Genomic DNA, 399,725 nt, shown 5'->3' with positions numbered 1-399,725 from the left:
ATGGCGCCCCAAGGGGCGCTTCTGGCGTTCGTAGCACTGGATGTGTGGAAACACAGATTTGGCCCGAGAAATATGGACAGTTGAGCTAGGTGGATTTCCCGCTCCTGATCCGGCAGCGTGCCGGGACGAAGGAGCGACGATGGCCAGACGACCCAGACGGAACCACAGCCCTGCATTCAAGGCGAAAGTCGCATTGGCAGCTTTGAAGGGCGACAAAGCGATGAGCGAATTGGCGACGCAGTTTGACGTTCATCCGAACGAGGTCGAGCAATGGAAAGACCAGCCCCTAGGCCGCGTGACAGACGTTTTTTGACGACAAGCCGAAGGCGTCGAAGGAGCCCGAGATCGATGTCAAATCGTTGCACGCGAAGATAGGCCAGTTGACGCTGGAAAACGTTTTTTTGGGCGAAGTGCTCGCCAAGGCCAGTCTGTTGAGAACGCTTGCGGGGTCTCACGGCAGACGCAATGCTCCAGCCCTTGTCGCTCCCAGTCCTGCCAGCCGACAACCACCATCCCTTTCGTCCTTCCTCATGTGAGCTGTCTTGAAATCGTAGGCTGCATCTCTTTGACCATAAAGGACGAGGGACTGTGAACCGTTCTGGTGATGTGGCTTTTGTGGGCGGGCGGTTTCTGTTAACGTTGGTTTAACAACAATACCGCCAGAGACAGGCAGTCGAGCATATGCAAACAGGCTTTCGAGGCACCTACGTCATTTCGTGGGGGCAGACCGAAGTGGATGGTCTGCCGGGGGCGCCGGTGTCGGCACTGGCCGCCGGGGCAAGCTGGCGCTGGCGCGGGGCGCCGCTGCGGGTCGACGGGCCTGGCAATCTCCTGGAGCTGGAACCTGGCGATGCGGAGCGGGATCTGCGGCGCAACGCGGCGCGGTCCGTGCGCCGGTTGGTCGGGCTGGCGATCGAACTCGGACCGCAGGGGCGGGACCGCCCGGCTGCCCGGCCGGAGGAGGACCGCCCGGAGACGGTGCTGCGGGATCGTTATTTCGTGGTGACCGACGGGCGGCGCAATTACACGGTGACGCTGATTGATGTCGGGCCCGTGCAGCGGCCGCTGTTGATGTTTGTCGATTCTCAACCTCCGAGCGACAGGGATCTGTGGGTCGTCGATGTGCGGATGGACACAGGCGACCGACGCGATGTGCGGTCGCATACCGGCGTGATCTGTTTTACCCCCGGAACCATGCTGCGCACCCCTGCAGGGGCGACACCCGTTGAACAGCTGCAGGAAGGCGACTGGATCCAGACCCGCGACAGCGGCGCCCAGCAGATCCAGTGGATTGGCGCGCGGCGGATGACCGGCGCACGGCTGTTCGTCGCGCCTGAGCTGCGCCCGGTGCGGATCAGGGGAGGGGCGCTTGGCATCGAGCGGCCCGATGCGGATCTGCTGGTCTCGCCGAGCCATCGCATGCTGCTGCGGGGGCCGCATGTGCAAAGCCTGTTCAACACGCCCGAGGTGCTGGTTGCGGCGCGCGATCTGATCAATGGTCGCGAGATTACGGTCGATACGCAGCTGCGCGAGGTCACCTATATTCATGTCTTGTTGGCGGAGCATCAGGTGCTGTGGGCCAATGGGGTCGAGACGGAGAGCTTTCACCCCGCCCAGGCGGCGCTGAGCGCGCTGCGCGATGAGGATCGCGCCCGGCTGTTGCAGCAACTGCCGGATCTGGAAGTCGATGCGATGCGCTATGGCGAATTCGCGCGCCGCAATCTCAGCCAGCCGGAGGCGGCAATCCTGCGACATGCAGCAGCCTGACCGCCTGTCGGCCGCGCGCTGAGACCGTGCGACCGCGCGGCTGGCGGAGCCGTTTTTCCCTCTGCCTTTGGCAAGGCGCGATAGGGGCGGAAAAGCTGGTTGACTCTCTCTCGCCCTCGTCTATACACGCGGCTTCATTGGTGTTGGCGGCTCCCGCAAGGGAATGCCTGTCATGCCCGAAGAGCGCAAGGATCACCCGGTCCTTCGCGACACGGAGCAAGAGGACAACGCCCTTCGATGCAGCCCTTTGGGGTGCGACCAAAACTGAAGGAGATCAGCCGTGACCAAACGCACGTCTGCCAAGTACAAAATTGACCGCCGTATGGGCGAAAACATCTGGGGCCGTCCGAAGTCCCCGGTGAACCGTCGTGAATACGGCCCCGGCCAGCACGGCCAGCGCCGCAAGGGCAAACTGTCCGATTTCGGTATCCAGCTGCGCGCCAAGCAGAAGCTCAAGGGCTACTACGGCGACCTGACCGAGAAGCAGTTCCGTCGCATCTACGCCGAAGCTGAGCGTGTTAAAGGCGACACCGGTGAAAACCTCATTGGTCTGTTGGAGCGCCGCCTGGACGCGGTTGTGTACCGTGCCAAATTCGTTGCAACCGTTTTTGCGGCCCGTCAGTTCGTGAACCACGGTCACGTTCTGGTCAACGGCAAGCGCGTGAACATCCCCTCCTACCGCGTTAAGGAAGGCGATGTGATCGAGGTTCGCGAGAAGTCCAAGCAAATGACCGCACTGCTGGAAGCTGTTCAGCTGGCAGAGCGTGACGTTCCTGACTACGTCGAAGCCGACCACTCCAAGATGACCGCCACTTTCGTGCGCGCACCGGGCCTGTCCGACGTGCCGTACCCGGTTGTGATGGAACCGAACCTGGTCGTCGAATTCTACGCCAAGAACTAAGTCCTGTCCGAACCGGACACGACAGAAAGGGGCTGCCATCTGGCGGCCCCTTTTTCATTTGCTACCGCAGCGGAGGGTCACTGGTGATCGCCTGGGGTGACAGGTGCCGCCCGCCGCTGCCGCCATTTGCGATTGCCAGCTGCCCCTTTGCGGACCTATCCTTTTTGCAGACGCCCGCTCAGAGGTGATGAACAGGAAGGTAGACGATGAAAATGACCCGTATTCTGGGGATGGCTGCAATGGCAGCTGTCACCGCAACACTCACAGCAACACTCTCATGGGCGGCGCCCCTGCGCCTGACCCCGGCAAACCCGCAACCGACGGGGCTGAAGCCGGGTCTGTCGGTGCGCTATGCCTATCCCGACGACGTCAAGACGCTGCGCGCCGCTGCCAAGGCGCTGGAGGCCGGAGCCGAGGTCGGACCGCCGCTCAAGGGGCTTGACTATCGCGATACCAGCATCGGGCAGAATGCCCTCACCTCCAAACGCTCGGAGCATGTCGCGGCTGACATCCGTGGCTATGTGCGTTTTGATGCGCCGGGCATCTATACGATTGATTTCCTCACCAATGATGGCATCCGGGCGACGATCGGCGGCAAGGTGGTCGGCAAATTCGATGGTCGGCAGACCTGTCAGGAGACCTTTGCCCAGCAGGTGGAGGTGCCGCAAGCCGGCTGGTATCCGATCCATGTGCTGTATTTTCAGCGGCTGAATACCTCCTGCCTGCATATGCGCATGGGGCCAAAGGGCAGCCGTGTCACCTGGATGCCGAACAAGGCTTTTGGCCGCTGACAGGACTGCGGATTAGCGGTGACCGGTTGCGGGCGCCTGCGGCTATAGCGGCAGCGGGCGTCCTTCGGCGATGGCTTCCATGGCGAAATACGACGTGACGCTGTCCAGCTCGACACCTTCGATCAGGCGCTGGTAGACCTTGTCGTAACTGGCCATATCCTCGGTCACGACCTTCAGCTGGTAATCGTAATCGCCGCCGATGCGGTGGAAATCGACCACCTCGGGGATGGTCAGCACATGGCGGCGAAAGGTCTGCAACCATTCCGCCGAATGGTGACGTGTGCGCAGCATCACAAAGACCACCAGATCCAGCCCCAGCTGCTTGCGGTCCAGACGGGCGGTGGTGCCCTGCATCAGGCCGCTTTCGCTCAGGGTTTTCAGGCGTCTCCAGCAGGCGTTCTGCGACAGGCCGACCTGCTCTGCCAGATCGCGCTGCGAGAGGCTGGCGTCACGCTGCAGGGCGCGCAGCAGGGCCAGGTCGATGTTATCCAGCTTATGGGTCATGGCCCCATCATGGCGGCGGGCATGGCGGAGTTCAATCACTCAGTGCAGCCAACGGACGGGACCGGGACATTGCAATCCGGCAAGAGGCGTCTTGCCGCTTTCCCATTGCTGCCAAGGCGGTTATTACGAGGCGGCATCAAGGAGCATCTACCATGACCCACATCGCGCCGCAGCCTGGCATATTGGACATCGCCCTTTATGAGGGCGGGGCTGCCCATGTGAAAGGGGTGAGCAATGTGACCAAGCTCTCCTCCAATGAAAACCCATTGGGGCCAAGCCCGAAAGCCATTGAGGCAATGCAGGCGGCGGTCTCTCAGATGCACCGGTATCCGAGTTCCGATCACAGCGCCCTGCGTCAGGCGATTGGCGAGGTCTACGGCCTGCCGGCGGAGCAGATCATCTGCGGGGCGGGCAGTGACGAGATTATCACCTTTCTCTGTCAGGCCTATGCGGGGCCGGGGGATGAGGTTCTGTTCACCGAGCATGGCTTTGCCATGTATCGCATCAGCGCCCTGGCGGCCGGGGCGACCCCGGTCGAGGTGGCGGAACGCGAACGCGTCACCGATGTCGATGCGCTGCTGGCCGGATGCAGCGAGCGCACGCGGCTGGTGTTCATCGCCAATCCCAACAATCCTACCGGCACGATGATCGGCACCGCTGATCTGGCCCGGCTCGCCGATGGTCTGCCACGGGGGGCACTGCTGGTGCTGGATGGCGCCTATGCGGAATATGTCGAAGATTATGACGCCGGGGCCGAGCTGGTGGCCAGCCGCGACAATGTGGTGATGACGCGCACCTTCTCCAAGATCTACGGGCTGGGTGGCGCTCGGGTCGGCTGGGGCTATGCGCCGAAAGTTATCATTGACGTGCTGAACCGGGTGCGCGGTCCGTTCAATCTGTCGTCCACCGCTCTTGCCGGGGCGGAGGCAGCGGTGCGGGATACGGAGTATACCGAACATTGCCGTCAGGAAAACGCCAGGTGGCGCGGCTGGCTGGCCGAGGCGCTGGCGGAGTTGGGTGTGCCTTCAGACACCTCCTGTGCGAATTTCATTCTGGCGCGCTTTGCCAGCCCGGAAGAAGCGGGCGCCTGCGATGCCTTCCTTCAGTCGCGCGGGCTGATCGTGCGCCGGGTGAGCGGATACAAGCTGCCCGCAGCGCTGCGGATCACCGTGGGCGATGAGACCGCATGCAAGCAACTGGTTGCGGCTGTGAAGGCGTTCAAGGATGGCGCGGCATGAGCGCGCCGATCTACAACCGCATCGCGCTGATTGGTCTTGGCCTGATCGCCTCCTCCATGGCACATGCCATTCGCCGTGGCGGGCTGGCAGGCGAGATCACCGGCTATGCCCGCAGCGCACAGACCCGCGACACCGCGCGCCGGATCAACCTGTGTGATCGTGTCTGCGAGACGGCTGCGGAGGCAGCGCAGGACGCTGATCTGGTCGTGCTCTGTGTGCCTGTGGGGGCGATGGATGCTGTGATGGCGGAGATTGCACCGGTGCTGAAACCCGGTGCCACGGTTTCCGACGTGGGGTCGGTCAAACGCCATGTGATCGACGCGGTGTTGCCGCATATCCCCGACGGGGTGCATTTCGTGCCGGCCCACCCATTGGCGGGCACCGAACATTCCGGGCCCGAGGCCGGGTTTGCCGAGCTTTATGACAACCGCTGGTGCCTGCTGGTGCCGGTAGAGGGCTGCGAGCGCGCCCCGGTGGACCGGTTGCGCCGGCTCTGGGAGGGGATGGGCTCCAACGTCGATGAGATGGACGCGGATCACCATGATCTGGTTCTGGCGGTGACCTCGCATGCGCCGCATCTGATTGCCTATACGATGGTTGGCGTGGCTGATGACCTGCGCCGGGTGACCGATAGCGAGGTGATCAAATACTCGGCTGCGGGATTTCGTGACTTCACCCGAATTGCCGCCTCCGATCCGACGATGTGGCGGGATGTATTCCTGACCAACAAGGATGCGACGCTGGAAATTCTGGGACGTTTCACCGAGGAGCTGTTTGCCCTGCAACGGGCCATCCGCACCGGGGATGGGGAGCATCTGCACCAGTATTTCACCCGCACCCGGGCCATCCGCCGGGGCATTATCGAGGCCGGGCAGGACACGGCGGCGCCGAACTTCGGCCGCGAGACCAAGTCATGAGGCGCGGCTGGCGGTCGGGGGCGCAAGCGGTTGCGACGGCAGCCGGGCTGATCGTCATGATCGCCGTCAGCGCCGGGGCCACTGCGGCCAATGCGCCTGACCGCTCGCTGCGGCCCAATGCGCGCCCGGATCCGGCGGCTGTCGCCGCTTTGACGCCGACGCCCGCCGCTGCTGCGGTCACCGTTTCATCGGATCTGCGCCCGCAAGGGCGACCGCCGTCTGAACAGGCCGTCGCCATGGCTGCGCTGCGCCTGCCGATGATGCCGACCGGTCCAGAGGCCTCTCTGCGTCCGCATCTGCGGCCCGGCGATCTGGCGGAGAAAATCCTGTTCGGCAAACGCAAACGCCGCAAGACCTCGGTCTGCGGTGATATCGACATTCAGGGAGCAGAGGTGGGTGCCGTACCGGGGCGTCTGAACGGCTGCGGCGCAAAGAATGCGGTGCGGGTGCGCTCGGTTGCCGGGGTGACGCTCAGCCAGCAGTCGGTGATGACCTGCGACACCGCCCGCGCGCTCAAGAAATGGGTGGAGCGGGATGTGGTCAAGGCCTTTGGCCGGCGTGACAAGGTGGTGGCCCTGAGGGTGGCGGCGCATTATTCCTGCCGCACCCGGAACAACCGGCCGGGCGCAAAGATCTCAGAACATGGTCGGGCCAAGGCGATTGATATCTCGGGCTTCGTTCTGGAGAGCGGCAAGGTGATCACGGTGCTGAAAGGCTGGACCGCGCGCGCCACGCGCAAGGGGCTGCGGAAGATGTGGAAAGGTGCCTGTGGCCCGTTTGGCACCGTGCTGGGGCCGCTTTCGGACCGGTACCATCTGGATCATTTCCATCTGGACGTCGCCCGCCATCGCGGTGGTCCTTATTGCCGCTAGCGCAGGATCAGACGGGGCGCTGGACCGATCGGCAGCGGACCGAGTGTGACATAGCCGGAGCGCAAAGTCAGCGGCAGATCAAGGTCGCGATGGTTGCCGCCAAGCCCGGCAAAGACCCGCAAAACCCGCTCAATCCCGGAGCGCGCAGTCGGGTGCAGGCTGCCTGAGGCTTCGGCCATTTGCAGGATGTCCTGCCAGTTTTCAACCTGAAGCGCGAGATCGCCCTCTGGCAGGCCGGTCTCATCCAGACGCAGCTCGCCTGTCGCCTTGATGCGCATCGGGCCCCAGCGGGCCTCGGCCAGATGCAGCGAAATCTGGCGCGGCTGCGGGCGGCGCAGCTCAATCGCGCTGCGGTTCCAGCTGGTGTCGAACCCCACATTCATGTCGAGCGTGACCGTCTCCAGCCGCTCGGGAAGCCCCTCGGTCGCCGCTAACCGCTGGCGCAACAGCGGGTGAGGGGACACACCCTGCGCATCGGCGTGGATCTGGTAGTGGTTCTGCGCATCGGTCCGCGTCATCTCCAGCAGGACCGCCTGACCGCTCAGCTCGGGTTTGCCATTGCTCTGTATCGTCCAGTTTCTGGCCATCATGTGCAGCTGTTCCAGGTCCAGCGCGGATCCCGGTGCCAGTTGCAGCTCGGCCCGCAGCCCCTCGGCGTGCAGGATCGCGGTGCTGTCGAAATAGGAGAACCGTTGTGGTGTCGGCGGCAGCAGAAGCGTCACGGTGCCGGGCCAGAGTGCAAGGCTGCGGATGTCGAGCCAATCGGCACGCCATGCGGTGCCGGTGCCCGGATCGGCGAGGGCCGGGGTGGTGATCCGGTGATGGTGATAGAGTGGATAGCCGGAGGTGCGCAGCGTGGCATAATCGGCCTGCCAACCCTGCCGCTGCTGCTCGGCAAACCAGCCATCCAGCCCCTGACGCAGGCCCCAGGCGGCAACCGCCCAGTAAAGGCTCCAGACGGAGACCGAAATGAGCAGCATTTTTGTCCAACGGATCATCATTCGGCCTCTTTTCTGGACGTGGGATTTGATGTTTATAGACCGCGATCAAAAAAGGGCCAGCGTCATGACCATGTGGGTATTTGGATACGGATCTTTGTTGTGGAATCCAGGTTTTCCGGTGGCCCGCCGCGAAGTTGCGACCCTGCCGGGCTATGCGCGGTCCTTCTGCATGAAGTCGATCCATCATCGCGGCAGCGAGGAGAAACCCGGTCTTGTGCTGGCGCTGGATGCCATCGAAGGGGCGGCCTGTACCGGAATCGCGCTGGCGGTCGAGGCTGGCCACGAAGAGCAGACCTTGCTGGAACTGCGGGCGCGGGAGCTGATTTCCTCGGCCTATGTGGAGAAGGATCTGACGGTGCAGCTGGCCAGCGGCGGGGAAGTTACCGCCGTGACCTATGTGATTGATCCCGATCATATCCAATATTGCGGCGGCATTAGCCTCGAAACTCAGGCGCAGATCATTGCCGAAGCGGTTGGGGGACGTGGCCCCAATACCGAATATCTGTTCAATACGGCCGAGCATCTGGCGGAGATCGGGCTGCGCGACGCTGATTTGGATTGGCTTGCGGCGCGTGTGCGGGATCTTGCGTCATAAAGCCTTGGCTCTTTTGAGGATTTGCCTATAGGCTCCGGTTCTGCAAGAGCACCAAAAAAAAGTGTCAGGAGCCACAGCTATGGCGCAGCCAGACCGCGAAAGCAGACCGCAGTTTTCCCAACCGGTACGCCAGATTATCATGATGCTGATCGCTCTCGGGCTGTCAGGGTTCGGGGCCTTTGTGGCGCTGCCGCGCGTTTTGCCGGTGTTTGAAGCCAACCCCTGGCTCAACGGGTTTATCGGTCTGGTGTTTGTTTTCGGCGTGATGGCCTGTTTCTGGCAGGTGCTGCAACTGATCGGGTCGGTACGCTGGATCGAGGCTTTCGCTGCCGGGGTCGCCAGAGAGGATGTTCGCCCACCGTCGATGCTGGCACCGCTGGCGTCACTGTTGCGGTCGCGGGGCGCGCGGATGCAGCTTGGCTCATCCTCGACCCGCTCGATCCTCGATTCCGTTGCGACCCGGATCGACGAAGAGCGTGAAATTACACGCTATATCGTTAACCTGCTGATTTTCCTTGGCCTTCTGGGGACGTTCTATGGTCTTGCGACCACGGTGCCAGCGGTGGTCGATACCATCCGCAGCCTCGCCCCGCAGGAAGGTGAGGAAGGGATCGCAGTGTTCAACCGGCTGATGACCGGGCTTGAGGCGCAGCTGGGCGGCATGGGCGTTGCCTTTGCCTCGTCTTTGCTGGGGTTGGCGGGATCGCTGATCGTCGGGCTGCTTGAGCTGTTCGCAGGCCATGGTCAGAACCGGTTCTACCGTGAGCTTGAAGAATGGCTGTCGTCTTTTACCCGCGTCAGCTTTTCTTCAGGCGAGGAGACAGGCGGCGGTGAAAACACGGCACTTGCAGGTGTGCTGGACAGCATGACCGAGCAGATGGACGCGTTGCAGTCGATGTTTGTGCAAACCTCCGAAGCCCGCGCCGGGGTGGATCAGAAACTGTCCGAGCTGGTGGATGCGATTACAGATATGAACCGGCGGCAGGACCAAACCGAAGGCACGGCCCGGGCGCTGGAGCGGGTCGCAGTGGGGCAGGAGGCCCTGACCGAACTGATGCGCGCCCATGGCGACGTCGGGCTGGATGCCGAAAGCCGGATGCGGCTGCGCTCTATCGACGTCCAGATGCTGCGCATCCTCGAAGAAATCTCCGCCGGCCGTCAGGAGAGCCTGGCGGAGCTGCGCAAGGATATCGACCTCCTGGTCAAGGCCTTTGCCCGACCGCGTGGATTGGGTCGCACCGCACGCGGCTCCGAGGACTAAGCGATGGCCCTGTCACGTCGCACCGGACAGCGTTTTCAGGCCTCGATATGGCCGGGGTTCGTGGATGCGATGACGGGTCTGTTGCTGGTCCTGATGTTTCTTCTGACCATCTTCATGGTGGTTCAATTTGTGCTGCGCGAGACGATTTCGGGGCAGGAAAGCCAGCTGGATGAGCTGGCCGCGGAAGTCGGGGCGCTGGCGGATGCGCTTGGGCTGGAGGAGCGGGCCAACAGCCAGTTGCAGGCCCGTCTTGGCGCCTTGTCGGCGACGCTCGGCACCACGCAGGGCGCACTTGAGGCTGCCGAGGCGGAGCTGTCGGCGGCGCGCGGAGAGATCAGCGATTTTGAGGCGCAGGTTGCGCAGCTGTTGCTTCGCCAGGAGGAGGCCAATGCCACGATCAGTGATCTGACCGCACAGCGCGCGGCGTTGCAGGCCTCGCAGTCTGAACTGGAAGGCGAGCGTGACGCGCTCTCGCAGGCGCTGGCTGCCAGCCGCAGTGAAATCGACGCCCAGACGGAGGCGGCCCGGCTGGCTGCGGCCAAACGCGAGGCGCTGGAGGCACTGGTTGCCGATCTGGAGACTACGGCGGCGGATGCCACGGCAGCGGCGCAGCAGCTGGAAACGGAGCTCACCTCTGCCGAGGCAGCGCGCCTTGCGGAGGCGGCTGCCGCCGAGGCGCTGCGCAACCGGCTGCAAGATGCGGATGCCGAATTGACCGCCATGACCCTCGCGCTTGAGGCGCAGCGGCAGGCCGCCGAGGATACGCTGACATTGCTTGCCGCTGCTGAAACGGCCAAGGACCAGCTGGATGCGCGGCTGGCCGAGGTTCTGGACGCGCTCGACAGCGCACAGGCAGCGAGCGCGGACCGGGATGTTCTGGCCGAGCGTCTGACCCGTGTCTTGGCGCAGCTCGATGCCACACAGACACGCGCCGACAGCGAGGTCGCGGCATTGCAGGAAGAGCTGGACCGGCTGCGGCAGAGCCGTGACACCGCGCAATCGGATCTTGAAACCACCACGGCGGCGCAGGCCGAATTGGAACAGCGCCTGCTGGAGGCGCTGGGCAAATTGGAACAGGCCAATGCAGCTGCTGCGGACCGGGATCTGTTGCAGCAGCGATTGCTGGCGGCCCTGAGCGACGGCAAGGATCAGGCCGCCGAAAGCGCCGAGCTGGCGAGCCTTGCAGAGCAGCGTGCCGCCCTGCTGGCACAGGCCCGCGAGAGCCTGAACGCCGAGCAGGCCATATCCGAGGAGGCGCGGCGTCAGACCGCACTGCTGAACCAGCAGGTCGCCGCCCTGCGCGAACAGCTTGGCGGTTTGCAGGCTCTGCTGGACGATTACAAAGCCCGTGATGCAGCACAGTCGGTGCAGATGCAGAACCTTGGTCAGGATCTGAACGCTGCCCTGGCCCGGGCCGCCGCCGAGGAACGCCGACGTCGGCTTCTGGAAGAGAGTGAGCGCAAGCGACTGGAGGCTGAGGCAGAGCAGCTCAGCTCCAAGGCGCAGGATCTTGAGCAGTATCGTTCAGAGTTCTTTGGCAGGCTGCGCGATGTGCTGGGTAATCAGGAAGGGGTGCGGATCGAAGGCGACCGTTTTGTCTTTGCCTCGGAAGTGCTGTTTGCCCCCGGAAGCGCCGATCTTTCGCTGGAAGGGCGGGCTGAAATCGCCAAGGTCGCAGGGATCCTGCAGACCGTGGCAGCGGCCATTCCGCCGGAAATCAACTGGATCATCCGGGTTGATGGGCACACCGATGACACCCCGCTGGGGGTGCACCCGAAATTTGCCGATAACTGGGAGCTGAGCCAGGGCCGCGCGCTGTCGGTGGTGCGCTACATGGTGCAGGCGCTGGGCATCCCGCCCGAGCGCCTGTCTGCCAATGGATTTGGTGAATATCAGCCGGTGAATCCAGCCCCGACTGCGGCTGCAAGGGCGCAGAACCGCCGGATCGAGCTGAAATTCACCGAGCGCTGAGGTGCCATTGCCGGTGCTACCGGCGCGTGATCTGCGCTTCTGCCTGGGTGCGCTGTTTGCGGCGGGCTGCCAGTCGCGAAATCAGTGCTTTGGCTTCGGCGGTGGGCTCCTGTTCGATACGCCTGTAGTCGCTGCCATCGCGTTGCCGGGTCAGCAATCCACAGGAAATCATGGTGCGCCGCAGGGTTGCGGGATCCCTGAAGCGATGTTCGCCGATCAGCAGCGCATTCACCTGCGCCTCCTGCAACGCCCTGTCGGCCGGAAAGACCGACCAGAGCCCAAACAGCGCAAGCGTCTGCACGGCGCGTTTTGACGGCCAACGCAGCAGCCGCCCCTGATCATCGAAATGGCCCAGCGTGCGCTCGATCAGCCGATGATCAGCCGCCGGCGCCATTGTGGTTTTCGTCAGCCGTCGGGCCGCTGCCTGTATGGCGCGCTGGTGTTGCAGGTTCTGAAAACCGGCGGCGCGGGCGAGCATGTTCATCAGTGTCAGATGCGAGGGGCTGGCCTCGCCCAGTTGCCGGGACAGGGCGCGGGAGAAATGGGACAGGTCATCCACCTGTAGGGGAAGCGGTTTTCGGGTCATATTGCATCCAATCGGCGCCTGTGCGGGTCGTTGGTCGCTGTCCTGACGACGCGGCGCCATCTGCGATGGAAACCGTTCGGTGATATGGCAGGTTTAGCTCTCCCATGCGGGAGCAGCGACGCCTCGGTGTCTGCCGACCGTGGCAGCAGATTAGCCGCTGAGAGCGGCAAGGCCAAGAGGGCTTGGCCCCGCCGTGTCGGTGAAGCCCTATTTCACCGTCATTTCCTGGCGCTGATCATCTACGAGCTGGCCGTCGCGCAGCAGTGTCGCGGTTGCGATGTAGCGGCCGGGTTGCAGCCCCGATCCACGGATCCGTTTGCCCGCGGCGCGGAAGAGCTGCGCTTGGGTTTTTTCCAGCGGTTCTGTCTGCTCCAGCAGGGTGCCCTGCGGCCCGTCGATACGCAGCACCAGCTGGTCACCGCTGCGGGCGCCGAAGGCATAGGCCCAGAACACGATTGCGCCGCTGCCGGTTGCCAGTGGCGACTGATCGGCGATCCCGGCCTTGATCGCTGCAAATTTCGGAACATGGTCGGCAAAGCCGCTGCCCAGAAAGCCGCCGGCCTGATAGGTGATCTCCTCGGCCCAGAGCGGCGCGCCGATGTCGGCACCGCAGCCCTGCTCCATCCGGGGGCCAAAGGGGTCTATGGTGATACCATCCTTGCGCACGGAAAGATGCAGATGGGGAAACTGGGTGTTGCCGGAGAGGCCGATTTCCCCAAGCGGTGTGCCGGCCGTGACCCTGTCGCCGGAGCTGACCTGGATGGACCCACGTTTCATGTGGCAATACTGAGTTTCCCAGCCGCCGCCGTGGCGCAGCAGAACCCCGTTTCCACATTCCCGCCCCTCGATCGCGGGGTCGTCCGGCCCGCTGGAATAGCGGTCCTCCATCCCGTCGCGGCTGCCGACCACGGTGCCATCCGCCGCGGCAAAGACAGTGACGCCGACCTCCATGTCGCTGAGATAGGGCAGGGCGATATCCGTACCCTTGTGGCCGTCATAGGTGAGGGGATTGCAGGTGAAATCCTGTGTCGCCGGTCCGATGGCGCGATCGACATATTGCTGGATCTGGCAGCTGTCGCCTAGGGTGCAATCGACCGGCCAGTCCAGAACGAGATCGCTCGCCGCGACGGGCGCGGCGAGCGAGGAGAGAAATGCCAGGGGCAAAAGACGCATTGCTGTTACTCGGCCGTAAGCAGCGGCGGCCTGTCCCCCGAGATGCGAGGCTTGGCCGGGCCTTCGATCCTGAGATCCAGTTTGCCATCCTTGATGCCGACCTTGACCAGGCCCCCCTTGGAGAGTTTGCCAAACAGCAGCTCTTCCGCCAGCGGTTTCTTGATGTGCTCCTGAATGACACGGCCCAGAGGACGCGCGCCCATGCGGTCGTCGTAGCCTTTGTCAGCCAGCCATTCTGCCGCCTTGCGGGTGAGTTCGATCGAGACATTGCGGTCCATCAGCTGGGCTTCCAGTTGCAGGACAAATTTCTCGACCACCTGCAGGATGACGTCCTTGGGCAGCGGTGCAAAGGAGATCACCGCGTCCAGACGGTTGCGGAACTCCGGGGTGAACGTGCGTTCGATGGCGGCTGTATCCTCGCCTTCGCGGCGATCACGACCAAAGCCGATGGCGGCCTTTGCCTGCTCGGATGCGCCGGCATTCGAGGTCATGATAAGCACGACATTGCGGAAGTTCACGGTGCGGCCGTTGTGATCGGTCAGCTGGCCATTATCCATGACCTGCAACAGGATGTTGAACACATCCGGGTGCGCCTTCTCGATTTCATCCAGCAGCAGCACGCAGTGGGGATGCTGGTCAACACCATCGGTCAACAGCCCGCCCTGATCAAAACCGACATAGCCCGGAGGCGCACCGATCAGGCGGGAAACCGCGTGTTTCTCCATGTATTCGGACATGTCAAACCGCAGAAGCTCCACACCCAGCGTATCGGCGAGCTGTTTGGCGACCTCTGTCTTGCCGACGCCGGTGGGGCCTGCAAAGAGATAGTTGCCGATGGGTTTTTCCGGTTCGCGCAGACCGGCACGGGCCAGTTTGATGGCGCTGGACAGCGCCTCGATCGCGTTGTCCTGACCAAAGACCACCCGTTTCAGCGAGCGCTCCAGATCCTTCAGCACCTCGGCGTCGTCCTTGGAGACGTTTTTGGGCGGGATGCGGGCGATCTTGGCGACAACCGCTTCGATCTCCTTCACACCGATGGTCTTGCGGCGTTTGCTTTCGACCACCAGATGCTGTGCGGCACCGGCCTCGTCGATGACGTCAATCGCCTTGTCCGGCAGTTTGCGATCATTGATGTAGCGGGCGGAGAGCTCCACCGCAGATTTGATCGCATCGCTGGTAAAGCGGATGCCGTGATGGTCCTCGAAATAGGGTTTCAGCCCTTTCAGGATCTCGATGGAATCCTCGACCGACGGTTCATTCACATCAATTTTCTGGAACCGGCGGGACAGCGCGCGGTCCTTCTCGAAATGCTGGCGGAACTCCTTGTAGGTGGTGGAGCCCATGGTGCGCAGCTTGCCGCCCTGAAGCGCGGGCTTCAGCAGGTTGGACGCGTCCATGGCCCCGCCGGAGGTGGCGCCTGCGCCGATCACCGTGTGGATTTCGTCAATGAACAGAACTGCATCGGGGTGATCTTCCAGCTCGGTAACGACGGCTTTCAGACGTTCCTCGAAATCGCCGCGGTAGCGGGTGCCCGCCAGCAGCGCGCCCATATCCAGCGAATAGATGGTGGTTTCCGACAGAACCTCGGGCGTTTCACCGGCGACAATCTTGCGCGCCAGACCTTCGGCGATGGCGGTCTTGCCAACGCCGGGATCGCCAACCAGAAGCGGGTTGTTCTTGCGGCGGCGGCACAGAACCTGGATGCAGCGCTCAACCTCGTGGCTGCGCCCGATCAGCGGGTCAATGTCGCCCTCGCGCGATTTTTCATTGAGATCGACGCAGTATTTCGCCAGCGCGCTCTCTTTCTTGTCGCCCTCGGTGGTGGGCTGGGGCTCTTCTTCGACTTCGGGGGAGCCGGTGACGGGCCGGGACTCACCAAAGGCCGGATCCTTGGCCACGCCATGGGCGATGAAATTCACCGCGTCATAGCGGGTCATGTCCTGATCCTGCAGGAAGTAGGCCGCGTCGCTCTCGCGCTCGGCGAAGATGGCGACCAGCACATTGGCGCCCGTCACCTCGGTCCGGCCGGAGCTTTGAACATGGATGGCGGCGCGCTGGATCACGCGCTGGAAGGCAGCGGTCGGTACCGCTTCGGAGCCGTCGATGTCGGTGACCAGATTGGCGAGATCCTCATCGACAAATTCGACAAGGGTTGCACGCAATTCGGTGAGGTCGACACTGCAGGCGCGCATGACGCGGGCCGCGTCCGGCTCATCCAGCAGGGCCAGAAGCAGATGCTCCAGGGTTGCGAATTCGTGACGCCGTTCGTTTGCCAGCGCAAGCGCGGCGTGAATGGCCTGTTCCAAAGTGCTCGAGAATGAAGGCACGGGCGTGCTCCTCTTGGTCTTGGGTTGGCGTTGAGGCTGTGGGACGGATGCCTAGCCTTCCACAGTCCAACCATGTCCTGATAGTATTAGAGTTTGGTTGATACGTGCCCGGCTTCAAGTTCTTTCTTGCAATTTCTTGTCACATTTCTCGTGACTGTGCCGTGAAACGGCAGCCGGGGCGCCTAAAACTTGTCCTTTCGCGCCCGGATTTCAGCAAAGACCTTGGTCGCCGGCGCCCCGCCCATGCCAAGGGCATCCTTGACGCTGTCGAGATGGGCCCGCAGGAACGGGTTGGTGTCCAGCTCCTCTTGCAGGCGTGACGGGACTGTTGGCCGCCCTTCTGCACGGTCCGCATCAATCGCCGCGCAGCGCTGTTGCAGAGCCGGGTTGTCCGGGTCGATGGTGAGCGCGAAGCGGGCATTGGACTGGGTGTATTCATGGCCGGAATAGACCGTGGTGTCGCGGGGCAGGGCGGCGAGTTTCTGCAGGCTCTGCCACATCTGGTCGGCAGTCCCTTCAAACAGGCGGCCACATCCCAGCGCCATCAGGCTGTCGGCTGTGAAAACCGCTGAGGACGCCGGGAGGTGAAAGGCAATATGGCAGAGGGTATGGCCGGAGACATCCAGCACATGGACCTCCTCGCCGAGGCAGCTGAAGGTCTCTCCCTCGGCCACCGCCAGATCTAGATCCGGCAGGCGATGGGCATCGGCGCGCGCGCCGACGATCTGGCAGTCATAGGATGCACGCAGGTCGGCGACCCCGTCGATATGATCCCAGTGGTGGTGAGTCAGCAGGATCTGATCCAGCCCCCAGCCGCGCCTGTCTAGCTCCGACTTGATGGCCTCCGCTTCCGGCGCATCAACCAGCGCGGTCTGACCGGTGGCGGCATTGTGCAGCAAAAAGGCATAGTTGTCGGACAGGCAGGGCAGGGTGACGATTTCAAGGGGCATGGTCATTCGCTTCTCGATGGGTAAACTGACGGCGACTGGCCTCAGATTGGCCCAAGCAACGGACGCCCGCAATGCATGTTGATGTTCAGGATCTGAGGAATTTCTACTATCGCAGCACCCTAGGGCGGGCGGCGCAGGCGTCGATCCGCGGTCGGCTGCTGGAACTATGGCCCGAGGCGGCCGGGCTGACGGTCGCGGGGTTTGGGTTTGCGGCACCGCTGCTGCGCCCCTATCTGGCAGAGGCGCGGCGGGTGATTGCGCTGATGCCCGGGCCGCAGGGGGTGATGCAATGGCCGGCCGGGCTGCCCAATGTTTCGGTGCTCTGCGAAGAGACCTCCTGGCCGATTGAAACCGGGCATGTGGATCGGCTGGTGCTGCTGCACGGGCTGGAGACCTCGGACCGGCCGTCGCATCTGCTGGAGGAATGCTGGCGGGTGCTGGGACCGGGGGGGCGCGCCGTCTTTGTGGTGCCCAACCGTGCCGGTCTCTGGGCGCGCTCGGATGTGACCCCGTTTGGCTTTGGCCGCCCCTATACGCTGAGCCAGGTGGAAAATCAGCTGCGCCTGCATCAGTTCACCGTCGAGCGGCACTCAGCCGCGCTTTATCTGCCGCCCAGTCAGCGCCGCTTCTGGCTGAAGTCCGGGCCTTTGTTTGAGCGGATGGGGGATCGTCTTCCGGCGATGCTGGGGGGCGGTGCGTTTCTGGTGGAGGTCAGCAAGCAAGTGCATGTCCAGCGCGGCGAGATGACCCGCCTGCGCCGTCCCAACCCGATCCGGGTGCTGGAAGGGTTGTCCAATCCGATGCCCGAACCGGCGTGACGGGGGCGATTTCAAGGGCGGGCGGATGCGTCCGGGCGGTCGTCGATGTCGTTTGCGGCGTATGCACAGGGTGACGGCAGGTCGCCTGCAAACGACGCCGCGTCGCGGCGTCTGCGGGCTGGACAGGTGGCGCAAAATGGGGCGCGATGAGAGGCTATGAAATAGGCGGTTCTTAATCTTTGGCAGGTGGCGCAGGGTGACCTTGCGGAAGGCGGCTTCGGGTGCTCTGGTGCTTGATTCCCCGCATATGGTTCAAAATCGCGCTTTCAGTGCTCGTTTTCGACGGTTTGGAGGTTTTTTTGTCCTCAGGGCGTGATTTTTGCTGATTTGGAATCGCAAAATTGACGCCTAAAGTCGGTTTTTTTGACGCATGTTCTGTCGTTTCATCGAGTGTTATTGCCTAATCACTTGAAAACGCTTGAAACTTCCTTTTTTACCTCGCTGTCCAAGGCAGTTGATAGGTTGCCAACGCTCTGCTACATCCACGCTGATTTTGACGCCCCACCAGATTGTGGGGAGACCTCACGCCCCCGGACGCCACCTGCAAGGGTTAGCCAACCGGGGCCAATATCGGAAGGGTGGACGTGTCCGAACCAGCTTCGATCTCCGCAGGCATTGCCGCGCGCTATGCCACCGCGATCTTTGAGATCGCCGAAGAGAGCAAGGCGCTTGATAGCCTTGAAACCAGCATCAATGACCTGTCTGCCGCTCTGGCGGATAGTGAAGATCTCCGCGACCTGATCACGTCACCCCTGGTGTCGCGTCAGGAGCAGGGGGCTGCGATCACCGCAATTGCCAAGAAAATGGGCCTGGCCCCGGTTCTGGCAAATGCGCTGTCGCTGATGGCCGAAAAGCGCCGCCTGTTTGTGGTGCCTGCGCTGCTTGAGGCTCTGCGCGCACGCCTGGCCGAAACCCGTGGTGAGATTACCGCCGATGTCACATCGGCAAAGGCGCTGACCAAGACCCAGAGCGAAAAGCTGGCCAAGACACTGGCCGAACGCACCGGGAAAAAGGTCGTGATCAATGCAACCGTCGATGAAAGCATCATTGGCGGTCTTGTCGTTAAAGTGGGCTCGAAGATGATCGACAGCTCGATCCGCTCCAAGCTCAACTCCCTACAGAACGCAATGAAAGAGGTCGGATAAATGGGTATCCAAGCAGCAGAAATTTCTGCGATCCTGAAAGACCAGATCAAGAATTTTGGTCAAGAAGCCGAGGTGGCAGAAATTGGCCGCGTGCTGTCCGTTGGTGACGGTATTGCCCGCGTCTACGGTCTCGACAATGTCCAGGCCGGCGAGATGGTCGAATTCCCCGGCGGCATCATGGGCATGGCGCTGAACCTCGAATCCGACAACGTCGGTATCGTTATCTTCGGCTCCGACCGTGACATCAAAGAAGGTGACACCGTCAAGCGCACCAACTCCATCGTGGACGTTCCCGCTGGCCCCGAGCTCCTCGGCCGCGTAGTCGACGGTCTGGGCAACCCGCTGGACGGCAAGGGTCCGATCAACGCATCCGAGCGCAAGGTTGCCGACGTGAAGGCACCGGGCATCATCCCGCGTAAATCGGTTCACGAGCCGATGGCAACCGGCCTGAAATCGGTTGACGCGATGATCCCGATTGGCCGTGGCCAGCGAGAGCTGATCATTGGTGACCGTCAGACCGGTAAAACCGCCGTTGCGCTGGACGCCATCCTGAACCAGAAAGTCTACAACGACGCCGCTGGTGATGATGAATCCAAGAAACTGTACTGTGTTTACGTCGCGATCGGCCAGAAGCGCTCGACCGTGGCCCAGCTGGTGAAGAAGCTGGAAGAAACCGGTGCGATGGAATACTCGATCGTGGTTGCCGCAACCGCGTCCGAACCGGCTCCGATGCAGTTCCTGGCGCCTTACGCCGCGACCGCGATGGCCGAATACTTCCGCGACAGCGGCAAGCACGCGCTGATCGTTTATGATGACCTCTCCAAGCAGGCCGTCGCCTATCGCCAGATGTCGCTGCTGCTGCGTCGTCCGCCGGGCCGTGAAGCCTATCCTGGTGACGTTTTCTACCTGCACTCCCGCCTGCTGGAGCGTTCCGCGAAGCTGAACGAAGAATTTGGTGCCGGCTCGCTGACCGCGCTGCCCGTGATCGAAACCCAGGGCGGCGACGTGTCCGCGTTTATTCCGACCAACGTGATCTCGATCACCGACGGTCAGATCTTCCTGGAAACCGAACTGTTCTACCAGGGCATCCGTCCTGCTGTGAACACCGGTCTGTCGGTGTCGCGTGTGGGCTCCTCGGCTCAGACCAATGCAATGAAATCCGTTGCTGGTCCGGTTAAGCTGGAACTGGCTCAGTACCGCGAAATGGCAGCCTTTGCACAGTTCGGCTCCGATCTGGACGCCGCGACCCAGCAGCTGCTGAATCGTGGTGCCCGCCTGACCGAGCTGATGAAACAGCCGCAGTACGCACCGCTGACCAACGCCGAGATCGTTTGTGTGATCTTTGCAGGTACCAACGGTTACCTCGACAAAGTCGACGTGAAAGCAGTCGGCCGTTACGAGGCTGGCCTGCTGGCGCATCTGCGCAGCAAGCACCAGGACCTGCTGGATTGGATCACCAACGAAGACCCGAAGATCAAGGGTGATGCAGCCGACAAGATCAAAGCAGCTCTGGACGCGTTCGCAGCTGACTTCGCTTAAGGGGGGATCAGGCGTTGCCTAACCTTAAAGACCTTAAAAACAGGATCGCGTCGGTCAAATCGACCCGCAAGATCACCAAGGCCATGCAGATGGTCGCGGCCGCAAAACTGCGCCGCGCCCAAGAGGCCGCCGAAGATGCACGTCCCTATGCCGAACGGTTCAACGCCGTTATGGCCGGGCTCGCCGCATCTGTCGGTGGCAGCGATTCTGCACCCAAACTGCTTGCCGGCACCGGTAGCGACCAGGTTCATCTCCTGGTCGTGCTGACCGCCGAACGCGGGCTGTGCGGGGGCTTCAATTCCAACATCGCCAAGCTGGCCCGGGTGGAAGCCCAGGCGCTGAAGGCGGCGGGTAAGACTGTCAAGATCCTGACAGTCGGCAAAAAAGGCCGGGACGCGATGAAGCGCGACCTTGGAGAATATTTTGTCGGCCACGTGGATCTGAGCGACGTCAAACGTGTTGGCTATGCCAATGCGCAGGACATCGCCAAGGACGTTCTGGCCCGCTTTGATGCCGGGGAATTCGACGTTGCGACGCTCTTTTATGCGCGGTTCGTGAACGTTGTGACCCAGGTGCCGACAGCCCAGCAGGTGATCCCGGCGTCGTTCGATGCCACGGAAGACGCGGCTGCGACCAGTTCTGCGGTTTATGACTACGAGCCCAGCGAAGAGGCCATTCTGGCCGACCTGCTGCCGCGCGGCGTCGCAACGCAGATCTTTGCAGCGCTGCTGGAAAACGGGGCCTCCGAACAGGGTGCCCGGATGAGCGCGATGGACAACGCGACCCGCAACGCGGGCGAGATGATCGACAAGCTGACCATCGAGTTCAACCGCTCGCGTCAGGCCGTGATCACCAACGAGCTGATTGAAATTATTTCGGGCGCCGAGGCGCTCTAAAAGAAAACCGGAGACGAAACATGGCAAATGCAAAAGGCAAGGTGACCCAGATCATCGGCGCCGTTGTGGACGTGCAATTCGACGGCCACCTGCCGGCGATCTTGAACGCGCTGACCACCGACAACAATGGTAAGACCCTGGTTCTGGAAGTTGCCCAGCACCTCGGTGAAAACACCGTCCGTACGATCGCGATGGACGCGACCGAAGGTCTGGTTCGCGGTCAGGCTGTTGCCGACACCGGCGCACCGATCTCGATCCCCGTCGGCAACGCGACCCTGGGCCGCATCCTGAACGTCGTGGGTGAGCCCGTGGACGAGCAGGGCCCGGTGAACGCAGCGGAGACCCGTTCGATCCACCAGCCCGCACCCGAGTTCAGCGACCAGTCCACCGAATCCGAAGTGCTGGTAACCGGCATCAAGGTGATCGACCTGCTGGCCCCCTACGCCAAGGGTGGTAAAATTGGTCTGTTCGGCGGCGCCGGCGTTGGCAAAACCGTTCTGATCATGGAACTGATCAACAACATCGCAAAAGTGCACTCGGGCTTCTCCGTGTTCGCCGGTGTTGGTGAGCGGACCCGTGAAGGCAACGACCTCTACCACGAGATGATCGAATCCAACGTTATCAAGCCCGATAACCTGGAAGAATCGCAGGTGGCCCTGGTTTACGGCCAGATGAACGAGCCTCCGGGTGCGCGTGCCCGTGTTGCTCTGACCGGTCTGACCCTGGCGGAACAGTTCCGTGACCAGTCGGGCACCGACGTTCTGTTCTTCGTGGACAACATCTTCCGCTTCACCCAGGCGGGTTCCGAGGTTTCGGCTCTGCTCGGCCGTATTCCTTCGGCTGTGGGCTACCAGCCGACGCTGGCCACCGACATGGGTGCGATGCAGGAACGCATTACCTCCACCAAGAACGGTTCGATCACCTCGATCCAGGCTGTGTATGTTCCCGCGGACGACCTTACCGACCCGGCACCGGCAACCACCTTTGCCCACCTGGACGCGACCACCGTTCTCAACCGTTCGATCTCGGAACTGGGTATCTACCCGGCTGTTGACCCGCTCGACTCCACATCGCGCCTGATGGACCCGTCCATCGTGGGCGAAGAGCATTATGCTGTGGCCTCCGACGTTCAGCAGATCCTTCAGCGCTACAAGTCGCTGCAGGACATCATCGCGATCCTCGGCATGGACGAACTGTCCGAAGAGGACAAGCTGACCGTGACCCGTGCGCGTAAGATCCAGCGCTTCCTGTCCCAGCCGTTCGACGTTGCAAAGGTCTTTACCGGCGCAGACGGCAAGCAGGTTCCGCTTGAGGACACGATCGCGTCGTTCAAAGCCGTTGTGGCTGGCGAATACGACCACCTGCCCGAAGGCGCCTTCTACATGGTTGGCGGCATCGACGAGGTGATCGCTAAAGCCGAGAAAATGGCTGCTGACGCGGCCTAAGGAGGGCCCTGATGGCTGATACGATGCAATTCGACCTCGTGAGCCCGGAGCGCCGCCTGGCGTCGCTCCCGGTGACCGCGGTAATGATCCCCGGCGCGGAAGGCGACATGACGGCTATGGCCAACCATGCGCCGACCATCACCACGCTGCGTCCGGGTGTCCTGCGGGTTGAAGGCCCGCAAGGCACATCGGAATATCTGGTCACCGGTGGCTTTGCTGAAATCGGCGCTGACGGTCTGTCTGTCCTTGCTGAAAAGGCAATCCCCATGGACCAGCTGACGCGCGCGCAATTGGACGAGCTGATTGAAGAGGCCCGCACGACCTACAAGACCGTGCAGGAAACCGATCAACCGCATGGTCTCGTCGAAGACGCGGCCAAGCTGCTCGCTGACATGGAAGCCCTGGGCACCCACATGAGCCTCTGATCCGTCAGAGCCATGGCAAAACACGATAAACCGGCCCCTTGCGGGCCGGTTTTGTTTTTTGGCAGAGTTGCAGGACAGGCGGCGCACTCGCCCGCGCCCTGTGCGCCAGGCTTTGCGCAGGTCGGGCGGTGCGCAGAGCGGGCAGGGAAGAGATCGGGCAGGGGTTCAGGGGGCGGAAACAGTATGAAACGTGTACAGAGCCCCCGCCTTGGGGTGGATCAGGGCGATATCGAGATCTTCTCGGAGTTCGAGAATGGCGGCAGCATGTGGACCGGAACCGGCCCGCGCGAACGCCGTCGCGAGGTGCGCTTTTCCGAGCCCTTTGCCGAGCTGCCTGCGGTGCATCTCTCCAGCTCGCTGGTGGATATCGATTCAGGGGCCGCCATCCGGGCGGAGCTGGTCGCCGAGAAGATCACCCACCAAGGATTTGACGTGGTGTTTCGCACCTGGAATGACAGCCGCGTCGCGCGGATCCGGGCCTCCTGGCTGGCGATCGGTACGCTGCCCTTTGCCGATGACTGGGACGTGCCCTAACTCGGGTCTCTGTCGCGGTCAAAACGGGTCAGACCCGGAAACGCGGGCAGCCAGCTCTCGCGGCGCAGGCACCAGCCTTCATAGCTTGGCAGCAGCCCGTCCGTGGTTTCGAGCGCACCCAGATGCAGCTCGATCTCATCGCCGCTTCGGGCAAAAACCGACGAGCCGCAGATACCACAGAAATGGCGCCCCCTGTAATGCTGCGGCCTGCCATCAACAGTGACAGCCGATGCCGGGAAAATCGCAGCCGCGTAGAACAACGCGCCATGGTGCTTGCGACAGTCGCTGCAATGGCAGATGCCAACCCGGAGCGGCGCACCGGAGGCGCTGATACGGATGGCGCCGCACAGGCAGCTGCCCTGATGGTGCTGCATCCTCCTGCCTCCCCGCTTTAAGCCACGCGCCAAGCCTAACGTGCTGGGCGGCGTGCCGTCGATAGCGGCAAGACGAAAAACCCCACGCGCTGGGTTCCGGGCGTGGGGTCAAAGAGCTTGGCCGATTGGCGGCGCTGTTTAGCCGTTGCGCGACAGCGACTCGTAGATCGGAACCAGCGTCTTGTCCTCGAACAGAGAGGACACGGAGGTGCCGTGCCAGATATTGAGAATGGCCTGAGTGAACAAGGGCGCGGTCGGCAGGATGCGAATATTCGGCGCGCCAAGGACCGCTTCGGTCGGCTGAATGGTGTCGGTCAGCACCAGCGATTTCATCACCGAGTTTGTCACGCGCTCAACAGCCGGGCCGCTCATCACACCATGGGTGATATAGGCGTGGACCTCCTTGGCCCCATTGTCGAGCAGCACCTGCGCCGCCTTGCACAGGGTGCCGGCTGTGTCGCACATGTCGTCGATGATCAGGCAGATCTTGTCGGTGACATCGCCAATCACGGTCATTTCGGCAACCTCGCCCGCTTTCTCGCGGCGTTTGTCGACGATCGACAGAGGCGCGTTGATGCGCTTTGCCAGTTCACGGGCGCGGGCCACACCGCCGACGTCCGGTGACACGACCATGAGTTCGTCCATGCTGTCCTTGAACTGGTTTTTCACATCCAGAGCAAAAATCGGCGAAGCATAGAGGTTGTCGACGGGGATATCGAAGAAGCCCTGGATCTGGGCCGCGTGCAGGTCCATTGTCAGAACCCGTTCGATGCCCGCACCGGTCAGCATATTCGCCACCAGCTTGGCCGAGATCGGCGTGCGGGCCTTGGTGCGGCGGTCCTGGCGGGCATAGCCGAAATAGGGGATCACGGCGGTGATACGCTGGGCAGAGGAGCGGCGCAGGGCATCTGCGATGATCAAGAGCTCCATCAGGTTGTCATTGGCCGGGTTCGAGGTCGGCTGAATGATGAACATGTCCTCACCGCGGACGTTCTCATAAACCTCGACGAAGATTTCGCCGTCGTTGAACCGCTCGACCCGGGCATCTACGAGGCCCTGATCAACGCCGCGGTGCATCGACATGCGGCGGGTAATGGTTTCGGCAAGCGGAAGATTGGCGTTCCCAGCAATCAGCTTGGGTTCGTTCAAAGTCGGCATTGGCTGTTATCCCCAGGCAGCAATGGCAGTGTGACAGATTCGTGATGTTGAACCCCGCTTAGCATGGGCGTACCGTCGCGCCTAGATTTAATGCGGGAGAACAGGCCCATGGTGGCAAACGACAGGGCAGGGGAAACCTGCTGGAGTTGCGCAGAGGAGCAGCGAAGAAGGACCTTGGTTGACGGTGGCATCGCGACCGCAAAAGGGCAGTCATGATGGCGGAAATCTCGGCCGGGCTGGCGCAGCCCGTGGTCACCCATTCCTTTGGTCGCGGCAATCGGCAGGTTCTGGGAGTCCATTGCTCCCTTGCCCATTCCGGTGCCTGGCGTGGTCTGGCGACCATTCTGGAAGAACATGTGACGATCTCAAGTTTCGACATGCTGTCGCACGGGCGCAGTCCCGATTGGGACGGTGAGGGGCTTTTGCAACTGCGCAATGCCGAGGCCGGTCTGGCCCTGATCGAGTCGAAAAACCTTGCCAAGGACGGGCCGATTGACCTGCTGGGCCATTCCTTTGGTGCCACGGTGGCGCTGGCAATGGCGCAGATGCGGCCTGACCTGGTGCGCTCTCTGGTGATGATCGAACCTGTGTTTTTTTCGCTGGGGACAGCGACGACGACCGATCCCGAGGCGCTTGAGGCGCTGCGCCGGGACCACATGACCGTTCGCGAAACCTATCTCAACGGTGATGTGGAGCAGGCGACTCGCCTGTTCAACCGGGCCTGGGGAGCAGGCCATCCGAAATGGCCAGATTTGCCCGAAAGCGCCCGCAGCGCCATGGTCCGCAGTTTTCCGGCGGTGATGGCCTGCGATACGCAGATCTACGACGATATGCTGGGCGTGCTGGAACCGGATAAGCTGGCGCTGCTGACGATGCCCTGTCTGCTGATTGATGGCGGCAAAAGCCAGCCCATCATGCATGAGGTCATTCGCGCTCTTGCCGCACGACTGCCGGAGGTGACCTGCCGAAGGGTCGAGGCGGCGGGACATATGCTGCCGATCACACATCCGGCCGAGACGGCGGCTCTGCTGCAAAGCTTCTGGCCGGACGTGGCGCTGACGCATGCCTAGGCCCTAGCCGATGCTGCGCGGCCCCGAGCGGGCGTTCCCGTAGCAAGAACCCGAAGCGCGCCAGAGGCGGCTTCGGGTTTTTCAGCTTGCGACGTCAGGGCGCGTGAGTTGGCCTCAGAGATCGGTCACCGTGGTGACGGTTTCGCGGAAATAGTCAATCTTGCCGTCCTTCTGGTGGGACAGGATGAAGGTCACGCTTTCCACCATACGATCCCGCACCGCGTAGTGATAGCGCTGCTGGAACCGGGTGTTATACCAGCCATCCCCCAGATCCTGTGATGTCAGATCCACGATTTTTGTTCCCTGAGGGAAAACCTCGGGGCCAAGCCGGGACAGGATCACGCCAAAGCCCTCGATATCGGTGGCCTGTTGCCAGCTGACGTCGACGCCATCGCTGTCGCGGTAATGGTCGATGCGAAAATCGATATCCGGCGCGATAAAGCCCATCAGGGCGGGGTCGCCTGCCTCGAACAGGCGCAGCAACTGCTCGATTTCGGGGGCGGTTGTGGCTTGGGGCGCGGGGGCGAGGGTGGTTGCGGACATGATGCTCTCCTGTTGAGTGGTGCCGACAGGATGGCAAAGATACCGACTATAGGGAATTGCTCTGGAGGCTATCCATGTTATAGTTTGAAGCTATGGATGATCTGACACCGCTACGATATTTCCGGGCTGCCTATGAAATGGGAACCTTCAGTGCTGCGGCACGGGCCTGCGATGTGCGCCAGCCCTCGGTCTCGGCGGCAATTGCCCGACTTGAGCAACGGTATGGCGGCCCGGTGTTTCGGCGCGGTCGGGATGGTCTGACGCCAACCGCGCTCGGGCATGAACTCTATCAGCAGGCAGGCGGGGTGCTGGCGCAGATGAGCCAGCTTGAGGCGCGGCTAAAGGGGCATGTCGCGCAAACGGTAAGGGTGTTCTGCGCGCCCGACGTCTTGATGGCGGCATTTGAGGATGGGCTGGCCCGGATCCGGCGGGCGGAACCACAGGCGCAGTTTCAGTTCAGCGAGGATCCCACGCAGGCGGATCTGCATTTTGCGGCTGAGAGCTGCCTGCCACGGGGCTGCGGTTTTCATCCGCTCTGGCAGGAGCGCTATGGTCTCGGTCTGCCCTCTGGGCATCCTCTGGTGGCAAAACCGCAGCTGACGCTGGCAGATCTTGCGGATGAGGCCCTGATTGCGCGCCCCTATTGCCCCAGCGCGGACCGGTATCTGGCTGAACTGGCGCGGGATGACGGCGGGACGGGGCTGCGGGTGGCGGCCAGCGCGATACATGATGCCCAGCTGATGGATCTGGTGGCTGCCGGTTTGGGAATGGCGCTGATGCCAATGTCCCATGGCGATGCTCACAGGGGCATTGTGCTGCGGGAGATTTCGGACGTCGACCCGGTAACGCGGGTGGTTGGTGTCGGCTATCGCAAAACAGGATTTGCCGACGCCATGGCGCGGCATTTCCTGAGCCGCCAGAGCTTCATGGGTGCTGGCGCCGGGGGTGGCAGCGCTCCGGGTGGCGGGCCCGCGATGACCGCCGAGCCGATGTGACCGGGAGCCGCCGGTGGGCGGCAAACCGGCGTCCCATTAGAAGGTGGCGGCCCAACCGCGATATGTGTCAGAGAAGCGCGAGAAACGCGTCTATCTGGTCGTCTTCTATGGACCAGTCGCAGACGAACCGCGCGGTGACCTCTTCGTCCGCTGCGCCTTCCAGGCCGCCGTCCCAAAGGTGATAGACCGCGCCGGCGTCGAACAGCCGCTGGTGGGTGGCGCGTGGAAGGGCGGCAAAGATCATGTTGGCCTGCGGATCATGGCTGAACCGGGCGCCTTTGCTGCGCAACCCTGCCGCCAGACGCGCTGCCTTGGCATTTGCCGCGCGGGCGTTGTGCAGCCAGAGATCATCGGTCAGATAGGCCAGCATCTGCGCTGACAGATAGCGATGCTTGGAGAACAGATGCGCCCCGCGTTTGCGGCGATATTCGAACTCCTGCGCTTTGGCAGGGTCAAAGAAGATCACCGCCTCAACCCCCATGCAGCCGTTTTTGGTGCCGCCAAAAGACACCGCATCCACGCCTGCTTTCCAGGTCATCTCGGCGGCGGTGCAGCCCAGCGTCACCAGCGCATTGGTGAAACGTGCACCATCCAGATGCACCGGCAGACCGTAGGATTTTGCAACCTCGCAGAGCGCGCGCAGCTCTTCGACCGAATAGACCGTGCCAAATTCCGTCACCTGCGTGATCGAGACGGGACCGCGCTGCGGCCCGTGGACGCCGCGATTTTCCTCGCCCTCAAGGGCTTGGCGCAGATCGGCGGGGGTCATCTTGTCAGCATCGGTCACCAGCGTCAGCTTGGCGCCGCCGGTGTAGAACTCAGGCCCGTTGCATTCATCGACGTTGATATGGGCCTGTCGGGTGCAGAACAGCGTCTGCCAGGGCTGCGACAGGGTCGAAAGGGCCAGTACATTGGCGGCCGTGCCGGTTGCGACGAGGTAGACCGCTGCGCCGGGGGCGTCAAAGATCTCGCGGATGCGGGTGGTGACCTGTGCCATCTCGTCATCTGCACCGTAGCCCATGGCATAGCCGGTGTTGGCCGTTGCAAGGGCTGCCAGAATTTCAGGATTGGCCGGACCGGAGTTGTCAGAGGCGAAATGCATTTAGAGCGGCTCCTCGATTATATGCTCTTCCCAGTCTTCTTCGGGAGTGTCGAATTCCGATACGGTCCAGCCCCGCACCGAGACACCGGCCTCATGCACGCTTGCGGGATCACCGGTGATCAGCGGGTGCCAGTCGGGCAGCGGCTTGCCTTCCCAGAGCAGCCGATAGGCGCAGGTCTGTGGCATCCAATAGGCGTGGGTGTCCAGATTGTCGGGCTTCAGCACGATACATTCGGGGACAAACTGATGGCGGTTCTCGTAATGGGCGCAGCGGCAGGTGGCATCATCCAGCAGACGGCAGGCAACCCGGGTCAGCGCCACTTCGCCGCTGTCTTCATCCTCCAGCTTGTTCAGGCAGCATTTGCCACAGCCATCGCAGAGCGCTTCCCACTCGCGGTTGTTGAGCTTTGTCAGCGGCTTCTTTTCCCAGAAGCGCTTGCCCAGCCCGTTGCGGTCAATGCCCTGGCTCATAGCGCCGCCAACAGCTGGCGCGCCGTGATGCAATCAGCGTCCATCTGGGCCAGCAGCCCCTCCAGCCCGTCGAAGGTCATTTCCGGGCGCAGGTATTCGACCAGCCCCACAGACAGCGTCGCGCCATAGAGGTTGCCGGTGAAATCGAACAGGAAGGTTTCAATATTGGGATGGCTGCCATCGAACATCGGGCGCACTCCGACGGAGGCGGCGCCATGATAGCTGCCCCGATAAGGGCCATCCAGCACATCGACCAGCACGGCATAGACGCCAAAGGCGGGCTGATGCAGCCCGTCGATCGACATGTTCGCCGTGGGATAGCCCAATTCGCGGCCGCGTTGTTCGCCGCCAATGACCTCGCCTTCGATCCGGTGCCAATGGCCGAGCATATTGGCGGCATCGCGCGGCCGCCCGTCGCTGAGCGCGCGGCGGATGGCGGTGGAGGAGACCGTGTCCTCGGAATATTCCATCAGCGGCGCCACGGTGACGCCGAACCCCATCTGGTCGCCAAAACGCTGGAGATCGTCGGCAGAGCCGGCGCGACCCTTGCCGAAACAGAAATCCGAGCCGACGACGACATGGCGCAGGCCTAGACCGTCGGCAATCACCTTGCGGGCAAAGCCCTCGGGCGTGAGACCGGAGAGGGCGGCATTGAAATTCAACTGGTAGAGACGCTCCACCCCCAGTTTTTCCAGCCGCGATGCCCGGGCTTCGGCCGACATCAGGCGAAACGGCGGGGCATCGGGGGCGAAGAACTCCCGCGGGTGAGGTTCGAAGGTCAGGACCCCGAGCGGCGCCTCGGGCACAGCGTCGCGGGCCAGGTCGATGACCGATTGATGGCCGCGATGGACACCATCGAAATTGCCGATGGCGGCAGAGGCCCCACGATCCTTTGGATCTACGAATTGAAAGTCACGGATAATGCGCATGGCCACTGCCTAGCTGCGCCGGGGCGCGCTTGCAAGAGCCATGCCACGGGGCGCCACAGCTTGGCGGCCATCGCGTCAGTCGAACTTGCGTGACGGCGCCATCACCATGGCTTCGCCGACCAGCACCTTCTTGCCCTCCACCATGCAGCGGCAATCCAGCTTGACCCGGCGTTTGTCGATCTCGATGCCGGTCACCTCGACCTCCGCAAGCACGAGATCGCCGGGGCGGACGGGGGCAAGAAACTTCAGGGACTGGCTCATGTAGATGGCGCCATGGCCGGGCAGTTGCTCGCCAATTACGGCAGAGATCAACCCGGCAGTCAGCATCCCATGGGCGATGCGCCCCTGAAACATGGTGTCCTGCGCGTAATCTTCATCCAGATGCACCGGGTTGTGGTCCGTTGAGACCTCGGCAAACATCTCGATATCCTTGTCCGTCACCTCTTTGCGCAGATAGCGGACCATCCCCATTTCGATATCTTCGATGCAGATCGTTCCGCGCGGAAAATTGTCCAACATATGCCTCTCCTGTTGCCGTTGCTCTGCGAAAAATTGCGCGGTGCTGTCTACGGGTCGCGGGTCGAACCTGAAACAATCGGGCAAATGCAGACTTGTTACGGCAACTTTATTACTTTGCAGTCGCAGAAAGGCAAGTGTTTTCTCCGTTAGCGCAATCTGCCGATAGAATAGGTCGGTGCAGATTTTTCCTTTTCCAAATAGGTGCTTAGCGCGGCTTCATCGGGCTGGTGGTCGGTTTTGGTCTCTTTTGCTGCAAGTCCACCTGTAATGAAGAGTGAGTCCAGACCTTCGCCCATTGCGCCCGAGATATCGGTGTGGGGGCCGTCACCGATCGCCAATATGTCACGGTCGGCGATATCCAGGCCCAGCTCCGCCAGACGCCGCCGCGCCAGATCGTAGATCGGCGGGTGGGGCTTGCCGAAGTACAGGCTCTCGCCGCCCATTTCCGTATAAAGCCGCGCCAGCGCCCCGGCGCACCATTCGCGCGTCTCGCCGCGATCAACCACGATATCGGGATTGGCGCAGAGTAGTTTCAGCCCCATCTGCTTGGCATAAAGGAAATCCGGGCGGTTCACATCCGGGTCGGCCTGCGTATCGAAGGGGCCGCAGCAGACAATGCCTTCGGCCTCCTTCAACGGAACGCGGGTCACATCAATCGGATCGTCCAGCATCTTCAGCGGCTCAAAGAAGCCGGCATCGCGCTCCCATTCACCCATGAAATAGACCTTGCGGCCAACGGCACCGCTGAACATGGCGGCGCGTGCGGAATCGCCGGAGGTGGCAATGGTGTCATAGGCATCCTGAGGGACGCCGAAGTCGCCAAGCTGTGCCGCAACCCCCGCCCTTGGCTTGGGCGAGTTGGTCACCAGCACAACAACACCGCCTGCCGCGCGATAGGCCTGCAAGGCAGCCACGGCCTCGGGGTAGGCGGTGATACCGTTGTGCACACAGCCCCAAAGATCGACAAACAGGGCTTTGTACTGGCTTGAGACCTCGGCGAGGGAGGCAATGAGTCGGGTCATGGGACAGGTCTTTCACATGGGATTTCGGCAGTTCAAGCTATGCCAGAGCCTGCGGAATTTGACCAGATCGGCGATGTTTCCGGTTTTTTAACAACAGAGGCGTAGAACAGGTCGAGGCTACAACCCAGAGGTGTGCGGTAATGTTTCGAACGATGTCAACAAAAACCCGATTTATTATTTCGGGTGCGGTATCCGTTTTTGCGATTGTTATATTGGCTCTGATATCTGTCTACAGCCTGTGGCAAAGCGAACTGGAGCTTGAGCGGCAGATTGATGTAACCAAAACGGTGCGCCACGAGCTGAAGGTCGACCTCCTGCATGAAGAGTTGCACGCGGAAGTGATCTATCTCGTGTTTGCCGGGGATCATGCGACCGCAGCCGAGAAAGAGGCGCTGCGCGCACGAGTGGTCCAGGCCAGCGAGGAGCTTCGCAAGAATCTGGAATTGCTGAAAAACGATTCCTTGCCACCAAAGGCGCTGGCGCAGGTCGAGGGGATGGTGGCGGAGGTTGATACCTTTGTCGGTCAGGGCGTCGCCCTGGCAGAGCTGGCCGTCACCGACCCGGTCGCCGCGGAGGCTGCTGTTGATGCCTTTCAGGACAGTTACGCGGCCCTCAATGAGAAATTGCACCCGTTGAGTGACTGGATTGAAACCTCGGCGGTCGAAACCGCAAAGGCGGCGCGGGCACATGACATGCTTCTGCTTTATGTCCTCTTGGGAACATCCGCCCTGTTGGTCTTGGTGACGCTCTATAACGCGCGCAAGATGACCATGAACATTGTGCGCCCGATTGATCGGCTGCGCGAAGCCCTGCGCGAAGTCGCAGAAGGGGATTTTGGCATCAAGGTCGCTGAGCGGATGCGCGGTGACGATTTTGGCGAGATTGCCCGCGATATCGACCGTGTGTCGGCCCGGGTCATCAGCGAGCTGGAGAAACAGAATACCCTGCGTGTGGAGGGTGAGCATGTCATCGACCGGCTGCGTCAGGGCCTGCAGGCGCTGGCGTCCGGGAACTTCAGCGTTCGCATCGCAGAGAGCTTTGGCGAGGCCTATGATCCGCTGCGGATGAATTATAACGAAACGGTCGATAAACTGAATGAGGTGATGGCCCAGGTGGTCAAGGCAAGCGCCGCGATCCAGGCGCAATCCGATGAAATCCGGTCCGGTGCTGAAGACATGTCTGCCCGCACCGAAAGCCAGGCGGCCACGCTAGAGCAAACGGCTGCCGCACTGGAAGAAATGACGGTCAGTGTCAACAACTCCGCCCAGAACGCCAAAGCCGTCGAAAGCGCTGTGGATTCCGCGCGCAAGGATGTTGAAAACAGCGGCCGGGTCGTGGAGGGCGCGATCGAGGCGATGAATGAGATCGAACGCTCGTCCGGGCAGATTTCGCAGATCATCGGCGTGATCGACGACATTGCCTTCCAGACCAACCTGCTGGCATTGAACGCTGGTGTCGAGGCGGCGCGGGCAGGTGAGGTCGGGCGCGGTTTTGCCGTCGTCGCCTCCGAGGTGCGCGCTTTGGCGCAACGGTCATCGGATGCCGCCAATGAGATCAAGTCGCTGATTTCGGCCAGCACCAGAACAGTGGAAGAGGGCGTGGAGAAGGTCGATAGCGCCGGCAAGGCCCTGTCGCAGGTTGTCGGCGAGGTGGTCAATATCGCCACGCTTGTCTCTGGTATCTCTTCGGAATCCGGTGAGCAGGCGCAGGGGCTGAACGAAATCAACATCGGTGTTGCCCAGCTGGACAATGTCACCCAGCAGAATGCCGCGATGGTTGAGGAATCCGGCGCTGCCATCCTGAAGATGAACAGCGAGACCTATGGTCTGAACCAGATCGTCAGCCAGTTTGTCCTGCTCTCAGCAGATGGTGCCGCAGGCCGCGCACCCTCAGCGGCGGAGCGCGCAGCGGCCGTTGTCGAGGCAGGTCACCCGGATGAGGAGCGTTGGGAAGACTATAACGAAGTCTCCGCCCATGGGCCTGTTTCCGGCGACGGTATCGATGATTGGGACACCGACCGCGCATCGCTGCACAAGTCCGTGGGGTCGAAAGCAGGGGATGCCGGTGACGATTGGGCGGATCGGGATGCGGTTGCCAATTTCGCCTGACGGCCTGAGCGCCTGATAGTCGTCTGTGGGGCACGGTAGGCAGCTGACCACGCGCCGGTTTCAGGCTTGCCGCCTGCCGCGCGTGGCGGCCTGTCACCTGGGATCGGGCGTCAACTTCGCCCGGTGCAATCTGAACCGACCGGCCTCGGTCAGCCGATGCCTGTAAGCGCATCGGGCGCCCGCGACTTTATGGCGGGATTGCCTGCGCCAATGCCTTTGCATGACGGAAATGCCAATGCCGGTCGATAGATCCACGTCACCTCTGGCGGTGCTGTCTCCTTTGCCGAGGCGCTGACGCCGGTCGCGGCGCTTTGGCCCCTTTTGCACCGGGGCGGGCTGGGATGACTTAGGTATCCGTGACTTACTTTCGCCCTGAGGCGTGATTTGCTGGAGTGTCATCCGGGGACCGCGACACGGGCAACCACAGCAATTGGTCAATGCGCACCGCAGATGCGGCAAACAGAGGTCCGGGGGGATCCGCAAGAGGGTGGCGATCGCTCTGCGCGTGCTACCAGCACCTGGTTGCCGGTCGATCGAAACACGCGGTGGTATCACCCGAAGATCGGACCGCCGGCTACTGCAGGTCCATCATAAAAGATGCGGGCCTCCTTAGAAGACCCGCATCTTTCGCATTTCATAGGCTCGAAGGCGCCGGGCCTTAGATTGTCAGATTGGGGATGATCTGTTTCTTGCGGCTCATGATCCCCGGCAGCACAACGCTATCGCCCTCCGCTGTGGCGCCAAAGCTCTTGGCCGCGAGGGTTTTCACCAGGTCGTTGGGCACCAGAAGGGTGGCTTCTTCCTTCAGGATATCCACCACAAAGAGCAGAACCTGATCAACGCCATCTTCGGCAGCGACGGTTGTCATGGTTTCCATCAGCGACGCCTTGCGATCCAGCACAACGGCGGGAGCGGTGGTTTCCAGAACCGAGACCCGGAATTTGGTGCCTTCGACCGCGTATTCCTTGGAATCCATCCGCAGCAGCTCTGCGTCGGAGAAGGCCGAAACATCGGATTTCGCGGCAAACATCTCGGCGGCATAGGTGGCGATATCGACGCCGAGATCTTCGGCCAGGCTATAGGCCACGGCTTTGTCTTCCTGAGTGGTGGTCGGCGAGCGGAATTCCAGCGTGTCGCTCAGAATGCAGGTCAGCATCGCGCCTTTGATCTCGCGTGGTGCCTGCGCCAGATCGCTGCCGATCATTTTCCACATGATGGTCGCGGTGCAGGCGACCGGCTCGATGCGGATGTCGATGGGGCCTTTGGTTTCCAACCCGCCGACCAGTTTATGATGGTCGATGATCGCACGAACGTCAGCGCCATTGATATTGGCGGGCAGTTCAGCCGGGTTGTTGGTGTCGACGATGACGACAGGCTGATCATCGGCCACATCGCTGATGATCTCCGGCTTTTCCAGCCCCCAGTGTTGCAGCATGAAGGCCGCTTCGGTGTTGGGCTCGCCCAGCAATTTCGGAGCGGCTTCGACGCCTTTGATCTGGTTCAGATACCACGACCAGATGATGGCGGAGCCGGTGGAATCGGTATCGGGGGATTTATGGCCGAAGACGAAGGTAGTCATTGAAGTGTGTCCTATGCAGATGCCGGAATTTTGCGCGTCTTATAGGTGGGGGCGGCGATCTTGTCACCCCGGCCCGTTGTCTCGTCAATGCAGCTATGCCGTCCGTGCAGACCAGGGCAGCGCAGGCGCGCCAGGGGAGCCAATGGCTGCGGATCATTGCCCTGATTTGGCGAATGGCTTTTCCTCTGCTGCGGCTAGGGGTAGCATTGCGCCATGACCCGCGAAGATCAGCTTTATCCGCCCGTGAAGGCCCTGTTGGAACAGCAGGGGTATACCGTGAAGGGGGAGGTGGGGGCCGCTGATGTGGTTGCCTGCCGGGGCGATGAGCCACCGGTCATTGTCGAGCTGAAGTTGCGGTTTTCACTGTCGCTGTTCCATCAGGCGATCACGCGGCTTGCGCTGAGCGACCTCGTTTATATCGCTGTGCCGAAACCCGCTGGCCGCCAGGCGCGGCGGTTGCTGAAGGACAATCTGGCGATGTGTCGGCGTCTGGGGCTGGGGCTGATCACGGTTCTGCCGGATGGTCGGACGGAGGTCCAGTGTGATCCGGGGCCTTATGCGCCGCGAAAATCGGCCAAGAAACAGGCGCGGCTGCTGCGCGAATTTCAGCGCCTGCAGGGGGATCCGAATGCCGGTGGGGCCACCCGCCACGGGATCGTGACCGCCTATCGCCAGGACGCCCTGCGCTGTGCCGCCCATCTGGCAGACCACGGGCCGAGCAAGGGGGCCGCCGTGGCCAGGGCAGCGGGCGTCCCGCAGGCCACCCGGATCATGGCGAGCAATCACTATGGCTGGTTCATGCGGGTCGCCACCGGCATTTATCAACTGACCGAGGCCGGTCAGGCGGGGCTGGTTCATTGGGCGCATAGCTGGGAAGCGCTGGGGGCCGACGATGGGACAGCGGTCGAGGTGGGCCCTGCGTGATGGCCGCGGCAGAATATTGCCATAAAATTTCCCAACCAACCTGTTGACAGGACCGCACGCCCTGCCTAGCTATTCGTTCGTTAGCACTCGACAGTATTGAGTGCTAACACCCTCTGCGGGGAGCAGGGGGGCGAGACAACAACCTTTGAGCCTTTAAGGAGCTACAAAGATGGCATTGAAACCGCTTCATGACCGCGTGCTGGTCCGTCGCACCGAAAGCGAAGAAAAAACCGCCGGTGGTCTGATCATCCCTGATTCCGCCAAGGAAAAGCCGAGCGAAGGCGTTGTCGTCGCAACCGGCGAAGGCGCACGCAAGGACAGCGGCGAGCTGATCGCAATGGCTGTTTCGGCTGGCGACAAGATCCTGTTCGGCAAATGGTCCGGCACCGAGGTCACCGTCGACGGCGAAGAGCTGCTGATGATGAAGGAAAGCGACATCATGGGCATCATCGAGTAAGACACCGGGTTTTTCCCAAGTCTGCTCTGATCCCTGATCGCTTAAACCCACAGAATTTCTCTAGGAGAGTAAAAAATGGCTGCTAAGGACGTCAAATTCGACACCGATGCCCGCAACCGTATGCTGCGTGGCGTCAACATTCTGGCCGACGCCGTGAAAGTGACCCTGGGCCCGAAAGGCCGCAATGTGGTTCTGGACAAATCCTTCGGCGCACCGCGCATCACCAAGGACGGCGTGTCCGTGGCGAAGGAAATCGAACTGGAAGACAAGTTCGAGAACATGGGCGCCCAGATGGTGAAGGAAGTTGCTTCCCGCACCAACGACGAAGCCGGTGACGGCACCACCACCGCAACCGTTCTGGCCCAGGCCATCGTCAAAGAAGGCCTGAAGCAGGTTGCAGCCGGTCTGAACCCGATGGACCTGAAGCGCGGCATCGACCTGGCAACCTCCAAGGTTGTTGAAGCGATCAAAGCCTCGGCCCGCGACGTGAAAGACAGCGACGAAGTTGCGCAGGTTGGCACCATCTCCGCTAACGGTGAAGCAGAAATCGGCCGTCAGATTGCTGACGCGATGCAGAAAGTCGGCAACGAAGGTGTTATCACCGTCGAAGAAAACAAGGGTCTGGAAACCGAGACCACTGTTGTCGAAGGTATGCAGTTCGACCGCGGCTACCTGTCGCCCTATTTCGTCACCAACCCCGACAAGATGGTTGCAGAACTCGACGACTGCATGATCCTGCTGCACGAGAAGAAACTGTCGTCGCTGCAGGCAATGGTTCCGCTGCTTGAGCAGGTGATCCAGTCGCAGAAACCGCTGCTGATCATCGCTGAGGACGTCGAAGGCGAAGCGCTGGCAACCCTGGTTGTCAACAAGCTGCGCGGCGGTCTGAAAATTGCTGCTGTCAAGGCACCGGGCTTCGGTGATCGCCGCAAGGCCATGCTGCAGGACATCGCAATCCTGACCGGCGGCCAGGTCATCTCCGAAGATCTGGGCATGAAGCTCGAGTCCGTCACCATGGACATGCTGGGCACCGCCAAGAAAATCGAAATCACCAAAGACGAAACCACCATCGTTGACGGCGCTGGCGAGAAGGCCGAGATCGAAGCACGCGTTGCCCAGATCCGCACCCAGATCGAAGAGACCACCTCTGACTACGACCGTGAGAAGCTGCAAGAGCGCGTTGCCAAACTGGCAGGCGGTGTTGCCGTGATCCGCGTCGGCGGCATGACCGAAGTGGAAGTGAAAGAGCGCAAAGACCGCGTCGACGATGCTCTGAACGCAACCCGCGCAGCCGTGCAGGAAGGCGTCATCGTTGGTGGTGGTGTTGCTCTGGTTCAGGCCGGCAAGGCACTGGACGGTCTGGAAGGTGCAAACTCCGACCAGAACGCCGGTATCATGATCGTTCGCAAGGCCATCGAAGCGCCGCTGCGCCAGATCGCCGAGAACGCCGGTGTTGACGGTGCCGTGGTTGCGGGCAAGATCCGTGAATCCTCTGACACCAGCTTTGGCTACAACGCCCAGACTGATGAATATGGTGACATGTTCTCCTTCGGCGTGATCGACCCCGCCAAAGTGACCCGCACCGCGCTGGAAGATGCAGCCTCGGTCGCAGGCCTGCTGATCACCACCGAAGCCATGGTTGCCGACAAGCCCGCCAAAGAAGGCGCGGCAGGTGGCGGCATGCCCGACATGGGCGGCATGGGCGGCATGGGCGGCATGATGTAATCACAAATCCCCTTGGGATTTGGGATGAGGCAAAAGGCGATTGGCTGCAGGTTTGTTATCTGGGCCAATTCGCCGGAAGCCCACCGCTGATGACTGGAAGAATTAGGGGCTGCCTTCGGGCGGCCCCTTTTCGTTTCGGCGGGGAGAGAGAAGGCCCGCCTTGCGGGCCTGCCTCCGGCGGGAGTATTTTTGGAAAGGTGAATGAGGGGGGGCGTCGCAGCGTCGGCATATTTGGCCAGAAAGAGGGGATGATGCCTCTTGTCTCTTCTCTTTTCGTTTTCGAAACAAAGACCTAAAGTTTCCGCCATGGTCAAAGCAGTTTTTATTCAGTCCTCGCATTCGGGTTATGACGACCAGCCTGGAAAAGCGTATCATTTCCCGAAGAAGCTCTATTTGAGCCGGGTCGAGCAAACCGTGGGCGACTGGGTCATCTTCTACGAGGGGCGGCGCGGCGGCGGTAAAGGGTACCATGCTGTACAGCGTGTCCTGAAGGTGCAGGATGACCCTGAGGACCCAGCATTGGCCTATGCGCTGCTGGACACAGGCAGTGAGCTGTCCTTTGAGAATTTTGTTCCCCGATGGGTAGAGGGGCAGGGACCCTATGAAACCGGGCTGCCACGGTCGCGCGGCAGCAACACAAGCGCGGTGCGGCTGATCTCCGACGCGGATTTTGCGCGCATTATCAATGCCGGCCTGACTGCGCGCGAAGAGCCGAATGCCATTCCGCGAACCGGGGATTTCACCGCGGAACCTGGTTTTGCCGAAGCACAGGTCGCTTTTGAAACCCCAAATGGACCTCGCGAAACGCTGCTGTCCCAGCGGGCCTTCCGGGATAGTAGTTTTGCAAGACAGGTCAAACATGCCTATGGCGGCCGCTGTTCGGTGTCGGGGCTGGAGTTGCGCAATGGCGGCGGGCGGCCGGAGGTCGAGGCCGCCCATATCGTGCCGGTTTCGGAATCTGGTCCGGACACGGTGCGCAATGGGCTGGCCCTGTCGGGAACGGTACATTGGATGTTTGACCGAGGTCTTCTGTCGATCAGTGACGACCATGAGGTGCTTGTTGCGAAGAAGGCGGTGGATGACGCGACGCTGGATCGTTTGCTGCTGCCGGACCGGCGATTGATTGAGCCTGTGAACCCCGCATTCAAACCACACAGATCATATCTCCGCTGGCATCGGGAGAATGTCTTTAAGGGTTAGAGGCGCTTCGGGGCACATGTTCAGTCGAAGATAGATCTCTGACCCGAAAATATCACTGGTCCCAAGTTGGTTTGCGCGATAGCAGCCAGTTCATGCGCCTGTTTCTTCTTGTCTTCCTCACCATGGTGGCCTTTGCCGCCAATTCCATCCTCAGCCGACTGGCGATCGGAGGCGGGCATATGGAGGCTACAAGCTTTGGCCTTTTGCGCGTGCTGTCCGGGGCGGTCACGCTGGTTGGGCTCTGTGCCCTCAGCGGGCTGTCGCTGAGACGTGATCGACGCCAGACCTTCTGGGGGGCGGCGGCGCTTACGACCTATATCGTCGGGTTCTCCATCGCCTATGAGGACCTGGATGCAGGGCTTGGCGCGCTGATCCTGTTCGGCGTGGTGCAGGTGTCGATGTTCCTGTGGGGGGCGCTGCGGGGCAGTCCGGTCGCGCCGGGGCAGGTCGCTGGCGCGGCAATTGCTCTGGTCGGGCTTGCTGCGGTGGTCTGGCCGACCGACGGTGTGCCAGCGGCGCCGCTGGGGGCCTCATGCCTGATGGCGCTGGGCGGTCTTGGATGGGCGGGCTACAGTCTGCTCGGACGGGGCGCAAAGGCACCACTGGCGGCAACGGCTGTGAATTTCGCGGCGGCGAGCGTGATCATGGTGCCCGCGGTGCTGATCTTCGGCGCGGACATCGTCATCTCTCCATGGGGCGTGGTGCTGGCCATTGTGTCCGGCGCAGTAACCTCGGGCCTTGGCTATGCGCTCTGGTATCACGTCTTGCCACAGCTTGCGCCCGCCGTGGCTGCCACGGTTCAGCTGTCGGTGCCGGTGATCGCGATCCTCGCCGGTGCGGTTGTGCTGGGAGAGGTGATTGGCCTGCAGCTGACCATTGGCGCGATCGCTGTTCTGGCCGGTATTGCAATCGTCGTCCTGTCTGGGCCGGGGCGCAGGCGGGCGGCGGGCATCCCGGCGGGCAAAGAGGGCTAAGGCGCCGCGTCACGGCTCCGGGAATCGCGGTCTGCTCTTTCCGTTGAGGTGAAATGCCCCTATCTGCGGTGTCACGACCCCTTGAGACCGCGAGCACAATGACCCGACATTCCACCACCTTCTTAGCCAGTATTTCGGCATGTGTCGCCGCGATCCTGTGTCTTGCTCCGGGATTGGCCCGTGCAGATTGCGCGATCCTGCTGCACGGTCTGGCGCGCAGCGAAATCTCGCTGGCGGTTATGGGGCAGGTGCTGGAGGCGCGCGGCGTCAAGGTCGTGACACCCGGGTACCCGTCAACCGACAAACCGGTGGCGGTGCTTGCCGCGGAGACGCTGCCGGATGCGGTCGGGCAATGTGCGGAGCAGATATCGCAAGGCGAGCAGATCCACTTTATCACCCATTCGATGGGCGGCATCCTGCTGCGCCACTGGTTGCGGGAAAACCGGCCAGAGGCGCTGGGGCGGGTGGTTATGCTGGCTCCTCCCAACCACGGCAGCGAATTGGTGGACGAACTGGGCGACTGGGAGGTCTTTGGCCTGTTGAACGGGCCTGCGGGGCTGCAGCTGGGAACCGGCGAGGACAGCCTGCCCAACCAGCTGCCTGCTGCCAGTTTCCCGGTTGGGGTCATCGCCGGGCGCTTCTCGCTCAACCCGGTGTTTTCGGCCATCATTCCGGGGCCGGATGACGGCAAGGTGTCGGTGCAGAGCACATATCTGGAGGGCATGGCGGATCACATCGTGTTGCCCGTGACCCATACTTTCATGATGAATAATCCGCAGGTCATTGCGCAGGCGTTGCATTTCCTCGACAGGGGGCGCTTTGACCCCGATCTGACATGGTTTGAGTCCATCACGGGTGAGATAGAGGAGGCCTGTGCCGGTGGTCGGTGCAGCGCCGATGGGGATCAGCTGCAAGGGGAGGCCCGGCCATGAGCACGCTTGAACTGACATTGACCGGTGCAGATGTACTGCGCCCGGACGGGATGGAGCGCGCTGGTGTGCTGGCGCTGGCAGCAGGTCGGATCCAGGCCGAGCGGGCGGGGCGGCAGATTGACCTGACCGGATATCGGATCCTTCCGGGGATCGTTGACTGTCACGGCGATGGGTTCGAACGTCACCTCGCGCCCCGGCGCGGTGCCATGAAACAGATGGTCGAAGGGGTGATCGCCGCAGAGGCAGAACTGGCGGCAAACGGCATCACAACCGGTGTTCTTGCCCAGTTCTACTCCTGGGAGGGGGGGCTGCGCGGTCCCGACTTTGCAGATCAGGTCTTTGAAGGGATCAAATCCGCAAAACCCCGTGTCGTTACCGATCTGATTCCGCAGCTGCGGTTTGAAATCCACCTGCTGGAGGCCTACGATGATCTGCCGGCACAGATCGCGGGGTGGCAGGTCCCCTATGTCGTCTTCAACGATCACCTACCTCATGACCGGCTTGCGCAAGGAAAAAAACCCCCCCGGTTGACCGGCCAGGCGCTCAAGGCAGGGCGTAATCCGGAGGTTCACTGGCAGATGTTGCAGCAGATGCATGCCCGCAGACCCGAAGTGCCCGCGGCGCTGGATCAGCTGGCCGCAAAGCTTCAGGCCGCAGGCGTCTGTTTGGGCAGCCATGATGACCATACAGCGGATGACCGCATCACCTGGCGCCACCGCGGCGCGCGGATCTCCGAGTTTCCCGAAACAATGGAGGCTGCAGAGGCCGCGACATCAGCGGGCGACCCTGTCATCCTCGGCTCACCCAATGTGGTGCGCGGAGGCTCACACAAGGGCAATGCCTCGGCGCTTGATCTGATCGCCATGGGGCTCTGCGATGCGCTCGCCTCCGACTATCACTACCCCAGTCCGCGCCGGGCGGCTCTGATGCTTGAGAAAACCGGTGTTCTGGATTTTGCCTCAGCCTGGAGGCTGGTTTCAGCAGGCCCGGCGCGTATCCTCGGGCTGGAGGATCGCGGAGAGCTAAGGCCCGGACAACGCGCCGATCTCGTGATCCTTGACGCCCAGGGTGGTGTTGCAGCCACGCTCTCGGGCGGCAGGGTCAGCTATATGAACGGCGATGTGGCAGGCCGCTTTCTGGTCTGACAGATCCGCCGCGTCGCCGGGAGGGGAGCGCCGCGCATCAGGCCGGATGGCCCTCTTTGCGGCGCGTAAAACCGGCGGGGCCGCTTTTACTGCCCTGCCGCCATCTTCTGGCTCAAAATATCCCGGGGTTTGGGGCAGAGCCCCAATTAGTCAGGTCTGTGGCAGCTGCACCCGGTTCACATGGCCCATCTTGCGGCCCGGCTTGGCTTCGGTCTTGCCGTAGAGATGGATGGCGCAGCGGGTTTCCTGAGCCAGCTCAGGGATCCGGTCCACATCGGCACCGATCAGGTTCTCCATCACCACATCGCTGTGCCGCTGCCCATCGCCAAGGCTCCAGCCAACAATTGCGCGGATGTGTTGTTCAAACTGATCCACGGCGCAGCCATTCTGCGTCCAATGGCCGGAATTATGCACCCGGGGAGCGATTTCATTCACGATCAACCCCTGTGGCGTGACAAAGAGTTCGACCCCGAGGACGCCCACATATTCCAGCGCGTTCAGGATCTTGCCTGCCATCAGGACCGCGTCCATACGCTGTCCGGCGCTGAGGCGCGCGGGCACTGTCGTTGTATGAAGAATGCCGTCGCGGTGAACATTCTCACCGGGATCAAAACAGGCGATCTCGCCGCTGACGCCGCGCGCGGCGATCACTGAAATCTCATGGCTGAAGGTGACAAACCCTTCCAGGATCGAAGGGGCGCCTCCCATCTCGCTCAGCGCGGTGGCTGCGTCATCAGGCGCCTTGATCCGGGCCTGCCCCTTGCCGTCATAACCGAAGCGGCGGGTTTTCAGGATCGAAGGGGTGCCGATTGTTGCCAGCGCCGCGTCGAGGCTGGCCTGATCGGCAATATCGGCGAAAGCTGCGGTGCTCAGGCCGAGATCCTGCAGAAAGGTCTTTTCGGTCAACCGGTCCTGGCTGATCCGCAGGGCCTCACGGCCGGGGCGGATGGGTTTGTGCTGTTCCAGCAGGTCCAGCGCCGACGTCGGGATGTTCTCGAACTCATAGGTGATCACATCAACAGAGGCGGCAAAGCCTGCCAGCGCGTCCGCGTCCTCATAGCTCGCGGTTGTCACCTTATGGGCGACATCTGCGGCCGGGGGATTTGCACTCGGCTCGAAGATATGCGTGCGAAAGCCGAGACGGGAGGCGGCGACCGACAACATGCGGCCCAGCTGGCCACCACCGAGAATGCCGATGGTGGCGCCTGTGTTCAAACGATCAGTCATCAACCGGTTCCTCTGGGATCGAAGCGGAAAGAGCCGCGCGCCAGTCGTCGAGACGCCGGGCAAGTTCGGGATCCTGCAAGGCCAGAATTCCGGCGGCCATCAATCCGGCATTTGCTGCACCGGCGGCGCCGATGGCCATGGTCGCAACCGGGAAGCCCTTGGGCATCTGCACGATGGAATAAAGCGAATCAACACCGGAGAGGGCGCGGGTCTGAACCGGCACACCAACCACCGGAACGCGGGTTTTCGACGCGACCATACCGGGGAGGTGGGCGGCCCCGCCGGCGCCTGCGATGATCACCTGCAGACCACGTTCGGCGGCAGATTTGCCATAGCTCCACAGCCGGTCCGGGGTGCGATGGGCCGAGACGATCTTGGCCTCATAAGGCACGCCCAGTTCGTCGAGGAGGGTGGCGGCTTCTTTCATGGTTGGCCAGTCGGACTGACTGCCCATGATGATGCCCACTTTGATGTCGGCGGTATGCTCTGGCATAGGCTCGGATCCTGTCATGCCGCGGGCCTGCGAACCCGCTGGGTTGGAGGAAGCGCGCACTATAGAGAACCCTGTGCATCGCGCAATGCGGCATTGGAGCTGTCGGGCGCGTTGGCTGGATGGGGGATCAGGCGATGATATCCGGTGTCAGCCGGTCTTCGATCAAGGCAATCTTGTCTTTCAGGATCAGCTTCTGCTTCTTCAATCGCTGAATGGTCAGCTGATCGCTGGTCCCGCGCTCCTGCAGGGCCACGATTGCTTCGTCCAGATCGCGGTGTTGCCTGCGAAAGACCTCCAGCTCCACCTGTAAAACATCATCGGTTTTCATGGAGATATCGGTTGGTGCGTTCATTGGCGACTCGTCGGCTGGCGGGTTAATCTTTGGCGAATATTACGCTTTTAGAGGCTTTTGCGCCAGCGCCGCGGTGCCTTGGGCTTGTGAAAACAGATAAAACATCCATATTCTTAGGGAAGCGGTCGCCATAATGGGGCCGTCGCCATACGTCGCTTTAGAATCAAGGACGAAACCCGTGTCTAAACTCACACTTGGCTCGTATCCGCATATGTTGGGATTTGAGCAGCTGGAACGCCTCTTGGAACGCTCGGCCAAATCCGGGAACGAGGGCTACCCTCCCTATAATATCGAACAAACCTCAGATCATTCCTATCGCATCACGCTGGCGGTGGCCGGCTTCGGCGAGGCGGATCTGGCGATCACTGTCGAGGACCGTCAACTGGTCATCCGGGGACGCCAGAGCGATGACAGCGATGGCCGGGTGTTTTTGCACCGGGGCATTGCCGCGCGGCAGTTTCAGCGCATGTTTGTGCTGGCGGATGGGGTCGAGGTGGGGGAGGCCATTATGGAAAATGGCCTCTTGCATGTCGACCTGACCCGATCGCGGCCCGAAACCGTGGTTCAGACGATCAATATCAAGAAGGGGTAAGACAGATGCATACAGCCTATCAGTTCAACGATGCCGACAGCCGCATTGTCTATGTCAAGGCGGTTGATGTCGCGGATCTCCCTGCGGAGGTTCAGGCCGGTGCCGCCGGGCGCAGCCACCTCTATGCGGTGCATGATGCCGCTGGTGAACAGCTGGCCCTGGTCAGCGACCGGAAAATGGCCTTTGTTCTGGCGCGGCAGCATGATTATGCGCCGGTGCCGGTGCACTAATAGATATTGCCGCACGGCGTGAGCAACGCCCGCGCAGGTGATTGCAAGCGGATCGGGCGCCATATCCATGGCGCCCTTTTTGTTGGGTGGGTGACAGCTGCGGCGGGGCTCTCAGGCTGTCCGGCAGGCGCTGCGCGCAGGTGCAATCAAAGGGGCAGGCGGCAACTCCGGGCCCAAATCCGCTTGCGATGCCGCGTGCGGCGTGATCTTGCTGACGCAGGACCGTGATCACGCCGGGGAGGGTACATTGCGATACGATTTTGACTGGGTAGATGCCTTTTCGGGCCGGGCCTTTGGTGGCAACGGCTGCGCAGTGGTCCATGGCGGCGCCGGGCTGAGCGATGAGATCTGCATGGCCTATGTGCGCGAGACCTCGCTGGTGGAATGCACCTTCACCGGCCCGTCACAGGTTGCCGATGTGCGGGTGCGCTATTTCCTCGCCAGCCGCGAGATCCCTTTTGCAGGCCATCCGACCATTGCCACCGTGGCAGCCTTGCGCGACCGTGGCCTGATGGAGGGCGATGTGATCACGCTGGAGACCGGAGCCGGTCTGGTGCGGGTGAGCATGGCGGATGATCTCATTGAAATGACCCAGATCGCGCCAGAATTCGGCGCATTTGCCGATCCGCAGCTGGTCGCGGCGGCGGTTTCGCTGCCGGTGGAGGCGATTGTTGGCCGACCGCAGCGGGTGTCGACCGGATTGCCGTTCTGTATCACGGTGTTGCGGGACCGTGCCGCGCTTGAGGCCGCGACGCTGGATGTGCCGGCGCTGGCCCGGCTGGGGGCGGCAATGGGTGCCGACGGTATCGACATGATGGAACCGTTTCTGGTGACCTTGAGCGGTGCCACCGCCGAGGGGGACACATTCTCGCGGCTGCTGATGGCCCCGCCGAGCCCGCCGGAGGATCCATTTACAGGCTCGGCGACCGGCGCCATGGCCGCCTATCTGTGGCACCACGGTCTGATGGAGCGCGACCGTTTCATTGCCGAGCAGGGACATGGTCTTGGCCGTCCCGGTCAGGCTGTGGTGACGCGGGTTGGCCCGGCGGATGCGATTGAGGGCGTGCGGGTGGCGGGCCGGGGCTATGTTCTGATGCGCGGCACCGTAGATCTGCCAGACCTCGGCTGACAGAGGGCGGACTGTGACGCGCGAGCCTGCCATTGCGGTGGTGCCCTATGGGGCAAAGCTGAACCGGGCCTTTGCCAATCGCGAGCTTGCAAGCCTGCACTGGCCGTTCGGTTGCCCCGGCGATCTGATCGGCGGGCGGGTCTCGGATCTTGCAGCGCAAGACCATCTGATTGTCTGGGCAAAAACCGGAATGCACCTGCCGGGGCGCTGGCCCTGTCGGGCGGGGATCTCCATGATGGTGATGGAGCCCAAAATCATGTCGTCGTTGCACCACCGGCTGCTGCCCTGGACCTGGCGGCGGTTCTTTCGGGTGTTCAGCTATAATGAGGACTTGCTGGCGGGCATTGGCAACGGGCTTTTCCTGCCCTTCGGCACCACATGGGTGCCTGAGTGGCAGGAGCTGGCGATAGAGAAACGTGCCGATCTTTCGATCATCGCCTCAGCCAAGCGGGACCATCCGGGCCACAAGCTGCGCCATGACGTGGTCGAACATCTGAGGTGCAGCACGCCCGAGGTGGCCATCCTCGGGCGGGGATACCAGCCGTTTGAGACAAAATCCGACGGGCTGGCGCCCTACCGCTATAGTGTGGTGATCGAGAATGTCCGCGAACGGAATTATTTCTCAGAGAAGCTCATCGACGCGATCCTCTGCGAAACGGTGCCGATCTATTGGGGCTGCCCGAATATCAGCGATTTCTTCGATCCTGCCGGAATGATTATCTGCTCTACCGGCGAAGAGATACGCGCGGCCATCGCGATGATATCGCAGGATGATTACACGGCGCGGCTGCCGACGCTCAGGGCGCTTAAGCCGGAGGCTGCGCGATATGGCAGTATCGAGCGTCGCGCGGCGGAGGCGCTTCGGGCCAGCCTTTAACCCCATGTGTGAGTCGAAAAAAGGCCGCCCGATCGGGCGGCCTTCTGTCAGTCTTGCGGGTGGATCAGCCTGCGATCAGCCCCATGTTCTCCAGCTTCAGCAGAACCTGATGAGCGCAGTTGTCGACGTCGACATTCTCGGTCTCGACACGCAGCTCCGGATCAACGGGGACATCATAGGGATCGGAAATCCCTGTGAATTCCTTGATCTTTCCTTCGCGAGCCAACTTGTAGAGACCCTTGCGGTCGCGGCGCTCGCATTCCTCGATCGAGGTCGCGACATGCACCTCCAGGAAAGCACCGAACTGCTCCACATCCTCACGCACGGCGCGGCGGGTAGTGGCATAAGGCGCGATCGGCGCGCAGATGGCGATGCCGCCGTTCTTGGTGATCTCGGAGGCCACATAGCCGATGCGGCGGATGTTGAGGTCGCGGTGCTCTTTCGAGAAGCCCAGTTCGGAGCTGAGGTTTTTCCGCACGATGTCGCCATCGAGCAGCGTCACCGGACGGCCGCCCATTTCCATCAGCTTGACCATCAGAGCATTTGCAATGGTGGATTTGCCGGAGCCGGAGAACCCGGTGAAGAACACGGTGAAGCCCTGCTTGGAACGTGGCGGCTTGGTCTTGCGCAGCTCGTTCACAACCTCGGGGAAGGAGAACCACTCGGGGATCTCCAGGCCTTCTTGCAGGCGGCGGCGCAGTTCGGTGCCGGAGATGTTCAGGATGGTGACATTGTCACGATCTTCAATCTCGTCGTTGGGTTCGTATTGGGCGCGTTCCTGCACATAGACCATGTGTTTGAAGTCGACCATTTCGATGCCGATTTCTTCCTGATGCTCGCGGAACAGATCCTGCGCATCATAAGGGCCGTAGAAATCTTCACCGGCGGAGTTCTTGCCGGGGCCTGCGTGATCGCGACCAACGATGAAATGGGTGCAGCCGTGGTTTTTGCGGATCAGCCCGTGCCAGACCGCCTCGCGGGGGCCGGCCATACGCATTGCCAGGTTCAAGAGCGACATGGATGTGGTGGCCGCCGGATACTTGTCCAGAACCGCCTCGTAGCAGCGGACGCGGGTGAAATGATCGACGTCGCCCGGTTTTGTCATGCCGACAACCGGGTGGATCAGCAGGTTGGCCTGGGCCTCGCGCGCGGCGCGGAAGGTCAGTTCCTGATGTGCCCGATGCAGCGGGTTGCGGGTCTGGAAGGCCACGATGCGGCGCCAGCCCAGTTTGCGGAAATAGGCGCGCAGCTCGTTCGGAGTGTCGCGACGTCCGCGGAAATCATAGTGGACGGGCTGCTGGATGCCGGTCACCGGGCCGCCCAGATAGATCTTGCCTGCGGTGTTATGCAGGTAGTTGACCGCCGGATGGGCGTCATCATCGGCGCCGAACACCTTTTCGGCTTCGCGCGATTTGTTCGGCTCCCAGCGATCGGTCACGGTCATGGTGCCAAGGATGACACCTTCCTGATCGCGCAGGGCGATGTCTTCGCCGATTTCCAGCGATGCGGCAAAATCCTCGGACACATCCAGCGTGATCGGCATCGGCCAGAGGGTGCCGTCCGCAAGGCGCATGTTTTCGACAACGCCGTTGTAGTCTGCTTCGCTCAGAAACCCTTTCAGCGGGTTGAAGCCGCCGTTCATCAGCAGCTCCAGATCGCAGATCTGGCGCGGGCTCAGGTCATGGCTCTTCAGCTCTGCGGCTTCGACCTTCAGCTTTTGGGCGGAGTCATAGGAGACATAAAGCTCCGGGATGGGGGCAAGATTATTCTGCATCAACTTGGTCCTGTACTTGAAGGGGACGAGGCCACTGGTGGTCCCAGTGAGTTCAGCGTGAAGCGCGTCGTATTCGGCGAACTTGCGGGCGAGAAACTGATCGGTGAGCCGAATTTTTTCGGCAGCACCTCGGGTGGTAAGCGCATAGGCGAAGCGTTGACGTTTGTCGGGACCTGCGCGATGGCTGACCTTGACAAGACCGGCTTCTGCGGCTGCGCGTAGATGTGCATTGAGCCGCCCAAGTGATATCCCTACAGCCGTCGCCGTGGCCCGCTGCGAGGCGTCTGGCGCCTTGTCGAGCTGGCTGAGGATACGAAAGAGCAGGTCTTCGTCCTCATGGCTGAGTGGTGTGGATCGGGATGGCATCGGGTCGACTCAAAGTGTGTTCACGGGTGAACGCATGTCATGCTTTGCAGTCGCAGCAAAGTCAAAACCCTTTTGAGTTTCGTGAAAAGGACCGCCGTTCCCCTATTGCAACGCAAGCGGAACGGGCGGTCTGTTGTCTCCGGCGGGCCGGGACAGGGGTCTGGCAGTCGGGGCCGCCTTGGGCTCAATCCTCGGCAAATCCCCAGCCGTCTGGCCGAAACCCATGGTCAAGTGCAGTCCGGGTTGCGACCTCTTCGACCATCCAGATCGCTGCTGCGGACAGGATCTGTTCGGGCATCGTCGCGATCAATGTGGCGGGATCATCGCCCTCGGCCTCTGCCCATTGGGTATAAAAGCCCAGATCGGCCAGTGCCTCGGCAAGGGGCATCCAGTCCTTGGCCTCTTCAGCGACAAAGAACAGATCAAGATCCGCCTCAAACGGCAGGTCACCCTCGGCCTGCAAATCGGAGAAGGCCGAGAATGTCTCGGCCTTCTGGGTGTCGAAATCATGCGCCACCGCGCTCACTCCTGCTCTGCGAGGAAGCGTTCGGCATCCAGCGCCGCCATGCAGCCCATGCCGGCCGAGGTCACCGCCTGACGATATTTGTGATCGGTCAGGTCACCAGCGGCAAAAATGCCGGGGATGGAGGTTTCGGTGGTGCCGGGCGTTACCTTCACATAGCCGCCATTGTGGGTTTCCAGCACGTCCTTGACCAATTCATTGGCAGGCGCATGGCCGATGGCGACAAAGACGCCCTTGCAGGAGATTTCGGTGATTTCGCCGGTCTTCACGTTCTTCACCCGCACGCCCTCGACGCCCAGCGGGTTCTCGGTGCCGATCACCTCTTCCAGCTGGTGGAACCACAGCGGCTCAATCTTCTCGTTCTTCATCAGGCGGTCTTGCAGGATTTTCTCTGCGCGCAGCTCGTCGCGGCGGTGGATCAGCGTCACCTTGGAGGCGAAATTGGTCAGGAACAGCGCCTCTTCCACAGCGGTATTGCCGCCGCCGATCACCACAATCTCCTGGCCGCGATAGAAGAAACCATCGCAGGTCGCGCAGGCGGAAACGCCAAAGCCCTTGAACTTCTCCTCGGACGGCAGGCCGAGCCATTTGGCGCGCGCGCCGGTTGCCAGAATGACCGCATCGGCGGTGTAGACGGTGCCGCTGTCACCCTTGGCCACGAATGGGCGCGAGGAGGTGTCGAGATCGGTGATGATGTCCCCGATGATCTCGCAGCCCATCGTCTTGGCGTGCTCCTGCATCCGCACCATTAGATCCGGGCCCTGAACCTCGGTGTCGCCAGGCCAGTTCTCTACCTCGGTAGTCGTGGTCAGCTGGCCGCCCGGCTCAATGCCCTGAACCAGAATCGGCTCCAGCATGGCGCGGCTGGCGTAGACACCGGCGGTGTAGCCTGCCGGGCCGGACCCGATGATCAGAACCTTGGTGTGGCGCGTGTCGCTCATCTCATTTCCCCAGTCGATGAAAGGGCGGTCTTGCCGCCGTCAGGCAATGCATATAACTGCACCCGGCGATGTCTTAAAGCCCCGGCTTCAGCGATGTCGGATGCCCCCGGTTTTGATGCCTGGGCTAAGATGCTGAGGTCTCATCTTATCAACGGCAAATATTGTTGCGCGCGCCTGAAATAATATTGCGTGCACTACGGATGCTGGTATAACAAACGGAAAATTCAACAGGAGCTTCCAGATGGTCACAACACGCCTTGATCCGATTGATCGCAAGATTTTGTCGGAGTTGCAGGCCGACGGTCGTATGACCAATGTTGAACTGGCCAAGCGTGTGGGTATTTCCGCACCGCCGTGCCTGCGCCGGGTGCGCTCGCTTGAGGAGGCCGGGCTGATCCGCGGATACCATGCCGAGGTCAACGCACGCGAATTGGGGTTCGAAGTGCAGGTCTTTGCCATGGTGGGGCTGGAAAGCCAGGCCGAGGCCGAGCTGAGCGCCTTTGAAGCGAAATGTCGCGACTGGCCGCTGGTGCGCGAGTGCCACATGCTGAACGGCGAGGTGGATTTCATCCTGAAATGCGTCGCGCCCGATCTCAGCACCTTCCAGAGCTTTCTGACCGGCGATCTGCTGACGACGCCGAATGTGGCCAGCGTCAAGACCTCGCTGGTGATCCGAGGGGCCAAGGACGAACCCGGCGTTCCCTTTGATGTGCTGGAGCAACGGCTCGCGCGCGAAGCCTGAGGGGCAGAGCCTCGCAGAAATCGGTCAGGCCAGTCTGATCAGAAAAAGCGCCTCGCAATGCGGGCGCTTTTTTCGTTTGGGGCGACCGCCGCAGCTGTCGGCGGACCCGGCTTAGTTCATATCGGGATCTTGCAGCAGGATCCGGGGATAGGCCAGCGGGCCGAAGCCTGCGATCGATTCGACATGCGAAAACAGGTTCAGATAGAGCGTGCGGATGGCGTGGCTCACCAGTTTCAGGGCCTCCGGGCCGGGGTGATAGGTCTCGAACGGCAGACCGCCGACACTGATCGCCGCATGGCGCGGCAGGCATAGATGAAAGAGGTCCACGGCGGTCGGGGGCGCGGTTTCGAAAATACTCATCCCGTCATGATATTGCTGCACCGGAACCAGCGAGACGGCATTGTCCAGCTTGATCCCCGGCAGAGGTGCCCGTTGCAACAGCCGCGCGGCGGGGCCTGCGACAACCGTCGACATCGGCTTTGCCTCGCCAAGGCTATCGGCGGTAAAGCTGGTCAGCCGGTGGCTGCGACCGTGCTGCCCGCTGCGCGATGGGATAAGGCTGGTGCTGCCTTTCCACAACAGGGGGAGGGGGTCGCCATCAAAGGTGATCAGCTCATCGCCCGGCAGCAGATCCTCGATTGCAATGGGCCCCTGCGTGGTCTCGATCAGGGATCCGCGGCAAAAGGCGGTAAAGGCGTCTTCGAACAATGGCAGCGACGGTGCGACATGGCGTGTCTCGGCGATTTGGCCGTTTGGCAGCAGGCTACAGACATCGTAACGGCGCAGCTGTGGCCGCGTCCCGCCGCGCTGGGCAGCAGGGTCCTGTAGCAGAGCATTGGCTTCGACCGCATTGGCAGCTGCGCGTCGCAGCGACTGGGGTATGGTCATGGCGAACGTGCCTCTCTCATGACTGTACTTGCATCAACCCCGGCAGCGCGATGAGCAGAAGGCGCGCCGGAATCGCTTGGTCCCTGTCGGGCGCCCCGGTCGCAATACGCGCAGTCCCGGGCAATGCGCCCAATCGGGCAGGTAAATGCGGCGGTCCTGTCTTGGGCAGAGGCCGCCGCCGGAGGTGATCACCGGTGGACGGTGTCAGGCGGGTATTCCCGGCCCCGTCGTGAGAGCGGGCCGTCGAGATTGCAAGGACGCCTCTTCAATGATCTCAGGCGCTCTTGGCCTGGGCCGGGCGCCGGAGAGTCTCGCGACGCCGCTCAATCGCGATCTGCCGGGTGGCGCCACGCGTCCAGGGTAGGCGCACCTCTTCGGTCTTGGCGGCAGCTACAATGGATTTGATGAAGCGCGATTTTGGTTTCATGAGGCGTCTCCTGTAGGAGCGGGGCAGCATTCTGCGGCCCGCGCTTTAGTCCCGTCTTTTGTCGCCTGCCAATGCGCCGGGAATGTGGCCGATCTGTGGAAATCACAGGAACGCCGCAGTGATCCGCGCGCACTCAGCCCCCGCGCGGGCGCGCTTCGGTGGTCACATTGGGCCGCGAATTGCAGGTCGCGGCGCCTACAGGCGAATGCAGGAGATCAGGCGCCCGTAGTCGACCTCTTTGTGATGGGTCGCGCGGCGGAAGGAATAGAACCGTTCCGGGTCAGAGTAGGTGCAATGCCCGGTCCATGCGGCCTCGGCCACGCCGGCGCTGCGCAGTTTGTGCAGACCCAGAGAGGGCAGATCAAAGAGGTAGCGATCGCCCTCGCCATTGGCAAAAAACCGTGCGTTTTCCGGATCCTGCATCATGAAGTCGTCAAAGAACTCAGGGCCGACCTCATAGGCGCGCTGCGAGATCGACGGGCCGATGACCGCGCGGGTGGACTGCCGCCGCGCGCCCAGCTGTTCCATCGCGTCCAACGTGGCCTCCAGCACGCCATCAAGCGTGCCGCGCCACCCGGCATGAGCTGCGCCGACCACATTGGCCTCCGGGTCGTGAAACAGAACCGGCTGGCAGTCGGCGGTCAGGATCGACAGCACCACGCCGGGCACATTGGTGACCATGGCATCAGCCTGAATATCGCCCTGAATATTGTCCTGCCGGGGATCGGAGATCGTCAGGACATTGGCGGAATGCACCTGATTCACCCGGCCAAGCGCCTCGGGCGATGCCTCCATCGCTGCGGCGACGCGCATCCGGTTGATCTGCACCGCTTCGCGCTGATCCGACGAGCCAAGCCCGCAATTCAATCCGGCAAAAATACCCGAAGAGGCCCCGCCGCGACGGGTAAAGAAGCCGTGTTTGGTGCCATTGAGCAGCTCGGAGATGAGAATTTCCAGCGTCATGCGTTCAATCCCGGTGGGGGTGCGGTCTCTTCGGGGAAAATCCCGAGTATCTTGAACAGGTTTCCCATTTCCTCAGGATGCGTCAACCGTCGATGCGCCGCAATCAGAGATTGCAGCGCGTCGCCGTTTAGCCGCGCCGCCAGCGCCTGTGCCCGATCGGTAATGCCCAGACGCTCCAGAAACACGCCTTGCGGGGTCAGCCGACTATAGGCACAGCCCGCAGATTTCGCAGCCAGTGCAAGCGCTTCGAAATCGACATGGGTGGTCAGATCGGCGCTGCCCGGATCCTTCAGCGGATCGCTTGGCGCATGGGCGCGCAGGGCCTGCAACGTATCCCCCAGCGACCGCCAATCGCCGTAATCGACAATAAGCGCGGTTCCGCCGTGGCGCGCGATCCGGGAGGCGATGGTCTGAACCATCGGTTGCGCGGCTTCGCACAGCTCGACCAGATCACCGTCGCGGGTGTCCTCAAGGCGATGCGCCAGTGCAGGCTGTGGCGCCACCGCGCCAAGGCCAAAGCTGAGCGTGCCATCCTGAAGACCCACTGATTTTTCGCGCCAGCCATCGCCATCGCGCAGAAATTGCCGCACCGGCAGCGCATCAAAGAACTCATTTGCGATTAGAAACAGCGGCTGCTCGGGCAGCTCGGCGATATTCGGGTACCAGACCGGGTCATGGCCTGCCAGTTGCCTCGCCTGACGGGCGCGCAGGGTGGGGGAGGCCTCCAGCAGGGCAATCTGCATGGCGGCGTGAAACCCGGGCACGCCTTTTGTGGCGCGCAGCAGATCAGCCATCAGCGTGCCGCGACCGGGACCCAGTTCGGCCAATGTGAACCGCTGAGGTTGGCCCTGATCCAGCCAGCATTGTGCCAGCGCCAGTCCGATCAGCTCTCCGAACATCTGGCTGATTTCCGGGGCTGTGGTGAAATCCCCCTTGGCCCCCAGCGGGTCGCGGGTGGTGTAATAGCCATAGCTTGGATGCAGCAGCGCCTCGGCCATGTAATCCGCGACCGAAATCGGCCCCTCGGCACGGATGCGGGCAGTGATATGGTCGCTCAGGCTCATGCCGGAACCACCGCCATGCGTCGGCTGCGCAGCACCAGAATGAGGCCGATGGCGATCATCGGCAGCGACAGCAGCTGTCCCATGGTCAGACCGTAGCCGCCGATATGCCAGGCCAGCCCCAGGGGGTTCTCTGCAGTTACGAATTGGGCGTCGGGCTGGCGCATGAATTCAACCGCGAAGCGCGCCGCGCCATAGCCTGCCAGAAACACGCCGGTCACCCGGCCTGGGTGGGTCAGCGCCGCGCGCCGGTAGACCAGCCACAAGAGCACCGCACCAAGGATCAGCCCTTCCAGCAGCGCCTCATAGAGCTGGGACGGGTGGCGCGCACAGATCTCCCCCAGCGCCTGCCCGCAGGACTGCGCCGCGCGCCCGGGAAAGGCGACCCCCCAGGGCAGATCGGTTGCCCGCCCCCAGAGCTCGGCGTTGTTGAAGTTGGCAAGTCGGCCCAGCAAGAGGCCCGGCGGCACCGTATGTGCCACCAGATCAGCGATCTGAAGGCGCGGGATCCGGTGGCGCAGCGCATAAATCCAGGTGGCAATGATCACCCCCAGGAGACCGCCGTGAAAGGCCATGCCCCCCTGCCAGATGCGCAGGATCTCGGCCGGGTTCTGAAGGTAGTAGCCGGGCTGATAGAACAGCACATAGCCAAGCCGTCCGCCCAGAATGACGCCGAGGATGATCCAGGTGAGCAGATCTTCGACCTGTTGCGGTTTCATCGGGGGCTGTGCGTGGGGCCAGAGCGCGGGGCGCCGCAGCGCCGCGACCGCCAGCCGCCAGGCGATGACAATCCCGACGATATAGGCCAGCGCGTACCAGCGCAGCGCGAATTGGCTGCCGAACAGCTCGATTATGAAGATTTCCGGGGTCAGATCGGGGAATTGGAGGATGAATGCGTGCATGTGCCGTCAATGCCTTTGCGGGGGCTGCGGTGTCAACGGCTTGCCGCCGCCGGTGTTGATGACCATATAGGGGTCAAGGCAGACATGGAGAAGACAATGCAGACGCGCAACAAGATCATGGATGATATTTCCCAGCTGATGACCAACGCGATGGGTGTGGCCCATGGCGCGCGGGAAGAGGCGGAGACCGCCATGAAGGGGCTGATCGACCGCTGGCTGGCCGATCGCGATTTCGTGACCCGCGAGGAGTTCGACGCCGTGCGCGCCATGGCGCAGAAGGCGCGTGAAGAAAACGAAGCACTGAAGGCCCGGCTCGACGCGCTGGAAGCGGATAAATCCGCGTGATCCGGTTCCAGGGCTGAGCGGCAGGCACAGCCCGCCGCCCGGCGCTGAAATATCCGATCTGCAACATTTGCTGGCGTGCGGCCCGGTCCGGGTGGCGCGCCATTTTTGCGACCAAGCCCGCGTCGCAGACTCCCACCCGGCGCAGCAGGATCCCGCAGCTGCCTCTCTTCACAGCACTGTCACGATATTTTGAGGGTCATCGCCTTTCGTCCACAACTTATTGCAGTTATCCCCAAATAAAGGGTTGCCAGACGGCCTTGGTGCCTCCACCATATCTGGTAGGAGGACGGGTAAATCCCTCTCCTTATTGAGCAGGCCGCTAGCAATTGGGGGTGCCCCGCATCTCTTTTGCTAGAGATCAGAGAGGTGGCAACATGGCTCTTTCCGAACATTTTCTGGAAGACGAAATTCACCCTATCGACATCGTCGAACACTTGGCCTCGGACCACGATTGGGACTTTGACCGCATAGGCGACGATCAGATCGCCATGGCGGTGGAAGGCCAGTGGCGCACCTATTCGCTGACATTGGCGTGGTCCGGCTATGAAGAAACCCTGCGGATGGTATGCAGCTTTGAGATGGAGCCGCCGAAGGAACAGCTGCCGCGGCTCTACGAGCTGATCAACGAGATGAATGATCAGTGCTGGGCCGGTGGCTTTACCTTCTGGCCCGATCACAAGCTGATGCTGTATCGCTATGGGCTGGTATTGACCGGCGGACAGGTGGCAAGCCCGGAGCAGATCGACACGCTGATCAACTCCGCTGTCGCCAATTGCGAGCGCTACTATCCGGCAATCCAGCTGATGGTCTGGGGCGGACAATCGCCGCGCGACGCGCTTCAGGTCGCCATTGCAGAGGCTTACGGGCGCGCGTAAACCTTTCCCCGAACCGGCGCTGCATGGTGCCGGAGATCCGATCAGGGGAGGGGAAAGATGCAGGTATCACAGATCGCAGCGCGGGGCATCGCGCTCTTGGGCTGCGGCAAGATGGGGTCGGCAATGCTGGCCGGATGGCTTGACCGGGGTGTTGACCCGGATACCGTCTGGGTGATTGATCCCAATCCTTCTGACTGGCTGCGCCAGACTGGTGTGCATCTCAATGCGCCCTTGCCAGAGGCCGGTGACCGGGCGCCGGGGATCGTGCTGATTGCTGTCAAACCCCAGATGATGGGAGAGGCGCTGCCGCAGCTGCAACAGCTGGGCAATGGCGAGACGCTGTTTATCTCGGTTGCTGCCGGAACCTCGATCGCTACCTATGAATCACTTCTGGGGGCGCAGACGCCGATCGTGCGCGCCATGCCGAATACACCTGCCGCCGTCGGGCGTGGCATTACCGCGCTCATCGGCAACATGCGCGCGACCGAGGCGGATATAAATCGCGCCGATGCGCTGTTGCAGGCCATCGGCCAGACCGTCCGATTGCAGAGCGAGGCGCAGATGGATGCGGTCACCGGCGTCAGCGGTTCCGGCCCGGCCTATGTTTTCCATCTGATCGAAACCCTTGCCGCTGCTGGCGAGGCTGAGGGGCTGCCTGCCGATCTGGCGATGCAGCTGGCCAAGGCCACCGTCGCAGGGGCCGGTGCCCTGGCAGAAGCCTCCGAGGAAACGCCAGCGCAGCTGCGGGTCAATGTCACCAGCCCCAATGGCACGACCCAGGCCGCGCTGGAGGTGCTGATGGATGAGACCGACGGCTTTCCGCCGCTGCTGCACCGCGCCGTGGCAGCAGCCACCAACCGGTCGAGGGAGCTGTCCCGTGGCTGACATCAGTTTTGACGAATTTCTCAAGGTCGATGTGCGCGTGGGCGAGGTGGTGCGCGCCGAGGACTACCCCGAGGCTCGCAAACCCGCGATCAAGATGTGGGTGGATTTCGGCGATGACATCGGCATCAAGAAAACCTCGGCGCAGGTGACGGCCCACTACACGGCGGAAACGCTGCTGGGCAAACAGGTGATGGCCGTGGTGAATTTCCCGCCCCGCCAGATTGGCAAGTTCATGTCCGAAGTGCTGGTGCTGGGGCTGCCGGATGCCACCGGAGAGATTGTTCTGATTGGTCCGGATGGACCGGTCCCATTGGGAGGGCGGATGCATTGAGCGGCAAACTCTGGATTACCCGGCCAATGACAGCCGCGGTTGAGGCGCGTGCGCGGGCGGAATTCGATGTCGAGATCCGCCAGCAGACCAGCCCTTTGAACGCCGATGAGCGCCAGCGTGCGCTGCGTGATTTCGACATCGTCCTGCCGACCCTGGGGGACCAGTTCGACGCAGGCAGTTTTGCCGCCGTGCCGCAGCCACGGTGCAGGTTGCTGGCCAATTTCGGCGTCGGCTTCAATCATATCGACGTGGCGGCCGCGCGCCGGGCCGGGATCGTGGTCAGCAACACCCCCGGCGCCGTTACCGATGCGACCGCTGATATTGCGCTGACGTTGATGCTGATGACCGCCCGCCGTGCCGGCGAGGGCGAGCGTCTGGTCCGCTCCGGCGAATGGCAGGGCTGGCATCCCACCCAGATGCTGGGCACGCATCTGACAGGCAAACATGTGGGCATCGTCGGCTTTGGCCGCATCGGTGAGGCCATCGCGCGGCGCTGTCACTTCGGCTTTGGCATGTCGGTCAGCTATCTGGCGCGCAGCGACAAATCACCCGGCTTCCCGGTGTCGCGCGCGGAAAGCCTGACCGCTCTGGCGGCTCAGGTGGATGTGCTGGTGCTTGCAGTGCCCGGCGGTGCGGAGACGCGACATTTGATCAGCGCGGAGGTTCTGGCGGCGATGCGCCCTCATGCCCTGCTGATCAATATCTCGCGCGGTGAGGTGGTGGATGAGGCGGCGCTGATCGCCGCCCTTCAGGCGGGCGCGCTCGGCGGGGCAGGTCTGGATGTCTATGAATTCGAGCCGGAGGTGCCGGAGGCCCTGCGGCAGATGGAGCAGGTCACGCTGCTGCCGCATCTGGGCACCGCCACCGAGGAGGTGCGCAGCGCCATGGGACATCTGGCGCTGGACAATGTCGCCGCCTTCCTTGCTGGTCGGCCGTTGATTTCGCCCGTGTAACTGCCCGTGTAACCGCCAGCGTATCGCGTCGGGGCGTCTAACGCCCCGCGCGGCGTCAGACGCGCCCGGCCTCCGCTCGGTGCAGGCCGTTTCAGATCAGCCCGCAGCAGAGGTGGGCTGATCGCCGGTGGCCTCGCGCCAGTGGCGACGGCAGAGCGATACATAGGTTTCATTGCCGCCGATCTGCACCTGCGCGCCTTCGGTGATGGTCTGGCCGTTCTCATCCTGCCGGATCACCATGGTTGCCTTTTTACCGCAGTGGCAGATGGTGCGGACTTCGCGCATTTCATCGGCCAGCGCCAGCAGGGTGGCGGAGCCGGGAAACAGCTTGCCCTGAAAATCGACCCGCAGCCCGTAGCACAAAACCGGCACCCGCAGATCGTCGACCACCCGCGCCAGATCCCAGACCTGATCCGGCGACAGAAACTGCGCCTCATCGACAAAGATGCTGGCAACACTGCCCCTTGCCAGTCGCTCTGTCACTTTGTCGAACAGGTTCTCACCGGGCCGGAAGATGTCAGCCTCGGCACCGATCCCGATGCGGGAGGCGATCCGCCCCTGACCGGCGCGGTTGTCCAGCGCTGCGGTCAGCAGATAGGTGTCCATATCGTTCTCGCGGTAGTTATGCGAGGCTTGCAAGAGCACCGTCGATTTGCCGGCATTCATGGTGGAGTAGTGGAAGTAAAGCTTGGCCATGGCGCTGATTTAGCCGCAGAGCCGGTCGGAGGAAACGGTTTTCTTCACCAATTCTTCACCGATTGCCCGATGAGCCGACGGCATTTTCGGTCTGAGGATAAAACGCCCTGCGCGCGGATGCCGGTTCGCGGCGAAACAACCCGAGAAACGAACCACATGACACCTGCGGCAGGGCGCCAACTGGACGGAAATTGCCCACCAGCGAAGGCCCACGAAACACGCCTTCGCCCCCAGCGCGTTTCCCTGTCTCGCGACCCGGAACAGCGCGGTAAGTCCCTTAAAAACCTTAGGGATAGAAATAGCTTTGCATTTCCTTTAAGTGTCGTGAATGGGAAATTAACGCGTTTCTTCCCCGATGGGGTCGCGGTCATATGCAGGTAGATTTTATATGGCAGACATAGGTACTTATCTAAAAAAGCACACCGAGGCTCTGGTCAAGGATGTGGGGATCGAGGCAGCCTGCCAGATCACAGGAAAATCCAAGGCGACGTTGGGGCGGTATTACTCGGATAATGCCGAACATGTCGATCGGTTCATGCCCGTCGACGCCGTTGCCAAACTGGAAGCTGCGGCCTCCTTCCCGCATGTGACTTCCGGTCTGGCGGATCTGAAGAACATCACCTTGTCCTACTGTCAGGCCAGCCCGGCCTCAGAGGCGCGCCGCGGTGGCGTCAATGCGGATGTGATTGCGCTCAGCCAGCGCTTTGCCACATTGATGAGCGAATATCAGGAGGCCATGGCCGATGGGATCATCACCATCAATGAGGCCAAGCGGTTGCTGCGCGAAACGGTGATGCTGCAGCAGGTGCTTCTGGATATGAAACTGCACCTGGAAGAAGAAAGTGGCTGAGACACCGACGACCGGGCCTGCTGTTTCGGCTGACGGGCGTGTGGCGGAGGATCTGCCGGCGCTCATCGCCGAGGCCTTGCCGCAGATTGATATCGCCCGCCTGGCAGCGACAGGTGACCCGCAGCATCCGCCCCGGATCCTGCTGCTCTATGGCTCCCTGCGGGCCGTCAGCTACTCACGCAAGGTTGCCGAGGAGGCAGCCCGGATCCTGCGCGCGCTGGGCTGCGAGGCGCGGATTTTCGATCCGAGCGGGCTGCCATTGCCCGATGACACCGGCAGCGAAGATCACCCCAAGGTGAGCGAACTGCGCGATCTTGCGGTCTGGTGCGATGGAATGGTCTGGTCCAGCCCGGAACGGCATGGCGCTATGACGGGCATCATGAAGACACAGATCGACTGGCTGCCGCTGTCGCTGAAAGGCGGTGTTCGCACCACGCAGGGCAAGACGCTGGCGGTGATGCAGGTCTCCGGCGGGTCGCAATCTTTCAACGCTGTCAACCAGATGCGTATTCTGGGCCGCTGGATGCGGATGCTGACCATCCCCAACCAATCCTCGATTCCCAAGGCGTGGCTGGAATTTGCCGAGGGGGACCGGCTGCCCGAAGGCCCGTTCTATCGCCGTGTTGTCGATGTGATGGAAGAGCTGGTGAAATTCACCTGGCTGACTCGCGGTCGCAAGGACTACCTGGTCGACCGCTACTCAGAGCGGGTTGAGGACGCCGAGGCCGTGCACCAGCGGGTGTCGCAGAAATAGCGCCGGACGCGAGCTGAAGGCGAGACTGAATAAGGGCCTGCCAGGATCGGCAGGCCCAAATTCGTTTGGCAACTGGTCCGGCAGGCTCAGGCCGCGCGGCGCAGGATCACCGATCCCACCGAATAACCGGCACCGAAAGAGCAGATCAGCCCCAGATCGCCCTCGGCCAGATCATCCGAATATTTGGAGAAGGCGATGATCGACCCTGCCGAGGATGTATTGGCGTAATCCTGCAGGATATTGGGCTGTTCACCGGCCTCTGGCGTGCGGCCAAGGACCTTTTTGCCAATGAAATCATTCATCGTCTTATTGGCCTGATGTAGCCAGAGCCGTTTCAGCTCGGTGTTGCTGACGCCCTCGGCCTCCATGTGATCCGCAATATGCTGGCTGACCATCGGCAGCACTTCCTTGAAGACCTTGCGCCCGTTCTGCATGAACTGCATGTCCCGACGATCTGCGACCCCATCCGGGCGCGACCGGCGCAGATAGCCATTGTTGTTGCGGATATTGTTGGAAAAGCTGGTGGCGCAGCGGGTCGACAGGATTTCGAAATGCGGGCCGCTGGCGTCTTCGCTGCGCTCGATCAGGGTGGCCGTTGCCACATCGCCAAAGATGAAATGGCAATCGCGGTCGCGCCACTCAAGATGGCCGGAGCAGATCTCGGGATTGACCACCAGCGCCGACCGAATGGAGCCGGAGCGCACCATATCGGCAGCCGCCTGAATCCCAAAGGTGGCGGAGGAACAGGCGACATTCATGTCAAAGGCAAAGCCTTCGATGCCAAGAAGATCCTGAATTTCGATTGCCAGCGCCGGATAGGCGCGTTCCATATTGGAGGCCGCACAGATGACGGCGTCGACATCCGCCGCAGTCTTGCCGGCCTGTTTCAGTGCTTTCTTGGCGGCATCCAGTGCCATTTCGGCCATGATGGATGGCTCGTCATCGCTGCGCTGACGCAGCAGCGGGTGCATCACCTCAGGATCAAGAATACCGCTCTTGTCCATCACGTAGCGCTGTTCGATACCGGAGGCCTTCAGGATGAAGTCTTCGGAGGAATACGCCAGAGGATCCATCTCACCCGCTGCAATCGCCTCTGCGTTCTCGGCATTGACCTTATCGGCATAGGCATTGAAGGCTGTGACCAGCTCGGCGTTTGTGATCGTCTGTGACGGCGTAAAGACGCCCGTGCCGGTGATGGCGGGTGTATACATGAGCTGGACCTTCGGGTGGTTTTCAAAAGTGCTGCATATCTGGGCATCTTCCCCCAGTGAGGTCAAGGGCAAGGCCCTTGGCGTTACGGGCGCAGCCCCTACGTCAACCTGATCAGGGCGTCCCGGAGCATTTTTGATATGAATAAAATGCTTCCCTCCTTGAATGGTTCGAAATTTGAAGTATATGCGCGATGAAGGCGATGGTGGTATGATTCGACAAACCGGCAACGACAGCGACACCCAAACTGACGGCGATACCGCGACGGACGGCAATCAGGCTGAGACCTGCCCGGAGGTCTGCGCCATGCTGGGTGTCTTTGCGCTCTATTGGCGCATCGACGCCTGCATCGAAGACACCGTTGACCTGCCAGACCTGAGCCGGACGGAATGCCATGTGCTGGTGCGTCTGGGCACGCCCTGCCGGATGGGAGAGCTGGCGCGGATGTTGCAGACGGTGCCTTCGTCGGTGACCACGGCCGCCGACCGGCTGGAACGGCAGGGTCTGATCCGCCGCAGCAGGGATCCGCAGGACAGGCGCGCCTGGTTGTTGTCGCTCACCCCCGACGGCGCCGCCAAACGCCAGTATCTGGTCGAGGCGATGACGGATCTGTTCCAACGTATTTCCGGTTTGGACCCGGAGGAAATCAAACAATTTGCGGCCTTGTCGGCCAAGATTCATGACACAGTCATTAAAGCGGACGCGAAGCCGCGTCGGAAGGAGTAACCCATGCAGCTGAGTTCGAGAGTCATCGCCGGGGTCGCCGCGTTGCTACTGGTGGCCACGCCAACACTGGCCCAGAACGTCCTGAAACCCGTGAAACTGATGGAAACACGCTCAGGCGCGGTGCCTATCCAGCGCGAGTTCTTCGGTCAGGTCGCGGCAAAAGAGACGGTGGATCTGGCGTTTCAGGTCGGCGGACAGGTTGTGAAATTCCCTGTCACTGAGGGGGCTTTCCTGCCAAAGGGGGCTCTGGTCGCGGAGTTGGATCTGGAGCCGTTCGAGCTGAAACTGGGACAGGCCCAGCTGCAAAAAGAGCAGGCTGACCGAACCGTCACGCGGCTGGAAAAGCTGACCGGCACGGTCAGCCAGGTCTCCATCGACGATGCCGAAACCCAGGCCGGACTGGCCCGCATTGCGCTCAGGGATGCCGATTATGCGCTGGAACATGCAACGCTGAACGCGCCATTTGATGCCCTGGTGTCCAGCCGTGAGGTCGCCCTGTTCAGCACCGTCAGCGCCGGCAGCCCGATTGTGCGCCTGCACGACATGTCGGAGCTGCATATCGAGGTCGATGTGCCCGAGGTTCTGTTCCAGCAAGGCGAGGACAATGACGCGCTGACCATCACGGCAAGCTTCCCCGGCAGCGACAAGACCTACCCGCTGGAAATCCTTGAGTTCGACGCCGAGGCCAGCAGCGTTGGCCAGACCTATCGCGTGACCTTCCGTCTTGACCCGCCCGAGGACCGCCAGATTTTCCCAGGGGCCTCGACCTCTGTGCGGGTGACGGTAGATACCGGCATGTCTGCGATCGTGGTCCCGCCAACCGCCATCGTGCCCGCCGCCAACGGCGACACCGGGGTGATGCTATTTACACCCAAGGGCGCGGATGAGGGCACCGTCACCTGGACCAGGGTCGAAACCTCGGCCACCGACGGTGGCCAGATCGAGATCGTCTCGGGGCTGAACGGTGGCGAAGAAATCGTGCTGACCGGTGGCAGCGCGCTTGCTGACGGGGCGGCCGTGCGTCGCTTCACCGGCTTCACCAACTGAGGGCGGATCAGATGGACATTGCACGCGGGTCGATCAATCGGCCGCTTTATACGTGGATCATCATGCTGGCCGCCCTGTTTGGCGGTATCTGGGGGTTCCTGAACCTCGGGCGGCTCGAAGATCCGGCCTTCACCATCAAACAGGCTGTGGTCATTACCCAATATCCCGGCGCCAGCGCCGAGCAGGTGGCGCTGGAAGTGTCAGAGCCACTGGAATCAGCGATCCAGAAGATGGGGGAGGTGAAGCAGATCACCTCGATGAACCAGCCGGGCCTGTCGCGCATCGATGTCGAAATGCAGGACACCTTTGACGGCACCGAACTGCCGGGCCTCTGGACCAAGCTGCGCAAAGAGGTCGAAGACGCGGCGCGGAACCTGCCCGACGGCGTCAGCGACCCTTTTGTGAACGATGGTTTCGGTGATGTGTTCGGGGTCTTCTACGCCGTTACCGCCGAAGGCTTCACGGATGCCGAACGCCACCAGCTGGCGACATTCCTGCGCCGAGAGCTTCTTGCCGTTGATGGCGTCGCCGACGTCGAAATCGCGGGCCTGCCGGAAGAGGCGATCTTTGTCGAGCCGAAGATGGCGATCACCGTCAACCAGAATATCCCGATTGGCGCGGTTTCGAACGCATTGGCCACCGCCAATTCCGTCCGCCCTGCCGGTCAGGTCGACAACGGGCCTGCCCAGACACGCATCAGCGCGCCGGAAGGCTCGGACTCGGTGACGGAAATCGCCGGGCTGACGATTGGCTCTCAGGGGGAGGTCATCAATATCATTGATATGGCGGATGTGCATCGCGGCCGCCTCGATGATCCCTCGCAGATCATTCGTTTTGACGGCGTCGAGGCCTTTACCATGGGGGTTGCGGGCCTTGCGACCGAAAACATCGTTGAGGTCGGCCAGCGGGTTGATGCGCGGCTGGCGGAGCTGAGCACACAGATCCCCTATGGTGTGGAGCTGAAGCCAATCTATCAGCAGCATGTGGTCGTCGACGAGGCCTCCAATGCCTTTCTCGTGAACCTCGCGATGTCGGTCAGTATCGTTGTCATCGTGCTGGCGGTCTTCATGGGGTGGCGCGCGGCTGTTGTTGTCGGCGCCACCCTGCTGCTGACGGTTGTTGGCACATTGATGTTCATGAATATCTTCGCCATCGAAATGGAACGGATCTCGCTCGGGGCGCTGATCATTGCGATGGGGATGCTAGTGGACAATGCCATCGTCGTGGCCGAGGGGATGCAGATCTCCATGGCCCGGGGCCGGACCTCACGCGAGGCCGCGCATGAGGCTGCATCGAAAACCCAGATCCCGCTGCTGGGCGCGACGGTGATCGGGATCATGGCCTTTGCGGGGATTGGTCTCAGCCCGGATTCAACCGGTGAATTCATGTTCTCGCTCTTTGCGGTGATCGGGATTTCGCTGTTGCTCAGCTGGCTGCTGGCGCTGACCGCGACGCCGCTGCTGGGGCATTATTTTTTCAAACAGGGTACCGGCGACGATCAGGATGCCTATTCCGGCCTCTTGTTCCGCACCTATGGCAATATCCTGCGCCTGTCCCTGCGGCTGCGCTGGCTTGTGGTGCCGGGTCTGTTTGCGATCACGGTGCTGTGCTTCATCGGTTTTGGTCAGGTGAAACAGCAGTTCTTCCCCAACTCCAACACGCCGCTGTTCTTTGTGCATTACAAGCTGCCGCAGGGTACGTCGATTGCGACAACCTCCGAGCATATGCGTGTGTTTGAGGACTGGCTGGCCGAACGGGACGATGTAGAGACGGTCGCGACCTTTGTCGGGCAGGGGGCCACGCGCTTCATGCTGACCTATGATTCCGAAGACCCGAACCCCAGCTATGGCCATCTGATCATCCGCGCAACGAGCCTTGAGGGCATCCCGGCTCTGCAGGCGGATCTGGAGGACTTCGGCCAGGGACGCTTCCCCGAAGGCGAATTCCGCACCAAGCGGCTGGTCTTTGGCCCCGGTGGGGGGGCGCCTATCGAGGTCCGTTTCGCCGGTCCTGATCCGCGCGTGCTGCGCCAGCTGGGCGACGAGGCCATGCAACGGCTGCAAGAGGCGTCGCAGGACATCCTGAGTGTGCGTCAGGACTGGCGCGAGCAGGAGATCACGCTGAAGCCGATCTATGCCACCGATCGGGCACAGACAGCCGGTGTGTCGCGCGATGCCATCGCTGATGCGCTGCAATTCTCGACCGACGGTCTGCGCACCGGTGTGTTCCGGGAGCGGGATCGCCTGATCCCCATCGTCCTGCGCCGACCTGCTGACAGCTCCTATAATCTGATGGACCAGCTGGTGTTCTCAGAGGCGGCGGGCAAATTCATCCCGCTTGAGCAGATGGTCGACGGGGTCGATGTGGTGGTGGAGAACACCCTCGTGCATCGTCGGGACCGGGTGCCGACCTTGACCGTTGGTGCCGATATTCGGGCGGATCTGACCGCAGCCACCGTCTTTGCCCAGGTGAAGGACAGCATCGAGGCGATGTCGCTGCCGACCGGCTACACCATGGAGTGGGGTGGCGAGCATGAGAACTCAGCCGATGCCAATGCCAGCCTCGGCAAGCAGCTCCCGGTGACGATCCTGATCATGGTTCTTATCTCGGTACTGCTGTTCAACGCGATCCGTCAGCCGATTATCATCTGGCTGCTGGTGCCGATGTCGGTCAACGGGGTGGTGATTGGTCTGCTTGGCACCGGTATGCCCTTTACCTTCACGGCGCTTCTGGGCCTGCTCAGCCTCTCTGGCATGCTGATCAAGAACGGCATCGTGCTGGTTGAGGAAATCGATCTGGTCCGGGCCGAGGGCAAACCCCTGCGGGAGGCCATCGTCGAGGCATCGGTGTCGCGTCTGCGCCCGGTGATGCTGGCGGCGGTGACAACCATCCTTGGCATGGTGCCGCTGCTGACCGACGCGTTTTTCGTGTCGATGGCGATCACCATCATGGGGGGACTGGCCTTTGCCACGATCCTCACGCTGGTGGCCGCGCCGGTGTTCTACCTGATCTTCTTTGCCCGCGATGAAAAGCGCGAACAGGCTGCCGCAGCCTGATCCCGCCCCGCTGAACTCTGAAAAAGCCCCGGTTGCAGAACCGGGGCTTTTTCTATGCGAATGATCTCGCTCAGGTTGTGCGCGACCCGGTGCGGCTGACAGCGTGTCGTCCGCATGATGCGTGCAGTGGCGTCAGGTATCACGGGAGAACCCTGCCATCGCGGCCCCCGCAGCGCGTCAGGGCAGGGGCAAGGCAGAGGCGGAGAGTAGACATCTGCCTTAAGAGTTTCGCGCATTGAGCGAGTCGCCCGGTGGCGCCTCAATTGGGGAAATGGCCGACCCAATTCCGCCTCAATCCCGATGATTCCTTTCCAAATTTCGATGCGACATCAGCAGACACAGGAAAAAACGCACCAAAATCCTTGCTGGAAAAGTTACAATTATTCATGTGTTTAAGTGGAATTATTCTAAAAGTGTTCAGGAAGGTTAAGGAAAATATAGAGATGTGGCGCAGTGATGGCCGCAAACATCGGCCGCGTTAACCGGACGTTAATCACGTCACATTCTGCACCTCTTTCTGACAGCTCCCTACAACTCCAAGCCGCATTCCAGCCCCAGCAGACCCTGATGATGGCGATGTGGGAAAAACTGGAGTGGACCATGAAACGCATTATCGGACTTATCGCCGCCGCCTTTATTTCGAGTACAACCTTTAGCCTCCCTGCCGAGGCGCAATCCGCAGGCGTGCGCGCCGTCGAGGGCTGGGAAGCTGTCGGACGGCTTAATATTGGCGGGCGCAATATGTGTACCGGCAGCCTCATCGCGCCAAATCTGGTGCTGACCGCCGCACATTGTCTCTATAATCCGCAGACCGGGCAGGCGGTAAACCCGCGCAATATCAAGTTCGAGGCCGGCCTCAATGGCCGCCGGGCCAAGGCGTCACGCCGTGTGGTGAAGGCTGTTGTTCATCCCGGCTATCGTCACAGCTGGTCCAGCAACAGCGCAGCGGGCAGCGATATTGCGGTGCTGCGTCTGGACCGCCCGATATCCGGCAGCGAGATCCGCCCCTTCGTGCTTGCCGCTGCGCCGACACCGGGGGAAAGCGTGGATGTACTGTCCTATACCGTGAACCAGGCCACCCGACCGGCCCGCGAAAAAGACTGCCAGATCCTGTCCACCCGCAGCGCGACGCTGGTAACCTCCTGCCGTGTCGAATATGGCGCCTCCGGCTCGCCGGTGTTGCAGATGCGTCCGGGCGGCACCCCGCGGCTGGTCTCGGTGATCTCTGCCAAGGCGCAGATGGGTCGCAAACGGGTTTCACTGGCCACCCCATTTGATGGATCGCTGCGTGCGCTGATGCGCCGCGCGGGCTGAGCACGGGCTGTCCGGCCTCCGCTCCGTTTCCCACAAAAGCGTTTGTAGGAGGCGGGCCATCCCTGATCAGCCAAAAACCCCGGAGCCTCGGCTCCGGGGTTTTCCTATGTCCGAACCTTTGCCCAGCCCTCCCAGCAGGCCGCCTGTTGCGGCGAGGGCAAAAGAAAAGGCCCCGACGCAGGTGTCCGGGGCCTTCCAATAGGTTCGATCTCTGCCTGCCTCGGCAGATCAGCCCTGCAAGCTCTTCACTTCAACGTCACCTTCTGCCTGCGCCTTGATCGCGCGGGCGGCGGCATTGGCACCGGCTGCGGTGGTGAAATAGGGGATCTTGTCATAGAGCGCGACGGACCGCATCTCCTTGCTGTCTTCAACCGCCTGCGCGCCTTCGGTGGTGTTCATCAGCAGCTGGACGTTGCCGTCCTTCAGCATATCCACCACATGAGGGCGCCCCTCATAGACCTTGTTGACCAGTTCGCAGGGCACGCCGTGCTCATCCAGCCAGCTCTGGGTGCCGCGTGTGGCAACCAGGGTAAAGCCCTGTTCCACGAGGATTTTTGCGGCGTCCAGCATCAAAGTGCCCTTATCGGCATCCTTGATCGAGATAAAGGCCCGGCCCGAGGATGGCAGCACCATGCCAGCCCCCATCTGCGCCTTCAGGAAGGCGCGGGCAAAGCTGCGGTCCCAGCCCATGACTTCGCCGGTGGAGCGCATCTCGGGGCCGAGGATGGTGTCGACGCCGGGGAAGCGGGCAAAGGGAAGCACCGCCTCCTTGACCGAGAACCACGGCATGTCCGGGTCGGCCAGGGTCATCGGATCCGCCATCGGCACGTTCACGTCATAGCCTGCGTCCGGCTCATAGGGCGGGCGCTTGGGGAAGTTCGACAACGGCTCACCCGCCATGACACGCGCCGCGATGGAGGCGATGGCGCTGTCGGTGGATTTCGCCACAAAGGGTACGGTGCGCGAGGCCCGCGGGTTGACCTCGATCAGGTAGATCACGTCATTGCCGTCGGCGTCAGGTTTGACCGCGAACTGGATGTTCATCAGGCCAACCACATTCAGCGCCTTGGCCAATGCGTTGGTCTGGGTCTTGACCTCGGCGATCACCTCTTTGGACAGCGAGTAAGGCGGCAGCGAGCAGGCACTGTCCCCAGAGTGAACCCCGGCCTCTTCGATATGCTGCATGATGCCTGCGACATGCACGTCGGTGCCATCACAAATCGCATCCACATCCAGCTCCACCGCGCCCGAGAGATAGCTGTCGAGCAGAACCGGGCTGTCGCCGGAGACCACGACCGCCTCGGCGATGTAGCGCTTGAGCTGGTCCATATCGCGCACGATCTCCATCGCGCGGCCACCCAGGACATAGGACGGGCGGATCACCAGCGGGAAGCCGATTTCAGCCGCGATTTCAATCGCCTGCGCGTCGGTCGAGGCAATGCCGTTATGCGGCTGCTTGAGCCCCAGCTGGTTGACCAGCGCCTGGAACCGCTCGCGGTCCTCGGCCAGGTCGATGGCGTCGGGCGAGGTGCCAAGGATCGGGATGCCTTCCTCTTCCAGCGCATTGGCCAGCTTCAGCGGGGTCTGGCCGCCGAACTGCACGATCACCCCGTGCAGGGTGCCGTTTTCCTGCTCCTTGGTGAGGATTTCCATCACATGCTCAAAGGTCAGCGGTTCAAAATACAGCCGGTCCGAGGTGTCATAGTCGGTCGACACCGTTTCCGGGTTGCAGTTGATCATGATGGTCTCGAAGCCCGCGTCGGTCAGCGCGAAACAGGCATGGCAGCAGCAGTAATCGAACTCGATCCCCTGGCCGATCCGGTTTGGGCCACCGCCCAGAATGACAACCTTCTTGCGGTCGCTCGGCCGGGCCTCGCATTCCACATCGCCAAAGGCCGGGGCCTCATAGGTGGAATACATATAAGGCGTCTGGGCCTCAAATTCGGCGGCGCAGGTGTCGATCCGCTTGAAGACGGCCTTGACGCCCAGATCACGGCGGGCGCGGCGCACGTCGGTCTCGCTCTTGTCGGTGAGTTTCGCAAGGCGGGCATCGGTAAAGCCCAGCATCTTGACCCGGCGCAACCCATGCTCATCCTTTGGCAGGCCCTCGGCGCGGATCTCGGCCTCTGCCTCCACGATTTCGCGGATCCGGGCCAGGAACCAGGGATCGAACTTGGTGACGGCCTGGATTTCATCATCCGACAACCCCTGCCGCATCGCCTGGGCAATGGTCCGCATCCGATCGGGGGTCTGCTTGCTGATGGCCTTGATCACCGCAGCCTTGCCATCGGTGCCATCCTCGGCGCCGGGAATGGCAACCTCGTCAAAGCCGGTCAGACCGGTCTCCATGGACGCCAGCGCCTTTTGCAGGCTCTCGTGGATCGTGCGGCCAATGGCCATGGTCTCACCCACGGATTTCATCGCCGTGGTCAGATAGGGCTCGGAGCCTGCGAATTTCTCGAAGGCAAAGCGCGGGATCTTGGTCACAACATAGTCGATCGTCGGCTCAAACGACGCCGGTGTCACGCCGGTGATATCATTGTCCAGCTCATCCAGCGTAAAGCCAACCGCCAGCTTGGCCGCAATCTTGGCAATCGGGAAGCCGGTTGCCTTCGACGCCAGCGCCGAGGACCGCGACACACGCGGGTTCATCTCGATCACCACCATGCGGCCATCCTCAGGGTTCACCGCCCATTGGACGTTGGAGCCGCCGGTTTCCACGCCGATTTCGCGCAGCACCGCAATCGAGGCAGAGCGCATCATCTGGTATTCTTTGTCGGTCAGCGTCAACGCCGGGGCCACGGTGATCGAATCACCGGTGTGCACGCCCATCGGGTCGATATTCTCGATCGAGCAGACGATAATCGCGTTGTCGGCGGTGTCGCGCACCACCTCCATTTCATATTCTTTCCAGCCCAGCAGGCTCTCGTCCACGAGGATCTGATTGACCGGCGAGGCATCCATGCCGGAGCGGCAGAAATGGATGTAATCTTCGCGGTTATAGGCGACGCCACCGCCGGTGCCACCAAGGGTAAAGGCCGGGCGGATGATCGCGGGCAGGCCGATGTCTTCCAGCTCGTCCAGCGCCATCTGCACGCCTGCATCCAGGTCCGCGCTGCCGTTAGCTTTCTTCGGGGCGGTGATGATTGTGGCGCGGGGGTTTTCCAGTCCAAGCCGGTCCATCGCTTCGCGGAACAGCTTGCGGTCTTCTGCCATTTCAATGGCTTCGCGCTTGGCGCCGATCATCTCGACGTTGAATTTCGCCAGCACACCCATCTCTTCCAGCGCCAGTGCGGTGTTCAGACCGGTCTGTCCCCCCATGGTCGGCAGCAGCGCATCGGGACGTTCCTTTTCGATGATCTTGGCGACCACCTCCGGGGTGATCGGCTCGATGTAGGTGGCATCCGCCAGACCCGGATCGGTCATGATCGTTGCCGGGTTGGAGTTCACCAGAATGACCCGGTAGCCCTCTTCACGAAGCGCCTTGCAGGCCTGCGCGCCGGAGTAGTCAAACTCACAGGCTTGGCCGATGATGATCGGCCCCGCACCAATGATCATGATCGATTGGATATCGGTTCTTTTCGGCATGGCCTGAATCCCTCTGATTTGCGCGAGTCATGGGCACCCCCGTGCGCCCAAATTGTCCTGCGTTATAGGGACCGCACCGAAAGGTTCAAGGGGGATCGGAAACCGAATTGGAAATGCCGCATCCGTGGGTTTTGTTCGCATAGCGAACGGATATATGTGGAGAGGTCATAACGACGGAGCAGGCTGACGTGCGGATTCGCTTTGATCAGGGGCCGATGGGGGCCGGGACATGTTTTGAAACGCCGCTGCGCATGATCCGCGCAGAGCGGGCCGAAGACGTGCCTGCCGCGCTGGCGGCGCTGGATGCGGCGCGCGACGCCGGCCATTGGCTGGCGGGCTATGCGTCCTATGAGCTGGGCTATGCGCTGGAGCCAAAACTGGCGGGCCGGATGCCTGCGGGGCGGCGGCTGCCGCTCATTTGTTTTGGGGTCTATGCGGAACCGCGAGCGCAGAACATTGGGGGCCGGACCCGACCGCAGGCGGAAAGCGAAGCTGGTCTTGAAGGAATTACCCCCCGCTGGACTTTTGACCGCTACGCCGAAGCCTTCGCAGAGGTGAACCGCAACATTGGCCAGGGCGATATCTATCAGGCCAACCTGACCTTCCCGATTGATGCCGACGCTTATGGGACATCCGAAGACATCTATGCCGCGCTTCAGGCCAGACAGGCCGTCGGCCACGGTGCCTTGGTCCAACAGGAGGGGCTGCCGGACCTGCTGTCACGCTCGCCAGAGCTGTTCTTCCGCACGGATGCAGAAGGGGGCATCGAGACCCGCCCGATGAAGGGCACCCAGCCGCGCAGCGACGATCCGTTGGAGGATGCCCGCCGCCGCGACTTTCTGCGCCAGGATGAGAAGAACCGCGCCGAAAACCTGATGATCGTGGACCTCTTGCGCAACGATATCTCACGCGTCGCCGAGACCGGGTCTGTGCATGTGCCGGAGCTGTTTGCGGTCGAGAGCTATGCCACGGTGCATCAGATGGTCTCCACCGTCCGCGCCAGATTGCGGCCCGACGCGGGGCTTGCGGAGATCTTTGCCGCGCTGTTTCCCTGCGGTTCCATCACCGGCGCCCCCAAGATTCGCGCGATGGAAATCCTCGCGGAACTGGAACCCTGGGCGCGCGACATCTATTGCGGCACTATCGGCTGGGCGGCGCCGGACGGCCGGGCAGAATTCAATGTGGCAATCCGCACGCTGATGCTGGACGCGGGCCGCGCGATGCTCAATGTGGGTGGTGGTGTGGTCTGGGACAGCACCGCAGATGCAGAATATGAGGAAGCCCTATGGAAAGCCCGCTTTGCCCGCGTGACACCCTCCAGAACGATCCCGCTTTCAGCCTGATCGAGACGCTGGGCTGGCATCCGGGGCAGGGCTTTCGTCACCTGCGGCTGCATCTGGCCCGGATGGCGCGCAGCGCGGCTCTGTTCGGGATCGCTTTCGATCCAAAGCGGGCGGAGGCGGTTCTGGCGGAAGCCACCGATGCGGCGCCGCTGCGCTGCCGCCTGACGCTGGACGCGGCTGGCCAACTGGCGCTGACCACGGCTCCGCTGGGCGGCACGCCTTCTGAATGGCGGCTGGGGGTCGCGGAGACCCGGCTGGAAGCGGACGACATGTGGCTTCAGCACAAGACAACCCGCCGCGCGCTCTACGATGCCGCGCGGGCCGCGCTGCCGGAAGGCGTGGATGAACTCCTGTTCCTGAACGAGCAGTGCGAGGTTTGCGAGGGCACTATCACCAATATCTTTGTAACCCGCCCGGACGGGCAGGTGATCACGCCGCCGCTCAGCTGCGGCCTGCTGCCGGGTATCCTGCGGCAGGTGATGCTGGAGCGGGAGGAATGCACGGAGGCGGTGCTGCGTCTTGAGGACCTTAGGTGTGCCAAGGCCATCCATATGGGCAATTCCCTGCGCGGGCTGATCCCGGCACGTCTGGTGTAACGGGGGCGCTCCCGCGGACAAGCCGCCCTTCTGGCTGACGCCAGCGGGCCCTTGCCCTTTGGGCGTGGCAGCGCACCATTGGGTGCGCTGCGGTTCCGCAGAACGCAACCAACGCCGTGCCAGAGGCACGGCGCCCGGCCCAACGTCGGAGGCCTCAGCGCGTCCGCGATGAGACCGTAGAGGGCGGGAGACCCTCGCTCGGGCGCGCAACAGGCACTATTGGTGGCTCGCGGCTGTCGAATCCGCCCAGTTTGCTTGACAACGGCGTCGCAACCTAGTGTACCACCCCGGACGAATTCCGCGCCGTTCTGGCGCATTTCCCGATTGACGGCCCTCCCGGACATGAGACCGGTATAATGAAAGGTCACCCCATGCACGACTATCGCAGCCATACCTGCGCCGAACTGAACAAATCCAACGTCGGTGAAACCGTCCGCCTGTCGGGCTGGGTCCACCGCGTCCGCGACCATGGCGGGTTGTTGTTCATCGACCTGCGCGACCATTACGGTGTGACCCAGGTCATGGCCGACCCGGACAGCCCGGTCTTTGCCGAGATCGAGAAGGTCCGCTCCGAATGGTGTATCCGCATCGACGGCAATGTCATGGCCCGTGATGAGAGCCTGGTGAACCCGAAAATCTCCACCGGCGAGATCGAAGTCTTTATCCGCGATATCGAGGTGCTGGGCAAATCCGAGGAACTGCCGCTGATGGTCTTCGGCGAGCAGGAATACCCCGAGGAAACCCGCCTGCGCTATCGCTATCTGGACCTGCGCCGCGAGAAGATGCAGCGCAACATGGTGCTGCGCTCCAACATGATCCGTTCGATCCGCAACCGCATGTGGGACATCGGCTTCAACGAATACCAGACCCCGATCATCACCGCCTCCTCCCCCGAGGGCGCGCGCGACTTCCTGGTGCCGTCGCGCCTGCATCCGGGCAAGTTCTATGCGCTGCCGCAGGCGCCGCAGCAGTTCAAGCAGCTGATGATGGTGTCGGGCTTTGACAAGTATTTCCAGATCGCGCCCTGCTTCCGCGACGAGGACCCGCGCGCCGACCGCTCGCCTGCGGATTTTTACCAGCTCGACATGGAAATGTCCTTTGTCACCCAGCAGGATGTGTTCGACACCATCGCGCCGGTGATGGCGGGCGTGTTCGAGGAATTCGGCGGCGGCCGCAAGGTCGACCCGGCGCATGACTGGCCGCAGATCTCCTACAAGGATGCCGCCAAATGGTACGGCACCGACAAGCCGGACCTCAGGAACCCGATCAAGATGCAGGACTGTTCCGAGCATTTCCGCGGGTCTGGGTTCGCGATCTTTGCAAACCTCTTGGAAAACGAAGGCACAGAAGTGCGCGCGATCCCGGCACCGACCGGCGGCTCCCGCAAGTTCTGCGACCGGATGAACAAGTTTGCGCAAGGAGAAGGCCTGCCGGGCATGGGCTATATTTTCTGGCGCGACGGCGACAACGGCATGGAAGCGGCTGGCCCGCTGGCCAAGAACATCGGCCCTGAGCGCACTGAGGCGATCCGCCAGCAGCTGGGACTGGGCGTTGGTGACGCGGCCTTTTTCCTCGGCGGCAAGCCGAAGGCGTTTGAAGGCGTCGCGGGCAAGGCCCGCACCGTCATCGGCGAGGAGCTGGGCCTCATTGACAAGGACCGCTTTGCGTTTGCCTGGATCGTCGACTTCCCGATCTACGAGAAGGACGAGGAAACCGGCAAGATCGACTTTGAGCACAACCCGTTCTCGATGCCGCAGGGCGGCATGGACGCGCTGCTGTCCGATCCGCTGGCCGTGAAGGGCTACCAGTACGACCTCGCCTGCAACGGCTATGAACTGGTCTCCGGCGCGATCCGGAACCACAAGCCGGAGATCATGTTCAAGGCCTTTGAAATCGCGGGCTACGGCAAGGAAGAGGTCGAAAAACGCTTTGGCGGCATGGTCAACGCCTTCCAGTACGGCGCCCCGCCGCACGGTGGCTGCGCGGCCGGTATCGACCGCATGGTAATGCTCTTGGCCGACGAGGCCAACATCCGCGAGGTCATCATGTTCCCGATGAACCAGCGCGCCGAAGATCTGATGATGTCGGCCCCGTCGGAACCGCTGAGCGAGCAGCTGATGGAGCTGGGGCTGCGGGTGATTCCACAGGACCAGTAACCTCTGGAGGTCAGTCTGAAACAGGCCCGGGCATATGTCCGGGCCTGTTTTGATTCGGCGGCCATCGCAGCGCCGTCGAGTTGTGGCGCGATCTTGGCGGCCCGCAGTGCGCCCATGAGCAGAGAGTTGCGTGCCTGAGGAAATTCAGCTGGTGTCGGCGCTGCGATATCCTACTCTTGTCGGGTTGCAACAGCTCATGAGCGGGGAAAGCGATGCGCTTTGACGGGGAATTGGCGGAGATCCGTTTCGGCTGCGGCCTGTCGCCGCTGCATGCCCCAGCCGCCGGGCCGGAGCGGCTGCTTGCTGACCTTCAGGCCCCGGATCATGCGGCGCAGACCTGGTCGATCCCTGGTTTTGACGCTGCGCTGGCGGATGCTCGGGCCTATTCCGCCGCCCGCCGCGCCCGCAAGGCGGCCGCTGGCAGCCCGGATTTCGAGATGCGCGACAGGGATCTGAAACACCAGCGCGCCCAGATGCGGGACCATCAGGCGGATTGGTTCGTTCGACGGCTGCTGCGCTGCGTGACAACGCCGCATGGGTTTCGCGAACGGCTTGCGCTGTTCTGGGCGGATCACTTCACCGCGCAGGGCAAGATTGCCGCGCTGCGCTACGCTGCCACCCCCTATGTCGAGACGTCGATCCGCCCGCATATAGCCGCGCGGTTCGAGGATCTGCTGATTGCGGCTGTGACCAGCCCGCTGATGCTGCATTACCTGGACCAGCACCGGTCCACCGGCCCCAACAGCCGCCGCGCCAAACGGGTCGCGCAGCGTCAGGGGCGGGTGGTCGGGCTCAATGAGAATCTGGCGCGCGAAGTGCTGGAACTGCACACGCTCGGCGTTGGCGGGCCTTATACGCAACAGGATGTGCGCCAGCTGGCCGAGCTGTTCACCGGCATGATCTACGACACCACCGAGGGCTTCAAATTTGCGCCGGGATGGGCCGAGCCGGGGGCCGAGACCCTATTGGGAAAGCGCTACGATGCCGAGGTCACCGGTCTGGCTGCGATCAAACAGGCGCTGCGGGATCTGGCGCGCCACCCGGCCACGGCGGATCATCTGGCGCATAAACTGGCGGTGCATTTCACCCGTGACACGCCGGACCCGGCACTGGTCGCCCATCTGGCGGCCCGCTACCGGGCGACATCGGGGGATCTGACGCAGGTCTATGCGGCGCTGCTGGAGCATCCGGCGGCCTGGCAACCTGACCTTGAAAACGTCAAACCGCCCTTTGCCTATCTCGCCTCGGCCTGTCGGGCGCTGGCGTTGCCAGCTGCCGCGCTGACCGGGCTGAGTCGGGCGCAGGTCAACCGGTTCTTCCTGCGTCCGATGCAGCGCATGGGCCAGCGCTGGGAGGTCTCCAACGGTCCCGACGGCTGGCCCGAGGGCGATGCAACCTGGATCACGCCGCAGGCTCTGGCGGAGCGGCTGCGCTGGTGCATGTCGGTGCCGACACAGGTGATGGTGCAGGGCGCAGGACCATTGCCCGCGCCGCTTCAGCTGCTGCGAAGCGCCCTTGGCGGCCGGGAAACCGCGCAGCTGCGGTTCGTCGCAACAGCTGCCGAAACCGAGCGGGAGGCGATAGGACTGATCCTGGCCTCACCCGCCTTTCAGCGGCGTTGAGAGGGAGATCGAGATGACCAAGACACCGCGTCATGGGTTCACTGGCCCATCCCGCCCCTCTGGACTGACCCGGCGCGGTTTCCTCGCCCGCTCCGGTCTGATTGGCTGTTCGCTGGCGGCAAGCCCGCTGCTGACCCCCGTGAGCTTTGCTGCGGCCCCCTGGGACAGCCGACTGGTGGTGATCATCCTGCGCGGTGGCATGGATGCCATCGATGTGGTCCAGCCCTATGGTGATCCGGCCTATGCCGGCCTGCGGTCGAGTCTCAGGGGAGGGCCGCAAAATGGCGGGCTCGATCTGGATGGCTATTTTTCCCTGCATCCGGGACTTGCCCCCTTGATGCCGTTGTGGCGGGCGGAGCAGCTCGGGTTTATTCACGCGGTATCAACGCCTTATCGCGACAAGCGCAGCCATTTTGACGGTCAGGATCTGCTGGAAGCCGGGACGCCGGGCCTGCACCAGCGCCGCGACGGATGGCTGAACCGGCTGTTGCAGATCACGCCCGGTGTCGAGGCGCGCACCGCCTTTGCCATCGGGCAGGGGGAAATGAAACTGTTGCAGGGCGCGGCCCCGGTGTCCGACTGGTCGCCGGATGCGGAAATGGCTCTCAGCCCGCAGGCCGAACGTCTGGCCGGTCTCATGATGGAGCAGGATCCGCTGTTTCATGCCGCTCTGGCAGAGGCGCTCGACCTTGCCGACAGCGCACCCATGGATGCCGACGGCGCCGGGAGCGCAGAGGCAACGGGAAGCATGGGGCAGGCCAAGGCACGATCCCGACCGCATCAGCGGATTGCCAGCTATGCGGCCCAGCAGCTGCGCGGTGACAGCCGGATTGCGGCTTTCTCGATCAACGGCTGGGATACGCACAACCGTCAGACCGGCGCGCTCACACGGGCGCTGGGGCGCCTGTCCGATACCATTCTGACACTGTACCGCGATCTTGGGCCGGGGATCTGGGACAAAACCGCAGTGGTGGCGATGACCGAATTTGGCCGCACCGTGCGCGAGAACGGGACCAGCGGCACCGATCACGGAACCGGCGGTGCGATGGTGCTGGCCGGTGGCGCGATCCGGGGTGGCCGGGTTCACGGGCTGTGGCCGGGTCTTGAGGAGGCGGCGCTGTTTGATCGCCGTGATCTGATGCCCACCGGCGATGTGCGGGCCCATATGGGCTGGATCATGCGCGGTATGATCGGCACCGACGCCCAGCAGATTGCAGATGTGGTTTTTCCCGGCGTCGAGCTGGGCGCCGATCCGGGGGTGCTGCGGCGCTGACGGGGATGCGCTGACCGCTGCGGCGGCTTGCGGCTCCGCCACTGGGCCGCCAGTCAGCGATCAATGGGAGCGGGGCCGAGAGTGTATCGGCTCGCGCGATCTGTCGCCTTGCGCCGCTATGTGGGTGCCGCGCAGTTGCCGACCGCGATAGCGACCGTGCGATCTGTCATCCAATAGACTGACCGGGCTACCTGTCAGCAAGGATGCTCGCCCAACGATCTGTCAGCAAGGGGGCGGACGGGGTGACCTGTCAGCCAGGATCAGGTGATCCCGTGGCACGGCAGATCAGCGGTCGCTGCGATCAAGGATGACCAGCGATCCCAATGTCCGGTCGCGGTTACGGCGGATTTCACGGGCCGAGAACCGCGCCTGAAGATATAGGACAATGCCCAAAGTGGTCGAGGCGATGAGAACGATTTCGATCATCTCAGATGGCGACTTTCTGTTTCAGACGTTCCTGAACCAGCCCGGCGACACGGGCGGCAATGGCGGCAACGGGGCGTCCGCTGCTGCGGGCATCGGCCAGATCTGCGGCGGCTCCTGCCAGATGTGAGTCGCCAACGCTGCGGGCCACACCACCAAGGAACTGCGCAACATAGTCCAATGTCTGCCCTTCCTCAGCTTCGTTCAGCACCTCTGCGGCATGGGACATGTCATCCTGAAAGGCGAGGAGATCCGGCTCGATCACCTCATCGGTCAGCTGGTTGGGGCCGGAGAGCTGGCGTTCGGCGGGCAGGCGCGACAGGATCGCGGATTGGAATGCGGCGAGCGATGTGATCGGTTTTGCCAGAAACCCATCGGCCCCGGCGTCCATCGCCATCGCCTCACCTGCTTCATCACCGGAGATCCCGAGGATCACGCCGACACGCGGCGAGGCCTCCGCCATGGAGCGGATCAGATCGGCGCCCGACCCATCAGGCAGGCCGAGATCGGCAATAACGACCGAGGGGCGGTAGACCTTCAGATGCCGGTGGGCGGATTTCAGACAATCGGCCCGGCGGATCCGCGCACCGCTGCGCAGGCACAGCAGACGCATCGCCTCGCAGGCGTATCGACTGTCTTCCACCACAAGAATGGTCAGCCCCAACAAAGGTCGTTTGGTGGTGGGCAGGCGGTGGGCAGCAGCAAACAGTTCCGAATCGTCCATGACTAAGGCTCCTGACTGGATACGACTCAACGCTAGGGAAACGGGGCTAACAGCTGGTTAACATCCAGGTCGCAGCCTAAGGTTGAATGGAATTACCGCGCAAAAATCGACGCAACGAAGCGTTATTGCAGGAAATATTCTGCCGCGCGGATTGGCGCACTTGTCCGCAGGCCATGGCTCTTTGATAAGTCTTGGCAATCAGTTCACTCAGGAGACCGCACCATGATTGGCCGCCTCAACCACGTCGCAATTGCCGTACCGGACCTTGATGCCGCCTCGGCACAGTATCGCAACACCCTCGGCGCCAAGGTCGGCGCCCCCCAGGATGAGCCCGATCACGGCGTCACCGTCGTGTTCATCGAACTGCCCAATACCAAGATCGAGCTGCTCTACCCTCTGGGCGACACTTCTCCCATTGCGGGGTTTCTGGAAAAGAACCCGGCCGGGGGCATTCACCACATCTGCTACGAGGTGGATGATATCCTGGCGGCCCGCGACCGGCTCAAGGCCGAAGGCGCGCGGGTGCTTGGATCGGGCGAACCCAAGATCGGCGCCCATGGCAAACCGGTTCTTTTCCTGCATCCGAAGGATTTCAACGGCTGCCTGGTGGAATTGGAACAGGTTTGACGCTATCTGCCCCTTAACCCTCCGCAGTGGGGCGGGGGTCTCAGAAGGACAGCTATCATGGGTGTGACATCCGGTTTGGTTCTCTATGCGGTGATCTGGTTCATGACGTTCCTGATCGTGATCCCGATCCGCATTCAGACGCAGGGCGACCTAGGCGAGATCGTGCCCGGCACCCACGCCGGTGCGCCCGAGCATCACTATCTGAAGCAGAAGGCCGTGATCACCACCATTGCCGCTGCCGTCATCTGGGCGATCGTTGCAACGATCATCCTTAGCGGCTGGATCACGGTGAATGATTTTGACTGGTTCGACCGGCTGCCGGATCCCGAATAACCCGGCGCAGCATATCTTTGGCATCACAACAGGCGGGCAGGGGTCCGCCTGTTTTATGTTTGTCCTCCGGTTTGCCGCCCCGGTTTGCTCCGCGCGGCTCAGCCTGCCGACAGTTCGTGCCGGGTCAGCCGATGGAAGAGATGGGTGAAGGTCGCCGCCCCGATGATCGGGATAAGCAGGTTCACCAGCGGAATCGACAGCGGCATGGCCATCAGCACACCGGCGATCCAGACCGCGCCCAGATGCTTGCGCCGCAGCCGTTTGGCTTCCGGCAGGCCAATGCGGCGCGCGGCGGCGAGGGTGAAATACTCCCGCCCCAGAAGGAACCCGTTCAGCCCCCAGAAGATAAACAGCGCAAAGGGGGCAAGCATCACGTAAAGCACCAGCGCCAGCACATTGGCGACGACAAGAACGCCGAGAAAATTGATGGTATCGCGCACGCCATCCCAGAACGGTGTCTTGGTCGCCGGTGGCAGACCGGGATAGTGGCGATCTTCTACCGCCTGTGCGACCTCATCCAGAAACATCGAGGTAATCGCCGAGGCCACGGGCACCATCAGGAACGCCGACAGCACCAGCATCAGCAGCAGCGAGGTGATCGAAAGGAGATCATCGACCCAGGTGACCGGGCCGATCAGCGGCAGCGTCGCATCCGGACCGACCAGCCATTGGATCAATGCCAGAAACGCCGCATAGGCCAGCACCAGCAGCGCGACGGTCAGGCCAATGCCCAGAAACAGAACCCGGCGAAAGCGGGGGTCGCCGATCTGGCTCAGCGCCTTTGAGAAATCTGTCAGAATCATTGGTCCATCCAGGTGGTCAGCGCCGCCAGATCAGGGCGGGGGCGGTCCGGCGGCGTGTTGGTTTCGGTGGCGATATGGATCAGGCCCGCAATCCGCTCATGCGACTGCAGGCCAAAGGCTTCGGCGCAGAACTCGGGATCATGGCTGGCCCAGCCTGACAGCCAGTTGGCGCCCCAGCCGGCCGCAAGAGCTGCGTTCAACAGCGCCAGGCAGACGGCCCCGGCTGAGTAGGTCTGCTCGATGGGCGGGATCTTCGGGCTCGCCTTCTGGATCTCCACAACGGCGACCGCCAGTTGCCCCAGTTCAAACTGGCTGCGGCCCTTGGCAATATCCTCGGCCGATTTGCCCAGTCGTTCGCCCGCCTTGCCGGTCAGCTCTGCCAGCCGCGCCATCGCGGGTTTCTCGATCACGATGAAACGCCAGGGCTCCAGCTTGCCGTGATCGGGCGTGCGTGCGGCTGCGGTCAACAGCGGCATCAGCGCCTCGCGGCTTGGGGCCGGGGCCACCAGCGTCTTGGCCGGGCGGGAACGGCGCGACAACAGAAACGCCAGGGCAGCATCATTGCGAGGGGGCATATGTGAAACCTTTTTACATCTATCGCCCCATGTCGGCAGGGCGGCGCGGGATTTCAAGGGGGATCCGAGAATTTGGCAGAGCTGGCCTGCCCGGAGCGGGGACAGGCACGGACCGCAGCCGGATCCAAACATGAGGTGTGAGGCAGGAAATATCCCGGTCGTAGCGCCAAAGTCTATGGATTTTGCCCGCAATCCGCGCGATCACCCCGCTATGGGCAAGCCAAAGCAGAAAGACCTCCCCGATCTCAGCCATCTGGCCATCGCCGGGGCAGAGATTGCCGTCCGCGTCACGCCAAAAGCGTCGCGCAACGCCGTTATCCGTGCCGGGGCGGAGAGCTGCGGGCAGGCGGGTGTGCTCAAGATCACGGTGACGGCAGCGCCCGAGAACGGCAAGGCCACGGCTGCGGTGCAGCTGCGGCTGGCCCGCGCTATGGGTATTGCCCCCTCGCAGCTGACACTGCTGCGCGGCGCGACCTCTCGGGAGAAGGTCTTTGCCTACCGCCGCTGAGGTCTCCGGGTCCGGGCCTGCGCCGCCAACCATGGGGCCCGCCCTCACCAGCTCCTGATGGATCTCAGCCCTTTGCCTCGGGTTCATCATCGCGGGCAAAGCGATAGACCCCCTCAGGAAGATCCAGCGCCGCTGCAAGATCGCGGACCTGATTGTGCGACAGGGTGATTGTCTGAACCCGGTCGGTGCGCGGGTCCAGCTGTTCGACCGTGACGCATTCTGTGAAAATATTGATGGAGACATCTTCCATCAGCGGGGTGGCCTCGTCATCGACGAGCGTAACGACGGTGGCGTCGAATTCATGCTCAATGGTAAACATGTCCCCAGCTTGCCACCGGGCCGCCCCCGCTGACAAGGCTTTGTCGCATCACGTGATCTTGCAGCAGATTGCAGCCGCCGGAGCTTCATGCAATTGATCCTCGGTCCGCTGTCGCGATAGGATGGCACAGACAAAGCAAAGGAGATGTCATGCGTCGGGTGTTGCTGTTGATGGGATGTGCCATCACCATGGGTCTTGCGGCCTGTGATGTTGTGGTTGACACCGGGTCTGCGCCCACCGCGCGGCCCTCTGGCGCGCCGGTTCAGGGCCTGTCCCCGGCCGAGGGGCGCAGCGCCTTTGCGGCGGTCACCCGCGTTGTCGAGCCCGTCTCTGAACGGGAATGCCGGGCGCGTGCGCCGGGTCTGAACTGTGATTTCCTGATCCGCATCGACCCCAACCCCAATGCCCCGCCAAATGCCTATCAGAGCCAGGACCGGTCCGGGCGTCCGGTGATCACCTTCACCCAGCGGATGCTGGGGCAGATTGCCAATCGGGATGAGCTGGCCTTTGTAATGTCACATGAGGCCGCCCATCATATTCGCGGCCATCTGGCGCGCAAACGACAAAGCGCGGTGGCAGGCTCGATTCTGCTGGCGGGACTTGCCAGCGTCTCTGGCGCCAGCGCGGCGGATGTGGCCCGCGCCCAGGATCTTGGCGCGGTGGTCGGCGCGCGCACCTATTCGAAGAATTTCGAGCTGGAAGCGGATGAGCTGGGTACCATCATCACCCATAAGGCCGGGTATCGTCCCAGCATCGGGGTGCGCTTCTTCAACCGGCTGCCGGATCCGGGCGATCGCTTTCTGGGCACACATCCGGCCAACCCGGACCGGGTGCGCGTGGTCAATCAGACGATCCAGAAATATAATCTGAATTGAGCGATCTGGACCAAGCCGTCGCCTCGCTGAGGCAGCTGGGCGTCGTGCTGACCGATCGCGGCTCGCGCTATGCGGTCAGCGGTGCGCGGGTCACCAGCCGCGAGCAGATCGACGCTGTGCTGGCGGCGCTGAAATCCGACCGCTCCTATGCCAAGGCGACCCATAACACCTGGGCCGCACAGCTGCCCACCGGCGCGCTGAAGGCCGATGACGGCGAAAGCGGCGCCGGTATGGTCATCCTGCGCATGATGGAGCGCGAGGGGCTCTGCGATCACCTGATCATCGTCACCCGCTGGTATGGCGGCAAGAAACTGGGCGGCGACCGGTTTCGCCGGGTTCAGGACGCGGTGCGCGCCTATCTCGACCCGGCCAGGAGCAGCTGACCGCCGGGTGCGCGCCCTTTTGACCTGCATCAATTCGCAATGCGCCGGAGATGGCTAAGCTGCCCTCAGAATGAATGATTTCCGAGGGCGCCGAGATGACCACCTACACCGATCAGAGCCGCAGGGACAACCTGAAGACCCATGCCGATCTTTTCGACAGCATGGCCACAACCGTGGGGCTGGACCTACAGGAAGAAGCCATCTCGGGCCGGTTGAGATTTGACGAGATCGCCGAGGCGGTGCTGCGCTGCACCCGCTGCGGCGGCGTCGGTGCCTGCCGAAATTGGCTGGCGAAGGGGGGCCGCCCAGGCGCCGACGCGCCGGATTTCTGCCGCAACCGCGATCTGCTGGCCTTTCTGAACGATGCGGAGACAGAGCAGGAGCGCTAGGATGCGGCCCTTGGGCGATCCGCTCCATCACCTGCGCCTGATGGCCCGGATGGGGCAGGCTGCGGGGGTTGAGCTGAGCGCTGCGCTGGCCGCAGGCCGGATCCCTCCCGAGGACTGGGCCGCGATGATCACCCGCTGCCGCAGCTGCGACGCGACCCTGCACTGCGAGGCCTTCCTTGCCATCCGCGAGCGATCACAGGCGCCGATGCCCGGCTGCCGCAATGCCGATCAGCTGATGGTGCTGCGCGACTGACGTATCGCAGCTACGACCCGCGACGCTGCCGCAGGCGGTGCCAGCGATAGAGCGTCGGCGCCAGCAGGTGATCATATGCCGCCGATGCAAGCTGGCGCAGACCGGGCAACCCGACGATCCGCGCGACCCAGCGATATCCCGGCATCTGCGCCCAAAGCACCAGAAACGCCGGGATGCCACTCAGCACCTCGCCCCGATGGCGCACATGCAGCCGTCGCGCCGCGCTATCGGCATCCACGCCCCACAGCGCCAGATCCTGCGAGTTCAGATCATCAAACCTAAGCGGCAAATCCCGCCGCTCCGCCAGATTGGCATAATGGCGGATCTCGATACTGCACACCGGACATTCCCCGTTGTAGAGAACCTCCGTGCTGTCATCCTGAGGGGTCGGCATGGTGGGTGCCTCTTTGCTGAACACTGATACCTGACGATATAGCGGCGCCGCGCCGCCGGACGAAGGGCAGATGGTCACAGGCAGCCCAAAAACTCCACGCGCCACAATCCATCCCGGTCCACCCCGTCCAACCAACAACGCGGCAAGGGGTAATGTTGCTGCGGTCTATCCAACCTTTGCAATAAATCTAAAGTTGTGCAAAATCACTCCAGGATTGTAGAAAATGATAATACCACCTTATTACGAGAGCGGCTTGGAGGCACCATGGACAGACCAGAATATCTAAAACAAGGAGAGCCTGCGCGCCTTTTCCCGGTTCTGTCCAACAACTCCAAAGAGGGCCGCACAACCTCAATTCTTCTCGCTTGCCTCTCGAAAGTTGAGGAACTTGCATCGGAGCTTCTGGCCTCTCTGGGGCAGAGAGCGGGAAAACGAACGTCGGTCGAGACATTTACCGAGGTTGTTTTTCACGGCCAAGAAGGTGGGGGCAAAGACCGCCCTGATGGGTTGATCATTGTGAGAAATGGCTCACGAGAATGGCGCGCTATGGTGGAGGCGAAGATTGGGAATAATCCGCTGACAGCAGAGCAGATTGAAAAATATCGGAACCTCGCCAAGGATAACGGAATCGACTGCGTCATCACAATTTCCAATCAGTTTGCGACCTTGCCTGCGAACCATCCGCTAGAAGATGTGCGCAAAAGCCGCTCTAAGATCCCTGTTTTTCATTGGTCATGGATGTTTGTTCTGACGGCTGTGGATTTGCTGATCAGCAATGACGGCGTGGCCGACGATGATCAGCGTGTGCTGCTGAATGAGCTGAGGCGGTTTCTGACCCATGAAAGCGCGGGTATTCGTGGTTTCGATCGAATGCCGCCGGAATGGGGAGAGTTAAACAAGCTGGTCTCTGCGGGTGGCAAGATACTGGCCAAATCGTCGGAGGCTGTCGCCGTATTGGAAGCCTGGCATCAGGAAACGAAAGATCTTTCCTTGATCTTGAGCAGGCAGACGGAGGCAAGCGTAAAAGAGCGCCTGAACAGAAAACACGCTAAAAATCCGGCAGACCGCCATAAAGACGAATTGAACCAGCTGAGGGAAACTCATCAATTACAAATCTGCTTTGACATCCCCAATGCTGCCGCACCTCTGGAGGTCGTAGCAGATCTTAACCGCCGGACAATTGAAGCGGGAATGACACTCAGAGCGCCTGAGGACAAGAAGTCGTCGAAAGCCCGTTTGAATTGGTTGCTGCGACAATTGAGAAGCGACGCCACTGACGATCTGTTTGTTCGCATGACTTGGCCGGGTCGCAGCGAAGACACCCATTTTCCCTTAACGGAATTGGTTGCCGATCCCGACCGCTGCGAGAAAGACAAAAACGGGCTTCAAGTTGTCAGTTTTCATATCTACGTTGCAAAGCGGTTGGGAGCAAAATTTACTCAGCAAACAAATTTTATCGCAGAGCTTGAGACCATCGTTCCAAAATTCTATCGAGAGGTTGGCCAAGACCTGTCTCCGTGGAGGAAACCTGCGCCAAGAATTCGGGAAACACAAACGGACGTCAGTGTTCAATCAATCGAAGATGAAGCAGAGGTAGAGGCGCTACGGGCACAATAGCTGCCCGGCGTTCGGGGGGACTAAGCCCTCCTAACGCCCCACAGGTCATACTCCCCGGCCTCGTCCACCTCGACCGTCACAAGATCACCCGCCTGCAACCCCTCGGTCCCCTCATCAATAAACAAGTTCCCGTCGATCTCCGGCGCGTCGGCCTTGGTGCGGCAGGTGGCGATGCCGTCCTCGTCGATGTCGTCCACGATAACCTGCATCGTCTGGCCAACCTTTGCCGCCAGCTTGGCCTCGGAGATCGCCTGGGCCTTCTCCATGAACCGCTCCCAGCGCTCCTGCTTTACTTCTTCCGGCACATGGTCCGGCAGATCGTTGGAGCGCGCGCCGTCGACGTTTTCGTATTTGAAGCAGCCGACCCGGTCCAGCTGCGCCTCGTCCATCCAGTCCAGAAGGTGCTGGAACTCCGCCTCGGTCTCGCCGGGGAAGCCGACGATGAAGGTGGAGCGCAGGGTGATGTCCGGGCAGATGGCGCGCCAGGCGGTGATCTCGTCCAGCGTCTTGGCCGCCGCCGCGGGCCGCGCCATACGGCGCAGCACATCCGGGTGGGCATGCTGGAAGGGGATGTCCAGATAGGGAAGCAGCGCGTTGTCCGGGTCCGCCATCAGCGGGATCAGCTCGCGCACATGCGGGTAGGGGTAGACATAGTGCAGCCGCACCCAGAGGTCCTCTGCCGGGGCCAGCTTGCCCAGCTCGCGGGAGAGGTCGAGGATATGGCTGCGCACTTCCTCACCCTTCCAGGGATGCGCGGAATACTTGCGGTCAAGACCATAGGCGGAAGTGTCCTGGCTGATCACCAGGAGTTCGCGCACACCCGCCTCCACCAGCTTTTCCGCCTCGCGCAGCACGGCGTGCACCGGGCGCGAGGCCAGCTTGCCGCGCATGTCCGGGATGATGCAGAACTTGCACTTGTGGTTGCAGCCCTCGGAGATCTTCAGATAGCTGAAGTGGCGCGGGGTGAGCCTGACACCGGTTGCGGGCAAGAGGTCCACATAAGGGTTGGGGGAGGGCGGCACCGCGGAATGCACCGCGTCCAGCACCTGCTCGTACTGGTGCGGGCCGGTCACCGCGTGAATGCGCGGGTGATGCTCGCGGATGTAATCCGGCTCGGCGCCGAGGCAGCCGGTCACGATCACCTTGCCGTTTTCCTTAAGCGCCTCGCCGATCGCCTCCAGGCTTTCGGCCTTGGCGCTGTCGAGGAAGCCGCAGGTGTTGACGATCACCGCGTCCGCGCCCGCGTAATCGGGCGAGATGCCGTAGCCTTCGGCGCGCAGCCGGGTCAGGATCCGCTCGCTGTCGACCAGCGCCTTTGGGCAGCCAAGCGACACCATGCCGAGGGTCGGCTGGCCGTCACGGGGTTTGTCGCGGAACTGCGGTTCCGGGGCAAGGTCGGGACGGAGGCTGGGCGGGTTGGCTGAACCGGGTGTCTGTGTCATGCGCGCGCATATATCAGGACTGCGGCAGGAGGCAAGGAAAACAGGGGTATTCAGCGTCACCACCTGTGCAGCGGGGCGGTGCAATATCGCGCTTCCTGTGTTGAAGGTGGCAGGCCAGGGCCCGTAACCTGCGGAACAGCCATAGTGATCCCGAGCGCAAGTGAGACGCGAAGAGCGGGCGATTTTGTGCTGTGACCTGCGCTGTCGCCCTCGCGCGTCTGGGCCTGCGCCAGCGGTTCCGGTTGCGATAAACCTCTGATGCAAACATGCAAACCTTTGATGCTGCGCGGGGGCTTCCTGCATTGCACCCCTGCGCGCAGGCGGTAAGCTGCGCAAAACCCCGTGGGGAATACGGGGGCAAGGCAAGAGGAGTGGGGTGATGAGGCTGATAATCCGGGTCATTGCGGCGCTGGTGGTGGCGCTGGTGCTGCTGCTGGCTGGGTTGTTACTGCTGCCAGGGGAGAAGCTGGCCCAGCTGGCGGCAACCCAGATCGAAAAGCAGACCGGTCGCACGGTCACCTTTGGCGGGCGCGTGGGATATACGCTCTGGCCGACGCTGGGAGTGAAGGCAGACCGTGTGGCGCTGTCAAACGCGCCATGGGCTGGGCCTGAGCCGATGCTGACGGCGGAACGGCTGACCATTGGGGTCGCGGCGGCGGATCTCCTGCGCGGTCAGGTCAGGATCACCGAATTGTCGGCTGTCCTGCCGCAGCTGAACCTCAGCACCCGCGCGGATGGCACCGGCAACTGGGTGCTTGAGCCACTCGCATCCGGTGCGGTGGAGACCCCGGCGGCCCCCTCCGGCACGATGGAAAGCCTGCCGATCAGCATCGAGGCGCTGACCCTCACCGGCGCCAGCCTGCGCTACGCTCCCCATGGCGAAACCCTGATTGAGATGAAACAGGTCGACCTGGCGCTGCAATGGCCTGATCCCACGGGCACCGTGATCGCCGATGTGACGCTGCGCCCGGCTGGGGCGCCGGTGCAGATCGCCGCCGAAATCGGCACGTTCGAGGCCTTCCTCGCGGGTCAGGTCGCCTCGGTCGGGGCGTCGCTTAGCGCTGACGATACGGAGCTGCGCTTTGACGGGCGGGCGGATATCAATGGCGCCGCCACCGGGCGGGTGACCGGCAAGAGCACCGATCTGGCGCGCAGCCTTGCGGTGCTTGGTGCGGCAGAGGGGATCGAGACCCCGGCGGTGGACAGCTGGCTCATCGGGTCTGATCTCACCTATACCCCCGACGGGCGGCTGGCGCTGCGGGATCTGACGCTGGAGGCGGATGCCAACAGGCTGCGCGGAGCTGCCGACGTGGTGCTGGGCGATGTGCCGATGGTGACGGCGCGGCTCAGCGGGGATCAGCTGGATCTGTCGGCGCTGCTGCCCTCGGGAGAGGCCGATCTGCCGGCCGCCGCCGCTGCGGGCAATGGTGACGATCCGGTCAGCGATGGCTGGTCGCGCACGCCGATGGACTTCAGCTGGCTCGCCGCGCTCAATGCCGCGATTTCGCTGGAGGTGCAGGAGGTGGAGACCGGATCTGTCCGCCTTGGGCCCAGCTCGCTGGACCTGACCCTTGACCGGTCGCGTGCGGTTCTGAAATTCCAGCCCGCCACGGTCTTTGACGGTCAGTTGCAGGGGCAGCTGGTGGTCAACAACCGCAACGGGCTGTCGGTCGGCGGTAAGCTGGGCTTTCAGGATATCCGGCTGGAACAGGCGCTGGGGCAGACCATGGGCTATGACCGCCTCAATGGTGAGGCGCTGGGCGAGCTTGAGTATCTGGGTGTCGGCAATTCGGTGGCAGAGATCATGTCCTCGCTCAGCGGCAAAGGTTGGCTGGAGGTCGGCAAGGGGTTCTTTACCGGCTTCGATCTGGAAGAGCTGATGCGCAGCGGCAGCGGCAATGGCGGCAGCACCCTCTTTGACCGGCTGACCGCCAGCTATACGATCGAGGGCGGCAATCTGCTCAATCAGGATCTGCTGTTGAGCCTGCGCGGGTTGCGCGCCGAAGGAGAAGGCCGCATCGGGCTGGGGGCTCAGGATCTGGACTACCTGTTCACCCCGAGCCTGCAACGCGGCGACGGCAGCACCCGTCTGTCGATCCCCGTTGCGATCACCGGTCCCTGGAGCGATCCCAAGATTCGGCCGGATCTGAAACGCGCGCTGGAGCCGGAAATCGACGCGGTGGAACAACAGGCCAAGGATCGCCTGCGCCAAAAGCTGGCCGAAGAGCTGGATACAGAGATCGCGCCGGAGCAGGACATCAATGAGGCCATCCGCGACCGGATCGAGAAAGAGGCAAAGGATCAGCTGTTGCGGCTTCTGGGCGGCGATTGATCCAGCCGCTAGATTCGAGTGGCCAGTTCCCACAGTGCCGACAACATAAGAACGCCCGCCAATGGCGGGCGTTTTTATCTCAGCTGCCGGAATGATCAAAAGGTCTGATCGTAGTCCCCGACCAGCGGTTCGGTGCGGATGACCGCGTCAATCTCGGCAAAGATCTGGCGCAACTCGGCCTCGCTCTCGCTGCTTTCGCAGACCACAACGAGGTTCGGCGTATTGGAGGATGCCCGCACCAGCCCCCAGGAGCCGTTATCCAGGATCACACGCGCACCGTTCACGGTGACGACTTCCTTGATGGGGCGGTCTGCCAGCGTCTCGCCCGCCTCGGCCTTGGCGACCAGTTTCTCCACCAGCCGCTCCAGCACGGTATATTTCTCGGTATCGGCACAATAGGGCGACATGGTCGGCGTCGCCCAGGTCTTGGGCAGTGCTTTCCTCAGGTCTGACATGCTCTTGTCGGGGTTGCGATCCATCAGCTTGCAGATCTCGACCGCGACCCGCATGCCGCAGTCATAGCCCCGGCCCACAGGTTCGGCGAGGAAGTAGTGGCCGGATTTTTCGAACCCTGCCAGCGCGCCGATCTCCTTCACCCGTCGTTTCATGTGGCTGTGACCGGTTTTCCAGTAGTCCGCCGTCACGCCATTGGCCTTCAGCTCGGGGTCGGAGGCAAACAGCCCGGTGGATTTCACATCCGCGACAAAGGTCGCATTCGGGTAAATCTTGCTCAGATCCCGCGCCATGATGACGCCGACCTTATCGGCAAAGATCTCCTCACCCTCATCATCCACCACGCCGCAGCGATCGCCGTCGCCATCAAAGCCAAGCGCCATGTCAGCGCCCGAGGCTTTTACGCTGGCGGACATGTCGTGCAGCATTTCCATCGCTTCAGGATTGGGATTGTAGTTCGGAAAGCTGTAATCCAGCCTGTTGTGGCTATCGACCACCTCAACGCCCATGCGCTCAAACAGCTCCGGCGCAAAGGCCGAGGCGGTGCCGTTGCCGGTGGCGCAGACCACCTTCAGCGGGCGAGACATTTTGAAATCCCCGACCAGATCGTCCAGATAGGCCTCTTTTACGCCATCCACAAACTGATACGAGCCGCCGGGACGGGCCACGCCCTCACCATTCAGGACGATATCGCGCAGCTCACCCATTTCGTCCGGGCCGTGGGTCAGCGGGCGTTCAAATCCCATCTTGACCCCGGTCCAGCCGTTGGGGTTGTGGCTGGCGGTGACCATGGCCACGGCAGGCACATCCAGATGGAACTGCGCGAAATACGCCATCGGCGACAGCGCCGGGCCGATATCGCGCACCTCGATGCCAGCCTGCATCAGGCCGATGATCAGCGCCTGTTTGATGGCGACGGAATAGTCGCGATAGTCATTGGCCACGGCGATCACCGGCGGGATGCCGCGCTTGTGCATCTGCGTGCCCAGTCCCAGCCCCAGCGCAGTCATGCCGGGCAGGTTGATTTCCTCGGGGTATTTCCAGCGCGCGTCATATTCGCGAAAACCGGTGGGCGTGATCATCGGATCGCGCAGAAAGCTCCAGGTGTTCGGGCGCACCTCGGGGATGGGTTTGGTCATGTCACTCGGCTCTCTTGTCAATCAGATGCGGATGGGATCGGCCTTGGCCAGGGCATCAAAACGCATCAGCGTCTCGATCAGCTTCGGCATCTGGTCGAGGTAGATCATGTTGGGCCCATCGCTGGGCGCGTTATCCGGGTCTTCGTGGGTTTCGATGAACACCGCCGCAATGCCAAGCGATACCGCTGCCCGCGCCATCAGCGGCGCAAATTCGCGCTGCCCACCGGTGGAGCCGCCCTTGCCGCCGGGCTGTTGCACCGAATGGGTGGCGTCCATCACCACCGGGTAGCCGCCCTGCGCCATCTGCGGCAGCGAGCGCATGTCAGCCACCAGCGTGTTATAGCCAAAGGAGGTGCCGCGCTCGGTCAGAAGGATGTTCTCATTGCCGGTGCTTTCCACCTTGGCGACGACATTGGCCATATCCCAAGGCGCCAGAAACTGGCCCTTCTTGATGTTCACGGCCTTGCCGGTCCTGCCTGCGGCCAGCAGCATGTCGGTCTGGCGGCACAGAAACGCCGGGATTTGCAGGATATCCACGGCCTCAGCCGCCACCGCGCATTGCGCCTCGGTGTGGACATCGGTCAGCACCGGCACATCAAATTCGCGGGCGATGGTCTGAAGCACCTTCAGCCCCTCATCGACGCCCAGCCCGCGTTTGCCGGAGAGCGAGGTCCGGTTGGCCTTGTCGTAGGACGCCTTGAACACATATTGCGCGCCGTATCTGGCGCAGGCCTCTTTCATCTGGCCTGCGATCATGCGGGCATGATCGAGGCTTTCCAGCTGGCAGGGTCCTGCAATCAGGGTCAGCGGGCGGTCATTGCCGATGCTGAGATCGGCGACGGAAATATTTTTCATGGCGTTATGACGAAACCTGTTCTCGGAGGATGGACGCAGTAAGCGAGCACATCAGGTAGATACCGGAAAAGATCAGGAATGCCAAAATCGTATTTTCAAATCGGCGGGGATAGGTCGCTTCCTCGCTGGGCACGGGTTCTACCGCCGTGGTGAGATAGCGCACCTGGCGGTTTGCCTCCATGCGGGTCTGTTCAACCTGTTGCAGCGCCGATTGCAGCATCAGATCGCGGGTCGCCAGATCAGCCTGCGCCATCTGGATCTGCACCGTCAGGCTGGCAAGCGAGTTTTCGCCGGCCGAGGCGTCAATCATGCGATCGTTCAGCCGCTGGATCAGGCTGTTCAGCCGCGCGATATCGGCGCGCGCGCCATCCACCTTGGCCTGATTGGGGCGGGTATTGTCCAGCAGGGCCGCCAGCTCCAGCTCCTTTTCCTGGCGCTGAAGTTCAAAGGTGCTGATCTGCGAACGCAGCGACATGATCACGCCTTCGGGGTCCAGCACGGTGCCGCGCTGTTGCAGCCGCACCAGTGTTTCCTGGGCATTGCGGCGTTTTTCTTCGGCCATCTCCAGCGCGGTTTCGGCATCCCCCACCTGATCGGAGCGTTTTTGCACCGACAGCTGGTTCACCTTTTCCTGCGCATAGCTGATCAGCTTGCGCGAAAACTCCGCCGAGATCTGCGGATCGGCTGCGGTGACTTCCATGCGGACCACACCCTCGGTCGGGTCGTAACCGATCTTCACGTGGCGCGAATAGGTCTTATAGGCTTCCTCATTGGTGGGGTTGTCGTTCAGCCGTTGGATCGGATCAATCCACTCTTGGGTGAAATGCGACTTGAATCCGATCTCGCGGTCCAGCCGCAGCATCGCCTCCTTCGATTGCAGATAGCTCTGGACCGCGATCGAATCCTGGCTGGTGGCAAACTGGGTGCCGCTGAGCAACCCGCCAAGACCGCCACCACTGCCTGCGCTGTCAGCCTTGAGCACGAGGAACTCGGATTTCGCGGCATACATCGGCGTTGCGACGCTGTAGAAATAATATCCCGCAAGAAGCGTGGGCAGCATGACGAAAAACGCCAGACGCGCGCCCAGCAGAAGCAACCGGCGGCGACGGCGGCGCGCAATATCGCGCTGAATTTGCTTGATTTCCCGGTTGCGCCGCTCCGCAGGGCTCAGCTCTTGGGCGGGCAGGGATATCTTGCCGACGGGGACTGTCTGCGGCAGTTGCACGCCGCCCGGGGCAGGCGGGCTGCCCGTCGGCTGGGCCTTGTTGGGCTGGACCACAAGCTCCAGCATATTGGCGCGCTGGAACGGATCGATGCCCTTTAGTCGCAGCTGGCGGACCGCGTCGAAATCAGAGGTGGCGGCCAGGTTGTTCTTCTGGGCGATGCGGCGCGCCAGTCGCAATTGACGGCCGGTCAGCCCTTCCTTGCGGATGTCATCCAGATTGGTGGACGGCTTGCCGGGTTTCGCGTTGCCGGATTGCGCGGCGGCGGGTTCCTTGATGATGACAGGCTCATCTGCGGCTGTCGGTTTGACCGTAGCACTATCCGCTGCTGCACTCGCCGCACTCGCCGCGCTTGCTACACTTGCAGACAGGGCGCCAGCGCCAGCCTGAGCGGCACCCGGTGGCGGCACGGGGCGCGCGGCGGCAGGCTGACCTGCCGTGGTGCCGCTCCGGCGGACGCGGAATTTACTCGCCTTGGGTTTGGTAGTCATAGAGCTGTTTCGCTTCTTCCAAGGTTTCAAACATATGCAACTGGCCATCAACCAGAACAGCCGCAGAGCGGACGAATTTCTCCAGCGTCTTGGGCTGGTGCGACACCATGATGATGGTGGTGGTTTCCAGCCGCTCCTGCAGGATGGCGCCGGCCTTCTTGTTGAATTCCACATCCGTGGTGCTGGGCATCCCCTCGTCGATGAGGAAGATATCAAAATCCAGCGCCAGCATCAGCGCAAAACTGAACCGCGCCCGCATCCCGGAGGAATAGGTGCCGACCGGTTGGTCGAAATATTCCCCCAGACCGCAGAGCCAGCGGCAGTAGGCCTCAACATAATCGGGATCCAGCCCATAGAGATTGGCGATATAGCGGGCATTGGCCATCGCCGAGAGGCGGTTGATAACGCCACCCATGAAGCCGAGGGGGAAGGAAATCCGGCAGCCCCGGCGGATATCGCCCTCGTCGGGTTTTTCCAGCCCCGCCATCATATTGATCAATGTGGTCTTGCCGGTGCCATTCGGCGCCAGCACCCCCATGGATTTACCAAGTTCAACGCGAAAGGACACCCGGTCAAGGATCACCTTGCGCTGGGTGCCGGTCCAGAAGGACTTGCTCACGTTTTCAAACTCAAGCATCGCGGGTTCCGGTGCTGCTCTCGGCCCCGTTCGGGGTCACTGATCCTCATCATGCGCCAGGCGGATCCCGGCGGCCTTATGACTGCACTAACAGATTTGTGTTAACGACATAGGCTGCTATTTGGACCATATTATGTCCAATTGTTACGGGTTTTGGCAACGCTCCCTTAACCAAGTGACGGGGCTTTGATCGTAAGATGGCGGTCGATGCCGGATGACAGAGGCCCTGGGCACCGGTTACGCGGGGTGAAAAACGGGGCCTGAGGCGTGGATGGCAGGGTCGGATATGACGACAATTGATCAGCTGCGACAGGAGATTCGCGCCTGCCGCCTTTGTGCTGCGCGTTTTGCCGCCACCAGCACCAGACACAGCCCGCGTCCGGTCGCCTGGTTCGACAGCGCCGCCCGTATCCTGATCGCAGGTCAGGCGCCCGGCGCGCGGGTCCATGACAGCGGCCGCCCCTTCACCGATCCTTCCGGGGATCGCCTGCGTGAGTGGCTGGGTCTGAGTGAGGCGCAATTCTACGACCAGTCGCTGGTGGCCATTGTGCCCATGGCCTTTTGTTTTCCGGGTTATTCGCCGAAGAAAGCCGACCTGCCGCCGCCTGCCATCTGTCGCAATACCTGGCACGACCGGGTGATGACCAGCCTGCCCAATATCGGCCTGCGTGTGCTGGTCGGGGCCTATGCCCACAGCTATCACCTGGGTGGCAAACAGCCGGTTCAGGCGCGGGTGGAGAGCTGGCGGGACCACGCGCCGCAGGACTTCCCCTTGCCACATCCGTCCTGGCGCAATACCGCATGGCTGAAACGCAATCCCTGGTTCGAGACCGATCTGCTGCCGGTCCTGCGCGCCCGGGTTCAGGAGCTGATAACATGACCGAAGCCACCCCTCTGGACACCAGCCATGCCGCGATGCTGGCCGCGCCGCAGGATGACGCGGCCCGCCTGCGGTTCTACGAACGGCTGGCTGATAGCGAGCTGTTCCTGATGCTGGCCCGCGAGGCAGAGGGCGACAGTATCGCGCCCGAGCTGTTCGAGACGGAGGAGGGGACCTTTGCGCTGGTTTTTGACCGCGAGGACCGGCTCGCGGAATTCGCCGGTCGCATCGTGCCCTATGCTGCGCTGTCGGGGCGGGTTGTGGTGCAGATGCTGGCAGGGCAGGGCGCAGGCGCAAACATCGGCCTTGGCGTTAACCTGGATGTGGCACCTTCGGCAATCCTGATCCCGGCCGAGGCGGTGGCCTGGCTGCATGAGACGCTCGGCCAGATGCCTGCCGAGGTTGACGCCGAAATCGAGGCGATCACCGCCCCCGGAGGCCTGCCGGAAGTGCTGGTCACCGCGCTGGACACCAAGCTGGCCACCGCCGTTGGGCTGGCTCAGGCCGCCTATCTGGTCGGGCTGAACTATCGCGGCGGCGGGCAGGGGCATCTGCTGGGCTTTGTCGATGCCAGGGACGCCGCGCAGCCCGCGCTGGCCAAGGCGGTCGGAGAGGCGCTGACCTTCTCCGGGGTTGAGGCGGGTGCGCTGGATGTGGGTTTCTTTGCCAGCAGCGATGCGATGGCGGCGCGGCTGGCGCAGGTGGGACTGCGGTTCGATCTGCCGCAACCGGCAGAACCGAAACTGCCCTCTGCCCCCGGACGGGATCCTGAAAATCCGCCCCGGCTCAGCTAGGGCGGCAGGTCTGCGGGTCTCAAACAGAAACATCGCGGCCCGGTTAGGCGCCGCGATGTCCAGTGTCTTCTGCAATGGTGGTAGGCGGGGCCGTCCCCGCCCGCGGTCAGCTGTCGGCCTCTGCCGGTTCCAGTTTGTCCTGCGTCTTGGTGTCGAAATCCGACGCATCATGGCGTTCGCGCAGCTGGGTGTGCAGCTCGCCAAAGGCACGGTTCACCATGCGGCCACGGGACACGGCCGGACGCGCATCGATCTCCTTGGCCCAGCGGAGCACATGGGTATAGCTTTCCACATCCAGGAATTCCGCTGCCTCATAAAGCCGCCCGAGCACCAGCTGACCATACCAGGCCCAGATCGCCATATCGGCGATGGTGTAATCCTCACCGGCGATGAAACGGGTCTCGGCCAGCTGGCGGTCCAGCACATCCAGCTGACGCTTGGCCTCCATCGAGAAGCGATTGATCGGGTATTCGTATTTTTCCGGTGCATAGGCGTAGAAATGGCCAAAGCCGCCGCCGAGATACGGCGCGCTGCCCATCTGCCAGAACAGCCAGTTCATCACCTCGGCGCGCGCGGCCCCGGACTTTGGCAGGAAGGCATCGAATTTTTCCGCCAGATGCACCAGGATCGAGCCGGATTCAAACACCCGCACCGGCGTGTCGCCGCTACGATCCATCAGCGCCGGGATCTTCGAATTGGGGTTCACCTCGACAAAGCCGGACCCGAACTGATCGCCTTCGCCGATATTGATCAGCCAGGCGTCATATTCAGCCCCCTTGTGACCTGCGGCCAGCAGCTCCTCCAGCATCACCGTGACCTTCACCCCATTGGGCGTGGCCAGCGAATAAAGCTGATAGGGGTGTTTCCCGACCGGCAGCTCCTTGTCGTGGGTGGCACCGGCGATCGGGCGGTTGATCGAGGCAAAGCGGCCACCGCTCTCCTGGTCCCAGGTCCAGACTTTCGGTGGGGTATAGGTTGTGTCACTCATCTGTTGGCCTTGTTATGAAAGGGTTTTTGAATGGATCAGGTGATGGTGGCGCAGCGTCCCCCAGCAGGGGGGCCGCGCCGTATCCTGCAACAGATAATCAGGTCGCGCAAAATTCCAATGACTGGAAGGTCTGTGGCATACACTTTTTCTTGACCGGGGAGGGCTGCGGCCTGCCAGTTGTAACAAATCCCCGCGTCAGATCACGGCGGCTCCGCACTGGACACAGGGACGTGAGCCCCCCTTCGCATCGCCTGCGATCTCTGGCTAGTGTCTGAACAGCCCGGCCCGGATGGTCGGCGTTCCGCTTCTGTCGGGTCCGATGGCTCGCGCCTTTGAAAAGGATAGTCTATGAAACGCATTCTCTTTGCCGCCCTGGCCGCTGCCTCCTTTGGTCTGCCTGCCTTTGCCGGGGATCAATATGTCGACAACACCGGCTTTGCCGTTTCGGGCTACGATGTGGTGGCCTATCGTGATCTGGCGCAGAACCCTGTCGGCAACGCCCAGCCCGCAGCGGTGCCCGGCAATGCCGCCTTCACGGCTGAGCATAACGGCGCCACCTTCGCCTTCTCCAGCGCCGAGAACCGCGATAAATTTGCTGCCAACCCCGAGTATTACGCGCCGCAATATGATGGCCACTGTGCCTATGGCGTTTCCAAGGGCGGCAAGGTTCCGGGCAACCCGAACCTCTGGCGCATCGTGGATGACAAACTCTATCTCAACATCACCAAGAACGTCGTCGGCTTCTGGGAAGCGGATATTCCCGGCAACATCAACCTCGCCGAGGGCAACTGGCCCGAAATCGAACCCGCCGATGCCTCCAAGAGCGTGATCCCCAACTTCACATCCTCGGCGCCGGAGAAAGGCTGATCTGATCCGATCTGATCGCCCGCCTGCGGGCGCGGGGGGGGAGGGGCCTCGAACCGCTCCCCCCAAGCATGAAAACAGCGCCCCGGAGACATCCTGGGCGCTGTTTTACATCACACGACCTGCCGCTCAGACCCAAGGCCAGCTGGCAGGTGGTTTCAGGCGGTTCAGCGTTTGCGGTCGCGGCGCGCGCTCATCGGCTGGAAGGCCACGCCAACATGCGCTTCGCAATAGGGTTTGCCCTGCTGGACCGGCAGGCCACAGAACCAGAAATCTTCGGTCGCGGGGTCACCTACGGGCCATTTGCAAGTCCGCTCGGTCAGCTCCATCAGCGACAGCTTCTTGGCCTTCTTCTCGATCTCATTGACCTTGGCCAGCGCTTCTGGGCTGATCTCATTGGCCGAGGGCTGCGGCGGCAGTGGCTGTCCGGCCGGGATGATCTGACGGCGCGCAGGCGTCGCGCTCCGGGCGTCGCCGGTGGCCGCAGGCTCGGGCGTTACCGGGCGGGCCGGTTCGGTCTTGGGCTGCGGCTTGGGCTTGGCCGGAGCCGCAGCAGCGGCGGCTGGCGCTGGCTTTGGCGCGGCGGCGGGCTTTTCCTTGGGCTCGGCTGCCGGTTTGGCCGTACCGCTGTTGCGGTTGGACAGTCCCAGGCGATGCACCTTGCCAATCACGGCGTTGCGTGTCACGCCGCCGAGTTCCTTGGCGATCTGGCTTGCAGATTGCCCTTCGCCCCACATTTTCTTGAGCAGTTCGACGCGCTCGTCTGTCCAGGACATCTGTTGCCTTTCCAAGCTAAAAGCGGCCCCAGGAACCTGCGGCCGCCATCGAATTCCGTAACAAGCCCCTATTCTAATCACTGCGCCCCGAGTTACAAGAGCGTCTTGCGCTTGTCAGGGGTCTGCCGGGCCATCTGCGGCGACAAGCCTATCCATCAGGCTCGACGATCAGCCCCGGCAAAGGGCGCAGCACGGGTTGACGCGCGCCTGCGACCGGTTACGAAGGCCGTGACCACCCCCGAGGTCGCCGGACCGGTGGGGGATTGGCCCGCACAGAGTGAAAGAGGTCGGACATGGCACAGGATACACCGCAGACCCCGGCAGGGACCGCAGCACAGGCAGAGTCACCTGTCTCACCGGGTATCGCCCTCGGAGAACGCCGGTTCGGGCGGGTGAACTGGCTTGGCCTGCGCACCCTGGCACGGCGCGAGGTTACCCGGTTTCTGGTGGTCTGGACCCAGACCCTGCTGGCGCCAATGGTCACTGCCGCGCTGTTCCTGATGATCTTCAACATTGCCATCGGGCCGGGGCGGGGCGATGTGATGGGCGTGCCCTTCATCGTATTTCTGGCCCCCGGCATCATGATGATGACGGTGATCCAAAATGCCTTTGCCAATACCTCCTCCTCCATCGTGATCACCAAGGTGCAGGGCAATATCGTCGACACGCTGATGCCGCCGCTGTCCGGGGTTGAAATCCTGCTGGGCTATCTGGCCGGCGCGGTCGCGCGGGGCGTTCTGGTGGCCCTCGGCATCGGCACCGGCCTCATGCTGGTGCTTGGCGTGGTGCCGGAACACCCTTTGGTGGCGCTGCTCTTTGTGGTGCTGGGCGCGGTATTCCTCGGTGGGCTTGGCATTGTTGCCGGTGTCTTCGCCGAGAAGTTCGACCAGATGGCAGCGATCACCAATTTCATCGTGACGCCGCTCGCCTTTCTCTCTGGCACGTTCTACTCGGTGCAGTCGCTGCCACCAGTGCTGCGGCTGCTGTCGCATCTCAATCCGGTGTTCTACCTGATCGACGGCGTGCGATTCGGCGTGATCGGCACCTCCGACAGTTCGCCGGTGCTCGGGCTTGTGGTCTGTAGCCTCGCAAGCCTCGCCATCGGCACATTGGCCTGGCTGATGCTGCGCAGCGGTTACCGGCTGAAATCCTGATCCGCCTGCGCGCCCGAATCCACGTGCAGGGTCGGGGGGCGCAGGCGTCCCTCGCGCCAGGCCAGTAGCGCCGCGCCCGCCAGAATGATCACCGCCCCCAGCACGGTGACCGCATCCGGGACCACCGCGAACACCGCAAGATCATAGAGCGTGGCAAAGATCAGCGTCGCATAGCTGAAAGGCGCCACAAATGACGCATCCGCCCGCGCGATTCCGTTGATGAAACAGCCCTGAGCGCAGGCCATCATACAGCCGAGCGCCGCCATCAGCGCCCATTGCTCTGCCGAGGGAGGCTGCCAAACCGCGACCACCGCGCTACAGGCAATCACCGTGCCCAGAAGATTGTTGACCCACAGGATCTGCAACGGCCGCTCGCGCCCGGCCAGCCGCTTGATAAAGATCAGCTCCAGCCCCATCACCGCAGCCGCCGCCAGCGCCAGCAGGCTGGCGGGCTGAAAACTCGCCGGGGTCGGGCGCAGCAGGATCATCGCGCCCAGCAGCGCAATCGCCGCCGCCGCCCATCGCCAGGGACCAACCCGCTCTCCCAGCAGCGGAATCGCCAGCAGCATCGCAAAGACCGGGTTCAAAAAGGTGATCGCGGTGGCATCCGCCAGCGGGATATAGGCCACCGAGGCAAACATCAGCGTCACCCCCATCCAGCCAAAGCTGGTGCGCCCGAGATGCAGCCCCCAATGCGGGCGGGTGAACCGGGGTCGCCGCAGCGCGACCACTGTCGTGATCGCCAGAAACGCAAAGGCAAAGCGCCCGAAACTGATCTGAAGCGGATGCAGCGGCACACCCGATGCCTCGGTACCCAAAGCCTTTGCGATCAGGGTGGTGCCTGCGATGAAAACTGTGGCCACCAGGATGAAGACGGCGGCAAGAGCGGGATTGGGCGATATGGTCCGGTGCATGGGCCAGCGATGCGCCAGCGGTGCCGCCTTGGCAAGCCAAAACGGTTTGCTCAGCGTCGAAACGGTGCCGCCTCTAGCGCATCGCGGGCCTGGCGCAGGCTGGTCAGGAACCGCTCCGCCCGCTGGATACGGGCCTCGACCTCGGCAATCCGGCTGTCAAGAAAGGCAACCCCATCGAAACTCTCCGGCTCCGCCGCTTCCAGCTGGCTCAGCAGGATGGCAAGATCCGCAATGCTGATGCCCGCGGCCTGCGCATCGGCGATCTGTTCCAGCGTGATCAGCGCCTCCTCAGGATAATCCCGGTAGCTGTTGGTCGGTTCCGCTCCCGGCGCCGAATGGATCAGCCCTTGACGCTCGTAAAATCGCAGCGTGTCACGGCTGACACCGCTCAGCCGCGCCAGTTCACCGATCCGCACCCTGTGGCCTCCCTGAAAACAATTGACTCAACTCCATGGTTTTGAGCATAATCCGGAAGTGAAACCGGATCAAGAGGTGTGACATGGGTCCCAAGTGTCAAAGCTGCGGAATGCCGCTCAGCAAGGATCCCGAGGGCGGCGGCAGCGAGGCGGACGGCAGCCGCAGCGGGACATATTGTTCACTCTGTTATGAAAACGGCAGCTTCCGGCACCCCGGTGCCAGCCTTGCCGAGTTTCAGGCCCACTGCGTCGATGCGCTTGAAGCCAAGGGGATGCCGCGCATTCTGGCCTGGGCCTTCACCCGCGGCATGGGTCGGCTTGATCGCTGGCGGCGCGCATAACACCGGCAAAGCGGCCGGCCCCGAGCAAGAGCGCCGACTGTGGCACCCCGGGGTGCCGCTTTGTCGCATATGGCTTCACAAATGGTCTTTTCTTTTGTCAAAACCTCCGTTATGGACGCGGTCATGATCACCGCTGCACATATCTCCCTGCTGCGACGCCGACGCCAAAGCGCGTAACCGGCCCCGATCCCGCGTGCCTGATCAATGCTCATCGGCATGCCTCAAGACCTCAAGAATCACGCCCAAAATCGTTGACCCTGCGGCCCGGCTGCGTCACTGCTTGGCCCATCATGCCCAAAAGGAAGATCCAGATGATCCCCTCCGTTCTGCCAACCTATAATCGCGCGCCGCTCAGCTTTGTGAAGGGCGAGGGCGCCTGGCTGATCGAGGCTGACGGGCGACGTTTTCTGGACCTCGCCGCCGGCATTGCGGTCAATGCGCTGGGCCACGCCCATCCGGCTCTGGTCAAGGCGCTGACGGAACAGGCCGAAAACCTCTGGCATGTCTCCAACCTCTACCACATCCCGCAGCAGCAGGCGCTGGCCGACCGGCTGGTGGAGCACAGCTTTGCCGACACCGTGTTCTTCACCAACTCCGGCACCGAGGCCTGCGAACTCGCCGTGAAAATGGCGCGCAAGTATTTCTATGAAAACGATCAGCCCGAGCGGGTGGAGATCATCACCTTCTCCGGTGCCTTCCATGGCCGCTCCGCCGCAGGCATCTCAGCCGCGGGCTCTGAAAAAATGACCAAGGGCTTCGGCCCGATGCTGCCCGGCTTTGTCCATCTCACCTTCGGCGATCTCGATGCGGTCACCGATGCCATCAGCGACAAGACCGCCGCGATCCTGATCGAACCGGTGCAGGGCGAGGGCGGTATCCGCCCGGTGCCGGATGCAGAGCTGAAGGCGCTGCGTCAGATCTGTGACGATCACGGCCTGCTGCTGATCCTCGACGAGGTGCAATGCGGTGTGGGTCGTACCGGCAAGCTGTTTGCCCATGAATGGGCAGGCATCACCCCCGACATCATGATGGTGGCCAAGGGCATCGGCGGCGGTTTCCCGCTGGGTGCAGTGCTCGCAACGGAGGAGGCTGCGAGCGGCATGACCGCAGGCACCCATGGCTCCACCTATGGCGGCAACCCGCTGGGCTGTGCGGTGGGCTGCGCGGTGATGGATCACGTCTCCGACCCTGCCTTTCTGGCCGAGGTCAACCGCAAGGCAGGTCTCCTGCGTCAGAAACTCGAAGGGCTGGTGGCCGCCCATCCCGAGGTCTTCGAGGAGGTGCGCGGCACCGGCCTGATGCTGGGGCTGAAATGCGTGGCGGCCAATATCGACGTGGTCAATGCCGGCTATGCGGCCGAGGTGGTCACGGTTCCGGCCGCCGACAATGTGATCCGCCTGCTGCCGCCGCTGACCCTCACCGATGAGGACATTGGAGAGGCCTTCGCCCGTCTCGATCAGGCCGCCACCGCGCTGACCGCCAGCGCCGAGGCCTAGCCGTCATCTTTCCCGAAATACTCCGGGGGTGCGGGGGCTGGCCCCCGCCTTGACCGGCCCAGCGATGCGGTGCCGCCGCCTACCAAGACAACCGAAAGCGATATCCGACATGAACCACTTTCTCGACATTCACAAAACCGATGCCGCCGATCTGCGCGGGATCATCGACCAGGCCCGGATCACCAAGGATGCCCGCCAGGGCCGCCCGAAGGCCGCCCTTGACGATGAACTGCCGCTGAAGGACCGGATGGTTGCGCTGATCTTCGAAAAACCCTCGACCCGGACCCGCGTCTCCTTTGATGTGGGCGTGCGGCAGATGGGCGGGCAGACCATGGTGCTGTCGGGCAGCGACATGCAGCTCGGCCACGGCGAGACCATCGCCGACACCGCCCGCGTGCTCAGCCGCTATGTCGATATGATCATGATCCGCACCTTTGATGAAACCGTGCTGACCGAAATGGCCGAATATGCCTCGGTGCCGGTGATCAACGGGCTGACCGACCGCACCCACCCCTGCCAGATCATGGCCGATGTGCTGACCTATGAGGAGCATCGCGGCCCCATCAAGGGCAAGAAAGTCGTCTGGTGCGGCGACGGCAACAATGTCTGCGCCTCCTTCCTGCATGCGGCCGCACAATTCGGCTTTGATTTCACTTTCACCGGTCCGGCCCAGCTCGACCCGGAGCCTGAGTTCATCGGCCTCGCCCGCAACGCAGGCTCGCAGGTCATCATCGAGCGCGACGCCCAGAAAGCGGTCGAGGGCGCCGATCTGGTGGTGGCCGACACCTGGGTCTCGATGCACGACAGCCAGTCGTCCAAGGAGCGCCGCCACAATATGCTGCGCAGCTATCAGGTGAACGATGCGCTGATGGCCCATGCCAAACCCGATGCGCTGTTCATGCACTGCCTGCCGGCCCACCGCGAAGAGGAAGTCACCTCCGCCGTGATGGATGGTCCGCAATCGGTGATCTTTGACGAGGCTGAAAACCGCCTGCACGCACAAAAGGCGATCATGCGCTATTGCCTCGGGGCCTGAACCACTCGCCTCAGCCTGCGAATAGGCCAACAAAAAACCGCCGCATCCGGCCAGGATGCGGCGGTTTTTCCATTTCAGGCCGAGGCTTCGGGCCGGGACTTTAGCCCAGGGCCGGGATCACATTGTGATCGCGGTCAGCGCCAGGAACACGCAGCCCGACAGCAGTGCCGCGGCGGGCACGGTGATCACCCATGCGGCAGCAATGGTCATGAAATGGCTGCGGCGCACAAGTTTGCGGCGACGGCGCTCTTCCGGTGCAATCCGCTTGGTTTCGGGTTGGGTGGCGGAGCTGTTGCGCAGGCGGCGCTCCATATGCCATTCGCGGAAGAAACCGACGCCAAACACAGCCCCCACCGCAATGTGGGTGGAGGAGACCGGCAGGCCCAGCCAGCTGGCCACGATCACGGTGATCGCGGCCGACAGCGATACGCAATAGGCGCGCATCGGATTGAGCTTGGTGATCTGGCTGCCGACCATGCGGATCAGCTTGGGACCAAAGAGGAACAGGCCAAAGGAGATGCCAAAGGCCCCGATCACCATGACCCAGGTCGGAATCGCCACTTTGGAGGCGATATCGCCAAATTCCGTTGTGTGCACGATCGCCGCCAGCGGACCCACCGCATTGGCCACATCATTGGCACCATGAGCAAACGACAGAAGTGCAGCCGAGATCACCAGCGGGATCGAAAACAGCACCTTCAGCGATTTGTTGCGGTTCTCCATCCCCTCCGACTGGCGCTTGATCAGCGGTGCGGTGATCACATAGCTCATCGCGCCGACAGCGGCCCCGATCAGCAGCGCAATCTCCAGGTCGATCTTGATGATCTTCTTCAGCCCCTTCAGCGCCAGATAAGAGGCAAAGGCCCCCGCCATGATGCCCACCAGTACCGGAACCCAGCGCCGTGCAGCGGCGATCTTGTCGTCCTGATAGATGATCTTGGCCTTGATAAAGGCGAGGAACCCGGCCGCAATCAGCCCGCCCAGCACCGGTGAGATCACCCAGCTGGCAGCGATTTTGCTCATAGTAGGCCAGTTCACGGCGCCGAACCCGGCTGCTGCGATACCAGCGCCCATGACGCCGCCCACAACCGAATGTGTGGTCGAGACAGGCGCGCCGATCCATGTCGCAAGGTTCACCCAGAGCGCCGAGGAAATCAGCGCCGCCATCATGGCCCAGATGAACACATCGGCGCTGGCAACACTTGCCGGATCAATGATGCCCTTGGAGATGGTGGAGACCACATCGCCGCCTGCCAGCAGCGCACCGGCGCTTTCGGCGAGGGCGGCAATCACGATGGCGCCGCCCATGGTCAGCGCGTTGGCGCCCACCGCCGGGCCCATGTTGTTGGCCACATCATTGGCGCCGATGTTCAGCGCCATATAGGCCCCGAAGGCCGCCGCCGCGATCACCACAAAGCTGGAGGGCGCCGAGCCGAGGAACACCGCCGCGCCAACGCCGGCCAGCGCGATAAAGACCAGCGCGATGCCGGGGGCCACCAGCGGGCGCGACACATAGGATGTCGCCAGTTCAAGTTGAGAAATCCGGTTAAGATCCCGGTCCAGTGTCTTCCACTGCGGTCGCTGCGGTGCGTCGCTCATTGTATCGATCCCGATTCAAAAGTTGCGCACGCGCCTAGCGTCCCCTCTGCAGTCATGCAAGGGGTTTGTCATATTTCCATCACGGAACTGTTACAATTGACGCAGTAATTCGCTCAATTCAGGCTCGGCCACCAGATCCGCAGCTGCGGCCGGCGACATCCATTTGCGGGTCCGCTCGGATTGTTCGGGATAATCCTTGGCCAGCTCAATGACCTCTGCCGCATAGACCAGCGTGTGCACGGTTTCCTTCGTGCCATTGTCCTGCAATTTCACATATTCGTAGGTGCCGACCGGCTCACCCTCGATCCGGGCCTCACGCACACCGGCCTCTTCCCAGGCCTCCTGCAGCGCGGATTGCGGGCCGTTCTTGCCCTTGATCGGCCAGCCTTTGGGGACAATCCAGCGACCGGTGCCCCGGCTGGTGATCATCAGCACTTCTCGGCCCTCGGCACCATCGCGATAGCACATGGCGGCGACTTGCAGCCGTTTGGGGCGGAAAAACATTGGCCGGAGGTACTCCTCCCAGGCACTGGACATCATATGCTTCATTGCTGCTCAGCTTTCTGCTGCCGACGCTTGGATGCCCGGCACATTTTTGCTTTGGAACAATCTTGGCATGGTGGGGCCGGAATTCAAGAGGCCGAGATTGCGAAACGGCGGGTTTTTGCGCCAAAGAGGCGCAAAATTCCGTGAATTCGCGGGGAAATCACGCGTTCCGGCATCAGTTTTGGCTATTTCCGGGGTTTCGCGCGCAGGGTCGGATCCGCCTGCGTGGGGTCCTCGGGCCAGGGGTGTTTGGGGTATTGGGCGCGCATATCCTTGCGCACATCGGCATAAGAGCCGGACCAGAAACCGGGCAGATCGCGGGTGATCTGGATCGGCCGCTGCGCCGGTGACAGCAGCGAGACCTTCAGCGCCACGCCACCCACGGTAGGGTGGCGGGTGACCCCGAACATCTCTTGCAGGCGCACGGAGATCTCCGGGATCTCCTCGGCATAATCAATCGGCACCCGACGCCCCAGCGGCGTGGTGAAATGCGGCGGCGCCAGCTGGTCCAGCCTCTGCGTCTGCTCCCAGCTGAGCGCCGCGCGCAGCGCAGGCAGCAGGTCAAAGCGTTTCCAGTCCTCGGCGCTGCGCACCCCGTCCAGCATCGGCAGCAGCCAATCCTCCAGCGTCGCCAGCAAAGCCTCTTCGCTGAAATCCGGCAGATCCTCGCCATCGGCCTGCAACAATCGCACCCGCGCCACAAACCGCGCCGCCGCACCGCTGAGCCGCAGGCCCAGTTCGCGCACGCCGTCCAGCATCGCCGTCGCCACAGCCTCCGCCGGAACATCCTTCCAGATGTGATCCTCCAGCACGATGGCGCCCAGACACTGCTGACGACGCGCCACCACCCGGCGATCGCGTTTGGACCAGGCGCAGGTCAGCTGCGGTTTGATCTGATCGGCAAATTCGGCGCGCAGCTCAGACAGGGTGATCGGTGCGGCCAGCCGCAGCCGCGCCTCACGCGGGTTGCCATCGCTGTCGAGCCCCACCAGAAACGGCGTCGCCGCCAGACTGTCCTCGGGTGGCAGCACCGCGCCCTTGCCACCGGACAACACATAGCGCGGCGCATCGCCCTTGCGGCGCTGGCCGATCCGGTCGGGGTAGGCGGTGGCGGCCATCACCGCAGCGCTTGCCGACGCAGAGGACGCCCCACCGCGCGCCTGCCGGGCCAGCCGCTTGGTCTCGCCCTTGATGCGTTCCAGCGTCGGGAGGTTCAGCTGATAGCTCCGGCGACGCTGAAACCCCTTGGCATCCCTCAGGGCCTCCAGCCGCAGCGCCAGATCCACCGGCGCGCCGCGCAACGGGTCGCGTTCCGCCAGCAGCGCCGCCAGCGGTGCCGCATCAGCGCCAAAGCGCGCCAGCATGTGCCCCAGGCGCGGGTGCAGCGGCAGCCGGGCCAGCGCCTTGCCATGGGGGGTGATCCGCCCCTCGTCGTCCAGCGCCCCGAGCATCCGCAACAAGGCGCGCGCCTCCTGCAGGGCGCCATCTGGCGGTGGCGTCAGAAACGGGAGATCGCCCGGATCCGCCCCCCAGAGCGCCAGTTCCAGCGCCAGCGCGGTAAGGTCGGCGGCCTGAATCTCCGGCGGCGGAAACGCGGCCAACGCGCCATCCTCGCCCTTGGTCCACAACCGATACCCAACACCAGCTGCAACACGGCCCGCACGGCCCTGCCGCTGGGTAGCCTCGGCACGGGTCACCCGCTCGGTCACCAGTCGCGACATGCCGGAACCGGGGTCGAACCGGCTGCGCCGCGCCAGCCCCATGTCCACCACCACGCGAATGTCCTGAATGGTGAGCGAGGTTTCCGCGATCGAGGTCGCGAGCACGATTTTGCGCGCCACAGGATCCGGCTGGATCGCCGCGCGCTGCTCGGCAAAGGGGAGCGCGCCATATAGCGGACGCACCACGCAATCCCCCGGCAGCCGGGTCGCCAGCGCGGCAGCGGCCTTGCGGATCTCGCCCTCGCCGGGGAGGAACACCAGAATGCCGCCACCCTTGGCCTCGGACCCGCCTTTGCCGCCGGATCCGGGCGGGCGTGTCTCCGCCTCTGCGCGCAGCACCAGATCCACCAGCGCATCCAGCCGCCTCGGACCGCGTCCGCTGCGGCTGTCGGCGGGCAGGGGGGTGTCCAGCCAGCGGGTCTCAACCGGATAGCTGCGCCCCTCGGAGGTGATCAGCGGCGCCGCCATCAGCTCGGCTACGGGTGCGGCATCCAATGTGGCAGACATGGCCAGCAGGATCAGATCGTCGCGCAGCGCTCCGGCCACCTCCAGACAGAGCGCCAGACCAAAATCGGCATTGAGCGACCGTTCGTGGAATTCGTCAAAGATCACCGCGCCGATACCCGGCAGATCAGGGTCCGATTGCAGCATCCGGGTCAGGATCCCCTCGGTCACCACTTCGATCCGGGTCTCGGCGCTGACCTTGGCCTCGCCGCGGATCCGGTAGCCGACGGTTGCGCCGACCGGCTGGCCCAGCGTGTCGGCCATACGTTCCGCCGCGGCCCGCGCTGCCAGCCTGCGCGGCTCCAGCATGATGATCCGCCCCTCGCAGAGCTGCTCTTCCAGCATCGCCAGCGGCACCCGCGTGGTCTTGCCGGCGCCCGGTGGCGCCTGCAACACGGCACGCGACTGGCGGCGCAGGGCAGCGATCAACTCGGGCAGGGCGTCATCAATGGGCAATCTGGTCATGCCGCCTTATCGCCAATGGCGCGGGCGTGGTCCAGCGCCGAGCGCACCGGCTTTGTCCTCCTGCGACGGATGTTCACTGGACAAGCGCCGCCCGGCTGCGCCATCAATGCCCAAACCTAGGAGCGGGGAGAGGGCCACCATGGCAGCAGCAGGCAATTCCGGTGGAACAGGCGGCACAACGGCAGACCGCAGGGGTCCGCTGGATATCGACGATCTGGCCGCGCGGATCCTGAATGGCGAACGCCGCGCCCTGGCCCGAGCGATCACGCTGGTGGAAAGCGGGCGCGCCGACCACCGCGAGGCCACCACCCGCCTGCTGGACAGTCTGGCCCGCGAAAACCGTCAGGCTCTGCGCATCGGCCTGTCCGGCACGCCGGGGGTGGGGAAATCCACCTTCATCGAAAGCTTCGGCATGATGCTGATCGCGGCAGGCCTGCGGGTCGCGGTGCTTGCGGTTGATCCCAGCTCGACCCGTTCGGGCGGATCGATTCTGGGCGACAAGACCCGGATGGAACATCTCAGCCGTGAAAAAAACGCCTTTATCCGCCCCTCGCCAAGCCAGACCCATCTGGGCGGCGTTGGGCGCCGCTCGCGCGAAGCGGTGGCGCTGTGCGAGGCGGCGGGCTTTGACGTGGTGCTGATCGAAACCGTCGGGGTCGGGCAGTCAGAAACCGTGGTCTCGGAAATGTCCGATCTGTTTCTCTTGCTGCTGGCGCCGGCGGGGGGCGACGAATTGCAGGGCGTCAAACGCGGTATCATGGAAATGGCCGACATCATTCTGGTGAACAAGGCCGACGGCGATCTGAAACCGGCCGCCACCCGCACCTGCGCCGATTATGCCGGGGCGCTGCGCCTGCTGCGCAAACGTCCGCAGGATCCCGATGGCTTCCCCAAGGCGCTGATGGTCTCTGCCGCGACAAGGGACGGGCTGGAGACCGCATGGGACGACATGCAGGCGCTGGCCGACTGGCGTCGCGCCAATGGCCACTGGCAGCGCCGCCGCGCCGAACAGGCCCGCTACTGGTTTGGCGAGGATGTGCGTCAGGCGCTGCTGGCACGGCTGGAAACCCCCTGGGCGCGGAGCCGCATGGCGGAACTCTCCGAAGATGTGGCGGCAGGGCAGATCACGCCGGCGGCGGCGGCCCGGGATCTGCTGGCCGGGCTGGGCGTCGGTTGAGGTCCGCACCGGCTGCCGGGAGGGGATGCTGCGGCAGGCGCAGATGCTGTGATAAACGCTGGAGTCCGCGCCTCAGACAGGCTATGAGGGCGCAGACCTTGGGTGCTGAAACAGCCCGCTGGGAGGTTGTGCACGGGTTGTCCCATAAATCCGTTTCATATGGCTTGACCCTGCACGCGATTCCTCCTAAACGCATCCAACCAGTTTTCGGGCGCAGCCAATGGCCGCGCCCCTTGTAATTTGGTGCTCGATTCGAACAATGATCCACGGGCGCCCCAGATACGAAGGATGAACCTATGTCGCGCCGTTGCGAACTGACCGGAAAAGGCCCGATGACTGGCAACAATGTCAGCCACGCCAACAACAAAACCAAACGTCGCTTTCTGCCGAACCTGAACGACGTGACCCTCCAGTCCGAGACTCTGGGTCGTGGTATCAAGCTGCGCATCTCCGCGGCTGCTCTGCGCACCGTTGATCACCGTGGTGGTCTGGACGCATTCCTGGCCAAAGCCAAGGACGAAGAGCTGTCCACCGCAGCGCTGAAGGTCAAGAAAGAGATCGCCAAGGCACAAGCCGCCGAGGCCTGATCGCCAGACCCGGCCCGCAGCGGGCAGGGACAAGATTTCGAAACGCCGTGCATGACCCTCATGCGCGGCGTTTTCATATGTGTCACTGGTGTGCCTGTCTCGCCGGTCGCGCCTGCTTTGCCTGCGTCCCTTTTTCGCCTTGCAGCGGCGCGGTCGCGGGCGCATATCTCGCGGCACAATGACCTTGCTGCGTTCATATCTGGCTCTGGCCCTGATCGCTTTGATGGCCGTCACCGGCGTCAGCGCGCAGGCGGGTATGCGCGATGCTACGGGGCAGATGGTGATCTGTACCGGCACCGGGCCGGTGATGGTCTATATCGACAGCGACGGCCAGCCGGTCTCGCCGCCGATGGACTGCCCCGAATGCCTGACCTTCACCGCCGATCTTGCGCTGTCGCTGCCGCTTCCGGCGCAGAGTACCCTGCCGCGACAGCTGACGCGCGATCTGGGCGAATCCGCCGCGATCCTGCCCATGGTGCGGCTGGCGGCCTGGGCCCGTGGTCCACCGGAACTGGTGCCTCTGCGCGCGGTCTGAGCGCGCTCCACCAGACCTGAATTCCGAAGCCTACGTATCAAGGATCACGACCAATGACCTTCAAGACCACTTTTGCCGCCAGCGTCGCTGCCATCTGTTTTGCCGGTGCCGCCTTTGCCGCCGACATCACCGTGACAGACAGCTACGCCCGCGTCTCCTCCAAAGCCGCCAAGAGCGGCGCGGCCTTTATGATGATCGAAAACGCCTCCGACAGCGACGACCGCCTGATCGCAGCCCATAGCGACGCCGCAAAGCTGGTGCAGCTGCACACCCATAAGGAAGGCGAAAACGGCGTCATGCAGATGCTCCACGTCGAGGAGGGCTTTGCCGTTGCTGCCAGTGCCACCCATATGCTGCAACGTGGCGGCGATCATGTGATGCTGATGGGGCTGACCAGACCGCTGGAGCATGGCGATACGGTCGATCTTACCCTCGTGTTCGAAAAGGCCGGTGAGGTCACCGTGACCGTGCCCGTCGATCTGGAGCGCAAGGCAGATCACGGTGCGATGAAACACTCGCATTGATCGCCCGTCTGATCTGAAACCACAGCCCTTTTTCGGCCAGCCCGCGCAGACCGCCGCATGGGCTGGCCATTTTCTTTTTCTGCGGGCGCGTTACCATGGGCCTCTCCCCTCGCGCCAAATCGCGGCGCATCCAGCAAAGGCCGCATCCGTGACGCAGAACGTTCTCTTTGTCTGTCTTGGCAATATCTGCCGCTCCCCCGCCGCCGAAGGCGTGTTTCGACTGCTCTGCCCGCAGGTCGGGACCGACAGCGCCGGCACCGCAGGCTACCATGTGGGCGCGCCGCCCTATGGCGCCATGCAGGCCGCAGCCGGGGCGCGGGGGATTGATCTGTCGGATCTGCGCGCGCGTCAGTTCACACCACAGGATTTCGCCCGCTTTGATCTGATCATCGCAATGGATGGCGACAATCTCGCCGATATCGAAGCGCTGCGCCCCGAGGGAGCTGCGACGCCGGTCAGGCTGTTCACCGATTACGCCCCGGATCATGGCGCCGATCACGTGCCGGATCCCTATTACACCCGCGACTTTGACGGATGCCTCGATCTGATCGAAGCCGCCGCAGCCGGGCTGGCCAGAACATTGCGCTAAGGCGGGTTCAGTCCTCCAGCACCTTCAGCTCACCGGCCAGCCAGGGCAGGCGGTGTACCGCAGGGTCAATCATATGGCCCTGCACCAGCCGCCGCATCGTCTGCGCCACGTCGCGCGGCACCCGGTCGGCCCAATCGGCACTGGAAAACAGCGAAATTCGCCGCGAAAACGCCCCAAAGGGCAGCGGAAAGGCCTCGATCTCATCATGGAACCGGCCAGCCCGCATATAGCCCAGCGGCGTGGTGATCGCCCAGCCGATCCGCCGCGCCACCAGCGCCATCAGCGACAGATGCGAGCCGATTTCGAACCGTTCCTCAAACAGCAGCTTCTGGCGCGCCAGATGGGCCTCGATCTGCTGCGAAATCAGCTGGCTGCTCTCATAGCGCAGAAACGGCAGGGCGCTGAGGATATCCATCTCCGCCTCCGGTTTGCGCAGCATCCCGCGCGGCGCCACCAGCATGAAGGGATCGCGCACCAGCGGGTATTCGGTGATCCCCTCGCGCAGCGCACCGGAGGTGGCCGCCACGGCAATATGCAGCTCGCGCGCATCCAGTGCGTCCAGAATGTCGTGGCTGCCTGCGGTGATCATCTTGAAACGGCAGTTGACCAGGCTCTCGGCCAGCGTGGTGGCCAGACGCGGGGTCAGATCATTGTCGAAATCATCAATCAGACCGATGGACAGCGTCGACAGGTGGTTGAGGTCAACCACGCTCAATTCGCTCTGCGCCAGACGCAGCTCGGTCAGCACCGCCTCCGTCCGCACCAGGAAATTGCGCCCGGCCGGGGTCAGCACCATCGGACGGCGGCCGTGGTTGACCAGCTCCGCCCCCAGCGCGCTTTCCAGATTGCGCAGCTGCTGGCTGACCGCAGGCTGGCTCAGCCCGGTGAGCGCGGCCGTCTGTGCCACCGACCCGGTCTTGGCGAGCGCTTCGAACACCTCAAGCCCGCGCAGCGTCACCCCTTTCATCAACATATCTGCGGTCCTGCCTGATGGTGCGGGCGCCGTTCTGCGTCCCGTCGATGGGAAAGGGGAGGGGCGATGCGCATCGTCTGCTCAGCTGCGGTCCGTGATAGCCTCTGCCTGCGGGGCGTCTTATCCGATGTCACCCGGTGTCATTCGGGCGCCGGGTTGGACGTGATTAACCCACCCCGCCGCAGCGGATCAGCTACAGACCCGGGCTGCGTTTTCACCGAAGGATTTGTACCGTTTCCACAGCCGCTCGTCCGAGCTGCGGCTCGACTGGCGCACGACCTGGGCCTGATGCGGATCGCTGAACCATTTCGACACGGTCTTGCGTTCGCTGCGGTTGAGGCTGGCATTGGCCACCGACTGAATGCAGCGGCAGAGTGACGGCGAGGCTGCGGCGCGGTTGGACTGGCGGCAGGCCTTCTCGATGGCGCCGGCGTCGACGGGGGCAGGCATCGCACCGGTGATCATCACAGCGCATAGCGTGGCAGTCAGCAGTAGCTTCATCTTCATTGTCCCTAGAAATCTGCAAGTGCTCTGATCTGAACGGGTCTGATGCCCGCGTGTGCCGGGACTATGACGCAAGCGGCGGAGGCTTTCAATCTAGGTAAACAGCTGGTTAGCCCTCGGCGGAAACCCGCCAACGGGCAAGAGGGCCTCCGCCGCGGCCCGGGCATAGCCCAGCCGCTGCCGCGCCCATCGGGCGCCGGCCCCTCTGGTGATCTGCTATGGCGACGCGGCGCTGTCCGATAGTCCGGCCCCCCGTTCGGGCAGCTGTTCGACCGAGCGGCCAGCGGGCGCAGGTCAGGACTGATTTGGCCCGCGCAGGGACAGGATCATCTGGCGGACCGACTTCCAGTCCTCGGCCTCGGCGGTTTTGCCAGCCTCCTGACAACGCCGCATTTTCTGCGCCACTTCGGCCTCGGCCTTGTCCCCATGCGCTGAATAGAGCGCTCGGGCATATTCGGCAGTTCTGATGGCATCCATTTCGGTGTCCTCCTGAGCAGTGGGATCCCCCGCAGCGGGGGCGCGCGTCTCGCGGAATGGCCACAGTATAGCGTATTTTCGACCCGCCCGCAGGAGGCCAGACGAATTTGCGGCGTTTTGACAAAGCGGGGAGGGCAGTGCCTGACCTTGCGTAGATCAGGCGCGGTTTGGCCTTGGGACTGGGGGTGGCCTGTTCAGAGAACACCGAGCAGGCGCAGGCCAATTTTTACGAGTTCAAGCAACTTGGGGCCAAAATTGACCCCTGCCGCAACTGCACCACCACCTACCAAGCCAGCGAGTTGCACTGTCTTTCGAGTGTCGCTGTCGAACCATTCGGCACCTTTGCGTGTGACCGTGTCATACTGATCTTTCAACAAGGCCATCTTGGAAACACGGCTGAACACCCGTGTTGCCGCATCCGCGCCGGGCAAAGGGGGCGCGCCATTTGCCAGCGGCAATGTGGCATCGTTGATCAGTTCTGGAATATCCTGCGCGAAATCTTCCGCAAGCTCTGCCTCGCTGATCGCTGTAAGGATGGGCAAGGCTTCTTCCAGCACTTGCTTTTCCTCAGCTGCAAGCGTTTTGAACGCCTGCCTTCCAAGCTGTTCGCGGTTCGCCGCGACCTCAGAATGATTGACCCGAATGCCGCGCACGCCTTCCTCTACAGTGTGGAGAAGGGCGTGGTTATCCTCATTCGGGGGAAGTTCTCTGGTCTCAATCAATTGCCGCCGCAGGCTGCCGGCAACTGTTGTCAGCGTCAGCTCCGCGTTCTGCGGGTCGTCCCTGTATTTGGTCAGCACCCGGTTGAGCTTTTTCACATCGCCCGAGCGCTCCGACAGCCCGTTATGGCCGCCAAGGCAATCCTCCAGTGCGTCGCCGATCTGCGACAGAAGAGCGGACATATAAGACGCGTTCTCCACCGGGATCGGCACCGCGCGGAACTTGCCAGTCTCCGGGTTCAGCTCGATGGTCTCGGCCAATGGTAGTTTTTCAGCGAGGAATTCAGCCTTGATCCGCTCGATTTCGGCGGCGACGGCTTCGGGGCCAGCGTCCCAGATTGCATCGTCGATCAAGGCAACCCGGCGTTGCAGGTCCCAATCGAGCGGTTTGCCGTCGAGGAAACCTTTGTACCACTCGCGCCAGTGGTTTAGGATTGCCGAATTTACATCTAAGGCACTAATAAATTTTGATATTTCCAGATCTGGTGAGTTGTCAAAGAGTGGATCGGCGAGCGATATGTTGTCAAAATTTCCGATATCACTGCGCAGGCTCTTTCTTTTCCCTTCTGTATCTAGAAAGTTGCCATCGATATGACCTCGCAGCAAGATGTCATTCAGCGCACCTTTGACTGCCGTTTTTCCTAGCGATTTGGTGGGAGCCAATAGCTTTGCTAGATCGATAATATCTGAAAATGCTGGGTCGCCGTGAATCTTAGGGGCATAAGATAGCTTATCTAACGCGAACCGGAGAATACCGATCATGTCACGTGTAGGAGCGTAAGATATTCTGACCGATATCGCGACCACTCTCAAAACGTAGAACTGTGTGAAAAATGTCCACCCTAGCCTCTCAGAGTCGAATGGGTTCTGGAGAAAAGCTAGCTGCCTTAGGATTTCTCGCGCAACAACAACATTGAAGCGCCTGTTCACGGCTACTCCAAACCGGCGCTTGCTTCGTCGTGTCCTATTATCGCTCATGCCCGCTTGACCAAACCCTAAAACCAAATCATATCCCCTTGCATGACAGACCTCGCTCACATCCGCAATTTCTCCATCGTCGCCCATATCGACCATGGCAAATCCACTCTCGCTGACCGGCTCATTCAGGAGACCGGAACGGTTGAGGACCGCGATATGAAGGAGCAGCTGCTCGACTCCATGGATATCGAGCGCGAGCGCGGCATCACCATCAAGGCCAACACCGTCCGCATCGACTACAAGGCCGATGATGGCGAGACCTATGTGCTGAACCTGATCGACACCCCCGGTCACGTCGATTTCGCCTATGAGGTCTCCCGCTCCATGCGCGCGGTCGAAGGCTCGCTTCTGGTGGTCGACAGCTCGCAAGGGGTTGAGGCGCAGACGCTGGCCAATGTCTATCACGCGCTGGACGCCGACCATGAAATCGTGCCGGTCCTGAACAAGATCGACCTGCCGGCCTCTGACTGTGACCGCGTCGCCGAACAGATCGAGGATGTGATCGGCATCGACGCCTCCGAGGCGATCCGGGTTTCGGCCAAGACAGGGCAGGGCATCCGCGAGACGCTCGAAGCCATCGTGAAGAAACTCCCCGCGCCAACCGGAACCCGCGACGCGCCGCTGAAGGCGATGCTGGTGGACAGCTGGTATGACGCCTATCTCGGTGTGATCGTTCTGGTCCGCATCATGGACGGCGTCCTGAAAAAGGGCATGCGGGTCAAATTCATGTCGAACGGCACTCTGCATCACGTCGACCGCATCGGCGTGTTCCGCCCGGCCATGCAGGTGGTGGACCAGCTGGAACCAGGCGAGATCGGCTTCCTCACCGCGTCCATCAAACAGGTGCGCGACACCCGCGTCGGCGACACCATCACCAATGACCGCAACGGCACCGAGGTCGCCCTGCCGGGCTTTAAACCGGCACAGCCCGTGGTGTTCTGCGGTCTCTTCCCGGTGGATTCCTCCGAGTTCGAAGACCTGCGCGACGCCATCGACAAGCTGGCGCTGAATGACGCGTCCTTCTCCTTTGAAATGGAAACCTCCGCGGCCCTCGGCTTTGGCTTCCGCTGCGGCTTCCTTGGTCTGTTGCACCTTGAGGTGATCCGCGACCGGATCGAACGCGAATATAATATCGAGCTGATCACCACCGCGCCCTCCGTGGTCTACCATGTCTACATGAAGGGCAAGGAAGGCGTTGAGGGCGAGATGATCGAGCTGCACAACCCCGCCGACATGCCCGATATGTCCAAGGTCGACCACCTTGAGGAGCCGCGCATCAAGGCGACCATTCTGGTGCCCGATGAATACCTCGGCGATGTGCTGAAGCTCTGCCAGGACCGTCGCGGCATTCAGGAAGACCTGACCTACGCCGGCTCCCGCGCCATGGTGGTCTATGACCTGCCGCTGAACGAGGTGGTGTTTGACTTCTATGACCGGTTGAAATCGGTAACCAAGGGCTATGCCTCCTTCGACTACCAGATGACCGGCTACCGCGAGGACAATCTGGTCAAGATGTCGGTGCTGGTCAACGACGAGCCGGTGGATGCGCTGTCGATGATGGTGCACCGCGACCGCGCCGAATTGCGGGGCCGCGCCATGTGCGAAAAGCTCAAGGACCTGATCCCGCGCCACATGTTCAAGATCCCGATCCAGGCCGCCATCGGCGGCAAGGTGATTGCGCGCGAGACCCTCTCGGCGCTGCGCAAGGACGTGACCGCCAAATGCTACGGCGGCGACGCCACCCGGAAGCGCAAACTGCTGGACAAGCAGAAAGCGGGCAAGAAGAAAATGCGCCAGTTCGGCAAGGTGGATATTCCCCAGGAAGCTTTCATCTCGGCGTTGAAGATGGATAGCTGAGGCTGGCCACGCCTCAATTCTCTGTTTTAGGATTGACGAAAGAAACACTCAAAGCGGGTGTTGCATCGGGTGCGCTCTGTGGATAGTTGAGGGGTATCAAGAAGAGGTTCCTCAATGCATCTTGTCGTCAAGTCACACTTAAAGAATTATAGACAGCAATACCCAAACACTTACGATGATCCAACTCTGTTTGAGGCGTTTGTAAATTTTATTGCTTTGAGGAAGTTGTCCTCCGACAATGTTGAACCCGAAGACTTGATCTTCGAAGGAGACGACTCCGGCGTAGATGGTGTGTTGATTGTCGTTGACGATGCCTACGTAAGCACCAAAGAAGAATTGATCGCCACCCTGAAGGATAGGCGCAGAGACGTCAATGTGACCGTCGTTTTTACCCAGGCTAAAACTTCTGAAGCTTGGCAGAAAAAAGAAATAAATACTTTCAATATTGCGATCCAGGACTTTCTCTCAGAAAGACCAAAGTTCCCTCTGTCAGATAAGCTTCAAGAATCGCGGGAGATGTTTCTTCTCCTCTTTGATTTTGTCGGTGTGATCACTAATGGTCGCCCAGATGTCCAAGCGTACTTTGCAACGACGGCTAACCGGTCAATAGACAGGGAGATAGTGGCTGCGTTTGAAAACCTTCAGTGCGCTATTGCGGACTCTGGGTACTTCCAAAATGTTGATGTCGTTCAAGCTGACAGAAATGTTGTAAACTCGATGTGGATAGCGAGTAGCGGTACTGTCGAAGCTCAGATAAAAACCATTGGCTTGGCTGCATTCCCGGCTGCCCCGGAAATTGATGCCAGTTACGTTGCTACAGTTTCTGCAAAGGACTTTGTTAGAAATATTCTTTCTGACGAGGAAGGGAAGTTAAGGCAAAACATATTTGACGAGAACGTGCGAGACTACATAGGAAGCGATAATGATGTTAATTCAGAGATAGCTGAAACAATTTGCGATCCTGAAAAGCAGAAGCGTTTCGGTGTCATGAACAACGGGGTTACTATAGTTTCGCCAGATGTTCGACCTCAGGGTGTCGATTTGTTCATGAGGGATTTTCAGATTATTAACGGGTGCCAGACTTCTAACGTGCTATTTGATAATCGGGAGAAGATTGGGGATCATGCGAACTTAATGATAAAAGTGGTTCACGCTAGAGAGCCAGTGTTCTTGGAGGATATTGTTCGATCCACGAACCGGCAATCTAAAGTTCAAGATGAACAATTCTTGGCGACAATCGAAACTGTAAAGAACATTGAGAAGTATTTCGCGGCGAGAGAGGAGCCGGATGATCAACGTTTGTATTTCGAGCGCCGCAAGAATCAATATTCAGGGCGGGGGATCCCCGCTATTCGAATTTTTGATGTCAAGCACTTGGCTCGTTGTGTGGGCGCGCTATTTCTCGAGCGCCCAGACCTTGCAAGTCGCTACCCAAACAGACTCACGGGCGAACTGAATGAACACATTTTTAATCCTGATTACAAAGAAGAGATTTATCATACTGCAGCGTTAGCATACTATCGGATCTTTTTGCTTTTTAGTAATCAAAAGATTGACCCGAGATTTAGTAATCTAAAGTGGCACCTTATGATGGCTTTGAAGGTTTACTTTGATGACGGAGAAGGGAGCTACTTGAATAGCAAAAAAGTTCTCAAGCTCTGCTCAAAGATGCAGGGCTTTGTCCGCTCAAACCTAGAAGGTGATATTAAGTTGATGAACTCTCTTTGTGAAGAAATTTCAGGTAACGAGCAACTATCGCGTGACCAATTGAGAAACCAAAGCCTCCTTCAGACTATGAGGGTTGCAGTTAAAGCGATGAAATAGTCGTCAACTGGAAGCCCGGTCGTCAGGCCGGGCCGCGCCCGCCCCCCCCCCGGGGCGGGCGCTTCGCTTCCGCCCCCACGGGGCGGGCGCTTCGCTTCCCACCCCGCCGGGCCGGGCGCTGCCCTCCGCGTGCTGATCTAAACCTTGCTATACCGGGGGGAGGGGGCGGTGGGTTGCCTCAAAAAAGGGAGACGTTGTCGCCGCAGGGCAGTCTCGCCCTACGCTGTCGGCCAACCGCCGCTCCTCTCCAAACCCCATGCGCCACTCTCAGCCCATCCGCGGCGTCTGCGCACCAACCCGCTGAAAACCCACCCGTTCCGTGCTATCCTCCACCCCGTTCATCTGGGGAGGAGGACACCATGAAACAGCTGACTTTAGCCGCCGCGATCACCCTCTTGGCGTCGCCGCTTCTGGCCGGACAATGCCCTGCCGACATTGCCGCCATCGACGCCGCTCTGGCCGCGGGCACCGAACTGTCGGAGGCGGATCTGGCAACCGTTCAGGAACTGCGCGACGAGGGGCAGAGCCTGCATGACTCGGGCGATCATGATGCCTCGGTTCAGACCCTGGCTGAGGCCAAGGCGATGCTCGGCATCTGAGGCCCCGCAGGCCAAACAAAATCGCCCGGCGGCAAACCGGGCGTTTCCACATCTTTTGAATCCCGTCGTCAGAAGCTGTTCTGCACGTCCTGTGCGGCGCCGCTAATCGCCTGGCCGGCTTTGGAAATGTCGCGGCCGGCGCCTTTGGTGGTTTCGCAGGCGGTCAGGCCAAACAGCGCGCCCGTCAGGGCGAGGGCGGTCAGGGCGGTTCGGATCATCGCATGTCTCCCGTGGTCGATCTTGCCCAACAGATAGCAAGCGCGCGGCGCGCGTTCCAGTGGTTTGCGGGGCGATATATCGGCGGCATTTTCACGACCGCCGCCGCCCCGGCTGCCCGTCGCCCGCGCCGACCCCATCCCCCATATCCGGTGAGTACCACTTTCGGTCAAAACCGCATAGGTTGAGTCGGGTCGATCAATTTTCGTCAGTACAACCTGTCACCGATCCGGGGAGGATTTCTCAATGAACCACGCCGCTCAGAAAGACATACTGACACATCTTCGCAATGGCCTGCCTGCCGTTGGCGCCGCTTTCGGGGATGCCGCGGGCAACGTCGTGCCGATGACGCCGCGCCGCGCCAGCCCGGCAGTCGCGCAGCCGTCGGAGGCGCTGCTCAGCCGCAAATGGCTGGAACTGCGCCGGGATATCGACTGCGCTCTGGCCCGGCTTGACGAAGGCTCCTATGGCTACTGCCAGATCTGTGGTGATCGCATCACCGACAGCCACCTGCGCGAGCATCCGACCACGCCGTTCTGCGCCTCCTGCGCAGGCTAGCCGCCCGCGCCGGCGATACAGGCCGGAGATGCAGGCCGGAAATGCAGGCCGGGTACCTCCAACCGAGCCCGCATTCCCCCGCCTCCGCAAGTTTGCGTTTACGAGTACCCCCGTTCCCCTGTGGACCCGCAGCAGGTCTCCGTGCTGCATCCCAACTCGCCCGCGCCTCCACGCGGGCGCTTTTCTTTCGCGGTTTTCTTTGTCGGTCCGCTCGCCTAAAGCAGGGGCAACCCTGTCCTGAAGGAGCTTTGCCGATGTCCTGCGCCCTATGTGCCGCCGAAACGCCGCTTGTCACCCATGAGGTCGCTGGCGCCCCCGAGGGCCAGCTGGGCGAGGTTGCCATCTGCCAGACCTGCGCTGCGCAGGTGACGGGCGATCCGGATCCGGCACATATGCGCTGCCTGTCCTCGGCGATGTGGTCAGAAACGCCTGCGGTTCAGGTGCTGGCGGCCCGTCTGCTGGCGCGGTTGTCGGATCAGGACTGGGCGCGGGATCTCTCCGATCAGCTCTGGCTTGACGAGGACACGCGCGCCTGGGTCGATGCGGCACCTCAGCCCGGCGCCCACCGCGACAGCAATGGCGCGCCGCTGGCCCACGGCGACAGCGTGGTGCTGATCAAGGATCTGCCGGTGAAGGGCGCAGGCTTTACCGCCAAACGTGGCACCGCCGTGCGCAATATCTCCCTTGTTGCCGACAACCCCGAACATATCGAAGGCCGGGTCGAGGGGCAGCGCATCGTCATCCTGACCAAATTCGTGAAAAAGAAATAGGCGTCTCACCCGCCACAACGCAGCAGAAATGCGCGCCCGCCCGTTGCCGCCATGTCCCGGATGTGGCACAACCACAGCAACTGACTGAACAGATGAGTTTAGCATATGACTGACTTTGCCGAACGTCGCCGCATGATGGTCGACACGCAGATCCGCCCGTCGGATGTCACCAAGTTCCCGATCATCGAAGCCATGCTGGCCGTGCCGCGCGAAGCCTTTGTTGCCGATGCGCAGCGCGAGGCGGCTTATGCCGATGGCAATCTGGATATCGGACCCGGTCGGGTGCTGCTGGAGCCGCGCACCCTGGGCAAGATCCTGGATGCGGTTGACGTGCAGCCGGATGAGCTGGTGCTCGATGTGGCCTGCGGTCTGGGCTATTCCACCGCGGTGATCGCGCGGGTGGCGCAGATGGTGATCGGCGTCGAGGAAGACGAGACCCTGGCGAGCGAAGCGCAGGGCCAGCTGTCGGCCGTTGGCGCCGACAATGCGATCGTGCACACCGGTGCGCTGGTCGAGGGCGCCGCAGAACACGGCCCCTATGATGTCATGATCGTCGAGGGGGGGGTGGAAACCCTGCCGGAGGCGCTGCTGGATCAGCTGAAGGATGGCGGCCGGATGGCAGCAATCTTCATGTCCGGTCCGCTGGGAGAGGTCAAAGTCGGCTATAAGACCGGCGGCCAGATCTCCTGGCGTCTGGCCTTTAATGCGGGCGCCCCGGTGCTGCCCGGTTTTGCGGCTGTTGAAGAATTCGCTCTCTGATCCGTCAGAGAGTTCACAGGTGATCCGCGCTGACCTTGGTCCGGGCGGATCGTGACAGATCGGCGCCTGAGACCCCTGTGCGCCAGAGAGAGCAGAACGGTACTGCCGCGTCGGTAGGCCGGATCACAAGAGGCTTAAGATGCGCAATAAACTGACGGCAAACCTGGTCAAGGCCTTCGTCTTCGCAGGAAGCGCGGCACTGCTGCTGGGTGCTCCGAAACAGGCTGCTGCCGACAATCTCTCGGATGCGATGATCGGCGCCTACAAGACCAGCGGCCTGCTGGAACAGAACCGCGCCCTGCTGCGCGCGCAGGACGAAAACGTTGCCGCCGCAGTGGCGCGCCTGCGTCCGGTGGTCGACTGGGTTGCCCGGGCAGAGCGTCAGTATGTGCGCAATGGCAACGGCACCATTGCCAGCTCCAACCATGATTCGACCCTGTCTACCGGCATCGATGTCAGCTGGCTGCTGTTTGACAACGGGGTCTCCCGGCTCAGCCAGCTCGCCGCGCAGGAGACCGTTCTGGCGACGCGTCAGGCCTTGCTCGACGTTGAACAGCAGGTGCTTTTTGCCGCCGTCCAGGCCTATGTGAACGTGCTGCTGCAACAGGAGACCGTGGCGCTGCGCAGCAACAACCTGCGGCTGCTGCGCGAGGAACTGCGCGCCGCCAATGACCGCTTTGAAGTGGGCGAAGTCACCCGGACCGATGTGGCTCTGGCCGAAAGCCGCGTGGCCGGCGCGCAGGCCAGCCTGATCGAAAGCCAGGGCGACCTGCGCAATGCCCGTGCGACCTATGTTCAGGCTGTTGGCAATGCGCCGGGGACGATTGCCGGCCAGCCGCCGCTGCCGCAGCGCGTGGCCTCGCTGCAATCGGCAGAAGCCATCGCGATGCGCAATCACCCCAGCCTGCTGTCGCAGCAACACGCGGTAAAGGCTGCGGATTACGCCTCGCAGAGCAACACCCGCAACCTCGGGCCATCGGTCACATTGCGAGCCAATGCCACCCATGCCTCTGACGCCAGCGGGCCGGGAACGCGCGACACCTCCGGCGCCAGCGTGACGCTGTCACAGCGGCTCTATTCCGGCGGCTCTCTGGCCTCGGCGCGCCGTGCCAGCATTGCCCGTCTTCAGGCCGAACGCGGTGCCCTGATCACCACCCAGCGCGGCGTGACACAGGATGTATCGGCGGCCTTTGTGGCACTGGAAACCGCGCGCGCCAGCCTGGTGTCCTCGAATGAGCGCGTCCGCGCCGCGCGGGTCGCCTTTGACGGTGTCCGCGAGGAGGCAACGCTGGGCGCGCGAACCACGCTCGACGTGCTCGAAGCCGAGCAGGAGCTGCTGAACGCCCAGACCGACCGCGTGCAGTCCCGCGCCAATCAGGTGCTGGCGGCCTATGCGCTGTTGCAGGCGCAGGGGCTTCTGACCGCAGAACACCTTGGTCTGGCTGTCGAAATCTACGATCCGACGCTCTATTACAATCTGGTCAAGGATGCGCCGGCCCATGTCAGCCAGCGCAGCAAGGATCTGGACCGCGTGATGCGCGCTCTGGGCAAGAACTGAGACCTCGCTGAGCGCTCGACCGGGGGTCCGCAGCGGCGGGCCTCCTTAAAAACCGCTTAATTCACACGGTTGTCTGAACCGGGACAGATCGCTACACTCAGCCTCAAGAGGCGAGAGTGATAAGCAAAAATGTCCGAACCGGTTACCCAAGCTGAAATTGAAGACGTCCTGTCATCGATCCGCCGTCTGGTGAGCGAGGACAGTCGCACGGCTGATCCCCGGCTTGGCAAGGGGGGCGAGGTGGCATTGGCCGCCCAGATCGCCCAGCCGCAGCGGATCCACCGCGACACGGGCGTGCAGCCGAAAGCGGACACCGCCAACAGCAGTCAGCCGGTAACACGGCTGGTTCTGACTCCGGCCCTGCGCGTCCCCGAGAACAAGCTTGCGCCCATCGCCGATACGCCGATTGCCGATACATTCGTGGCTGACAGGCCGATTACCCAGGATGCCGAGGACGCGGACACCGCACCGGTTTCGCAGCAGGCCTCTGATGCCGCGACATCCGGCAAGGCGCGTTTCGAGGCGCTGATGGCCGTTGATGCGATTGAGTTCTGGGATGAGCCGCAGGACCGTATCGCGCAGGGGCTGGCGCTGCATGACAATGATCCCGGCCATGAGGATCTGGCGTTTTTCAACGGTATCGCCGCCGCAACCGCCGCTGATGCCGCCAAGGCTGCCGCTGATGCGGCCAAGCCCGCGCCGCAACCGGCTGCTGCTGCGCGCAGCGCCGGCGCGCCCTGGACCGACCCCTCTGCCACGCTCTATCAGGCGGCCGCCACCACCGGCCACGCACCTGAGCACAGGCCCGAACACGCACCCGAACGCCGGCCCGAGACAGAGGCGCCAGCGGTTATGGTGAAACCACATGCCCAGCTGAACCCGAAGGTGGGCGCCGTGGTGCAGAAACTGGCCGAGATGGAGGCTGCAAACTCAGCCCGCCCCGTGCTCTGGGAGCCGGATGGCTCCCGCGATACGCCCTATGCCGGCAGCGATCTGGAGACCCTCGCCTGGGAGGATCAGGACAGTGACGCGGAGGCCGCTGAGGAGGTTCAGCTGGCCGCTTCGGCACCGCAGGCCGAGACCCCGGAGGAGAATCAGATCGCAGAACCGGAGGCGGGGATAGAGGCTGATAGCTCGCACCGCGAGGCGCAGGAGACGCCCGTCAGCGAAGACCCGGAAGAGATCACGGAGGAGGGCGCAGTTGCGGCGCAGGCCCCTGACAGTCCCCCCGACGGTCACCGCGATCTGGCCGAAACCGCTGTCACCGACACCGCGCTGGAGGCGCTGGCGGGGTTCAGCGCCGACGAGGGCATTCTGGATGAACAGGCCCTGCGCGAGCTGGTCTCCGAAATCGTCCGCGAGGAGTTGCAGGGCGCCCTGGGTGAGCGGATCACCCGCAACGTCCGCAAACTGGTGCGCCGCGAGATCCACCGCGCCCTGTCGGCCCAGAACCTGCTCTGATCAGATCCCAACCGATCCACTGGCGCGCGTCTCTGGCGACACCATAGCTGCGCTCATCGCGCCTATGCGCCCCGGACCGGTTCGGCCAGCGCCAGCAGCGCGTCCAGATCCATGCAGTCCTCCAGATGGGCCGCCAGCGCATCCAGCGTGGCCTCGACCCCGTCGTCATAGCCTGCAACGCTCTCATGCCCCAGACCAGATAGGACCGACGCCCGGAACGCATCCGAGCTGAACAGACCATGCAGATATGAGCCACGCACGCGCCCATCCGGCGATACGGCCCCTTCCAGACGGCCCTCAATGCTGAGCCAGGCGCGGGCGCAATCCGCGCCATCGGTGCGGCCCATGTGGATCTCGTAACCGCTAACCGGCAGATTGCCGTCGCGGGTCACCGCTTCGGTCAGCGTCACCCGCTTTTCGCCCGCCATCACGGTATGCACATCCAGCAGGCCCAGCCCGGCCACCTTGCCCGGTCGGCCATCGACACCATCAGGATCATCAATTGTCTGCCCCAGCATCTGGTAGCCGCCGCAGAGCCCCATCACATGGCCGCCGCGCCGGTAATGCGCCAGGATATCAATGTCCCAGCCCTGCGCCCGCAGATAGGTGAGATCGCCAATGGTGGATTTGCTGCCGGGGATCAGAACCAGATCCGCGTCGCCGGGCAGGGCGCGCCCGGCGGGCACGATCTCAACCGTGACATTGGGCTCTGCCGCCAGCGGGTCGAGGTCGTCGAAATTCGCCATCCGCTCCAACTGCGGCACCACGATCTTGCAGGCGCCCCCCCGGTGCGAGGCGATGTCCATCATATCCTCGGCCGGCAGTTTCCAGGCCTCCCAGAACCAGGGGATCACCCCCAGCGACGGCCAGCCGGTGCGTGCGGCGATATCATCGCGACCGGCATCAAACAGGCTGCGGTCGCCGCGGAACCGGTTGACGGCAAAGCCCTTGATCCGCGCCAGATCCTGCGGCTCCAGCACCGTATGGGTGCCGACGATCTGTGCAATCACACCACCCCGGTGAATGTCGCCCACCAGCACCACCGGCACATCCGCCGCGCAGGCAAATCCCATATTGGCGATATCACCCCGGCGCAGGTTGGTCTCCGCCGGGGATCCGGCGCCCTCGATCAGGACCAGATCGACATCCGCCGCCAACCTGCGAAAGCTCTCCAAGGCGGCCTCCAGCAGGCCGGTCTTGTCGCGCATGAAGGAGCCTGCCGCCTGGGTGCCGCGCCGCTTGCCCTGTACGATCACCTGCGCGCCGGTTTCCGTCTCCGGTTTCAGCAGCACGGGGTTCATATCGGTATGAGGCGGGCGCATCGCGGCCCGTGCCTGCAACGCCTGCGCGCGGCCGATCTCACCGCCCTCGGGCGTGACCGCGGCATTGTTGGACATGTTCTGCGGTTTGAATGGCGCCACTGACAGGCCCCGGCGCACAAAGGCACGCGCCAGCCCCGCGACAATCATTGATTTGCCGACATTGCTGCCGGTGCCTTGGATCATGATGGCCCGTGCTGTCATGGCCGCCTCTTTCCCGCTGTTGCTGGTGTGATCTGTCACCTGTCAGCCATGGCGGATTTTTCGGGCCATGAAAAGCCCGGCGAGCGGCCGATTTCGCCATGAAACCGCCATCGCCAAAAGAAAAAACGCGCCCCCCAGGACGCGCTTTTCTTTGACGGTTAACTGTCCGTCAGACTGGCAGGTCTGATCAGGCCGCTTCGGCCTGTGCCGCGTTGCGGCGTTCGCTCTCTTCGCGCGACAGTGCAACAGAGGTACGGACACCCCGGCCCACAAATTCCATCAGGCCGCCGACCACACGTTCGTTCGGGTCGATGCCTGCACAGCTCAGCACTTCGCGCCCGTCGCGCGACCGTGCCCACCGAGCGATCTGCTCGGGGCCGTTACCGTATTTCTTGTCATCAGCAATCGCATCGTCCAGCGCAGCCAATACCACCGCCGCAAACAGCTTGCGTGCCCGGTTGCCTTGCTCGTTGTTATATGCGGTGCCGTCAACGAAATCTCGCATCGTGCTTCCTTTTTGTTCTTGCTATTGCAATTTCGGCGTAGCGCTCCTTATGGCGGAATTGTGACGATTCGGATAGCCTTCATACGCATATCTTTTATGCGCAATTTGCATGGCTCCCCGGTCCCTCACACGACATATCGTTGTCTTGCCAGCCGACTCCCTGCCAGATATAGGGGCGGTTAACAGTTCATCAACCACCCGAGAGGGATTTTTGTCATGCCCAAAATCAACGGTAACGAGATCCGCCCCGGCAATGTTCTCGAACACAACGGCGGTCTGTGGGCCGCTGTCAAAGTCGATCACGTGAAGCCCGGCAAGGGCGGCGCCTTTGCCCAGGTCGAGATGCGCAACCTGCGCAACGGCTCAAAACTGAACGAGCGGTTCCGCTCCGCCGACAAGGTCGAAAAGGTCCGTCTGGAACAGAAGGACCAGCAGTTCCTCTATGAGAGCGACGGCATGCTGGTGTTCATGGATGCCGAAACCTATGAGCAGATCGAGCTGCCCGCCGACCTGCTGGGCGATCGCCGCCCGTTCCTTCAGGACGGCATGACCATCGTTGTGGAATTCCATGAATCCGAGGCGCTGAACGCAACGCTGCCGCAGAAAGTCACCTGCAAGATTGTCGAGACCGAGCCGGTGGTCAAAGGTCAGACCGCTGCCAACTCTTTCAAGCCTGCGATCCTGGACAATGGCGTCAAGGTCATGGTGCCGCCCTTTGTTGGTCAGGATGAGATGATCGTCGTCAATACCGAGACCATGGAATATTCTGAGCGCGCCTAAACGGTTAGCGCCAACAACTTCAGCAAATGAAAACCCCCGCAGGCTGTCCTGCGGGGGTTTTTCATGGTGTCACAACAGATGGCAGAGCCGATCAGTTGTAGTCGATTTCAATCTTGCGCAGTTCTAGGCTGTGGCCGCATTCGTCCATCATCTTGCCATAGGCAGCGGTGAACCCGGCCAGAGAGGCATCCAGAACCATCTCGCCCGCGCCATAGGGCACCACGGTCCGCACCTCCATCCGATCGCCGTCCTGCATCCAGAGAATGGTGTTCAGCGCATCCATCCAGCGGACCATGGCGCGCGCTTCGGCAATGCCTTCCTCGTTGATCTCGGCATCGGCGATACCGTAGAACACCGCCTTCTGGTCGATGATAAAGCCGATGGCCTGACCGTTCTGAACCTGCGTCGGATAATGGCGCGCGGCGCTCTCAAACAGCTCAAGCTGGGGATAGGTTTCGGGCGGGCCGACATCGCCTTCGGTCACCGTGAGGCGCAGCAGCGGCAGCCCGTCGCCGCCGGTCCAGGCGGTGCAATCGCGCCAATCGTGCTCTTCGGTGACGCGCATATCGGCGGCGACGGACCAGTCCTGATATTCCCAGTAGTCACTGGAAAACGCGGGCAGGGGCAGCAGCGTCAGGGCAAGGCAGGGGAGCAATCGCATGAAATTATCCTCGTGAAATGATGTCTGAGACATAGCCGCCCGAGGCCGCGCTCCCGATATGACGTCGCGTCACGATCTCGGGTGGCGGCCACGGAATCGCCTCAGGTCTTAACCTGCCAGTGAACCCGTGCGTCCTGCGCACACATATCGTCGCCCGCACGGTCGAATCGCAGATAGGCAATCGCGTGTTCGCCCGACTGGGTGAACAGCGTCCCGACGGCTTTGTCGGCGCGGCGGATCTCGGTGCCGATGGGCGCGCTGCCCTCGATGGCGACGGTGGAAAGACCCTTGCGCAGGGTGGTCTTGTGTTTCATCCGGGCGGTGACCTCCTGGCCGACATAGCAGCCCTTGCGGAAATCGACGCCGTTCAGCCGCTCAAACCCGGCTTCCAGAATGTAGCTCTCCGGCCCCAGCTCGATGCCGGTTTCGGGGATGCAATGGGCGACCCGGATGGCGTCCCAGTTGCTGCCGTCCTCGCCGCTTTCGGTGCCATAGGCGCGCCAGCCCAGATCCGGGTGGCGCGGATCCGCCAGCGCGCCCTCAGGCGCCGGCCCGGTGCCCCGGCGCACGGCCAGATCGGTTTCCTCGATGGTGACCTTGGCGCGCAGCCGGTACATTGTCAGCCGTTTCGCCAGCCCCGCGGCGAGGCTTTCGTCCACGTCCACCAGCAGGTCATCGCCATCAGCGGCGACAAAGAAATCCGCCAGATATTTGCCCTGCGGGGTCAGCAGGGCGGCATAGACCAGCCCCTGATCCACCTTGGCGACATCATTGGTGATCAACCCCTGAAGGAAGTCGCGGGTGTCAGCGCCGGAAAGACGCAGGATGCGGCGGTTGGTCATGGGTCAGGCTCCTGAAAGATCACGAAGGCAATGTAGGTCGCGAAGTGGGCAAGGCCTAGCCGAACATGCGCCGGGCCAGTTTCTGGAACCAGCGCGGCTGGTCGCCGCCTTCGCTGAACTGTCTGGGCGCCTGCGCGGCGACGCCTGCTCGGTCCACCAGCGTTTTGCCGTCCTGAAACTGCAACCGGTAGAGATCGGCATAGATGCCGCCACGCTCCAGCAGTTCCTCGTGGGTGCCCTGATCCATCACACGGCCACGTTCCATCACCACGATCTTGTCGGCATTGCGGATGGTCGACAGCCGGTGTGCGATCACCAGCGTGGTGCGCCCACCCGAGAGTTTCTCCAGCGCCTGTTGCACTACCTTTTCAGATTGCGCATCCAGCGCCGAGGTTGCTTCATCCAGCAGCAGGATCGGCGTGTCACGCAGCAACGCGCGGGCAATCACCACCCGCTGACGCTGGCCACCGGACAGGGCCGAGCCACGCGGACCCACCAGCGTATCCAGCCCATTGGCGAGCTTTGGCAGGAAATCGGCCACATGCGAGGCTTCCAGAACCTCCTGCAGCCGCTCATCACTCACATCAGTGCGCCCCAGCAGGATGTTTTCGCGCAGGGTCTCGTCAAACAGCAGCGCCTCTTGGGTCACCACCGAGAACAGCCCGCGCAGATCATCCAGATCCATGTCCCGCACGGCGACGCCGCCCACGGTCACTGCTCCTTCCTGCGGGTCCACCAGCCGGGTGAGCAGGTTGAAGATGGTGGATTTCCCGGCCCCGGAGGCGCCAACCAGCGCGGTGGTCTTGCCGGCCTCTGCCACCAGCGACAGTTCGCGCAACACATCCGAGTCGCCATAGCGCAGGGTGACATCGCTCAGCGCCACCTCGGGCAGGCCATTGGGGGCGGGCACCGGCGTCTCCGGCGACACCAGTTTGATCGGCGAGTCCATCAGTTCCTTGATGCGTTCCATGGCGGCGGCCGCGGCCTGCCAGGTGCCGCTGATCGAGGCCAACCGGCGCATCGGGTCAAAGGCCAGACCGATGGCGGTGAAAAAGCTCATGAACTCGCCCACGGTCTTCTTGCCCTCGATGATCTCGGCGCCGCCATAAAGCACCACGCCCATCACGCCCAAGCCGGCCATGATGTCGATCATCCCGGTGGTTGAGGCCACACCAAAAGAGGCGCGCACTTCGGAGCGGACAAACTGGTCCATATGGCCGCCGAAACGGTCAGTCTGGTAGTCTTCGAGATTGTTCAGCTTGATCGGCACGATCCCGTGAAAGATCTCGTCGAGCCGGGTCGACAGCGAGGCCCCCAGATCGCGCGCCTGCGAGGCCTTGCGCCGCACATAGCGCTGTACGGCGGCCAGCGGCAACAGCAGCATCGGTAGGCCGACCAGCATGATCGCGGTCCAGCGCCAGTCAACGCTGATCGCCACAGCCAGAACGGCCACCATCTGCGTGACATCGCGGCCGGCACCGGTGATCAGCGCCTGCCAGACCGAATTGATCGCCATCACATCGCTCTGCACCCGCTGGATCAGGAAACCGGGCGGGTTCACCTGATGAAAGGACGGATCCTGCCGGATCAGCCGCGCCAGCATGTCCTTGCGCATATGGGCGGCGGAGGTCTGGGAAATCTTGCTGAGAATGACCTTCTGACAGACGCTGGAAATCCCGCGCATGGAGAAGATGATCAGAAACGCCAGGCTGACCCAGAACAGCGCCGTGGTATTGCCCGCCACAAACACCAGATCGAACATCGGCTGCATCATGTAGCTGAGGCCGCCGACGGTGCCGCCTTCGATCAGCATGAAGACGATCGCCAGTCCCAGAAGGCCCATGTAATGGCGCAGATAGCCGCGCCACAGCCAGCCCAGCAGCTCGCGCGAGGACATGTGCTCGGGCTTTGACTTGATGGCCGGGGCCTCTGCCGTGGCGGGTGCCACCGCCCGCCTGGGCGAGGGGGCGGCATCCACCGCAGGGGCGTCCGGCGTGTCCGGCGTTGCGGATGGGGGCGTCGTCTTGGGGTCAGTCTGGGGCAAGGATCACAACCGATGTGGTTTTTTCTGGCGCTGACATCCACGTCAGGCCTGAGCCATTTAAGCAGCTGGGGAAAAAGGTGCAAGCATGGCGCGGGTTTCGCAGCCGATGGGCCAGCTCTGGGCGGCGGTAAAAACCGCTGCGTCAAATGCGCGTGCGGCGCCGTTGCAAGGGGTTGCAGCCACCGCAGACGCGCGTCACAGTTTGCCCAGATAAACATAGGAGTGCAGCATGACAGCGGGTGTTTCCCTTGCCGCGGGACGCGGATATCTGGCCATTCCCGGCCCCTCGGTCATGCCGGATGCGGTGTTGCAGGCGATGCACCGCCCGTCGCCGAATATCTACGCCGGTGAACTGGTGGAGATGACGGCAACCCTGATCCCGGACCTGCGCCGGGTGGCGCGCACCGATCATGATGTGGCGATCTATATCTCCAACGGTCACGGCGCCTGGGAAGCGGCGTTGCTGAACACCCTTCAGCCGGGTGACACCGTGCTGGTCGCCGCCTCGGGCCGTTTTGGCATTGGCTGGTCGGAAATGGCGGAGGCGCTCGGCATCAAGGTGGAGCTTTTGTATTTCGGCACCGGCTCGGCCTGGGACATGGACCAGATCTCCAGCCATCTCGCCGCCGATACCGCCCATCGGATCAAGGCGGTTCTGACGGTGCATGTCGATACCTCCAGCGCGATCCGCAATGATGTGACGGCAATGCGCGCGGCACTGGATGCCTGCGGCCACCCGGCGCTGTTGATGGTCGACTGCATTGCCTCGCTTGGCTGTGACCGGTTCGAGATGGACGACTGGGGCGTGGATGTGATGGTCTCGGCCTGCCAGAAGGGGCTGATGGTGCCTGCGGGCATGGGGTTTGTCTTCTTCGGGCCAAAGGCGGCGGAGGCCCGCGCCCGCCTGCCACGGGTCAGCCGCTATTGGGACTGGCAGCCGCGTGCCAACCCGGAGGAATTCTACCAGTATTTCGGCGGCACCGCGCCCACGCATCACCTCTATGGTCTGCGGGCCGCACTGGATCTGATCCACGGTGAGGGGATGGAGGCCGTCTGGGCGCGCCATCACCTGTTGGCGCAGGCGATCTGGGCGGCCTGTGACCGCTGGGGCGAAGGTGGCCCGCTGCGGATGAATGTGCAGGAGGTCGCTTTGCGGTCAAACGCGGTCACATCGCTGCACATCGGTGGCGATCGCGGCACGCGCCTGCGCAATTGGGTGGAACAGACCCTTGGGCTGACGCTGGGCATCGGCCTTGGCATGGCGCCGCCGAACAGCCCTGAGTGGCACGGGTTCCTGCGGCTGGGCCATATGGGCCATGTGAACGGTCAGATGATCATGGGGCTGCTGGGCGGGGTTGATGCCGGTCTGAAGGCGCTGGAGATCCCGCATGGATCCGGCGCGCTGGAGGCGGCCTCACAGGTGATCGCCGGGGGTGGCGCGGCATCTGTTGCAGACACATCAGAGAGAGGCAGCTGCTGCGGGTGATCCGCAGCAGGCCCTGACGCAGCCTCAGCCGTTGCGCGCCCGCTCCAGCGCGAGGGGCAGCGCGCGGGCAAAGGCGTCCAGCTGATCCTCCGGCCCGCAGCTGACCCGGATGCAGCGGTTTTGCGGCGCCGCAAAGGGCATCCGCACAAACACGCCCTGATCCACCAGACCCTCCAGCACCGATTTGGCAAAGGCACCGTCACTGCCACAGTCGATGGCCACGAAATTGGTGGCCGAGGGCAGGGGCGTTAGCCCATTGTCGCGGGCAATCTGCGCAATCCGGTCGCGTGCGGTGGCAATGCGGCCCAGCACCTCGGCCAGCCACGCCTGATCCTGCAGGGCCGCCAATGCGCCGATCTGAGCGGTGCGGTTCATACCGAAATGGTTGCGCACCTTGTTGAAGGCGCTGACCAGCCCGGCCTCTGCCAGCACGTAGCCCACCCGCGCACCGGCCATGCCATAGGCCTTGGAAAACGTCCGGGTGCGGATCACGCGGGGATCGTCGATATCTATCGGCAGGGCAGTGCCCTCGGGGGCGCAGTCGATATAGGCCTCATCCAGCAGCAGCAGGCAGCCCTCTGGTAGGGCGTCCATCGCGGCCAGCAGATCAGCGCCGCTGTGCCAGCTGCCCATCGGATTGTCGGGATTGGCGAGGTAGACCAGATTGGCATCCACCTCGGCCGCCTTTGCAAAGAGCGCGGCGGGGTCTTCGTGGTCGTCCTTGTAAGGGACGGTATGCAACACGCCGCCAAAGCCCGCGACATGGTAGTTGAAGGTCGGATAGGCACCAAGCGAGGTCACCACCGCATCGCCTTCGCCAATCAGCAGCCGCACCAGATAGCCGAGCAGCCCGTCGATACCTTCGCCGATCATGATGTTCTGGGGCGCAACACCGTGATACGCGGCCAGCGCCTCGCGCAGGTCATGGCTCTCGGCGTCGCCATATTTCCAGATTTCGCCCAGCGAGGCCTGCATGGCCGCAATCGCCTTGGGCGAGGGGCCAAAGATATTCTCATTCGCGCCCAGCCGCGCCGTGAAGGGCGCGCCGCGCTGGCGCTCCTGGGTTTCCGGCCCGACAAAGGGGACAGAGGCGGGGAGGGAGTGGGCAAGCGGGGTGTAGCGTGGCTGTGTCATGGGCTGAGATAACGTGATCCGGTGCGTCCGGGCAAGCGCGTCGCTTTGCCCCGGCGTTACGCTGGATCACTGCCGGGATCCGGGGCAGTCTGCCGCCAACGGAAATTCCAAGAAGGAGGGCGCCGAGATGGCACGGGTATCGGTAGAGATCGAAGACCATATTGCACGGGTGACATTGACCCGCGGTGACAAGATGAACGCGCTGGACAGCCAGATGATCGAAGAGATCATTGCCGCTGGCGAAAGCCTGATGGACAGCAAGGCGCGGGTGGTTGTGCTCTCGGGCGAGGGCAAGGCGTTCTGCGCCGGCCTTGATCTGATGAGCTTTGCCCAGATGGGGATGAAAGACCCGACAGAGTGGCTGATGAGCCGCTCTCATGGCGATGCCAATCAGGTGCAGCAGGTGGCAATGGTCTGGCGTCGCCTGCCGATGCCGGTGATTGCGGCGATCAATGGCGTGGCCTTTGGCGGCGGGCTGCAACTGGCGCTGGGGGCCGATATCCGCATTGCTGCGCCCGATGCGCGGTTCTCGGTCATGGAGATGAAATGGGGGATCGTGCCGGATATGGGCGGCATGGTGCTCTTGCCGCGGCTGCTGCGCTCCGATGTGCTGCGGCGGCTGACCTATACGGCGGAGAAAGTGTCGGCGCCGCAGGCGCTGGACTGGGGGCTGGTCACCGAGCTGGCCGAGGATCCCATCGCCCGCGCCCATGAACTGGCGACAGTGATCGCCGGGCAAAGCCCCGCCGCCATCCGCGCGGCAAAAACGCTGATCGAGACGGCCGAGGCCAGCGCGGATCGCGCCGAGGTGCTGCTGGAGGAATCCCGTGTTCAGGTCGGTCTGATCGGCAAGCCTGAGCAGATGGAAGTGGTCGCCGCCCAGATGCAGAACCGCGCGCCTAAATTCGACTGAGCCCGACGTTAGTTCGATCTGAAATGAAAGAGAGCCGCGCCGGGATCTGACCGGCGCGGCTCTTTACCTTGGTGTCTGTCCCCGTCAGGGGCGGCGTGATCGTCAGATCGAGGCGCGGTAGATCTTGTCGATGTTGGAGCCAAGCGCTGCGTTGTAGTCGCTGTCGCTCATCGCGACATTCAGACCTTCGGTCAGGGCGCGGCTGAAGGAGGCGATCATCGTGCTGTTCTTCGCCAGCTTTTCGCAGGCGTCATCGGTGGTATAGCCGCCGGACAGCGCAACAACGCGCACCACATTGGCATGGGCGGCGAGATCGTCATAGAGACCGGCCTCGGTCGGGATGGTCAGTTTCAGCGCCACTTTGGTGTCGGCGGGCAGGGCGTTCAGCTCGTCCAGAATCGCAGCCTTCAGCAGGGTTTCCGCCTCGGCTTTGGTGGCGGAGTTGATGTCCACTTCGGGTTCGATGATCGGCAGCAGACCGGCAGCGGCAATCTGGCGGCCGACGATGAACTGCTGGCCGACGACGTTCTTGATGCCGGTGGCATTGGCGCCCTTGATCACCGAGCGCATCTTGGTGCCGAAAATCCCGGCCTTTACCGCGCGCGACAGCAGCTGATCAAGATCGGGCATCGGTTTCATGGTCTGGGCGTCGTCCGCCTTATCCGCGAGGCCCTTGTCGACCTTGAGGAACGGCACAACGCCGCAGTTGTCCCACAGGTAGGCGGGCACCGGGATGCCGTCGATTTCGGCATCCATGGTTTTTTCAAACAGGATCGCGCCGAGGATCTTTTCGCTGTTGAAATCCGGTGCGGTGATGATGCGGGCGCGCATTTTCTGGATTTCGCCGAACATCTCGTCGTCATTGCTGTAGGCGTCTTCGGTCACGCCATAAAGCGCCAGCGCCTTCGGGGTGGACCCGCCGGACTGATCGAGCGCCGCAATGAAGCCCTTGCCGTTTGCGATGCGATCGAGCTGAGCAGTCTGGGTCGAGGTTTCTTGCGCCATAGGTCGGGTCTCCACGAAAAGGGATTGTCTGTCTGGCATCGTCTATACCGCGCCTGCGGCAGGAAACAACTATCTGTATCAAGTGGTTGCGCTAACGCCTCCGCTAACAGTGACGCGACCGGGCGGCGGTTCGGCGAAACATCGCAGGCAGGCATATCCGTCAGGCGTTCGCACGCAAAAAAGGCAGACCGGGGTGGTCTGCCTTTTGGTGTGTTTCAGTCAGGCCCGATGCGCCGGGCGCTGTGCCGGTCAGACCAGCCGCGAGGCTTCCTTGGCGGCGCGGACGAAATCGTCGAACAGCGGATGCGGCTCAAACGGTTTCGACTTCAGCTCGGGGTGGAACTGTACGCCGATGAACCACGGGTGATCCGTCCATTCGACGATTTCCGGCAGGCGACCATCCGGCGACATGCCGGAGAATTTCAGGCCACAGGCTTCCAGCTGCTCGCGGTATTTGGTGTCCACCTCATAGCGGTGACGGTGGCGTTCCTCGATCCGGGTGGTGCCATAGACCTCAGCCACCTTGGAGCCTTCGGCCAGCGTGGCGTTGTAGGAGCCCAGACGCATGGTGCCGCCTTTGTCGTCATCGACCTTGCGCGCCACGGTGTGGTTGCCCTGCACCCATTCCTTCAGGTGATAGACCACCGGTTCAAAGCGTTTCTTGCCTGCCTCATGGTCGAATTCCTCGGAGCCTGCCTCCGCGATGCCCGCGACATTGCGCGCAGCCTCGATGACGGCCATCTGCATACCCAGACAGATGCCGAGATAGGGCAGCTTGTGCTCGCGCGCATATTGCGCGGCCTTGATCTTGCCCTCGGTGCCGCGCTCGCCAAAGCCGCCGGGCACCAGAATGGCGTTATAGCCTTGCAGGTAGGGGGCGGCGTCTTCCTTGTCGAACAGCTCGGCATCGACCCATTCGATCTTTACCTTCACGCGGTTGGACATGCCGCCATGGGTCAGCGCCTCGGCGATGGACTTATAGGCGTCTTCCAGCTGGGTGTATTTGCCGACGATGGCGATTTTGACCTCGCCTTCGGGGTTGTAGATGCGATCGGCCACATCTTCCCAGCGGGTCAGATTGGGTTTCGGGGCCGGCGCAATGCCAAAGGCATCCAGAACCGCCTGATCGAGACCTTCGCGGTGATAGGCCAGCGGGGCCTCGTAGATGGACTTCAGATCCTGCGCGGCAATCACGCTGTCGGCGCGCACATTGCAGAACAGCGCCAGTTTTTCGCGTTCCTTGTGCGGGATCGGCCCTTCGGAGCGGCAAACCAGGATATCCGGTGCCAGACCGATGGAGCGCAGCTCCTTCACCGAGTGCTGGGTCGGCTTGGTCTTCAGCTCGCCGGAGGCCTTGATATAGGGCAGGAGGGTCAGGTGCATGAAGATACACTGGCCACGCGCCTTGTCATTGGCGAACTGGCGTATCGCTTCAAAGAAGGGCAGCCCCTCGATGTCGCCGACGGTGCCGCCGATTTCGCAGAGCATGAAATCAACCTCATCTTCACCGATGGAGATGAAGTCTTTGATTTCATTGGTCACATGCGGAATGACCTGAATGGTCTTGCCGAGGTAGTCGCCGCGACGTTCCTTTTCCAGCACGTTGGAATAGATCCGGCCCGAGGAGACCGAGTCGGTCTTGCGGGCGGCCACGCCGGTGAAACGTTCGTAGTGACCGAGGTCGAGATCGGTTTCGGCACCGTCATCGGTGACGAAGACCTCGCCATGTTCGAAGGGGCTCATCGTGCCCGGATCGACGTTCAGATAGGGGTCCAGTTTGCGCAGGCGGACGGAATAGCCGCGCGCCTGCAAAAGTGCCCCAAGAGCGGCGGATGCCAGCCCTTTGCCCAGAGATGATACAACACCGCCAGTAATGAAAATGAAACGCGCCATGTCTGTTCGGCTGCCCCCGTGAGAAGTCAGAATTCAGCTGCCCGGCGGTTGCAGAAACCGCAGCATCACGGGGCTTTACATATAAAGGATTCGCGCAAAATGCGCAAGCAAGCCGCAAGATGCTGTTACGGCTGCTTTTGTTCATTCTAAGTGTAGTGGATCCTCGCGAATCCCGCGTCAGACGCTCTGGTCTTGCCGGATCTGCCCGAAGCGCAATTGGCTGTCGGGCCGATCCGAGGGTCCTCCGGGCCGGGTGGCCGGATTAGTCTGCGCTGGGAACCAGCGGTGCATTGTCACCCTGCACCGGCGGCAGCAGGTCGCTGCCCAGCGGGGTGTCGGGTGTGTCGGCAGCGCCTTCTGCGGCAGGCGCCGAGAGGCGATCTGCAACCGAGGAGCCTGCGGATTTCTGTGCTGCCAGAATGGTCAGCGTGATGGATGTGGCGATGAAGGCCACGGCCAGGATCCAAGTCACCTTGCTCATCGCGGTGGCTGCTGCACGGCCGGACATGGCCCCGCCACCGCCGCCGCCCATGCCAAGGCCGCCGCCTTCGGAGCGCTGCAAGAGGACAACGGCAATCAGCCCCAGGGCCAGAAGAAGATGGATGATGAGTACGACGTTTTCCATAGGATCCTACGGCGGTTGGCTGAGTATCGGGCGGTAAATAGGGAAGATTGCTCTGAGGGGCAAGGGCTCAGTTTGCCGAAGCGCGGAGAAGGCGGACCTGCGGCGTTTCGGGCGCATCAAATCCGCAGAAAACGGCGCATGAGAGGTCCGGCTGCCGCGGCTGCGCGCGGGCATCACGGCTGGTGATCGGGATCATGACGGATTGTGACTGGACAGCTTTGCGCCGCTGCGGGCAGTCTCGCCCTATGCCTCATGATCACGCAGACGCCCCGCATAGCCTGTTGCCCCCGGACCCCGCCCTGCGCGTCAAGGCGCTGGAGACGGTGCTGACCCGAAAGGGGCTGATTGATCCGGCGGCGCTGGATGAAATTATCGATACCTATCAGAACCGTATCGGCCCGGCCAATGGCGCCCGCGTGGTGGCGCGGGCCTGGGCTGATCCTGAGTTTCGGGCGCGTCTGCTGGCTGATGCCGATCCGGTGCTGGCGGAGCTTGGGTATTATGGCCGTCAGGGTGAACATATGGTGGTGGTCGAGAACACCGCGCAGCAGCATAACATGGTCGTCTGCACCTTATGCAGCTGTTACCCTTGGCCTTTGCTGGGGATCCCGCCGGGCTGGTACAAATCCGACGCCTACCGCGCCCGAGCGGTACGCGAGCCGCGCAAGGTGTTGGCGGAATTCGGCGTGAGCCTGCCCGACGGCACCGCGGTGCGGGTCTGGGATTCCACCGCTGAGGTCCGTTATCTGGTGCTGCCGATGCGGCCTGCGGGCAGTGAGGGGCTGAGCGAGGACGCGCTGACGGCGCTGGTCAGCCGCGACAGCATGATCGGCACCGGTCTGGCACAGCTGCCCGAGGGGGCAGCGACATGAGCAGGCTGCATGACATGGGCGGGCGATTCGGGGACGGGCCGGTGGTGCCCGAGGCAGAGGATGCCCCGGTCTTTGCCGAAGAGGTTTTTGCCGAAGACTGGCACGCCCGTGCCCTGGCGGTGACGCTGGCCTGCGGCGCGCTGGGGCAGTGGAATATCGACACCTCGCGCCACGCCCGCGAGCGGCTGGCACCGAAGGACTACACGCGGTTTTCCTACTACGAGAAATGGCTGGCCGGTCTGGCGACGCTGTTGGTGGAAAAGGGTGTGCTGAGCCGCGCGGATCTGGCGACAGCCGAGGCAGGGGGGCGTCAGAAAGACGGCACGGGCGCAGAGGCCGAGGCCCCGCATCCGCTCGCTGCCCGTGCGCTGAAGGCATCGGATGTGGCCGCAACCCTCGCCAAGGGCGGGCCGGCGGACCGGCCCTCTGATGTGCCGGTGGTCTTTGCCCCCGGCGATGCGGTGCGCTGTCGCCGCCCCGGTGGCAACCGGCTGGTGGCGGGCGGTCACACCCGATTGCCCGGCTATGCAGTGGGCGCCAGCGGTCGCGTGCTGCGCCTGCATGGGACGCATATTCTGCCGGACAGTGCCGCACATGGTCTGGGGGAGGCGCCGGAGCCGCTTTATGCGGTGGTGTTCCCGGCGGCCGAGCTGTGGAGCGCGCCGGAGCATCCGCGCGACGAGGTGGTTCTGGACCTGTGGCAAAGCTATTTGGAGCCGGCATGAGCACAATTGACACGCCGGTGGCAGAGCGCCCGGAACCGGCCTTTGAACAGCCGTGGCATGCGCAGGTCTTTGCGCTGACGGTGCATCTGAATGAAAGCGGGGCGTTGTCCTGGGGCGACTGGGTGATGCGGTTTTCTGCCAGCCTGCGCCGCCATGGGCTGGAGCGCGATCTGAACGGGGGCGAGGATTACTTTGCCGTCTGGCTGGAGACGCTGGAGATGTTTCTGGCAGAGACAGGCCGGGTGGCCCCTGCCGATGCCGAGGGGATGCGCGCCCGCTGGGAGGCGGCCTATCTGTCGACACCACATGGCATGCCGGTTGAGCTGCCTGCGGATTAGTCGGGCGAGTGGCCGGAAATATCGTCTGCGGAGGGCCGGGCGCAGCTGCACCGGTTCGGGGCGCCACCGCCACGGCTGATGGTGCGGCGCGGGGAGATCCGCACCGGGCCTGTGTCGTTCGGCTCTGGGTGTCTCTTCTGTCGCTCTCTCGTGTCCTTCCTGTCTCTGTTTCGCCGTCCCAGTCTATCGGTCTGTTTGTCTGTCTCGTCTCGGTTGCGGTCTCGCGCTGTGCCAAAAGCAGGGATGGCGGCGCCGCCGGTGGAGGTGGACAGGCCCGGATGGGGCCTGCGCAGGCAGGATATCCTGACACGCCCCCGATGGAATCGGGGCCGGTCTCCTGTGCGTGTGGGTGCGCCGGGCTTAAGTGACCCTGACGCGGGGGATCGATCCGCGTCCAGACTGACATATCCTGATCCCGAAGGGGTGAAGAGGGCGCGCGCTGCGGACGCAACGGCCCTGCGACGGGCGCTCCACGCGCAACAGCGCTGAGCGGCGCCTGATTGTCCATTTTCGCCACGCAGCAGGGGGCTTTGCCGTGGATTCCCGCGCCTGCGACGAAAAACCGGTTCCCCTGTCTGCGCGGTCTCGTTATACGGAGCGTCGGTTTCAACCAGCATACATGAGGACCTGAGATGGCCAATGTCGTGGTAGTCGGCGCCCAATGGGGTGACGAAGGTAAAGGCAAGATTGTCGATTGGCTCAGCGAACGCGCTGATGTCATTGCGCGTTTTCAAGGCGGCCATAACGCCGGTCATACGCTGGTGATCGACAGCAAGGTCTACAAGCTGCACGCGCTGCCCTCGGGCGTGGTGCGTGGCGGCAAGCTCTCGGTCATTGGCAATGGCGTGGTGCTGGACCCCTGGCATCTGATGAAAGAGATCGAGACCGTGCGCGCCCAGGGCGTGGACATCTCTCCCGAGACGCTGATGATTGCGGAGAACACGCCGCTGATCCTGCCGTTGCATGGCGAGCTGGACCGGGCGCGCGAAGAGGCGGCCTCCAAGGGCACCAAGATCGGCACCACCGGTCGTGGCATCGGCCCGGCCTATGAGGACAAGGTGGGCCGTCGCGCAATCCGTGTCGCGGATCTGGCGGATGAGGCGACCCTGGTCGCACGTGTTGATCGTGCGTTGCAGCACCATGATCCGCTGCGCAAGGGTCTGGGCATCGAGGCCGTGGATCGCGACGATCTGATCGCGCAGCTGAAAGAGATCGCCAAGGATATCCTGCCCTTTGCCGCACCGGTGTGGAAAGTGCTGAATGAAAAGCGCAAGGCGGGCAAGCGGATCCTGTTTGAAGGGGCGCAGGGTGCGCTTCTGGATATTGATTTCGGGACCTACCCGTTTGTGACCTCCTCCAACGTGATTGCCGGTCAGGCGGCAACCGGTGTGGGCATTGGTCCGGGCTCCATCGACTATGTGCTGGGCATCGTGAAGGCCTATACCACCCGTGTGGGCGAAGGCCCGTTCCCGACCGAGCTGCTGAATGCGGATGGCACCCCGGATGCGGATGGCGAGCGTCTGGGCACCCGTGGTCATGAATTCGGCACCACCACCGGCCGTCAGCGCCGCTGTGGCTGGTTTGATGCCTGCCTTGTGCGTCAGACCTGTGCCACCTCCGGCATCACCGGCATTTCGCTGACCAAACTGGACGTATTGGACGGGTTCGAGACGCTGAAGATCTGTGTCGGCTATGAGCTGGACGGCGCGCGTCTGGACTATCTGCCGACCGCAGCCGACCAGCAGGCGCGCTGCACCCCCATCTATGAAGAGATGCCGGGCTGGAGCGAGAGCACCGAAGGGGCGCGCAGCTGGAACGACCTGCCTGCCAATGCCATCAAATACGTCAAGCGCGTGGAAGAGCTGATCGACTGCCCGGTTGCGCTTTTGTCCACCAGCCCGGAGCGGGACGACACCATTCTGGTGACCGATCCCTTTGCCGACTGATGTCGGGCGAGGGTGGTCTGAGCTATAAGGCGCGGCGGCGCTGGGCGCTGGTGATCCTGCTGATTGGCATGCCGGTCTATATCGTGCTGGCGGTCAATGTGATCAGCTGGCTGGACCGGCCGTCGCTGCTGGTTGAGCTGATTGTCTATGTGCTGCTGGGTGTCCTGTGGATTCTGCCGTTCAAATTCGTCTTTCGCGGTGTCGGCAAGGCGGATCCGGATGATGCGGATCAGGATCAGGGCTGAGGCGCCGGGATGACAGCCGGGGAGGGGCGCCGCCCCTCTTGACCTGACGGTCAATTCACCCCGGAGTATTTCGGGAAAGATGACAGGTCGGCAGTGTCACGCCGGGCTGGTCTCAATCTAAAAAGGCGGCCTTTGTGGGCCGCCTTTTTTTTGTGTCATCTGGGTCGGGGATCAGCCTGCGGCGCGGTTGCCAGGCTGGAAGCCGATCTGGCCGGAGGCGGTGAAGCGGCCATTGTCGGCGCGTTCGATCTTGCCCTCGCGCAGGAGCTGGCCAAAGCTGCGCAGCCCGTCCTCGCGGTTGAAGTCGGTGCCATCGACATCGCGGACCTTGTTCATCAGCTGCGGACGCGAGAAGTGATCGCGGCCTTCGACAAAGCTCATGTAGGCGGCGGCAGCTTCGAGAAGTTCGGCCAGTTCCACGGCGCCGGATTTCGCAGCATAGGCCGCAAAGCCGCCGTCGCTGCCGCTGTTGCGCGGGGCCTCTTCGGCCAGCACGGCGGCGGAGACCCGGCGCGGGCGCACGGGGGCGGCGGCGCTGTCGTCGATGCGCTGTTCCTGGACCAGTTGCAGCGGTGCGGGGCGGCTCGCCGGTTTGGCGGGCCGCTGGTCGGCGGTCTCGCGGGATTCGGGGCGGCGCGGGCGCACCACGCTGGCCAGATCGTCACGGTAGACCTGAGCGTCGTCCTCGGCCTCCAGCGCGCCACCGGCAGAGCGCTCGGTCGAGGCCGCAGCCATGACCGCGCGCAGCTGGCTGTAGGTTTCGCGCGAGGTGGTGTTTTCGGGATCTTCCAGGCGTTCGTCAGCGGCGGCCATCAGACGGGCGATATCGCTGTCGGCGGTGCTGGTGGCGCCGCGTCGGGAGCCGGGCGCCACGGCGGCGGCGGCCTCTGCGGCGCTGTTGAGCGGTGCGTCAGTGCGGGGCGAGGCGCGCACAGCTGCGGCCGGTGCGGCGCTGTCCTCGTCCTCGTCATCCTCGTCGTCAAAGAAGGCCTCATCATCATCGCTGCCCAGCAGATCGGCCTCGACGGCGGCGAGTTCGGCCAGCAGTTCGGCCTCGTCATCGGGTGAGAGGCTGCTGCGGGTTTCTGGGCGGGTCTCTGGTCGGGCCTCGGGTGTTTCGGCGGCCTCGGGCGCCGGGGCGGCGGGTGTCGCCGGAGGGGTATCGGGCACAGTCGCGGCGGCGGTGTCGTCGAGTTTTTCCAGCGTGCCATCGGCCACGGCGCCTTCGATATCGCGGCGCTTGATCCGCAGCACGCGGCCACGTTTGCGGGGCGCGGCGGTTTCGGGCGCGGCTGGGGTCTCGGCAGCGGTCTCGCTCTTTGAGGTTTCTTCCGGGGCGCGCTCGGCCTGCTGGACCTCTGCCTGCTGGACCTCTGCCTTCGCAGGCTGTGGCTGGGCAGTTTCCGACAGGGGCGCGACCCTCTCGTCGAGATCGTCCTCAAGGCTGTCGGCCTCGGTGTCATCCGTGGCGCTGCTGCTGTCGGCGAAGAATTCTTCGGCGCCTTCGGGGACGTTGGGCACGCTGGGTGTGGCAGGAACTGACGGGGTGTTGCCGAGGTCGAGCCGGTTCAGCGCGGCGGCGATGGCGGCGTCATCCTCGTCGTTTTCGTCGGGCTCCTGCGCTGCGATCTGGCCATCTGCGGCGCGCGGAGCGTCGACGGCATCGTGATCGGCGGAGAGCGCGTTGGTGATTTCCTTGACCGCCTCTTCGCGGGCCTGTTCGGCGTGCTGGTCTTCGGTGAACTCATCAACCGGGGTCTTGGCCACAACAGCGCGGATGCGGCGCAGCTTAGCGGCGATGCTTTCGGCGTTGGTCTCGGCATCGGCCGTGGCGGCCGTACCGCTATCGTCTGGGGCATCCTGGGCCGCGAGGGCCGAGGCGGCAGCGGCTGCCGGGGCCGCGGCGATTCTGGCGGCGGCAGAGGTGGGGGCGACCTGCTGGACCGGCTGCAACTTCACCTCAGCCACAGGCGTCGCCGAGGGCTCTGACAGCGGCGCGCGGGCGTTGGGCGCGCTAGCCCGGGCGGTGCGGGCGGTGGGGTCTGTCGGTTCGGCAGCGCTGACAGGGGCCGGGGCAGCAGGGGCGGCGAGGGCGCCGGTGGCGCGATGCTGCGAGGTCTCTTCGCTGGGCTGCTGGGCAGCGGGGCGGGGCGGTGTTTCGCTCTGCGGCGGTGCGGTCTGTTGCGGCGGCGGCAGGGTGGCGGCGCGCAGGTGGATGCCCTCGGCGCTGGTGCGCGCCTCGACCTGGCGGGCGACCTCACGCTGGGCGATGCGCGCCAGCATTTCGGCGTCCGGCTGCGGCGGTTCGGCCCCGAAGTAGCGGTCATCGGAGGCCAGATCGCGGAAATACTCCGCAATGGCCTTCATCGTGCCGAAAGAATCGTCGAACCCCTCCAATGTGCAGGAAAAAGTCCCGTAGGAGACTGTCAAAACCTTATTGTTCTGTACCATCGGATAGGTGTCCTCGCCAAAGTCAGTGCCGTCTACGTTGACCGCCCAGGGGGTCAAATTGCGCCCGAATCCGTGCAATTGATCGTATCATTTTGTGTCCACATTGTGGTCTGTTTCCTTTTCTGCGAGTAATCGCGGCATGAAAGAGCTGATTGTTGAACGGTTTGAGCCGGTAACCCTGGTCGGGGCGGGCGCGGTGGATCCCGGGGATCTGGAGGCGGCGCTGGCGCTGGCACCGGTGCTGGTGGCGGCGGATGGCGGCGCAGCCCATGCGCTGGCGGCGGGGTATCGGCCGGTCGCCGTCATTGGCGATCTGGATTCGCTGTCGGCGGATGTGCAGGCGCAGCTCGCCCCCGGCACGCTGCACCATGTGGCCGAGCAGACCACGACGGATTTCGACAAGGCGCTGCGCGCGATCACTGCGCCGGTGGTGCTGGGGGTCGGGTTTCTGGGCGGGCGGATTGATCATCAGCTGGCCGGGTTCAATACACTGATGCAGCCACATCCCAGCCCCTGCGTGCTGCTGGGGCCGCAGGAGGTGGTGTTTCATCTGCGCGGCGAGATCGCCCTGCCGCTGGTGGCGGGGGAGGTGGTCTCGCTGTTTCCGATGCAGCGGGTGAGCGGCTGGTCGGAGGGGCTGGAATGGCCCATCGAGGGCTTGCAGCTGGATCCGATGGCGCGGGTCGGGACCTCCAACCGGGCGACGGGGCCGGTTCGGATCCGGGCCGATGGGCCGGGGCTGCTGGTGATCCTGCCACGGGCGCGGCTGGGCGTGGTGTTGGGTGCGCTGGCTGCTGGCTGAGGCTGGCGGGTCAGACGGCCGGCTGTTCCGGCGCAATGGGCGGGTCGCGGGTGAGCAGCGCAGCCCGCTCGGCGGCACTCTTGCGGGATTGGATCTGACGCTCGCGCAGGATCACGAAGAGGCCGGCCGCAACGGTGATCACAATCCCTAGGGCGGCAATGCCATTGGGCAGGTCGGCAAAGATCCACCAGCCAAACAGCGCGGCCACCGGAATCTCCAGATATTGCATCGAGGCGAGAGTCGCGGCAGGCGCGTAACGCAGGCTCCAGGTCATCAGCAGATGGGCGGCGGTGCCGAGGCTGCCGATGGCGGCCAGCAGCCCCCATTGTTCGGCGCTCGGCGTCACCAGCGACAGGGCGGGGATGTCCGTGACCTGTCCCAGCAGCAGCACCGGCAGCAGCATGACACAGGCCATGGTGCCGGAGACCGCCTGAAGGCCAACCGGATCGGTGTCCTTGGCGATCTGGCGGGTGACCAGCATGAACAGGGCAAAGACCACGGCAACCATCAGGGGCCAGAGCGCATGCAGGCCAACGGCGGCAAAGCTCGGCTGAATGACCAGAAGCGTGCCGCCAAAACCGACGATGCAGGCCAAGAGGCGCATCATGCCGACCTCTTCGCCAAGTACGTATTTGCCCAGCAGCAGCATGATGAAGGGCATCACAAAGGCGATGGCCACCGCATCCGCAAGCGGCAGGTATTTGAGGCCGGTGAACATCGCGCCGATGCCCGCGATATGCAGCAGCGTGCGCAGGAAGGTAAGCCAGAGCACGCGGCCCCGCATCCGCCACAGGCGCCCGGTGGCCCAGATCAGCGGCACTAGCAGCAGGACCTGCGCGGCAAAGCGGACAAACAGCAACTGCCCCAAGGGGATATGAGCGCCCAGCAGTTTGGCCACCGCGTCACCCAAGGGGGCGACGATACAGAAGCCGAGCATGAGCAGGATGCCTAGTGAGGGGCGGTCATGAGTCATAACGCCACGCTAGGCGTGGTGGCGGGGGGATGCAAGTAGGGGTTGAACCCGGCTGCGAAACCCCTGCGTGGACCGGGCCGCTATGGGCCCGATCCTGTGGGATTATGGTTCAGCAGTTCGGCACGTTCACGGCGAGGCCGCCGAGGGAGGTTTCCTTGTATTTGTCGTGCATGTCGGCGCCGGTCTGGCGCATGGTCTCGATACAGGCGTCCAGCGGCACGAAGTGCTGGCCGTCGCCGCGCAAGGCAAGAGAGGCGGCGGAGACCGCCTTGATCGCCGCCAGACCGTTGCGCTCGATGCAGGGGACCTGGACCAGGCCTTTGACCGGATCGCAGGTCATGCCGAGGTGATGCTCCAGCGCGATCTCGGCGGCGTTTTCCACCTGTTCGGGCGTGCCGCCCATCACCGCACAGAGACCTGCGGCCGACATCGCGGCGGCGGAGCCGACCTCGGCCTGGCAGCCGGCCTCGGCGCCGGAAATGGACGCGTTGTATTTGACCAGCCCGGCAATGGCGGCGGCGGTCAGCAGGAAATCCTCAACATGGGATTCGGACGCGCCCGGTACGTGGTCGAGATAGTAGCGGATCACCGCCGGCAGGGTGCCTGCGGCGCCATTGGTGGGGGCGGTCACGACCTGACCGCCGGCGGCGTTTTCCTCGTTCACCGCCATCGCATAGACGCTCATCCAGTCATTGATGGTGTGCGGCGCGTTGATGTTCATGCCGCGTTCAGCCAGCAGCGCATCGTGAATGCCCTTGGCGCGGCGGCGCACCTTGAGGCCGCCGGGCAGGATGCCGTCGCGCTCCAGTCCGCGGTTGATACAGTCGTTCATCACCTGCCAGATGCGGGCGGTGCCTTTGGTAAGGCTCTCTTCGCAGCCGCGCGCGATTTCGTTGGCGCGTTTCATCTGGGCGATGGATTTGCCGCTGGCCTTGGCCATCTCCAGCATTTCGGCTGCGGATTTGAACGGGTAGGGGACCGGATCGCCTTCGTCGGTGGCCTTGCCTGCGGCCAGCTCTTCCTCGGTGAGGACAAAGCCGCCGCCAATGGAGTAGTAGACCTGTTTCAGGATCACGTCGCCCTGGGCATCGGTGGCCATCAGGATCATGCCGTTGGCGTGGCCCGGCAGGGCGTGATCATAATCGAAGATCATGTCGGCCTTGGGGTCGAAATGCAGCTCGCCCAGACCCTCGGGGTGCATTTTATGGGTCTTGTCCAGCTCCGCCAGAAAGGCCTCTGCCTTGGCGTCGTCATAGTCATGAGCGACAAAGCCGCCAAGCCCGAGGATGGTGGCGCGGTCGGTGGCATGGCCGACGCCAGTGAAGGCAAGCGAGCCATGCAGCGAGGCGCGCAGCCCGTGAAAGTCAAAGGGCGAGGCGCGCATCAGGTCCAGAAACTTCGCGGCGGCCACCATCGGCCCCATCGTGTGAGAGGAGGACGGGCCAATGCCCACTTTGAACATGTCGAAGACGGAGAGAAACATTAGGTCGCTGATCCTTCTGGCGGCTGCGCGAGATGTGGCTGTGTAAACGGGGTCGGGCCAAGGCCTTCGGCCCTGGCGGCAGTAACTGTGCTGGCGCGGGTCTCAAGCCGGGAGAGCAGCCGGGCGAGGTCCGGGGTGTCGCTCAGCCGGAACCAGCTGCGGTCGCTGTTGCGCGGATAGAGCGCCATCCAGCGCATCATGCAGGCCAGATAGAGCGCAAGTGCGCTGGGACCGGCGCGATCATCGCTGGCGGAGGGACCGATGAACAGGGTCGGCGCGGTTGCGCAGGCGGCGTCCAGATTGCGCAGATGCGTCGCGATGCGGACCTTTAGCATGGCCTGAAGCCGGCGCTGGTCGTCCGGCGCCGCACCGATGTATTTTTCAGGATAGAACAACATGCGCAGATCGGCATGAAGCGTGTTGGAGGCATGAAACAGCCACTTCAGGAAGGCGGCGCGCTGCGGGCTGTCGGGGGCGGGCACCAGCGCCGTCTCGGGGTGTGTGTCGCCTAGCCACAGCAGGATGGCGGCGGTTTCAAAGATCGCACCGTCGGGGGTCTCCAGCACCGGGATCAGCCCGGTGGGGTTGAGCGCACGATAGGCAGCGCCATTCTGCGCACCGGCGCGGCGGTCGACCAGCGCGGTGTCATAGCTGAGGCCCATCTCTTCCAGCGTCAGCCGGATCACCAGCGAGGCATTGTCGGGGGCGTAATGCAGGCGATACTTGTCCATCGTGGAACCATTCTAAGATCTCCGCCGCCATGGGTAACGCCCGTTTCCGACGTTTCCAATAGGAAACACGCAGTTTGCGCAGAAGCTGGCACAGGTGGCGGCGCGAATGATGCGCCGGACGGTTGAATTCCCGATATCCGTGATCCTACTGTGCGGCGCAATATGCGGAATTGGCTGCAAGGATAAACAGGTGAGAGCGGATGTCGCGCCCTTCTTTTGATGACCTGACAGAGGCCCAGAAACTGCGGTTCGGCAATGGGGTTGGCCCCTATTGGCTGCCGGATCGCCTGCGGGCGCTGATTACCGACACCGCAAGCTGGTTCTTCTGCGATGCCAGCTGGCGGCACCATGATTTCGGCTATGCGGTGGGCGGTGATCGCTGGGACCGGGCGCGCTGCGACTGGAAGTTCTTTGTCGCGATGCTGCATGACGCGGTGACACAGCGCTGGCCCCTGGCGCTGGTGACGGTGCCGACGGCCCTGCTGTTGAGTGTACTGTTCTATCTGGCGGTACGGATCGGCGGGCAGTTCGGATCCTTCGACTACCGGCAGGATTACGCGACGCTTGCCGAGATCCTGAGCACATCGCGCTGACCTGCCGCGATTATCTGGCCAAATATCCTGCCGGGTATCGTGCCCGTTTTTCTGCCCGTATTTTGGTACTGCATTTTATGCCCGTGTTGCGAAAACGTGCGCGCGGGCGCTGGCCTCTCGCGCCGGGGGCGGATTAGGCTTATACCACCAGAAGATAGCTTCAGGGAGATGCTGCCATGACAGGAGAACTATCGCCTATCGACAAGGCCAAGTTCGTTGCCGCCAAACGGGCAGCGGAGATGGTCGAGGACGGGATGCGGGTTGGGCTCGGGACCGGGTCGACGGCGGCCTGGCTGGTGCGTTGTCTGGGTGAGATGGTGCAGACCGACGGGCTGCGGATCAAGGGTGTGCCGACCTCGCGCCGTACGGCGGAGCTGGCGCTGGAAGTGGGCATCGAGGTGGTCTCGCTGGATGAGGCGAAATGGCTGGATCTGACCATTGACGGCGCTGATGAGTTCGACCGCGATCTGAACTTGATCAAGGGGGGCGGCGGTGCGCTGTTGCAGGAAAAGATCGTCGCCACTGCTTCGGACCGGATGGTGGTGATCGCCGACAAGGCCAAGGAAGTCGAGACGCTCGGCGCCTTTCCCTTGCCGGTGGAGGTGATCCCCTTTGGCTGGCAGACCACGCAGGCGCTGCTGGAGGAGACACTGGTGGCGATGGACGTGATGGGCCGCAAGACAACGCTGCGGATGAACGGCGATGCGGCGCTGGTGACCGATGAGGGCAACCATATTCTGGATCTGCATCTCAACCGGATCGGCAATGTGCGGCAGATGGCGCTGGTGCTGAACCAGATCCCCGGCGTGGTCGAGAACGGGCTGTTCGTCGATATCTGTGACACCGTGGTGGTCGGCTATGGCGATGGCAGGGTCGAGGTGCGCGACATCAATGAGGGTACGGTGGAAATCGACCGGCTGGATTTTGTCGAGACCGAGAATCTGTTCACGGATCTGATGGATTGAGGTGCAACGGATAGGGCCAGACGGCTGGGCTTTTGTCGGCCACCGCGATATCTGGAACCATATGACGACCACCGACATGCAAACCACATCTAACATATCGGCTGCCGATCCTGAGACGTGGGACCGGCCGGTTTCCCTGTCGGTGAGGCTGCGTGTCCCGGCAACACCGTTCCTTGTGTTCTCGCTTGCACTGCTCATCGCTTCGGTGTCGCAGAAAAACAATTGGTGGGTGCTGGATCAGCCCGATTTCGAGGTCCCTTACCTAGCGCCGTTGACCTATCTGTATTTGCTGACGCTTTTGTGCTTTCTGTGGGATGGGATCCCTCTCAGCTGGGCAGAGGTCTCTGCAAAGGGAATTACGACACGCACAGGCCTCTGCTCATCCTCCGCTAGGATCCCTTGGTCGAGAGTTGTCGCTGTTCAGGAAAAGCCATCGGATCTGCGTCTCGTGCCCTTTCGGCGATACCGGTATGCGTCGATTCTCGTGCGCGCTGAAGACGGCTCATTGACCAAACTTCGATGCCCATCGGAAAACGCTGATACAATTGAAACACGGCGGTTTCAGGCTGCGTTCGCCTCGTATTGGCCGGATTGGTCCTCGTCTTACGGCAAGGCGGTTGTAGATTAGACTGCTTTGTCACAAGCGTCTCGGTCTCTTCACGCGCTTTTCACGGTTTCGCGACTAAACCGCCCCTGGGCATAACAATCAGGGCGCAGTGTCCCCACCTGCGAGACTGGCAATTACCTCTGCGCTATGGGATACCTCGCGCAAGATATGAGAAGGGCGACTTATATGAGCTTTGATTACGATCTCTTTGTTATCGGCGGAGGCTCCGGTGGGGTGCGTGCGGCGCGGGTGGCTGCGCAGCAGGGCGTGAAGGTGGCGCTGGCCGAGGAAGACCGTTACGGCGGCACCTGTGTGATCCGGGGCTGTGTGCCGAAGAAGCTGATGGTGTTTGCCAGCGAATACGCAGGGATGGTCGAGGACGCGCAGGCCTATGGCTGGGATCTGTCGCCCGGCAGCTTTGACTGGGATCGGTTCAAGACCAAACTGCACGCCGAGCTGGACCGGCTGGAAGGGATCTATCGGAACATCCTGAAGAACAACGAGGTCGAGACCTTTGATCAGCGTGCCAAACTGGCGGATGCCCATACGGTCGAACTGGCCGATGGCACCCGCAAGACGGCAAAACACATCCTGATTGCCACCGGTGGCTGGCCGATCACGCCGGAGTTCCCCGGCTCGGAGCTGGCGATCACCTCGAATGAGATCTTCCATCTGGAGAAACTGCCCGAAACCATGCTGATTGTCGGCGGTGGCTATATCGCCTGCGAATTCGCCGGCATCATGAACGGGCTGGGGGTCAAGACCACGCAGTATTATCGCGGTGCGCAGATCCTGCGCGGCTTTGATGATGAGGCACGCGGGCTGATCTCCGAAGAGATGTGCCAGTCCGGTATTGATCTGCATCTGGGCACCAATGTGCTGGAGATGCGCAAAGAAGGCGACAAGATCTGGGTGAAAGCGACCAATGGCGATGAGAACCTGTTCGATCAGGTGATGTTCGCCACCGGACGCAGCCCCAATGCCGACAACCTCGGCCTGGAGGATCTGGGCGTTGCCCGTGATCGCGCGGGCGCCATCGTGGTTGACCAGTACAGCCAGACTGGCGTGCCCTCGATCTATGCGGTGGGGGATGTGACCAACCGGGTGAACCTGACACCGGTCGCCATCCGCGAGGGCATGGCCTTTGTCGAGACGGTGTTCAACGGCAATCCGACCAGCCCGGACCATGACCTTATTCCGACGGCGATCTTCACCCAGCCGGAAATGGGCACCGTGGGGCTGAGCGAGGAAGCGGCGGCAGAGCAGGAGGAGATCGAGGTCTATGCGACCTCCTTCAAGCCGATGCAGCAGGCCTTTGCCGGGCGGGCGCAGCGGGTGCTGATGAAGCTGATCGTCTCCAAGGCGACGCGCAAGGTACTGGGATGTCATATTGTCGCCCCCGGTGCGGGTGAAATGATCCAGCTGGCTGGTATCGCCGTAAAAATGGGCGCAACAAAAGAAGACTTTGATCGCACCGTGGCGGTGCATCCGACGATGTCGGAAGAGCTGGTCACGATGAAGACACCGGTGCGGACGGCTTGATTTTTCAGGCAGAACACACAGGTAGAACACCAAGCCGCGATGGGCGGCAAGATAGGGATTGGACACATATGGCGGGCAATAATGGTGGCCCCTGGGGGGGCGGCGGCTCTTCTGGCGGCTCAGGCAACAGAGGCAACAACCAGGGCGGTGACGACAACCGGGGCGGCGGACGTCGTCCTGATGAAGGTCAGATCCCCGAGATCGACGAGCTGGTCAAGAAAGGCCAGGAGCAGCTGCGCGTTCTGATGGGCGGTCGCGGTGGTGGCACCGGCGGCGGCGGTCGCGGTGGTGCTGGCGGCGGCGGTGGCCCGCAGCTGACCAAGGGCACCCTTGCGCTGGGCGCGCTGGCTGCGGTTGGCTTCTGGGCTTTTGCCAGCTTTTACACGGTGAAGCCGGAAGAACAGTCGGTTGAGCTGTTCCTTGGGGAGTATTCCGCAACCGGGCAGCCGGGCCTGAACTTCGCGCCCTGGCCGCTGGTGACCAAGGAAATCCTGCCGGTGACCCGTGAACAGACCGAAGACATCGGCGTCGGTGGCGGTATCAGCTCCGATGCAGGGCTGATGCTGACCGGCGACGAGAACATCGTCGATATCGACTTTCAGGTGGTCTGGAACATCAATGATCCGGCGAAATACCTGTTCAACCTGCGCGATGCCCGCACCACGATCCGCGCGGTGTCGGAATCGGCAATGCGCGAGATTATCGCCCAGTCCGAGCTGGCGCCGATCCTGAACCGGGACCGGGGCGCGATTGCCTCGCGTTTGCAGGACCTGATCCAGTTCACGCTGGATGACTATGACAGTGGGATCAACATCATCCGGGTGAACTTTGACAAGGCCGACCCGCCCGCATCGGTGATCGCGGCGTTCCGGGATGTTCAGGCGGCTGAACAGGAACGTGACCGGCGCCAGAACGAAGCGGATGCCTATGCCAACAACGCGCTGGCCGAGGCCCGTGGTCAGGCGGCGGAACTGCTGGAGAAAGCCGAAGGGTATCGTGCACGTGTCGTGAACGAAGCCCAGGGTGAAGCCAGCCGTTTCTCTGCGGTTCTGACCGAATATGAAAAGGCCCCGGATGTGACCCGCAAGCGTCTTTATATCGAGACCATGGAGAAGGTGCTGAGCCGCGTCGACAAGATCATCCTGGATGAGCAAACCGGCGAAGGACAGGGCGTGGTGCCATATCTGCCGCTTAATGAACTGCGCCGTGGAGGAAGCAACTGATGCGTAAATCAACTCTCTTGCTGCCCGCGCTGGTGATTGTGGCGATCACGGCACTGTCGTCGGTGTTCATCGTCGACGAGCGCGAAAAGGCGCTGGTTCTGCAGTTTGGCCGGGTTGTCTCGGTCAAGGAAGAGCCGGGGCTGGCGTTCAAGATCCCGCTGATCCAGGAAGTGGTGCGTTATGACGACCGCATTCTGAGCCGGGATATCGACCCGCTGGAAATCACCCCGTCGGATGACCGCCGTCTGGTGGTAGATGCCTTTGCCCGCTATCGGATCACCGATGTGAACCGGTTCCGTCAGGCGGTGGGTGCCGGTGGTATCGCAACGGCTGAAAACAGGCTGGACTCGATCCTGCGGGCGCAAACCCGTGAGATCCTCGGCTCTGTCAGCTCAAACGACATCCTGTCCTCGGACCGGGCGGCGCTGATGCTGCGGATCCGCAACGGGGCTATCAGCGATGCCCGTTCATTGGGGATCACCATCATCGACGTGCGGCTGAAGCGGACCGACCTGCCCACCGAAAACCTCGACGCGACCTTTGAGCGGATGCGGGCGGAGCGTGTGCGCGAAGCGACCGATGAGCGTGCCCGTGGTAACGAGGCCGCCCAGCGGATCCGGGCGCAGGCTGACCGGACCGTGGTTGAGCTGGTCTCAGATGCGCAGCGCGAAGCGGAGATCATCCGCGGTGAAGCAGACGCCGAACGCAACGCGATCTTTGCGCAGGCTTATGGCGCGGACCCGGAGTTCTTTGAATTCTACCGTTCGCTCAATGCCTATGCGACCTCGTTGCAGGCCGGGAACTCCACCATGGTGCTGTCGCCGAACAATGAGTTTTTCAACTATCTGAAATCCTCAAGCGGCAAACCGGCAGCGGCTGCGCAGCAATGATCGGCCCGCAGAAGCTTTGCGTGGATTGACGAGACATCAAACAGGGGCTGGCCGTGAGGCTGGCCCCTTTTCTGTAAAAGCTTCCCCGGCGGCAGCTCACCGGGTTTCACTTCGAATTGAATACGTGCAACATTCGTTGTGACGGTTCTTGGAAAGACTACATTAACGCCCATGACCCGCAGCGGATCCAGAGGCGCCCACCCGCCCAGGCCCGCCGCTGGATATGGAATATGGCGACAACTAAGGAGTAGTTTCGTGCAGCCACAGGCAAAGAACAACACAATCAGCGGCGCCCGCGCCCTTGCCCGCGCCCCCGCGCGGCAGGCGACGCAGTGGCGCCTGCTCTGGCTGGCCATGATCAGCACCCTGATGGTGCTGGCGCAGGTGGCCATCGCCCAGGCCCGGCCTGAAAGCCTGGCCCCGCTGGCCGACAAGGTGAGCCGGGCGGTGGTGAATATCACCACGACAACTGTTGTTGAGGGACGCACCGGTCCGCAGGGCATCGTGCCCGAGGGCTCACCTTTTGAGGATTTCTTTCGCGAGTTCCAGGACCGCAACGGCGATCAGGGCGACCGTCCGCGCCGCTCTTCGGCGCTGGGATCGGGGTTTGTGATTTCTGAAGATGGCTATATCGTCACCAACAACCACGTGATCGAAGAAGCCGATGAGATCGAGATCGAATTCTTCCCCGGTGAAGGCCAGCCGTCGCAGCCGCTGCCCGCAAAGGTGGTCGGCACTGATCCCAACACCGATATCGCGCTGTTGAAGGTCGATGCGCCGATGCCGCTGACCTTTGTCAAATTTGGCGACAGCGATCTGGCCCGCGTTGGCGACTGGGTTGTCGCGATGGGCAACCCGCTGGGGCAGGGCTTCTCGCTGTCTGCCGGGATCGTGTCGGCGCGCAACCGCGAGCTGTCGGGGTCTTATGACGACTACATCCAGACCGATGCGGCGATCAACCGGGGCAACTCCGGCGGACCGCTGTTCAACATGGATGGTCAGGTCGTCGGTGTGAACACGGCGATCCTGTCGCCCAACGGCGGCTCGATTGGGATCGGTTTCTCGATGGCTTCCAATGTGGTCAGCAAGGTGGTGAACCAGCTGAAAGAGTTCGGCGAAACCCGCCGCGGCTGGCTGGGCGTGCGCATCCAGGATGTGACCACCGATGTGGCCGAGGCAATGGGTCTGGACAGTGCCAAGGGCGCGCTGGTGACCGATGTGCCGGAAGGCCCGGCGAAAGAGGCCGGCCTGTTGGCGGGTGATGTCATCCTGTCCTTTGACGGGGTCGATGTGAAGGACACCCGCGGTCTGGTGCGTCAGGTCGGCAATACCGAAGTCGGCAAAGCCGTGCGGGTGCGGGTATTCCGCGAAGGCAAGACCGAAACCCTGCGGGTGACCCTTGGCCGTCGCGAAGATGCGCAGCGCCAGAGCACGCCTGCCGCTGGTGATGACAGCGCGCCGGATATGGCGGAGAAACAGCTGCTGGGTCTGACCGTCAGCCGTCTGAGCGATGAGCAGCGCAGCGAGCTGAACGTGCCCGATGGCATGGATGGTCTGGTGATCACCTCGGTGGATGAAAGTTCGGAAGCCTGGGAAAAAGGCATGCGTGCCGGCGATCTGATCACCGAGGCGGGCCAGCAGAAACTGACCTCGATCAGTGAGCTGGAAGCGCGTATCGACGAAGCCAAGGAAGCCGGTCGCAAGTCGCTGCTCTTGCTGGTGCGCCGTGCCGGTGAGCCGCGGTTCGTGGCGCTGAACCTGTCGGAGTGATCCGTCAAGGGCCGCCCGTCGGTGGGCGGCCCGATCTGACCGGTCACCTGCCACAGACAGGCCGCAGACAGGCACCTGACGTGCGCGTAAGGCAGATACCACAACAAGCAGATACAATAACAAAAGGGCCGGGCAGGGATGCTCGGCCCTTTTGCGTGGATCATCACAGGGTGGCGAAATTGCCCCCGGCCCACAGGTCCGGCGTGTCACGGACTCACGCCGACGGGAGGCGTCTGCACATGGGTCCAATAACCCCAGGCACCCCCCAGGCACCTTCTGTTCGATCCAACAAGCTGTTCGTAGATATCCGCCGCCCCAGATGGCGCATTGGTCCCCGGTTGCGCCCGGCGGATGTCCCTGGGTCCCGTCGAGCCATGTGCCGTGACACATGGCTCTTGATGGGACAGGATGCCGTTGGGATGGAACGGATAACGGCAACCTGTCGTGACCATGCCCTGCCCGGAGCGGTCTGGTCTGTAACCCAGTTCACAATGGATTAAGATTTATCCGATTGCCGATCTCGCGCGGTGCGCTTCCCGGCTGGCGAGGGCAGTCTTTGGGAAAAGGTGCGGCGGGAGGATCCGGGGCCTGCGGAGATCCGAGCCTGCGGCTTTGTCAGCCGATGTCGGGGTCCGACAGCAGCCGCAGCGCAGCCCGGTCGCGGATGGTAAGACCGCCACGGCTGATATCGATCACATCGCTGCGTTTCCACTGCGACAGGGTTTTGGACACCGCCTCGCGGGTGGCGCCGACAAATTCAGCCAGCTCGCTCTGCGACAGCGACAACCGCCCGTCGCCGCCTTCGGTGGTGAGATACAGCAGTTTGCGCGCCAGCCGCACCGGCATCGGCAGAAACACCTGTTCGCTGTATTGCGTGTTCATCCAGCGCATCCGCTGACCAGCGAGGCGCAGCAGATCTCCGGCGAGCGAGGGATGGTGTTGCAGCTTGGCGAGCACGTCGCCGCTGCGCAGTCGGCGCAGGCGGCTGGGCTCCAGCGCGGTTGCGGTCGCGGTGCGGGGGCCGGGGTCAAACAGGGCGATCTCACCGAAGACGGCACCGGGGCGCATGATGTCCAGCGACAGTTTGCGCCCGGCAGAGGACAGGGTGGAGAATTCAATCGCGCCACTGACGATGGCATAGAGCGCGTCGCCCTCATCCCCCTGTTCAAACAGTTCTTCGCCAGCCTGCAGGAGGACTTCACTGGCCTGGCTGTCAAGCATTTCCAGCAACCGGTCGGAGGCACCAGAGAGGAACCCGCGGTCGGGCAACAGCCATTTGCGGCGGGCCGAGGAGGCCGCGCGACCGGTGCTGTTGCCGGAGGAGCTGCCCGAACTGTGCAGGGCACCGGTGGCTGGCGATGGGCTCATGTCAGACCTTCGGTGCTAGGGGACGGGGCGGGGCGGGGATCAGTTCTCAACGGCTACCAACCCCAGTCTGCGGGCGCTGACCAGTGACAGCTGGTCATTGTCAAACCCGTCGCGTTCCTGAAATTTGCGCACGGCGGCGCGGGTGTCGCGATCCAGGATGCCGGTGATCTGGCCTTGGTAGAGGCCACGCACCGCCAGGGCGCGCTGGACCGAGCCGACGAATTGCGGCGTCATATCCACCGGGCAGGGGGTTTCAAACCAGCTTTCGCGGCGCGGGCGCACGATGTCCTGTCGGGTCTCGCGGCGAAACCGCGCCGGTTCCAGCACCTGCCCGTCGGCGGCGGTTCTGGCAGGTCGGGTCATCACCTGCACGGTCACGGTTTCGATCACGGCGGGTGTGGTATGGGTGCCCCAGCAGCTGCCGGGGGCAGCGCCGGGCGGGGCGGCGGGAGCATTGCGCGACACCTGCAGGCTGCTGCCACCGGTCTGTGGCGCGGTACAGGCCGCAATCAGCACCACCAGCCCCGCCGTGGCCGGCAGGACTGTGCCTCGGCAGATATGCCGCAAAAAGGCCTGCCCCAGCCAGGGCCCGTGCGGGCGCAAGAGGTCAGACATGAACAAAGTCCCCGTGTCGAAACACCTGTGTCGAAATACCGGCAGCCGTGATGCCGGGATGGCCCCGCGTCGGAGCGCATCCGGGGCTAGGCTACCGCAGTTCGCGCCCCAGCGCAAAGCCCCGTTATCGCCGGGCCTGTTGGTGTGCTATGCTCTGATGGCTCAGCTAAGGCGCGTGACCGGCAACCAACCCACAGGGGGAGGACGCAGGGAGGGCGGGGGCCTGGTGCAACGCGGCGCAGGAGTTTTGCCCCGCGGGTGGTTTCTGACTGGCGCGGTGGCCAGCGGTTGGCTACAACCTCGGACGCAACGCGAAAAAGGATGCAGCTGACGATGGCAAAGATCACTTATGTCGAACACAATGGTGCCGAACATGTTGTGGATGTGGCCAATGGCCTGACCGTGATGGAAGGCGCGCGCGACAACAATATTCCCGGGATCGAAGCGGATTGCGGCGGCGCCTGCGCCTGTTCGACCTGCCATGTCTACGTCGATGCCGCCTGGGTTGAGAAGCTCCCCGCCAAGGACGACATGGAAGAGGATATGCTGGATTTCGCCTATGAGCCGGATCCCGCGCGCTCGCGTCTGACCTGCCAGATCAAGGTGACGGATGATCTGAACGGTCTCGTGGTGCATATGCCCGAAAAACAGATCTGATGCGGCTGGGGCCGCAGGCGCGGCGTCATCTGTGGCGCGCCTGGCCCCTGTCTCGACGCCGCGCAGGTCAGGCGCTGCGCCCGTGGCGGGCGGGGTCCGGGGCGGGCCCTGCCATTCCTGGCGTATTGGCGCGGGCGATCTGTGCAGGCGGGCTGCTGTCCGCAATGGTTTCGGCTGCGGCGGCGCAGGATCCGCTCCGGCTGACGAGTGCTGAATTCGCCGCACCCACCGCGCATTATCCGCATGGGGTGCTGGGCGATCACATCGAGTATTCGGCCCTGGTGGTGCAGGACAGCAGAGGCACCGGCCATCGTGTGGCCCTGCCTGTCGCTGGCGCGGTCTTCGAGGACCTGGCGCCACGGCTCTGGGATGTGACGGGCGATGCGCTGCCGGAGGTGGTGGTGGTCGAAAGCGATCCGGTCAGGGGCGCGCAGCTGGCGATCTACGGTCTGCATGACGGGGCGCTGCGCAAGATGGCAGCGACGCCGCATATCGGCACGAGATTTCGCTGGCTGGCCCCGATCGCGGCGGCTGATCTGGATGGCGACGGCCATATCGAGATCGCCTATATCGACCGTCCTCATCTGGCGAAAACCCTACGGATCTGGCGCTATCGCGACGGTGCGCTGCATCACGTCGCACAGCGGTCCGGGCTGACGAACCATCGCATCGGGGAGGGTTTCATCACGTCGGGGCTGCGGGACTGCGGTGATGGCCCGCAGCTGCTGACTGTGGACGCCGGATGGAGCCGGATCATGGTCAGCACCCTTGTGGCAGGTCGCGTGATCAGCCGGGAAATTGGTGCATATTCGCCTGCGACGGGTCTGGCGGCGGCGCTGCGGTGCGAGGGGCCGGTTCAGGCCGACTGAGCGGGCAGGCGGCAGATGCTCGGCGCCGCTTCGGTAAAGTTGGGTTTATTTTCTTGCCGGCTGTTGCCGCAGTGCGCCCCTGCGTTGCAGATTTGTTCACCACTTTGCGCGTATTCTCTTGATAAAGACACCCCCCGGATTGCGCTGTCGCAGCCGGTGGCGGAACCCGTTTGCAAGCAGGAGACAGGCGCGTGACCTTTTCACCCTATGTGCTGGGAACCGGTATCGCCGGATGGAATTTTCTGGACCGAACCCGCGCCCAGCAGCAGGAGATTTTTGAAAAATCGCCGATCATTGATCGCGCGGTGCAGGACTTCACGCGGAAAATCGACAATATCCAGACTGCCGATCAGCTGCTCGGCGACTATAATGTGCTGAAGGTTGCCCTGGGCGCCTTTGGTCTGGAAGAGGACATCAACAACCGCGCCTTCATCAAGAAGGTGCTGGAATCAGATCTGTCTGAGCCCACCTCTTTTGCCAACCGGCTGAACGACAGCCGCTATCTTGGTCTTGCGCAGACCTTTGGCTTTGGCAGTGAGAGCGGCCCGCAGCTGCCGAGCACAAGCATAGAAAAACCCTATGTGACTGTCGCCAGCCCGGAGGATCTACTGTCGAACCAGACCCTGCTCAATCAGGCTCTGGATGACTTTGGCCTGAAGAAATACGCCGGTAACGAGTTCTTTCTGATGCGGGTCCTGGAATCCGATACCACCGATCCGAACTCTTTTGTGAACCGGCTGAGCGATACGAAACTGGCGGATTTTGCCAAGGCGTTCGAATTCAACCGGCCGCCGGATTACAGCACCAGCATGGAGGCGCTGGTGGGCGAATTCCTCGCCGTGAACGATGGCAATGGTCCGGCCAATGCGGATGAGCTGCTGGCCAATGAGGATCTGCTGAAGGCAGTCGTGGACAGTTTCGATCTGGAATATACCAACTCGATCTTCCTCAAGCGGATGCTGGAATCAAACCCCTATGATCCGGAATCGCCCGTCAACCAGCAGGAGGACCCGCGCTATCTGGCGATGTCGCGCGCCTTTGGTTTCGGGATCCCCGATATTAACAGTTTCACCAGCCCCGACGAGCTGCTGTCTCAGCCTGAACTGCTCGCGGATGCGCTGGAGCAGTTCTACCTGAGCAACCCAGGCGAGGATTATCTGCGTGATGTGCTGGAGTCCGATCTCTCGGACCCAAGCTCTTTTGTGAATCAGCCCGGAAATCTTGCGTTCTATAATTTTGCCGAGGCGTTTCAGAACGAATGGCCCACCGCGCCAAGCCGGATGAAGGTGCTGGCCGATGAGGTCGACGGCAAATTGGAGAACTATGAGCTGCCACGGCGGTTCGTATTTGATTTCGATGCCTTTGAGGCGGGGCTGGATGTGTTCAACATCAGTGAGCGGGAACTTGATTTTGACGTGATGATCAGGGCTTTTGAATCGGATCTGTCCTCCGAAATTTCTTATGCAAACCTGCACCGGGATCCGAATCTGAAGGCCATGGCGCATGCCTTTGCTTTTAACCCCGGTACCAATGACCGCACCTATCCCGCTGGTTTCGCTGAGGAGATCGCGGGTCTATACAATGATCGGAATTTTGAGGCCGCCATCGGGGAGAGTGACCCGAACATGCGTCTTGCCCTTGCCTTGGAGCGCGAGCTGCAAGCGATCGCGGATGCCGGTGGCAGCGAAGATGCCCATTGGTTCGGCATCATCGGCTCACCGCCGCTGAAAGCGGTGTTTGAGACGGCATTGGGCCTGCCATCCAGCTTTGGCCAGCTGAACGTGGATCGCCAGGTTGATGAAATGAAAGAACGTGCGCAGTCGTCTTTTGGCACCAGCCATCCGGCGGATCTTCTGAAGCCTGACAAGCTGGACGAGTTCAGAAACCGCTTCCTGCTGCTGAGCGGGCTGAACAGTGATCTGGCGTCGAGCGGCTTCAGCGATCCGGTCTTCACGCTGTTCCGATAGCGCGCGGGCATTGCGACAAAGGTGCCGGGCCAGCGTCGGCCCCTGCGGTCACCCTTCGTGACATTGGCGCCTTACCCGGTACGATCAGGGACGCGGGCTGATCTGATCGGCCCCGCCTGCGGAATCTGTGCCGACGCTCGGCCCCGTGATCGACTTCGGCAGCATGAGGCGCGATCTTTGCCGGAACCGGAACCGGAACCGGAACCGGAACCTGAACCGGAACCGAAACCGGGGAGGGCTATGGTGGAGCAACCCACACCCAGCCCGTGACAGCGGTTGGATCTTGCGGGCCCCGGCGCGATTGCGAGCGCATTTCACGCGGTCACGGGCTGGGCGTGCCCACCACATGGGCGCCGTCGATGTCACCCAGAGAGGAGAAAAGCGCGGCGGTATTGCTGGCGCCGACCTTCTTCAACAGCCGGGCGCGATGAACCTCGACGGTGCGGTAGCTCAGCTCCAGACTTCGGGCGATTTCCTTGCTGGTCTTGCCTTCGCACAGCAGCGAATAGACCTCGCGTTCGCGCCGGGTCAGGGGCTGATAGGGCCGGGATCGGGACAGATCGGCAAAGCTCCAGACCGCGCGTGCCAGCGGCTCCTGCGGTGTGAAGCTATGGCCACGGACCCGGACCCAGAACAGGCTGCCGTCCTTGCGCCGCATCACCCGTTCGTCCCAATAGGGCGCGCCGGCTCCCAAAGTCTCATTTCCCCGGTTGCGCAGGTTGAGAAATTCTTCCTGCGATGGGTAGAGAAAGGCAAAGAGCTGATCGAGCAGGTCCAGCCGGGTGTAGCCGAACATCTCGCAGAACCGCCGGTTGCAGTCGCGCAGGACCCGGTTTTCGGTGACAACGATCCCCACCGGCAGGAAATCATAGGCGAGCTGCATCAGGTCACGGGTGGCAAAGAGCTGGTCGAGCGTCTCGGCGCCGGGATCGCCCATGGGCGCTGTGCCGACGTCGAGGCCGGGGCGGGGCTGCTGGCTATTGGCCGTCATCTGGTCCTGCTGTTCCTGCATATGTCCTGCCTGTCGCGGCGACCGCAGCTGCGCGGCAGGGCTGAGCCTTCGGGAGCGGGGGCGGTCGCTGTTACAAGGATCTTAGCGGAGTGAAGGCAGCGTGAAAACAGGTGCTTGCCAGCCGGCATGCTGATCCTGTCGGGGTGTCAGGAGAGGTAATAGTCGATCGGTTGCAGCGGTGGCGGTACCTCCTCGCCCAGCTTTGGGGCCAGGCTGCGTTCAACGGTCCGGCAGATGGCATCCAGCGGCAGGCCGTTCACCGTTTCGCCAAAGGGATGAGATAGCTCCTCGGTCACCTCTGCAAGGCCGAAGAAGACATAGGCGACAATGCCGACGAAAATTGGTGTCAGCCAGCCCGCGCTGTCGATCAGCGCAAAGGGCAGCAGCAGGCAATAGAGGTAGGTCGTGCGAAACACCAGCAGTGAATAAACATAGGGCAGCGGCGTGGTGGCAATGCGTTCGCAGCCCGCCTGAGCCAGCGCCATGCTGGCGGTGCGTTCGGCCAGCGCCTTGCGGGCAAACCCATCGTCGGCGGCTGTGGCCAGCGTCGCGGCAAGGGCGTCGAGCGCTGCGCAGGGCGGATGTGGCGCGGTGGTGAAATCGTCGCCTGCCCAGCGGGTTGCGGCGCTGGTGTCGCGTTCTTTGCGCAGGTTGATGCGGTGCAGATGCAAAAACGCAAGGGCCAGCCGCAGGATCCGGCGTCGGCTCTGCGGGTCGGCAACAAACAGGTCCACCTCACGGCTGAGGCTGCGCAGGTCCGCGACCAGCTGTCCCCAGAGCTTGCGACCTTCCCACCAGCGGTCATAGGCGGCATTGTTGCGAAACCCAAGAAACAGCGAGAGCGCGATGCCAAAGACCGCAAAAGGCGCGGCATTGGTATGGGGCAGGCGGGTGATATCGGCGTCAATCCACAGCACCAGCGCCGACAGGGCGGAGAGGCCGAGGATACGGGGCAGTATGCGGGGCAGGACAGAGCCGCGCAGCGCAAACAGCAGCTGCATCAGGCCGGGTTTGTCGCGTAGGATCATCGAAAGTGGACTCCGCTTCGCTCAAAGGCGGGACTAGGGCAATTGCGCAGCTGCCTGACGGGGGATCCGAGACCGGGAACTGAGAGTGCCGGTCCCGAAAGGGGAGGCTCGCCTTGGCGCGCCTGCAACCTAGGGCCCGCCCCACCGCTGCACGTGGCCGAAAACGTCAGACTGGGGGGAGTTTGCGCGGTGTCCTGTCGGATTCGACCGGGCGGGTCTGGACAGCCCGGTGTGCGGTATCCTCACTGGGCGTCGGGGCTTGCCGCTTGCGCCGCCGGGCGCAGCAGCGCCCGGCCATGCCCAACTGTGTTGAGCCATCTGTGATGGTTCTGAAACAGACGGGAGTGCCTGCTCGACCGGTCTTACTTCAGCGCGCGCCAGCCGATGTCGCGGCGGAAGAAGCCCTGCGGCCAGCTGACACCCTCCACCATCGCATAGGCGCGGTCGCGGGCTTCTTGCAGTGAAGCGCCACGGGCGGTCACGTTCAGCACCCGGCCGCCAACGGCGAGCACCTTGCCGTCCTGCTCCTTGGTGCCCGCATGGAACACCATATTGCTGCTGTCTTCGGGCAGCGCGTCCAGGCCTTTGATCTCGGTGAATTTTTCGTAAGACCCGGGATAGCCCTCTGCCGCCATCACCACGGTGATCGCATGGTCATCGGCCCAGTTTACCTGCGCGTCACCCAGGCGGCCCTCGGCGGCGGCCTGCATCAGGTCCAGCGCCTGGGCGCCGAGGCGCATCATCAGCACCTGGCATTCCGGGTCGCCGAAGCGGACGTTGTATTCCACCAGCCGCGGCTGTCCGTCCTTGATCATCAGACCCGCATAGAGCACGCCCTGATAGGGCATCCCGCGTTCCGCCATCACCCGCATGGTGGGCTTCACGATCTCTTCCATCGCCTTTGCCTCGACCTCAGCCGACAGCACCGGTGCGGGGGAGTAGGCGCCCATGCCGCCGGTATTGAGGCCGGTGTCGCCTTCGCCGACGCGCTTGTGGTCCTGCGCGGAGCCGATTGCCAGCACGTCCTCGCCATCCACCAGCACAAAGAGGGAGGCCTCTTCGCCTTCCATGAACTCCTCGATCACCACCTCGGCGCCGGCACCGCCGAAGACGCCGCCGAACATGTCGTCGATGGCGGCCATTGCCTCGTCCTCGGTCATCGCGATGATGACGCCTTTGCCTGCGGCCAGACCGTCGGCCTTTACCACTGTCGGCACGCCGTGCTCGCGCACATGCGCCTTGGCGGCGTCCGCGTCGGTGAAATGGCCGTAGCCTGCGGTCGGGGCGTTTGCCGCGTCGCAGATTTCCTTGGTGAAGCTTTTGGAGGCTTCCAGTTTTGCGGCGGCCTCGGAGGGGCCGAACACCAGAAGGCCCGCCTCGCGCAGCCGGTCGGCAACACCTGCGGCCAGCGGTGCCTCGGGCCCGACGATGACGAAGTCGATGGCGTTTTCCTCGGCAAAGCTCACCACGGTGCCGCCGTCCTCGATATCAAAGGTGGCGCAATCGGCGATCTGGGCGATGCCCGCGTTGCCCGGTGCCACGATCAGCTTGTCACATTTGGGGTTCTGCATCACCGCCCAGGCGAGCGCATGTTCCCGCCCGCCACTGCCGAGGATAAGGATGTTCATGTCCGTGTTCTCCGATCTGCCTGCACCAATGGCGCCGTCGGCGGTTGCCGGGGCTTGCCTTGCTTGCGGCGGGTTCTATGCTGCGCGCGACTTCAAAACAAGAACCACCTGTGACGCAGGAGAGCAGCCCGCCGATGTCCGACCTGTTTGACGATCCCACCCCGGCTGACCGGCCCGGGCAGAATGCCCCCGAATTCACCGTTTCGGAAATCTCCGGCGAGGTGAAACGCACGCTGGAGGGCACTTTCGGGCGGATCCGGGTGCGCGGCGAGGTGGGCCGGGTATTCAAGGCGCGGTCCGGGCATCTTTACTATGACATCAAGGACGACCGCTCGGTGCTGGCCTGCACCACTTGGAAGGGGCAGATTTCCAGCCTTTCGGTGGTGCCGGAGGAGGGGCTGGAGGTCGTGGTCACCGGTCGGCTGACGGCCTTTGGCGGGCAGTCCAAGTACAACATGAACGTCGACGAGGTGGCGGTTGCCGGGCAGGGAGCGCTGATGGCGCTCTTGGAAAAGCGCAAGATGCAGCTGGAGGCCGAGGGGCTGTTTGCGCCGGAACGCAAGAAGCCGCTGCCCTATCTGCCACAGATCATCGGCGTGGTCACGTCGCCATCGGGTGCGGTGATCCGCGATATCCTGCACCGGCTGCGCGACCGCTTCCCGCGCAAGGTGCTGGTCTGGCCGGTCGCCGTGCAGGGCAAGGCCTGCGCACCGGAGGTGGCCCGCGCCATCGACGGCTTCAACCGGCTGACACCGGGCGGCGCGCTGCCGCGGCCCGATCTGATCATCGTGGCCCGGGGTGGTGGCTCGATCGAGGATCTCTGGGGGTTCAACGAAGAAATCGTCGCCCGCGCCGCCGCAGCCTCGCAGATTCCGCTGATCTCTGCCGTGGGGCATGAGACGGATACCACGCTGATTGATTTTGTGTCCGACCGCCGGGCGCCGACACCGACGGCGGCGGCGGAGCTGGCGGTGCCGGTGCGGCTGGAGCTGACGGGCTGGACCGAAAATCAGGGCGCGCGGCTGGTGCGGTCTGCTGGTCTGGCAGTGCAGCAGCGGCGCCAGCGGCTCAATGATCTGGCCCGCGCGCTGCCCAAACCCGACACATTGCTGGAAACCCCGCGTCAGCGGCTGGATCTGTGGGGGGACAAATTGCCCGATGCGCTGATCCGGGGGGTTGAGCGTCGCCGCCTGCGGCTGAGTGAGGCGGCAGCTGCGCTGCGTCCCAGCACCCTGCGCCAATTGGTCAGCACCCGTGGCGACCGGCTGCGCAACCTCTCTTCAAGGTTAAGCCTGCGCCCGATCCGGCAGGATCTAGCGCGTCAGCAGGACCGCCTCGGCCAGCTGGCCCAGCGGCTCGATACCGTGCAGGCACAGCGGTTGGACCGGCAGCGCCAACGGCTGGAGGCAACCGGGCGTCAGCTGGATATTCTGAGTTACAAGGCCACGCTGCGGCGCGGCTATGCGGTGGTGCGCAGCGGTGAGACGGTGATCACCCGCGCCGCAGAGGCGGCATCGCAGGCGCGGCTTCATATCGAATTTGCCGACGCCGAGATCGAGGTGACCCCAACCGTGACAACGACCGCAACAACGACCGCAGGCGGCGAAGCAGCCTCTGTCGTCAAATCCGATGCGGTCGCCGTTGCGCCATCGGCGGACGACCGGTCCAAATCGACCAGCCAGAAGCGCGACACATCAGGCCCGGGGGATCAAGGCTCCCTGTTCTGAGCCGGCCTCTGGCACGCGCTCAGACGCCGACGTCCGGGCCGAGGCAGAGCATCTCCTGACCCAGCTCCTCCGCCTCGTAAAGCTCGGTTGCCTCCGGGTCGCCTTCGAACTGGGCAATTAACCCGTTGTCGCCAAATGAAAACTGCCAGCATTGCGGCGTGCCGATCTCGTCGTAGACAAAACAGATCTGATCGGCCTGCGGATACCATTCGCCGTTCTGGCAGCGGCCATCCAGAAACGACCATATCACCCGGCGGTTGGGCAGATAGCGCTCAACCCCATAGGGCACGCCATCAAAACCGTAGAACAGGGTGCGGCCCTGGGTGTAGCGGTCGAACTGATCCGCTGTCAGAGGCGCACCGGCGGCGGCCGGACGGCCCTGCAGGGCGCTGCTCAACAGGATCGCCGAGAGAATCAGACAGAGCATTCGCATGGATCGACTGTGCCAGAGCCGTATCGCCCTGACCATTGTTTCCGCAGCGGGGGCGATGACAGGCAGAATCGCGCGATGCCTCGGGCAGGGCGGCGCGGGCGCAGGGTTGCGCGGCGTCACCTTTGACCGGGGCCGGTGTGCTGGGCAACATCGGTGTGGAAATAAGCCGCAGCCTCAGGTGGTTGCCCGGTGCAGATTGGTGCAGATCGGTGCGGCTGAGGTCATTGGCCAGAGCGAGGGGAGAGAGTGGGATGTCGGAATTGGGAAACAGCCCTATGGGGGATGCGTTGATCGGCGCGGCGGCGCTATTTGCGCTTGTGTATCTGGGGCTGACGGCGCGGCCGACCAGCGTGCTGCGCAGCGCGACCAAGACCCTGGCGGTGCTGCTGCTGGCGATTGCCGCCTGGCTTGGCGGTGGGCCAGTGCTGCTGACCCTCGCGCTTGGGCTTTGTGCCATTGGCGATTTCTGCCTGTCGCGGGATGGCGAAGGCGCCTTCATGGCCGGGGTCGGGGCCTTTGCAGCGGGGCATCTGGTCTATGTGTTTCTGTTCCTCGGTCAGGACAGCAGCGAGGCCGCGCGGCTATTGCAGATGCCGCAGTTGATCGGCGTTGTGGTGCTGGCGCTGGCGGGCATCGCCATGGCGCGATTGCTGGCGCCGCGTGCCGGTGCCCTGAAAGCTCCGGTGCTGGCCTATGTACCGATCATCATTAGCATGGGGCTGGCAGCCCTGACCCTGCCGCTGGGGGGCAGTCTGCAAGGGCTGGCGCTGGTACTGCCTGCGGCGCTCGCCTTCATGGCGTCCGATATCGTTCTGGCCTTTGAAACCTTTGTGCTGGCCGAGGATCACCCGGCGCGGCGGTTCACGCCCTATGCGGTCTGGCCGCTCTACTGGGGGGCGCAGGCGGGGTTTCTGCTGGCGTTTCTGTAGCGGCTTAGGCCTGCTCTTGCATCGGTTTTGTGGCGGTCGGCGCGCCGAGGTGCTTTGCACTTGCCGCAAAACCGCATTAGGTGTCCGCGTGACAACTCGCACAGACCCAATATGCGGAGACCGACATGGCGTTTTTCTCAAAACTGAAGGACCGGCTGTTCAAGTCGTCGAACAAGCTTGAGGAAGGGCTTGATGCCATCGTCGAAGAGGGCGCGGCCGCACAACAGCCCGCACCGGAGAAGACGCCCGAGGTGCCGCCATCCGCACCGCCTGTCGAGGTGCCGTCTGAACAGCCTGTTGAGGCACCAGAGGCGCCGCCAGTGGAGGTGCCGTCTGAAGCGCCGTCCGAGATCCCCGCAGAGACACCCGAACAGACCGCCCGCACAGCAGAGCCGATGGCGAAACCGGCGATGAAGCCGATGCCCGCGCCGACCCAGGACCCGGTTCCGGCAGCGCCTGGGCTTTTGGGGCGTCTGATAGGGCGCGGTAAGGCGGATGAGCCGCGCCGCGCGCTGGATGACGACATGCTGGAGCAGCTGGAGGATCTTCTGGTTGCCGCCGACATGGGGGTCGATACCGCGCTGCGTGTCACTGCCAATATGGCCGAGGGCCGGTTTGGCAAGCGGCTTTCGACGCGTGAGATCAAGGAGCTGCTGGCCGCAGAGGTGGCCCGCATCATGGAACCGGTCGCCCGCCCGATGCCAATCTACCAGAAACGCCCGCAGGTGGTGCTGGTGGTGGGCGTCAATGGCTCCGGCAAGACCACCACAATCGGCAAGCTGGCCAGCCAGTTCAAGGCCGCGGGCAAGAAGGTGGTGATCGCCGCAGGCGACACTTTCCGCGCCGCGGCAGTGGAGCAGTTGCAGGTCTGGGGCGACCGTGCAGGTGTGCCGGTCCTGACCGCGCCCGAGGGATCGGATCCTGCCAGCCTTGCCTTTGATGCGATGACACGGGCGCAGGAAGAGGGGGCGGATCTGTTGATGATCGACACAGCTGGCCGCCTGCAGAACCGCGCCGATCTGATGGAAGAACTGGCAAAGATTGTGAGGGTGATCCGCAAGAAGGACGAGACCGCGCCGCATAACACCCTGCTGGTTCTGGATGCCACCACCGGGCAGAATGCGCTCAATCAGGTGGAAACCTTCCAGAAACTGGCCGATGTGTCGGGGCTGGTGATGACCAAGCTGGACGGCACCGCCAAGGGGGGTGTGCTGGTGGCGCTGGCGGATAAATTCGGCCTGCCGATCCATGCCATCGGTGTGGGCGAGCAGATCGACGACCTTGCCCCGTTTGATCCCGAAGAATTTGCGGCCGCCCTGACCGGGCTGGAAACCTCCTGAGCCGCGCGCGCCAGCCGCATCTTCTGGCTGAAAATATCCTCGGGGGTCCGGGGGTGGAAAACCCCCGGCGATCTGTTCTGGAGCAAAGGTACTGCGGTTGAGCGACTGGCTGATCTCTCTGGAGGGGACCGAGGCGGGGCATCATGCGGCGCTTGCGCTGGCGCTGATGGCGGCGATCCTGCACGCGGTGTTCGGAGCGCTGCAAAAGGGGCGATATGACCCCTGGCTGTCGCGCGGTGCAATTGATTTCTCCTATGGGTTGATGGCCCTGCCGCTGGCGCTGTTCGTGGTGCCCTGGCCCGAGCCGCATATGTGGCCGATCTTTGCGGGCGTCTGGCTGATCCATGTGCTCTACAAGATCCTGCAGGGGCTGGCCTATAGCAAGGGCAGCTACACGGTGGTCTATCCGGTGGTGCGCGGCACCGGGCCGCTGTTCACCGTGCTGGGCGCGTCGATGCTGTTTGACGAAGGCTTTACAGCGGTGCAGTGGCTGGGGGTTCTGGTGCTGCTGGCGGGGATTTTCGGACTGGCGCTCTACAATTACCGCAATCTGACCGACAATCGCGAAACCCTGGGCAGCGCCCTGGCGCTGGCGGTGGCGACCGGCGTCTTTGTGGCGCTCTATACCACCTATGACGCCTATGGCATTCGCGCGACGGCGGATCCGTTCACCTTTCTTGCCTGGTTCTTCTTCATCGACGGGCTGGCGATGCCGCCCTATGCCTATCTGCGCTGGCGGGCGATGGTGCCGCGCCCGGACCCCGGCCCTCTGATGGCCAAGGGACTGCTGGGGGGGCTTATCGCCTTTGGCTCCTTTGGTGCGGTCATGCTGGCCACGCGGCTGGACAAGGTGGGAGAGGCGGCGGTGCTGCGCGAAACCTCCACGGTCTTTGCCGCGCTTATCGGCTGGCTGGTGTTGAAGGAAACCGTGGGGCCGCGACGGATTGCCCTGATGGCTTTGATCGCGCTGGGGGCCGTGATAGTGGAGATGGGCGGCTGATCCGGCTGGCACAGCGGCCAGGCCTCGGCGATCACCGCCGGTGAATTTAGGTAGAAACAGGAATAGAAATGGCGGGAAAACCGATCAACCGAACCCTTAAACTGGTGCTGGAATACGGCCCGCTGGTGCTGTTTTTTGTCGGCTATCTGCGCCTGCGCGATGAGCTGCTGATAATCGGCGGGCAGGAGTACAAGGGCTTTATCGTGGTGACGGCGGCCTTCATTCCGCTGATGGTGCTGTCGAGCCTGGCACTGTGGCGGCTGACCGGTCATATTTCCAGACTTCAGGTTGGGACGCTGGTGATTGTGATCCTGTTTGGCGGGCTGTCGGTCTGGTTCAATGATGAGCGGTTCTTCAAGATGAAGCCGACGATCCTATATGTGCTGCTGGGCGGTGCGCTGGCGATCGGTCTCATCCGGGGGGAAAGCTATCTGAAGGTGGCGATGGATGAGCTGATGCCGCTGCAGGACGCAGGCTGGATGATCCTGACGCGGCGGCTGTGTTACTTCTTCTTCGCGCTGGCGCTCCTGAATGAGCTGACCTGGCGCACGCAGAGCACCGACACCTGGGTTTATTTCAAGACCTTTGGCCTGTCGCTGGCGATGTTTGCCTTTTTCATGACGCAGGCGCGGGTTTTTCAGGCCTATGGGCTACCCGACTCCGAGGTGGACGAGCGCGAGTGACGCAGGCAGAGCCGCAGCGACCCGGTCCCGTGGTGCCGCTGCGTGTCGCGATCTGCGCGCTGCGGACTTGACCAAACGGCGGTTTGGGCTTATCCGATACGGATATATCGTGGCGATTTGTTACCGGATTGCGGGCCACGTAAAACAATCCCGCTAAAGAGGTCAGGATGTGAAGGACCCCCTTTCGCTTGGCCGAACGGGGGTTTTTTAATGCGCAACACGCGCAAGGAGACAGAAGATGAGCGAGACCTGGAACAAGCGTACCAAACTGGTGCATGGCGGTACCCGCCGCAGCCAGTACAATGAGGTCAGCGAAGCGATCTACCTGACGCAGGGTTTTGTTTACGACACCGCCGAACAGGCCGAGGCGCGGTTTATCGAGACCGGCCCCGATGAATTCATCTATGCCCGCTATGGCAACCCGACGGTGGCGATGTTCGAAGAGCGCATTGCCGCGCTCGAAGGGGCCGAGGACGCCTTTGCCACCGCATCCGGCATGGCTGCGGTCAATGGCGCGCTGACCTCGATGCTGAAGGCAGGCGACCATGTGGTTTCAGCCAAGGCGCTGTTTGGCTCCTGTCTCTATATCCTCGAGACGATCTTGACCCGGTTCGGGGTTGAGGTGACCTTTGTCGATGGCACCGACCTTGAACAGTGGCGCGCAGCGCTGCGCCCTGACACCAAGGCGGTGTTTTTCGAGTCAATGTCCAACCCGACACTTGAGGTGATCGATATCGCCGCAGTGGCCGAGCTGGCCCATGAGGTCGGGGCCACTGTGGTGGTCGATAACGTGTTTTCGACGCCGGTGTTTTCCAATGCCATCGCGCAGGGCGCGGATGTGGTGATCTATTCCGCGACCAAACATATCGACGGGCAGGGACGGGTGCTGGGCGGCGTCATCCTTGGCACGCGAGAGTTCATCCGGGGCACCGTTGAACCCTATATGAAGCACACCGGCGGCAGCCTCAGCCCGTTCAATGCCTGGACGCTGCTGAAGGGGCTGGAGACGATTTCCCTGCGGGTCAATGCCCAGGCCGATACAGCGCTGGAACTGGCGCAGGCGCTGAGCGGTCATTCCGCACTCAGCCGGCTGATGTATCCCGGCCTGGAGACCCATGCCCAATACGCACTGGTGCAGCGCCAGCTGGGCGGCAAAGGCGGCACGGTGCTGTCGCTGGACCTCAAGGGCGGCAAGAAGGCTGCATTCAGGTTCCTGAACGCGCTGACCATCCCGGTGATTTCCAACAATCTGGGCGATGCGAAATCCATCGCCACCCATCCGGCCACCACCACCCATCAGCGGTTGTCTGATGAGCTGAAGGCCGAACTGGGCATTACGCCCGGTCTGGTCCGGTTTTCGGTCGGGCTTGAGGATGCCGCCGATCTGATCGCGGATCTGACACAGGCCCTGGCGGTGGCGGAGGCCTGATCGGCTGAAGCTGCGGCTGAATAGCGACGGCGATAAGGGGGCAGGGCGCGCGCGTCGCCGCTGCCCCCGATGCCAAGCGTGATCCAAGAGGATCTGGCGTCAATCGCCGTAAATGCGCAAAACACGACGCTTTTGAATGATCTGTTTTGCGATCTGCTGCGTAACAGACTAAAACTAATCCTGCTGCCTGATGATCGGGCAGCGTCAGCGGAGGTCTCTGTTTCATGAACTCTCACTCGCGTAATCTGACCAAGGCGCCTGATCGAGCAGATGCAGAGGATGCACTCGAGCTGTTGCGCAAATGGGCCAGCACGGCAACCGAGACCGAAATTGCTCAACTAAACCCTGTGGTTGCACGGCTTCTGCCGGATGCACCCGTTGGTGATTATCCCGATCTGTCGCGCCACTACCCTGAGGAGTTTGAGGCCGATAGCAGCTATCGTGCGACCCTGCCGGACCTGCAGAACGGGCCGTCCAGCCTGATCCGCGGCGCCCATGAGCAGATCCAGCACGTCGGAATTTCCAATTTTCGCCTGCCGATTCGCTTTCACACCCGCGACAATGGCGATCTGACGCTGGAAACCAGCGTGACCGGCACCGTCAGCCTGGATGCCGACAAGAAGGGCATCAATATGTCCCGGATCATGCGGTCGTTTTACAAACACGCTGAACGCACTTTCAGCTTTGAAGTGATGGAAGCGGCGCTTGATGATTACCTCACCGATCTCGAAAGCCTTGATGCACGTTTGCAGATGCGGTTTTCCTTCCCGGTGAAGGTGCAAAGCCTGCGTTCGGGCCTGTCGGGCTATCAATACTATGATATCGCTCTGGAAATCGTGGATCACGATGGCGAGCGGACGAAGATCATCCATCTGGATTACGTCTATTCCTCGACCTGTCCCTGTTCGCTTGAGCTGAGCGAACATGCCCGCAGTGCCCGTGGCCAGCTGGCGACGCCGCATTCGCAGCGCTCGGTGGCGCGGATTTCGCTGGTGCAGGAGCCGGGCGCGCCGGTTCTGTGGTTCGAGGATGTGATCGACCATTGCCGCCGCGCGGTGCCGACCGAGACCCAGGTCATGGTCAAGCGCGAGGATGAGCAGGCCTTTGCCGAGCTGAACGCGGCCAATCCGATCTTTGTCGAAGATGCCGCGCGGCTGTTCTGCGAGGCGCTGCAATCGGATTCCCGTATCGGCGACTTCCGGGTGGTGGCCAGCCATCAGGAGAGCCTGCACAGCCATGATGCGATCAGCGTGCTGACGCAGGGGCCGACCTTTGCGGCGCGCAGCATCGACCCACGGATGTTCGCAACCCTGATCCATCAGGGGTGATCCGGGCGCGCAGGACGCCAATCGTGCCTGTCGCCCCATTTTCCGACATAGACCCGACACCGCTGCCTGATTAGGCGGCGGTTTTTCGCGCTTTTTACGGGCGACTCTGCAATGCGGCATTATTTATGCTGCAATGCAAAAGGAATCAGATAGAGTTGCAACCTGTGGGGGTGCGCGCTGCGTCGTTCCCCCTGTCCGAGGGGCGGAGGGGGCCTCGTGCCAGGGCTGTCGCGCCGAGCTTACCGGGTTCGGAAGATGGTCAGACCAATGTCTCTTGTTCATCTGCGCCAGCAAGGCCGTCTGATCTCTGGCCCTGATGTCTGGCGCAGCCATATCGCGGCGGATGCCACCCGCCAAACAGGAGATTTTGATGATCCCTCTACTCGACTTCACCGACCTTCCCCGGACACCTGCTGCATTGGCAGGTACGCTTGTTGGGCGCCAGATGCGGTTCTGGCGTGGGGCCGTGGCCCTGATGGGAGCAATGCCCGCCGCGCAGATGGCGGTTGCCAGCCATGCGATTGCGGTGGGGCTGAACCAGACCCGTGTCAAGACCACCGCCGCGCGCAGCACGGAGGCAGCCAGCCGCAGTGCCGAGCCTGCCGCAACCGCTGCGGAGAAACCTGCGGCCGCAAAACCAAAGCCCGCCCCGCAGCGCAAGCCTGCCCGCAAGAAAACCCGCCCGGCACGGACCAAGGCGGCGACCAGCACGCCGACGGTTGCGCCAACGCCGCAGCCCACCGACAAGGCGGATACAGCCGGGGCGTCCGATTTTTCCAGCAAGCGCAAGGTCGCGACGAGCGAAGCGGATGTGGCAAAACCTGCGGCCCCTGCCGCTGCTGCTGCCGTGACACCCGATACGCCCGCCGCCAAGGCCGCCGCCGCCGGACCAAGCCGCAAAACCACCCGCGCGCCGTCGAAACCGGCAGCGATGCCCGCCAAGGATCCGGCCCCGGCATCTTCGCCTGCATCGCAGCCCGCTGCGCGGACTCCGCTGTCGCCGGTTGGCGCGAAACAGGCCGGAACCACCAGCACTCAGGCGCTGATGACCGGTCAGGGCGGGGGGGGCGGCACGTCGGCCAGTGCGATGACGGCGAAAGTCGGCACGGTGTCACAGAAGTCGACAAAACCCTAACCCCGGGTCGCAACAGTCGCGCAGTCTCTTGACACTCCGCCCGGTGGAGGCCAACGCTGCGCGCATGTTGGATCTGCGTCCGGTTGGATATGTCATTGGCCTTCTGGTGGCCATCCTTGGGGCAACCATGGTGTTCCCGCTGGCTGTCGATCTATACGACGGGCAGGGGGAATGGCCGGTCTTTCTCGAAAGTGCCGTCATCACCATCCTTGGCGGCGGGCTGATTGCGCTGTCCTGTGCCAATGGGGTGCGCGAGGGGCTGACGATCCAGCAGACCTTTCTGCTGACGACGCTGGTCTGGGTGGCGCTGCCGGTGTTCGGGGCGATCCCCCTGATGCTGGGCGCCACTGAACTGCGCTTTGTCGATGCGTTCTTCGAGGCGATGTCCGGCCTTACCACCACCGGCTCCACTGTGATTTCGGGCCTTGATGGTCTGCCGCGCGGACTGCTGCTGTGGCGGGGCATCCTGCAATGGCTGGGCGGCATCGGCATCATTGTGGTGGCCATGGTGTTCCTGCCGGAGCTGCGGGTTGGCGGCATGCAGATTTTCCGCTCCGAAGCCTTTGATACGATGGGTAAAATCCTGCCGCGCGCGCAGGCAATCGCGAAGCAGATTTCGCTGATCTACGTCGGCCTGACCGTGGCCTGCATGGTGGTCTATATGCTGTTGGGGATGCAGCCCTTTGACGCTCTGGTGCATGCGCTGACCACATGTTCCACCGGGGGTTTCTCCAATTACGATGCGTCTTTCGGCACCTTTACGGGCGCGCCTGAATATGCGGCATCGGTGTTCATGATCCTCGCGGCGCTGCCCTTTGTGCGCTATGTGCAGATGGTCAACGGCCATTCCAAGCCGCTGTTTCGTGACAGCCAGATCCAGACCTTTCTGGCCACCATCCTGATCCTTGTCGTGGTGACGGCCTGTGTGCTGGTCTATGTGTTTCCTCACCACCCCGAGCAGGCGGTGCGCGAGGCGCTGTTCAATATCACCTCGATCATCTCCGGCACCGGCTACGCCAGCGTTGATTACATGCAGTGGGGCAGCTTTCTGGTGATGCTGTTCTTCTTTATCGGGCTGATTGGCGGCTGTGCGGGGTCAACCGCCTGTTCGGTCAAGATTTTCCGCTATCAGCTGCTGTTCGCCTCGATCCGGGTGCAGATCCAGCGCATTCATTCGCCGCATGGGGTGTTTGTCCCGCGCTATCAGGGCAGGGCGGTTGACGCCGAGGTGCTGAGCTCGGTGATCTCCTTTTTCATGTTCTTTGTGGTCACGCTGGGGATCGTGGCCTGGGCGCTGGCGCTGACCGGGCTTGATTTTGTGACGGCGGTGTCGGGGGCGGCAACGGCTGTGGCCAATATCGGCCCCGGCCTTGGCGACCGGATCGGGCCTGCGGGCAACTTCTCCACGCTGAACGATGGGGCCAAGTGGATCCTGAGCGCAGCGATGCTGATCGGGCGGCTGGAGCTGATGGCGGTCTATGCCATTCTGACCATCCGTTTTTGGCGCAACTAGGCAGATCGACCGAAACGCGCCGCTTTGACGCATCAAAATTGCGTGTTGCACCGGCGTTTCTGCGTGTATCGCTACAATCCGCAGGCTTGCCCTTGTGGGGCCGCTCGCATAAGAGGCGGGGAGTTGAAACCCGCAAGCGCACGGAGAGTTTTGCCCAATGCCCGTTCTTGTGATGAAATTCGGCGGTACATCTGTCGCCAATCTGGACCGCATCCGCCGCGCGGCGAAACGCGTGGGCGTTGAGGTGGCCAAGGGCTATGACGTGATCGTTATCGTCTCTGCCATGTCGGGCAAGACCAATGAGCTGGTCGGCTGGGTCAATGAGACCTCGCCGCTGTTTGATGCGCGCGAATATGATGCTGTGGTCTCCTCGGGCGAGAATGTGACGGCGGGTCTGATGGCGCTGACGCTGCAGGAGATGGATATCCCCGCGCGCAGCTGGCAGGGCTGGCAGGTGCCGCTGAAAACCACCAGCGCCCACAGTCAGGCCCGGATCGAAGAGATCCCGCCGGAGAACATCAATGCGAAGTTCGGCGAAGGCATGCGCGTCGCCGTGGTTGCAGGGTTTCAGGGGATCAGCCCCGAAGGCCGTATCACCACGCTGGGCCGGGGCGGGTCTGATACCACCGCTGTTGCCTTTGCCGCGGCCTTTGAGGCGGAGCGCTGCGATATCTATACCGATGTGGACGGGGTCTATACCACCGACCCGCGGATCTGCGATAAGGCGCGCAAACTGGATAGGATCGCGTTTGAAGAAATGCTGGAGCTGGCCTCGCTGGGCGCCAAGGTCCTGCAAACCCGCTCTGTTGAACTGGCGATGCGCTACAAGGTGAAGCTGCGCGTGTTGTCGAGTTTTGAGGAACAGTCCGACGAGGCCGGAACCCTGGTCTGCGACGAGGAGGAAATCATGGAATCCAATGTTGTGGCCGGTGTGGCCTATTCCCGTGACGAAGCCAAGCTGACCGTGCAATCGGTCGCCGACCGTCCCGGCATCGCGGCACATATCTTTACCGCGCTTAGCGATGCAGGTGTGAACGTCGATATGATCGTTCAGGATATCTCGGCCGAGGGTCGCACCGATATGACCTTCTCCTGCCCGACCGATCAGGTGGCGCGCGCCGAACAGGCGTTGCAGGCGGTAAAGCAGAAGGGCGAGCTGAACTACGCCGAATTGCTGGCTGACCGTGATGTTGCCAAGGTCTCGGTGGTTGGCATCGGTATGCGCTCACAATCAGGGGTTGCAGCCAAGATGTTCAAGGTGCTGTCGGACGAGGGCATCAACATCAAGGTGATCACCACCTCCGAAATCAAGATTTCGGTTCTGATCGACCGGAAATACATGGAACTTGCAGTGCAAGCACTGCATGATGCCTTTGAATTGGACAAGGCGGCCTGATCTGGACCTGGCTGCCTGACACCGAAACCTGTGTGAACGGCCCCCATGGTAAAGACGACCGAATCCGAAAGTCGCAATCTGTTGATGCGCTTGCGCGAGGCGATGGCCGGTGATGATGCCGGTCAGGCCCGGCTGGACAAGATCACCCAGCTGATCGCCGATAGCATGCGCAGCGAGGTGTGCTCGGTCTATCTGTTCCGGGACGAGGAGACGCTTGAGCTCTGCGCGACTCAGGGTCTGAACGTTGAATCCGTACACCAGACCCGTATGCGGATCGGCGAGGGGCTGGTGGGCCGTGTGGCGCGCTATGGCAAGGTGGTCAACACCCCGGATGCCCCCAACGCCAAGGGGTTCCGCTATATGCCGGAAACCGGGGAGGAGCGTTATGCCTCTTTCCTGGGGGTGCCGATTCAGCGGCTTGGCGAGATGCTGGGCGTGCTGGTGGTGCAGTCCAAGGACGCGCGCGAATTCTCCGCCGATGCGGTCTATGCGCTGGAAGTGGTGGCGATGGTGATTGCCGAAATGACCGAGCTTGGCGCCTTTGTTGGCGAGGGCGCGGCACTGTCGCCCCTGCACCAGCAACCGGTTCTACTGCGGGGAACCATCGCGCAGGAAGGCGCTGTTGAAGGCCACGTCTGGCTGCATGAGCCGCGCGTTGTTGTGACCAATCCGATTGCCGATGATCCGCACCGCGAGCTTGAGCGCCTGCATGAATCGGTCGAGGAGCTGCGGGTCGGCGTCGACAAGATGCTGGAGGTCTCCCAGACCGGTGACAAGGAACAGTTGCAGGTGCTGGAAGCCTACCGGATGTTCGCCAATTCCAAAGGGTGGATGCGGCGGATGGAAGAGGACATCGGCCGCGGTCTGAGTGCCGAGGCGGCGGTGGAGAAAGAACAGTCCCAGGCGCGGGCGCGCATGGGGCAGGTGCAGGATGCCTATCTGCGTGAGCGGCTGAGCGATCTGGATGATCTGTCCAACCGGCTGCTACGGATTTTGACCGGGCAGGGCCGTGAAACCGGTGCAGAGCTGCCCGAGGACCCGGTGCTGATTGCACGGAACATCGGCCCCGGTGAGCTGCTGGAATATGGCCGCAACCTGCGTGGCATCGTGCTGGAGGAAGGCTCTGTCGGCTCTCATGCGGCGATCATTGCCCGCGCGCTGGCCATTCCGCTGGTGGTTCACACCAAACGCATCACCACCGAGGCGCTGAACGGCGACCATATCATGGTGGACGGGGAGCAGGGCGTCGTGCATCTGCGGCCGGATGACACCGTTGTGGGGGCCTTTCGCGACAAGATCGCGATGCAGGCCAAGGCGCAGGAACGCTATGCCTCGATCCGTGACAAACAGGCGCTGACCCGCGACGGCACACGTGTGAACCTGCTGATGAACGCCGGGCTGATGGCCGATTTGCCGTCGCTGGAAAACTCCGGTGCCGAAGGCGTCGGGCTGTTCCGAACCGAATTGCAGTTTCTGGTCCGCAACCAGATGCCGAAACGATCCGAACTGGTGGCGCTGTATCAGCGGGTGTTGGATGCGGCTGGCGGCAAGCGGGTGGTGTTCCGCACGCTGGACATCGGGTCGGACAAGGTGCTGCCCTATATGAAGCCGACCGATGAGCCGAATCCGGCGCTTGGCTGGCGGGCGATCCGGGTTGGTCTCGACAAGCCCGGTGTGATGCGGATGCAGTTGCAGGCGCTGATGCGCGCCGCCAACGGGCGTCCGCTGACGGTCATGTTCCCGTTTGTGGCGCAGTTCGAGGAGTTCCGCGCCGCCAAGGCCGAGGTCGCCAAGACGCTGGAACGCGAACGGCGCCTCGGGCATCCGCTGCCGGAAAAACTGGAAGTCGGGGCCATGCTGGAAACCCCGTCGCTGGCCTTTGCGCCGCAGAAGTTTTTCGACGAGGTCGAATTCCTGTCGATCGGCGGCAATGACCTCAAGCAGTTTTTCTTTGCTGCGGACCGTGAAAACGAGAGGGTGCGCAAGCGTTACGACACATTGAACGTGAGCTACCTGAGCTTTATCGCGCAAATCGTTGAGCGTTGCGAGATTTCCGGGACTCCGCTCAGCTTTTGCGGCGAGGACGCCGGGCGCCCGATTGAGGCGGTCTGCCTTGCGGCCATGGGGTTGCGGGTACTGTCGATGCGACCTGCCTCGGTTGGCCCGGTCAAATCGCTGCTGATGCGGGTCGATCTGAATGCTATTCGAAAAATCATCGCTGACGCACGCCACCGAGGCGAGCAAACGGTGCGGCCGGCTGTGATGCAATATCTGCGAGAGCTCTGAGCCGGGATCCTTCGTACCATAATCTGCATTGGGACCGCGCAGCCGAGGCTGCGCGGTTTTTTTGACTGAGGATCAGGTCAGAGGCTGCAGCCTATGAGTGTGTTGTGGATAGCCGTAGGTAACGGGTCTGGCTGGTGCCTCTGGTTTGGTCTTGATGAATCGTGACTGCGCAATCGAATTTACTCTTTAACATTTTGTTAATACCTTCCAAACTTGACTTATCTCGATATTTTTGTCGGTTCTGAATGTCCCGGCAAGGTGTCTCGTTTGGGTTGAGAATGCCCAAACTGTCCCCCAACTTATCCACAGCGCCGTCCCTGTTGTACAGGTTGTTTTATCTATCTGAAAACATTGAATTAATTGTGGTTTTGCGGGAGATCGGATGACCCGTTTGAGACAAGTTCTCTACATCAATTGTGGGGCTTATCCACTTGAAATTTATCGGGAAATTATGGCTGAACAGCTTGGGTTTCCGCGCCCATGGCGATGGCGTCCGAGAAAACCGGGGCAAGAGTCATGCTCTTGCCAGTATTGCAGAGCGGAGATGAATATTCCCTTAACTCGGATCTCCTGCAGGTCTGGCAAAAGCTTCAAGTTTAAAAGTTTAAGCTTGAAATTTATTGCCGTGCGCTTATCCTGTGCTTAGCTTTGATCGCAATAGGGGAGTGGCACCATGAAAATCGCCTGTCTGGGAGGCGGCCCCGCTGGCCTGTATTTCGCGATTTCGACCAAGCTGCGTCAGCCGGATGCCGAAATCACGGTTTTTGAGCGTAACAAGCCCGATGATACCTTTGGTTGGGGTGTGGTGCTGTCTGATGACGCGCTGGACAATCTGGCTGCCAATGATCCCGTCAGCGCCGAGCGGATCCGCGATAAATTCGCCTATTGGGACGATATCGCCGTGGTGCATGACGGCGTGCGGACCGTGTCGGGCGGGCATGGGTTTGCGGGCATCGGTCGCAAGGCGATGCTGGTGATCCTGCAGGAGCGGGCGCGCGAACTGGGTATTGATTTGCGGTTCGAAACCGAAGTCGGATCGGCCGCGAGCTATCAGGCGGATTATGATCTGGTCGTGGCCTGCGACGGGCTGAATTCGCGGGTGCGAACCGAGTTTGCCGCGCATTTCAAACCAAACGTCGATGTGCGCCCTTGCAAGTTTATCTGGTTGGGCACACAGCAGAAATTCGATGATGCCTTTACCTTTATCTTTGAGAAGACAGAGCATGGCTGGATGTGGATCCACGCCTATCAGTTCGACGCTGACACCGCGACGGTGATCGTTGAATGCTCGGCCCAGACCTGGGAAAACTGGGGCTTTGAGGCGATGAGCAAGGACGAGATCCTGCGCACCTGCGAGGCGATTTTTGCCGATCATCTGGATGGGCACGCGCTGATTTCCAACGCGGATCACCTGCGCGGCTCGGCGGTCTGGATCAACTTCCCCCGTGTGCTTTGCGAAACATGGTATCATCAGAACGTGGTCTTGCTGGGCGATGCTTCGGCCACGGCGCATTTCTCCATCGGGTCGGGCACGCGACTGGCCTTTGACAGCGCCATCGCATTGGCGGAGTTCATCAGCACCGAACCGACGTTGGAACAGGCCTTTGTCCGCTATCAGGAGGAGCGGCGGCTGGATGTGCTGCGGTTGCAATCGGCGGCGCGCAACTCCCTGGAGTGGTTCGAGGATGTGGAACGCTATCTGGATATGGACCCGGTGCAGTTCAACTATTCGCTGCTGACCCGGTCGCAGCGGATTTCCCATGAAAACCTGCGCCTGCGGGATGCGGATTGGCTGGCCTCTGCCGAGAAATGGTTCCAGACGCGGGCGGGTGCCAGCGAGGATGCCCCGGTGCGCCCGCCGATGTTCGCCCCCTACCGGCTGCGGGAGATGCAGCTGAAGAACCGTGTCGTGGTGTCGCCGATGGCGCAGTACAAGGCCAAGGATGGCTGCCCGACCGACTGGCATCTGATCCACTACGGCGAACGCGCCAAGGGCGGAGCAGGGCTGGTCTATACCGAAATGACCTGTGTGTCGGCGCAGGGGCGGATCACGCCCGGCTGTCCGGGGCTTTACGCGCCCGAGCATGAGGCCGCCTGGACGCGGCTGACGGAGTTCGTACACAGCGAGACCGACGCCAAGATCTGCTGTCAGATCGGCCACTCGGGCCGCAAAGGCTCCACCCAATTGGGCTGGGAGACCATGGACGCGCCGCTGCCAGAGGGGAACTGGGAGACGGTTTCGGCCTCTGCGCTTGCGTGGACTGAGGATAATCCGGCCCCGCGTGAGATCACAGCGCAGGAAATGGAGGCCATCAAGGCGCAATTCGTGGCCGCAGCTCAGATGGCGGATCGCGCCGGGTTTGACATGATCGAACTTCACGCGGCGCATGGTTATCTGATTTCATCCTTCATCTCGCCCAAATCCAACATTCGAACCGATGAGTATGGCGGCGCGCTGGAAAACCGTCTGCGCTACCCGCTGGAGGTGTTCGAGGCGATGCGGGCAGCCTGGCCTGCAAGCAAGCCGATGTCCGTGCGTATTTCCGCCAACGATTGGGTCGGCGATGAAGGCGTCACGCCGGAAGAGGCGGTCGAGATTGCGCGGGCGTTCACCGCGGCGGGCGCGGATATCATCGACGTCTCCGCCGGACAGACCACACCCGAGGCACGGCCGGTCTATGGCCGGATGTTCCAGACACCGTTTTCGGATCGGATCCGCAATGATGCGGGCATTGCGACCATGGCGGTGGGCAATATCTATGAGGCGGATCACGCCAATTCGATCCTGATGGCCGGCCGGGCGGATCTGGTCTGTGTCGGGCGGCCACATCTGGCAGATCCCTACTGGACCCTGCATGAGGCGGCGCGGATCGGTGATCGCCATGCAGACTGGCCGCTGCCCTATCAGGCCGGGCGCGATCAGGCCTGGCGTCTGGCCGACCGTGAGGCGGAGGTGATCCGGGCATGAGCGAGATCTGCGGGAAACATGTGGTAATCACCGGCGGAGGCTCTGGCGTGGGTGCCGCCCTTGCGCGGGGCTTTGCGGCGCAGGGCGCGCGGCTAACGCTGCTGGGGCGGCGCAAGGCACCGTTGGAGGAGGTCGCCGCCGAGGTGGATGGCCTGCCACTGGCCTGTGATGTCACCGATGCCGAGGCGGTCCGCGAGACGCTTGCGGCGGCCCGTGAACAGCAGGGCCCGATCACCATTGCCATTGCCAACGCGGGTGCGGCGCCTTCCAAGCCCTTTGCCAGAATGGATGAGGGCGATTTCGCAGCGGCGCTTGCCGTCAACCTGTCGGGGGTGTTCAACCTGTGGCAGGCGGCGCTGCCCGATATGAAGGCCGAAGGCTGGGGACGGATGATCGCCGTGGCCTCCACTGCGGGGCTAAAGGGATACCCCTATGTCGCGGGCTATTGTGCGGCCAAACACGGGGTCATCGGTCTGACACGGGCGCTGGCGCAGGAGCTGGCGCGCAGCGGGATCACGGTGAATGCGATCTGTCCGGGGTTCATTGAGACGCCGCTTCTGGAGCGGTCGATCGCCACCATTGTGGCGACCACCGGCATGAGCGCTGAAGACGCGGCGAAATCCCTGCGTGCAGGCAATCCACAGGGGCGGTTCATCCAGCCGGAGGAGGTAGCGGATGCCGCGCTCTATCTGGCCGGGACGGCTGCCGCATCCATCAATGGCAGTGCGCTGCCGATCACCGGAGGCGAGATCTGATGCAGACCGACCGCTCCAAGGACCGGCTGCGGCTGTGGCTCAAGGTTCTGAAGGCCACCCGCGCCGTGGAAAGCGAAATCCGCGAGAACCTGCGGCAGGAGTTCAGCACGACTTTGCCGCGTTTTGACGTGATGGCAGCGCTGAGCCAGCATCTTGACGGGCTGAAGATGAGTGAACTCTCCGGCGTGCTTAAAGTCTCCAACGGCAATGTGACCGGCATCGTCGAGCGGCTGGTGGATGATGGCCACGTGCAGCGTGAAAAGGTCCCCGGTGACCGGCGCGCCAGCCGGGTGCGGCTGACCGAGGCGGGGGTGGCGGAATTTGCCCGCCAGGCCGCCGCGCATGAGGCCTGGATCGACCGGATGTTTGACAGCGTGCAGGAGGCGGAGGTGCAGACACTGTCCGACGCTCTGGATCAGGTGGCTAAACGGCTTGAGAATGAAGGACGCAAGGGATGATCTCGACGGATACCAAGTATTTTCTGTGCTCTGTTGACGCGGGTGTCGCAACGGTTGCGCTGAACCGGCCCGAGCGGAAGAACCCGCTGAGCTTTGAGAGCTATGCCGAGCTGCGCGACTGGTTTCGCGAGCTGCATTACGATGACGACGTAAAGGCGGTGGTTTTTGCACCCAACGGCGGCAACTTCAGCTCCGGCGGCGATGTGCATGATATCATTGGCCCCCTGACGAAGATGTCGATGAAGGAGCTGCTGGCCTTTACCCGCATGACCGGCGATCTGGTCAAGGCGATGGTGAATTGTGGCAAGCCGATCATCGCCGCGCTGGACGGCGTCTGTGTCGGGGCCGGTGCGATCATCGCGATGGCCTCGGATATCCGGATCGCCACGCCCGAGGCCAAGACGGCCTTTCTGTTTACCCGCGTCGGGCTGGCGGGCTGCGACATGGGCGCCTGTGCTATCCTGCCGAGGATCATCGGTCAGGGACGGGCGGCGGAGTTGCTTTATACCGGGCGATCCATGAGCGCGGATGAGGGCCATGCCTGGGGGTTTCACAACCGTATCGTGGCGGCTGACGAGCTGATGGCTGAGGCGCGCAACTGGGCCGAGCGGATCGTTTCGGGTCCGAATTTTGGTCATATGATGACCAAAACCATGCTGGCGCAGGAATGGTCGATGTCGATCGAACAGGCCATCGAAGCGGAGGCGCAGGCGCAGGCGATCTGCATGCAGACGGCCGATTTCGAGCGCGCCTATCAGGCCTTTGTGAAGAAAGAAAAACCCCTGTTTGAAGGGGATTGATCCGACCCCCGGAGACCCCGGCGCCGGAGGAGGGCGCAGAGGCCTCCGGCGGGAGTATTTGGGGAAAGATGACAGGCGCTGCCCTGTCTCGGGAGGAGCGATATGGCGGATAGGACGTTTCTGAGCTGGCCGTTTTTCGAAGAACGCCATCGGGCGCTGGCGGAGGAGCTGGAGAGCTGGGCTGCCGGGGCGCTGGCGGATATCGATCACGGCGATACCGACGCGGCCTGCCGGGCGCTGGTTGCGGCGCTTGGTGCAGGCGGCTGGACGCAGAATTCCGGCGCCATGGCCGGAGAGGCGCTGGATGTGCGCACGCTCTGCCTGATCCGCGAAACGCTTGCGCGGCACGACGGTCTGGCGGATTTCGCCTTTGCGATGCAGGGGCTGGGGACCGGGGCGATCTCCCTGTTTGGCAGCGCGGCACAGCGGCAGGAGTGGTTGCCGCTGACCCGCTCGGGCAAGGCGATCGCGGCCTTTGCCCTGACGGAGCCGCAGTCGGGGTCGGATGTGGCCAATTCCACCATGACCGCGACGCTGGATGGCGATCATTACGTTCTGAACGGGGAGAAAACCTGGATCTCCAACGGCGGGATTGCCGATGTCTATACTCTGTTTGCCCGTACCGGCGAGGGACCGGGGGCGAAGGGGCTCTCGGCCTTTGTGGTGCCTGCGGGCCTGCCGGGGTTTGAGGTGGTGGAGCGGCTGGAGACACTGGCGCCGCATCCATTGGCGAGGCTGAGGTTCACAGATTGCCGGATCCCGCGCAGCGCCCTGCTGGGGGAGGCGGGGGCCGGTTTTAAGATTGCGATGTCGGTGCTGGATGTATTCCGCTCCACCGTGGCGGCGGCTGCGCTGGGGTTTGCCCGCCGGGCGCTGGACGAGGCGCTGGCACGGGTGACGACGCGCCATGTGCAGGGCGCGCCGCTGGCGGATTTGCAGATGGTACAGGGCCATATCGCCGATATGGCGCTGGATGTGGATGCGAGCGCCCTGCTGGTTTACCGTGCCGCCTGGGCCAAGGACAGCGGCGCGGCGCGGATCACCCGCGAGGCCGCCATGGCAAAGCTGTTTTCCACCGACCAGGCGCAGCAAGTCATCGACAGGGCGGTACAGCTGCATGGCGGTGACGGCGTGCGGCAGGGCCAGAAGGTCGAGGAACTCTATCGCGATATCAGAGCGTTGCGGATCTACGAGGGGGCTTCGGATGTGCAGCGTGTGGTGATCGCCCGTCAGGCGATTTCCGCGTTTCAAAAAGGGGGCTGAGATGCTGGGACCAAGCGCACATATCGACACATTCACCCGCGATAACCTGCCGCCGGCAGATCAGTGGCCGGAGTTCCTGATGGAGGGGTTCGACTACCCCGAGCGGCTCAATGCCGCGGTCGAACTGACCGATGCCATGGTGGCCAGGGGATTTGGCGACCATACCGCCCTGATCGGCAACGGGCGGCGACGCACCTACAAGGAACTGGCCGATTGGACCAACCGGCTGGCCCATGTTCTGGTGGAGGATTTGGGGGTGAAGCCGGGCAACCGGGTGCTGATCCGTTCGGCCAATAACCCGGCCATGGTGGCCTGCTGGCTGGCAGCGACCAAGGCGGGGGCGGTGGTTGTTAACACCATGCCGATGCTGCGGACGGGGGAGCTGGCCAAGATCGTCGACAAGGCTGAGATCAGCCATGCGCTCTGCGACACGCGGCTTATGGAGGAGTTGGTGAGCTGCGCCAAGACCTCGGCATATCTGACGTCCGTTGTGGGGTTTGATGGCACCTCCAACCATGATGCCGAGCTGGACCGGCTGGCGCTGGAAAAGCCGGTGAGTTTCGAGGCTGTGGCCACGGGCCGGGACGATGTGGCGCTGCTGGGCTTTACCTCGGGCACCACCGGCGCGCCCAAGGCGACCATGCATTTCCACCGTGATCTGTTGATGATTGCGGATGGCTACGCGGCGGAAGTACTGGGCGTGACGCCCGAAGATATCTTTGTCGGCTCGCCGCCGCTGGCGTTTACCTTCGGCCTTGGCGGGCTTGCGATTTTTCCGCTGCGGTTCGGGGCGGCGGCGACATTGCTGGAGAATGCCTCGCCGCCGAATCTCATCGAGATTATTGAGAAATACCGGGCGACCGTCTGTTTTACCGCGCCAACCGCCTACAGGGTGATGTTGCGCGCGATGGAGGAGGGGGCCGATCTGTCGTCGCTGCGGGCGGCTGTTTCTGCGGGCGAGACGCTGCCCGCGCCGGTTTATGAGGATTGGATGGCGCAGACTGGCAAACCGATGCTGGATGGGATCGGGGCGACGGAGATGCTGCATATCTTTATCTCCAACCGGTTCGACGATCATCGCCCGGCCTGTACTGGCAAGCCGGTCCGGGGGTATCAGGTGCGGGTGCTGGATGCGGAGGGCAAAGAGGCGCCGCGCGGCGAGATTGGCCGGCTGGCGGTCAAGGGGCCGACGGGTTGTCGCTATCTGGCGGATACGCGTCAGGACAGCTATGTGCGCGATGGCTGGAACATCACCGGTGACAGTTTCGTGATGGACGCTGATGGCTATCTGCATTTTGCGGCGCGCAATGACGATATGATTGTCTCGGCCGGGTATAATATCGCAGGCCCGGAGGTCGAGGCGGCGCTGCTGTCGCATGAGGCGGTGGCCGAATGCGCGGTCATTGGCGCCAAGGATGAGGCGCGCGGAGAGATTGTGCAGGCGCATGTGGTGCTGGCCGAGGGCAGCAGCCCGTCGGATGTTTTGACCAAGGCGCTTCAGGACCACGTCAAGGCGACCATCGCGCCCTATAAATATCCCCGCGATATCGTCTACATCGACGCCCTGCCGAAAACCGAAACCGGCAAGATCCAGCGGTTTCGCCTGAAAGCGGAGTAGCGCAGGGATCCGCGCCTCGGGATTCCGGCTGCTAGAGGACAGGCACCTGTTCCAGCCGCCGTATCAGGTCGGGAGAGATTGCGTCCGGGCCATCGTTGAACTGGGCACGGGAGACGAAATTCAGATGCCGTGAAAGCAGCGTCAGCTTTGCCGAGGAGATCTCTTCGTAGAAGGCCTTCATGTCGTCGCGCGCCATCAGCTCGGTGATCTTGCTGCGGTGGGCGGTGACCGCAGCGTCATGCAGCGCCTTGATCCCCTTGAGCCGTTTGAGCCGGGTCAGTTCCTTTTTCGTTGCCGGAAGGCGGCGCTGTATGGTGAGATCCTGTTCCATGTTGAAATTCATGCGCATCCAATAGGCCAGCCCCTGGTCGCGCTCCACATGGTTCACCCGGCCACGGTCGCGTTTGACAAGGAAGCTCTCGGTGCTGCGTACGGCGTAATGGTTCAGCGTCACCATGTCGTAGCCGTGGTCGCGAATGCCGAAACGCCAGCCCTGATCGGCCATATCCTCGGGCACCGGTTTTCCCGTGCCTGCCACCCAATTCGGCATCCCCTCTATGCGCCGTTTCAGCGGACGGTGGACGCCAATGCGGTCATAGCCTCCGGCGACATGGTCCCCTCGCGTTCGGAACAGGGTTTTGATGCCCCAGGCCTGGATCGGGGCAGGGCAGTATTTGGGCGCGCAATAGGTATGCTGCTGGGTCAGCAGCACGTCCTCATAGGAATCGCGGAAACTGTTGCCGAACAGGCGCCATTGCATCGAGATCATGTCGGGATCACCGGTGGCAGCAAAAAGGCTGTCGAGGTCGCCGTCGCCAACGTGAATGTTCACGAACTCATCCACATCAGAGACCAGAACCCACTCGGCCTCCCGGACCAGATCAAGACCTTCTGCGAATTTCAACGCACCTTTCTGCGGATTATAGCCGCTGCCCATCTCCTGATAAGGGTTGTCCATCCGGGTGACATAGCCACGGGCCGCCAGCGCATCGAGCAGCTCGACAGTGCCGTCGTCGCAGTCATTGGTGAAAACCAGGATATGATCGAACCCGAGGGCGCGGTGGTGGGCGACCCATTCCAGGATGAAGGGGCCTTCGTTTTTCATACAGGTGATGATCAGACGCTGAGCCGTCTTTGCAGGGCGTGTTGTCATGACCTAGCCCTCTGCCTCGGCGAGTTCGGCACGCAGCCGTTCCAGCGAGTTGCGAATGTTTTTCGCATTGCGTTTCTTCAGCGTGTATTCGCAGACCTGAATGGCCAGTTTCCTGTGGTTTTTCTCCTCGGCCTTCATCAGGAGGTCGTGCTGGTATCGGGGCAGATCGCGACGCGCGCGCAGCAGTTGGTAGAACCGTTGGGAGGTGAAACGGCCCTCGCAGATTTCGTTCAGCATCGGTTTGAGGATGTTCATATTGGCCAGCGCCTGTGGCAGCTGGTGGCCGAAGAACGGCATCCTCATCTTGCGGATATTGTCACCTGTGAGCCGGTTCACCTGTTCCACATCCGGCGCGAAATAGGGGTCGTACAGGACCACGACATCCTCTGCCGACTGGGTCGCCTGCGCTGCATCCGCATAGCGGTCCTCCCAATCCAGACGCGCGGTCCAGCCCCAGCGGTTGTCATCCGGCAGGATGCGACGGTCGAGCGTGGTCTGCGGCGCGATGGCAAAGACCTTGGAGCCTGGTGCGCATTGCGAATAGGTGAGTGCGCCAAAGGCCCCCATGGAGGCGCCATAGAACAGAACCTCGTCAAATTGTGCAAAGAAGCCGCTGTCGCGCAGCTGGTCAAAGCTGTCATGCACAAAGGGGTTGCGGAACCAGTTCCGCTTGGCGCCGATCACGCCAAGCACCGAACAGCCCATGGTCTGCGACAGCAGCTTGTAACCCCAGGGCCAGCGCTGGCCCTCCTTTTGCTGGACGACATGGATATTGTCGAAGCTGACCACCAGCCGCTTGCCAGAAGGCTCGTAAAACAGCGCGTTGTCCTTGTCCTCCCAGAAGAAGCCGGCACGCTGGGCGGCATGGGCGCGCATGTCGGTGAACCGTGCATCACCGGTCATCGGTTGGGCGCTGTCCGGCGCGTCCGGACGCCTGACGGCGGAACGATCAAGGGCGCCCTGATTTTTGATCTGGGCATTGGTAGCGGCCGGCGCGATCGTGACCACGCGGCTGGCAGGCGCCGGGGCAGGCGCGACGACGGCAGGCGCAGGCGCAGAGGGGCGCTGCATCTTCTGGGCGAGGTCGGCGATATCGATATCGGCTCCCAGCTCGGCCTCGCGTGTTTTCAGGTCCGCAACGCGGATCTTGCCCTGCACCATCTCTTTCAGCAGCCGGGTCTTGGCCTTGATCTGGGCGGGAGAGAGCAGCAGCGCCTCCGGTTCGGGGATCTGCACACCTGCCGGGGTGCCTGCCTCGGCCTGATCCTCAAGCTTGGTGAGGTAGATCGCATCCGGGCGCGCGACCTCGGTCAGGTTTTCATATAGATTGGCGTATTCCGGCTGAGATTTCAGATCGTCGATTTTGGCCCTATGCCATTGCACGGCCTCTCTGTGCAGGCGTGCCAGCTGCGGATCCACCATCAGCTGATCCAGTTCGGCCCGCATCATCGGCAGGCGATTGAGCATCCGCCCGTCGGTTTCCGAGGCGTAGTTGCGGCGCGCCCAATAGTCGATCCCCTGATCCTGCTCGGTATGGTTGATCCGCCCACGATCCCGTTTCACCAGGAAACTGTCGGCCGACCGCAGCACATAGTGGTTCAGTGTCGCCATCCGATAGCCAAGCGAGCGTTTGGTGGAGCGCCAGCCGTTGTTGGTGAGCAGCATATCAGGCATGACGCGCCCGGACCCGTTGACCCAGCGCACCTGCGAGACGTTGTCTTCGTTGTCGATCTTCAGCGGGCGGTGAACGCCTATCTTGGTGTAGGGCGCGGATTTATGCACCATGCTCTTGAACCCCCAGCCAAGCCTGGGTTTTGGGATGAACTCGGGCGCGCAGCGGGTGAACTGTTCGATAATGGGGCGGTCTTCATAGGTGCCAACCCCGCCATTGCCGAAGAATTTCCAGGTAAAGGAGATCACATTCGGATCGCCAGCGGCCCTGAACAGATCGGCAAATCTGCCGTCACCGACATGGATGTTCACAAATTCATCGACATCAATGGTCAAAACCCAATCCGCAGCCTTGAAGGCAGGCTGTCTCATGGCGTCCTCCAGCGCGACATGCTGGGGCTTCTTGCCGGAGGCCGGATCCCAGGGATTGTCAACGCGGGTGACCAGCCCCAGTTCTGCCAGACGGTCCAGCATTTCATCGGTATTGTCGCGGCAGTCGTTGGTGTAGATCAGGAAGTGTTTCGCCCCGATTGCCTTGTGATAGGCGATCCACTCCAGAATGAACGGGGCCTCGTTCTTCATCGAGGTGAGGATCAGGATATTGTCGTGGGAAACCGGCTCTGCCAGCGGCGCGAGGCGATCCCCGAGTGTTTCGGTCCGCAGCTCCAGATTGTCGATCGCCCGCTGGTAATGGGCGCTCTGCGTGAGACGATCCAGCGGCATTTTGAGCAGGGGATGCGCGGTCTGTTGTGCTGCTGCCCGTGGCGCCGGAGCCGGGGTTTTTGCGGTTGCAGCCGCGGCTTTGGCAAGTTCGGCCTGAGTGGGTTTGCCCTGTGGGGGCCGGTCCGGGATCGGTGCGGCGGCGGCGTCGATATCATGCCGGACCAGCGCGCGGCCGAGATAGCTGTCGGGATGAGGAATGCCGCCTTCATGGGTGATCAGGCGTCGGCTCAGCCGACGGTTCCACAGATGCACACCATAGCAGCCCTCGTCGATCTTCTTCTCTACGGTATAGCCCGGTGACAGCAGGTTCCGGCGTTCTTTGAAAGAGATCTGAAAGAAGGCCATCTGCGGTTTCACATGCGCCATCTCACCGGTTTCATTCAGGAAATAGGTCAGCGCCGACGGCCCCCAGACGCCCCATTTCAATTCGGAGACATGAACCGGGTTGCCAGCCGCATGAGCCGCCTCCAGGGCCGCGCGTTCCTCGCCCTTGACCCAGGGCGGGATCGGGTATTCGTTTTCGCAGAATGTGTTCAACCGCTGTAGCGTCCGCGAAAACCGGGGCAATCCCAGAACTGCATTACAGACCAGCCGTCCCGGTTTTTCCCAGCCAAAGACCCATTGGTCCTGAAAATCCCAGGGTTTGACGCAAAGAACATCGGCATCCACCCAGATCACATTCTGCATGGAAATCATCTTGTAGCGAAAGGCGTCGGCATGAACCGCAGGCGAGCCGGAGACCTTGTGGCGGATGAAATCCGACGCCGGGAAAATCCGGTTTGCATCCATCAGCTCGACACCCGGCGGGCAGTTGTCGACCGTCTCGTAGGTATAGAGCAGGGTGCGATGCCCGTGATCGGCAAAGGATTTCAGACAGGTTTGCTCAAGATAGCTGAGATTGCCACCAATCCAGAGGGAGGCGATTACCGGGAGGTCAGACATAGTATTTCGCACTGCTTCATTCTTATTCTGGGACTGTCGAAGGGGCGCTGGTCTACCGTCCGGGGCCGCGAGATCCGACGCGCGACCGCTGCCAGCTGCAAAGCTGAGCCTGCAAAACGATTTTCTGTCCGGCAATGCCCCGTTCGACACTCATCCTCGTGACTGCGAGAGGTTCGCGAAGGGGCGTATCGCCACCAGAGCCCCTCTGATTAAGCAGGGACAGCCCAGGCCGCCCGCACGTCCTCAAACTCGTTTTTATCTAACTACCGGAGCCACTTGACCGTCTGCTTGCGATCATTGCCTGAGGTGACCCCACATGTCATAAGCGGACGATAACCTACCTTCAGGGCGCGTTCAAATGATTGTAAGCCACAAGCACAACTTTGTTTACGTCAAGCCCGGCAAGACCGCGGGCAGTTCGATCGAGCTGGCCATTAGCGCCTATTGCGGGCCACAGGATGTGATCACCAGGCTGCGCCCGCGCGAGGAATATCAGCGCGGCGACTGTGCGGCGCGGATCGAAAACCCACAATTCGTGAATATCAATTCCGGCGAGACCATCGAACTGCAAAACCATTCCAGATACAGCGATGCGCTGCGGGTATATGGCGAGCAGATCGTCGACTATGATGTGGTTTGCACCGAGCGGAACCCGTGGGAAAAGGCGATCTCGTCATTCTTCTGGAAGGGAAACAGGCGCCCCGAACGCCCGGTTGAGCCGCGCTTCAAGAGATTTGTCAACGACGGTCGCTGGCCGCAGGATTTCGATGTCTACTCCGTGAACGGTGTCTGTGTCGCCGATCACATCATCCGGGTCGAACGTCTGAAGGAAGACTACCGCGATTTCCTCGGATCATTGGGCATCGTGATCGAGGGGGAGATCAGCTTCCCGGCCTCCAAGGGCTTTCAGCGCCCCAAGGAGGCGACACGGGAGGTCATGTTCACGCGGCCTTGGGTGATCCGGGCAGTTGAGGAGCATTCCCAAGAGCTGCGCTCGGTGCTGCCCTACCGTTTCGAAGAGCGCAGCGCACCGGAGGTCCACCTGAGCCCGGACCGCCGAACGGCCCGCTATCGGTTTCTGGAACAAAACGCCTGCGGTCCCGCCTATTGGCAGCGCGTGCCGACATCCACATCGGCCTGATCCGGGGGGCAGGCGCAGTGCCGATGAGTTCAGTTGACCGCCTGGAGTGAAGTGCCAGATCCGCCTTCAGAGGCGACGCGAGCAAAACAGTCAAAGCTGTCGCGCATCGCGCTGTCAAATCTGACGTCTGGAGGCGAGTACCGGAATGTCCGTCTGCTTGTCTGATTTTCATTTAAGTTATTGATTTTTCGTATATAAATTTTTATGAGGTGGATTGTGAAATGTCACCGGTAATGTCAGTCGTTATCGCATTCATGCGTATGTTTTGGTTTCCCTAAATCAATGCCGTCTAGGTCTATGCCGCTCTTGCGAGAGCTTTGGTGTGGCCGTGGCCTAATTTGGCTCTCCAGGAGAGGGCGATATCGAGAACCTACGGTGCGTCCTAACGAGGCTCGACTTTGACGGTTTCTAGAAGGGGCAAGCTAGCAATGTACACTTGCTATGTATATCTCTTGCAGCCTTTGAGCATACACCGTTGGGTTAATGTCTACATTTTACTTTCAACTAGTGGCGGTTTGGGGGTACCTTGTGTAAACTGGAATCTATTGTCTACTTTATAGTAATATTTATTTTAGGTGGGGTGAATCTTGGTTAATCCAATTATTTTTAGTGCAAGTTCGAGGATCGGGAAAATATCTGCTGAAGCGGACGAGGAGTTCTTGTTTGACTGCTTTGTCGACGTGGCTGCGCTTTCTGAACTCAGGCAGGCAGGGTCTCCCAAGATGTTGCTACTAGGCAGCACTGGATCCGGAAAAACGGCGTTGATTCGAAAGATTGAACGAGACTCCTCTAGCGCGAGCTTGATCCAATTAGATGAGATGGCCCTTGATTATCTAGGGAATAGTGATGTTATCCAGTTTTTGATTTCGATAGATGTGAATTTAGATCTTTTCTTTCAAGCTTTGTGGAAGCATGTAATTCTTATTGAGTTTATTAGGTTAAAATTTCAGGTTTCTGATGAGCAGAGGTCAAAATTTGTTTTTTCGCAGATATTCGAAGCGTTTGCGAGGGATCAGAGGAAGCAAAGGGGAGTTGAGTATCTGAGGAAGTGGGAGAGTAAATTTTGGATTTCAATGGATGAGAATATTCGAGAGATTACTCAAAACCTTGAGAAAACTGTAAATGCTGAGCTTGGGTTAGAGGTTGAAAGATTCAATGCGAGATCTGGATATGTGCGAACATTGAGTTCTGAAAAGAAATCTCAACTTCAGAGAGTTGCGAGAAAATTTGTTGCGCCGGAGCTTTTGAGTGACCTGGCTAAAGTGATAGATACTCTAGCCGAGCATGCTACTAAGTCGGAGCCAAGCTATATCTTAATTGATCAGTTGGATGAAAATTGGATTGACCCTTCTATTAAGTATCCATTGATTAGAGCGTTGATTGAGAGCCTGAAGAGTCTCAGAAGAATTCGGGACTTGAAGACAGTGGTCGCTTTAAGGTCAGACCTTCTTGAAAAGGTTATTCTTGAGACGCGGAATGATGGCTTCCAGAGCGAGAAGTATGAGGACTACATTATTCGCCTGCGTTGGGATGCTAAGTTATTGAAGAGGTTGATTAATGAACGGATCAACTTCCTTTTTCGCCGGAAGTATAACTCTGAAAATGTAATGTTTGAGCATATATTCAGTGAGAAGGTTACCAATACAGGTAAGCCGTTTACTGCAATCCTTGATCGTAGTTTGATGAGGCCAAGAGATATAATAAATTTTGTGAATATGTGCCTGGAGGCATCCGAAGGACATACTGCAGTTACCCGAAAGGCATTCGGCCAAGCAGAAAGGGATTACTCCGCCAATAGGCTAACCGCGATGATTGAAGAATGGCAGAATGTCGTAGTTGGAGCAGGGTCATTGATTGATCTTCTGAGGGGGAAAAGAGAGGTGTTCCAGATGGCGGAATTCTGTACTGGCGATTTGCTGGATAATTTGGTTAACTGCTTCCCTGCCGTCCCAGAACACACAAAAGACTCCCTGTGGAGACTAGTGGAGGACGCTACATCAAAGTCTGTAGATCCGTTTGACCTCGCGTGCTTGTTGATTGAAAAGCTACATTTGATGGGGGCAGTTGGAGTGAAATATGACGTAAACCTGCCGTATCAGTTCTTTTTTCAAACCCAAAAGCCACTACCAAATAGCCATCTGACTGCGCAAACAAAAATTAGAGTCCATCCGATGTTGCATTCTGCATTGGGTATTCGCTCTTGAGTTTTTAGGAGCGGCGCTTCTGGTTAGATATTGGCTATTGTGTTACGATTTTTTCTTGCCGGACAGAACGTTTCTGGAGTCTTTTTGACGGTATCGTCGGTATGGTTTTTTCCTCGCTGTTGGGAATTAGCATAAGCCCACAATCACACATGATTGTCCTTGGATATCTTTCGGCGGGGTGGTGGCGGTATGGGTATGCGGTTGCCGGTCAGAGTTTAAACATTAAAGATACCTATCGTATTCGATGGCTGAGTTAAGCTGTGGGCTAAGTATCGCCAAAAATGTCTGGTATCCGAGAAACAAAACACTTCCCTTGAAAGACGACACGACGACATGCCATGAACACAATTGAGGGTCCGACATCCTTATACCGACCCTAGCCGAAGTTGCTATCTGTCCGGTGCGTCAGGCACCAATCGTTGTCCCGGACGGTGGCCGCTATATAGTGGTCAATTACTCATCAAACCATTGGGTGAGCTGCGCATAACCAAACCTGGGAATCAGGCTTGCTGCTGCTCTCTCAAGGATGCGACAAATACGCATGGCTTCAATATACAAGTTTCGTAGGTCGTTGCCTACTTACTGCATACACCCCTATTTACTGCATACACCCCTATGTTTTTTCCGTCAGCCCCCCTCACGGTGCTGTAGTACACCCTTAATCAGCCCCCAGAGCCTGCTAAAAGATCCATGCATCCACGCTAGCGCTTGACTAGTTCTAGCCCCCTTGACATACTGAGGTTGGCCGTATTGCGCCTGAACGAAAGCCCCTAGGGAAACCTGGGGGTTTTTTGCGTTCTAAGCAGCGGCATTCATGACATTGGAGGAACAATGCTTCTGGAAGCCTTCGTCTCGCTTTTGGTCAGTCTCTTGGCGTGTGTCCTGTGGCACTTCATTTCTCGGTGGCTGGAACGGAGAAAGTAACCAGTTCTCCGTGACCTGACCGATTTGGTCGAGTGACATTGCTGCAACGAATTTCCCTACTGCGAGGGAGGTGCGTCCAGTGAATGGCTCAGAGACCCCAGCGCAAGAGGCCGGCCTCCGCCTTCGCTGGATCCTTGGCGATACGAATAACAGCGTTCCGGTTCATCCCCGTGGCCTTGGCGATTGCCGAATGCCCCTGACCTGCAGCCAGGAGAATCTGTGCCTGGTCAAACTGCTCGCGTGTGAATGCGGGCTTACGTCCACGGAACTTCTCTGGGGAAGTCGCCTTGTGATGGGCTATGCCAGCCTTCTGGGCCTCTTTTGTGGCTTCCGCCTGTGCCTGTGCCGTCGCGGCCATGAACCCGATCAGAGCGTCTCTCACAGCCTCTTGCATCGGGTCGGTAGTTTCTCCGTCGAAGGTCATGTTGTTGATCACGGTGCGGATCACGATGCCCTTCTTCATGAAATACCTGATGGTATCTGTGACGTCTTGATAGTTCCGGCCCAGCCGGTCCACCCAGCGTACCACCAGCACATCACCCTTGCGCAGCTTGTCGTACAGCCTTTTACCTTCGGGCCGCTCTGCTAGCCGGGTGGATACGCCTGATGTACCATCGTCCGCGATCACCTCATCAATCTGAAACCCTGCTGCGACCGCCTGGGCTTCCTGGTGTTCAATGGTTTGCTCTGTGGTGCTGACGCGGGCGTAAAGGATTGTCTGGCTCATTTCAAATCACCTGTTCATAAGGGTTGTGTTCTTTGATTAAGGGTGTTCACAAGGGAGATCAAGCCCTAATGAGCAACTCATGCACGGGGTTCTGCGTTGTTCGTTAAGGTATACCCTGTGAACATCGTTTCTGGCCGGTAGGATTACCTGCCGGACTTGATGGGGTGCAGCCTATGAGGCCGTCTTCTGGTCTGCGCTGTTGTAGATCAAACAGGTGCGGAGAATTTCGGCGGCAAAAGAAACGGAGGCTCCGCGCGGGGTGCTGCAGCGATTGCCTGGTCTGCGTCTCTGTGCCTGTTGCTGGGTGTCCGAGGTCACGGCGGGTTTGTTTGCGGTCTCGTGAAAGGGGGGGGCGGGCGAGTGCCACCGGGGGGTACCTCCGGTATCGTATACAGCCCCGACCTGAGATTGGGTTTTCAACTCTGTCAACTTGGTTGGACGGGTCGGGGTCTGACCTCGAAGCTGGCGGATGGCGGCGCGGATCTGGGCCAATGTCGAGTTTAGTGTAAGTTCATATTTGCCTTATTTATATGGCTATTTCGAGAAAAGTTGACTGAGTAATATTGGTAGTATATCCCCCCCTCCGTAATAGGGAGCCGCCGAAATGACCGCCGACGATCACCTCATTGAAAACGCGCCAGAACTCATTCAGCACCGGCCCGCCGTGAAGCTGCCACTCGATCCACGGGACAGCATTCCTTTGCTGACGGAAATCCGGGGAGACCAGGTCTACCGGGAGCGTCTGTCGGCAGCATCTTCTGACCTGCTTCGTGATCTTCGTCGTGATGCCCGCCTAAAGGCAGCAACCGGCAAATCTCTCGATGTTCCGGGTAAGAAAAAGCCAGTCGTACCCGACATGGCCAAAGCGCGATCGGAACCTCATGTCCGTGCCGCAGAAGTTCTTTTGCACTCTCTGGCTTTCATTGCGTCCACGCCCGCCCGCACGGATGAAAAGGGGAAGGTGCTGCGCCAGTCTTATGTGGCGATCACCTTGGACAAGGCGCAGTTCGCAAAGGGCAAAGCCCTCGAAGAAATCAGCCATACCGCGTTCAGAAACCTCGTGATCTGGCTGGCCTACCGTGGCTGGTTGGAATTTGTACCCATGTGGGTGGGGGACGCCGACAACGACATCCGCCTAAGAACCCGCATCAGACCGCTGGGGATCTTCAAGGACTGGATGCTATCCTGTGGCCTAATTTTCCACGGCCATCCAACCGGTCTGGGTCGCGCAAAAGCCATCCCCGACGACCAGCTCCTGCGCCTACGCCACGGCAACCAGGTCACCGTGATCCATCGGCCATTGGACTCTGACGAAGCGGTCCTACCGGCCTTGAACAAGCTACTCCGTCGCCAGCGGCTCCAGGTCACTTTCCCCGATTACCGAGCTTACGAAAGCAGCTTTGACTTCACGACTGGGCGTCGACGGTACCAGACGGGAGGGTCAAAAGATCTGTACCGCGTGTTCAGTGAGGAAGATGGCCGTGCTGGCCGCCTCTATGGTCATTGGGTCCAACAGATCCCGGCATACCTCCGTGGCACCCTTAAAATTGATGGCAGCTCCACGGTCGAGCTGGACTATAGTGGGATGCAGATGTCATTGTTGTACGCCCACGCGGGCAAAGCCATTCCCGATGATGCCGATCTGTACGATGTGCCTGGATTTGATCGTTCGGACATGAAGATGGTTCTTATCCGGTCCGTAGGCAGCTCAGGCCGGGCGGAGGCCATTAACGCGATCCGCTATGCGCTGAGACAGCAGGGCCGATATCGACGGAAAGCAGAAGGTGAACCAATGGACATGGCAGAGCGGATGTATGACGCCTTCTGGACACGCCACGAGGGTCTGTCTCCCGAAGCCTTGGGCATGGATGAGGCGTGGGCAGAACTCCAGGCGAAAGACAGCCGATTGGCGCTGCGGGTTCTCTCTGTCTTGTTGGATCAAGGGGTGGCTGCGATCCCGATCCACGACAGTTTTATCGTGAAATCAGCCAAGGCCGATCTGCTCAAGGGCGTTATGTCGGATGCGTTTCAAGATCTGTTTGGTGTGGGTGGTGTCCAGATAAATAGGGGTGCGACGGGCTGATCCGGGGGCTACCTGCCTAGTTAAACGTACAGTTAGGGGTGCGAACCATACCCCTGAAAAAGCTTGACAAAATAGGCCCCCTATGGTATGATATTGGGGAAGGCAGCGAAAACACATCGCCCTTCCGAACCCCCCAGCAGAGACACAGACGCTAGCGCCGCAACCGGCCATTAAATCCGTCTGTCTCGCACCTCTCACATCGTTCAGCCCACCGGCACAAGCGGCGCATTAGTTGTGCCTGACCGTGTGGCGCGTCCTCCTTCCTGGTGAGCGGGTGCCTGGGGCCAACCCCCAAACCCCAATAGGACCAACCCAATGACCAAATCCAACACTGGCCCCGCTTCAGGCTGGGGCAACTGCGTCCCACACCTACCTGGCGACGCCTGCATGAACCCGCACGTTTTCGGCACCCCGGAGTACAAATCAAAGGTCACAGCCGCCGCAGAGACGCTTTTCGCCGGGTTCCGAGATGATGAAAAGGCATGGGAAGCTGTCGGAGAAACGGTCTATGCCCAGACAGCAGGCGGCAAATCCGTGAACTACGGCAAATTCCCAAATCTCCGTACCGCCCACGCCCCGTCCTTCATCGCCGCAGCTTGCCCGATCATCGACGGTCTCGTGCAAATCGAAAAGAACAGCCCTCATACGCCCCGACATCTCGCAATCCCATTCGGTGAGGGGCTGTATAAGCGGGGGCAGCGGTTCAGCAATCTGAAGGCACCCAGTGTGAAAAACGTCATCCGGGTCTTCGCGCATCGAAATTGGATTGAGCTGTACGCCGCCGGTGCCGATGAACGAGGTCGCAGTCACGCCCCGCGTATCCGGTCGCTAGAACCAATGGTGGGGTGGCTGATCGCTGTGGGCCTCCTGACTGGCGCGGAGTACGGGGGGATTGCAGCCTGATGAGCTACACTGCAGCACAGCTCCGCGCTATGGGTATCCCAGTCCCTGGCGAGCAGGAAGAAGATAAACCGGCGACCCCCACGGGTCGTCGCACATATACCGGCGAGGAGCTGAAAGAGTTGGGGATCCCTCTGCCGTCCGCGCCGGATCCGGTCGAACAGCCTAGACCGCCAGTGCAGAAGCGGGCGGCGGGACCTAGTCGGGTTACTCTGACCGGAGACCAGCTCCGTGAATTGGGCATCCCGGTACCTGGGCAGATGGATCCTGCGTCCATCCATTCTCGCATGTGGGATGGGATGACCTTCGAAGAGGCGATGCAGAGTTACAAAACACTGACCGAAAATCCGCGAGTAGAACATGGACTGGCGGGGGCCAGCTTCACCGACCCTACCACTGGCCAGCGCAAGATCATTCCCGTACCAGAGGCCGACACCAGCATCGGCGGATTGCTCTGGGACGCCGCCAAAGCCCCGTTCACCGATGTGACCCTGGCAGATGCATGGCGCGATAACGTCTCTGATCCGCCTGCCACGGTTTCTGTTGGCCAGAACCTGCACCGGGGTTTCCAAGAGAGTTATGGTGCCGCTACAGAGGCGGGGGCCGCCGCCCTGGATAAGGCCTTCGGAACAGATTTGCTCTCAGACGCCCGCAGAGCGTCCCTGGACTACGATACGAGCCACAGCACGGTAGACAGCCTGATTGCAGATTTTGCCGCTCCTGTGGCCTTCTCCGTGTATGGTGGGGCAGGTATCGCAGCGATCACACGCGGCATGGCCTTGGTCCCCAAAATTGCTGCCCGCATTTCCGGTTTCCTTGCTACTGAAGCCGCTGCTGCATCGACGGTGAGTTCCGACGAAGACCTGCTTTTCTCTCGTGGTGTTGATCCCACCAACCCGGACCAGGCGGAAGAAGTTCTCCGCCACCGAATGAACACCATGATCGAGGGCGTGGCTCTGGGATCCACGATGGCCGGATTGTCGTGGACCGGGCGGCAAGTCTGGGGAGCGACCGGCGCGAAGATCATCGAGAGTTACCGGCACGTCACCAGCCCAAACGCGATGGAAAAGGACGTTTTCTGGGACATCATCGGCAAGGTCTCCGGGATCGACACCGCCACCGCGTCGGTAGAGCGGCAAGCAGTCGTGGAAGATATCGCCCAGATGGTAGCCGATAACAAAGATGCGGTGGTCAAGAGCCTGACGAACGCAGAGGAAACTGTCACTACGACGCTGGACACTTTCAGCGCCATGTTGCGCGGGGTTCCAGAGAATGAACGTCTGATGCGCAATCGTATTGCAGGCACCGCCGCCGGGTTCGCCAACAATCCAGAATTGACAGGGTTTGCAGCCTCTCGGACCTCTGCCGCTGACACCTTGGCCGATCAGCTCGACCAGCAAGCCCGCGTTTTGGGTGGTGGCGATGCCGCTGCCCAGGTCGCCACGCTGGACGGCGCTGCGGATGGTTTCGCCCAAATAGGTAGAGAGGCACGGGATAGCGCATTTGCGTCTGTTGATGAGGCCCGTGCAGCTTATGACCATGCCACTCGCAACGCCCTATCCGATGCATCCTCTGACCCGACTTTGCCGGACCTGGTGAAGCGCCTGGGAGACGTGGTCGGGACAGAGGTAACCGCGCCAGTTGGCGAAAACATCCGTGCCATGCAAGAGGCTCTGGAAACTGGCTACACCACCATGAAGGCCCGCAAGGATGAGCTGTACAGCCGTATCCAGGGCGGATCTGTTGACGCCTCTTCGGTCGTGTCCCGGTTCAGCGTCCTGGCGACGGATGAGGTGATGAACAGCCAGCGATATCTTCGCGACCAAAGCCCCATCTACGACTTCCTGGCCACTGTCCAATCGGCTCGTGATCCCCGTGGCGGTGGGGTTTCTGGCTTCTCTGAGTGGATGGCTCAAAATGGCAAGGATTTCGGGTGGTTCCAGCGGGAATTGCGACCTGCATTGTCCGGGCTTGCCCAGGATCTTTTTGCCAATCCAAGTACACGCAGCGCTGGGAAACTGACCCGTGATCTGATTGCCTTCATAGACGGCGATATGGTCGACCAGGTGGCCAAGTCGAACCCGGAAATTGCCCAGGCAGCGCGAGAGGCTAAACGCTTCTATGAGGAAGAATTTGCGCCGCTGTTCCGTGAAGGCGTAGGGGCCAGATACGCAGAGATTTACGAAGGCACACTTGGCCGCACCGGCAGCGGCGTTGATTACGGGATCCGTTCCGATAAGCTGTTGCGAGGGGCTTTGAGTGAGGCCAACCCGGCGGAGCTGCGAAGCCTTGAGGGTGCATTGAAATCGGGGCAGGGCGATGGCCTGGTTGCCAACTACCTATCGCTCGACGTGGTCAACAGCTACGGCACCGAAATCAGACTGAGGGGCCTGGATGCGTCCACGCTGGGGGATCTGCAAACCCGGATGCTGCCGAAGCTTGAGGCGCTACGAGAAGTGGCCCCAGAACAGGCGGATCAGCTCGACCAGTTCATTCGCGCTATGCAGGATGGGAGCCGCAACAAGACCCAGCTTGCCCAGGAGCTGGAACAGGCTGCGGCGCAGGCTGAACGACGACAAAACGAGATCCTGAAGGGGGAGCTGTCCACCTTCTTTGCAGGGGCTGATATGGCGACGACGACTAACGCCACGGCCTCGTTTGAGGGTATTTTCCGATCCAAGGAAGCTGTGGGTACCCTGCAAAAGCTTCGGGGCCATATGGACGGCTTGCCAGCCGGTCGACGGGCGATCCTGGAACGCGGTTTGCAAACCACCTACAGCCGCCATTTGCGAGAGGCTCTGATCAACCCGGCCCAGGGGACCGGCGGTGTAAATGCGGTCTCAGGTCGAAACATCGTCCGTGCCAGCAACGATCAGACGGCCCTGTTCCGCATCGGGGATGAAATCTTCAAGGATGCCCCAGAGGTGATGCAGACCATCAGAGGTCTTTCCGAGATTGCCCAGCAGACCAGCTCCGCATCACGAGCCAAACCGATCCGGGGGGCCAACGCACAGAGCTACGGACGAGCTGCTGCGGAAAGCACCAACCGGATGATCAATGTCCTCGTTGGACCGCTCAGCAGGGGAGCTACGCAGGCCCGAACCGTGTTTCGCGCGTTTCTCGACGTCATGCGGCCCGATGAGGTGTTTCACCAGGTCACGGACAACATTTTGATGGACCCCAACGAGTTCCTGCGATTGGCGCGGGAAGTGAACAAGGCCCCTCGTGACATGGCAAAGATCGATGCTTACGCCAAGTTTCTAACGCGGGGCTTCTACTACGGCGTGACAGGCGAGGATGATGACGAGGAACTGGACGTTCTGCGGGAGATGAATGGGTTCATGTCGGGTGTCAGTCGGGGTGTTCAGGAGGCCGCTGACTGGCTTCGATGAGGTTGTGACAAGGATTGTGTCTGTTTTGATGCACGGAACCCGTCCCCGCTCCGATTTGTAGTTTCTGTCACATCAAAAAAACCCCCACTTCGACGGTGGGGGCGATCCTTGGCCAGCACCTATGATACATTCATCATTTGGAATGTGTATTGCGCCAGTGTCACAACCTCTGTCTGTTTTCGCTCCTGCTTCTGGGGTGCGGTGACAGGGGCTGCGACGTGCTATTTGTCGGGGTGAAACCCGCCGGTCTCCTCGAACCGATCCATCAGGATTTCGAGAAATTCCCACTGCGAGTATCGCTCACTTTTGGCCATGACCTTGAAGCGATCGACTACGGTCTTGGGGCCGCGCATCGACAGGGGTTGGTCGATTTTTTCATTTGGTGTAGGCATCTAGTTTGTTTCCTTTTCAGCTTAATGGGAGTGGGGGCGAGACACAGGTCTCCGCCGTACCTTTGCTATGCGGCAGACGCTGTCGCCTTTGATTGGACCTGCTTTGCATGCACTCGAAATCAGATCTGTCCGAAATTGTGACGCGCCTTCGAACACGCCTCCGACAACTCAGTCAGGACGGCTTGTACCTTCCGGCATCGTTCCTGCTGTTCCTCGTTGCCAGATAGAACACCGGCAATTCTACGCGTGGTCGAAATGGATCGAAGCAGGGCTTTGGCTTGCTGTTCCAGAGCCTCTACTCCGTGATATGCGGCAACTGTCTGAGGGTAGATCAGGCGGAAGATGGCTTCTTGGCGGTCTGCAGCGGTGATTGACATTCATATTTCCTTTCATGGTTGCTTTGGTTGCAATGGTTCGTCCGGCTCCCGCATGTGGCGGGCCGGGTAGTCGATAGCGGTGAATTCTGCTGACGCTAACTCAGGGCCGGATAATCTTCTGAGATCCACTCCAGATAGCGGTGGATTGGTCGGTTTACTGCTTCTTTCTTGGCTTGCAGGCTGGGGCCTCTTCCGTAGGTCGCAGACACGGTGTGCTGATCATGGCCAAGAATTGCATTGTTGACCTCGAAATTGACTTCTGCGTCACGCAACTTGTCCTTGAACGTTCCGCGCAGGGAGTGCGTTGCATAGAGTCCGTCTGGGCTGTCTGCGAACTTGGGCAAGTTTGCCAGCGGTAGCCAGTAGCTACACTGCTCTGAGGCGCGGCTCTTCCCGTCTGATTTGATGGAGAACCCGAAAAGCCGCTCGTCAGATTTTTTGTCCTTTACCCTTGCGCGGATTAGCGGCGCTAGTGTGTCGCAAACTGGAACCTCCCTTCGCGACCCCTCGTTCTTCACTCGTGCGTCGCGCAAATCTATAAAGAGAATTCCGTCTCGCTCACTGACCTGCCGAACCCTACATAGCGCGGCCTCATCAAGGCGCATCCCCGTGCAAATCAGGACTGCCCAGATGTCCCGCACATCTTTAGGTAGGTCACGGATTGAGAATAGGGCTTCCAATTGGCGGTCGTTTAGCGGGGTATAGTTTCGACCCGTTTTGCCGAACCTTGCGAGCTTGAGGCCGTTGAACGGATTAGTCTTAAGTTCGCCATCTTGGACGGCCTCGGTCAGCATGGTCGTGACGTCGCTGATACGGGTCTGAATTGTTCTGTGTGCTTTTCCGTCGGCTTCAAGTTGCTTTGCAAACTGATACGCGTGTTTTGCCTCTAGTTCCGTCAGTTCGAGATCTCCAACCACGTCGATGAACTGTCCAATGTTCTTTAGTCTTGAATTGCTGGTTTTCTCCTGCAAGTTCCCGTTTTCTACGCGACGGTTCAGTGAGCTTTCAAATGCACCAAGGTAGCTACTCAAGGTGACTGTGGGTTTGCTATCGCCAAAGGAGCGTTCCAACTCCTGCTTCGCGTTCGCGACGAGTTCGGCGGCCTTGTCAGGAGATGGTGGCTTCATGTCAAAGCGTTCCAGCAGCATCAATTGCCTGGAGGGATCTTCAGGATGAAGTGAGGCGAGGCGTATCTCTGTCTCAGCCTTTGACAGTTCCTGTATGGCCTTATTGGCTGAATAGCGGTCTTTGGGGGGTGCATCAGCCAGGGTTTGAGGGACGACGTCGCCAATTTTCTGGCAATACGGAAATAGGTAGCTCACGTCAGTGAGGCCCAGTTCTCTTACTGCTGTCTGAAATGCACTGTCTCTTGCTGAAAGCCGGTTCTCTTGAACCTTCCTCAGGATCTGTTGGCGCATCTGCAGTTCAAGGTCGCAGCGTTTCTTCTCTGCTTCCTTAAGATCAGAGGTGCCGGTAGAAATCCTCAGTTGCGTACTTCCCACGGCGGCTCGTGCCTCTTTCGGGACGGTTAGTACAACATAGTATTTCTGGCCTCGGCGGCTCACTCTGGCGGCATGCCAATTCAACATCTCACCTCTCGGATAATGTCGCCTGTAGTGTCAGGCATAATGTCAGTCCTAGTCCCTTCAGAGACTTTCTGACTATATTATCAAGGAAATAAGGTCCATATGGACATGTGGAGGCGAGTACCGGAATCGAACCGGTGTACACGGATTTGCAATCCGCTGCGTCACCACTCCGCCAACTCGCCTTACCGGTGGTGTGAGGCGTGATTAATCACATGCCGGGGGACGGTGCAAGGGGGCGTGCGCAGAACCGGCGGGAAATTTTGAAAAATTCTGCGGCCGCAATGGGCTGGAGTGCCGCTTTGAGTGTCGATCTGCCGGGGGCGCCAGCGGGGCAGGCTGCCTTGGTGGCTGTCGGCAGCCCTGCCGGGTGTCGCAACGGGGGACGGTTACGCCGGGCTGCGGGCGGGTTTGGTCAGATCCGACCGGCTTTGTCTGCTGCCGGGTTTGGTCCGAGGAGAGCCTGCCTTAGGGCGTCGGCGATCAGCTGGGGGACGCCGGGCAGCGCCCCGAGCACGGGCAATATGTCGCCGGGATAACTGGCATCGGCCAGCGCCTCGGGGATGTCGTCGCGGACGTGTTCGCCGGATTGTGCAAAGAACGGCAGGCAGAGGGTCGGGTGTTCCGGTTTGGCCGCTGCAAGATCGCGGGCGGCGTCCGCGATACGCGGATCTTCCTCGACATAGCCTGTGACCAGATCCGTGCCCGGCAGGTGGTGGCGCATGGCGGCTGCAAAGGCCTCGGCGGCTTCGGCGGCCTTGGGCCCCCGGGCCGACCCATGAGCGGCCAGAAGGATGCGGGTCCGGGGCAGCGACCATCCGCGTGCCTCGCAGGCCGTGGCCAGCGCCTTGCAGGCCAGTTCCGGCAGGGCCGGGTCCAGACCGAAGGGGGGTAACAGGTGAACATCATGCCCATGGAGCCGCTTGGGCAGCACCGAGCCGGTGAACCAGCCGTTGGCCATGAAGAACGGATAGATCAGCGCGCCCTTTGGTGTCACCTGTTCCAGTCGATCAGCTGTGGACAACGTGGCCGAGCGGATATCCCAGTCGGGCAACAGCGCAGCGACGGCATCGGCCAGATCGGCCAGCGCGCGTTCCTGGGGTGCCGGATCGGAGGGCTGGCCATGCGCGGTAATCACGGCGGTCGGGCGATGTGGGGGCAGGGGGGCGGGATCGGTCATCTGGAAGAGCCTTTCGGCTGTAGGAGGGGGCTGGCAGGGCATCGACCTTGCGGGTCGCCTGCGGGTGTTTCGATGGCATTACGGCAGGGCGGGGGCGCTGGATCAATCTTCTGCGGGCCGCCATGGCCTCGCCACCGCTGGGGCTGGGGGCAAGCCATGGGCGTCATTGAGGCGGCTGTCGCAGATCGTCGAGGAAACTGCGCAGCTGCTCCGGTTGAATGGGTTTTGTGAACAATCTGGCACCTGTGTTTTGGGCAAGCCGGGCGACCTGCGGGCGGCGGTCGGCGGAGATCAGGCAGGCGGGCAGCGCGCCAAGGTCGCGGTTGAGGCGGGTGATCACCTCGGCGCCGTTCTGGTCGGCCCCCAGTTGCAGGTCAATCACCAGAACATCCGGTGTGACGTCGATTTCCGTCAGCAAGGCGCGGGCATCCTCTTCACTGGCACAGGGCAAGACATCGATCCCCCATTGCTCCATCGTCAAGGTCAATGCGTGGCGCAGATCGGGATCGGTGACGATCAGCAGCGCGATCAGCTGCCCCAAGGGCACAGCTGCCGGATCCGGGGAGGCTGTCCCGGAAGGGGCGACCTCGGCCATGCGAGCGCCGGACAGCTCCGACTGATGTGACTGGTGCAGCCGTGCGGTGTCACGGGGCAGATCAACGGCAAAGACCGTTCCGCGCCCCACACGGGATCTGAGCGTCAGGGGATGGCCCAGCAACCCGCAGGCGCGTTCCACAATCGCAAGGCCAAGGCCCATGCCGTCAGCGGCGCTCACCGTGGCGTTCAGCCGCTGGAATTCTGCAAAGATCAGCGTGCGATCCTCGTCGGGAATGCCGGTCCCGGTGTCCCAGATCTCAACCCGGACCGTGTCCCGGCGGGGGCGGATGCCGACAAGCACACCCCCCCGGCTGGTATAGCGCAGCGCATTTGATATCAGGTTCTGCAGGATGCGCCGCAGGTAGGTCACATCGCTCAGCACCCGCGTCTGGCTGAGCCTGAGGCGGAACGAGAGGCCCTTGGCATCTGCCATCGGGCGCAATTCGTCATGCAGTTGCAGCAGCAGGTCGTCGAGATCGACGGACGTCACATGCCGTGTGGCGCGGCCGGAATCCAGTCGCGAAATATCAAGGAGCGCTGAGACCAGTGTCTCTACACTGTCCAGCGCATTTGCCGCCTTGTTCAGGGTTTCGCGGGAACCGCCTGTCGGCAATTCGCTCTGCAGCGCTGCGACAAAGAGCTTTGCCGCCGAGAGCGGTTGCAGCAGGTCATGGGAGGCGGCGGCCACAAAGCGCGACTTTGAGGCATTGGCGCGTTCGGCGGCCTGAAGCGCGTCTTCCAGCTCCAGCGTTCGGTCAAGCACACGCTGTTCAAGCGTGTCACGGGCCTCGCTCATCGCGCGCGCAGCGGTCCGTTCGGCGGTGACATCGGTGAAGCTGATCACGAAACCGCCGTCGGGCATTTCCTGCATAAAAACCGTCAGGACCCGTGTCATGCCCTGCTGCACGTCGAAGGAAAGCGGCGCCCGTATCGCTGGGCCGGATCGTATCCGTTCAGAAGGGATATCCGGTGCAGGATCTGCTTTTGGCCGGGTCCAGAGGGTGACCTGATCGGCCATATCGGCCTGTTCAAATGTGAACTCCGCCCGCAGATGTTCGAAGATCCGCTCGAAGCGGCTGCCGATGCGAAACCGGCTGATCGGAATGGACAGCAGCTCTCCCATGAGCCGGTTCCAGCCAACCAGACGCGCCTGCTGATCGAAGATGCAGACCCCCTGGTTCAGGTGTTCCAATGTGGCGCGGATGAGCCGGGCCTGATCGTCGAGGATGCGTTCACGTTCCTGGTGCTGAAGACGCATGATGTCGGTGACATCGGTTTGCAGGATGACGGTGCCACTGTCGGAGGTGCGGTGTTCGCTGACCTGAAGCCAGCGGTTCCCGGTCATGCGAACGTTGAACATGACGCTGCGGTCCTGATGCCGGGCCAGCCTGCGCGCGGCCCATTCGGCGGCTGTGGTCCCGGCGGGCAGCGACAGGGCCGAGCTGCCGCTGACCAGATTGACATAGGCCTCAAATGCCAGCCCCGGCCGCAGCCGCGCGTGGATGTCGGGCATGTGCATCCCAAATCGGCTGTTGCACATCACCAGTACATCCTGCGGATTAAAGAGGGCAAACCCCTCCTGCACGGTTTCGATGGCATCGGCGAGATTGGCGCGCGCCGCCTCGGTCTCGCGGTTGGCCTCGGCAAGTTTGGCATTGGACAGGTTCAGAAGGTCCAGCGTTCGCTCCAGATCGCGGGTGCGGCTGCGGATTTCCTCTTCCAGCAGAACGGCGCGTTCGAACTGCGCATAGGCGAGACCGGAGGCATCGGTGTTCTGTTCCACCCGGCGCATCAGCGTTGCGGTGATTTTCAGCAGTTTTTCGTTCTGCCGCTCCAGCGAGTCGCGCGGATCAATCAGGCCTTGCGTCATGATCGTGCCGGTGGGTCGCAGGCCAGGGGCGGATAGATGGCAACCCCTGTCAGCGTCTGGTTCACATGGATGGAATTCACCTGTTCACCATAGGTGCAGAAGCCGACAGCACGATGTTTGGCAAGAAGCGATGAGATCTGCGGCGTGAGCTGTTTTTGCTGGGCTTCCATCCGTCGCAGGAGGCAATCGCAGGCAAGGATCACATCCGGGGTCTGTGTCTCGCCAAGAGCGGTCAGGGCGCGGTCGAGGTGATCGACCATGTCCAGGGGTTCGGCCAGGGTCAGCACGACACCTTCGTCGATGGCGGAAAAGAACACCAGATCGCCCGTCTCAGCGACCTGCTGAATCGCGCGGACATGGTGCTGGCCACCCAGGCGCACGACGACGGGATGGGCCGCAAAGGTGAAAGTGGTCAGCTGTTCAGGATCCTTGCCCAGGAGCCGTGCATATTCGCGCGCGGCCGGCTCGGCGTTGATTTCATAGACCAGCCGACGGGCGGGATCGGCACCGGTGACCACCATGCGCTGGGCCGTGGGCACCAGATGGTCGGTGTTGAAGACCTTGACCGGGCAATTGCTGCGGATCTGTAGCAACACCGCCGCATTCTGGCGCGCGATGCCGTCACAGAGCACATAGGTCGCGCCAAAATCGGTACCATCGCCTGCGGAGCCGCCAAACAGCGGCACGGGGCCCAGACCGGGTGCGAGATCGGCGGTCAGCGCGTCCTCCTTGATCGACAGCCCGTCGATCAGCAGAAAGGCGAATTCGGAGGTCCATTGTGGCGTCTCTCGCGCCATGTCGTTGCGGTTGCGGATGATCTGGTCGATCTGGCACTGGGCATCATATGTGTTCAGATCTTCGATGCTCAGCACACGTGCGCAGAAATGGCTGCGCGGCAGGCCGATTGCGATGATCTCCCCGTCGGTATAGCCCGCTTCGCCGATCTCGCCTGCGGTGGTGCACCCAACAACAGTGGCCGGTGCGAGCTGCTGCGCCGCAGTCGCGCTGAGCGCATGGATATCGGCCTGCGGCGAGACAAAGAGGATGACCAGCTCCAGCTCGTCCAGCGGCGCCAGCGTTCCGGCCAATGTCGCCAGCGCATCAGGGGAGTCTGCCGCTGCCCGTCCCGTGCGGGTGATGCGATCCGCATTGTGCAGCGCCCCCGCCATGGCGGGCAGAGAGACCCGGTCTGAAGCCTGCGCCGTTGCGCGGGGATCAGCCGTGTCAGGGAAGGGGGCGGGGCGCGTCATGTCGGATGGTAGGCAGCTCAGCCCAGATCTTGCAAGACGTTTGCAAAGCTTGTTTCCTTTGCAATCAGAACCGCTTGGGTCCGGCTTTGGACCCCGAGTTTGCGCATGATCGCGGTGACATGCGCCTTTACCGTGGTTTCGGCGATCGACAGGTCATAGGCGATCTGCTTGTTCAGTTTGCCCGCGCAGATCAGTTGCAGGATCCGCGCCTGCTGATTGGTCAGCGTCGCCAGACGCCCGGTCGCATCCTGCGTTTCACTGTCCCGCGGCAGCAGCACATAGCCGGGCGGGACGAAAGGCGTGCCCCTGCCGATGGCGCCAAAGGCGTCGATATAGATCTCGCGCTGGCTGTGCTTGGGCACAAAGCCGGCGGCACCGGCGTGGATGGCTGCGCTGATGACCCGGTTGTCCGCCATCGACGATACGACAAGGATCGGCGCGGTTGTCGCATTGTGCAGCCGTATCAGCCCGTCGAGGCCCTGAGCATCGGGCAGGTTGAGATCCAGCACCACTGCATCGGGAGCAGGAGTGTCCGAAACCTCGGAAATGGCCTGTTCCACTGTCGCGGCGGTTGCGATGTTGGTGATCCCAACCGTGGCGCGCAGCGTCATCGCCAGGGCGTCGCAGAACAGCGGGTGATCCTCGACGATCAGCGCGGTCACAAAGCCTGCCGGGTCCTGCGCATCCGGGGTGCGAGGTCGCTGGGGATGATCTGGGGCGGGCGAATGGGTCATCAAACTCCTCAAGCCTATGCCAATGGTCCATGGTCTGCGCCGGGCAATCGCGGGTCACATCGCGCGCCAAAGCCACGCGCCCGCCATGCCGCTCATGCTAGCAGCACCTGCAAGCCGCGACCAATAGGCGAAAAGTCTAAGACGGCTCGCGAAGATGCAACGGCCGTGATTTCGCGTCTGGCGGGAGCGTAGGCCTGTGCTATCCTTGCTGCGCGCACCGTCGCCGTCTGATCTGCAACCAATGTCGCATATCGGCGCGCAGCCGGATTGCGTTATGCAGGCGCCAGCAGGGGCGTCCCAGTGCCCGCAACACGATGTATCGCCAGCAAAAGGAATAGGCTTATGAAACTTGCCGATACCCGCAGCATCGCTGCCCCGCGCGCCGAGGTCTGGCAGGGGCTTCTGGATGCCGAAACGCTGAAGGATGCGGTGCCCGGCTGCCAGGAAATGGAGGGATCGGCCGAGGAGGGTTTCACGGCGGTTGTGGTACAAAAGGTCGGCCCGGTTAAGGCGACATTCCGTGGCACTGTGACCCTGTCCGATCTAGATGCGCCCAATAGTCTGACCCTGCGGGGGGAGGGCAAGGGCGGCGCGGCTGGGTTCGCCAAGGGCGACGCCCATGTGACGCTGAGCGATGGTGAGGACGGGCATACCCTGCTGACTTATGAGGTCGAGGCCAAGGTCGGCGGCAAACTCGCCCAGCTTGGAAGCCGGATCATCGACGGGTTTGCCAAAAAGATGGCCGACCAGTTCTTCGAGCGGTTCCAGACCGCCGTCGAAGGGGATAGTTCGGTCGAAACAGATGCCTCAGCGGAGGAGGCCGGGACACCCGACGCCAGCCAGGACGAGGCGCCGCGCAAAGGCTGGATTGGCCGGGTGCTTGGCAATTGAGCGGACAGGTGGTCAGGGGAGAGATGCCGGTTAATCCGGCTCTTCCAGATGAAATTTCACGATTTCACGCCACAGCCGCTTGACGCTCCGAAAGCACCGATTTATAGACCAAATTCCCTGAGCGGGTATGGTGAAATGGTATCATAAGAGCCTTCCAAGCTTAAGGTGCGGGTTCGATTCCCGCTACCCGCTCCAGGATTTCCGACATAGATTAGACCGGTAGCCGCGCAGAAGATCTCTCTGGGGTGTTCAGGGCGGTCCCGAACCATTCATGCGGCGGTATGACAGGCTTTGACGGCCTCTGTGCGCTTGACCTCAGGGGTTTGCGGGGTCATGAACCTTGGCGATGCGCAGGCGACAGAGCCTGCCACACGGAACGTCGAAGGAGCTGACATGGCGGGCAATCAAGCGGTCCCGACTGCGGATGTAGAGCGCGAGAAATCGCGCAAGATTGGTGTCCTGTCTGCCCTCTGGCCGTTTATGCGCCCCTACCGCCTGTTGATGGCCACCGCGACGCTAGCACTCGTGCTCACCGCGGGCCTGTCGCTGACGCTGCCGCTGGCGGTTCGCCGGGTGGTCGATAACTTCCGGGTTTCCGATGCTGAGCTGCTGAACCAGTATTTCGCCGCTGCTCTGGTGATTGCGGCGCTGCTGGCGGTGGGCACGGGCCTGCGCTATGCGCTGGTCACGCGGCTGGGAGAGCGGGTGGTTGCAGATATCCGCAAGGCGGTGTTTGACCGCGTCATCGGCATGAGCCCGGCGTTTTTCGAGCAGATCATGACCGGAGAGGTGCTGAGCCGGATCACCACGGATACAACGCTGATCCAGTCGGTGCTGGGCTCGTCGGTGTCGATTGCCCTGCGCAATATGCTGATCTTTGGCGGCGGTCTGGTGCTGATGCTGCTGACCTCGGCCAAGCTGACCAGCCTTGTTCTGCTGATCGTGCCTGCGGTGATCGTGCCGATTCTGGTGTTGGGGCGGCGGCTGCGCAAGATCAGCCGCGAGAATCAGGATTGGATCGCGGCCTCTTCCGGCAACGCGGGTGAGGCGCTGGGCGCGGTACAGACGGTTCAGGCCTATACGCATGAGAGCGCCAGCCGGGGCGAATTCAGCCGGATGACCGAAACCGCATTTGACGTTTCAATGCGGCGGATCCAGACCCGTGCCTTCCTGACCGTGATCGTGATCTTTCTGGTGTTCTCCGGCGTGGTTGGCGTCCTGTGGATGGGCGCAAACGATGTGCGCGCCGGGGTCATGTCCGAAGGCACCCTGGTCCAGTTCGTGATCTATGCGGTGCTGGTAGCAGGCTCGGTAGCGGCGCTGTCAGAGATCTGGAGCGAATTGCAACGGGCCGCTGGCGCAACCGAACGTCTGGTGGAGCTGCTGACGGCGGTGGATGAGGTGCAGGATCCGTCGCGTCCGCAGGCGCTGGCCGAACCGGTGCGGGGCGAAATCCGATTTGACAATGTGTCCTTCCGCTATCCCGCCCGTCCGCTGATTCCGGCCCTGAGCGACGTCTCCCTGACGGTGAAGCCGGGCGAGACGGTTGCCTTTGTCGGCCCCTCCGGCGCGGGCAAGACAACCATCATCCAGATGATCCAGCGGTTCTACGATCCCACTGATGGTGCGGTCTGTCTGGATGGTGTCTCGTTGCGGGACCTGCAACGGGATGCTTTCCGCAGGCATATCGCGCTGGTGCCTCAGGACCCGGTGATCTTTGCCGCCTCGGCGCGGGACAATATCCGCTTTGGTCGTCCCGAGGCCAGCGACGCTGAGGTCGAGGCCGCCGCTCGTGCGGCCGCCGCCCATGACTTTATCACTCGGCTGCCAGAGGGCTATGACAGCCAGGTCGGGGAACGTGGCGTGATGCTGTCGGGCGGTCAGAAACAACGGATCGCCATCGCCCGCGCGATTCTGCGCGACGCGCCGGTGCTGTTGCTGGATGAGGCCACATCCGCACTGGATGCCGAAAGCGAACGACTGGTACAGGCCGCTGTCGATGAGCTGAGCCAGGGCCGCACCACCTTGATCGTGGCGCATCGACTGGCAACCGTGAAAAAGGCAGATCGCATCGTGGTGATGGAAGAGGGCCGTATCGTGGCCACCGGTAGCCACGATCAGCTGGTTGCCGAAGGCGGGCTTTACGCGCGTCTTGCACGCCTTCAGTTCACCGATGGGCTGGCTGCGGAATAGGCAGACCCGGTCTCAAATGAGCCGAATTTCGGCTTCAAGGTCGAAAAACTTCAAATGTCGCTGCGTCAAAGCGCAGGCTTCCTTGACGTGACCCTGTCGGCGCGCTTGCGCGGCGGGTCGTTTCAAATCATTTTGTGTTAACTGAAATTCCCCGGCACAAGGGGACTAGGGGAGGAAACCAATGGGATTTGCCACGGCTGCGGACTGCTTGGCACTAACGAACGAGATGCCTTTTGGGCAGCGGAATATGCCGACGACGCTTTATGGGTTGCTGTCCCGTACGGCCGGGAAATTTCCCGACAACAACGCGGTGAGCTACCAGATTTTCTCTGGTCCCAAGGATAAGGCCGAGACCCTGACCTGGCGCCAGCTGAAGGACAAGGTGACCCAGGCGGCGAATATGTTCCGGTCCATGGGGATCGGTGAAAAGGATGTGGTCGCCTATATCCTGCCGAACTGCAATGAAACCGTCGTGACCCTGCTCGGCGGCGCTGTGGCAGGCATCGCCAATCCGATCAACCCTCTGCTTGAGCCGGAGCAGATCGCCTCGATCCTGCGCGAAACCGGGGCGAAGGTGGTGGTGACCCTGAAGCCTTTCCCCAAGACCGACGTCGCCCAGAAGGTGGCGGAGGCGGTGCGCCATGCGCCCAAGGTGAACACGGTTCTGGAAATCGACCTCAACCGCTATCTGACGCCGCCAAAATCCTGGATTGTACCGATGATCCGCCCCAAGCTTGAGGGCAAGGACAAGCTGGCCCATGCGGATTACAAGAATTTCAACAAAGAGCTGCGCAAGCATCCGACCGAGCTGACGTTCGCGGATTCCGACAGCGACCGGGTGGCCTGCTATTTCCACACCGGCGGCACCACCGGGATGCCCAAAGTGGCGCAGCACACCTATTCCGGCATGAACTACAACGGCTGGCTGGGCAGTAAGCTGCTGTTTACCGCAGATGACAATATCATGTGCCCGCTGCCGCTGTTCCATGTCTTTGCCTGCCATGTGATCCTGATGGCGGCGGTGGCCTCGGGGGCGCATGTAGTGTTCCCGACACCGCAGGGCTATCGCGGCGAGGGTGTCTTTGACAATTTCTGGAAGCTGATCGAACGCTGGAAGATTTCCTTTATCATCACCGTGCCCACTGCAATTTCGGCCAAGATGCAGCGGCCCGTCGATGCCGATGTCTCGACCGTGAAGACGGCCTTCTCCGGCTCGGCGCCACTGCCGGTCGAACTGTTCAAACGGTTCGAAAGCGCAACGGGCGTCAGCATTGTCGAAGGCTACGGCCTGACCGAGGCGACCTGCCTGGTCTCCTGCAACCCGGTTCAGGGCGAAAAGAAGATCGGCTCGATCGGCATTCCGCTGCCCTACACTGACGTCAAGATCGTGAAGGCAACCAATGGCGATATGGTCGAGCTGGGTGTGGATGAGATCGGTGAGATCTGTATCTCGAGCCCCGGCGTCTATGCCGGTCATACCTATACCGAGGTCGAGAAGAACGAAGGTCTGTTCTACAAGGACACCTATCTGCGCACCGGCGATCTGGGCCGTCTGGATGCGGATGGCTATCTCTGGATCACAGGCCGGGCGAAGGATCTGATCATCCGCGGCGGCCATAATATTGATCCGGCCGAAATCGAAGAGGCGCTGCTGGGGCATGAGGCCGTCGCCTTTGCGGGTGCAATCGGCCAGCCGGATGCCCATGCCGGCGAGGTGCCATGTGCCTTTGTCGAGCTGGTGGATGGTGCAAGCGTGACGCCGGAGGATCTTTTGGCCTATTGCAAGATCCACGTGCATGAACGCGCGGCAATCCCGAAACATGTCACGGTGATGGATGAGCTGCCGAAGACGGCCGTGGGCAAGGTGTTCAAACCTGATCTGCGCAAGAATGCCATCACCCGGATCTACAATGAGGCCCTGCTGAAGGCCGGCCTGCCTGCGCGCGTCGAACATGTGGTCGACGACAAAAGCCGCGGTCTGGTCGCCCAGGTTGAGGCCAATGGCGCCTCGGCCTCCGATATTTCGGATGTGCTTGGTGTCTTTACCCGCCCCTGGGAGCCGATGCCAAAGGGCTGATCCCAGAGCGGCGGATGGCACTGCGCCACCCCAGCATCAGAAAGCGCCCCACGCGGGCGCTTTTTTCATTTGTAAAGCATGGTTTTTGATTTCGGCGCTGCTAATCTCATTCGACGGACTATGAAGATAGGGAACCGGTGAGATGAACTACGAGCGGCTGATCGACGAAGAAACCTGGGCCTTTATCCGCAAAACCGGCGAATGTTACCCGGATGATGCGGTGGATCTGTCGATCACGGAACAGCGCAAGGTCTATGATGACATGGCCGCTGAATTCCGTGTCGCGCGCCCGGATGTGGTCCGCTGCGAGGATCGGCTGGTGGGGGCGGTGCCGGTGCGGATCTACACCGCCGGAGAGCCGGGCTGCACGGTGATGTACTGCCATGGCGGCGGCTTTGTCGTTGGTGGATTGGACAGCCACGATGACGTCTGCGCCGAGCTTTGCGCCCAGAGCGGCTATCGCGTTGTGGCGGTGGATTACCGTCTGGCCCCAGAACATCGCCACCCTGCGGCCTTTGAGGACGCCTGGGCGGTCTTGCAGTGGATCCGCGACAGTTTTGAGGGGGATCTGGTTCTGGCTGGTGACAGCGCCGGTGCCAATCTCTGTGCAGCCGTGGCGCATCATGCGCGCGGACGTATTGACGGGCTGGTGGGGCAGGTGCTGATCTACGGCGCCTTTGGTGGCGATATCAATCAGGGCTCTTATCTGGAACATGCGCAGGCGCCGATGCTGACACGGGATGATATCCTCTACTACGGGTCAATTCGCCGCCCGGAAGGCACGCAGGCGACGGGCGATCCGACCCTCGAACCGCTGGCCGATACCGATTTTTCCAACCTGCCCGCAACGGTGCTGATCACTGCCGACTGTGATCCGGTGCGCGATGATTCCCGCCATTACCGCGACAAGATCATGGCCGCCGGTGGCAAAGCGCATTGGATCAACGAACAGGGGCTGGTCCATGGCTATCTGCGCGCCCGCCACAGCGTCGGCCGCGCCCGTGACAGTTTCGAACGGATCTCCGTCGCCGTGGAGGCGCTGGGGCAGGGGCTCTGGCCCTATGAGTGAGCGCTGTCGTCGCCCGGCCCCTGGCACATGATCAGCCTGCGAAATCGCGGCAGTTTTCAGGGGCGGCTGCGCGGTTGTACCAGCCGCCGCTCTTGACCCGCCAGTCGCTGCTGTGGGTGGTGACATAGGACCAGTTGCCCACTGGAAGATGCGCATAGCCGATAGTGTCGCCGGGTTGGATCGTGCCGATACGGGCGGTGCCCGCACTATGGCCGGAATGGAGCGGGACCGGAGCGCCAAGCCAACCCAGACAGGCGCCTTCAAATTCATCGCGGATCGGCAGATCCACCAGCAACCGCCGCAGATGCGTATCGTTCAGCGTCAACTGCCTGCGCCCGGTGTTGACCTTGCAGCCGTGATACTTCTCCAGCGCGCGGATGTCCTGCACCTGCCGGTTGCTCTGCGGGTCAAGCGCGACGGATTTTCCGAGGCAATCGCTATTGTCGAAAACGCTTTGGCCCAGCACCGTTCCAAAACAATAGCCGGCACGGTCCATGATCAGATTTCGCGTGAACCACAGATCATCGCAGCCGTCCTGTGCAAACGCGGGCAAGGGCAGCAGCGTTAACAGTAGTGTAAGATAGCGGATGGGCATGGCAGGCTCCTGTTGATCGCGGCGGCGGTCCGATAAGCCTGCCATGGATCCTCAGCCGAGGAAAGATTTTGCCTTCATCGTGTCGGCGATGGGCGCACCAAGGCGGCTGAGGATGGTAGGCGCCAGCTGGCGCTGGTCGATCACCACATCTTCCGCCGGACCTTCGGCCGGGCCAAAATAATACAGCGCGGTTTCCTGTTGCAGGGCGCTGCGCCCGCCGTGGTGGCCGCGATCATCCTGCCCGTGATCGGCGGTGACGATGATCTCATAGCCCATTTCGCGCCATTTGAAGATAAACGGCGCCAGCATCTCATCCATGACGAAACAGGCGTGGTCCATTTGCTGGCAATCGTGGAAAAACCGGTGCCCCATGCTGTCCAGCGTGCAGGTGTGCAGCATTCCGTAGTTCAGCCCGAACCGCAGGCAGAGGTTTGTCAGCGTGCCAAACAGATCGACGTCCGACGGGGTCATCTGGTTGTCCAGCCCGTAGCCGGTCATCGAATGGAACCGCCCGTGATTGATCGTGGCGCTGTCCGGTTCGTCATATTCAACGTCGCGCACGGGGTCATAGGGGTGGCGGTTGAAGAAGGAGGACCAGAAACTATGCGCCACCGCACCGGTTACGCCGCCGCCCTCGCGAACCTGGCTGAACACATCCTTGTGGCCCAAGCGGAAGACATTGCCATTGCCGGTGCAGCCATGTTCGGCGGGGGCAACACCTGTGTGGATCGAGGCATAGCAGCTGGCGGAGATCGAGGGCAGCACCGAACGGTGTTTCCAGACCCGCGCTTCGCCGCTGTCGACCCAGCCTTCCAGGTTGCCAAACAGCCGACGGAAGTTGCGCCACGGCACCCCGTCCAAGATGATAAGGAGAAGTTTGTTGTCCATCGCAGAACCCAAGGTCTTGTAAAGGTGAGTTAAAAAGGCGGCCGTGAGGAGTGTTCCTGCGACCGCCTTTGAGTGCGTCCCGCCGCAGTTGCCTGCGACGGGGGGATATCAGGTGCTGGGCTGCTAGTTGCCCGCACTTTCCATCTTGCGGTTGGCGATGACCTCTTCCAGCCACCCGAGCCGCATTTCCGGCACCGAGCTGAGCAGCAGATCGGTGTAATCGTCAAAGGGGGGCGACAGCACTTCGGTCTTGCCGCCATAGCGCTGGACGCGGCCCTGATACATCACCGCGATATTATCCGAAATCGCCCGCACCGTGGCGAGATCGTGGGTGATGAACAGATAGGCGACATTCTCGATCTTTTGCAGTTCCAGCAACAGCTTCAGAATGCCATCGGCCACCAGTGGATCCAGCGCCGAGGTGACCTCGTCGCAGATGATCATCTTGGGCTTCGCCGCCAGCGCTCGTGCAATACACACCCGCTGTTTCTGTCCGCCCGACAGCTCCGCCGGGTAACGGTCGATGAAGCTTTCGCCCAGCTCGATCTCATCCAGCAGTTCGATTATCCGTTTGCGCTTTTCGGCGCCCTTCATGCCAAAGTAGAACTCCAGCGGACGGCCGATGATCGTACCGACGGTCTGGCGCGGATTCATCGCCACATCCGCCATCTGATAGATCATCTGCAATTCGCGCAGATCCTCGCGGGTGCGTCCCGCCAGATCGGAGGACAGCCGGCGCCCGGCAAACTCGATATCACCCTCGCGCGGTGGCAATAGCCCGGTGATCACCCGTGCCAGTGTCGATTTACCAGAGCCGGATTCTCCGACCACGGCCAGCGTCTGACCGGGGTGCAGGTCGACGTTCACATTATGCAGCACATCGAATTTGGTGCCCTGGTAGCGCGCGGTGATATTGCGCACGCTCAGCACCGGCTCCGAGGTCGGGGCCTTTTCCTCATGGGTGATGGAGCGCACCGAGACCAGCGCCTGTGTGTACTCCTCCTGCGGGGCGTTGATGATCTGATCGACGGGGCCGTATTCCACCATATTGCCGTGGCGCAGCACCATGATGTCGTCGCTCACCTGTGCCACCACCGCAAGGTCATGGGTGATATAGAGTGCAGCCACACCCGTGTCGCGGATGGCTTCCTTGATCGCCATCAGCACCTCGATCTGGGTCGTCACATCCAGCGCCGTTGTCGGCTCGTCAAAGACCACCAGATCCGGCTCCGGGCAGAGCGCCAGCGCCGTCATGCAGCGTTGCAGCTGACCGCCTGAGACCTGATGCGGATAGCGCTCGCCGATATTGTCGGGATCGGGCAGACCCAGCTTGGCAAAAAGCGCGCGGGCGCGGGCTTCGGCCTCTTTCTTGGAGAACTTGCCCTGTTCAACCGCCGCTTCGATCACCTGTTCCATGATCTTCTTGGCCGGGTTGAACGAGGCCGCCGCCGATTGCGAGACATAGGTGACCTCGCCGCCGCGCAGGCGACGGATATCGCGCAGTTTGGATTGCAGGATATCGCGGCCATTCACCCAGACCTCGCCGCCGGTGATCTTCACACCGCCCCGGCCATAGGCCATGGAGGCCAGACCGATGGTGGATTTTCCGGCGCCGGATTCGCCGATCAGCCCCAGCACCTTGCCCGGTTGCAGATCAAAGCTGACACCATGCACGATTTCGATGTCATGGGGCTTTTCCCCCGGCGGGTAGACAGTTGCGCCGATCTTGAGATTGCGCACTTTCATAAGAGGTTCGCTCATCCGCGGCCTCCTTTCAGCGAGGTTGTGCGGTTCAGGACCCAGTCCGCGACAAGGTTGACCGAGATCGCAAGGGTGGCGATGGCGATGGCAGGCAGCAGTGCCGCCGGAATGCCATAGACGATGCCTTCCTTGTTTTCTTTCACGATCCCGCCCCAGTCGGCTTCTGGCGGTTGCACGCCAAGGCCGAGGAAAGAGAGCGTCGAGACAAACAGCACCATGAAGATGAACCGCAGGCCCATTTCGGCCACCAGCGGTGACAGCGCGTTGGGCAGGATTTCGCGGAAGATGATCCAGGCGGTTTTCTCACCCCGCAGACGCGCGGCTTCGACGTAGTCCATCACCTCGATATCCACCGCAACCGCACGGGCAAGACGATAGACGCGGGTGGAGTCCAGCAGACCCATGACCACGATCAGAACCGGCACGGTCACCGGCATCACCGACAGCACCACAAGGGCAAAGATCAGCGTCGGGATCGACATCACCAGATCGACCAGCCGCGACATCACCTGATCCACCCAGCCACCGGCAACGGCGGCAAAGAAGCCCAGCACCGATCCGGTGACAAAGGACAGGATGGTGGCCGCAGTGGCGATGAAGATGGTGGTGCGTCCGCCATAGATCATCCGGCTGAGAAGATCACGACCGATATTGTCGGTGCCAAGGAGATGCTCAGCCGAGCGCGGCTCCCATACGTCACCGACAATTTCAGCCATCCCATAGGGGGCCAGTAGCGGTGCAAAGATCGCCATCAGGAAGTAGAGGGCCGTGAAGAACAGCCCAATCATTGCAGAGATAGGGATATTCTTCATTTCGGATGCCTCAGACGCGGGTTCGACAGGATCGCCACGATGTCGGCAATCATGTTCAGCACGATGTAGACGGCGGCAAAGATCAGACCGCAGGCCTGCACCACCGGGACGTCACGCTTGGACACGTGGTCGACCAGATACTGGCCCATGCCGGGGTAGACAAACACCACCTCGATCACCACGACGCCGACCACCAGATAGGCGAGGTTCAGCATCACCACATTGACGATCGGTGCGATGGCATTGGGAAAGGCGTGACGGGCAATCACGTTGAAGGTGCTCAGCCCCTTCAGCTCCGCCGTCTCGATATAGGCCGATTGCATCACGTTGAGGATCGCCGCCCGCGTCATGCGCATCATATGCGCCAGAACCACCAGTGTCAGCACCGCGACGGGCAGGGCAATGGCGTTCAGTTTTTCCAGCAGGCTCATGGATTCATTGATCATTGCGACCGAGCTGAACCAGCCCATCTGCACCGCAACGAAATAGATCAGCAGATAGCCGATCAGGAATTCCGGGATCGAGATCGAGGCCAATGTCACGGCCGAGATCAGTTTGTCAGGCCAGCGGTCGCGGTAACGTACCGCCAGAAGGCCCAGGAAGATCGCCAAGGGAACCGAGATCACGGCGGCCCAGAACGCCAGGAACAGCGTGTTGCCAAGACGGCGGCCAATGCTGGTTGCGATGTCCTGACCATTGGTCAGGGCGGTGCCCAGATCACCTTGCAGGGCGCCGAACAGCCAGTCGAAATAGCGCAGAACAGCCGGTTCATTCAGCCCCAGTTCCTCGCGCAGGTTGGCAAGTGCCTCGGGCGTGGCCGACTGGCCCAGAATGGACTGCGCCACATCGCCGGGCAGGATCAAGGTGCCCATGAAGATGAGCACGGATGCGGCGATCAAGAGAATCAGTCCCAGCGCGAGGCGCTGGGACACAAGTTTCAAAACGGGGTGCATGGCATGGACCTCTATCAGGCCAACCAGCACTTGTGGGACCACTTGCCGGACATCACGTCGCCGGTTGGGTCAGAGATCCAGCCCTGGACCTTGTTGCTTGTGGCGTCGATGAAGTCGTTGAACATCGGGCAGATCAAGCCACCATTGTCGCGGACCAGCATGCCCATCTGGCTGTAGAGCGCCTTGCGCTTGGCTTCATCCAGCTCACCTCGGGCCTGTAGTAGCAGGGCGTCAAAGTCTTCGCGCTTGAAGCGGGTGTCGTTCCAGTCTGCGGTCGACAGATAAGCGGTCGAATACATCTGGTCCTGCACCGGACGCCCCCCCCAGTAGGAGGCACAGAACGGCTGGGCGTTCCAGACTTCGGACCAGTAACCATCACCGGGCTCGCGCTTCAGTTCCAGCGGGATACCGGCGGCATTGGCCGACTGCTGGAACAGCTGGGCTGCATCCAATGCACCCGGGAAGGCCACATCCGACACCCGCAGGATGATCGGGCTGCCGTCATGGCCGGATTTCTTGTAGTGCTCTGCCGCTTTGGCCGGATCAAACGGGCGCTGCGGGATGCTGTCATCAAACAGCGGATAGGCGGAGTTGATCGGCATGTCGTTCCCGACGGAGCCATAGCCGCGCAGAACCTTATCGACCATTTCTTGACGGTTGATGGCATATTTAAGCGCCAGACGCAGCTCGTTGTTGTCAAACGGCGCGGTGTCGCAATGCATGATGAACACATAGTGGCCCGGACCTGCGGTTGAGTGCACTGTGAGGTTCGGTGCACGGTCGAGGAGCCCTGCCACCTTCGGCTCAACACGGTTGGCGATATGCACCTGACCCGATTGCAGCGCCGCCATACGGGCGGTGGCGTCGTTAATCACCACGATTTCGACTTCATCGACATGGCCGCGGGTGTCATCCCAGTAGTTGGGGTTCTTCTTGTAGGCATGGCGCACGCCCGGTTCGTCCGCGACCAGCATATAGGCGCCGGTGCCAACGCCCTCTGCGGGGTTGTCGAAACCACCATTGGGCTGGATCATCAGGTGATAGTCGGCCATCAGATAGGGCAGATCGGCATTGGCGGTGCCCAACTCGACGATGAAGTTGTCACCATCGACTTTCATGCCTTCGATACCGCGCATGATGCCGAGCGCACCCGATTTACTGTCCTCGTTGGAGTGGCGCTCCATGGTGCGCATCACGTCCTCGGCCGTCAGCGCCTTGCCGTTGTGGAACTCAACACCTTTGCGGATCTTGAAGGTCCAGGTTTTGGCGTCGGCGCTTGCCTCGACGCTTTCTGCCAAGCGGTTTTCGATGGTGCCGTTCTCGGTGACGTTGACCAGGGTCTCACCGAACTGGTTGAGGTTGTGGTAGGGCACCTGGCTTGCGGCCACGGCGGGATCGAGCGAGTCGGTGCTGCCGCCGCCGATGGAGCCGAGCTTCAGCGTGCCCCCTTTGACCGGGCCTGCGGCCTCGACGGCGCGGGCAAACAGGCTGCCTGCTACTGCGGCGCTGATGCCGAGTGCGGCGGTTTTGCCCATGAATTCACGCCGGGTCATTTTCCCGGAGGTGACGCTTTGCGTCATGAAATCAATCTGGTCTTTCATTGCGGACTCCCTGTCGTATCTAGACGCTGAACACGTCATTTCTTGAATTGTCATTCAAGGTTTGCGCATTTGCTGCGACCTCGCAACCCTTATTAGCGTGCTTTCTGGCGCAGGCGGGGATGGCGAAGGCATAAAGAGACGGTGATCCCGTCGTCTTTTGGAACTGGTATGTCGTATTTGGTAAGAAGTGAATGGCTGGTGGGACAATATGTGGAAAAAACCAATGCACTCGCGATGCCAATTATTATCGCCGCCGCACCCCGTATTTCGCCAATGGATGGTGGCCCCCGCCTGATTTTCGGCCAAAACGGGTGATCCGAGCCGGTTTTGCGACAGGCCGCAGCTGCGGGCGCGATGGCCGATCTGGCGCATTTGCGCGATTTCGGATGCTTGCTTTGGCACCAATGGGCGCGTCAGGACATGACGGAAAACGACATCCGCAACCTAACCGCAATCCGCCCGCAGAAAAGCGCAGTTCACCAGTCCGCGCTGTCCATCCAGATGGTCACCGGACCGGAGTTGATCAGCGCAACCTGCATATCGGCCCCAAAGGACCCGCGCGCCACAGGCACCTCAAGCGCCGCCAGCTGATCGGCAAACCGGGTGTAAAGCGCGCGGCCCAGATCCGGCGCGGCGGCATTGGAGAAGCCGGGCCGGTTGCCACGGCGGGTATCGGCGGCCAGTGTAAACTGGCTGACAACCAGCGCGCCGCCGCCGATGTCCTTTACCGAGCGGTTCATCTTGCCCGCCTCATCGCGGAAAATCCGCAGATTGCTGATCTTGGCCGCCATCTGATCCGCTTCGGCCGCGCTGTCCCCCGCCATCGCGCAGATCAGGATCAGCAGGCCTTCACCGATTTCACCGATGATATCGCCGTCGACGGTGACAGACGCCTCGGACACTCGCTGGATCAGGGCACGCATGGATTATCCTACTCAGTGATATGCGGCGTCAGTCGCGCCAGGTGGTGAAGTCGTGCAGTTCAGCGCGTTCAGTGCGGAACTGGTTGGCCGGGTGGTCGGGATCGGCATAGCCGAAAGACAGCGCACAAAGGATATTTCGATCCTCCGGTATGTCGCAGAGCTGATGCAGCATCGGCGCATAGGTGGCAACAGCGGCCTGCGCGATGCTGGCAACGCCCGCTGCGGTTGCGGCCAGCGTGAACCCGGTGACAAAGCCACCGCAATCCAGCGCACCATAGGGGCCAAGCTCCTTGGGGCTGGTCAGAATCGCGCAATGGGGGGCGTCAAAAAGCGTAAAGTTGCGCATCATCTGCCGGTGAGAGGCGGCGCGATCGCCGCGTTCAACACCAACCGCCTCATAAAGCGCCCAGCCGCAGGCCTGTCGCCGCGCCTTGTAGTCGCCACTGTAACGCTCGGGAAAGGGGAGGTCGGGGGCAACAGGATCCTTTGCGACCGCCTCCGCCAGGGCCACCCGCAGCGCATCCGTCGCCGCGCCGCTGAACAGCGTCACCTGCCAGGGCTGGGCATTGCACCAGGAGGGCACTTTCTGGGCGCAACGCAGGATATCCTCGATGACCGCACGGGGTACCGGATCGGGGCGAAAGCCGCGACAGCTGTGACGGCGGCTGAACAGCGCATCAAGCGCAGGAAGGGTGGTCATGGCGGATCCTTATGTCGGCTTCGGGGGGGCTCGTGGTCTCGGCGCGGAATGTCAGCGTGATCCGAAATAGGCCACGGCAGCGCCGATCAGCAGTGCCAGAGCAACGGCGGCGGCAATTTTCCACACCGAATAGGGGCGTTCTCCCTGTACCCGACCGGATTGCCCGTTGACCACAAAACGATAAGTCTTGCCCCGATATTTATAAGCGGCCAGCCAGACCGGCAGCAGCACATGTTTGAAGGTGATATCGGAAAAATCGCTGTCGATATGTTCGATCCGTTGCCGATCCCCGCCAATGTCAAAACGCACGTCGCGTTCGATGACCCGGCGCATCCGCGCAGTCGCCTCGCCGTAGCCATCGGCCAGTTCCACCGCATAGGCCTCGGCCCGGAACCCGGCCAGATACTGCGGCTGGTAAGGCTCCAGCGCCGACAGGTCCCAGGGCTCCAGCGCATCGGTGTTCTTTTTCGGCAGGCTCTTGGAGGCGAGCACCAGCACATCGTCAAAGAACCGCTGCACCCGCCCCGAGACCGGCCGCCAGCGTATCTTCGGCACCTGCCGCGACTGGTGCTTGCCGTCGACCATCACGGTTTCGGTGACATAATAGACGGTGCCGCGCTGGCCGCGATACTGCGAGCGGGTGTCGGCGTCGAAGGTCCAGTAGGGGACATAGATGCCGTCCATGCGTCGGCCTTTGCGGGCATATTGTTGCAGGCCGCTCGGCGCAAACCACAGCTGGCCCAGCCAGCCCGACATCGCCTGATGGGCGCTGCGCTCATCAAAGGCGAAGGGCAGCACGCCCTTGGGCTTGATATGACGGTGGATCCCGGTGTTTGTGACCATCGGCGTGGCGCAGAACGGACATTCCCCCGCATGGTCCTTTTGGTCAAATTCCACCTGCGCGGCGCAGTTCGGACAGCGCAACACGCGGGTTTCTTCCATGTCGGCCTCGGCCAGACCCGAGGAGAGCGCCGTCTCGAAATCCAGCTCCCGCAGGCTGCCACCCCGCCACGGGCCGGATCGGATCGCTTCCCTGTGGCCGCAATGATCGCAGGTCAGCGTGCCGTTTTCCGGGTCATAGCGATAATCCGCGCCGCATTGCTCGCAGGGGAACCGATGTTCCTCAAGCGGTGCCTGCGTCTCGGCGCTGGCGGAGCTCTCGGCAGGCGACAGGCCGGAGGGCGGCGGCGGTGGGGGCTGGGTCACGTGGGGAAGCCTCAAAGATATCTATGCAGCAGTTTCGGCACCATGATGCGCAGGGCGTTGTCCTTCAACAGGAAATGGCGCCACAGATGGAACAGCCCATGCAGGACGATGACAATGAGCAGCGCATCAAAGGCAAGTTCATGCAGCTCTTCAGCCAGCTCATGCAGGGTGCGGCTGCCTGCGGCCGGATTGATCGGCAACACCCCAAAAGCGCGGATCGCAAAGGGAGCCAGCACCCCGGCCAGCGCCCCGGTTGCGACCATGACCGGCAGGCCGATCTGCAAGACACGGTGGTTCAACCCGTGGAATCGTCTGGCCCAGCCCGGCAGCTTGGGACCGGCGCGCCCGGCCAGCCCTTTGCGCAGATAGACAAGCGTCCAGATCAGCACGACCACGGCAAGGAGCAGGCCAACGCCCGCGTGGGTGGCCAGCGCCAGCCCCGGATCGGCGCGGTTCTCCTCCGGTTCCACGAGAAAGAAATAGAGGATCAATCCAAGGCTCAGCCAGTGGAGCCATTTGAGCGCGCTGCGTCGGGTCATATGCAGAAGGTCCTTCGTGGCACAGGGGCTGCGGTCTGTCCTGAGAAAGGGCGCCGATGATCGCAGCGCCCTCGGGATTGTGTGATGTCAGCCAGCAGGCGGTGTGGGCGGCGGTGGCGGAGGCGGCGGTGGCATGATGGTGAACAGCTGCGCCAGTTCGATGACATCGCCTGCCGCCTTCCAGCCGTCCTGACCGGGTGTCCAGACCAGGCTGTCCCGGCGCAATCCGCCCTCCTGTGCCATTCGCCCCAGTCGGGCCTTGGAATAGGGGCCGGTGGTCTGACCGTTCTCGGCGATGTGCCAGACATGTTCCACCGGTGGAGGCGGCGGCGCCACCGGCGCGGCGGCCTGCGGCGCAGCGGGTGCGGGCCGCGCGCCCCAGGGACCGCTGGTCTGACCCGCTGCATGAGCGGCGGCACCCGGCTGCGCCATCTGCGCCATCTGCTGGGCCATTGCCATGCCCATCCCCATGCCCATTCCGGCCCCCATGCCACTATTGGGCGCCTGGGCGGCGGCGGTCATCGCCTCGGCGGCGGAGAACTGCGTGTAACGGCCAAGATCACCGACGATTCCCATCTGGGTGCGCTTGTCCAGCGCCTGTTCGACCGCGGCGGGCAGCGAGATATTCTCGATATAGAGCTCGGGGATCGCGATGCCGTATTCGGCCACCGTGGCGGAAATCTCTGCCGCCACCAGCTTGCCCAGATCGGCGGTATTTGCAGCCATATCCAGAACCGGAATGCCGGAGCCTGCCAGCACCCGGCTCACCTGCTGGACGATGATATTGCGGATCTGGAAGGAGATTTCATCCATGGTGAACTCACCATCGGTGCCGACGATCTCGCTCAGGAACCGGGCCGGGTCCACCACCCGGATGCTATAGGTGCCAAAGGCGCGCAGACGGACCGGCCCGAACTCCGGATCGCGCGCCATGATCGGGTTCTTGGTGCCCCACTTCAGATCATTGAACCGGGTGGTGTCGACAAAGTAGATCTCGGATTTGAACGGCGACTGAAAGCCGTGATCCCAATGTTGCAGGGTGGTCATGATCGGCATGTTGTTGGTCTCCAGCATGTAGAGACCGGGGGTGAAGACATCGGCCAGCTGACCTTCATGCACAAAAACCGCCGCCTGACCTTCGCGCACCGTCAGCTTGGCGCCGTATTTGATCGCGTGGCCTTCGCGCTCGAACCGCCAGACCAGCGTGTCGTTGGTGTCGTCGGTCCAGTGGATGACGTCGATGAACTCTCCCTTGAGAAAGTCGAAAATACCCATTGTCTTCATCCTCTTTCGGCGATGCCGGGGCATCGGGGTCGGCAAATGCGGAGCCGCTACTGCGGCTCTCCCATGATATCATATGCGATGGCTTGCACGATGGGCCGCGCCTCATCGGCGGACATGCCGGTGCGCAGGCGTGGATCGTACAGGATTTTCAGGAGTTTCTCATCCTGGCTGGTCAGCAGCGCAAATTCGTCGTCATCGTTGAAGATCGAGGGGCGCGCCTGCGGGCTGTCGTTGCGCAGGCCAAGGCCCTGGGCAACTTCCTCGTGGATACAGCTGCGCCGCGCCAGATCCGGGTGCTCGGCGCGGATAAGCGCGACCCCGCGCATATAGGACGATGGATCCGCCTGCAGCCCCCCGGCGCGCACCAGACAATAGTAGCTCTGCGGCGGGTTGGCAAAAACCTCTAGGTCGGCGTCGCTGATCGACGGCAGGATCTCCCGCACGCGGCCGGCGACATAGGCGCTGTCGTCGGCGCCTGCAAAGATCACGTTGAAATTGGCGCGCGCGCGGCTGGTGGTGGTGCTGATCGGATGGCCGGTGATCCGGGCCAGCCGGGCGGCATAGGCATCAAGGGTGGCGCGATCCTTCTGCTGCTGTTCAGCGCTGACCGAGGGGCCAAAATCGGCCCGCAGACGCACCGGCCCGTCCCAGCGCCCAAGCGCGCCGGAGGTGCGCAGATTGCTGCTGCCATATTCGTCGTAAAAGGCGATCTGCTCAAAATTCCGGCGCAGATCATCGGCGTCATAGGGCGTCTCCGGCCCGCCCCCATCGGTCCGCAGCAGCCCGCGTGTCAGCAGGTCCTGCTGGAGGGCGCCATAGTAGCGGGCCAGCCGCTGGCTCTCGGCGGAGGGCGGCTTGGGCTGCGGGGCGAGATTGGCCGGGCGTGTCGGCGGCACCAGCGAGGTGCGCTGAGCGAGGGGATCGCATCCCATCAGGAACGCAGTCCCGGCCAGCGCGCCGACAAGCACCGGCACCAGCCGTCGCCTTCGGGCGCGTTGCGATATCGGCGCGGCTGCGGTCATGCGGTGCCGGGAACCGCCGTGGCGGCGGTATCGCCGACCCCGTCGCGCCGCGCCTTTGCCGAGGCCAGCGTGTCACGCAGCTCCGCTTCCATCTTCTTAAGCTCCGCCTCGGCGGCGGCGCGCTTGGCCTTGCCCTCATCGGCGATCTGAAGGCTTTCCTGAATGGTGCCGATCAGATCCGCATTTGCCTGTTTCACCGCTTCGATATCAAAGACACCGCGCTCCATCTCCTGTCGGATAATCTTGTTGCTTTCGCGCAGATTGGCCGCGTTGGAGGTCAGCAGCTCATTGGTGAGGTCATTGGCATCGCGCACCGCCGCCGCCGCCTCGGCGGAGCGCTGGATGGTAACAGCCTGTGCCAGCTGGGTCTCCCAGAGCGGCACGGTATTGACCAGCGTCGAATTGATCTTGGTCACCAGCGATTTGTCATTCTCCTGCACCAGCCGGATCGACGGCAGCGACTGCATCGTCACCTGACGCGTGAGCTTCAGATCATGCACCCGACGTTCCAGATCGTCGCGGGCCGCGCGCATGTCACGCAGCTCCTGCGCGCGCATCACCTGATCGGCCTCCGGTGCGGCGGCCACTGCCGCCTCCAGCGCCGGGATTTCCTTGCTGTCCAGTTCGGCCAGCTTGGCCTCACCTGCTGCAATATAGAGCGCCAGTTCGTCATAGAAGCTCAGCGTCTTGGCATAGAGCAGATCCAGCGACTTGATGTCCTTTAGCAGCTGATGTTCATGGCCAAGCAGATTGTCGGTGATGCGGTCGATCTGGCCCTGCACATCCTCAAACCGCGCGGTGAACTTCGCAAAGGGCGCAGCGCGACCCAGCAGCCGCTCCCAGAAACTGCGCTTGCGGCGCACATCCAGTTCGGACACCGAAAAGCCGCGGATCGTGGTGACGATATTGCGCAGCGAATCGCCGGCAGGGCCGACATCCTTGTTGCGCACATCGGTCAGCATGGCCTGGCTGATCTGTTGCAATTCAGCCTGCGCACCGGAGCCGAAGTTGATGATCGAGTTGCTGTCGGACATGTCGATCTGCGCCATGCGCGACTGGATGTCTGCACTGGTGGCGGCGTCGGCCTGATCCAGCGACTGGATTTCGGCCGTCGGTTCCGGCAGTGCGATCGCGGTGATTTCGGAGATCAGCTGAGCCTCCTGGGCGGCTTTCGTCTGGGTCGTCTTGGACATGTCGAAGTTCCTTATGGCTGTGTCAGCGGGGGTCCAGGTGAACGCCCTCGCGCTGCAAACGGTCCCGCAGCACGTCGATTTCAACGGTCAGATCGGTGCGGTCCTCCAGCAGCATCTTGCGGGTGCGGGCGGCAAAGTTTTCCTCAAGGTCGCGCAGCAGCGCCAGATAATCCTCGCGCGATCGGGGGTCGCCACTGCGCGTATAGATATCGGCAAACTTGATCGTGGCGTCGCGCGCGCCCATCAGATAGACGGTGAGATAGCGCCGCGCGCCGGTCAGGTCGCGGGGGTCTTCCTCAACGGTGCGGAAGAGATCGCGCGCCACCTCCTGAAAGGCCTCAACCCGCTGTTCGACCTCGCGGTCACGGGCGCGCAGAGCAGCATCCTTCATGGCCGAGAGATAGGTTTCCGCCTCTTCGACGACACGGGCGACCCGGTCGCGCTGGAAACCGTCGATGCCCTCGGCGCCCTTGTCGCGCAGGGGATCAAGCCCAAAGGCCGCCAGATGCAGGCCGCTCGCCGCTGCGGCATAGATCAGCGCCGTCAGCGCGCCGGGGTCCTGCCGCCAGGCGGCAAACAGCGCGCCGACACCGCAGAGCAGCGCGGCGAGGATCTTGCGGGGCAGGGCAGGGCGACGGGCGACCTTGCGATCGTCATAAGCGGCCTCGGCCCTCAGCCCGTCGCGCAGCAGATAGGCCGATCCGGCCCACGTCGCGGCCGCAAGCAGCCCAAAGGCGAGACCGGCAGCCCCCGAAAAAACGGACATCAGCGCCACCAGACCGGCAGGCAGCGCCATCAGATTGGCGCGTGCTCCGACCGGATCGACGCGGGCATTGCGATAGCTGCCAGAACTGGAGCCCGCGCCGCCCGAAGCCCGTTCATCGGCGGCTTTCCGCTCTTGTTCGTCGGGACTGTATTTGCCGCCAAAACGCCGCGCCATGCCATCAGCCTCCGACCAGCCAGCCGGTTGCCAGACCGATCATCAGGATCAGCAAGGCCACAAAGGCGAGTTTCTGCACGTTTATTCCCCCGAGATGAGCGCTCCAAGCAATTGGAAACTTAGGATATGCAGCGCCATCTTGCTAGGGGGAAGTCTCAGGCCTTCGCCGCAGGACCGTCTTTGGCGGTGGCTCAGCGCCGGGGCGGTTTGCCGCCACCGCGTGGGGCTGAACTGCGACCCGCATCACGGCCAGCTCCGCCGCCTGCGGGTTTGCCGCCGAATTTTCCGGTCGGTTTGCCAGCTTGCTTGCCAGTCGGCTTGCCGGTCGGTCTGCCGCCCGGCGTCTCCGTGCTGCGACCCGCCGGTTTTCCGCCGGGCTTTCCGGCGAACCGGTCAGCGGGTTTGCCCTTGCCTGAAAACTGGCCGCCGGACGCGCCGCCAGGACCGGACCGGCCGGCGGGCCGGGCGCCTGAACGCTCTGCGGGTCTGTCGCCAGAGCGGTCCGAGCCTGCAAATGAACGGCCCGCCGGTTTTCCGGCAGGTTTTCCGACGGGCTTGCCGCCTGGTTTTGTCGCTGGTCTTGCGCCGGCTTTCGTCGCTGGCTTGCCCGCCGGTTTCGCGGCACCGGGGCGCTGTCGTACCGGGCGGCCTGGGCGCTTGGGCTTGTCGTCTTCCTCGGTCTCGGGACCGGTCAGACCCAGCTGATCGCGCACCACACGCGGACGCAGCTCCTCGACTTCGCCTGGCTTCAGATTGCCCAGCTGGAACGGCCCATACGACAGGCGCAGCAGGCGGTTTACGGTGAACCCGATATCCTCAATGGCGCGGCGGATCTCCCGGTTCTTGCCTTCGCGCAGGCCAATGGTCAGCCAGGCGTTTGCGCCCTGCTGACGATCCAGCGCGACGGTCATCGGCTGAAATCTCTCTCCCTCGATCACGAGCCCCTGACGCAGCGGTTCAAAATCGCTGTCCTTCGGTCGGCCGTTGATCCGCACCCGGTAGCGGCGCAGCCAGCCGGTCGACGGCAGCTCCAGCTGCCGCTTGATGCCGCCGTCATTGGTCAGCAGCAGCAGCCCCTCGGAGTTGAGGTCAAGCCTGCCGACCGTCATCACACGGGGCATGTCCTCGGGCAGCTCATCAAAGATGGTCCGGCGGTCCAGCTCGTCGCTGGTGGTGGTCACCAGCCCCGCTGGTTTGTGATACATCCACAGGCGCGGCGGTTCCGGATCCTGCATCGGCATACCATCCACCACGATCCGGTCCTTGCCCAACACCACATTCAGCGCCGGGCTGTCGATGACCTTGCCGTTCACGGCGATACGCCCTTCGGCGATCATCTTTTCGGCCTCGCGCCGCGATGCAACACCGGCGCGCGACAGCACCTTTGCGATGCGGTCGCCGTCCGGGCTCTCGCCGGTTGCGGAGGGGGCGGTCGGTTTCTTGCTGGCGCGGGCTGGTTTCGCCGCTGCGGGGCGCTGGCCCTTGGGGGAGGATGGTGTTTTGCTCATACCTGAGGCCATAGATCATTCCGCGCGGTTGCGAAAGCTCCCATTCTGGGGCAGGGAGAGCTATGCCGTTTCGTTCTCATATGGATATTGCCCTTGCCGAGGCGCGCGCAGCCGCCGCGCGCGGCGAGGTGCCGGTGGGCGCCGTGCTGATCGCGCCGGATGGCCGTGTCGTGGCACAGGCGGGCAATCGCACCCGCGAACTGAACGACCCCACCGCCCATGCCGAGGTGCTGGTGATCCGTGCGGCCTGCGCCGCCGCCGGGTCCGAGCGGCTGACCGGTCACGACCTTTACGTGACGCTGGAACCCTGCGCGATGTGCGCGGCGGCGATTGCTGCCGCCCGCATCGGGCGTGTTTACTACGGGGCGTCCGATCCGAAATCCGGTGGCGTCGCCCATGGTGCCTGCGTGTTCTCGCACCCGCAGGCTCATCACGCGCCCGAGGTTTACGATGGCATTAGCGCAGAGCCGGCCGAAACCCTGCTGAAGGAGTTCTTTGCGGCGCGTCGCGCCGGGGACGGTTGACCGCGCTGATTTCCTGCCCGTAGCGTGGCGGCGCGGCGGGCCAGCAGATGAGCGGCCTGCACTGCCGAAAAGGGGGCGAGTGATGAGCAAGGAATATCTGGCAGATGACGGGCAGCTGCGCTGTGGCTGGGCTGGATCCGCGCCCGAGTTTCTGGCCTATCACGATCAGGAATGGGGTTATCCGGTGGCAGATGATCGCCGCCTGTTTGAAAAGATCTGTCTGGAGAGCTTTCAATCCGGCCTGAGCTGGCGGACCATTCTGGCCAAGCGCGAGAACTTCCGCGCCGCCTTCCATGGTTTTGACTGGGACAGCGTGGCGGAATTTGGCCCGCCAGATGTGGAGCGCCTGTTGCAGGATGCAGGCATTGTCCGCCATCGCGGCAAGGTCGAGGCGGTGATCAACAATGCCCGGCGCGCGCAGGAGATGGTCAGGCAGGAGGGCTCGCTGGCGGCGTTTTTCTGGCGGTTTGAACCCGGTCCCGATGCGCAGGTGCCGCCGCAGACGGCCTCTATCACGCCGCAGTCCATCGCGCTGTCAAAAGAGCTGAAGAAACGGGGCTGGAAATTTGTCGGCCCCACCACCTGTTTTGCCTTCATGCAGGCGATGGGGCTGGTCAATGATCACGCGGAGCATTGCATCTGCCGCGCGCAGGTGGCCAGGGCGCGCGCCAGCTTTCAATCCCCGGCCTTATCCGGCGGCGAGTGATCAGGCCGCACGCGTGATCTTCGCGCTTTTGAGGTCAGCGCGCTACCAGGCTTTCGTGCGTGCCCGCGCCGCCCCGGCCGGGGCGGCGCCATGCCCAACGGGACCGGATCTGCACCGCAGACCGGGGTCCGGGCGGGAGCCTGTCGGCTAGACGTCGATTACGTCCAGAACCTGCGGCTCGATCACCGTCACATCCGGCAGCGCCTCGGCCAGTTTCTCGGCGCTCTGCTCAAGGATCGGGAACGTGCGGTAGTGGCAGGGGATCACGGTCTTGAAGTTGAAATACCGTGTCGCCGCATAGGCCGCCTGCGCCATATCCATGGTGAAATGCCCGCCCGCGCTCAGGATGCCGATGTCGGGTTTGTAGTAATCCCCCATCCAGTCCATATCGGCCATCAACCCGGTATCGCCCGAGATATAGAGCGTCTTGTTTTCACTCATCAGCATGTAGCCGACTTCGCTGCCCCCGGTGCGCAGCCCGTCCTGGGTGGCAAAGGTCGAGCTGTGCGAGGCAGGCACCATCGCCAGTTGCGGCCCGTCCAGATTGACGGTTCCGCCTTTGTTGAAGCCGATGGTGGTGACCTCCTCGGTCTCGCCCCAGATGCCCATCAGGTCATATTGCCCCACAATCGGCACATCCAGGCGTCGCGCCAGCGCCAGCACGTCGATCACATGGTCGAAATGCGCATGGGTCAGAATGATATGGGTGGCGCCGGTGATCGCGGCGTCATGCTGGTCCTCGGCGAGCATGGGATTGCCGGTGAGCCAGGGATCGACCAGCAGAACCTGCCCTGCGGTCTCGATGCGAAAACTGCCATGGCCCAACCAGATGATCTTCATGTTCTGTCTCCCTCAATACTGTTACGATCGGCCCCGCTGGCGCATCGTCTTGGCCTAAGCCTATCGCGCTTGGTGCAAAAATCCACTCGCCCGCGCTCCGTCACGCCGATTTCACCGGGGTTTCGCGCCGCCACAGGCTTGCGGCGGCGGCGGTGCGGCGGTAAATGCGTCCTAACACGAGATGAGGGTTTCCATGTCGATTGACCAAAGCACCGCCGCAAAAGTGGCCAAACTGGCCCGTATCAAGGTCGAAGAGGACGCGCTGCCAGCACTGGCGGATGAGTTCAACACCATCCTCGGCTTTATCGAGCAGCTGAACGAGGTGGATGTTGAGGGCGTCGAACCGATGACGTCGGTGACGCCGCAGCGCCTGAAACGCCGCGTCGACGAGGTGACCGATGGCAATCAGCAGGACAAGATCCTGGCCAATGCCCCCGATGCCCGCGAAGGGTTTTTTGCAGTGCCCAAGGTGGTTGAATAAGACATGACCGAACTCAACAAACTCACCCTGTCCGAAGCCCGTGACGCATTGCGCAAGGGCGAGACCACCTCTGTCGAGCTGACCGAGGCCTGCCTCAAGGCCATCGAGGCTGCAGATGCGCTGAACGCGTTTGTGCACAAGACACCCGAAATCGCGCTGGAGCGCGCCAAGGCAGCAGACGCACGGATCAAGGCAGGCGATGCGCCCGCCATGTGCGGCCTGCCGATCGGCATCAAGGATCTGTTCTGCACCAAAGGTGTCGCCAGCCAGGCCGCCTCCGGCATTCTGGAAGGTTTCAAACCCGAATATGAATCCACCGTATCGCAGCAGCTGCAGGATGCAGGCGCTGTCATGCTGGGCAAGCTGAACATGGACGAATTCGCCATGGGCTCGTCCAATGAAACCTCCGTCTATGGTAACGCGGTCAGTCCCTGGCGGCGCGGCAATGATACTGCCGAGCTGACACCGGGCGGCTCCTCCGGCGGCTCCGCAGCGGCCGTGGCTGCGGATCTGTGCCTAGCGGCTACCGGCACCGACACTGGCGGCTCGATTCGCCAGCCGGCCGCCTTTACCGGGATCACTGGCATCAAGCCCACCTATGGGCGCTGCTCGCGCTGGGGGGTGGTGGCCTTTGCCTCCTCCCTGGATCAGGCGGGCCCGATGACCAAATCGGTGCGCGATGCGGCAATGATGCTTGAGGCGATGTGTGGCCACGACCCCAAGGACAGCACCAGCGCCGATCTGGCGGTGCCGAACTTCGAGGCGATGCTGACCGGCGATATCAAGGGCAAGAAGATCGGTATCCCGCGTGAATACCGCATGGATGGAATGCCCGGCGAAATCGAGAAACTCTGGTCCGAAGGCGCCGAGATGCTGCGTGCCGCCGGGGCCGAGATCGTCGATATCTCCTTGCCGCACACCAAATACGCCCTGCCTGCCTATTACGTGATCGCCCCGGCCGAGGCCTCCTCCAACCTCGCGCGCTATGACGGTGTGCGCTATGGCCAGCGCGCGGCGCTGGAGGCGGGCGATGGCATTACCGAAATGTACGAAAAAACCCGCGCCGCAGGCTTCGGCCATGAGGTGCAGCGCCGCGTGATGGTGGGGACCTATGTTCTCTCGGCCGGTTTCTACGACGCCTATTACAACCGCGCCCGCAAGGTCCGCACCCTGATCAAGAAAGACTTCGAAGACGTCTTTGCCCAGGGCATTGACGCGATCCTGACCCCGGCGACACCTTCGGCCGCCTTTGGCCTCGGCGAAATGATCGACGCGGATCCGGTGCAGATGTATCTCAATGACGTCTTTACCGTCACCGTGAACCTCGCCGGTCTGCCCGGCATTTCGGTTCCGGCCGGTGTTGATGCGCAGGGCCTGCCGCTGGGGCTTCAGCTGATTGGCCGCCCCTGGGAAGAGGGCGATCTGCTGAATACGGCCTATGCGCTGGAAGGGGCCGCCGGTTTTGTGGCCAAGCCGGCCCAATGGTGGTAAACCCTGTCCTGATCTGAGCAGAACCAACAGGTGGTGATCATGCGTCTATTCCGGTCCATCTTGGCGACCAGCAGTCTTGTGCTGCTGGCTGCGTGCCAGCCTCCGGTGCCTGAAAGTGGCCCAGAGGCCGGATTTGGTTCCAGCCCCTTTGACCGGGCACCGGCGACAGGCACCACGATTAATGGCGATCCGCTGGTGCCGCCGGTCCGCGTCGCAACCGAGAGCTTGCCGGGCAGCGCGCAGCCCGCCCCCCGCGTCGCAGCCGCAGGCAGCAGCGCCGGATCCCTCGCACCCGCGACCGGCAGCAGCGACGATATTGCCCGCGAAACCGCCGCGGCCCTCGCGGCTGCACGCGGCAACTCGGGCACCGCACCGATCGAGGCCAGCCCGTCAAACCCGGCACCGGCCCTTGCGGGCAATCCGCGGATCTCCGACGAGAATGATTTCGATGCGGTCGCCTCGCGCCAAAGCATCGAAAGCGATGCCGAGCGTCTGGCCCGTCAGCGCGCCCAGTATCAGGTGGTCAGCCCCACCGCAGTGCCCGAACGCAGCGGCGACCGCGATCCCAATATCGTGCGCTATGCGCTCAGCACCTCCAACCCGCGTGGGCAGCGGATCTATTCACGCTCCGGCTTCAACCTGGCGGCCCGCTCCTCGCGCAACTGCGCCGGATTTGCCTCGCCGGAACTGGCCCAGATTGCCTTTCTCGAAGCGGGCGGCCCGAAACGTGACCGCCAGGCGCTTGATCCCGATGGGGACGGCTACGCCTGCGGCTGGGATCCGGCGCCCTATCGACTTGCGGTGCAGAACTGAGGCGGCTGGCGCCTCATGACACCTCCGCCGACCTCTGCTGACACCGGGACGGATGCCATCTGGCACCCCAGTCCCAATTTCAATGCGCGCCGCCATGATCTGACGCCGCATCTGGTTGTGCTGCATTACACCGCGATGGACAGTGCCGAGGCCGCATTGGAGCGGCTCTGCGACCCGCGGTACGAGGTGTCGGCCCATTACCTGATCGCCGCTGACGGACGGCTGTGGCAGATGGTCAGGGAGGCCGACCGCGCCTGGCATGCCGGCGCCGGGGAATGGTGCGGGCAGGAGGATATCAACTCCCGCTCGATCGGGATCGAATTGGACAACCGGGGCGATCATCCGTTTTCCGCAGCCCAGATGAACCGGCTGGAGGAGCTGCTGCGGGCCGTGCTGTTGCGCTGGCGGATTCCGGCCTCCGGTGTGATCGGGCATTCCTGCATGGCGCCGGGGCGCAAATGTGACCCGGGCGCCCGCTTTGACTGGGCGCGGCTGGCCAGACAGGGGCTGGCAAGCGCCGCGCCGGGTGCTGCGGCGCGGCCAGAGACCGACGTCGGGATGGACCGCTTTCGCGCTCTGGCGCGGCGGCGTGGCTTTACGGCGGATGTGGATGACGCCACCCTGCTGCAGGCGGTGCGCCTCAGATTCCGGCCATGGCAGACCGGTCCCTTGACCGACAGGGACGTCCTGCCGCTGCTGACCGATGCGTCCCGGGCAGAGGCCTGAGCGAGGCTCTGCCTCGCGCTCCGGGATATTTGACGCCAGAAGATAGAGAGCGTCCCGGCATCTTCTGGTCGCAAATATCCTGGGGGTGAGCGCCGCAGGCGCGAGGGGGCAACGCCCCCCCCGGTGCACTATCCGCTTGACCTTGGGCGCAGTAGTTTCTACCCCAACCCCTGCGCAGAGGGCCGGACGGCCGCGGGGGGCCGCAAGGCGTCGCGAGGAAAGTCCGGACTCTACAAAACAACGGTGCCGGGTAATGCCCGGGCAGAGCGATCTGACGGAGAGCGCCACAGAAAACAGACCGCCCATATGCGCCTGCCTGTCAGGTGATTCCATGTGGGTAAGGGTGAAACGGTGGGGTAAGAGCCCACCGCGCCGCTGGCAACAGGGGCGGCACGGCAAGCCCCACCGGGAGCAATGCCAAATAGGACCCCCGCGCGGGCCGGTCGGCGTCAGCCGATACCGCCGCTAGGCATGTTTTGGCCAAGAGGGGTCGGGTTGGCAGCTGGAGGTGCGCAGCAATGTGCATCCTAGATGAATGGTCGTCGAAGGGGCCCTGGCCCTGGAACAAAATCCGGCTTACAGGCCCTCTGCGCAAAATATCCCCTCGAATCCTATTGACTCGCGGGGTGGTGCAGGTAAAAGCGCACGCTCATATAGGAATTTACCGAGAGGCCCCTGCCTTTTCGGACGCAGGAGAATACCATGGCGAAGCCGACCACAATCAAGATCCGCCTGAACTCGACCGCGGGCACGGGCCACTTCTACGTGACCAAGAAAAACGCACGCACCATGACCGAGAAAATGGTTGTGCGGAAGTACGACCCGGTCGTGCGCAAGCACGTTGAATACAAAGAAGGCAAAATCAAATAAGCCTCTTGGTGTTGCGCTGCCTCCGGCCGCGACACCGCCCCCGATATTCGGGACAGTAGATCAGAAGGGTCGCACCAGGGTGCGGCCCTTTTTCTTGTGGCCGCGCTGTTGCCTGACTGACCGGGCGCCACTGACGGGGCGCCACTGACCGGGCTGCCGGTCGCGCGCATTTTATGAAAATTCGGTAAATGAAAACACCGACAGCGCGCCGGATCGGCCCGAAAATGCCACATTTGGCCGTCACATATGTCCTGGGATGTGGGTGAGAGAGTGGGTCCGGGATGCAGCGCCAGAAGCGCGCGGTTTCGGAAGTTCACAGCACCACAGGTCGGCTCGGGGGAGCGACCATGACAGGAGGCGACGGTGGGGTCGCCTCCTGTTTTTCGTTGTGGCCGCAGATCAGCCGCGCCACTCGGCCATGACCATCACAGGCAGCAGGCCCATACGCTGCATCAGCGCCGCAGAGGCGGTGTTGAAGGGGGCGTATGTGGTGGCGATCACCGGAACGCCCTTGGCCGCCACAGAGCGCTTCATATCGGTGATCAGCGCGGTTGCGACACCCATGCGCTGCCAGCTCTTGGCGACGGCGACATGGTGCAGCATGGCGCGGGTCTCGGCCCTGCGGACGGGGAGGGCAGGGCGCTCCTCGATGCCATAGATGACATAGCCCATGATCCGCCCCTGCGGGCTGACGGCGGCGCGGGCGGTCAGGCTTGGCTCGCTCAGCCATGTCTCAAGCCAGCGGGCCAGCGCTGCACCATCAGGATCGGCCGGGTAGCGGTCAGGCTGGTGGGTGACATGCAGCGCGTGCAACTCTTGCAGCAGCGGGACAATGCGGTGCGCCTCTTTTGGGGCGATATCAATCAATCTCATCGGGGTCTCAAATTCGTTGCGTGACATGTCCCGGCCGCAACCGCAGCGCGGGCAAAGAAAAAGGGCGGATCGTGATGATCCGCCCCGGTCTTGGTTGGCTCTGGAAGGTATCGCGTTATTCGCGGTTTCCAAGCAGCTGGAGCAGCATCATGAACATATTGATGAAGTCCAGATAGAGGCTCAGTGCGCCCATGATCGCGGATTTCGCCAGCCATTCCTGGTCGCCCATATGGGCGTGCTGGAGATAGTCGTTCTTGATCCGCTGGGTGTCATAGGCGGTGAGGCCCGCAAAGATCAGCACGCCGATCACCGAGATCGCAAAGGCCATTGCCGACGACGCCAGGAAAATGTTGACGATAGACGCCACGATCAGGCCGATCAGGCCCATGATCAGGAAGGCGCCCATGCCGGAGAGGTCTTTCTTGGTGGTGTAACCCACCAGCGACAGGCCCGCAAAGGCGATGGAGGTGATCAGGAACACCTGCACGATGCTTTCGCCGGTGAACACCAGGAAGATCGAGCTGATCGACAAGCCCATCACGGTGGCGAAGACGTAGAACAGCAGCTGGACGCCCGCGGCCGACATGCGGTTCGCGGCGGCGCCGATGCCAAACACAAAGGCCAGCGGGGCAAACATGATCACCCACTTCAGCGGCGAGGCGTAAAGCGCATAGCCGATGCTGGTCAGGTATTTATCGGCACTCAGCTGGGCTGCGGCATTGGCCGGATCGGAGGTCACCGCCAGGCCGGAGATGGCCCAGGCAGCCAGGAATGTAATGAATGTGCCCACGGCCATGGTGCCGTAGACCTTGTTCATATGGGCGCGCAGGCCCGCATCGATCTCCGCAGAGCGTGCGCCCGCTGTGGATCGGATGGTGTCAAACTGTGCCATGTATCATGGTCTCCGTCTCTAAACTCCCTCGCGCAGTTTCCCTACTGCGTGCAGAGAGCTGGCGTTCCTCGCAAATATCGGGTGAAGCGGGGCGCGGTTCAAGGTCGTAGACCGAAGTTTCGGTGGAATTATCGACAAAAAGCGGTGGAAGCTCGGTCGCGGGGGAGGGATCAAGTCTCTATTGGCCATCTAGGGGGAATATTGCTGACAGGTGATAGTCACGCTCAATCTTTGAGTGCATTTCTATTGTGGTGGTCGCGCAATTTTGACATGTCTTCCATCATGAGATCACAAAACACACATCTTCAAGGGATCGGGTTACGTCTGTTGGCCGCATTCCTGATGACCGCCATGTCAGCCGCAATCCATGGTGCGGCACAGAGTGTGCCTATTGGTCAAATCATGTTCTGGCGATCTGCTCTGGCGTTGGTGCCCATCGTTCTTTACATGGCTTGGCGCAGTGAGTTCCCTGCCGCGTTGAAGACACGATATCCTCGACTGCATGTGACACGGAGTGCTTTTGGTGCGTTTTCCATGGCAATGTCTTTTATATCCCTCGCTTATCTGCCTGTCGCCAATGCACAAGCCCTGGCCTACCTTGCACCGGTTCTGGTCTTGCCAATCGCGGCGATGATGCTCGGGGAACGGTTGACCGCCACAATAATAATCGCAATTTCCGTTGGATTTTCGGGGGTTGTATTGCTGTTGTGGGAGGCTATTGAATTGCCCGGCGATGGAGCCTTGATTGGCGTGGTTGCTGGTCTCGCGTATGCATTCACTATGGCGTTCGTTCGGGTGCACACAAAAACTATGACGGCAACCGAGGGTTCATCCACCATTGCCTTCTACTTTGCGATTGTCTCTGCCGGGCTCGGGCTTGCTTCTTTGCCATTGGGTTGGGTGTCCCTCAGCACAGCAATGTTCGGATGGCTTGCTCTGGCCGGGCTGATTGGTGGCATCGGTCACATTGTCGCCAATGAAGCGGTGGCACGGGCTCCGGTCAGTAGGCTCGCGCCTTTTGACTTTACCGGTCTTGTCTGGGCGCTTGGCTTTGATCTGGTGTTGTTTTCGGTGATACCGGGAGCGTTGGGGGTTCTGGGGGTCTTTGCCATTACCCTTGCGGCACTGCTGGTGACTTTCGCTGGCCGCAACACACAACCTGATCCACTCAAGGTGTAAATGCACACACGCTGACACCGAACTTCAGCTCAGGCTGTATCGTAACAAAAAGGCCCGCAGCGCGGACATCTTTTCGTATTAGGCTTGGTGTGAGCCTTGTCGGCGCGTCGCCTTTAGCGGGTCCAGCTGCTCGGCGCGTCCCAGATCGGGCGGCGGGCCTCTGCCTGGGCTTCGGTCTTGCTGATGCCCATGTCGTCCAACGCGCTTTGATCAAGCGTGGCCAGCATCCGGCGTTCGCGCCAGATGGCGAGGCGTTGGGCAACGGTTGCGAGGAACGAGCGGCGGGGCGCGCAGGTGCAGTTGCGCAGGCTGTTGTCCATATAGGTCATGATTTTTGTCCTTTTCTGGAATTCTGATGAGGTTACAGTGTCTGATCAATTCTATTGATGTATATGGCGGAGTGTGATTGATATGAAAAACGAATGTTTATGATTTAAACCATCAGGAATTGTGATGACGCGAAATCTCGATATCACCACGCTGCGCTCGTTTGTGGCGGTTGCGGACAATGGCGGGGTGACCCGCGCGGCCGGTTTTCTGCATCTGACCCAATCGGCGGTCTCCATGCAGCTGAAGCGGCTGGAGGAGCTGTTGGGCCTGCAACTGCTGGACCGTTCTGGCCGCACCATTGCGCTGACCGCATCGGGCGAGCAGCTGCTGGCCTATGCGCGGCGGATGGTGGCACTGAATGACGAGGTAATCGGGCGGCTCACCGATCAGGCCTATGAAGGCGAAATCGTTCTTGGGGTGCCGCATGACATTGTCTACCCGGCGATCCCGCAGGTGCTACAGCGTTTCAACGCGTCGTTCCCACGGGTGAAGGTGCAGCTGATCTCCAGCTATACCCGCTCTTTGAAGGAGCAGTTTTCGCGCGGTGAATGCGATCTGATCCTGACCACCGAAACCGCCACCTCGGAAAACGGCGAAACGCTGGCCAAGCGGCCGCTGTGCTGGATTGGTGCGCCCAATGGATCAGCCTGGCGGCAGCGCCCGCTGAAACTGGCCTTTGGCCGCTATTGCACCTTCCGGCCCAAGGTGGTGAGCGCGCTGGACGCCGCCGGGATCGCCTGGGAAATGGTGGTGGAGACCGATAGCGACCGCACCATCGAGGCGACGGTCAGCGCCGATCTGGCGATCCACACCATGATCGAGGGCACCGAGCCGCCGCATCTGCTACAGATCGACCACGGTGGCAGCCTGCCGGATCTGCCGATCCAGCTGATCAACCTCTATGGGGCAGAGACCTCTGGCTCTCCGATGGTGACTGAACTTGCCTTTCTGGTGCGGAAGGCCTTTCGCAACATCAGTACCCCGCTGGCGGCGGCGCAGTCCCATTGGACCGCAGCCTGACACCTGCGCCCTAACGATCGCACCCTGCGGCTGCCCTGCGTGGCGGCGGTTGCCGTCGCCTAGGCCTCTGGCCGGATCATGATCACCACCTTGCCGGTGGCTTTGCGGTTGCGCAGCAGCTCCAGCCCTGCGTCAGTCTCCTCCAGCGGCCGGCGGTGGCTGATGTGTGGGCGCAGCGAGCCGTCACGATACCAGTCGATCAGCCGCGCGATGGCGCCCCTGACCACCGCCGGGTGGCTCTTCAGGTAGCCGCCAAAGTAAAACCCGATAACGCTGAGGTTCTTCACCAGCAGGTGGTTCGCCGGGATCTGCGGCACCTCGCCGCCGGCAAAGCCGATGGGCAGCAGCCGCCCGCCCGGGTTGGTAGACCGAAAGGCCGCTTGCCAGACATCGCCGCCAATCGCCTCATAGACCACATCGGCGCCGCCCAGATCCTTGACCGCCTGCCGCAGATCCTCGTCGGCGTCGATCAGATGATCCGCGCCCGCCGCCTTGGCCACGGCCAGCTTCTCGGCTCCACGCGCATGGGCGATCACCCGCGCGCCCAGACGTTTGCCGATTTCCACAGCCGTCAGCCCGACACCACCGGCAGCGCCGGTGACCAGCAGGGTTTCCCCCGGCTGCAACCGCGCACAGTGATCCAGCGCAACCAGTCCGGTGCCATAGGTGATCTGAAACGCCGCCGCATCGGCAAAGGACATCTCGTCGGGGATCCGCGTGACGCGATCGGCCGCAAACACCCCGGCCTCCGCCAGCCCGCCCTGACCGGAAAACACCGCCACCCGATCGCCAACCGCCAGCCCCTCCACATCAGGGCCAAGCGCCTGAATGACGCCCGCCAGTTCCAAACCGGGAATAAATGGCAGGTCCGGCGTATCCTGATATTTGCCACGGAGCAGAAGAAGATCGGCAAAGTTCAACCCACAGGCGTGTATTGCAACTGCAACTTCTCCGCTTCCCGGTGATCCCACGTCAACTTCTGCGATAGTCGGGGAAATGTCAAAACTGCTGACACTGTAGGCGCGCATATCATTTTTCCATATCTGGCATGGGGTAAGGTGATTCTGAATGGCCAAACCATGCCAGATTCGCCTTCAGATCACCTCACTATTTATGGGGAGGTGGAGAACATGTGTAAAACATGCAAAAAAGTGAAATAAAATTGGTACATGAAATCATGCGTTTGCCGCACAGGTGCTGACCCCGGCGAGAGTGAACGCTTGAATTCAACCGTTAAGGTCGTACACTCAACTCCAATGGGAGCGCCTTGTCGTTTGTCCAGAAACCCGTCGGGTTTTTTGGCAACATTGGCACCACGCGGTATTTGCCGGGTGGGCGGGGGTTTAAAAAGGCGGTTAGGGTGGCACCCAGTTTTGTAAATCTTAGGAGAAACGCATGGCTCATCCAGTGGACGTGCACGTGGGGAAACGTATCCGGCATCGCCGGTGGCTCATCGGCATGACGCAACAGCAGCTCGCAGAGCTGGTTGGTATTAAATTTCAACAGATCCAGAAATATGAAACCGGTGCAAACCGGGTCAGCGCCTCCCGGCTCTGGGATATTTCCGACGCGCTCAGCGTGCCGGTCAGCTTCTTTTTTGAAGGTCTGCAAGATGATGATGCCCCGGCATCGGACAAGGCACGCGTGCCTGACGATCTGATGGGCGACAAGGAGGCATTGGATTTGGTGCGCTCCTACTATGCGATTCCTGAAAACCAGCGCCGTCGTCTGTTCGAACTGGCGCGCGTGCTCAGCGACGCAGCCTGATTTTCCCGCCTCAAGTGGGGGCTTGGGGCTTGAAATATGCGCGGTTGAATGTCACCCCTTCGGGTATGACTTCAGCCGCGTTTTCAGATCTGGACGTTGCCCATCGGATGGCCGATGCCGCACGTCAGGCGATCCTGCCCTATTTCCGCTCAGCCGGGCTGCAATCCGACAACAAGCTGGACGAAGGTTTCGATCCCGTCACCATCGCCGACCGGGCCGCCGAACAGGCGATGCGCGCGGTGCTTTCGCAACTCAGGCCCGAGGACGGCATCCTCGGCGAGGAATACGGCGAGACCCGTGGCCAGTCCGGGCGCATATGGGTGCTGGACCCGATCGACGGCACCCGTGGCTTTATCAGTGGCACCCCGACCTGGGGGGTGCTGATTGCCCTTGGCGATGCGGATGGCCCTTTCCTCGGCATCATTGATCAACCCTATATCGGTGAGCGGTTCATTGGTACGCCCGAGGGGGCCAGTCTGACCGGCCCGCTGGGGGAGGTCGCACTCAGCACCCGCAAGACATCGGATCTGTCGGCGGCTACGCTGTTCACCACCTTTCCCGAAGTCGGCAGCGCAGCGGAACGCGCCGCCTTCCAGCGGGTCGCCAGCGAAGTGCAGCTGACCCGCTACGGGATGGATTGCTACGCCTATGCGCTGCTGGCCGCCGGGCAATGTGACCTGGTGATCGAGGCCGGGCTCAACGCCTACGACATCCAGGCGCCGATCGCGGTCATCGAGGCCGCCGGTGGCGTGGTGACCAACTGGCAGGGGGAGCCTGCGCATGAGGGCGGTCAGGTCCTGGCCGCAGCCACCGCCGAGCTTCATGCCGCAGCGCTTGCCCTGATCCGCAAAACCACTTGAAACGACCTCGGGCAATCCATTAGGGTTCGGCCACGCGCCGAGTCCTTTGCCCATATTCTGTCGGCGCGCCATCACACTTCTGAACCGAAATGGGCGGCCTGACGGAGTGTGACCTGTGCCTGAAATTCTGATCGAAGATATTGATATCGCGCTGACAATGGATGATCAGCGCCGCCAGCTGACCCATGCCGATCTGCGGATCCGCGACGGGGTGATCGCCGAGATCGGCAGCGATCTCACCACGGAGGGCGAGCGGATCAGCGGCCGGGGCTGCGTGGTGACCCCGGGCCTTGTGAACACCCATCATCATCTCTATCAGAACCTCACCCGCGCGGTGCCCGGCGCGCAGGACGCGCTGCTGTTTGGCTGGCTCAAACGGCTCTATCCGATCTGGTCGGCCTTCACCCCCGATGACATCCATGTCTCCGCCCAGCTGGGGCTGGCCGAACTGGCCTTCTCCGGCTGCACGCTCACCTCCGATCACCTCTACCTCTATCCCAATGGCACCCGGCTGGAGGACAGCATCGAGGCGGCGGGTGATATTGGTCTGCGCTTCCAGCCGACGCGCGGCGCCATGAGCATCGGCGAAAGTGCAGGGGGCCTGCCGCCGGACAGTCTGGTCGAGGAGGAACACGCCATTCTCGACGATATGATCCGCGTCGTGGACCGGTTCCATGACCCCGCCGAAGGCTCCATGTGCCGGGTGGCGCTGGCGCCCTGTTCACCGTTTTCCGTCAGCCGCGAACTGATGCGCGACACTGCGCTTCTGGCCCGCGACAAGGGGGTGATGCTGCACACCCATCTGGCCGAAAACGATGAGGATATCGCCTATTCGCTGGCGCAGTTCGGCTGCCGTCCCGGCCAATATGCCGAAGATCTGGGCTGGACCGGCCCCGACGTCTGGCATGCCCATTGCGTGAAACTGGATGCCGGGGAAATCGACCTCTTTGCCCGGACCGGAACCGGCGTTGCCCATTGCCCCTGTTCCAACTGCCGCCTTGGCAGCGGCATCGCGCCGCTGCGCGCCATGCGCGATGCGCAGGTGCCGGTTGGTCTCGGCGTGGATGGATCGGCCAGCAATGATATGGCCAGCCTGATCAGCGAAGCCCGTCAGGCGATGCTCTTGCAGCGGGTCGCACAGGGGGCTGATGCCATGAGCGCCTATGAGGCGCTGGAGATTGCCACCCGTGGCGGCGCGGAGGTGCTGGGGCGGCGCGATGTCGGCCAGCTGGCGGTGGGCAAACGTGCCGATATCGCGATCTGGGACGTGACCGGCATCGCCTCCAGCGGCAGCTGGGATCCGGCGGCGCTGCTGCTGGCGGGGCCGGCGCAGGTGAAACATCTCTTTGTCGAAGGGCGCCAGATCATCCGCGATACCACGCTGGCGACAGTGGATCTGCCAGACCTTCTTGAACGGCACCAAAAAGCCACCACACGGCTGATGCAGCTGGCCTGACGCAGCTGACCAGATCGGCGACAGCGCGCTGCGCTCATCTTCTGGCCCGAAATATCCCCGCCGGAGGCAGAGGCGCATCAGCGCCTCTTTCCCCCTCGGTGCCCGGCTCAGCTGCGCGCGCCGTTGATCCAGACCTCGGTCACCGCCCGGTCATCGCCCATCATGATGGTGGCAAAAACCGCCTCCCAGAGATCGCGCGCGCCCGCGCAGCGCTGCGCAATCGCCGGGGTTGAGGCCAGATCCAGGACCACCAGATCGGCCTCCATGCCGGGGGCGAGATTGCCGATCTGGGCCTCCATGCGCAGCGCGCGGGCCGAGCCTTGGGTGGCCAGCCACAGCAATTGTGCAGCATGCAGCGGCGTGCCGCGCAGCTGGCCGATTTCATAGGCGGCCGCCATGGTGCGCAGCATCGAGAAACTGGAGCCACCACCGGTATCCGTCGCCAGACCAATGCGTTGCCCCTCAGCCATCAGCCCGGCCATGTCGAACAGCCCAGACCCGATGAAGGTATTGGAGGTTGGACAATGCACCAGCGCCGCGCCAACCTCGCGCAGACGGGCGCGCTCGCGGTCTTCCAGATGGATCGCATGACCGTAGAGGCCACCTTCGCCCAGCAGGCCAAATTGCTCATAGGTGTCCAGATAGTCCCGGGCCTCGGGAAACAGCGATTTCACCCAGGCAATCTCGTCGGTCTGCTCGCTCAGATGGGTCTGCATCAGGCAGTCGGGGTGCTCGGCCCAAAGCGCGCCCATCGCCTCCAGCTGTTCGGGGGTCGAGGTGGGCGAGAACCGTGGCGTGATCGCATAGGACAGCCGGTCCACGCCATGCCAGCGGCCAATCAATGCAGCGCTGTCGTCATAGGCCGATTGCGCGGTGTCGCGCAGGCCTTCGGGGGCGTTGCGGTCCATGCAGGTCTTGCCCGCAACCACGCGCTGCCCGCGCGCCTGCGCAGCGCTGAAAAACGCCTCCACGCTTTCGGGGTGGATGGTGCAGTAGCTGCACATCGTGGTGGTGCCATTGGCCCGTGTCAGATCCAGATAGCGGCCTGCGATTTCATCGGCATAGCCACGGTCGCCAAAACGCATCTCCTCGGGGAAAGTATAGCTGTTCAGCCAGTCGATCAGCCGCTTGCCCCAGCTGGCAATGATCGCGGTCTGCGGGAAATGCACATGGGCATCGACAAAGCCGGCGAGGATCAGGTGATCGCCGTGATCCACCAGGCTGGCGGAGGGGTGGGCCTTGCGCAGCGCATCAGCCGCGCCCAGTTCCAGCACCTTGCCGCCACCAATCGCCACCGCTTCATGCAGCGTCGCCGCAGCCTCGGGGTGGTCGCCCTCAAACGGGTCTCCCGCAAATGACAGGACCTGCCCCCGTAAGATAAATTCTGCCTGCATCCAACGCGGTCCTTTCTTGCCAAACTGCGATGCGCAGGATACGCGCAGCGACATCGACGGTAAATTACGTCATTGTCATTGTTTTTCGGTAACAGCTTCTTTTATTCCAGAAGCAATCACCAAAAGGGGCCTCGGAATGATCGCAGATGACCAAAAAGAGCCAGTCGATGCCACATTCGAGGATGCCTACGAGCTGGACCGCAAACGGGTTGCCCAGATTCTGGAGGCGGTGGAGGTCGATGACCAGCCTCAGCTGACCGAGCTGATGGAGCCGCTGCACGCCGCTGACATCGCCGACCTTCTGGAACAGATCAGCGCCTACGAACGTGGCCGCCTGATCCGCCTTTACGACCGCGAATTCGACGGCGAGATCCTGTCGGAACTGGATGAATCGATCCGCGAAGAGGTGATTTCGCTGCTGGCGCCGCAGGTTCTGGCCGAGGCGGTGCGCGACCTTGAAAGCGATGATGTGGTCGACCTTCTGGAGGATCTGGAAGAGCCTCAGCAGGCGGCCATCCTCAATACGCTCGAAGATGCCGACCGGGTCGCGGTGGAGCAATCGCTGAGCTACCCGGAGAATTCCGCCGGCCGTCTGATGCAGCGCGAGGTGGTGATGGCCCCCGACCACTGGACGGTGGGGCAGGCGATTGATTTCATGCGTGAATCCGAACACCTGCCGGATCAGTTCTACCATGTGGTTCTGGTCGACCCGCGGCTGCACCCGGTGGGCAATGTCACGCTTGGCCGTATCATGTCCTCGAAACGGGAGGTGCGGCTGAGCGAGATCGTCGAAGACACCTTTCAGATCATTCCCGCTGATCAGGACGAAGAAGACGTCGCCTATGCCTTCAACCAGTATCACCTGATTTCGGCCCCGGTTGTCGATGACGAGGGGCGGCTGGTCGGTGTCATCACCATGGATGACGCCATGATCGTGCTGGATGAGGAACATGAAGAAGACATCCTGCGTCTGGCCGGTGTCGGTGAGGGCAGCCTGGCCGACCGGGTCATGGCCACAACGAAGCAACGCTTTCCCTGGCTGGCGGTGAATCTGGCAACGGCGATTCTGGCCTCGCTGGTGATTGCCCAGTTCGAGGCGACGATTGCGGAATTTGTGGCGCTGGCGGTGCTGATGCCCATTGTGGCCTCGATGGGTGGCAATGCCGGCACCCAGTCGCTGACCGTGGCGGTGCGCGCACTGGCCACCCGCGACCTCACCGGCTCCAACGTCTGGCGGGTGATCCGGCGGGAGGTCCTGGTGGGGTTGGTGAACGGCCTCGCCTTTGCGCTGATCATGGCCGTTGTCGGCATCCTGTGGTTCGGCTCACCTATGCTGGGCGTCGTGATCGCCGTCGCTATGGTGATCAATCTGGTCGTCGCAGGGCTGGCGGGGACAGCGGTGCCGATTATTCTGGAGAAAATCGGCGTCGACCCGGCGCTGGCCTCCGGCGCCTTTGTGACAACGGTCACGGATATCGTTGGTTTCTTTGCCTTTCTCGGGCTGGCCGGGGTGTTGCTGCTCTGATCCTGCCCGCTGTTGCCGCCCGTCCGGGTGGTGTTCACTTGCTTTGACAGGAGCCGCACCATGGATGACCTCACCCGGATCAAGGCCGACGCCCGCAAGGCGGCCTTTCAGCGCCGCAAGGCCGCCTTTGACATGAATAAACCCGGTGTGGCGGGGCATCTCTCGGAGGTGCTGGCAGGCTATCGCGGCGTGCCGCTGTCGGGCTATATGCCGATCCGCACCGAGATCGACCCGCTTCCTGCGATGGCGGAAGCCGCCGCCCATGGCCCTGTTGGTGTGCCGGTGATTCAGGCCAAGGATACACCGCTGAACTTCAGCCGCTGGCAGCCTGATGGCGCGCTGCGTGACGGTCCCTTTGGGGCAAAGGTGCCGGAGGTCGATGACTATTTCGAACCGGAAATTCTGATCGTGCCGCTGGTCGCCTTTGATGCGCGCGGCGGGCGGCTGGGCTATGGCGGCGGCTTTTATGACCGCACTCTGGAGCTGCTGCGGGCCAAACGTCCAACCCTCGCCATCGGTTTTGCCTTTGACGCGCAGGAGGCCGAAAGCCTGCCGCTGGAGCCCACCGACCAGCCGCTGGACATGCTGATCACCGAAAGCCGGGTGTTGCAGTTCAGCTGACACCCGCTGCGACGGGCCAAGGGTTTGTCAAAAAACCTTGGCAAAACTTTTCAAAAAGTTTTGCACCCGCAACGCGGCTCTTGTCCTGAGCCTTGCAACGGCGTACCACGCGGCAATGCGACTATTATTTCTTGGCGATGTCATGGGCCGTGCGGGACGCAAGGCCATTTCCGAACACCTCCCGCAGATGCGCAAGGACTGGCGGCTCGATTTTGTCGTGGTCAATGGCGAGAATGCCTCAAACGGTATGGGGCTCAATGGCGAACACGCCAAGCTGCTGCTGGATGCCGGGGCCGATTGCCTGACGCTTGGCGATCATGCCTTTGACCAGAAGGACATGTTGCAGGCCATTGAGAAAGAGCCGCGCATCATCCGGCCGCTGAATTTTGCCAAAAACGCGCCGGGGCGCGGCTACCGGCTGTTCAATGCTCCGGGCGGGCGCAAGGTGCTGGTGGTGCAGGCACTGGGGCAGGTGTTCATGAAACGGGCCTATGACGATCCCTTCGGCGCCGTTGAGGCGGTGCTGAAATCGCACCCACGCGGTGGGCTGGCGCAGGCGGTGATCGTGGACATGCACTGCGAGGCCACCTCCGAGAAGATGGCGATGGGCCATTTCTGCAATGGCCGCGCGTCGCTGGTGGTGGGCACCCATACCCATGTGCCGACGGGCGATGCGCAGATCCTGTCGGAGGGCACCGGCTATCTGACCGATGCTGGCATGTGCGGCGATTACAACTCGGTGATCGGCATGGAGAAAGCCGAACCGATGCGCCGTTTTCTCACCGGCATGCCCAAGAACCGCTTTACCCCGGCCGAAGGCCCGGCAACCCTGTCGGGTGTTTTTGTCGAAACCGATGATCGCACCGGGGCGGCCAAATCGATCCGCATGATCCGGGTCGGCGGCCTTCTCGAGCAGGCAACTCCCTGACGCTGGCCACCCGATCCAGGCCCCCTAGTGCAGGCCACGGCAACCCCGCCCGTTCCATGCGCGAAACCTGGGCAGGCGGGGCGGGATATTCGCCTGCCAAACCCCTCAAATTCCGAAGCTTATTCGCAAAGGACCGCTAAATAGGGACCAGATGCTCCCATCGTGTTGCGAAACACTTGCCTCCGGTGACCGGATCAGGTTCACTCCCTTGGGCCGCGCGATATGCGAGGCGGTTCGCGCAGTTCTTTCAGGTCGCCGATGATTGATCTCTCAACCTCTTGGATGTCTTTACCCCTGATGCAGTTCATTCCCCTTGGCGAAACCGGTGGCGCGGTTCTGACGTTGCTGATCGTGGTGGCCATGTTTGCCGCTTTCCTGCGGGAAACCTTCCCGACCGAGGTGGTGGCGCTGGCCGGTGTCTCGGCGATGCTGGCAACCGGCGTTCTGCCCTATCAGGCGGCATTGCCCGTGCTGTCGAACCCGGCGCCCTGGACCATTGCGGCCATGTTCATCATCATGGGCGCGCTGGTGCGCACCGGCGCGCTGGATGCCTTTACCGCGCAGGCCCGCAAACAGGCCGAGGTCAATCCGAAACTGGCCATTGCGCTCTTGATGGTCTTTGTCGTTGCCGCCTCGGCGGTGGTGTCGAATACGCCGGTAGTGGTGGTGATGATCCCGGTGTTCATCCAGATCGCCCGCACAATGAACGTTTCCGCCTCCAAGATGCTGATCCCGCTCAGCTATGCGGCCATCCTGGGCGGCACGCTGACGCTGATCGGCACCTCTACCAACCTGCTGGTTGACGGTGTCGCGCGGGCGCAGGGGCTGACGCCTTTCACCATCTTCGAAGTGACACCGCTTGGCATCATTCTGGTGATCTGGGGCATGATCTACCTGCGCTTCATCGCGCCGCGCCTGCTGCCGGATCGCAGCAGCATGGCCAGCCTGCTCAGCGACCGGTCCCGCATGAAATTCTTCACCGAGGCGGTGATCCCCCCGGACAGCAACCTGATCGGCCGCGAAGTCACCGGCGTGCAGCTGTTCAAACGGCCCGGCGTCCGTCTGGTCGATGTCATTCGCGGCGATATCTCGCTGCGCAACGCGCTGAAAGGGGTTGAGCTTCAGGTCGGCGACCGCGTGGTGCTGCGCACCCAGATGACCGAACTCCTCAGCCTGCAACGCAACAAGGAGCTGAAGCGCGTCGATCAGGTCTCCACCGTGGAAACCACAACCGTGGAGGTGCTGATCACCCCCGGATGCCGCATGGTGGGACGGTCGCTCGGCGCGATGCGCCTGCGGCGGCGCTATGGCGTTTATGTGCTGGCGGTGCATCGGCGCAATCAGAACATCGGTGTGCAGCTTGAGGATCTGGTGGTGCGCGTGGGCGATACCCTGCTGCTGGAAGGCAATGTCGAGGATATCCAGCGACTGGCCGCCGATATGGATATGGCGGCCGTCTCGCAACCCTCGGTGCGCGCCTATCGCCGGCGCCACGCCCCCATCGCCATTGCCGCGCTGATCGGGATCGTGCTGCTCGCCGCGCTCAATGTGGCGCCAATCCTGCTGCTGTCGGTGCTGGCCGTCTCCACCGTGCTGATCACCCGCTGCATCGACGCGGATGAGGCTTTCTCATTTGTCGATGGGCGCCTACTGACGCTGATCTTTGCCATGCTCGCGATCGGGGCCGCCCTGGAAAGCTCGGGTGCGGTGCGTCTGATCGTGGATGCCGTGGCCCCCTCGCTGTCGCTGCTGCCGCCGTTCCTACTGGTCTGGGCGGTCTATCTGTTGACCTCGATCCTGACCGAGCTGGTCTCCAACAATGCCGTGGCGGTGGTGGTCACGCCGATTGCGGTCGGGCTGGCACAGGCCATGGGCATTGATCCGCGCCCGCTGGTGGTTGCGGTCATGGTTGCGGCCTCGGCCTCTTTTGCGACGCCAATCGGCTATCAGACCAATATGCTGGTCTACGGTCCGGGCGGTTACAAATTCACCGACTTCCTGCGCGTTGGCATTCCGCTGAACTTCAGCGTCGGCCTTCTGGCCTCCATCCTCATCCCCTTCTTCTGGCCGCTTTAACAACGGCCGGTAAGGATTTGTTAACCATGAGTTACCGCAGGTTTTGGCCGCTCATGCGATGGCGCGGGACCGGCCTGCCTGACGACCGGTAAACAGGCAGCCGCCCAGAAAGCTGCCCTCCAGCGCGTTGTAGCCGTGATAGCCGCCACCGCCAAAGCCTGCGACCTCTCCGGCGGCAAACAGTCCCTGCACCGGCGTGCCATCGGCGCCAATCAGCTGCCCGTCAAGATCGGTCTGCAAACCGCCCAGTGACTTGCGGGTCAGGATATTCAGCCGCACCGCGATCAGCGGCCCATTGGCGCGGTCCAGAATCCGATGCGGCTTGGCGGTGCGGATCAGCCGGTCGCCCCGGTAGTTGCGCGCGGCATTGATGGCGATGATCTGCGCATCCTTGGCAAAGGGATTGTCGGCCTGGGCATCGCGCGCTTCGATCTGACGCCGCAGGTGGGTTTCCTCCAGTGCGACATCGCCGATCTCATTCATGCCCGCCACCAGCTCGCTCAGCGTGTCGGCCACCACAAAATCCGCACCATGTTTCTTGAAGGCCTCAACCGGGGCAGGGGCCTTGCCCCGCGACAACAGCCGGGCGCGCAGCACCTCGCCCCATTTGCCGGAGGTGAGATCGGGGTTCTGTTCGGACCCCGACAGGGCGAATTCCTTCTGGATGATCTTCTGGCTCAGGATGAACCAGCTGTAATCATGGCCCGTCTTCAGGATCTCGCGCAGCGTGCCCAGCGTGTCGAACCCCGGCAGATAAGGCGCAGGCAGCCGGTCGCCTCTGGCGTCAAACCACATCGACGATGGCCCGGGCAGAATGCGGATGCCGTGGTTGGGCCAGATCGGATCCCAGTTGCGCAGCCCTTCGGTGTAATGCCACATCCGGTCGGCATTGATGACATGGCCGCCCGCCGCCTGCGCAATCGGGATCATCCGCCCATCGACGTGAAAGGGCACGCCCGCCACCATGCGGCGCGGTGCAGGTCCCAGCCGCTCCACCGGCCAGTTCTGGCGCACCGCATCCAGATTGCCGCCAATCCCGCCCGAGGCGACCAGCACCGAGGGCGCATAGACCTCGAATTCGCCGATTTCCTGACGGTTGGTGCGGGCCCCCTGCGGCGCGTCATCTGCCGCCAAGACCTCGCCGGAGACACCTTTGACAGTGCCGCCCTGAGTGATGATATGGCTCACCTGATGGCGAAAGCGCGGCTGGATCAGACCAGCCTCGATATGGGCTTCGACCCGCGCGGCAAAGGGGGCGACCACCCCCGGTCCGGTGCCCCAGGTCAGGTGAAAACGCGGCACCGAATTGCCATGCCCCTCGGCGTCGCCACCGCCCCGTTCAGCCCAGCCGACCACCGGAAACCAGCGCATTCCCAGACCATGCAGCCAGGCCCGCATCTCGCCGCTGGCAAAGTCCAGATAAGCGCGCGCCCAGTGTTGCGGCCAATGGTCTTCGGGGCGGTCAAACTGGGCGCTGCCGAACCAGTCGCGCCGCGCCAGATCGGGACAGTCGCGAATGCCCATGCGGCGCTGCTCGGGCGTGTCGATCATGAACAGCCCGCCCAGGCTCCAATGCGCCTGACCGCCCAGGAAATGTGCAGGCTCCTGATCCAGCAGGATCACCCGCTTGCCCCGGTCGCCCAGTTCGGCTGCCGCCACCAGCCCGGCCAGCCCGGCCCCGACGATGATCACATCTGCGCTGTTGTCCGTCGGCTGTCCCATGGCGTGCCTCTGCTGTTGGTCCCGGTTGTGGGATCAGCCTAAGCGTGCAGAGGGGCGCGGCGCAAACCCTGCGGTCCCTGCCGTTGGGTCACAGCAGCGCCACAGCGCCGATCACAGCGGCCAGAACAGCAGGATTGCGGGGATGGAGACGGCGATGATCAGCACCTCCAGCGGCAGGCCAATGCGCCAGTAATCGCCAAAGTGGTAGCCGCCCGGACCCAGCACCAGCGTGTTGTTCTTATGCCCGATGGGGGTCAGGAACGCCGCCGAGGCCGCCACCGCCACCGCCATCAGGAACGGATCCGGCGACACGCCCAGACCATTGGCCATCTGGATCCCGACCGGGGCCGCGACAATGGCCGTGGCGGTGTTGTTCAACACATCCGACAGCGTCATGGTGACCACCATCAGCACGGTCAGAATGGCCCAGGCGGGCATGCCCGCGGTCAGCGTCAGCAGGCTCTCGGCGATCAGCGCAGTGCCGCCGGCACTGTCCAGCGCCGCCCCCAAGGGGATCATCGAGCCGAGCAGAACCACCACCGGCCATTCGATATGGTCGTATAATTCCGCCAGCGGCAGGATCTTGGTCAGAACATAGGCCACCACCACCAGCCCCAGCGCAATCGGCAGGTAGATGATACCCAGCGAGGCCGACAGCACCGCGCCTGCAAACAGCGCGATGGCAAGCCAGGTCTTGTCATTGGCAGTGACCGACAGGCCGCGTTCCGCCAGCGGCAGGCAGCCCAGCCATTCGGTGACATCCGTGCCGCGATCAGGCGGGCAGAGCAGCAGCAGGATATCCCCCGCCTCGATCTGTTCCTGCCGGATATGCCGGGTCAGGCGGCGGCCCTGCCGCGCCAACCCCATCAGCACGGTGTTCTGCCGCCAGGCCAGACCCAGCGCCTGCGCGCTGCGCCCCTTGATACGGGCGGTTTCCGGCACCACCACCTCAACCAGCTCCAGCCCATCACCGGCGGCGCCCAGCTTCTCCTGCCGGGCGGCATCGGCAAAATCGAGCGAGGCGGCGGTGCGGAATTCATCCAGCGCTTCGGGCGTGGCCTCCAGCACCAGCGCATCACCGGCCCGCAGCAGCTGACCCGCCGCGCGCCCATAGAGCCGCTTGCCGTCGCGGATCAACCCGAGGATCGCCACATCGGCCTTGTCGGCTTCCGCGTCCAGCTCGCCCAGACGCTGACCGATCAGGCCTGATCCTTCGGGCACCGTCAGCTCGGCGATATACTGCGACAGCTGTGCCTCCGAGTCGCCGGCCGCATTCTGGCGCAGCGGGATCAGCCGCCAGCCGATCAGCGCCACAAACAGCAGCCCCGCCAGCGCCGCGATGCCGCCGACCGGGGCAAAGTCGAACATTCCGAAGGGTTCGCCCAGAGTTTCGGCCCGGATCGACGCGATAATGATATTGGGCGGCGTGCCGATCAGCGTCACCATACCGCCCAGAATGGTGGCAAAGGACAGCGGCATCAGGCTCAACCCCGGCGCCCGCCCGGCCTTGCGCGCGGTCTGGATGTCCACCGGCATCAGCAGCGCCAGCGCCGCCACATTGTTCATAAAGGCCGACAGCACCGCGCCAATACCGCCCATCAGCGCGATATGTGCGCCCAGATTGCGGCTGCTGTCGACCAGCGTGCGGGTGATCAGAAACACCGCACCCGAGCGCACCAGCCCGGCCGAAACCACCAGCACCAGTGCCACCACCAATGTTGCCGGATGGCCAAATCCGGCAAAGGCGTCATTGGCAGGCACCACCCCCAGCAGGACCGCCACCATCAATGCGGAAAAAGCCACGATATCATAGCGATACTTGCCCCACAGCAGCAGGCCAAAGACAGCAGCGAAGAGGGCGAACAATACAATCTGGTCAAATGTCATGGCGCCACTCTAGCGGTTGCGCGCTGCGGGACAAGCGCCTCCCTGCACGCCGGATGCAGTGCGGCTCACGGCTGTCACCGTCCGCATGGTGCGCCGGGCCGGATATGGGGCGCTTGAAAGCCCCCCGGTGTCGGGGCTATATGGGCGCCAGATCCGAAATTGAATTAGCAAGGATGCACCATGGCAGGCCATTCCAAATGGGCGAACATCCAGCACCGCAAGGGCCGTCAGGACGCCGCGCGGTCGAAACTGTTCTCGAAACTCTCCAAGGAAATCACCGTCGCCGCAAAGATGGGCGACCCCGACCCGGACAAGAACCCGCGTCTGCGTCTGGCCGTCAAGGAAGCCAAGAGCCAGTCCGTCCCCAAGGATGTGATTGACCGCGCGATCAAGAAAGCCACCGGCGGCGACGCCGAGAACTACGACGAAATCCGCTATGAGGGCTATGGCCCCAACGGTGTCGCCGTGATCGTCGAAACCATGACCGACAACAAGAACCGCACCGCTTCCAACGTGCGCTCCACCTTCTCCAAGAACGGTGGCAACCTCGGCGAAACCGGTTCCGTGGGTTTCATGTTCGAACGCAAGGGCGAGGTGACATATCCCGCCGCTGTCGGCGATGCCGATACCGTCATGATGGCCGCCATCGAAGCCGGTGCCGAGGATGTCGAAAGCGCCGAGGACGGGCATCTGATCTACTGCGCCGACACCGACCTCAACGAGGTCTCCACTGCGCTTGAGGCTGAACTGGGCGAGTCGGAATCGACCAAGCTGGTCTGGAAACCCACCACCACAACCGAGCTGGATCTCGAAGGCATGCAGAAGCTGATGAAGCTGGTGGATGCGCTGGAAGATGACGACGACGTGCAGCGGGTCACCACCAATTTTGAAGCCTCCGACGAGGTGATGGCGCAGCTCTGAGCCAGCGTCCGATGCGATTTTAAAGGCCCGCCAGCCCGGCGGGCCTTTTTCTTTGAACCCCTTGGGAATGCTGTAGAAAGGCCGCCCGATGCAGATCAGAGAGTTCCGCGCCGAAGATGCCGCCGCAGTGGCGCAGATCTTTCATGCCGCCGTGCATGGTGTTGCGCGGCAGGACTACACCGCCGCTCAATGCGCCGCATGGAGCCCGGAAGCCGCCCCCGGCACGGTCTGGCAAAGCCGGGCTCTGGACGGGCGGGTCATCTTCGTTGCGGCTGACGGCCGCGATCAGCCGCAGGGCTTTATCGAGCTGGAGCAGGACGGCCATATTGATTGCTTCTACTGCCACCCGGATGTGGCGGGCACAGGCGTCGGCTTGGCGCTCTATCGTCAGCTGGAGATCCGGGCGCGCGATCTGGGGCTGAAGATCCTCTATGTCGAGGCCAGCGAGGCCGCAAAGCGCTTCTTCACCCGGCAGGGCTTCAGCGATGAGGGGCGGCGCGATTTCGAACGGCGCGGCGTGATGCTGCACAACTACCGAATGACCAAATCGCTGCAATAAACCGGCGCCTTAGGGCCGGGTCAGCACACCTGCGCGCCGCAGCTCGTCCGCATCCGGTGTCCAGAGCTGGCGATGGTCGGTGGCAAACAGCCGCTCGGCAAAATCGGCGCTGACCCCCTGTGCAATCAGAAAATCGCGGTCGCGGGCCTGTTCGCGGTTCAGATCGACCTGCGGCAACCCACCGGGAAAGGCCAGCGCATAAGAATGGAACCCAAGGCTGCCTCCCTTGGCGAGCCTGCGCTCCTCTCCGGCGGCAAAGACCAAGGTGCAGGCCGAGGCGCAGGCACCCTCGGCCACCGTGTCCAATGCGCGCTCCCGGATCAGCCGGGCCACACCTCGCGCCTCATAGATCAGCCCGCCCGGACCGCTCAGCGCCACCTCGCGCAGGGCCGGGGCCTCGGCCATCATCGCCGCCACCCGGCGCGTCAGCCCATGCGGGATTTCCCCGGCAAAGACCAGCCGACGCCCATCCGGGGTGATCGACAGATCATATAGCGCCTCGCGCGCCAGCCGTTCGGTTTCGGCATAATCCGGCTCCTTCGGGGTGGTGGCGATCAGCACTGCGTCCCACCACAGGGTCACCGTGGCAAAACCGGCGAAGAGAATGGCCAGATAGCCGCCCCAGACCGGCGCCAGATGACCGGTGTCGCGAATATGGGCATCGGCGCTGCGCAGGAAACTGCGCGCCTGCCACAGCAGCAACAGTCCATCAATCAGCACCAGCGTATAAAGCAGCCGAAGCGGCAGCACGACAACCGTGTTCAGCAGCGCCCATGTCAGCAGCACCAGCAGCCGTGGCAACACCAGCTGCCACAGGAAACTGCGGCCCAGCGTCAGCATATGCAGCCGCTCCGGCGAGCTGCGGGCGGGATCTGTCTTCAGGCTGGATAACCTGCCGTCCGTTCTGTTGCCTTTGTGGTCCTCTGGCACTGTATTCGTGCCCCCGGTGGTTAGATCGGCGTCAGATGCCGACGGGCTGATTTGAGCACGGCACGGGTCACATCGGCAAGGGCCGGGGCCAGAACCCGGCTCACCTGCCAGGTCAGCGGTACATCCAGCGGGGTGTCTGGGATCAGCGGGCACAGCTGCTCGGCCGTCAGATAGGGCGCAGCCAGCTGCTCGGGGTTCATCCCCCAGCCGACGCCCGCCAGCGCCGCATCGACGAATCCCTGGCTCGACGGCAGGAAATGCGCAGGTGGCGCAATCCCCGGCCCCACATGTGCGCCAAGCCAGCGCGCCTGAAGCTGATCCTTGGCGTTGAAGATCAGACAGGGCGCACGACGCGCCGTCTCCGGGGTCACGCCGCTGGCAAACCAGCGGTCGCGGAACGCAGGCGAGGTGGTCGCGATATAGCGCAGCGCCCCCAGCGGGTGGGCATCGCAGCCGGTCACCGGCTTGGCGCGGGCCGTCACCGCTGCCGAAACCTCGCCCCGGCGCAGCCAGTCGGCGCTGTGGTCCTGATCGTCGATCACCAGATCAAACAGCAGCCCCTCGCAGGCCGCCATCACCGGAACGAACCAGGTCGCCAGACTGTCGGCATTGATCGCCACCCGCAGCCGCGAGGCACCGGGCGCGCGCTCCAGCCGCAGATCATCGGACACTGCCGCCTCCAGCAGGGCGACATCCTCGGCATGTTTGGCGATCCGCAGACCGGCCTCGGTGCCCAGACAGGGGCTGCCGCGCTGCACGAGGCTGCTGCCAATGCGATCCTCCAGCGCCCGGATCCGCTGCGAGATCGCCGACGGCGTCACCCGCAAGGCCTGCGCGGCCGCCTCAAACGAGCCGAGCCGCAAGACAGCCGATAGCGCGGCGAGGTGATTGGGATCGAATTGCATTAGCAGATCTTAATTTGGGTAAGTCAGATTAATTTGCTTACACCCGCTCAGCACCTTAGTCAAAGCACAGGCCACGACCACCACCAGGTCAGCTGTTGGACCAGGCCGCCTGCACCAAGATAACAAAGGACAGATCCCATGCCTTCCAGCCTGATTGCCGGTTTCTTTCTCGGCCTGAGCCTGATCATGGCCATTGGCGCGCAGAATGCCTTTGTGCTGCGGCAGGGGCTCAGACGCCAGCATGTGTTCTGGATCTGCCTCACCTGCGCCAGCTCCGATGCGCTGCTGATTACCGCAGGTGTGCTGGGCTTCGGCTCGCTGGCGCTGGCACTGCCGTGGTTCGAGCTGGCGATGCGGCTTGGCGGCGCGGCCTTTCTGCTGTGGTATGGCGCGCGCAGCCTCAGGTCGGCATGGCGCGGCGGCGCGCATCTGGACAGCGCAGACGGGCAGGGCACGCCGGTGACACTCTGGCCGATGCTGGCCACGGTGCTGGCGCTGACCTGGCTCAACCCGCATGTGTATCTCGATACCGTGGTGCTGCTTGGCTCGATCTCGGCGCAATATCCGCAGCCGCTGGTCTTTGGCCTTGGTGCGGCGCTGTCGAGCTTTGCCTTCTTCTTTACGCTTGGCTACGGGGCCAGCCTGCTGGCACCGGTCTTTGCCCGACCCCGAGCCTGGCAGCTGCTGGACGTGCTGGTGGGGCTGACCATGTGGGCCATCGCCATCAAGCTGCTGATGATGTGACAGTGCGGGGTGTCATACAGGTTCTGATGCGCCTCTGTGCGCGTCACGCACAAACCCGGTCGTGCCGCCCGGGACAAGAACATATTTCATATGTGAAGGGTTGTTCTGCGACCGCCCCGGTGCTCTCATGTGCGCTATGACTGCTCCATCCGACGACCACCCCGCATCCGACCGCGCCGCCATCGCCGCCGCCGCAAGGCCGCCGGCGCCCGCCGTCGGCAACCCGGTAAAAGGGGTGTTCTGGATGCTGGTGACGGGGCTGTGTTTTGTCGCGGTGACCGCCCTTGTCAAATACCTCGGCAATCGCATCCCGCCTGCGGAATCGGCCTTTCTGCGCTACCTGATGGGGCTGGTGTTTCTGGTGCCGATGGTCGCGACGCTGCGCCGGTCGCGGCTCACCGCCCGGCTCTGGGGGCTGTTTGCCATGCGCGGCTTTGTGCATACGCTGGGGGTGATCCTGTGGTTCTTTGCCATGACGCAGATCCCATTGGCCGAGGTCACGGCGATGAACTACCTGTCGCCGATCTATGTCTCCATCGGTGCCGCCCTCTTTCTGGGCGAACGGATGGCCCTGCGGCGTGTGGGCGCCATTCTTGTGGCGCTGCTGGGCGCGCTGATCATCCTGCGCCCCGGATTTCGCGAGGTAGAGGCAGGCCATCTTGCCATGCTCTTTACCGCGCTGGCCTTTGGCGCGTCCTACCTTCTGGCCAAGACAACGGTTGATGGCACCAACCCGGTGGTTGTCGTGGCGATGCTGTCGATCTGGGTCACGGTGTTTCTGGCTCCCTTTGCCGCCGCGGTCTGGGTGACCCCGAACATCTGGGAGCTGGCTGTCCTCTTTGCGGTCGCCTGTTTTGCGACAGCGGGGCATTTCACCATGACGCTTGCCTTTGCGTCAGCGCCGGTGACGGTGACCCAGCCGGTAACCTTTCTACAATTGCTTTGGGCGACACTGCTCGGCGCCCTCGTCTTCGAAGAGGCGGTGGATATCTGGGTTGTCGCCGGTGGCTGCCTGATCCTGGCCGCTGTCAGCTTCATCACCTGGCGGGAGGCGGTGCTGAAACGCCGGGCGCTGACACCTGCCAGCCTCGCCACAAAGGTCTGATTTCGCAAAACCGTCACAGAGCACTGATAGGGACACCGGAATAATTCGAGAATAGAGGTGAACGACATGCGCGTCCGATGGATCTTGGCTCTTCTGATTGCACCGGCGGCGCTGGTGCAATCGGCTCGGGCCGACACCGGTCATGTCGGGCTGGAGATCTGCAATGACACCGCAGTGCCGCAGTCGCTCAGCCTGGCGTTCCGCGATGACGGGCGCTGGATCTCCCGTGGCTGGTGGCAGTTGCCACCCGCCACCTGCGAGCGGGTGATCGACGCCCCGCTGCGCAACCGCTTCTACTACTTCCGAAGCGAGGCACAGGACTGGCAGTTTCTGGATGAGCGGATTTCCTTCTGCACCGCGCCGGATGAGTTCACCATCTATGGCGACCATGATTGCGCCATACGTGGCTATGACAGCGCATTTTTTGCCAAGATCGACACCCAGGCGCCCGCCACCACCACCGATGCCCCCGGCGCCAAAATCGCCTATGTGGCGCAGCTCAGCGAACATTCCCGCCCGCGTCACGCCCCGCCTGAAAGCGCGGCGTCAGGTGCCACCGCGCCGCCGGACAGCGGGTTTGATCGGGATGTCACCTTTCAGGGCTGCGAAGTCCGGCAGAGCGACGGGCGGGTGATCTGCAAGCTGGTGATGGAGGAGGGGCAGATCTGCGTCATCAATGACGGCGCGACAGAGCCTGCCATCATCGAGCGTCTGCTGACGCTGGATGCAGGCGCTCCGGTGCGGGTGGCCGGCAATCGTCTGGCGATCGGGGATCGCGTCATCCAGGCCAGCATCAGCGCGCTGACAGAGCGGGACGAAACCCGATATGACACCCTGCTTACTCAGCTGGCGGGCAGGTGGGTCTCACAGTCGGATGCCTACGATCTTTTTGTGGTCGAAGGGGCGGCGCGGCGCAATTTCTACGGCTCGGTCGAAACCATGACCGAACTGCTCTCGGTGCAGACCGCCTGCGCTGATGCTGAGGGTGCGGGCCCGTTCCTCGTCGCCCAGGCCGAGGATGGCGGCCCGACCCATTGTTACCGCATCCTCTCCCTGACGGAGACCGATCTGGTGCTGGGATACATGCCGCGTGACAGCCGATTGCACTATCGCCGTCAGGACCTGCCGCTGAACTGAACTGCCATCCGGTCGACGGGCCAGATCGTCGGGCAACGGCCCGGCTCAGTGGCTGTCAGCCGATCGCCAGATCCACAACCCGATGTGCGGCCCGGCGCGCCTGTTCGGGATCCAGCGGCGTTTCGGACTGGGCCGCCTGAAGCCAGACACCATCCATATAACATTGCAGCGCCTGACGGGCGGTTTCGACCCGGTCCTGCGGCAACAGGCATTTCAGCTCGGCCCGGAAATGGCTGCGCACGCGGCTGCGGTTGATTCTGTGCAGCCGCGACAGACGACTCGAATAAGGCGCGCTGGCCCAGAACTGCATCCACAGGCTACAGGGCGCGACACGAAACAAATCATCGTCAAAATTGGCGTCCATCACCGCATAAAGCCGCTCTTTTGGCGTCTGCGCCGTGGCATATCCACGAATCATCGCCAGGCGCAGCTTGTTCAGCAGATGGCGCATCGTGGCCTCCATCAGCCCTTCCTTGGAGCCGAAATAATAGTTGATCGAGGCTGCCGAGGCCCCCGCTTCCTTCGCGATTTCCGCCATGGTAACAACACCATAGCCGCGGCGGTGGACCGCAACGATGGTTGCTTCGATCAGCTCTTCGTTCCGGATGTCGCGAATTCTTTTTCTAGCCATATAGAAGTCTTGCGCCAGCTCGGTCTGCGTTTCAACTCCTGTTATGACTATTCCGGATCTTGAATGGTCATTTAAAAACTATTTGGGGACCTCCCGTTTTCTGCTATGTCTGTCGCACACGTCAAAAGGGCGACCAACGCCCATCCAAGGGAGGGACGTATGACAACAATCATCTCAGCCGGGATCTTGCTGGCCTTTGCGCTGGTGATTTTCTGCGTGATCAAATGGTGGAACATGCGCATCGTCGGGGTCACCCCGGTGCCGCTGTTCACCTTCATCGCTATTCTTTTCACCTCGGGTCTGGATGTGGGGCTGATCATGTTCCCACTCGCCTTCGACTTCCCGCTTTACGCGGATACGGCGACAGAGCCCGCCTATGCCTTCACCAATCCGCTGGCGCTCGAATTTGGCTTCTGGGGCTTCCTGATCTGGGCGTTCTACTTCCTGACCGCCTTCTATTTCTGCGCCATCGAGCCGCGGGTGAAGTTCTTTGAAATCGGCATCGTGAAGCTGCTGAACAATCTGGTGATCATCACCACCTGCGCCTTCACCGGCGCGCTGTTCCTGATCTACATGCCATATTACATCGCCGAAGTCGGCGACGGCGAGACGGTCATCCCGGCCTTCTATGTGATCTGCTTCCTGGTAATCCTGGCGGCGGCCTATTCCTCGACCGATATCAAATACGTCCGTATCCTGTCGGTGGCCTCCACCTTCCTGTTCTTCGCGCTGATCCTCGGCATGTGGGCCTATGCAGGTATGGGGCTGGGTGAGTTTGTCACCACGGCCGGCAATATCGGCGGCTACTTCGGCAATATCCACAAATTCATCCTGCCGCTGACCGAATACCATGAATTCTACCTGTTCTGGTGGTTTGCATGGTCGATCATGATCGGCCAGTTCACCTCGCGCTTTGTCGGTGGCCTGACCACATGGCAGCTGCTGGCCTCACTGCTGGTGTTCCCGTCGATCCCGCTCGCGGTCTGGTTCTCGGTGCTGTATTTCTACCACCTCAACACCATTCCCACCGCTGGTCTGATCAACTGGTCCATGACGGTTGTTGGCATCCTCTTCGTGATCAACTCGTTTGACTCGCTGATCCGCCTTTACACCGACAACATGAACCTCAGCGCCGAACGTCTGGGCAAGCTGCCTTACGTGCTTGGCAACGCCGTGGCGCTCTTTGCCCTGACCCTGGCCTTCCAGAGCCAGTGGCTGCAGATCCAGTGGGTCGGCACCGTGGTGATCGGCATCTACATCGCCTGCCTGATCTACATCTTCGTGAAGAAGCGCAGCGAAGTTGCGGCCATCACTGCCTCGCCTGAGGAAAACACCCTCGATTTCGATCGTATCAAGACAGCCCACTAAAAACCGGGCGCCCCGGCCCGCCAGATGGCAGGGCCGGGGCCTTTCGCGGCATCGCCGCACCGAGACATCCGACAGGTTTGGTCTTTTGCGCCATGGGCCTCGCGCCTTGGCTCTCTCCAATCTGTCGCCCCAGATCACCCGGCCACAGGCCGCATCGCAGACCATAAGGAGCGCTTCGACATATGACTGCCCCGAACATCCTGATCGTGATGGTTGACCAGTTGAACGGCACGCTGTTCCCCGATGGTCCCGCCGAGTTCCTGCATGCGCCGAACCTGAAAAAACTGGCCGCCCGCTCCACCCGTTTTGCCAATGCCTATACCGCCTCGCCCCTCTGCGCGCCGGGACGGGCGTCTTTCATGTCCGGCCAGCTGCCCTCGCGCACCGGCGTCTATGACAACGCGGCCGAATTTCGCAGCGACATCCCCACCTACGCCCATCATCTGCGCCGTGCGGGCTATTACACCTGCCTTTCCGGCAAGATGCACTTTGTCGGCCCCGACCAGCTGCACGGGTTCGAGGACCGGCTGACCACCGACATCTACCCGGCCGATTTCGGCTGGACGCCGGATTACCGCAAACCGGGAGAGCGGATCGACTGGTGGTATCACAATATGGGATCGGTCACCGGCGCAGGCATCGCCGAGATTTCCAACCAGATGGAATATGACGATGAGGTCGCCCATCACGCCAAGGCCAAGCTCTACGATCTGGCCCGTGGCAAGGACGATCGCCCCTGGGCGCTGACCGTCAGCTTTACCCATCCTCATGACCCCTATGTGGCGCGCCGCAAGTACTGGGACCTTTACGAGGACTGCGAGCACCTGCTGCCCGAAATCCCGGCAATGGCCTACGCCGACCACGACAACCACGCCAAACGGATTTTCGACGCTAACGACTGGCGCAGCTTTGATATCTCGCAAGAGGACATCAAACGTTCCCGCCGTGCTTATTTCGCCAATATCTCCTATCTTGATGACAAGATCGGCGAGATCCTTGAGGTGCTGGAAACCACTCGGCAAGAGGCGATCATCCTCTTTGTCTCCGATCATGGCGACATGCTGGGCGAGCGTGGATTGTGGTTCAAGATGACCTTCTACGAAGGCTCCGCGCGGGTGCCGCTGATGATCTCCGCGCCGGACCTGCCCGCGGGCCGGATCGACACCCCGGTCTCCACCCTCGATGTGACGCCAACGCTGGGCGCGCTGGCCGGTGTGGATATGGCAGAGATCGAACCCTGGACGGATGGGCAGAACCTGCTGCCTTTGGCCCTTGGGGAGGAGCGCAGCGCACCCGTCGCCCTGGAATACGCAGCCGAGGCCTCTTATGCGCCGCTGGTCTGCCTGCGCTATGGCAAATGGAAATACACCCGCTGCGCGCTCGATCCCGACCAGCTGTTTGATCTGGAGGCCGACCCGCACGAGCTGACCAATCTGGCAGCGGACCCGGCCCATGCCGGCACGCTGAACTCCCTGCGTGCCAAATCCGAGGCCCGCTGGAACCTTGAGACCTTCGACGCAGAGGTGCGCGCCAGTCAGGCCCGCCGCTGGGTCGTCTACGAAGCCCTGCGCCAGGGCGGCTATTTCCCCTGGGACTACCAGCCGCTGCAAAAAGCATCCGAACGCTACATGCGCAACCATATGGATCTGAACGACGTTGAGGACGGCAACCGCTTTCCTCGCGGCGAATAGACCACTCACACATACTCCTACGCCAGTTCTTCTGGCCCTAAATATCCCCGCCGGAGGCAGAAAATCATGACACACCCCGCACAGCCCAAAGCCAGCCATTTCATCAATGGCGCATATGTCGAAGACACCAGCGGCACCCCGATCCCGGTGATCTATGCCGCCACCGGCGAGCAGATCGCCACGGTCTACGCGGCCACGCCCGCAATTGTCGAACAGGCGCTCTCCACTGCAAAGGCCGCCCAGAAAGAATGGGCCAAGATGACCGGCACCGAGCGCGGCCGCATCCTGCGCCGCGCCGCCGACATCATGCGCGAACGCAACCACGAGCTCAGCGTGCTGGAAACCTACGACACCGGCAAGCCGCTACAGGAGACGCTGGTGGCCGACGCCACCTCCGGCGCCGACGCGCTGGAGTATTTCGGCGGCCTCGCAGGCTCCCTCACCGGCGAGCACATCCCGATGGGCGAAGACTGGGTCTATACCATGCGCGAGGCACTGGGCCTGTGTGTGGGCATCGGCGCGTGGAACTACCCGACCCAGATCGCCTGCTGGAAAGGCGCGCCTGCGCTGGCCTGCGGCAACTCGATGGTGTTCAAACCCTCCGAGACCACGCCGCTCTGCGCCCTCAAGGTGGCCGAGATCCTGCATGAGGCGGGCGCTCCTGCCGGTATCTACAATGTCATTCAGGGCATGGGCGAGGTCGGGGCTGCGCTGGTCACCGACCCGCGCGTCGACAAGGTCTCGCTGACCGGCTCGGTGCCGACCGGCAAGAAGGTCTATGCCGCCGCCGCTGCTGGCATGAAGCACGTCACCATGGAACTGGGCGGCAAGTCGCCGCTGATCATCTTTGACGACGCCGATGTGGAAAACGCCGTCGGCGGCGCCATCAATGGCAACTTCTATTCCTCCGGTCAGGTCTGCTCCAACGGCACCCGCGTGTTCGTGCAGAAGGGCATCAAGGAGAAATTCCTCGCCCGTCTCGCTGAACGCACCGGCAACGCAATCCTCGGCGACCCGATGGATGAGGCCACCAGCTTTGGCCCTATGGTCACCGAAAACCAGATGAACATCGTACTTGGCTACATCGAAAAGGGCAAAGAAGAGGGCGCCCGCCTGATCTGCGGCGGCAAGCGCGCAGACATGGATGGTTTCTTTGTCGAACCGACCGTCTTTGCCGATGTGACCGACGACATGACCATCGCGCGCGAGGAGATCTTTGGCCCGGTGATGTCGGTCCTCGACTTCGACACCGAGGAAGAGGTGATCGCGCGCGCCAATGACACCGAATTCGGCCTGTCGGCGGGCGTCTTCACCAATGACTTCAGCCGCGCTCACCGGGTGATCGGCCAGCTGGAGGCGGGCAGCTGCTTCATCAACTCCTACAACGACGCGCCGGTCGAGGCGCCGTTTGGCGGGGTGAAAGCCTCCGGCGTGGGGCGAGAGAACTCGAAAGAGGCGATCAAGCACTTCAGCCAGGTGAAATCGGTCTACGTCCGCATGGGCGACGTCGAAGCGGCGTTCTGATTGCCCTTTTGGGCAACGCCCACCCACCCGCCCCGTTGCCCAAAAGGGCAAGAGGGAAGGGGATGCTGAGAGGCCTGCTGAGGGCGCTTCGCGTCCTCGGCGGACCACAACAATGATGAGGCAGATTCGGGGTGCCTCAAGGACAGGCCGCGCCATGGCGCGGTGCCACAGGCATCCTTGACCCAACCCGCATCCGCAATGGAGAGACGCAATGAACGCGGATTATGTGATTGTCGGTGCCGGCTCTGCCGGCTGTGCCATGGCTTACCGCCTGTCCGAGGCAGGAAAATCGGTTTTGGTGATCGAACATGGCGGCAGTGATGCCGGACCGTTCATCCAGATGCCGGGGGCGCTGAGCTACCCGATGAATATGTCGATGTACGACTGGGGCTACAAATCGCAGCCGGAACCGCATCTGGGCGGTCGCGAACTGGTCTGCCCGCGCGGCAAGGTGATCGGCGGTTCCTCCTCGATCAACGGCATGGTCTATGTGCGCGGCCACGCAGGCGATTACAACCACTGGGCCGAGACCGGGGCGACAGGCTGGTCCTATGCCGACGTGCTGCCCTATTTCAAACGTATGGAAACCTGGGACGATCGCGGCCATGGCGGCGATGCGGACTGGCGCGGCACCGACGGCCCGCTGCATGTGACCCGCGGCCCCCGCGACAACCCGCTGCACGCGGCTTTTGTAAAGGCGGGCGAACAGGCCGGCTATCCGGTGACCGAGGATTACAACGGCGAGCAGCAGGAAGGCTTCGGCCCGATGGAAATGACCGTCTACAAGGGTCAGCGCTGGTCCGCCGCCAATGCCTATCTGAAGCCCGCGCTGAAGCGTGACAATTGCGATCTGATCCGCGCTTTTGCGCGCAAGGTGGTCATTGAAGAAGGGCGCGCCGTCGGCGTCGAGGTCGAGCGGGGCGGCAAGATCGAGGTGATCCGCGCCAACGCCGAGGTCATTCTTGCGGCTTCCTCGCTGAACTCGCCCAAACTGCTGATGCTCTCCGGCATCGGTCCGGCCAAACATCTGGCCGAGCATGGCATCGACGTTGTCGTCGACCGTCCCGGCGTGGGCCAGAACCTGCAGGACCATCTGGAATTCTATTTCCAGTTCGCCTCCAAACAGCCGATTACCCTGTTCAAATACTGGAACCTGCTTGGCAAGGCGATGGTGGGGGCGCAGTGGCTGTTCACCAAAACCGGTCTTGGCGCTTCCAACCAGTTCGAAAGCGCCGCCTTCATCCGCTCGGACAAGGGCGTCGATTACCCGGATATCCAGTACCACTTCCTGCCCATCGCGGTGCGCTATGATGGTCAGGCCGCAGCCGAGGGCCACGGTTTTCAGGCCCATGTCGGCCCGATGCGCTCGGACTCGCGCGGTGAGGTCACGCTGGCTTCCAGCAATCCCAAGGATGCGCCGAACATCCTGTTCAACTACATGTCGACCGAGAAGGACTGGGAGGATTTCCGCAAATGTATCCGCCTGACCCGCGAGGTATTTGCACAGGATGCGATGAAGCCGTTCGTGAAATATGAGATCCAGCCCGGCGATGGGCTGCAATCGGATGACGAGCTGAACGGCTTTATCCGCGAACATGTCGAAAGCGCCTATCACCCCTGCGGCACCTGCAAGATGGGCGCGGTGGAGGATCCGATGGCGGTGGTTGATCCCGAATGCCGCGTCATCGGCGTCGAGGGGCTGCGCGTCGCCGACAGTTCGATCTTCCCGCGCATCACCAATGGCAATCTCAACGGTCCCTCGATCATGACCGGCGAGAAAGCCTCCGACCACATCCTCGGCCGCCGCCTGCCGTCGTCAAACGCGCAGGCCTGGTTCAACCCGAATTGGCAAACCTCCCAGCGCTGAACAGCCGGGGGATAGCCCTGAAACGCCCGCTGCACCCCGTTGCGCGGGCGTTTTTTAGTCGGCCGAAGCTGCCGGTTTGATCCGCGTCAAAGTGGGCAGGGGCAGGGCTGGCTAAGGTCCGTCTGACGCTGAAAAATCAAGGAGCGAGCAGATGTCCAATACCCCCCACGAACTGGCCGAAGAATTTCCCGACAAGCAGTCGCAGATCCATGCGCTGAAGCAATCGGACGCCCATTTTGCCAAGCTTGCGGACAGCTATCACGCGGTGAACCGCGCGGTGCATCGCGCCGAAACCAATGTCGAGCCGATGTCCGAAACTGCCGAAGCCGACCTGCGCAAACAGCGCGCCGCCCTCAAGGATGAGATCTGGGGCATGTTGTCAAAGGCGTAAGAAACCCAGCCAACAACAGCAAAGAGGGGCGCCGCCGGTGCCCCTCTTTTCCTGTCACCCGCGCGATTATTCCTGCGATATCATGCCGAAGACCGGGGCCGAGATATCGCTCAGCCCATTTCTTCCTGACATTCGATTGCCGCTTCAAGCGCCTTGTAGCTCCCGGTGAGGTCTATCGACATGACTTCGCCCTCGGTCGTGTAGAGCGTCATCGTCTGTTTGATCGCGAGGTCGAACAGGAAATCGGGGTTGTCAAAGGCGATATCCGCCCCGGGCACATCCTCAAGATAGATGCCCGTCGCATCGGCATCATAATCCTGACCGTCAAGCGAGAAGAGAACCGGATAGGAGGCCCCTTCCTCGATGTCGCCCCAGCCCATGTTGAAGGCAGTGACATAGCCCGTGCCTTCGGTGCGGTCAAAACCGATGCGGACAACGGATCCATCGGTGAATTCCGACTGGATCAGGCAGCCGTCGCCCAGTGAGGGATCAATCAGAACATCCCAGTAATCAGAGGCCCCCCATTGCTCCAGTGTCTGGGCACCGACCGCGTTGGTATGGACCGCACCGATCAACAAGAAACTGGCGGCAATAGCTGGGATTTTCATGTGGTTACTCTCTTTTCCGGGGGACACTCGTATCTGGCTGCCGAGCTTGGAGGCTTGCCCCTGTTTCTGCAAGAAACTTTTCTGGCGGGGCGCTCAGGTCCTGCTGGGCACCGTGGCTGGGTGTTCCGCATCCTTTCAGCTCACCTCATAAGGCAGCACGCCGCGCTGGTCGGTGTTGATGCTCAGCCGCCGTTCCAGCGGTGGCACCGATCGCTGATGGCAATCGCGTCGTTCGCAGATCCGGCAGGAGATGCCAATCGGCTCATAGGCGCTGTCCTGACTCACATCCAGCGTATCGGCATAGACCAGAGCGTCGGCATGGCGCACCTCGCAGCCCAGGGCAATCGCGTAGCGCCGGACAGGAGAGCCAAAGGAACCGCCCGGTTTCGACACATCCCGCGCCAATGAGATATAGCGCACCCCGTCCGGCGTCTCCGCCAGCTGCCGCAGGAACCGGCCCGGCGTCTCAAAGGCGCGGTGCACATTCCACAGCGGGCAGGCGCCGCCAAACCGTGCAAATTGCAGCCGCGTGGCCGAGTGCCGCTTGGTGATGGTGCCCGCCTGATCAACCCGGACAAAGAAGAACGGCACCCCCTTGGCGCCGGGGCGCTGCAATGTGGACAGGCGATGCGCCACCTGTTCGATCGAGGCGCCAAAGCGGGTGGCGAGCAGCTCCAGATCGTGGCGGCAGTCCACGGCGGCATCCAGAAACTGCCGGTAGGGCATCATCGCGGCCCCGGCGAAATAGTTGGCGAGGCCGATCTTGGCGATGGAGCGGGCCGCCTCGCTGTGAAACTTGGCAAAGTCCAGCGTGGCCTCCAGCAGGTCGTTCTGATGCAGCAGCGCCACCTGCAACAGCAGCTGGAACAGCTGCGTCTGCGGTGAGGCACGGTTGGACAACCGCAGCACCTTGCCTGCCGGATCAAACTTTCGCAGCCCGTCGATATCGCCGAAAACCACGCTGATCCCGGCCTGATCCAATGCGGCGATGGCGGCGCTGCGGGCGTCTAGCCTGCCACTGAAATTCTCTGCCGCGCGATCCACCGCATCAATGTAGTTGTCACAATAATGGAAGAAATCGCGCACCTCTTCCCAGGGCGAAGCCTGAATGCGCGCATCCTCGCGCCCCAGCGCCTCATCCAGCGAGGCCAGTCGCTCATGGGTCTGACGGTAGGCGCGATGCAGCGTCAGCAGCGCGCGCGCCAGCGCCGGCGCGTTGGAAGCCGTCAGCCGCAGATCCGCCATTGGTACTGCCGCATCGGCAAAAACCGGGTCGGCCATCACCTCACGCATGTCGCTGACCAGTCGTTCGCTGTCACCGGTGGACAGCTCGGTGACATCCAGCCCGAATTCCTGCGCCAGCGCCAGAACCACGGTCGTGGAAACCGGGCGGTTGTTGTTTTCCATCTGGTTGAGATAGGGCAGGGAGACCCCCAGCTTGGCGGCGAACTCCTTTTGCGTCAGCGACAGGCGCAGCCGCATTTCCCGCAGCTTGGCTCCGGCATAGAGTTTCTGTTGCGCCATGGGTGTCCCCTTTGCAAATATTGGATATTGCAACTGTAGAATTGCAAATCATGCGGTGCAAGAGCGGCACGCCCATCGGACGCGCTGGCGGGGAAAGTGCAAGGTGATGATGGGAGGGCGTTATGCGAACACCCGAACCGGGCAGGGCGGCGCTGCTGCCGCTCAGATCCCGAGGTTTTTCTCGCGGCGGATCACCACCTGGATCGACACAAAGCCCAGAACGGCGGTGGCCAGCATGATGGTCAGCAGCGGCACTGGCGTCGATCCCGGAACCAGCAGGTAGCCCGCATAGGCGCTAAGCCCGGCGCCAACGCCAATCATGATCGCACCGGCAAGCCCTGAGGCGGTGCCCGCAAGATGGGGCCGCACCGAAATCGCACCGGCGGTGGCATTGGGGATCGCCATGCCGTTGCCCAGCCCGACAAAGGTCATGAAGCCAAAGAAGGAATAGACGCTGTCGGCACCCGCCAGCGCCAGTGTGAGCGACAGCGCCACGCCGATGCCGTTGATCAGACAGCCCCAGAGCACCATCCGATTGAGCCCGATCCGGGTCGAATAGCGCCCGGACAGGAAATTGCCGATGAAATACCCCACGGCCGGCGAGGCAAAATAGACCCCAAGCTCGGCAGCAGACAGACCATAGACCTGTGTGCCGACAAAAGGCGCGCCGCCCAGATAGGCAAAAAACGCGCCCGACGACAGGCCCGAGGCCAGCGAATAGCCCCAGAACCGCGGCGACCGCAGCAGCTCGGGATATTCGCGGAACTGCGCCATCAGGGTCTTGCCGCTCTTGCGGGCGGTTTCGCCAAGGTCGAGATAGGCAATCGCGAATGTTGCCGCCCCCAGCACCATCAGCAGCCAGAAATTGGCTTTCCAGCCGAGGGTCTCTTCCAGCGCGCCACCGATCACCGGGCCGATCATCGGCACCACCGCCATGCCCATGGTGACATAGCCGATCATGCTGGCGGCGGCATCATTGTCGTAGATGTCGCGCACGGCGGCACGGCTCAGCACCATGGCAGAGGCGACAATCGCCTGACACATCCGAAACAGCAGAAAGATCTCCGCCGTCGGCGCATAAAGACAGCCCAGCGTCGCCAGCAAGAACAGCGCCACACCCCACAGGATGACCGGGCGGCGCCCCAGCTTGTCGGAAATCGGCCCGACAAAAATCTGCACCGCCGCGCTGACGGCAAGGTACAGCGCGACCGACAGCTGCATCAGGCTGTAATCGGCATCAAAATATCGGGCCATCCCGGGAAGGGAGGGCAGAAAGATATTCATCGCCAGCGCCGACAGCCCAGAGAGCAGGATCAGCGTGCCGATATTGGGGTTGGACCGACGGTCCAGAAATCGCCGCGGAATGGTTCGCATGTGAACGAATTAGGTCACACCGCGGCGATTGTCCATAATGCGCAGCCTCAGACCAGCAGATCGTCGCTGATCTGATCCAGGGTCATATTGCGCAGCGTGACGCTGTTGTTGCCATCAAGGTCGAAGTATAGATCGTCGCCCACCTCGCTGGCGCGGGCGAGCACCTCGGCTCTGCTGCCGTGGCCGACGATGCGCAGCGTGTCGATGTCGTCCTGAAAGTCGCGGATGGTGTCATTGCCGCCATTGCGGGCAAAGATGAAGATATCGGCGCCGCTGTTGCCCACCAGACGATCATTGCCGCCGGCGCCGTTCAGGCGGTCATTGCCGCCGCCACCGATGAGCAGGTCAATCCCGCTGTTGCCGTTCAAGGCATCATTGCCGCCATCGCCGCGCAGGGTGTCCCGTCCGCCGCCGCCGACCAGCCGGTTGTTGGCGTCATTACCGATGATCAAATCCCGGCCTCGCCCGCCGATGGCGTTCTCGATGGTGACGCCATGGGCTATTGTCACATCGCTTTCGGTGTCAAAGCTTGAGAAATGCATCTCGCGCAGATCCAGTGTCACCGCCGTGCTGCGGTCGCTGGCGTTGAAGGTGTCGCGGCCACCGGTGTCCCAGATCACATCCACGGTGTCGGTGCGCGATCCGCGATAGGTAGAGTTGTCGGTGTTGTAATCGACGGCACCCCAGATGTCCTGCAGCGCCAGCACGTCGAACAGCATCATCGCATCGCTGTCCTGACCGTTCAGCGGGTTCTCGCGGTAGGACATCACCGAATAGAGGTTGCTGTCATAGCCTTCGGGCAGGCTTGAATCATGGGTGTGCTGAAGACCAAGAGCATGTCCCAGTTCATGCAGGATCAGGCTTTCACGGTTGTCCTGTGACATATCCAGGGTGTTGTCAAAAACCGCATAGCCGTCCCAGCTGCTGATATCACTGCCGCGAAAGCTCATGCTGTAGCCGCCGATCCCGACCGTGCTGCCGGGGATGGTGACGGAGCCGAGGTTCAGGTCGGGATCAGCCGCGCCCCGCACCTCGACAAAATCGACGTTCAGGAAGGTTTCGATATGGTCGAACGCCTCGGCAAAGGCAGCCCGTTCCGCGGCGCTGAAACTCTGCCAGCCGGAATATGTGCTGCCGGTCGGCAGATCGCCGGGCGCGGAGCTGCCCGCGAATTGATAGGTGATGGTCAGCCGGGGGGCGTTATCCGTGTTGATCGGATTGCGGGTGTAGAACCCGTCGAACTGCATGGCCTGTATGATCTGGGAAGGGTGTAACATGGGGGGTGTTCCGTCTCCGTTGCTCGGCCCCGGTGATACGAGCACATCGGTCAGCACATCAAGAACACCCGCCGCTTCGGCGGTTTCTGCGCGGTTCTGTGCCTGTTTGCAAATTAGCGCATCTGTTACGCAAATGCTTTGCAAATTTGCCATTATTGACTTTGGCTTCTCCTGTGCAGCGTCTATGGTCGCCTGAAATTCAACAGGGGGCATGGCCATGAAAGATATCCTTTCCGAGCTGGAAGACCGTCGCAACGCAGCGCGACTGGGGGGCGGACAAAAGCGGATCGACGCTCAGCATGGGCGCGGTAAACTGACCGCGCGCGAGCGGATCGAGCTGCTGTTGGACGAGGGCAGTTTCGAAGAATTCGACATGTTCGTGGCGCATCGCTGCACCGATTTCGGCATGGAAAAACAGCGCCCGGCGGGCGATGGCGTGGTTACCGGCTGGGGCACCATCAATGGCCGGATGGTCTATGTCTTCAGCCAGGATTTCACGGTGTTCGGCGGCTCTCTGTCGGAAACCCACGCGCAAAAGATCTGCAAGATCATGGATATGGCGGTGCAGAATGGCGCGCCGGTCATTGGCATCAACGATTCCGGTGGCGCCCGTATTCAGGAAGGTGTCGCCTCGCTTGCGGGCTACGCCGAGGTGTTCCAGCGCAACATTATGGCTTCGGGCGTGGTGCCGCAGATTTCCGTCATCATGGGCCCCTGTGCCGGCGGCGCGGTCTACTCGCCCGCGATGACCGATTTCATCTTCATGGTGAAGGACACATCCTACATGTTCGTGACCGGCCCCGACGTGGTGAAGACCGTCACCAACGAGGTCGTCACCGCCGAGGAGCTGGGCGGCGCCTCGACCCACACAAAGAAGTCCTCGGTGGCTGATGGCGCCTTTGAAAACGACGTCGAAGCCTTGGCGGAGGTCCGCCGGCTGGTCGACTTCCTGCCACTGAACAATCGCGAAAAACCGCCGGTTCGCCCCTTCTTTGATGAGCCGGGCCGCGTCGAAGCCTCGCTCGATACGCTGATTCCAGAGAATCCCAACACGCCCTACGACATGAAGGAGCTGATTCACAAAGTCGCGGACGAGGGGGATTTCTACGAAATTCAGGAAGATTTCGCCAAGAACATCATCACCGGCTTTATCCGCCTTGAAGGGCAGACCGTGGGTGTTGTTGCCAACCAGCCGATGGTTCTGGCGGGCTGTCTCGATATCGATTCCAGCCGCAAGGCGGCGCGGTTCGTGCGCTTCTGCGACTGTTTCGAGATCCCGATCCTGACGCTGGTTGATGTGCCGGGCTTCCTGCCTGGGACCAGCCAGGAATATGGCGGCGTCATCAAACATGGGGCAAAGCTGCTGTTTGCCTATGGCGAGGCGACGGTGCCGAAGGTTACCGTGATCACCCGCAAGGCCTATGGCGGCGCCTATGACGTGATGGCCTCCAAACATCTGCGTGGCGATTTCAACTACGCCTGGCCGACGGCGGAGATCGCCGTGATGGGGGCCAAGGGCGCGACCGAAATCATCCACCGCGCTGATCTGGCGAATGCCGACAAGATTGCCGAGCACACGAAGGATTACGAAGAACGCTTTGCCAATCCCTTTGTGGCGGCGGAACGCGGCTTCATCGACGAGGTGATCATGCCGCAATCCACCCGCAAACGCGTCAGCCGTGCCTTTGCGTCGCTGCGGGGCAAGCAGCTCAAAAACCCGTGGAAGAAACACGACAATATCCCGCTGTAACACCCGGACCCGTTCCGGATTTCCTGACCCAGACCCTTGCGGCCAAAGGTAAATATCGCCTTGGTTGCGAGGGGCGATGAGGATACAACTCAGATGTCAGCGCCTGCCTATGCCGCGATCTGCCGCCACCCCGATGGCAAAAGCCTGTTGGAAATCAGCGGGCTGGAACCAATCGCCGGCATATCGGGTGGATTGTTCGCAAAATGCGATCAATTTGAACAATCTCAGATGTTTGCGCCCACATTTGTATCTTTGTTTGACACCGGAACCGAATCTGACACATGATCCGCGCCAGCTCATATCGGACAGCGCGCACCGCGTGTGCAGCGCCTGCAGCCCCGACAGGAGGAGCCCATCGTTTTTGGGGTCGGGGCTGCGGTATTGGGCCTGCCATCAAATCTGCCGTGACGGCCTCCGGGGTCTCGGTTCTGCTTGCCCTTGGCGCGGCTGCGCAGGCCGGATCGCTGCCGATTGATCTGCCATCGGGGCAGGAGGTCGATCTGCATGAGGTTCTTCTGGACGACAGCACCGGCGAGCTTTGGGTGCGCTTTCGCTTTCTTGCGCCGCAGATTGCCCGCGACGCGGCGCTGATCAGCTATGAACAGGCCGCCCCGGATATGGATCACCTGTGCCAGACCCTGGTTCTGGCCTATCTGCACCAGCATGGGCTGGAGCCGGTCCGGGTGGTGATCTCGCTGTCGGACCGCGAAGTGCCCTTTGGGGCGGCGGATGCGGCGGCGACACAGTTCTTTGAAAGCTACCGCCCCGAGGGTGACAGCTGCATCTGGGAGGCATTCTGATGATCTGTTGTCTGCCCCGCGGGCTGCGGGCCGCTACAGCCCGGCAGCTGCCGCCGGTTCTGGTGTCCCCCGGTGTCACAAAGACGCCGATGCAGGCTGAAAACTGGCGCTTTTTTGCAGCTTTGCCCGCCGAAGTGTCGTCGGATCCGGCTTTGGGATGTGAAACCCCGCGCATCTCCGCTACTCTCTCGTCAGATCACATGAGCGTGATCTGTTATTTGAGGATGAGGCAGGCGCCGGCCGTGGCCCGCGCAGGTTTCAAAGACACAATTGGGAGACAGAAATGTCCAAGAGCATCAAACTCGTTGCCCTGGCGGGCCTGCTTGCAGCCGCCGCAGCCTGCGCACAGCAGGAAGAAGAATACGTTGTTGTCGAGCCCGAGCCGATTTCGGCTGAGCCCGTTTACACCGGCAAATACAAGTAATCACGACAGGGGTCCGGCCCTGCGGCCGGACTCTACCGTCCCGCGGGGTGCCGGATCGGAGGCACCATCATGCTAAAACACCGCGGTTTCCCCGGCCGTCTGCCGGGCACCGATTTTCAATTCGTCATCCGCCGTCCCAACCCCAAGGGGGTTACGCCGATCACCCGTCGCGAACGGTTCCGCGACCGTCGCCCGGCAGACCGGCGCGCCGATGCGGGCTTCATGCAGGCGCTGTGGGACTGCTTTGGCGATCAGCCCTTTGAACGTGGTAATCTGGATGCAGGTCGTCTGAGCTGGCTGTTCGGCCGCGAGGTGATCCCGGCCGAAGACCCGTTTGATCCCGAAAGCTATGAGGCGCTGCTGGTCATCAGTGTCGATGTTGCCCAGCTGTCCTTTCCCGAAGTCTTCGACGGGAGCGCGCGCTGAGATGTTTGCCGGGCCTGACCATATCCCTGTGCAGAGCTGTCGTCGCCTCGCGCGACCGCCGCGCAGTGGCTGTGATCGGGCCCCGGCGAATCTCTTGCCCCTGCGCGATGTGGCGAGCCCCGCGGCAAACCCGGCCGCAGGGAGGGTCAGATCGCGGGGCGGTGACACTATATGCGGCGCGAGCCGGGCATTCCGGGCCGATTTCGGCGTAATCCTGCAGGGCAGATCCCGGTTTGCGCAACTTCTCGCCAAATTGGCGTGTTTTGCAACTCAGGGGATGTTTCTGTGGCGCGGGCTGTGCACTCTGGTCGTGACAGGTCAGCCTGTCGTGCATCTGATCCAGCCCCTTCGCCTGGAAGGGCAGGTTTGCCCCCCCAATCGCGGCCTGCCCATTTTTTCCTTGGATGCAAAGGCGGAAGCTTGCCAATTGCCCCCCAGTGTTTGGCAGGCTTCTGCGCATTCCCCTGATCCGCAACAGAAATCCTTGTTTGCTCTGGACCGTGCTGCGAACAGTTGCGCAGAGCTTGGATCACAAAACGAAGGATCATTCCAATGCAGGCAAAACTCATTCTTGCGGCTTTTGGCCTCTGCACCGCGCTTGCGGCCTGTGGCGACACCACCGGCGAACAGGTTGTTTACGGGGCCGGTGCCGGTGCCGTCGGCTCGGCGCTGCTCAACGGCAACCTGGTCACAGGTGCCGCTGTTGGTGCTGCGGCCAACGTCATCTACTGCAAGGAAAATCCGCGCAAGTGCTAGGCCTGCCGGTGGCGCCGCAGGCACGCGCCTGTATCGCCGCAGCCATGCCCTGACAGCAACGCCGTCTGACCGCCTCGTCGCAGGGGCGGTGGCCGCGCGCCACATATATATCACCGCACAAAGGCCGCACCCGGAGACCCCTCCGGCGCGGCCTTTTTTGTGTTCTGACGAAGCCAAGACCGTGACGGGGCAGGGCTCCGTCACCCACCGAAGACAAGGGACAGCCAATGTTTGAAAAGATCCTGATTGCCAACCGGGGCGAAATCGCCTGCCGGGTCATCAAGACCGCCCGCAAGATGGGCATCAAGACCGTTGCCATCTACTCGGACGCCGACAAGCAGGCCCTGCATGTCGAAATGGCTGATGAAGCTGTCCACATCGGCCCGCCGCCCGCCAACCAGTCCTATATCGTCATCGACAAGGTGATGGAGGCGATCCGTGCAACCGGTGCGCAGGCGGTGCATCCGGGCTATGGCTTCCTGTCGGAAAACGCCAAATTCGCCGAGGCGCTGGCCGCCGAAGGCGTCGCCTTTGTCGGCCCGCCGGTGGGCGCCATCGAAAGCATGGGTGACAAGATCACCTCGAAGAAGATCGCGCAGGAGGCTGGCGTCTCCACCGTGCCCGGCTACATGGGCCTGATTGCCGACGCTGACGAGGCGGTGAAAATCTCCAACGAGATCGGCTATCCGGTGATGATCAAGGCCTCTGCCGGTGGTGGTGGCAAGGGGATGCGGATCGCCTGGTCCGATGAGGAGGCCCGCGAAGGGTTCCAATCCTCCAAGAACGAGGCGGCAAACTCCTTTGGCGACGACCGGATCTTCATCGAGAAATTCGTCACCCAGCCGCGCCATATCGAAATTCAGGTGCTCTGCGACGGCCATGGCAATGGCATTTATCTGGGCGAGCGCGAATGCTCGATCCAGCGTCGCAACCAGAAAGTCGTCGAAGAGGCGCCGTCGCCCTTCCTCGATGAGGATACCCGCCGCGCCATGGGCGAACAGGCCGTCGCCCTGGCCAAGGCGGTGGGCTACGCCTCTGCTGGCACGGTGGAATTCATCGTCGATGGCGACAAGAATTTCTACTTCCTGGAAATGAACACCCGCCTTCAGGTCGAACACCCGGTCACCGAACTGATCACCGGTGTTGATCTGGTCGAACAGATGATCCGCATTGCCGGCGGCGAGCCGCTGTCGATCACCCAGAACGACGTCAAACTGAATGGCTGGGCCATCGAAAACCGCCTCTATGCCGAAGATCCCTATCGGGGTTTCCTGCCCTCCATCGGCCGCCTGACCCGCTATCGTCCGCCCGCCGAAGTCGCCGCAGGCCCGCTGCATGACAGCGGCAAATGGCAGGGCGACGCCCCTGCGGGCGAACTCGCCGTGCGCAATGACACCGGCGTCTTCGAGGGTGGCGAGATCTCGATGTATTATGACCCGATGATCGCCAAGCTCTGCACCTGGGGGCCGACACGCGAGGCGGCGATTGCCGCCATGCGCGATGCGCTTGACGGCTTCGAGGTTGAAGGCATCGGTCACAACCTGCCGTTCCTCAGCGCGGTGATGGATCACCCGATCTTTATCGCGGGCACCATGACCACCGCCTTTATCGAGGAGCAATATCCCGAAGGGTTCGTCGGGGTAGAGCTGCCGGAGCAGGATCTGCGCAAGATTGCCGCCGCCTCTGCCGCCATGCACCGGGTTGCCGAAATCCGCCGCACCCGCGTGTCGGGCCGGATGGACAACCACGAACGCAAGGTCGGCAGCGACTGGGTGGTCTCGCTTCAGGGTATGGATTTCAACGTCATCATCGACGCTGACCGCGACGGCTCCACCGTGCGGTTTGACGATGGCAGCACCCTGCGCGTCACCTCGGACTGGACCCCCGGCGATCAGCTCGCCCGGCTGACGGTTGGCGGTGATGCTCTGGTGGTGAAGGTCGGCAAGATCTCCGGCGGGTTCCGCATCCGCTCGCGCGGGGCCGATCTGAAGGTTCATGTGCGCACGCCACGACAGGCGGAACTGGCCAAGCTGATGCCCGAGAAAGTCGCCCCCGACACCTCCAAACTGCTGCTCTGCCCGATGCCGGGTCTGGTGGTGAAACTGGAGGTCGAAGTCGGCGACGAGGTTCAAGAAGGTCAGGCGCTCTGCACCATCGAGGCGATGAAGATGGAGAACATCCTGCGCGCCGAGCGGAAAGGCGTCGTCAGCATGATCAACGCCGCCGCCGGTGACAGCCTCGCCGTTGACGAAGTGATCATGGAATTCGAATAACACCAGATGATGTTGGTGCAGCCATATCGCAAACTGGCGCGTGTCGCCTGTCTGGCGCTGGTCCTTTCGGGGCTGGCGGGCTGTGCCATGCAAGATGAGGCGGCGGCCCGTGCCGCCGTCGGCGACTGGGTGCAGCTGGGGGAGACACAGTATTACTTCTCCCGCCGCAACTGCGCCGCAGGCGTGTTCGAAATCAAGGCCACCCGGATTTCATCGCTGCTGACCAAGGCACGGTCGGTCCGGGCGGGGCTGCGTCATCTCGATGACGACAAACCCGTCGCCTTTGAGGTGCCCGGACTGTCGCCCAATATGGTTTCGGTTCAGGTGATGACGATGGATCAGGGGCGCGGCAATGGCATCTTTGCCGCCGGGATCGTCGGCAAGGACTGCATGTTGGAGGAGGTGAGCCGCGCCTATCTGATCGCGCTGCTCGATCCGACATCGGTGTTGATCTATGAGCCACGCGCCCGGTTCATGGCGGTGGTGGACCGCACCAACAGGCGTCTGTTCTACGCGCAGGGCGGGGCGGTGTGATGGGCCTGCGATCTGCCATCCAGCCGCTGCGGGACGCGGCCCCGGATCACGGCGCGTTTCATCGCGCGGGTGCGGGGCACGGTGCATCGGCGGCGGCTCAGCTGCCGCGCCGTTCCTTCACCTCGCGCAGCCGGTCGGGGAATTTGTCGATCGTCCGGCTCAGCTCGCGCACGGTCCAGGGCTGCGGCTTGCGCAGTTTGACGCCGCCGTCCTTGCCGATCAGAACCAGCATGAACCCGCGCGGCCGCAGCGTCTTGCGCAGCGCAGACGTCACGCTTGGATCGGTATCGGTCAGCACGATGACATCGCGATCCAGCAGCGCCTCGGCGCCGTCGGTCAGCCGCTCCATCTGCTCGTGGAACCGCGGATCGGCAGGGCTGTCGGCAAAGACCACGATGGGGCGGTATACCCACAGGAGACTGTCCAGATCGACGCTGTCACCGGCGCGGATCAGCTGGGTGATCGGATCCTGCGCCAGGTTTTCTGCGGTCTGCGGCAGCTCCTGCGCGGCGCTGGCGGGGTCGGTGCCTTCGACCATCATCGTTGCGGTCTCACCGCGCGCGCCATCTGCGGCCTCGGTTGTTGCAGGCTCCTGCGCCATGGCCGGGCCGGGCAGCGCCAGCAGCAGCGCCAACGCGGCGCCCGCAGCTGGGACTGCGGGCCAAAATCGGGTTTTTCCAAAGACAAACAACTGTTTCATCGGCTCTCCTGTAGCGATGAATATATGCTCCGCCCCGCCAATTGCGATGGGCAATCCGGCTTGCCGGGCAAAAAAATCCACCCCGCACTTCGGGGCCAAAGCCGCCGTTAACCCTATTGTCAGCCTGCCCATGTCATCCTCCCGGCCTCTGCAAACCGGGCTGTCCGCCTCGCGCGGCGCCACCAACGGGACGGGACCGGCTATGGATATCATGCTGCACATCGGCGCACATCGCTGCGCTACGGGATATTTTCAGGGCTTTCTTGCCCATCATGAAACGGCGCTGCGCCGTGACGGGCTGGCGGTCTGGGGACCGGCCCAGACCCGCGACGGGCTGTTCCACGGCATCCATCCCGGCCCGGCCCCGGTAACAGGCCGTGACCTGGCAACCCGCGCCCGTGGTCGTCTGCGCCTGCGCCTCGCGACCGAGGCCGCCAGCGGCAGCACGCGGCTGCTGATCAGCGACGCCAATATGATGGGCAGTCCCAATGACCTGCTGCAACAGAGCCAGCTATATGGCAGCATCGGCGTGCGTATGGCGCGGTTCGATGCCGCCTTTGACGGGCAGGTGCGCGATGTGATGCTGAACCTGCGCAGCCCGGAGCGGTTCTGGACCTCGCTGCTGACCCGGATGGTGACCAATGGCCACCCGTTGCCCTCGGCCGCGCTGCTGGGGCGGATCGCCACCCATCCGCGCAGCTGGCGCGATGTGATCACCGATATTGCCTGCGCCATGCCCAATACCCGCATCCGGGTGCTGCCCTATGAAACCTATGGCGACCGGCCAGAGGTGCAGATGGCGCTCCTGACCGGGACGCGGCTGGCGCGGTTCACCTGTTCGGATCGGCTCAACCGCTCAGACGGGCTGCCGACCCTGCGGCATCGCCTGTCGGCAGCCGTCGCCCGCGACCTGCCGCGCGGCGAGGGCCGCTGGACCCCGTTTTCCGACATTCAATCCGCAGCGCTGCGCGAGCGCTACGCCGATGATCTGATGTGGCTGCAAGGCGGCGCGGACGGTCTGGCAGAGCTGATGCGTGACCCTGACAAACATGCGGTGGGCTCGAACCCGCCCTCATACGACCTGACAAGAGGAACTTCCGATGACGACCAAAACCGACGATTGGCGGGCTCTGGCTGAAAAAGAGCTGCGCGGACGCACGCTGGACGCGCTGACCTGGAATACGCTGGAAGGCATTGATGTAAAACCGCTTTATACTGAGGCCGACAGCAAGGATCTGCCTCATATGGGCACGCTGCCCGGCTTTGGACCCTTTACCCGGGGCGTGAAGGCCACGATGTACGCAGGCCGCCCCTGGACCATCCGCCAATATGCGGGCTTCTCCACGGCTGAGGAATCCAACGCTTTCTACCGCCGCAACCTCGCGGCCGGGCAGCAGGGCGTTTCGGTGGCCTTCGACCTTGCCACCCACCGCGGCTATGACAGCGACCACCCCCGCGTGATGGGCGATGTCGGCAAGGCCGGTGTGGCCATCGACAGCGTTGAGGATATGAAAATCCTGTTTGATGGCATCCCGCTGGATCAGGTCTCGGTCTCGATGACGATGAACGGCGCGGTGATCCCGATCCTGGCCAGCTTTATCGTCGCGGGCGAAGAGCAGGGCCATGACAAGGCGCTGCTGGCAGGCACCATTCAGAACGACATCCTGAAGGAGTTCATGGTCCGCAACACCTATATCTATCCGCCGGAACCCTCGATGCGGATCATCTCGGACATTATTGAGTACACCTCGAACGAGATGCCGAAATTCAATTCCATCTCCATTTCCGGCTATCACATGCAGGAAGCCGGCGCCAATCTGGTGCAGGAGCTGGCCTATACCCTCGCAGACGGTCGCGAATATGTCCGCGCCGCGATTGAGGCAGGCATGGATGTTGACAAATTCGCAGGCCGCCTGAGCTTCTTCTTTGCGATTGGCATGAATTTCTTCATGGAAATCGCCAAACTGCGCGCCGCCCGCACGCTCTGGCACCGGGTGATGACCGACTTTGGCGCCAAATCCGACCGCTCCAAGATGCTGCGCACCCATTGCCAGACCTCGGGCGTGTCCTTGCAGGAGCAGGATCCCTACAACAACGTGATCCGCACCGCCTATGAGGCGATGTCGGCGGTGCTGGGCGGCACGCAGTCGCTGCACACCAACGCGCTGGACGAAGCCATCGCGCTGCCCACCGATTTCTCTGCCCGCATCGCCCGCAACACCCAGCTGGTGCTGCAGGAGGAAACCGGCGTCACCAATGTGGTCGATCCGCTGGCTGGCTCCTACTATGTCGAAAGCCTCACCAATGAGCTGATCGAGAAAGCCTGGGCGCTGATGGAAGAGGTCGAGGAGATGGGCGGCATGACCAAGGCCGTGGCCTCCGGCATGCCGAAACTGCGCATCGAGGAAAGCGCGGCCCGTCGTCAGGCGATGATCGACCGGGGCGAAGAGGTGATCGTCGGGGTCAACAAATACCGCAAGGAAAAGGAAGATCCGATCGACATTCTGGATGTCGACAACGTCAAGGTGCGCGACAGCCAGATCGCCCGGCTGGAACAGATCCGCGCCAGCCGCGACAGCGCCGCCTGCGAGGCCGCGCTGGACAATCTGACCCGCGTCGCAAAGGAAGGTGGCAACCTTCTGGCCGCCGCCGTCGAAGCCGCCCGCGCGCGGGCCTCAGTCGGAGAGATCTCCATGGCAATGGAAAAGGAATTCGGCCGTCACAGCGCCGAGGTCAAGACCCTGGCCGGTGTCTATGGCGCCGCCTATGAGGGCGACGAAGGCTTTGCCGCCATTCAGAAATCCATCGAAGACTTTGCCGAGGCAGAGGGCCGTCGCCCGCGTCTTCTGGTGGTCAAGATGGGGCAGGACGGTCACGACCGGGGAGCCAAGGTGATCGCCACCGCCTTTGCCGATATCGGCTTTGACGTTGACGTCGGCCCGCTGTTCCAGACCCCGGAAGAGGCCGCACAGGACGCCATCGACAATGACGTCCATGTGGTCGGGATTTCGTCGCAGGCCGCAGGGCACAAGACGCTGGCCCCGCAGCTGGTGCAGGAGCTGAAGGCGCAGGGCGCCGAGGATATCATCGTGATTTGTGGCGGGGTGATCCCGCAGCAGGATTACCAGTTCCTCTATGACAATGGCGTCAAGGCGATCTTTGGCCCCGGCACCAATATTCCCGAAGCGGCGCAGGACATCCTGAAGCTGATCCGCCAGGGTGGGTAACCGGCGCGGCTGATCAGGACCGCCGGCATTTGCGGCCCGGCAAGGGCGGCGCTGCGGCCTGACCGCCTTGCCCATGCTCATAAGCGCTCCCGCGCCCGCGGGGGCCTTTGCCCGATGGGCAAATCCCCCCTTGCGGCCTTGGGCGCGGCAGCCAGCCTGTCCGGCTGGCTGCCGACATCGCGCGATGCCATGCCCAACGGGCGCGGGGGCGTCTGTGACGCCGACGACGACGGGCGGGAGAGCTGCTGCCTCCCATCTGTGCCCGGATGTTGGGCAGCCACCTGCCGTGACATCGCCAGTGTTGGGGGCGCCCGCACGTGGTTCCAACATTGCCGCTTGCACCCCGGCGGCGGGTGGCTAGTCTCGCCGCCATCAGCGGGGAGCATGTCATGGAACTCGATCATCTGGCCGTTTCGGCCGCGACACTGGAAGAGGCGGTTGCCCATGTGGAGGAAAGCCTCGGCGTGCCGATGCAGCCGGGCGGCAGCCATGCGGTCTTTGGCACCCACAACCGGCTTCTTGGGCTTGCTGATGGCCTCTATCTCGAGGCCATTGCCATCGACCCCGCCGCCACACCGCAGCGCAGCCCGCGCTGGTTCGATCTGGACCGCCGCCACGGCCCGGCACGGATCACCAACTGGATCTGCCGCTGCGCCGATCTCACGGCCGCGCTGACCGCAGCCCCGGAGGGCGCGGGCGAGATCGTCGATCTGCAACGGGGTGATCTCAGCTGGCAGATGGCGGTGCCGGCTGATGGCATTCTGCCGTTCGACAATATGTTCCCGGCCCTGATGCAATGGCACAGCCCCCATCCCGCCGCCGCGCTGGTCCCGCAGGGCTGCACCCTACGCCGTCTGCATCTGTCGCACCCGGACAGCACAGCACTGGCGCAGGCGCTGCCGTTTGATGATCCGCGGGTCGAGATCCACAGCGGCCCTGCCGCCTTCGAGGCCGAGTTCGACACGCCCCATGGGCGCCGGGTGCTGCGATGATCGTCCGGGCGGCCACCGCAGCGGATGCAGAGGCAATCGCCGCGATCACCAACCAGATCATCCGCGACACGCTGATCACCTTCACCACGGCGGAAAAGACCGGCGCGCAGGTCAGCGATGAGATCGCCGAGAAAGGCACCTATGTGCAGGTGGCCGAGGAGGCGGGCCAGATCCTTGGCTACATCAGCCTTGGCGGGTTTCGCAGCGGCCCCGGCTATGCCCGCACCGCTGAACATGCGATTTACCTCACCGAAGCGGCCCGTGGCAGGGGCACCGGCCGGGCGTTGATCGCCGCCATCGAGGAGGTCGCGCGCCGGGACGGCATCCACGTGCTGGTCGCAGGCATCAGCGCGCTCAATGCAGGCGGGCTTGGCTTTCACGCGGCCATGGGATTTGTCGAGGTCGGACGGATGCCGGAGGTCGGCTACAAATGGGGCCAGTGGCTGGATCTGGTGCTGATGCAGAAAATTCTCTCTCCCAAAGGGGTTGGCCCCGCTGACAGTCCGGCCAAAGCAGGCTAGGCTGGCCATATGTCACTTTGGACCCGCATCACCGAAGCGCTCGCTGCGCTGGCCTCTGGCCAGAGCCTCAGCGATGTCTTCGACAGCCTGCGCGCGCCACCGGAACGCACCGTTGCCTTTGCCATCGCGGTGATTGCGCTTGGTGCCAAAATGGCCAAGGCGGACGGGCAGGTCACCCGCGACGAGGTCACCGCCTTTCGCGAGGTGTTCCAGATCGCGGCGGAGGATGAGGCAGGTGCTGCGCGGGTGTTTGATCTCGCCCGGACCGATGTTGCGGGCTATCAGGACTATGCCGCGCGGATCCAGAAGATGTTTGCCAATGACCCGCAGACGCTGTGCGATCTGATGGAAGGACTGTTTCACATCGCCATGGCGGACGGGTTTTATCATCCCGGCGAAAACGAATTCCTGTCCGAGGTCAGCCGCATCTTCGGTCAGAGCGAGCAGCAGTTCATGGCGCTGAGGGCGCGGTTTGTTGCCGATGCGCCGCGCGATCCCTACACGGTGCTGGGGGTGACCCCAGAGATGCCGCGCGAGGAGATCCGCAAACATTGGCGCAAGCTGGTGCGAGAGACCCACCCGGATGCGATGATGGCCCGTGGCGTCCCCGAAGAGGCGGTGCGGCTGGCGGAAAAGCGGATGATCGACATCAACCGCGCCTGGGATGAAATCAACGGATGTGCGGCCCATGCGGCTCGTCACGTATAACGTCGAATGGTTCTCCTCGCTGTTTGACGCCGGGGACCGCCTGCTGATGGACGCTGGCAGTTCGGGCCGCTACGGGGTGGATCGCAGCAGTCAGACACGCGCGCTGGCGCGGGTGTTTCAACGCCTCGATGCCGATGGCATCATGGTGATCGAGGCCCCGGATACCAATGGTCGCCGCCAGACCGTGCGCGCGCTGGAACATTTCGCGCGAGAGGCCGGGCTGCGCAGCACCGAAGCGCTGATCGGTTTTGCCAATGACACCCAGCAGGAAATTGCCTTTCTCTACGATCCGCAGGTGCTGCGGGTGGCCCATACACCGGCGCAAACCACCGAGGCACCGCGTTTCGACGGTGTCTTTCACATTGATCTGGATATTGATGCCAAAAAGGATGCGGTGCGGTTTTCCAAACCGCCGCTGGAGCTGACCCTGACCACAAACGGCGGGCGCGAGGTGGCGCTGATTGGCGCGCATCTGAAATCGAAAGCGCCCCATGGCGCGCGCTCCGAAGGGCACGCGGTCAGCCTGTCGATTGCCAACCGGCGCAAACAGCTGGCACAGGCGATCTGGCTGCGCCGCCGGGTTGAGCAGCTTCTGGCCGAAGGGCGGGATGTCATCGTGATGGGCGATCTCAACGACGGGCCGGGGCTTGACGACTATGAGCAGCTGTTCAATCGCTCCTCGGTCGAGATTGTGATGGAGAGCGATCTCTATGATCCGAACGCCCAGAGCCTGCTGCAACCCCGGCTGCGGGTAATGCCCAGTACGGCACGCTTTTATGACAAGGCAAACAAACGCTATTTCAGTGCCTTGCTGGATTATGTCATGGTCTCCTCCGGGCTGCGCCAATCGGCGCAGAGCTGGCGGATCTGGCACCCTTTCGAGGATGCCGCCTGTTATGAGGACGTCGATCTGCGCGAGGCGCTGCTGGCGGCCTCCGATCACTTTCCGGTCAGCCTTGATCTCGATCTTGGGTGAAGGCCCTCAAAGGTTCACCGGCGGCACCGGGGGCTGCGCGACGCCGCCGGTGGTGGTCGCCACTTCAATCCTGACGTGTTTCGCCTATATTGACGGCAAGCAATCCCGTCCAACCCTAAAGGGGGCAATGACATGATGCCTAGGTTCCGAATGACGCCTCAGTCGATGCGCGGCCTTGCGCTTGCGGGGCTGCTGGTGCTGCCGCTGACAGCGCCGGTGGCTGCCGAAACCGCACCCGCGCCAGAGGACGAAGGCAGCAGCCTGATGCAGCGCGGGGCAGAGCTGTTCTGGGAGGGGCTGCGTCAGGAAATGGCGCCCGCGCTTGACGATCTTCAGGCGCTGGCGGATGAATTCGGGCCAAGCCTGCAAGGGTTCCTGTCGGAGATGGGGCCTGCACTGGCCGAGATTGCGGGCAAGGTCGAGGACTGGAGCGTTTATGAACGTCCCGAAATCCTGCCCAATGGCGATATCATCATTCGCCGCAAGCCGCAGCACGCTCCAGACGTGCCGCCGGGTGGATCCCCAGAGGCCAGCCCGGACACCGATCTGCCCGAAGGCACAACCGACCTGTGACGCGCTGAAGATCGGCCCAGAGCGGCAAGGGACGGTCTGACCCGATGCGGGGCAGGCGCTGCGGTTACTTGCGGATCTTCACCCGTACCTCTGCCTCCAGCGACCGGGCAAGGGAACTCAGCCGTGCCTCTGCCACCTCGCCAAACAGCGGCTCCGCCTCGGCCGGCAGTTCCAGCAGCAGGTGTTTCTTGCGCGGTTGCCAGACCAGCTTGCCGATGTTGCCATCCTTGCTGACCATCAGCATGGCGCCGAACCGCATCGCCTTGCCCAGGATCTCGGCCTCTTTCTTGCCGCGCTCGTCCAGAAGATCATAGAGATATTCAAACGCCGTCCCCTGCCGCTTGTTGCGATAGCGGTGCAGCAGCGCAAGGCCGAGAAAGATCCGTTCGGAGTGTTTCAGCCCGCCCAGATTGGCCCGTGTGGCGTTGTCGAAACAGACCTCGGCGCGATAGTCGGGATGGGCGCGCCAGCTGACGTCATGCAGCAGGCAGGCGGCTTTCACCAGCCGGGTCTTGGCATGGTCGGAGGATCTGAACAGCGGCGAGACGAATTCATACAGCGTGCGGCCGAAACCGGGGATGCGGGCATCCTTCTGCTCGGCAAAGCGGCTGGCTTCGATCAGCGGATCGCGGTCGCGCAGGCGCTGGGGCATCTGCTCATAGAGCAGCCCCTCGCGGATGCCATAGCTGGAGACGGCGATATCCTTGGGCCGAAAGGTCTTGACCAGCCGCGACAGCACATCGGCGGCATAGGGCACCAGCGACATCCGGGCGCTGGAAACACCGCAGTCGGCGCGCAGCTCTTCCAGGTCCTGGGTCTCGATATAGCGCAGGGTCTCGCGCACGGATTGGGCGCTCATGCGGTATTCATGCAGGACCCGCAGCGGGTAGCCGCGCCGCGCCATGTCGATCCGGGCAATCGCCCGCCAGCTGCCGCCGACCAGAAACAGCCGGTCGTTCTGCTGACCCATCTCGCTGCGCAGGCCCTCCATCACCTCGGTGATATGCGCCTTGCGGCCACGCCGGCCTCCCGCAACGTCGCGCAGTTTCAGCGGGCCGAGTGAGGAGGTCACCCGTTTGCCAACCTCACCGTCATGGATTTCTGCCAGCTCCATGGAGGAGCCACCGATATCGCAGACCAGACCATAGGATCCGGGCCAGCCCAGCAGCACGCCCTGCGCAGACAGGCGCGCCTCTTCCTGACCGTCGATGACCCATATCTTCAGCCCGGTTTCGCGCAGCACCTCGTCGCAGAAATCCTGCCCGTCGCTGGCATCGCGCACCGCCGCAGTGGCCACCACCGACAGCGGCGGCATGTCCATGCCTGCGGCCAGATGCTGGAACCGGCGCAGCGCCGACAGGGCGCGGATGCGCCCCTCCGGGTTCAGCCGCCCGGTCTCCGACAGGCCAGCGCCCAGGGCACACATGATTTTTTCGTTATAGAAATAGGCGGGGCTACGGGCGGCCCCGTCAAAGATCACCATCCGCACCGAGTTGGAGCCGACGTCCACCACGCCCACCCGTGACAGGGCGCGGGCGCCCGGATCGTCAAACAAGGGTCGGCCAAAAGGCCCCCAATCGGCGGTGGCAGGCTCCGGTGTCACGTGCATGTTGGCTCCGTTACGTGTCGTCAGGATGGGGGATCGGCAAAGCCGGGTCAATCGCAGGCTGCGGCAGCGCCGGACCTGTCTGCGGCATCGGCTGATGCGGTGGCGGCTGGTTTCTCCGCAGGCCGCGACGGGCTGCGCGCGGTTCGGGCAGGGCGGTCCGACATCAGCTCGACCGCCAGCACCCGCGACACCATCCGCCCTTCGGCGAGGGACAGGCGGTCCAGCTCCTCGACGATCTGCGAGGCCGCGGCAAAGGAGCGGTCCATATGCGCCACCAGATAGGGGATCACATCGGGTTTCGGGGTGATCTGCCGGTCGTTGAACAGTTTTGCCAGCACCACCGACAGCAGCGCGTCATCCGGCGGTTGCAGCTGGGCATGGGTCGCGCCTTCGACCCTGCTTTGCAGATCGGGCAGCGACATCGCCCACAGATGCGGTGCGGCCCGCCCGGTCAGCATCAGCGCATGGCCATTGGCCAGAACCAGATTGTGCAGGTGAAACAGGGCATCCTGCGCCTCGGCGTTATCGGCAATATCCGGCACGTCCTCGATGGCGATCGGGCCGTCAGCCAGATGCGGCACATCCGCCTTGGTCAGCTGCCAGGCGGGCAGGATGCGCGCGCCGGAGTTGCTGGCCCAGACATGCACCAGATGGGTCTTGCCGGAGCGTTTCGGCCCGCTCAGCACCAGCTTGCCGCCGGGCCAGGCAAAGGCGGGATCCAGCATCGCCACCGCCATCGCATTGGAGGGCGCGACAAAGAAATCGTCCCGTCCAAGCGCCGGTTTCGCCGGGAGGTCAAAGCTCAGCTGTTGTGCCATGGGTCAGGTTCAGTCCGCGTCGTGAAAGGCTTTGCCCTGGTAGAGGCGACTGTCCAGATAGCGCTCAACCAGGAACCGCGCAATCACCCCGAGTGCGGCGGCAACCGGCACCGCGATCAACATGCCGACAAAGCCGAACAGCGCGCCAAAGACCGACAGCGCCAGCAGCAGCCAGACCGGATGCAGCCCAACCGAATTGCCGACCAGCTTGGGGGTGAGCAGATTGCCCTCAACCACCTGACCGATCACGAAAATGCCTGCGACCATGCCGATCGACCACCAGTCGCCCCAGAACTGGAACAGCGCCAGCCCGATGGCCAGCGCGCCGCCGATCAGGGCGCCGAGATAGGGGATGAATGTGACCAGACCGGCGATGAACCCCACCGCAAGACCGAAGTTCAGCCCCACCAGCATCAGCGCCACTGCGTAATAGGTGCCGAGAATCAGGCAGACCGTCCCCATGCCGCGGATAAAGGAGGCCAGCACCTTGTCGATGCGCGCGGCCAGCTCGCGGATGGTGGGGGCGTGATCGCGCGGCAGCAGCTCGTCGATCCGCGCAACCATGCGATCCCAATCGACCAGAAAATAGACCGCGACCACCGGAACAATCACAAACAGCACCATGACGTTGACCAGCGAAACCGCGGAGCCGACAACGCCCTCCAGCACGCTGATCGCCTTGCTTTGCAGGGTCTGGGCGATGGACACGATGGTCTGCTGGGCACGGCTGCCCTCGTCAAACAGGGACGGGGCCTGTTTCTGGGCAAAGTCGCGCAGGTTCTTGAAGGCCTCCGGCAGCACCTGCGCGAGGTCGATCATCTGGTAGATCAGCGTCGGCACCACCACCAGCAGCAGCACCACAAACAGCAGCACCGCCGCAACGGTGATGGTTGCGGTGGCCGCCGTGCGGCTGAGCCCCGCCGCTTCCAGCCGGTCGGCAATCGGATCAAGGAGATAGGCAATCGCGGCGCCCAGGACAAACGGCAGCAGGACATCGCCCAGTGCCCACATGGTCACCGCAAAGACGACAGCGGCAATGCCCCAGTATTTCAATTGCTTCTGTGCCGGAAGTGCCATGTGTTGCGTCCTGCTCTCAGCCTGATCCTAGGGGCCTGTTTGGGCAGAAGTCTTCGCCCATGCGCCCCGTCGATGCAACCCCAATGACCCGCCGCCGGTTCCCGCAGGGGGGCGGTCAGGTCATCCGCCCGGTCAGCCACGTGCCGAAACGCAAAGCACGATTGCCTGAGGCGCGTCGATGGCTTAGACCGCTTGCGAACCCAGATTGATAAATGAGACCGCCATGCGCCTGTCCCGCTATTTTCTTCCCGTGCTGAAGGAGACCCCCTCCGAAGCCCAGATCGTCAGCCACCGCTACATGCTGCGCGCCGGCATGATCAAACAGTCCTCTGCCGGGATCTATTCCTGGCTGCCCTTGGGCTTCAAGGTGCTGAAAAAGATCGAAACCATCGTCCATGAAGAGCAGATGCGCGCGGGTCATATCCCGATGCTGATGCCGACGCTGCAATCGGCGGATCTGTGGAAGGAATCGGGGCGCTATGATGACTATGGTCAGGAAATGCTGCGGATCTCCGATCGCCATGGCCGCGACATGCTCTATGGTCCCACCAACGAAGAGCTGATCACCGATATCTTCCGCAGCCATGTCGGCAGCTACAAGGATCTGCCGCTGACGCTCTACCACATCCAGTGGAAATTCCGCGACGAGATCCGCCCGCGGTTCGGTGTCATGCGGGGCCGCGAATTCTACATGAAGGACGGCTATAACTTCGACCTGACCAAAGAGGACGCGCTGCACGCCTATAACCGTCATCTGGTCAGCTATCTGCGCAGCTACGAGCGTATGGGGCTTCAGGCGATCCCGATGCGCGCCGATGGCGGGCCGATTGGCGGCGATTATACCCATGAATTCCTGGTTCTGGCCGAGACCGGCGAGAGCGAGGTGTTCTATGACAGCGCAGTCACCGATCTGACCTTTGGCGATCGCGAAATTGATTACGACAGCGTCGAGCAGTGTCAGGGCGTGCTGGAGGAGTTTACCTCGAAATATGCCCGCACCGATGAAACCCATGACGAGGCGCTGTTCAACGAGGTGCCGGAAGACCGTCGCCGGGTTGCGCGAGGGATCGAGGTTGGCCAGATCTTCTACTTTGGTACCAAATATTCCGAAGCGATGGGTGCCAATGTGCAAGGCCCCGATGGCAAGCAGTCGCCGGTCCATATGGGCTCGCACGGGATCGGCGTTTCGCGTCTCCTTGGCGCCATCATCGAGGCCAGCCACGACGAAAAGGGCATCATCTGGCCCGAAGGTGTGACGCCGTTCCACTGCGGGATCGTGAACCTCAAACAGGGCGACGAAGAAGCCGACGCCGCCTGCGAGAGCCTTTATGACGCGCTGACAGCTGTCGGGCTGGAGCCGCTATATGATGATCGCAAGGAACGGGCAGGCGGTAAATTCGCCACCATGGACCTGATCGGTCTGCCCTGGCGCATCACCGTCGGCCCGCGTGGTCTGAAGAACGGCGTGGTCGAACTCACCTCGCGCCGCAGCGGCGAAAGCGAGGAACTCTCGCCCGAGGCGGCAGTGCAGAAGATCGTGGAGATCTATGCCGCCCACCGGACCGGCCGGGGCTTCTGAAGCGGCGCATAACCCGCGACATGCCCTTATGGAACGATCAGCACGGTCCGCGCCCCATTGGTGCGGACCGTTTGCGTCTGGGCCTGGAATTTTGCCAAAAAACCCAGCGCCCGGCCGATGGCGGTGGATTGGTGTCATCGCCGGGGAATGCTGCCGGGGCGGAAACCAGATCTTGACCTTGGGCCGTGGGCAGCACAGGTTGCGCTGAACTTTGCCCGGCAGGATCATTATGGCCACACCACTCCCTTTTTCCCGTTTTGAATGGCTGATCGCCTGGCGTTATCTGCGGGCGCGCCGGGCCGAGGGGGGCGTCAGTGTGATGACCTGGATCAGCCTCATCGGCATTGCGCTGGCGGTGTTTGCACTGATCGCCACATTGGCAGTGCGCACCGGGTTCCGCTCGGAATTTGTCGGCACCATTCTGGGGGCCAATGCGCATGTGACGCTCTATTCACATGGCACGGTGACCGAACAGGGCCAGCTGGACCGCAGGCTGACAGAGTATGACGCCCTGGCCGAGGCCGCCGCCGCGGTGCCCGGCGTGATCCGCAGCGCGCCGCTGATCAAGGGACAGGTGATGGCAAGCCTGCGCCAGCGCAGCGCCGGGGTTGAGGTCTTTGGCATCTCGGCGGCCAACATCGCCAGCCTGCCGGGGATTGCCCAGAGCGAGGCGGCGATTGGTGACCTGTCGCGGTTTGACGAAGGCGTGGCGCTGGGATCTGGCGTGGCCCGTGAACTGGGCGTGAGCGTCGGCGACCGGATCAAGCTGATTTCCCCCGATGGGGTCAAGACCGCCTTTGGCACCAGCCCGCGCGTCAATGCCTATGAGGTGGTCTATATCTTCACCGCCGGGCGCTATGACATCGACCGCACCCGGCTTTACATGCCTTTTGCCGAGGCGCAGAGCTATTTCAACCGCGAAGGCTTTGCCGATGAAATCGAGGTGATGGTGGAGGATCCCGAAACCGTCGACCGTCTGGTGCTGCCGCTGTTGCAGGCCGGGGATGAGGTTGCCCCGGGCATCGGCGTCTGGACCTGGCGCGATGCCTCGGGTGGCTTCCTGCGTGCGCTGGAGGTCGAGGACAATGTGATGTTCATCATCCTGTCGATCCTGGTGCTGATTGCCACGATGAATATCGTCTCCGGGCTGATCATGCTGGTCAAGAACAAGGGCCGCGATATCGGCATCCTGCGCACCATTGGCCTCAGCGAAGGGTCGGTGATGCGGGTGTTTTTCCTCTGTGGGGCCTGCACCGGCGTGATCGGCACTGTGCTTGGGGTCATTCTGGGCTGTCTATTCGCGATCTACATTGATCCGATTTTCTCCTTTGTGAACTATGTGATGGGGGGCGGGGTCTGGGATCCGGCGATCCGGGGCATCTATGCGCTGCCCGCCGAGCTGCGGCTGGCGGATGTGCTGTCGGCGGTGGCGCTGTCGCTGACCTTGTCCTTTGTCATCACCATTTTCCCGGCACGGCGCGCGGCGCGGATGAACCCGGTGGAGGCGCTGCGCTATGAATAACCCCGAAACGCAGACAGGCGCGCAATCTGCCGTATTGCAGCTGAGCCAGGTCGGCAAATCCTACAACCACGGCCTGCCAACGCAGGTGGATGTGCTGACTGGCATTGATCTGACGGTGAAGCCCGGAGAGATCGTGGCGCTGGTGGCGCCCTCTGGCGCCGGCAAATCCACGCTGCTGCATACGGCCGGCCTGCTGGACACGCCCGATCGCGGCACGGTGCGGATTGGCGGGCAGGATCTGACCGGCAAATCCGAGCGGCGGCGTACGGCGGTGCGGCGGCAGGATGTGGGGTTTGTCTACCAGTTCCATCATCTGCTGGCGGAGTTCACCGCGCTGGAAAACATCGTGTTGCCGCAGCTGGCCAATGGCATCAGCCAGGCCAAGGCAGAGGCGCGGGCGCAGGATCTGCTGGCGCGGGTCGGGTTGAGCGACCGCGCCGGGCACCGCCCTGCGGCGATGTCGGGCGGCGAGCAGCAGCGGGTGGCGTTTTGCCGGGCGCTGGCCAACGGGCCGCGTCTGCTTCTGGCGGATGAGCCGACAGGCAACCTCGATCCCGCTACCGCCGATCAGGTCTTTGCGGTGCTGATGGAGCTGGTGGCCGAGACCGGCATGGCGGCGCTGATTGCCACCCATAATCTGGAGCTGGCAGAGCGCATGGACCGGGTGGTGCGGTTGGACGGCGGGCAGCTCCATCCGGGGCTCTGAGCCGCATCGGTCAGGCGCAGATACCGCCCAGCTCGGCGCCTTTCCACGGCAGGTAGACATCGCTTTCGCGGCTTTGCGGCAGGTCTGAGACGGGCATCGCCGCCTTCAGCATTCCATGCAGCCGCTTGGTGCGCGCGCCGGTTGGGTCCAGCGCGCGGCAGCAGACGTATTCTTCGACAATCGCGCCCTGCTGTTCATAGGCAAAGTCGATGAAGCGGTCGTCGCCTTTCAGATCAAACAGATAGGGATCATCCGTCGCCCGGTGTTCGGCAGCGGCGCGCAGCGGGTGATAGCCGGTCTTGGCGCGTTGCTGCCATTGCCAGACATGGGTCGCTTCATGGGCCAGCAGCATCGCCTCCACCAGATAAAGCCGCTCGGGGTAGGCGGGCATGTAGTCGTCGATATACCAGTCGCGCACGAAGAAGATGCGGTTGAACAGCGCCAGTGCGGCGGGGGAAGAGGTGACGATCTCATCTTTTACGGGCGGCAGGATGCGTTCGCGGCAGGTCACGCGGGGGCGTGGCTTGCGGCGAAATGTGACCTGCGAGAGTGGCGCGCCCTTGACGATGCGCAGGCGGCTCATATCCAGTTCGGGCCCGTGAATACGGCTGAGGAACTGCTGTTCGCCTTCGGACAGCGGACGCCCGCAGGACAGCAGGGCAAGACACCCCAGGACAAGACAGAACCGCGCGATCATGGACCCACCCTAGGACAAGTTGCGCCGGGGTGGGAACTGGTTTTGCGAGCTTTGTTGCGTGGTCAGCTGGCAGCGCGGCGCAGGTCCACGAAGGTCTCGTTATAGCAGGCGCCATCTTCGGTATCGGTGCGGATATCGGCGGGAATCAGCGCATTCACGGTCAGACCCGTGGCGCTGCTGGCGCGCCAGGTGCCCTTGGGGCTGTAGAGCACGCCGGGACGGGTGGCATCGCTGATTTTCAGCCGCAGGGTGACGGTGGCCCGATCGTTGAAGACCTCCAGCAGATCGCCATCGGTCAGCTCACGGCTGGCGGCATCCTTTGGGTGCATTTCGAGCATTTCGGCCCCATCTGAGGGTGGCTGATCGCCAAAGGTGGCATTGGTGCGTTTCGCCGAGGACGGCGTGATCAGCACAAAGGGGGCGCTGCGCGGCACCGGATCATAACGCGGTACGCCAAAGCCGTAGCGGCTCTCGTAGTCCTCGCTGAACAGCTCGATCTTGCCCGAGGCGGTGGCCGGCGCAACCGTATCACAAAGGATCGGTGCGGCGCCCTCGGCAGCGGTGATTTCCAGCGCCCGGTCGAGGGGGATTTCACTGGGGCGGTGGCCCTGAAGCTGCGGATGATTGCCGTCCAGCGCCTGATCCATCAGCTCGGCATCGCTGGCCTGAAACAGCGGGTCGTTATAGCCGAACCGCGCGGCCAGACGGCGGAAAATCTCGGTATTGGGCAGGCTGTCGCCCACCAGTGGGATCACCGGGGCGGCACGCTGGATGAAGTTCTGGCCATAAGCACCATAGACATCGTCATATTCAAAATGGCTGGCGGCAGGCAGGATCACATCGCACATCCGCATGGAATCGGTCATCGCCACATCGCAGCCCGCGATAAAGATATCCTCCTGACTGAGCGCTTCGATCAGGCGGGCCTGATCGGGGTGGGTGGCGACCGGGTTGTGATTGTAGATCATCACCGCCTTGACCGGGATGCGCATATCGCGATCCAGCAGTTTGCGCGCCACATCGACGATGTTGAAAACCCGTGTGTCCGGGTCGATCAGGTGGCTGGCCTGCAAGCGGTCCTGTGTTTTGGGGGCGGCGAGGCCGGGTTTGGCCAGCACCCCGGCACCCAGCCGCCCGTGATGGCCGGTCAGCGCCTGGAGCGCCATGGCCGCCCGCAGGCCGGAGCCGCCGGAGCGTCCGCGCTCGATCCCGTTGCCGAGCGAGGTGGACATGCAGCGGGCCTGTGCGATCCAATCCGCCAGCTGGTGGAACTGCGCCAGCGGGATGCCGCAGACCTCGGCCGCCTGATCGGGGGTATAGCTGCGGGCAGCCTTCAGGTATGGTTCTGATCCGGTGGTCCATTGGGCGATGAAGTCATGATCCAGCGCGCCGCGCCGCTCCAGCTCAGCCGCCAGCGCCATTGCCAGCACCACATCGGTGCCCGGCACCGGTTGCAGATGCAGGTCGCAGTGTTCGGCAATCTTGGTGCGTTTGGGGTCGATCACCACCAGCCGTGCGCCCTTGGTGCGGGCCTGTTTCAGCAGCGGCGCCATATGCAGGTTGGAAACCGTAATGTTATTGCCCCAGACCAGCACCAGATCCGAATGCAGCAGCTGCTGTGGCGGCATGCCGGGAGCGGGGCCGAACAGGCTCTCATAGGCGCCACCGCGCACCCCGCCGCAGAGCGGCCCCCGGTTCAGCCGGGTTGCGCCCATGTGGTAGAAAAATCGCCGGTCCATCGACCCGCCGGCCAGCTCGCCGTGGGGGCCTGCGTAGTTGAAGGGCAGCACCGATTGCGCGCCGTGGGCGGTGATTGCGCGCATGAACCCGGCGTGGATCAGGTCCAGCGCCTGCTCCCAGCTGATCGGCTCATAGCTGCCGCTGCCGCGCGGGCCGCTGCGGCGCAGCGGCTGGGTCAGCCGGTTGGGACCATGCACGAAGCCTGCAAAACTGCGCGCCACCTTGTTGCAGATCACCGCGTCGGTCAGCGGATTGGCGTGTGATCCGCGCACCGCCGTGATCTCGCCATCCGTGACACTGACGCTGAGGCTGCAGGTGTCGGGGCAATCCAGCGGGCAGACGCTGGGCAACTGGGTGGTCGGGCTATCGGCAGGGGCGTTGTCGCGCATGGCTGGGCTCGCAAATCTGAAAGGGTCTGTCGCGGTCAGCCTAGCCTGGAATGTGACCTTGTCGAAATGGCCAGTTCGGTGAGTTTTGATAAGGCCAGGACCTAGCGCAGATCCACCACAGATTTGCCCAGCCGGAACGGCGCGGCAAAGGCCACCATGCAGAGCGCGAGGATCTGCAACACCAGAATATGTGCGTTGTCCTGAAGATATTCCCATTCGCTCTTGAGCTGGGTGATCTGCCCGATCAGCGCGTCATAGGCGCGGGCCAGGATGAGAAAATCGCCCGCAATGGTCGGCACCTTGCGGCGCAGGGTGTCGACGGCGGCTTCGGTCGGGGCATCCAGCGCGGTAAAAACGGTGAAGGCCGCGGGATCGAATGCATCCGCCTTGGCGGCCATTTCCATCATCTCAGGCGTGTGCTCGGCGCGGCCAAAGATCAGCCGCAGCCCCTGCAGCGGGGTGACCTGATCGGTGACGGCGATGAACAGCGGCAGCTCGGCATTGCCCGCGGTGGAGGCGGAGAGAAACTCGATCTTGTCGCAGAGCGTGGCGATATCGCTGTCATAGGCTGGATCGCAGAAGCGCAGGCGAAAGCGCGCGGCGTCGCGGTCAAAAGAGGCGGTGGCGGCATAGGCGATGTCGATCTGCCGTTCCAGCCGCCCGGTGTCGGCCTTGTAGATGCCCGCCAGCACAGCGACCAGCGCGCCGATACCGCCGAGCACCACCCAGCCCAGATCCGCCAGCCGCCAGACCCGGTGTCCTGCTGGATGGCGAAACAGCAGCGCGGTGCCGAGGCTGCCCGCGCCGAAACACAGGAGGATCAGCAGCAGCTGATTGTCGGCGATGGTCATCATGGCGGCGGCTCCTGCGGGTGGGTCCGGGGTGGGCTGGCTCAGGGGAAGTGTAGAAAGACCAGCGCCTTGCAGGCAAGCGCTATCACCGCGCGGCCGGTGATGCCCAGTGGCGCGGTGGGGGATGTCCTGATTGTGATGTCACCCGCGTGGTGGGGAACGGGTCGGTGCTGCGGGCAGCAAAGAGCAGGCGGCGCCGCCAAGGGCCCAATGTCTCCACTGGGGCCAGAGGCGGAGGGTGGGATGGGGATTGCCCATCTTCGCGAGATATCTGCGAACCGCCCCGGTTGCTGGCCGTGGCGTCCGATCTCCAGGTGGTGAGGCGGGGTGTCAGTCCGCCCCGGATGTCGCGACGGGATCAGTCTGGCAGATCGGGTTTAAGCGAAGGTGGAAGGGGCGTGCGGTGGTCCGGGGGCTGGCGCAACGGGGGTACGAGCCACCTTGACCGGGCCGCGTGCCAGCCCCCGGCAGGCGCAGACCTATAGGCGGGATGCCTCCCGCCTCTCGGCGGCAAAGCCGCCTGCCGGGCAGGGGGCGGGAGTATTTGGGGAAGGTGAAGGAGCTGACGGTGTGCCCCTTTGGGACGTGGGGCGCCAGCCGCACGGCCCGCGCCTGACCTTCCCCCCGGGAAGGCGCTTCACGCCTCCCCAAGGTCAAGCGCGGGCCTTGTGGTGCGGGGAGGGCGTTAGTAGATACATTGTTTTGGAAGGCTTAGGTAAACTAACTGAAGTTGGGCGACGTTAAAGGCCCAAAATAGCTTTCAAAAGCAACAGTCAGCAGATTTTCGTATTGAAATGATTTTTCGTAGCTTATTGTAGTAACAGTAATATTTTCACTTTCCCCGAGGAAGAGGCCATGTTCATTCGTTCCTTCGAAACTCTCTGGCTCTAGGTGCAAGTGAGCGATTAGTCCATCCAAATATATTCTTGCGATTGGTATCGTTTTCTCAGGCAAGTCGCCAAATGTCGGGGTCACCTTTTCGTCCAAAATTGGACTGTGGTTATGCGGCTCACCTTTTGTTGAAAGCTGAATAAGCGATACAGGCATTTCTGCGCAGTCAATACGCCTTTTTAGTATGGCGGATTTTGCCTTCTCTTCTATTTGGCTAGGAAGAGAGAAATTTTGCATATCCGGAATTTTTGATACACTCGCACGCCAAGCGATACTCCAGAAAAACAGACAAACAGCTTCTTGATTGAAATTCTGTACAATTCTGATTCCATGGTCTGCAGACATCGGCCCGAATACCATTTCTCTCGGCAGGTGAAAGTTCCAACCAGACCAGACCAATTTCGCGCGTCGTAGTTCCTTGACTGCAAGGTCGTCTATCTCGCTTAGCAAGTCTTCTCCATCTCGTGTTACTAAGGATGAATCATACCAGCTAGTCCAACGCCTTAAGTGTCCGCGCCCCTTTGTCGATTGCAGCAACGGTGCGCCAGATATAGTTGGCCGTGTAAAGGCCTGGGGGATAATATGCGATTTTACAAGTTTGCCTTCATTTTCTGTTAGCCGACAAACGCCAATTTTCTTTCTGGCCATTAAACATCCAGCTCCTCCACGAACTTCGCGTTTTCCTGGATGTACTGGAAGCGGAGCTCGGGTTTCTTGCCCATCAGGCGCTCGACCAAATCGCCGGTTTCGCCCGGCTCGTCCTCGTCGATGGTGACGCGGATCAGCTTGCGAGTCTTGGGGTCCATCGTGGTCTCTTTCAAATCCTTGGCGTCCATTTCGCCAAGACCCTTGAAGCGGGAGACGTCGATCTTGCCCTTGCCGCCGAGGCCCTTCTCCAGCCATTTGTCGCGCTCGGCCTCATCGAGGCAGTAGACGCGGCGCGCACCCTGGGTCAGGCGGAACAGCGGCGGGCAGGCGAGGTAGAGGTGGCCGCCGTCAATGAGCGGGCGCATCTGCGTGAAGAAGAAGGTCATCAGCAACGAGGCGATATGGGCGCCGTCGACGTCCGCATCGGTCATGATGATGATCTTGTCATAGCGCAGATCGTCGAGGTTGAATTTGGTGCCAAGGCCGACGCCAAGCGCCTCGCAGAGGTCGTTGATCTCCTGATTGGAGCCGAGTTTGTTGGAGGCCGCGCCCAGCACGTTCAGGATCTTGCCCTTCAGGGGCAGGAGCGCCTGATTGACCCGGTTGCGCGCGCCCTTGCCGGAACCGCCCGCGGAGTCGCCCTCGACGATGAACAGTTCGGTGCCGGCGCGGTCCTTGGAGGTGCAGTCGGTCAGCTTGCCGGGCAGGCGCAGTTTCTTGGTGGCGGATTTGCGCTGGGTCTCTTTTTCCTGCTTGCGGCGCAGGCGTTCCTCGGCGCGCAGCACGAGAAAGTCGAGGATGGCGCCGGCCGATTTGGTATCGGCGGCCAGCCAGTTGTCGAAATGATCGCGGACCGAGTTTTCCACCATCTTGGCGGCAGCCTCGGTCGAGAGGCGGTCCTTGGTCTGGCCGACAAAGGCGGGATCGGCGATGAAACAAGAGACCAGCGCGCAGCCGCCCGCCATCAGGTCGTCGCGGGTGATGTTGCCAGCCTTCTTGTTGCTGACCAGCTCGCCGTAGGCCTTGATCCCTTTTAGGATTGCGGCCCAGAAGCCCGCCACATGGGTGCCGCCCTCGGGTGTGGGGACGGTGTTACAGTAGGACTGGGTGAAGCCGTCGCGGGACGGGGTCCAGTTGATCGCCCATTCCACGTATCCCGGCGCGTTGAATTTCTCGCGGAACTCAACCTTACCGGCAAAGGGCTGGTCGGCGTAGACGGAGGATTTGCCGAGCACCTCTGTCAGGTAGTCCTTGAGGCCGCCGGGGAAGTGGAAGGTGGCCTCGGTCGGGGTCTCATTGTCGTCGATTTCCGATTTCCAGCGGATTTCGACGCCGGAGAACAGATAGGCCTTGGAGCGCACCAGGGTAAACAGGCGCTTGGGCTTGAACCGGTGGGAGCCGAAGATCTGCTCATCGGCGTGGAAGGTGACAAAGGTGCCGCGCTTGTTGGGGGCGGCGCCGATTTTTTCCACCGGACCCTGCGGCAACCCGCGGGAGAAACGCTGTTCGAACAGTTCCTTGTTCTTGGCCACTTGCACGACCATGGAATCCGACAGCGCGTTCACCACGGAGGAGCCGACGCCGTGCAGACCGCCAGAGGTCTGATAGGCCTTGCCGGAGAATTTGCCGCCTGCGTGCAGGGTGCAGAGGATCACCTCAAGTGCCGATTTGTCCGGGAACTTCGGGTGCGGATCAATCGGGATGCCACGGCCATTGTCGGAGATGGTGACGGAAAAATCCGCGTGCAGCGTCACCTCGATCCGGTTGGCGTGGCCCGCGACGGCCTCGTCCATGGAGTTGTCGAGGATCTCGGCGACCATATGGTGCAGCGCGCGCTCATCGGTGCCGCCAATATACATGCCGGGGCGCTGGCGGACCGGTTCGAGGCCTTCCAGAACCTCGATCGAGGAAGCGTCATAGGTCTCAGAAGCGGGCGTGCTGAGGAGGTCGTCGGCCATATGCGGGGCTGCTCTTGGTTGGTTTTGATTGGCCGCCATTATGGCAGGTGTTGGGGCCGGGTGGAAGAGGCACGCAAGGGGCTGTGGATAAGGCAGGGCAGGGCGCGCGGCGATCAGTTTATCGGTGGTAAGGCCGGGCAACTGGGTGCGGCGATATTCTTCGTGCGGCGCCTGGGCTTGCGGGCTACACCTGTGGGCAGCGGCAGGCAGGAGGAGGGCGCGCGGGTGGCTGAGACTGGGATCAAGACGCAGGATTGGGCGGTGTTCCGCGCTGAGGCGCAGCGGATGCTGGAGGCGGCGCTGGACCAGATGCAAGAGGCAGCGGAGCGCCCCTGGCAGCCGATGCCGGAGGATATTGACGCGCGCTATGCGGTGACGGCGGAGGCGCTGGGGCCGCAAGAGACGGTCGACCGGATCATCCGGGACGTGCTGCCCTATCACGGTGGCAACACCCATCCGCGGTTCTGGGGCTGGGTGCAGGGATCGGGTCTGGCGACGGATCTGATCGCCTCGGTTGCGGCGGCGGCGGTCAATGCCAATATGGGCGGGCGCGACCATGGCGCGAACTACATGGAGCGCGCGGTTGTCGACTGGACGCGCCGCAAAATGGGGATGCCGGAGGGGGCCAGCGGCATTCTGGTGACCGGCACCTCGCAGGCGACGGTGATTGCCTTTCAGGCGGCGCGGCTGCGGGTGCTGAAGGATGTCCGCAAGACCGGCCAGGGCGCGGTGCGGCTGACCGCCTATGCGGGCGAGGGCGTGCATAATGCCTCGCTGAAGGCGGTGGAGCTGTTGGGTATCGGTTCGGACAATCTGCGCAAGGTGCCGCTGGTCGATGGCCGGCTGGACTGCGCGGCCTTGGCCCGGATGGTGGCCGAGGATCGGGCCAAGGGCGCGCTGCCCTTTCTGCTGGTGGGCAATGCGGGCACCGTGGATCTGGGGCAGTTTGACGATCTGAATGCCTTGGCCGATGCGGCAGCGGATTTGGGGCTTTGGCTGCATGTGGACGGGGCCTTTGGCGCCTGGACGCGGATTGCGGCGGAGCCTTACCGGTCGCTGAGCGACGGGATCGGCCGGGCCGATAGCATCGCGCTGGATTTCCACAAATGGATGTATGTGGGCTATGACTGCGGCATGGCGCTGCTGCGCAACGAGGAGGAGCACCGGGCGGCCTTTGCGGCGCGGCCTGCCTATCTGGAAGGCGCCGAGCGCGGGCTGGCGGGCGGTGAGCCGTGGTTCTGCGACTATGGCATCGACCTCAGCCGTGGCAACCGGGCGCTGAAGGTCTGGACGGCGCTTGAGACCTATGGCGAGGCGGCGTTCTGCGAGGCGATCACCGGCAATTGCGAGCTGGCGGCGCTGATGGCGGCTGAGGTTGAGGCGCAGCCGCTGATGGCACTGGGCGCGCGGGTGGTATCGAATATCTGCGTCTTTACCGCGCGCAGCGATCTGGCGCCGGAGGCGCAGTCTGTGATCAACGCGCATATTGCCCAGACCCTGCAGGAAAGCGGCGAGGCGGTGTTCTCGACTACCCGTGCGGAGGGCCGCGTGATGCTGCGCGCGGCGATCACCAACCACCGCAGCCGCGCGGCGGATGTGCGGGCGGCGATTGCCGCGGTGGCGCGGGAGGCGGCGACGTAAAGCGATGAGCCCCGCGCCTGCCTGGGCGGGCGCAGGCGTGACGGCGCGGCTTGGCGTCCGGCGCGATAGATGATTGCCGTTGCGTCTTGTTGCGCCGGTGAACGCGCCTGCCGGGGGGCAGGCAGGCGCGGGGCGGCGGTGCCGCCTTGCGTAACATCTGTGACGTTCGGTTCCGTCTTTCCGCCACGTCAGATCCCGCTACTCTCGGGTCAGACAATTAGGGAGAGTGACATGGCCTGGATCAGGACCGTTCCGTTTGAAGAGGCAACCGGCAAGCTGAAAAAGCTCTACGAGCGGGTGACCGGGCCGGGCAACAATGTCGACAACATCATGATGGTGCACAGTCTGCGGCCGCATTCGATGGAAGGGCATATGGCGCTTTACAAGAATGTGCTGCACCACAGCTGCAACAGCCTGCCGAAATGGTATCTGGAGGTGCTGGGAGTCTGGGTCTCGTCCCTGAATGACTGCGCCTATTGCGTGGAGCACCATTTTGCCGGCCTCCAGCGGCTGCTGGCGGATGAGGCGCGGGGGCAGGAGATCCGCGCCGCGATCGAGGCGCGCAACCCGCAGCTGGCGCCGTTGGATCCGGCGCAGCGGGCCGGGCTGGTCTATGCGCGCAAGCTGACCGAAGCCCCGGCCGCGCTGATCGAGGCGGATATCCATGCGCTGCGGGCCGCCGGTCTGGATGACGGGCAGATTCTGGAGATCAATCAGGTCTGCGCCTATTTCTCCTATGCCAACCGCACCGTGCTGGGGCTGGGCTGTTCGATCCGGGGGGATGTGCTGGGGCTGAGCCCCAACAACAGCGACAATCCGGAGGACTGGGGCCACAGCTGATCCCGGCGATCAGGCAGCGACCGGCTTGGTCAGGATCGGGCGCAACAGGGTGAAGACGGGTGCCAGCACGAGAGCTGCGCTACAGATCGCGGCCTTTGGATCCACCGGCGACGTGAGGTCGAGATCAGACCACAGGGTCAGCGACTTGCGGCGCAGGAGATCGGCGTGGGGATGGGTCTGATCCTGTGGCCCCGGCACCCGTTTCAGCTCAGCCGCGTTGGGTCGAAACCCCTTGAGGGTGAGGATATCCAGCAGCGCCGCCAGCTCATCGGCAAAGCCGCTGTCGGGGGGCTGTCTGCGCCCGTCGATCTGGTCGAGGCCTGCCGTCGGATAGACCCGGACCAGCGGTCGGCCCGCAACCGCAATGCGCCAGCGGCTGAGCGCAGCACCGTCAAGGCTCATGACACCGCCGCCGACGCGCAGCCGGGCCGGGTCGATGCCAAAGAACAGCCCGGCCCCCGGCAGCAGCGGCAGCTTCCACAGCATATGCAGATGGGTGTGATAGGGGGTCTTGTCCCTGGAAAACCGCAGATCGCGCTGGGGCCGGAACAGCTTGCCCTGAATGCCGGGATGATGCGGGCGCAGGTAATCGGCAACCTCAGCCAGCAGCGCCTCTGCCGGGCGGCGCAGCTGGTCGTCATAGCGGGCCTTATGCGTCTGGAACCAGTCGCGGCTGTTGTTCTGCGACAGCTCCGTCAGGAAGGCCTGCGCATCAGGGATCAGCTGGCGTGTGAGATCGGACATGCAGGCGCTCCTTGCTGGCGATGATCGGCACCGCCAGCATATCACATTTGCCGCAGATCGTACCCATAAGACGGCGCGCATAACCGGCACGGCAGAAGTCGGCGGGCAGATTGCAACCGGAGCGGAAATGAGGCTTGCCGTCCTGTCGACCCGTGCCTAAGGCTTGCATATGACACAGAGATTGCCCGCGCCCGCCCCGAACACACTCCTTGCCCATAGTCGCGCCATTGCCGTGCTTGGCCTGCCGTTGATTGGCGGGCATGTGGCGCAGTTTGCCATCGGGTTGACCGATACGGTGATGCTGGGCTGGTATGGGGTCGACGAGCTGGCGGCGGTGACGCTGGGCTCGTCCTATTTCTTCTCGATCTTCCTGTTCGGATCCGGCTTTGCCTTTGCTGTGATGCCGATGGTGGCCGCCGCAGCCGGTGCCGGCGAAGAGCGTCAGATCCGGCGTTCTACCCGCATGGGGCTTTGGCTGTCGCTGGTCTACGGGGTGCTGGCGATGCCGCTGTTGTGGTGGTCAGAGGCGATCCTGCTGTTGCTGGGCCAGGAGGAGAAGGTGGCCCATGACGCAGCGGAATACCTGCGGATTGCAGGCTGGGCGCTGTTTCCGGCGCTGCTCTATATGGTTGCGAAATCCTATCTGGCGGCGCTGGAACGGACCCAGATCGTGCTGTGGCTGTCGGTTTTTGGGGCGGTGGTGAACGGGCTGGTGAACTATGCGCTGATCTTTGGCAACTGGGGCGCACCTGAACTGGGGATTGCCGGGGCGGCGCTGGCCTCGCTGGTGACCAATGGCCTGTCCTTTGTGCTGGTGCTGGTCTACGCGCTGAAGGCCTTGCCGGAGCATGAGCTGCTGAAGAATTTCCAGCGTCCGGACTGGGAGATGCTGGGCCGGGTGCTGCGCATGGGGCTGCCGATTGGGCTGACCACGCTGGCCGAGGCTAGCCTGTTTGCGGCCTCGGCGATGATGATGGGCTGGCTGGGCACGGTGCCGCTGGCGGCCCATGGTATCGCGATTTCGCTGGGCGGGCTGACGTTCATGGTGCATCTGGGGCTGTCGAATGCGGCGACCATCCGGGCGGGCAATGCCTATGGCCGCGGCGACCGCGCGCATCTGGCACGCGGCGGCAAGGTGGTGACGCTGATGTCGCTGCTGGTATCGTCGGTGGCGATTGTCCTGTTCCTGACCGTGCCCGGCCCGCTGATGTCGCTGTTTCTGGACAGCGCCGACCCGCAGAAGGCCGAGATCCTGCTGATCGGCGGCGTGCTGCTGGCGGCGGCGGCGCTGTTTCAGCTGATGGATGGTATGCAGGTCATCGCGCTGGGCCTGTTGCGCGGTGTGCAGGACACCGGCGTGCCGATGGTGATTGCGGGGCTCAGCTATTGGGCGGTGGGGATACCGGCCTCTTATCTGCTGGGCTTTACCTTCGGCATGGGCGGGCTTGGCGTCTGGCTGGGGCTGGTGATCGGCCTGTCGGCGGCGGGGCTGTTCCTGATGATCCGGTTCTGGCGCCGCTCGATCAAGCGGGTGGGCGCCCCCTCCGCAACGCTGACCACCGGATAACGGCGCGAGGCACCTGTCAGCCGCGCACCGGAAAGGGGGCGGTATCGCCCCCTTTGGTCCTCTTGCCGGGTCATCACCGCGACCCCGGTAGCCGTCGCGGCGCGGGCTAGTTGCTGATCGGTGCCAGCAGATCGGGGTTGGTCACCAGATTGCGGACGCCATGGGCGTGGGTCTCGTTGAAATAATTATGCTCGAGCCAGGTGCCGACGCTGTGGATATTGACGCGGATCACCTTGGGTCGGACGCTCCAGGTGACCTGAAACGGGGAGCCTGTGGTATTGTACCCCGGACCGGTGGTGGAGCCGGCATAGCTGATCGGGGTGCCGGAATTGGCCGGGATGTTCTGCGCCTGATAGAGGTTGTTTCGAACGGTGAGACGGGTCAGCTCGGTGAAATCGGCGGCGTATTCGTCATTGACCAGCACATAAACCTGCGCCTCAACCCGCAGCTGCGGGTTCTTGATCGCATCGCTGAGGCAGGCGCCCAGCGTTGGCCCCGGGGTCACCTGCGCGGTGGTGTGGACGTAATGCACCTCGATGGTGTCGCCCGGTTGCAGATCGCCGTGGCCGCCCTCGGCGCCGATGGGGCTGTCCAGCGGCGCCAGTTCCGCCTCGCTCAGCGTGCCGTCGTATTGATAGCCGGTGCCATAGCCCTTGCCATCGCCATTGCCCGCGTAGCTGGTGAATTCACCGCCGCGATGTTCTGCGTTTTCATGGAAATGGATATTGCAGAGGTTCATCTCGGTGGCGGGCGGTGCCGCGCTGAAGACGCGCAGGTTCTGCCCCTCGACCATGTCGATGTCGCGCGGCGATTGCGGACCAAATCCGGCCCCGAAGGTGCTCATGGCCAGTGCCGCACGTTGCCGGTCGATTTCGCTGTCCTTGACGGTCTGCGCACTGTCTGCGGCCAGTGCGACACCGCTGGCGAGGGTCAGGGCGGCAAAAGCGGGCATGATCGAAATATATGACGTCATCGGGAATCCTGTTGTGACTGAATGATACTGGTAACAGTGGCGGCAGTGGCGGATCTGCGCAGGACCAGAACAGGGGGCCGGGGTGATCGCGCTACAGTCCGAAACTGCCGCCAATGGTTCCTATAATGATTGTGTGATGAAAATATTAATCGCCTTATGGTTGCCATTGCAACCCACCCCTCACCGAAGGGCTGGCGGTGGCGTCCAGCGACAGAGGACGTAAGGAGCGGCGGCGCGACACGCATGATGTGCAAGCCGCCAAAGATCCGCGCGTACGCATCGGGTGATGTTCAGATCCGGCGCCACCGATGGCCGGTCATGCCCACGCTAATCAGGAGGGGGCGCTGTCCTTGGCGCCACGGGCCAGATGATCGGCCTTCTTGCGCACCAGCACCGAGCGCAGGTCGTGCATGGCGAGCAGCAGCTGGTCGGTGATCTCCTCCAGCTGCGCGGCGCTGGCCTTGCTTTGTGCCCAATGGGCGGTGCTGTTCAGATGCTCGATGGTGCGGTGAATGTCATCCATCTCGCGCGTGGCCAGCGTCTCGCGGCGCTGATCCATCCAGCTGCGGATCGCGTTCAGATCCTCGGCACTGAGGTCACGGTCGCCATGGGCGCGGATCTCGCCGCTGCGCAGCTTCACCACGGCGATCTGATCCATATCCAGCCGCCGCTGCCGGTTCTCACTATCGACGCGGAACACAAAGGCTCCGTTGTCGCGCACGCGAAAGTAATAGTCCGGCAGGGAGGCAGCCATGCGAAACGCTCCGTTCAGCGCAGCGCGGCGCAGAAGGCCTGAATGCGGCGGCAGGCCTCGGTCAGGACGTCATCGGCCGCAGCGTAGCTGATGCGGAAGTTCGGCGACAACCCATAGGCGGCGCCATGGACCACGGCCACATTGGCCTCCGCCAGCAGCGCCTTGGCAAAGGCCTCGTCGTCGGTGATCTTGACGCCCCCGGCAGAGGTCCGCCCGATCAGCGCATGGATGGAGGGGTAGACATAGAAGGCCCCATCCGGCACCGGGCAGGCTACGCCTTCGATCTGGCTGAGCATCGAAATCACCAGATCGCGGCGACGGCGGAACACAGCGGTATTGGGCAGGATGTAATCCTGGGTGCCATTCAGCGCCTCAACCGCAGCCCATTGGCTGATGGTGCAGGGGTTCGATGTGGATTGCGACTGGATCTTGCGCATCGCGTCGATCAGATGCTTGGGACCGGCGGCATAGCCGATCCGCCAGCCGGTCATCGCATAGGCTTTGGAGACACCATTGCAGGTCAGCGTGCGGTCATAGAGCCGCGGTTCGATCTGCGCCGGTGTGCAGAAGGTGAAATCATCGAACACCAGATGCTCATACATGTCATCGGTCATCACCCAGACATGCGGGTGGCGCAGCAGCACCTCGGTCAGCGCCTTCAGCTCCTCCGGGTGGTAGCCGGCCCCGGTCGGGTTCGAGGGTGAGTTGAAGATGAACCATTTGGTCTGCGGCGTGATTGCCTCCTCCAGCTGGGCCGGGGTGATCTTGAACCCGGTCTCCAGCGAGGAGTCGACACAGACCGGCGTGCCACCGGCCAGCCGCACCATATCCGGGTAGGACACCCAATAGGGGGTCGGGATCACCACCTCATCGCCGGGATTGAGCGTTGCCATCAGCGCATTGTAGAGGATCTGCTTGCCGCCGGTGCCAACCGAAACCTGCGCGGGGGTATACTCCAACCCGTTGTCGCGGGCGAATTTATCGCAGACCGCCTGCTTCAGCTCGGGGATGCCGTCGGGGGCGGTGTATTTGGTCTTGCCTGCCTGAATGGCACGGATCGCGGCGTCCTTGATATTGTCGGGCGTGTCAAAGTCAGGCTCACCGGCGCTCAGGCCGATCACGTCACGGCCCGCCGCACGCAGTTCAGCGGCCAGCGTGGTGACGGCGATCGAGGGTGACGGTTTGACGCGGGAGAGGCTATCGGACAGAAATTGCATGGAAAGACCTCTGTTTGAATGTCATCTAGAACTGTCATAGGGTGCCGCTAACTCCCGATCAAGCGGGATCAGGAGACAGACAAACCGATAGGCCAACAGGAGCGGGCAAATGAGCAACGACGACATGAATTGGTATGGCCCCGACGCGGCAACCTTTGGTGACCGGGTGGCCGCTGCACGCGATGCAGCAGGCATGACCCAGGCGCAGCTGGCCCGTCGGCTGGGCATCAAGAAATCGACCCTGACCGGCTGGGAACAGGATCGGTCGGAACCGCGCGCCAACAAGCTGTCGATGATGGCGGGGCTGCTGAATGTGTCGATGCGCTGGCTGCTGACCGGCGAAGGCGAAGGCATGGAAGCCCCGGCTGGCGAACAGATGCCGCAGGACCTGGCGGCGGTGATGACCGAGCTGCGCCAGCTGCGCGAGGATCTGCGCAGCAATGCTGACCGGGCGGCGCGGCTGGAAAAACGCCTGCGCCTGGTGATGGAAGGCAGCGCACAATGAGCGAACTGCCTGCCCACCGGCTGAAGCGGTTGCAGATGCGCTCGATGCGGCGCGGAATCAAGGAGATGGATATTCTTCTTTCCGCCTATGCCGAGCGGACACTGGCCACGATGGGCCCGGCGGATCTTGATCTCTACGACCTGCTTTTGCAGGAGAATGATCAGGATCTGTACCAGTGGGTGACTGGGCAGGTGGCGGCGCCGGATCGGTTCTCGGCGCTGATTGACGACATAGCGCAAACTCATCAAAAAGAATAAAATTTCAGCTTAACGGATTTTTCGGGAATTTTCCGCATTGTTGCTCTCAGACACCATCGAGTCGGAGATGCGGATGAGTATGGAAATGCCAATCGGCCAGCAGGACACCAAAGGGTTCATGACTGGCTACCTTGAGGCGCTCGCAATGGTTGAGCGTCTTCACCGTCTGCTGCTGGACGTCATCAAGGACGAGTTTGAGCGTGTCGGCGTGCTGGAGATCAATGCGGTTCAGGCACTGCTGCTGTTCAATATCGGCAACAATGAGGTCACGGCGGGCGAATTGAAATCACGCGGCTACTATCAGGGCAGCAATGTCAGCTACAACCTGAAGAAACTGGTCGAGATGGGCTATATGCACCACCAGCGTTGCGAGATTGATCGCCGTTCGGTCCGGGTGCGCCTGACCGAGCGCGGTCGCGAGATTCGTGATATTGTTGCGGCGCTGTTTGCGCGCCACGCAGAAGGCCTGGAAGGCAAAGCTGTGATCAGCAGCGAGGGCATCGCGGATATCACAGCCTCGCTGAAGCGGGTGGAGCGTTACTGGTCAGACCAGATCCGCTACATCTATTGAGCCAGGTTTTGCACGCCTGAAACGGGGCGTGTTCCATCGGTCGCAACGCATATCCCTCTCGGCAGAACGCCGACTATCACCGATATGCCTGACCCTTTTGATTTGCTGCGCGGCAGCTGATCTGACCAAGCCATACCGACGCTGACGGGGCAGAAGGCCGGGAGCGGAGCGGATCCGGGGACCAGAAGGCCCATCAGGCTTGGACCATCTTTTCGGACAGCAGCATGGCGGACACACCACCGGGGCAACCGGCTGGTGCAATTTTGCGTGCCCTGCGGGTTGGCATGCCCTGATGGTGCGGCTGGGGCGTGCGGTGCGGCTGGGGCGTGCGCGCAGGGCGGCACAGATATGCCGCAGAGGTCAAGCGCCGCGCTGTCAGGCGCCGGGAGGACAGGGCGCGCGATGATGGTGCTGCCCTCCTGGCGGTTGCGGCTTACCAGCTGCCGGTGTTTTCCATGCTGGCCCAGGGTTCTGCCGGGTCCAGCGCGTCGCCGTTTTGCAGCAGTTCGATCGAGATATTATCGGGCGAGCGGACAAAGGCCATGTGGCCGTCGCGCGGCGGGCGGTTGATGGTGACACCATTGTCCATCAGATGCTGGCAGGTGGCGTAAATATCATCCACACCATAGGCCAGATGGCCGAAATGGCGGCTGTCGCTGGGCAGGCCATCATCGCCGTCCCAGTTATAGGTCAGCTCGATCGGGGTTTCTTCCTGCCCTTCGGCGGCCATGAAGATCAGCGAGAAGCGGCCTTTTTCGCTGTCGTAGCGTCGGGTCTCCTTGAGACCCAGCAGCTGGTAGAAGGCCATGGATGTCTCCAGGTCTTTGACGCGAACCATAGTGTGCAGATATTTCAGTGGCATCGGTGTGTTCCTCATGTCAGGATGGCTGGCCCAGGGGCGCGGCCTCGTGTCAGATATCTCAGGCCCCTGACCATAATGCGTCCGGAGCCGGTGACCAGAGCGATTGCGGGATCCGCTTAGAATTTGGACTGAACACCCAGCGAGAGCGATAGCTCGCGCGACTGGAAACGGCTGTGATTGCTGTCTTTTTTGCCCGCGCGCAGGCGCAGCGTCGGGGCAAATCCGGCATAGTCGTAGTCCTCGAAGAAGAGGTTTACATCGGCATAATAGGACCGGTCTTCGCGGCCATCGGCCAGGTAGCGGGCGGGAAAGCCTGCGATGAACTGCGGGTAGTCGGATTGGCCAAGGATCAGTCCGGTGCTGATTTTGGCCGGCCCCAGCGGTTTGGCGAAGTGATAGCCGAGCCGCAGCGTGGCGCTGCGGCTGGAGGTGTTCACATGGCCCGATCTGCTGTCGCGCAGCGCAAGGCTGACGTCGATCTGATCGCCATTTTGCAGCGCGCGATTGACACGGAGGCCCATGCCGAACACCTCGCCATCCTGCGAGGGGCCGCGCGGGTCGAGCCGCTGTTCTGCCATGCCATCCAGTGTCAGTCCGGTGCGCGCCGACAGCTGCCAGCTGCGCCGGGCGGTCAGTTTGACCAGATCATAGCTTTTGTCGCCGCCATACCAGGCGGTCCCAAAGCTGAGCCCGAGGGCGGCGGAGCCTTTGCGTTCGGGCGGGCCAGCGGCAAAGGCATGGGTCAGGGTGATCTCGCCGTAGGTCGATCCGAATTCGCTGTTGCGCGGCACCGTGGTGCCGGACTGCTGGGCGAGGGGGGCGGCCTTGGCCTTGGCGGCTGACGACAGTGCCACCCGCTGGACATAGCCGCGCGCGCTCAGCGTGGTGAGGCTGCTGCGGCTTTCCCGCAGGCGGTAGCCGATCGCGGCATCGAGCACGGCAACGGTCCCCTCCAGTGCCACCGACCGGGGACCAAACCGGCCCAGTGTCGGCACGCCGTCGATCACTTCCAGCGTGTTGTCGGCGCCGTTGTTGACGTTGTTTGAGGGCTTCAGCTCACCGCGCAGTTGGAAGGACCAGGGGTTGATCCGCCGCAGGACCTTATAGTCGGCGGCGATGCGTGTTTCGCTGATCTCATCGGGGGCGTGAATGGCGGTGCGGCGCAGCCAGACCTGCGCCAGCGTCGGCCGGGCGTCCTGCACCGCCAGCCGTGCGGCCAGCTGGGCTGCGCGGAATTTGCCTGCGCTGTCGGGGGCAAAGCGATAGGCGCGCGCCGCAGAGCGGCGCCCGGCGCCGGGCGATTTCAGCTGCGCCTGCGCGGCGGCCCGCAGGTACCAGGCCAGGTGATCGCGCCGGTCGGCCCGCAAGAGGGCGCGGGTCAGGTCCAGCGTCAGCTCCGGTTTGCCGGTGCCAAGGGAATGCGCCGCCAGCAGGCGGCCCTGTTCCAGGCTGAGATGTTGTTCGGGGGTCGGCTCGGTCGCCGTTGCCGGCGCTGCGTGCAGCAGCGCCAGCGTCAGGGCTGCGGCCAGACAGCGCCGCATGAGATCAGGGTACCGGCTGATCGCAGACGGCCGAACTTTCTGCGGTGCCACATTGGCCCAGAACAAAGATCCCGTATTCCTCGATGCCGTCGATATTCTCGACGTGGTTCTGGGCAAAGACGGACCCGGCAACCGATGTGGCATCGGTCCCGGCGAAGATGCCGCCATAGGTGCCGACATTGGTGCGGGTGCCGTTGACCACCTGCGAGGCGGTGCCGGTAAAGGTGCCATTGTCGGCAATATCGGTGGGCGCGAGGTCAAGTGTCACCAGCGTCTGCGGGGTGCCGCCCGCTGTGGTCGGCTCAATCTGGCGGTTGTAGATGGTGCCATTGACGACATTGTCGCGGAAATCGGCATTGACGAAGGCATCGCCGGTGACCTCGGCCGACTGGGCTGGGCGAATGTCAGCCGGAGTGCCGGGGGCGACGGGCAGCAGATCGCCGCCATCGCCTGCGATGTTCATCAGGCCCACGTAGGTGCCAGCATAGCTCACCACACCTCCGGAGGCGACGTCTTCGGTCGGGGCGGAATAGCCGCCGCGACGGCCAAAGCTGGTGCCGGCAAAATAATAGGAGAACTGACCGCCGGTGGCGACGGCCACTGCAAAGCCGCCGTTTTCGATTTCACGGACATAGGCGGTGACATGACGGTCAAGCGAGCTGTCCTGCGCGGTATAGGCCTGATAGCCCTCGCGGTCGAGCGCCGGGCGGCGGCGGTAGTTGGCGGAAAACGGTGTGTCGTCAAGGCTGAGACCGCTGATCACCAATGTGCCCGCAGCGGCGTCATAGGCGACGCTATCAACGTCAGATGCCAGCACTTCGGGGACAATCGGATCGGTGGTGCCACCATCGGTATCATCCCCCGTGTCAAAGGGGTTGGTGCCCCCGCCACATGCCGACAGCAGCGTTGCTGCCGCAAGTCCAAGCATTGCCCGCTTCATATGAACTGACCTCAAATTTTCTTTGTTTGCGGCAGTGTCTTGTCATGGTTGCGGAAAGTCAATTGAATTGCCGCGCCGCCTGGGCTGTCCGCAGCCGACCGTGGCGCATCGGTGACCTTTTTGTTGCGGGGTGCGCGGGGCAGGGCAAGCCGCTAGGGTGTGGATCAGCTGCGCCACTTTGGGGGCAGATGTCCGAGTGGATATCGGGCAGGTGTCTGGCCGGCTGTCTGGCCGACTGTCTGGGCAGGTGTCTGGGTGCGGGGCGCCCTGCGGCTACGGCTTACACACTCTTGAGATCGGGGGCGGCGGCAGGCTAGACAGAGGAGAAAACCTGCGGGCGCGCTCTGCGCCCCGACGGCAGGCAGATCACGAGGGAGAGATCGCAATGCGCCAGTACCATGAGGCCCTGCAGTATATTCTGGAACACGGCGAGGCCAGCAGTGACCGCACCGGCACCGGGACCATCTCCTGTTTCGGGATGCAGACCCGCTATCCGCTGGCCGATGGATTCCCGCTGGTGACCACCAAGAAGCTGCATCTGCGTTCCATCATCCACGAGCTTTTGTGGTTCCTGTCCGGCGACACCAATATCGGCTACCTGAAGGACAATGGCGTGTCGATCTGGGACGAATGGGCGGATGAGAATGGCGACCTCGGGCCGGTCTATGGCCATCAGTGGCGGCATTTTCCACGGCTTGAGCTGGTCCCCGGCACCAGCGGCGATGAGCCGCTTTATCGGGCGGGCACGGTCGATCAGATTGCGCAGCTGGTGGAGATGATCCGCAAAAGCCCCGACAGCCGCCGCCTGATTGTCACCGCCTGGAACCCCGGCGACGTGCCCGATATGGCGCTGCCGCCCTGCCATACCCTGTGGCAGGTGCGGGTGCAGGGGCGGCGGATGCACCTGCAGCTCTACCAGCGGTCGGCAGACATGTTTCTCGGGGTGCCGTTCAACATCGCCTCTTATGCGCTGCTGCTGAAGATGCTGGCGCATGTGACCGGCTATGAGGCGGGGGATTTCATCCATACCATCGGTGATGCCCATATCTATTCCAACCATATGGATCAGGTGACCCTGCAATTGTCGCGTACGCCGCAGCCGCTGCCGGAGCTGCGCATCACGCGCGACGTGCCCTCCATTTTTGACTTCAAATATGACGATTTCGAAGTGCTGAATTACACCCCCGATCCGGGCATCAAAGCTCCGGTTGCGGTTTGAGAGAGGACTGACATGATCACGCTTATTGTTGCCCGCGACCAGAATGGCGCCATTGGCAAGGACAATACGATCCCCTGGCAGGCGCCGGAGGATTTGAAGTCTTTTCAGCGCGAAACGCTGGGCGGGGCTTTGATCATGGGGCGCAATACCTGGGACAGCCTGCCGGTGAAGCCGTTGAAGAACCGGCTTAATCTGGTGGTGTCCTCAAACCCGGATGCCGCCGATCTGGTCTGCCCCAGCATCGAGGCCGCCCTGGCGGAGGCGCGCGCGCAGGGCTATCACCGGATTTACGGCATTGGCGGCGCGCGGATCTACGAAGGTCTGATGGAGATCGCTGACCGGATGCTGATCACCGAGGTCGAGACCGAGGTCGAGGACGCCGATACCTATTTCCCGCCGTTCCGGGCCGGGCAGTGGGGGATCGCCAGCCAGACCCAGATCCGCAGCGAGGCACCGGCCTGCGTGGTGGTGGAGTACATGCGCCGCTAGGTCTGTGCCGCGCGCCGGTCTGTCACAGCTCAGATCACCGGCAGCTCTGGCGCCGCACGGGTGCTGAGCAGGCGCCCCCCCTGCGGCGTCACCACGATGTTTTCCTCATGGACCATCATCAGCCCGTCGCCATAGGACAGCGATGGCTCCAGCGTCAGGACCATGTTCTCTTGCAGCTCGGTGGTGTCAAAGGCGGCGTGTGAGGGCTGTTCGGTCAGCTGCAAGCCCAGCCCGTGACCCAGACGGCCAATGTCGCCGCCGCTGTCGTCCATCTCTGCAATCACCGCAGACATCGCCTGAAACAGATCGCGGCAGCTGTTGCCGGGGCGGGCGGCGGCCAGTCCGGCTTCGGTTGCGCGCCACAGCACATCATAGGCGCGGCGCGCGGTGTCATCGGCATGGCCAATTGCCCAGTTGCGGTCGAAATCGCAGTAATAGCCGTCCAGCACCATGCCGCTGTCCAGCATCAGGATATCCCCTGCCGCCAGCGGTGTGGCATCGGGCGGCGAGATCACATCGGCATAGCCGCCCTGCGCGCTGGCCCCGACCACATAGGGCGCGCCATCGGCCCCCTGCACCAGCGCCTCGCGGCGAAAGGTGCGGAACACCTCGTCCAGCGGCACATCTTCGCGGGCGAACTCCGGCACCGCGGCAAAGGTCGCAGAGCCAATGGCGCAGATCCGGGCGAGCTTGTCGATTTCCGCCGGGGATTTCACCATCCTCAGCCCCTGCACCAGCCCGGTTGCGTCGGCAATGCGAAGGTCGGGCAGGGCGTCCATCAGCCGTTCCCAGTCGCCCAGCGGCATCCGCAGATGGGTCTCATGTCCCTTCATCACGCCAAGCGTCTTCAGCGGCGACAGCGCCTCGACCAGCAGGCTGATGCCGTCATCTTCGGGCGCGGGCGCCGACCAGCAGCGAATATCGTCAAGCCAGCTGCGCCGCATCAGGCTGGCGCCGATTTCGGGAATGATGGCAATCGGTTTGCCGCTGGCGGGGATCAGCACAAACCACGGGCGCGTCGGGCTTTGCCAGAACAGCGTCTGAAAACCGGTGAAATACTGCACGTCGGGTTCGGTCATCAAGAGCAGCGCGTCGAAACCGGCTTCGGCCATACGGGCCTGTGCCCGCCTGGTACGGGCGGCGTATTCTGTTTCGGGAAATCCGCGCATCGCGAGAGGTGCTGTCATGGTGATCTTCTTTGCAGGTGGACCGCCCGTCGGGCGTTAAGGGCTCAGAAACCGGCACCGGGAGGGCACCGGCCGGGGGCAGGGTGTCGGGGTCAGAGGGTTGGTGTCAGCGCGTGGCCGGGATGTTGGAAAATCTGCCCAAACCCCTGCAACTGATCGGTGATTCCGGCCCTGCGCAGGCAGGACCACATCAGCGCCTGATTGGACGTGATCACCGGCTTGCCTGCGGCCTGTTCGATCTCATCCACCACCTCAAGCGCGCGAATGCCGCTACAGGAGAGAAAGATCGCATCGGCCTCCGGCTGATCAATCTCCAGCGCAAATTCCTTCCAGTAGGAGGGTTCGACCCGGCCGAACTCCAGACCTGTTTCCAGCCGCAGCCCCTGAATGTCGAGGATATCAAAGCCGGCCGCCAGCAGATATTCCGCCTCGGCGGTGTTGATATCGTCAAGATAGGGCGTGCCGACCACGATCCGCTTGGCGCCGACTTCGCGCAGCGCGTCCATGACGCCGGTAACAATGGTCATCGGCTGCGTCTGCGGCGCGCCCTTGCGGATTTCGCGAAAGACGTTCTCTTCCCGGCAGACAATCGAGCCGGAGGTGCAGCAATAGGCGATGACCTCGGGGTTCATATCCGGTTGCAGCCGGCCGGCCGCCTCGGCCATGTGGTCGATGTGCCGCGCCAAGGTCTCGTTGGTGGTGTAGTCATCGGTCCTGAGCCGGGTGATATGCACGCCGACCCCTTCGGGGGCCATGGCAAAGAGGTCGGTTTCGCAGGCCAGATCGGTGGACATCAGGATAAAGCCGAGACTGGCGCGATGGGCGGCGCCCTTGCCCATCAGCGGGGTGCGGGGGCTTGACTGAACGGTTTGACCGGATTGAAACATCTGAGAAGGTACCTCGCTGTCGGCTCGTGGCCTGTTGACGTTGCGCTGTGAGGAGGAGGGAGGGCTGGCCTCTGCGGGCCGGTGCGGCTGCGGAGTCAGCCCGCGTCTGTCTGGTCCAGAACCGTCCGGGCGGCGCGGAAACACTCCAGCCCCTGCGGAACGCCGCAATAGATCGCAACCGCGTGGATAATCGCGCGGATCTCTTCGCGGCTGACACCATTGTTCACCGCCCCCCGGCAATGCAGCTCCCATTCGTGCATCTTGCCAAGCGCGCCGATCATGGCAAGATTCATCATCGACCGGGTCTTGGCATCTATCGTGTCATCGCCCCAGCCAAAGCCCCAGCACCATGCGGTCATCGCCTCCTGAAAGGGGCGGGTGAACTCATCCGCGGCGGCGAGGTTCTTTTCCACATATGCCGCGCCAAGGGTGGCCTTGCGCTGCTCCAGACCCTTCAGGAACAGATCCTCGTCAAAGGTGCTGGTCCGGTGGGCTGTGGCGCCGGGTGTGTCAGGTGTCGTTGGACGGCTCATCTGCTGGCTCCTTCAGGAAGCGTTCGGCCGTGCGGGCAGCATCGGCGATATGGGTCTCAACCGCCCGGCACGCGGCCTCAGGGTTGCGGCTGAGAATGGCATCGTGAATGGCGGTCATATGGCTCATGCCGGAGGTTTCGCGGTCCTTTGCCGCGATGGTAAGGGCGCGCAACCGGCTGATCCGACCGTTCAGCCGCTGCACGATATCCCAGGCAATCGTATGGCCGGCCTCAAGGAATATGAGCTGGTAAAAGCCGGTGGTGGCGCGCAACAGATGGCCCCATTCGGTGTCACTCATCGACGCCTCGACCTCGGCAAGCGCGCGGCTGAGGTCGGCGGCAAACTCCGGCCGCTGCACCTCGGCGCTGGCCGCTGCCGCTGCCGCTTCCAGCTGGCGGCGCACATCGTAGATCTGCCGCGCCTGATCCCAGGTCAGGCGGGCCACGACCGGGCCGCGATTGGGGATGATCTCGACCAGCCCTTCAGCCTCAAGGTAGCGGATCGTCTCGCGGATCACGGTGCGACTCACACCCAGCTGATCGCAGAGCGGGCGTTCCACCAGCCGCTCACCGGGGGCGAAATGGCCGTCGATGATCGCCTCCCGCATCCGTTCCTGCACGATATCGCGCAGGGTTTGCGGGGCTTTTTCGATTTTGCGGAGCGTTGTCTGGCTGGGTTCCATGGGATTTCCATAGCAGCGCGTCTGGGCTGCGGCAAGTATGATTGACATATCGTATAATGGTATACCATGATACCGCAGCACTGCCGATCAGGAGATTCCCATGCCCGCCATCATCCGCAAAACCCTGCTTCACGTCGAAAAGACCCTGATCGAAGGCGGCAAGGCGGCGCCGGTGCCGCTGACGCTGATTGCCGCCATCGCCGTTATTCGCAATCCTTGGGCAGGGCAGGGTTTTGTCGAGGATCTGACGCCGCAGATCCGGGACTGCGCGCCCGGTCTGGGCACCCTGCTGACCGGGATGATTCTGGAGGCCGCAGGCGGTGGTGACCGGGTCGAGGGCTATGGCAAATCCGCGATCGTTGGGATGAACGGCGAGGTGGAGCACGCCTCCGCCCTGATCCACACACTGCAATTCGGCAATCCCTACCGCAGCGCTGTGGGGGCCAAATCCTACCTGTCATTCTGCAATACGCGCGGGCCTGCCAATGCGCCGCTGATGATCCCGCTGATGGATAAATGCGATGGCGGCAGACGGTCGCATTACCTCACCATCCAGACCTCCGTCGCCGATGCGCCCGGTGCCGATGAGGTGCTGATCGCGCTTGGCGCGTCGATCGGCGGGCGGCCGCATCACCGGATCGGCGACCGCTATCAGGATCTGAAAGAGCTTGGCAATGATGTCGACAACCCTGCAGCTGTCTGAGCCCACCCGCAGCGTCGCGCTGCGCGACTGCGGGCAGGGGCCTGCGCTGGTGCTCCTGCACGGTGTCGGAATGCAATCGGCAGCCTGGGGACCGCAGATTGAGGATCTGAGCCGGACCCATAGGGTGATTGCGCCGGATCTGCCGGGGCATGGCGGCAGCGCGCCGCTGCCTGCGGACAGCGAACTGCCGGATTTCGTGGCCTGGCTCAGGGATGTGCTGCGGGCGCTGGACCTCGGCCCGGTCAGTCTGGCGGGCCATTCGATGGGGGCGCTGATCGCGGCCGGTTTCGCAGTGAGCCACCCGGCGCTGACCACACGGGTGGCGCTGTTGAACGGCGTCTTCTGCCGTGATCCGGCGGCGCGGGCGGCCGTTCAGTCCCGCGCCGCTGAGATCGCTGCGGGTCGCTGCGATCTGGACACGCCGCTGGCCCGCTGGTTCGGCGACAGCCCGACCGATATCGACGCCCGCGACCGGGTTGCGGGTTGGCTGAAATCGGTTGATCCCGCAGGCTATGCCACCGCCTATGCGGCTTTTGCGCGGGGCGATGCGACCTATGCCGGACGGCTGGCCGAGATTGCCTGTCCATTTCTGGCCATCACCGGCGATGGCGATCCCAATTCCACGCCCGAGATGTCGCAGGCCATGGCGCTGCGGGTGCGCCGGGGGCGTGCGGTGACCATCACCGGGCACCGCCATATGGTGAACCTGACCGCGCCGGATCTGGTCACCGCCGAACTGCGCAACTGGCTCGCCACGCCCACCCCTGAGGAGTATCCGTCATGACACCCCTTGATCCACGCGCCCTGCGTCAGGCCTTTGGCAGCTTCATGACCGGGGTGACGGTGGTCACCTCCCATGATGCCGGGGGTCGGCCCATCGGGTTCACCGCAAATTCCTTTACCTCCGTTTCGCTGGATCCGCCGCTGCTGCTGGTCTGTCTGGCCAATAGTTCGCGCAACTACGACGCGCTGGTCGGCGGCGAGGGGTTTGCCGTCAATGTGCTGGCGGAGACGCAGATCGAGATTTCCAATACCTTTGCCCGCCCGGCTGAGGACCGGTTTGCGGGCATCAGCTGGCACCGGGGGCCTGCGGGCTCGCCGCTGATCGACGGGGTGTCGGCCTGGTTCGATTGCAGCCTGCACAAGACGGTTGAGGCGGGCGATCATGTGATCCTGATCGGCGAGGTCCGCGCCTTTGGCACCGGCACCAGCCCCGGGCTTGGCTATGCGCGCGGTGCCTATGTGACGCCTGCAATGACCGCAGAGGCGGCGGTGGCCGGTCCAGATCTGGTGATCTCGGCCCTGATCGAGCGCGACGGCGCGGTGCTGCTGGTCGATGACGGATACGGCGGATCTACGTTGCCGGAGGCCTTGGTCGATGCCGAAGGCGCTGCCGCAACCATGCGCCGACTGATCGCCGAAACAGGGCTGAGCGGCGAGCCGGGCTTTGTCTATTCGATCTATGAGGACGTTGCCCGCAAACGCCAGCATATCGCCTTTCTGTGCCATGGCGCCACCGGCACCCCGTCGCGCGGGGTCTTTGTGCCGCTGGACAGCAGCGCGCTGGACGATGTCAGCGATCCGGCGATCCTTGCCATGCTGGACCGTTTCACCCGCGAGGCGGCTCTCGGCGATTTCGGCATCTATTCAGGCAATCAACGCAGCGGCGAAATCCGCCAGATCGCATAACGGCAGGTGGCATCATGCGCTTTTCTCTTTTTGTCCATATGGAACGCACCTCGGCGGAGCAGGACCAGCGGGATCTCTACGATGATTTCGTCACCCTGGCCAAAATCGCCGATCAGGGCGGGATGCACGCGGTCTGGACGGGGGAGCATCACGGGATGGACTTCACCATCGCGCCGAACCCTTTCCTGAACCTTGTCGATCTGGCGCGCCAGACCCGCAACGTGCGGCTTGGCACCGGCACCATCATCGCGCCGTTCTGGCATCCGATCCGCCTTGCAGGGGAGGCGGCGATGACCGATATGATCTTGGACGGGCGGCTGGAGCTCGGCATTGCGCGCGGCGCCTATAGCTACGAATACGAACGGATGGTGCCGGGCATGGATGCCTGGGATGCAGGCCAGCGGATGCGCGCGCTGATCCCGGCGCTACGGGGGCTGTGGCAGGGCGATTACGCGCAGGAGGGGACCTATCATTCCTTTCCGGCCACCACCTCCTCGCCCAAACCGCTGCAACCGGGCGGCCCACCGATCTGGGTCGCCGCCCGCGATCCCAACAGCCATGAATTTGCCGTTGCCAATGGCTGCCATGTGCAGGTGACACCGCTGTGGCAGGGGGATGAGGAAATCACCCGGCTGATGGAGACGTTCAAGGCCGCCTGCGCCAAATTCCCGGATATGCCGCGTCCGGATATCATGCTGTTGAACCACACCTATATTGCCGCCGATGCCGCCGACGCCCAGCAGGCAGCGGAGGAGATCAACCGGTTTTACTGCTACTTCGGCGCCTGGTTCAAAAACGAACGGCCCGTGTCGCAGGGGCTGATCGCGCCGTTGAGCGAGGCGGAAATTGCCGCCCATCCGTTCTATTCGCCCGAGGCGATGCTGCGTGACAATGTGATCGCCACCGCCGAAGATGCGATTGCGCGGATCAAAGGTTATGAGGCGCTGGGGTACGATGAATATAGTTTCTGGATCGACAGCGGCATGAGTTCTAAGCGCAAGCGCGCCTCGCTTGAACGGTTCATTCGCGACGTCATGCCGGCCTTTGCCTGAAGGGGATCACCATGCAGCAGTTCCAGCAGTATATCGGCGGGGTGTTCTCGGATGGCTCCGCCCGTTTCGAGAGCCGCGATCCGGCAACCGGCGAGGTCTGGGCGATGATGCCAGAGGCCCGCGCGGCGGATGTGGAGGCGGCCGTGGCAGCGGCCCGTGCCGCGTTCCACGCACCGGACTGGGCGGGCATCACCGCCAGCGCGCGTGGCAGGCTGCTTTACCGGCTGGCGGATCTGATTGCCGAAAACGCCGAAACCCTGGCCCGGATCGAGACCCGCGATACCGGCAAGATCATTCGCGAAACCTCGGCCCAGATCGCCTATGTGGCTGAGTATTACCGCTACTACGCGGGCCTCGCCGACAAGATCGAAGGCGCCCATCTGCCGATCGACAAACCGGATATGGAAGTCTGGCTGCGCCGCGAGCCGCTTGGGGTGGTGGCGGCGGTGGTGCCGTGGAATTCGCAGCTGTTTCTGGCCGCGGTGAAGATCGGCCCGGCGCTGGCGGCGGGCTGTACCGTGGTGCTGAAGGCATCGGAGGAAGCCCCGGCGCCGATGCTGGAATTCGCCCGCATCTTTGATCAGGCCGGTTTTCCGCCGGGGGTGCTCAATGTGATCACCGGCTTTGGCGCCGACTGTGGCGCGGTGCTGACGGCCCATGCCGGGATTGACCACGTGGCCTTTACCGGCGGGCCGGAGACCGCGCGCCAGGTGGTGCGCAACTCGGCTGAGAACCTTGCCTCCACCTCGCTGGAGCTGGGCGGCAAATCGCCCTTCATCGTATTTGAGGACGCCGATATCGACAGTGCGGTGAATGCGCAGGTCGCCGGGATCTTTGCCGCCACCGGGCAGAGCTGCGTTGCGGGCTCCCGGCTGATCATCTCAAACCGGATCAAGGCGGATTTTCTGCGCCGTCTGACGGAAAAGGCCGAAAGCGCCCGGATCGGTGCACCGGACGCGCCGCAGACCGAGATCGGCCCGCTCTGCACCGGCGCGCAGATGCGCCGGGCGGAGGATTTGCTGGCGGCCTCGGTTGCGGCGGGCGCGCGGATCGTGACTGGCGGGCAGCCGTTGCCGCGGGCCGGTCACTTCTTTCCGCCAACCATCGTGGATTGCAGCAACGCGCCGCAGGCGCCCTGTCTGAGCGAGGAATTCTTTGGCCCGGTCCTGTCGGTGTGCGGTTTTGACACCGAGGCCGAGGCGCTGGCGCTGGCTAATGACACCGCCTTTGGTCTTGCTTCCGGGGTGTTTACCCGCGACCTGACCCGCGCCCATCGCATGATCCGCGGCATTCGTGCCGGCATTGTCTGGGTCAATACCTATCGCGCGGTCAGCCCCATCGCCCCCTTTGGCGGCCACGGGCTATCCGGCCATGGCCGCGAGGGCGGGCTACAGGCGGCGCTGGATTACACAAGGGTAAAGACGGTCTGGCTGCGCACCAGCGACGATCCGATCCCGGATCCCTTTGTGATGCGCTAGGTGATGCGCTGTCGCAGGCGACGGAGTGGCTGCGCGCAAGGGGGAACCCCGGCGCAGCCGGAGTGTGTTCACAGTGGGCGGATGTCGCTGGCCATCTGGCGACCGTCACGCCCTTCGGTCATTTCAAAATCGACTTTCTGATTATCTGTCAGCCCGGTCAGCCCGGATCGCTCAACCTGAGAGATGTGCACAAACACATCCTTGCCGCCGCCTTCAGGCTCGATAAAGCCATAGCCCTTGGTTGTATTGAACCATTTCACGGTGCCACTCGCCATGTTCCCGTGTCTCCTTCCTGCTAGTGAGCCGCCCTGAATACACGATAATTTCGCGGCGCAGAGCGGGGTGATCGGTTTTGCCGCAGTGCGCAGACAAAACAGGCCGGGGAAGTTGTCCCAACCCGGTTTCAACTTTTGCACGGACCATGTAAAAATCAAGCAAAACAGTGCGGCTCTACCATAAATTGTGCTGAGCTGCCCCCTCGGGAAAGGAAAAAACGTGCAACTCTATGGATTGAAGACCTGTGACACCTGCCGCAAGGCGCTGAAACAGCTGCCGCAGGCGGAGCTGGTGGATGTGCGCGCCGATGGGGTGCCGGAGGCGATTTTGCAGGCCGCACTGGCGCAGTTCGGCGACCGGCTGGTCAACACACGTTCCACCACATGGCGCGGGTTGAGCGAGGCAGAGCGGGCGGGGGAGCCGCTGGATCTGTTGACGGCGCATCCGACGCTGATGAAACGTCCGCTGATCAGATCCGGTGACCATCTGCACCTCGGCTGGGACGCCAAAACCAAGGCCGCCCTTGGCGTCGAGGGCTAGAACCCCCATCTGCATATCGGATTAGGTAAGGAGAGCGGCAATGCGCAATGCAGCGCTGGTGCTGGGCATCGTGGCCGGGCTGATCGGCATGGTGGTGGGGTTTGCGGGCTATGGCTATACCGCCGCCGTGGAGTATTTTGGCGAAATCGACGGGGTGGCCCGGCAGGTCGACGATGTCGAACAACTGCGGCTCCTGGCCGTGATCTCGCCCATCCTTGCGCTGGCCGGTGGCGCGATGGCGCTGTCGCGGGCGCTCTGGGGCGGGGTGCTGCTGCTGGCCTCGGCGGCGGGGCTATATGCCGGGTTCGGGCTTAATGTCTTTACCATCTTCCCGATCTCGCTGGCGCTTCTTGGCGGGCTGCTGGCGCTTGCTGCCGGCAAACCGGATGAGCCGAAGGCGCATTTCTGAACCGGATCGAACGCAAGGAATGAAAAAAGGCGCCGCTGCGGATGCAGGGCGCCTTTTTATGTTTGAGGACTGGCCGGATCAGGCGGTGGCAGGCGCCGTGGCGCGCCGCGCCAGCGCATCAAGGGACAGCGGACCAGCCCCCTTGAACACCAGCACCAGCAGCAGGAAGGTCCACATCACCCGCTGGTCGACCAGACCAATGGCGTTGTCAAAGAGACTGCCCAGTTTCACGCCATGGCCGGTCACATCGACGATGGTCTGCACCCAGATGAAACCGATGGTGCCAAGAGCGGCCAGACGGGTGAGCAGACCAACAAGGATCAGCGCGGGCAGCACATATTCGGCGACAGTGCCGGCAAAGATCACCAGCCGCTGAAAGATATTGAGCTGGCTGACATCATAAAGCACCGCCTCGGCGGCCTTGGGGAAGATCTGACCAAAGGCGCCGGCAGAGGGCGAGAATATCGAACCATCCGTCTTCAGCCCGGCAGAGTTCCAGTAGTAGACCAAGAGCACCGCGGCAAAGACCAGCCGGGCCAGGGTCGGGACGATGATATCGGACAGCCGGTCAGCCTTGCCGAAGATCGAGGTATAGGAGGAAACAAGCGCGTGCATCGGTTATCCTTTGCGGTCTAGGTCAATGATTGCACCGCCTTGCAGCAACAGGGCGAGCGGGTGTGAGAGGTCGAAATCCGGCTGGTCGGCCTGAACGGCGGTCAGCGCCTCGTCCAGCGTGGCACCAGCGATGAGGGCGGTGATCCAGTCCGCGCCCCCGGCGGGCAGCTCCTGAACGATGGGGTCGAATTCGGGCCGGGTGATCAGCACGTCCTGCGCGATATGGCGGGGCTTGGGCGCGTTCTGTTCGGTGTTGAAGCGCCAGATGTCATAGATCGGCCAGGGCGAGCGCAGCAGGGTGACGGCGGGGGCCAGTGTCAGCCGGGTCGCCATCAGCTGATCGGGTGCAAGCGCTGCCAGACGCGCCGGGTCAACCGCCGTGGCGTCGGCAGCGTGATACGCCCGGCGCAGGGCAAGGTCGAGCCGCGCCGCATCGGGCAGATAGCCGAGATGTTTCAGCTGCTCCATCCCGGCGAGAAACGCGGGAAACTCAGCGCCATAGTGCATCATCAGCGGCGAGGAGGGCGGATGGGCGCGCAGATATATGCCCGCCAGCCCGTCGAGGTTCTGCTTGCCCAGCAGCTTGCCGATCAGGGGAAAGGCGCTGTGCATCGCCTCGGTCAGGGAGACCGCGATATTGTTGCGATAGACGCTGAACCGCCGCCCGGCCGGCTGGCCGGTCGCATCCAGCAGCCCCTCAGGCACCGGCTGGCCCGCATCCATCATGGCGTGGGCGAATTCTGTCTGGCTTACAGTCATGCCGGCACCCGCTCCAGCGCGGTTGCGGCACGGGAGGCCTCGGCCTCCAGCACCGGCCAGGCGGGCACATCGGTGTCCCACTCGACCAGCACAGGCTTGGGGCCGGATTTTGCCAGCGTATAATCCAGCAGCGCCCAGACCGGATCCACCACCTCGGCGCCGTGGCTGTCGATCAGCAGCGGTTTGCCGTGGTCGTCCTGATCCTCATCATGGCCGCCAAGGTGGATTTCACCAACCTGATCCAGCGCAAAGGCGTCGATATAGACCTGCGGCGAGAAATCGAGATTGGTGGCGGAGACAAAGACGTTGTTCACATCCAAGAGCAGCCCGCAGCCGGTGCGGCGGGTGATCTCGGCCAGAAATTCCGGCTCGGACCAGCTGCTTTCGGCAAAGGCGAGGTAGCTGGAGGGGTTTTCCAGCAGCATCCGCCGCCCGATGGCGTCCTGCACCTGATTGATATGATCGCAGACCCGCGCCAGCGTGGCATCCGTATAGGGCAGCGGCAGCAGGTCGTTATAGAAATGGCTGTCATGGGTGGACCAGGCCAGATGTTCGGAGAAGCTTGCGGGATTGAGCCAGCCCACCAGATGCGTCAGCCGTGCCAGATGATCGGCGTCCAGCGGCCCTTCGCCGCCGATAGAGAGGCCGACGCCATGCACCGACAGGGCAAACTGTTCAGCCAGATGACGCAGCTGCGCGATCGGGCGGCCACCGTCGCCCATGTAGTTCTCGGCGTGGATTTCCAGCCATTTTACCGGGCTCGGCCGCTCAGCGCCGACCGTTGCAAGAATATCGGCGAAATGCTGCGGCTTGTAGCCAACACCGGCTGCGGCGGGCAGGGAAGGGGCGGCATCCAGCATGACAGGTCCTCTGATCCGGTTACAAAAAGGGCGGGAGAAATCCCCCGCCCCGCTGGTCTGGCCTGTGCTTATGCAGGCAGGTCACGTTCCAGCGGCTCCAGCGAGCCCTTGCGGTCGCTGCCATCGGCCATAGCGGGCAGTTCCATACCTTCGCAGCTGCCGGCATCGACCAGGGTCCAGGCGTTGCCCTGATAGTCGACGGTCGAGGTGCCGGCGCAGGTGGTGCCGGGGCCTGCGGCGCAGTCGTTCTGACCGGCGAGGGAGACGCCATAGCATTTCTCTTTGGACTGGGCGGCAGCCGGGGTGACCATGGCAGAGGTCAGTGCGGCAGCAACGGCACCAGCGACGGCGAGGGATTTTGCGGTGTTGGACATCGGTGTCTTCCTTCTTTGGAATTTGGTTGCGAGGCGGTTGTTACAGGTCAGACATTAGCTCAGCCTGAGAAGTGTTTGAATTCACGAGCCTGTGTCTCACGCGGGCGTCAGCAGCCGTGACCGCTTATTACAGTGAAGTGGCTGCTGAACCCTTAAAACCATGCGCAAAAAGAAACCGGCCCCGCAAGTGGGGGCCGGTGAAAAGGCAAAGATCAGCAAAAGACCGCAGGAATGTTACAGAAGATCCGGCGGAGTTGCCTCAACCGCCAGCGCTTTTGTTACAGCCTCCAGGGTTTCGACCTTGGTCTGTTTTTCGCCAAGACGGCGGACGGAAACGGTGCGCTCTTCGACCTCGCGGTGACCGACGGCGAGGATGACCGGCACCTTGCCCACCGAATGCTCGCGAACCTTGTAGTTGATCTTCTCGTTGCGGATGTCGGCCTCGGCGCGCACACCGGCGGCGCGCAGGGTCTCAACAACCTCGTTCACATAGTCATCGGCGTCGGAGGTGATCGAGGCGACAACCACCTGACGCGGCGCCAGCCAGAACGGCAGCTTGCCTGCGTGTTCCTCGATCAGGATACCGATGAAGCGCTCGAAGGAGCCCAGCGTGGCGCGGTGCAGCATGAAGGGGCGGTGCTTGTTGCCGTCCTGGCCGATGAAATTCGCATCCAGCCGTTCGGGCAGGTTGGGATCCACCTGCAGGGTGCCGCACTGCCAGTTCCGCCCGATGGCGTCGGTGAGGGTGAACTCCAGCTTCGGACCGTAAAAGGCACCTTCGCCCTCCAGCAGCTCGTAGTCATAGCCCGCCGCCCTGCAGGCATCGCCTAGCGCCTTTTCCACCAGATCCCAACTCTCGTCGCTGCCGATCCGTTTTTCCGGGCGGGTCGAGAGCTTGATGGTCCAGTCATGGAAGCCGAGATCGGCATAGACCTTGGACAGGAAGGCGATGAATTTTGCGGTTTCAGACTCGATCTGATCCTCGGCGCAGAAGATATGGCCGTCATCCTGGGTAAAGCCGCGCACCCGCATGATGCCATGCAGCGCGCCCGAGGGCTCATAGCGCGCACAGGAGCCGAACTCAGCCATGCGCAGCGGCAGGTCGCGGTAGGATTTGAGGCCCTGATTGAACACCTGCACATGGCAGGGGCAGTTCATCGGCTTCAGTGCGTTCACGGCCTTTTCACGGGCGTGCTCCTCATCGACTTCGACGATGAACATGTTCTCCTGGTATTTGTCCCAGTGGCCCGAGGCCTCCCACAGCTTGCGGTCCACCACCTGCGGGGTGTTCACCTCGACATAGCCGTCGCGGTCCTGCATGCGGCGCATGTAGTCCTGAAGGGTGGTGTAGATGCGCCAGCCGTTGGGGTGCCAGAAGATCTGGCCCGGCGCCTCTTCCTGCATGTGGAACAGGTTCATCTCGCGGCCCAGCTTGCGGTGGTCGCGTTTGGCGGCCTCTTCCAGCATGGTGAGATGCGCTTTCAGCTTTTCCTTGCCGGTGAAGGCAACGCCGTAGATCCGCTGTAGCATCTGGCGGGAGCTGTCGCCGCGCCAATAGGCGCCTGCGATGCTCATCAGTTTGAAGGCATCGCCCGGCAGCTGGCCGGTGTGCTGCAGGTGCGGGCCGCGGCAGAGGTCCTGCCAGTCGCCATGCCAGTACATGCGCAGCGGCTCATCGCCCGGGATGCTCTCGATCAGCTCGACCTTATAGGGTTCGTTCAGGTCGGTGTAATGCTGGATCGCGCGGTCGCGCTCCCAGACCTCGGTGCGGACCTCATCACGTTTGTTGATGATCTCTTTCATCTTTTTCTCGATGGCGCCGAGGTCCTCGGGGGTGAAGGGCTCTGCGCGGTCGAAGTCGTAATACCAGCCATTTTCAATGACCGGGCCGATGGTCACCTTGGTGTCGGGCCAGATGTCCTGCACCGCGCGCGCCATCACATGCGCCAGATCGTGGCGGATCAGCTCATTGGCCTGAACCTCATCCTTCATGGTGTGGATGGCAATTGCGGCGTCCGCGTCGATCGGCCACTGAAGATCCCAGTGCTGCCCGTTGACGGTGGCGGAGATGGCCTTTTTGGCCAGCGAGGTCGAGATGTCAGCGGCCACCTGCGCAGGTGTTACGCCTGCGTCATAGGATCGTGCATTGCCATCGGGGAAGGTGAGAGAGATTTGGGCCATATCGGCTCTCCTCGTCGGTTTGGCGCCCACAGAACGCCCGGTTGCGGGTTATGGTGTTCTGCCCGTTTGGCAGGGGTATGCGAGGCTGTCAAGCAGGCGAGGGGCCAGCCCCTCGCGCTCCCCGGGATATTTTTCGCCAGAAGATGCAGCAGCCGGATCAGGGGGGGCTGGATCAGGGGGGCTGGATCAGCGGGCGGGGGTTGGGACACCTTTGCGGATCAGGGCTGAGTAGTCTTGCGTGATGCCCCGCGCCTGCGCCCTGGCGGTGATGCTGCCGCGTTCGCGCAGGTCTTCGGTGCTGTAGCCTGCGGCCAGAACGCCCTGTTCATGGGCGTATTCCGGCAGGTAGCCATTGGCCAGCAGCCGCCAGTCCAGCGGCACATCCTGCAGGATGGTGCGGATCATCGTCATCACCACGGTGGTGCAATTCGAGGTGAGTGAATTATACCACTGCGGCTGTGCGGCCAGCCGGTTGGCGGCCTCGACATATTGCATCAGCAGCGCGCGCGCGGTGTCGGGGTCGGTATTGATGCGAAACAGCTGCACATCCTCGCCGCGGGCATTGGTTCGGGTGCCCACCACATCGCGTTCATCGGCGGCGATCAGCACCAGCGTATTGGTCTTGAACAGATCCGCGACGGGGGAGAAGCCGCCGCCGACCTGACGGCGCACCTCGACCGACCAGGCGATATGGGCGCCATCGGCAAAGCCGAAGCTGACCACCATATGGGCCATCTCCGGTCCGGCCCAATAGGACATGAAGAGATCGACGGTGGTCAGCTGGCTGAGATCAAAGCTGCGGGTCTCCCAGCGCGGGGTGAAGTCGGTCGGTGTGGTCCAGTCGAAATTGCGCACATCTGTCAGCGTCAGGATATCGCCGTCGCGAGTGCCGGTGACCTGGCGGGCCACATCGGGGGACCAGTTTGCCTCGGCCGGCGGGGTCAGGCTTGCCCACCACCAGATCAGCGCGGCCAGCGCCAGGCAGAAGGTGGCCAGCCCGCGCAGCGCACGGCCCCGGATCACCGCCCAGAGCGTGGCCAGACCAAGGCCCGCAAAGCCGGATGCCGCGGCTGTACGCCAGAGGCCGTCCACGGGCAGCCGGTACCAGAGCGCCAGCGCGCCCCAGAGAGTGGCCAGTAGGATCAGCAGGCAGAGAAGCCCGAGGCAGAGAAGGCGGAGGGCACGGGTCAAGGGAGGCTCCTGATTTGCGGCGGTTCTGATGTCGCGCGGACCCTAGGCAGGGCTGCGGCTGGCTGCAAGGGCATCAGGCGGTCGGGGCGGCGGCGTCCCGGCGCCAGCCATCTGCCGCCGGTGCCTCCTGCGGTGAAACCGGCCATTGCGGCGGCGCGGCTGCCGTGGCAGATCTGACATCAGCATAATGACCGGACTGCATCGCGGGGGAGACCATGGCAGCAACCCAATTTCTGGACTGTGACAGCGGCCGCCGTCTGGCCTATCACCTGAGCCCGGCCACCGGCGCGGCCAAGGATACGCCGACGCTGGTGTTTCTGGGGGGGCTGAAATCCGATATGGAGGGCACCAAGGCGGTGCATCTGGAGGCCTGGGCCCGGGCGCGGGGCCTCGGGTTTCTGCGGTTTGACTATTCCGGCCACGGTGAAAGCTCCGGCCGTTTTGAAGAGGGCTGCATCGGTGACTGGCATCAGGATACGCTGGCGGCGGTAAAGGCATTGACCACAGGGGCGATCCTGCCGGTTGGCTCCTCCATGGGGGGCTGGCAGGCGCTGCTCCTGGCGCGGGCGATGCCCGAGCGGGTGGCCGGGCTGGTCACCATCGCCGCCGCGCCGGATTTCACCGAGGATGGCTATTGGGCCAATTTCACCGATCCCCAGAAGGCGGAGCTGGAGGCGCGCGGGCAGGTTGAGCTGCCGAGCGACTATATGGAGCCTTATGTCATCACCAAACGGATGATCGAGGACGGGCGCAACCATCTGGTGCTGCGCGATCCGCTGGTGCTGGCGATGCCGGTGCGCTGCCTGCAGGGCACCGCCGACACCGCCGTCAGCACCGAGACCGCGCTGCGGCTGCTGGATCATGCCACCTGCGCCGATATGCGCCTGCATCTGGTGAAGGACGCCGACCATCGGTTCTCCGACCCGGCCTGTCTGGCGCTGATCGAAACCGCCGTGGCGGAGGTGCTGGGGCTATCTGGCGCGCCAGATATCGGTTAGGTTGAGTGGCGGGCGGGCGCGCAGGTTCTGATGTAGTGACCTGCATCCACCACGCGACAGCTGACGCAGGCTATGGCAGAGTGTCCGGGATGATCTGCCACATAGCGCAGGGCGGCCCGAAAGGGGGCAACCCGACAGCAGCAGGACAGAGGCAGGAGAAGGGCAGGAGAGGATCCGATGGAGCAACGTATCAGCCTGATCACACTGGGCGTGCCGGATATGGAGCGGGCGGCGGCCTTTTATGAGGCGCTTGGCTGGCAGCGCGCTGACAGCCCCGATGGGGTCATTGCCTTTGATCTGATGTCGCAGACGCTGGGGCTTTACCCGCTGGCGTCGCTGGCCGAGGATATTGGCCTGCCGCTGGATGAGCTGGGCACCGGCGCGATGACGCTGAGCCATAACACCCGCACTGCGGCAGATGTCGCTGCGCTGATGGCCCGGGCGGAGGCGGCAGGCGCCACGGTGCTGCGCCCGGCAGGAGAGGTGTTCTGGGGCGGCACCATCGGCTATTTCCGCGCCCCGGACGGCCATATCTGGGAAATCGCGCATAACCCGTTCTCGCCGCTGTCCGATGACGGCGCGTTCCGCTGGAACGGCTATGGCGCCCAAACCGAGGGATAAGCACAGGTGACAGACCGGTCAGGCGACGCACCGCAGAACATGAGCCGCCCTTCGCAGGCCCCGGCAGAGCGCGCCGCTGGCGCCCCGCTGGTGATGCTGCCCGGTCTGATGGGCAATGCCGAGGCGTTCCTGCCGCAGCTGCGGGCACTGTCCGGGGTGGTGCCGACGATGATTGCGCCGCTGCTCGGCGGCGACCGGATCGAGCTGATCGCCGATCATCTGCTGGCCCGGCTGCCGGCGCGGTTTTCACTGGCCGGGCTGTCGATGGGCGGCATTGTTGCAATGGAAATCCTGCGCCGCGCGCCGCAGCGTGTGAGCCGGCTCTGCCTGATCTCCACCAGCCCCTTGCCCGACACGCCTGCCCAGGCCGCCGAATGGGAGCCGCTGATCATCGCGGCCCGCAGCGGTCGTCTGGCGGATGTGCTGCGCAGCTGTCTGCCGGTGGAGTGCTTGGCCCCGTCGCCGCAGCGGCTGGATATTCTGAACTCGATCTATGAGCAGGCCCTTGCGCTGGGGCCGGAGCTGTTCGTGGCGCAGGCGCGGGCCTTGCAGCGGCGCACCGATCAGCAGGCGGCACTGCGTCGTTTCAAAGGACCCTCCCTGATCCTCTGTGGGGCGCAGGACCGGCTGACGCCGCTGAAACGCCATGAATTCATGGCCGCGCTGATGCCCAATGCGCGCCTTCATGTGGTGGAGGAGGCCGGACATCTGCCGACGCTGGAACAGCCGGATCAGGTGACCGGGGCGATTGCGGAATGGCTGGCGGAGGAGGACCGGCAGCTGGGCTGCCCGGCGGATCTGCCCGCAGACCGTCAGAGCGCTGCCGCCACAACCCAGCCGCAGCGGATATCGACGCCACCGGCGGAACCTGCGGCGGCATCGCCGTCAAAACCGTTGCCGCCCCTGACACTCACCAACCCACTAAAGCCATCAGATCCAATCGGTTAACCTGCAAAGCTTGTGCGGATCGCGGCCCGGTCGGCCGCAAAGACGGCACGGCGCTACCTGCGCAGCAGTTCCGCGCGCGCCTCCTTGCTGATCACCTCCGGTTCGCTGATTGGCGCACCGCTGTCGATGTCGAAGAATGGCGTCTCTTTCCAGCGGCCGGAGAGGCGCGCCGATATCATCCGGCTGAGCAGCGAGATGACCATCCGTGCCGCGCCTTCGGTGCGGGGCTGTTTGCCTGCCTTCGGAACAAAGGCGCGGGCGCGCACCTTGCCAAGCGCGGATGGGTCGGCAAACCGGTCCGACCGCATCCCGGCAAAGGGCAGGGTGGGTTTGGCCAGCGTATTGGCCATCGGGGTGCCGCAGCAGCCCGCATACCAGCGCAGCAGCCCCTTCGGGCTGAGCCGCATCACCCGCAGCAGATCCTGCCCCTGATGAAAGGTCACCCCATCGGGATTGACCTGAAACAGATCAACCGGTCCCGGGGCGGGGTCCGGCTGGTTGTGGTACAGCTCATTGGCGCGGCAATCGGCGCAGAAACAGACAACGCGGGTGCCGGCCTTGCGGGCCTCTGGCGACAGCGCGCCACGGATCTGGCCGCAGTCACAGGCGAAACTCAGGGGATCGGCCATTGCTGAAATGGTCCTTGGGCTGAAATGGGCTTTGGTCAGGGCTGGGCGCCCGTCTTATTTGGTCTGGCCTCAGCCTCGCCGGTCAGGCGGTCGCCTTGGTGCGTTTTGCTGCGGCTTTCTTCGGCGTGCGGGCATTGGCGTTCATGAATTCGATCACCAGCGGGCGGATATTATCGCGCCAGCTGCGGCCGGCAAAGATGCCATAATGTCCTGCACCCGGCTCCACATGGCTGGCCTTCTTTACCTCCGGCAGGCCGGTGCAGAGATCCAGCGCCGCGATACATTGTCCGGGGGCCGAGATATCATCATTGGCGCCTTCGACGGTCATGACCGCCACATCGGAGATCTTGCCCATATCGACCTTGTGACCGCCGACAACAAAGTTGTTGCCGGCAATCTCGCCGCCCTTGAACACCCGCTCCACCGTCGACAGGTAGAACTCCGCCGTCATGTCCATCACGGCAAGATATTCGTCATAGAACCGGTTGTGGGCATCATGATCCGATGCTTCCCCCCGGCTGACCCGCTGGATCTGATCCATGAAAGCCTTGGAATGGCGCTCGCCGTTCATCGACATAAAGGAGCTGAGCTGCAACAGGCCCGGATAGACCTTGCGGCCGACGCCCTTGTATTTGAAGCCGACACGCTGGATCATCGTCTCTTCCAGCTGGCCCATGGTGACCCGGCGGCCAAAATCGGTCACATCCGTTGGGGTTGCATCGGGATCCACCGGCCCGCCAATCAGGGTGAGCGACGACGGCTGCGCGCCCGGATCCTGCTCTGCCAGATAGGCGGTGGCGGCCAGCGTCAGCGGGGCCGGCTGGCAGACCGCGATTACATGGGTATCGGGGCCCATTTCACGCATGAAATCAACCAGATATAGCGTGTAATCCTCAATGTCGAACTTGCCCGCTGAAACCGGAATATCGCGGGCATTATGCCAGTCGGTGACATAGACTTCGCAATTCTCGATCAGGCTTTTGACGGTGGAGCGCAGCAGGGTGGCGTAATGGCCCGACATCGGCGCGACCAGCAGAACCTTGCGCGGCTGCTCGGCGCGGCCTGCGACGCGGAAATGGATCAGATCGCCAAACGGGCGCTCGACCACCGTGTCGATTTCCACCACGTGATCGCGGCCATCGGCGCAGGTCTGGGTATAGATGCCCCAATCCGGTTTGGTCACCATGCGCTGAAAACTGCGCTCCGTCACCTCGCCCCAGGCGGCCATCCAGGCAATGGCAGGATTGGGGATTGCGGCCAGCGCCGGGTTCGATGCCATCGACAGGGCGGTGGCCCCCAACCACTGATTGGTGTTACGCATTGTTTCCATCAGATCGTACGACATCATGTAACGCATGTTATATCTCCATTGCGTTGGCCGCTTGGATCCGATCTGAATCCACGTGCGGTTGTGTCACAACCCATCGGACGTTTCATGGCTTTGTCGTATGATGGGCGGACAGTATTCTGCATAGCAGAAAGATTACGGGGGATTTGTTAAGATGACAACAAGCGACAGTACGGATCCGGCAGTCTCGCCGGAACATATTGAACGAATTAAAAAAAATATGGAGCAGGTTGAGCAACTTTCAAAACGCCTGATGGATGTTCTGGCTCAGAAAAAATCTCACCCCCCTTCTCTGGACGGTCCGAATCAAGAGCTTTTTGCACGCGCAGCAACCGCCTATTGGGCCGAAATGGCCAAAAACCCCGCCAAGCTGTTGGAAAAACAGGTGTCTTACTGGGGGCAGGCGGTGGTGAATTTCGCCGAAGCCCAGGCGCTTCTGGCCAAATCCATGGAGGGCGACAGCCCCGAGGACGCCGATGAGGGCGCGCCCGATGACCGCCGCTTTGCCAATCCGATGTGGCAGTCCAACCCCTATTTTCACTACATCAAGAAACAATATCTCACCAATGCCGAGGCAATTCGCAACGCCGTCGCCGAGGTCGATGATCTGGAAGATGTCGACAAACGCCGCCTTGGCTATTTCGCCGATCAGATCGTGCAGATGATGGCCCCCACCAATTTTCTGGCAACCAACCCCGATGCGCTGGAAAAAGCGGTGGAGACCGAAGGTCAGTCACTGATCAAGGGGCTGGAGAATCTGGTTGCCGATCTGGAGGCCAACGACGGCGAACTGGTGGTGCGGCTGGCGGATGAGACCGCCTTTGAGATCGGTCGCAATATTGCCACCACACCCGGTGAGGTTGTATTTCGCAACGAGATGATGGAGCTGATCCAGTACCGGCCGACCACCGAAACCGTGCATGAAACCCCCATCGTGCTGTTTCCGCCGTGGATCAACAAATTCTACATCCTCGACCTCAAGGCGCAGAACAGCCTGATCAAATGGGTGACCGAACAGGGCTATACGCTGTTTGTGGTGTCCTGGGTCAACCCCGGCGAGGATCAGGCGGACCTCGGTCTGGAGGATTATATCGAGAAGGGCTATCTGACCGCGATCGAAACCGCCAAGTCGATCTGCAAGGTGAAACAGATCAATGCCGTTGGCTACTGTATCGCGGGCACCACGCTGTGCCTGACGCTCTCGTTGCTGAAACAGCGCGGCGATACCTCGATCAAATCGGCGACCTTCTTTACCGCGCTGACGGATTTCTCCGATCAGGGGGAGTTCACGCCCTTCCTGCAAAATGATTTCATCGAAGGGATCGAGGAGGAGATCACCAACAACGGCCTGCTGCGCTCGTATATCATGGCGCGGACCTTCTCCTTCCTGCGTTCCAACGATCTGGTCTACGGGCCTGCGATCCGCAGCTACATGATGGGGGAGACGCCGCCGGCCTTTGACCTTCTGTACTGGAATGGTGACGGCGCGAACCTGCCGGGGCGGATGGCGATGCAATATCTGCGTGGCCTGTGTCAGCGCAATGAGTTCGTGCGCGACGGGTTCGAGCTGATGGGCCATACCCTGCACGTGCGCGACGTCACCGTGCCGGTGATGGCAATCACCTGCGAGACCGACCATATTGCCCGCTGGAAAGACTGCTACCGCGGTGTTCAGCAGATGGGCTCGCGCTCCAAGAGCTTCGTTGTGGCGCAGTCGGGCCATATCGCGGGCATCGTCAACCCGCCGACCCGCAACAAATACGGCCATTACACCAATCCCGATATGAAAGGTGACGCCGAGACCTGGAAGGAGGCGGCGAGCTTTCACGAAGGCTCCTGGTGGCCACGCTGGGAAAGCTGGCTGAAGAAGCGCTCCGGCAAGCAGGTCGAGGCCCGCGAACCGGGCGATTCGCAGCATCCCCCGCTGACACCGGCCCCCGGCGACTACGTCCGGGTAAAGGCAAAGCGGTCCGCAAAGCCCTGATTTTCCGGGCATTCGCAAATTATTCTGCATCGCAGCAAGAAAAACCTTGAAATGCTGCGATGCAGAAACGATATTGAGGTCATGCGAAGGCGGCAGAACGTTCTGGCCGCGTAACCAAGAGGAACCAGTACAATGGCTAAGACCCAAGATTTTACCGCGATGATGAAAGACATGATGGGTGCATTCCCGGTTGACACAACCGCGATGGAAGATGCGTTCAAATCGACCGCAGCCCTGAACGAAAAACTGTCCCAGGTTGCCCTGCAGGCTGCCGAGAAATCCGCCGAGATTTCCAACAGCTGGGCCAAGGAAACCCTGACCAAGCTGAGCGACGTCTCCAAGGCACAGGCCGAGCCTGCTGACTATGCCAAGGCAGCAACCGATTTCGCCTCCGCCTCCGCTGAAGTTGCCGCCGAGAACATGGCCGCCTTCGCCGAAGTTGCGAAAAAAGTTCAGATGGACACCGTTGAGCTGCTGATGTCGGCTGGCAAGGACATGTCCGAAGAAGCGTCCGCCGCCGTTAAGAAGGCCACCAACGACGTGACCTCCGCTGCGAAAAAAGCCGCAGCAAAGTAAGCGCTGAGCGCATCCGCAAAGGGGTTTTGCACTCCTCCCAATGAAATCTCTTTGCACCGAAGGGGGCAGGTCACCGGACCTGCCCCTTTTTCATTGGGCCACAGACCGCCTGGGGCCGCCCGCGATGGCCAGCCCGCTGATATTGGATCCGAGGATCATTTGTTGCGCGTTCCGGCGTAACGCTTCCCTTTTGTTCTGCGCTCGCATAGGCTTTGCTGCAATGCATCATGTCTGGGGAGAAATGACATGTCGGATCAGGATAAACCCTTGTTGATCAAACGATATGCCAGCCGACGGCTCTACAATACGGAGACCAGCGACTATGTCACGCTGGAGGATATCGCCGGTTTCATCCGCGAGGGGCGTGAGGTGCAGATCGTTGACCTCAAGACCGGGGACGACCTGACCCGCCAGTATCTCCTGCAGATCATCGCCGAACACGAAAGCCGGGGTGAGAACATTCTGCCGGTCAATGTGCTGAACGATCTGGTGCGCAGCTACATGGTGCCCGGTGGCGGGGTGATGCCGCAGTTCCTGCAAAGCTCCTTTGAGATGCTGCGCGAAAACCAGAGCAAGATGGTCGAGAATATGAACGCCATGAACCCGATTGCGCAGATGCCGGGGTTCGAGGCGATGAAGGCGCAGCAGCAGGCGTTTCTGAAGGCGATGACCGGCGGGTTCTCCGGCAACTGGCCCGGCGCTGCGAAATCATCCGGCGACAGTGACAGTGGCGAAGACGGCGACGGGCTGGACGATATCAAGCGGCAGCTGGCCGAGTTGCAGGACAAGCTCTCCAAACTGAAGTAAGATCCGACAGCGGCACGGGTGTTGATCCTGCGACCAAAGTCGCAGGGCTGCGCGCGTGTTTTTGATCCCGCTTGCGGGGCGGCGGCGTTAGACTCGGCGCGTCCCGTCTGCGGCCGGAATGTCACCTGCCATGGACCACATACGGCAATCGCCGCAACCCCGAGGTTCCAGATGCCCATGTCCAGTATCGCGCCCAGCATCGCGTCCAGTATCGAGCGTTTTGATGCCATCCCCGAAACCGCCCTGGCGTGGTATCGCGCGGGCCGGGCAACCGGCGGCGGGGCGGCGCTGGCGACGGTGGTCGAAACCTGGGGATCCGCGCCGCGCCGCGCCGGCGCGCAGCTGGCGGTTGCCAGCGATGGCCGGATCGAAGGGTCCGTTTCGGGGGGCTGCGTCGAAGGCGCGGTGATCTTGGCCGCGCAGGAGGCGATCGCCTCGGGGCGGCATCAGCTTCTGGAATTCGGCGTCAGCGACGGTGATGCCTTTGCGGTCGGGCTGGCCTGTGGCGGCACCATCCGCATTCTGGTCGAACCGGTGGGCGGCTCCCTGTCAGAGGCGACGCTGGCCGAACTGGTCGCTGCCCGCGCGGCCCGCCGCGCCCTGGCCTATGTGGTTGATCTCGACAGCGGTGCCGGGCGGCTGGAGACCGACGCCCACGCCGAGCGCAAACGCATGGACCGCTCCGGCGTCGAAGAGGACGGCAAGACCTTTGTCGCCGTTCACAACCCGCCCCTGCGCCTGATCGCGGTGGGGGCGGTGCATATCACCCAGGCGCTGGTGCCGATGGCGCGGATTGCCGGCTACGATCCGGTCATCCTCGACCCGCGCGCGGCCTTTGCCTCGGCGGCCCGGTTCCCCAATGAACGGCTGATCGAGGACTGGCCCGACGAGGCGATCGCCGAGCTTGGTCTGGATGGGCGCAGCGCGGTGGTGCTGCTTACTCATGATCCGAAAATTGACGATCCCGCGCTGGAGGCCGCCCTGCGCTCGGACTGTTTCTACATCGGCGCGCTCGGCTCGACGCGCACCCATGCCAAACGGATTGCACGGATGCAGGAGGCTGGTTTTGACGAGGCGACGCTCGCCCGTATCCACGGTCCCATCGGGCTTGATATCGGTGCCGCAGGCCCGGCGGAAATCGCCGTGTCGATCATCGCCGAGATGACGGCGGTTCTGCGGGGGCGGCGCCCATGATCTTTGGCGAGGTGCCCCTCAATGAGGCGTCGGGATGCTATCTGGCCCATTCGCTGCAGGGGGCGGAGCACCGCATTGCCAAGGGCACCAGACTGGCAGCGCAGGATCTGGCTGACCTTGCCGCCGCCGGCCACCGCGCGCTGACTGTGGCGCAGCTGGAACCGGGGGATATCCACGAAGACCGCGCCGCAGAGCGGCTGGCCGAGGCGCTGTTGCCGGATCCTGCCGCATTGGGGCTGCGCATCTCCGGTGCCGGGGCAGGGCGGGTCAACCTTCATGCGCTTGGCCCCGGTCTGATCCGGGTCGATGCCGAACGGATCAACGCGCTGAATGCGGTCGATCCGATGATCACGCTGGCCACGGTGCCCGATTTCCACCGCGCCGATCCCGGCGGCATGGTCGCCACCGCCAAGATCATCTCCTACGCCGTGCCGGATGAGGCGCTGACGGTCGCCACCCGCGATGTGGCCGGGGCGATCCGCCTGATCCCGCCACAGCTGCGCCGCGCCACCCTGATCGAGACGCGCACCTGCGCGCAGACGCCCCCGGACAAGGGGCGCGCCGCGATGATCGGACGGCTCGACCGGTTCGACATGGCGATGGCCCCCCGGCAGGTGGTGCCGCACCGCGAGGCTGAGCTGGCCGCCGCGCTTGCGAGCCTTGGCGATGACAGCGATCTGATCCTGATCCTCACCGCCTCGGCCACCTCGGATCCCCTGGATGTGGCGCCCTCGGCGCTGCGCCGGGCGGGCGGAGAGGTTCTGCGCTTTGGAATGCCGGTGGATCCCGGCAACCTGCTGTTTCTCGGCCAGCTGTCCGGTCGGCCGGTGCTGGGCCTGCCGGGCTGTGCGCGCTCGCCTGCGCTCAATGGGGCGGATTGGGTGCTGGAACGGCTGGTCTGCGGCATCGAGGTCAGCAGCGCCGATATCGCCGCCATGGGCGTCGGCGGCCTCTTGAAGGAAATCCCCACACGTCCCCGCCCAAGGCGCAGCGATCTCTGACCCCGACCTGCGGCTGCACCTGCGACTTTAGTCGTGGCGATGCGATTAGGGCTTCGCGCCGGCAAGCTCCCCGTGCTTAACTTCGGCCAGCGAGTTTTTGCGAGCCAAGGGAGGAGTTGATGGTGAAAGTCACAATGACCGTAAACGGTCGGACTGCCAGCGGAGAGGTCGAAGGGCGCACGCTGCTGTCCAGTTTCCTGCGAGAAGATCTGGGGCTGACCGGCACCCATGTCGGCTGCGACACCAGCCAATGCGGCGCCTGTGTCGTGCATGTGGATGGCAAAGCGGTGAAATCCTGCACCATGCTGGCGGCCGAAGCCGAGGGCGCAGATGTCGCCACCATCGAAGGGCAGGCTGCCCCCGATGGCACGCTCAACGTCATTCAACAGGCGTTTCAGGACCACCACGGGCTGCAATGCGGCTTCTGCACGCCGGGCATGGTGATGTCCGCAGCCGCGCTGTTGAAGGACAATCCAAAACCCAGCGAACAGGAAATCCGCGAATACCTTGAGGGCAACCTGTGCCGCTGCACCGGCTACCACAATATCGTGAAGGCGATCATGGCGGCCTCGGGTCAGGACATCTCTGCGCTGGCGGCCGAATAACGCCCGCCGCAGCTGCAAAAGGACCCACGACTGAACCACAGCATGACCAAGAGGTCTGCCTCTGCGCAGACCGTCCAGGGAGGAAATTTGGACAATGCCAAAGGATAGCGGCATCGGCGCCAGCCCGAAACGGCGCGAAGACATCAGGTTCCTGACCGGAACCGGCAATTACACGGACGACATTAATCTCAACGGCCAGGCCTATGTGCATTTCCTGCGCTCGGATGTGGCCCATGGTCGGCTGACCTCGGTCGACACCGCCGATGCAGCCGCCATGCCCGGCGTTGTGCGCATCTTCACCGGCGCGGACTTCGAAGGCGTCGGCGGGCTGCCCTGCGGCTGGCAGGTGACCGACCGCTTTGGCGAGGTGATGCAGGAACCGGCCCATCCGGTGCTGGCCCAGGGCAAGGTGCGCCATGTCGGCGATCCCATCGCCGCCGTTGTGGCCGAGACCCCGGAACAGGCGCGTGATGCCGCCGAGGCGATTGTGGTCGACATCGAAGAGCTGCCCGCCGTCATCAACATGAAAGAAGCGGTCAAGGATGGCGCCACGAAGGTGCATGATGATTTGACCTCAAACCTCTGTTATGACTGGGGATTTGTTGAGGATAACCGCGAGGCGGTGGATCAGGCGATCAAGGACGCCGCCCATGTCACCACGCTGGAGCTGGTCAACAACCGTCTGGTCGCGAACCCGATGGAGCCACGCGTGGCGGTCGGGGATTTCAACCGCGCCACCGGCGACAGCACGCTTTATACCACCTCGCAGAACCCGCATGTGATCCGTCTCCTGATGGGCGCCTTTGTGCTGGGCATCCCCGAGCATAAACTGCGCGTGGTCGCCCCGGATGTGGGCGGGGGTTTTGGTTCCAAGATCTTCCACTACGCGGAAGAGGCCTTCTGCACCTTTGCTGCCAAGGCTCTGAACCGGGCAGTGAAATGGACCTCGTCCCGGTCCGAGGCGTTTATGTCCGATGCCCATGGCCGCGATCACGTGACCAAGATCGAACTGGCGCTGGACGCGGACAACAATTTCACCGCGCTGCGCACCGAGACCTACGCCAATATGGGCGCGTATCTGTCGACCTTTGCCCCCTCGGTCCCGACCTGGCTGCATGGCACGCTGATGGCTGGCAATTATAAGACGCCGCTGATCTATGTGAATGTGAAGGCGGTGTTCACCAATACCGTTGCCGTTGACGCCTATCGCGGGGCGGGTCGGCCAGAGGCGACCTATCAGCTGGAGCGCGTCATTGATAAGGCGGCGCGTGAGCTGGGGGTTGATCCGATCGCGCTGCGCCGCCAGAACTTCATCACCGAATTCCCCTATGCCACACCGGTTGCGGTGGAATATGACACCGGCGATTACCACGCCACGATGGACAAGCTGGAAGAGATCGCCGATCTCAGCGGCTTTGCCGCGCGCCGTGCCGCCAGCGAGGCCAAGGGCAAGCTGCGGGGCCTTGGGGTGAACTGCTATATCGAGGCCTGCGGCATCGCGCCCTCGAACCTTGTCGGGCAGCTTGGCGCCCGTGCAGGCCTCTATGAGAGCGCGACCGTGCGGGTCAATGCCACCGGCGGCATCGTTGTCATGACCGGTAGCCACAGCCACGGGCAGGGGCATGAGACGTCTTTCCCCCAGGTGATCGCCGAGATGATCGGCATCCCCGAGGATATGGTCGAGATCGAACATGGCGATACCGACAAGGCACCGATGGGCATGGGCACCTATGGCTCGCGCTCGCTGGCGGTGGGGGGATCTGCGATGGTCCGTGCCACCGAGAAGATCATCGCCAAGGCGAAGAAGATCGCCGCCCATATCCTTGAGGCCTCGGACGCGGATATCGAACTGAAGGACGGCCAGTTCACCGTCGCAGGCACCGATAAGTCGCTGGCCTGGGGCGATGTGACCCTTGCGGCCTATGTGCCGCATAACTACCCGCTGGAGGATATCGAGCCTGGGCTGGAGGAAACCGCGTTCTATGATCCGGCGAATTTCACCTATCCCTCGGGCGCCTATGCCTGCGAGGTGGAGGTCGATCCGGACACCGGCAAGGTCACCATCGAAAGCTTTGCCGCGGCGGATGACTTTGGCAATATCGTCAATCCGATGATCGTCGATGGTCAGGTGCATGGCGGCATTGGTCAGGGCATCGGTCAGGCGCTGCTGGAGGCCTGTGTCTATGATGACGACGGGCAGCTGCTGTCCGCCTCCTTCATGGATTACGCCATGCCACGGGCCGATGATCTGCCGTTCTACAAGGTCGATCATTCCTGCCAGACGCCCTGTACCCACAATCCGCTGGGTGTGAAGGGCTGCGGCGAGGCCGGCGCCATCGGCACCCCGCCCTCGGTGGTCAATGCGGTGGTGGATGCGCTGCAATCCGCAGGCAAGGATGTCACCCATATCGACATGCCCCTGAGCCCTGCACGGGTCTGGGCGGCGATGAACGGCTAAGGGCTCATGGGGGCGCTGCCCCCATACCCCCGGGATATTTCTAGCCAGAAGAAGGGCCTCATGCGCTCTTTGGGAAGGAAGCGAAGATGTATGAATTTGAATTCGAGAAACCCGCAACCATCGCCGATGCGGTCAAGGCGCTGGGTGCGGAGGATGCCCAGGCTCTGGGCGGCGGGCAGACGCTGATTCCGACGCTGAAGCAGCGGCTGGCGATGCCCAGCACATTGGTGAGTCTGAGCGGGATTGCCGAGATGCGCGGTGTCTGCCCGGATGGCGATGCCATCGCCATCGGCGGCGCCACCACCCATGCCGAGGTCGAGGCGGCAACCGCCAAGAGCTATCCGGCGCTGTCGGCGCTGGCGGGCCATATCGGCGATCCGGCGGTGCGCAACCGTGGCACCATCGGTGGCTCGCTGGCCAATAACGACCCGTCCGCCTGTTATCCGGCGGCGGCCCTGGCCAGCGGCGCCACGATTGTGACCAACACCCGCGAGATTGCGGCGGATGATTATTTTCAGGGGCTGTTCACCACCGCGCTGGAGGAAGGTGAGATCATCACCAATATCCGCATGCCGGTGCCGCAGGCGGCGCATTACGAGAAATTCGTCCAGCCTGCCTCGCGCTTTGCCCTTGTGGGGGTGTTTGTGGCGCGGTTTCCTGACGGTGTGCGGGTGGCGGTCACCGGCGCCTCGGAGGAGGGCGTGTTCCGCTGGAGCGCGGCTGAGGCGGCGCTGTCGGCGAATTTCGCGCCCGCTGCGATAGAGGGGCTGAGCGTGGATGCAGAGGGCATGATCGGCGATCTGCACGGCAGCAAGGCCTATCGCGCGCATCTGGTCGGCGTGATCACCAAACGGGCGGTGGCGGCTGCGGCCTGAGCCATCAGCGCGAAACGGCAAGACGGCCCCGGCGATCTGCCGGGGCCGTTTGCTATCTGGTTGCTATCTGGGCCGGTACTGACTGCCGGCGGCTGATGATCATCAGGCGCGCAGGTAGCCGGACATCGTGTCGAGCAGCGTCTGGGTGCGCCCAGAGAGGTTGCGGATTTCCGAGGCGATGACGGCAAAGCCCTTGCCCTGATCGCCGATGCGCGCGGCCTCGATCGAGGCGTTGAAGGCAATCAGCTGAATATGACGGCCGACGGTTTCGGCGTTTTCGATGGCTTCGCGCATCCCGTCATCCCGGGCGCTGTCGCGGGCTTTCTGCGCGTCGAACATGTCTTTGGTCATGTCGATCAGAAAGGCGGAGACCTCCGGTTCGACCTTGTACAGCGCCTGCGCCGTGAGGGAGGGCATGTCGCGTACCCGCTTCAGCACCTCGGCATCCGATTTCGTGTTCAGCACCTCGGCAAAAGGGGTCAGCGCGTCGATGGATTTCTTCCGTTGCAGGCAGAGATCCTCGGGCAGTTCGTATTCGCTTTCGGCCAGCAGCTTGTCCAGGCCCTGGGTCAGCATCTGATAGGCGGCTCTGATCCGGCTCACCGACTGGTCCAGCAGGTCTTTCATCGTGTCGGGCGCGTGCTGGGTGTCTTCATTGGCCAGCACCACCAGCGCGAGAGAGGCGGCGCGGCAGGGCGCGATGGCCATGAAGGCACTGTTTTGGACGTCGCTGAGAGGCTTCAAGGGAGGCTCCATATTTGGCGGTGATTTTATTGTCGGCGGCGACCGAACGTCCTCTATCAGGTAAGCTGCGGGCGTAAATAAAACGTGACCATAAAATACATCTAAGCCGTGTGGCGCGAAAAAATATCATCGGTGCCAATGGTGCAAGCCATTGCCGCGACGACGAAAAAACCCCGCTCCGATTGGGGCGGGGTTCGAACGGTCGCGCGTGTGATCGCGGTTATTTCTGCGGCAGGGGGCCGATCATCATGATCATCTGACGGCCTTCCATCTTGGGCATGTTTTCGACCTTGCCCAGTTCCTTGATGTCTTCTGCAACACGCAGCAGCAGGTCGCGGCCCAGGTTCTGGTGGGCCATCTCGCGGCCACGGAAGCGCAGGGTGATCTTTACCTTGTCGCCGTTTTCCAGGAACTTGTACACGTTGCGCATCTTCACTTCGTAGTCGTGGGTGTCCGTATTGGGACGGAACTTCACCTCTTTGACTTCGATGATCTTCTGCTTCTTGCGTGCTTCGCTTTCCCGCTTCTGCTGTTCATATTTGAACTTGCCGTAATCCATGATCTTGCACACGGGCGGGGTGGCATTGGGCGAAATCTCGACCAGATCGAGACCGGCCTCTTCTGCCATCTGCATCGCCTTGGCGGGGTGGACCACGCCAACGTTTTCCCCCTCAGCGCCGATCAGGCGAATCTCAGGAGCACGGATTTTTTCGTTGATGCGCGGGCCGGTGTCGCGTTGCGGCGGCGCATTATGGGGTCTGCGGGCTATGACGTCTATCCTTCTGTCACTTCGGAAAAGTGCCCGGAAAGTAACGGTCCCGGGCCTGCGATTCAAGTCAATTGCGGGTATGACTGCGCATACCGCTGTTTTCAAGGTTTGTTTGCACAGAACAGCGTCATCAACGGGTTAATTCTGTCTTGCGCTGATGTCGGCAGGCCGGGGTGGGCCAGACTGGCGGTGTTTGGCCGATGGCGGCGCCTGCCATTTATTCCCCTTGTAGTTTCAGGCGCCTAGCCCCAAGTGCTAAGCCATAAGCCTTGCCATGCTGCGGGGCATATGGAGAGATAAGGAGATCCATCATGAAACCGATCGTCATTGGCCTGGGTGTGGGAGCCGTCGCATTGGGCGGATATTTCTACGTCTCCTCCATGGGGACCGATCCCGAAACCGGCGCGCCTGCGACTGAAACCGTTGTGGTGACACCGGAGGCAGAACCTGCCGGTGAGACTGCCGCAGAGGTCGCTGCCGAAATCGAGAATGATGTGGCCACCGCCGCCGAAGAGGTCGAAGGCGCTGTCGACAGCTCCGTCGATGCGGCGGCAAAGGCCGTGAGCGATGCGGCCGCAGCGGTTGCCGAGGCGACCGAGGAAACCGTGAACGAGATTGCCGAAGGTGTAACCGACACTGCCAATCAGTTGCAGGACAGCACTGCGGCTGCTGTGGATGCGGCGGGTGACGAGGCAGCGGCGGCAGGTGATGCAGTTGCCGATACGGCAGCTGCGGCAGGCCAGGCGGCAGAGGATGTTGCCAATGATGCCGCAGAATCCGCCGAGGCGGCAGGCGACAGCGTGGCGGACGCCGCCTCCGATGCCACGGCTGCGGCTGAAGAGAACGGCGAAGCCGCCAGAGACGCGCTGCTGACGCCTGCGGGCTTTGACTATGACAAGGTGATCGCGATGATCGAGGACTCCTCGATGGAGGCGACACAGAAGGCGCTGCTGGTCACCACCCTGGGTCAGGCGCGTGACAATCCGGCCCTGCTGGAAGCGACGCTGAAACGCATCAAGGACGCGCTGCCGCAGTAACGCGGGCAGATGTGCCAGACGACAAAGGCCCCCGCCAAACTCTGGCGGGGGCCTTTTTTACATCAGTGCCGTCGCTGCGGATCAGTCGAGGAAGGCTTTTTCCACCACGAAATGCGCAGGCTTGGAATTGGCGCCTTCTTCCAGACCATAGGTGTTTTCAAACAGGTCCTTCAGTTCGAGGTTGAACGCCAGGTTGCCACAGATCATCGCGCGGTCGCTTTCAGGGTTCAGCGGCGGCACGCCAAGATCGGCAAAGGCCTCGCCCGAGCGCATCAGATCGGTGATCCGGCCCATCTTGGGGCTCTCCTCGCGGGTGGTGGTCGGGTAGTATTTGATCTTCTTCCAGAAGCCTTCGCCAATCACCTCATTGAGCAGCTCATCGGTCTTCAGGCTTTCGATCAGCTCGGCGCCATAGGTCAGCTCCCCGACTTCGCGGCAGGTGTGGGTGATGATCACCTCATCGAATTTCTCATAGGTTTCCGGTTCGCGCAGCAGGCTGGCAAAGGGCGCAAAACCGGTGCCGGTGGCAAAGAACCAGATGCGTTTGCCGGGGACCAGCGCGTCATGCACCAGCGTGCCGACGGGTTTGGGGCGCAGGATAATCTCATCGCCCACCTTGATGTGCTGCAAACGCGAGGTCAGCGGGCCGTCCTGCACCTTGATCGAGTAGAATTCCATTTCCTCGTCCCAGCTGGGCGAGGCGATGGAATAGGCGCGCAGCAGCGGTTTGACCTTACCGGTCTTGGGGTCGGGATCGTTCATCAGACCGATCATCACAAACTCGCCCGAGCGGAACCGCAGGGAGGCAGGCCGGGTCACCCGGAAGGAAAACAGCCGATCCGTCCAGTGCTTGACCTCGGTCACGGTCTGGGCGTCGGGCAGGGCCGGTACGGCTTTGGCCGGTTTCGGATCGTTGGCAATGTCGGTCACAGCTTCAGTCACGGGGGTCATCTCGTTCATCGGTTGCTCTGCCGGAGGAGTAGCCGGCACCTCTGATTAGTCTTTGATACAGGTCAGGAAAACCCCCTGTTTTGCGAAACCGGCTCCGCGCAGGGCGCAAGGGAGCCGGGCCGACAGCGGGTCGTCCCATGAAGCGGAAGGGGGGTGGCTCAGCGCGCGGCGGTGCCGCGCAGGCGGGCCTGATAGTCATGCGCCTGCCAGTTGGCACGGTCGAGCCACTGGTCCTCGGGCTGGCGGGTGGCCAGATCGTCGCTGATCTCCACCTCGTCAAACCCGGAGCGCCGCGCCATCGCATATTGATCGGCCAGCACATGGCCATAGGCGCGCAGACGGCCGGTGTAGCCGGCCAGCCGCAGGCGCCGGGCAAGGGTAAAGCCCCGGCCATCGGCAAAGCTGGGGAAATGAATACGGATCATCTCCAGCCCCGGCAGCTGGTTGGACAGCGCCGAAGGGTCGGCATCAGGCTGCATCTCAATGGCGGTGTCGCTGTCAAAGCCCGCTGTCCAGCTGTCAGGGCCAAAGCCCGTATCGGTCACAATCACGCTCATCTATCAGGCTCCTGTGCGAATGAATTTGCCATCCACCACGTGGATGCCGCATTCTTCCTTGTCTTGGTTGCGCCAGCGCCCGGCCCGCGGATCTTCGCCTTCCTTGACGGGCGAGGTGCAGGGGGCGCAGCCGATTGAGGGGTAGCCCTTGGCCACCAGCGGGTGACGGGGCAATCTGTTTTCATCCATATAGGCGCGCACATCCTGCGGCGCCCAATGGGCGAGGGGGTTGATCTTCAGCCGACCGGTGGGGCCGGTGGCGGCCTCTTCCACCTCGAAGAACTCCAGCGCCGCACGGGTGCCTGCCTGGAACCGCTTGCGCCCGGTGATCCAGCCGTCAAACCCCGCCAGCGCCTTTTGCAGCGGTGCCGTCTTGCGCAGGGCGCAGCAGGCGTCGGTATCCGAGAACCGCAGCGCGCCATAGGGGTCTTTTTCGGCGATATCAGCGGCGCGGATCACCTGCACATTGCGCAGGCCCAGCCGCTCGCTCACCTCCTGCTGGTAGACCAGCGTTTCGGTGAACAACAATTCGGTATCGACAAAGACCACCGGCGTCATCGGGTCGATCACCGCCGCCATATGCAGCAGCACGACCGATTCCGCGCCAAAGCTGGAGACCAGCGCGATATGGCCCGCATCCTTCAGCGCGCCTTCCATAACCGCGGTGGCAGAATGGTGGCGAAAGCGCGCATTGAGCGCATCCACCTTTGTTGCCAGTGCCAGTTGATGCGCACTGCTGGGGCCTTGGTGTGTGTCAGTCGGTAGTGCCGCTGCATTGACCATGGTGCTAAGCAACCTTTTTCTGGGCCTCGGGGTAAAGCGCGGCCTTGAACGGATCCATGCCGACGCGACGATAGGTCTGGAGGAAGGTTTCCTCGGCGCTGTCGCGCAGAGAGAGATAGGCGGTGATCAGCCGTTCCACCGCAGGCACGATTTCATCATAGGCAAAACCGGGGCCGGTGCGGGTGCCAATGGCGGCGGTTTCTGTCGCGTCGCCACCAAGGGTGATCTGGTAGTTCTCCACCCCGGCGCGGTCGAGGCCTAGAATGCCGATGTGGCCGACATGGTGGTGACCACAGGCGTTGATGCAGCCCGAAATCTTGATCTGGAGATGACCCACCTCATGTTCCAGCTTCAGCTCTTCAAACCGGGTGGCAATCTCCTGCGCCACCGGGATCGACCGGGCAGTGGCCAGCGCGCAGTAATCCATGCCGGGGCAGGCGATGATATCGGAGATCAGCCCGACATTGGCGGTGGCCAGCCCGTGGTCCTTCAGCGCGGCGTGCAGGGCCGGCAGGTCCGATTTATGCACATGCGGCAGGATCACGTTCTGCTCATGGCTGATGCGCAGCTCGTTATAGCCGAACCGCTCTGCCAGATCGGCCATTGCCCGCATCTGCGCGGCGGTGGCGTCACCGGGGGTCTGGCCATGCGCCTTGATCGAGATGGTGACGATGGCGTGGTTGTCATCGCGGTGCTCGGCCAGATTGGTATCCGCCCAGGAGCGGAACACCGGATCGGCATCATAGGCGGCCAGATAGGTCTCCAGATTGCCGCCGCGCAGTTTGGGCGGGGTGAAATGGGCCTTGATCTCCTCCAGCAGCACTTGATCGGTGCCGTCAAAGGTCTTGCGACGCTCTTCAAACCGCTCCTCCACCATCTCGCGGATGGTGTCGATGCCGTTTTCCAGCACGGTGATCTTGATGCGGGCCTTGTATTTGTTATCGCGCCGACCCAGCAGGTTGTAGACCGCCAGCACGGATTCCAGATAGGGCAGCAGATCGGCCTGCGGCAGGTAATCGCGGATCACCTTGCCAATCAGCGGCGTACGGCCAAGGCCGCCGCCCACGATCACCTCAAACCCGGCAACGCCGTCGCGTTCGACCATGCGCAGACCGATGTCATGCGCGCGGGTCACGGCGCGGTCGTTGGAGCTGCCGGTGATGGCGATCTTGAACTTGCGGCCCAGGAACTGGAATTCCGGGTGGTCGGTGGACCACTGGCGGATCAGCTCGGCATAGGGGCGGGGGTCGGTCAGCTCATCCTTGGCGGCGGCGGCGAAATGATCCGAGGTCACATTGCGGATGGTATTGCCGGAGGTCTGGATCGCGTGCAGGCCAACCTCGGCCAGCGCGTCCAGCATATCGGGCACATCGCGCAGCTTGGGCCAGTTGTACTGGATGTTCTGACGGGTGGTGAAATGGCCATAGCCCTTGTCCCACTTCTCCGCCAGCAGCGCGAGGGTGCGCATCTGGTCAGAGTTCAGCGTGCCATAGGGGATCGCCACCCGCAGCATATAGGCGTGCAATTGCAGATAGAGACCATTCATCAGGCGCAGCGGCTTGAACTCATCCTCGGTGAGAGAACCGTCAATGCGGCGCTCCACCTGGGCGCGGAACTGGGCGTTGCGTTCGGCGAGGAACGCGGTGTCGAAATCGTTGTACTTATACATTTGCTGCGGCCTCCTGCTTGCCGTGGCGATAGTTGGATGGGCCGGTGCGGCGGAAATCTTCACGGAAATGGGTGGGTTCGGGGCCGTCAGCCCCCGCTTTTGCATCGGTCAGGTAGATGCCCACCACATGCTGCGCGTCTTTTTCCGCTTCGAGCAGGCGCAGCTGGGCTTCGGCCTCATCTTCGATCAGCTCGGCCTCTTTCAGCTCGCGGCTCCAGCCGTTGGTGTCGGTGAAATAGATCACGTCGCCCTCAAGCAGGTCGTTGGCGGTGATGATTTTCGGGGTAAAGGGGCGGGGCATCAGGCAAGCTCCATTTTCAAATCTGTCAGGGCCTGGGCGCTGGCGCGCGGGGCAAGGCCGAGGAATGTCAGCGCCGGGCCGGTCAGTTCGGCGGCGGCAAGATCGGTGGGCAGGCGGTCCAGCGTGGTTTCGATCACCCGCTGATTGGCGCGCGAGGCATTTTCGACAATGGTCATCGGCGTGGCGCGGTCGGCACCGTGCATGATCAGGCGGCCCTGCACGAAACGCGCGGATTTCTTGCCCATGTAGATGGCGGCAACCTCACCCGGACGGGCGAGAGCGGCCCAGTCGTGATCGGCAAAGCCCTTCATGTCGTGGCCGGTCAGAAACCGCACCGAGGCATTGCGCCCGCGCTGCGTCAGGCTCTGGCCGATGGAGGCCACGGCCGCGGAGGCGGCGGTAATACCCGGCAGGATCTGATAGGCGACGCCGGCAGCCTCGCAGGCGGTGAGTTCCTCATCGAGACGACCATAGACGGTGGGATCGCCGGATTTCAGGCGCAGCACCTTCTTGCCCGCGCGGGCATGGGCCACCATGCGGGCGCAGATTTCTTCCTGGCTCACCTGCGGGCCGAACCCCTCCTTGCCGACGTCTTCCAGCTGGGCCTGCGGACCTGCAAGGGCCATGATCTCGGCGCTGACCAGACGGTCAAAGAGGATCACATCCGCCTGCAACAGCGCGCGCGCCACCTTCAGCGTCAGGAGGTCAGGATCGCCGGGGCCGGAGCCGGCAAAGGCGACCTCGCCAGCCACCAGCGACGTCGCGGCGACGGAGCCACAGGCCTGCGCGGGCTTCGGCAGCGGCGCAGGGGGCGTTCTGGTGTCTGGACCGGTCATCTGGGGCCTCGTCTGGTTTGTTTGACTTACCCCTGAATATAGGAAATATTCCCCCTTATCCGCTATATGGCGCGGCAAATAAGGAAGATTGTTCCAGCTGGCGGCAGATGCAGGCGGGTTGATCCCCAAACAAGGAGAAAACAGGAATGACAGTGCGGATCGACGGCACGGACCGGAAAATTCTGGCGGAGCTGCAACGCGATGCGGGCCAGTCGCTGGATGAAATCGCCCGCCGAGTGGGCAGTTCCAAGACGCCGGTGTGGAATCGCATTCGCAAGCTGCGCGAGGCGGGCGTCATCGGGCGGCAGACCATGGTGCTGGATGCCGAGGCGCTGGGGTTTGAGGCCTGTTTCTTTGTGCTGATCCGCACCTCGGCCCATGAGGCGGAGTGGCAGGCGAAGTTCCTGAAGGCGCTGCAGGATCGCCCGGAGGTGCAGGAGGCGCACCGGCTGGCCGGGGATATCGACTATATCCTGAAGGTGCGGGTGAAGAACGCCCGTGCCTATGACAACTTCTATCAGGCGCTGATTTCCGAGGTACGGGTGCATAATGTCACGGCCCTGCTGTCGATGGAGGAGATCAAATCCACCACCCTGCTGCCGCTCGAAGCCATCGCAGAAGAATAAGCGCGGTTGTCAGATGGTGGCAAAGGAAAGGGGGCGCTGCCCCCTTTTTCGTGTCCCACGCCTGCGGCGCAGGTCACATCCCCCGGAGTATTTCTGGAAAGATGACGGGGCGGCGGGGCAGCCAGTCTGGACGCTGGGCTTGCGCAGCGGGGGCGCTCCGGCAATGGTGAGGCATTTGCAGTTGAGTTGACTTGATCATGGCCATTTCCCCATCCTCCGCGGCACCTGTGGGTGCGGTGACGGCGCGCCTGCTGTTTCTGCTGCTGTTGTTCTGCGGCACGATCTGCACCGCCATGATTGTGCCCTTCATGAGCTATTTTCTGGTCAGGGGGTTGGGGTATGAGCCCTGGATCATCAGCGTTTATGCCGGGATGGCGATCAGCCTCACCTTGGTGGCCAACCGGCAGTTTGCCCGCCGCATCGATGCCGGCGCGCGGGTGTTTCCCTTGATCGGACTGGCCGCGGCGGGGTTTGTGTTTGCGGCGGGATCGCTGGCGCTGCTGCCCGCGCTCTGGGTGGTGCTGACGGCGGGTGTTATAGGGTTCGGGATCAGTTCCAGCGCGGTGTCGACCATGTTCAGCCTCGGCGGCAGTCTGGCCGAGCGTCACAAGGTAGAGCGGGTGCGGTTCAATGCGCATATGCGGGCCACGACTTCAACGGCCTGGATGATCGGCCCGGCTGTCACGTTTCTGATTGCGGATGGGATTGGTCTTCGGGCGGTGTTTGTGATGGCTGTTGCGGTGTCGATGGTCTGGATCTCTTTGTGGTGGTTTACGCTGCCCCGTGACATCACCGCGATGCCGGGCCGTGCGCCCGCGCAGGACAGCGCCGGCCAGACCGCAGTGGCGCCGCAGGGTTTGTGGCTGGCGGCCGGCTTTGTGTTCTGCCTGTCGAGCGCGCATTCGCTGACGTTTTCCGCCTTGCCGATCTTTTACGTCGAAGAGGTGGGGCTGCCCGGCTATGCGCCGGGGTTTGCCTTTAGCATCAAGACCTTTGTCGAGGTGATTGCGATCTTCTCCACCCCTTGGGTGATTGCGCGCATCGGCATGTGGCGGGCGCTGCTGGTGGTCACCGGGCTGGCGGTTGTGACGATCCAGCTGCTGGCGGCGGTGCAGAGCTTTCCGCAGATGCTGGCGGGGGCGGCGCTGGAGGGGCTGTATTACGGGTTCTATGCCAGCCTTGGCATCAGCTATGTGCAATCCTTTGCGCCTGACACACCCGCCCGCGCGACGGCGATCTACTGGAATACACTGATGGTGAGCGGGGTGATGGCGGGTCCGGCTGTGGGGCTGATTGCGCAGGCCTATGATTTTCAGACCGTGATCCGCTGTGCGTCGGCTGTGGCTGTTGTCGCTGCTGCGGTGCTGATCTTTGGACGGCCGCGAAGCCCAGCCTGAGGGGGGCGGTGGTGTTGTGGCAGGCCGCGCCGGCCCGCCACGTTTGGGGATCAGACCTGAACCATCAGGCCTGTCAGCCCGTGGAAATGGTAGGTGTTGTTATACTCCGGCGCGGCGGCCAGTTTCAGGTCCGGGCAACGCTCGAACAGGATCGGCAGGGCGATCTGCATCTCCATCCGCGCCAGCGGTGCGCCGACGCAGAAATGCAGCCCTGCGCCAAAGGAGGTGTTCACCTTCGCCGGGCGCGTGGGATCGAAGCGCTCGGGATCCTCCAGCATTTCGGGGTCGCGGTTGGCCGCCGCCAGCAGCAGCGCCACCTCATCGCCGCGCTGGAAGCTATGGCCGAACATCTCGACCTCCTCATAGGCGTAGCGGGTGAACATATGCAGCGGCGGGTCATAGCGCAGGATTTCCTCAACCAGACCTTCTATGCCGTCGGGAGCAAGCCAGCTTGTGTCCCAGCCCTGTTGCAGCATGGTTTTCACACCATTGCCCAGCGAATGCACCGTGGCCTCATGGCCTGCGTTCAGCAGCAGGATACAGGTGCCGATCAGCTCATCGGTGGAGAGGCTTTCGCCGTCTTCCTCGGCCTGGATGAGGCGGGTGATCAGATCCTCGCCCGGGGTCTTGCGGCGTTCGTCCACATAGGCGGTGAGGAAGTCGATGAATTCCTGGCTGGCCTTCGCGGCGGCATGTTCGGTCTCGACCGTCTTGGAGGCCTGATACATGGCGACCATCTTGTGCGACCAGTCCAGGAGCTGCGGCGCCATATCCTCGGGCACGCCCAGCAGGCGGCAGATCGCGATCACCGGGACCTGGGTGCAATAGGTGGACAGGAGGTCAAAGGGCGCGTCCTGAGGGAAGGCGTCGATCAGCTCGTGGCAGAGGGTTTCGAGACCGGGCGCCAGCGCCTTGATCTCGCGGCTGGTGAAGGCGCGCAAGACAAGGCGGCGCAGGCGGGTGTGGCGGGGTGGCTCTGCATCCAGGAGCGAATGCGCCTCGACCTGCAGGAAGGGGGCGAGATGGGCGGGGCTTTCGCGCGCCATCTCCGGGGGGATCTCGCGGCCAAAGCGGCGGTCGCGCAGCAGGGTATGAACAGCCGGGTGCGAGAAGGCCGCAACCATTTTGTAGTCCTGCCAGTAATGCAGATGTCCGCTCGCGCGGGCCTCGGCGTAAAAACCGTAGGGGGATTGGACAAAATCGGGGTCGGTGGGGGATTGGGTCAATGTCTTCATCTGCGCAGCTTTTGCCAAGGCGGCTGGTCAATGCAAGGGGGGCTTTGCTACTGTGCGGCCAATGACGCAGTTTCACGCACATCGCTGGATCATTCTGGCGCTTCTTCTGGGGGCGGTGACGGCTGTGGCAACGGGTGTCTACCGGCTGGGCTATCGCCAAGCGCTTGATTCGCTTGCCGAACGCAGTGCAGCGGATCTGGCGCTGGCCTCGGACCGGGTGACCACGCAATTGCAGGTCTATCAGGAGCTCGCCGTGCTGATGGCCGATCACCCGACGCTGAAGCAGCTGGACCGCGCCGAGGCACGGGCGGCGGCGCAGGGGCTGCTGCGGGAGGTGGCGGACAAGACGGCGGCGCTGGATGTGTTCTTTGTCGACCGGGCGGGGCGGGTGGTGGTCGCTGCTGAGGGAGTGATGGGGCGCGATGTGACCCAGAGCCGCTACTTCCACCGTGCGATGCAGGGGGCGCTGGGCACCGGATATGATGTGCTGCAACCGGATGGGCGGCGGGCCTATGTCTATGCGGCCCCTGATTTCGACGGCGATGGCCGGGTGCGCGGTGCCTTGGTGGTGGTGGCTGATGTCGAGGATGTTGAGCAGACCTGGCGTGGCTCGCTGCCGGCAGTGTTTTTCACCAACCGGGGCGGTGAAGTTTTTATCGCCAACCGGCGGGAGCTGTTGTTCTGGCAGCGCAGCACCGACGGGCCGGGGTTGTCGCCGCCCGATGGGCGACAGGTGGCGCTTCGGTCCTGGCTCGAGGGGCCGCATGAGATCTGGGATCTGCGCTGGTCGCCCTATCTGCCGGAGCGGGCGCTGCATCAGGCGGTGAACCTGCCGCAGATCGGCATGGTGGGGGAGATCCTGGTGGATGTGGCCCCGGCGCAGCGTCTGGCAGGATTGCAGGCGGCGGCGATGGCGGCGATCGTGCTGGCGCTGGGCACGATGCTGGCGCTGGCGCTGGAACGGCGGCGCACACTGGCGGAGGCCAATGCGGCGCTGGAAAGCCGGGTCGAGGCGCGCACGCGGGCGCTGTCGGCCACCAATATGCGGCTGACCCGCGAGGTGCAGGAACGTCAGGAGGCGGAGGCGGCGCTGAAACGCGCGCAGGAGGAGCTGGTGCAGGCGGGCAAGCTGTCGGCGCTGGGGCAGATGTCGGCGGGGATCAGCCATGAGCTGAACCAGCCGCTGATGGCGATCCAGCAATATGCCGAGAACGGCGAGGCTTTTGTAGCGCGCGGCAAGCCGGAACGGGCGGGCGAGAACCTGGGCCGGATTGCGCAGATGGCCGGTCGGATGGCGCGGATCATCAAGAACCTGCGTGCCTTTGCCCGCAACGAAAACGAACCGATGGGCCGGGTCGATCTGGTGCAGGTGATCAATACCGCCGCCGAGCTGACGGAGCAGCGGCTGCGGCAGGATGGGGTGGCGCTGGTCTGGCAGCCGCCTGCGGAGCCGGTCTTTGCCTGGGGCGGCGAGGTGCGGTTGTCGCAGGTGTTTGTGAACCTGATCAACAATGCCGCCGATGCGATGCTGGATCAGGAGCGCCGCGAGATCAGGATGGCGATTGAAACCCGCGGCGGGGATGCTGCCGCGCGGCTGGCGGTGACGGTGCGCGATATCGGTCCGGGGCTGAAGGAACCCGAGAAGATCTTTGAGCCATTTTATTCCACCAAGGCGGTTGGCAGCGCCGATGGCATGGGGCTGGGTCTGTCGATCTCTTACGGGCTGGTGCAGAGCTTTGGCGGCGATATCCGGGGCGTCAACACCGGCGATGGCGCCGAATTCACGGTGGAGCTGGACCGCTGGCGTGCGCAGGCAGGTGCCGAGCCGCAACAACAGGATGAGGTGGCATGACCAATCGTGTCTTGGTGGTGGACGATGATGCGGCGGTGCGGGCGGCGCTTGGCCAGACGCTGGAGCTGGCGGAGTGTGACGCGATCACGGTGGGATCCTTTGTGGCGGCCAAGGATCTGATCACGCCCGATTTTGACGGGGTGATCCTGTCGGATATGCGGATGCCGGGACGCGACGGGTTTCACCTGTTGCGCTATGTGCGCGAGGTGGACAGTGATCTGCCGGTGATCCTGCTGACCGGCGAAGGTGACATCCCGATGGCGGTGCAGGCGATGGCGGAGGGGGCGTTTGATTTCCTCGAAAAACCCTGCGCCACTGCGGATCTGATGACGGTGGTGCGCCGGGCGCTGAAGACGCGGGCATTGGTGCGGGAGAACCGCGCACTGAAGTCGCGGCTGGAAAGCGGCGATGCGGCGGCGCGGATGATCTTTGGCACCTCGGCGCAGGTGGCGGAGCTGCGCGCCCGTGCCCGCGCGGTGGCGGCCACCGGGGCCGAAGTGCTGGTGACCGGTGCACCGGGTGGCGGGATCTCCAAGGTGGCGGAGGTCATTCACCTGATGTCGCCGCGTGGTCAGGGCGCCTTTGTGAAACGCCCGGCGGCGGGGCTGACCCCTGATGGGTTTGCGGATCTGTGCCGCGAGGCGGCGGGCGGATCGCTTTACCTGGATGAAATCGCCGCCCTGCCGAAAGAGACGCAATATGCCATGCTGGAGGCGCTGGAACAGCGAGTGGAGGCGCGGGTTCTGGTTGGGACTGTCGCGGATCTGGCCGAGGAGGTGACGCGTGGCGGATTTCTGGCGGATCTGTTCTATCGGCTGGACGTGATGCGGGTGCGCATTCCGGCGCTGTCGGAGCGGCCCGAGGATATCCCGGTGCTGTTCAGCCATTACGTGGCGCAGGCGGCAGAGCAGGCGGGCATTGCCGTACCGGATATTCCACCGGACCATCTGGCGGCGCTGATGGCGCAGGATTGGCCGGGCAATGCGCGATCGCTGATGTCGGCGGCCATGCGTTTTGTCCTCGGCATGCCGGAGGAGGCGGCGCAATCGGCGGAACTGGGGCTGGCCGAGCAGCTGGCGCAGGTGGAGCGGTCCTTGCTCATAGCAGCGCTGGGCCGGCAGAACGGCCATGCCTCTGCCGCGGCCAAAGCCCTGAAGCTGCCGCGCAAGACGTTTTATGACAAGCTGGCGCGCTATGGCATCCGGCCTGAGGACTATCGCCGCTGAGCGCGGTCTGCTGTGTCTTTCGCTGTTTCTCGCCACGCCTGATCGGGCGGCGAGGGCAGTGAATGGCGGCGCCGCCGGATGGCCCCTAAGGGCGCATGGGCGGAGGGGGATGGGCGCGGGTGTCAGCCGGGGCCCATGTCCGTCAACCATGGCTGTCTGGACGCCTGCACCCTGCATGCTGCGGGGCGCGGGCCGGTCTCCTGCCGGGGCATGTGCCAGATGCCCCGGATCGGTGGACCGTGTGTCAGACGGCCCGGATGTCGCGACCGGCCCAATGTGACAGCTGCGGGTTAATCAAACGCGGGCAGGGCGCACGGCGCCTGTGCAACGCCCCGGCGCCGCTGGCTCTGCCCGGTGCGGGCGTCGGATTTGAGTATTTATGGAAAGATGACGGGCGCTGATTCCCAAGACCGCATCCCGGGCCGCGTCTCTCGCACGCGCAGAATGTGCGGAAATCCGCACAGCAGGGCCGCCTCCCTGTGCGGGAATTCGCACAACCATGGTGGTGTCGCTGAGAGGTGACCTGAGATTGGTTCGGTAAGCATTTGTTATAAATTCATAAATTTCCAGTCTCGTGACGCTGTAACAAAGGCTTGAGCGGAGCGGCCAGCGCCGTGATGCTGCCGTCGGGGTCTTTGCTGTTGCAAAGGCCAAGGAGATATTCTGGGAGGAAAGACATGAAATTTGTAACTGCTGCTGCCACCGCCGTGGCGCTGACCATGAGTGCCGGTGCCGCCATGGCGGCCTGTGAGGAAGGCGAAATCGTCGTCAAGTTCAGCCATGTGACCAATACCGACAAGCACCCCAAGGGGATTGCCGCCTCGCTGCTGGAAAAGCGCATCAACGAAGAGATGAACGGCACCATGTGTCTGGAGGTCTATCCGAACTCCACGCTTTACAATGACAACAAGGTGCTGGAAGCGATGCTGCAGGGCGACGTGCAGCTGGCCGCGCCAAGCCTGTCGAAATTCGAGAAATTCACCAAGCAGTTCCGCCTGTTCGACCTGCCGTTCATGTTCAAGAACATCGACGCGGTTGATGCTTTCCAGGCCTCTGACAATGGTCAGGCGATGCTGGATTCGATGCAGCGCCGCGGTCTGCAGGGGCTGGCCTATTGGCACAATGGCATGAAGCAGATGTCGGCCAACAAGCCGCTGATCGCGCCGTCGGATGCCAATGGGCTGAAATTCCGCGTGCAGTCTTCGGACGTGCTGGTGGCGCAGATGGAAGCGATCGGTGGCAGCCCGCAGAAAATGGCCTTCTCCGAAGTTTACGGCGCGCTGCAGCAGGGTGTTGTGGACGGGCAAGAGAACACCTGGTCCAACATCTACGGCAAGAAGTTCTTTGAGGTGCAGGACGGTGTGACCGAGACCAACCACGGCGCGCTGGACTATCTGGTGGTGACTTCTGTTGACTGGCTCGACAGCCTGGAGCCTGCTGTCCGTGAGCAGTTCCTGACCATCCTTGGCGAGGTCACGGCAACGCGGAACTCCGAATCCACCAAGGTGAACGCCGAAGCGCGTCAGGCGATCATTGATGCCGGTGGCGTGGTGCGTGAGCTGACGCCCGAGCAGCGCGCGGCCTGGGTCGAGGCGATGAAGCCGGTCTGGGAGAAATTCGCAGGCGACGTTGGTCAGGACATGATCGACGCGGCACAGTCGATCAACGCAGGCATGTAAAGGCCACAGGCTGAAGATCCGGGGCTGGCGCGACTGACGCGCCGCCCCAATTTGCACGGTGCGCCATCCGCGCCGGTATCCCATTATCCAAACATCGAGGGAGAGCGATATGGCGGGGGCAAAACCTGGCCCGACCGGGCTTATCAATACACTCGAAGAGACACTGATTGCGCTGCTGCTGGGGCTGATGACCCTGATCACATTTGCCAATGTGGTGGCACGATTTGTGTTCAATTCCAATATTCTCTGGGCGCTGGAGCTGACGGTGTTCCTGTTTGCCTGGCTGGTGCTCTTGGGCGCATCCTATGCGGTGAAGGTCCATGCCCATCTGGGGGTTGATGCGATCCTCAACATGGTGTCGGCGCCGGCGCGCCGGGTGATCGGGCTGATCTCGGTCGGCTGCTGCCTGGTGTTTTCGCTGCTGCTGCTGAAGGGCGCCTATGACTACTGGGCGGTGTTTGCCGATCTGCCGCCCACCTCCGGGCGCTGGTTTCCCACCGGTTTTGACATGTCAGCGCGCAGCCAGAGCTTCTACGAGGTGCAGGATGTGCCGATGGTGGCGGTGTTCGGATTTCTCGAAGAGCTGATCAACTACGGCGACTCTTACGAGAAACTGCCCAAAGTGGTGCCCTATGTGGTGCTGCCGCTGTCGATGCTGCTGATGTTGCTGCGCTTTGGTCAAGCGGCGGTGCAGATCCTGCGCGGCGATGTCGATCGTCTGGTGGCCAGCCATGAGGTCGAAGATGAAATTGCCGAGGTTCAGGCGCAGCGCGGGGAGCACGACTGATGGATGTCGTCCTATTGTTTTCCATGGTCATCGGCCTATTGCTGATCGGGGTTCCGATCGCGGTGGCGCTTGGCCTCAGCTCGACGCTGTTCCTGCTGATCTATTCCGACAGCTCGCTGGCGTCGGTTGCGGGCACGCTTTTTGAAGCCTTCGAGGGGCATTTCACGCTGCTGGCGATCCCCTTCTTCATCCTCGCGTCAAGCTTCATGACCACCGGCGGCGTGGCGCGGCGGATCATCCGGTTCTCGATCGCCTGTGTCGGTCATCTGCCGGGTGGTCTGGCGATTGCCGGCGTCTTTGCCTGTATGCTGTTTGCGGCCCTGTCCGGGTCGTCACCGGCCACCGTGGTGGCCATCGGATCCATTGTGATCGCCGGGATGCGTCAGGTCGGCTACAGCAAGGAGTTCGCGGCTGGTGTCATCTGTAACGCGGGCACGCTGGGCATCCTGATCCCGCCGTCGATTGTGATGGTGGTTTATGCGGCGGCGGTTGAGGTCTCGGTGGGGCGGATGTTCCTGGCGGGCGTCATTCCGGGCCTGATGGCCGGGTTCATGCTGATGGTGACCATCTATGTGATGGCCAAGGTGAAGAACCTGCCCAAGGGCGAATGGCTGGGCTGGGGGGAAGTTGCAGCCTCGGCGGCCAATGCCTCGGTTGGTCTGCTGCTGATCGGGATAATCCTGGGCGGCATCTATGGCGGGATTTTCACCCCGACAGAGGCAGCGGCTGTGGCGTCGGTCTATGCCTTCTTTGTCGCGACCTTTGTCTACCGCGACATGGGGCCGCTGAAAACGGCGCCAAAACCGAAGGATCTGGGGCAGTTTGTGACCATGCTGCCCAAGATGCTGGGGCAGACCGTGGTCTATTTCATCCCGTCCTTCTTTCACGCCGATACGCGCCATGCCCTGTTTGAGGCAGGCAAGCTGACGGTGACGCTGTTGTTTGTGATTGCCAATGCGCTGATCCTCAAACATGTGCTGACCGATGAGCAGGTGCCGCAGCAGATTGCCACCGCGATGCTGTCGGCCGGCTTTGGTCCGGTGATGTTCCTGATCGTGGTCAATGTGATCCTGCTGATCGGTGGTCAGTTCATGGAGCCGTCGGGGCTGTTGGTGATTGTGGCGCCGCTGGTGTTCCCGATAGCGATTGAACTGGGGATCGACCCCATTCATCTGGGCATCATCATGGTGGTCAACATGGAGATCGGCATGATCACCCCGCCGGTTGGTCTGAACCTCTTTGTGACCTCCGGGGTTGCGGGGATGCCGATGATGGCGGTGGTGCGGGCGGCGCTGCCGTTCCTGGCGGTGCTCTTCGTGTTCCTGATCATGATCACCTATATCCCGTGGATATCGACGGTGCTGCCCAATGCGGTGATGGGGCCGGAGATCATAACAAAGTAGCGCTGCGGCGCATCCCCCCGCATATGAAAAGGCCCGGGAGAGTGTCCCGGGCCTTTTTCTGTCTGGCGTTATGTCAGGGGCTTTGCCCCTCTGCGCTGGCGCGCATTCACCCCAGAGTATTTTGCGAAAGGTGAAAAGCGGGCACGGGGCGATGTCATCTTTCCCCAAATACTCCCGCCGGAGGCCGCGCCGTCAGGCGCGTTCAGTCGCTGGCGTCGAGAGCCGCGACAATGGGGGCGAAATCCGCAGCCTTCAGGCTGGCGCCGCCGACCAGCGCGCCGTCGACATGGGCCACCGCGAAGATCTCCTTGGCATTGCTGGATTTTACCGAGCCGCCGTAGAGCAGTCGGATGGCATTGGCGGTTTCACCGCCGAAGCGTTTGACGAGGCTTGCGCGCAGGTCGTTGTGCACCTCTGCGATCTGTTCGACCGTGGGCACTTTGCCGGTGCCAATAGCCCAGACCGGTTCATAGGCGACCACCACACTCGTGCCGCTGGTGTCGTCCGGCAGCGAGCCTGCCAGCTGGGCGCGAACCACCTCCAGCGTCTTGCCGGCCTCGCGCTGGTCCTGCGTTTCGCCGACGCAGATGATGGCGGTGAGTCCCGCTGCAATGGCGGTCCTGGCCTTGGCGCGGACCATGTCATCGGTCTCGCCGTGATTGGCACGCCGTTCGGAATGGCCGAGAATCACCGCGCTCGCCCCGGCGTCATGCAGCATTTCGGCGCTGAGGTCGCCGGTATGGGCACCGTAGGTCGCGCTATGGCAATCCTGGGCGCCGATGTCGACCTTGCTGTCGACGCAGACATTGGCTGCCCGGTAGAGCAGCGTTGCCGGGGGGCAAATCACCACTTCGGCTTTGGCCGACTTGCAGCTATAGGCCAGATTGCCCAGCTCGGTCAGCGCACTTGCGGTGCCGTTCATTTTCCAGTTGCCTGCGACCATCTTGCGACGCATCTGCGTATCTCCCTCAAAATCGGTGCTGCCTTCATGCCCCTGATGGGGGACAGCTTGCTGCTTGGCCTGTCCTAGCATTGTTCGGATTGGGGAACAATTCGCCTGTTCGCATGGAGCCTGTGGCCTGCACATGTTGAACAATACCGAAGTTGCGCGCCAAGGCTGCGAAAAACGGCAATGGGGCGTCTATTTTTTCAGGCTGCACGTCTGGGTTGTGATTTGCATCTGCCCCAGTCCATCGGGGCTGGCAGGTCAGCCTGCGGGCATATCCTTGAAGCTGATTGATTCCCCGCAGCCGCAGGCCTCGGAGACATTGGGGTTGTTGAATTTGAACCCGGCCTCCAGCAGCGAGACCTCATAGTCGATTTCGGTGCCGAACAGGAACATCTGCGCCATCGGTGCAATCAGCACACGGGCGCCATCCTGTTCGACCACCTCATCGTTGGGATCGGGGGTGTCGACATATTCCATCGTATATTCCATGCCGGCGCAGCCGCCCTTTTTCACGCCGATGCGCAGGCCGGAATGGCCGCCCTTGTCCATCAGCTTGGCGATCTGGGCCGCTGCCTTGTCGGTGATGGTCACCGCTTGTTTGCCGGGAATGCCGAACATCTCTGTCTCCACTATCGAGCGTTACCTCCAATTTAGGGGGGCGATGGCGCAGGCTCAAGGGGGGAGGGGTCAAAGCCCCATGCAATTGGCATAATAGGTGACTGTTGCGGGCCAGTCGGAGAATACGCCGACAACACCCACATCCTGAGCCAGCACATCAAGGACCTGGTAGACGGCCGCATCCGAGGTCACCGCATCCGAGATCGACTGGAAATACCATCCGCCGCCGCTGGTCAGCGGACCGGAGCGTTCCAGCGTCCAGGTGATGATGTTCAGATCGGCCTCCTGCGCGGCCCGTGCATAGGCGGAGGGCACGATCCGGTCGCCATCAAGCGTCAGCAGCATCCAGATCGGTGGGGCGATGTAATTGAGGCCCATCTGCTTCAGCTCCTGCATCGAGGGTCGGAAGGTTGCGGGATCCATCGGATCAATCTGCCCCTCATCGGCGTCATGGCGGGCAAAGCGGTCGTCGAGATAGACCGCCTGACGGCCGAACTCCGGCGTATGGGTGAGCCAGTATTTGATATCGCTGAGGTCAAAGCTCTGCACCCAGACATCCGCCGCAGGGATGCCGGCGGCGACATAGGCGTCGATCAGTTTCTGCGCATAGGCTTCCTGTGTCATCCCGTTGAAGGGCATGGCGACGGCGGGCGCCTTAAGTTCGGGCGTGAAACGGGCGCCCAGCTCGCGGAACAGGGCGATGCTGTCGGCATGGCTGAGCAGTGTTGCCTCGCCCTGATGCAGATTGCTGCGCCAGGGGGCCAGACCGCCCTGAAAGGCCTTGGCGCTGGTGGCGGTGGCGTCGCTGCTGTCCATCTTTGGCTGCAGGGTCATCAGCTCTTCCAGCGTCAGATCGCTGGTGCGGCATTCGGCGGTGGCGGGGGTTTCGGCACTGGCCGGGGTAAAGGGCTGGGTGCAGCGCTCGGCGAGGGGGCTGGTGAGGATATCGGTGGTGGTGTGCAGATCGTTCTGCGAATGGCGGCAGACCAGTTCCAGGTCTTTGGTAAAGGTCACGTCGCATTCCAGGATCCCGGCGCCCATGGAGGCGGCGGCGCGGTTGCCCTCAACCGTGTGTTCGGGAAACATCAGTGGCGCGCCGCGGTGTGCGATGGAGAACTCGGTGGCATGCGGGGTCTGCGCGGCGCAGGATTGCAGCTTCGTTTTCAGCGGGCCTTCGGGCAGGGCTGCGACCAGATACGCGGGGCGCGGGCCGTAGCTGAGGCTCATCGCCTCGGGCGCGGTGTCGGCAAGGGCGGGGCTGGTCAGGGCAGGGCCGGTCAGGAGCGGTGCGGCAAGGGCAAGTGCGATCAGCGACGTCGGGCAGGCGAAGATGCGGGGCAAAATATGGAACTCCAAATTGGGTGCGCGCGCCCGCGGGTGGTGTTGCGCGCTGCCGGGGCAGCTGTCGCGGAGGATCGGGCGGCTGCGGCTGAGGTGCCGCCAATAATAAGGCCGATATTACGGGGGGATGCGCCCTCGGGGCAAGGGGGCGGGCAGGGGGAGGCGCATTTATCCTGCGTTATGATCGCGCCACGGGACGGCCACGGGGCGTCGGGTCGGGCGTCGGGGCGGTCGGCAATGGCGGCAGGGAGTGCAGCCTCGCGGCGGATATGACAAACGCGGCAGGCCAGAAGCGCTGCCGCGTTGCGGATGGTCGGTGCGGACGCAACGATGGGCGAGCGCGGGATCAGGCCAGATCGTTCCTGCGTGGGCTCACATGAAGCCCAGTTCGAGGCGGGCCTCATCGGACATCATGTCCATGCCCCAGGGCGGCTCCCAGGTGAGTTCGACATCGACGCTCTTGACGCCGGGCACCGGCGAGACGGCATCCACGATCCAGCCCGGCATCTCGCCAGCCACGGGACAGCCGGGGGCGGTCAGGGTCATGATGATCTTCACGTCATTCTCGGCAGAGATGTCGATCGTGTAGATCAGGCCCAGCTCGTAGATATTGACCGGGATCTCGGGGTCATAGACGGACCGGCAAGCGTCCACCACAGGCTCGTACAGCTCGTGGCTGACAGAGGAGGGGGCGATCAGCGGTGTGCCTTCCAGCGGTTCGGATGCGTTGGTCATTCGGGCCTCGGTTCGTTTCCTGACTGTTTATATAGGGAAGCCGGGGCCGGGGGTCCAGTGGCGGATCGGTGGCAGCTACGAGATGGTCGAGATTGCAGGCTTGGTGAAACTGAGGGATGAGCGGGCCGGGGCGGGTTCCGGCCCGATGCAGGCAGGGACAGGGGAGCCTGGCTGACCAGGCTGCACATGCGCAACGATTGGAGTTGTTTTTGGCAAATAAGGCAGCCGCTCATTGTGGGGCAAAACGCTGATCGAGGGTGAGAGTTGTCCTTCAACTTCTAAAAAGGTCACTTGCTGAAGAAAAATGCGGCACTCCGTAACAATGGAATTGCTCTCTGCATCAAATAAGATTTTCAATAGAAATTGGTCCAAAAACAGATGACTGAAAGGGGGATAATGAGTGGAAACTGCTTCGATCCGCCTCGCCATAATTGATGATCATGCGATTTTCTTGCAGGGGCTCTCCTACGTGTTCGAGAGCAGCGCTTTGGACCTGGACGTGACGAGTTTCACGACGGCCACCGATTTTTTGGCAGAGATAGACAGCGGTCGAACCTGGGATGTGGTCATCACTGATCTGGCGATGAAGCCGTTCAACGGGATCGCGCTGATCGGCGCGTTGCGCGCGCGCAATATTGGCGTTCAGGTGATCGTTCTGTCGGCGTCGGAAGATGCGAAAACACGGACCAATGCCCAGATGGTCGGAGCGTTTCGCTTTGTCCACAAATCGTGTGAAGAGCAGGTTTTGCTGGACGCGATCCTTGCTGCCGTCGATGAGGGGCCGCTACCGGCCAAATCTATTGAGAATGGCGCCCGTCGTACGATGTTCCAATCTGATGGAATGGACACGATCGTTCGCCCGAAACTCGGGCCGCAACAGCAGCGCATATTGTCGATGATGGCGGAAGGCTACACCAACAAGAGCATCGCCCGCGCCCTTTCAATCAGCGAGAACACTGTCAAAACTCATGCCAAAACGATCTTCAGGGAACTCTCTGTGGGCAACCGCGCCGCAGCGGTTCAAAGGGCGCGCGAATTGGCGCTGTTCTGAAGGCGGCTTTCCAGCGCCCGCCGCAGGTTGACTTCCCGGTCCGGCAATTCGATCCCGTTCATGTCTTGACCGTGCCCATCGCCGACCGGGGCACGCAAGAGATAGGTCGTCGGCGCGAATTGCTGTAGGTCACTGATTTCGCTTTCGGAAAACGATTGCCCGGCGACGGGATCCAATACAATCAGATCGGGGACTTGTCCCAGCAGCGTGATCGCGTCTGCCGCTCCTTGGCAGGTGTCCGCATGGGCAAATTTCCAGTACCAGGACGAGACCAGATCCGCCCATGCGCCCATGTTCGGAAGGGTATCCTGCCCAATAACCAGGACAAAGGCCTGATCGCGCGCGACCTCGACAGGCCGGTGTGACAGTCGCAGCGACACCTGCGTGCCTGTGGTTGTGCTGGACTTGATCTCAAATGTGCCGCCCAGCTCTTGGGCAAGTTCCCGTACGATGCCCAGTCCCAACCCCTGGCCATTGCGGGTTGCGGGCAGGTTTTCGCGTTGGCGCACCGCCTGAATCTGGTCCTGTGTCATGCCTCTGCCCCGATCCGTGACCTGCCACCAGCTCTCGTCGCCGGTCACGAAAACCGACAGCTGCACATACCCGCCGGAGGCCCCGTATTTTACTGCGTTGCTCAGGAAATTTCGCAGGATGCGCTCCAGCTTGGCGCGGTCACTCTCGATGATCCCCAGATCATTTTTTACTACGAAATCACAGCCTATTGCGGCAAATTGCGGGCGATACTCCTCGTCCAGCCGAGACAGCAGATCTGCCACGTCGATTTCGGTATGCGTCAGTCTTGATGCGGGTTGCTCCACATTCGAAAGCTCCTCGACCAGCGCCTCCTGACTGATCAATGCAAATCGGATTTGGCGCACCAAGACCGCCTGTTCCGGCGAAGTGGCCTGGCGATCCATCTCGGCCAGGAAGTTGCGCAGGGCCAATAGAGGCTGGGTCATATCGTGCTGAATTGCCTTCAGGGAACGTTTGGCCGCGTGTTGGTGCCTGGCGGCTTCGGCAAATTGCTCCAAAGCCTTTTCAGCCTGCCGACTGACCAATTGGGCTGCGAGCGCATCCCTTGTCTTTTGACTGGCCGTTAAATTGGTGGCGAAACAGAAGCTGAAATAGAACAGGATGAACCCGCCATAGATACGGATCACGCCATCTGTTGTGATCAAGAGAAACAGGCCGAACGGCAGGAGTGAGCATATGGCAATGGCGAGGTAGCCAGGCCGGTACACGGTTCCTGCCATGACCCCACCGGCGGTGATTGATGTCAGAAACAGCCCCGCCATAAAAGTCTGGAGTTCAGATGTCGGGCTGGCCAACTGGATCGCGCAAATGCCCCAAACCAGGCCGGTAAAGGCTGAGATCGCGATGTGGCCCATCAGGTACCGATCAACCTGTTCCGGGGTCTCCTCTGCCTGAGGCCAGGCGCGCGCGTAGAGAACCGTGATCACCACCATAATCGAAGCAAGGCCCGCCCATAGGACCGCCTCGCGGTAGAGACGCACGGAGGCGAGGCTGACGGCGATCAAGGCAATCAGAGTAAAGGCGAAGCGGGCGGAACCTCTGGCCCGCTCTCGCAACATACGGGCTTCTTCTGCCCGTATTTCGACCGGGGTCGGTGGAACAAGGGCCTGGCTCATGCTGGGGTGGTTGTGACCGTCACATCACCTGCCCGGCGCCAGAGATATCCTGCAACCGCCAGCCGCAGCACAGCGGGAAGCCCGGCAAAGAAGAATAGCAGGATGCCAAAGGTCTCCGGGCCATTTACGCCGGATTTGTCGAAACCGGCCAAACCCAGGATCGGAAAAGCGATCCCCATTGGCGCAACAAAGGCCATCTTGGAAGCCGCGTTTTTCAGGGCCAAATAGCTGGCAGCTCTTGGGTAGCCGCTGTCGGCTTCATCCCGAGCGACGATATCTGCAAGCATCGACGTTGGCATCACCGCATCACAGGTCATGCAGGCCCCCAGGCCGACACAGATCACCTGCATCAATAGGATGTCGCCGGCGCCAACCATGTAGCAGCCCGACAAGACACCGGCGCAAATCGTGATCGCGACTGTCCAAGTTCGGCGCTTGCCGATCATGCTGGAAAGCCAGATCCACAGTGGCACAAAGACTGCCGTGCCCACCAGCAGCAGCAAGAACATCTGACCCACCACCGCAGGTGCATTCAGAACATGGCTGACAAACAGCACCAATAGGCCGACCGTCATCGCGTTGGCTGCCTGCACGGCAAAGAACGCAATCATCAGCCTGCGAAACGCGCGCTCCTGCAAGCAGTTACGCCACGCAGTCCACAGGCTTAAACGGGTCCGGGCCTCCCGGCTTTGCTGTCGCGGCGCCCAGATCAGAAAAAACGCCATCGCGACAGGCATCGTTATGAGAAAGGCCAGCGCCAATGTGCGCAGCGACAGACCCATCTGCGCCCCAATGATCACGGGCGCCAGTGACGCGGCCAGGGCGCCCAGGATTTGAAACACAGCCTTGGTGCCAGCCAGCACCGAGCGCTCGTGCACATTGGGAGAAATCTCCAAACCAATGCTGGAGTAAGGCACATCAAAAGCGGTCACAAAAAGCAAATAGCCGGAGATCACACAGAACAGATACACCGGACCAACCCCATCCGGGGGCGAGAGCAGCAACCAGGCAAACAGCAAAACCCCGGGGAAAGAAAACAGCATCCACGGTACTCGGGGGCCGCGTGCGCCGAAGGTCCGATCGCTCAGCGCTCCAATCAATGGGTCCGTGAACACGTCAAACAAGCGACCAAACATAAACACGGCCCCTACAACCGCCAGCCCCAACCCCATGTCTATTGCGTAAAAGGTTGGCGCAAAGCTCACGATTGCGAAGCTGACCATGGCCAATGGTGCGCTGAGAACGCTGAAACAGAAAAGCTGCCAGCCGCTCATAACCCGATTGGTGGTTCTCATTATCTCCCCCAACTCATTTGGGTTATCTTGAACGCATTACTGTTTCCAATGGAATAACTTTCTGTTTCGCCCATAAAAATCACCCGTTCGGGTGATTGTCGCTCCCATCCTTAACTTATTAAAAATTAGCTTGTTTTTGCGTGTTTCTGGTCTCGGATCAGAGGTCGCAGGAAGGCTAGGGGATGGGGCCCGAAAGCTGTCCAATGACAATAACGGAGTATCACCATGGGATATCGCGGTCGTGGTTATCTGAGAAATACTGATATGGAAGTAGATGCGTCGGACGCATCCCGTGGACAATTCATCTGGACGCGCCGGGGAAACGATGATGTCACCGGCTCCGAGTACCGTGACCGTATCTATACCGGACGAGGTGACGACACCGTGGAAGGCGGCGGCGGCAACGATGTCATGTTTGGTGGCAAGGGACGGGACACTGCGGTTTTTTCCGGTTCTGTGCTGGACTATCAGGTTTCAGGTTTTGGCCGTGGACCCTGGACCTATGTCCAGGGCGAGGACGGCTGCGATTTTCTGCACAGTTTTGAAGTGCTGCAATTCGACGATTTCACATTTGATCTGGCGGGCGACAACGCGCCTCTGGTGATCCTGCGCGATGAGGGTTTGAGCACGTCGGAAGGTGACGCGCTGCAGTTCCAGGTGGACTACTACGATCTGGATGGGACATCGGTGGAACTGGTATCGGCAAGTGTTACCGGCGGCGGGACATTGACGGCGCAGGACAGTGGAGCCAGCCAGACCAGCCAAATCGGGGTCGGCGGCGGTGCAAGCCTGTCCTTTGATCCCGGGACCGCCTACGACAGTCTCGGCGCGGGCGAGAGCACAACCGAAACCGTGACGCTGGTGATATCGGATGACGAAGGCAATATCACAACTGTCACCTATGATATCGTGATCGAAGGACAAAACGACGGCCCTGTAGCCATGGCCGTGTCTGCGACCGTTGACGAAGACGGCCCGGCCGTCACCGTTTCGGCTGATTACTTGGACGTGGATGCCACCGACACCCACACATTCAGCATCGACACGAGTGCTACGCTGGGAACGGTCACCGACAACGGCGATGGCACGTTTGGCTATGACCCCAGCGGCGCGTTTGACAGCCTCGCGGTTGGAGAAACAGCAACCGACAGCTTCACCTACACTGTGGATGATGGCAATGGCGGCACTGCGACCGAAACCGTGACGATCACCGTCACCGGCCAGAACGACGCGCCGGTTGCCATGGCGGTAACCGATACTGCCGACGAAGACGGTCCTGCCATCACCATTGCGGCGGACTTCACAGATGTCGATGCCGCTGACAGCCACACGTTCAGCGTCGACACCACAGGCACGCTTGGCGCGGTCACCGACAACGGCGATGGCACGTTTGGCTATGACCCCAGCGGCGCGTTTGACAGCCTCGCGGTTGGAGAGACAGCAACCGACAGCTTCACCTACACTGTGGATGATGGCAATGGCGGCACTGCGACCGAAACCGTGACGATCACCGTCACCGGCCAGAACGACGCGCCGATCATCAATGTCGCAAACTCTGATCTGGTGGAAGAGATCGGCGCGGGCTTTACCACAACCGGCAGCTTTGACGCGCAAGATTTCATCGAGGCCTTTGATCCCACAAGCGGCACGGCTTCGATCCAGACGGTCGGCGGTCAGGATGCGATGCGGGTGAATATCAACACCGAAGACAGGCGTGCGCCACACACCGTTTTTGATATTGTCGAGCAAGGCGCGCTGGAGGCGAACGACAAGGTCGTCGTGACTGTTCAGGGTGAAGTCGCACGGACAGGCGGCGATCAGGACGTCTTTTTTGGTCTCACCGATGGTGTCGGCCAGATGTCGTATTTCTCTGTCAACAGCAGGGCGGGACGCCTGTATAACGGCGAGCTCAAGACGGACTCGCAGCCGGGAGACTCGCTACAGGATGGTGCGATTGAGCTGAACCTACTCAATCTGAGCGGCGGGCAGCAGAATACCTTTAGCCTCGAAATCGTCCTCGACGGTCTCAGCGATGTCATCTCGGTGTTCAGCAGTTCGGGTGCGCTGATTGGCACGTTTGATGGCTTTGACCCGGCGTCCTCAACACCCGATCAAACCAACGCGATTGATCCGTCTTTGGGTCTCAAGCTGTTTCTGGCGAGTGATGGTGACAACGAGACCAATTACTTTGTCGGCCTTGACTACGATATGGAGATCACCCGTCAGGGCACGATTGAATTCAACGATGTCGATGTCACGGATGAGCACACGGCAGAGATTGATGCGGTGCGCTTTGTTGGCGATGCAGGCGGGCTGACCTCGGCGCAGGCGCTGGCCCTGATCGAGCTCAGCGTGAACAGCACCGCAGCGCAAGCGTCCGGCTCTGTGGACTGGGCTTTTGACATAGGCGCGGTGGATGCGGCCTATCTGGCCGCGGGCGAGACGCTGATGATTGAGTATGATGTAACCGTGCAGGACGGCAACGGCGGCTCTGACACGCAAACCCTGTCGTTCACAGTGAACGGCACAAATGACGCTCCGGTGGCACAAGCGGTGACAGGCACTGTCGACGAAGATCCGCAGGTCGCCAGTTCCGACAGCGTCGGGGCCCAAACGATCCCCAATGCCGGGCGTTTCTATGTCTACGATTTCGACACGGGCACGGCGGCGTCTATCCAGCGCGACGGGGGCGCGAATTTCACCTTTGATCAGATCGCCGCGCAGTATCTCAGCGAGGGCAACGGGGTGATCGTCCAGCCCAACCCCAATAGCACCGGCTGGGCATTCGCGGGCGAGGTGTTCGTGGATGGGACGGGACAGACAATCGCCTCGACCGATTGGGTCATCAACGGGGGCAACGGCGATGTCGACCTGTCGAACCCTCAGTGGATCTTGTTTGCCGACACCAATCAGAACATCGACAGCATCGAGCTGGACATCGCAGGCTTGGATCTTGGAGGCGGTGTCACGGTGGATGCCCAGATTTCGGTCGGCCCGCTTAACTATGAGTATGCGCGGACCGATGATCTGCGCGTGGACGGGGTTCAGTTCAGCTCAACCCTGAATGGCCCCAGCCCCTCGGTCACGGTTGCAGCAAATGTCACCGATCCTGACAGCGATACCTTTGTGTTCACGATTGACGACAGCGGCACCCTTGGCGATGTCATCAACAACGGCGACGGCACGTTCACCTATTCCGCAGACGGTATGTTCGAGCATTTGAACAGCGGGGAGACGGCCACAGACAGCTTTGCCTACACGGTCGATGACGGCGATGGCGGTCTGGACACGGAAACTGTGACGATCACCATTTTGGGATCAGATGACATCCTGTTTGCCTAGGGGACCAGTACAGCAATCGAAGCAGGCACCACATCAAGGTGCCTGCTTTCGCACGGTTTGCGGTTGCAACTGTCCATTCGCCATACGTGTCTGGTGTCAGGGGGCGTTTCTGGCCGATGAGGCCGCCCGTGTCTGAAGCCCTGCCTTTCGGATGGGTGCGGAGTGTTGGACGTTTGGCATGACACGGCTGCCAATGCTCATTCCCCCCTTTGCCGGATGTGCCGTCAGCAAGCGGCACCTAAGATGAACCGGCGGCAAACGTCAGTTCGCGGTATTCGCTCGACAGCCGGTGCCGGAGCTTCCCTAGGCTATCGAAGTTTCCTCGACGGCTTTTCGGACGGTCTGGAAAACCTCCCTCAACTCACTCTTTGAAATGCCACCGAAAGCGAGCCGCAATGCCTGTGGCACAGCAACGGTTGTCGCAAAGGGGTCTGCTCCCGATGCCGAGATGCCGTGTTCTTTCAGACGTGTGACGATAGGCTCGGCGCGGCCACCCTTTTCCAACGGCAGCCAGGCAAAACCTGCATTCGGGTGCGACAGGATGCGCGCGCCACCCAACGCGGTCCGGCAGAGCTGCTGGCGCTCAGCGCCATCCCGTCTGCGGTTTTCCTCCGAAGCCACCAGCGTGCCATCTTCCACCCAGCCCGTGACCAGACCGGAAATGAGCGCCGGGGTGTTCCATGTTGTCGCCCGGATCGCTTCAAGCAGTCTGTCGCAATGGTTTGCAGGGGCGATCACGTATCCCAGGCGTAGCCCCGTGGCGAGGCTCTTGGAGAAGCCGCCCACATGAACGGTACGCTCCGGCGCAAGCGAGATGAGGCTCGGCGGCGGGTCCGGCTCCAGAAAGGCGTATGCAGCGTCCTCGATCACCAGAAGATCATGTTTGCGCGCGACGCCGATCAGACGGTGGCGCGTTGGTTCGTCCATGACTGCGCCCAGGGGATTATGGACGGTGGGCATCAGATAGATTGCCCGGATCTTTCGGTCGCGGCACTGTCTGTCCAGATCATCCGGGCTCATCACGCCGTCCCGCCCGTCAACCGGGATAAGGTCAACCCCCTGCAATGTCGCGATGGATTTGAAGCCGGGGTAGGTCAGCGTGTCGGTAGCGATGGCGTCACCGCGTTGAAATAGCCCAAGGGCGATGATGGCCAATCCATGCTGGCCACCGGAGGTGACCAACAGGCATTCGGGATCAATGGGACCAAGCGTTGATGTGAGATTTTCGGCGATGATCCGGCGTTCGTGGGTGCGTCCGCCATGGGGCTGGTAGCGCAGCATCGCCTCAAGATCACCCGTGGTCGCAAGCCGCCGAAGGCCAGCACGCAGCATATCTGCATCGGCTGCGTCACCCGGCATGTTGAAGACGAGGTCGACGAGACCATCGCTGACGGTCTGTCGAACACCAAGCGTCGTCGGCAGGTCAAGGTCGCGCACATAGGTGCCGCGACCAGCCTCGCCGACAATCAGCCCGCGACGTTCAAGCTCCCCGTAGGCGCGCGTCGCCGTGGCGAGGGCGACGTTGAACTGCTCCGCAAACGCCCGATGTGTCGGGAGTTTGGTGCCCGGGGCAAGCTTGCCCTGCCGGATCACTGCCGAGAGCATGTCGGCCAAGCGTATGTATCTGGATTTCCTCATCTCTTCAATGTAATTAGTACAATAGAAAAATTGTCATATTTAGAGGCTCATGGCATTCCGATCTGAAGTCAACCTTCAAGGTCCACCCCATGTCCAAACTCATCCCGATTTCGCTTCTTGCCTTTGGCTTGTTCACGGTGACATTCGCCGTGAACCTTCAGGCTCCGCTCTATGATGTCTATGCCGCCGAAAGCGATGTTGGGGCGACGGCAGTGACGGTCGCGTTCGCGGCCTATGTCGGAGGTCTCATGCCGACGCTGCTGCTGGTGGGCGGGCTATCGGATCGGATCGGTCGCCGGGTTCCGATTACACTGGCGCTGATCTTCGGAGTCGTCGCAACCGCGCTGCTGGTGCAGGTGCCAAGCTGGACAAGCCTGGTCATCGCGCGCTTCCTGCTCGGGATCGGGACAGGTCTCGCGACGACTGCCGGAACCGCCTATATGACGGAAATTCGCGGCGCGGAGCGCGCAAGGAGCGCCGCTCTGATTGTCACCTCCGCAACATCTCTCGGCTTTGGTGGTGGCGCTCTGGCGACCGGTATCAGCCTTGGTGTGCAGGGGCCAAGTTTGCTGCCTGCGAGCTATATTGCGCTGTTTGTGGCAGCACCGGTGCTTGCGGTCCTTGTCCTTGCATTGCCGCGGGTCGACACGCCCAAGTCGGTATCGGTTCTGCGCCTTCCGGTGTTCCCGGCTGGCGTTTGGGTTTTCGGGGCCGCGATGGCGCTGGCCTGGTCCACGACAGGTATGACCATTGCGGTTGTTCCGCTGGAACTCGCCGCGAACGACCTTGGCGGCTGGACGGGCCTTGTCATCTTTCTTGCGATCTTCGTGGGCTTTCTGTGCCAGCCGATTGCCCGCCGCATGACCAACGAACGGGCGCTCGCCCTCGGGTTTGTCCTGATCCCGCTCGGCTTTCTCGTTCTTCTGGCCGGTGTCTGGCTGAAGGTTCTGGCATTTGTTCTGATCGGCACCTGCATCACCAGTGCGGCCAGCTATGGCTTTACCTATCTCGCCGCTCTGGCAGAGGTCTCGTTACATGCGCCGGATGATCGGGCGCGGGCGACGGCGGGTCTCTTCGTCTATGCCTATTTCGGCTTCTCGCTGCCCGTGATTGCCAGCGGCGCACTGGCGGATAGGCTCGGCCTGCTGTCGGCCATGATCGTTTTCGCATCTGTCCAGATCGTGGCGACAGCGATCATCGTTATGCTATGGCAACGGCGACCCGTCCCGTCCAGCGCCGCTGTCAATGCTGGGTAGCAGCGCAACCGCTAGTTTTGAAAGCCACGGTCCGTCTAAGGTGCGGCATTGGGTGATTTCGGCGGGCCTGAGCCTATCACGGTTGGCCTGGGACAAGCTTGGGCTGGTCTCTCGGCGCCGCATCGCCTCAAGTATGCTACCGGCCCACTGTGTCCAATGCTGCTGATCGCATGGAAGTCTGTCTCATTCCGAAACTGCCTATCGGCTTATGCAACGACGCTTTTTAATAAACGTTCGGTCATCAGTGGTGCATCGACCCAAGGGTAATCAGGGATAGTGTTCATGCAAAGAGCAATGCCGATCATTCCCGATATGAGCGTGTCGGTCCTCACTCGAACATCGGCTGCGTCCGGAAGAACCTCTCGGATCAAATCTGAAAAGACTGCGAAATGTGCCAGAGTCTTCTCATCGCTCACGAAGGTACTGACATCCGCGCGGTTCACGTCGTTGGACATAAAGACAAGTCGAAAATGATCGGGATGATTGGTCCAATAGGCGACAAAGGTTTGTGCCGCCGACTGCAACCGTTCACTTGGAGCAGCGATAACCGTTAGCGTCTTCCGGATTTCATCTGACATGTCCGATAGGACGTCCGCCCAAAGGTATCGCAGGATATCTGTCTTGCCCTCGAAATGCGCATAGATCGTCATCGGCGCGCATCCAACCTCCTTCGCCAGACGCCGGATTGAAATCGCTTCGAAGCCTTCTGCTTGGTAAATCTCAAGCGCGTGCTTCCCAATTTTTGCCTGGAATCCAAGGATATCGGTCTCGCTTCGGCGAGGTCTGCCAGCGCGTCTAGCCATGGTTGGACACTCCAATTTAATCTGGAACGCGTCCCAAATAAATATTGCAATGTCAAGTTTTCATTAATATGGAACGCGTACCAATTATTATTCAGCCTCAGCGCCAACCTCTAGGAGACATGAAATGAAGAAGATCAAACTACTGAACGCGGTCGTCGTGATCATTGGTGCCGTCATTGTCCTCCTAGGTTTGAACGTCGGCCTTGGCGGGATAAAGACACTGGGATGGCAATCGACACGTGATTTCGTTTCGATCACCGATGCGGCAACATTCCATGCTCAAGATAGTCACATACGATTTATTGGTGGTGTCTGGTTTGGCGTCGGTGCTGTGTTCATGATCGGAGGTTTTGCAATGCGCCAGCTTCGCCCAACCTTGATCATTCTGTCGGCGATGATCGCAGTTGCGGGTCTGTTCCGACTAAGCGCCATGGACACCGGCGGGGTATTCAGCGCTGCCATTGCCCCTTCGTTCGCCTTCGAGCTTGTTGGTTTTCCGCTACTTGCATGGTGGCTGATGGTGTCTGCCGAACGAGAGGCCTAGGGTCAGGATCAGAAGGTTTCTGCTGCAACGCGTGATTCACGGTTCCGAAACGGAGCGGTGAATTGTCTGATTTTTTGGCTGACGGATGCCCAGGTGGCGCGCTTTGAGCCCTTCTTTCCCAAGTCCCACGGCGAGCCCCGCGTTGATGGCCGACGTGTGTTGAGCGGAGTATCTTTATCAATCGCGATGGGTTGCGCTGGTGCGATGCTCCTCGGGAGTACGGCCCGCATAAGACTCTCTACAGCCGCTGAACGCGCTGAAGCGAGAAAGGCATCTTCGCGCGGATGATGGCGGGCCTGGCCGCCGGGCACGGCGAAGAACAGGCCGTGATGATCGACGCGACGTATCTAAAAGCCCACCGCACAGCGATCAGCATGGCCGCGAACTATGGAGGATAAGGAACTGATCCAGTGGATCAATTCACCGACGAAGGGAGGTGCGGCCGCCTGATCCCTTGCCCGGCAGGGCATTGCGCAGCAATGTCCCGAGAGGGGGCGAGGCAAGTGTAGAATGAACACCAAGCTGCATGCCATCTTCGACAGCCAGGGCACCCGCTCGATCTGTTCGTTACCGACGGTCAGGTGCGACTACATCGGCGCGCGGGCGCTGCTCAGTGGTCTCCCAAATGTCGTTTGGCTGCTCGGGGATCCCCGCCCAGTGCAGACCGGACGGGGCTTTGTTCAATCGTTGATATCGTGGTCGAAGTGTTTCACCTGGCCTTTGGGGCCCTTGAAGAAGTGGCGCAAGACCAGCCAGGCGATCAGGGAGAGGGTGGCGTAGATCAGCAGCAGCACCGGCAGGGTGATGCTGCCTGCGGGGGTGGCGACCAGCAGCAGGGCCACCAGCACCGCGCCGACGGCAAAGCCTATCACGTCCTCGGCCCCGGCTTGACCCATATAGGAAAAGTCGGCGCATACTGCGGCAGCCCTGGTGCCCAACGCCCTGATCTTCATTTGCAAAGCCGAGCTTCTGGGCTGTTGGTCAAACCTCGGCCACCTTGTCGGTGGAGACGTCGGGTTTGATCGTCGCGATGGAGGCATCAATCCATTCGCGCGCCTTCACATAGGCGTCATTCTGCCCTGGGGTCGCGCGGCCGACGTTGAACCTGCGGTAGTAGCAGGTGCGATATCCCTGATAGGATTGCAGGATATCAAAGAAGGCCTGATCGCCGGGTCGGATCAAAATCCGAAGGCTGTCTGGCAGCGCAGACCCCTGTGGATCTGGCGGCGCGGGCTGACATCGTTGTGACGATGTTGGCCGATGGCGCGGCCTCTTATGCAGTGCATCTCGGACGCGGCGGATTGTTTGCCTCGACAGGCAGCGCGACCTTGGTGGAAATGGGCACGATGAGCCCTGACCACATCGCCGATCTGGTCGCAACGGCGCCAGAGAATATCCGGGTGATTGATGCGCCGGTTTCCGGGGCGACACAAGCTGCTGCAAGTGCAGATCTGCTGGTCATGGCCGGCTGCCGTGACGAAGATGCTGATCTTGCGGCCATATTCGATGCGGTGAGCCGACAAACCATCTATCTCAGTCAGTCAGTCCGGGGCAGGGGCTGTGATGAAACTGGCGGTGAATTCGCTGATCTACGGGATTATTCAGACGCTTGCCGAAACGATGACCCTGGCCGAAGCCTCCGGCATCACGTCTGAGCAGGCATTCGATGTGATCGTGGCCTCTGCGGCCTGTGCGCCAATGCTCAAATACCGGCGTCCGCTCTATCTGAACGAGGCAGATCACGATGTCACCTTTACCGTGGCACTGGCCCGCAAAGACATGGAGGTGACGGCACAGCTTGCAGATCGACGTGGCACTGCGATGCCGCAAGGCCGAACCACACTGGCCAAATTGATCGAGGCGGAAAAGGCAAGTTATGGCGCCCGCGATATGGCGTCGATATCGACCTACATGCGAAAGGATACACCATGAAAGCAGCGCTGTTTATTGGTGGCTGGTTGGCACGGGCATATGGGGGATGCGTTCCACGATCGCCCGACCTATCATTTCCTGATCGGCGGTCAGTTTGTGGCTCATCCCCTTGGATGGCCCGACAACCCGCAGCCGCGCGAAGACCATATTGATTACGATGTGACCATCTGCAAACCCGACGATCCGATTGTGCAAGACATTAAGAGTTTCCGCCTGACGACCGAGCAATACTATATGCTCGTCGATCCATCGAACGAGGTCCTGGCGACCAGGACGTTTTCGGGCGATCATCTGTGGTGGATCGAAGGCACCGTGATCCCGGTTGTCTGGAAACGCCGCTGGAACAAGGGCCGCGTCTTCTATTGCTCAATCGGCCACGAGTTGGACGACCTGAAGGTGCCGCAAGTCACCGAGATTATTCGCCGTGGGGTACTGTGGGCGGCACGTGGCGCTGCCTGATGACACGATATTCAAGTCATAATTATGAGGACACGATATGAAGCTTCTCCGCTACGGCGCGCCCGGCGCAGAAAAACCCGGACTTCTGGATGCGTCAGGCCGCGTTCGCGATCTGTCGGGCGTGGTCCCGGATATCTCTGGTGAGACATTGCGCCCCGCTGGGCTGAAGGCGCTGCACGGGCTGGACCCGGAAACGCTGCCGCTCGTTGACGGCACACCACAGGACGATCTGCGCCTTGGGGCCTGTGTCGGGAATATCGGCAAATTTGTCTGCATCGGCCTGAACTACGCCGATCACGCCGAAGAGGCGGGGATGCCGATCCCCGAAGAACCCATCATCTTCAACAAATGGACCTCTGCGGTGGTCGGCCCGAATGATGACATTCAGGTCCCGCGCGGTTCGGTCAAAACCGATTGGGAGGTCGAATTGGGCGTCGTGATCGGCGAACCGGGATCTTATATCGACGAGGGCAACGCGATGGACCATGTCGCAGGGTTTTGTGTGATCAACGATGTGTCAGAGCGCGATTTTCAGCTCAATCGGGCAGGCACGTGGGACAAGGGCAAAGGCTGCGATACCTTTGGGCCAACAGGGCCTTGGCTCGTCACAGTCGATGAGATCGCAGACATGGACAACATGGGGATGTGGCTGGATGTGGATGGCAAACGCATGCAAACAGGATCAACCGCGACATTGATCTTCAAGATCCCGCACCTCGTGTCCTATTGCAGCCAGTTCATGAGCCTGCAGTCGGGGGATGTCATTTCAACCGGCACGCCTCCGGGCGTGGGGATGGGTCAATCCCCGCAGCGGTATCTGCACGGCGGGGAGGTTGTGACCTTGGGTATCGACGGATTGGGCGAGCAACGATCAAAGGTTTTGCCAGCCTGACAGGATCGCAAATGACACCGGCTTACTGAGCCGGTGTCATTTGACCTGCATGCGCGTTTTCCGCGATCTTCTGGGCCTGATCGCGCAAGATGAATTTCTGGATCTTGCCGGTTGACGTGCGCGGGATCGGCATGAACACGAACCGTCCGGGCACCTTGTAGGGCGCAAGCTGGTCCTTGCACCACGCGCGCAGTGTGGCGGCATCTACATGTTCACCTGTAGCCAGTTCCACAAAAGCACAGGGCGTTTCGCCCCATTTTTCGTGCGGCATGGCCACCACGGCAGCAATCGCGACGGCGGGGTGACGATAAAGCGCTTCTTCCACCTCAATGGACGAAATATTCTCGCCGCCCGAAATGATGATATCCTTGGAGCGATCCTTCAGCTGAATATAGCCGTCCGCGTGCCGCACGCCGAGATCGCCGGAATGGAACCAGCCGCCTGCAAAGGCCTCTTGGGTGGCTGTGGGATTGCGGAAATAACCCTTCATGACGACGTTGCCGCGAAACATCACCTCGCCCATGGTTTTCCCGTCGCGCGGCACGGGCAGCATTGTGTCCGGGTCCAGCACATCCAATCCTTCCAGCGGCAGATAGCGCACGCCTTGGCGCGATTTCAGCCGGGCCTGTTCGGCGGGCGGCAGATCGGACCAGTCCTGATGCCAGTCATTCACCACGGCAGGGCCGTAGGTTTCAGTCAGCCCATAGAGATGCGTGACGTCAAAGCCTGAGGTTTTCATATCCGCCAGCAGCTTCTCCGGCGGCGGGGCGGCGGCGGTAAAGAATTGCACGGTATGATCAAGTTGGCGCTTTTCGGCCTCGGGGGCCGAGATCATCAGCGACATGACAATTGGCGCGCCGCACAGGTGGGTGACGTGCTCATCTGCCAAAGCGGCCCAGATTGGTCCTGCCCGCACCTGACGCAGGCAGACATGGGTGCCGATGATCGCCGACAGCGTCCATGGGAAACACCAGCCATTGCAGTGGAACATTGGCAGCGTCCACAGATAGACCGCATGTTTCGCCATCGACGTCGTCAGCGCATTGCCCTGCGCCAGCAGATAGGCCCCCCGGTGGTGCGAAACCACACCCTTTGGATCGCCTGTCGTCCCCGATGTGTAGTTGATCGAAATCGCGTCCCATTCATCCAGCGGCATCAGCCAGTCGAATTCAGGATCGCCCGTCGACAGGAAGGCCTCGTAATCCTGCGCATCTGCCTCGGTAACGGGTCCGCAGAATTCAGCGTCGTCGTATTGGATGACAAGCGGGCGCACTGTTGCCAGCGCCAGCGCATCCTGCATCAAGGGCATGAATTCGCGGTCTACGATGACGATTTTGCACATGGCATGGTCCAGCTGAAACGCAATCACCGACGCATCTAGCCGTGTGTTCACGGAATGCAGGACCCCGCCACACATGGGAACACCGTAGTGGCATTCCAGCATTGCGGGCGTATTGGCCAGCAGGGCCGACACCGTGTCACCGCGCCCGATGCCTTGCTCTGTCAATGCACAGGCCAACTGACGTGATCGCGCATAAAACGCCGCATAAGTGCGCCGCAACGGGCCATGCACGATCGCAGTGTGATCAGGAAAGACCGAGGCCGCGCGTTCCAGAAATGTCAGCGGCGTCAGTGGCTGATAGTTTGCCGGGTTGCGGTCCAGATCGGTGTTGTAAGGGTTTGCGGTCATGGCTCAGGCGTCCTGCCATTGGGGCGCGCGCTTTTCGATGAACGCTTCGATCCCTTCTTCGGCGTCTTGCGCCAGCATGTTATCGACCATCACAGCAGAGGCGTAATCGTAGGCATCGGGCAGCGACATCTCGCGCTGGGCGTAATAGGCGCGTTTGCCGGTTGCCAGCGTCATGCTGGATTTTGACGCAATCTTGCGCGCCAACTCCATCGTTACCGTTTGCGACGCGTCAGGTGCCGCGACGCGGTTCACAAGGCCGATTTCGGCGGCCCGCGCGGCTGAGGTCAGGTCACCGGTCAGCAGCATTTCCATCGCGTGTTTGTCCGCCACATTGCGCGACAGCGCCACCATCGGGGTGGAGCAGAACAACCCGATGTGAACACCCGGTGTGCTGAATTGCGCCGTGTCCGCCGCAATGGCCAGATCACAGCTTGCGACCAGCTGGCAGCCTGCGGCCGTTGCAATGCCTGTGACCTCAGCGATGACGGGTTTGGGGCAATTCACGATGCCTTGCATCACGCCTGCGCACATCGCCATGACATGGGCAAAATAGGCTTTACCACCATCTCCGTTCAAACGCCCAGCGGTCATCTCCTTGAGGTCATGGCCTGCACAAAACGCAGGGCCATTGGCCGCCAGGACAATGACCCGCACATTTGGATCGGTCCCGGCGGCTGCAAACGCAGCACCGAGTTCCGCCAGCATCGCCTCGGACAAGGCATTGCGCCGACGCACGTCATTCAGGGTCAGGCGCAATATTCCGGTCCCGTCCAGAACGCGCAGCAGGATGTCAGATGTGGTCACGGGGGGTATCCCTTATTCGAGCGCTAAAGAATGTTGATTTCGACACTGTCGGCGAGGGTGTTCGCAATAAAGCAGTAGCGGTGCGCGCGGTCCTGCATCTGCGCCAGTTCGGCGTCGCCCACCGTAAAGCCGGTGTCAAAACGCACCACCGGATGCAGATCAATCCGCGTTACCGACATCTGGCCCTTGGGGTTCTTGCCCAGATGGGCCTCGGCGTAATCGTGGTAGCTGGCCACCGGCCAGCCCGCCTTTGCGGCCAGCGCAAGAAAGGTCATCATATGGCAGCTCGACAGCGCCGAGGCGAGGGCCTGTTCGGGGTTTGTGTTCTCCGGGTTTCCGCCCCAATCAGGGGCGGAATCGACCAGCAGGTCATAGCGGTTGTTGTATTGCACGGTGTGCTCGTTCGAATAGGCACCGGTTTGCAATACGGGCGCTGCGCGCTGCCAGTGCAGCTCAATCGCGAGATCTGACATTTCGGTATTCTTTCATGTAGCAGGACGTTAAGCGGCAGCGATCTGTTTTTTGGGATCATAGAACGGGCGCTCGCAGATTGTTGCGCGGACGGGGCCGGATTTCGTGACGACCTCAACCTGTGCACCGATGTTGGCGTGTTCCGCTGACACCATGGCCAAGGCGATGTTCTGCTCCAAACGCGGGGAATAAACCGCAGAGGTGACCTTGCCGATTGCTTCGCCACCCGAATTGATGTCCCAGAATGTCGTGTTGGGACCCGCAAGAGGATCGCCGTCGATGATCAGGCCGATCTGCTTACGGCTGACACCTTCGTCCCTGATACGGCGCAACGCGGCCTTGCCGATGAAATCAGCCTCCATGTCGAGGTTCACCAACCGGTCAAACCCAAGCTCAAAGGGGTTGGTGCCCATGTCGGCATCCGCGTGATACGACAACATCCCACCTTCGATGCGGCGGATGGAGGATGTGTGGCCGGGCTTGAGGCCAAATTCCAGACCGGCTGCCATAATGGTTTCCCACAGCAGATCGCCTTTGGAGCCGTCGCGCAGGTAGATTTCATAGCCCAGCTCGCTGGACCAGCCGGTGCGGGACACGATCAGCGGGATGCTGTTCAGATCGACTTCGCGCAGCCAGTAGTAGCGCAGGTCCATGATCCCGTCGCCAAACAGCGCGCGCATGATCTCGCCGGATTTGGGGCCTTGCAATTGCAGCGGCGAGACATCCGGCTCACCAATCGTGACATCAAGGCCAGAGTTGACCGCAACCCCCTGCGCCCACAAAAGAATGTCGCTATCAGCAAGAGAGATCCAGAAATGGTTCTCGGCAAGACGCAGCAGGACCGGATCGTTCAGAATGCCGCCGTCGGCATTGGTGATCAGGATGTATTTGCACTGGCCGACCGCCATCTTCGACAGATCGCGGCAGGTCAGCATCTGGGTGAATTTCGCCGCGTCAGGACCGGTGATTTCAACCTGCCGTTCAACGGCCACATCACAGAGTATCGCGTCATTCACGAGGTTCCAGAAGTTCTGCTCGGGATCACCGAAATCGCGCGGGATATACATGTGGTTGTAGACGGAGAACCCCTGCGCGCCCCAACGCACTGTCGCGTCAAAATAGGGCGACTTGCGGATCTGTGTGCCGAAACCGAAATCATCTGCTTGCATTGGAACTACCTCCCGTTTTGTCCCCGACCGCTTTGATCGGAGACTGTCAAAACCTTTGCGAGATGTAGTCCAGGAGAGGCCGCGAAAGTGGTCCGAAGATTATCACTTCTCAGACCATTCAGGCCGTTTGGGGGGCCATATCAGGACCGATTGGGCCAGAGCGGCAATTTCGGACTTGCAGTGGCCAATTTCGAGAGGTTCGGCAAAGCTGATTTCACTTGGCGCGTGGCAAAATGGGTCATGTAGCGGTCAATGCCGAGGTCTTCGGCATGGAAATCTTCCATCAGGTCTTGAAACGCGGCGAGGCTGGGGCTGATGATCTTCATGATGTAATCGACCCCACCACCGGTGGCGATGCAATCAATGATCTCATCCCGGCTGTTGAGAAAAGCTTCAAAGCGCTCAAAATCAGCCTTTCGATGACGGCTGAGGGAAACCGTCACAATCACCTGCGCGAAATCTGCGAGCCGCTCCAGCGCGATATCGGCATGATAGCCGCGAATGTATCCGCCCGCTTTCAACCGGGTCAGCCGCGCCCAGCAGGGGGTCGCGGAAAGCCCGCTCAGCTCTGCCAGCTTGGCCTTGCTCAACTGCCCATGCTGCTGGAGCGCGCTGAGAATGCGGATGTCTGCTGCATCAAGGGCAAGTCTCTTCATTCGCTCTGGTCTTTCTTTGTGTGGAAGCACGGTCATATGACCGACGATCACATGCTAGATTAGGATATCCCTACCTGAAAGCCCTCCGTCAGCTCAGTGGCTTTGCGACCGAAATGAGCGCGACCACGTCCAGCTGATCGGCGTTGTCCGCCAATAGGGGGCATATCTCCGTTTGATATCAGCATGTCGCGGGTAGACGTTTCGCAACGGCAGAGCAGGCCGACCCGGAGCAGAAAAAGGTTTCGAGCCGCAGCCGGATCGCAGTTGCATAACATCCGATTGCAGACTGGACGCTGGACAGGATTTGCAGAGAGGAGAGTCTTGCAAGACAACATAGCCTCTGGCCGCTTCGGACGCTGTGTTGCGTTCCAGCAGGGGAGACGGGCGCCAGCTCCGAATGTCGCTATCTATACACTGCTGAGCCTGACGGTTGCGGCTGTTGTATTGGATTGCGGGACTGGTGAGGCTAGGGGGGATCCCCGCCCAGTGCAGACCGGACGGGGCTTTGTTCAATCGTTGATATCGTGGTCGAAGTGTTTCACCTGGCCTTTGGGGCCCTTGAAGAAGTGGCGCAAGACCAGCCAGGCGATCAGCGAGAGGGTGGCGTAGATCAGCAGCAGCACCGGCAGGGTGATGCTGCCTGCGGGGGTGGCGACCAGCAGCAGGGCCACCAGCACCGCGCCGACGGCAAAGCCGAGGAACATGAAGCCCGGCGCCAGCACCTCGACGATGGCGAGGCCGATGGCAATCGCGATCCAGACCCACCAGACGGAGAGCAGGGCCGTCATTTTCCGGCCCCTTTCAGCATGTTGAAGGCGTTGCCGAAGGCCTCAATCGCATTGGCGGGCACCAGGATGGTCTGTTTGCCTTCACCTGCGCCAAGGGCATTGAGCGCCTCGACCTGTTTCAGGGCCACCTGATATTGCGCGGCCTCCAGACCGTTTTCGGCAATGGCTTTGGCGACTACCCCGGTGGCATAGGCCTCGGCATCGGCCTGAATGCGGCGGGCCTTGGCGATCTGCTCGGCGGCGTAGAGCTCGGCGTCGGCGGCCAGTTCGACCGCGCGTTTCTGGCCCTCGGCCTTGGTCACCTCGGCGCGGCGGGCGCGCTCGGCGTTGAGCTGCTGCAGCATGGCGTCGCGGGTGGCCTGATCGAGGTTCACGTCGAGGATCTCGGCGCGTGTCACTTCGATGCCCCAGTCGTCAACGGCGCTTTCGACCAGATGCTGGATCTGACCGATCAGCTGCGAGCGGTTCGACTGCACCTCATCCAGGTCCATCTTGCCGATCTCGGCGCGCACGATGCCGGCCACGGTGGTGGCAATGGCGCCGTCAACGTCGCGGATCCGATAGACGGTCTTTTCCGGTTCCAGAATGCGGTAGAACACCGAGGTGTCGATCTGCACCAGCACGTTGTCCTTGGTGATGGCGTCCTGGCTGGCGTTGGGCAGCTGGCGTTCCAGGATCGAGACCTTATGGGCGACGGAGTCGAGCAGCGGGACGATGAAGTTGATGCCGGGGCCAAGCACTGCATGCAGGCGGCCAAAGCGTTCGACCACGTATTTTTCGGATTGCGGTACGATGCGGACGCCCTTGAGGATCAGGATGATCAGGAAGATCGCGCCCAGGATATAGATGATGTTCTGCGTCAGCAGGCTCAGCAGGAGTTCTTCGGTCATTATGCCTCGCAATAAATTTGTATGCTATGGTATGCAGTTGGGGGGTCGTGGACCCGGGATTCAAGCGTGGGGGGACGGCGCCCCGTTCCTCTTCTCTATGGCGTGTGCGGTGGTGGCAGGCAAGGGGAACGGCCCCGTCTGCGGCGCATCCGTGGCGTGCGGGGTGGGGGCTGGATAGGGCTGTCGGGGCTTTGGCGCGGGCTGCGGTCATGCAGGCTTGAAAACCGCACCGGGATAAGGCACATCCGGCAGGCTCTGCCGGTATGGTCCCGGATCGCGGCGGAGCAGGGTTCAGGTGGCAGATGATCCCGTAGGAAATTCCCCGCAGCGGCGGGACCACGCACAAGACAGCCCAAGGAAGAGAACATGGCGCCGAAAATCTCATTTGACCTGAAAGCCACCGATGGCAAGGCCCGCACCGGTGTCATCAATACGCCGCGCGGCGAGATCCGCACGCCTGCGTTCATGCCCGTGGGCACGGCCGCAACAGTGAAGGCAATGCTGCCGGAGAGCGTGCGTGCGACCGGGGCGGATATCTTGCTGGGCAATACCTATCATCTGATGCTGCGCCCCACGGCAGAGCGGATCGACCGTCTGGGCGGATTGCACAAATTCATGAACTGGGAGCGGCCGATCCTGACGGACTCGGGCGGGTTTCAGGTGATGTCGCTGGCGGGTCTGCGCAAGCTGACGGAAAAGGGCGTGACCTTCAAAAGCCATATCGACGGATCCAAACATGAGCTGACGCCGGAACGGTCGATGGAAATCCAGCGCCTGCTCGGTTCGGACATCGTGATGTGTTTCGACGAATGTCCGGCGCTGCCTGCCGACCGCGACCGGATCGCCGAGTCGATGCGCCTGTCGATGCGTTGGGCGGAGCGCTCGCGCGAGGCCTTTGGCGACCGTCCGGGCCATGCGCTGTTCGGCATTATGCAGGGCGGGCTGGAGCAGGATCTGCGCGAAGAAAGCGCCGAGGCGCTGAAGAAGATCGGATTCGAGGGCTATGCGGTTGGCGGCCTGGCAGTGGGCGAGGGGCAGGAGGCGATGTTTGACTGTCTTGATTATGCGCCCGGTTTCCTGCCTGAGGACAAGCCGCGCTATCTGATGGGGGTGGGCAAGCCTGATGATATCGTCGGTGCGGTGGCCCGTGGTATCGACATGATGGACTGCGTGCTGCCATCGCGCTCTGGCCGCACGGGGCAAGCGTTTACCCGCTACGGCGTCGTCAATATCAAGAACGCCCGCCACCAGGATGACCCGCGCCCGCTGGATGAGCAGTGCAGCTGCCCGGCGTGTTCGAACTATTCGCGCGCCTATCTGCACCATGTGTTCCGCAGCAACGAGATGATTTCGGGGATGCTGCTGACCTGGCATAACCTGCATTACTTCCAGGAAATCATGGGCGGCATGCGGGAGGCGATTGCTGCGGGCACCTTCGAGGCCTGGCAGAAGGATTTCCACGACACCCGTGCCGAAGGCGATATTGAGCCATTGTAGGGGCCGGCAAGGGGGATGCGCCCGGATTGTCGAAAACTTGAGCGAATGTTCATCGGCGGGTCCTGCCCTGAACACGTTTGCGCCACAAATCAGCGGTGATCTGTCAATCAGGCACTGATGACCAACGTGGAGAGATCCGATGAATGAGACGGCTTCAACTGGACTTGCGCATTGTTCGCTGATGATTTTGCTGGCGGCGGGCGTTGCTGTTTTTGCGCTTTTGGACCATGGCGGATCCTATGGGGAGCAGCCGGGGTCGCTGGCGCACCTGACGTCGGCCGCGCAGCGGTAAGGATTGCCGGAGCGCGACTGCACCCAAGGCAACGGCCTGATGTCGTGCGCTTTTTGCTGCGATCTTTGGTAGGGATGATCCCGGTCCGCGTTCACCGGTTATGAAGACCTCGCTGCTAGATTCCGCCAAAACGGGAAGGGTCGCGATGAGCTGGTTACAGGCATGGGGGAGCGTGGTGCTGCTGGGCGGCCTTGTGGCTGCCTCTGGCGCTGTGGCGCAGTCGGATCAGGCAGCTAAGGCGCCGGGGTCGCTGGCCGAGGCCTCAAGTTTTTTCAAGGCACCACCGCTTGATGGCTGCCGGATCGCATTTGACGATCTGATCAAGGGCGGCTCCAAAGCGCTGCGGGGCCAGTGGTTTGTGCAGAAGGGGCCGGGGGAAACCGGGCTGCCGGTTGGCGGCCGCGTCGATATGCAACCGCTGCCGCAGCGCGCGGGTGAGGTGCTGACACTGAGATTTCGCAATGGCCGTCTGGTGGCGGATTCTGCCGTGTCCGGGGTGATCCCCGTCGGCGTGCTGGACCGGGCGCCACCTGAGCCAGGCACGGGGCTGAGGGCCGAAAGCGTCGGCCGCGGCGATCTGGCGGATGGTGCGGAGGTCTTCCTCGATGAGCTGGGCATGGGGCGGCTGCCCTGCGGGGTGGAGCAGATGCTGCAACTGAGGCTGCAATCAGAACGCGACACCGGCACCGGAGACGTGTTGCGGCAGGATATCCGTCTGTTCCTGATTGATCAGACCCGGATGAGCGGCACCTACCGCGAAACCGGACCGGGTGGGCGGCTGGAACGCGGGGTGATCACCCTGATGCGGCGCTGATGCTGCGGGTCAGGTCATCGGCGGAGGCTGCCGCGCGCGGCCTTCACCATTTGCTCACCCTAGCTGCATTTGCGCCCTTGTGGTCCGGGCGCGCTGCGGGCAATGTGACACCAAACATTGAGGCACGGCGGTTGAAATCCCAACACCGCTGCACCAGATAAACAGCCAATGAGGAGACGCGCCGAAGCTGCCGATAATCGGGGCGGGGGCGTCTTGCCAAACCAAAGGACCGAGTATGCAAGAGCCACTCAATTCATCCTACCCCGTCCTGCCGCTGCGCGATATCGTTGTGTTCCCGCATATGATCGTGCCGCTGTTCG

375 protein-coding genes, 2 tRNA genes, 1 other RNA gene, 3 pseudogenes and 1 riboswitch (1 of these 382 running past the window's edge) are annotated in these 399,725 nt (G+C 62.4%); of the genes and pseudogenes, 214 read left to right on the top strand and 167 right to left on the bottom strand.

What is annotated here, in order from left to right:
• Positions 1-139: 139 nt before the first annotated feature.
• The 4 genes and pseudogenes from WLQ66_RS10610 to WLQ66_RS10595 all read left to right on the top strand — a co-directional run.
• Positions 140-421: pseudogene (locus WLQ66_RS10610) on the top strand (transposase); the annotation flags it as partial.
• Between the two features lie 260 nt (positions 422-681).
• Positions 682-1,767: a Hint domain-containing protein gene (locus WLQ66_RS10605; RefSeq protein WP_340546270.1), complete on the top strand. Its 1,086-nt coding sequence runs from the start codon at positions 682-684 to the stop codon at positions 1,765-1,767.
• A 280-nt stretch (positions 1,768-2,047) separates the two neighbouring features.
• Positions 2,048-2,668: a 30S ribosomal protein S4 gene (gene rpsD / locus WLQ66_RS10600; protein WP_072505221.1), complete on the top strand. Its 621-nt coding sequence runs from the start codon at positions 2,048-2,050 to the stop codon at positions 2,666-2,668.
• Between the two features lie 206 nt (positions 2,669-2,874).
• Positions 2,875-3,459, top strand: coding sequence for a PA14 domain-containing protein (locus tag WLQ66_RS10595; RefSeq protein ID WP_340546269.1), 585 nt, complete (start codon positions 2,875-2,877; stop codon positions 3,457-3,459).
• 42 nt (positions 3,460-3,501) lie between these two features.
• Here the strand turns inward: WLQ66_RS10595 and WLQ66_RS10590 are convergent, their stop codons facing one another.
• Complete coding sequence (locus WLQ66_RS10590; protein WP_340546268.1) at positions 3,502-3,963, bottom strand: Lrp/AsnC family transcriptional regulator; 462 nt, start codon at positions 3,961-3,963, stop codon at positions 3,502-3,504.
• A 152-nt stretch (positions 3,964-4,115) separates the two neighbouring features.
• On the opposite strand from WLQ66_RS10590, the gene hisC reads away from it, so the two are divergent.
• The 3 genes from hisC to WLQ66_RS10575 are packed head-to-tail and all read left to right on the top strand — an operon-like array spanning position 4,116 to position 6,990.
• Positions 4,116-5,201 (top strand): histidinol-phosphate transaminase, encoded by a 1,086-nt coding sequence (gene hisC / locus WLQ66_RS10585; protein ID WP_340546267.1) that lies wholly within the window; start codon positions 4,116-4,118, stop codon positions 5,199-5,201.
• Positions 5,198-6,118, top strand: coding sequence for a prephenate/arogenate dehydrogenase family protein (locus WLQ66_RS10580; RefSeq protein ID WP_340546266.1), 921 nt, complete (start codon positions 5,198-5,200; stop codon positions 6,116-6,118). Before hisC ends, WLQ66_RS10580 begins: the two co-directional genes overlap by 4 nt.
• Positions 6,115-6,990 (top strand): extensin-like domain-containing protein, encoded by an 876-nt coding sequence (locus WLQ66_RS10575; protein ID WP_340546265.1) that lies wholly within the window; start codon positions 6,115-6,117, stop codon positions 6,988-6,990. Before WLQ66_RS10580 ends, WLQ66_RS10575 begins: the two co-directional genes overlap by 4 nt.
• Here the strand turns inward: WLQ66_RS10575 and WLQ66_RS10570 are convergent.
• Complete coding sequence (locus tag WLQ66_RS10570; RefSeq protein ID WP_340546264.1) at positions 6,987-7,988, bottom strand: DUF2125 domain-containing protein; 1,002 nt, start codon at positions 7,986-7,988, stop codon at positions 6,987-6,989. The genes WLQ66_RS10575 and WLQ66_RS10570 overlap by 4 nt on opposite strands.
• 67 nt (positions 7,989-8,055) lie before the next feature.
• On the opposite strand from WLQ66_RS10570, the gene WLQ66_RS10565 reads away from it, so the two are divergent.
• From WLQ66_RS10565 to WLQ66_RS10555, 3 genes are all read left to right on the top strand, one after another.
• On the top strand, positions 8,056-8,586 hold the full coding sequence (locus WLQ66_RS10565; protein ID WP_340546263.1) for a gamma-glutamylcyclotransferase: 531 nt from the start codon (positions 8,056-8,058) through the stop codon (positions 8,584-8,586).
• Positions 8,587-8,665: 79 nt separating this feature from the next.
• A complete protein-coding gene (locus WLQ66_RS10560; protein ID WP_340546262.1) occupies positions 8,666-9,847 on the top strand; it encodes a biopolymer transporter ExbB in 1,182 nt (393 codons plus the stop codon).
• A 3-nt stretch (positions 9,848-9,850) separates the two neighbouring features.
• A complete protein-coding gene (locus tag WLQ66_RS10555; protein WP_340546261.1) occupies positions 9,851-11,818 on the top strand; it encodes a peptidoglycan -binding protein in 1,968 nt (655 codons plus the stop codon).
• Between the two features lie 16 nt (positions 11,819-11,834).
• Here the strand turns inward: WLQ66_RS10555 and WLQ66_RS10550 are convergent, their stop codons facing one another.
• The 4 genes from WLQ66_RS10550 to gloB all read right to left on the bottom strand — a co-directional run bounded on the left by WLQ66_RS10550 (position 11,835) and on the right by gloB (position 16,860).
• On the bottom strand, positions 11,835-12,404 hold the full coding sequence (locus WLQ66_RS10550) for a DUF2087 domain-containing protein (protein WP_340546260.1): 570 nt from the start codon (positions 12,402-12,404) through the stop codon (positions 11,835-11,837).
• A 207-nt stretch (positions 12,405-12,611) separates the two neighbouring features.
• Complete coding sequence (locus WLQ66_RS10545) at positions 12,612-13,577, bottom strand: M23 family metallopeptidase (protein WP_340546259.1); 966 nt, start codon at positions 13,575-13,577, stop codon at positions 12,612-12,614.
• A gap of 5 nt (positions 13,578-13,582) precedes the next feature.
• Complete coding sequence (clpA, locus tag WLQ66_RS10540) at positions 13,583-15,904, bottom strand: ATP-dependent Clp protease ATP-binding subunit ClpA (RefSeq protein WP_340546258.1); 2,322 nt, start codon at positions 15,902-15,904, stop codon at positions 13,583-13,585.
• 182 nt (positions 15,905-16,086) lie between these two features.
• Positions 16,087-16,860 (bottom strand): hydroxyacylglutathione hydrolase, encoded by a 774-nt coding sequence (gene gloB / locus WLQ66_RS10535; protein WP_340546257.1) that lies wholly within the window; start codon positions 16,858-16,860, stop codon positions 16,087-16,089.
• A 65-nt stretch (positions 16,861-16,925) separates the two neighbouring features.
• Here gloB and WLQ66_RS10530 point away from each other — a divergent pair, with 65 nt between their 5' ends.
• The 7 genes from WLQ66_RS10530 (at position 16,926) to WLQ66_RS10500 (ending at position 23,656) form a co-directional block, all read left to right on the top strand.
• Positions 16,926-17,672: a class I SAM-dependent methyltransferase gene (locus tag WLQ66_RS10530; protein WP_340546256.1), complete on the top strand. Its 747-nt coding sequence runs from the start codon at positions 16,926-16,928 to the stop codon at positions 17,670-17,672.
• A gap of 584 nt (positions 17,673-18,256) precedes the next feature.
• Entirely contained in the window at positions 18,257-18,817 is a 561-nt protein-coding gene (locus tag WLQ66_RS10525; protein ID WP_340546255.1) for a F0F1 ATP synthase subunit delta, read from the top strand.
• Positions 18,818-20,356: a F0F1 ATP synthase subunit alpha gene (atpA, locus tag WLQ66_RS10520; RefSeq protein ID WP_340546254.1), complete on the top strand. Its 1,539-nt coding sequence runs from the start codon at positions 18,818-18,820 to the stop codon at positions 20,354-20,356. It begins immediately after the preceding gene.
• Between the two features lie 14 nt (positions 20,357-20,370).
• Positions 20,371-21,252, top strand: coding sequence for a F0F1 ATP synthase subunit gamma (locus tag WLQ66_RS10515; protein ID WP_340546253.1), 882 nt, complete (start codon positions 20,371-20,373; stop codon positions 21,250-21,252).
• A gap of 20 nt (positions 21,253-21,272) precedes the next feature.
• The gene (gene atpD / locus WLQ66_RS10510; protein ID WP_340546252.1) at positions 21,273-22,697 is read left to right on the top strand and encodes a F0F1 ATP synthase subunit beta; all 1,425 of its coding nucleotides are present in this window, start codon (positions 21,273-21,275) and stop codon (positions 22,695-22,697) included.
• 11 nt (positions 22,698-22,708) lie between these two features.
• Complete coding sequence (locus tag WLQ66_RS10505; protein WP_340546251.1) at positions 22,709-23,122, top strand: F0F1 ATP synthase subunit epsilon; 414 nt, start codon at positions 22,709-22,711, stop codon at positions 23,120-23,122.
• Between the two features lie 183 nt (positions 23,123-23,305).
• On the top strand, positions 23,306-23,656 hold the full coding sequence (locus WLQ66_RS10500; RefSeq protein WP_340546250.1) for an H-type lectin domain-containing protein: 351 nt from the start codon (positions 23,306-23,308) through the stop codon (positions 23,654-23,656).
• On the opposite strand, the gene WLQ66_RS10495 is transcribed toward WLQ66_RS10500, so the two are convergent.
• Both WLQ66_RS10495 and WLQ66_RS10490 read right to left on the bottom strand, forming a co-directional pair.
• Positions 23,653-24,030 (bottom strand): GFA family protein, encoded by a 378-nt coding sequence (locus tag WLQ66_RS10495; protein ID WP_340546249.1) that lies wholly within the window; start codon positions 24,028-24,030, stop codon positions 23,653-23,655. The two genes, WLQ66_RS10500 and WLQ66_RS10495, sit on opposite strands and share 4 nt — an antisense overlap.
• Positions 24,031-24,168: 138 nt before the next feature.
• A complete protein-coding gene (locus WLQ66_RS10490) occupies positions 24,169-25,188 on the bottom strand; it encodes a ribose-phosphate pyrophosphokinase (RefSeq protein WP_340546248.1) in 1,020 nt (339 codons plus the stop codon).
• Positions 25,189-25,403: 215 nt separating this feature from the next.
• Here WLQ66_RS10490 and WLQ66_RS10485 point away from each other — a divergent pair, with 215 nt between their 5' ends.
• On the top strand, positions 25,404-26,258 hold the full coding sequence (locus WLQ66_RS10485; protein ID WP_340546348.1) for an alpha/beta fold hydrolase: 855 nt from the start codon (positions 25,404-25,406) through the stop codon (positions 26,256-26,258).
• 114 nt (positions 26,259-26,372) lie between these two features.
• Here WLQ66_RS10485 and WLQ66_RS10480 read toward each other — a convergent pair whose 3' ends face one another.
• Positions 26,373-26,801: a hypothetical protein gene (locus WLQ66_RS10480; protein WP_340546247.1), complete on the bottom strand. Its 429-nt coding sequence runs from the start codon at positions 26,799-26,801 to the stop codon at positions 26,373-26,375.
• Between the two features lie 92 nt (positions 26,802-26,893).
• On the opposite strand from WLQ66_RS10480, the gene WLQ66_RS10475 reads away from it, so the two are divergent.
• Positions 26,894-27,796, top strand: a complete 903-nt coding sequence (locus WLQ66_RS10475; protein ID WP_340546246.1) for a LysR family transcriptional regulator — start codon at positions 26,894-26,896, stop codon at positions 27,794-27,796.
• A 67-nt stretch (positions 27,797-27,863) separates the two neighbouring features.
• Here WLQ66_RS10475 and WLQ66_RS10470 read toward each other — a convergent pair whose 3' ends face one another.
• From WLQ66_RS10470 to WLQ66_RS10450, 5 genes are all read right to left on the bottom strand, one after another.
• The gene (locus WLQ66_RS10470) at positions 27,864-28,898 is read right to left on the bottom strand and encodes a threonine aldolase family protein (RefSeq protein WP_340546245.1); all 1,035 of its coding nucleotides are present in this window, start codon (positions 28,896-28,898) and stop codon (positions 27,864-27,866) included.
• Positions 28,899-29,369 carry a YcgN family cysteine cluster protein gene (locus tag WLQ66_RS10465; RefSeq protein WP_340546244.1) on the bottom strand — a complete coding sequence of 157 codons (471 nt, stop codon included), beginning with the start codon at positions 29,367-29,369 and terminating at the stop codon, positions 28,899-28,901.
• The gene (locus WLQ66_RS10460; RefSeq protein WP_340546243.1) at positions 29,366-30,298 is read right to left on the bottom strand and encodes a bifunctional riboflavin kinase/FAD synthetase; all 933 of its coding nucleotides are present in this window, start codon (positions 30,296-30,298) and stop codon (positions 29,366-29,368) included. Before WLQ66_RS10460 ends, WLQ66_RS10465 begins: the two co-directional genes overlap by 4 nt.
• 75 nt (positions 30,299-30,373) lie before the next feature.
• Positions 30,374-30,817 carry a MaoC family dehydratase gene (locus WLQ66_RS10455; RefSeq protein ID WP_340546242.1) on the bottom strand — a complete coding sequence of 148 codons (444 nt, stop codon included), beginning with the start codon at positions 30,815-30,817 and terminating at the stop codon, positions 30,374-30,376.
• Between the two features lie 146 nt (positions 30,818-30,963).
• Positions 30,964-31,839: a TIGR01459 family HAD-type hydrolase gene (locus WLQ66_RS10450; protein ID WP_340546241.1), complete on the bottom strand. Its 876-nt coding sequence runs from the start codon at positions 31,837-31,839 to the stop codon at positions 30,964-30,966.
• Between the two features lie 140 nt (positions 31,840-31,979).
• Between WLQ66_RS10450 and WLQ66_RS10445 the strand changes: the two genes are divergently transcribed.
• Complete coding sequence (locus WLQ66_RS10445) at positions 31,980-33,947, top strand: methyl-accepting chemotaxis protein (RefSeq protein ID WP_374015557.1); 1,968 nt, start codon at positions 31,980-31,982, stop codon at positions 33,945-33,947.
• A gap of 658 nt (positions 33,948-34,605) precedes the next feature.
• Here WLQ66_RS10445 and WLQ66_RS10440 read toward each other — a convergent pair.
• Positions 34,606-35,526 (bottom strand): manganese-dependent inorganic pyrophosphatase, encoded by a 921-nt coding sequence (locus tag WLQ66_RS10440; RefSeq protein WP_340546239.1) that lies wholly within the window; start codon positions 35,524-35,526, stop codon positions 34,606-34,608.
• 213 nt (positions 35,527-35,739) lie between these two features.
• Here WLQ66_RS10440 and WLQ66_RS10435 point away from each other — a divergent pair, with 213 nt between their 5' ends.
• From WLQ66_RS10435 to WLQ66_RS10405, 7 genes are all read left to right on the top strand, one after another.
• Positions 35,740-36,450 (top strand): DUF2161 domain-containing phosphodiesterase, encoded by a 711-nt coding sequence (locus WLQ66_RS10435; RefSeq protein WP_340546238.1) that lies wholly within the window; start codon positions 35,740-35,742, stop codon positions 36,448-36,450.
• A gap of 169 nt (positions 36,451-36,619) precedes the next feature.
• Complete coding sequence (locus tag WLQ66_RS10430) at positions 36,620-36,907, top strand: co-chaperone GroES (protein ID WP_340546237.1); 288 nt, start codon at positions 36,620-36,622, stop codon at positions 36,905-36,907.
• 75 nt (positions 36,908-36,982) lie between these two features.
• Entirely contained in the window at positions 36,983-38,632 is a 1,650-nt protein-coding gene (gene groL / locus WLQ66_RS10425) for a chaperonin GroEL (protein ID WP_340546236.1), read from the top strand.
• Between the two features lie 306 nt (positions 38,633-38,938).
• Complete coding sequence (locus tag WLQ66_RS10420; protein WP_340546235.1) at positions 38,939-39,832, top strand: HNH endonuclease; 894 nt, start codon at positions 38,939-38,941, stop codon at positions 39,830-39,832.
• A 92-nt stretch (positions 39,833-39,924) separates the two neighbouring features.
• Entirely contained in the window at positions 39,925-40,806 is an 882-nt protein-coding gene (locus WLQ66_RS10415) for a DMT family transporter (protein ID WP_340546234.1), read from the top strand.
• 98 nt (positions 40,807-40,904) lie between these two features.
• On the top strand, positions 40,905-41,738 hold the full coding sequence (locus tag WLQ66_RS10410; RefSeq protein WP_340546233.1) for an alpha/beta hydrolase: 834 nt from the start codon (positions 40,905-40,907) through the stop codon (positions 41,736-41,738).
• Complete coding sequence (locus WLQ66_RS10405; RefSeq protein WP_340546232.1) at positions 41,735-42,883, top strand: alpha-D-ribose 1-methylphosphonate 5-triphosphate diphosphatase; 1,149 nt, start codon at positions 41,735-41,737, stop codon at positions 42,881-42,883. The genes WLQ66_RS10410 and WLQ66_RS10405 overlap by 4 nt, the downstream gene beginning before the upstream one ends.
• Positions 42,884-43,033: 150 nt before the next feature.
• Here the strand turns inward: WLQ66_RS10405 and WLQ66_RS10400 are convergent, their stop codons facing one another.
• The 3 genes from WLQ66_RS10400 to WLQ66_RS10390 form a co-directional block, all read right to left on the bottom strand.
• Positions 43,034-44,110: a 5-(carboxyamino)imidazole ribonucleotide synthase gene (locus tag WLQ66_RS10400; protein WP_340546231.1), complete on the bottom strand. Its 1,077-nt coding sequence runs from the start codon at positions 44,108-44,110 to the stop codon at positions 43,034-43,036.
• Positions 44,103-44,603, bottom strand: coding sequence for a 5-(carboxyamino)imidazole ribonucleotide mutase (gene purE, locus WLQ66_RS10395; protein ID WP_340546230.1), 501 nt, complete (start codon positions 44,601-44,603; stop codon positions 44,103-44,105). Before purE ends, WLQ66_RS10400 begins: the two co-directional genes overlap by 8 nt.
• Positions 44,604-44,730: 127 nt before the next feature.
• Positions 44,731-44,955, bottom strand: a complete 225-nt coding sequence (locus WLQ66_RS10390) for a YdcH family protein (RefSeq protein ID WP_340546229.1) — start codon at positions 44,953-44,955, stop codon at positions 44,731-44,733.
• Positions 44,956-45,133: 178 nt separating this feature from the next.
• Between WLQ66_RS10390 and WLQ66_RS10385 the strand changes: the two genes are divergently transcribed.
• The 4 genes from WLQ66_RS10385 (at position 45,134) to WLQ66_RS10370 (ending at position 47,783) form a co-directional block, all read left to right on the top strand.
• On the top strand, positions 45,134-45,547 hold the full coding sequence (locus tag WLQ66_RS10385; protein ID WP_072505182.1) for an Hsp20 family protein: 414 nt from the start codon (positions 45,134-45,136) through the stop codon (positions 45,545-45,547).
• Between the two features lie 5 nt (positions 45,548-45,552).
• The gene (locus tag WLQ66_RS10380; RefSeq protein ID WP_340546228.1) at positions 45,553-45,777 is read left to right on the top strand and encodes a DUF1150 family protein; all 225 of its coding nucleotides are present in this window, start codon (positions 45,553-45,555) and stop codon (positions 45,775-45,777) included.
• Between the two features lie 247 nt (positions 45,778-46,024).
• Entirely contained in the window at positions 46,025-46,906 is an 882-nt protein-coding gene (locus tag WLQ66_RS10375; protein ID WP_340546227.1) for a PhzF family phenazine biosynthesis protein, read from the top strand.
• Positions 46,907-46,919: 13 nt separating this feature from the next.
• On the top strand, positions 46,920-47,783 hold the full coding sequence (locus tag WLQ66_RS10370; RefSeq protein WP_340546226.1) for a hypothetical protein: 864 nt from the start codon (positions 46,920-46,922) through the stop codon (positions 47,781-47,783).
• 64 nt (positions 47,784-47,847) lie between these two features.
• Here WLQ66_RS10370 and WLQ66_RS10365 read toward each other — a convergent pair whose 3' ends face one another.
• The 3 genes from WLQ66_RS10365 to trxB form a co-directional block, all read right to left on the bottom strand.
• Positions 47,848-49,923, bottom strand: a complete 2,076-nt coding sequence (locus tag WLQ66_RS10365) for a bifunctional sulfate adenylyltransferase/adenylylsulfate kinase (RefSeq protein ID WP_340546225.1) — start codon at positions 49,921-49,923, stop codon at positions 47,848-47,850.
• A gap of 184 nt (positions 49,924-50,107) precedes the next feature.
• On the bottom strand, positions 50,108-50,440 hold the full coding sequence (locus WLQ66_RS10360) for a ribonuclease E inhibitor RraB (RefSeq protein ID WP_340546224.1): 333 nt from the start codon (positions 50,438-50,440) through the stop codon (positions 50,108-50,110).
• A gap of 5 nt (positions 50,441-50,445) precedes the next feature.
• On the bottom strand, positions 50,446-51,387 hold the full coding sequence (gene trxB, locus WLQ66_RS10355) for a thioredoxin-disulfide reductase (protein WP_340546223.1): 942 nt from the start codon (positions 51,385-51,387) through the stop codon (positions 50,446-50,448).
• Between the two features lie 241 nt (positions 51,388-51,628).
• Here trxB and WLQ66_RS10350 point away from each other — a divergent pair, with 241 nt between their 5' ends.
• Positions 51,629-52,129 (top strand): Lrp/AsnC family transcriptional regulator, encoded by a 501-nt coding sequence (locus WLQ66_RS10350; protein WP_340546222.1) that lies wholly within the window; start codon positions 51,629-51,631, stop codon positions 52,127-52,129.
• A gap of 111 nt (positions 52,130-52,240) precedes the next feature.
• On the opposite strand, the gene WLQ66_RS10345 is transcribed toward WLQ66_RS10350, so the two are convergent.
• The 5 genes from WLQ66_RS10345 to lgt form a co-directional block, all read right to left on the bottom strand.
• Positions 52,241-53,017, bottom strand: coding sequence for a Hint domain-containing protein (locus WLQ66_RS10345; RefSeq protein ID WP_340546221.1), 777 nt, complete (start codon positions 53,015-53,017; stop codon positions 52,241-52,243).
• A gap of 274 nt (positions 53,018-53,291) precedes the next feature.
• Complete coding sequence (locus WLQ66_RS10340; protein ID WP_340546220.1) at positions 53,292-53,444, bottom strand: hypothetical protein; 153 nt, start codon at positions 53,442-53,444, stop codon at positions 53,292-53,294.
• A gap of 195 nt (positions 53,445-53,639) precedes the next feature.
• Positions 53,640-54,407, bottom strand: coding sequence for a peptidoglycan editing factor PgeF (pgeF, locus tag WLQ66_RS10335; protein ID WP_340546219.1), 768 nt, complete (start codon positions 54,405-54,407; stop codon positions 53,640-53,642).
• Positions 54,404-55,471, bottom strand: a complete 1,068-nt coding sequence (locus WLQ66_RS10330; protein WP_340546218.1) for a class I SAM-dependent methyltransferase — start codon at positions 55,469-55,471, stop codon at positions 54,404-54,406. The genes pgeF and WLQ66_RS10330 overlap by 4 nt, the downstream gene beginning before the upstream one ends.
• Positions 55,468-56,370 carry a prolipoprotein diacylglyceryl transferase gene (lgt, locus tag WLQ66_RS10325; RefSeq protein WP_340546217.1) on the bottom strand — a complete coding sequence of 301 codons (903 nt, stop codon included), beginning with the start codon at positions 56,368-56,370 and terminating at the stop codon, positions 55,468-55,470. The genes WLQ66_RS10330 and lgt overlap by 4 nt, the downstream gene beginning before the upstream one ends.
• A 96-nt stretch (positions 56,371-56,466) precedes the next feature.
• Here lgt and WLQ66_RS10320 point away from each other — a divergent pair, with 96 nt between their 5' ends.
• The 5 genes from WLQ66_RS10320 (at position 56,467) to WLQ66_RS10300 (ending at position 59,759) form a co-directional block, all read left to right on the top strand.
• Positions 56,467-56,715 carry an accessory factor UbiK family protein gene (locus WLQ66_RS10320; protein WP_340546216.1) on the top strand — a complete coding sequence of 83 codons (249 nt, stop codon included), beginning with the start codon at positions 56,467-56,469 and terminating at the stop codon, positions 56,713-56,715.
• Positions 56,716-57,089: 374 nt separating this feature from the next.
• Positions 57,090-57,590, top strand: a complete 501-nt coding sequence (locus WLQ66_RS10315) for a type III secretion system chaperone family protein (RefSeq protein ID WP_340546215.1) — start codon at positions 57,090-57,092, stop codon at positions 57,588-57,590.
• 57 nt (positions 57,591-57,647) lie between these two features.
• The gene (gene proC, locus WLQ66_RS10310) at positions 57,648-58,475 is read left to right on the top strand and encodes a pyrroline-5-carboxylate reductase (RefSeq protein WP_340546214.1); all 828 of its coding nucleotides are present in this window, start codon (positions 57,648-57,650) and stop codon (positions 58,473-58,475) included.
• A complete protein-coding gene (locus WLQ66_RS10305) occupies positions 58,468-58,806 on the top strand; it encodes a tRNA-binding protein (RefSeq protein ID WP_340546213.1) in 339 nt (112 codons plus the stop codon). The genes proC and WLQ66_RS10305 overlap by 8 nt, the downstream gene beginning before the upstream one ends.
• A 26-nt stretch (positions 58,807-58,832) precedes the next feature.
• Entirely contained in the window at positions 58,833-59,759 is a 927-nt protein-coding gene (locus WLQ66_RS10300; RefSeq protein WP_340546347.1) for a 2-hydroxyacid dehydrogenase, read from the top strand.
• 96 nt (positions 59,760-59,855) lie between these two features.
• Here WLQ66_RS10300 and WLQ66_RS10295 read toward each other — a convergent pair whose 3' ends face one another.
• Entirely contained in the window at positions 59,856-60,455 is a 600-nt protein-coding gene (locus tag WLQ66_RS10295) for a thymidine kinase (protein WP_340546212.1), read from the bottom strand.
• Positions 60,456-60,843: 388 nt separating this feature from the next.
• Between WLQ66_RS10295 and WLQ66_RS10290 the strand changes: the two genes are divergently transcribed.
• Positions 60,844-61,305: a hypothetical protein gene (locus WLQ66_RS10290; protein WP_340546211.1), complete on the top strand. Its 462-nt coding sequence runs from the start codon at positions 60,844-60,846 to the stop codon at positions 61,303-61,305.
• Positions 61,298-62,059 (top strand): arsenical resistance protein ArsH, encoded by a 762-nt coding sequence (arsH, locus tag WLQ66_RS10285; RefSeq protein ID WP_374015560.1) that lies wholly within the window; start codon positions 61,298-61,300, stop codon positions 62,057-62,059. The genes WLQ66_RS10290 and arsH overlap by 8 nt, the downstream gene beginning before the upstream one ends.
• Positions 62,060-62,145: 86 nt before the next feature.
• Here arsH and WLQ66_RS10280 read toward each other — a convergent pair whose 3' ends face one another.
• Complete coding sequence (locus WLQ66_RS10280) at positions 62,146-63,270, bottom strand: beta-ketoacyl-ACP synthase III (protein ID WP_340546210.1); 1,125 nt, start codon at positions 63,268-63,270, stop codon at positions 62,146-62,148.
• Positions 63,271-63,478: 208 nt separating this feature from the next.
• On the opposite strand from WLQ66_RS10280, the gene WLQ66_RS10275 reads away from it, so the two are divergent.
• The 4 genes from WLQ66_RS10275 to WLQ66_RS10260 all read left to right on the top strand — a co-directional run bounded on the left by WLQ66_RS10275 (position 63,479) and on the right by WLQ66_RS10260 (position 69,411).
• Entirely contained in the window at positions 63,479-63,994 is a 516-nt protein-coding gene (locus WLQ66_RS10275) for a MarR family winged helix-turn-helix transcriptional regulator (protein WP_340546209.1), read from the top strand.
• A gap of 3 nt (positions 63,995-63,997) precedes the next feature.
• Positions 63,998-65,041: an efflux RND transporter periplasmic adaptor subunit gene (locus tag WLQ66_RS10270; RefSeq protein ID WP_340546208.1), complete on the top strand. Its 1,044-nt coding sequence runs from the start codon at positions 63,998-64,000 to the stop codon at positions 65,039-65,041.
• 11 nt (positions 65,042-65,052) lie between these two features.
• Positions 65,053-68,097: an efflux RND transporter permease subunit gene (locus WLQ66_RS10265; RefSeq protein ID WP_340546207.1), complete on the top strand. Its 3,045-nt coding sequence runs from the start codon at positions 65,053-65,055 to the stop codon at positions 68,095-68,097.
• Positions 68,098-68,697: 600 nt separating this feature from the next.
• On the top strand, positions 68,698-69,411 hold the full coding sequence (locus WLQ66_RS10260) for a trypsin-like serine peptidase (protein WP_340546206.1): 714 nt from the start codon (positions 68,698-68,700) through the stop codon (positions 69,409-69,411).
• 228 nt (positions 69,412-69,639) lie between these two features.
• On the opposite strand, the gene carB is transcribed toward WLQ66_RS10260, so the two are convergent.
• The gene (carB, locus tag WLQ66_RS10255) at positions 69,640-72,999 is read right to left on the bottom strand and encodes a carbamoyl-phosphate synthase large subunit (RefSeq protein ID WP_340546205.1); all 3,360 of its coding nucleotides are present in this window, start codon (positions 72,997-72,999) and stop codon (positions 69,640-69,642) included.
• Between the two features lie 188 nt (positions 73,000-73,187).
• Between carB and WLQ66_RS10250 the strand changes: the two genes are divergently transcribed.
• From WLQ66_RS10250 to WLQ66_RS10230, 5 genes are all read left to right on the top strand, one after another.
• Entirely contained in the window at positions 73,188-74,342 is a 1,155-nt protein-coding gene (locus WLQ66_RS10250) for an aminodeoxychorismate synthase component I (protein ID WP_340546204.1), read from the top strand.
• Positions 74,285-74,938 (top strand): aminotransferase class IV family protein, encoded by a 654-nt coding sequence (locus WLQ66_RS10245; protein ID WP_340546203.1) that lies wholly within the window; start codon positions 74,285-74,287, stop codon positions 74,936-74,938. Before WLQ66_RS10250 ends, WLQ66_RS10245 begins: the two co-directional genes overlap by 58 nt.
• A gap of 371 nt (positions 74,939-75,309) precedes the next feature.
• On the top strand, positions 75,310-77,094 hold the full coding sequence (gene aspS / locus WLQ66_RS10240) for an aspartate--tRNA ligase (protein WP_340546345.1): 1,785 nt from the start codon (positions 75,310-75,312) through the stop codon (positions 77,092-77,094).
• A 212-nt stretch (positions 77,095-77,306) separates the two neighbouring features.
• Positions 77,307-78,716: a DUF1800 domain-containing protein gene (locus WLQ66_RS10235; protein ID WP_340546202.1), complete on the top strand. Its 1,410-nt coding sequence runs from the start codon at positions 77,307-77,309 to the stop codon at positions 78,714-78,716.
• A gap of 13 nt (positions 78,717-78,729) precedes the next feature.
• Positions 78,730-79,989: a DUF1501 domain-containing protein gene (locus WLQ66_RS10230; RefSeq protein WP_340546201.1), complete on the top strand. Its 1,260-nt coding sequence runs from the start codon at positions 78,730-78,732 to the stop codon at positions 79,987-79,989.
• A 285-nt stretch (positions 79,990-80,274) separates the two neighbouring features.
• Here the strand turns inward: WLQ66_RS10230 and WLQ66_RS10225 are convergent, their stop codons facing one another.
• Complete coding sequence (locus WLQ66_RS10225) at positions 80,275-80,415, bottom strand: hypothetical protein (protein WP_340546200.1); 141 nt, start codon at positions 80,413-80,415, stop codon at positions 80,275-80,277.
• Position 80,416: 1 nt separating this feature from the next.
• The gene (locus tag WLQ66_RS10220; RefSeq protein ID WP_340546199.1) at positions 80,417-81,136 is read right to left on the bottom strand and encodes a response regulator; all 720 of its coding nucleotides are present in this window, start codon (positions 81,134-81,136) and stop codon (positions 80,417-80,419) included.
• Between the two features lie 222 nt (positions 81,137-81,358).
• Here WLQ66_RS10220 and mce point away from each other — a divergent pair, with 222 nt between their 5' ends.
• Both mce and WLQ66_RS10210 read left to right on the top strand, forming a co-directional pair.
• Entirely contained in the window at positions 81,359-81,763 is a 405-nt protein-coding gene (gene mce, locus WLQ66_RS10215) for a methylmalonyl-CoA epimerase (protein WP_340546198.1), read from the top strand.
• A 57-nt stretch (positions 81,764-81,820) separates the two neighbouring features.
• Positions 81,821-82,096: a DUF1467 family protein gene (locus WLQ66_RS10210; protein ID WP_340546197.1), complete on the top strand. Its 276-nt coding sequence runs from the start codon at positions 81,821-81,823 to the stop codon at positions 82,094-82,096.
• Positions 82,097-82,194: 98 nt separating this feature from the next.
• On the opposite strand, the gene WLQ66_RS10205 is transcribed toward WLQ66_RS10210, so the two are convergent.
• Together WLQ66_RS10205 and WLQ66_RS10200 are read right to left on the bottom strand one after the other, a co-directional pair.
• Positions 82,195-82,899 carry an EI24 domain-containing protein gene (locus WLQ66_RS10205; RefSeq protein WP_340546196.1) on the bottom strand — a complete coding sequence of 235 codons (705 nt, stop codon included), beginning with the start codon at positions 82,897-82,899 and terminating at the stop codon, positions 82,195-82,197.
• Complete coding sequence (locus WLQ66_RS10200) at positions 82,896-83,474, bottom strand: nitroreductase family protein (protein WP_340546195.1); 579 nt, start codon at positions 83,472-83,474, stop codon at positions 82,896-82,898. Before WLQ66_RS10200 ends, WLQ66_RS10205 begins: the two co-directional genes overlap by 4 nt.
• 211 nt (positions 83,475-83,685) lie before the next feature.
• On the opposite strand from WLQ66_RS10200, the gene WLQ66_RS10195 reads away from it, so the two are divergent.
• Positions 83,686-83,982 carry a DUF167 domain-containing protein gene (locus WLQ66_RS10195; protein WP_340546344.1) on the top strand — a complete coding sequence of 99 codons (297 nt, stop codon included), beginning with the start codon at positions 83,686-83,688 and terminating at the stop codon, positions 83,980-83,982.
• A 64-nt stretch (positions 83,983-84,046) separates the two neighbouring features.
• Here WLQ66_RS10195 and WLQ66_RS10190 read toward each other — a convergent pair whose 3' ends face one another.
• Positions 84,047-84,301 carry a DUF8831 family protein gene (locus WLQ66_RS10190; protein WP_340546194.1) on the bottom strand — a complete coding sequence of 85 codons (255 nt, stop codon included), beginning with the start codon at positions 84,299-84,301 and terminating at the stop codon, positions 84,047-84,049.
• A gap of 149 nt (positions 84,302-84,450) precedes the next feature.
• On the opposite strand from WLQ66_RS10190, the gene WLQ66_RS10185 reads away from it, so the two are divergent.
• The 4 genes from WLQ66_RS10185 to WLQ66_RS10170 all read left to right on the top strand — a co-directional run bounded on the left by WLQ66_RS10185 (position 84,451) and on the right by WLQ66_RS10170 (position 86,201).
• The gene (locus WLQ66_RS10185; RefSeq protein WP_340546193.1) at positions 84,451-85,176 is read left to right on the top strand and encodes a M48 family metalloprotease; all 726 of its coding nucleotides are present in this window, start codon (positions 84,451-84,453) and stop codon (positions 85,174-85,176) included.
• Positions 85,173-85,559, top strand: a complete 387-nt coding sequence (locus tag WLQ66_RS10180) for a YigZ family protein (protein ID WP_340546192.1) — start codon at positions 85,173-85,175, stop codon at positions 85,557-85,559. Before WLQ66_RS10185 ends, WLQ66_RS10180 begins: the two co-directional genes overlap by 4 nt.
• Before the next feature lie 95 nt (positions 85,560-85,654).
• Positions 85,655-85,948 (top strand): DUF6455 family protein, encoded by a 294-nt coding sequence (locus WLQ66_RS10175; RefSeq protein WP_340546191.1) that lies wholly within the window; start codon positions 85,655-85,657, stop codon positions 85,946-85,948.
• A 1-nt stretch (position 85,949) separates the two neighbouring features.
• On the top strand, positions 85,950-86,201 hold the full coding sequence (locus WLQ66_RS10170; protein WP_340546190.1) for a DUF6455 family protein: 252 nt from the start codon (positions 85,950-85,952) through the stop codon (positions 86,199-86,201).
• 10 nt (positions 86,202-86,211) lie between these two features.
• On the opposite strand, the gene WLQ66_RS10165 is transcribed toward WLQ66_RS10170, so the two are convergent.
• Positions 86,212-86,595, bottom strand: coding sequence for a thiol-disulfide oxidoreductase DCC family protein (locus tag WLQ66_RS10165; RefSeq protein ID WP_340546189.1), 384 nt, complete (start codon positions 86,593-86,595; stop codon positions 86,212-86,214).
• A 264-nt stretch (positions 86,596-86,859) separates the two neighbouring features.
• Between WLQ66_RS10165 and WLQ66_RS10160 the strand changes: the two genes are divergently transcribed.
• Positions 86,860-88,212, top strand: coding sequence for a hypothetical protein (locus tag WLQ66_RS10160; RefSeq protein WP_340546188.1), 1,353 nt, complete (start codon positions 86,860-86,862; stop codon positions 88,210-88,212).
• 20 nt (positions 88,213-88,232) lie between these two features.
• Here the strand turns inward: WLQ66_RS10160 and rimO are convergent, their stop codons facing one another.
• Positions 88,233-89,654, bottom strand: a complete 1,422-nt coding sequence (gene rimO / locus WLQ66_RS10155) for a 30S ribosomal protein S12 methylthiotransferase RimO (protein ID WP_340546187.1) — start codon at positions 89,652-89,654, stop codon at positions 88,233-88,235.
• A 379-nt stretch (positions 89,655-90,033) separates the two neighbouring features.
• Here rimO and WLQ66_RS10150 point away from each other — a divergent pair, with 379 nt between their 5' ends.
• Entirely contained in the window at positions 90,034-91,986 is a 1,953-nt protein-coding gene (locus WLQ66_RS10150; protein WP_340546186.1) for an AsmA family protein, read from the top strand.
• 95 nt (positions 91,987-92,081) lie between these two features.
• Here WLQ66_RS10150 and WLQ66_RS10145 read toward each other — a convergent pair whose 3' ends face one another.
• From WLQ66_RS10145 to WLQ66_RS10130, 4 genes are read right to left on the bottom strand one after another with little or no spacing between them, the layout of a single operon-like run.
• Positions 92,082-93,578 carry a phosphomannomutase/phosphoglucomutase gene (locus WLQ66_RS10145; RefSeq protein WP_340546185.1) on the bottom strand — a complete coding sequence of 499 codons (1,497 nt, stop codon included), beginning with the start codon at positions 93,576-93,578 and terminating at the stop codon, positions 92,082-92,084.
• A 21-nt stretch (positions 93,579-93,599) separates the two neighbouring features.
• A complete protein-coding gene (gene kdsA, locus WLQ66_RS10140; RefSeq protein WP_340546184.1) occupies positions 93,600-94,433 on the bottom strand; it encodes a 3-deoxy-8-phosphooctulonate synthase in 834 nt (277 codons plus the stop codon).
• Positions 94,434-94,437: 4 nt separating this feature from the next.
• Positions 94,438-96,147 (bottom strand): KpsE/RkpR family capsule polysaccharide export protein, encoded by a 1,710-nt coding sequence (locus WLQ66_RS10135; RefSeq protein WP_340546183.1) that lies wholly within the window; start codon positions 96,145-96,147, stop codon positions 94,438-94,440.
• Entirely contained in the window at positions 96,122-96,784 is a 663-nt protein-coding gene (locus WLQ66_RS10130; RefSeq protein WP_340546182.1) for an ABC transporter ATP-binding protein, read from the bottom strand. Before WLQ66_RS10130 ends, WLQ66_RS10135 begins: the two co-directional genes overlap by 26 nt.
• A 286-nt stretch (positions 96,785-97,070) precedes the next feature.
• Between WLQ66_RS10130 and WLQ66_RS10125 the strand changes: the two genes are divergently transcribed.
• Positions 97,071-97,664, top strand: coding sequence for a uracil-DNA glycosylase family protein (locus WLQ66_RS10125; protein WP_340546181.1), 594 nt, complete (start codon positions 97,071-97,073; stop codon positions 97,662-97,664).
• The gene (locus WLQ66_RS10120) at positions 97,661-98,458 is read left to right on the top strand and encodes an SseB family protein (RefSeq protein ID WP_340546180.1); all 798 of its coding nucleotides are present in this window, start codon (positions 97,661-97,663) and stop codon (positions 98,456-98,458) included. The genes WLQ66_RS10125 and WLQ66_RS10120 overlap by 4 nt, the downstream gene beginning before the upstream one ends.
• Positions 98,459-98,564: 106 nt before the next feature.
• Here WLQ66_RS10120 and yghU read toward each other — a convergent pair whose 3' ends face one another.
• Positions 98,565-99,446, bottom strand: coding sequence for a glutathione-dependent disulfide-bond oxidoreductase (yghU, locus tag WLQ66_RS10115; protein WP_340546179.1), 882 nt, complete (start codon positions 99,444-99,446; stop codon positions 98,565-98,567).
• A gap of 348 nt (positions 99,447-99,794) precedes the next feature.
• On the opposite strand from yghU, the gene WLQ66_RS10110 reads away from it, so the two are divergent.
• Positions 99,795-100,313, top strand: a complete 519-nt coding sequence (locus WLQ66_RS10110) for a YHS domain-containing (seleno)protein (RefSeq protein WP_340546178.1) — start codon at positions 99,795-99,797, stop codon at positions 100,311-100,313.
• Positions 100,314-100,477: 164 nt separating this feature from the next.
• Here the strand turns inward: WLQ66_RS10110 and WLQ66_RS10105 are convergent, their stop codons facing one another.
• A complete protein-coding gene (locus tag WLQ66_RS10105) occupies positions 100,478-101,086 on the bottom strand; it encodes a GcrA family cell cycle regulator (protein WP_340546177.1) in 609 nt (202 codons plus the stop codon).
• Positions 101,087-101,379: 293 nt separating this feature from the next.
• Between WLQ66_RS10105 and WLQ66_RS10100 the strand changes: the two genes are divergently transcribed.
• Complete coding sequence (locus WLQ66_RS10100; protein ID WP_340546176.1) at positions 101,380-102,240, top strand: ABC transporter permease; 861 nt, start codon at positions 101,380-101,382, stop codon at positions 102,238-102,240.
• On the opposite strand, the gene WLQ66_RS10095 is transcribed toward WLQ66_RS10100, so the two are convergent.
• The gene (locus WLQ66_RS10095) at positions 102,222-103,154 is read right to left on the bottom strand and encodes a DMT family transporter (protein ID WP_340546175.1); all 933 of its coding nucleotides are present in this window, start codon (positions 103,152-103,154) and stop codon (positions 102,222-102,224) included. The genes WLQ66_RS10100 and WLQ66_RS10095 overlap by 19 nt on opposite strands.
• A gap of 50 nt (positions 103,155-103,204) precedes the next feature.
• Positions 103,205-103,570: a MerR family transcriptional regulator gene (locus WLQ66_RS10090; RefSeq protein ID WP_340546174.1), complete on the bottom strand. Its 366-nt coding sequence runs from the start codon at positions 103,568-103,570 to the stop codon at positions 103,205-103,207.
• Positions 103,571-103,653: 83 nt separating this feature from the next.
• Between WLQ66_RS10090 and WLQ66_RS10085 the strand changes: the two genes are divergently transcribed.
• The 3 genes from WLQ66_RS10085 (at position 103,654) to argF (ending at position 106,443) form a co-directional block, all read left to right on the top strand.
• Positions 103,654-103,911, top strand: coding sequence for a zinc ribbon domain-containing protein (locus tag WLQ66_RS10085; RefSeq protein WP_340546173.1), 258 nt, complete (start codon positions 103,654-103,656; stop codon positions 103,909-103,911).
• 311 nt (positions 103,912-104,222) lie between these two features.
• Entirely contained in the window at positions 104,223-105,407 is a 1,185-nt protein-coding gene (locus WLQ66_RS10080) for an aspartate aminotransferase family protein (RefSeq protein WP_340546172.1), read from the top strand.
• A gap of 109 nt (positions 105,408-105,516) precedes the next feature.
• Positions 105,517-106,443 (top strand): ornithine carbamoyltransferase, encoded by a 927-nt coding sequence (gene argF / locus WLQ66_RS10075; protein ID WP_340546171.1) that lies wholly within the window; start codon positions 105,517-105,519, stop codon positions 106,441-106,443.
• A gap of 117 nt (positions 106,444-106,560) precedes the next feature.
• Here the strand turns inward: argF and WLQ66_RS10070 are convergent, their stop codons facing one another.
• From WLQ66_RS10070 to hrpB, 3 genes are all read right to left on the bottom strand, one after another.
• The gene (locus WLQ66_RS10070) at positions 106,561-108,042 is read right to left on the bottom strand and encodes an inorganic phosphate transporter (protein WP_340546170.1); all 1,482 of its coding nucleotides are present in this window, start codon (positions 108,040-108,042) and stop codon (positions 106,561-106,563) included.
• Positions 108,043-108,132: 90 nt separating this feature from the next.
• Positions 108,133-108,591 carry an NUDIX hydrolase gene (locus WLQ66_RS10065; RefSeq protein ID WP_340546169.1) on the bottom strand — a complete coding sequence of 153 codons (459 nt, stop codon included), beginning with the start codon at positions 108,589-108,591 and terminating at the stop codon, positions 108,133-108,135.
• Positions 108,592-108,773: 182 nt separating this feature from the next.
• Positions 108,774-111,278 carry an ATP-dependent helicase HrpB gene (hrpB, locus tag WLQ66_RS10060; RefSeq protein ID WP_340546168.1) on the bottom strand — a complete coding sequence of 835 codons (2,505 nt, stop codon included), beginning with the start codon at positions 111,276-111,278 and terminating at the stop codon, positions 108,774-108,776.
• Positions 111,279-111,417: 139 nt separating this feature from the next.
• Between hrpB and meaB the strand changes: the two genes are divergently transcribed.
• From meaB to WLQ66_RS10035, 5 genes are all read left to right on the top strand, one after another.
• On the top strand, positions 111,418-112,455 hold the full coding sequence (gene meaB, locus WLQ66_RS10055; protein ID WP_374015564.1) for a methylmalonyl Co-A mutase-associated GTPase MeaB: 1,038 nt from the start codon (positions 111,418-111,420) through the stop codon (positions 112,453-112,455).
• A 296-nt stretch (positions 112,456-112,751) separates the two neighbouring features.
• Positions 112,752-113,042: a 50S ribosomal protein L28 gene (gene rpmB, locus WLQ66_RS10050; RefSeq protein ID WP_260088093.1), complete on the top strand. Its 291-nt coding sequence runs from the start codon at positions 112,752-112,754 to the stop codon at positions 113,040-113,042.
• Between the two features lie 178 nt (positions 113,043-113,220).
• The gene (locus WLQ66_RS10045) at positions 113,221-113,577 is read left to right on the top strand and encodes a DUF2946 family protein (protein ID WP_340546167.1); all 357 of its coding nucleotides are present in this window, start codon (positions 113,221-113,223) and stop codon (positions 113,575-113,577) included.
• Between the two features lie 53 nt (positions 113,578-113,630).
• Complete coding sequence (locus tag WLQ66_RS10040; RefSeq protein WP_340546166.1) at positions 113,631-114,101, top strand: copper chaperone PCu(A)C; 471 nt, start codon at positions 113,631-113,633, stop codon at positions 114,099-114,101.
• 148 nt (positions 114,102-114,249) lie between these two features.
• Positions 114,250-114,690 (top strand): low molecular weight protein-tyrosine-phosphatase, encoded by a 441-nt coding sequence (locus tag WLQ66_RS10035; protein ID WP_340546165.1) that lies wholly within the window; start codon positions 114,250-114,252, stop codon positions 114,688-114,690.
• Positions 114,691-114,697: 7 nt separating this feature from the next.
• On the opposite strand, the gene WLQ66_RS10030 is transcribed toward WLQ66_RS10035, so the two are convergent.
• The 4 genes from WLQ66_RS10030 to WLQ66_RS10015 all read right to left on the bottom strand — a co-directional run bounded on the left by WLQ66_RS10030 (position 114,698) and on the right by WLQ66_RS10015 (position 118,125).
• On the bottom strand, positions 114,698-115,663 hold the full coding sequence (locus WLQ66_RS10030) for a LysR family transcriptional regulator (protein WP_340546164.1): 966 nt from the start codon (positions 115,661-115,663) through the stop codon (positions 114,698-114,700).
• Between the two features lie 189 nt (positions 115,664-115,852).
• A complete protein-coding gene (locus WLQ66_RS10025; protein WP_340546163.1) occupies positions 115,853-116,164 on the bottom strand; it encodes a hypothetical protein in 312 nt (103 codons plus the stop codon).
• A 297-nt stretch (positions 116,165-116,461) separates the two neighbouring features.
• Positions 116,462-116,644 carry a hypothetical protein gene (locus WLQ66_RS10020; protein WP_027246833.1) on the bottom strand — a complete coding sequence of 61 codons (183 nt, stop codon included), beginning with the start codon at positions 116,642-116,644 and terminating at the stop codon, positions 116,462-116,464.
• A gap of 194 nt (positions 116,645-116,838) precedes the next feature.
• On the bottom strand, positions 116,839-118,125 hold the full coding sequence (locus WLQ66_RS10015) for a hypothetical protein (protein ID WP_340546162.1): 1,287 nt from the start codon (positions 118,123-118,125) through the stop codon (positions 116,839-116,841).
• Between the two features lie 258 nt (positions 118,126-118,383).
• Between WLQ66_RS10015 and lepA the strand changes: the two genes are divergently transcribed.
• The 3 genes from lepA to WLQ66_RS10000 all read left to right on the top strand — a co-directional run bounded on the left by lepA (position 118,384) and on the right by WLQ66_RS10000 (position 122,621).
• A complete protein-coding gene (gene lepA, locus WLQ66_RS10010) occupies positions 118,384-120,198 on the top strand; it encodes a translation elongation factor 4 (RefSeq protein WP_340546161.1) in 1,815 nt (604 codons plus the stop codon).
• 114 nt (positions 120,199-120,312) lie between these two features.
• On the top strand, positions 120,313-122,022 hold the full coding sequence (locus tag WLQ66_RS10005) for an AIPR family protein (RefSeq protein WP_340546160.1): 1,710 nt from the start codon (positions 120,313-120,315) through the stop codon (positions 122,020-122,022).
• A gap of 359 nt (positions 122,023-122,381) precedes the next feature.
• Positions 122,382-122,621: a PA2433 domain-containing protein gene (locus WLQ66_RS10000; RefSeq protein WP_340546159.1), complete on the top strand. Its 240-nt coding sequence runs from the start codon at positions 122,382-122,384 to the stop codon at positions 122,619-122,621.
• A gap of 68 nt (positions 122,622-122,689) precedes the next feature.
• Here WLQ66_RS10000 and WLQ66_RS09995 read toward each other — a convergent pair whose 3' ends face one another.
• The gene (locus WLQ66_RS09995) at positions 122,690-122,839 is read right to left on the bottom strand and encodes an entericidin A/B family lipoprotein (RefSeq protein ID WP_340546158.1); all 150 of its coding nucleotides are present in this window, start codon (positions 122,837-122,839) and stop codon (positions 122,690-122,692) included.
• Positions 122,840-123,083: 244 nt separating this feature from the next.
• Between WLQ66_RS09995 and WLQ66_RS09990 the strand changes: the two genes are divergently transcribed.
• The 5 genes from WLQ66_RS09990 to WLQ66_RS09970 all read left to right on the top strand — a co-directional run bounded on the left by WLQ66_RS09990 (position 123,084) and on the right by WLQ66_RS09970 (position 127,943).
• Positions 123,084-123,395 carry a TraR/DksA family transcriptional regulator gene (locus WLQ66_RS09990; RefSeq protein WP_340546157.1) on the top strand — a complete coding sequence of 104 codons (312 nt, stop codon included), beginning with the start codon at positions 123,084-123,086 and terminating at the stop codon, positions 123,393-123,395.
• 254 nt (positions 123,396-123,649) lie between these two features.
• Positions 123,650-124,165 (top strand): PhnA domain-containing protein, encoded by a 516-nt coding sequence (locus WLQ66_RS09985; protein WP_340546156.1) that lies wholly within the window; start codon positions 123,650-123,652, stop codon positions 124,163-124,165.
• 105 nt (positions 124,166-124,270) lie between these two features.
• Positions 124,271-124,924, top strand: a complete 654-nt coding sequence (locus tag WLQ66_RS09980) for a protein-L-isoaspartate O-methyltransferase family protein (RefSeq protein ID WP_340546155.1) — start codon at positions 124,271-124,273, stop codon at positions 124,922-124,924.
• Positions 124,925-125,063: 139 nt separating this feature from the next.
• Positions 125,064-126,482 carry a TolC family outer membrane protein gene (locus tag WLQ66_RS09975; RefSeq protein ID WP_340546154.1) on the top strand — a complete coding sequence of 473 codons (1,419 nt, stop codon included), beginning with the start codon at positions 125,064-125,066 and terminating at the stop codon, positions 126,480-126,482.
• Positions 126,483-126,611: 129 nt separating this feature from the next.
• On the top strand, positions 126,612-127,943 hold the full coding sequence (locus WLQ66_RS09970) for a hypothetical protein (RefSeq protein WP_340546153.1): 1,332 nt from the start codon (positions 126,612-126,614) through the stop codon (positions 127,941-127,943).
• Between the two features lie 62 nt (positions 127,944-128,005).
• On the opposite strand, the gene WLQ66_RS09965 is transcribed toward WLQ66_RS09970, so the two are convergent.
• Entirely contained in the window at positions 128,006-129,466 is a 1,461-nt protein-coding gene (locus WLQ66_RS09965; protein WP_340546152.1) for a cobyric acid synthase, read from the bottom strand.
• A 187-nt stretch (positions 129,467-129,653) separates the two neighbouring features.
• The gene (locus WLQ66_RS09960) at positions 129,654-129,971 is read right to left on the bottom strand and encodes a DUF6280 family protein (RefSeq protein WP_008207990.1); all 318 of its coding nucleotides are present in this window, start codon (positions 129,969-129,971) and stop codon (positions 129,654-129,656) included.
• A 216-nt stretch (positions 129,972-130,187) separates the two neighbouring features.
• On the opposite strand from WLQ66_RS09960, the gene efp reads away from it, so the two are divergent.
• Complete coding sequence (gene efp / locus WLQ66_RS09955; protein ID WP_340546151.1) at positions 130,188-130,751, top strand: elongation factor P; 564 nt, start codon at positions 130,188-130,190, stop codon at positions 130,749-130,751.
• Positions 130,752-130,842: 91 nt separating this feature from the next.
• Here the strand turns inward: efp and WLQ66_RS09950 are convergent, their stop codons facing one another.
• The 3 genes from WLQ66_RS09950 to WLQ66_RS09940 form a co-directional block, all read right to left on the bottom strand.
• Positions 130,843-131,412, bottom strand: coding sequence for a hypothetical protein (locus WLQ66_RS09950; protein WP_340546150.1), 570 nt, complete (start codon positions 131,410-131,412; stop codon positions 130,843-130,845).
• Positions 131,413-131,513: 101 nt separating this feature from the next.
• On the bottom strand, positions 131,514-132,254 hold the full coding sequence (gene ygfZ, locus WLQ66_RS09945; protein ID WP_340546149.1) for a CAF17-like 4Fe-4S cluster assembly/insertion protein YgfZ: 741 nt from the start codon (positions 132,252-132,254) through the stop codon (positions 131,514-131,516).
• A gap of 55 nt (positions 132,255-132,309) precedes the next feature.
• Entirely contained in the window at positions 132,310-134,151 is a 1,842-nt protein-coding gene (locus tag WLQ66_RS09940) for an ABC transporter ATP-binding protein (protein WP_340546342.1), read from the bottom strand.
• A 376-nt stretch (positions 134,152-134,527) separates the two neighbouring features.
• On the opposite strand from WLQ66_RS09940, the gene WLQ66_RS09935 reads away from it, so the two are divergent.
• Positions 134,528-135,784, top strand: a complete 1,257-nt coding sequence (locus tag WLQ66_RS09935) for a pyridoxal-phosphate-dependent aminotransferase family protein (RefSeq protein WP_340546148.1) — start codon at positions 134,528-134,530, stop codon at positions 135,782-135,784.
• 24 nt (positions 135,785-135,808) lie between these two features.
• On the opposite strand, the gene WLQ66_RS09930 is transcribed toward WLQ66_RS09935, so the two are convergent.
• Positions 135,809-136,918 (bottom strand): pyridoxal phosphate-dependent aminotransferase, encoded by a 1,110-nt coding sequence (locus WLQ66_RS09930; protein ID WP_340546147.1) that lies wholly within the window; start codon positions 136,916-136,918, stop codon positions 135,809-135,811.
• A gap of 127 nt (positions 136,919-137,045) precedes the next feature.
• Here WLQ66_RS09930 and WLQ66_RS09925 point away from each other — a divergent pair, with 127 nt between their 5' ends.
• Positions 137,046-137,831: a crotonase/enoyl-CoA hydratase family protein gene (locus WLQ66_RS09925; protein WP_340546146.1), complete on the top strand. Its 786-nt coding sequence runs from the start codon at positions 137,046-137,048 to the stop codon at positions 137,829-137,831.
• Between the two features lie 102 nt (positions 137,832-137,933).
• On the opposite strand, the gene WLQ66_RS09920 is transcribed toward WLQ66_RS09925, so the two are convergent.
• The 3 genes from WLQ66_RS09920 to secG all read right to left on the bottom strand — a co-directional run bounded on the left by WLQ66_RS09920 (position 137,934) and on the right by secG (position 141,354).
• Positions 137,934-138,836 carry a fructose bisphosphate aldolase gene (locus tag WLQ66_RS09920; protein ID WP_340546145.1) on the bottom strand — a complete coding sequence of 301 codons (903 nt, stop codon included), beginning with the start codon at positions 138,834-138,836 and terminating at the stop codon, positions 137,934-137,936.
• Between the two features lie 249 nt (positions 138,837-139,085).
• Positions 139,086-140,729 (bottom strand): CTP synthase, encoded by a 1,644-nt coding sequence (gene pyrG, locus WLQ66_RS09915; protein ID WP_340546144.1) that lies wholly within the window; start codon positions 140,727-140,729, stop codon positions 139,086-139,088.
• A gap of 262 nt (positions 140,730-140,991) precedes the next feature.
• Complete coding sequence (gene secG, locus WLQ66_RS09910) at positions 140,992-141,354, bottom strand: preprotein translocase subunit SecG (protein ID WP_340546143.1); 363 nt, start codon at positions 141,352-141,354, stop codon at positions 140,992-140,994.
• Between the two features lie 245 nt (positions 141,355-141,599).
• Between secG and nthA the strand changes: the two genes are divergently transcribed.
• The 5 genes from nthA to WLQ66_RS09885 all read left to right on the top strand — a co-directional run bounded on the left by nthA (position 141,600) and on the right by WLQ66_RS09885 (position 145,480).
• The gene (nthA, locus tag WLQ66_RS09905; protein ID WP_340546142.1) at positions 141,600-142,226 is read left to right on the top strand and encodes a nitrile hydratase subunit alpha; all 627 of its coding nucleotides are present in this window, start codon (positions 141,600-141,602) and stop codon (positions 142,224-142,226) included.
• Entirely contained in the window at positions 142,223-142,951 is a 729-nt protein-coding gene (nthB, locus tag WLQ66_RS09900; protein ID WP_340546141.1) for a nitrile hydratase subunit beta, read from the top strand. The genes nthA and nthB overlap by 4 nt, the downstream gene beginning before the upstream one ends.
• The gene (locus tag WLQ66_RS09895) at positions 142,948-143,289 is read left to right on the top strand and encodes a nitrile hydratase accessory protein (protein WP_340546140.1); all 342 of its coding nucleotides are present in this window, start codon (positions 142,948-142,950) and stop codon (positions 143,287-143,289) included. The genes nthB and WLQ66_RS09895 overlap by 4 nt, the downstream gene beginning before the upstream one ends.
• Before the next feature lie 632 nt (positions 143,290-143,921).
• On the top strand, positions 143,922-145,235 hold the full coding sequence (locus WLQ66_RS09890) for an adenylosuccinate synthase (RefSeq protein WP_340546139.1): 1,314 nt from the start codon (positions 143,922-143,924) through the stop codon (positions 145,233-145,235).
• Positions 145,235-145,480: a DUF2842 domain-containing protein gene (locus WLQ66_RS09885; protein WP_340546138.1), complete on the top strand. Its 246-nt coding sequence runs from the start codon at positions 145,235-145,237 to the stop codon at positions 145,478-145,480. The genes WLQ66_RS09890 and WLQ66_RS09885 overlap by 1 nt, the downstream gene beginning before the upstream one ends.
• 171 nt (positions 145,481-145,651) lie before the next feature.
• Here the strand turns inward: WLQ66_RS09885 and WLQ66_RS09880 are convergent, their stop codons facing one another.
• On the bottom strand, positions 145,652-147,931 hold the full coding sequence (locus WLQ66_RS09880; protein ID WP_340546137.1) for a chemotaxis protein CheA: 2,280 nt from the start codon (positions 147,929-147,931) through the stop codon (positions 145,652-145,654).
• A gap of 139 nt (positions 147,932-148,070) precedes the next feature.
• Here WLQ66_RS09880 and WLQ66_RS09875 point away from each other — a divergent pair, with 139 nt between their 5' ends.
• Positions 148,071-148,733, top strand: a complete 663-nt coding sequence (locus WLQ66_RS09875; protein WP_340546136.1) for a thiamine diphosphokinase — start codon at positions 148,071-148,073, stop codon at positions 148,731-148,733.
• Positions 148,734-148,743: 10 nt separating this feature from the next.
• On the opposite strand, the gene WLQ66_RS09870 is transcribed toward WLQ66_RS09875, so the two are convergent.
• The 3 genes from WLQ66_RS09870 to WLQ66_RS09860 all read right to left on the bottom strand — a co-directional run bounded on the left by WLQ66_RS09870 (position 148,744) and on the right by WLQ66_RS09860 (position 151,920).
• On the bottom strand, positions 148,744-149,706 hold the full coding sequence (locus WLQ66_RS09870; RefSeq protein ID WP_340546135.1) for a DMT family transporter: 963 nt from the start codon (positions 149,704-149,706) through the stop codon (positions 148,744-148,746).
• Between the two features lie 109 nt (positions 149,707-149,815).
• Positions 149,816-151,189 carry an L-serine ammonia-lyase gene (locus WLQ66_RS09865; protein WP_340546134.1) on the bottom strand — a complete coding sequence of 458 codons (1,374 nt, stop codon included), beginning with the start codon at positions 151,187-151,189 and terminating at the stop codon, positions 149,816-149,818.
• Positions 151,189-151,920: a glutathione S-transferase family protein gene (locus WLQ66_RS09860; protein WP_340546133.1), complete on the bottom strand. Its 732-nt coding sequence runs from the start codon at positions 151,918-151,920 to the stop codon at positions 151,189-151,191. The genes WLQ66_RS09865 and WLQ66_RS09860 overlap by 1 nt, the downstream gene beginning before the upstream one ends.
• 200 nt (positions 151,921-152,120) lie before the next feature.
• On the opposite strand from WLQ66_RS09860, the gene WLQ66_RS09855 reads away from it, so the two are divergent.
• The 6 genes from WLQ66_RS09855 (at position 152,121) to WLQ66_RS09830 (ending at position 159,510) form a co-directional block, all read left to right on the top strand.
• The gene (locus tag WLQ66_RS09855) at positions 152,121-152,513 is read left to right on the top strand and encodes a hypothetical protein (RefSeq protein WP_340546132.1); all 393 of its coding nucleotides are present in this window, start codon (positions 152,121-152,123) and stop codon (positions 152,511-152,513) included.
• A gap of 176 nt (positions 152,514-152,689) precedes the next feature.
• Positions 152,690-153,478 (top strand): ribose-5-phosphate isomerase RpiA, encoded by a 789-nt coding sequence (gene rpiA, locus WLQ66_RS09850; RefSeq protein WP_340546131.1) that lies wholly within the window; start codon positions 152,690-152,692, stop codon positions 153,476-153,478.
• Positions 153,479-154,271: 793 nt separating this feature from the next.
• Positions 154,272-155,627, top strand: a complete 1,356-nt coding sequence (gene gor / locus WLQ66_RS09845) for a glutathione-disulfide reductase (protein ID WP_340546130.1) — start codon at positions 154,272-154,274, stop codon at positions 155,625-155,627.
• A 68-nt stretch (positions 155,628-155,695) separates the two neighbouring features.
• Complete coding sequence (gene hflK / locus WLQ66_RS09840; protein WP_061049028.1) at positions 155,696-156,850, top strand: FtsH protease activity modulator HflK; 1,155 nt, start codon at positions 155,696-155,698, stop codon at positions 156,848-156,850.
• Positions 156,850-157,740, top strand: coding sequence for a protease modulator HflC (gene hflC, locus WLQ66_RS09835; protein WP_340546129.1), 891 nt, complete (start codon positions 156,850-156,852; stop codon positions 157,738-157,740). The genes hflK and hflC overlap by 1 nt, the downstream gene beginning before the upstream one ends.
• A gap of 255 nt (positions 157,741-157,995) precedes the next feature.
• Positions 157,996-159,510, top strand: a complete 1,515-nt coding sequence (locus tag WLQ66_RS09830) for a Do family serine endopeptidase (RefSeq protein ID WP_340546128.1) — start codon at positions 157,996-157,998, stop codon at positions 159,508-159,510.
• 615 nt (positions 159,511-160,125) lie between these two features.
• Here the strand turns inward: WLQ66_RS09830 and WLQ66_RS09825 are convergent.
• Both WLQ66_RS09825 and WLQ66_RS09820 read right to left on the bottom strand, forming a co-directional pair.
• Entirely contained in the window at positions 160,126-160,878 is a 753-nt protein-coding gene (locus WLQ66_RS09825; protein WP_340546127.1) for a Crp/Fnr family transcriptional regulator, read from the bottom strand.
• A 39-nt stretch (positions 160,879-160,917) separates the two neighbouring features.
• Positions 160,918-161,493, bottom strand: coding sequence for a peptidoglycan-binding domain-containing protein (locus WLQ66_RS09820; protein ID WP_340546126.1), 576 nt, complete (start codon positions 161,491-161,493; stop codon positions 160,918-160,920).
• Between the two features lie 333 nt (positions 161,494-161,826).
• On the opposite strand from WLQ66_RS09820, the gene WLQ66_RS09815 reads away from it, so the two are divergent.
• The 3 genes from WLQ66_RS09815 to WLQ66_RS09805 all read left to right on the top strand — a co-directional run bounded on the left by WLQ66_RS09815 (position 161,827) and on the right by WLQ66_RS09805 (position 164,986).
• Positions 161,827-162,150, top strand: a complete 324-nt coding sequence (locus WLQ66_RS09815) for a 2Fe-2S iron-sulfur cluster-binding protein (RefSeq protein WP_340546125.1) — start codon at positions 161,827-161,829, stop codon at positions 162,148-162,150.
• The gene (locus WLQ66_RS09810; protein ID WP_340546124.1) at positions 162,150-163,019 is read left to right on the top strand and encodes an FG-GAP repeat domain-containing protein; all 870 of its coding nucleotides are present in this window, start codon (positions 162,150-162,152) and stop codon (positions 163,017-163,019) included. The genes WLQ66_RS09815 and WLQ66_RS09810 overlap by 1 nt, the downstream gene beginning before the upstream one ends.
• 191 nt (positions 163,020-163,210) lie before the next feature.
• A complete protein-coding gene (locus WLQ66_RS09805) occupies positions 163,211-164,986 on the top strand; it encodes a DUF1217 domain-containing protein (RefSeq protein WP_340546123.1) in 1,776 nt (591 codons plus the stop codon).
• A 322-nt stretch (positions 164,987-165,308) separates the two neighbouring features.
• On the opposite strand, the gene WLQ66_RS09800 is transcribed toward WLQ66_RS09805, so the two are convergent.
• The 3 genes from WLQ66_RS09800 to purD form a co-directional block, all read right to left on the bottom strand.
• Entirely contained in the window at positions 165,309-165,923 is a 615-nt protein-coding gene (locus tag WLQ66_RS09800; RefSeq protein WP_340546341.1) for a LuxR C-terminal-related transcriptional regulator, read from the bottom strand.
• Positions 165,924-166,144: 221 nt separating this feature from the next.
• On the bottom strand, positions 166,145-167,026 hold the full coding sequence (locus WLQ66_RS09795; RefSeq protein WP_340546122.1) for a bestrophin family protein: 882 nt from the start codon (positions 167,024-167,026) through the stop codon (positions 166,145-166,147).
• A gap of 362 nt (positions 167,027-167,388) precedes the next feature.
• Complete coding sequence (purD, locus tag WLQ66_RS09790; protein ID WP_340546121.1) at positions 167,389-168,654, bottom strand: phosphoribosylamine--glycine ligase; 1,266 nt, start codon at positions 168,652-168,654, stop codon at positions 167,389-167,391.
• 134 nt (positions 168,655-168,788) lie between these two features.
• Here purD and xseA point away from each other — a divergent pair, with 134 nt between their 5' ends.
• The gene (xseA, locus tag WLQ66_RS09785) at positions 168,789-170,381 is read left to right on the top strand and encodes an exodeoxyribonuclease VII large subunit (protein ID WP_340546120.1); all 1,593 of its coding nucleotides are present in this window, start codon (positions 168,789-168,791) and stop codon (positions 170,379-170,381) included.
• A gap of 19 nt (positions 170,382-170,400) precedes the next feature.
• Here xseA and WLQ66_RS09780 read toward each other — a convergent pair whose 3' ends face one another.
• Positions 170,401-170,814 carry a hypothetical protein gene (locus tag WLQ66_RS09780; RefSeq protein WP_340546119.1) on the bottom strand — a complete coding sequence of 138 codons (414 nt, stop codon included), beginning with the start codon at positions 170,812-170,814 and terminating at the stop codon, positions 170,401-170,403.
• A 251-nt stretch (positions 170,815-171,065) separates the two neighbouring features.
• Between WLQ66_RS09780 and WLQ66_RS09775 the strand changes: the two genes are divergently transcribed.
• From WLQ66_RS09775 to WLQ66_RS09700, 16 genes are all read left to right on the top strand, one after another.
• A complete protein-coding gene (locus WLQ66_RS09775; RefSeq protein ID WP_340546118.1) occupies positions 171,066-171,743 on the top strand; it encodes a lysoplasmalogenase in 678 nt (225 codons plus the stop codon).
• Between the two features lie 125 nt (positions 171,744-171,868).
• On the top strand, positions 171,869-173,083 hold the full coding sequence (gene ftsY, locus WLQ66_RS09770; protein ID WP_340546117.1) for a signal recognition particle-docking protein FtsY: 1,215 nt from the start codon (positions 171,869-171,871) through the stop codon (positions 173,081-173,083).
• A 97-nt stretch (positions 173,084-173,180) separates the two neighbouring features.
• Positions 173,181-174,083, top strand: a complete 903-nt coding sequence (locus tag WLQ66_RS09765; protein ID WP_340546116.1) for an EamA family transporter — start codon at positions 173,181-173,183, stop codon at positions 174,081-174,083.
• Between the two features lie 68 nt (positions 174,084-174,151).
• Complete coding sequence (locus WLQ66_RS09760) at positions 174,152-174,766, top strand: inner membrane-spanning protein YciB (protein ID WP_340546115.1); 615 nt, start codon at positions 174,152-174,154, stop codon at positions 174,764-174,766.
• 99 nt (positions 174,767-174,865) lie between these two features.
• Positions 174,866-174,944, top strand: a riboswitch (SAM riboswitch).
• A gap of 60 nt (positions 174,945-175,004) precedes the next feature.
• A complete protein-coding gene (gene metZ, locus WLQ66_RS09755; protein ID WP_340546114.1) occupies positions 175,005-176,195 on the top strand; it encodes an O-succinylhomoserine sulfhydrylase in 1,191 nt (396 codons plus the stop codon).
• Between the two features lie 224 nt (positions 176,196-176,419).
• Positions 176,420-177,523 carry a GTP cyclohydrolase FolE2 gene (gene folE2, locus WLQ66_RS09750; protein ID WP_340546113.1) on the top strand — a complete coding sequence of 368 codons (1,104 nt, stop codon included), beginning with the start codon at positions 176,420-176,422 and terminating at the stop codon, positions 177,521-177,523.
• Positions 177,524-177,893: 370 nt separating this feature from the next.
• Complete coding sequence (locus tag WLQ66_RS09745; protein ID WP_340546112.1) at positions 177,894-178,658, top strand: hypothetical protein; 765 nt, start codon at positions 177,894-177,896, stop codon at positions 178,656-178,658.
• A 64-nt stretch (positions 178,659-178,722) separates the two neighbouring features.
• Positions 178,723-180,171 carry a TrkH family potassium uptake protein gene (locus tag WLQ66_RS09740; RefSeq protein ID WP_340546111.1) on the top strand — a complete coding sequence of 483 codons (1,449 nt, stop codon included), beginning with the start codon at positions 178,723-178,725 and terminating at the stop codon, positions 180,169-180,171.
• Between the two features lie 157 nt (positions 180,172-180,328).
• Positions 180,329-181,567, top strand: coding sequence for an aspartate kinase (locus tag WLQ66_RS09735; RefSeq protein WP_340546110.1), 1,239 nt, complete (start codon positions 180,329-180,331; stop codon positions 181,565-181,567).
• 45 nt (positions 181,568-181,612) lie between these two features.
• Entirely contained in the window at positions 181,613-183,853 is a 2,241-nt protein-coding gene (ptsP, locus tag WLQ66_RS09730) for a phosphoenolpyruvate--protein phosphotransferase (protein WP_340546109.1), read from the top strand.
• A gap of 673 nt (positions 183,854-184,526) precedes the next feature.
• Positions 184,527-186,821 (top strand): bifunctional salicylyl-CoA 5-hydroxylase/oxidoreductase, encoded by a 2,295-nt coding sequence (locus WLQ66_RS09725; protein WP_340546108.1) that lies wholly within the window; start codon positions 184,527-184,529, stop codon positions 186,819-186,821.
• Positions 186,818-187,576 carry an SDR family NAD(P)-dependent oxidoreductase gene (locus tag WLQ66_RS09720; protein WP_340546107.1) on the top strand — a complete coding sequence of 253 codons (759 nt, stop codon included), beginning with the start codon at positions 186,818-186,820 and terminating at the stop codon, positions 187,574-187,576. Before WLQ66_RS09725 ends, WLQ66_RS09720 begins: the two co-directional genes overlap by 4 nt.
• Positions 187,576-188,034, top strand: coding sequence for a MarR family winged helix-turn-helix transcriptional regulator (locus WLQ66_RS09715; RefSeq protein ID WP_260104930.1), 459 nt, complete (start codon positions 187,576-187,578; stop codon positions 188,032-188,034). The genes WLQ66_RS09720 and WLQ66_RS09715 overlap by 1 nt, the downstream gene beginning before the upstream one ends.
• On the top strand, positions 188,031-188,834 hold the full coding sequence (locus WLQ66_RS09710; RefSeq protein WP_260104929.1) for an enoyl-CoA hydratase family protein: 804 nt from the start codon (positions 188,031-188,033) through the stop codon (positions 188,832-188,834). Before WLQ66_RS09715 ends, WLQ66_RS09710 begins: the two co-directional genes overlap by 4 nt.
• 102 nt (positions 188,835-188,936) lie before the next feature.
• Positions 188,937-190,097, top strand: a complete 1,161-nt coding sequence (locus WLQ66_RS09705; RefSeq protein ID WP_340546106.1) for an acyl-CoA dehydrogenase family protein — start codon at positions 188,937-188,939, stop codon at positions 190,095-190,097.
• 1 nt (position 190,098) lies between these two features.
• Positions 190,099-191,715: an AMP-binding protein gene (locus tag WLQ66_RS09700; RefSeq protein WP_340546105.1), complete on the top strand. Its 1,617-nt coding sequence runs from the start codon at positions 190,099-190,101 to the stop codon at positions 191,713-191,715.
• Positions 191,716-191,746: 31 nt separating this feature from the next.
• Here WLQ66_RS09700 and WLQ66_RS09695 read toward each other — a convergent pair whose 3' ends face one another.
• Both WLQ66_RS09695 and WLQ66_RS09690 read right to left on the bottom strand, forming a co-directional pair.
• A complete protein-coding gene (locus WLQ66_RS09695) occupies positions 191,747-192,868 on the bottom strand; it encodes a glycosyltransferase family 2 protein (protein ID WP_340546104.1) in 1,122 nt (373 codons plus the stop codon).
• A gap of 3 nt (positions 192,869-192,871) precedes the next feature.
• On the bottom strand, positions 192,872-196,204 hold the full coding sequence (locus WLQ66_RS09690; RefSeq protein ID WP_340546103.1) for a glycosyltransferase family 2 protein: 3,333 nt from the start codon (positions 196,202-196,204) through the stop codon (positions 192,872-192,874).
• A gap of 358 nt (positions 196,205-196,562) precedes the next feature.
• Between WLQ66_RS09690 and WLQ66_RS09685 the strand changes: the two genes are divergently transcribed.
• Both WLQ66_RS09685 and WLQ66_RS09680 read left to right on the top strand, forming a co-directional pair.
• Positions 196,563-197,345, top strand: coding sequence for a hypothetical protein (locus WLQ66_RS09685; RefSeq protein ID WP_340546102.1), 783 nt, complete (start codon positions 196,563-196,565; stop codon positions 197,343-197,345).
• Positions 197,346-197,932: 587 nt separating this feature from the next.
• Entirely contained in the window at positions 197,933-199,549 is a 1,617-nt protein-coding gene (locus WLQ66_RS09680; RefSeq protein ID WP_340546101.1) for a P-loop ATPase, Sll1717 family, read from the top strand.
• A 1,012-nt stretch (positions 199,550-200,561) separates the two neighbouring features.
• Here WLQ66_RS09680 and WLQ66_RS09675 read toward each other — a convergent pair.
• Positions 200,562-201,200: a recombinase family protein gene (locus WLQ66_RS09675; RefSeq protein WP_340546100.1), complete on the bottom strand. Its 639-nt coding sequence runs from the start codon at positions 201,198-201,200 to the stop codon at positions 200,562-200,564.
• 604 nt (positions 201,201-201,804) lie between these two features.
• Between WLQ66_RS09675 and WLQ66_RS09670 the strand changes: the two genes are divergently transcribed.
• From WLQ66_RS09670 to WLQ66_RS09660, 3 genes are all read left to right on the top strand, one after another.
• Complete coding sequence (locus WLQ66_RS09670) at positions 201,805-203,283, top strand: hypothetical protein (protein WP_340546099.1); 1,479 nt, start codon at positions 201,805-201,807, stop codon at positions 203,281-203,283.
• A 387-nt stretch (positions 203,284-203,670) separates the two neighbouring features.
• Positions 203,671-204,186 (top strand): hypothetical protein, encoded by a 516-nt coding sequence (locus WLQ66_RS09665; protein ID WP_340546098.1) that lies wholly within the window; start codon positions 203,671-203,673, stop codon positions 204,184-204,186.
• On the top strand, positions 204,186-207,575 hold the full coding sequence (locus WLQ66_RS09660; RefSeq protein WP_340546097.1) for a hypothetical protein: 3,390 nt from the start codon (positions 204,186-204,188) through the stop codon (positions 207,573-207,575). Before WLQ66_RS09665 ends, WLQ66_RS09660 begins: the two co-directional genes overlap by 1 nt.
• A gap of 221 nt (positions 207,576-207,796) precedes the next feature.
• On the opposite strand, the gene WLQ66_RS09655 is transcribed toward WLQ66_RS09660, so the two are convergent.
• The 8 genes from WLQ66_RS09655 to WLQ66_RS09620 all read right to left on the bottom strand — a co-directional run bounded on the left by WLQ66_RS09655 (position 207,797) and on the right by WLQ66_RS09620 (position 215,438).
• Positions 207,797-207,967 (bottom strand): hypothetical protein, encoded by a 171-nt coding sequence (locus WLQ66_RS09655; RefSeq protein WP_340546096.1) that lies wholly within the window; start codon positions 207,965-207,967, stop codon positions 207,797-207,799.
• A gap of 119 nt (positions 207,968-208,086) precedes the next feature.
• Positions 208,087-208,344, bottom strand: coding sequence for a hypothetical protein (locus tag WLQ66_RS09650; protein ID WP_340546095.1), 258 nt, complete (start codon positions 208,342-208,344; stop codon positions 208,087-208,089).
• 95 nt (positions 208,345-208,439) lie between these two features.
• Positions 208,440-209,933, bottom strand: coding sequence for a DUF6538 domain-containing protein (locus WLQ66_RS09645; protein ID WP_340546094.1), 1,494 nt, complete (start codon positions 209,931-209,933; stop codon positions 208,440-208,442).
• A gap of 108 nt (positions 209,934-210,041) precedes the next feature.
• Positions 210,042-210,115 (bottom strand) — tRNA-Cys (locus WLQ66_RS09640).
• A 230-nt stretch (positions 210,116-210,345) separates the two neighbouring features.
• On the bottom strand, positions 210,346-211,110 hold the full coding sequence (locus WLQ66_RS09635; RefSeq protein ID WP_340546093.1) for a CbiX/SirB N-terminal domain-containing protein: 765 nt from the start codon (positions 211,108-211,110) through the stop codon (positions 210,346-210,348).
• Between the two features lie 163 nt (positions 211,111-211,273).
• Positions 211,274-213,577 (bottom strand): hybrid sensor histidine kinase/response regulator, encoded by a 2,304-nt coding sequence (locus tag WLQ66_RS09630; RefSeq protein ID WP_340546092.1) that lies wholly within the window; start codon positions 213,575-213,577, stop codon positions 211,274-211,276.
• Positions 213,574-214,827 (bottom strand): FIST N-terminal domain-containing protein, encoded by a 1,254-nt coding sequence (locus WLQ66_RS09625; RefSeq protein WP_374015575.1) that lies wholly within the window; start codon positions 214,825-214,827, stop codon positions 213,574-213,576. The genes WLQ66_RS09630 and WLQ66_RS09625 overlap by 4 nt, the downstream gene beginning before the upstream one ends.
• Positions 214,828-214,844: 17 nt before the next feature.
• A complete protein-coding gene (locus WLQ66_RS09620; RefSeq protein WP_340546339.1) occupies positions 214,845-215,438 on the bottom strand; it encodes a LuxR C-terminal-related transcriptional regulator in 594 nt (197 codons plus the stop codon).
• A gap of 465 nt (positions 215,439-215,903) precedes the next feature.
• On the opposite strand from WLQ66_RS09620, the gene WLQ66_RS09615 reads away from it, so the two are divergent.
• The 5 genes from WLQ66_RS09615 (at position 215,904) to WLQ66_RS09595 (ending at position 221,791) form a co-directional block, all read left to right on the top strand.
• Complete coding sequence (locus WLQ66_RS09615) at positions 215,904-216,452, top strand: SRPBCC family protein (protein WP_340546091.1); 549 nt, start codon at positions 215,904-215,906, stop codon at positions 216,450-216,452.
• Between the two features lie 121 nt (positions 216,453-216,573).
• A tRNA-Gly gene (locus tag WLQ66_RS09610) sits at positions 216,574-216,647 on the top strand.
• A gap of 198 nt (positions 216,648-216,845) precedes the next feature.
• A complete protein-coding gene (locus WLQ66_RS09605; RefSeq protein WP_340546090.1) occupies positions 216,846-218,645 on the top strand; it encodes an ABC transporter transmembrane domain-containing protein in 1,800 nt (599 codons plus the stop codon).
• A gap of 181 nt (positions 218,646-218,826) precedes the next feature.
• Positions 218,827-220,722 carry an acyl-CoA synthetase gene (locus WLQ66_RS09600; protein ID WP_340546089.1) on the top strand — a complete coding sequence of 632 codons (1,896 nt, stop codon included), beginning with the start codon at positions 218,827-218,829 and terminating at the stop codon, positions 220,720-220,722.
• 142 nt (positions 220,723-220,864) lie between these two features.
• Entirely contained in the window at positions 220,865-221,791 is a 927-nt protein-coding gene (locus WLQ66_RS09595; RefSeq protein ID WP_340546088.1) for an alpha/beta hydrolase, read from the top strand.
• Positions 221,792-221,822: 31 nt separating this feature from the next.
• Here the strand turns inward: WLQ66_RS09595 and WLQ66_RS09590 are convergent, their stop codons facing one another.
• The 6 genes from WLQ66_RS09590 to WLQ66_RS09565 all read right to left on the bottom strand — a co-directional run bounded on the left by WLQ66_RS09590 (position 221,823) and on the right by WLQ66_RS09565 (position 228,401).
• Entirely contained in the window at positions 221,823-222,386 is a 564-nt protein-coding gene (locus WLQ66_RS09590; RefSeq protein WP_340546087.1) for a DUF4453 domain-containing protein, read from the bottom strand.
• A 51-nt stretch (positions 222,387-222,437) separates the two neighbouring features.
• A complete protein-coding gene (locus tag WLQ66_RS09585) occupies positions 222,438-223,274 on the bottom strand; it encodes an alkaline phosphatase family protein (protein ID WP_260081714.1) in 837 nt (278 codons plus the stop codon).
• A 123-nt stretch (positions 223,275-223,397) separates the two neighbouring features.
• Positions 223,398-225,035, bottom strand: a complete 1,638-nt coding sequence (locus WLQ66_RS09580) for an ABC transporter ATP-binding protein (protein ID WP_340546086.1) — start codon at positions 225,033-225,035, stop codon at positions 223,398-223,400.
• Complete coding sequence (locus WLQ66_RS09575; RefSeq protein ID WP_340546085.1) at positions 225,032-225,847, bottom strand: ABC transporter permease; 816 nt, start codon at positions 225,845-225,847, stop codon at positions 225,032-225,034. The genes WLQ66_RS09580 and WLQ66_RS09575 overlap by 4 nt, the downstream gene beginning before the upstream one ends.
• Positions 225,844-226,800, bottom strand: coding sequence for an ABC transporter permease (locus tag WLQ66_RS09570; RefSeq protein WP_340546084.1), 957 nt, complete (start codon positions 226,798-226,800; stop codon positions 225,844-225,846). Before WLQ66_RS09570 ends, WLQ66_RS09575 begins: the two co-directional genes overlap by 4 nt.
• A 14-nt stretch (positions 226,801-226,814) precedes the next feature.
• The gene (locus WLQ66_RS09565; RefSeq protein WP_340546083.1) at positions 226,815-228,401 is read right to left on the bottom strand and encodes an ABC transporter substrate-binding protein; all 1,587 of its coding nucleotides are present in this window, start codon (positions 228,399-228,401) and stop codon (positions 226,815-226,817) included.
• Between the two features lie 168 nt (positions 228,402-228,569).
• Here WLQ66_RS09565 and WLQ66_RS09560 point away from each other — a divergent pair, with 168 nt between their 5' ends.
• Positions 228,570-228,716, top strand: a complete 147-nt coding sequence (locus WLQ66_RS09560) for a hypothetical protein (RefSeq protein ID WP_340546082.1) — start codon at positions 228,570-228,572, stop codon at positions 228,714-228,716.
• A 161-nt stretch (positions 228,717-228,877) separates the two neighbouring features.
• On the opposite strand, the gene dtd is transcribed toward WLQ66_RS09560, so the two are convergent.
• The 9 genes from dtd to WLQ66_RS09515 all read right to left on the bottom strand — a co-directional run bounded on the left by dtd (position 228,878) and on the right by WLQ66_RS09515 (position 237,716).
• Positions 228,878-229,324: a D-aminoacyl-tRNA deacylase gene (dtd, locus tag WLQ66_RS09555; protein WP_340546081.1), complete on the bottom strand. Its 447-nt coding sequence runs from the start codon at positions 229,322-229,324 to the stop codon at positions 228,878-228,880.
• A gap of 28 nt (positions 229,325-229,352) precedes the next feature.
• Positions 229,353-230,024, bottom strand: coding sequence for a nitroreductase (locus WLQ66_RS09550; protein ID WP_340546080.1), 672 nt, complete (start codon positions 230,022-230,024; stop codon positions 229,353-229,355).
• 51 nt (positions 230,025-230,075) lie between these two features.
• Entirely contained in the window at positions 230,076-231,230 is a 1,155-nt protein-coding gene (locus WLQ66_RS09545) for a TFIIB-type zinc finger domain-containing protein (protein ID WP_340546079.1), read from the bottom strand.
• An 11-nt stretch (positions 231,231-231,241) separates the two neighbouring features.
• Positions 231,242-231,769 (bottom strand): cytochrome b/b6 domain-containing protein, encoded by a 528-nt coding sequence (locus WLQ66_RS09540; protein WP_340546078.1) that lies wholly within the window; start codon positions 231,767-231,769, stop codon positions 231,242-231,244.
• 87 nt (positions 231,770-231,856) lie between these two features.
• Positions 231,857-233,044 (bottom strand): SPFH domain-containing protein, encoded by a 1,188-nt coding sequence (locus tag WLQ66_RS09535; protein ID WP_340546077.1) that lies wholly within the window; start codon positions 233,042-233,044, stop codon positions 231,857-231,859.
• A gap of 56 nt (positions 233,045-233,100) precedes the next feature.
• Positions 233,101-233,985: a DUF2927 domain-containing protein gene (locus tag WLQ66_RS09530; protein ID WP_340546338.1), complete on the bottom strand. Its 885-nt coding sequence runs from the start codon at positions 233,983-233,985 to the stop codon at positions 233,101-233,103.
• An 86-nt stretch (positions 233,986-234,071) separates the two neighbouring features.
• Complete coding sequence (locus WLQ66_RS09525) at positions 234,072-235,268, bottom strand: toxic anion resistance protein (RefSeq protein ID WP_340546076.1); 1,197 nt, start codon at positions 235,266-235,268, stop codon at positions 234,072-234,074.
• 22 nt (positions 235,269-235,290) lie between these two features.
• A complete protein-coding gene (locus WLQ66_RS09520) occupies positions 235,291-236,208 on the bottom strand; it encodes a 5-bromo-4-chloroindolyl phosphate hydrolysis family protein (protein WP_340546075.1) in 918 nt (305 codons plus the stop codon).
• A gap of 191 nt (positions 236,209-236,399) precedes the next feature.
• Positions 236,400-237,716: a pseudouridine synthase gene (locus WLQ66_RS09515; RefSeq protein ID WP_340546074.1), complete on the bottom strand. Its 1,317-nt coding sequence runs from the start codon at positions 237,714-237,716 to the stop codon at positions 236,400-236,402.
• A gap of 62 nt (positions 237,717-237,778) precedes the next feature.
• On the opposite strand from WLQ66_RS09515, the gene WLQ66_RS09510 reads away from it, so the two are divergent.
• Both WLQ66_RS09510 and WLQ66_RS09505 read left to right on the top strand, forming a co-directional pair.
• Positions 237,779-238,240: a nucleoside deaminase gene (locus WLQ66_RS09510; protein WP_340546073.1), complete on the top strand. Its 462-nt coding sequence runs from the start codon at positions 237,779-237,781 to the stop codon at positions 238,238-238,240.
• 82 nt (positions 238,241-238,322) lie between these two features.
• Positions 238,323-238,946 (top strand): DNA-3-methyladenine glycosylase I, encoded by a 624-nt coding sequence (locus tag WLQ66_RS09505; RefSeq protein ID WP_340546072.1) that lies wholly within the window; start codon positions 238,323-238,325, stop codon positions 238,944-238,946.
• 147 nt (positions 238,947-239,093) lie between these two features.
• On the opposite strand, the gene WLQ66_RS09500 is transcribed toward WLQ66_RS09505, so the two are convergent.
• A complete protein-coding gene (locus tag WLQ66_RS09500) occupies positions 239,094-239,786 on the bottom strand; it encodes a metal-dependent hydrolase (RefSeq protein WP_340546071.1) in 693 nt (230 codons plus the stop codon).
• Positions 239,787-239,979: 193 nt separating this feature from the next.
• Between WLQ66_RS09500 and gatC the strand changes: the two genes are divergently transcribed.
• The 6 genes from gatC to rpmG all read left to right on the top strand — a co-directional run bounded on the left by gatC (position 239,980) and on the right by rpmG (position 244,167).
• The gene (gene gatC, locus WLQ66_RS09495; RefSeq protein WP_008561736.1) at positions 239,980-240,267 is read left to right on the top strand and encodes an Asp-tRNA(Asn)/Glu-tRNA(Gln) amidotransferase subunit GatC; all 288 of its coding nucleotides are present in this window, start codon (positions 239,980-239,982) and stop codon (positions 240,265-240,267) included.
• A 3-nt stretch (positions 240,268-240,270) separates the two neighbouring features.
• Entirely contained in the window at positions 240,271-241,758 is a 1,488-nt protein-coding gene (gene gatA / locus WLQ66_RS09490) for an Asp-tRNA(Asn)/Glu-tRNA(Gln) amidotransferase subunit GatA (RefSeq protein ID WP_340546070.1), read from the top strand.
• A gap of 39 nt (positions 241,759-241,797) precedes the next feature.
• On the top strand, positions 241,798-242,571 hold the full coding sequence (locus WLQ66_RS09485; RefSeq protein WP_340546069.1) for a hypothetical protein: 774 nt from the start codon (positions 241,798-241,800) through the stop codon (positions 242,569-242,571).
• Between the two features lie 15 nt (positions 242,572-242,586).
• Complete coding sequence (locus tag WLQ66_RS09480; protein WP_340546068.1) at positions 242,587-243,297, top strand: N-acetylmuramoyl-L-alanine amidase; 711 nt, start codon at positions 242,587-242,589, stop codon at positions 243,295-243,297.
• 174 nt (positions 243,298-243,471) lie between these two features.
• Positions 243,472-243,892, top strand: an RNA gene (rnpB, locus tag WLQ66_RS09475) — RNase P RNA component class A.
• Between the two features lie 107 nt (positions 243,893-243,999).
• Positions 244,000-244,167 carry a 50S ribosomal protein L33 gene (gene rpmG, locus WLQ66_RS09470; protein ID WP_007814563.1) on the top strand — a complete coding sequence of 56 codons (168 nt, stop codon included), beginning with the start codon at positions 244,000-244,002 and terminating at the stop codon, positions 244,165-244,167.
• A gap of 399 nt (positions 244,168-244,566) precedes the next feature.
• Here rpmG and WLQ66_RS09465 read toward each other — a convergent pair whose 3' ends face one another.
• A complete protein-coding gene (locus WLQ66_RS09465) occupies positions 244,567-245,040 on the bottom strand; it encodes a GNAT family N-acetyltransferase (protein ID WP_340546337.1) in 474 nt (157 codons plus the stop codon).
• Positions 245,041-245,155: 115 nt separating this feature from the next.
• On the bottom strand, positions 245,156-245,932 hold the full coding sequence (locus tag WLQ66_RS09460; RefSeq protein ID WP_340546067.1) for a Bax inhibitor-1/YccA family protein: 777 nt from the start codon (positions 245,930-245,932) through the stop codon (positions 245,156-245,158).
• Positions 245,933-246,133: 201 nt separating this feature from the next.
• On the opposite strand from WLQ66_RS09460, the gene WLQ66_RS09455 reads away from it, so the two are divergent.
• Complete coding sequence (locus WLQ66_RS09455; RefSeq protein ID WP_340546066.1) at positions 246,134-247,111, top strand: DMT family transporter; 978 nt, start codon at positions 246,134-246,136, stop codon at positions 247,109-247,111.
• 113 nt (positions 247,112-247,224) lie between these two features.
• On the opposite strand, the gene WLQ66_RS09450 is transcribed toward WLQ66_RS09455, so the two are convergent.
• Positions 247,225-247,440 (bottom strand): DUF1127 domain-containing protein, encoded by a 216-nt coding sequence (locus tag WLQ66_RS09450; RefSeq protein ID WP_340546065.1) that lies wholly within the window; start codon positions 247,438-247,440, stop codon positions 247,225-247,227.
• A 124-nt stretch (positions 247,441-247,564) separates the two neighbouring features.
• Here WLQ66_RS09450 and WLQ66_RS09445 point away from each other — a divergent pair, with 124 nt between their 5' ends.
• Positions 247,565-248,461 carry a LysR family transcriptional regulator gene (locus WLQ66_RS09445; RefSeq protein WP_340546064.1) on the top strand — a complete coding sequence of 299 codons (897 nt, stop codon included), beginning with the start codon at positions 247,565-247,567 and terminating at the stop codon, positions 248,459-248,461.
• Between the two features lie 59 nt (positions 248,462-248,520).
• Here WLQ66_RS09445 and WLQ66_RS09440 read toward each other — a convergent pair whose 3' ends face one another.
• Positions 248,521-249,489: an NADPH:quinone oxidoreductase family protein gene (locus WLQ66_RS09440; RefSeq protein WP_340546063.1), complete on the bottom strand. Its 969-nt coding sequence runs from the start codon at positions 249,487-249,489 to the stop codon at positions 248,521-248,523.
• 367 nt (positions 249,490-249,856) lie between these two features.
• On the opposite strand from WLQ66_RS09440, the gene WLQ66_RS09435 reads away from it, so the two are divergent.
• The 3 genes from WLQ66_RS09435 to WLQ66_RS09425 all read left to right on the top strand — a co-directional run bounded on the left by WLQ66_RS09435 (position 249,857) and on the right by WLQ66_RS09425 (position 252,544).
• Positions 249,857-250,228 carry a helix-turn-helix domain-containing protein gene (locus WLQ66_RS09435; RefSeq protein ID WP_340546062.1) on the top strand — a complete coding sequence of 124 codons (372 nt, stop codon included), beginning with the start codon at positions 249,857-249,859 and terminating at the stop codon, positions 250,226-250,228.
• A 65-nt stretch (positions 250,229-250,293) separates the two neighbouring features.
• Positions 250,294-251,088, top strand: a complete 795-nt coding sequence (hisN, locus tag WLQ66_RS09430) for a histidinol-phosphatase (RefSeq protein ID WP_340546336.1) — start codon at positions 250,294-250,296, stop codon at positions 251,086-251,088.
• Between the two features lie 115 nt (positions 251,089-251,203).
• A complete protein-coding gene (locus tag WLQ66_RS09425) occupies positions 251,204-252,544 on the top strand; it encodes an 8-oxoguanine deaminase (protein ID WP_340546061.1) in 1,341 nt (446 codons plus the stop codon).
• 107 nt (positions 252,545-252,651) lie between these two features.
• On the opposite strand, the gene guaD is transcribed toward WLQ66_RS09425, so the two are convergent.
• The gene (gene guaD / locus WLQ66_RS09420) at positions 252,652-253,938 is read right to left on the bottom strand and encodes a guanine deaminase (protein WP_340546060.1); all 1,287 of its coding nucleotides are present in this window, start codon (positions 253,936-253,938) and stop codon (positions 252,652-252,654) included.
• Positions 253,939-254,074: 136 nt separating this feature from the next.
• Between guaD and mgtE the strand changes: the two genes are divergently transcribed.
• The 4 genes from mgtE (at position 254,075) to WLQ66_RS09400 (ending at position 259,088) form a co-directional block, all read left to right on the top strand.
• A complete protein-coding gene (gene mgtE / locus WLQ66_RS09415; protein WP_340546059.1) occupies positions 254,075-255,463 on the top strand; it encodes a magnesium transporter in 1,389 nt (462 codons plus the stop codon).
• 60 nt (positions 255,464-255,523) lie between these two features.
• Entirely contained in the window at positions 255,524-256,084 is a 561-nt protein-coding gene (locus tag WLQ66_RS09410; protein ID WP_340546058.1) for a 5-formyltetrahydrofolate cyclo-ligase, read from the top strand.
• Between the two features lie 115 nt (positions 256,085-256,199).
• The gene (locus tag WLQ66_RS09405; protein ID WP_340546057.1) at positions 256,200-257,012 is read left to right on the top strand and encodes a TIGR00282 family metallophosphoesterase; all 813 of its coding nucleotides are present in this window, start codon (positions 256,200-256,202) and stop codon (positions 257,010-257,012) included.
• Positions 257,013-257,309: 297 nt separating this feature from the next.
• Complete coding sequence (locus tag WLQ66_RS09400; RefSeq protein ID WP_340546056.1) at positions 257,310-259,088, top strand: SLC13 family permease; 1,779 nt, start codon at positions 257,310-257,312, stop codon at positions 259,086-259,088.
• Positions 259,089-259,139: 51 nt separating this feature from the next.
• Here WLQ66_RS09400 and WLQ66_RS09395 read toward each other — a convergent pair whose 3' ends face one another.
• On the bottom strand, positions 259,140-260,810 hold the full coding sequence (locus WLQ66_RS09395; RefSeq protein ID WP_340546055.1) for an FAD-binding dehydrogenase: 1,671 nt from the start codon (positions 260,808-260,810) through the stop codon (positions 259,140-259,142).
• 111 nt (positions 260,811-260,921) lie between these two features.
• A complete protein-coding gene (locus WLQ66_RS09390) occupies positions 260,922-262,697 on the bottom strand; it encodes an SLC13 family permease (protein ID WP_340546054.1) in 1,776 nt (591 codons plus the stop codon).
• 180 nt (positions 262,698-262,877) lie between these two features.
• Between WLQ66_RS09390 and WLQ66_RS09385 the strand changes: the two genes are divergently transcribed.
• Positions 262,878-263,618: a YebC/PmpR family DNA-binding transcriptional regulator gene (locus tag WLQ66_RS09385; RefSeq protein ID WP_340546053.1), complete on the top strand. Its 741-nt coding sequence runs from the start codon at positions 262,878-262,880 to the stop codon at positions 263,616-263,618.
• 88 nt (positions 263,619-263,706) lie between these two features.
• The gene (locus WLQ66_RS09380) at positions 263,707-264,177 is read left to right on the top strand and encodes a GNAT family N-acetyltransferase (protein WP_340546052.1); all 471 of its coding nucleotides are present in this window, start codon (positions 263,707-263,709) and stop codon (positions 264,175-264,177) included.
• 9 nt (positions 264,178-264,186) lie between these two features.
• On the opposite strand, the gene WLQ66_RS09375 is transcribed toward WLQ66_RS09380, so the two are convergent.
• Together WLQ66_RS09375 and WLQ66_RS09370 are read right to left on the bottom strand one after the other, a co-directional pair.
• Entirely contained in the window at positions 264,187-265,017 is an 831-nt protein-coding gene (locus WLQ66_RS09375) for a COG3904 family protein (RefSeq protein WP_340546051.1), read from the bottom strand.
• 110 nt (positions 265,018-265,127) lie between these two features.
• Entirely contained in the window at positions 265,128-266,012 is an 885-nt protein-coding gene (locus WLQ66_RS09370; RefSeq protein ID WP_340546050.1) for a LysR family transcriptional regulator ArgP, read from the bottom strand.
• A gap of 138 nt (positions 266,013-266,150) precedes the next feature.
• Between WLQ66_RS09370 and WLQ66_RS09365 the strand changes: the two genes are divergently transcribed.
• The 3 genes from WLQ66_RS09365 to WLQ66_RS09355 all read left to right on the top strand — a co-directional run bounded on the left by WLQ66_RS09365 (position 266,151) and on the right by WLQ66_RS09355 (position 268,998).
• Positions 266,151-266,756, top strand: a complete 606-nt coding sequence (locus tag WLQ66_RS09365) for a LysE/ArgO family amino acid transporter (protein ID WP_340546049.1) — start codon at positions 266,151-266,153, stop codon at positions 266,754-266,756.
• A gap of 136 nt (positions 266,757-266,892) precedes the next feature.
• On the top strand, positions 266,893-267,861 hold the full coding sequence (locus tag WLQ66_RS09360; protein WP_374015579.1) for a DMT family transporter: 969 nt from the start codon (positions 266,893-266,895) through the stop codon (positions 267,859-267,861).
• Positions 267,862-267,927: 66 nt separating this feature from the next.
• Positions 267,928-268,998, top strand: a complete 1,071-nt coding sequence (locus tag WLQ66_RS09355; protein ID WP_340546047.1) for a DUF1036 domain-containing protein — start codon at positions 267,928-267,930, stop codon at positions 268,996-268,998.
• Positions 268,999-269,053: 55 nt separating this feature from the next.
• Here the strand turns inward: WLQ66_RS09355 and betI are convergent, their stop codons facing one another.
• Positions 269,054-269,629, bottom strand: a complete 576-nt coding sequence (betI, locus tag WLQ66_RS09350; protein WP_340546046.1) for a choline-binding transcriptional repressor BetI — start codon at positions 269,627-269,629, stop codon at positions 269,054-269,056.
• Between the two features lie 159 nt (positions 269,630-269,788).
• Between betI and WLQ66_RS09345 the strand changes: the two genes are divergently transcribed.
• From WLQ66_RS09345 to WLQ66_RS09325, 5 genes are all read left to right on the top strand, one after another.
• Positions 269,789-270,997 (top strand): BCCT family transporter, encoded by a 1,209-nt coding sequence (locus WLQ66_RS09345; RefSeq protein WP_340546045.1) that lies wholly within the window; start codon positions 269,789-269,791, stop codon positions 270,995-270,997.
• 182 nt (positions 270,998-271,179) lie between these two features.
• Complete coding sequence (gene betC / locus WLQ66_RS09340; protein WP_340546044.1) at positions 271,180-272,688, top strand: choline-sulfatase; 1,509 nt, start codon at positions 271,180-271,182, stop codon at positions 272,686-272,688.
• Positions 272,689-272,754: 66 nt separating this feature from the next.
• Positions 272,755-274,212: a betaine-aldehyde dehydrogenase gene (betB, locus tag WLQ66_RS09335; RefSeq protein WP_340546043.1), complete on the top strand. Its 1,458-nt coding sequence runs from the start codon at positions 272,755-272,757 to the stop codon at positions 274,210-274,212.
• Between the two features lie 211 nt (positions 274,213-274,423).
• Entirely contained in the window at positions 274,424-276,079 is a 1,656-nt protein-coding gene (betA, locus tag WLQ66_RS09330) for a choline dehydrogenase (protein WP_340546042.1), read from the top strand.
• A 151-nt stretch (positions 276,080-276,230) separates the two neighbouring features.
• Positions 276,231-276,470 carry an HP1242/YdcH family protein gene (locus WLQ66_RS09325; protein WP_340546041.1) on the top strand — a complete coding sequence of 80 codons (240 nt, stop codon included), beginning with the start codon at positions 276,231-276,233 and terminating at the stop codon, positions 276,468-276,470.
• A gap of 110 nt (positions 276,471-276,580) precedes the next feature.
• Here WLQ66_RS09325 and WLQ66_RS09320 read toward each other — a convergent pair whose 3' ends face one another.
• The 4 genes from WLQ66_RS09320 to WLQ66_RS09305 all read right to left on the bottom strand — a co-directional run bounded on the left by WLQ66_RS09320 (position 276,581) and on the right by WLQ66_RS09305 (position 281,253).
• Positions 276,581-277,078: a hypothetical protein gene (locus WLQ66_RS09320; protein WP_340546040.1), complete on the bottom strand. Its 498-nt coding sequence runs from the start codon at positions 277,076-277,078 to the stop codon at positions 276,581-276,583.
• Positions 277,079-277,213: 135 nt separating this feature from the next.
• The gene (locus WLQ66_RS09315) at positions 277,214-278,602 is read right to left on the bottom strand and encodes a helix-turn-helix domain-containing protein (RefSeq protein WP_340546039.1); all 1,389 of its coding nucleotides are present in this window, start codon (positions 278,600-278,602) and stop codon (positions 277,214-277,216) included.
• A gap of 162 nt (positions 278,603-278,764) precedes the next feature.
• Positions 278,765-279,976 carry a multidrug effflux MFS transporter gene (locus WLQ66_RS09310; protein ID WP_340546038.1) on the bottom strand — a complete coding sequence of 404 codons (1,212 nt, stop codon included), beginning with the start codon at positions 279,974-279,976 and terminating at the stop codon, positions 278,765-278,767.
• Positions 279,977-280,023: 47 nt separating this feature from the next.
• Positions 280,024-281,253: a M10 family metallopeptidase gene (locus WLQ66_RS09305; RefSeq protein WP_340546037.1), complete on the bottom strand. Its 1,230-nt coding sequence runs from the start codon at positions 281,251-281,253 to the stop codon at positions 280,024-280,026.
• 217 nt (positions 281,254-281,470) lie between these two features.
• Between WLQ66_RS09305 and WLQ66_RS09300 the strand changes: the two genes are divergently transcribed.
• The 7 genes from WLQ66_RS09300 (at position 281,471) to WLQ66_RS09270 (ending at position 288,216) form a co-directional block, all read left to right on the top strand.
• On the top strand, positions 281,471-283,003 hold the full coding sequence (locus WLQ66_RS09300) for an acyl-CoA carboxylase subunit beta (protein ID WP_340546036.1): 1,533 nt from the start codon (positions 281,471-281,473) through the stop codon (positions 283,001-283,003).
• Positions 283,004-283,407: 404 nt separating this feature from the next.
• Entirely contained in the window at positions 283,408-283,803 is a 396-nt protein-coding gene (locus WLQ66_RS09295) for a DUF6497 family protein (protein WP_260104883.1), read from the top strand.
• Between the two features lie 283 nt (positions 283,804-284,086).
• Positions 284,087-284,227 (top strand): hypothetical protein, encoded by a 141-nt coding sequence (locus tag WLQ66_RS09290; protein WP_014880466.1) that lies wholly within the window; start codon positions 284,087-284,089, stop codon positions 284,225-284,227.
• Between the two features lie 69 nt (positions 284,228-284,296).
• Complete coding sequence (locus tag WLQ66_RS09285) at positions 284,297-284,653, top strand: SH3 domain-containing protein (RefSeq protein WP_340546035.1); 357 nt, start codon at positions 284,297-284,299, stop codon at positions 284,651-284,653.
• A 552-nt stretch (positions 284,654-285,205) separates the two neighbouring features.
• The gene (locus WLQ66_RS09280) at positions 285,206-285,409 is read left to right on the top strand and encodes a hypothetical protein (protein WP_340546034.1); all 204 of its coding nucleotides are present in this window, start codon (positions 285,206-285,208) and stop codon (positions 285,407-285,409) included.
• A gap of 227 nt (positions 285,410-285,636) precedes the next feature.
• Positions 285,637-287,682: an acetyl-CoA carboxylase biotin carboxylase subunit gene (locus WLQ66_RS09275; RefSeq protein WP_340546033.1), complete on the top strand. Its 2,046-nt coding sequence runs from the start codon at positions 285,637-285,639 to the stop codon at positions 287,680-287,682.
• A 9-nt stretch (positions 287,683-287,691) separates the two neighbouring features.
• On the top strand, positions 287,692-288,216 hold the full coding sequence (locus WLQ66_RS09270; RefSeq protein WP_340546335.1) for a hypothetical protein: 525 nt from the start codon (positions 287,692-287,694) through the stop codon (positions 288,214-288,216).
• 97 nt (positions 288,217-288,313) lie between these two features.
• Here WLQ66_RS09270 and WLQ66_RS18805 read toward each other — a convergent pair whose 3' ends face one another.
• Complete coding sequence (locus tag WLQ66_RS18805) at positions 288,314-288,916, bottom strand: DUF4174 domain-containing protein (RefSeq protein WP_374015580.1); 603 nt, start codon at positions 288,914-288,916, stop codon at positions 288,314-288,316.
• 202 nt (positions 288,917-289,118) lie between these two features.
• Between WLQ66_RS18805 and WLQ66_RS09260 the strand changes: the two genes are divergently transcribed.
• From WLQ66_RS09260 to WLQ66_RS09230, 7 genes are all read left to right on the top strand, one after another.
• Complete coding sequence (locus WLQ66_RS09260; protein WP_340546032.1) at positions 289,119-290,054, top strand: hypothetical protein; 936 nt, start codon at positions 289,119-289,121, stop codon at positions 290,052-290,054.
• Positions 290,017-292,143 carry a methylmalonyl-CoA mutase gene (scpA, locus tag WLQ66_RS09255; RefSeq protein ID WP_340546031.1) on the top strand — a complete coding sequence of 709 codons (2,127 nt, stop codon included), beginning with the start codon at positions 290,017-290,019 and terminating at the stop codon, positions 292,141-292,143. The genes WLQ66_RS09260 and scpA overlap by 38 nt, the downstream gene beginning before the upstream one ends.
• A 389-nt stretch (positions 292,144-292,532) precedes the next feature.
• Complete coding sequence (locus tag WLQ66_RS09250; protein WP_340546030.1) at positions 292,533-293,135, top strand: VOC family protein; 603 nt, start codon at positions 292,533-292,535, stop codon at positions 293,133-293,135.
• On the top strand, positions 293,132-293,656 hold the full coding sequence (locus WLQ66_RS09245; protein ID WP_340546029.1) for a GNAT family N-acetyltransferase: 525 nt from the start codon (positions 293,132-293,134) through the stop codon (positions 293,654-293,656). The genes WLQ66_RS09250 and WLQ66_RS09245 overlap by 4 nt, the downstream gene beginning before the upstream one ends.
• 9 nt (positions 293,657-293,665) lie before the next feature.
• On the top strand, positions 293,666-294,364 hold the full coding sequence (locus WLQ66_RS09240; RefSeq protein WP_340546028.1) for a TerB family tellurite resistance protein: 699 nt from the start codon (positions 293,666-293,668) through the stop codon (positions 294,362-294,364).
• Entirely contained in the window at positions 294,345-295,340 is a 996-nt protein-coding gene (locus tag WLQ66_RS09235; RefSeq protein ID WP_340546027.1) for an endonuclease/exonuclease/phosphatase family protein, read from the top strand. The genes WLQ66_RS09240 and WLQ66_RS09235 overlap by 20 nt, the downstream gene beginning before the upstream one ends.
• Positions 295,341-295,472: 132 nt before the next feature.
• Positions 295,473-295,913, top strand: a complete 441-nt coding sequence (locus WLQ66_RS09230) for a hypothetical protein (protein ID WP_340546026.1) — start codon at positions 295,473-295,475, stop codon at positions 295,911-295,913.
• A gap of 64 nt (positions 295,914-295,977) precedes the next feature.
• On the opposite strand, the gene WLQ66_RS09225 is transcribed toward WLQ66_RS09230, so the two are convergent.
• From WLQ66_RS09225 to WLQ66_RS09215, 3 genes are read right to left on the bottom strand one after another with little or no spacing between them, the layout of a single operon-like run.
• Positions 295,978-297,522: a Ppx/GppA family phosphatase gene (locus WLQ66_RS09225; RefSeq protein WP_340546025.1), complete on the bottom strand. Its 1,545-nt coding sequence runs from the start codon at positions 297,520-297,522 to the stop codon at positions 295,978-295,980.
• A 47-nt stretch (positions 297,523-297,569) separates the two neighbouring features.
• Entirely contained in the window at positions 297,570-298,340 is a 771-nt protein-coding gene (locus WLQ66_RS09220) for a P-loop NTPase family protein (protein ID WP_340546024.1), read from the bottom strand.
• Between the two features lie 9 nt (positions 298,341-298,349).
• Complete coding sequence (locus tag WLQ66_RS09215) at positions 298,350-299,417, bottom strand: AI-2E family transporter (protein ID WP_340546023.1); 1,068 nt, start codon at positions 299,415-299,417, stop codon at positions 298,350-298,352.
• A gap of 223 nt (positions 299,418-299,640) precedes the next feature.
• Between WLQ66_RS09215 and proS the strand changes: the two genes are divergently transcribed.
• From proS to WLQ66_RS09200, 3 genes are all read left to right on the top strand, one after another.
• Positions 299,641-300,996, top strand: a complete 1,356-nt coding sequence (gene proS / locus WLQ66_RS09210; RefSeq protein WP_340546022.1) for a proline--tRNA ligase — start codon at positions 299,641-299,643, stop codon at positions 300,994-300,996.
• Positions 300,997-301,225: 229 nt separating this feature from the next.
• Entirely contained in the window at positions 301,226-302,518 is a 1,293-nt protein-coding gene (locus WLQ66_RS09205) for a lipoprotein-releasing ABC transporter permease subunit (protein WP_340546021.1), read from the top strand.
• Complete coding sequence (locus tag WLQ66_RS09200) at positions 302,511-303,224, top strand: ABC transporter ATP-binding protein (RefSeq protein WP_340546020.1); 714 nt, start codon at positions 302,511-302,513, stop codon at positions 303,222-303,224. The genes WLQ66_RS09205 and WLQ66_RS09200 overlap by 8 nt, the downstream gene beginning before the upstream one ends.
• Before the next feature lie 10 nt (positions 303,225-303,234).
• Here WLQ66_RS09200 and WLQ66_RS09195 read toward each other — a convergent pair whose 3' ends face one another.
• The 5 genes from WLQ66_RS09195 to parE all read right to left on the bottom strand — a co-directional run bounded on the left by WLQ66_RS09195 (position 303,235) and on the right by parE (position 310,398).
• Positions 303,235-303,921: a hypothetical protein gene (locus tag WLQ66_RS09195; RefSeq protein WP_340546019.1), complete on the bottom strand. Its 687-nt coding sequence runs from the start codon at positions 303,919-303,921 to the stop codon at positions 303,235-303,237.
• A 62-nt stretch (positions 303,922-303,983) separates the two neighbouring features.
• Positions 303,984-306,050 (bottom strand): molybdopterin-dependent oxidoreductase, encoded by a 2,067-nt coding sequence (locus WLQ66_RS09190; protein ID WP_340546018.1) that lies wholly within the window; start codon positions 306,048-306,050, stop codon positions 303,984-303,986.
• A 101-nt stretch (positions 306,051-306,151) separates the two neighbouring features.
• On the bottom strand, positions 306,152-306,904 hold the full coding sequence (locus WLQ66_RS09185; RefSeq protein ID WP_340546017.1) for a hypothetical protein: 753 nt from the start codon (positions 306,902-306,904) through the stop codon (positions 306,152-306,154).
• 717 nt (positions 306,905-307,621) lie between these two features.
• Positions 307,622-308,440: a hypothetical protein gene (locus WLQ66_RS09180; protein WP_340546016.1), complete on the bottom strand. Its 819-nt coding sequence runs from the start codon at positions 308,438-308,440 to the stop codon at positions 307,622-307,624.
• Complete coding sequence (parE, locus tag WLQ66_RS09175; protein ID WP_340546015.1) at positions 308,440-310,398, bottom strand: DNA topoisomerase IV subunit B; 1,959 nt, start codon at positions 310,396-310,398, stop codon at positions 308,440-308,442. The genes WLQ66_RS09180 and parE overlap by 1 nt, the downstream gene beginning before the upstream one ends.
• Positions 310,399-310,623: 225 nt before the next feature.
• Between parE and WLQ66_RS09170 the strand changes: the two genes are divergently transcribed.
• Positions 310,624-312,039: a pyridoxal phosphate-dependent decarboxylase family protein gene (locus tag WLQ66_RS09170; RefSeq protein WP_340546014.1), complete on the top strand. Its 1,416-nt coding sequence runs from the start codon at positions 310,624-310,626 to the stop codon at positions 312,037-312,039.
• Positions 312,040-312,270: 231 nt separating this feature from the next.
• Positions 312,271-312,879, top strand: a complete 609-nt coding sequence (locus tag WLQ66_RS09165) for a carboxymuconolactone decarboxylase family protein (RefSeq protein ID WP_340546013.1) — start codon at positions 312,271-312,273, stop codon at positions 312,877-312,879.
• 9 nt (positions 312,880-312,888) lie between these two features.
• Here WLQ66_RS09165 and WLQ66_RS09160 read toward each other — a convergent pair whose 3' ends face one another.
• A complete protein-coding gene (locus WLQ66_RS09160; RefSeq protein WP_340546012.1) occupies positions 312,889-313,623 on the bottom strand; it encodes a DUF2461 domain-containing protein in 735 nt (244 codons plus the stop codon).
• On the opposite strand from WLQ66_RS09160, the gene WLQ66_RS09155 reads away from it, so the two are divergent.
• Together WLQ66_RS09155 and WLQ66_RS09150 are read left to right on the top strand one after the other, a co-directional pair.
• Entirely contained in the window at positions 313,622-313,783 is a 162-nt protein-coding gene (locus WLQ66_RS09155) for a hypothetical protein (protein WP_340546011.1), read from the top strand. The two genes, WLQ66_RS09160 and WLQ66_RS09155, sit on opposite strands and share 2 nt — an antisense overlap.
• A 9-nt stretch (positions 313,784-313,792) precedes the next feature.
• Entirely contained in the window at positions 313,793-315,190 is a 1,398-nt protein-coding gene (locus WLQ66_RS09150) for an MATE family efflux transporter (RefSeq protein ID WP_340546010.1), read from the top strand.
• A gap of 106 nt (positions 315,191-315,296) precedes the next feature.
• Here the strand turns inward: WLQ66_RS09150 and WLQ66_RS09145 are convergent, their stop codons facing one another.
• The 3 genes from WLQ66_RS09145 to WLQ66_RS09135 all read right to left on the bottom strand — a co-directional run bounded on the left by WLQ66_RS09145 (position 315,297) and on the right by WLQ66_RS09135 (position 318,134).
• Positions 315,297-316,163 carry a delta-class carbonic anhydrase gene (locus WLQ66_RS09145; RefSeq protein ID WP_340546009.1) on the bottom strand — a complete coding sequence of 289 codons (867 nt, stop codon included), beginning with the start codon at positions 316,161-316,163 and terminating at the stop codon, positions 315,297-315,299.
• 331 nt (positions 316,164-316,494) lie between these two features.
• On the bottom strand, positions 316,495-316,917 hold the full coding sequence (locus WLQ66_RS09140) for a hypothetical protein (protein WP_340546008.1): 423 nt from the start codon (positions 316,915-316,917) through the stop codon (positions 316,495-316,497).
• Between the two features lie 14 nt (positions 316,918-316,931).
• Positions 316,932-318,134 carry a pyridoxal phosphate-dependent aminotransferase gene (locus WLQ66_RS09135; protein ID WP_340546007.1) on the bottom strand — a complete coding sequence of 401 codons (1,203 nt, stop codon included), beginning with the start codon at positions 318,132-318,134 and terminating at the stop codon, positions 316,932-316,934.
• Between the two features lie 109 nt (positions 318,135-318,243).
• Here WLQ66_RS09135 and WLQ66_RS09130 point away from each other — a divergent pair, with 109 nt between their 5' ends.
• The 3 genes from WLQ66_RS09130 (at position 318,244) to WLQ66_RS09120 (ending at position 319,467) form a co-directional block, all read left to right on the top strand.
• Complete coding sequence (locus WLQ66_RS09130; RefSeq protein ID WP_340546006.1) at positions 318,244-318,639, top strand: helix-turn-helix domain-containing protein; 396 nt, start codon at positions 318,244-318,246, stop codon at positions 318,637-318,639.
• Positions 318,636-318,896 (top strand): succinate dehydrogenase assembly factor 2, encoded by a 261-nt coding sequence (locus WLQ66_RS09125; RefSeq protein WP_340546005.1) that lies wholly within the window; start codon positions 318,636-318,638, stop codon positions 318,894-318,896. Before WLQ66_RS09130 ends, WLQ66_RS09125 begins: the two co-directional genes overlap by 4 nt.
• A gap of 73 nt (positions 318,897-318,969) precedes the next feature.
• Positions 318,970-319,467 (top strand): MarR family winged helix-turn-helix transcriptional regulator, encoded by a 498-nt coding sequence (locus tag WLQ66_RS09120; protein WP_340546004.1) that lies wholly within the window; start codon positions 318,970-318,972, stop codon positions 319,465-319,467.
• A 433-nt stretch (positions 319,468-319,900) separates the two neighbouring features.
• Here the strand turns inward: WLQ66_RS09120 and WLQ66_RS09115 are convergent, their stop codons facing one another.
• The 3 genes from WLQ66_RS09115 to WLQ66_RS09105 form a co-directional block, all read right to left on the bottom strand.
• Positions 319,901-320,329, bottom strand: coding sequence for a VOC family protein (locus tag WLQ66_RS09115; RefSeq protein ID WP_340546003.1), 429 nt, complete (start codon positions 320,327-320,329; stop codon positions 319,901-319,903).
• A 116-nt stretch (positions 320,330-320,445) separates the two neighbouring features.
• Complete coding sequence (locus WLQ66_RS09110) at positions 320,446-321,870, bottom strand: hypothetical protein (RefSeq protein WP_340546002.1); 1,425 nt, start codon at positions 321,868-321,870, stop codon at positions 320,446-320,448.
• A 4-nt stretch (positions 321,871-321,874) separates the two neighbouring features.
• On the bottom strand, positions 321,875-322,810 hold the full coding sequence (locus WLQ66_RS09105; protein WP_340546001.1) for a thymidylate synthase: 936 nt from the start codon (positions 322,808-322,810) through the stop codon (positions 321,875-321,877).
• A 385-nt stretch (positions 322,811-323,195) separates the two neighbouring features.
• Here WLQ66_RS09105 and WLQ66_RS09100 point away from each other — a divergent pair, with 385 nt between their 5' ends.
• Entirely contained in the window at positions 323,196-324,029 is an 834-nt protein-coding gene (locus tag WLQ66_RS09100) for a thymidylate synthase (RefSeq protein ID WP_340546000.1), read from the top strand.
• Between the two features lie 12 nt (positions 324,030-324,041).
• Positions 324,042-324,518, top strand: a complete 477-nt coding sequence (locus WLQ66_RS09095) for a dihydrofolate reductase (RefSeq protein ID WP_340545999.1) — start codon at positions 324,042-324,044, stop codon at positions 324,516-324,518.
• Between the two features lie 29 nt (positions 324,519-324,547).
• Here the strand turns inward: WLQ66_RS09095 and WLQ66_RS09090 are convergent, their stop codons facing one another.
• The 4 genes from WLQ66_RS09090 to WLQ66_RS09075 form a co-directional block, all read right to left on the bottom strand.
• Complete coding sequence (locus WLQ66_RS09090; protein ID WP_340545998.1) at positions 324,548-325,705, bottom strand: M24 family metallopeptidase; 1,158 nt, start codon at positions 325,703-325,705, stop codon at positions 324,548-324,550.
• 92 nt (positions 325,706-325,797) lie between these two features.
• A complete protein-coding gene (locus tag WLQ66_RS09085; protein WP_340545997.1) occupies positions 325,798-326,592 on the bottom strand; it encodes a maleate cis-trans isomerase family protein in 795 nt (264 codons plus the stop codon).
• Positions 326,593-326,687: 95 nt separating this feature from the next.
• Positions 326,688-327,125: a carboxymuconolactone decarboxylase family protein gene (locus WLQ66_RS09080; protein ID WP_340545996.1), complete on the bottom strand. Its 438-nt coding sequence runs from the start codon at positions 327,123-327,125 to the stop codon at positions 326,688-326,690.
• Positions 327,103-327,807, bottom strand: a complete 705-nt coding sequence (locus WLQ66_RS09075) for a GntR family transcriptional regulator (RefSeq protein ID WP_340545995.1) — start codon at positions 327,805-327,807, stop codon at positions 327,103-327,105. The genes WLQ66_RS09080 and WLQ66_RS09075 overlap by 23 nt, the downstream gene beginning before the upstream one ends.
• 100 nt (positions 327,808-327,907) lie before the next feature.
• On the opposite strand from WLQ66_RS09075, the gene WLQ66_RS09070 reads away from it, so the two are divergent.
• From WLQ66_RS09070 to WLQ66_RS09050, 5 genes are read left to right on the top strand one after another with little or no spacing between them, the layout of a single operon-like run.
• Complete coding sequence (locus WLQ66_RS09070; RefSeq protein ID WP_340545994.1) at positions 327,908-328,510, top strand: amino acid synthesis family protein; 603 nt, start codon at positions 327,908-327,910, stop codon at positions 328,508-328,510.
• A complete protein-coding gene (locus WLQ66_RS09065) occupies positions 328,482-329,294 on the top strand; it encodes an alpha/beta fold hydrolase (protein ID WP_340545993.1) in 813 nt (270 codons plus the stop codon). Before WLQ66_RS09070 ends, WLQ66_RS09065 begins: the two co-directional genes overlap by 29 nt.
• Positions 329,291-330,199 (top strand): flavin reductase, encoded by a 909-nt coding sequence (locus WLQ66_RS09060; RefSeq protein WP_340545992.1) that lies wholly within the window; start codon positions 329,291-329,293, stop codon positions 330,197-330,199. The genes WLQ66_RS09065 and WLQ66_RS09060 overlap by 4 nt, the downstream gene beginning before the upstream one ends.
• A 14-nt stretch (positions 330,200-330,213) precedes the next feature.
• Positions 330,214-331,251: an LLM class flavin-dependent oxidoreductase gene (locus WLQ66_RS09055; RefSeq protein WP_340545991.1), complete on the top strand. Its 1,038-nt coding sequence runs from the start codon at positions 330,214-330,216 to the stop codon at positions 331,249-331,251.
• Between the two features lie 11 nt (positions 331,252-331,262).
• Positions 331,263-332,729: an aldehyde dehydrogenase gene (locus WLQ66_RS09050; RefSeq protein ID WP_340545990.1), complete on the top strand. Its 1,467-nt coding sequence runs from the start codon at positions 331,263-331,265 to the stop codon at positions 332,727-332,729.
• A 68-nt stretch (positions 332,730-332,797) separates the two neighbouring features.
• On the opposite strand, the gene WLQ66_RS09045 is transcribed toward WLQ66_RS09050, so the two are convergent.
• Entirely contained in the window at positions 332,798-333,004 is a 207-nt protein-coding gene (locus tag WLQ66_RS09045) for a cold-shock protein (protein ID WP_340545989.1), read from the bottom strand.
• Between the two features lie 220 nt (positions 333,005-333,224).
• Here WLQ66_RS09045 and WLQ66_RS09040 point away from each other — a divergent pair, with 220 nt between their 5' ends.
• Both WLQ66_RS09040 and WLQ66_RS09035 read left to right on the top strand, forming a co-directional pair.
• On the top strand, positions 333,225-333,545 hold the full coding sequence (locus WLQ66_RS09040; protein ID WP_340545988.1) for an arsenate reductase family protein: 321 nt from the start codon (positions 333,225-333,227) through the stop codon (positions 333,543-333,545).
• Positions 333,546-333,585: 40 nt separating this feature from the next.
• Positions 333,586-333,954: a hypothetical protein gene (locus WLQ66_RS09035; RefSeq protein WP_260102341.1), complete on the top strand. Its 369-nt coding sequence runs from the start codon at positions 333,586-333,588 to the stop codon at positions 333,952-333,954.
• A 78-nt stretch (positions 333,955-334,032) separates the two neighbouring features.
• On the opposite strand, the gene WLQ66_RS09030 is transcribed toward WLQ66_RS09035, so the two are convergent.
• From WLQ66_RS09030 to WLQ66_RS09005, 6 genes are all read right to left on the bottom strand, one after another.
• Positions 334,033-334,569, bottom strand: a complete 537-nt coding sequence (locus WLQ66_RS09030; RefSeq protein WP_260102340.1) for a DoxX family protein — start codon at positions 334,567-334,569, stop codon at positions 334,033-334,035.
• Between the two features lie 3 nt (positions 334,570-334,572).
• Positions 334,573-335,328 carry an HvfC/BufC family peptide modification chaperone gene (locus WLQ66_RS09025; RefSeq protein ID WP_340545987.1) on the bottom strand — a complete coding sequence of 252 codons (756 nt, stop codon included), beginning with the start codon at positions 335,326-335,328 and terminating at the stop codon, positions 334,573-334,575.
• Positions 335,325-336,188, bottom strand: a complete 864-nt coding sequence (gene bufB / locus WLQ66_RS09020; RefSeq protein WP_340545986.1) for an MNIO family bufferin maturase — start codon at positions 336,186-336,188, stop codon at positions 335,325-335,327. Before bufB ends, WLQ66_RS09025 begins: the two co-directional genes overlap by 4 nt.
• Before the next feature lie 68 nt (positions 336,189-336,256).
• Complete coding sequence (locus tag WLQ66_RS09015; RefSeq protein WP_340545985.1) at positions 336,257-336,562, bottom strand: BufA1 family periplasmic bufferin-type metallophore; 306 nt, start codon at positions 336,560-336,562, stop codon at positions 336,257-336,259.
• Between the two features lie 234 nt (positions 336,563-336,796).
• The gene (gene thrS, locus WLQ66_RS09010; protein WP_340545984.1) at positions 336,797-338,743 is read right to left on the bottom strand and encodes a threonine--tRNA ligase; all 1,947 of its coding nucleotides are present in this window, start codon (positions 338,741-338,743) and stop codon (positions 336,797-336,799) included.
• A 186-nt stretch (positions 338,744-338,929) separates the two neighbouring features.
• Positions 338,930-339,934 carry an Lnb N-terminal periplasmic domain-containing protein gene (locus tag WLQ66_RS09005; RefSeq protein WP_340545983.1) on the bottom strand — a complete coding sequence of 335 codons (1,005 nt, stop codon included), beginning with the start codon at positions 339,932-339,934 and terminating at the stop codon, positions 338,930-338,932.
• A gap of 215 nt (positions 339,935-340,149) precedes the next feature.
• On the opposite strand from WLQ66_RS09005, the gene WLQ66_RS09000 reads away from it, so the two are divergent.
• The 3 genes from WLQ66_RS09000 to WLQ66_RS08990 all read left to right on the top strand — a co-directional run bounded on the left by WLQ66_RS09000 (position 340,150) and on the right by WLQ66_RS08990 (position 342,501).
• Positions 340,150-340,932: an alpha/beta fold hydrolase gene (locus WLQ66_RS09000; protein ID WP_340545982.1), complete on the top strand. Its 783-nt coding sequence runs from the start codon at positions 340,150-340,152 to the stop codon at positions 340,930-340,932.
• A 177-nt stretch (positions 340,933-341,109) separates the two neighbouring features.
• The gene (locus tag WLQ66_RS08995; RefSeq protein ID WP_340545981.1) at positions 341,110-341,553 is read left to right on the top strand and encodes a VOC family protein; all 444 of its coding nucleotides are present in this window, start codon (positions 341,110-341,112) and stop codon (positions 341,551-341,553) included.
• Positions 341,554-341,592: 39 nt separating this feature from the next.
• A complete protein-coding gene (locus tag WLQ66_RS08990; protein WP_374015614.1) occupies positions 341,593-342,501 on the top strand; it encodes an alpha/beta fold hydrolase in 909 nt (302 codons plus the stop codon).
• Between the two features lie 53 nt (positions 342,502-342,554).
• Here the strand turns inward: WLQ66_RS08990 and WLQ66_RS08985 are convergent, their stop codons facing one another.
• Positions 342,555-343,130, bottom strand: a complete 576-nt coding sequence (locus WLQ66_RS08985) for a DUF6151 family protein (RefSeq protein WP_340545979.1) — start codon at positions 343,128-343,130, stop codon at positions 342,555-342,557.
• 82 nt (positions 343,131-343,212) lie between these two features.
• Complete coding sequence (gene phaZ / locus WLQ66_RS08980) at positions 343,213-344,487, bottom strand: polyhydroxyalkanoate depolymerase (RefSeq protein ID WP_340545978.1); 1,275 nt, start codon at positions 344,485-344,487, stop codon at positions 343,213-343,215.
• A 145-nt stretch (positions 344,488-344,632) separates the two neighbouring features.
• Here phaZ and phaC point away from each other — a divergent pair, with 145 nt between their 5' ends.
• The 8 genes from phaC (at position 344,633) to WLQ66_RS08940 (ending at position 353,978) form a co-directional block, all read left to right on the top strand.
• Positions 344,633-346,462 (top strand): class I poly(R)-hydroxyalkanoic acid synthase, encoded by a 1,830-nt coding sequence (gene phaC / locus WLQ66_RS08975; protein WP_340545977.1) that lies wholly within the window; start codon positions 344,633-344,635, stop codon positions 346,460-346,462.
• Positions 346,463-346,594: 132 nt separating this feature from the next.
• On the top strand, positions 346,595-347,038 hold the full coding sequence (locus WLQ66_RS08970; RefSeq protein WP_340545976.1) for a phasin, PhaP: 444 nt from the start codon (positions 346,595-346,597) through the stop codon (positions 347,036-347,038).
• Positions 347,039-347,284: 246 nt separating this feature from the next.
• The gene (gene phaR / locus WLQ66_RS08965) at positions 347,285-347,845 is read left to right on the top strand and encodes a polyhydroxyalkanoate synthesis repressor PhaR (protein ID WP_340545975.1); all 561 of its coding nucleotides are present in this window, start codon (positions 347,285-347,287) and stop codon (positions 347,843-347,845) included.
• Between the two features lie 177 nt (positions 347,846-348,022).
• Positions 348,023-349,039 carry an XdhC family protein gene (locus WLQ66_RS08960; protein ID WP_340545974.1) on the top strand — a complete coding sequence of 339 codons (1,017 nt, stop codon included), beginning with the start codon at positions 348,023-348,025 and terminating at the stop codon, positions 349,037-349,039.
• A complete protein-coding gene (locus tag WLQ66_RS08955; protein WP_340545973.1) occupies positions 349,036-350,040 on the top strand; it encodes a molybdopterin-binding protein in 1,005 nt (334 codons plus the stop codon). Before WLQ66_RS08960 ends, WLQ66_RS08955 begins: the two co-directional genes overlap by 4 nt.
• A 119-nt stretch (positions 350,041-350,159) precedes the next feature.
• Positions 350,160-350,645, top strand: coding sequence for a (2Fe-2S)-binding protein (locus WLQ66_RS08950; protein ID WP_340545972.1), 486 nt, complete (start codon positions 350,160-350,162; stop codon positions 350,643-350,645).
• Between the two features lie 94 nt (positions 350,646-350,739).
• On the top strand, positions 350,740-353,103 hold the full coding sequence (locus WLQ66_RS08945) for a xanthine dehydrogenase family protein molybdopterin-binding subunit (RefSeq protein ID WP_340545971.1): 2,364 nt from the start codon (positions 350,740-350,742) through the stop codon (positions 353,101-353,103).
• Positions 353,104-353,189: 86 nt separating this feature from the next.
• Positions 353,190-353,978, top strand: a complete 789-nt coding sequence (locus tag WLQ66_RS08940) for an FAD binding domain-containing protein (protein ID WP_340545970.1) — start codon at positions 353,190-353,192, stop codon at positions 353,976-353,978.
• A 102-nt stretch (positions 353,979-354,080) separates the two neighbouring features.
• Here the strand turns inward: WLQ66_RS08940 and WLQ66_RS08935 are convergent, their stop codons facing one another.
• Positions 354,081-354,722 (bottom strand): methyl-accepting chemotaxis protein, encoded by a 642-nt coding sequence (locus tag WLQ66_RS08935; protein ID WP_340545969.1) that lies wholly within the window; start codon positions 354,720-354,722, stop codon positions 354,081-354,083.
• Positions 354,723-354,942: 220 nt separating this feature from the next.
• On the bottom strand, positions 354,943-355,596 hold the full coding sequence (gene infC, locus WLQ66_RS08930; protein WP_340545968.1) for a translation initiation factor IF-3: 654 nt from the start codon (positions 355,594-355,596) through the stop codon (positions 354,943-354,945).
• 206 nt (positions 355,597-355,802) lie between these two features.
• Between infC and WLQ66_RS08925 the strand changes: the two genes are divergently transcribed.
• Positions 355,803-356,528: a hypothetical protein gene (locus tag WLQ66_RS08925; protein ID WP_340545967.1), complete on the top strand. Its 726-nt coding sequence runs from the start codon at positions 355,803-355,805 to the stop codon at positions 356,526-356,528.
• 81 nt (positions 356,529-356,609) lie between these two features.
• Here WLQ66_RS08925 and WLQ66_RS08920 read toward each other — a convergent pair whose 3' ends face one another.
• The 6 genes from WLQ66_RS08920 to cobA form a co-directional block, all read right to left on the bottom strand.
• On the bottom strand, positions 356,610-357,488 hold the full coding sequence (locus WLQ66_RS08920; RefSeq protein WP_340545966.1) for a ferredoxin--NADP reductase: 879 nt from the start codon (positions 357,486-357,488) through the stop codon (positions 356,610-356,612).
• A 149-nt stretch (positions 357,489-357,637) separates the two neighbouring features.
• Positions 357,638-358,036, bottom strand: coding sequence for a DUF934 domain-containing protein (locus tag WLQ66_RS08915; RefSeq protein ID WP_340545965.1), 399 nt, complete (start codon positions 358,034-358,036; stop codon positions 357,638-357,640).
• Between the two features lie 3 nt (positions 358,037-358,039).
• Positions 358,040-358,819, bottom strand: coding sequence for a phosphoadenylyl-sulfate reductase (locus WLQ66_RS08910; RefSeq protein ID WP_340545964.1), 780 nt, complete (start codon positions 358,817-358,819; stop codon positions 358,040-358,042).
• 4 nt (positions 358,820-358,823) lie between these two features.
• Positions 358,824-360,488 carry a nitrite/sulfite reductase gene (locus tag WLQ66_RS08905; protein ID WP_340545963.1) on the bottom strand — a complete coding sequence of 555 codons (1,665 nt, stop codon included), beginning with the start codon at positions 360,486-360,488 and terminating at the stop codon, positions 358,824-358,826.
• Positions 360,481-360,789 (bottom strand): DUF2849 domain-containing protein, encoded by a 309-nt coding sequence (locus WLQ66_RS08900; protein WP_260081637.1) that lies wholly within the window; start codon positions 360,787-360,789, stop codon positions 360,481-360,483. Before WLQ66_RS08900 ends, WLQ66_RS08905 begins: the two co-directional genes overlap by 8 nt.
• Positions 360,789-361,625, bottom strand: a complete 837-nt coding sequence (gene cobA / locus WLQ66_RS08895; protein WP_340545962.1) for a uroporphyrinogen-III C-methyltransferase — start codon at positions 361,623-361,625, stop codon at positions 360,789-360,791. Before cobA ends, WLQ66_RS08900 begins: the two co-directional genes overlap by 1 nt.
• Before the next feature lie 146 nt (positions 361,626-361,771).
• Here cobA and WLQ66_RS08890 point away from each other — a divergent pair, with 146 nt between their 5' ends.
• Both WLQ66_RS08890 and WLQ66_RS08885 read left to right on the top strand, forming a co-directional pair.
• Positions 361,772-362,251 (top strand): Lrp/AsnC family transcriptional regulator, encoded by a 480-nt coding sequence (locus WLQ66_RS08890; protein ID WP_340545961.1) that lies wholly within the window; start codon positions 361,772-361,774, stop codon positions 362,249-362,251.
• 197 nt (positions 362,252-362,448) lie between these two features.
• Complete coding sequence (locus WLQ66_RS08885) at positions 362,449-363,648, top strand: MFS transporter (protein WP_340545960.1); 1,200 nt, start codon at positions 362,449-362,451, stop codon at positions 363,646-363,648.
• 50 nt (positions 363,649-363,698) lie between these two features.
• Here WLQ66_RS08885 and WLQ66_RS08880 read toward each other — a convergent pair whose 3' ends face one another.
• Positions 363,699-364,883: a cytochrome P450 gene (locus WLQ66_RS08880; RefSeq protein WP_340545959.1), complete on the bottom strand. Its 1,185-nt coding sequence runs from the start codon at positions 364,881-364,883 to the stop codon at positions 363,699-363,701.
• Between the two features lie 61 nt (positions 364,884-364,944).
• On the opposite strand from WLQ66_RS08880, the gene WLQ66_RS08875 reads away from it, so the two are divergent.
• The 5 genes from WLQ66_RS08875 to WLQ66_RS08855 all read left to right on the top strand — a co-directional run bounded on the left by WLQ66_RS08875 (position 364,945) and on the right by WLQ66_RS08855 (position 371,830).
• A complete protein-coding gene (locus WLQ66_RS08875; RefSeq protein WP_340545958.1) occupies positions 364,945-366,735 on the top strand; it encodes a sensor histidine kinase in 1,791 nt (596 codons plus the stop codon).
• Positions 366,732-367,961, top strand: a complete 1,230-nt coding sequence (locus WLQ66_RS08870; RefSeq protein ID WP_340545957.1) for a sigma-54-dependent transcriptional regulator — start codon at positions 366,732-366,734, stop codon at positions 367,959-367,961. The genes WLQ66_RS08875 and WLQ66_RS08870 overlap by 4 nt, the downstream gene beginning before the upstream one ends.
• 677 nt (positions 367,962-368,638) lie before the next feature.
• Positions 368,639-369,640, top strand: coding sequence for a DctP family TRAP transporter solute-binding subunit (locus tag WLQ66_RS08865; protein ID WP_340545956.1), 1,002 nt, complete (start codon positions 368,639-368,641; stop codon positions 369,638-369,640).
• A gap of 109 nt (positions 369,641-369,749) precedes the next feature.
• Positions 369,750-370,427 (top strand): TRAP transporter small permease, encoded by a 678-nt coding sequence (locus WLQ66_RS08860; RefSeq protein ID WP_340545955.1) that lies wholly within the window; start codon positions 369,750-369,752, stop codon positions 370,425-370,427.
• Positions 370,427-371,830 carry a TRAP transporter large permease gene (locus WLQ66_RS08855; RefSeq protein WP_340545954.1) on the top strand — a complete coding sequence of 468 codons (1,404 nt, stop codon included), beginning with the start codon at positions 370,427-370,429 and terminating at the stop codon, positions 371,828-371,830. The genes WLQ66_RS08860 and WLQ66_RS08855 overlap by 1 nt, the downstream gene beginning before the upstream one ends.
• A 202-nt stretch (positions 371,831-372,032) precedes the next feature.
• Here the strand turns inward: WLQ66_RS08855 and tpiA are convergent, their stop codons facing one another.
• From tpiA to WLQ66_RS08835, 4 genes are all read right to left on the bottom strand, one after another.
• Positions 372,033-372,785: a triose-phosphate isomerase gene (gene tpiA, locus WLQ66_RS08850; RefSeq protein ID WP_340545953.1), complete on the bottom strand. Its 753-nt coding sequence runs from the start codon at positions 372,783-372,785 to the stop codon at positions 372,033-372,035.
• Between the two features lie 252 nt (positions 372,786-373,037).
• Positions 373,038-373,397: a HesB/IscA family protein gene (locus WLQ66_RS08845; protein WP_340545952.1), complete on the bottom strand. Its 360-nt coding sequence runs from the start codon at positions 373,395-373,397 to the stop codon at positions 373,038-373,040.
• 69 nt (positions 373,398-373,466) lie between these two features.
• Positions 373,467-374,738, bottom strand: coding sequence for a glycerophosphodiester phosphodiesterase family protein (locus WLQ66_RS08840; protein WP_374015589.1), 1,272 nt, complete (start codon positions 374,736-374,738; stop codon positions 373,467-373,469).
• 372 nt (positions 374,739-375,110) lie between these two features.
• Positions 375,111-375,473, bottom strand: a complete 363-nt coding sequence (locus WLQ66_RS08835; protein WP_340545951.1) for an SUF system Fe-S cluster assembly protein — start codon at positions 375,471-375,473, stop codon at positions 375,111-375,113.
• A 400-nt stretch (positions 375,474-375,873) separates the two neighbouring features.
• On the opposite strand from WLQ66_RS08835, the gene WLQ66_RS08830 reads away from it, so the two are divergent.
• Positions 375,874-376,524, top strand: coding sequence for a response regulator transcription factor (locus tag WLQ66_RS08830; protein ID WP_340545950.1), 651 nt, complete (start codon positions 375,874-375,876; stop codon positions 376,522-376,524).
• Here the strand turns inward: WLQ66_RS08830 and WLQ66_RS08825 are convergent.
• Both WLQ66_RS08825 and WLQ66_RS08820 read right to left on the bottom strand, forming a co-directional pair.
• Entirely contained in the window at positions 376,494-378,173 is a 1,680-nt protein-coding gene (locus WLQ66_RS08825; RefSeq protein WP_340545949.1) for a sensor histidine kinase, read from the bottom strand. The two genes, WLQ66_RS08830 and WLQ66_RS08825, sit on opposite strands and share 31 nt — an antisense overlap.
• Complete coding sequence (locus tag WLQ66_RS08820; protein WP_340545948.1) at positions 378,170-379,468, bottom strand: MFS transporter; 1,299 nt, start codon at positions 379,466-379,468, stop codon at positions 378,170-378,172. The genes WLQ66_RS08825 and WLQ66_RS08820 overlap by 4 nt, the downstream gene beginning before the upstream one ends.
• A gap of 225 nt (positions 379,469-379,693) precedes the next feature.
• On the opposite strand from WLQ66_RS08820, the gene WLQ66_RS08815 reads away from it, so the two are divergent.
• On the top strand, positions 379,694-382,810 hold the full coding sequence (locus WLQ66_RS08815; protein WP_340545947.1) for a cadherin-like domain-containing protein: 3,117 nt from the start codon (positions 379,694-379,696) through the stop codon (positions 382,808-382,810).
• Positions 382,811-383,113: 303 nt separating this feature from the next.
• Here the strand turns inward: WLQ66_RS08815 and WLQ66_RS08810 are convergent, their stop codons facing one another.
• Positions 383,114-384,424, bottom strand: a complete 1,311-nt coding sequence (locus WLQ66_RS08810) for an aminotransferase-like domain-containing protein (protein WP_340545946.1) — start codon at positions 384,422-384,424, stop codon at positions 383,114-383,116.
• Between the two features lie 113 nt (positions 384,425-384,537).
• On the opposite strand from WLQ66_RS08810, the gene WLQ66_RS08805 reads away from it, so the two are divergent.
• Positions 384,538-385,704 carry an MFS transporter gene (locus tag WLQ66_RS08805; protein WP_340545945.1) on the top strand — a complete coding sequence of 389 codons (1,167 nt, stop codon included), beginning with the start codon at positions 384,538-384,540 and terminating at the stop codon, positions 385,702-385,704.
• A gap of 206 nt (positions 385,705-385,910) precedes the next feature.
• Here WLQ66_RS08805 and WLQ66_RS08800 read toward each other — a convergent pair whose 3' ends face one another.
• Complete coding sequence (locus WLQ66_RS08800) at positions 385,911-386,507, bottom strand: TetR/AcrR family transcriptional regulator (RefSeq protein ID WP_340545944.1); 597 nt, start codon at positions 386,505-386,507, stop codon at positions 385,911-385,913.
• Positions 386,508-386,631: 124 nt separating this feature from the next.
• On the opposite strand from WLQ66_RS08800, the gene WLQ66_RS08795 reads away from it, so the two are divergent.
• Together WLQ66_RS08795 and WLQ66_RS08790 are read left to right on the top strand one after the other, a co-directional pair.
• Positions 386,632-387,051 carry a DUF4345 domain-containing protein gene (locus tag WLQ66_RS08795; RefSeq protein WP_340545943.1) on the top strand — a complete coding sequence of 140 codons (420 nt, stop codon included), beginning with the start codon at positions 386,632-386,634 and terminating at the stop codon, positions 387,049-387,051.
• A gap of 66 nt (positions 387,052-387,117) precedes the next feature.
• Positions 387,118-387,699: pseudogene (locus WLQ66_RS08790) on the top strand (IS5 family transposase); the annotation flags it as partial.
• 32 nt (positions 387,700-387,731) lie between these two features.
• On the opposite strand, the gene WLQ66_RS08785 reads toward WLQ66_RS08790, so the two are convergent.
• Both WLQ66_RS08785 and WLQ66_RS08780 read right to left on the bottom strand, forming a co-directional pair.
• Complete coding sequence (locus tag WLQ66_RS08785) at positions 387,732-387,947, bottom strand: hypothetical protein (protein ID WP_340546332.1); 216 nt, start codon at positions 387,945-387,947, stop codon at positions 387,732-387,734.
• 88 nt (positions 387,948-388,035) lie between these two features.
• Positions 388,036-388,302, bottom strand: a pseudogene (locus WLQ66_RS08780) (M24 family metallopeptidase); the annotation flags it as partial.
• Here WLQ66_RS08780 and WLQ66_RS08775 point away from each other — a divergent pair.
• The 4 genes from WLQ66_RS08775 to WLQ66_RS08760 are packed head-to-tail and all read left to right on the top strand — an operon-like array spanning position 388,191 to position 390,334.
• The gene (locus tag WLQ66_RS08775; protein ID WP_444739778.1) at positions 388,191-388,706 is read left to right on the top strand and encodes an NAD(P)-binding domain-containing protein; all 516 of its coding nucleotides are present in this window, start codon (positions 388,191-388,193) and stop codon (positions 388,704-388,706) included. The pseudogene WLQ66_RS08780 and the gene WLQ66_RS08775 sit on opposite strands and share 112 nt — an antisense overlap.
• Positions 388,615-388,983 (top strand): NAD-binding protein, encoded by a 369-nt coding sequence (locus WLQ66_RS08770; RefSeq protein WP_340545942.1) that lies wholly within the window; start codon positions 388,615-388,617, stop codon positions 388,981-388,983. Before WLQ66_RS08775 ends, WLQ66_RS08770 begins: the two co-directional genes overlap by 92 nt.
• Positions 388,984-389,001: 18 nt before the next feature.
• Entirely contained in the window at positions 389,002-389,442 is a 441-nt protein-coding gene (locus tag WLQ66_RS08765) for a ThuA domain-containing protein (protein WP_340545941.1), read from the top strand.
• 37 nt (positions 389,443-389,479) lie between these two features.
• Positions 389,480-390,334 (top strand): fumarylacetoacetate hydrolase family protein, encoded by an 855-nt coding sequence (locus WLQ66_RS08760; protein ID WP_340545940.1) that lies wholly within the window; start codon positions 389,480-389,482, stop codon positions 390,332-390,334.
• A 22-nt stretch (positions 390,335-390,356) separates the two neighbouring features.
• On the opposite strand, the gene WLQ66_RS08755 is transcribed toward WLQ66_RS08760, so the two are convergent.
• The 7 genes from WLQ66_RS08755 to WLQ66_RS08725 all read right to left on the bottom strand — a co-directional run bounded on the left by WLQ66_RS08755 (position 390,357) and on the right by WLQ66_RS08725 (position 396,802).
• Entirely contained in the window at positions 390,357-392,024 is a 1,668-nt protein-coding gene (locus tag WLQ66_RS08755; protein ID WP_340545939.1) for an acyl-CoA synthetase, read from the bottom strand.
• Positions 392,025-392,027: 3 nt separating this feature from the next.
• A complete protein-coding gene (locus WLQ66_RS08750) occupies positions 392,028-392,828 on the bottom strand; it encodes an enoyl-CoA hydratase (protein WP_340545938.1) in 801 nt (266 codons plus the stop codon).
• Positions 392,829-392,851: 23 nt separating this feature from the next.
• The gene (locus WLQ66_RS08745; protein WP_340545937.1) at positions 392,852-393,301 is read right to left on the bottom strand and encodes an OsmC family protein; all 450 of its coding nucleotides are present in this window, start codon (positions 393,299-393,301) and stop codon (positions 392,852-392,854) included.
• A 27-nt stretch (positions 393,302-393,328) separates the two neighbouring features.
• Entirely contained in the window at positions 393,329-394,468 is a 1,140-nt protein-coding gene (locus WLQ66_RS08740) for a glycine cleavage T C-terminal barrel domain-containing protein (protein WP_340545936.1), read from the bottom strand.
• 140 nt (positions 394,469-394,608) lie between these two features.
• Positions 394,609-395,124: an Lrp/AsnC family transcriptional regulator gene (locus tag WLQ66_RS08735; protein WP_340545935.1), complete on the bottom strand. Its 516-nt coding sequence runs from the start codon at positions 395,122-395,124 to the stop codon at positions 394,609-394,611.
• 509 nt (positions 395,125-395,633) lie between these two features.
• Complete coding sequence (locus WLQ66_RS08730) at positions 395,634-395,912, bottom strand: NfeD family protein (protein ID WP_340545934.1); 279 nt, start codon at positions 395,910-395,912, stop codon at positions 395,634-395,636.
• Positions 395,909-396,802 carry an SPFH domain-containing protein gene (locus WLQ66_RS08725; RefSeq protein ID WP_340545933.1) on the bottom strand — a complete coding sequence of 298 codons (894 nt, stop codon included), beginning with the start codon at positions 396,800-396,802 and terminating at the stop codon, positions 395,909-395,911. Before WLQ66_RS08725 ends, WLQ66_RS08730 begins: the two co-directional genes overlap by 4 nt.
• 366 nt (positions 396,803-397,168) lie before the next feature.
• Here WLQ66_RS08725 and tgt point away from each other — a divergent pair, with 366 nt between their 5' ends.
• The 3 genes from tgt to lon all read left to right on the top strand — a co-directional run.
• Entirely contained in the window at positions 397,169-398,299 is a 1,131-nt protein-coding gene (gene tgt / locus WLQ66_RS08720; protein ID WP_340545932.1) for a tRNA guanosine(34) transglycosylase Tgt, read from the top strand.
• 437 nt (positions 398,300-398,736) lie between these two features.
• The gene (locus tag WLQ66_RS08715; protein WP_340545931.1) at positions 398,737-399,405 is read left to right on the top strand and encodes a hypothetical protein; all 669 of its coding nucleotides are present in this window, start codon (positions 398,737-398,739) and stop codon (positions 399,403-399,405) included.
• A 235-nt stretch (positions 399,406-399,640) separates the two neighbouring features.
• Positions 399,641-399,725, top strand: the start of a protein-coding gene (gene lon / locus WLQ66_RS08710; protein WP_340545930.1) for an endopeptidase La. It continues 2,330 nt past the right edge of the window; the window shows 85 of its 2,415 coding nt (coding positions 1-85); its start codon is at positions 399,641-399,643; its stop codon lies beyond the right edge, outside the window.

It is taken from the genome of Phaeobacter sp. A36a-5a (assembly GCF_037911135.1).
Taxonomy (GTDB): Bacteria; Pseudomonadota; Alphaproteobacteria; order Rhodobacterales; family Rhodobacteraceae; genus Phaeobacter; species Phaeobacter bryozoorum.
Note: the sequence above shows the minus strand (reverse complement) of the source record. Positions and strands in the feature narration are given on the sequence as shown.

Excerpts from the sequence above, each read along its gene's own strand:
- WLQ66_RS10595 (WP_340546269.1), top strand. The coding sequence starts at position 2,875 with ATGAAAATGACCCGTATTCTGGGGATGGCTGCAATGGCAGCTGTCACC.
- WLQ66_RS09270 (WP_340546335.1), top strand. The coding sequence starts at position 287,692 with ATGTTGGTGCAGCCATATCGCAAACTGGCGCGTGTCGCCTGTCTGGCG.
- cobA (WP_340545962.1), bottom strand. The coding sequence starts at position 361,625 with ATGACCGGTCCAGACACCAGAACGCCCCCTGCGCCGCTGCCGAAGCCC.
- WLQ66_RS10135 (WP_340546183.1), bottom strand. The coding sequence starts at position 96,147 with ATGACTACCAAACCCAAGGCGAGTAAATTCCGCGTCCGCCGGAGCGGC.
- WLQ66_RS10320 (WP_340546216.1), top strand. The coding sequence starts at position 56,467 with ATGCAGACGCGCAACAAGATCATGGATGATATTTCCCAGCTGATGACC.
- WLQ66_RS09890 (WP_340546139.1), top strand. The coding sequence starts at position 143,922 with ATGGCCAATGTCGTGGTAGTCGGCGCCCAATGGGGTGACGAAGGTAAA.
- WLQ66_RS09865 (WP_340546134.1), bottom strand. The coding sequence starts at position 151,189 with ATGTTTCTCTCCGTCTTCGACATGTTCAAAGTGGGCATTGGCCCGTCC.
- WLQ66_RS08785 (WP_340546332.1), bottom strand. The coding sequence starts at position 387,947 with ATGGGTCAAGCCGGGGCCGAGGACGTGATAGGCTTTGCCGTCGGCGCG.
- WLQ66_RS08715 (WP_340545931.1), top strand. The coding sequence starts at position 398,737 with ATGAGCTGGTTACAGGCATGGGGGAGCGTGGTGCTGCTGGGCGGCCTT.
- gatC (WP_008561736.1), top strand. The coding sequence starts at position 239,980 with ATGTCGATTGACCAAAGCACCGCCGCAAAAGTGGCCAAACTGGCCCGT.
- WLQ66_RS09695 (WP_340546104.1), bottom strand. The coding sequence starts at position 192,868 with ATGACAACACGCCCTGCAAAGACGGCTCAGCGTCTGATCATCACCTGT.
- WLQ66_RS09870 (WP_340546135.1), bottom strand. The coding sequence starts at position 149,706 with ATGACTCATGACCGCCCCTCACTAGGCATCCTGCTCATGCTCGGCTTC.
- WLQ66_RS09600 (WP_340546089.1), top strand. The coding sequence starts at position 218,827 with ATGGGATTTGCCACGGCTGCGGACTGCTTGGCACTAACGAACGAGATG.
- WLQ66_RS09280 (WP_340546034.1), top strand. The coding sequence starts at position 285,206 with ATGCAGGCAAAACTCATTCTTGCGGCTTTTGGCCTCTGCACCGCGCTT.
- WLQ66_RS08805 (WP_340545945.1), top strand. The coding sequence starts at position 384,538 with ATGTCCAAACTCATCCCGATTTCGCTTCTTGCCTTTGGCTTGTTCACG.
- WLQ66_RS10145 (WP_340546185.1), bottom strand. The coding sequence starts at position 93,578 with ATGACCAAACCCATCCCCGAGGTGCGCCCGAACACCTGGAGCTTTCTG.
- WLQ66_RS09635 (WP_340546093.1), bottom strand. The coding sequence starts at position 211,110 with ATGACCGATCCCGCCCCCCTGCCCCCACATCGCCCGACCGCCGTGATT.
- guaD (WP_340546060.1), bottom strand. The coding sequence starts at position 253,938 with ATGCAGGCAGAATTTATCTTACGGGGGCAGGTCCTGTCATTTGCGGGA.
- hisN (WP_340546336.1), top strand. The coding sequence starts at position 250,294 with ATGACTTCAGCCGCGTTTTCAGATCTGGACGTTGCCCATCGGATGGCC.
- WLQ66_RS08855 (WP_340545954.1), top strand. The coding sequence starts at position 370,427 with ATGGATGTCGTCCTATTGTTTTCCATGGTCATCGGCCTATTGCTGATC.
- betI (WP_340546046.1), bottom strand. The coding sequence starts at position 269,629 with ATGGCTAGAAAAAGAATTCGCGACATCCGGAACGAAGAGCTGATCGAA.
- WLQ66_RS10530 (WP_340546256.1), top strand. The coding sequence starts at position 16,926 with ATGCATGTTGATGTTCAGGATCTGAGGAATTTCTACTATCGCAGCACC.
- WLQ66_RS09305 (WP_340546037.1), bottom strand. The coding sequence starts at position 281,253 with ATGTTACACCCTTCCCAGATCATACAGGCCATGCAGTTCGACGGGTTC.
- WLQ66_RS10500 (WP_340546250.1), top strand. The coding sequence starts at position 23,306 with ATGAAACGTGTACAGAGCCCCCGCCTTGGGGTGGATCAGGGCGATATC.
- WLQ66_RS09035 (WP_260102341.1), top strand. The coding sequence starts at position 333,586 with ATGCGCAATGCAGCGCTGGTGCTGGGCATCGTGGCCGGGCTGATCGGC.
- WLQ66_RS09155 (WP_340546011.1), top strand. The coding sequence starts at position 313,622 with ATGCAGGCGCTCCTTGCTGGCGATGATCGGCACCGCCAGCATATCACA.
- WLQ66_RS09450 (WP_340546065.1), bottom strand. The coding sequence starts at position 247,440 with ATGACCTATATGGACAACAGCCTGCGCAACTGCACCTGCGCGCCCCGC.
- dtd (WP_340546081.1), bottom strand. The coding sequence starts at position 229,324 with ATGCGTGCCCTGATCCAGCGAGTGTCCGAGGCGTCTGTCACCGTCGAC.
- WLQ66_RS09980 (WP_340546155.1), top strand. The coding sequence starts at position 124,271 with ATGACTGACTTTGCCGAACGTCGCCGCATGATGGTCGACACGCAGATC.
- WLQ66_RS09075 (WP_340545995.1), bottom strand. The coding sequence starts at position 327,807 with ATGGAACCCAGCCAGACAACGCTCCGCAAAATCGAAAAAGCCCCGCAA.
- WLQ66_RS08990 (WP_374015614.1), top strand. The coding sequence starts at position 341,593 with ATGAGCCGCCCTTCGCAGGCCCCGGCAGAGCGCGCCGCTGGCGCCCCG.
- WLQ66_RS10230 (WP_340546201.1), top strand. The coding sequence starts at position 78,730 with ATGACCAAGACACCGCGTCATGGGTTCACTGGCCCATCCCGCCCCTCT.
- WLQ66_RS09535 (WP_340546077.1), bottom strand. The coding sequence starts at position 233,044 with ATGGGTATTTTCGACTTTCTCAAGGGAGAGTTCATCGACGTCATCCAC.
- WLQ66_RS08970 (WP_340545976.1), top strand. The coding sequence starts at position 346,595 with ATGGCTAAGACCCAAGATTTTACCGCGATGATGAAAGACATGATGGGT.
- WLQ66_RS09810 (WP_340546124.1), top strand. The coding sequence starts at position 162,150 with ATGCGGCTGGGGCCGCAGGCGCGGCGTCATCTGTGGCGCGCCTGGCCC.
- WLQ66_RS09400 (WP_340546056.1), top strand. The coding sequence starts at position 257,310 with ATGCAGTTCATTCCCCTTGGCGAAACCGGTGGCGCGGTTCTGACGTTG.
- WLQ66_RS09245 (WP_340546029.1), top strand. The coding sequence starts at position 293,132 with ATGATCGTCCGGGCGGCCACCGCAGCGGATGCAGAGGCAATCGCCGCG.
- WLQ66_RS09215 (WP_340546023.1), bottom strand. The coding sequence starts at position 299,417 with ATGGCACTTCCGGCACAGAAGCAATTGAAATACTGGGGCATTGCCGCT.
- WLQ66_RS10070 (WP_340546170.1), bottom strand. The coding sequence starts at position 108,042 with ATGAGCGACGCACCGCAGCGACCGCAGTGGAAGACACTGGACCGGGAT.
- WLQ66_RS09880 (WP_340546137.1), bottom strand. The coding sequence starts at position 147,931 with ATGGTACAGAACAATAAGGTTTTGACAGTCTCCTACGGGACTTTTTCC.
- WLQ66_RS10350 (WP_340546222.1), top strand. The coding sequence starts at position 51,629 with ATGGTCACAACACGCCTTGATCCGATTGATCGCAAGATTTTGTCGGAG.
- WLQ66_RS09165 (WP_340546013.1), top strand. The coding sequence starts at position 312,271 with ATGGCCTGGATCAGGACCGTTCCGTTTGAAGAGGCAACCGGCAAGCTG.
- WLQ66_RS10185 (WP_340546193.1), top strand. The coding sequence starts at position 84,451 with ATGCGTCGGGTGTTGCTGTTGATGGGATGTGCCATCACCATGGGTCTT.
- WLQ66_RS09390 (WP_340546054.1), bottom strand. The coding sequence starts at position 262,697 with ATGACATTTGACCAGATTGTATTGTTCGCCCTCTTCGCTGCTGTCTTT.
- WLQ66_RS09585 (WP_260081714.1), bottom strand. The coding sequence starts at position 223,274 with ATGGACAACAAACTTCTCCTTATCATCTTGGACGGGGTGCCGTGGCGC.
- WLQ66_RS09250 (WP_340546030.1), top strand. The coding sequence starts at position 292,533 with ATGGAACTCGATCATCTGGCCGTTTCGGCCGCGACACTGGAAGAGGCG.
- WLQ66_RS09235 (WP_340546027.1), top strand. The coding sequence starts at position 294,345 with ATGCGGCTCGTCACGTATAACGTCGAATGGTTCTCCTCGCTGTTTGAC.
- WLQ66_RS10440 (WP_340546239.1), bottom strand. The coding sequence starts at position 35,526 with ATGACTACCTTCGTCTTCGGCCATAAATCCCCCGATACCGATTCCACC.
- WLQ66_RS09440 (WP_340546063.1), bottom strand. The coding sequence starts at position 249,489 with ATGCGCGCCTACAGTGTCAGCAGTTTTGACATTTCCCCGACTATCGCA.
- WLQ66_RS10560 (WP_340546262.1), top strand. The coding sequence starts at position 8,666 with ATGGCGCAGCCAGACCGCGAAAGCAGACCGCAGTTTTCCCAACCGGTA.
- WLQ66_RS10420 (WP_340546235.1), top strand. The coding sequence starts at position 38,939 with ATGGTCAAAGCAGTTTTTATTCAGTCCTCGCATTCGGGTTATGACGAC.
- WLQ66_RS09950 (WP_340546150.1), bottom strand. The coding sequence starts at position 131,412 with ATGCGATTGCTCCCCTGCCTTGCCCTGACGCTGCTGCCCCTGCCCGCG.
- WLQ66_RS09310 (WP_340546038.1), bottom strand. The coding sequence starts at position 279,976 with ATGCGAACCATTCCGCGGCGATTTCTGGACCGTCGGTCCAACCCCAAT.
- WLQ66_RS09665 (WP_340546098.1), top strand. The coding sequence starts at position 203,671 with ATGAACCCGCACGTTTTCGGCACCCCGGAGTACAAATCAAAGGTCACA.
- WLQ66_RS10415 (WP_340546234.1), top strand. The coding sequence starts at position 39,925 with ATGCGCCTGTTTCTTCTTGTCTTCCTCACCATGGTGGCCTTTGCCGCC.
- WLQ66_RS09645 (WP_340546094.1), bottom strand. The coding sequence starts at position 209,933 with ATGTTGAATTGGCATGCCGCCAGAGTGAGCCGCCGAGGCCAGAAATAC.
- WLQ66_RS09375 (WP_340546051.1), bottom strand. The coding sequence starts at position 265,017 with ATGCTGACGCTGGGCCGCAGTTTCCTGTGGCAGCTGGTGTTGCCACGG.
- WLQ66_RS08905 (WP_340545963.1), bottom strand. The coding sequence starts at position 360,488 with ATGTATAAGTACAACGATTTCGACACCGCGTTCCTCGCCGAACGCAAC.
- WLQ66_RS09095 (WP_340545999.1), top strand. The coding sequence starts at position 324,042 with ATGATCACGCTTATTGTTGCCCGCGACCAGAATGGCGCCATTGGCAAG.
- WLQ66_RS09220 (WP_340546024.1), bottom strand. The coding sequence starts at position 298,340 with ATGGCACAACAGCTGAGCTTTGACCTCCCGGCGAAACCGGCGCTTGGA.
- WLQ66_RS09570 (WP_340546084.1), bottom strand. The coding sequence starts at position 226,800 with ATGCACCCCGTTTTGAAACTTGTGTCCCAGCGCCTCGCGCTGGGACTG.
- WLQ66_RS09150 (WP_340546010.1), top strand. The coding sequence starts at position 313,793 with ATGACACAGAGATTGCCCGCGCCCGCCCCGAACACACTCCTTGCCCAT.
- WLQ66_RS10445 (WP_374015557.1), top strand. The coding sequence starts at position 31,980 with ATGTTTCGAACGATGTCAACAAAAACCCGATTTATTATTTCGGGTGCG.
- purD (WP_340546121.1), bottom strand. The coding sequence starts at position 168,654 with ATGAACATCCTTATCCTCGGCAGTGGCGGGCGGGAACATGCGCTCGCC.
- WLQ66_RS09200 (WP_340546020.1), top strand. The coding sequence starts at position 302,511 with ATGAATAACCCCGAAACGCAGACAGGCGCGCAATCTGCCGTATTGCAG.
- WLQ66_RS09315 (WP_340546039.1), bottom strand. The coding sequence starts at position 278,602 with ATGGCGCAACAGAAACTCTATGCCGGAGCCAAGCTGCGGGAAATGCGG.
- WLQ66_RS10570 (WP_340546264.1), bottom strand. The coding sequence starts at position 7,988 with ATGATCCGTTGGACAAAAATGCTGCTCATTTCGGTCTCCGTCTGGAGC.
- WLQ66_RS10125 (WP_340546181.1), top strand. The coding sequence starts at position 97,071 with ATGACGACAATTGATCAGCTGCGACAGGAGATTCGCGCCTGCCGCCTT.
- phaC (WP_340545977.1), top strand. The coding sequence starts at position 344,633 with ATGACAACAAGCGACAGTACGGATCCGGCAGTCTCGCCGGAACATATT.
- WLQ66_RS10100 (WP_340546176.1), top strand. The coding sequence starts at position 101,380 with ATGGCACAGGATACACCGCAGACCCCGGCAGGGACCGCAGCACAGGCA.
- WLQ66_RS08915 (WP_340545965.1), bottom strand. The coding sequence starts at position 358,036 with ATGAGCGTGATTGTGACCGATACGGGCTTTGGCCCTGACAGCTGGACA.
- WLQ66_RS10170 (WP_340546190.1), top strand. The coding sequence starts at position 85,950 with ATGCGGCCCTTGGGCGATCCGCTCCATCACCTGCGCCTGATGGCCCGG.
- WLQ66_RS10340 (WP_340546220.1), bottom strand. The coding sequence starts at position 53,444 with ATGAAACCAAAATCGCGCTTCATCAAATCCATTGTAGCTGCCGCCAAG.
- WLQ66_RS10435 (WP_340546238.1), top strand. The coding sequence starts at position 35,740 with ATGACCCGCGAAGATCAGCTTTATCCGCCCGTGAAGGCCCTGTTGGAA.
- WLQ66_RS08770 (WP_340545942.1), top strand. The coding sequence starts at position 388,615 with ATGAAACTGGCGGTGAATTCGCTGATCTACGGGATTATTCAGACGCTT.
- WLQ66_RS09030 (WP_260102340.1), bottom strand. The coding sequence starts at position 334,569 with ATGCACGCGCTTGTTTCCTCCTATACCTCGATCTTCGGCAAGGCTGAC.
- WLQ66_RS10315 (WP_340546215.1), top strand. The coding sequence starts at position 57,090 with ATGGCTCTTTCCGAACATTTTCTGGAAGACGAAATTCACCCTATCGAC.
- WLQ66_RS10450 (WP_340546241.1), bottom strand. The coding sequence starts at position 31,839 with ATGACCCGACTCATTGCCTCCCTCGCCGAGGTCTCAAGCCAGTACAAA.
- WLQ66_RS09105 (WP_340546001.1), bottom strand. The coding sequence starts at position 322,810 with ATGAAGCGGGCAATGCTTGGACTTGCGGCAGCAACGCTGCTGTCGGCA.
- WLQ66_RS09055 (WP_340545991.1), top strand. The coding sequence starts at position 330,214 with ATGCGCTTTTCTCTTTTTGTCCATATGGAACGCACCTCGGCGGAGCAG.
- WLQ66_RS09465 (WP_340546337.1), bottom strand. The coding sequence starts at position 245,040 with ATGAGATTGATTGATATCGCCCCAAAAGAGGCGCACCGCATTGTCCCG.
- WLQ66_RS08950 (WP_340545972.1), top strand. The coding sequence starts at position 350,160 with ATGGTGAAAGTCACAATGACCGTAAACGGTCGGACTGCCAGCGGAGAG.
- WLQ66_RS08955 (WP_340545973.1), top strand. The coding sequence starts at position 349,036 with ATGATCTTTGGCGAGGTGCCCCTCAATGAGGCGTCGGGATGCTATCTG.
- WLQ66_RS09975 (WP_340546154.1), top strand. The coding sequence starts at position 125,064 with ATGCGCAATAAACTGACGGCAAACCTGGTCAAGGCCTTCGTCTTCGCA.
- WLQ66_RS09940 (WP_340546342.1), bottom strand. The coding sequence starts at position 134,151 with ATGTCCTCGCGCGAGCTGCTGGGCTGGCTGTGGCGCGGCTATCTGCGC.
- kdsA (WP_340546184.1), bottom strand. The coding sequence starts at position 94,433 with ATGAAAAATATTTCCGTCGCCGATCTCAGCATCGGCAATGACCGCCCG.
- xseA (WP_340546120.1), top strand. The coding sequence starts at position 168,789 with ATGTCCGACCTGTTTGACGATCCCACCCCGGCTGACCGGCCCGGGCAG.
- WLQ66_RS09145 (WP_340546009.1), bottom strand. The coding sequence starts at position 316,163 with ATGACGTCATATATTTCGATCATGCCCGCTTTTGCCGCCCTGACCCTC.
- WLQ66_RS08995 (WP_340545981.1), top strand. The coding sequence starts at position 341,110 with ATGGAGCAACGTATCAGCCTGATCACACTGGGCGTGCCGGATATGGAG.
- WLQ66_RS09825 (WP_340546127.1), bottom strand. The coding sequence starts at position 160,878 with ATGAGCCCATCGCCAGCCACCGGTGCCCTGCACAGTTCGGGCAGCTCC.
- WLQ66_RS10345 (WP_340546221.1), bottom strand. The coding sequence starts at position 53,017 with ATGACCATACCCCAGTCGCTGCGACGCGCAGCTGCCAATGCGGTCGAA.
- WLQ66_RS10225 (WP_340546200.1), bottom strand. The coding sequence starts at position 80,415 with ATGATCGAAATCGTTCTCATCGCCTCGACCACTTTGGGCATTGTCCTA.
- WLQ66_RS10200 (WP_340546195.1), bottom strand. The coding sequence starts at position 83,474 with ATGCCCCCTCGCAATGATGCTGCCCTGGCGTTTCTGTTGTCGCGCCGT.
- WLQ66_RS09130 (WP_340546006.1), top strand. The coding sequence starts at position 318,244 with ATGAGCAACGACGACATGAATTGGTATGGCCCCGACGCGGCAACCTTT.
- WLQ66_RS09505 (WP_340546072.1), top strand. The coding sequence starts at position 238,323 with ATGAGCAAGGAATATCTGGCAGATGACGGGCAGCTGCGCTGTGGCTGG.
- WLQ66_RS10015 (WP_340546162.1), bottom strand. The coding sequence starts at position 118,125 with ATGATCGGTATTCTCCGGTTCGCGTTAGATAAGCTATCTTATGCCCCT.
- WLQ66_RS09000 (WP_340545982.1), top strand. The coding sequence starts at position 340,150 with ATGGCAGCAACCCAATTTCTGGACTGTGACAGCGGCCGCCGTCTGGCC.
- WLQ66_RS09320 (WP_340546040.1), bottom strand. The coding sequence starts at position 277,078 with ATGAAAATCCCAGCTATTGCCGCCAGTTTCTTGTTGATCGGTGCGGTC.
- aspS (WP_340546345.1), top strand. The coding sequence starts at position 75,310 with ATGCACGACTATCGCAGCCATACCTGCGCCGAACTGAACAAATCCAAC.
- WLQ66_RS09720 (WP_340546107.1), top strand. The coding sequence starts at position 186,818 with ATGAGCGAGATCTGCGGGAAACATGTGGTAATCACCGGCGGAGGCTCT.
- WLQ66_RS09965 (WP_340546152.1), bottom strand. The coding sequence starts at position 129,466 with ATGACAGCACGGGCCATCATGATCCAAGGCACCGGCAGCAATGTCGGC.
- WLQ66_RS10040 (WP_340546166.1), top strand. The coding sequence starts at position 113,631 with ATGACCTTCAAGACCACTTTTGCCGCCAGCGTCGCTGCCATCTGTTTT.
- WLQ66_RS09605 (WP_340546090.1), top strand. The coding sequence starts at position 216,846 with ATGGCGGGCAATCAAGCGGTCCCGACTGCGGATGTAGAGCGCGAGAAA.
- WLQ66_RS10410 (WP_340546233.1), top strand. The coding sequence starts at position 40,905 with ATGACCCGACATTCCACCACCTTCTTAGCCAGTATTTCGGCATGTGTC.
- WLQ66_RS09385 (WP_340546053.1), top strand. The coding sequence starts at position 262,878 with ATGGCAGGCCATTCCAAATGGGCGAACATCCAGCACCGCAAGGGCCGT.
- WLQ66_RS10330 (WP_340546218.1), bottom strand. The coding sequence starts at position 55,471 with ATGAGCCTGAGCGACCATATCACTGCCCGCATCCGTGCCGAGGGGCCG.
- WLQ66_RS09685 (WP_340546102.1), top strand. The coding sequence starts at position 196,563 with ATGATTGTAAGCCACAAGCACAACTTTGTTTACGTCAAGCCCGGCAAG.
- rpmG (WP_007814563.1), top strand. The coding sequence starts at position 244,000 with ATGGCGAAGCCGACCACAATCAAGATCCGCCTGAACTCGACCGCGGGC.
- WLQ66_RS09925 (WP_340546146.1), top strand. The coding sequence starts at position 137,046 with ATGGCACGGGTATCGGTAGAGATCGAAGACCATATTGCACGGGTGACA.
- WLQ66_RS08920 (WP_340545966.1), bottom strand. The coding sequence starts at position 357,488 with ATGAACGAGATGACCCCCGTGACTGAAGCTGTGACCGACATTGCCAAC.
- thrS (WP_340545984.1), bottom strand. The coding sequence starts at position 338,743 with ATGGCCCAAATCTCTCTCACCTTCCCCGATGGCAATGCACGATCCTAT.
- WLQ66_RS09740 (WP_340546111.1), top strand. The coding sequence starts at position 178,723 with ATGTTGGATCTGCGTCCGGTTGGATATGTCATTGGCCTTCTGGTGGCC.
- WLQ66_RS10365 (WP_340546225.1), bottom strand. The coding sequence starts at position 49,923 with ATGCCATCCCGATCCACACCACTCAGCCATGAGGACGAAGACCTGCTC.
- hflC (WP_340546129.1), top strand. The coding sequence starts at position 156,850 with ATGCGTAAATCAACTCTCTTGCTGCCCGCGCTGGTGATTGTGGCGATC.
- WLQ66_RS10300 (WP_340546347.1), top strand. The coding sequence starts at position 58,833 with ATGACAGCCGCGGTTGAGGCGCGTGCGCGGGCGGAATTCGATGTCGAG.
- mce (WP_340546198.1), top strand. The coding sequence starts at position 81,359 with ATGATTGGCCGCCTCAACCACGTCGCAATTGCCGTACCGGACCTTGAT.
- rpmB (WP_260088093.1), top strand. The coding sequence starts at position 112,752 with ATGTCGCGCCGTTGCGAACTGACCGGAAAAGGCCCGATGACTGGCAAC.
- WLQ66_RS09590 (WP_340546087.1), bottom strand. The coding sequence starts at position 222,386 with ATGCCCATCCGCTATCTTACACTACTGTTAACGCTGCTGCCCTTGCCC.
- WLQ66_RS09230 (WP_340546026.1), top strand. The coding sequence starts at position 295,473 with ATGATGCCTAGGTTCCGAATGACGCCTCAGTCGATGCGCGGCCTTGCG.
- WLQ66_RS09195 (WP_340546019.1), bottom strand. The coding sequence starts at position 303,921 with ATGATCGCGCGGTTCTGTCTTGTCCTGGGGTGTCTTGCCCTGCTGTCC.
- WLQ66_RS08910 (WP_340545964.1), bottom strand. The coding sequence starts at position 358,819 with ATGGTCAATGCAGCGGCACTACCGACTGACACACACCAAGGCCCCAGC.
- WLQ66_RS08960 (WP_340545974.1), top strand. The coding sequence starts at position 348,023 with ATGTCCAGTATCGCGCCCAGCATCGCGTCCAGTATCGAGCGTTTTGAT.
- WLQ66_RS09045 (WP_340545989.1), bottom strand. The coding sequence starts at position 333,004 with ATGGCGAGTGGCACCGTGAAATGGTTCAATACAACCAAGGGCTATGGC.
- WLQ66_RS09990 (WP_340546157.1), top strand. The coding sequence starts at position 123,084 with ATGAACCACGCCGCTCAGAAAGACATACTGACACATCTTCGCAATGGC.
- nthB (WP_340546141.1), top strand. The coding sequence starts at position 142,223 with ATGAGCAGGCTGCATGACATGGGCGGGCGATTCGGGGACGGGCCGGTG.
- WLQ66_RS10580 (WP_340546266.1), top strand. The coding sequence starts at position 5,198 with ATGAGCGCGCCGATCTACAACCGCATCGCGCTGATTGGTCTTGGCCTG.
- ygfZ (WP_340546149.1), bottom strand. The coding sequence starts at position 132,254 with ATGACCAACCGCCGCATCCTGCGTCTTTCCGGCGCTGACACCCGCGAC.
- WLQ66_RS10160 (WP_340546188.1), top strand. The coding sequence starts at position 86,860 with ATGGACAGACCAGAATATCTAAAACAAGGAGAGCCTGCGCGCCTTTTC.
- WLQ66_RS08890 (WP_340545961.1), top strand. The coding sequence starts at position 361,772 with ATGACAGTGCGGATCGACGGCACGGACCGGAAAATTCTGGCGGAGCTG.
- WLQ66_RS09960 (WP_008207990.1), bottom strand. The coding sequence starts at position 129,971 with ATGCGAGATTTCGTTGACGGCACCGCATATAACAACGAGCAAGGCAAC.
- ptsP (WP_340546109.1), top strand. The coding sequence starts at position 181,613 with ATGGTAAAGACGACCGAATCCGAAAGTCGCAATCTGTTGATGCGCTTG.
- WLQ66_RS08860 (WP_340545955.1), top strand. The coding sequence starts at position 369,750 with ATGGCGGGGGCAAAACCTGGCCCGACCGGGCTTATCAATACACTCGAA.
- WLQ66_RS09885 (WP_340546138.1), top strand. The coding sequence starts at position 145,235 with ATGTCGGGCGAGGGTGGTCTGAGCTATAAGGCGCGGCGGCGCTGGGCG.
- WLQ66_RS10205 (WP_340546196.1), bottom strand. The coding sequence starts at position 82,899 with ATGATTCTGACAGATTTCTCAAAGGCGCTGAGCCAGATCGGCGACCCC.
- phaZ (WP_340545978.1), bottom strand. The coding sequence starts at position 344,487 with ATGCGTTACATGATGTCGTACGATCTGATGGAAACAATGCGTAACACC.
- WLQ66_RS09090 (WP_340545998.1), bottom strand. The coding sequence starts at position 325,705 with ATGACAGCACCTCTCGCGATGCGCGGATTTCCCGAAACAGAATACGCC.
- WLQ66_RS10005 (WP_340546160.1), top strand. The coding sequence starts at position 120,313 with ATGCATCTTGTCGTCAAGTCACACTTAAAGAATTATAGACAGCAATAC.
- betC (WP_340546044.1), top strand. The coding sequence starts at position 271,180 with ATGACTGCCCCGAACATCCTGATCGTGATGGTTGACCAGTTGAACGGC.
- WLQ66_RS09670 (WP_340546099.1), top strand. The coding sequence starts at position 201,805 with ATGACCGCCGACGATCACCTCATTGAAAACGCGCCAGAACTCATTCAG.
- WLQ66_RS08735 (WP_340545935.1), bottom strand. The coding sequence starts at position 395,124 with ATGAAGAGACTTGCCCTTGATGCAGCAGACATCCGCATTCTCAGCGCG.
- tpiA (WP_340545953.1), bottom strand. The coding sequence starts at position 372,785 with ATGCGTCGCAAGATGGTCGCAGGCAACTGGAAAATGAACGGCACCGCA.
- WLQ66_RS10400 (WP_340546231.1), bottom strand. The coding sequence starts at position 44,110 with ATGACTGATCGTTTGAACACAGGCGCCACCATCGGCATTCTCGGTGGT.
- WLQ66_RS10245 (WP_340546203.1), top strand. The coding sequence starts at position 74,285 with ATGGAAAGCCCGCTTTGCCCGCGTGACACCCTCCAGAACGATCCCGCT.
- pgeF (WP_340546219.1), bottom strand. The coding sequence starts at position 54,407 with ATGACGCTGGAAATTCTCATCTCCGAGCTGCTCAATGGCACCAAACAC.
- WLQ66_RS08845 (WP_340545952.1), bottom strand. The coding sequence starts at position 373,397 with ATGTTCGGCATTCCCGGCAAACAAGCGGTGACCATCACCGACAAGGCA.
- WLQ66_RS08795 (WP_340545943.1), top strand. The coding sequence starts at position 386,632 with ATGAAGAAGATCAAACTACTGAACGCGGTCGTCGTGATCATTGGTGCC.
- WLQ66_RS09240 (WP_340546028.1), top strand. The coding sequence starts at position 293,666 with ATGTCACTTTGGACCCGCATCACCGAAGCGCTCGCTGCGCTGGCCTCT.
- WLQ66_RS09160 (WP_340546012.1), bottom strand. The coding sequence starts at position 313,623 with ATGTCCGATCTCACACGCCAGCTGATCCCTGATGCGCAGGCCTTCCTG.
- trxB (WP_340546223.1), bottom strand. The coding sequence starts at position 51,387 with ATGAGCGACACGCGCCACACCAAGGTTCTGATCATCGGGTCCGGCCCG.
- WLQ66_RS10275 (WP_340546209.1), top strand. The coding sequence starts at position 63,479 with ATGATTCGACAAACCGGCAACGACAGCGACACCCAAACTGACGGCGAT.
- rimO (WP_340546187.1), bottom strand. The coding sequence starts at position 89,654 with ATGACACAGACACCCGGTTCAGCCAACCCGCCCAGCCTCCGTCCCGAC.
- WLQ66_RS09085 (WP_340545997.1), bottom strand. The coding sequence starts at position 326,592 with ATGTTTCAATCCGGTCAAACCGTTCAGTCAAGCCCCCGCACCCCGCTG.
- bufB (WP_340545986.1), bottom strand. The coding sequence starts at position 336,188 with ATGCTGGATGCCGCCCCTTCCCTGCCCGCCGCAGCCGGTGTTGGCTAC.
- WLQ66_RS09445 (WP_340546064.1), top strand. The coding sequence starts at position 247,565 with ATGACGCGAAATCTCGATATCACCACGCTGCGCTCGTTTGTGGCGGTT.
- WLQ66_RS08925 (WP_340545967.1), top strand. The coding sequence starts at position 355,803 with ATGAAACCGATCGTCATTGGCCTGGGTGTGGGAGCCGTCGCATTGGGC.
- WLQ66_RS09060 (WP_340545992.1), top strand. The coding sequence starts at position 329,291 with ATGACACCCCTTGATCCACGCGCCCTGCGTCAGGCCTTTGGCAGCTTC.
- WLQ66_RS09285 (WP_340546035.1), top strand. The coding sequence starts at position 284,297 with ATGCTAAAACACCGCGGTTTCCCCGGCCGTCTGCCGGGCACCGATTTT.
- WLQ66_RS09775 (WP_340546118.1), top strand. The coding sequence starts at position 171,066 with ATGTCGGAATTGGGAAACAGCCCTATGGGGGATGCGTTGATCGGCGCG.
- WLQ66_RS10545 (WP_340546259.1), bottom strand. The coding sequence starts at position 13,577 with ATGCGTCTTTTGCCCCTGGCATTTCTCTCCTCGCTCGCCGCGCCCGTC.
- WLQ66_RS09410 (WP_340546058.1), top strand. The coding sequence starts at position 255,524 with ATGGATGACCTCACCCGGATCAAGGCCGACGCCCGCAAGGCGGCCTTT.
- WLQ66_RS08725 (WP_340545933.1), bottom strand. The coding sequence starts at position 396,802 with ATGACCGAAGAACTCCTGCTGAGCCTGCTGACGCAGAACATCATCTAT.
- WLQ66_RS10555 (WP_340546261.1), top strand. The coding sequence starts at position 9,851 with ATGGCCCTGTCACGTCGCACCGGACAGCGTTTTCAGGCCTCGATATGG.
- WLQ66_RS10260 (WP_340546206.1), top strand. The coding sequence starts at position 68,698 with ATGAAACGCATTATCGGACTTATCGCCGCCGCCTTTATTTCGAGTACA.
- WLQ66_RS09780 (WP_340546119.1), bottom strand. The coding sequence starts at position 170,814 with ATGCGAATGCTCTGTCTGATTCTCTCGGCGATCCTGTTGAGCAGCGCC.
- WLQ66_RS10270 (WP_340546208.1), top strand. The coding sequence starts at position 63,998 with ATGCAGCTGAGTTCGAGAGTCATCGCCGGGGTCGCCGCGTTGCTACTG.
- WLQ66_RS10280 (WP_340546210.1), bottom strand. The coding sequence starts at position 63,270 with ATGTATACACCCGCCATCACCGGCACGGGCGTCTTTACGCCGTCACAG.
- WLQ66_RS09710 (WP_260104929.1), top strand. The coding sequence starts at position 188,031 with ATGATCTCGACGGATACCAAGTATTTTCTGTGCTCTGTTGACGCGGGT.
- WLQ66_RS09540 (WP_340546078.1), bottom strand. The coding sequence starts at position 231,769 with ATGACCCGACGCAGCGCGCTCAAATGGCTCCACTGGCTGAGCCTTGGA.
- betB (WP_340546043.1), top strand. The coding sequence starts at position 272,755 with ATGACACACCCCGCACAGCCCAAAGCCAGCCATTTCATCAATGGCGCA.
- WLQ66_RS09970 (WP_340546153.1), top strand. The coding sequence starts at position 126,612 with ATGTCCGAACCGGTTACCCAAGCTGAAATTGAAGACGTCCTGTCATCG.
- WLQ66_RS09325 (WP_340546041.1), top strand. The coding sequence starts at position 276,231 with ATGTCCAATACCCCCCACGAACTGGCCGAAGAATTTCCCGACAAGCAG.
- WLQ66_RS10120 (WP_340546180.1), top strand. The coding sequence starts at position 97,661 with ATGACCGAAGCCACCCCTCTGGACACCAGCCATGCCGCGATGCTGGCC.
- nthA (WP_340546142.1), top strand. The coding sequence starts at position 141,600 with ATGCCTCATGATCACGCAGACGCCCCGCATAGCCTGTTGCCCCCGGAC.
- WLQ66_RS08835 (WP_340545951.1), bottom strand. The coding sequence starts at position 375,473 with ATGACCAACGCATCCGAACCGCTGGAAGGCACACCGCTGATCGCCCCC.
- WLQ66_RS10605 (WP_340546270.1), top strand. The coding sequence starts at position 682 with ATGCAAACAGGCTTTCGAGGCACCTACGTCATTTCGTGGGGGCAGACC.
- WLQ66_RS09625 (WP_374015575.1), bottom strand. The coding sequence starts at position 214,827 with ATGACGCGCCCCGCCCCCTTCCCTGACACGGCTGATCCCCGCGCAACG.
- carB (WP_340546205.1), bottom strand. The coding sequence starts at position 72,999 with ATGCCGAAAAGAACCGATATCCAATCGATCATGATCATTGGTGCGGGG.
- WLQ66_RS08885 (WP_340545960.1), top strand. The coding sequence starts at position 362,449 with ATGGCCATTTCCCCATCCTCCGCGGCACCTGTGGGTGCGGTGACGGCG.
- WLQ66_RS10210 (WP_340546197.1), top strand. The coding sequence starts at position 81,821 with ATGGGTGTGACATCCGGTTTGGTTCTCTATGCGGTGATCTGGTTCATG.
- WLQ66_RS09700 (WP_340546105.1), top strand. The coding sequence starts at position 190,099 with ATGCTGGGACCAAGCGCACATATCGACACATTCACCCGCGATAACCTG.
- WLQ66_RS08740 (WP_340545936.1), bottom strand. The coding sequence starts at position 394,468 with ATGCAAGCAGATGATTTCGGTTTCGGCACACAGATCCGCAAGTCGCCC.
- WLQ66_RS09560 (WP_340546082.1), top strand. The coding sequence starts at position 228,570 with ATGTCGTATTTGGTAAGAAGTGAATGGCTGGTGGGACAATATGTGGAA.
- WLQ66_RS10505 (WP_340546251.1), top strand. The coding sequence starts at position 22,709 with ATGGCTGATACGATGCAATTCGACCTCGTGAGCCCGGAGCGCCGCCTG.
- mgtE (WP_340546059.1), top strand. The coding sequence starts at position 254,075 with ATGATCGCAGATGACCAAAAAGAGCCAGTCGATGCCACATTCGAGGAT.
- WLQ66_RS09110 (WP_340546002.1), bottom strand. The coding sequence starts at position 321,870 with ATGCGGCGCTGTCTGGCCGCAGCCCTGACGCTGGCGCTGCTGCACGCA.
- lepA (WP_340546161.1), top strand. The coding sequence starts at position 118,384 with ATGACAGACCTCGCTCACATCCGCAATTTCTCCATCGTCGCCCATATC.
- WLQ66_RS10575 (WP_340546265.1), top strand. The coding sequence starts at position 6,115 with ATGAGGCGCGGCTGGCGGTCGGGGGCGCAAGCGGTTGCGACGGCAGCC.
- WLQ66_RS18805 (WP_374015580.1), bottom strand. The coding sequence starts at position 288,916 with ATGAAACAGTTGTTTGTCTTTGGAAAAACCCGATTTTGGCCCGCAGTC.
- betA (WP_340546042.1), top strand. The coding sequence starts at position 274,424 with ATGAACGCGGATTATGTGATTGTCGGTGCCGGCTCTGCCGGCTGTGCC.
- WLQ66_RS10290 (WP_340546211.1), top strand. The coding sequence starts at position 60,844 with ATGGCAGACATAGGTACTTATCTAAAAAAGCACACCGAGGCTCTGGTC.
- argF (WP_340546171.1), top strand. The coding sequence starts at position 105,517 with ATGAACCACTTTCTCGACATTCACAAAACCGATGCCGCCGATCTGCGC.
- WLQ66_RS08820 (WP_340545948.1), bottom strand. The coding sequence starts at position 379,468 with ATGAGAACCACCAATCGGGTTATGAGCGGCTGGCAGCTTTTCTGTTTC.
- gor (WP_340546130.1), top strand. The coding sequence starts at position 154,272 with ATGAGCTTTGATTACGATCTCTTTGTTATCGGCGGAGGCTCCGGTGGG.
- WLQ66_RS08760 (WP_340545940.1), top strand. The coding sequence starts at position 389,480 with ATGAAGCTTCTCCGCTACGGCGCGCCCGGCGCAGAAAAACCCGGACTT.
- WLQ66_RS09615 (WP_340546091.1), top strand. The coding sequence starts at position 215,904 with ATGAAACTTGCCGATACCCGCAGCATCGCTGCCCCGCGCGCCGAGGTC.
- WLQ66_RS09115 (WP_340546003.1), bottom strand. The coding sequence starts at position 320,329 with ATGCCACTGAAATATCTGCACACTATGGTTCGCGTCAAAGACCTGGAG.
- WLQ66_RS09080 (WP_340545996.1), bottom strand. The coding sequence starts at position 327,125 with ATGAGCCGTCCAACGACACCTGACACACCCGGCGCCACAGCCCACCGG.
- efp (WP_340546151.1), top strand. The coding sequence starts at position 130,188 with ATGCCCAAAATCAACGGTAACGAGATCCGCCCCGGCAATGTTCTCGAA.
- WLQ66_RS08730 (WP_340545934.1), bottom strand. The coding sequence starts at position 395,912 with ATGACGGCCCTGCTCTCCGTCTGGTGGGTCTGGATCGCGATTGCCATC.
- WLQ66_RS09715 (WP_260104930.1), top strand. The coding sequence starts at position 187,576 with ATGCAGACCGACCGCTCCAAGGACCGGCTGCGGCTGTGGCTCAAGGTT.
- WLQ66_RS10000 (WP_340546159.1), top strand. The coding sequence starts at position 122,382 with ATGAAACAGCTGACTTTAGCCGCCGCGATCACCCTCTTGGCGTCGCCG.
- groL (WP_340546236.1), top strand. The coding sequence starts at position 36,983 with ATGGCTGCTAAGGACGTCAAATTCGACACCGATGCCCGCAACCGTATG.
- WLQ66_RS09050 (WP_340545990.1), top strand. The coding sequence starts at position 331,263 with ATGCAGCAGTTCCAGCAGTATATCGGCGGGGTGTTCTCGGATGGCTCC.
- WLQ66_RS10105 (WP_340546177.1), bottom strand. The coding sequence starts at position 101,086 with ATGTCCTGGACAGACGAGCGCGTCGAACTGCTCAAGAAAATGTGGGGC.
- WLQ66_RS09875 (WP_340546136.1), top strand. The coding sequence starts at position 148,071 with ATGAAAGAGCTGATTGTTGAACGGTTTGAGCCGGTAACCCTGGTCGGG.
- WLQ66_RS09510 (WP_340546073.1), top strand. The coding sequence starts at position 237,779 with ATGCCGTTTCGTTCTCATATGGATATTGCCCTTGCCGAGGCGCGCGCA.
- WLQ66_RS08945 (WP_340545971.1), top strand. The coding sequence starts at position 350,740 with ATGCCAAAGGATAGCGGCATCGGCGCCAGCCCGAAACGGCGCGAAGAC.
- ftsY (WP_340546117.1), top strand. The coding sequence starts at position 171,869 with ATGGCGTTTTTCTCAAAACTGAAGGACCGGCTGTTCAAGTCGTCGAAC.
- phaR (WP_340545975.1), top strand. The coding sequence starts at position 347,285 with ATGTCGGATCAGGATAAACCCTTGTTGATCAAACGATATGCCAGCCGA.
- WLQ66_RS09815 (WP_340546125.1), top strand. The coding sequence starts at position 161,827 with ATGGCAAAGATCACTTATGTCGAACACAATGGTGCCGAACATGTTGTG.
- proC (WP_340546214.1), top strand. The coding sequence starts at position 57,648 with ATGCAGGTATCACAGATCGCAGCGCGGGGCATCGCGCTCTTGGGCTGC.
- WLQ66_RS09275 (WP_340546033.1), top strand. The coding sequence starts at position 285,637 with ATGTTTGAAAAGATCCTGATTGCCAACCGGGGCGAAATCGCCTGCCGG.
- WLQ66_RS08825 (WP_340545949.1), bottom strand. The coding sequence starts at position 378,173 with ATGAGCCAGGCCCTTGTTCCACCGACCCCGGTCGAAATACGGGCAGAA.
- purE (WP_340546230.1), bottom strand. The coding sequence starts at position 44,603 with ATGCCAGAGCATACCGCCGACATCAAAGTGGGCATCATCATGGGCAGT.
- WLQ66_RS09070 (WP_340545994.1), top strand. The coding sequence starts at position 327,908 with ATGCCCGCCATCATCCGCAAAACCCTGCTTCACGTCGAAAAGACCCTG.
- WLQ66_RS10020 (WP_027246833.1), bottom strand. The coding sequence starts at position 116,644 with ATGGATGCCATCAGAACTGCCGAATATGCCCGAGCGCTCTATTCAGCG.
- gatA (WP_340546070.1), top strand. The coding sequence starts at position 240,271 with ATGACCGAACTCAACAAACTCACCCTGTCCGAAGCCCGTGACGCATTG.
- WLQ66_RS09345 (WP_340546045.1), top strand. The coding sequence starts at position 269,789 with ATGACAACAATCATCTCAGCCGGGATCTTGCTGGCCTTTGCGCTGGTG.
- WLQ66_RS09745 (WP_340546112.1), top strand. The coding sequence starts at position 177,894 with ATGATCCCTCTACTCGACTTCACCGACCTTCCCCGGACACCTGCTGCA.
- WLQ66_RS09565 (WP_340546083.1), bottom strand. The coding sequence starts at position 228,401 with ATGAAAGACCAGATTGATTTCATGACGCAAAGCGTCACCTCCGGGAAA.
- WLQ66_RS09705 (WP_340546106.1), top strand. The coding sequence starts at position 188,937 with ATGGCGGATAGGACGTTTCTGAGCTGGCCGTTTTTCGAAGAACGCCAT.
- WLQ66_RS10465 (WP_340546244.1), bottom strand. The coding sequence starts at position 29,369 with ATGAGCCAGGGCATTGACCGCAACGGGCTGGGCAAGCGCTTCTGGGAA.
- WLQ66_RS10480 (WP_340546247.1), bottom strand. The coding sequence starts at position 26,801 with ATGTCCGCAACCACCCTCGCCCCCGCGCCCCAAGCCACAACCGCCCCC.
- WLQ66_RS09300 (WP_340546036.1), top strand. The coding sequence starts at position 281,471 with ATGAAAGATATCCTTTCCGAGCTGGAAGACCGTCGCAACGCAGCGCGA.
- WLQ66_RS09575 (WP_340546085.1), bottom strand. The coding sequence starts at position 225,847 with ATGAAGAATATCCCTATCTCTGCAATGATTGGGCTGTTCTTCACGGCC.
- WLQ66_RS09725 (WP_340546108.1), top strand. The coding sequence starts at position 184,527 with ATGAAAATCGCCTGTCTGGGAGGCGGCCCCGCTGGCCTGTATTTCGCG.
- hisC (WP_340546267.1), top strand. The coding sequence starts at position 4,116 with ATGACCCACATCGCGCCGCAGCCTGGCATATTGGACATCGCCCTTTAT.
- WLQ66_RS09935 (WP_340546148.1), top strand. The coding sequence starts at position 134,528 with ATGACAGCGGGTGTTTCCCTTGCCGCGGGACGCGGATATCTGGCCATT.
- WLQ66_RS08940 (WP_340545970.1), top strand. The coding sequence starts at position 353,190 with ATGTATGAATTTGAATTCGAGAAACCCGCAACCATCGCCGATGCGGTC.
- WLQ66_RS09520 (WP_340546075.1), bottom strand. The coding sequence starts at position 236,208 with ATGGCGCGGCGTTTTGGCGGCAAATACAGTCCCGACGAACAAGAGCGG.
- WLQ66_RS10485 (WP_340546348.1), top strand. The coding sequence starts at position 25,404 with ATGGCGGAAATCTCGGCCGGGCTGGCGCAGCCCGTGGTCACCCATTCC.
- WLQ66_RS10430 (WP_340546237.1), top strand. The coding sequence starts at position 36,620 with ATGGCATTGAAACCGCTTCATGACCGCGTGCTGGTCCGTCGCACCGAA.
- WLQ66_RS08865 (WP_340545956.1), top strand. The coding sequence starts at position 368,639 with ATGAAATTTGTAACTGCTGCTGCCACCGCCGTGGCGCTGACCATGAGT.
- WLQ66_RS08800 (WP_340545944.1), bottom strand. The coding sequence starts at position 386,507 with ATGGCTAGACGCGCTGGCAGACCTCGCCGAAGCGAGACCGATATCCTT.
- WLQ66_RS10130 (WP_340546182.1), bottom strand. The coding sequence starts at position 96,784 with ATGCTTGAGTTTGAAAACGTGAGCAAGTCCTTCTGGACCGGCACCCAG.
- WLQ66_RS09355 (WP_340546047.1), top strand. The coding sequence starts at position 267,928 with ATGCGCGTCCGATGGATCTTGGCTCTTCTGATTGCACCGGCGGCGCTG.
- WLQ66_RS09515 (WP_340546074.1), bottom strand. The coding sequence starts at position 237,716 with ATGAGCAAAACACCATCCTCCCCCAAGGGCCAGCGCCCCGCAGCGGCG.
- WLQ66_RS08755 (WP_340545939.1), bottom strand. The coding sequence starts at position 392,024 with ATGACCGCAAACCCTTACAACACCGATCTGGACCGCAACCCGGCAAAC.
- WLQ66_RS09920 (WP_340546145.1), bottom strand. The coding sequence starts at position 138,836 with ATGGCGCAAGAAACCTCGACCCAGACTGCTCAGCTCGATCGCATCGCA.
- WLQ66_RS10080 (WP_340546172.1), top strand. The coding sequence starts at position 104,223 with ATGATCCCCTCCGTTCTGCCAACCTATAATCGCGCGCCGCTCAGCTTT.
- WLQ66_RS09930 (WP_340546147.1), bottom strand. The coding sequence starts at position 136,918 with ATGACACAGCCACGCTACACCCCGCTTGCCCACTCCCTCCCCGCCTCT.
- WLQ66_RS09120 (WP_340546004.1), top strand. The coding sequence starts at position 318,970 with ATGAGTATGGAAATGCCAATCGGCCAGCAGGACACCAAAGGGTTCATG.
- scpA (WP_340546031.1), top strand. The coding sequence starts at position 290,017 with ATGACGACCAAAACCGACGATTGGCGGGCTCTGGCTGAAAAAGAGCTG.
- WLQ66_RS10295 (WP_340546212.1), bottom strand. The coding sequence starts at position 60,455 with ATGGCCAAGCTTTACTTCCACTACTCCACCATGAATGCCGGCAAATCG.
- tgt (WP_340545932.1), top strand. The coding sequence starts at position 397,169 with ATGGCGCCGAAAATCTCATTTGACCTGAAAGCCACCGATGGCAAGGCC.
- WLQ66_RS09260 (WP_340546032.1), top strand. The coding sequence starts at position 289,119 with ATGGATATCATGCTGCACATCGGCGCACATCGCTGCGCTACGGGATAT.
- WLQ66_RS09660 (WP_340546097.1), top strand. The coding sequence starts at position 204,186 with ATGAGCTACACTGCAGCACAGCTCCGCGCTATGGGTATCCCAGTCCCT.
- WLQ66_RS09580 (WP_340546086.1), bottom strand. The coding sequence starts at position 225,035 with ATGAGCGAACCTCTTATGAAAGTGCGCAATCTCAAGATCGGCGCAACT.
- hrpB (WP_340546168.1), bottom strand. The coding sequence starts at position 111,278 with ATGACCAGATTGCCCATTGATGACGCCCTGCCCGAGTTGATCGCTGCC.
- WLQ66_RS08900 (WP_260081637.1), bottom strand. The coding sequence starts at position 360,789 with ATGCCCCGCCCCTTTACCCCGAAAATCATCACCGCCAACGACCTGCTT.
- WLQ66_RS10150 (WP_340546186.1), top strand. The coding sequence starts at position 90,034 with ATGAGGCTGATAATCCGGGTCATTGCGGCGCTGGTGGTGGCGCTGGTG.
- meaB (WP_374015564.1), top strand. The coding sequence starts at position 111,418 with ATGGCAGCAGCAGGCAATTCCGGTGGAACAGGCGGCACAACGGCAGAC.
- WLQ66_RS09025 (WP_340545987.1), bottom strand. The coding sequence starts at position 335,328 with ATGACTGTAAGCCAGACAGAATTCGCCCACGCCATGATGGATGCGGGC.
- folE2 (WP_340546113.1), top strand. The coding sequence starts at position 176,420 with ATGAACTCTCACTCGCGTAATCTGACCAAGGCGCCTGATCGAGCAGAT.
- WLQ66_RS09525 (WP_340546076.1), bottom strand. The coding sequence starts at position 235,268 with ATGTCCAAGACGACCCAGACGAAAGCCGCCCAGGAGGCTCAGCTGATC.
- WLQ66_RS10550 (WP_340546260.1), bottom strand. The coding sequence starts at position 12,404 with ATGACCCGAAAACCGCTTCCCCTACAGGTGGATGACCTGTCCCATTTC.
- WLQ66_RS09290 (WP_014880466.1), top strand. The coding sequence starts at position 284,087 with ATGTCCAAGAGCATCAAACTCGTTGCCCTGGCGGGCCTGCTTGCAGCC.
- pyrG (WP_340546144.1), bottom strand. The coding sequence starts at position 140,729 with ATGGCGCGTTTCATTTTCATTACTGGCGGTGTTGTATCATCTCTGGGC.
- WLQ66_RS08870 (WP_340545957.1), top strand. The coding sequence starts at position 366,732 with ATGACCAATCGTGTCTTGGTGGTGGACGATGATGCGGCGGTGCGGGCG.
- gloB (WP_340546257.1), bottom strand. The coding sequence starts at position 16,860 with ATGACCATGCCCCTTGAAATCGTCACCCTGCCCTGCCTGTCCGACAAC.
- WLQ66_RS09655 (WP_340546096.1), bottom strand. The coding sequence starts at position 207,967 with ATGCCTACACCAAATGAAAAAATCGACCAACCCCTGTCGATGCGCGGC.
- WLQ66_RS09595 (WP_340546088.1), top strand. The coding sequence starts at position 220,865 with ATGAACTACGAGCGGCTGATCGACGAAGAAACCTGGGCCTTTATCCGC.
- WLQ66_RS09735 (WP_340546110.1), top strand. The coding sequence starts at position 180,329 with ATGCCCGTTCTTGTGATGAAATTCGGCGGTACATCTGTCGCCAATCTG.
- WLQ66_RS10175 (WP_340546191.1), top strand. The coding sequence starts at position 85,655 with ATGACCACCTACACCGATCAGAGCCGCAGGGACAACCTGAAGACCCAT.
- WLQ66_RS10380 (WP_340546228.1), top strand. The coding sequence starts at position 45,553 with ATGCATACAGCCTATCAGTTCAACGATGCCGACAGCCGCATTGTCTAT.
- WLQ66_RS09620 (WP_340546339.1), bottom strand. The coding sequence starts at position 215,438 with ATGACGCTGCGCGCCACGGTTGGGATCACCAACATCGCAACCGCCGCG.
- WLQ66_RS09360 (WP_374015579.1), top strand. The coding sequence starts at position 266,893 with ATGACTGCTCCATCCGACGACCACCCCGCATCCGACCGCGCCGCCATC.
- WLQ66_RS10455 (WP_340546242.1), bottom strand. The coding sequence starts at position 30,817 with ATGTTGGACAATTTTCCGCGCGGAACGATCTGCATCGAAGATATCGAA.
- WLQ66_RS08875 (WP_340545958.1), top strand. The coding sequence starts at position 364,945 with ATGACGCAGTTTCACGCACATCGCTGGATCATTCTGGCGCTTCTTCTG.
- WLQ66_RS10085 (WP_340546173.1), top strand. The coding sequence starts at position 103,654 with ATGGGTCCCAAGTGTCAAAGCTGCGGAATGCCGCTCAGCAAGGATCCC.
- WLQ66_RS08880 (WP_340545959.1), bottom strand. The coding sequence starts at position 364,883 with ATGAAGACATTGACCCAATCCCCCACCGACCCCGATTTTGTCCAATCC.
- WLQ66_RS09630 (WP_340546092.1), bottom strand. The coding sequence starts at position 213,577 with ATGACGCAAGGCCTGATTGATCCGCGCGACTCGCTGGAGCGGCAGAAC.
- WLQ66_RS10565 (WP_340546263.1), top strand. The coding sequence starts at position 8,056 with ATGACCATGTGGGTATTTGGATACGGATCTTTGTTGTGGAATCCAGGT.
- WLQ66_RS09795 (WP_340546122.1), bottom strand. The coding sequence starts at position 167,026 with ATGATCCTACGCGACAAACCCGGCCTGATGCAGCTGCTGTTTGCGCTG.
- WLQ66_RS10220 (WP_340546199.1), bottom strand. The coding sequence starts at position 81,136 with ATGGACGATTCGGAACTGTTTGCTGCTGCCCACCGCCTGCCCACCACC.
- WLQ66_RS09690 (WP_340546103.1), bottom strand. The coding sequence starts at position 196,204 with ATGTCTGACCTCCCGGTAATCGCCTCCCTCTGGATTGGTGGCAATCTC.
- yghU (WP_340546179.1), bottom strand. The coding sequence starts at position 99,446 with ATGAGTGACACAACCTATACCCCACCGAAAGTCTGGACCTGGGACCAG.
- WLQ66_RS09650 (WP_340546095.1), bottom strand. The coding sequence starts at position 208,344 with ATGTCAATCACCGCTGCAGACCGCCAAGAAGCCATCTTCCGCCTGATC.
- WLQ66_RS09480 (WP_340546068.1), top strand. The coding sequence starts at position 242,587 with ATGACACCTCCGCCGACCTCTGCTGACACCGGGACGGATGCCATCTGG.
- WLQ66_RS09485 (WP_340546069.1), top strand. The coding sequence starts at position 241,798 with ATGCGTCTATTCCGGTCCATCTTGGCGACCAGCAGTCTTGTGCTGCTG.
- WLQ66_RS09895 (WP_340546140.1), top strand. The coding sequence starts at position 142,948 with ATGAGCACAATTGACACGCCGGTGGCAGAGCGCCCGGAACCGGCCTTT.
- WLQ66_RS10470 (WP_340546245.1), bottom strand. The coding sequence starts at position 28,898 with ATGCATTTCGCCTCTGACAACTCCGGTCCGGCCAATCCTGAAATTCTG.
- WLQ66_RS09530 (WP_340546338.1), bottom strand. The coding sequence starts at position 233,985 with ATGGGATGCGATCCCCTCGCTCAGCGCACCTCGCTGGTGCCGCCGACA.
- WLQ66_RS10495 (WP_340546249.1), bottom strand. The coding sequence starts at position 24,030 with ATGCAGCACCATCAGGGCAGCTGCCTGTGCGGCGCCATCCGTATCAGC.
- WLQ66_RS09190 (WP_340546018.1), bottom strand. The coding sequence starts at position 306,050 with ATGCGCGACAACGCCCCTGCCGATAGCCCGACCACCCAGTTGCCCAGC.
- WLQ66_RS10265 (WP_340546207.1), top strand. The coding sequence starts at position 65,053 with ATGGACATTGCACGCGGGTCGATCAATCGGCCGCTTTATACGTGGATC.
- WLQ66_RS09205 (WP_340546021.1), top strand. The coding sequence starts at position 301,226 with ATGGCCACACCACTCCCTTTTTCCCGTTTTGAATGGCTGATCGCCTGG.
- metZ (WP_340546114.1), top strand. The coding sequence starts at position 175,005 with ATGAGCGAGACCTGGAACAAGCGTACCAAACTGGTGCATGGCGGTACC.
- WLQ66_RS09860 (WP_340546133.1), bottom strand. The coding sequence starts at position 151,920 with ATGGACAAGTATCGCCTGCATTACGCCCCCGACAATGCCTCGCTGGTG.
- WLQ66_RS10475 (WP_340546246.1), top strand. The coding sequence starts at position 26,894 with ATGGATGATCTGACACCGCTACGATATTTCCGGGCTGCCTATGAAATG.
- hflK (WP_061049028.1), top strand. The coding sequence starts at position 155,696 with ATGGCGGGCAATAATGGTGGCCCCTGGGGGGGCGGCGGCTCTTCTGGC.
- WLQ66_RS08745 (WP_340545937.1), bottom strand. The coding sequence starts at position 393,301 with ATGTCAGATCTCGCGATTGAGCTGCACTGGCAGCGCGCAGCGCCCGTA.
- WLQ66_RS10095 (WP_340546175.1), bottom strand. The coding sequence starts at position 103,154 with ATGCACCGGACCATATCGCCCAATCCCGCTCTTGCCGCCGTCTTCATC.
- atpA (WP_340546254.1), top strand. The coding sequence starts at position 18,818 with ATGGGTATCCAAGCAGCAGAAATTTCTGCGATCCTGAAAGACCAGATC.
- WLQ66_RS09995 (WP_340546158.1), bottom strand. The coding sequence starts at position 122,839 with ATGATCCGAACCGCCCTGACCGCCCTCGCCCTGACGGGCGCGCTGTTT.
- WLQ66_RS09855 (WP_340546132.1), top strand. The coding sequence starts at position 152,121 with ATGTCGCGCCCTTCTTTTGATGACCTGACAGAGGCCCAGAAACTGCGG.
- WLQ66_RS09380 (WP_340546052.1), top strand. The coding sequence starts at position 263,707 with ATGCAGATCAGAGAGTTCCGCGCCGAAGATGCCGCCGCAGTGGCGCAG.
- secG (WP_340546143.1), bottom strand. The coding sequence starts at position 141,354 with ATGGAAAACGTCGTACTCATCATCCATCTTCTTCTGGCCCTGGGGCTG.
- WLQ66_RS10025 (WP_340546163.1), bottom strand. The coding sequence starts at position 116,164 with ATGAAGCTACTGCTGACTGCCACGCTATGCGCTGTGATGATCACCGGT.
- WLQ66_RS09500 (WP_340546071.1), bottom strand. The coding sequence starts at position 239,786 with ATGAAGATCATCTGGTTGGGCCATGGCAGTTTTCGCATCGAGACCGCA.
- WLQ66_RS09225 (WP_340546025.1), bottom strand. The coding sequence starts at position 297,522 with ATGCACGTGACACCGGAGCCTGCCACCGCCGATTGGGGGCCTTTTGGC.
- WLQ66_RS10460 (WP_340546243.1), bottom strand. The coding sequence starts at position 30,298 with ATGCGCATTATCCGTGACTTTCAATTCGTAGATCCAAAGGATCGTGGG.
- WLQ66_RS10110 (WP_340546178.1), top strand. The coding sequence starts at position 99,795 with ATGAAACGCATTCTCTTTGCCGCCCTGGCCGCTGCCTCCTTTGGTCTG.
- WLQ66_RS10235 (WP_340546202.1), top strand. The coding sequence starts at position 77,307 with ATGCGCTTTGACGGGGAATTGGCGGAGATCCGTTTCGGCTGCGGCCTG.
- proS (WP_340546022.1), top strand. The coding sequence starts at position 299,641 with ATGCGCCTGTCCCGCTATTTTCTTCCCGTGCTGAAGGAGACCCCCTCC.
- WLQ66_RS09820 (WP_340546126.1), bottom strand. The coding sequence starts at position 161,493 with ATGTCTGACCTCTTGCGCCCGCACGGGCCCTGGCTGGGGCAGGCCTTT.
- WLQ66_RS09015 (WP_340545985.1), bottom strand. The coding sequence starts at position 336,562 with ATGTCCAACACCGCAAAATCCCTCGCCGTCGCTGGTGCCGTTGCTGCC.
- WLQ66_RS10195 (WP_340546344.1), top strand. The coding sequence starts at position 83,686 with ATGGGCAAGCCAAAGCAGAAAGACCTCCCCGATCTCAGCCATCTGGCC.
- WLQ66_RS08815 (WP_340545947.1), top strand. The coding sequence starts at position 379,694 with ATGGGATATCGCGGTCGTGGTTATCTGAGAAATACTGATATGGAAGTA.
- WLQ66_RS10030 (WP_340546164.1), bottom strand. The coding sequence starts at position 115,663 with ATGTTGATGAAAGGGGTGACGCTGCGCGGGCTTGAGGTGTTCGAAGCG.
- WLQ66_RS09985 (WP_340546156.1), top strand. The coding sequence starts at position 123,650 with ATGTCCTGCGCCCTATGTGCCGCCGAAACGCCGCTTGTCACCCATGAG.
- WLQ66_RS10390 (WP_340546229.1), bottom strand. The coding sequence starts at position 44,955 with ATGAACGCACCAACCGATATCTCCATGAAAACCGATGATGTTTTACAG.
- WLQ66_RS09395 (WP_340546055.1), bottom strand. The coding sequence starts at position 260,810 with ATGGGACAGCCGACGGACAACAGCGCAGATGTGATCATCGTCGGGGCC.
- WLQ66_RS09125 (WP_340546005.1), top strand. The coding sequence starts at position 318,636 with ATGAGCGAACTGCCTGCCCACCGGCTGAAGCGGTTGCAGATGCGCTCG.
- WLQ66_RS10065 (WP_340546169.1), bottom strand. The coding sequence starts at position 108,591 with ATGAAGCATATGATGTCCAGTGCCTGGGAGGAGTACCTCCGGCCAATG.
- WLQ66_RS09550 (WP_340546080.1), bottom strand. The coding sequence starts at position 230,024 with ATGACCACCCTTCCTGCGCTTGATGCGCTGTTCAGCCGCCGTCACAGC.
- WLQ66_RS09100 (WP_340546000.1), top strand. The coding sequence starts at position 323,196 with ATGCGCCAGTACCATGAGGCCCTGCAGTATATTCTGGAACACGGCGAG.
- WLQ66_RS09135 (WP_340546007.1), bottom strand. The coding sequence starts at position 318,134 with ATGCAATTTCTGTCCGATAGCCTCTCCCGCGTCAAACCGTCACCCTCG.
- WLQ66_RS10490 (WP_340546248.1), bottom strand. The coding sequence starts at position 25,188 with ATGCCGACTTTGAACGAACCCAAGCTGATTGCTGGGAACGCCAATCTT.
- WLQ66_RS09405 (WP_340546057.1), top strand. The coding sequence starts at position 256,200 with ATGCGACTATTATTTCTTGGCGATGTCATGGGCCGTGCGGGACGCAAG.
- WLQ66_RS10405 (WP_340546232.1), top strand. The coding sequence starts at position 41,735 with ATGAGCACGCTTGAACTGACATTGACCGGTGCAGATGTACTGCGCCCG.
- WLQ66_RS09140 (WP_340546008.1), bottom strand. The coding sequence starts at position 316,917 with ATGGCTGCCTCCCTGCCGGACTATTACTTTCGCGTGCGCGACAACGGA.
- WLQ66_RS10190 (WP_340546194.1), bottom strand. The coding sequence starts at position 84,301 with ATGTTTACCATTGAGCATGAATTCGACGCCACCGTCGTTACGCTCGTC.
- WLQ66_RS08985 (WP_340545979.1), bottom strand. The coding sequence starts at position 343,130 with ATGGCCGATCCCCTGAGTTTCGCCTGTGACTGCGGCCAGATCCGTGGC.
- WLQ66_RS09365 (WP_340546049.1), top strand. The coding sequence starts at position 266,151 with ATGCCTTCCAGCCTGATTGCCGGTTTCTTTCTCGGCCTGAGCCTGATC.
- WLQ66_RS09675 (WP_340546100.1), bottom strand. The coding sequence starts at position 201,200 with ATGAGCCAGACAATCCTTTACGCCCGCGTCAGCACCACAGAGCAAACC.
- WLQ66_RS09065 (WP_340545993.1), top strand. The coding sequence starts at position 328,482 with ATGATGTCGACAACCCTGCAGCTGTCTGAGCCCACCCGCAGCGTCGCG.
- lgt (WP_340546217.1), bottom strand. The coding sequence starts at position 56,370 with ATGCACGCATTCATCCTCCAATTCCCCGATCTGACCCCGGAAATCTTC.
- WLQ66_RS09435 (WP_340546062.1), top strand. The coding sequence starts at position 249,857 with ATGGCTCATCCAGTGGACGTGCACGTGGGGAAACGTATCCGGCATCGC.
- WLQ66_RS09180 (WP_340546016.1), bottom strand. The coding sequence starts at position 308,440 with ATGGCCAGAAAGAAAATTGGCGTTTGTCGGCTAACAGAAAATGAAGGC.
- rpiA (WP_340546131.1), top strand. The coding sequence starts at position 152,690 with ATGACAGGAGAACTATCGCCTATCGACAAGGCCAAGTTCGTTGCCGCC.
- WLQ66_RS09800 (WP_340546341.1), bottom strand. The coding sequence starts at position 165,923 with ATGGGCGATCCCGGCGCCGAGACGCTCGACCAGCTCTTTGCCACCCGT.
- parE (WP_340546015.1), bottom strand. The coding sequence starts at position 310,398 with ATGGCCGACGACCTCCTCAGCACGCCCGCTTCTGAGACCTATGACGCT.
- WLQ66_RS09760 (WP_340546115.1), top strand. The coding sequence starts at position 174,152 with ATGGCGGGAAAACCGATCAACCGAACCCTTAAACTGGTGCTGGAATAC.
- WLQ66_RS09185 (WP_340546017.1), bottom strand. The coding sequence starts at position 306,904 with ATGATGACCATCGCCGACAATCAGCTGCTGCTGATCCTCCTGTGTTTC.
- WLQ66_RS09460 (WP_340546067.1), bottom strand. The coding sequence starts at position 245,932 with ATGGCACAGTTTGACACCATCCGATCCACAGCGGGCGCACGCTCTGCG.
- WLQ66_RS10165 (WP_340546189.1), bottom strand. The coding sequence starts at position 86,595 with ATGCCGACCCCTCAGGATGACAGCACGGAGGTTCTCTACAACGGGGAA.
- atpD (WP_340546252.1), top strand. The coding sequence starts at position 21,273 with ATGGCAAATGCAAAAGGCAAGGTGACCCAGATCATCGGCGCCGTTGTG.
- WLQ66_RS10590 (WP_340546268.1), bottom strand. The coding sequence starts at position 3,963 with ATGACCCATAAGCTGGATAACATCGACCTGGCCCTGCTGCGCGCCCTG.
- WLQ66_RS09370 (WP_340546050.1), bottom strand. The coding sequence starts at position 266,012 with ATGCAATTCGATCCCAATCACCTCGCCGCGCTATCGGCTGTCTTGCGG.
- WLQ66_RS10045 (WP_340546167.1), top strand. The coding sequence starts at position 113,221 with ATGACCTTGCTGCGTTCATATCTGGCTCTGGCCCTGATCGCTTTGATG.